This window comes from Pseudomonas sp. LBUM1645 (assembly GCF_059716185.1).
In genome coordinates, this window is sequence record NZ_CP166811.1 from 1,001,189 (window position 1) to 1,462,561 (window position 461,373).

406 protein-coding genes, 2 tRNA genes and 5 pseudogenes (2 of these 413 only partly in view) are annotated in these 461,373 nt (G+C 58.7%); 211 read left to right on the forward strand and 202 right to left on the reverse strand.

Translation table 11 applies throughout. From position 1 onward, the window contains the following. The 7 genes from ACA079_RS04295 to ACA079_RS04325 all read right to left on the reverse strand — a co-directional run. Window positions 1-481, reverse strand: the 5' portion of a protein-coding gene (locus ACA079_RS04295) for a 2-aminoadipate transaminase (RefSeq protein ID WP_497702674.1). The gene continues 770 nt to the left of window position 1, outside the view; only the first 481 of its 1,251 coding nucleotides appear in the window; it begins with the start codon at window positions 479-481; the stop codon falls past the left edge of the window. A gap of 218 nt (window positions 482-699) precedes the next feature. Further along, a complete protein-coding gene (locus ACA079_RS04300) occupies window positions 700-1,038 on the reverse strand; it encodes a HopJ type III effector protein (RefSeq protein ID WP_033057919.1) in 339 nt (112 codons plus the stop codon). Then, window positions 1,031-1,327, reverse strand: a complete 297-nt coding sequence (locus ACA079_RS04305; RefSeq protein WP_008150700.1) for a DUF1244 domain-containing protein — start codon at window positions 1,325-1,327, stop codon at window positions 1,031-1,033. The genes ACA079_RS04300 and ACA079_RS04305 overlap by 8 nt, the downstream gene beginning before the upstream one ends. A 68-nt stretch (window positions 1,328-1,395) precedes the next feature. Then, window positions 1,396-1,767 (reverse strand): dihydroneopterin triphosphate 2'-epimerase, encoded by a 372-nt coding sequence (gene folX / locus ACA079_RS04310; protein WP_129438421.1) that lies wholly within the window; start codon window positions 1,765-1,767, stop codon window positions 1,396-1,398. A 2-nt stretch (window positions 1,768-1,769) separates the two neighbouring features. After that, window positions 1,770-2,330, reverse strand: coding sequence for a GTP cyclohydrolase I FolE (folE, locus tag ACA079_RS04315; protein ID WP_497632908.1), 561 nt, complete (start codon window positions 2,328-2,330; stop codon window positions 1,770-1,772). 22 nt (window positions 2,331-2,352) lie between these two features. Continuing rightward, complete coding sequence (gene folM, locus ACA079_RS04320) at window positions 2,353-3,063, reverse strand: dihydromonapterin reductase (protein ID WP_497702675.1); 711 nt, start codon at window positions 3,061-3,063, stop codon at window positions 2,353-2,355. A 148-nt stretch (window positions 3,064-3,211) separates the two neighbouring features. Further along, complete coding sequence (locus ACA079_RS04325; RefSeq protein WP_497702676.1) at window positions 3,212-3,790, reverse strand: antibiotic biosynthesis monooxygenase; 579 nt, start codon at window positions 3,788-3,790, stop codon at window positions 3,212-3,214. Window positions 3,791-4,000: 210 nt separating this feature from the next. Here ACA079_RS04325 and ACA079_RS04330 point away from each other — a divergent pair, with 210 nt between their 5' ends. Further along, window positions 4,001-4,960: a MerR family transcriptional regulator gene (locus tag ACA079_RS04330; protein WP_497702677.1), complete on the forward strand. Its 960-nt coding sequence runs from the start codon at window positions 4,001-4,003 to the stop codon at window positions 4,958-4,960. A gap of 1 nt (window position 4,961) precedes the next feature. Here the strand turns inward: ACA079_RS04330 and ACA079_RS04335 are convergent, their stop codons facing one another. Beyond that, a complete protein-coding gene (locus ACA079_RS04335; RefSeq protein ID WP_497702678.1) occupies window positions 4,962-5,567 on the reverse strand; it encodes a hypothetical protein in 606 nt (201 codons plus the stop codon). A gap of 54 nt (window positions 5,568-5,621) precedes the next feature. Beyond that, a complete protein-coding gene (locus ACA079_RS04340; RefSeq protein WP_497702679.1) occupies window positions 5,622-6,098 on the reverse strand; it encodes a PAS domain-containing protein in 477 nt (158 codons plus the stop codon). Window positions 6,099-6,252: 154 nt separating this feature from the next. Here ACA079_RS04340 and ACA079_RS04345 point away from each other — a divergent pair, with 154 nt between their 5' ends. Continuing rightward, window positions 6,253-6,708 carry a flavodoxin gene (locus ACA079_RS04345; protein WP_497702680.1) on the forward strand — a complete coding sequence of 152 codons (456 nt, stop codon included), beginning with the start codon at window positions 6,253-6,255 and terminating at the stop codon, window positions 6,706-6,708. On the opposite strand, the gene ACA079_RS04350 is transcribed toward ACA079_RS04345, so the two are convergent. After that, the gene (locus ACA079_RS04350; protein WP_129438405.1) at window positions 6,689-7,585 is read right to left on the reverse strand and encodes a LysR family transcriptional regulator; all 897 of its coding nucleotides are present in this window, start codon (window positions 7,583-7,585) and stop codon (window positions 6,689-6,691) included. The two genes, ACA079_RS04345 and ACA079_RS04350, sit on opposite strands and share 20 nt — an antisense overlap. A 96-nt stretch (window positions 7,586-7,681) precedes the next feature. Between ACA079_RS04350 and ACA079_RS04355 the strand changes: the two genes are divergently transcribed. From ACA079_RS04355 to ACA079_RS04375, 5 genes are all read left to right on the forward strand, one after another. Then, window positions 7,682-8,068, forward strand: coding sequence for a CidA/LrgA family protein (locus tag ACA079_RS04355; protein WP_497702681.1), 387 nt, complete (start codon window positions 7,682-7,684; stop codon window positions 8,066-8,068). Beyond that, the gene (locus ACA079_RS04360) at window positions 8,058-8,744 is read left to right on the forward strand and encodes an LrgB family protein (RefSeq protein WP_497702682.1); all 687 of its coding nucleotides are present in this window, start codon (window positions 8,058-8,060) and stop codon (window positions 8,742-8,744) included. The genes ACA079_RS04355 and ACA079_RS04360 overlap by 11 nt, the downstream gene beginning before the upstream one ends. A gap of 131 nt (window positions 8,745-8,875) precedes the next feature. Next, entirely contained in the window at window positions 8,876-9,658 is a 783-nt protein-coding gene (locus ACA079_RS04365) for a class II aldolase/adducin family protein (protein WP_223429842.1), read from the forward strand. After that, the gene (locus ACA079_RS04370; protein WP_497702683.1) at window positions 9,658-10,560 is read left to right on the forward strand and encodes an alpha/beta fold hydrolase; all 903 of its coding nucleotides are present in this window, start codon (window positions 9,658-9,660) and stop codon (window positions 10,558-10,560) included. The genes ACA079_RS04365 and ACA079_RS04370 overlap by 1 nt, the downstream gene beginning before the upstream one ends. Window positions 10,561-10,672: 112 nt before the next feature. Then, window positions 10,673-11,584, forward strand: coding sequence for an SDR family oxidoreductase (locus ACA079_RS04375; RefSeq protein ID WP_046052916.1), 912 nt, complete (start codon window positions 10,673-10,675; stop codon window positions 11,582-11,584). Between the two features lie 77 nt (window positions 11,585-11,661). Here the strand turns inward: ACA079_RS04375 and ACA079_RS04380 are convergent, their stop codons facing one another. The 3 genes from ACA079_RS04380 to ACA079_RS04390 form a co-directional block, all read right to left on the reverse strand. Continuing rightward, the gene (locus tag ACA079_RS04380; RefSeq protein ID WP_497702684.1) at window positions 11,662-12,429 is read right to left on the reverse strand and encodes an N-acetylmuramoyl-L-alanine amidase; all 768 of its coding nucleotides are present in this window, start codon (window positions 12,427-12,429) and stop codon (window positions 11,662-11,664) included. A 226-nt stretch (window positions 12,430-12,655) separates the two neighbouring features. Beyond that, a complete protein-coding gene (locus ACA079_RS04385) occupies window positions 12,656-12,922 on the reverse strand; it encodes a bacteriocin immunity protein (protein ID WP_150658831.1) in 267 nt (88 codons plus the stop codon). 2 nt (window positions 12,923-12,924) lie between these two features. Beyond that, window positions 12,925-15,219, reverse strand: coding sequence for a pyocin-S2/colicin E7-DNase domain-containing protein (locus ACA079_RS04390; protein WP_497702685.1), 2,295 nt, complete (start codon window positions 15,217-15,219; stop codon window positions 12,925-12,927). A 719-nt stretch (window positions 15,220-15,938) separates the two neighbouring features. On the opposite strand from ACA079_RS04390, the gene ACA079_RS04395 reads away from it, so the two are divergent. The 4 genes from ACA079_RS04395 to ACA079_RS04410 all read left to right on the forward strand — a co-directional run bounded on the left by ACA079_RS04395 (window position 15,939) and on the right by ACA079_RS04410 (window position 25,397). After that, complete coding sequence (locus ACA079_RS04395) at window positions 15,939-17,732, forward strand: DUF1302 domain-containing protein (RefSeq protein ID WP_497702686.1); 1,794 nt, start codon at window positions 15,939-15,941, stop codon at window positions 17,730-17,732. 23 nt (window positions 17,733-17,755) lie between these two features. Then, window positions 17,756-19,123, forward strand: a complete 1,368-nt coding sequence (locus ACA079_RS04400; protein ID WP_497702687.1) for a DUF1329 domain-containing protein — start codon at window positions 17,756-17,758, stop codon at window positions 19,121-19,123. Window positions 19,124-19,263: 140 nt separating this feature from the next. After that, window positions 19,264-21,813 (forward strand): LuxR C-terminal-related transcriptional regulator, encoded by a 2,550-nt coding sequence (locus tag ACA079_RS04405; RefSeq protein WP_497702688.1) that lies wholly within the window; start codon window positions 19,264-19,266, stop codon window positions 21,811-21,813. A gap of 155 nt (window positions 21,814-21,968) precedes the next feature. Further along, on the forward strand, window positions 21,969-25,397 hold the full coding sequence (locus ACA079_RS04410; RefSeq protein ID WP_497704279.1) for a dermonecrotic toxin domain-containing protein: 3,429 nt from the start codon (window positions 21,969-21,971) through the stop codon (window positions 25,395-25,397). A 37-nt stretch (window positions 25,398-25,434) separates the two neighbouring features. Here the strand turns inward: ACA079_RS04410 and ACA079_RS04415 are convergent, their stop codons facing one another. Next, a complete protein-coding gene (locus tag ACA079_RS04415; RefSeq protein ID WP_497702689.1) occupies window positions 25,435-26,226 on the reverse strand; it encodes an IclR family transcriptional regulator in 792 nt (263 codons plus the stop codon). 165 nt (window positions 26,227-26,391) lie between these two features. Here ACA079_RS04415 and hmgA point away from each other — a divergent pair, with 165 nt between their 5' ends. The 3 genes from hmgA to maiA are packed head-to-tail and all read left to right on the forward strand — an operon-like array spanning window position 26,392 to window position 29,652. After that, window positions 26,392-27,696: a homogentisate 1,2-dioxygenase gene (hmgA, locus tag ACA079_RS04420; protein WP_497702690.1), complete on the forward strand. Its 1,305-nt coding sequence runs from the start codon at window positions 26,392-26,394 to the stop codon at window positions 27,694-27,696. 3 nt (window positions 27,697-27,699) lie between these two features. Continuing rightward, a complete protein-coding gene (gene fahA / locus ACA079_RS04425) occupies window positions 27,700-29,004 on the forward strand; it encodes a fumarylacetoacetase (protein WP_497702691.1) in 1,305 nt (434 codons plus the stop codon). A 12-nt stretch (window positions 29,005-29,016) separates the two neighbouring features. Then, window positions 29,017-29,652, forward strand: a complete 636-nt coding sequence (maiA, locus tag ACA079_RS04430) for a maleylacetoacetate isomerase (RefSeq protein ID WP_497702692.1) — start codon at window positions 29,017-29,019, stop codon at window positions 29,650-29,652. Window positions 29,653-29,747: 95 nt separating this feature from the next. Here maiA and ACA079_RS04435 read toward each other — a convergent pair whose 3' ends face one another. Further along, window positions 29,748-30,551 (reverse strand): SirB1 family protein, encoded by an 804-nt coding sequence (locus tag ACA079_RS04435; RefSeq protein WP_497702693.1) that lies wholly within the window; start codon window positions 30,549-30,551, stop codon window positions 29,748-29,750. 183 nt (window positions 30,552-30,734) lie between these two features. On the opposite strand from ACA079_RS04435, the gene ACA079_RS04440 reads away from it, so the two are divergent. From ACA079_RS04440 to ACA079_RS04455, 4 genes are all read left to right on the forward strand, one after another. After that, entirely contained in the window at window positions 30,735-31,754 is a 1,020-nt protein-coding gene (locus ACA079_RS04440; protein ID WP_497702694.1) for a Glu/Leu/Phe/Val dehydrogenase family protein, read from the forward strand. A gap of 101 nt (window positions 31,755-31,855) precedes the next feature. Continuing rightward, on the forward strand, window positions 31,856-32,950 hold the full coding sequence (gene pdhA / locus ACA079_RS04445) for a pyruvate dehydrogenase (acetyl-transferring) E1 component subunit alpha (protein ID WP_497702695.1): 1,095 nt from the start codon (window positions 31,856-31,858) through the stop codon (window positions 32,948-32,950). Then, the gene (locus ACA079_RS04450) at window positions 32,943-33,929 is read left to right on the forward strand and encodes an alpha-ketoacid dehydrogenase subunit beta (RefSeq protein ID WP_497702696.1); all 987 of its coding nucleotides are present in this window, start codon (window positions 32,943-32,945) and stop codon (window positions 33,927-33,929) included. The genes pdhA and ACA079_RS04450 overlap by 8 nt, the downstream gene beginning before the upstream one ends. A gap of 16 nt (window positions 33,930-33,945) precedes the next feature. Further along, window positions 33,946-35,055 (forward strand): dihydrolipoamide acetyltransferase family protein, encoded by a 1,110-nt coding sequence (locus tag ACA079_RS04455; RefSeq protein ID WP_497702697.1) that lies wholly within the window; start codon window positions 33,946-33,948, stop codon window positions 35,053-35,055. A 162-nt stretch (window positions 35,056-35,217) separates the two neighbouring features. Here the strand turns inward: ACA079_RS04455 and ACA079_RS04460 are convergent. Continuing rightward, window positions 35,218-35,472: pseudogene (locus tag ACA079_RS04460) on the reverse strand (YebG family protein); the annotation flags it as partial. A gap of 307 nt (window positions 35,473-35,779) precedes the next feature. Between ACA079_RS04460 and ACA079_RS04465 the strand changes: the two are divergent. Beyond that, entirely contained in the window at window positions 35,780-36,280 is a 501-nt protein-coding gene (locus ACA079_RS04465; RefSeq protein ID WP_283183010.1) for a phosphate-starvation-inducible protein PsiE, read from the forward strand. On the opposite strand, the gene ACA079_RS04470 is transcribed toward ACA079_RS04465, so the two are convergent. The 3 genes from ACA079_RS04470 to ACA079_RS04480 form a co-directional block, all read right to left on the reverse strand. Then, complete coding sequence (locus tag ACA079_RS04470; RefSeq protein WP_497702698.1) at window positions 36,277-36,594, reverse strand: DUF3509 domain-containing protein; 318 nt, start codon at window positions 36,592-36,594, stop codon at window positions 36,277-36,279. The genes ACA079_RS04465 and ACA079_RS04470 overlap by 4 nt on opposite strands. A 355-nt stretch (window positions 36,595-36,949) precedes the next feature. Continuing rightward, window positions 36,950-38,251 (reverse strand): serine/threonine transporter, encoded by a 1,302-nt coding sequence (locus ACA079_RS04475; RefSeq protein ID WP_129438351.1) that lies wholly within the window; start codon window positions 38,249-38,251, stop codon window positions 36,950-36,952. Between the two features lie 62 nt (window positions 38,252-38,313). Beyond that, window positions 38,314-39,690: an L-serine ammonia-lyase gene (locus ACA079_RS04480; protein ID WP_497702699.1), complete on the reverse strand. Its 1,377-nt coding sequence runs from the start codon at window positions 39,688-39,690 to the stop codon at window positions 38,314-38,316. Window positions 39,691-39,825: 135 nt separating this feature from the next. Here ACA079_RS04480 and ACA079_RS04485 point away from each other — a divergent pair, with 135 nt between their 5' ends. From ACA079_RS04485 to ACA079_RS04520, 8 genes are all read left to right on the forward strand, one after another. Beyond that, on the forward strand, window positions 39,826-40,773 hold the full coding sequence (locus ACA079_RS04485; RefSeq protein WP_008150625.1) for a LysR substrate-binding domain-containing protein: 948 nt from the start codon (window positions 39,826-39,828) through the stop codon (window positions 40,771-40,773). A 213-nt stretch (window positions 40,774-40,986) separates the two neighbouring features. Next, window positions 40,987-41,397 carry an HPF/RaiA family ribosome-associated protein gene (locus tag ACA079_RS04490; protein WP_123365331.1) on the forward strand — a complete coding sequence of 137 codons (411 nt, stop codon included), beginning with the start codon at window positions 40,987-40,989 and terminating at the stop codon, window positions 41,395-41,397. A 223-nt stretch (window positions 41,398-41,620) separates the two neighbouring features. Then, complete coding sequence (locus ACA079_RS04495) at window positions 41,621-41,926, forward strand: DUF3649 domain-containing protein (protein ID WP_095129394.1); 306 nt, start codon at window positions 41,621-41,623, stop codon at window positions 41,924-41,926. Beyond that, window positions 41,923-43,503, forward strand: coding sequence for a PepSY-associated TM helix domain-containing protein (locus ACA079_RS04500; protein ID WP_497702700.1), 1,581 nt, complete (start codon window positions 41,923-41,925; stop codon window positions 43,501-43,503). The genes ACA079_RS04495 and ACA079_RS04500 overlap by 4 nt, the downstream gene beginning before the upstream one ends. Further along, window positions 43,504-43,830 (forward strand): DUF3325 domain-containing protein, encoded by a 327-nt coding sequence (locus ACA079_RS04505; protein ID WP_497702701.1) that lies wholly within the window; start codon window positions 43,504-43,506, stop codon window positions 43,828-43,830. A 4-nt stretch (window positions 43,831-43,834) separates the two neighbouring features. Next, on the forward strand, window positions 43,835-44,398 hold the full coding sequence (locus ACA079_RS04510; protein ID WP_497702702.1) for an RNA polymerase sigma factor: 564 nt from the start codon (window positions 43,835-43,837) through the stop codon (window positions 44,396-44,398). Continuing rightward, a complete protein-coding gene (locus ACA079_RS04515; RefSeq protein ID WP_497702703.1) occupies window positions 44,395-45,384 on the forward strand; it encodes a FecR family protein in 990 nt (329 codons plus the stop codon). Before ACA079_RS04510 ends, ACA079_RS04515 begins: the two co-directional genes overlap by 4 nt. Window positions 45,385-45,601: 217 nt before the next feature. After that, the gene (locus tag ACA079_RS04520; protein WP_497702704.1) at window positions 45,602-48,031 is read left to right on the forward strand and encodes a TonB-dependent siderophore receptor; all 2,430 of its coding nucleotides are present in this window, start codon (window positions 45,602-45,604) and stop codon (window positions 48,029-48,031) included. 129 nt (window positions 48,032-48,160) lie between these two features. On the opposite strand, the gene ACA079_RS04525 is transcribed toward ACA079_RS04520, so the two are convergent. Next, window positions 48,161-49,036, reverse strand: a complete 876-nt coding sequence (locus tag ACA079_RS04525) for a helix-turn-helix domain-containing protein (RefSeq protein WP_497702705.1) — start codon at window positions 49,034-49,036, stop codon at window positions 48,161-48,163. A 138-nt stretch (window positions 49,037-49,174) separates the two neighbouring features. On the opposite strand from ACA079_RS04525, the gene ACA079_RS04530 reads away from it, so the two are divergent. Then, the gene (locus tag ACA079_RS04530; protein ID WP_497702706.1) at window positions 49,175-50,077 is read left to right on the forward strand and encodes a DMT family transporter; all 903 of its coding nucleotides are present in this window, start codon (window positions 49,175-49,177) and stop codon (window positions 50,075-50,077) included. 27 nt (window positions 50,078-50,104) lie between these two features. Here ACA079_RS04530 and ACA079_RS04535 read toward each other — a convergent pair whose 3' ends face one another. The 4 genes from ACA079_RS04535 to ACA079_RS04550 form a co-directional block, all read right to left on the reverse strand. Then, window positions 50,105-50,614, reverse strand: a complete 510-nt coding sequence (locus ACA079_RS04535) for a DUF2165 family protein (protein WP_497702707.1) — start codon at window positions 50,612-50,614, stop codon at window positions 50,105-50,107. Window positions 50,615-50,754: 140 nt separating this feature from the next. Beyond that, window positions 50,755-51,729, reverse strand: a complete 975-nt coding sequence (locus ACA079_RS04540) for a 2-hydroxyacid dehydrogenase (protein ID WP_497702708.1) — start codon at window positions 51,727-51,729, stop codon at window positions 50,755-50,757. 297 nt (window positions 51,730-52,026) lie between these two features. Further along, window positions 52,027-52,503, reverse strand: coding sequence for a hypothetical protein (locus tag ACA079_RS04545; RefSeq protein WP_497702709.1), 477 nt, complete (start codon window positions 52,501-52,503; stop codon window positions 52,027-52,029). A 218-nt stretch (window positions 52,504-52,721) separates the two neighbouring features. Beyond that, a complete protein-coding gene (locus tag ACA079_RS04550) occupies window positions 52,722-53,690 on the reverse strand; it encodes a LysR family transcriptional regulator (protein ID WP_095133002.1) in 969 nt (322 codons plus the stop codon). A 181-nt stretch (window positions 53,691-53,871) separates the two neighbouring features. On the opposite strand from ACA079_RS04550, the gene ACA079_RS04555 reads away from it, so the two are divergent. The 4 genes from ACA079_RS04555 to ACA079_RS04570 all read left to right on the forward strand — a co-directional run bounded on the left by ACA079_RS04555 (window position 53,872) and on the right by ACA079_RS04570 (window position 58,779). Next, window positions 53,872-55,383 (forward strand): efflux transporter outer membrane subunit, encoded by a 1,512-nt coding sequence (locus tag ACA079_RS04555; protein ID WP_497702710.1) that lies wholly within the window; start codon window positions 53,872-53,874, stop codon window positions 55,381-55,383. 139 nt (window positions 55,384-55,522) lie between these two features. Next, window positions 55,523-57,715, forward strand: coding sequence for an FUSC family protein (locus tag ACA079_RS04560; protein ID WP_497702711.1), 2,193 nt, complete (start codon window positions 55,523-55,525; stop codon window positions 57,713-57,715). Continuing rightward, window positions 57,705-57,905, forward strand: coding sequence for a DUF1656 domain-containing protein (locus ACA079_RS04565; protein ID WP_007896379.1), 201 nt, complete (start codon window positions 57,705-57,707; stop codon window positions 57,903-57,905). Before ACA079_RS04560 ends, ACA079_RS04565 begins: the two co-directional genes overlap by 11 nt. Before the next feature lie 25 nt (window positions 57,906-57,930). Then, entirely contained in the window at window positions 57,931-58,779 is an 849-nt protein-coding gene (locus ACA079_RS04570) for an efflux RND transporter periplasmic adaptor subunit (protein WP_008153497.1), read from the forward strand. A 149-nt stretch (window positions 58,780-58,928) separates the two neighbouring features. Here ACA079_RS04570 and ACA079_RS04575 read toward each other — a convergent pair whose 3' ends face one another. From ACA079_RS04575 to ACA079_RS04585, 3 genes are read right to left on the reverse strand one after another with little or no spacing between them, the layout of a single operon-like run. After that, window positions 58,929-59,327 (reverse strand): DUF4440 domain-containing protein, encoded by a 399-nt coding sequence (locus ACA079_RS04575; protein WP_497702712.1) that lies wholly within the window; start codon window positions 59,325-59,327, stop codon window positions 58,929-58,931. Then, entirely contained in the window at window positions 59,324-60,151 is an 828-nt protein-coding gene (locus ACA079_RS04580; protein WP_347803138.1) for an SDR family oxidoreductase, read from the reverse strand. Before ACA079_RS04580 ends, ACA079_RS04575 begins: the two co-directional genes overlap by 4 nt. 32 nt (window positions 60,152-60,183) lie before the next feature. Then, complete coding sequence (locus tag ACA079_RS04585) at window positions 60,184-60,648, reverse strand: hypothetical protein (protein WP_046053202.1); 465 nt, start codon at window positions 60,646-60,648, stop codon at window positions 60,184-60,186. 182 nt (window positions 60,649-60,830) lie between these two features. On the opposite strand from ACA079_RS04585, the gene ACA079_RS04590 reads away from it, so the two are divergent. Next, window positions 60,831-63,689 carry an RHS repeat domain-containing protein gene (locus ACA079_RS04590; RefSeq protein WP_497704280.1) on the forward strand — a complete coding sequence of 953 codons (2,859 nt, stop codon included), beginning with the start codon at window positions 60,831-60,833 and terminating at the stop codon, window positions 63,687-63,689. 82 nt (window positions 63,690-63,771) lie between these two features. On the opposite strand, the gene ACA079_RS04595 is transcribed toward ACA079_RS04590, so the two are convergent. The 13 genes from ACA079_RS04595 to yaaA all read right to left on the reverse strand — a co-directional run bounded on the left by ACA079_RS04595 (window position 63,772) and on the right by yaaA (window position 82,027). Then, on the reverse strand, window positions 63,772-65,223 hold the full coding sequence (locus tag ACA079_RS04595) for a mannose-1-phosphate guanylyltransferase/mannose-6-phosphate isomerase (protein ID WP_497702713.1): 1,452 nt from the start codon (window positions 65,221-65,223) through the stop codon (window positions 63,772-63,774). A gap of 258 nt (window positions 65,224-65,481) precedes the next feature. Continuing rightward, window positions 65,482-66,135 (reverse strand): alginate O-acetyltransferase AlgF, encoded by a 654-nt coding sequence (locus ACA079_RS04600; protein WP_046045934.1) that lies wholly within the window; start codon window positions 66,133-66,135, stop codon window positions 65,482-65,484. Between the two features lie 17 nt (window positions 66,136-66,152). Then, on the reverse strand, window positions 66,153-67,328 hold the full coding sequence (locus ACA079_RS04605) for an alginate O-acetyltransferase (RefSeq protein WP_497702714.1): 1,176 nt from the start codon (window positions 67,326-67,328) through the stop codon (window positions 66,153-66,155). A gap of 11 nt (window positions 67,329-67,339) precedes the next feature. Next, window positions 67,340-68,905, reverse strand: a complete 1,566-nt coding sequence (locus tag ACA079_RS04610; RefSeq protein WP_415773317.1) for an MBOAT family O-acyltransferase — start codon at window positions 68,903-68,905, stop codon at window positions 67,340-67,342. A gap of 215 nt (window positions 68,906-69,120) precedes the next feature. Further along, window positions 69,121-70,245, reverse strand: a complete 1,125-nt coding sequence (locus ACA079_RS04615; protein ID WP_497702715.1) for a mannuronate-specific alginate lyase — start codon at window positions 70,243-70,245, stop codon at window positions 69,121-69,123. A 7-nt stretch (window positions 70,246-70,252) separates the two neighbouring features. Next, a complete protein-coding gene (locus tag ACA079_RS04620; RefSeq protein WP_497702716.1) occupies window positions 70,253-71,701 on the reverse strand; it encodes an alginate O-acetyltransferase in 1,449 nt (482 codons plus the stop codon). A gap of 10 nt (window positions 71,702-71,711) precedes the next feature. Further along, window positions 71,712-73,301: a mannuronan 5-epimerase AlgG gene (algG, locus tag ACA079_RS04625; RefSeq protein WP_497702717.1), complete on the reverse strand. Its 1,590-nt coding sequence runs from the start codon at window positions 73,299-73,301 to the stop codon at window positions 71,712-71,714. Window positions 73,302-73,327: 26 nt separating this feature from the next. Continuing rightward, window positions 73,328-74,812, reverse strand: coding sequence for an alginate export family protein (locus ACA079_RS04630; RefSeq protein WP_497702718.1), 1,485 nt, complete (start codon window positions 74,810-74,812; stop codon window positions 73,328-73,330). Continuing rightward, window positions 74,809-76,215, reverse strand: a complete 1,407-nt coding sequence (gene algK / locus ACA079_RS04635; protein WP_415773322.1) for an alginate biosynthesis TPR repeat lipoprotein AlgK — start codon at window positions 76,213-76,215, stop codon at window positions 74,809-74,811. The genes ACA079_RS04630 and algK overlap by 4 nt, the downstream gene beginning before the upstream one ends. Window positions 76,216-76,227: 12 nt before the next feature. Continuing rightward, window positions 76,228-77,397 (reverse strand): PilZ domain-containing protein, encoded by a 1,170-nt coding sequence (locus tag ACA079_RS04640; RefSeq protein ID WP_497702719.1) that lies wholly within the window; start codon window positions 77,395-77,397, stop codon window positions 76,228-76,230. Between the two features lie 35 nt (window positions 77,398-77,432). Continuing rightward, a complete protein-coding gene (gene alg8, locus ACA079_RS04645; protein WP_497702720.1) occupies window positions 77,433-78,914 on the reverse strand; it encodes a mannuronan synthase in 1,482 nt (493 codons plus the stop codon). Between the two features lie 210 nt (window positions 78,915-79,124). Beyond that, complete coding sequence (locus ACA079_RS04650; RefSeq protein ID WP_497702721.1) at window positions 79,125-80,441, reverse strand: nucleotide sugar dehydrogenase; 1,317 nt, start codon at window positions 80,439-80,441, stop codon at window positions 79,125-79,127. Between the two features lie 806 nt (window positions 80,442-81,247). Then, complete coding sequence (gene yaaA / locus ACA079_RS04655; protein ID WP_497702722.1) at window positions 81,248-82,027, reverse strand: peroxide stress protein YaaA; 780 nt, start codon at window positions 82,025-82,027, stop codon at window positions 81,248-81,250. A 232-nt stretch (window positions 82,028-82,259) separates the two neighbouring features. On the opposite strand from yaaA, the gene ACA079_RS04660 reads away from it, so the two are divergent. The 12 genes from ACA079_RS04660 (at window position 82,260) to cyoE (ending at window position 93,883) form a co-directional block, all read left to right on the forward strand. Then, complete coding sequence (locus ACA079_RS04660; RefSeq protein ID WP_497702723.1) at window positions 82,260-83,384, forward strand: polysaccharide deacetylase family protein; 1,125 nt, start codon at window positions 82,260-82,262, stop codon at window positions 83,382-83,384. A 337-nt stretch (window positions 83,385-83,721) separates the two neighbouring features. Further along, window positions 83,722-85,116 carry a PhoH family protein gene (locus ACA079_RS04665; protein WP_129438280.1) on the forward strand — a complete coding sequence of 465 codons (1,395 nt, stop codon included), beginning with the start codon at window positions 83,722-83,724 and terminating at the stop codon, window positions 85,114-85,116. A 140-nt stretch (window positions 85,117-85,256) separates the two neighbouring features. Next, complete coding sequence (moaC, locus tag ACA079_RS04670; protein WP_129438276.1) at window positions 85,257-85,730, forward strand: cyclic pyranopterin monophosphate synthase MoaC; 474 nt, start codon at window positions 85,257-85,259, stop codon at window positions 85,728-85,730. After that, complete coding sequence (moaD, locus tag ACA079_RS04675; protein ID WP_497702724.1) at window positions 85,727-85,969, forward strand: molybdopterin converting factor subunit 1; 243 nt, start codon at window positions 85,727-85,729, stop codon at window positions 85,967-85,969. Before moaC ends, moaD begins: the two co-directional genes overlap by 4 nt. A 3-nt stretch (window positions 85,970-85,972) precedes the next feature. After that, window positions 85,973-86,425: a molybdopterin synthase catalytic subunit MoaE gene (moaE, locus tag ACA079_RS04680; protein ID WP_046045949.1), complete on the forward strand. Its 453-nt coding sequence runs from the start codon at window positions 85,973-85,975 to the stop codon at window positions 86,423-86,425. A 321-nt stretch (window positions 86,426-86,746) separates the two neighbouring features. Continuing rightward, the gene (locus ACA079_RS04685) at window positions 86,747-87,523 is read left to right on the forward strand and encodes an ABC transporter substrate-binding protein (RefSeq protein WP_497702725.1); all 777 of its coding nucleotides are present in this window, start codon (window positions 86,747-86,749) and stop codon (window positions 87,521-87,523) included. 190 nt (window positions 87,524-87,713) lie between these two features. Continuing rightward, window positions 87,714-88,223, forward strand: coding sequence for a disulfide bond formation protein B (locus ACA079_RS04690; RefSeq protein WP_497702726.1), 510 nt, complete (start codon window positions 87,714-87,716; stop codon window positions 88,221-88,223). An 816-nt stretch (window positions 88,224-89,039) separates the two neighbouring features. Further along, entirely contained in the window at window positions 89,040-89,984 is a 945-nt protein-coding gene (gene cyoA, locus ACA079_RS04695) for a ubiquinol oxidase subunit II (RefSeq protein ID WP_415773332.1), read from the forward strand. A gap of 3 nt (window positions 89,985-89,987) precedes the next feature. Further along, window positions 89,988-92,018, forward strand: a complete 2,031-nt coding sequence (gene cyoB / locus ACA079_RS04700; RefSeq protein ID WP_497702727.1) for a cytochrome o ubiquinol oxidase subunit I — start codon at window positions 89,988-89,990, stop codon at window positions 92,016-92,018. A 3-nt stretch (window positions 92,019-92,021) separates the two neighbouring features. Further along, on the forward strand, window positions 92,022-92,648 hold the full coding sequence (locus tag ACA079_RS04705) for a cytochrome o ubiquinol oxidase subunit III (RefSeq protein WP_008147627.1): 627 nt from the start codon (window positions 92,022-92,024) through the stop codon (window positions 92,646-92,648). Beyond that, on the forward strand, window positions 92,649-92,984 hold the full coding sequence (cyoD, locus tag ACA079_RS04710) for a cytochrome o ubiquinol oxidase subunit IV (RefSeq protein ID WP_008147629.1): 336 nt from the start codon (window positions 92,649-92,651) through the stop codon (window positions 92,982-92,984). It begins immediately after the preceding gene. An 11-nt stretch (window positions 92,985-92,995) separates the two neighbouring features. Continuing rightward, window positions 92,996-93,883: a heme o synthase gene (gene cyoE, locus ACA079_RS04715; RefSeq protein WP_497702728.1), complete on the forward strand. Its 888-nt coding sequence runs from the start codon at window positions 92,996-92,998 to the stop codon at window positions 93,881-93,883. Window positions 93,884-94,070: 187 nt separating this feature from the next. On the opposite strand, the gene ACA079_RS04720 is transcribed toward cyoE, so the two are convergent. Further along, window positions 94,071-95,480, reverse strand: coding sequence for an aminotransferase-like domain-containing protein (locus ACA079_RS04720; protein ID WP_497702729.1), 1,410 nt, complete (start codon window positions 95,478-95,480; stop codon window positions 94,071-94,073). A 149-nt stretch (window positions 95,481-95,629) separates the two neighbouring features. Here ACA079_RS04720 and ACA079_RS04725 point away from each other — a divergent pair, with 149 nt between their 5' ends. The 10 genes from ACA079_RS04725 to ACA079_RS04770 all read left to right on the forward strand — a co-directional run bounded on the left by ACA079_RS04725 (window position 95,630) and on the right by ACA079_RS04770 (window position 104,910). Next, the gene (locus ACA079_RS04725; RefSeq protein ID WP_497702730.1) at window positions 95,630-96,730 is read left to right on the forward strand and encodes an MFS transporter; all 1,101 of its coding nucleotides are present in this window, start codon (window positions 95,630-95,632) and stop codon (window positions 96,728-96,730) included. A 43-nt stretch (window positions 96,731-96,773) separates the two neighbouring features. Then, the gene (locus tag ACA079_RS04730; RefSeq protein WP_497702731.1) at window positions 96,774-98,054 is read left to right on the forward strand and encodes a biotin carboxylase; all 1,281 of its coding nucleotides are present in this window, start codon (window positions 96,774-96,776) and stop codon (window positions 98,052-98,054) included. Window positions 98,055-98,103: 49 nt separating this feature from the next. After that, on the forward strand, window positions 98,104-98,598 hold the full coding sequence (locus ACA079_RS04735; RefSeq protein ID WP_497702732.1) for a RidA family protein: 495 nt from the start codon (window positions 98,104-98,106) through the stop codon (window positions 98,596-98,598). Window positions 98,599-98,682: 84 nt separating this feature from the next. After that, window positions 98,683-99,168, forward strand: a complete 486-nt coding sequence (locus ACA079_RS04740; RefSeq protein WP_497702733.1) for a cupin domain-containing protein — start codon at window positions 98,683-98,685, stop codon at window positions 99,166-99,168. 206 nt (window positions 99,169-99,374) lie between these two features. Continuing rightward, window positions 99,375-100,019, forward strand: a complete 645-nt coding sequence (yfcF, locus tag ACA079_RS04745) for a glutathione transferase (protein WP_497702734.1) — start codon at window positions 99,375-99,377, stop codon at window positions 100,017-100,019. Window positions 100,020-100,050: 31 nt separating this feature from the next. Beyond that, window positions 100,051-101,391 (forward strand): KamA family radical SAM protein, encoded by a 1,341-nt coding sequence (locus ACA079_RS04750; protein ID WP_497702735.1) that lies wholly within the window; start codon window positions 100,051-100,053, stop codon window positions 101,389-101,391. 24 nt (window positions 101,392-101,415) lie between these two features. Then, window positions 101,416-102,288: a branched-chain amino acid aminotransferase gene (locus ACA079_RS04755; protein ID WP_497702736.1), complete on the forward strand. Its 873-nt coding sequence runs from the start codon at window positions 101,416-101,418 to the stop codon at window positions 102,286-102,288. A gap of 21 nt (window positions 102,289-102,309) precedes the next feature. Continuing rightward, complete coding sequence (locus ACA079_RS04760; protein WP_497702737.1) at window positions 102,310-103,068, forward strand: TauD/TfdA family dioxygenase; 759 nt, start codon at window positions 102,310-102,312, stop codon at window positions 103,066-103,068. A 67-nt stretch (window positions 103,069-103,135) separates the two neighbouring features. Then, on the forward strand, window positions 103,136-104,095 hold the full coding sequence (locus tag ACA079_RS04765; protein ID WP_497702738.1) for a diiron oxygenase: 960 nt from the start codon (window positions 103,136-103,138) through the stop codon (window positions 104,093-104,095). Between the two features lie 14 nt (window positions 104,096-104,109). Then, complete coding sequence (locus ACA079_RS04770) at window positions 104,110-104,910, forward strand: N-acyl homoserine lactonase family protein (RefSeq protein ID WP_497702739.1); 801 nt, start codon at window positions 104,110-104,112, stop codon at window positions 104,908-104,910. Between the two features lie 95 nt (window positions 104,911-105,005). Here ACA079_RS04770 and ACA079_RS04775 read toward each other — a convergent pair whose 3' ends face one another. The 5 genes from ACA079_RS04775 to ACA079_RS04795 all read right to left on the reverse strand — a co-directional run bounded on the left by ACA079_RS04775 (window position 105,006) and on the right by ACA079_RS04795 (window position 110,389). After that, a complete protein-coding gene (locus ACA079_RS04775) occupies window positions 105,006-106,436 on the reverse strand; it encodes an aminotransferase-like domain-containing protein (RefSeq protein WP_497702740.1) in 1,431 nt (476 codons plus the stop codon). A 300-nt stretch (window positions 106,437-106,736) separates the two neighbouring features. Next, complete coding sequence (locus ACA079_RS04780; protein WP_497702741.1) at window positions 106,737-107,441, reverse strand: hypothetical protein; 705 nt, start codon at window positions 107,439-107,441, stop codon at window positions 106,737-106,739. A 137-nt stretch (window positions 107,442-107,578) separates the two neighbouring features. Further along, window positions 107,579-108,094: a hypothetical protein gene (locus ACA079_RS04785; protein ID WP_497702742.1), complete on the reverse strand. Its 516-nt coding sequence runs from the start codon at window positions 108,092-108,094 to the stop codon at window positions 107,579-107,581. A 64-nt stretch (window positions 108,095-108,158) separates the two neighbouring features. Continuing rightward, window positions 108,159-109,676: a sensor histidine kinase gene (locus ACA079_RS04790; protein WP_497702743.1), complete on the reverse strand. Its 1,518-nt coding sequence runs from the start codon at window positions 109,674-109,676 to the stop codon at window positions 108,159-108,161. Next, a complete protein-coding gene (locus ACA079_RS04795; RefSeq protein WP_123365373.1) occupies window positions 109,673-110,389 on the reverse strand; it encodes a response regulator transcription factor in 717 nt (238 codons plus the stop codon). The genes ACA079_RS04790 and ACA079_RS04795 overlap by 4 nt, the downstream gene beginning before the upstream one ends. A gap of 151 nt (window positions 110,390-110,540) precedes the next feature. On the opposite strand from ACA079_RS04795, the gene msrB reads away from it, so the two are divergent. From msrB to msrA, 3 genes are read left to right on the forward strand one after another with little or no spacing between them, the layout of a single operon-like run. Beyond that, complete coding sequence (gene msrB, locus ACA079_RS04800; protein ID WP_497702744.1) at window positions 110,541-111,059, forward strand: peptide-methionine (R)-S-oxide reductase MsrB; 519 nt, start codon at window positions 110,541-110,543, stop codon at window positions 111,057-111,059. Between the two features lie 42 nt (window positions 111,060-111,101). Further along, entirely contained in the window at window positions 111,102-112,877 is a 1,776-nt protein-coding gene (locus ACA079_RS04805) for a cytochrome c biogenesis protein DipZ (protein ID WP_497702745.1), read from the forward strand. 31 nt (window positions 112,878-112,908) lie between these two features. Then, window positions 112,909-113,616, forward strand: coding sequence for a peptide-methionine (S)-S-oxide reductase MsrA (gene msrA / locus ACA079_RS04810; protein WP_497702746.1), 708 nt, complete (start codon window positions 112,909-112,911; stop codon window positions 113,614-113,616). 12 nt (window positions 113,617-113,628) lie between these two features. Here the strand turns inward: msrA and ACA079_RS04815 are convergent, their stop codons facing one another. From ACA079_RS04815 to ACA079_RS04825, 3 genes are all read right to left on the reverse strand, one after another. Continuing rightward, window positions 113,629-114,033, reverse strand: coding sequence for a GNAT family N-acetyltransferase (locus ACA079_RS04815; protein ID WP_497702747.1), 405 nt, complete (start codon window positions 114,031-114,033; stop codon window positions 113,629-113,631). Next, a complete protein-coding gene (locus tag ACA079_RS04820; RefSeq protein ID WP_497702748.1) occupies window positions 114,030-115,043 on the reverse strand; it encodes a sensor domain-containing diguanylate cyclase in 1,014 nt (337 codons plus the stop codon). Before ACA079_RS04820 ends, ACA079_RS04815 begins: the two co-directional genes overlap by 4 nt. Window positions 115,044-115,118: 75 nt before the next feature. Next, on the reverse strand, window positions 115,119-116,024 hold the full coding sequence (locus ACA079_RS04825; protein ID WP_497702749.1) for a LysR family transcriptional regulator: 906 nt from the start codon (window positions 116,022-116,024) through the stop codon (window positions 115,119-115,121). 102 nt (window positions 116,025-116,126) lie between these two features. Between ACA079_RS04825 and ACA079_RS04830 the strand changes: the two genes are divergently transcribed. Next, the gene (locus tag ACA079_RS04830; protein ID WP_497702750.1) at window positions 116,127-117,332 is read left to right on the forward strand and encodes an acetylornithine transaminase; all 1,206 of its coding nucleotides are present in this window, start codon (window positions 116,127-116,129) and stop codon (window positions 117,330-117,332) included. Window positions 117,333-117,420: 88 nt separating this feature from the next. Here the strand turns inward: ACA079_RS04830 and ACA079_RS04835 are convergent, their stop codons facing one another. The 5 genes from ACA079_RS04835 to ACA079_RS04855 all read right to left on the reverse strand — a co-directional run bounded on the left by ACA079_RS04835 (window position 117,421) and on the right by ACA079_RS04855 (window position 121,287). Next, window positions 117,421-117,618, reverse strand: coding sequence for a hypothetical protein (locus tag ACA079_RS04835; protein WP_497702751.1), 198 nt, complete (start codon window positions 117,616-117,618; stop codon window positions 117,421-117,423). Window positions 117,619-117,720: 102 nt separating this feature from the next. After that, on the reverse strand, window positions 117,721-118,230 hold the full coding sequence (locus ACA079_RS04840) for a P-loop NTPase family protein (protein WP_497702752.1): 510 nt from the start codon (window positions 118,228-118,230) through the stop codon (window positions 117,721-117,723). A 14-nt stretch (window positions 118,231-118,244) separates the two neighbouring features. Beyond that, on the reverse strand, window positions 118,245-120,167 hold the full coding sequence (locus tag ACA079_RS04845; protein ID WP_497702753.1) for an alkaline phosphatase D family protein: 1,923 nt from the start codon (window positions 120,165-120,167) through the stop codon (window positions 118,245-118,247). A gap of 78 nt (window positions 120,168-120,245) precedes the next feature. Then, window positions 120,246-120,509 carry a hypothetical protein gene (locus tag ACA079_RS04850; protein ID WP_497702754.1) on the reverse strand — a complete coding sequence of 88 codons (264 nt, stop codon included), beginning with the start codon at window positions 120,507-120,509 and terminating at the stop codon, window positions 120,246-120,248. After that, the gene (locus tag ACA079_RS04855) at window positions 120,499-121,287 is read right to left on the reverse strand and encodes an MlaA family lipoprotein (protein ID WP_497702755.1); all 789 of its coding nucleotides are present in this window, start codon (window positions 121,285-121,287) and stop codon (window positions 120,499-120,501) included. Before ACA079_RS04855 ends, ACA079_RS04850 begins: the two co-directional genes overlap by 11 nt. A gap of 166 nt (window positions 121,288-121,453) precedes the next feature. Here ACA079_RS04855 and ACA079_RS04860 point away from each other — a divergent pair, with 166 nt between their 5' ends. Continuing rightward, complete coding sequence (locus tag ACA079_RS04860) at window positions 121,454-122,164, forward strand: response regulator (RefSeq protein WP_497702756.1); 711 nt, start codon at window positions 121,454-121,456, stop codon at window positions 122,162-122,164. Beyond that, window positions 122,161-123,543 (forward strand): sensor histidine kinase, encoded by a 1,383-nt coding sequence (locus ACA079_RS04865; protein WP_497702757.1) that lies wholly within the window; start codon window positions 122,161-122,163, stop codon window positions 123,541-123,543. Before ACA079_RS04860 ends, ACA079_RS04865 begins: the two co-directional genes overlap by 4 nt. Before the next feature lie 163 nt (window positions 123,544-123,706). On the opposite strand, the gene ACA079_RS04870 is transcribed toward ACA079_RS04865, so the two are convergent. From ACA079_RS04870 to ACA079_RS04890, 5 genes are all read right to left on the reverse strand, one after another. Further along, the gene (locus ACA079_RS04870; protein ID WP_497702758.1) at window positions 123,707-123,928 is read right to left on the reverse strand and encodes a formate dehydrogenase subunit delta; all 222 of its coding nucleotides are present in this window, start codon (window positions 123,926-123,928) and stop codon (window positions 123,707-123,709) included. Continuing rightward, on the reverse strand, window positions 123,925-126,807 hold the full coding sequence (gene fdhF, locus ACA079_RS04875) for a formate dehydrogenase subunit alpha (RefSeq protein WP_497702759.1): 2,883 nt from the start codon (window positions 126,805-126,807) through the stop codon (window positions 123,925-123,927). The genes ACA079_RS04870 and fdhF overlap by 4 nt, the downstream gene beginning before the upstream one ends. Continuing rightward, window positions 126,804-128,366, reverse strand: a complete 1,563-nt coding sequence (locus ACA079_RS04880) for a formate dehydrogenase beta subunit (protein WP_497702760.1) — start codon at window positions 128,364-128,366, stop codon at window positions 126,804-126,806. Before ACA079_RS04880 ends, fdhF begins: the two co-directional genes overlap by 4 nt. Beyond that, window positions 128,363-128,839 (reverse strand): formate dehydrogenase subunit gamma, encoded by a 477-nt coding sequence (locus tag ACA079_RS04885; protein WP_497702761.1) that lies wholly within the window; start codon window positions 128,837-128,839, stop codon window positions 128,363-128,365. The genes ACA079_RS04880 and ACA079_RS04885 overlap by 4 nt, the downstream gene beginning before the upstream one ends. Window positions 128,840-129,552: 713 nt before the next feature. After that, window positions 129,553-129,864, reverse strand: coding sequence for a DUF3077 domain-containing protein (locus ACA079_RS04890; RefSeq protein ID WP_497702762.1), 312 nt, complete (start codon window positions 129,862-129,864; stop codon window positions 129,553-129,555). Between the two features lie 562 nt (window positions 129,865-130,426). Here ACA079_RS04890 and ACA079_RS04895 point away from each other — a divergent pair. Beyond that, window positions 130,427-130,786: a potassium channel family protein gene (locus ACA079_RS04895; protein ID WP_497702763.1), complete on the forward strand. Its 360-nt coding sequence runs from the start codon at window positions 130,427-130,429 to the stop codon at window positions 130,784-130,786. Between the two features lie 308 nt (window positions 130,787-131,094). Here the strand turns inward: ACA079_RS04895 and ACA079_RS04900 are convergent, their stop codons facing one another. From ACA079_RS04900 to ACA079_RS04910, 3 genes are all read right to left on the reverse strand, one after another. Then, entirely contained in the window at window positions 131,095-131,460 is a 366-nt protein-coding gene (locus tag ACA079_RS04900) for a hypothetical protein (RefSeq protein WP_497702764.1), read from the reverse strand. A gap of 57 nt (window positions 131,461-131,517) precedes the next feature. After that, window positions 131,518-131,847, reverse strand: coding sequence for a hypothetical protein (locus ACA079_RS04905; protein WP_497702765.1), 330 nt, complete (start codon window positions 131,845-131,847; stop codon window positions 131,518-131,520). Between the two features lie 162 nt (window positions 131,848-132,009). Then, a tRNA-Leu gene (locus tag ACA079_RS04910) sits at window positions 132,010-132,094 on the reverse strand. A 107-nt stretch (window positions 132,095-132,201) separates the two neighbouring features. Here ACA079_RS04910 and queA point away from each other — a divergent pair. The 6 genes from queA to ACA079_RS04940 all read left to right on the forward strand — a co-directional run bounded on the left by queA (window position 132,202) and on the right by ACA079_RS04940 (window position 138,285). Next, entirely contained in the window at window positions 132,202-133,251 is a 1,050-nt protein-coding gene (queA, locus tag ACA079_RS04915; protein WP_008147713.1) for a tRNA preQ1(34) S-adenosylmethionine ribosyltransferase-isomerase QueA, read from the forward strand. Window positions 133,252-133,265: 14 nt separating this feature from the next. Next, entirely contained in the window at window positions 133,266-134,381 is a 1,116-nt protein-coding gene (gene tgt / locus ACA079_RS04920) for a tRNA guanosine(34) transglycosylase Tgt (RefSeq protein WP_161990833.1), read from the forward strand. Between the two features lie 43 nt (window positions 134,382-134,424). Then, window positions 134,425-134,760, forward strand: a complete 336-nt coding sequence (yajC, locus tag ACA079_RS04925) for a preprotein translocase subunit YajC (RefSeq protein WP_008147715.1) — start codon at window positions 134,425-134,427, stop codon at window positions 134,758-134,760. 63 nt (window positions 134,761-134,823) lie between these two features. Continuing rightward, complete coding sequence (gene secD, locus ACA079_RS04930) at window positions 134,824-136,692, forward strand: protein translocase subunit SecD (RefSeq protein ID WP_497702766.1); 1,869 nt, start codon at window positions 134,824-134,826, stop codon at window positions 136,690-136,692. 9 nt (window positions 136,693-136,701) lie between these two features. Then, a complete protein-coding gene (secF, locus tag ACA079_RS04935; RefSeq protein WP_497702767.1) occupies window positions 136,702-137,616 on the forward strand; it encodes a protein translocase subunit SecF in 915 nt (304 codons plus the stop codon). Window positions 137,617-137,736: 120 nt separating this feature from the next. Further along, window positions 137,737-138,285: a glycine zipper 2TM domain-containing protein gene (locus ACA079_RS04940; RefSeq protein ID WP_497632991.1), complete on the forward strand. Its 549-nt coding sequence runs from the start codon at window positions 137,737-137,739 to the stop codon at window positions 138,283-138,285. Between the two features lie 255 nt (window positions 138,286-138,540). Here the strand turns inward: ACA079_RS04940 and suhB are convergent, their stop codons facing one another. Beyond that, window positions 138,541-139,356 (reverse strand): type III secretion system regulator SuhB, encoded by an 816-nt coding sequence (gene suhB / locus ACA079_RS04945; protein ID WP_033061458.1) that lies wholly within the window; start codon window positions 139,354-139,356, stop codon window positions 138,541-138,543. A 146-nt stretch (window positions 139,357-139,502) separates the two neighbouring features. Here suhB and trmJ point away from each other — a divergent pair, with 146 nt between their 5' ends. The 21 genes from trmJ (at window position 139,503) to ACA079_RS05050 (ending at window position 158,484) form a co-directional block, all read left to right on the forward strand. Next, entirely contained in the window at window positions 139,503-140,273 is a 771-nt protein-coding gene (gene trmJ / locus ACA079_RS04950; RefSeq protein ID WP_010457884.1) for a tRNA (cytosine(32)/uridine(32)-2'-O)-methyltransferase TrmJ, read from the forward strand. 2 nt (window positions 140,274-140,275) lie between these two features. Continuing rightward, complete coding sequence (cysE, locus tag ACA079_RS04955) at window positions 140,276-141,052, forward strand: serine O-acetyltransferase (RefSeq protein ID WP_497702768.1); 777 nt, start codon at window positions 140,276-140,278, stop codon at window positions 141,050-141,052. Window positions 141,053-141,320: 268 nt separating this feature from the next. Next, complete coding sequence (iscR, locus tag ACA079_RS04960; RefSeq protein ID WP_007974010.1) at window positions 141,321-141,812, forward strand: Fe-S cluster assembly transcriptional regulator IscR; 492 nt, start codon at window positions 141,321-141,323, stop codon at window positions 141,810-141,812. A gap of 50 nt (window positions 141,813-141,862) precedes the next feature. Beyond that, entirely contained in the window at window positions 141,863-143,077 is a 1,215-nt protein-coding gene (locus ACA079_RS04965) for an IscS subfamily cysteine desulfurase (RefSeq protein ID WP_415773373.1), read from the forward strand. An 84-nt stretch (window positions 143,078-143,161) separates the two neighbouring features. Continuing rightward, complete coding sequence (gene iscU / locus ACA079_RS04970) at window positions 143,162-143,548, forward strand: Fe-S cluster assembly scaffold IscU (protein WP_003443374.1); 387 nt, start codon at window positions 143,162-143,164, stop codon at window positions 143,546-143,548. A 34-nt stretch (window positions 143,549-143,582) separates the two neighbouring features. Continuing rightward, window positions 143,583-143,906 carry an iron-sulfur cluster assembly protein IscA gene (gene iscA / locus ACA079_RS04975; protein ID WP_054045385.1) on the forward strand — a complete coding sequence of 108 codons (324 nt, stop codon included), beginning with the start codon at window positions 143,583-143,585 and terminating at the stop codon, window positions 143,904-143,906. Window positions 143,907-143,914: 8 nt separating this feature from the next. Next, complete coding sequence (hscB, locus tag ACA079_RS04980) at window positions 143,915-144,436, forward strand: co-chaperone HscB (protein ID WP_008070981.1); 522 nt, start codon at window positions 143,915-143,917, stop codon at window positions 144,434-144,436. Between the two features lie 51 nt (window positions 144,437-144,487). Beyond that, window positions 144,488-146,350: a Fe-S protein assembly chaperone HscA gene (hscA, locus tag ACA079_RS04985; protein WP_497702769.1), complete on the forward strand. Its 1,863-nt coding sequence runs from the start codon at window positions 144,488-144,490 to the stop codon at window positions 146,348-146,350. A 2-nt stretch (window positions 146,351-146,352) separates the two neighbouring features. Next, on the forward strand, window positions 146,353-146,694 hold the full coding sequence (fdx, locus tag ACA079_RS04990) for an ISC system 2Fe-2S type ferredoxin (RefSeq protein ID WP_282481871.1): 342 nt from the start codon (window positions 146,353-146,355) through the stop codon (window positions 146,692-146,694). A gap of 14 nt (window positions 146,695-146,708) precedes the next feature. Beyond that, entirely contained in the window at window positions 146,709-146,909 is a 201-nt protein-coding gene (gene iscX, locus ACA079_RS04995) for a Fe-S cluster assembly protein IscX (RefSeq protein ID WP_008147746.1), read from the forward strand. Between the two features lie 92 nt (window positions 146,910-147,001). Next, window positions 147,002-147,427, forward strand: coding sequence for a nucleoside-diphosphate kinase (gene ndk / locus ACA079_RS05000; RefSeq protein WP_007903599.1), 426 nt, complete (start codon window positions 147,002-147,004; stop codon window positions 147,425-147,427). Between the two features lie 28 nt (window positions 147,428-147,455). Beyond that, a complete protein-coding gene (rlmN, locus tag ACA079_RS05005; protein WP_033061468.1) occupies window positions 147,456-148,604 on the forward strand; it encodes a dual-specificity RNA methyltransferase RlmN in 1,149 nt (382 codons plus the stop codon). 12 nt (window positions 148,605-148,616) lie between these two features. Continuing rightward, a complete protein-coding gene (gene pilW / locus ACA079_RS05010) occupies window positions 148,617-149,375 on the forward strand; it encodes a type IV pilus biogenesis/stability protein PilW (protein WP_497702770.1) in 759 nt (252 codons plus the stop codon). After that, complete coding sequence (locus ACA079_RS05015) at window positions 149,375-150,403, forward strand: RodZ domain-containing protein (protein ID WP_497702771.1); 1,029 nt, start codon at window positions 149,375-149,377, stop codon at window positions 150,401-150,403. Before pilW ends, ACA079_RS05015 begins: the two co-directional genes overlap by 1 nt. A gap of 3 nt (window positions 150,404-150,406) precedes the next feature. Next, the gene (gene ispG, locus ACA079_RS05020; protein WP_008147751.1) at window positions 150,407-151,516 is read left to right on the forward strand and encodes a flavodoxin-dependent (E)-4-hydroxy-3-methylbut-2-enyl-diphosphate synthase; all 1,110 of its coding nucleotides are present in this window, start codon (window positions 150,407-150,409) and stop codon (window positions 151,514-151,516) included. Between the two features lie 24 nt (window positions 151,517-151,540). After that, window positions 151,541-152,830, forward strand: a complete 1,290-nt coding sequence (gene hisS, locus ACA079_RS05025) for a histidine--tRNA ligase (RefSeq protein ID WP_033061472.1) — start codon at window positions 151,541-151,543, stop codon at window positions 152,828-152,830. A 40-nt stretch (window positions 152,831-152,870) separates the two neighbouring features. Next, window positions 152,871-153,512 (forward strand): tetratricopeptide repeat protein, encoded by a 642-nt coding sequence (locus ACA079_RS05030; protein ID WP_033061474.1) that lies wholly within the window; start codon window positions 152,871-152,873, stop codon window positions 153,510-153,512. Further along, complete coding sequence (gene bamB, locus ACA079_RS05035; protein WP_497702772.1) at window positions 153,505-154,656, forward strand: outer membrane protein assembly factor BamB; 1,152 nt, start codon at window positions 153,505-153,507, stop codon at window positions 154,654-154,656. Before ACA079_RS05030 ends, bamB begins: the two co-directional genes overlap by 8 nt. Window positions 154,657-154,795: 139 nt before the next feature. Then, a complete protein-coding gene (gene der, locus ACA079_RS05040; protein WP_046046039.1) occupies window positions 154,796-156,265 on the forward strand; it encodes a ribosome biogenesis GTPase Der in 1,470 nt (489 codons plus the stop codon). A 291-nt stretch (window positions 156,266-156,556) separates the two neighbouring features. After that, a complete protein-coding gene (locus ACA079_RS05045; protein WP_497702773.1) occupies window positions 156,557-157,705 on the forward strand; it encodes a pyridoxal phosphate-dependent aminotransferase in 1,149 nt (382 codons plus the stop codon). After that, window positions 157,693-158,484, forward strand: a complete 792-nt coding sequence (locus tag ACA079_RS05050; protein WP_497702774.1) for an amidohydrolase — start codon at window positions 157,693-157,695, stop codon at window positions 158,482-158,484. The genes ACA079_RS05045 and ACA079_RS05050 overlap by 13 nt, the downstream gene beginning before the upstream one ends. Before the next feature lie 204 nt (window positions 158,485-158,688). On the opposite strand, the gene leuA is transcribed toward ACA079_RS05050, so the two are convergent. Beyond that, the gene (gene leuA / locus ACA079_RS05055; protein WP_415773380.1) at window positions 158,689-160,368 is read right to left on the reverse strand and encodes a 2-isopropylmalate synthase; all 1,680 of its coding nucleotides are present in this window, start codon (window positions 160,366-160,368) and stop codon (window positions 158,689-158,691) included. 398 nt (window positions 160,369-160,766) lie between these two features. On the opposite strand from leuA, the gene ACA079_RS05060 reads away from it, so the two are divergent. After that, entirely contained in the window at window positions 160,767-161,123 is a 357-nt protein-coding gene (locus ACA079_RS05060; RefSeq protein ID WP_497702775.1) for a hypothetical protein, read from the forward strand. 137 nt (window positions 161,124-161,260) lie between these two features. Here ACA079_RS05060 and ACA079_RS05065 read toward each other — a convergent pair whose 3' ends face one another. Together ACA079_RS05065 and xseA are read right to left on the reverse strand one after the other, a co-directional pair. Next, on the reverse strand, window positions 161,261-162,082 hold the full coding sequence (locus ACA079_RS05065) for a peptidoglycan DD-metalloendopeptidase family protein (RefSeq protein ID WP_497702776.1): 822 nt from the start codon (window positions 162,080-162,082) through the stop codon (window positions 161,261-161,263). A gap of 3 nt (window positions 162,083-162,085) precedes the next feature. After that, entirely contained in the window at window positions 162,086-163,465 is a 1,380-nt protein-coding gene (gene xseA, locus ACA079_RS05070; RefSeq protein ID WP_415760820.1) for an exodeoxyribonuclease VII large subunit, read from the reverse strand. Between the two features lie 157 nt (window positions 163,466-163,622). Here xseA and ACA079_RS05075 point away from each other — a divergent pair, with 157 nt between their 5' ends. From ACA079_RS05075 to guaA, 4 genes are all read left to right on the forward strand, one after another. Continuing rightward, window positions 163,623-164,390, forward strand: a complete 768-nt coding sequence (locus ACA079_RS05075) for a sulfite exporter TauE/SafE family protein (RefSeq protein ID WP_497702777.1) — start codon at window positions 163,623-163,625, stop codon at window positions 164,388-164,390. 97 nt (window positions 164,391-164,487) lie between these two features. Then, window positions 164,488-165,036 (forward strand): sugar ABC transporter ATPase, encoded by a 549-nt coding sequence (locus ACA079_RS05080; protein ID WP_415773384.1) that lies wholly within the window; start codon window positions 164,488-164,490, stop codon window positions 165,034-165,036. 128 nt (window positions 165,037-165,164) lie between these two features. Then, on the forward strand, window positions 165,165-166,634 hold the full coding sequence (gene guaB, locus ACA079_RS05085; protein ID WP_008147785.1) for an IMP dehydrogenase: 1,470 nt from the start codon (window positions 165,165-165,167) through the stop codon (window positions 166,632-166,634). Between the two features lie 93 nt (window positions 166,635-166,727). Then, window positions 166,728-168,305 carry a glutamine-hydrolyzing GMP synthase gene (gene guaA / locus ACA079_RS05090; RefSeq protein ID WP_059406339.1) on the forward strand — a complete coding sequence of 526 codons (1,578 nt, stop codon included), beginning with the start codon at window positions 166,728-166,730 and terminating at the stop codon, window positions 168,303-168,305. Window positions 168,306-168,384: 79 nt separating this feature from the next. On the opposite strand, the gene ACA079_RS05095 is transcribed toward guaA, so the two are convergent. Both ACA079_RS05095 and treR read right to left on the reverse strand, forming a co-directional pair. Further along, entirely contained in the window at window positions 168,385-171,444 is a 3,060-nt protein-coding gene (locus ACA079_RS05095; RefSeq protein WP_497702778.1) for a membrane-targeted effector domain-containing toxin, read from the reverse strand. Between the two features lie 137 nt (window positions 171,445-171,581). Next, complete coding sequence (gene treR, locus ACA079_RS05100; RefSeq protein ID WP_497702779.1) at window positions 171,582-172,286, reverse strand: trehalose operon repressor; 705 nt, start codon at window positions 172,284-172,286, stop codon at window positions 171,582-171,584. A gap of 237 nt (window positions 172,287-172,523) precedes the next feature. Between treR and treP the strand changes: the two genes are divergently transcribed. From treP to tadA, 8 genes are all read left to right on the forward strand, one after another. Then, window positions 172,524-173,966: a PTS system trehalose-specific EIIBC component gene (gene treP / locus ACA079_RS05105; RefSeq protein WP_033061494.1), complete on the forward strand. Its 1,443-nt coding sequence runs from the start codon at window positions 172,524-172,526 to the stop codon at window positions 173,964-173,966. A 140-nt stretch (window positions 173,967-174,106) separates the two neighbouring features. Next, the gene (gene treC, locus ACA079_RS05110; RefSeq protein WP_497702780.1) at window positions 174,107-175,753 is read left to right on the forward strand and encodes an alpha,alpha-phosphotrehalase; all 1,647 of its coding nucleotides are present in this window, start codon (window positions 174,107-174,109) and stop codon (window positions 175,751-175,753) included. A 106-nt stretch (window positions 175,754-175,859) separates the two neighbouring features. Then, on the forward strand, window positions 175,860-177,083 hold the full coding sequence (locus ACA079_RS05115; RefSeq protein ID WP_497702781.1) for a maltoporin: 1,224 nt from the start codon (window positions 175,860-175,862) through the stop codon (window positions 177,081-177,083). 149 nt (window positions 177,084-177,232) lie between these two features. Beyond that, window positions 177,233-179,767: a phosphoenolpyruvate--protein phosphotransferase gene (ptsP, locus tag ACA079_RS05120; RefSeq protein ID WP_497702782.1), complete on the forward strand. Its 2,535-nt coding sequence runs from the start codon at window positions 177,233-177,235 to the stop codon at window positions 179,765-179,767. A 2-nt stretch (window positions 179,768-179,769) separates the two neighbouring features. After that, on the forward strand, window positions 179,770-180,069 hold the full coding sequence (locus ACA079_RS05125) for a PTS sugar transporter subunit IIB (protein ID WP_497702783.1): 300 nt from the start codon (window positions 179,770-179,772) through the stop codon (window positions 180,067-180,069). A 257-nt stretch (window positions 180,070-180,326) separates the two neighbouring features. Further along, complete coding sequence (locus ACA079_RS05130) at window positions 180,327-181,487, forward strand: integrase core domain-containing protein (protein WP_497701752.1); 1,161 nt, start codon at window positions 180,327-180,329, stop codon at window positions 181,485-181,487. A 176-nt stretch (window positions 181,488-181,663) separates the two neighbouring features. Further along, window positions 181,664-183,040 (forward strand): multicopper oxidase family protein, encoded by a 1,377-nt coding sequence (locus ACA079_RS05135; RefSeq protein ID WP_150658658.1) that lies wholly within the window; start codon window positions 181,664-181,666, stop codon window positions 183,038-183,040. Next, window positions 183,040-183,537: a tRNA adenosine(34) deaminase TadA gene (tadA, locus tag ACA079_RS05140; protein WP_497702784.1), complete on the forward strand. Its 498-nt coding sequence runs from the start codon at window positions 183,040-183,042 to the stop codon at window positions 183,535-183,537. Before ACA079_RS05135 ends, tadA begins: the two co-directional genes overlap by 1 nt. A gap of 132 nt (window positions 183,538-183,669) precedes the next feature. Here tadA and cmoB read toward each other — a convergent pair whose 3' ends face one another. From cmoB to ACA079_RS05180, 8 genes are all read right to left on the reverse strand, one after another. Further along, complete coding sequence (gene cmoB / locus ACA079_RS05145; RefSeq protein ID WP_497702785.1) at window positions 183,670-184,626, reverse strand: tRNA 5-methoxyuridine(34)/uridine 5-oxyacetic acid(34) synthase CmoB; 957 nt, start codon at window positions 184,624-184,626, stop codon at window positions 183,670-183,672. Continuing rightward, a complete protein-coding gene (gene cmoA, locus ACA079_RS05150; protein ID WP_497702786.1) occupies window positions 184,623-185,402 on the reverse strand; it encodes a carboxy-S-adenosyl-L-methionine synthase CmoA in 780 nt (259 codons plus the stop codon). The genes cmoB and cmoA overlap by 4 nt, the downstream gene beginning before the upstream one ends. A gap of 163 nt (window positions 185,403-185,565) precedes the next feature. After that, entirely contained in the window at window positions 185,566-186,201 is a 636-nt protein-coding gene (locus tag ACA079_RS05155; RefSeq protein WP_497702787.1) for a lysoplasmalogenase, read from the reverse strand. 2 nt (window positions 186,202-186,203) lie between these two features. Continuing rightward, window positions 186,204-186,596 carry a protease inhibitor I42 family protein gene (locus ACA079_RS05160; RefSeq protein WP_497702788.1) on the reverse strand — a complete coding sequence of 131 codons (393 nt, stop codon included), beginning with the start codon at window positions 186,594-186,596 and terminating at the stop codon, window positions 186,204-186,206. 391 nt (window positions 186,597-186,987) lie between these two features. Beyond that, a complete protein-coding gene (gene lon, locus ACA079_RS05165) occupies window positions 186,988-189,405 on the reverse strand; it encodes an endopeptidase La (protein WP_497702789.1) in 2,418 nt (805 codons plus the stop codon). Window positions 189,406-189,929: 524 nt separating this feature from the next. After that, window positions 189,930-190,307, reverse strand: coding sequence for a DUF6124 family protein (locus ACA079_RS05170; protein WP_497702790.1), 378 nt, complete (start codon window positions 190,305-190,307; stop codon window positions 189,930-189,932). A 516-nt stretch (window positions 190,308-190,823) separates the two neighbouring features. Next, window positions 190,824-193,235, reverse strand: a complete 2,412-nt coding sequence (locus tag ACA079_RS05175; protein ID WP_497702791.1) for a glucose/quinate/shikimate family membrane-bound PQQ-dependent dehydrogenase — start codon at window positions 193,233-193,235, stop codon at window positions 190,824-190,826. 252 nt (window positions 193,236-193,487) lie between these two features. After that, window positions 193,488-194,870 carry a carbohydrate porin gene (locus tag ACA079_RS05180; protein WP_497702792.1) on the reverse strand — a complete coding sequence of 461 codons (1,383 nt, stop codon included), beginning with the start codon at window positions 194,868-194,870 and terminating at the stop codon, window positions 193,488-193,490. 366 nt (window positions 194,871-195,236) lie between these two features. On the opposite strand from ACA079_RS05180, the gene ACA079_RS05185 reads away from it, so the two are divergent. Together ACA079_RS05185 and ACA079_RS05190 are read left to right on the forward strand one after the other, a co-directional pair. Beyond that, window positions 195,237-195,467, forward strand: a complete 231-nt coding sequence (locus ACA079_RS05185) for a VF530 family protein (RefSeq protein WP_007944895.1) — start codon at window positions 195,237-195,239, stop codon at window positions 195,465-195,467. Between the two features lie 2 nt (window positions 195,468-195,469). Next, the gene (locus tag ACA079_RS05190; RefSeq protein WP_497702793.1) at window positions 195,470-196,120 is read left to right on the forward strand and encodes a Pr6Pr family membrane protein; all 651 of its coding nucleotides are present in this window, start codon (window positions 195,470-195,472) and stop codon (window positions 196,118-196,120) included. Window positions 196,121-196,209: 89 nt separating this feature from the next. Here the strand turns inward: ACA079_RS05190 and ACA079_RS05195 are convergent, their stop codons facing one another. Then, window positions 196,210-196,995 carry a siderophore-interacting protein gene (locus ACA079_RS05195; protein WP_497702794.1) on the reverse strand — a complete coding sequence of 262 codons (786 nt, stop codon included), beginning with the start codon at window positions 196,993-196,995 and terminating at the stop codon, window positions 196,210-196,212. After that, window positions 196,992-197,570, reverse strand: coding sequence for a PadR family transcriptional regulator (locus ACA079_RS05200; RefSeq protein WP_497702795.1), 579 nt, complete (start codon window positions 197,568-197,570; stop codon window positions 196,992-196,994). The genes ACA079_RS05195 and ACA079_RS05200 overlap by 4 nt, the downstream gene beginning before the upstream one ends. A 516-nt stretch (window positions 197,571-198,086) precedes the next feature. Between ACA079_RS05200 and ACA079_RS05205 the strand changes: the two genes are divergently transcribed. From ACA079_RS05205 to ACA079_RS05225, 5 genes are all read left to right on the forward strand, one after another. Continuing rightward, window positions 198,087-198,581: a CS1 type fimbrial major subunit gene (locus tag ACA079_RS05205; protein WP_497702796.1), complete on the forward strand. Its 495-nt coding sequence runs from the start codon at window positions 198,087-198,089 to the stop codon at window positions 198,579-198,581. 85 nt (window positions 198,582-198,666) lie between these two features. After that, window positions 198,667-201,192 (forward strand): CS1-pili formation C-terminal domain-containing protein, encoded by a 2,526-nt coding sequence (locus ACA079_RS05210; RefSeq protein ID WP_497702797.1) that lies wholly within the window; start codon window positions 198,667-198,669, stop codon window positions 201,190-201,192. Window positions 201,193-201,196: 4 nt separating this feature from the next. Then, window positions 201,197-202,417: a hypothetical protein gene (locus ACA079_RS05215; protein ID WP_497702798.1), complete on the forward strand. Its 1,221-nt coding sequence runs from the start codon at window positions 201,197-201,199 to the stop codon at window positions 202,415-202,417. A gap of 44 nt (window positions 202,418-202,461) precedes the next feature. Beyond that, the gene (locus ACA079_RS05220) at window positions 202,462-203,205 is read left to right on the forward strand and encodes a molecular chaperone (protein ID WP_497702799.1); all 744 of its coding nucleotides are present in this window, start codon (window positions 202,462-202,464) and stop codon (window positions 203,203-203,205) included. Between the two features lie 33 nt (window positions 203,206-203,238). Beyond that, a complete protein-coding gene (locus ACA079_RS05225; RefSeq protein ID WP_497702800.1) occupies window positions 203,239-203,739 on the forward strand; it encodes a CS1 type fimbrial major subunit in 501 nt (166 codons plus the stop codon). Window positions 203,740-203,912: 173 nt separating this feature from the next. On the opposite strand, the gene ACA079_RS05230 is transcribed toward ACA079_RS05225, so the two are convergent. From ACA079_RS05230 to ACA079_RS05240, 3 genes are all read right to left on the reverse strand, one after another. Further along, on the reverse strand, window positions 203,913-208,682 hold the full coding sequence (locus ACA079_RS05230) for an NEL-type E3 ubiquitin ligase domain-containing protein (protein WP_497702801.1): 4,770 nt from the start codon (window positions 208,680-208,682) through the stop codon (window positions 203,913-203,915). Window positions 208,683-208,965: 283 nt separating this feature from the next. Beyond that, entirely contained in the window at window positions 208,966-212,103 is a 3,138-nt protein-coding gene (locus ACA079_RS05235) for a transglycosylase domain-containing protein (RefSeq protein ID WP_497702802.1), read from the reverse strand. A gap of 148 nt (window positions 212,104-212,251) precedes the next feature. Next, window positions 212,252-212,710, reverse strand: coding sequence for an REP-associated tyrosine transposase (locus ACA079_RS05240; RefSeq protein WP_497702803.1), 459 nt, complete (start codon window positions 212,708-212,710; stop codon window positions 212,252-212,254). A gap of 615 nt (window positions 212,711-213,325) precedes the next feature. Here ACA079_RS05240 and ACA079_RS05245 point away from each other — a divergent pair. Beyond that, complete coding sequence (locus ACA079_RS05245; protein WP_046054651.1) at window positions 213,326-214,744, forward strand: amino acid permease; 1,419 nt, start codon at window positions 213,326-213,328, stop codon at window positions 214,742-214,744. A gap of 177 nt (window positions 214,745-214,921) precedes the next feature. Here the strand turns inward: ACA079_RS05245 and ACA079_RS05250 are convergent, their stop codons facing one another. Further along, window positions 214,922-216,049: an OpgC family protein gene (locus tag ACA079_RS05250; RefSeq protein WP_497702804.1), complete on the reverse strand. Its 1,128-nt coding sequence runs from the start codon at window positions 216,047-216,049 to the stop codon at window positions 214,922-214,924. Between the two features lie 255 nt (window positions 216,050-216,304). Between ACA079_RS05250 and ACA079_RS05255 the strand changes: the two genes are divergently transcribed. From ACA079_RS05255 to ACA079_RS05265, 3 genes are read left to right on the forward strand one after another with little or no spacing between them, the layout of a single operon-like run. Continuing rightward, entirely contained in the window at window positions 216,305-216,679 is a 375-nt protein-coding gene (locus ACA079_RS05255) for a GtrA family protein (protein WP_497702805.1), read from the forward strand. Beyond that, window positions 216,676-217,617, forward strand: a complete 942-nt coding sequence (locus tag ACA079_RS05260; RefSeq protein WP_497702806.1) for a glycosyltransferase family 2 protein — start codon at window positions 216,676-216,678, stop codon at window positions 217,615-217,617. Before ACA079_RS05255 ends, ACA079_RS05260 begins: the two co-directional genes overlap by 4 nt. A 1-nt stretch (window position 217,618) precedes the next feature. Continuing rightward, entirely contained in the window at window positions 217,619-219,133 is a 1,515-nt protein-coding gene (locus tag ACA079_RS05265) for a glucosyltransferase domain-containing protein (RefSeq protein ID WP_497702807.1), read from the forward strand. Window positions 219,134-219,158: 25 nt separating this feature from the next. Here ACA079_RS05265 and ACA079_RS05270 read toward each other — a convergent pair whose 3' ends face one another. Both ACA079_RS05270 and ACA079_RS05275 read right to left on the reverse strand, forming a co-directional pair. Beyond that, on the reverse strand, window positions 219,159-220,778 hold the full coding sequence (locus tag ACA079_RS05270; protein WP_497702808.1) for an FMN-binding glutamate synthase family protein: 1,620 nt from the start codon (window positions 220,776-220,778) through the stop codon (window positions 219,159-219,161). 135 nt (window positions 220,779-220,913) lie between these two features. After that, window positions 220,914-221,714, reverse strand: coding sequence for a helix-turn-helix transcriptional regulator (locus ACA079_RS05275; RefSeq protein ID WP_462046850.1), 801 nt, complete (start codon window positions 221,712-221,714; stop codon window positions 220,914-220,916). Window positions 221,715-221,841: 127 nt separating this feature from the next. On the opposite strand from ACA079_RS05275, the gene ACA079_RS05280 reads away from it, so the two are divergent. Both ACA079_RS05280 and ACA079_RS05285 read left to right on the forward strand, forming a co-directional pair. Then, on the forward strand, window positions 221,842-222,663 hold the full coding sequence (locus ACA079_RS05280) for a carbon-nitrogen hydrolase family protein (RefSeq protein ID WP_497702809.1): 822 nt from the start codon (window positions 221,842-221,844) through the stop codon (window positions 222,661-222,663). 241 nt (window positions 222,664-222,904) lie between these two features. After that, entirely contained in the window at window positions 222,905-224,230 is a 1,326-nt protein-coding gene (locus ACA079_RS05285; RefSeq protein ID WP_149419868.1) for an APC family permease, read from the forward strand. Between the two features lie 110 nt (window positions 224,231-224,340). Here ACA079_RS05285 and ACA079_RS05290 read toward each other — a convergent pair whose 3' ends face one another. From ACA079_RS05290 to ACA079_RS05315, 6 genes and pseudogenes are all read right to left on the reverse strand, one after another. Beyond that, a complete protein-coding gene (locus tag ACA079_RS05290; protein ID WP_497704281.1) occupies window positions 224,341-225,009 on the reverse strand; it encodes an ATP-binding protein in 669 nt (222 codons plus the stop codon). 57 nt (window positions 225,010-225,066) lie between these two features. Further along, window positions 225,067-225,153: pseudogene (locus ACA079_RS05295) on the reverse strand (hypothetical protein); the annotation flags it as partial. 590 nt (window positions 225,154-225,743) lie between these two features. Next, the gene (locus tag ACA079_RS05300; protein ID WP_497702810.1) at window positions 225,744-227,555 is read right to left on the reverse strand and encodes a DAHL domain-containing sensor histidine kinase; all 1,812 of its coding nucleotides are present in this window, start codon (window positions 227,553-227,555) and stop codon (window positions 225,744-225,746) included. Then, window positions 227,552-228,511 carry a cytochrome-c peroxidase gene (locus ACA079_RS05305; protein ID WP_497702811.1) on the reverse strand — a complete coding sequence of 320 codons (960 nt, stop codon included), beginning with the start codon at window positions 228,509-228,511 and terminating at the stop codon, window positions 227,552-227,554. Before ACA079_RS05305 ends, ACA079_RS05300 begins: the two co-directional genes overlap by 4 nt. 44 nt (window positions 228,512-228,555) lie before the next feature. After that, window positions 228,556-230,445 carry a putative bifunctional diguanylate cyclase/phosphodiesterase gene (locus tag ACA079_RS05310; protein WP_497702812.1) on the reverse strand — a complete coding sequence of 630 codons (1,890 nt, stop codon included), beginning with the start codon at window positions 230,443-230,445 and terminating at the stop codon, window positions 228,556-228,558. Beyond that, on the reverse strand, window positions 230,442-232,748 hold the full coding sequence (locus ACA079_RS05315) for a putative bifunctional diguanylate cyclase/phosphodiesterase (RefSeq protein ID WP_497702813.1): 2,307 nt from the start codon (window positions 232,746-232,748) through the stop codon (window positions 230,442-230,444). Before ACA079_RS05315 ends, ACA079_RS05310 begins: the two co-directional genes overlap by 4 nt. A 259-nt stretch (window positions 232,749-233,007) precedes the next feature. Here ACA079_RS05315 and nosR point away from each other — a divergent pair, with 259 nt between their 5' ends. The 4 genes from nosR to ACA079_RS05335 all read left to right on the forward strand — a co-directional run bounded on the left by nosR (window position 233,008) and on the right by ACA079_RS05335 (window position 236,169). Next, window positions 233,008-234,360 carry a response regulator c-di-GMP phosphodiesterase, NosR family gene (gene nosR, locus ACA079_RS05320; RefSeq protein WP_497702814.1) on the forward strand — a complete coding sequence of 451 codons (1,353 nt, stop codon included), beginning with the start codon at window positions 233,008-233,010 and terminating at the stop codon, window positions 234,358-234,360. Between the two features lie 211 nt (window positions 234,361-234,571). Next, window positions 234,572-235,006, forward strand: a complete 435-nt coding sequence (locus ACA079_RS05325) for an NUDIX hydrolase (protein WP_415773433.1) — start codon at window positions 234,572-234,574, stop codon at window positions 235,004-235,006. A gap of 24 nt (window positions 235,007-235,030) precedes the next feature. Then, window positions 235,031-235,669 (forward strand): LysE family translocator, encoded by a 639-nt coding sequence (locus ACA079_RS05330; protein ID WP_497702815.1) that lies wholly within the window; start codon window positions 235,031-235,033, stop codon window positions 235,667-235,669. 2 nt (window positions 235,670-235,671) lie between these two features. Then, entirely contained in the window at window positions 235,672-236,169 is a 498-nt protein-coding gene (locus ACA079_RS05335) for a GNAT family N-acetyltransferase (RefSeq protein WP_415757729.1), read from the forward strand. A gap of 134 nt (window positions 236,170-236,303) precedes the next feature. Here the strand turns inward: ACA079_RS05335 and metR are convergent, their stop codons facing one another. Then, a complete protein-coding gene (metR, locus tag ACA079_RS05340) occupies window positions 236,304-237,221 on the reverse strand; it encodes a transcriptional regulator MetR (RefSeq protein WP_054613654.1) in 918 nt (305 codons plus the stop codon). A gap of 118 nt (window positions 237,222-237,339) precedes the next feature. Between metR and metE the strand changes: the two genes are divergently transcribed. Then, window positions 237,340-239,652, forward strand: a complete 2,313-nt coding sequence (metE, locus tag ACA079_RS05345) for a 5-methyltetrahydropteroyltriglutamate--homocysteine S-methyltransferase (RefSeq protein WP_497702816.1) — start codon at window positions 237,340-237,342, stop codon at window positions 239,650-239,652. 90 nt (window positions 239,653-239,742) lie between these two features. Here metE and ACA079_RS05350 read toward each other — a convergent pair whose 3' ends face one another. Beyond that, a complete protein-coding gene (locus ACA079_RS05350) occupies window positions 239,743-244,959 on the reverse strand; it encodes a dermonecrotic toxin domain-containing protein (RefSeq protein ID WP_497702817.1) in 5,217 nt (1,738 codons plus the stop codon). A 205-nt stretch (window positions 244,960-245,164) separates the two neighbouring features. Between ACA079_RS05350 and ACA079_RS05355 the strand changes: the two genes are divergently transcribed. Both ACA079_RS05355 and ACA079_RS05360 read left to right on the forward strand, forming a co-directional pair. After that, window positions 245,165-246,199, forward strand: a complete 1,035-nt coding sequence (locus ACA079_RS05355; RefSeq protein WP_497702818.1) for an alpha/beta fold hydrolase — start codon at window positions 245,165-245,167, stop codon at window positions 246,197-246,199. Between the two features lie 91 nt (window positions 246,200-246,290). Continuing rightward, the gene (locus ACA079_RS05360; RefSeq protein WP_497702819.1) at window positions 246,291-246,956 is read left to right on the forward strand and encodes a DsbA family oxidoreductase; all 666 of its coding nucleotides are present in this window, start codon (window positions 246,291-246,293) and stop codon (window positions 246,954-246,956) included. A gap of 157 nt (window positions 246,957-247,113) precedes the next feature. Here the strand turns inward: ACA079_RS05360 and ACA079_RS05365 are convergent, their stop codons facing one another. The 11 genes from ACA079_RS05365 to ACA079_RS05415 form a co-directional block, all read right to left on the reverse strand. Next, window positions 247,114-247,452, reverse strand: a complete 339-nt coding sequence (locus tag ACA079_RS05365; protein ID WP_497702820.1) for a GlpM family protein — start codon at window positions 247,450-247,452, stop codon at window positions 247,114-247,116. Beyond that, window positions 247,452-248,780: a two-component response regulator AauR gene (gene aauR / locus ACA079_RS05370; protein WP_008155247.1), complete on the reverse strand. Its 1,329-nt coding sequence runs from the start codon at window positions 248,778-248,780 to the stop codon at window positions 247,452-247,454. Before aauR ends, ACA079_RS05365 begins: the two co-directional genes overlap by 1 nt. Beyond that, the gene (gene aauS / locus ACA079_RS05375) at window positions 248,777-250,678 is read right to left on the reverse strand and encodes a two-component sensor histidine kinase AauS (protein WP_497702821.1); all 1,902 of its coding nucleotides are present in this window, start codon (window positions 250,676-250,678) and stop codon (window positions 248,777-248,779) included. Before aauS ends, aauR begins: the two co-directional genes overlap by 4 nt. Before the next feature lie 136 nt (window positions 250,679-250,814). Continuing rightward, a complete protein-coding gene (locus ACA079_RS05380; RefSeq protein WP_497702822.1) occupies window positions 250,815-251,549 on the reverse strand; it encodes an amino acid ABC transporter ATP-binding protein in 735 nt (244 codons plus the stop codon). Further along, window positions 251,546-252,217 carry an amino acid ABC transporter permease gene (locus ACA079_RS05385; RefSeq protein WP_095132566.1) on the reverse strand — a complete coding sequence of 224 codons (672 nt, stop codon included), beginning with the start codon at window positions 252,215-252,217 and terminating at the stop codon, window positions 251,546-251,548. The genes ACA079_RS05380 and ACA079_RS05385 overlap by 4 nt, the downstream gene beginning before the upstream one ends. Beyond that, window positions 252,217-252,963 carry an amino acid ABC transporter permease gene (locus ACA079_RS05390; RefSeq protein ID WP_095132564.1) on the reverse strand — a complete coding sequence of 249 codons (747 nt, stop codon included), beginning with the start codon at window positions 252,961-252,963 and terminating at the stop codon, window positions 252,217-252,219. The genes ACA079_RS05385 and ACA079_RS05390 overlap by 1 nt, the downstream gene beginning before the upstream one ends. Window positions 252,964-253,155: 192 nt before the next feature. Beyond that, window positions 253,156-254,070, reverse strand: coding sequence for a glutamate/aspartate ABC transporter substrate-binding protein (locus ACA079_RS05395; RefSeq protein WP_497702823.1), 915 nt, complete (start codon window positions 254,068-254,070; stop codon window positions 253,156-253,158). Between the two features lie 456 nt (window positions 254,071-254,526). Then, window positions 254,527-256,065 carry a glycerol-3-phosphate dehydrogenase gene (gene glpD, locus ACA079_RS05400; RefSeq protein WP_497702824.1) on the reverse strand — a complete coding sequence of 513 codons (1,539 nt, stop codon included), beginning with the start codon at window positions 256,063-256,065 and terminating at the stop codon, window positions 254,527-254,529. A 330-nt stretch (window positions 256,066-256,395) separates the two neighbouring features. Next, a complete protein-coding gene (locus ACA079_RS05405; RefSeq protein WP_007916700.1) occupies window positions 256,396-257,151 on the reverse strand; it encodes a DeoR/GlpR family transcriptional regulator in 756 nt (251 codons plus the stop codon). A gap of 94 nt (window positions 257,152-257,245) precedes the next feature. Beyond that, window positions 257,246-258,751, reverse strand: coding sequence for a glycerol kinase GlpK (glpK, locus tag ACA079_RS05410; RefSeq protein WP_497702825.1), 1,506 nt, complete (start codon window positions 258,749-258,751; stop codon window positions 257,246-257,248). 75 nt (window positions 258,752-258,826) lie between these two features. Next, window positions 258,827-259,678, reverse strand: a complete 852-nt coding sequence (locus tag ACA079_RS05415; protein WP_129445064.1) for an MIP/aquaporin family protein — start codon at window positions 259,676-259,678, stop codon at window positions 258,827-258,829. Between the two features lie 371 nt (window positions 259,679-260,049). Between ACA079_RS05415 and ybaK the strand changes: the two genes are divergently transcribed. Together ybaK and ACA079_RS05425 are read left to right on the forward strand one after the other, a co-directional pair. Then, entirely contained in the window at window positions 260,050-260,520 is a 471-nt protein-coding gene (gene ybaK, locus ACA079_RS05420; protein ID WP_007985882.1) for a Cys-tRNA(Pro) deacylase, read from the forward strand. A 20-nt stretch (window positions 260,521-260,540) separates the two neighbouring features. Then, window positions 260,541-261,323 (forward strand): PhzF family phenazine biosynthesis protein, encoded by a 783-nt coding sequence (locus ACA079_RS05425; protein ID WP_497702826.1) that lies wholly within the window; start codon window positions 260,541-260,543, stop codon window positions 261,321-261,323. A 110-nt stretch (window positions 261,324-261,433) separates the two neighbouring features. Here the strand turns inward: ACA079_RS05425 and ACA079_RS05430 are convergent, their stop codons facing one another. Both ACA079_RS05430 and argF read right to left on the reverse strand, forming a co-directional pair. Next, on the reverse strand, window positions 261,434-262,543 hold the full coding sequence (locus ACA079_RS05430) for an ABC transporter ATP-binding protein (RefSeq protein ID WP_497702827.1): 1,110 nt from the start codon (window positions 262,541-262,543) through the stop codon (window positions 261,434-261,436). Further along, on the reverse strand, window positions 262,540-263,460 hold the full coding sequence (argF, locus tag ACA079_RS05435; protein WP_497702828.1) for an ornithine carbamoyltransferase: 921 nt from the start codon (window positions 263,458-263,460) through the stop codon (window positions 262,540-262,542). The genes ACA079_RS05430 and argF overlap by 4 nt, the downstream gene beginning before the upstream one ends. Window positions 263,461-263,877: 417 nt before the next feature. Between argF and plzR the strand changes: the two genes are divergently transcribed. From plzR to grxD, 3 genes are all read left to right on the forward strand, one after another. Further along, the gene (plzR, locus tag ACA079_RS05440; RefSeq protein ID WP_497702829.1) at window positions 263,878-264,168 is read left to right on the forward strand and encodes a PlzR type 4 pili assembly inhibitor; all 291 of its coding nucleotides are present in this window, start codon (window positions 263,878-263,880) and stop codon (window positions 264,166-264,168) included. Window positions 264,169-264,302: 134 nt separating this feature from the next. After that, window positions 264,303-266,408 carry a molybdopterin oxidoreductase family protein gene (locus ACA079_RS05445; protein ID WP_497702830.1) on the forward strand — a complete coding sequence of 702 codons (2,106 nt, stop codon included), beginning with the start codon at window positions 264,303-264,305 and terminating at the stop codon, window positions 266,406-266,408. A 97-nt stretch (window positions 266,409-266,505) separates the two neighbouring features. Continuing rightward, entirely contained in the window at window positions 266,506-266,847 is a 342-nt protein-coding gene (grxD, locus tag ACA079_RS05450) for a Grx4 family monothiol glutaredoxin (RefSeq protein WP_010457686.1), read from the forward strand. Window positions 266,848-267,017: 170 nt separating this feature from the next. Here grxD and bfr read toward each other — a convergent pair whose 3' ends face one another. Both bfr and ACA079_RS05460 read right to left on the reverse strand, forming a co-directional pair. After that, a complete protein-coding gene (bfr, locus tag ACA079_RS05455; protein ID WP_056742015.1) occupies window positions 267,018-267,491 on the reverse strand; it encodes a bacterioferritin in 474 nt (157 codons plus the stop codon). A gap of 198 nt (window positions 267,492-267,689) precedes the next feature. Continuing rightward, window positions 267,690-267,908, reverse strand: a complete 219-nt coding sequence (locus tag ACA079_RS05460) for a bacterioferritin-associated ferredoxin (protein ID WP_008155585.1) — start codon at window positions 267,906-267,908, stop codon at window positions 267,690-267,692. Between the two features lie 302 nt (window positions 267,909-268,210). Between ACA079_RS05460 and ACA079_RS05465 the strand changes: the two genes are divergently transcribed. Next, window positions 268,211-268,813, forward strand: a complete 603-nt coding sequence (locus ACA079_RS05465; protein WP_008155583.1) for a peroxiredoxin — start codon at window positions 268,211-268,213, stop codon at window positions 268,811-268,813. Window positions 268,814-268,887: 74 nt separating this feature from the next. Here the strand turns inward: ACA079_RS05465 and rnt are convergent, their stop codons facing one another. Both rnt and pyrC read right to left on the reverse strand, forming a co-directional pair. Next, window positions 268,888-269,565, reverse strand: a complete 678-nt coding sequence (rnt, locus tag ACA079_RS05470; RefSeq protein ID WP_149631464.1) for a ribonuclease T — start codon at window positions 269,563-269,565, stop codon at window positions 268,888-268,890. Continuing rightward, window positions 269,562-270,608 (reverse strand): dihydroorotase, encoded by a 1,047-nt coding sequence (pyrC, locus tag ACA079_RS05475; protein WP_497702831.1) that lies wholly within the window; start codon window positions 270,606-270,608, stop codon window positions 269,562-269,564. Before pyrC ends, rnt begins: the two co-directional genes overlap by 4 nt. 159 nt (window positions 270,609-270,767) lie before the next feature. On the opposite strand from pyrC, the gene ACA079_RS05480 reads away from it, so the two are divergent. Continuing rightward, window positions 270,768-271,676 carry a flagellar protein MotY gene (locus tag ACA079_RS05480; protein WP_497702832.1) on the forward strand — a complete coding sequence of 303 codons (909 nt, stop codon included), beginning with the start codon at window positions 270,768-270,770 and terminating at the stop codon, window positions 271,674-271,676. Window positions 271,677-271,805: 129 nt separating this feature from the next. Then, window positions 271,806-273,023, forward strand: coding sequence for an argininosuccinate synthase (locus ACA079_RS05485; protein WP_007898502.1), 1,218 nt, complete (start codon window positions 271,806-271,808; stop codon window positions 273,021-273,023). Window positions 273,024-273,193: 170 nt separating this feature from the next. On the opposite strand, the gene ACA079_RS05490 is transcribed toward ACA079_RS05485, so the two are convergent. Beyond that, window positions 273,194-273,826, reverse strand: a complete 633-nt coding sequence (locus ACA079_RS05490; protein WP_497702833.1) for a hypothetical protein — start codon at window positions 273,824-273,826, stop codon at window positions 273,194-273,196. 580 nt (window positions 273,827-274,406) lie between these two features. Between ACA079_RS05490 and ACA079_RS05495 the strand changes: the two genes are divergently transcribed. After that, complete coding sequence (locus tag ACA079_RS05495) at window positions 274,407-275,033, forward strand: response regulator transcription factor (RefSeq protein ID WP_008155570.1); 627 nt, start codon at window positions 274,407-274,409, stop codon at window positions 275,031-275,033. Window positions 275,034-275,124: 91 nt separating this feature from the next. Here ACA079_RS05495 and ACA079_RS05500 read toward each other — a convergent pair whose 3' ends face one another. From ACA079_RS05500 to metG, 8 genes are all read right to left on the reverse strand, one after another. Then, window positions 275,125-275,304 carry a PA3496 family putative envelope integrity protein gene (locus tag ACA079_RS05500; RefSeq protein ID WP_497702834.1) on the reverse strand — a complete coding sequence of 60 codons (180 nt, stop codon included), beginning with the start codon at window positions 275,302-275,304 and terminating at the stop codon, window positions 275,125-275,127. A 106-nt stretch (window positions 275,305-275,410) separates the two neighbouring features. After that, window positions 275,411-276,049, reverse strand: a complete 639-nt coding sequence (nth, locus tag ACA079_RS05505) for an endonuclease III (RefSeq protein ID WP_008155568.1) — start codon at window positions 276,047-276,049, stop codon at window positions 275,411-275,413. 25 nt (window positions 276,050-276,074) lie between these two features. Continuing rightward, complete coding sequence (locus ACA079_RS05510; RefSeq protein ID WP_497702835.1) at window positions 276,075-276,662, reverse strand: Rnf-Nqr domain containing protein; 588 nt, start codon at window positions 276,660-276,662, stop codon at window positions 276,075-276,077. Beyond that, entirely contained in the window at window positions 276,655-277,266 is a 612-nt protein-coding gene (locus ACA079_RS05515) for an RnfABCDGE type electron transport complex subunit G (RefSeq protein WP_497702836.1), read from the reverse strand. Before ACA079_RS05515 ends, ACA079_RS05510 begins: the two co-directional genes overlap by 8 nt. Beyond that, complete coding sequence (locus ACA079_RS05520; RefSeq protein WP_497702837.1) at window positions 277,263-278,255, reverse strand: RnfABCDGE type electron transport complex subunit D; 993 nt, start codon at window positions 278,253-278,255, stop codon at window positions 277,263-277,265. Before ACA079_RS05520 ends, ACA079_RS05515 begins: the two co-directional genes overlap by 4 nt. Next, window positions 278,242-279,252: an electron transport complex subunit RsxB gene (gene rsxB, locus ACA079_RS05525; RefSeq protein WP_497702838.1), complete on the reverse strand. Its 1,011-nt coding sequence runs from the start codon at window positions 279,250-279,252 to the stop codon at window positions 278,242-278,244. The genes ACA079_RS05520 and rsxB overlap by 14 nt, the downstream gene beginning before the upstream one ends. After that, the gene (locus ACA079_RS05530; protein WP_129438012.1) at window positions 279,249-279,818 is read right to left on the reverse strand and encodes an electron transport complex protein RnfA; all 570 of its coding nucleotides are present in this window, start codon (window positions 279,816-279,818) and stop codon (window positions 279,249-279,251) included. Before ACA079_RS05530 ends, rsxB begins: the two co-directional genes overlap by 4 nt. Window positions 279,819-280,059: 241 nt before the next feature. Next, window positions 280,060-282,111: a methionine--tRNA ligase gene (gene metG, locus ACA079_RS05535; RefSeq protein ID WP_046047100.1), complete on the reverse strand. Its 2,052-nt coding sequence runs from the start codon at window positions 282,109-282,111 to the stop codon at window positions 280,060-280,062. Window positions 282,112-282,441: 330 nt separating this feature from the next. On the opposite strand from metG, the gene apbC reads away from it, so the two are divergent. Beyond that, a complete protein-coding gene (apbC, locus tag ACA079_RS05540; protein WP_497702839.1) occupies window positions 282,442-283,536 on the forward strand; it encodes an iron-sulfur cluster carrier protein ApbC in 1,095 nt (364 codons plus the stop codon). Between the two features lie 109 nt (window positions 283,537-283,645). Here the strand turns inward: apbC and ACA079_RS05545 are convergent, their stop codons facing one another. Further along, window positions 283,646-284,404 carry an SDR family oxidoreductase gene (locus tag ACA079_RS05545; protein ID WP_497702840.1) on the reverse strand — a complete coding sequence of 253 codons (759 nt, stop codon included), beginning with the start codon at window positions 284,402-284,404 and terminating at the stop codon, window positions 283,646-283,648. Between the two features lie 170 nt (window positions 284,405-284,574). On the opposite strand from ACA079_RS05545, the gene ACA079_RS05550 reads away from it, so the two are divergent. From ACA079_RS05550 to groL, 4 genes are all read left to right on the forward strand, one after another. After that, entirely contained in the window at window positions 284,575-285,306 is a 732-nt protein-coding gene (locus tag ACA079_RS05550) for a HugZ family pyridoxamine 5'-phosphate oxidase (protein ID WP_497702841.1), read from the forward strand. A 66-nt stretch (window positions 285,307-285,372) separates the two neighbouring features. After that, window positions 285,373-285,849 carry an FxsA family protein gene (locus tag ACA079_RS05555; protein WP_497702842.1) on the forward strand — a complete coding sequence of 159 codons (477 nt, stop codon included), beginning with the start codon at window positions 285,373-285,375 and terminating at the stop codon, window positions 285,847-285,849. Between the two features lie 248 nt (window positions 285,850-286,097). Next, the gene (locus ACA079_RS05560) at window positions 286,098-286,391 is read left to right on the forward strand and encodes a co-chaperone GroES (protein ID WP_007948593.1); all 294 of its coding nucleotides are present in this window, start codon (window positions 286,098-286,100) and stop codon (window positions 286,389-286,391) included. Window positions 286,392-286,440: 49 nt separating this feature from the next. After that, window positions 286,441-288,084, forward strand: coding sequence for a chaperonin GroEL (gene groL / locus ACA079_RS05565; RefSeq protein ID WP_415773471.1), 1,644 nt, complete (start codon window positions 286,441-286,443; stop codon window positions 288,082-288,084). A gap of 183 nt (window positions 288,085-288,267) precedes the next feature. Here groL and ACA079_RS05570 read toward each other — a convergent pair whose 3' ends face one another. Both ACA079_RS05570 and ACA079_RS05575 read right to left on the reverse strand, forming a co-directional pair. Next, entirely contained in the window at window positions 288,268-289,011 is a 744-nt protein-coding gene (locus ACA079_RS05570) for a phosphatase PAP2 family protein (protein ID WP_497702843.1), read from the reverse strand. Window positions 289,012-289,065: 54 nt separating this feature from the next. Further along, entirely contained in the window at window positions 289,066-291,015 is a 1,950-nt protein-coding gene (locus tag ACA079_RS05575; RefSeq protein WP_497702844.1) for an LTA synthase family protein, read from the reverse strand. Window positions 291,016-291,219: 204 nt separating this feature from the next. Between ACA079_RS05575 and colR the strand changes: the two genes are divergently transcribed. The 5 genes from colR (at window position 291,220) to ACA079_RS05600 (ending at window position 294,946) form a co-directional block, all read left to right on the forward strand. Next, complete coding sequence (gene colR, locus ACA079_RS05580; RefSeq protein ID WP_095132512.1) at window positions 291,220-291,903, forward strand: two-component system response regulator ColR; 684 nt, start codon at window positions 291,220-291,222, stop codon at window positions 291,901-291,903. Next, window positions 291,893-293,176 (forward strand): sensor histidine kinase, encoded by a 1,284-nt coding sequence (locus ACA079_RS05585; protein WP_497702845.1) that lies wholly within the window; start codon window positions 291,893-291,895, stop codon window positions 293,174-293,176. The genes colR and ACA079_RS05585 overlap by 11 nt, the downstream gene beginning before the upstream one ends. 153 nt (window positions 293,177-293,329) lie before the next feature. Then, on the forward strand, window positions 293,330-293,998 hold the full coding sequence (locus tag ACA079_RS05590; protein ID WP_497633087.1) for a class I SAM-dependent methyltransferase: 669 nt from the start codon (window positions 293,330-293,332) through the stop codon (window positions 293,996-293,998). Window positions 293,999-294,002: 4 nt separating this feature from the next. Beyond that, entirely contained in the window at window positions 294,003-294,716 is a 714-nt protein-coding gene (locus ACA079_RS05595) for a lipopolysaccharide kinase InaA family protein (protein ID WP_497702846.1), read from the forward strand. Between the two features lie 2 nt (window positions 294,717-294,718). Beyond that, window positions 294,719-294,946: a hypothetical protein gene (locus ACA079_RS05600; protein WP_134417431.1), complete on the forward strand. Its 228-nt coding sequence runs from the start codon at window positions 294,719-294,721 to the stop codon at window positions 294,944-294,946. Window positions 294,947-295,088: 142 nt separating this feature from the next. Here the strand turns inward: ACA079_RS05600 and ACA079_RS05605 are convergent, their stop codons facing one another. The 10 genes from ACA079_RS05605 to ACA079_RS05650 all read right to left on the reverse strand — a co-directional run bounded on the left by ACA079_RS05605 (window position 295,089) and on the right by ACA079_RS05650 (window position 309,527). After that, window positions 295,089-298,115, reverse strand: a complete 3,027-nt coding sequence (locus ACA079_RS05605; RefSeq protein ID WP_497702847.1) for a multidrug efflux RND transporter permease subunit — start codon at window positions 298,113-298,115, stop codon at window positions 295,089-295,091. 13 nt (window positions 298,116-298,128) lie between these two features. Then, a complete protein-coding gene (locus ACA079_RS05610; protein WP_497702848.1) occupies window positions 298,129-299,277 on the reverse strand; it encodes an efflux RND transporter periplasmic adaptor subunit in 1,149 nt (382 codons plus the stop codon). A 203-nt stretch (window positions 299,278-299,480) separates the two neighbouring features. Further along, entirely contained in the window at window positions 299,481-300,581 is a 1,101-nt protein-coding gene (locus tag ACA079_RS05615) for a DUF1513 domain-containing protein (RefSeq protein WP_497702849.1), read from the reverse strand. A 14-nt stretch (window positions 300,582-300,595) separates the two neighbouring features. Next, on the reverse strand, window positions 300,596-301,660 hold the full coding sequence (locus ACA079_RS05620) for an imelysin family protein (protein WP_497702850.1): 1,065 nt from the start codon (window positions 301,658-301,660) through the stop codon (window positions 300,596-300,598). 26 nt (window positions 301,661-301,686) lie between these two features. Further along, complete coding sequence (locus ACA079_RS05625; protein WP_497702851.1) at window positions 301,687-303,114, reverse strand: di-heme oxidoreductase family protein; 1,428 nt, start codon at window positions 303,112-303,114, stop codon at window positions 301,687-301,689. Between the two features lie 278 nt (window positions 303,115-303,392). Continuing rightward, on the reverse strand, window positions 303,393-304,751 hold the full coding sequence (locus tag ACA079_RS05630; RefSeq protein ID WP_497702852.1) for an imelysin family protein: 1,359 nt from the start codon (window positions 304,749-304,751) through the stop codon (window positions 303,393-303,395). A gap of 220 nt (window positions 304,752-304,971) precedes the next feature. Beyond that, window positions 304,972-307,023 carry a putative bifunctional diguanylate cyclase/phosphodiesterase gene (locus tag ACA079_RS05635; protein ID WP_497702853.1) on the reverse strand — a complete coding sequence of 684 codons (2,052 nt, stop codon included), beginning with the start codon at window positions 307,021-307,023 and terminating at the stop codon, window positions 304,972-304,974. A gap of 719 nt (window positions 307,024-307,742) precedes the next feature. Then, window positions 307,743-308,339 (reverse strand): superoxide dismutase, encoded by a 597-nt coding sequence (locus ACA079_RS05640; protein ID WP_095133215.1) that lies wholly within the window; start codon window positions 308,337-308,339, stop codon window positions 307,743-307,745. Between the two features lie 176 nt (window positions 308,340-308,515). Further along, a complete protein-coding gene (locus tag ACA079_RS05645) occupies window positions 308,516-309,118 on the reverse strand; it encodes a LysE/ArgO family amino acid transporter (RefSeq protein WP_074874063.1) in 603 nt (200 codons plus the stop codon). Window positions 309,119-309,125: 7 nt separating this feature from the next. Then, entirely contained in the window at window positions 309,126-309,527 is a 402-nt protein-coding gene (locus ACA079_RS05650) for an ACT domain-containing protein (RefSeq protein WP_033057513.1), read from the reverse strand. A 96-nt stretch (window positions 309,528-309,623) separates the two neighbouring features. On the opposite strand from ACA079_RS05650, the gene ACA079_RS05655 reads away from it, so the two are divergent. The 4 genes from ACA079_RS05655 to ACA079_RS05670 all read left to right on the forward strand — a co-directional run bounded on the left by ACA079_RS05655 (window position 309,624) and on the right by ACA079_RS05670 (window position 313,662). Then, a complete protein-coding gene (locus tag ACA079_RS05655; protein WP_008156078.1) occupies window positions 309,624-310,517 on the forward strand; it encodes a LysR family transcriptional regulator ArgP in 894 nt (297 codons plus the stop codon). Between the two features lie 68 nt (window positions 310,518-310,585). After that, window positions 310,586-311,578 carry an NAD-dependent epimerase/dehydratase family protein gene (locus ACA079_RS05660; RefSeq protein ID WP_134417453.1) on the forward strand — a complete coding sequence of 331 codons (993 nt, stop codon included), beginning with the start codon at window positions 310,586-310,588 and terminating at the stop codon, window positions 311,576-311,578. A gap of 118 nt (window positions 311,579-311,696) precedes the next feature. Further along, window positions 311,697-312,575, forward strand: a complete 879-nt coding sequence (locus tag ACA079_RS05665) for an ATPase (RefSeq protein ID WP_497702854.1) — start codon at window positions 311,697-311,699, stop codon at window positions 312,573-312,575. 238 nt (window positions 312,576-312,813) lie between these two features. Continuing rightward, entirely contained in the window at window positions 312,814-313,662 is an 849-nt protein-coding gene (locus ACA079_RS05670) for a cache domain-containing protein (protein WP_497702855.1), read from the forward strand. Window positions 313,663-313,749: 87 nt separating this feature from the next. Here the strand turns inward: ACA079_RS05670 and ACA079_RS05675 are convergent, their stop codons facing one another. Together ACA079_RS05675 and pobA are read right to left on the reverse strand one after the other, a co-directional pair. Then, entirely contained in the window at window positions 313,750-315,267 is a 1,518-nt protein-coding gene (locus tag ACA079_RS05675) for an MDR family MFS transporter (RefSeq protein WP_497702856.1), read from the reverse strand. An 80-nt stretch (window positions 315,268-315,347) separates the two neighbouring features. Next, a complete protein-coding gene (pobA, locus tag ACA079_RS05680; protein ID WP_497704282.1) occupies window positions 315,348-316,532 on the reverse strand; it encodes a 4-hydroxybenzoate 3-monooxygenase in 1,185 nt (394 codons plus the stop codon). 188 nt (window positions 316,533-316,720) lie between these two features. Between pobA and ACA079_RS05685 the strand changes: the two genes are divergently transcribed. After that, complete coding sequence (locus ACA079_RS05685) at window positions 316,721-317,617, forward strand: helix-turn-helix domain-containing protein (protein ID WP_008156068.1); 897 nt, start codon at window positions 316,721-316,723, stop codon at window positions 317,615-317,617. A 9-nt stretch (window positions 317,618-317,626) separates the two neighbouring features. Here the strand turns inward: ACA079_RS05685 and ACA079_RS05690 are convergent, their stop codons facing one another. Then, entirely contained in the window at window positions 317,627-317,848 is a 222-nt protein-coding gene (locus ACA079_RS05690; protein ID WP_046049710.1) for a hypothetical protein, read from the reverse strand. 118 nt (window positions 317,849-317,966) lie between these two features. Continuing rightward, the gene (locus tag ACA079_RS05695) at window positions 317,967-318,872 is read right to left on the reverse strand and encodes a LysR family transcriptional regulator (RefSeq protein ID WP_497702857.1); all 906 of its coding nucleotides are present in this window, start codon (window positions 318,870-318,872) and stop codon (window positions 317,967-317,969) included. A 208-nt stretch (window positions 318,873-319,080) separates the two neighbouring features. Between ACA079_RS05695 and ACA079_RS05700 the strand changes: the two genes are divergently transcribed. Then, entirely contained in the window at window positions 319,081-319,959 is an 879-nt protein-coding gene (locus ACA079_RS05700; protein WP_497702858.1) for an MBL fold metallo-hydrolase, read from the forward strand. A gap of 160 nt (window positions 319,960-320,119) precedes the next feature. Next, a complete protein-coding gene (locus tag ACA079_RS05705; protein WP_497702859.1) occupies window positions 320,120-320,734 on the forward strand; it encodes an NAD(P)-dependent oxidoreductase in 615 nt (204 codons plus the stop codon). A 66-nt stretch (window positions 320,735-320,800) separates the two neighbouring features. On the opposite strand, the gene ACA079_RS05710 is transcribed toward ACA079_RS05705, so the two are convergent. Further along, on the reverse strand, window positions 320,801-321,682 hold the full coding sequence (locus ACA079_RS05710) for a LysR substrate-binding domain-containing protein (protein ID WP_415757681.1): 882 nt from the start codon (window positions 321,680-321,682) through the stop codon (window positions 320,801-320,803). Window positions 321,683-321,841: 159 nt separating this feature from the next. Between ACA079_RS05710 and ACA079_RS05715 the strand changes: the two genes are divergently transcribed. From ACA079_RS05715 to ACA079_RS05740, 6 genes are all read left to right on the forward strand, one after another. Beyond that, window positions 321,842-323,479 (forward strand): 5-guanidino-2-oxopentanoate decarboxylase, encoded by a 1,638-nt coding sequence (locus ACA079_RS05715; RefSeq protein WP_497702860.1) that lies wholly within the window; start codon window positions 321,842-321,844, stop codon window positions 323,477-323,479. Next, window positions 323,476-324,924, forward strand: a complete 1,449-nt coding sequence (locus ACA079_RS05720) for an aldehyde dehydrogenase family protein (protein WP_497702861.1) — start codon at window positions 323,476-323,478, stop codon at window positions 324,922-324,924. Before ACA079_RS05715 ends, ACA079_RS05720 begins: the two co-directional genes overlap by 4 nt. 218 nt (window positions 324,925-325,142) lie before the next feature. Continuing rightward, window positions 325,143-326,246, forward strand: coding sequence for an ABC transporter substrate-binding protein (locus ACA079_RS05725; protein ID WP_497702862.1), 1,104 nt, complete (start codon window positions 325,143-325,145; stop codon window positions 326,244-326,246). Between the two features lie 143 nt (window positions 326,247-326,389). Continuing rightward, a complete protein-coding gene (locus ACA079_RS05730; protein WP_497702863.1) occupies window positions 326,390-327,298 on the forward strand; it encodes an ABC transporter permease in 909 nt (302 codons plus the stop codon). Beyond that, window positions 327,295-328,143: an ABC transporter permease gene (locus tag ACA079_RS05735; protein WP_497702864.1), complete on the forward strand. Its 849-nt coding sequence runs from the start codon at window positions 327,295-327,297 to the stop codon at window positions 328,141-328,143. Before ACA079_RS05730 ends, ACA079_RS05735 begins: the two co-directional genes overlap by 4 nt. Window positions 328,144-328,158: 15 nt before the next feature. After that, complete coding sequence (locus ACA079_RS05740; protein ID WP_150658566.1) at window positions 328,159-329,214, forward strand: ABC transporter ATP-binding protein; 1,056 nt, start codon at window positions 328,159-328,161, stop codon at window positions 329,212-329,214. A 114-nt stretch (window positions 329,215-329,328) separates the two neighbouring features. On the opposite strand, the gene ACA079_RS05745 is transcribed toward ACA079_RS05740, so the two are convergent. Beyond that, window positions 329,329-330,258: an AraC family transcriptional regulator gene (locus ACA079_RS05745; protein WP_497702865.1), complete on the reverse strand. Its 930-nt coding sequence runs from the start codon at window positions 330,256-330,258 to the stop codon at window positions 329,329-329,331. A gap of 335 nt (window positions 330,259-330,593) precedes the next feature. On the opposite strand from ACA079_RS05745, the gene ACA079_RS05750 reads away from it, so the two are divergent. Next, window positions 330,594-330,947 (forward strand): putative quinol monooxygenase, encoded by a 354-nt coding sequence (locus ACA079_RS05750; RefSeq protein ID WP_192410323.1) that lies wholly within the window; start codon window positions 330,594-330,596, stop codon window positions 330,945-330,947. Window positions 330,948-330,989: 42 nt separating this feature from the next. Beyond that, a complete protein-coding gene (locus ACA079_RS05755) occupies window positions 330,990-331,220 on the forward strand; it encodes a hypothetical protein (RefSeq protein WP_033057544.1) in 231 nt (76 codons plus the stop codon). Here ACA079_RS05755 and ACA079_RS05760 read toward each other — a convergent pair whose 3' ends face one another. The 6 genes from ACA079_RS05760 to ACA079_RS05785 all read right to left on the reverse strand — a co-directional run bounded on the left by ACA079_RS05760 (window position 331,221) and on the right by ACA079_RS05785 (window position 338,981). Then, window positions 331,221-331,850: a flavin reductase family protein gene (locus tag ACA079_RS05760; RefSeq protein WP_403143051.1), complete on the reverse strand. Its 630-nt coding sequence runs from the start codon at window positions 331,848-331,850 to the stop codon at window positions 331,221-331,223. A 252-nt stretch (window positions 331,851-332,102) separates the two neighbouring features. Next, window positions 332,103-332,294: a hypothetical protein gene (locus ACA079_RS05765; protein WP_348132285.1), complete on the reverse strand. Its 192-nt coding sequence runs from the start codon at window positions 332,292-332,294 to the stop codon at window positions 332,103-332,105. Between the two features lie 288 nt (window positions 332,295-332,582). Continuing rightward, on the reverse strand, window positions 332,583-333,902 hold the full coding sequence (locus ACA079_RS05770; protein ID WP_497702866.1) for an MFS transporter: 1,320 nt from the start codon (window positions 333,900-333,902) through the stop codon (window positions 332,583-332,585). A 300-nt stretch (window positions 333,903-334,202) separates the two neighbouring features. Continuing rightward, complete coding sequence (locus tag ACA079_RS05775; RefSeq protein ID WP_497702867.1) at window positions 334,203-335,537, reverse strand: sigma-54-dependent transcriptional regulator; 1,335 nt, start codon at window positions 335,535-335,537, stop codon at window positions 334,203-334,205. After that, window positions 335,531-337,297 (reverse strand): sensor histidine kinase, encoded by a 1,767-nt coding sequence (locus ACA079_RS05780; RefSeq protein ID WP_497702868.1) that lies wholly within the window; start codon window positions 337,295-337,297, stop codon window positions 335,531-335,533. Before ACA079_RS05780 ends, ACA079_RS05775 begins: the two co-directional genes overlap by 7 nt. A 160-nt stretch (window positions 337,298-337,457) precedes the next feature. Next, on the reverse strand, window positions 337,458-338,981 hold the full coding sequence (locus ACA079_RS05785) for a fumarate hydratase (RefSeq protein ID WP_129437918.1): 1,524 nt from the start codon (window positions 338,979-338,981) through the stop codon (window positions 337,458-337,460). Between the two features lie 483 nt (window positions 338,982-339,464). On the opposite strand from ACA079_RS05785, the gene ACA079_RS05790 reads away from it, so the two are divergent. From ACA079_RS05790 to ACA079_RS05800, 3 genes are read left to right on the forward strand one after another with little or no spacing between them, the layout of a single operon-like run. Continuing rightward, window positions 339,465-340,571 (forward strand): GGDEF domain-containing protein, encoded by a 1,107-nt coding sequence (locus ACA079_RS05790; protein ID WP_497702869.1) that lies wholly within the window; start codon window positions 339,465-339,467, stop codon window positions 340,569-340,571. Further along, on the forward strand, window positions 340,564-341,499 hold the full coding sequence (locus tag ACA079_RS05795; protein ID WP_497702870.1) for an iron-sulfur-binding ferredoxin reductase: 936 nt from the start codon (window positions 340,564-340,566) through the stop codon (window positions 341,497-341,499). Before ACA079_RS05790 ends, ACA079_RS05795 begins: the two co-directional genes overlap by 8 nt. Before the next feature lie 28 nt (window positions 341,500-341,527). Then, window positions 341,528-342,277 (forward strand): enoyl-CoA hydratase-related protein, encoded by a 750-nt coding sequence (locus ACA079_RS05800; RefSeq protein ID WP_497702871.1) that lies wholly within the window; start codon window positions 341,528-341,530, stop codon window positions 342,275-342,277. Window positions 342,278-342,469: 192 nt separating this feature from the next. Here ACA079_RS05800 and pyk read toward each other — a convergent pair whose 3' ends face one another. Further along, window positions 342,470-343,921: a pyruvate kinase gene (pyk, locus tag ACA079_RS05805; protein ID WP_497702872.1), complete on the reverse strand. Its 1,452-nt coding sequence runs from the start codon at window positions 343,919-343,921 to the stop codon at window positions 342,470-342,472. Window positions 343,922-344,078: 157 nt separating this feature from the next. Between pyk and ACA079_RS05810 the strand changes: the two genes are divergently transcribed. Then, window positions 344,079-344,465: a tetratricopeptide repeat protein gene (locus tag ACA079_RS05810; RefSeq protein WP_497702873.1), complete on the forward strand. Its 387-nt coding sequence runs from the start codon at window positions 344,079-344,081 to the stop codon at window positions 344,463-344,465. A gap of 231 nt (window positions 344,466-344,696) precedes the next feature. Beyond that, window positions 344,697-345,056, forward strand: a complete 360-nt coding sequence (locus ACA079_RS05815; protein ID WP_497702874.1) for a PilZ domain-containing protein — start codon at window positions 344,697-344,699, stop codon at window positions 345,054-345,056. A gap of 148 nt (window positions 345,057-345,204) precedes the next feature. Here the strand turns inward: ACA079_RS05815 and ACA079_RS05820 are convergent, their stop codons facing one another. From ACA079_RS05820 to ACA079_RS05835, 4 genes are all read right to left on the reverse strand, one after another. Then, on the reverse strand, window positions 345,205-345,591 hold the full coding sequence (locus tag ACA079_RS05820; RefSeq protein ID WP_497702875.1) for a DUF6124 family protein: 387 nt from the start codon (window positions 345,589-345,591) through the stop codon (window positions 345,205-345,207). 267 nt (window positions 345,592-345,858) lie between these two features. After that, entirely contained in the window at window positions 345,859-346,107 is a 249-nt protein-coding gene (locus ACA079_RS05825; RefSeq protein WP_046049686.1) for a hypothetical protein, read from the reverse strand. A gap of 155 nt (window positions 346,108-346,262) precedes the next feature. Continuing rightward, entirely contained in the window at window positions 346,263-347,594 is a 1,332-nt protein-coding gene (locus ACA079_RS05830) for a DUF58 domain-containing protein (protein WP_497702876.1), read from the reverse strand. A 190-nt stretch (window positions 347,595-347,784) separates the two neighbouring features. Beyond that, a complete protein-coding gene (locus ACA079_RS05835) occupies window positions 347,785-348,786 on the reverse strand; it encodes an AAA family ATPase (RefSeq protein ID WP_283181469.1) in 1,002 nt (333 codons plus the stop codon). Window positions 348,787-349,194: 408 nt separating this feature from the next. On the opposite strand from ACA079_RS05835, the gene ACA079_RS05840 reads away from it, so the two are divergent. Beyond that, window positions 349,195-350,451: an abortive infection family protein gene (locus ACA079_RS05840; RefSeq protein WP_497702877.1), complete on the forward strand. Its 1,257-nt coding sequence runs from the start codon at window positions 349,195-349,197 to the stop codon at window positions 350,449-350,451. A gap of 60 nt (window positions 350,452-350,511) precedes the next feature. Beyond that, a complete protein-coding gene (locus tag ACA079_RS05845) occupies window positions 350,512-352,986 on the forward strand; it encodes a DEAD/DEAH box helicase (RefSeq protein ID WP_497702878.1) in 2,475 nt (824 codons plus the stop codon). A gap of 478 nt (window positions 352,987-353,464) precedes the next feature. Here ACA079_RS05845 and lepB read toward each other — a convergent pair whose 3' ends face one another. From lepB to ACA079_RS05885, 8 genes and pseudogenes are all read right to left on the reverse strand, one after another. Continuing rightward, entirely contained in the window at window positions 353,465-354,250 is a 786-nt protein-coding gene (gene lepB, locus ACA079_RS05850; protein ID WP_497702879.1) for a signal peptidase I, read from the reverse strand. A 259-nt stretch (window positions 354,251-354,509) separates the two neighbouring features. After that, window positions 354,510-355,806 (reverse strand): annotated as a pseudogene (tnpC, locus tag ACA079_RS05855) (IS66 family transposase). 83 nt (window positions 355,807-355,889) lie between these two features. Then, complete coding sequence (gene tnpB, locus ACA079_RS05860; RefSeq protein ID WP_497702880.1) at window positions 355,890-356,225, reverse strand: IS66 family insertion sequence element accessory protein TnpB; 336 nt, start codon at window positions 356,223-356,225, stop codon at window positions 355,890-355,892. Beyond that, the gene (gene tnpA / locus ACA079_RS05865) at window positions 356,222-356,539 is read right to left on the reverse strand and encodes an IS66-like element accessory protein TnpA (protein ID WP_497461622.1); all 318 of its coding nucleotides are present in this window, start codon (window positions 356,537-356,539) and stop codon (window positions 356,222-356,224) included. Before tnpA ends, tnpB begins: the two co-directional genes overlap by 4 nt. Before the next feature lie 103 nt (window positions 356,540-356,642). After that, window positions 356,643-358,310: a DUF1254 domain-containing protein gene (locus tag ACA079_RS05870; RefSeq protein WP_497458392.1), complete on the reverse strand. Its 1,668-nt coding sequence runs from the start codon at window positions 358,308-358,310 to the stop codon at window positions 356,643-356,645. Between the two features lie 36 nt (window positions 358,311-358,346). Continuing rightward, on the reverse strand, window positions 358,347-359,963 hold the full coding sequence (locus ACA079_RS05875) for a DUF1254 domain-containing protein (protein WP_201181170.1): 1,617 nt from the start codon (window positions 359,961-359,963) through the stop codon (window positions 358,347-358,349). Window positions 359,964-360,434: 471 nt separating this feature from the next. Then, entirely contained in the window at window positions 360,435-360,767 is a 333-nt protein-coding gene (locus ACA079_RS05880) for a hypothetical protein (RefSeq protein ID WP_497704283.1), read from the reverse strand. A gap of 260 nt (window positions 360,768-361,027) precedes the next feature. After that, complete coding sequence (locus tag ACA079_RS05885; protein ID WP_497401901.1) at window positions 361,028-361,939, reverse strand: LysR family transcriptional regulator; 912 nt, start codon at window positions 361,937-361,939, stop codon at window positions 361,028-361,030. 107 nt (window positions 361,940-362,046) lie between these two features. On the opposite strand from ACA079_RS05885, the gene ACA079_RS05890 reads away from it, so the two are divergent. From ACA079_RS05890 to ACA079_RS05900, 3 genes are all read left to right on the forward strand, one after another. Next, window positions 362,047-363,786 carry an amidohydrolase gene (locus ACA079_RS05890; RefSeq protein ID WP_497401900.1) on the forward strand — a complete coding sequence of 580 codons (1,740 nt, stop codon included), beginning with the start codon at window positions 362,047-362,049 and terminating at the stop codon, window positions 363,784-363,786. Window positions 363,787-363,873: 87 nt separating this feature from the next. Next, window positions 363,874-364,614: a TorF family putative porin gene (locus ACA079_RS05895; RefSeq protein WP_497401899.1), complete on the forward strand. Its 741-nt coding sequence runs from the start codon at window positions 363,874-363,876 to the stop codon at window positions 364,612-364,614. Window positions 364,615-364,670: 56 nt separating this feature from the next. Beyond that, window positions 364,671-366,239, forward strand: coding sequence for a long-chain-fatty-acid--CoA ligase (locus tag ACA079_RS05900; protein WP_497702881.1), 1,569 nt, complete (start codon window positions 364,671-364,673; stop codon window positions 366,237-366,239). Between the two features lie 419 nt (window positions 366,240-366,658). Here ACA079_RS05900 and ACA079_RS05905 read toward each other — a convergent pair whose 3' ends face one another. Continuing rightward, window positions 366,659-366,892: a BPSL0761 family protein gene (locus ACA079_RS05905; protein ID WP_008017168.1), complete on the reverse strand. Its 234-nt coding sequence runs from the start codon at window positions 366,890-366,892 to the stop codon at window positions 366,659-366,661. 165 nt (window positions 366,893-367,057) lie between these two features. Then, window positions 367,058-367,840: an SIR2 family NAD-dependent protein deacylase gene (locus ACA079_RS05910; RefSeq protein ID WP_497702882.1), complete on the reverse strand. Its 783-nt coding sequence runs from the start codon at window positions 367,838-367,840 to the stop codon at window positions 367,058-367,060. Window positions 367,841-368,181: 341 nt separating this feature from the next. Between ACA079_RS05910 and ACA079_RS05915 the strand changes: the two genes are divergently transcribed. Further along, window positions 368,182-368,358, forward strand: a complete 177-nt coding sequence (locus tag ACA079_RS05915; protein WP_497702883.1) for a hypothetical protein — start codon at window positions 368,182-368,184, stop codon at window positions 368,356-368,358. An 88-nt stretch (window positions 368,359-368,446) separates the two neighbouring features. Here the strand turns inward: ACA079_RS05915 and ACA079_RS05920 are convergent, their stop codons facing one another. Beyond that, the gene (locus tag ACA079_RS05920; protein ID WP_175388648.1) at window positions 368,447-368,728 is read right to left on the reverse strand and encodes a helix-turn-helix domain-containing protein; all 282 of its coding nucleotides are present in this window, start codon (window positions 368,726-368,728) and stop codon (window positions 368,447-368,449) included. A 465-nt stretch (window positions 368,729-369,193) separates the two neighbouring features. Here ACA079_RS05920 and ACA079_RS05925 point away from each other — a divergent pair, with 465 nt between their 5' ends. Beyond that, on the forward strand, window positions 369,194-369,895 hold the full coding sequence (locus ACA079_RS05925) for a hypothetical protein (protein WP_497702884.1): 702 nt from the start codon (window positions 369,194-369,196) through the stop codon (window positions 369,893-369,895). Between the two features lie 177 nt (window positions 369,896-370,072). Here ACA079_RS05925 and ACA079_RS05930 read toward each other — a convergent pair whose 3' ends face one another. The 10 genes from ACA079_RS05930 to ACA079_RS05975 all read right to left on the reverse strand — a co-directional run bounded on the left by ACA079_RS05930 (window position 370,073) and on the right by ACA079_RS05975 (window position 380,692). Beyond that, on the reverse strand, window positions 370,073-370,282 hold the full coding sequence (locus ACA079_RS05930; RefSeq protein WP_175392424.1) for a hypothetical protein: 210 nt from the start codon (window positions 370,280-370,282) through the stop codon (window positions 370,073-370,075). Between the two features lie 66 nt (window positions 370,283-370,348). Then, window positions 370,349-370,846, reverse strand: coding sequence for an HAD domain-containing protein (locus tag ACA079_RS05935; protein WP_497704284.1), 498 nt, complete (start codon window positions 370,844-370,846; stop codon window positions 370,349-370,351). Between the two features lie 153 nt (window positions 370,847-370,999). After that, entirely contained in the window at window positions 371,000-371,428 is a 429-nt protein-coding gene (locus ACA079_RS05940; RefSeq protein WP_497702885.1) for a TetR family transcriptional regulator, read from the reverse strand. Next, window positions 371,425-373,323 (reverse strand): site-specific integrase, encoded by a 1,899-nt coding sequence (locus ACA079_RS05945; RefSeq protein ID WP_497702886.1) that lies wholly within the window; start codon window positions 373,321-373,323, stop codon window positions 371,425-371,427. Before ACA079_RS05945 ends, ACA079_RS05940 begins: the two co-directional genes overlap by 4 nt. Next, window positions 373,320-374,996 (reverse strand): site-specific integrase, encoded by a 1,677-nt coding sequence (locus tag ACA079_RS05950; protein ID WP_497702887.1) that lies wholly within the window; start codon window positions 374,994-374,996, stop codon window positions 373,320-373,322. The genes ACA079_RS05945 and ACA079_RS05950 overlap by 4 nt, the downstream gene beginning before the upstream one ends. Further along, window positions 374,996-376,144 (reverse strand): tyrosine-type recombinase/integrase, encoded by a 1,149-nt coding sequence (locus ACA079_RS05955; RefSeq protein WP_497702888.1) that lies wholly within the window; start codon window positions 376,142-376,144, stop codon window positions 374,996-374,998. The genes ACA079_RS05950 and ACA079_RS05955 overlap by 1 nt, the downstream gene beginning before the upstream one ends. A 157-nt stretch (window positions 376,145-376,301) precedes the next feature. Continuing rightward, window positions 376,302-377,465, reverse strand: a complete 1,164-nt coding sequence (locus ACA079_RS05960) for a DUF4350 domain-containing protein (protein WP_497702889.1) — start codon at window positions 377,463-377,465, stop codon at window positions 376,302-376,304. Further along, window positions 377,462-379,006 (reverse strand): DUF4129 domain-containing protein, encoded by a 1,545-nt coding sequence (locus tag ACA079_RS05965; protein ID WP_497702890.1) that lies wholly within the window; start codon window positions 379,004-379,006, stop codon window positions 377,462-377,464. Before ACA079_RS05965 ends, ACA079_RS05960 begins: the two co-directional genes overlap by 4 nt. After that, window positions 378,993-379,970, reverse strand: a complete 978-nt coding sequence (locus ACA079_RS05970; protein WP_497702891.1) for a stage II sporulation protein M — start codon at window positions 379,968-379,970, stop codon at window positions 378,993-378,995. The genes ACA079_RS05965 and ACA079_RS05970 overlap by 14 nt, the downstream gene beginning before the upstream one ends. Then, window positions 379,967-380,692 carry an RDD family protein gene (locus tag ACA079_RS05975; protein ID WP_497702892.1) on the reverse strand — a complete coding sequence of 242 codons (726 nt, stop codon included), beginning with the start codon at window positions 380,690-380,692 and terminating at the stop codon, window positions 379,967-379,969. The genes ACA079_RS05970 and ACA079_RS05975 overlap by 4 nt, the downstream gene beginning before the upstream one ends. A gap of 183 nt (window positions 380,693-380,875) precedes the next feature. Between ACA079_RS05975 and sbcB the strand changes: the two genes are divergently transcribed. Continuing rightward, on the forward strand, window positions 380,876-382,306 hold the full coding sequence (gene sbcB, locus ACA079_RS05980) for an exodeoxyribonuclease I (protein ID WP_497702893.1): 1,431 nt from the start codon (window positions 380,876-380,878) through the stop codon (window positions 382,304-382,306). Between the two features lie 100 nt (window positions 382,307-382,406). On the opposite strand, the gene mvaT is transcribed toward sbcB, so the two are convergent. Next, the gene (mvaT, locus tag ACA079_RS05985) at window positions 382,407-382,784 is read right to left on the reverse strand and encodes a histone-like nucleoid-structuring protein MvaT (RefSeq protein WP_007933316.1); all 378 of its coding nucleotides are present in this window, start codon (window positions 382,782-382,784) and stop codon (window positions 382,407-382,409) included. Window positions 382,785-383,123: 339 nt separating this feature from the next. Here mvaT and purU point away from each other — a divergent pair, with 339 nt between their 5' ends. Continuing rightward, window positions 383,124-383,972, forward strand: coding sequence for a formyltetrahydrofolate deformylase (gene purU, locus ACA079_RS05990; RefSeq protein WP_497702894.1), 849 nt, complete (start codon window positions 383,124-383,126; stop codon window positions 383,970-383,972). Window positions 383,973-384,307: 335 nt separating this feature from the next. Here purU and gpgF read toward each other — a convergent pair whose 3' ends face one another. The 5 genes and pseudogenes from gpgF to ACA079_RS06015 form a co-directional block, all read right to left on the reverse strand. Beyond that, window positions 384,308-385,303: a glucosaminyl phosphatidylglycerol flippase gene (gpgF, locus tag ACA079_RS05995; RefSeq protein ID WP_497702895.1), complete on the reverse strand. Its 996-nt coding sequence runs from the start codon at window positions 385,301-385,303 to the stop codon at window positions 384,308-384,310. Further along, window positions 385,300-386,076, reverse strand: coding sequence for an N-acetylglucosaminyl phosphatidylglycerol deacetylase (gene gpgD, locus ACA079_RS06000; RefSeq protein WP_497702896.1), 777 nt, complete (start codon window positions 386,074-386,076; stop codon window positions 385,300-385,302). The genes gpgF and gpgD overlap by 4 nt, the downstream gene beginning before the upstream one ends. Next, the gene (gpgS, locus tag ACA079_RS06005) at window positions 386,069-387,190 is read right to left on the reverse strand and encodes an N-acetylglucosaminyl phosphatidylglycerol synthase (RefSeq protein WP_497702897.1); all 1,122 of its coding nucleotides are present in this window, start codon (window positions 387,188-387,190) and stop codon (window positions 386,069-386,071) included. Before gpgS ends, gpgD begins: the two co-directional genes overlap by 8 nt. A 190-nt stretch (window positions 387,191-387,380) precedes the next feature. After that, on the reverse strand, window positions 387,381-388,145 hold the full coding sequence (locus ACA079_RS06010; protein ID WP_497704285.1) for a methyl-accepting chemotaxis protein: 765 nt from the start codon (window positions 388,143-388,145) through the stop codon (window positions 387,381-387,383). A 93-nt stretch (window positions 388,146-388,238) separates the two neighbouring features. Then, window positions 388,239-389,270: pseudogene (locus ACA079_RS06015) on the reverse strand (HAMP domain-containing protein); the annotation flags it as partial. A gap of 189 nt (window positions 389,271-389,459) precedes the next feature. On the opposite strand from ACA079_RS06015, the gene ACA079_RS06020 reads away from it, so the two are divergent. Beyond that, on the forward strand, window positions 389,460-390,947 hold the full coding sequence (locus ACA079_RS06020; protein WP_497702898.1) for a helicase HerA-like domain-containing protein: 1,488 nt from the start codon (window positions 389,460-389,462) through the stop codon (window positions 390,945-390,947). A 107-nt stretch (window positions 390,948-391,054) separates the two neighbouring features. Here ACA079_RS06020 and ACA079_RS06025 read toward each other — a convergent pair whose 3' ends face one another. After that, window positions 391,055-391,510, reverse strand: a complete 456-nt coding sequence (locus ACA079_RS06025; protein ID WP_497702899.1) for a DUF721 domain-containing protein — start codon at window positions 391,508-391,510, stop codon at window positions 391,055-391,057. Between the two features lie 307 nt (window positions 391,511-391,817). Here ACA079_RS06025 and secA point away from each other — a divergent pair, with 307 nt between their 5' ends. The 4 genes from secA (at window position 391,818) to ACA079_RS06045 (ending at window position 397,614) form a co-directional block, all read left to right on the forward strand. After that, window positions 391,818-394,553: a preprotein translocase subunit SecA gene (gene secA, locus ACA079_RS06030; RefSeq protein WP_497702900.1), complete on the forward strand. Its 2,736-nt coding sequence runs from the start codon at window positions 391,818-391,820 to the stop codon at window positions 394,551-394,553. A 122-nt stretch (window positions 394,554-394,675) separates the two neighbouring features. Then, window positions 394,676-395,893: a bifunctional glutamate N-acetyltransferase/amino-acid acetyltransferase ArgJ gene (gene argJ, locus ACA079_RS06035; RefSeq protein WP_123367875.1), complete on the forward strand. Its 1,218-nt coding sequence runs from the start codon at window positions 394,676-394,678 to the stop codon at window positions 395,891-395,893. Between the two features lie 147 nt (window positions 395,894-396,040). Next, a complete protein-coding gene (locus tag ACA079_RS06040) occupies window positions 396,041-396,673 on the forward strand; it encodes a glutathione S-transferase family protein (RefSeq protein ID WP_497702901.1) in 633 nt (210 codons plus the stop codon). Beyond that, window positions 396,670-397,614, forward strand: a complete 945-nt coding sequence (locus ACA079_RS06045; RefSeq protein ID WP_497702902.1) for a Nudix family hydrolase — start codon at window positions 396,670-396,672, stop codon at window positions 397,612-397,614. Before ACA079_RS06040 ends, ACA079_RS06045 begins: the two co-directional genes overlap by 4 nt. A 140-nt stretch (window positions 397,615-397,754) precedes the next feature. Here ACA079_RS06045 and ACA079_RS06050 read toward each other — a convergent pair whose 3' ends face one another. From ACA079_RS06050 to ACA079_RS06060, 3 genes are read right to left on the reverse strand one after another with little or no spacing between them, the layout of a single operon-like run. Further along, window positions 397,755-398,336: a cob(I)yrinic acid a,c-diamide adenosyltransferase gene (locus ACA079_RS06050; protein WP_462004307.1), complete on the reverse strand. Its 582-nt coding sequence runs from the start codon at window positions 398,334-398,336 to the stop codon at window positions 397,755-397,757. A 2-nt stretch (window positions 398,337-398,338) separates the two neighbouring features. Further along, on the reverse strand, window positions 398,339-400,375 hold the full coding sequence (locus ACA079_RS06055; protein ID WP_497702903.1) for a sensor histidine kinase: 2,037 nt from the start codon (window positions 400,373-400,375) through the stop codon (window positions 398,339-398,341). 45 nt (window positions 400,376-400,420) lie between these two features. Continuing rightward, entirely contained in the window at window positions 400,421-401,338 is a 918-nt protein-coding gene (locus ACA079_RS06060; protein ID WP_497702904.1) for a putative 2-dehydropantoate 2-reductase, read from the reverse strand. Window positions 401,339-401,479: 141 nt separating this feature from the next. Between ACA079_RS06060 and ACA079_RS06065 the strand changes: the two genes are divergently transcribed. Together ACA079_RS06065 and ACA079_RS06070 are read left to right on the forward strand one after the other, a co-directional pair. Further along, window positions 401,480-401,965, forward strand: coding sequence for a YajQ family cyclic di-GMP-binding protein (locus ACA079_RS06065; protein WP_007906601.1), 486 nt, complete (start codon window positions 401,480-401,482; stop codon window positions 401,963-401,965). Between the two features lie 185 nt (window positions 401,966-402,150). Next, window positions 402,151-402,993 (forward strand): mechanosensitive ion channel family protein, encoded by an 843-nt coding sequence (locus ACA079_RS06070; RefSeq protein WP_497702905.1) that lies wholly within the window; start codon window positions 402,151-402,153, stop codon window positions 402,991-402,993. Between the two features lie 77 nt (window positions 402,994-403,070). Here ACA079_RS06070 and ACA079_RS06075 read toward each other — a convergent pair whose 3' ends face one another. Both ACA079_RS06075 and ACA079_RS06080 read right to left on the reverse strand, forming a co-directional pair. Continuing rightward, a complete protein-coding gene (locus ACA079_RS06075) occupies window positions 403,071-404,417 on the reverse strand; it encodes an OprD family porin (protein ID WP_497702906.1) in 1,347 nt (448 codons plus the stop codon). A gap of 94 nt (window positions 404,418-404,511) precedes the next feature. Then, window positions 404,512-404,922: a hypothetical protein gene (locus ACA079_RS06080; RefSeq protein ID WP_497702907.1), complete on the reverse strand. Its 411-nt coding sequence runs from the start codon at window positions 404,920-404,922 to the stop codon at window positions 404,512-404,514. Between the two features lie 410 nt (window positions 404,923-405,332). Between ACA079_RS06080 and ACA079_RS06085 the strand changes: the two genes are divergently transcribed. Then, complete coding sequence (locus ACA079_RS06085; protein ID WP_497702908.1) at window positions 405,333-405,758, forward strand: HIT domain-containing protein; 426 nt, start codon at window positions 405,333-405,335, stop codon at window positions 405,756-405,758. A 3-nt stretch (window positions 405,759-405,761) separates the two neighbouring features. Next, window positions 405,762-405,968: a SlyX family protein gene (locus tag ACA079_RS06090; protein ID WP_046049666.1), complete on the forward strand. Its 207-nt coding sequence runs from the start codon at window positions 405,762-405,764 to the stop codon at window positions 405,966-405,968. A 70-nt stretch (window positions 405,969-406,038) separates the two neighbouring features. Here the strand turns inward: ACA079_RS06090 and ACA079_RS06095 are convergent, their stop codons facing one another. Then, on the reverse strand, window positions 406,039-406,641 hold the full coding sequence (locus ACA079_RS06095; protein ID WP_008147390.1) for a cold-shock protein: 603 nt from the start codon (window positions 406,639-406,641) through the stop codon (window positions 406,039-406,041). A 308-nt stretch (window positions 406,642-406,949) separates the two neighbouring features. Here ACA079_RS06095 and ACA079_RS06100 point away from each other — a divergent pair, with 308 nt between their 5' ends. From ACA079_RS06100 to nadA, 19 genes are all read left to right on the forward strand, one after another. Continuing rightward, the gene (locus tag ACA079_RS06100) at window positions 406,950-407,420 is read left to right on the forward strand and encodes a Dps family protein (RefSeq protein WP_129437851.1); all 471 of its coding nucleotides are present in this window, start codon (window positions 406,950-406,952) and stop codon (window positions 407,418-407,420) included. 270 nt (window positions 407,421-407,690) lie between these two features. After that, the gene (locus tag ACA079_RS06105; protein ID WP_497633138.1) at window positions 407,691-408,029 is read left to right on the forward strand and encodes a ribbon-helix-helix domain-containing protein; all 339 of its coding nucleotides are present in this window, start codon (window positions 407,691-407,693) and stop codon (window positions 408,027-408,029) included. A gap of 136 nt (window positions 408,030-408,165) precedes the next feature. Next, window positions 408,166-408,387: an FmdB family zinc ribbon protein gene (locus tag ACA079_RS06110; RefSeq protein ID WP_010457489.1), complete on the forward strand. Its 222-nt coding sequence runs from the start codon at window positions 408,166-408,168 to the stop codon at window positions 408,385-408,387. Between the two features lie 122 nt (window positions 408,388-408,509). Further along, window positions 408,510-410,285, forward strand: coding sequence for an aspartate--tRNA ligase (gene aspS, locus ACA079_RS06115; RefSeq protein WP_497702909.1), 1,776 nt, complete (start codon window positions 408,510-408,512; stop codon window positions 410,283-410,285). Between the two features lie 123 nt (window positions 410,286-410,408). Beyond that, window positions 410,409-411,155: a YebC/PmpR family DNA-binding transcriptional regulator gene (locus tag ACA079_RS06120; protein ID WP_129437845.1), complete on the forward strand. Its 747-nt coding sequence runs from the start codon at window positions 410,409-410,411 to the stop codon at window positions 411,153-411,155. 162 nt (window positions 411,156-411,317) lie between these two features. Continuing rightward, the gene (gene ruvC / locus ACA079_RS06125; RefSeq protein WP_008147379.1) at window positions 411,318-411,842 is read left to right on the forward strand and encodes a crossover junction endodeoxyribonuclease RuvC; all 525 of its coding nucleotides are present in this window, start codon (window positions 411,318-411,320) and stop codon (window positions 411,840-411,842) included. 115 nt (window positions 411,843-411,957) lie between these two features. Further along, window positions 411,958-412,572, forward strand: coding sequence for a Holliday junction branch migration protein RuvA (gene ruvA, locus ACA079_RS06130; protein ID WP_077748709.1), 615 nt, complete (start codon window positions 411,958-411,960; stop codon window positions 412,570-412,572). Next, entirely contained in the window at window positions 412,573-413,637 is a 1,065-nt protein-coding gene (gene ruvB, locus ACA079_RS06135; RefSeq protein ID WP_497702910.1) for a Holliday junction branch migration DNA helicase RuvB, read from the forward strand. A gap of 124 nt (window positions 413,638-413,761) precedes the next feature. Further along, on the forward strand, window positions 413,762-414,229 hold the full coding sequence (gene ybgC, locus ACA079_RS06140; RefSeq protein ID WP_008147372.1) for a tol-pal system-associated acyl-CoA thioesterase: 468 nt from the start codon (window positions 413,762-413,764) through the stop codon (window positions 414,227-414,229). Beyond that, complete coding sequence (gene tolQ / locus ACA079_RS06145; protein ID WP_046049659.1) at window positions 414,219-414,914, forward strand: protein TolQ; 696 nt, start codon at window positions 414,219-414,221, stop codon at window positions 414,912-414,914. The genes ybgC and tolQ overlap by 11 nt, the downstream gene beginning before the upstream one ends. Window positions 414,915-414,937: 23 nt before the next feature. After that, window positions 414,938-415,390, forward strand: a complete 453-nt coding sequence (gene tolR, locus ACA079_RS06150; RefSeq protein ID WP_162556275.1) for a protein TolR — start codon at window positions 414,938-414,940, stop codon at window positions 415,388-415,390. Continuing rightward, window positions 415,390-416,469, forward strand: a complete 1,080-nt coding sequence (tolA, locus tag ACA079_RS06155) for a cell envelope integrity protein TolA (protein WP_497702911.1) — start codon at window positions 415,390-415,392, stop codon at window positions 416,467-416,469. The genes tolR and tolA overlap by 1 nt, the downstream gene beginning before the upstream one ends. A gap of 17 nt (window positions 416,470-416,486) precedes the next feature. Continuing rightward, window positions 416,487-417,767 (forward strand): Tol-Pal system beta propeller repeat protein TolB, encoded by a 1,281-nt coding sequence (gene tolB / locus ACA079_RS06160; RefSeq protein ID WP_166675809.1) that lies wholly within the window; start codon window positions 416,487-416,489, stop codon window positions 417,765-417,767. Window positions 417,768-417,819: 52 nt separating this feature from the next. Further along, window positions 417,820-418,317 (forward strand): peptidoglycan-associated lipoprotein Pal, encoded by a 498-nt coding sequence (pal, locus tag ACA079_RS06165; RefSeq protein ID WP_003178634.1) that lies wholly within the window; start codon window positions 417,820-417,822, stop codon window positions 418,315-418,317. Window positions 418,318-418,323: 6 nt separating this feature from the next. After that, entirely contained in the window at window positions 418,324-419,163 is an 840-nt protein-coding gene (ybgF, locus tag ACA079_RS06170; protein WP_497702912.1) for a tol-pal system protein YbgF, read from the forward strand. Between the two features lie 166 nt (window positions 419,164-419,329). Next, window positions 419,330-419,977, forward strand: a complete 648-nt coding sequence (gene queE / locus ACA079_RS06175) for a 7-carboxy-7-deazaguanine synthase QueE (RefSeq protein ID WP_129437837.1) — start codon at window positions 419,330-419,332, stop codon at window positions 419,975-419,977. Between the two features lies 1 nt (window position 419,978). After that, complete coding sequence (queC, locus tag ACA079_RS06180) at window positions 419,979-420,671, forward strand: 7-cyano-7-deazaguanine synthase QueC (RefSeq protein WP_497702913.1); 693 nt, start codon at window positions 419,979-419,981, stop codon at window positions 420,669-420,671. Between the two features lie 63 nt (window positions 420,672-420,734). Beyond that, a tRNA-Lys gene (locus ACA079_RS06185) sits at window positions 420,735-420,810 on the forward strand. A gap of 270 nt (window positions 420,811-421,080) precedes the next feature. Next, a complete protein-coding gene (gene nadA, locus ACA079_RS06190; protein WP_497702914.1) occupies window positions 421,081-422,139 on the forward strand; it encodes a quinolinate synthase NadA in 1,059 nt (352 codons plus the stop codon). A 95-nt stretch (window positions 422,140-422,234) separates the two neighbouring features. Here the strand turns inward: nadA and ACA079_RS06195 are convergent, their stop codons facing one another. The 9 genes from ACA079_RS06195 to ACA079_RS06235 all read right to left on the reverse strand — a co-directional run bounded on the left by ACA079_RS06195 (window position 422,235) and on the right by ACA079_RS06235 (window position 433,309). After that, window positions 422,235-422,723 carry an RDD family protein gene (locus ACA079_RS06195; RefSeq protein WP_111451447.1) on the reverse strand — a complete coding sequence of 163 codons (489 nt, stop codon included), beginning with the start codon at window positions 422,721-422,723 and terminating at the stop codon, window positions 422,235-422,237. Window positions 422,724-422,819: 96 nt separating this feature from the next. Next, window positions 422,820-423,032 (reverse strand): cold-shock protein, encoded by a 213-nt coding sequence (locus ACA079_RS06200; protein ID WP_003175786.1) that lies wholly within the window; start codon window positions 423,030-423,032, stop codon window positions 422,820-422,822. Between the two features lie 403 nt (window positions 423,033-423,435). Continuing rightward, a complete protein-coding gene (gene gcvT, locus ACA079_RS06205) occupies window positions 423,436-424,560 on the reverse strand; it encodes a glycine cleavage system aminomethyltransferase GcvT (RefSeq protein WP_497702915.1) in 1,125 nt (374 codons plus the stop codon). 38 nt (window positions 424,561-424,598) lie between these two features. Beyond that, entirely contained in the window at window positions 424,599-425,975 is a 1,377-nt protein-coding gene (locus ACA079_RS06210; RefSeq protein WP_497702916.1) for an L-serine ammonia-lyase, read from the reverse strand. A 203-nt stretch (window positions 425,976-426,178) separates the two neighbouring features. Beyond that, window positions 426,179-429,031, reverse strand: a complete 2,853-nt coding sequence (gene gcvP, locus ACA079_RS06215; protein ID WP_497702917.1) for an aminomethyl-transferring glycine dehydrogenase — start codon at window positions 429,029-429,031, stop codon at window positions 426,179-426,181. 11 nt (window positions 429,032-429,042) lie between these two features. Then, window positions 429,043-429,426 (reverse strand): glycine cleavage system protein GcvH, encoded by a 384-nt coding sequence (gene gcvH, locus ACA079_RS06220; protein WP_008027813.1) that lies wholly within the window; start codon window positions 429,424-429,426, stop codon window positions 429,043-429,045. A 459-nt stretch (window positions 429,427-429,885) separates the two neighbouring features. Next, window positions 429,886-431,394: a transcriptional regulator GcsR gene (gene gcsR, locus ACA079_RS06225; protein WP_497702918.1), complete on the reverse strand. Its 1,509-nt coding sequence runs from the start codon at window positions 431,392-431,394 to the stop codon at window positions 429,886-429,888. A 149-nt stretch (window positions 431,395-431,543) separates the two neighbouring features. Then, complete coding sequence (locus ACA079_RS06230) at window positions 431,544-432,704, reverse strand: integrase core domain-containing protein (RefSeq protein ID WP_497702919.1); 1,161 nt, start codon at window positions 432,702-432,704, stop codon at window positions 431,544-431,546. A gap of 239 nt (window positions 432,705-432,943) precedes the next feature. Next, entirely contained in the window at window positions 432,944-433,309 is a 366-nt protein-coding gene (locus tag ACA079_RS06235; protein ID WP_497702920.1) for a DUF5064 family protein, read from the reverse strand. A 178-nt stretch (window positions 433,310-433,487) separates the two neighbouring features. Here ACA079_RS06235 and ACA079_RS06240 point away from each other — a divergent pair, with 178 nt between their 5' ends. Continuing rightward, a complete protein-coding gene (locus ACA079_RS06240; protein ID WP_497702921.1) occupies window positions 433,488-434,351 on the forward strand; it encodes a DNA-3-methyladenine glycosylase family protein in 864 nt (287 codons plus the stop codon). A gap of 167 nt (window positions 434,352-434,518) precedes the next feature. Here ACA079_RS06240 and ACA079_RS06245 read toward each other — a convergent pair whose 3' ends face one another. From ACA079_RS06245 to gap, 10 genes and pseudogenes are all read right to left on the reverse strand, one after another. Then, entirely contained in the window at window positions 434,519-435,862 is a 1,344-nt protein-coding gene (locus tag ACA079_RS06245) for a CoA transferase (RefSeq protein ID WP_497702922.1), read from the reverse strand. A 115-nt stretch (window positions 435,863-435,977) separates the two neighbouring features. Then, window positions 435,978-436,733: a methyl-accepting chemotaxis protein gene (locus tag ACA079_RS06250; protein WP_439900142.1), complete on the reverse strand. Its 756-nt coding sequence runs from the start codon at window positions 436,731-436,733 to the stop codon at window positions 435,978-435,980. A 102-nt stretch (window positions 436,734-436,835) separates the two neighbouring features. Next, a pseudogene (locus ACA079_RS06255) lies at window positions 436,836-438,116 on the reverse strand (methyl-accepting chemotaxis protein); the annotation flags it as partial. Between the two features lie 178 nt (window positions 438,117-438,294). After that, window positions 438,295-438,696, reverse strand: a complete 402-nt coding sequence (locus ACA079_RS06260; protein ID WP_497702923.1) for a YbaN family protein — start codon at window positions 438,694-438,696, stop codon at window positions 438,295-438,297. 124 nt (window positions 438,697-438,820) lie between these two features. Continuing rightward, complete coding sequence (locus ACA079_RS06265) at window positions 438,821-439,429, reverse strand: biliverdin-producing heme oxygenase (RefSeq protein WP_497702924.1); 609 nt, start codon at window positions 439,427-439,429, stop codon at window positions 438,821-438,823. 114 nt (window positions 439,430-439,543) lie between these two features. Continuing rightward, complete coding sequence (locus ACA079_RS06270) at window positions 439,544-442,108, reverse strand: TonB-dependent receptor (protein WP_497702925.1); 2,565 nt, start codon at window positions 442,106-442,108, stop codon at window positions 439,544-439,546. A 123-nt stretch (window positions 442,109-442,231) separates the two neighbouring features. After that, complete coding sequence (locus ACA079_RS06275; protein WP_497702926.1) at window positions 442,232-443,197, reverse strand: FecR family protein; 966 nt, start codon at window positions 443,195-443,197, stop codon at window positions 442,232-442,234. A gap of 124 nt (window positions 443,198-443,321) precedes the next feature. Next, window positions 443,322-443,840 (reverse strand): RNA polymerase sigma factor, encoded by a 519-nt coding sequence (locus ACA079_RS06280; protein WP_497702927.1) that lies wholly within the window; start codon window positions 443,838-443,840, stop codon window positions 443,322-443,324. 77 nt (window positions 443,841-443,917) lie between these two features. Continuing rightward, window positions 443,918-444,382, reverse strand: coding sequence for a methylglyoxal synthase (locus ACA079_RS06285; RefSeq protein WP_497702928.1), 465 nt, complete (start codon window positions 444,380-444,382; stop codon window positions 443,918-443,920). Between the two features lie 215 nt (window positions 444,383-444,597). Further along, window positions 444,598-445,599 (reverse strand): type I glyceraldehyde-3-phosphate dehydrogenase, encoded by a 1,002-nt coding sequence (gene gap, locus ACA079_RS06290; protein WP_046056143.1) that lies wholly within the window; start codon window positions 445,597-445,599, stop codon window positions 444,598-444,600. A gap of 220 nt (window positions 445,600-445,819) precedes the next feature. Between gap and edd the strand changes: the two genes are divergently transcribed. The 11 genes from edd (at window position 445,820) to ACA079_RS06345 (ending at window position 459,251) form a co-directional block, all read left to right on the forward strand. Then, window positions 445,820-447,646, forward strand: a complete 1,827-nt coding sequence (edd, locus tag ACA079_RS06295; protein WP_046049478.1) for a phosphogluconate dehydratase — start codon at window positions 445,820-445,822, stop codon at window positions 447,644-447,646. Next, window positions 447,643-448,593, forward strand: coding sequence for a glucokinase (locus ACA079_RS06300; RefSeq protein ID WP_497702929.1), 951 nt, complete (start codon window positions 447,643-447,645; stop codon window positions 448,591-448,593). The genes edd and ACA079_RS06300 overlap by 4 nt, the downstream gene beginning before the upstream one ends. A 157-nt stretch (window positions 448,594-448,750) precedes the next feature. Further along, window positions 448,751-449,482, forward strand: coding sequence for a response regulator (locus ACA079_RS06305; protein WP_010457397.1), 732 nt, complete (start codon window positions 448,751-448,753; stop codon window positions 449,480-449,482). Continuing rightward, the gene (locus ACA079_RS06310) at window positions 449,472-450,941 is read left to right on the forward strand and encodes an ATP-binding protein (protein ID WP_046056146.1); all 1,470 of its coding nucleotides are present in this window, start codon (window positions 449,472-449,474) and stop codon (window positions 450,939-450,941) included. The genes ACA079_RS06305 and ACA079_RS06310 overlap by 11 nt, the downstream gene beginning before the upstream one ends. A gap of 225 nt (window positions 450,942-451,166) precedes the next feature. Further along, on the forward strand, window positions 451,167-452,426 hold the full coding sequence (locus tag ACA079_RS06315; protein ID WP_497702930.1) for a D-mannose isomerase: 1,260 nt from the start codon (window positions 451,167-451,169) through the stop codon (window positions 452,424-452,426). A 117-nt stretch (window positions 452,427-452,543) separates the two neighbouring features. After that, window positions 452,544-453,845 (forward strand): ABC transporter substrate-binding protein, encoded by a 1,302-nt coding sequence (locus tag ACA079_RS06320; protein ID WP_497702931.1) that lies wholly within the window; start codon window positions 452,544-452,546, stop codon window positions 453,843-453,845. A 90-nt stretch (window positions 453,846-453,935) separates the two neighbouring features. Next, on the forward strand, window positions 453,936-454,844 hold the full coding sequence (locus tag ACA079_RS06325; protein WP_046056150.1) for a carbohydrate ABC transporter permease: 909 nt from the start codon (window positions 453,936-453,938) through the stop codon (window positions 454,842-454,844). Then, window positions 454,837-455,682: a carbohydrate ABC transporter permease gene (locus ACA079_RS06330; RefSeq protein ID WP_497702932.1), complete on the forward strand. Its 846-nt coding sequence runs from the start codon at window positions 454,837-454,839 to the stop codon at window positions 455,680-455,682. The genes ACA079_RS06325 and ACA079_RS06330 overlap by 8 nt, the downstream gene beginning before the upstream one ends. Before the next feature lie 2 nt (window positions 455,683-455,684). Further along, complete coding sequence (locus ACA079_RS06335; RefSeq protein ID WP_497702933.1) at window positions 455,685-456,845, forward strand: ABC transporter ATP-binding protein; 1,161 nt, start codon at window positions 455,685-455,687, stop codon at window positions 456,843-456,845. Between the two features lie 96 nt (window positions 456,846-456,941). Beyond that, the gene (locus ACA079_RS06340) at window positions 456,942-458,288 is read left to right on the forward strand and encodes a carbohydrate porin (protein ID WP_497702934.1); all 1,347 of its coding nucleotides are present in this window, start codon (window positions 456,942-456,944) and stop codon (window positions 458,286-458,288) included. Between the two features lie 108 nt (window positions 458,289-458,396). Further along, window positions 458,397-459,251 (forward strand): D-hexose-6-phosphate mutarotase, encoded by an 855-nt coding sequence (locus tag ACA079_RS06345; RefSeq protein WP_497702935.1) that lies wholly within the window; start codon window positions 458,397-458,399, stop codon window positions 459,249-459,251. A gap of 95 nt (window positions 459,252-459,346) precedes the next feature. Here the strand turns inward: ACA079_RS06345 and ACA079_RS06350 are convergent, their stop codons facing one another. Next, the gene (locus ACA079_RS06350) at window positions 459,347-460,207 is read right to left on the reverse strand and encodes a MurR/RpiR family transcriptional regulator (RefSeq protein ID WP_177318169.1); all 861 of its coding nucleotides are present in this window, start codon (window positions 460,205-460,207) and stop codon (window positions 459,347-459,349) included. Between the two features lie 243 nt (window positions 460,208-460,450). Here ACA079_RS06350 and zwf point away from each other — a divergent pair, with 243 nt between their 5' ends. Next, window positions 460,451-461,373 carry the 5' portion of a glucose-6-phosphate dehydrogenase gene (gene zwf / locus ACA079_RS06355; protein WP_008151108.1) on the forward strand. It continues 547 nt past the right edge of the window, so 923 of the gene's 1,470 nt are visible here — the first part of the coding sequence; it begins with the start codon at window positions 460,451-460,453; its stop codon lies off the right edge, out of view.

The window sequence follows — 461,373 nt, forward strand, 5'->3', positions numbered from 1 at the left end:
GCAGGTGAAAAACCGGACCCGGCAGCACGCCGACTTTCTGTTTGTAGGGCGCGACTTTGCCGTTGAGGTTGAGCGTGGCGAGGGTGCGACCATGGAAGGCGCCGTCGAAGGCGATGACGGCCGTGCGACCGGTGGCGCCACGGACGATCTTCAGGGCGTTTTCCGCCGCTTCCGCGCCGCTGTTGGTGAGCATGCCGCTGACCGGGTAGTCCACCGGAATAAATGCGGTGAGACGATCCATCAGTTCGATGTAGGGCGCATGCGGAGCGGCGTTGAACGCGTAGTGGGTCAGCCGGGTGGCTTGTTCGCGAATGGCCTCGACGATGCGCGGATGGCAATGGCCGAGGTTCAATACACCGATGCCGCCAACGAAGTCGATGTAGCGTTTGCCATCGGTGTCCCAGACCTCGGCATTTTTGCCGTGGCTGAGCGTGACGGGATGAACGATGTTGATCGACTGACTGATGGTTTCGCTGCTCATGGATGCCTGACTCTGAAGAAGGGATGCTTCTTTTTATCTAAGCCGTGAGCAGCGGTGCCCGGCAAACGAAATAAAGTTGCCGGGTCAATCTTAAAAGTCGGGATGTGCGGTGAAGGTCAAAAGATCGCAGCCTCGTTTCACTCGACAGCTCCTACGGGGAAATACGATCTCTGTAGGAGCTGTCGAGTGAAACGAGGCTGCGATCTTTTGATTTTGAATCAGCGGCGAGTCAGGGGTTGCTGCGAGAACTTCACACCGGCCAACCCATGAGCAATCAACGCGCGGATATTGCCGTGATCGCTGCCCTCAGGCGTCGCCACCACCGAGCGGTAATGCTCGCCGAACGCCAGCAGCGCTTCTTCATCGCTCAAGCCTTCCAGCAGCGCCAGACCCAGGGTCTTGCAAGAGCCTTCGTTCTGCCCGGCTGCGTTTTCCACGCCGCCGTTGTTGAAAGCCTGAGGCTGATAGTCGTAGCCGGCGGCGATGAACGCCAGGGTGTCGGCAAAAACGTGTTCGCCGCTCTTGAGGCTGGCGCGCAGGGTATTCAAATCACTCATTGGGTTTTCCTTTGGCGAACGCCGCTTGTTGTTCGGCGTTGGCTTCTTGCTGGTATTGGGCTTTCCACTCGGCGTACGGCATGCCGTAAACCACTTCGCGGGCGTCATCGAGGCTGACCTCGATCTGGCGTTCGTCGGCAGCGGCCTTGTACCACTTGGACAGGCAGTTGCGGCAGAAACCGGAGAGGTTCATCAGGTCGATGTTCTGCACATCCTTGCGGCTGTCCAGGTGGGCGACCAGCCGGCGAAAGGCGGCGGCTTCGAGTTCCAGGCGTTGTTGATCGGTCATGGCGGGCTCTGTGCAATCAAATCGTGGCGCGGATGATAAAAGTCTGACGAACAATGCGCCAGACGCGGTCAGCGGCTCGCGGCCAGGGTAATCGACACCGACTCGGCGAAACGCAGGGCGTGGGGCTTGTCGACTTCGACCTCGGCGTACAACACCGACTCGTTGGCCATGACCAGATCGAGAATTTCCTGAGTCAGGCGTTCGAGCAGGGCGAAGCGATTGCCTTCCACGTGGGCGATGATCGCCTTGGTGATGGTCCGGTAATTCAGCGCGTGATCGATATCGTTGTCACGCACCGCTTCCTGAGCGGCATACAGGATGGTCAGGTTGATCAGCACATCCTGCTTGTTGAGGATTTCATCCTCGTTGATCCCGATGAAGGTTCGCAGGCACAGGTCCTTGACCCGGATGCGTGCCGTTCCTGGTTGAAGTTGTGGCATTGCTACTTGCTCCGTCCAATCAATTGCAGGAACTCCTGGCGGGTGTTGCTCGACTCGCGGAAGGCGCCGAGCATCACCGAGGTGTTCATGGTCGAATTCTGTTTCTCGACGCCGCGCATCATCATGCACATGTGCTTGGCTTCGATGACCACCGCGACGCCCGCCGCACCGGTCACTTGCTGCACCGCGTCGGCGATTTGCCGGGTGAGGTTTTCCTGGATTTGCAGGCGACGGGCGAACATGTCCACCAGTCGCGCAATCTTCGACAGGCCCAGCACCTTGCCCGTTGGAATATAAGCCACATGCGCCTTGCCGATGAAGGGCAGCATGTGATGTTCGCAGAGCGAATACAGCTCGATGTTGTCGACGATGATCATTTCATCGTTGTCGGAAGCGAACAGCGCGCCGTTGACGATCTCTTCGACGCTTTGCTCGTAACCATGGCAGAGGTACTGCATGGCTTTTGCCGCGCGAACCGGGGTGTCTTGCAGACCCTCGCGGTCGGGGTTTTCACCGAGGCCGATGAGGATTTCGCGATAGCTCTGGGACAGGGATAACGTCATGGAACATCCTCGCGGGGGTCGCTTATTTGATGTGCCGTCCGCCGTTGACGGTCAGGGTCGTGCCGGTGACATAAGGGTTGTCGAGCAAATAACGCAGGCTCTGGTAGATCACTTCGCTGCCGGGTTCGATGCCCAGCGCGGATTTGGCCAATGCCTTGGCGCGGTACGCCGCGTCGTCGTCGGGGTTGAACATTAGCAGGGCAGGCGCGATACCGTTGACCTTGATTGACGGCGCGTATTTCGCGGCGAAGGACAGGGTGAGGCTGTCGAGCCCGGCTTTGCTGGCGCAGTAGCCAATGTGCTTGCTACTGCCCCTGCGGGTCACGTCGTCGCCGATGTGCACGATGTCCGCCGGGCTTGAGCGTTGCAGCAAGTCGACACAATGCAGATTGATCAGGTAGGGCGCCAGCATGTGGACGTTGAACATGCGGGTGAAGGCCGTGGCGTCGGTGTCCGGGGTTTCGGCCAGCCATTCGGAGGCGTTATGGACAATCGCCCGCAGGCTGTCGGTGTGGCTTTTCAGTTCGCTGATGAACGCGAAGATTCCGGCTTCAGTGGAGAAGTCGGCAAACACCGCGGTCGCCCCCAGGTCGCGCAGGATTTGCACGCCGGGGCGTTCACTGCGGTAGCTGAAGATCACCGGCTGGCCATCCTCGAGCAAACGCTGCGCACAGTGCAGGCCGACACGTTGGCCGGCACCGGTGATGAGGATTGGAGCTACGAAAGAGGTCATGAACGGCTCGCGTCGCGGTAAGAGCAAAACTATACCAGCGACGAGAGGCATTCACCTCTATCCCGTAGGAGCAAAGCTTGCTCGCGATGAACGATGACGCGGTTTCACAGAATGACCGAATTGTCCCAATCGCGGGCAAGCCTTGCTCCTACAACGACGAGCTGTTCTGGGGGGAGGTTTCGGCGGGCAGCGGCCGTTGCGGTGTGGTGTTCAGCCAGCTGGCCAGCAGCCGGGTCGACAAAGGAATGAAGAAGTAGACCATCAGCGGGGTCAGGCACAAGGTGCTGATGAACACCCGGCTCAGCAGACCCATGTCGCTCAGCAACGGTCCGAGGACAAAGTTGAACAGCAGGGAAACCGGAAAGAATGCCAGCCAGATCGCCACCGCCTGTTTCCAGCGTGGTGGTCGCTGGCCGGCCGCGCCGAACCAGCCTTCGATGCCGCTCACCCGATGTTCCGTTGGATGGGCAAACAAGTCGCTGCCGCGGCCGAGCCACGCGGTGCGCGAAACAGAATGCTCCCAGGCGTGCAGCGTCTGCTCGTCGGCGAAGCGGAAAATAATCTGGAATTCGTCATCGTCGGGCGGCGGAGCGAGCACGCCAGAACCGAGGTAGCCAGGAAAATCGGTGGCCAGTTGTTCGCCTTCGTGCAACCAGGCGATCAGGTCTTGATAACGCCCATCGGCGACGCGGCGCGCAACCATCAGCGTGACGGGTGAGGTAGACATTGTGTATCTCCGTATGACAATTGCGTCGCTCCGGGTAGGAGTTTCGCCAGGCGCAGCGCCGGGGTAGTGGGCTACGTCTTTAAACAAGCAAGGATTATTCCTGATTCTGCCTGGAACGTCAGTGAAATTCGTCGCTATCAACGTCTTGAATAGTATGGGGGCAGGGGAGGAGAATGGGATCCAATTTACACATGGACGTAGAATTATAAAATGCCTGTCCTGACTGATGTCGTCCGTGTATTGCAGCCCGATATTCCTCTCGAACAGGAGGAACTGTTTCCGATACGCGAAGTGTCGCGCCTGACCGGGGTCAACCCGGTCACGCTACGTGCATGGGAACGCCGCTATGGGCTGATACAGCCCGCGCGCACCGAAAGTGGGCACAGACTGTATTCGATGACCGATATCGATTGTGTCCGCAGCATCGTTGGCTGGATCGAACGCGGCGTTGCTGTCAGTAAGGTTGGCAAGATACTGGCCAGGATTGCACCGCTTCAGGCGCTGTCGCACATCATCCCGAATGAACTCGTGCAAGCTGACTACACGCAATGGCAGCAACAAGTTCAGGCGGTTGTGAATGCCTTTGACGAGGTTCAACTGGAGCAGGTCTATGGACAGATCTTTTCCAGTTATCCCCTGACTGTCGTGTTTCAGGACATTTTTCTTCCACTCTGGAAGCAATTGCTGCAGCGCCATGAAGCGTTCGGTCAGGCCAGTGAGTGGTTTTTCCTGGATGGTTTTCTGCGTTCTCGAGTGTTGCAACGCCTGCTACAGGTACGTGTCCTGCAGCCGCGACGGGTGATTGTCTGCGCCTTGAACGATCAGTGTCGTGAACTCGAAGTGCTGGTGACGGCGCTGTTTCTGAGCAGTGTCGATTCGGCTATTCAAGTGTTGGCTGTCGGTCAGCCATTCGACGAATTGGCCCTGGTCTGCGAAAGAGTCAAACCCCAGGCGCTGGTGTTGTTTTCCAATCAAGCGCCTGCGCCAGAGTTGCCACGGCGATTGAAGCGCCTGGCTTTGAGCCTGGATTGTCAGTTGATGCTGGCGGGGGATGCGTCCGATCTGGTGCAGGAAAGCCTGGCTGGATCGTCGATTGGATGTCTGGGTAACGAAGGATTGGTCATGCGTCAGCGTTTGAAACAGTTCCTGACAGGCAACCTGGACACTTGAATCAGATATGCATGGCCGGATGCGTCAGCCGATGCTGTTGAAGGATGTACTGGCGCAGACGCTCGGTTTCGTCCTTGTCACCCTGATTCAACTGATAGGCAAAGAAGCCGCTCTCGGTTTCTTTCTCGAAGGTGCCGCGCAACGCGATGCGCTCATAGCCTGACGGGCTGAACCACAAGGCGAAATGCTTTGGCGGCTTGGTCTTGTTGCGAACTTCCAGCAAAACCCCTTTGAACGACACTTCGTGCACCCACATCGTACCGGGTTGGCCGCTGGCATTCTCCAGCGCAACCGGTTCTTCGAGTACCAGGCGCCATGGCCGGACCATCGGTCCGTCCTCGTAGATACTGGGGACGCCGAGGCGTAAATGCATTGCGTGAAACTCGTCTTCCACCAGGTGCAGCGGGAAGGTCATTTGCTGATTTTCGAAGTTGGCCTGGATGGTGACTTGCTCATGAGCGGCAAGGCGCGTGAGCAGGTCACGGATCTGTGAACCACCGTTGACGAGCAGGCTCGACGTCGCATCCCGCACATTGAGTTGCGGGTTGTGTTGCATTGTCTGGATAAAATCCAGCTCATCCTGGGTCAGGAGTGCGTCGCGTTGCATGATCTGCTCGACAGAAATAGTTACAAAGTCACTGGTGATTGTAGTTAATGACAATCAATTCTTCGTTTTGTTTTTGCCGTTCGTCGCTTTTAGTGCGGCAAGTTCAGCCTGGACCTCGGCCAATTGCGCCTCCAACTGCGCGACTCGCTGGTGCGCCTTGACCTGAAGGGTGACGTCTTTCTGCACACCGATGAAATAAGTCTGTCCGTCATCCGGATTCTTCACCGTCGAAAGGGACAGCTCGTTCCAGAACGGCGTGCCGTTCTTGCGATAATTCCTGAGGATTTCCCGGCAGGAACCGCCACTGCTCAAGGCTTCGCGAATCAACGGGAGTGCTTCCTGGTCGCGGTCCCCGGACTGAAGAAAACGGCAATCCTGGTAGAGGATTTCTTCGCTGGTGTAACCCGTCAGGCGTTCGAATGCCGGGTTGACGTAAATCAGGATGTTGTCCTGCTCGCCTTCCTTTTCGGCAACCACGATGCCGTCGTTGGAAGCGTTGATCACCATTTGCAGCAGTTGGGCGTTAATCATCGGAGAGTCCTTTCCAATTTGATTGAGCGCTGCATTCTAGAAGAACACTGAATACTGTCTACAGGCCATCAGCGTTAATTGAGAGTCAATCGCAGCTTTTTTGCCACGGCTGTTAATATCCCCCGTCTTTTTACTCAGCTTCAGGATCAGATTGATGAAAGTCGCCATCCTTTCCGGCTCGGTGTACGGCACGGCTGAAGAAGTCGCCCGCCATGCCGCTAATATTTTGAAAACCGCAGGTTTCGAAACTTTTCACAACCCGCGTGCGAGCCTCGCCGATGTTCAGGCCTTTGCTCCCGACGCCTTCCTGGCGGTGACCTCGACCACCGGCATGGGCGAGTTGCCGGACAACCTGCAACCGTTGTATTTCGCAATCCGTGACCAGTTGCCGGCTGCCTGGCGTGGCTTGCCGGGCGCCGTGATTGGTCTGGGCGATGCGAGTTACGGCGACACGTTTTGTGGCGGCGGCGAGCAAATGCGCGAATTGTTCGGCGAACTGGGCCTACGCGAAGTCCTGCCCATGCTGCGCCTGGACGCCAGCGAAAGCGTGACGCCGGAAACCGACGCCGAGCCTTGGCTGGCGGAGTTGGTCAGCGCTCTGCGGGGCTGACCGGTCGCTCGCGCAGCAGGGCGAGCCAGGCTTGCGCGGCTTTTGACAAGTACGCGCCCTGACGCCAGATGAAGGCGATATCCCAACGCAGATAACTTGGTGCGTTCAAGGTCAGGCGCACCACGCCTGGCCGCACCAGCCCGCGTGCCACCACGCGCGGCAAGAGCACCACACCTTGACCGGCAGCCACCAGCGCTGCAAGAAAGTCAGCCTGACCGCTGCGACCGCCTTCCTTCGGCGTAAACCCCAGCTGCTGGCAGGCTTGCAGCAAGCGGTCGTTGAGCACGAAGCTACGCTGATACAGCAGGAATGGCGTGTCGGCCAATTCCTCCAGGCCAATCACAGTCTTCGACGCCAGCGGATGATCGGCCGGCAGCAGGGCGTCCAGCGGTTCGTCGCAGAAAGGCTGGAAGGCGAACTGCGGATCCTTCGTCAACAGGCTGCCACCCAGTTCCAGCTCACCGCTCAAAACAGCTTGTTCGATGTTCAGACTGCCGCCCTCAAGCAATTGAATGCTGATGTTCGGATAGCGTCGCCGGTATTCAGCGAACAGTCCGGCGAACAGCGCGTCGCTGCCCAGTAGCGGCAAACCCAGACGCAATTCCCCGCGGGCCAGTTGGCTCAAGTCATCCAGCTCACTGAGCAGTTCGTTGCGCAGCCGCAGCATGCCTTCGGCCCGTTGCAGGACCACGCTGCCGGCGGCGGTCAGGCGCAGCTGCGAGCCCTGCCGTTCGAGCAGCGCAGTGCCGAGGCTCTGTTCCAGCTGAGCAACCTGTTTGCTCACCGCCGATTGACTGATGTGCAGGGTCTTGGCGGCTTGAGTAAAACCACCCTGATGCATGACCTCGACGAAGCTGCGTAGCTGTTTGAATTCCATCTGCATGATTCCATTTTGGAATGGCTTCGAGTCTAACAATTCGCTTCGGGTATAGCAGCCCGCTCCGTAAAATGAGCACCTGTGAGGACCGAAGACATGAACGCATCAACCTTAAAAAGCTTGGCTCGACTGGCGACCGAATTAGCCGTGCTGCTGGCCATCTATCTGCTCGGCTGCCAGATGGCCGTGTGGTTTTCCTGGCCGATTCCCGGTGGTGTCATCGGCATGGTGCTGTTGCTGCTGGCGTTCGCTTTGGGTGTGGTCAAACCGGCAGCGCTGCAAATGGGCGCGGGCCTGTTGATGGCCGAAATGCTGTTGTTCTTCATTCCGGCGCTGATGAGCCTGCTCGACTACGGCGGTCTGCTGCGTAGCGACGGTTGGCGAATTTTGCTGGTGATCGGCGTCAGCACGCTGATGGTGATGCTGGTAACCGCATTTACCGTGGAACTGGTGGTGCGGTTGAGGAGGCCTCGTGAAGCTTGAGCTGATACCGATGTTCTGGCTGGCCTTCACGCTGCTGGCTTATTTATTCAGCCGCTGGATCTATCGGCGCACCGGGCGCTATGTGTTGTCGCCACTGATTCTGGTTCCAGCCTTGCTGTTGGCGCTCGCTGTGCCGCTGCACACCGCGTATGCCGAATATTCGAGCAACACCCATTGGCTGATGCTGGTGCTGGGGCCGGTTACCGTCGCTTTTGCAGTGCCGATCTGGCAGCAGCGGCAGATGCTGATGCGGCATTGGTCGGCGTTGTTGCTTGGGATGCTGGCGGGCAGCGCGGCGTCTATCGGCAGTTCGTTCTGGTTGGCCAAGGCGCTGGCGCTGGACAGTTCGGTGACGATGTCACTGGTGCCGCGCTCAATCACCACGCCTTTTGCCATGCCGCTGGCCCAGGACCTGGGCGGCGTACCGGAACTGACGGCGGTATTTGTGATGTTCACCGGGGTGTTCGGGGCGATGCTCGGCGGCATTCTGCTCAAGTGGTTACCCCTGCGCAGTGCCTTGGCGCGAGGGGCATTGTTTGGCGTCGGCGCGCACGGTGCCGGGGTCAGTCGAGCACATGAAGTGGGGGGTGAAGAGGGCTCGGTGGCGGGGTTAGTCATGGTTCTGACGGGGCTGCTGAATCTGTTCGCCGCACCCTTGTTGGCGGCAGTACTTTGACATGGATCCACGTTCATTGGCGTACTGACTCGCTAGGCCATCAAGCTGGCTGCCAATGCAACTACACGAAGCTCGGGGGCTGGCTAGACTGGTTCACGTGAGCAAAATAATAAGAACAGGAGTTCCTTGTCGTGAGCGTAACCCCCGTCCAATCGCCACACAGTGTCAAAGACCAAGTCAGTGCCGCCGAGTGGCAGACCCGCGTCGATCTGGCCGCCTGCTATCGTCTGGTTGCCTTGCATGGCTGGGATGACCTGATTTTTACCCACATCTCGGCCAAGGTCCCCGGTACCGAAGACTTTCTGATCAACCCGTTCGGGCTGATGTTCCACGAGATAACCGCGTCCAGCCTGGTCAAGGTCGATCAGGCCGGCAACAAGCTGATGGACAGCCCTTACGAGATCAACCCCGCCGGTTACACCATCCATAGCGCGGTGCACGAGGTTCGTCACGATGTCGTCTGCGTGCTGCACACTCATACGGCGGCGGGTGTCGCGGTGTCGGCGCAGAAACAAGGCATTTTGCCGATCAGCCAACAATCATTGTTTGTCCTGTCCAGCCTGGCTTATCACGCCTACGAAGGTGTTGCGCTTAACCATGAAGAGAAGGCACGACTGCAAGCCGACCTCGGGGAAAACAATTTCCTGATGCTGCACAACCACGGTCTGCTGACCTGCGGCGCTACCATCGCCGACACGTTCCTGATGATGTTTACCTTCCAGCGCGCCTGCGATATCCAGGTGCTGGCGCAGAACGGTGGCGCCGAGTTGATCGCCATCGAACCGCAGATTCTGGCGGGCGCGAAGGCGATGATCGCCGGCGTTACCAAAAGTGCTCAAGGGATGGGTGGCGCACTGGCCTGGCCAGCGCTGCTGCGCAAACTCGATAAACAAGACGCGGGTTATAAACTCTAATGGCACTCGCCGAGATCCCCCTGTGTGTCTGGCGCAAACGCGGCCAGACGTTCGTATTCCGTGGCCAGACCATCCGTTACTGGACGGCCGGGCAGGGTGAGCCACTGTTGCTCATTCATGGGTTCCCGACCGCCAGTTGGGACTGGCATTTCCTCTGGCAGCCGCTGACCCAGCGCTATCGGGTGATTGCCTGCGACATGCTCGGCTTTGGCGACTCAGCCAAACCGGTGGACCACGAATACAGCCTGCTGGAGCAGGCCGATCTGCAACAGGCCTTGCTGGAACATGTGAAGGTCGAGCAGCCGGTGCACCTGTTGGCCCACGATTATGGCGACAGCGTGGCTCAGGAACTGTTGGCCCGGCATTACGAAGCGCGCATCCATATCGCCAGCTGTGTGTTCCTTAATGGCGGCCTCTTTCCTGAAACCCATCGTCCGGTACTGATGCAAAAACTCCTGCTCAGCCCCTTGGGCTGGATGATCGGGCGAGCCTTTTCCCGTGACGGCCTGGTGAAGAGTTTCCGGCAGGTCTTCGGTCCGCAAAGTCGCCCCTCCGAGAGCGAGATGGATGATTTCTGGAGCTTGGTCGAGAGCAATCAAGGGCCACGGATCATGCACAAATTGATCGCCTACATCCCTGAGCGGCGTGCTCAGCGCGAGCGTTGGGTCGCGGCGATGCAGCGTGGTGAAGTGCAGTTGCGGGTGATCGATGGGGAGGTCGATCCGATCTCGGGCGCGCACATGGTCAAGCGTTATCGGGAACTGATCCCCAACCCAGACACGGTCTTGTTGCCTGGCATCGGCCACTACCCGCAAACCGAGGCGCCAGGGCAGGTGCTCAAGCACTATCTGGAGTTTCGCGATCAGCTGGTTTCGCCGCCGCGCAAGGCCGCCTGCTCCTGATTATCCCTCTGCCTTATTGCGCACCATTCAGCCTCACCCCAGTTCATTGTGACTCGCATTGCCGTGCCTGACACTCGAACTTATTGTCCCCTGGCCTGCTGGAGTCCCCCTAATGAATGAGTCTGTGCGCTTCGAAGATAAAGTCGTGATTATCACGGGTGCAGGCGGCGGCCTGGGCCGGGCCCACGCGCTGCTGTTCGCCAAACAGGGCGCCAAAGTGCTGGTCAACGATCTCGGCGGCTCGGCTCAGGGCGAAGGCGCAAACGCTTCGGCGGCTGACCGGGTGGTGGCCGAAATTCGCGAGGCCGGTGGCATCGCCGAGGCCAACCATGACTCCGTCACCGACGGCGACAAAATCGTTCAGAACGCCTTGGACACCTTCGGTCGTGTCGATGTAGTGGTCAACAACGCCGGGATCCTGCGGGACAAAACCTTCCACAAAATGGAAGACGGCGATTGGGATCTGGTTTACCGCGTCCACGTCGAAGGCGCCTACAAAGTTACCCGTGCCGCCTGGCCGCACCTGCGCGAGCAAAACTACGGCCGCGTCATCTTCACCGCTTCGACCTCGGGCATTTACGGCAACTTCGGCCAGTCCAACTACGGCATGGCCAAACTCGGCCTCTACGGCCTGACCCGCACACTGGCCATCGAAGGCCGCAAGAACAACATCCTGGTCAACGCCATCGCCCCCACCGGCGGCACCCGCATGACCGAAGGCCTGATCCCGCCGCAAGTTTTTGAACAACTCAAACCGGAGCTGGTCAGCCCGCTGGTGGTGTACCTCGCCAGCGAGAACTGCCAGGAAACCTCCGGGCTGTTTGAAGTCGGTGGCGGCTGGATGGGCAAGGTGCGCTGGGAACGAAGCCTCGGCGCGGGGTTTGATCCTCGGGTTGGTTTCTCCCCCGAAGATGTGGCGGCGCATTGGCAGCAGATCTGCGACTTCGAAGGCGCGGCGCATCCGCAGGACAACCTTGAAGCGCTGAAGGAAATGATGGCGAATTTGCAGAAGTATTCGATTTAATGGAAACCAGCAAGGTCACCGTTCTTGACCTTGCTGGTTCTTAATATTCGGCCCCGACATCTGGTTTGCAGCGGTGATCAAGAAAAATACTTGTGAACCAATGCCGCCAGATTCGCGGCCGTTTGCGCATCCATGATCCCGTCGTAAGTTTCCGGGCGAAAGTGCAGCTGAAAAGCCCGAACCAGGTGTGTGAAGCCTTGTTCGGTTGACGCACCGGAAACGTCGTACCCGTAAGTCTTGAACAGTTTGAGCAATTCGGTTCGGGCTGGAATGCCGGTCTTGTTGTATTGCTGCAGATAGGTGTCTCGGGTGGCATCGTCGAACCAGGCACCCACGCCTTTCAAATAAAGGGCATGCCAGGGAAATTTCGGTCCTGGGTCACTCTTGCGGCCGACCGCAATATCCGAGTGCCCCAGAACAAGGGTCGGGCTGATATCCGGATAGCGTTCAAGGATGTTCAGCGCCAGCTCTTCAATGGCGGCAATTTGGTCTGGCTGATACGGCGGAAAGTTGAAAACCCCTTGGCTAAACGTTGCAAGGTTGACGATTTCAACGCCGATAGACGTGTCGTTCAGATTGCTTCGATTGCCCCAGGTACTGACTCCCGCATGCCACGCACGCTTGGTTTCGTCGACGAGATTGAAAACTTCCTGCCCGGTATAACCTGCTTTCAAGTAGCTCGGATCGGTGATGTCGGGAACCAGATAGTGGGCGCTGACATTTGGGCCGGTGAGTGCATTGACCGAACTGGAGAAGTTGCCGGCTGTGTAGTGAAAGATCAGAAAGCGTACGCGGGTGTTGAAACTTTTGGTGGCGCGGTACTTGTTGTAGTCAATGGGTTTCATGAAGAGAGTGCTCGCAGTGAATTAGGTTGAAGTCAGTAGGGTTCTAAATGTGTGGCTGACTTGTTATTAACCTTAATCGTTGGGGCACTTCGCGTGATTACAGAACTATGTAGTCGTTTTCCGAGAGGTGTGTAGGTGTAGGCAGTCTCTCACGAGTTTTCATAAATGCTGGCTGTGAATGGCTAGTATAAGAAGCAAGCACGAATGCTTGCTTTTTTTGATTTGATTACTGAGCTTCAGGTTTGAAGCCAGGTTTTCCGTTGGCTGCTCGCCATTGTTTGATGGCCTTTAGTACACCGGCAGGACCGTCTTTAACACCCTTCTCTGGATAATATAAGATGTCGGTGCCGTTTGGATGTTCTGAAGTGCTTACAATGTTATCCACAAAAGCATCGTGCTCTTTCTCTGATGAGAACCTCCCCTGGAACAAACGTTTTATAATATTCAGGTATTCGGACTCTGTGTAATCTTCATATCTATCTTTAAGTGTCATTTTTAAATTTCTCCTTTTTTGGAGTGGGCTTCAATGTGCTGCTTTGGTGTCAGTATACGAAGATTGTCTATATCGTAGACTGCGCCACCTTCGCTGATAGGTTTAACGTGGTGTATTTCAAACTTTTTCCGTCTGCCCACTTGTTCCGAAGACTTGGCACTTGGTGATAAGCCATCTCTCACATCAATTTTATTGAGTGGAGTGAACTGTCGATTCAAAATTCTCTCACTTGCTACTGTCTTCCAAAAGACTCTGCGAAACGCTTTGAAGCTCGAAAACTCCCGCCCCCGAAGTTTATCCGCAATCTGCTTGGGAATCGGTGCACCTCCCAGCGTCGAGGCAGCACCCAACCAGTTGCCTGAAACCGACTGTCCGCTACCGCTGGCAATACCAGGATCCTGCCGCCGATCCCTGAACATCGTGAACGTCGGAGGGATGCCGGACTCGATCGGGAAGACGGTGATGAATCCACCAAATCCGTAACGATCCAGCTCTGGAAACGGATCGATTCGTCCCGCGTCGGGGGTGACGGTAGCGCCTTCATAGATCGGCAGGTCAGTGTCGATCAGCGGAAATTTCGTTGAAGGATTCTGCGGTTCTATCAACGGCGTCCAAGTGATGACGGGACCGTTGGAGACGGTGCTGCTGGAAACGTAGACATTCTTGCGCGCGTCAAAGTGAGCAAGCCTTACCGGCACACTGGCGGGGACGGTCACTCCGTCAGCGGTAACAACAACGATCTCTACCCTGTTGCCTATCGTCCTCGAGCCGAGTCTCACTGGCAGGTCGATTTCCCCTCCGACGGCTGCCAGTTCATACAGGTCGGCAGTTGAATCAGGAGCGAGTTCTGACAGCGGAACACTTACCGAGAAAAGATCACCGTTGCCCAGCCTGGAGGGAGCCAATAGAGCGGCGAACCCGACCAGTACCGGCGCGGCTACTGACGCGAGTGCTGCGATAGCCGCGGATACCGCTGCACGTAACGCGGTCCTTAGCGCCAAGGAGGTCGCTGGACTAACGACGACAGTTCCGAGTGTGCCGGTAAATGTTGGGCCGAATGCCGCCATCGAACCGTAGTGGGCGAATTCGGGATTTTCCCAGCGTGCCTCAGTCTGTGCTTGCCACCGGGCTTTCAGTCGCGCTTGTTCTGCAAGTCGTTCCGGTTCGGCCTGAGCATCCAGCAATGCCTGCTGTCGCCTTTTTTCCTGAGCTTCCAGCACTGCCTGGAATAGCCTTTCTAGGCGGTTTTTCTCAGCTTGTTGGCGAAATACGTCCTGCTCGGTACGTAGTGCGTTTTTACGCTGACGTTCTCGCTGCTCTTTTTGAGTTCGGTGCGCTCGTTCTATGCGTAATTTCTCAGCCTCAGCCTCAGCTGCCCGGCGCAAGGGTTCTGCTTGCGCTTCCAGGCGTGCCTTTTCTGCAGCCACTTGGCGCGCTGCTGCTTCAGCGGCAGTTTGTGCTTGTTCCTTGGCAAGACGCTTAGCCTCACTTAGGGTTGCAAGCCGTGCCCGCTCACGAGCAATAAAAGCATCCCGCTCTCGGCGTGCCACATCGGCAATGTCCCTCTGCCGTTGCTGTTCAGCTTCGATCCGGGCGCGCTCGGCAGCTACTCGGTGGGCTTCTTGTTCCGCCGCCAATCGCACCCGTTCGGCTGCTGCACGCTGTGCGTGCTGCTCAGCAGCGATTCGCTCCCGGTCGGTGGCCTGCACGGCGGCCAGCCACTTGTGAACTTCGACTTGTTGCTGGTTGAGCATTTGAATTGATTGCGCCAGCAGCCTTGCTTCGTGAGCAGCACGGTATGAGGCTGTCCATGCTTGCATCGCAATACCACCAGGCATGACCCTTTGTCCCATGGCCGATGCTGTTTGATAGAACTCAATCAAGCTTCGGTTCAGCGGGTCGCCGCCATAAAACTGATTGGCGAGAGCCGTTTTCTGATGGAAGTCAGCGGTCTTTCGGCTCAAAAGAATGTTACGAACGCCTAGTTCACGAATGATCGAGTCTGCCGGAGGGAGCGGATGAGTCGGACCTTCCAGTCTTGTGGCTGCCAGTTCTTGTTCGATGGTTTGTGGTAGTTGGCTGATGCGGGTTTGATATTCCTGCTCAAGTGACTTTTTGGTGGCGTCTATCGTATGTGAGTTGGCAATAACAATATGGTGGGGGCCAAAGTTGTGGGGGCCAAACATGCCACTATGGGGAAGGGTCGATGAAGTTCCAGATGCGACCGGAATGTGTAATGGTGCAATTGCAGTTGTGTGAACAGCTTCGGTCAACTCCCATGTTGGAGGCTTTTGCATATTCATATCCTTTTGAATGTGCTTGATGTTTTAAAAAACAAATTATTGGTCAGCCATTGCGAGAGGGGATGCCAACAATTGCTTCGTGCCATTTGAAGTTACAGCAGAAGTGAAAGTCATGGGGCTGAGAGGTGTGTGGGGCGTTACATAAAATATTGAGGGGCGTTTCTATTGGGCAGGAATAACGGCAGAATTATCTTTTGCGTAAAAGGATGTTTCTTATGCAGTTATCGGAAACATCTTGTAGGACTGTCTTGCCACCGCCCATAAAAAAGGCCGCTGCAAACGCAGCGGCCAAAGTAAGACGATTGATCAAGGAGCAATAAATCAACGTCAGTGAACACAGGGCGATAAATCGAAAATCTTCAATTCATCTGAAATCTGTCACCAATGGCGTGGACTAGCCCCCGCCATTGCTTCGTGCTTTCCGGCCGTTTGCCGTGAAAGCCCGGCAAGAATAAGGCCTTGAGCCAAAAGGAAAAATAGCAATTCACGACATGAACTGTTGCAGCATGAGTAACAGTCGCCCCAAGCCCCGCCCACACGCCATGCGCTGCGTTGATAACCCCCCATCCAGCCCATCCATAACCCGCGCAGATCCCCGTCCCATGCGGGCATTCATCCTTTGGAGGTACATCGCGAATACCTCCTTGGTGCGCTTATCGCTCCCAACGTGCGGCAGTAGGGTGTGGCCTTCTGTCACTCACCGGGGAAGACGCATGACAAAAACAACAATGCGCGCCATCTTCACGCCGCAAGCGCTCGCCGCTGCGGTTGCCTTGGGTTGCTGCGCCCAGGCGCAGGCTGTTTCATTCAACATCGGGGAAATCGAGGGGACATTTGACTCTTCGCTGTCCGTCGGCGCGAGCTGGGGCATGCGCGATGCCGACAAATCCTTGGTGGGCATCGTCAATGGCGGGACCGGCCAGTCTTCGACGGGGGATGACGGGCGTCTGAACTTCAAGAAGGGCGAAACCTTCTCCAAGATCTTCAAAGGTATTCATGACCTTGAATTGAAGTACGGCGACACCGGGGTGTTCGTGCGTGGCAAGTACTGGTACGACTTCGAGCTCAAGGACGAAGATCGCGAATTCAAGCAGATCAGTGACAGTAATCGCAAGGAAGGCGCCAAGTCCTCCGGGGCGCAGCTGCTCGACGCCTTCGTCTATCACAACTATTCCATCGCCGATCTGCCGGGCTCTGTGCGCGCCGGCAAACAAGTGGTCAGCTGGGGTGAAAGTACCTTCATCGGCAACTCGATCAACAGCATCAACCCGATCGACGTTTCAGCGTTCCGTCGTCCTGGCGCCGAAATCAAGGAAGGCCTGATTCCGGTGAACATGCTGTTCGCCTCCCAAGGTCTGACCGATCAGCTCTCGGTGGAAGGTTTCTATCAACTGGAGTGGGACCAGACTGTCGTCGACAACTGCGGCACCTTCTTTGGCAACGACGTGGTGGCGGATGGTTGCAACAAGAACTACACCGTTGCCAGCCCGGCGATCGCACCGTTGCAACCGATCGCTGCAGCGTTTGGCCAAGGCTTCGAGGTCAGCAGGGAAGGTGTGATCGTCCCACGTGGCGGTGACCGCGATGCCCGCGACTCCGGGCAGTGGGGCACGGCGCTGCGCTGGCTCGGCGACGACACCGAGTACGGTCTGTACTTCATGAACTATCACAGCCGTACCCCGACGGTCGGCACCACCACGGCCGGCCTGACAACGCTGGCACGGATCCCGGCCATCGTCGGTGCCGCCAACAGAATCGCGCCCGGTACCGGGTCGGCACTGGCTCAGAGTGTGATGCTCGGTCGCGGCCAGTATTACCTTGAGTACCCGGAAGACATTCGTCTGTATGGCGCGAGCTTCTCCACCACCCTGCCTACCGGCACGGCGTGGACCGGCGAGATCAGCTATCGCCCTAACGCTCCGGTGCAAGTCAACACCAACGACCTGACCCTGGCCTTGCTCAACCCGATCGCAGGCGGCGCGGCATCGCCTATCGCGACCACGCCAGGTGCCGACAACAAAGGCTACCGCCGCAAGGAAGTGACGCAGGTCCAGAGCACCCTGACGCACTTCTTCGACCAAGTGTTGGGTGCCCAACGGCTAACCCTGGTCGGCGAAGCTGCGGTAGTACACGTCGGTGGCCTGGAGTCGCGATCCGAATTGCGTTACGGCCGTGACTCGGTCTATGGCCAATACGGTTTTCACGGCGATACCGATGGCTTCGTCACCTCAACCTCCTGGGGCTACCGCGCCCGGGCGATCCTCGATTACGCCAACGTGATTGGCGGGATCAACCTCAAGCCCAACCTGTCCTGGTCCCATGACGTCGCCGGCTACGGCCCCAACGGTCTGTTCAACGAAGGCGCCAAGGCGGTCAGCGTCGGCGTCGATGCCGACTACCGCAACACCTATACCGCGAGCCTCAGTTACACCGATTTCTTCGGCGGTGACTACAACACCCTGGAAGACCGCGACTTCCTGGCGCTGAGCTTCGGCGTGAACTTCTGATCTGGCTGAGAAGGATGATTTTAATGCGCAAGATGATTCTGCAATGCGGCGCCCTGGCCTTGAGTCTGTTGGCTGCCAACGTGATGGCGGCGGTCTCGCCTGAAGAAGCCAACAAGCTTGGCACCAGCCTCACGCCGCTGGGTGCCGAGAAGGCCGGCAACGCTGATGGCTCGATCCCGGCCTGGACCGGCGGCATCCCGAAAAACGCCGGCGCGGTGGACAGCAAGGGTTTCCTGGCTGACCCGTTCGCCAGCGAAAAGCCGCTGTTCGTCATCACGCCTGCCAACGTCGACAAGTACAAAGACAAGTTGTCAGAAGGCCAAGTGGCGATGTTCAAGCGCTACCCGGAAACCTACAAGATCCCGGTCTACCCGACCCACCGCACCGTGGCCCTACCCCCGGAGATTTACGAGTCGGCCAAACGCAGCGCACTGAACGTGAACAGCATCAACGACGGTAACGGCCTGGCCAACTTCACCGGCAACCGCTACTACGCCTTCCCGATCCCGAAGGCCGGCGTCGAGGTTCTCTGGAACCACATCACCCGCTATCACGGCGGCAACCTGCGACGCATCATCACTCAGGTGACCCCGCAAACGAACGGCAGCTACACGCCGATCCGCTTCGAGGAAGAGATCGCCGTACCGCAACTGATGAAGGACCTGGACCCGGAAAAAGCCGCCAACGTGCTGACCTTCTTCAAGCAATCGGTGACGGCACCTGCGCGTCTGGCGGGTAACGTACTGCTGGTACACGAAACCCTCGATCAGGTGAAAGAGCCGCGTCTGGCGTGGATCTACAACGCCGGCCAACGCCGTGTGCGTCGCGCACCACAAGTGGCTTATGACGGGCCGGGTACTGCCGCTGACGGCCTGCGCACGTCCGACAACTTCGACATGTTCTCCGGTGCACCGGATCGCTACGACTGGAAACTGGTCGGCAAGAAGGAAATGTACATCCCTTACAACAGCTACAAACTCGACTCGCCGAGCCTCAAGTACGATGACATTGTGAAAGCCGGGCACATCAATCAGGACCTGACCCGTTATGAGTTGCACCGGGTCTGGGAAGTGATCGGTACGGTCAAACCGAGCGAGCGGCACATCTACGCCAAACGCCACATGTACCTCGACGAAGACAGTTGGCAAGTGGCGCTGGCGGATCACTACGACGGTCGCGGTCAGCTGTGGCGGGTGGCCGAGGGGCACGCTCAGTACTACTACGATCACCAGACCCCGGCCTACACCCTCGAAGCGCTCTACGACATCATTGCCGGCCGATACATTGCCCTGGGAATGAAGAACGAAGAGAAGCACAGTTTCGAATTCGGCTTCGAAGCCAAGGCTGCCGACTACACGCCATCGGCCTTGCGCGCCGAGGGCGTTCGGTAAGGGTTTTGATACATCGACAGTACAAAAGGCGACCGGGTGGTCGCCTTTTTTATGGCTGCCAATCAGCGTGCTGAATACTTCTCAACAAGCGGGTTAGAGAGGGCTAGGGTTGCCGGACAATTATAAAAAGGCACGCCGCAATGACCGCCATGATCCCGTGTCTGGACCGTTCAGGATTCCTGCCCCGTCTGTCCACTCATCACCAGTTACGGGCCCGCTTGACCGAGCCGTTACTGGCCTCCACGGCCCGGGTGAAATTACTGTGCGCGCCGGCCGGCAGTGGCAAGACAGCGCTGCTCGCCGAATGCCTGTTGCAGGCACCGCCGCAGTGCCGCGTGTTCTGGTTGCCATTGTCTGGCACGGTGTTGAGCGCGGTAGATTTTCGTCATCGTCTGACAGAAGCGCTGGGGCTGGCTTCGTCGGGCGAATCCGAGTTGCTGGGGTATCTGTCGCGATTGCAGACGCCAACCTGGCTGTTTCTCGATGACTATTGCCGCGTCCCGAACCCCGAGTTGGACTTGCTGCTGGATCGCATGCTGGCGGTCAGCAGCCCGATGTTGACCTGGTGGCTGGGTGCTCGCCGCCGGCCGCCCTGCAACTGGCCAAGGTTGCTGCTCGACGATGAGTTGTACGAGTGCGAAAGCACTTCGCTGGCTTTCACGCCAGGTGAAGTCGAGCAAATACTGCAGCCCTGGGTACCGGAGCAGACCAGCAAGGTGGCCAGTCGGATCATCCAGCGCACCGGCGGCTGGTGTGCCGGTGTGCGGATTGCATTGCTGCAGAAGTGCGACTGGTCGCGTCAGGACAAACCCCTGGGACGGGCGGACACCTTGCTCGATTACCTGGAGCATGAGTTGTTCAGCTCGCTGACGCCTGAGTTGAGCGAGGCCTGGCGCGTGCTGGCCCACTTGCCCCGCTTCAATGCCCGGCTGTGCGATCACCTGTTCGGGGCCGGAGAGGGCGCTCAGTACTTGCGGACCTTGCAAGCGCTGGGCTGTTTTATCGAACCTTGGGGGGACTCCACCGATTGGCTGCAGATATTCACCCCGTTCACGCAGTTGTTGCGCGATGAGCAATGGCCGGCGGGACGCTCCTGGCATCGGCGTGCCTGCCAATGGTTCTGTACCGAACAGGACTGGAAATCGGCCTTCGAACAGGCATTACTCGCCGAGGAATACGAAGTGGCGGTCAGCCTGTTGCAGCACTTCAGTTTCGAGCATTTGTTCGAGGAGCAAACGGTGGTGCTGTTGTTGCGCTTGCATGAGCAGCAAGGCGAGGAACTGACGCTGGGCAGCCCGCAATTGGTCGGATTGATTACAGCTGCGCTGTTATTCGCCGGACGTTTCGAACAGGCGACTGCCTGTATCGCTCATTTGGCGCATTTCACGCCTCAACCCTCGGCGGTGCTTCAGCGACAACTGATTGCACGTTGGCAGTCCCTGCAGGGTTGGTTGCTGCATTTACAGGGACGAATGGAGGCTTCGCGCGCGCACTTTCTTGACGCGTTGACTGCGCTCGATCCCGAATGTTGGACGGCGCGCCTGATGTGTTTGTCCGGTTTGACGCAACAGGCATTGCTAAGGGGCGAACTCGACGTGGCGCAAGCCCAAAACCGCGAGGCGCTGTGCCTGGCGCGGGCGCAAGGTTCGCTGGTGTTCGAGGGCCTGATGGAGCTCGATCATGCGCAATGGCTGGAGCAGCGGGGTGCGGTGGTGCGGGCCGAAAGTCTGCTTTGCGACATCGATAAATTGCTCCGCCAGCGTTCGGATCGACCTGCACCTTTGTTGGGGCGAATTGCATTGCGTCGTGGGCGGTTGGCTCTGTGCGTGGGCGCAGACGAACGTGCTGCCGAGTTCTTTCAGGCGGGCCTGGACGATTGTTTACGCAACCACGACAAGCGCGTGTTGTATGGGTTTCTGGGTGAGGCCCAACTGGCTGCTAACAGGGGCGATTACGCCCAGGCATTCGTCCGGTTGCGCGACGCGGAGCGGCTGATGCAACAACGGCAGATTCCAGACACCGTCTACCGCGGCGTTCTGCTGCAAGTCAGCAGCCAGCTCTGGTTGCAACAAGGCCGCCCGGAGCTGGCACACGAGGCCCTGACCCGCGTGTTGCGCCACTATCGCGGGCCGAATGCTCGGCAGGCACCGCCGGCGACCCTGGAGCTTATTGCGCGAATCGAATACTTGCTGATCCTGGCCGATACTCAATTGCACATGGCGATCGAACCGTTGGCGCAGCTTCACGGGGCGCTGGTCGTTGCGCACGAACGCGGCATGTTGAACCTGGAAGCAGAACTGCAACTGATGATCGCTCAAGTGGCCTGGATCACCGGCGATAGTGCGCGGGCGCAAAGTGCTCTGCAGCGGGGCCGTGAGTTGGCGGAGCGCGGTCATTTACAGTTTGCGCTGCGTGAATTGAGTTTGCGCCAGCCCGATTTGTACAGTTGTGCGGGGCTGGTAGATCCCAGGGCAAAGGCTGAGGCAGTGGTTGCGGATGGTCCTCTGAGTCGACGGGAACTTGAAGTGCTCACCTTGATTGCGCAGGGCAATTCCAATCAACAGATTGCCGAGCAACTTTATATTTCCGTTCATACGGTAAAAACCCATGCGCGTCGTATTCATGGGAAGTTAGGTGTTGAGCGTAGAACGCAGGCGGTGGCCAGGGCTAAGTTGTTGAAGTTGTGTTAGGTAGAGTAAGGGGTGTGAGTGTGGTGTTAAATTTATTGAAATAAACATCGTGTGTTCGATTGAGGATTATTCTTTTAGAGTTGGGTTTAAGTTCCAGAGTAAATAAAAATTATTTACCGCTTAGCTCAAAATAAAGGATGAATCAATTGAACAAGATGTTCACGAGTCTGATGCTCGATACCCTGCGCCAACGCGTTGATAGTGCAACTGAATTGAAGAAGGCTAACTTGGCAGGTCAACAACTGTTGGCGGTGCTGAAGGTGATTCCTTCGTTCAAGGACATGGCGCGAAATCGATTGGTTGAAAAACTTCGGGAGTACCATCCGGGTGTTGAACTCGATAAAGTTTTTGTGAACAGAGGCAGCTACGCGGAAAATCTTGAAAGTCGACCGGCAGGTTCGTTGCTGGAGGTCCACTTCGAATGCCTGTCACGTAATCTGTCTCCCAACTACGTGATCGGTTCTGATGGTGTGTATGACCGCCCGAACACGACCGACAGCCAATTCAAAGTTCCTGGGCTGGATATCTATCAGGTTGAGCGCCTTCTCGAGAATGCCCGCCAAAATCTAAGCTGGAAGCATCGCGATAGTCTTGACCAGTATTGGAAGGCTGCAGCCAATGGGCAAATCGATGGGAATCCTTCATCTACCCATAAGGATGTTCTGCAGCAATCGATAGCAAAAACACTGATGGCGGAGCTTTCCTTGAGCGTTATCGGTGGACGGCTGGAACCCCACCAAGGCGAGCGGGTTGCGGATATTCTATTGTCGGGTAATGGTGGGTCGCTGTATCAGGTAGTGATAAATAATGTGGGTCAGTTCTCGGTTCGGCTTCCCTCGGCATTTGTCGTGGACATGGCCGGTTTGGGTGATGCTGCGCTGTTGCTGAACAATGAACATTACACTTGTGTGCTGTATACCCCCGATCTAGGGTTTGAGCTTTTCCTGAGCAGCAATGATGTGCATGCGGCTTTGAGTAGTCGTCTGTCGATACCCGGGAGCAGCATTACTTACCCGGGTTTACAAGAGAGTGTCTTTCAGTATTGCGTCAGTTCGCGGATCAAACACCAGAAAGACGAAGTGTCGAAATTTCTGGGCAATAGCAACTATGACGGTGTTGGCTTTTTTGCCTCTCTAGAACGTAATCAGCAACTGAGCACACTTTCATCCAACTGGTTGTTGAACCTCGAAGCGTTGCAGTCCGCCATTAAACGCACCGAATGGCCCAGCTGGTTGAAACTTGCAAGCGAATCCGTACAGAAGCGCTATTCGGAACTTGAGTACTCGATGGTCAAGTACGAGTCTGACTTTAACGCCATATTCAATGAGTATTTTTCTTTACGGGAGTATGCCCGACGGCAAGTTGCCCATTGGACCCGGAGTGCTCTAGGTATCGAATTGGATTCCGAGAGCATTCGGGTGCGCAGTGTCTATGAGTTCAAGGTCGGTGGACGGACTATCCGTCAAGAGGACAGCTATACCTTGACCGAGTTTGTGACGGTTGGCTTGCATGATTCGGGTCATCGCGCCCGGTTGGTGCTTGAGGGCGGCGAGGCCTTCGGTCTGACCATCGCGAAGCTCGAGAGCTGGTTGCAGACTGTTGATGTGCGAGCGAACTTTGTGAATGCCCAGCCGGCCAACCCGCCTCAGCCTTACCGCGAAGCATTGAACAATAAAATGCTCAGTCAGATGGAGTTTGCCTTATGGGTTGCACACCATTCCGGTCGCTTCAGCAGCGAGGACTTCAATCTCGTCAATCGGGCAATGGCCGGCGACTCGGCGGTATTGATCAATGGTGTGAGTATTGCGGATTCAACTCAACCGTTGAAGGACGTTCTGGTGTTCCATGGAAGTCAGGGGGCGCTGGGGCCGCAGCAGGTTTTTCTGAGAAACCCTCATGGTCACTACGAGTTTCTGCGCTTCGGCAGCTTTTCTGAATTTGCATATGAAATCCAACACTGGATGACCGTTGATCCTGTTTATGTTGCGTCGTTGATTAACCCCAATGACCTGCCAGCCATCGGTAAAAAGTTTGGGCAGGTGAGTGAGCTGCGGTGGGAGTGGAGTAAAATTCGTATCGCTGCGGTGGTACTGAGTCGCAGCCCGAATGAACCGCTGGCTGGCTTGGTGCAGGTGGATTACCGGTGGACGTTCGCAGAAATAAATTTGGTGGCACCCCTGAATTATCGACGTGTCTCGCAATCCCTACGTCAGACGTACGCTCGGCTCAATACAGAACTCAAGGCGCTGTATACGGTCGAGTTCCGTGACACCGGATTCCCATCCTTTGAGCTCTTCGCTCGCAACCTTATTAAACAGCGGGTAGAACAGGTACTTCGAGAACGAGGGAGCGCTGTCGATGTAGATCCGGATCTTGTTTATGTACAGATCAGTCCTCAAGAGGATATGACCCTGTCGCAACTGATTATCAGTCAGCATGGTTTTGATGCCAACAACAGTCCGAAACCGGATCCTCGGGACTATCCGCGATTCCACTGGTCAACGGCTCACCCGTCACTGGAAAAATTGTCGATTCGGGATATTTCCGGTTGGTCGAAAACACTTCGTGCGGGGGAGAAATATATTGAGTTGTTAACGTCTGATTATTTGCCGTCAAGTCATCCGTTGTACACGTTTAAGCGAGAGGTAAACTTCAAGAAATTGCAGGGTGAGATGTACCAGGCGTTACTCTCTCAATATTTTGACGCTGGTTTGAATGTTGAGCAGTTGAATAGCTTGGATCGCATCATTGTTGGATTGAGAACTCCTGAGAACTACCGTCCTTCGGAACTCGTTGTCAATACTGAAAGTGTTTACTACTTTACGTTGAAGAATACCCGTAAAGTTGAGGGTGTTTATATTTTCCGAGCTGTCACAAACAATGGGGTCGAAGACTTTATTTACACTCCGCATGCACCGGATCATGTCGCATTTCGTAGCGTAAATAACTTTGTGGGGTCTATTCGACCTCGCGCGAGTCCGTTCAGGGAGTACTACATCAAGCGGATAAGCTTTCTCAATAAGAAGGTCATTAACGATTATTTCGATGAGCTTCAGGAGAAGCTTGATCAAGTAGCGCCACCGAAGCCTCAGCTCAATACTCGCGTCAGGGATTTGAGAATGTCCTACGGAATTCACGTCAGGCGGGTTATCGAGGACGTGGACGCCCAAACTACCAGTCTTGCCGAAATTATCGGAGGCCTGGTTTACGAAAACTTGAAGTTGGCGGCCACTATTATCAGTATCGTCATTCCTCCCGTTGGCCTCGCGGTAACGGCGATCGAAGTCGCTAAAAACATCTACGACGGCATCAAGGCTCATTACTACGGTGACTACGAGGCCGGGTTTACCCATTTCAAGGATGCCCTGATTGGGCTGGCCGGTCTGGCTCAGGTGGGGCAGGGAATCGAGAGCGTGACCAAGGCGCAGAAGACGCTCATTCAACTGGTGGGTGATGCCAATACCGTGGTGGGGCTGATGTCCACGGCGCTGGATCAGAAACTTGGTCATGAACGTCTGCTTGAGATCATCCATCAAGTGCTCGATGAACCTGACGCCAGCACCAACAAAACGACAGTGATTTGATGGTCGGTTAGCGTTCGGCTGGACACTCAGCGGAGGGTCAACTCGAGCGGGTCGATTCAAACCCCATCCGCCAACTAACGGCCCGCGTCGCCGCCAGCAATCGCTGCGCCGCCGGGCCGTTTTCGTCGGCGTGAAACAACGACGCCGGGCCGACAATGGTCATCACCGCCGCAACATTCCCGACAGCATTGAATACCGGCGCCGACAACGCATCGACCCCCGGCATCAGCAAACCATGCACATGATGCAGACCGCGTTCGCGGATCTGTTCGCACAACGCCTTATAGGCCTGATCATCCGCCAGCGCATGGGTCGAACCGCTCTGCAGTTCCTGCTCACGCAAGTCCACGGTTTCACGCTTTGGCAGATACGCGCCAAACACCAGTCCTGTGGACGAACTGAGCAACGGCAACACCGAGCCCAATTGCGTCACCACCGTCACCGCGCGCACCGCCGGTTCGATATGCACCACGGTCGCGCCCTGATTGCCCCACACAGCCAAAAAGCACGTCTCGTTCAACTCATCGCGCAACTCGGCCAGGGGCAGGGCGCCGACTTTCAGCACGTCCATACTGTTGAGTGCGGCGAGACCGACGCGCAAGGCTTCGCGGCCCAGGCCGTAATGGTTGGTGGCAGCATTCTGTTCAGCAAAACCGCTGGCAATCAGCGCCTGCAAATAGCGGTGAACCTTGCTTGCCGGCATCTGTACGTGTTCGGCCAGGCGCGAAAGCGAGGTTGATGGCGACAACTCGGCCAGGGCCTTGAGGATGTCGGTGCCGACCTCGGCCGAGCGGACTTTCTGTTTATCGTTGCTGCGCGGCGTTTCCATGGAGGCGGTCTGATCCCGGGACGAATGGGCGTCTTTATAGCTTGACGGTCAATACCAATCAAATTACGTTAAGCGTAATCGAATTACGATAAAAATAACCCGGGCGTGCCGAGACCTCTTCAACGGAGCGACAGGCCATTGCCTACTCCCTGTGCAGGAGGCTCCATGAACCTCGATTCAACGGCGCTCGAGCTGGCTTATCAGTCCGGCTTCGGCAACGAATTCAGCAGTGAAGCGTTGCCCGGCGCACTGCCCGTCGGCCAGAATTCCCCGCAAAAAGCGCCTTACGGTCTCTACACCGAACTGTTCTCCGGCACGGCATTCACCATGCCTCGCAGCGAAGCGCGGCGCACCTGGATGTACCGCATTCAGCCGTCGGCCAATCACCCGGCGTTCGTCAAACTGGATCGGCAACTGGCCGGCGGCCCGTTGGGTGAAGTGACCCCCAACCGTCTGCGCTGGAACCCGTTGGACATCCCGACCGAGCCAACCGATTTCATCGACGGGCTGGTGAGCATGGCCGCCAACTCGGGCGCGGAAAAACCGGCCGGGATCAGCATCTATAGCTACCGGGCCAACCGCTCCATGGAGCGCGTGTTTTTCAACGCCGACGGCGAACTGTTGCTAGTGCCTGAGCTGGGACGCTTGCGCATTGCGACCGAATTGGGCGTGCTGGAACTGGAGCCACTGGAAATCGCCGTGCTGCCGCGCGGTCTGAAATTCCGCGTCGAACTGCTAGACCCGCAAGCTCGCGGCTACATTGCCGAGAACCATGGCGCGCCGCTGCGCCTGCCGGATTTGGGGCCTATCGGCAGCAACGGCCTGGCCAACGCGAGGGACTTCCTGACCCCGGTCGCCCATTACGAAAACCTCAAGCAACCGACCACCCTGGTGCAGAAATTCCTTGGCCAATTGTGGGGCTGCGAGCTCGACCATTCGCCGCTGAATGTGGTCGCCTGGCACGGTAATAACGTGCCGTACAAATATGACCTGCGTCGCTTCAATACCATCGGCACGGTCAGCTTCGATCACCCGGATCCGTCGATCTTCACCGTTCTGACATCGCCGACCAGCGTCCACGGTCTGGCCAATCTGGACTTCGTGATCTTCCCGCCACGCTGGATGGTCGCCGAGAAAACCTTCCGGCCACCGTGGTTCCACCGCAACCTGATGAACGAATTCATGGGCCTGATCAAGGGCGAGTACGACGCCAAGGCCGAAGGCTTTGTGCCCGGCGGCGCGTCCTTGCACAGTTGCATGAGCGCCCACGGCCCGGACGGCGAAACCTGTACCAAGGCGATCAACGCCGAACTCGCGCCAGCGAAAATCGACAACACCATGGCCTTCATGTTCGAGACCAGCCAGGTGCTGCGCCCGAGCCGTTTCGCCCTGGATTGCCCGCAACTGCAAAACAACTACGATGCCTGCTGGGCCACGCTGCCCGCCACTTTCGACCCGACCCGGAGATAACCCATGACTCAGACTTCCATCACTCGTAGCTGGGTTGCCTCCGCCAACGGCCATGCTGATTTCCCTCTGCAGAACCTGCCGCTGGGCGTGTTCAGCGTGAAGGGTTCGGCACCGCGCAGTGGCGTGGCCATTGGCGAACATATCTTTGATCTGGAGGCTGCACTGGACGCCGGCCTGTTCGATGGCGTCGCAAAAACTGCAGTCGAAGCTACCCGTGGCGGCCAGCTGAACGCGTTCTTCGAACTGGGTCGTGACGCTCGTGCTGCCCTGCGCGAACGCCTGCTGGAACTGTTCAAAGAAGGCAGCACCCTGCACGGCAAGATCGAAGCCCAAGGCGCAAAACTGCTGCCACTGGCGGCGAATTGCGAGATGCACCTGCCGGCGAAAATCAACGACTACACCGACTTCTACGTCGGCATTGAGCACGCGCAAAATGTCGGCAAACTGTTCCGTCCGGACAACCCATTGCTTCCGAACTACAAGTATGTGCCGATCGGCTACCACGGCCGCGCTTCGACCATTCGCCCGTCGGGCACCGATGTTCGCCGTCCGAAAGGCCAGACGTTGCCAGCCGGCCAAACCGAGCCAACTTTTGGCCCGTGTGCACGTCTGGACTATGAGCTGGAGCTGGGCATCTGGATCGGTCAGGGCAACGAGATGGGCGACTCGATCGCCATCGGTGACGCCGCCGATCACATTGCCGGTTTCTGCCTGCTCAACGACTGGTCGGCGCGCGATATTCAGGCTTGGGAATACCAACCGCTCGGGCCGTTCCTGTCGAAGAGCTTCATCACCAGCATCTCGCCGTGGGTCGTTACCGCCGAAGCGCTGGAGCCGTTCCGTCGTGCTCAGCCAGCGCGCCCTGAAGGTGATCCACAGCCGCTGCCGTACCTGTTCGATAAACGCGATCAGGCTGCTGGCGCCTTCGACATCGAACTGGAAGTGCTGCTGCTCACTGAAGGCCTGCGCGAACAAAATCTGCCGGCCCATCGCCTGACCCTGAGCAACACCCAACACATGTACTGGACCGTGGCACAAATGGTCGCGCACCACAGCGTCAACGGCTGCCAGTTGCAGGCCGGCGACCTGTTCGGTTCGGGCACGTTGTCGGGGCCTGAGAACGGTCAATTCGGCAGCCTGCTGGAAATCACCGAGGGCGGTAAAAAGCCGATCGAACTCGCGTCTGGCGAAGTGCGTAAGTTCCTTGAGGACGGCGACGAAATCATCCTGCGCGCCCGTTGCAACCGCGAGGGTTTTGCCTCCATCGGTTTCGGCGAATGCCGCGGCAAAGTGCTGCCGGCGCGCTAAGAGGATCGGGTCATGGAACTCTATACCTACTACCGTTCGACTTCGTCCTATCGGGTTCGTATCGCGTTGGCGCTCAAGGGACTGGATTACCAGGCGCTGCCGATCAACCTGATAGCGCCGCCAGGTGGCGAACATCGACAGCCGCCGTATCTGAGCATCAATCCGCAAGGCCGGGTGCCGGCTTTGCGCACCGACGAAGGTGAGCTGGTGATCCAGTCGCCGGCGATCATTGAATACCTGGAGGAACGTTATCCACAGGTGCCGCTGCTCTCCAAAGACCTCGCCGCTCGCGCCCATGAGCGTGGTGTGGCGGCGGTGATTGGTTGCGACGTGCATCCGCTGCACAACGTCAGCGTGCTCAACAAGTTGCGGCAGTTGGGGCACGATGAGCCGCAAGTGGTGGAGTGGATCGGGCACTGGATCAGCCAAGGGTTGGCGACGGTGGAGCAGTTGATCGGCGATGAGGCTTATTGCTTTGGTCCGACGCCTGGGCTGGCGGATGTTTACCTGATCCCGCAGCTGTACGCGGCCGAGCGCTTCAGCATTTCACTTGAGGCGTATCCGCGGATTCGCCGAGTGGCGGCGTTGGCGGCGCAGCATCCGGCGTTCATCAAGGCGCATCCGGCGAAGCAGCCAGACACTCCTTGAAAGTAGCAAGATCAAAAGATCGCAGCCTTCGGCAGCTCCTACAGGGTGTACACCATCCCAATGTAGGAGCTGCCGAAGGCTGCGATCTTTTGCTTTTAATGGACGATGGAATTGGGCGGCAGGTGCCCTAATCGCTCAGTCAGGCGAATCCGCTGGATCGGGTCGTCACTGAGCAGCAAGGCATGCTCCAGGTCAAAGCGCTCGGCGTTCGGGCAATCCAGCCGTTGATAGAGGCTGGCCCGGGCCAGGTAGTCGGAGGCACTGGCGTTGCCCAGTTCCAGCACACGTTCGGCGTCGATCAGGGCGCCAATGTAATCATCGTTAGAAAGGTGTAACTGACGCAGGTTGCGCGACAGCCGCTGCAGCATTTGCACCGGTTCGGCGGTGAGCAAATGCTCGGCGCTGAGCTGCATGTTCGGGCCGTACTGGCGTTGCAGCAATTCCCGGCAATCGTTGGGGTACAACCGACGTCCGCCGCATGGGTCGAGCAGGTGATCGGCGCCCGGTACCCGCAGCAGGAAATGCCCTGGGAAGTTGACTCCAACCATGGGGATTTCCAAACCTTTGGCCAGTTCCAGGGCAATCAATCCCAGACTCAGCGGCTGCCCACGTCTGCGTTCCAGCACTTTATTGACCAGCGCGACTTGCGGACGCAATGGCGTGGAGTCGTCCTGAGCAAATCCCAAGTCATTCATACGCCGCAACAACGGCTGGGCCAACTCGCTCACCGGCAACATCGGCAAGCCATAACTGACCCGTTGTTGCAGGTCCTTGAAATCGTGCAGCACCGTCTCGGGATTGACCTCACGGTCGTGTTCGGCGGCAATCCACAGCGCCGCCTCGAACAGCGCGGGCGGTGAACGTTGCAGACAGTCGAAGAAACGTTGGCGGGGGGTCATCAAAATCTCCGGGTAATGCCTCGTTTTAGCCCCGTCTCAGGCATTCGTCCAGTGCCGAACATAGGCGGTTACAGGTTATGTCCGAAAGTCTGCATGGCGGCGTCGCTTATTCCGGTGCGCTTCTGCAATTTTCGGGCGCAAGCCTATACTGGCGACTACAAGAAGTGATTCGGGAGCCCTACGATGTTCGCTCTCATGCAAAGCACTCGCCTTGAATCCCTGCATCTGAGCGTTGACTCGATCACCGGGTTGAAGGCGGTCATTGCCATTCATAACAGCCGTCTGGGGCCTGCCCTGGGCGGGTGTCGTTACCTTGCCTATCCCAGCGACGAGTCTGCCGTCGAGGATGCGGTGCGCCTCGCCCAAGGCATGAGTTACAAGGCGGCGCTGGCCGGCCTGGCTCAGGGCGGCGGCGTGGCGGTGATTGTTCGCCCGGTCCATGTGGAAAACCGCGCCGCGCTATTCGAAGCCTTCGGGCGTTGCATCAATCAGCTCGACGGCCGCTACATCACCGCCATCGACAGTGGCACCTCGGTGGCGGACATGGACTGCATCGCCCAACAGACCCAGCACGTCACCAGCACCACCTCGGCGGGCGACCCTGCACCGCACGCGGCGATGGGCGTGTTCACCGGTATTCGTGCCACCGCCATGGCCCGGCTGGGCAGCGATAACCTCGAAGGCCTGCGAGTGGCGATTCAAGGGCTCGGCAACGTTGGCTATGCCCTCGCTGAACAGCTGCACGCCGCCGGTGCCGAACTGCTGGTCAGCGATATCGATCACGGCAAAGTGCAACTGGCGATGGAGCAACTCGGCGCTCACCCGATCGCCAACGACGCGCTGCTCAGCACCCCTTGCGACATTCTCGCGCCCTGCGGCCTCGGTGGCGTGCTCAACAGCCACAGTGTGACGCAACTGCGCTGCGCAGCGGTGGCCGGTTCGGCGAACAACCAACTGACCCATCTGGAAGTCGCCGATCAACTGGAGCGGCGGGGCATTCTGTATGCGCCGGATTACGTGATCAATTCAGGCGGGCTGATCTACGTTTCGCTCAAACACCGCGGCGAAGAGCTATCGACCATCACCGCACACCTGTCGAAAATCAGCTCCCGGCTGACCGAAGTCTTCGCCCATGCCCAAGCGGAAAAACGCTCGCCGGCCCGAGTGGCTGACGAGTTGGCGGAGAAAGTGCTGTATCGATGAAGGAGTGAGGGCCTATCCGGCAGACTTGCTCCCAAGGCCTGGCGCCACAAGCGTCCGGCTTGACTGACGCACGCTGACGCGGCGTGCCAGGAGCCCCTGTGATGCCTCACAAGGTTGAGCTGCCTTACACCCGATTTTTATCTCCTGACGGCCAATTGCTCGGCGAACTTCCTGCCTGGGCCGACGATTTCAATTTGCTGACGCGCCTTTATCGGCAGATGGTCCTGACCCGCCTTTTCGATCAGAAAGCCGTCGCCCTGCAACGCACCGGGCGCATCGGCACTTATGCGCCGACGTTGGGCCAGGAAGCCATTGGCGTCGCCGTCGGCAGCGTGATGCACGCCGAAGACGTGCTGATTCCGTATTACCGTGACACCGCCGTGCAGTTGATGCGCGGGGTACGCATGGAAGAAATCCTTCTGTATTGGGGCGGTGACGAGCGCGGCAGCGACTTTGCCGAACCGGCGGCGGCCCAGGACTTTCCTATCTGCGTGCCGATTGCCACCCAGGCCTTGCATGCCTGCGGCGTTGCCAGTGCATTCAAAATCCGCGGTGAGCATCGAGTCGCCGTCACCACCTGCGGCGACGGCGCCACCAGCAAGGGCGATTTCCTCGAAGCCCTCAACGTCGCCGGTGCCTGGCAGTTGCCGGTGGTGTTCGTAGTCAATAACAACCAATGGGCGATCTCGGTACCACGACGGATTCAGTGCGGCGCCCCGACGCTGGCACAGAAAGCGATCGGTGCCGGGTTCCATGGAGAGCAGGTCGACGGCAATGACATGCTCGCGGTTTACGACCGAGTGCAAGTGGCCCTCGAAAGGGCGCGTCACGGTAAAGGCCCAGTGTTGCTGGAATGCCTGAGCTATCGCCTCGGCGACCACACCACCGCTGACGATGCCACTCGCTACCGACCGGCGGACGAGGTCAAGCAGGCCTGGCTCGAAGAGCCGGTCAAACGCCTGCAACGTTTCATGGTCGACCAGGGCGTGTGGGACGAAGGCCGCGAACAGGCGCTGATCAGCGAATGCCAGGGCTTGGTTCAGCGCGCTGTGGATAACTTCGAGGCAGCGGGTACTCAGGCGCCCGAATCGATCATGGATCACGTCTACGCCCAATGGCCGGCGTCCCTCGCCGGACAGCGTGAAGAGTTGCTCGAAAGGGCGGCGCGCCGGGCGGGAGATTCGAGCCATGAGTAACGGCAAAGTCACGTTGCTGGAAGCGGTGAATCTCGCGCTGCATCGGGCGATGAGTGAAGACGAGAACGTCATCGTCCTCGGTGAGGATGTCGGAGTGAACGGCGGCGTGTTTCGTGCCACCCAAGGGCTGCGCGACAGCTTTGGCTTCAAGCGAGTGATTGACTCGCCGCTGGCAGAAACCATGCTCGGCGGACTGGTGGTCGGCATGGCCGCTCAGGGTCTGAAACCGGTGGTGGAAATCCAGTTCATGGGCTTCATCTACGCCGCCATGGAGCACCTGGTGTCCCACGCCAGCCGCATGCGTAATCGCACGCGCGGGCGGATCACGTGCCCGATGGTGATGCGTACGCCGATGGGCGCAGGGATTCGCGCGCCGGAACATCACAGCGAAAGCACTGAAGCATTGTTCGCGCACATTCCAGGTCTGCGGGTGGTGATTCCTTCATCGCCGGCCCGGGCCTATGGCTTGTTGCTGGCGGCCATCGATGACCCTGATCCGGTGGTGTTTCTCGAACCGACCCGGCTCTATCGCATGAACCCGCAACCTTTGCTGGACGATGGCAAACGCCTGCCACTGGACAGCTGTTTCACCCTGCGCGAAGGCAGCGACATCACGCTGATCAGCTGGGGCGCCAGTGTGATGGAAACCCTGCAAGCCGCCACCGCATTGGCCGAGCGGGGCGTCTCGGCGGAAGTGATCGATGTCGCGAGTATCAAGCCGCTGGACCTCGACACGATGGAAGCCTCGGTGCGCAAGACCGGTCGTTGCGTGATCGTCCACGAAGCGCCGCGCTCCTGTGGCGTCGGTGCGGAAATTGCCGCGAGCCTCTACGAAAGGGTGTTGCTGGAATTGCAGGCACCGATCCAGCGAGTCACGGCGCCGGACATTCCACCGCCCCTGTATCGATTGGAATCGCTGTACATGCCCAACGTCGAGGACATTCTTCAGGCCTGTGAAAACGTTCTTCACTTCGCCTGAACCCAAGGAGGCTGCGATGAAGTATTTCAAACTGCCGGATCTGGGCGAAGGTTTGCAGGAGGCGGAAATCGTCCGTTGGCACGTCGCGGTCGGCGATACCGTCAAGGCCGATCAACTGCTGGTGTCGGTGGAAACGGCCAAGGCCCTTGTGGATATCCCCGCACCCTATGACGGCGTAGTGGCGAAACTTCATGGCGGTGAGGGCGACATCATTCACGTCGGTGAACCACTGCTCGGTTACGAAGGCGAAGCGGACGCGGGCACAGTAGTGGGGCGACTCGAAGGTGGCGGCAGCAGTCAGGAGGACTCGTTTTTCATCGGGGCAGCCCCCTCGACCCGAGAGCACCTGGCGACTCGCGCCACACCGGCGGTGCGGCAACTGGCCCGGCAACTAGGCGTGGAGTTGAGCGGGTTGACGGGCTCCGGCCACGAGGGGCAGATCACCCGCACGGATGTGGAAAACGCGGCTCAAACTGAACTGGATCGTTTCGGTGGCGAACGGTTGCGCGGTGTGCGGCGCAGCATGGCGCTGAACATGGCGCGGTCCCACGCCGAAGTCGTGCCGGTGACGGTTTTCGGTGACGCCGACCTGCATCGCTGGGGGCAGGCCCGCGAACCGCTGATTCGTCTCGCCAAAGCGATGGCGGCCGCGTGCGCCGTGGAGCCAGTGCTCAATAGTGCCTTCGATGGCAAAAGCCTGTCGCTCAAACAACACGAACGGCTCGATCTGGGCATCGCCGTGGACACCCCGGACGGCTTGTTCGTGCCAGTGCTGCGCGATGTCGGTCATCGCACCCCGGCAGACTTGAAGGAAGGCGTCATGCGATTAAGGGCCGACGTGCAGGCGCGATCGATTCCGCCCAAGGAAATGATGGGCGCGACCCTGACGCTGTCGAATTTCGGCACCTTGTTCGGTCGCTACGCCAACCCGGTGGTGGTGCCGCCGCAAGTGGCAATCCTCGCCGCTGGCGCGATTCGCGACGAACCGGTGGCGGTCGATGGCGCGGTGGTGGTGCATCCGGTCCTGCCGCTGTCCCTGACTTTCGATCACCGCGTGGTGACGGGGGGTGAGGCGGCGCGTTTCTTCAAGGCGCTGGTCAAGGCGCTGGAGCAACCCGACGCTTAGGTTATTCGCAGGCATGAAAAAGGCCCTGAGCCATTTGACTCAGGGCCTATTCAATTCGGGCGTTGCTTACTTGGCAGCCTTGGGGGCTTTAGCTGGCTTGGTCGGCTCAGCGACTTCAACAGGTGCAGGCGCCTCAACGGGGGCAGCCTTTTCAACGACTTCAGCAGGCGCATTGAGCAATTCGGACAACGCGTCCGGCTGGCTCTTGAACGCCTTGGCGAACACATCGCGGTTCTTCGCCATGTAGATCCCGGCTTCTTCCACTTGCTGCTCGGTCAGGGACGGAACGGCTTTTTGCAACACTTCGGCCAGCAACTCGGCCAGTTCGAGCATTTTGTCATGACGGTCAGCTTCGGCTTTATCCATGAACAAGCGCTCCAGATCTCGGCTGCTGCGGTATACCACTTCGACGGCCATTCACCACCTCACATGCCTTCACATTAAGTTGTCTTATTCGACCACTGTATTTATATACAGCGAAAAGGATAAGCGAATCCCTGCGCTTTGGGTAGTGGCTTTTTAATGTAGACCGAATTCAGGTGGTCTGCGCAAGACCTGTGGGAGCCGAGCTTGCTCGCGATGAGGCCCTCGAACTCTCCACAAAAGTGTCCAATGGCAGCCTATCGCCATCTCACCCAACAGCTCTGGCCTTTTTTCTGCATGCAGAACAACCGTCACGTCAAACCCGCATCATCCGCTCGAACCGAGCTAAGGAAGAATCATCGTGAAAATCAACTGGGCCGAGAACCTGCGGCAGAACGTGCACCAACTGGCCGAGTCCTTGGGCAACCTGTTCGTCGAGACCTTCCACTACCTGGCGCTGTTTGCCATCGGTGCAGTCACGGCGTGGGCGGCGGTGATGGAATTTCTGGGGATGATCGAAGAAGGACACATCAAGATCGATGACATCTTGCTGTTGTTCATCTACCTGGAACTGGGGGCGATGGTCGGTATTTATTTCAAGACCAACCACATGCCGGTACGCTTCCTGATCTACGTGGCGATCACTGCGCTAACGCGGCTGCTCATCTCCAACGTCTCACACCACAACCCGCCGGATATCGGCATCATCTACCTGTGCGGCGGGATTCTACTGCTGGCGTTTGCGATTCTGGTGGTGCGTTACGCTTCGTCGCAATTCCCTTCGGTGAAGATCGAACACCCGCAACGCAAGATCGGTGCGGGTTCCGGTGAGCATCCCGAAGTCGAGAAGGGCGAGATTTAAAGCCGCATGGCTGGCCGGTTGTGGCCTTTGACGCGTGGCGGCGGCAGGTTGCAATTGTCGCCGTCGGTCATCGCTTCGAGGATGGCCACGGCGCTGTGGCCCTGTTCGATGGCGATGCCGAATTGAATGCTTTGCACCAGGCGTTTGAGGCGCTGGGGGTCATTGCGTTGTTCGGCGCTGATCATCCGTTTGGCGACCACGTGACCGCTGTTGGACAGGGTCAGCATGATGGCGCCATCCAGACCCTGAATGCTCAGGTTGATCTGATAATCCGCTGCAAAGGCATCGGTAATGAGCTGAAAAGGGTTGTCCATGATGCGTCACCGCCTGATTGAACGTGCAGTTGTTGACCGGCCATTATCGGGTTGGTTCGCAATACCAGACCATCGGCAGGCCGTTCGCTGAGATTTTAAAAAGTCCTTTTTTGCCTCAGCAGTGACGTAGCAAGTGGCATGCCGGAAAAATTGTCGAACAATGATCTCGGCAAAAAGAGGCGGGCGCCGCGATCCGTGTAGCAGCTGGCGAAGCCTGCGTTCGGCTGCGTAGCAGTCGTGAAATCAGGCGATGCGGTGCCTCAGTAGGACCGAGTCCTCAGGTTTGACGACTGCTGCGCAGCCGAACGCAGGCTTCGCCAGCTGCTACAGCCCGCCTTCTTTTTGCCTGCCCGTTTCAGGGCATGAATGAGTAGATGATCGCAGACAGTGCAATCAAACCGATCAACACCACGAACACGTTCGACGCCTGACCCGAATACTGGCGCAAGGCCGGCACGCGGCGGATGGCGTACATCGGCATCAGGAACAGCAGGCACGCGATGATCGGCCCGCCGAGGGTTTCGATCATGCCGAGGATGCTCGGGTTGAACGTCGCCACGGCCCAGCAGCTGAGGATCATGAACAGTGCGGTCACGCGGTTCAGCCAACTGGCAGACATCACCCGACCACGGCCGCGCAGGCTTTTCACGATCAGGCCCTGAAAGCCTTCGCTGGCGCCGATGTAGTGGCCAAGGAAGGACTTGGTGATCGCCACCAGCGCAATCAACGGCGCGGCATAAGCGATGACCGGGGTCTGGAAGTGGTTGGCCAGGTACGACAGGATCGAAATGTTCTGCGCCTTGGCCGCCGCCAAGTCGGCCGGGGACAGGGCCAGCACGCAGCTGAAGCAGAAGAACATCACCGTCACCACCATCATCGCGTGGGCGATGGCGAGGATGCCGCTGCTTTTGCGTTCGGCCTGTTCGCCGTAACGCTGTTTCTGATCGACGGAGAAGGCGGAAATGATCGGCGAATGGTTGAACGAGAACACCATCACCGGAATCGCCAGCCACAACGTCTTGAAGAACAGCGGCATCGGCATGCCTTCACTGGCGGTGGCGAAGAATGCGCCGTTCCAGTTCGGGATCAGGCTCAAACCGAGCAGCAGCAACGCCGCGACAAACGGGTAAACCAGCACGCTCATGCATTTGACGATGACACCCTGGCCGCAACGGACGATCGCCATCAGACCGAGGATCAGCACCAACGACAGAATCGCCCGCGGTGGCGGGGCGATGTGCAACTGATGCTCCATGAAGCTGCTCAAGGTGTTGGTCAGCGCCACGCTGTACACCAGCAGAATCGGGAAGATCGCAAAGAAATACAGCAGCGTGATCAGCTTGCCAGCGCCAATGCCGAAGTGTTCTTCCACCACTTCGGTGATGTCGCCGGAGCGTCCGGACAACACGAAGCGGGTCAGGCCGCGGTGGGCGAAGAATGTCATCGGGAAGGCTAGCACTGCCAGGATCAGCAGCGGCCAGAAACCGCCTACGCCGGCGTTGATCGGCAGGAATAGCGTGCCGGCGCCGATGGCCGTGCCATAAAGGCCAAGCATCCAGGTGGTGTCGTGTTTGCTCCAGCCCTTGGTGGCTGTAGCTGTGTCGCGTTTGAGTTCTACAGCTGGGTTATCGGCAGCAGGTGTACGTACATCGGTCATCGTTTGGCCTCGTTATTGTTCTTGCTCGGGCTCACGTATTGCGGACGGTCAGGGAGTGCTCCTCAGCACTCCACCCAGCTAACAGCCAGGCCGCCCCGTGAAGTCTCTTTGTATTTGTCATGCATGTCGGCGCCGGTATCGCGCATGGTGCGGATTACCCGGTCCAGGGAAATGAAGTGTTTGCCGTCGCCGCGCAGGGCCATTTGCGTAGCGTTGATCGCCTTCACGGCGGCAATCGCGTTGCGCTCGATGCATGGGACTTGAACCAGCCCACCGACCGGGTCGCAGGTCAGGCCGAGGTTGTGTTCCAGGCCGATTTCGGCGGCGTTTTCCAGTTGCTCGGGCGTGGCGCCGAGCACGTCCGCCAGACCGGCGGCGGCCATGGCGCAGGCGGAGCCGACTTCGCCCTGACAGCCAACTTCGGCACCGGAGATAGAGGCGTTTTTCTTGCAGAGAATGCCTACGGCCGCAGCGCCCAAAAAGAACGCGACGACGTCATCGTCCGACGCGTCCGGGTTGAATTTCATGTAGTAGTGCAGCACCGCCGGAATGATCCCCGCCGCGCCATTGGTAGGTGCCGTGACCATGCGCCCGCCCGCTGCGTTTTCTTCGTTCACGGCGAGGGCAAACAGGTTCACCCACTCCATGGCGGATAGCGTGGAGGTGATGACATTCGGCTTGCCGATTTCCAACAGGCTGCGGTGCAGTTTCGCAGCACGACGGGGAACATTCAGACCGCCGGGCAGGATGCCTTCGTGACGCAACCCTTGCTCGACGCATTCGCGCATCACCGACCAGATGTGCAGCAGGCCCTTGCGGATTTCGGCTTCGCTGCGCCAGGCCAATTCATTGGCCATCATCAACTCGGAAACGCGCAGGCCATGCTGATTACAGAGCCTGAGTAATTCGGCGGCGCTGGAGAAATCGTACGGCAGCACCACATCGCTGGTTGGCGCGATGCCGGACTCGGCTTCGGCCGCTTCGATGATGAAACCGCCACCGATCGAGTAGTACGTTTGCTCCGCCAGTTCTCCGGTTTCGCCGAAGGCTGTCAGGGACATCGCATTGGGGTGGTAGGGCAGGCTCTCGTCGAGCAGCAGGAGGTCGCGTTGCCAGTTGAAGGCGATGGTGGTTTTGCCTGCCAGGGACAGTTCGCCGGTTTCGCGCAGGGTCTGGATGCGACTGTCGATGGACGTGGGATCGATGCTGTCCGGCCACTCGCCCATCAGGCCCATGACACAGGCGCGGTCGGTGGCGTGACCGACGCCGGTCGCCGACAGCGAGCCATAAAGCCGGATTTCTACGCGCCGTACGTCGGCCAGCAATTGTTGGTCAATCAGGGCTTGGGCGAAGGTCGCGGCGGCGCGCATCGGGCCGACGGTGTGGGAACTGGACGGACCGATGCCGACTTTGAAGAGATCGAAAACACTGATAGCCATGCTAAAGCCTATACAAGCAATGGAAGAGAAATCGCTGCCATTTTTGTAGGACAAGCGCAATGTCGGCGATACTGCCTACCTCGGTCCTACGTGACCAACGAAACTTCCTAAGACAGCCTTTAGCAGGACTAAACAATGAGTCGCCAATTGCACGCCCAGACTTACGTCTGGCTGCACGTGTTTTCCTGTGCCGCGCGGCACTTGTCGTTCACCCGATGCGCCGAAGAACTGCACATCACGCCGGGTGCGGTCAGCCAGCAAATCCGACAGCTGGAAGAACGACTGGGCTTTCGCCTGTTTCATCGTCGCGCTCGCGGCGTGGAATTGAGCGCTGAGGGCCAGCGACTGGCCATCACGGTCAACGAGGCTTACGGCAGCATCGATGCGGAATTGCGACGACTGGACGCCGGAATGATCAGCGGGATTTTGCGGGTGCGCTCGATTCCATCGTTCTTGAGCAAGTGGCTGACCCCCCGTCTGCCGCGCTTGCAGCAGCGCTTTCCGGACATTCAATTGCGCCTGGTGGCTGAGGACAGCAGCGTGCCATTGCATGAAGGCGACTTCGATCTGGCCATCGACCTGAATGACGGTAGCTATCCTGGTTTGTTATCCACAACCTTGCTCGACGAGCAGATTTTCCCGGTCTGTGCCCCGAGCCTGCTGCGCGGCCGGCCACCGCTGCATGGCCCGGCGGACCTGATGCATTTCCCGTTGCTGCACGACATCACCGCCTGGCGCGGCAGTTACGAGTACGCGGAGTGGGAGTTCTACCTCAACGCCATCGGCTTCGAAGGTGCGGACGTACGGCGCGGGCACACCTTCAATCGCAATCACCTGACCATCGAAGCGGCGATTGCCGGCATGGGCGTGGCGATTGCGCGGCGAACCTTGCTGAATGACGAGCTGGAGCGGGGGACGTTGATCGTGCCGTTTGGCCTGGCGGTGCCCAATCACAAGCGTTACGTGCTGCTCTATGCGCCGGGGGCGCTGAGCCATCCGGGCGTGCGTGCGGTGCATGACTGGCTGGTGGAGGAGGCGGGGATATTTCGAAGCCTGCATCCGCTGGCGGAGCGGCAGATGTGAGCAATTGTGACAAAAGAGTCAGGCGACCCAACTCCCGACCTTAACAGCGCTTTTGCTCCTTGTCCGGCTTTTTTTGCGTATGAAAATTTATCTTCTTTTAGGGGTTGAATTGTTCTGCGAGCAGACCGATTGTGTAAGTAAGAGGTCACGGTGATGACGCCCAAGGGCCAGCCGATGTGCCTCTCGCGAGCTAGCTGAAATAAGGGATGAACTATGCAAATCCAAGTCAACAGTGATAACCATATTCAAGGCAGCATCCGACTGGAGGAGTGGGTACGTACTACCATTGAGAGCACGCTCGAACGTTATGAAGAGGACCTGACACGCGTCGAGGTTCATCTGCGGGACGAGAACGGCGACAAGCCCGGTCCCCATGACATGCGCTGTCAGCTGGAAGCGCGGCCAAAAGGCCACCAACCGATTTCTGTAACCCATAAAGCCGACTCCCTGGAACTGGCGATCGACGGGGCGGCCGAAAAACTCGAACATGCGCTTGAGCACCTGTTCGGCAAACTGCGGGGCAAACCACGTGCCGCTGTGGTGCCGTTCGAAAGGGGCGCTCATGCTGATGTGCTGCTGGAAGAAGAGTTTCTCGAGAACGAACAGGCTGCGCAAAACGGTTGAAGCCTGATTAATTTTTTACCTTTCCACTGATAAACGGGTCTGCTTATGCAGGCCCGTTTTCGTTTGGGCTGCATTCCAACGCTCCGCGTGGGAACGATCATTTGGACCGCCGTAACAGTGATCCCGTCGGATCTCTTTTGCACATGAGAATATTTATCATTAATATTACGACCTTGTTGGCTCCGTGACATTCACGAGGCTTCACCCGTTTCAAGGTCGAAACATGAAAGGCAAAATCACCGCGCTCCCCGTTTCCTATCGCCTGGCCGTCACTTCCCGAGTGCTGGCCGCTGTGCTGGGGGGTTACCTCGTCGCGGCATTGGCCAGTGTCAGCCTGACGATGTGGCTGCCCATGGCTCGTGGCGAAGCGGTGGTCACCGGGATGATGACCTCGTTTCTGGTGTATCTGGTCGCCGTACTCTGGTGCTTTGCCTGTCGCAGTGCGTGGCAAGCCTGGTTCGGATTGATCGTACCGAGCGTGGTTTTGGCGGCGGTGTCGGGGCTGGCCTACTGGATGGGCCACTCATGAAAGAGGGCTTTCGACAGGCCATGGCCTGGCTGCACACATGGGCCGGGTTGATCTTCGGCTGGCTGCTGTTCGCGATTTTCCTGACCGGCACGCTCGCCTATTTCAAGGATGAGATCAGCCACTGGATGCAGCCGGAAATTCCCGCCCGTTCGCTGTCCTCCGAAGCCAGTCTGACCCTGGCCCAGCACTACCTTGAGCAGCACGCCGCGGGTGCCTCGCGATGGCTCATCGATTTACCGGATGCTCGCGAACCCGGGCTGTCGGTTAGATGGCAGCAAGCACCGGCCAAGCCCGGCTCGCGCGGTCAATTCACCGAAAAGCTCCTCGATCCGCAAACCGGCGCAGAAGTGCAGGGCCGGGACACACGTGGCGGCGAGTTCTTTTACCGCTTCCACTTTCAGTTGCAGATGCCCTACCCGTGGGGGCGCTGGCTGTCGACCATCGCAGCGATGGTGATGTTCGTTGCGCTGATCAGCGGGATCATCACCCACAAGAAAATCTTCAAGGACTTCTTCACCTTCCGCCCGCGCAAGGGCCAGCGCTCCTGGCTCGACGGGCACAATGCGGTGGGCGTTCTGGTGTTGCCATTTCATCTGATGATCACTTACAGCAGCCTGGTGATTTTCATGTCGATGGTGATGCCGGCGAGCATCGTCGCCTCTTATGGCAGTGACTTCGATACGTTTTACGATGAGGTGTTTCCTGCTTCCAGTGTTCCCGAACTTGCCGGTGAGCCGGGTCAGTTGGCACCGTTGGCACCGCTGCTGGAACGGGCCAGCGAGCAATGGTCGGGCGGGCGGGCCGGGCGGCTGACGGTCAACAATCCGGGCGATGCGAATGCCTCGGTCATTCTTGCGCGAGACGGCGCCGACCGAGTGGTCCACGACTTTGGCAGCGCGTTGACATTCAACGGCGTGACCGGGCAGCTGCTCAGCACGACGCCGAAGCAAGCACTACCCATGGCGATTGCCGGCAGATTCTATGGTTTGCACATGGGCCATTTCGCCGGTCCGGTGTTGCGCTGGCTGTACTTCATTTGTGGTTTGGCGGGCACCGCGATGATCGGTACCGGGCTGGTGATCTGGCTCGGTAAGCGTCAGCTCAAACATGCGAAGAGCGGTGTGATGCCATTTGAGTTGCGACTGGTGGAAGTCCTGAACATCGCCAGCATGTCGGGGTTGATGGTCGCGGTGGCGGCGTTCTTCTGGGCCAATCGATTGTTGCCGGTCGCAATGGCTGGGCGGGCGGATTGGGAAGTGAACGGCTTCTTCATCGTCTGGGGCTTGAGTGTGTTGCACGCCATGGTCCGCCGTGGTCGTGCAGCATGGATCGAACAGTTGGCGCTGGCGGCGTTGCTGTTCTGTGCGGTACCGCTGCTGAACGCGCTGACTACGCCCTATCAATTGGGCGTCACCCTGATTCAGGGCGATTGGGCCATGGCTGGTTTCGATCTGACGTGCCTGGGCAGTGGTCTGTTTTTCGCGTGGGCGGCGTGGAAAATGCAGCGCGCGGGACAGCCTGGAATCGTCATCGGACCGCGGGCGAAATCGATAATGCTTGAGCAAGAGGCGCACTGAATGTTCCTGGCCTTGTTGCTGTGCTACGGCGGTTTCACCGTACTCTGTTTATCCATGGATCGGCATCACGCCGAACTGTTGGGGCACAAGCCCTCGGCCCGTCGCCGCCTGGGGATGAAACTCAGTGGCTGGCTGTTGCTGGCGTTATCGCTCTGGGCTGCGGTGTCGTCGACGGGCTGGGGACTTGGATTGGTGGAGTGGTTTGCGGTGTTGATGCTCAGCGCTTTGCTGCTGGTGTTGTTGATGCCGTATCGCCCGCGCCTGGCCTTGGCGTTGGCCGGTTTGAGTCTGCTCGCCAGCCCCGTCGCCGTGTTTGCAAAGGGCTGACCTGATGATCACCAGTCCACCGGAATCCCATGACGATGAACATCACGGTGCGCGTGCGCATTTCTTGCAGGTGTTCCTTTCCCAGCGTTCGCAAATGGAAGCGCTGGTGAGCCGTCGTGTCGGTTGTCGGGCGACGGCCGCGGACCTGGTGCAGGACTTGTTCCTGCGCTTCTGGCGTCGACCGCTGGTGCAGGTCGAAGAGCTCAGCACTTACCTGTTGCGCTGCGCCGGCAACATTGCCATCGACCATTTGCGCAGTGAAGGCACGCGGGTGCGGGTCAACGAGGGCTGGATGCCGGATCAACCGGACAGCCCCGGCAGCGAACCGCAAGCGGCGTTGGAGGCGGGCAACGACTTGCGTCACGTCGAAGCGGCGTTGCGCGCGCTGCCCCAGCGCACGCGGCAGATCTTTTTGCTCAACCGTATTCACGGGCGCAAATACGCCGAGATCGCCAAGGCCATGGGTTTGTCCCAAAGCGCCGTGGAAAAACATATGATGCGCGCCCTCGAGGCTTGCAAGGCCAGCCTGCGGGAACCCGAACCGCGCACGCCAGGGAAAGCACTGTGAACAACACCGAACGCGTCACCCCGACGCCTGCTCAGGAACAGGCGGCCTTCGCCTGGCTGAATCTATTGCATGATCAGCCCAGCAGCGGCGATCAGGCCACCTTCAGCCATTGGTTGCAGGCCGACCCTGCCCATGCCGAGGCTTACGCCCAGGCGCAAGTGGTGTGGGAGGTGGCCGAAACACCGGCCCGAACGTTGGCCGATGAAGACGCGTTTGCCTTGCAGGGTTACCTCAACGCGATGAATCGCTCGCGCCGTACCAGCGTTCGGCGTTGGTCCGGTGCGTTGGCGATGGCCGCGTGTCTGGTGTTGATGATCGGCTTCGGTGCTGGCTGGCAACCGTCGCGCTGGGTCGATGATCTGGGCGCGGACTATGTGTCGGCGCCGGGGGAAATTCGCACCGTCACGTTGGCGGATCAGTCACAAGTCACCTTGGACGCCGACAGTGCAATTGCCGTGGATTTCAGTCGTGGCGAGCGGAACGTTCAGTTGCGGCGCGGCGCCGGATTTTTCAGCGTGACCCACACCGGCGAGCCGTTTGTGGTGGACGCTGAAAAGGGTCAGGCGCGGGTGCTGGGGACTCAGTTCGAAGTGCGTCTGCAACCGCACGGCGCGCAGGTCACGGTGTTGTCCGGGCGGGTTGGTGTGACGGCGGACAAAAACGCCGCGCAGCAAATTCTAGCGGCTGGCCAGCAAGTGGCTTATGGCGATGGCTTGGCGGAAAAACTCCACAGCGTCGACAGCGAAGCGCAGTTGGCGTGGCGTCAGGGTTGGCTCAATTACTACAAGGCGACACTCGCTGATGTGGTGCAAGACCTGGGACGTTATTACCCGGGACGGATTGTGTTGCTCAACGATGAACTCGCGGCGCGGCGGGTTAGTGGCAGTTTTCCGAGCAAGGATCTGCAAGCGGTGCTGAGTTCGTTGCAGGGAGTGTTGGGGTTTGAGCAGCACAAGGTCCTGGGGCATCTGATTATTTTGCGTTGAGGCATATGGCCCCATCGCGAGCAAGCTCGGCTCCCACAGGGGAATGCATTCCAAATTGTGGGAGCGAGCTTGCTCGCGATGGCGCCAGATCAAACACCACATCACTCCGATAAAAATATTTTCAGAATTCTGGTGAGGTAAACCCCGACGCCATTCGTGTAGTGACTGAAACTGCGAGTCATTCGCACCCGTAGCGGTTCTACACAGGTCATGAGCAATGAAGTCCAGGGCAAAATCGGGTTCGGTCAAACAATGGTTGGGTACGTGTGCCTTGAGCTTTTCGGCGTTGGCATTGCTGCCGTTGAGTGTGGCGGTGGCGGCTGAGGCCGGCAGTGCCCGACAGAGTGCGCAGTTCAGCTTCACAATGGCTGCCAAACCGTTGCCCCAGGCCTTGAGCGACTTCAGCCGGATCACCGGCATCAGCGTCATCTACACCGATGAAGCGCCGTACGGTCTAACCGCCCCGGCGATCAATGGTCAGTTGAGCGCCGAACAGGCGATGCAGCGTTTGCTCAGCGGTTCGGGTTTTACCTTCCGCCGCACCGATGGCCACACGTTGGTGCTGGAGCCGTTGCCTACCGATGGCGCCTTGAACCTGGGCGCGACCACCATCACCTCGGTGGCCGATCAATCCATGAGCTATCAGCCGCCGCCCACCAGTTCAGTGATGCGCTCATCGGCCTTGCTCCAGGAAATTCCCCAGACCGTCAACGTGGTTCCGGCTCAGGTCATTCGTGATCAAGCGCCGCGCAATCTGGATGACGCGCTGGCCAACGTCAGCGGTATTACTCAAGGCAACACGCTGGCGAGCACTCAGGACTCGGTGATGACTCGCGGTTTCGGCGACAACCGCAACGGCTCGATCATGCGCGACGGCATGCCGATCGTGCAGGGCCGTGGCATGAACGCGACCGTGGACCGGGTCGAAGTACTCAAGGGCCCGGCCTCGCTGCTTTACGGCATTCAAGACCCCGGTGGCGTGGTCAACATGGTCAGCAAGAAACCCGAGCTTGAGCAGTACAACGCCCTGACCCTGCGCGGTTCGACCTATGGCGACGGCAAAAACGGCAGCGGTGGCGGTCTCGACAGCACCGGCGCGTTGGGTGATTCCGGGTTGGCCTATCGCATGGTCCTCGACCACGAAGACGAAGATTACTGGCGCAACTTCGGCACTCACCGCGAGACATTGGTAGCACCGTCACTGGCCTGGTTCGGCGAAAGCACCAAGCTGCTGTTCTCCTACGAACACCGCGAGTTTCTGACCCCGTTCGACCGTGGCACGATCATCGACCCGCGTGACAATCATCCGCTGGACATCTCCCGCGAGCGTCGCCTCGACGAGCCCTTCAACAACATGGAAGGCCGCTCGGACCTCTATCACTTCGAGGCCGATCACGAGCTCAACGACAATTGGAAAGCCCACTTCGGCTACAGCTGGAACCGCGAAACCTATGACGCCAGCCAGGTGCGCATCACCGCCATCGACACCACGAAAGGCACCCTGACTCGCAGCATGGACGGCACCCAGAACGCCATCAGCACCGACCGCTTCACAACCGCCAGCCTTGAAGGCAATGTCCAGCTCGCGGGAATGAAGCATGACCTGGTGTTCGGCGTCGATGACGAGTACCGCAAGATCTACCGCGAAGACCTGATCCGTCAGAAAAGCCTGAGCACCTTCAGCTACGTCAACCCGGTCTACGGCCGCGAAGTCGCCGGCACCACCGTCAGCCCGGCGGACAGTGCGCAGACCGATAAACTGCGCAGCGATTCGATCTTCCTCCAGGACTCGATCCACCTGACCGATCAATGGATTTTCGTCGCTGGCGCGCGCTTCCAGGAATACGACCAGTACGCCGGCAAAGGCGTGCCGTTCAAGGCCAATACCGACAGCAACGGCCAGAAATGGGTGCCTCGCGCCGGTCTGGTGTATCGCTACACCGATGAACTGTCGTTCTACGGCAGCTACACCGAATCCTTCAAACCCAACTCGACCATTGCGCCATTGAGCGGCAGCAGCACCGTGCTGGACGGCAGCATCGTGCCGGAAGAAGCCAAGTCCTGGGAAGTCGGCGCCAAGCTCGACATGCCGGGTCGCGTCACCGGTAACGTCGCGCTGTTCGACATCAAAAAACGCAACGTGCTGGTGGCCAACTCCGAAGGCCCCGTGACGATCTACAGCGCCGCCGGCGAAGTGCGTTCCCGTGGTCTGGAAGTGGACCTGAGCGGTCAGCTGAGTGATCGCTGGAGCATGATCGGCAGCTATGCCTACACCGATGCCGAAGTCACCGAAGACCCGATCTACAAAGGCAAAAAACTGCAAAACGTAGCGAAGAATAGTGGTTCGCTGTCGGCGGTTTATGACTTCGGCACCATCGTTGGTGGCGATCAGCTGCGGGTCGGCGCGGGGGCGCGGTATGTCGGCGAGCGAGCGGGTAACGCTGTGAACGATTTCGACCTGCCGAGCTACACCGTGGCCGATGCGTTCGCCACATACGACACCAAAGTGGAGGGGCAGAAGGTCAAGTTCCAGCTCAACGTGAAGAACCTGTTTGACCGCACCTACTACACCTCAGCGGCGAGCCGGTTCTTTGTGTCGATGGGTGATTCGCGGCAGGTTTCGTTGTCGAGCACGTTGGAGTTCTGATCGCAGACCGCGTCATCGTTCATCGCGAGCAAGCTCGGCTCCCACATTGGATCTGTGTCGTACACAAATCCCCTGTGGGAGCGAGCTTGCTCGCGATGGCGGTATCCTAGACACCGATAATCTTCGGGCCTACCGCAAAAACGCCTGCCGATATTCGCCAGGCGTCCCCCCCAAAACCTGCCGAAACCGATTGGTGAAATGACTCGCACTGGCAAACCCACACGCCAACGCAATCTCCCCCAACGGCTGTGACGTCGAGCGCAACAACTCCCGCGCCCGGCTCAGTCGCCGCGACAGCACATACTGATGCGGCGGCAACCCAAAGCTCTCGCGAAACATCCGCGCGAAGTGATATTCGGATAACGCACACAACGCAGCCAACTGCCCCAGGCTGATGGCCTCGGCCAATTGGTTGTCGATGAACTCCACCAACTGCCGTCGCTGATGCGCAGCCAATCCACCTTTAAGCCGCAACCCCTCACGCATCCCGACCTGGCCGAGCAGTACGTGGCTGAGCATTTCATGGGCCAGGCTGCTGGTGAGCACGCGTTCGCCGGGCTCGTCCCAGTTGAGTGTGAGCATTTGCCGAAAGCGCCGGGCCTGCGCCGGGTCGTCCAGAAAGGTGGCTTCGCGCAACTGCAGCTCGCGAGGTTCGCGGTCCAGCAGCGTGACGCAGCCGAGGGCAAATTGTTCGGGGCTGAAATACACGTGGGCCAGGCGAATATCGCCGTTGATCACCCAGCCCGATTGATGCTCGGCCGGCAGGATGCACAGCTTGTCGGGGCCGCCCTTGGTGCCGGGCTGGTCGCGGCGAAAGGTTCCGGTGCCGCCGGCGATGTAGCAGGACAAGGTGTGATGGCTCGGCGCTTCGTAATCCTGGGCGTCGTGATGGTTGCTCCACAAGGCTGCAGCCATGCCGTCACCGAGCTCGGCGCTGTGCTCGAGGCGAGCATTGGGCGAGCGGTTGAGGGCTTGAAAGACTTGCAGGGTTTCCAGTGCGGGCATGATGGCTTCTCTCCGACGCCTTGCATCCTACTCCGTAGCCGTTCGGCTGCCAGCCTGTGGCCCGACAAAAGCGCAAGTTTATGCAAGTGCGAAAGGCCTTGGCGCAGGACACTGAAGGCCTATTCAGGAGTCTTTGCCATGAACCTTTCGTTGTACTTGCTGACCGTGCTGATCTGGGGCACCACCTGGATTGCCTTGAAATGGCAACTGGGTGTGGTGGCGATTCCGGTATCGATCGTCTATCGATTCGGCCTCGCAGCGTTGGTGCTGTTCGTCATGTTGCTGCTGAGTCGCCGCCTGCAAGTGATGAACCGTCGCGGGCATCTGATCTGTCTGGCGCAGGGGTTGTGCCTGTTCTGCATCAATTTCATGTGTTTTCTGACTGCCAGCCAGTGGATCCCCAGTGGTCTGGTCGCGGTGGTGTTTTCTACCGCCACGTTGTGGAACGCACTCAATGCACGCGTGTTCTTCGGCCAGAAAGTCGCTCGCAATGTGCTGATGGGCGGTGCGCTGGGCTTGTTCGGGCTGGGTCTGTTGTTCTGGCCTGAACTGGCGGGCCACACCGCCAGCCCGGAAACCTTGCTCGGGTTGGGCCTGGCATTGCTTGGCACCCTGTGCTTCTCGGCCGGTAACATGCTGTCGAGTTTGCAGCAGAAGGCGGGGCTGAAACCGCTGACCACCAACGCCTGGGGCATGGCCTATGGCGCGGCCATGCTGTCGGCGTGGTGCCTGGTCAAAGGCATTCCGTTCGACATGGAATGGAATGCGCGCTACATCGGCTCGCTGCTGTACCTGGTGATTCCGGGTTCGGTGATCGGTTTCACTGCCTACCTGACGTTGGTCGGGCGAATGGGGCCGGAGCGCGCAGCCTATTGCACCGTACTGTTCCCCGTTGTGGCGCTGAACGTGTCAGCGTTTGTCGAAGGCTATCAATGGACCGCGCCCGCCTTGGTGGGTTTGGTACTGGTGATGCTGGGCAATGTGCTGGTGTTTCGTAAGCCCAGGGCGCCGATGGTGCAAGGGAACGGCAAACTGGCGTGAAGGTTTGGTTAATCGAGCGCTGAAACTTCAGCGCTCGATTTTGAGCACGATGTAAATCAGCAGTGGAAACATGAAGTCCACGATGTGTCGAGCCCAATCCTTGGCGTTCCAGATTGCAGATTCATCCATGTTGAACCATTCGGTGCCGATCACTTGCAGGCAGATGTAATAGACAAAAAAGCCGATCAATAGTCCGATGATCGCAAACTTCTTCGCTTCGTGAAAAACGGCTGCAGGTGTATTGATGCTTCGATAAAGATGGTAAGTGCCCAGCAAGCAGAAAGCCGTATAAATAACTTCCAGAGTGATGATGAACCAATAGATGCGGTGGTGGAGCATGGGTGAAGTGATGGCTCTATAACTCAGGTTCAGGTTTTCTCGGGTGGTGTCCATGCTGAGAATGTGGCCGACGTATTCGTAGTTGGATGCGTAGTCGGTAAAGTTGCTGTACATCACCATCAAGCCAAAGAAGCTTATATAGGCCATTAGTATTACTTTGCTGTATCTAATCAGTTTGTCGGTCGTAAGGTTGTTCAATGTAGGTGCTCTCCATAACTAAAGTCCGTCAGTTAGACTAAGTAATGGGGAGTCTATAGTGAGTATCTTTTTTTTAGCAGTTAACTGAATTGCAAGGTGTGTAGGTTACGGGCAGGCGGTTAAACACCTGCCCGTTTTAGTTAGCCTTTCCAGACTTGTGGGTTCACCAGATCTTGCGGGCGCTCACCCAGCAAGGCGCTGCGCAAGTTAGCCAAGGCACGGTTGGCCATGGCTTCGCGGGTTTCATGAGTCGCCGAGCCGATGTGCGGTAATGTCACCGCGTTTTTCAGTTGGAACAGGGGGGACTCGGCCAGTGGTTCTTTCTCGTAAACGTCCAGCCCTGCGCCGCGAATCCGGTTGTTTTGCAGGGCTTCGATCAAGGCGGGTTCGTCCACCACAGGGCCGCGGGAAATGTTCACCAGAATCGCGCTCGGCTTCATCAACGCCAGTTCGCGATGGCTGATCAGGTGTTTGGTTTTTTCGCTGAGCGGCACCACCAGACAGACGAAATCGGCTTCAGCCAGCAGTTGATCAAGGCTGCGGAACTGCGCGCCGAGTTCTTGCTCCAGCTCGGTCTTGCGGCTGTTGCCGCTGTAGATGATCGGCATGTTGAAGCCCAGTCGACCGCGTCGGGCAATGGCCGCGCCAATATTGCCCATGCCGACGATGCCCAGGGTTTTGCCGTGTACATCGCAACCGAATAGCGGCGCGCCGACGGTGGCTTGCCATTGGCCGGCCTTGGTCCAGGCGTCCAGTTCGGCGACGCGGCGGGCGCTGCTCATGAGCAGGGCGAAGGCCAGGTCGGCGGTGCTTTCGGTGAGGACGTCGGGGGTGTTGGTGAGCATGATCCCGCGTTCGTTGAAGTAGGCGACGTCGTAGTTGTCGTAGCCGACGGAGACGCTGGAGACGACTTCCAGTTTGGCGGCGTTTTCAAGTTGAGCGCGACCGAGTTTGCGACCGACGCCGATCAGGCCGTGGGCGTGGGGCAGGGCTTCGTTGAATTGGGCGTTGATGTCGCCGTTTTTCGGGTTTGGCACGATGACGTCGAAGTCTTGCTTGAGGCGTTCGACCATTTCGGGTGTGACGCGGCTGAAGGCGAGGACGGTCTTTTTCATGGGAGGAGGGCTCTCGGGCGCAGGTGAATGCCAAGCACGCTAACATTCTTCCTCGCTGTTGTGCGAGTGGTCCAGTGGGAGCTGAGCTTGCTCGCTCCCACATCGATGCGATCACCGTAAAAACTATCGGAAATATCCTCAAAAAGCCCGTCTGTAGGATTCGCTATAGCAGCACCGAAAGTGGTTTTCGTTCTAACTTCAAATAAATCGGTCGCCTGTTTTGGTAAATATCCTGTCGAACTGACAGGAAGTTTTCTATTTTTTATTGATGAACAATGCATCAATAGTCATTTTGTTTTACGGCCATGGAAATTCGGGCTCCAGACCCGATATATCCTTAAAATTCCCCGAGCTTTTTAGCAAAGGCTCACCAGGGTCGTTTTGAACAAGCAATGAAAAGCTGGCTTCGAGAGTTCCTTCGTTAAGGTTGAAATTGAGGTCCAGGTGGCCAGATCCATGCACTGCCGGGTAGGGCGTAAATATTTTATAGTGGGGGTGGCATTCAACTTCAGTGTAAGTAAAACTATATATTTTTCCACCTTTCACGTAGTCATGTTTGCCGTTGGTGATGTCGGCCGCAAATGTGCAGAAAATTAAATTCCGTCTTGTTTCGCTGATGATTTGTCGAGCTTCAATAACAACCGTGGCGGAGCCTGTGATAAATTTAGCAATACTCCCTTCAAAGTCTCTTTTACCTTCAACTTTTGCTAAGACTTGACCTTCAGGTACTCTGTTGTGCACGGTGTCGTTCGCGACATAAAATACTTTTTTCATTTTCAAACTCCCGTTTGTGCAAGCAATGAAAAGTTACTATTGCTGCTTTCAATGGGGAGGTCTACTGTCATAAATGACAGTAGGTAAGATCTATTCGATATAGGTTTGCAGTTTTTTATGGTGGGGAATGCATATTTAAATTGGGTAAGCATTCAACCGGTTGTATTGGCGCTCGCGCGATTCCTGAAAACGATCAATAGGAAAGCGCGGGGAACCCTTCAATTCGCCACCCGAACCCCGCCCATGCTCCCACTCAACTCATACGCCACCAATTCCGCCTGATGCGCCGCCAAAATCTCCGGCAACGACCCACGCAAGTACTCAACCCACGTCTTGATCTTCGCATCCAGATACTGCCGCGAAGGATAGATCGCATACAGATTCAATTCCTGCGACCGGTAGTTCGGCATCACCCGCACCAGCGTCCCGTTACGCAACCCTTCAATCGCTGCATACACCGGCAAAACCCCAACCCCCATGCCGCTGATGATCGCGGTTTTCATCGCATCAGCCGAGTTCACCAAAAACGGTGAGCTATTGATGGTGACCATCTCCTGGCCTTCAGGACCGTCGAAGGTCCATTTCTCCAGCGGAATCACCGGGCTCACCAAACGCAGGCACGCGTGGTTCAGCAAATCGCTGGGCTTCTGTGCGCAGCCGTTGGCTTTCACATACGCGGGCGAGGCGCAAACGATGCTGTAGGTGATGCCCAGGCGCTGGGAGACGAAGCCCGAGTCCGGCAGTTCGCTGGCGAGCACGATGGACACGTCGTAACCCTCGTCGAGCAGATCCGGCACGCGGTTGGCCATGGTCAGGTCGAAGGTGACGTCGGGGTGGGTCTTGCGGTAGCGGGCGATGGCGTCGATGACGAAGTGCTGACCGATGCCGGTCATGGTGTGCACCTTGAGCTGCCCGGCCGGACGGGCATGGGCGTCGCTGGCTTCGGCTTCGGCTTCTTCGACGTAGGCCAGGATCTGCTCGCAGCGCAACAGATAGCGCTTGCCGGCTTCGGTCAGGGCGATGCGTCGGGTGGTGCGGTTGAGCAGGCGGGTTTGCAGGTGGGCTTCCAGGTTGGAGACCGCGCGCGAAACGTTGGCCGTCGTGGTGTCGAGTTGCACGGCGGCGGCTGTGAAGCTGCCGGCCTCGGCCACGTAACTGAAGGCGCGCATGTTTTGCAAAGTGTCCATGGGGAGCTCTCGGAGGCGATGGCAAATTGTGACACGAAGTTACGGGGGCTGAGACCCCGACCAACGGATTATCGCGTTAACGGTAACAAAGATTCACAAGATTCCCAGCTTATCGCCAACAAAGCCGACCCCTAGAATTGCCCACCTCAGGAACAACTCCCCACCTCAGGAAATCGCAGCAGTGCCGCGTCGCATCAACAGAGCGCTTCAGACGCTCAGTGTTTTGGCTTTAACCCTGGCAATCAGCGGCTGCATCGGTACCGGAGATATTGCCCCGCAGGGCAAGGCGCTGGAGGCCGATTCACTGGCCACCGACGAAGCCATCCAGAACGCTGCACAGGACGCTCACTGGCCTACCGCCCAATGGTGGCAGGCCTATGGCGACCCGCAATTGAACCGCTGGATCGACCTCGCCCTGCAAGGCAGCCCGACCATGGCCATGGCTGCGGCGCGAGTGCGTCAGGCCAAATCCATGGCCGGGATTGCCGAGTCCGCGGAGTCGCTGCAGATCAATGGCGAATCCACTCTCAAACGCCACAACTGGCCCACCGATCAGTTCTACGGGCCGGGCGAGTTGGCGAACACCACCACCTGGGACAACAACGCCGCGCTGGGCTTCAGCTATGCCCTCGATCTTTGGGGCCGCGAAAGCAACGCCACCGAGCGCGCCGTCGACATGGCTCACATGACGGCTGCGGAAGCGCGTCTGGCCCAGCTCGAATTGCAGAACAACATCGTGCGCGCCTACATCGAGCTGTCGTTGCATTACGCGCAACGGGACATCGTCGCCGCGACTCTGAAACAGCAGCAGCAAATTCTCGACCTCGCGCAGAAGCGCCTGAACGGTGGCATCGGCACCCATTTTGAAGTCAGTCAGGCTGAAACGCCGCTGCCGGAAACCCACCGCCAGATCGATGCGCTGGACGAAGAAATCGCCCTTAGCCGCAACCAGCTCGCGGCACTTGCGGGCAAAGGTCCGGGGGAGGGCGCGCAGTTGCAACGGCCGATATTGTCATTGGGCGCGGCGCTGAAGTTGCCATCGACCTTGCCGGCGCAATTGCTTGGCCAACGGCCGGACGTGGTCGCCAGTCGCTGGCAAGTGGCGGCGCAGGCGCGCGGTATAGATGTCGCGCACGCCGGGTTCTATCCCAACGTCGATCTGGTCGGCAGCCTCGGCTACATGGCCACTGGCGGTGGAGCGTTGGAGTTCCTGACCGGCAAGAAGCTCAACTACAGCGTCGGCCCGGCGATCTCGTTGCCGATTTTCGACGGCGGCCGTTTGCGCTCGGAGCTGGGCGAAGCCTCGGCCGGTTACGACATCGCCGTGGCCAAGTACAACCAGACGCTGGTCAACGCGCTGAAAAACATCTCCGACCAGTTGATCCGCCGCGAATCCATGGACAAGCAGCAAACCTTCGCCGCCGAGTCGGTGGCCACTGCGCAGAAGACTTACGACATCGCGATGATCGCCTACCAGCGCGGCCTCACCGATTACCTCAACGTGCTTAACGCCCAGACGCTGTTGTTCAAGCAGCAGCAGGTCCAGCAGCAGGTGCAGGCGGCGCGACTGAGTGCTCATGCTGAACTGGTGACGGCATTGGGCGGCGGACTGGGCGCGGGTAACGACGTGCCGAAAGACAGTCAGACCGCGGCACCGAAAACCCCGGCCCTGCTAAAGAGCCTCTCGAATTGAACACGAACCCTGTGGGAGCGAGCTTGCTCGCGATGAGGCCGTGTCAGTCAATGTTTGTGTCGCCTGACACTCCGCCATCGCGAGCAAGCTCGCTCCCACAGGTTCTGCGTCTTAATCGAATCTCAATGAGCAGGACTCCATGACTCCCTTGCCCGCACCTTTGCGCTGGCTGTATTCCCTTGAATGGCGCCGGGGTTTCTTTGACTGGGCGCGCAGCGATGGCGTGACCTGGGTCTACATTTTCAAGGTGCTGTTCGCAGCGTTTCTGACCCTGTGGCTGGCCATGCGTCTGGAGTTGCCGCAGCCGCGCACGGCGATGATCACCGTGTTCATCGTCATGCAGCCGCAAAGCGGTCACGTGTTGGCCAAGAGTTTCTATCGCTTCCTTGGGACATTGGCCGGCTCGGCGGTGATGGTCGCGTTGATTGCCTTGTTTGCGCAGAACACCGAGCTGTTTCTCGGTTCGCTGGCGATCTGGGTGGGCATCTGTTCGGCCGGCGCGGCGCGCTATCGCAACTTCCGCGCTTACGGTTTCGTGCTCGCCGGGTACACCGCCGCGATGGTTGGTTTGCCTGCCTTGGCGCACCCGGACGGCGCGTTCATGGCGGCAGTCTGGCGGGTGCTGGAAATCTCCCTGGGGATCATTTGCTCCACGCTGGTCAGCGCCGCGATCCTGCCGCAAACCGCCAGCGCCGCAATGCGCAACGCCTTGTATCAGCGCTTCGGCGTGTTCGCGCTATTCGTCACCGATGGCTTGCGCGGTCGCAGTAAACGGGACGCTTTCGAGGCGAGCAACGTGCGCTTCATCGCCGAGGCTGTGGGGCTGGAAGGGTTGCGTAGCGTCACGGTGTTTGAAGACCCGCACATGCGTCGGCGCAACGGTCGGCTCAGTCGCTTGAACAGCGAGTTCATGGGCATCACCACGCGGTTCAACGCTTTGCACCAGTTGCTTGAACGCTTGCGCAGCAGTGGCACCGATCATGTGGTGGCGGCGATCAAACCGGGTTTGCAGGACCTCGCCGAACTGCTCGATGGCTTCAGCGGCCGTGCGCTGACCAACGCTGATGCAGGGCGTCTGGTTATCGCGTTGACCGCCTATAAAGAAGGTTTGCCGGCGCGCGTTCGCAGCCTGCGGGCAATCTTTCAAGAGAGCGATCCGAGCGACGCCGAGCAGTTGGATTTTCATACCGCGTATGAACTGCTCTATCGCTTCGTCGACGACTTGCACAGCTATGCACAGACCCACGCGTCGCTGGCCGATCACAGCCATGCGCGCGAGCAATGGGATGAGCCGTTCACCCCGCAAACCAACTGGATGGCGTCGGCCGCCTCGGGGATTCGCGCGGCATTCATTCTGGTGGTTCTGGGCAGCTATTGGGTCGCAACGGCGTGGCCGAGCGGTGCGACGATGACCCTGATTGCCGCCGCTACCGTGGGCCTCTCGGCGGCGACACCGAATCCAAAACGCATGGCGTTTCAGATGGCTTGCGGGACGTTCCTCGGGGCCCTGATCGGCTTCGTCGAGATGTTTTTCATCTTCCCGTGGATCGACGGTTTTCCGTTGCTCTGCGTGATGCTCGCACCGGTGATCGTGCTCGGTTCGTTCCTGACTTCGCGGCCGCAATACGCGGGCGTAGGGCTCGGCCTGCTGATCTTCTTCAGCACCGGTTCGGTGCCGGACAACCTCACCGTTTACAACCCTTACGCGTTCATCAACGACTACATCGCCATGGTGCTCGGCATGCTGGTGTGCGCGGCGGCCGGGGCGATCATCCTGCCGCCCAACAGCCGCTGGTTGTGGCGCCGGCTGGAGCAGGATTTGCGTGGCCAGGTGGTGTACGCCATCAGCGGCAAACTCAAGGGTTTGGCGTCGAGTTTCGAAAGCAGCACGCGGGACTTGCTGCATCAGGCCTATGGCCTCGCGGCGGGGCAACCGCAGGTGCAACGGGACTTGCTGCGCTGGATGTTCGTGGTGCTGGAAGTCGGTCACGCGATCATCGAGTTACGCAAGGAGCAGGCGATCCTGCCGGTGCATCCGGCCTATGCCGAATCCCAACCGTGGCGTCAGGCGATCCGGGTGATGGGGCGCTCGCTGGTGCGGCTGTTTCTGCAACCGAGCCAGAGCAATCTGGAGCGTGGACTGATCGCCGTCGATCACGCGATCAGCCGCGTGCAAGCCACCGATGAACCTTTCGCGCCGCACTTCGACACCTCGGCATTGCGTCGGGTGAAGAGCTATCTGCACTTCATCCGCACCTCGTTGCTGGACCCGCAATCACCGCTTGCCGCATACGCAATCACTCAGCCCGAAGGAGTTGAACATGCCGCGTGAAATCGCCTTCCACGGCGTGTACATGCCGACCATGACCCTGATGTTTTTCATCGCCGCGGCACTGGCCTGGGCGCTCGACCGGTTTTTGTCCGGGTTCGATCTGTACCGCTTCTTCTGGCACCCGGCGCTGCTGCGCCTGAGCCTGTTTACCTGTCTGTTCGGCGCCCTGGCGCTGACTGTCTACCGTTGACTCTCTATCACTGAAGAAGGCCCTGATGAAAAAGCTTTTCAGCCTGCTCGCCACCCTGTTGGTGCTGGCCCTTGCGATGTGGATCGGCCGGACCCTGTGGGTGCATTACATGGACACACCGTGGACCCGCGACGGCCGGGTGCGCGCCGACATCATCAACGTCGCCGCCGACGTCACTGGGGAAGTGGTGGACGTGCCAGTGCGCGACAATCAACAGGTTAAAAAGGGTGATTTGCTGATGCGGATCGACCCCGAGCACTATCGCATCGCGGTCAAACAGGCGCAGGCGCTGGTGGCTTCGCGCAAGTCGACGTGGGAGATGCGCAAGGTCAACGCCCACCGCCGCGCCGACATGGACAACCTGGTGATCTCCAGGGAAAACCGCGACGACGCCAGCAACATTGCCGACTCGGCCCTGGCCGATTACCAGCATGCTCAGGCACAGCTCGAAGCCGCCGAACTGAACCTAAAACGCACTGAAGTCCGCGCAGCGGTGGACGGGTACGTGACCAACCTCAATGTGCATCGCGGCGATTACGCGCGCATCGGCGAAGCGAAAATGGCCGTGGTCGATATGAACTCGTTCTGGGTCTACGGCTTCTTCGAAGAAACCAAATTGCCCCACGTGCGGGTCGGCGATAAAGCCGACATGCAGCTGATGAGTGGGGAAGTGTTGAAGGGGCATGTGGAAAGCATTTCTCGCGGCATCTACGACCGCGATAACCCGGAGAGTCGCGAGCTGATTGCCGATGTGAACCCGACCTTTAACTGGGTGCGTTTGGCGCAGCGAGTGCCGGTGCGGATTCACATTGATGAAGTGCCGGAGGGGGTGCTGTTGGCGGCGGGGATTACTTGTACCGTGGTTGTTAACTGACCGTAAGACCGAGTCGCCTTCATCGCGAGCAAGCTCGCTCCCACATTGACCGAGTTCAGATGCTGATTTGATGACCGACGCAACTCCCCTGTGGGAGCGAGCTTGCTCGCGATGAAGGCGACTCGGTCCCACTGACAAATAGCGGCAGTTCAGCCTTTGCAAAACGTCTCATGCAAATGCCGCCAAACCACCTTGCCATCCGCCTGCTTCTCAAACACCACCGTCGACCGCCGATCAGAGTGCAGCCCCGTCGCATCCGTCTGCTGTTCGCGATAACTCACCGTTGCACCACCGTCGTACTGAGCAATGCCACGCAACTCGCTGAGCTGAATTCTGAACCCGAGCTTCTTCCCGCCCGCCATCAAAAACAACTCACTCAACGCGTCGAAATCCAGCACCCGGCCCAACGGCGAGACCATGGAAAACTGCGGCGAAAAACGCGCCAGCAACTGTTCAAGCGCCGGCTCGTCTTGATCCTCGGCCAACCATTGCTCGATGGCGACGTGGGCGTGGATCACTTCGTCAAAGTATTCGGTGTAGTCGGTCATGGAAGTTGCCCCTTCAACCCGAACCGCTTCATCAACCCCGCCTCCAGCAGCCCTTTAGGCAACAACCCCGCCAGCAACGGCAACGCCCGACTGCCATTGCCCAGACGAATCAGGCGCGGTGGTTTGCTCTGCTGTACGGCCTTGAGCAAACCGGCGGCAAATTCACTGGCCGGGGTCGGGTTGTCCTGGGAGGCCTTGGCCCGTGCGCGAATGCCTTCACGCAGCGGAAACCAGGGCGATTGTTCGGTAATCAACTGCTCCGCCTCATGGCCGGCATTCTTGGCAAAACTCGAGGCGATGGCGCCCGGCTGGACTTCCATGACCCGCACGCCAAACGGCGCCAGTTCCATGCGCAACGCATCGGTCAAGGCATGTACCGCCGCTTTCGAGGCGCAATAGGCGCCGGCAAACGGCGTGACCAAAACCCCGGACACGCTGCCGATGTTCACCACCAGACCCTTGGCGCGACGCAGCACCGGGAACAGGGCGCGGGTGACGCCGACGATGGCGAACACGTTGGTTTCGAATTGCCGTTGCATGGCCGGCACACCGCCGTCGAGCAACGGCCCCATGGCACCATAACCGGCATTGTTGATCAGCACATCGAGGCCGCCATGTTGCTGGTTGATGCGCTCGCTCAAGTGTTCCAGCGCCGCGCCGTCGTTGACGTCCAGTTGCACGGCGGTGAAACCGGCAGCGGCCAGCGCCGCCACGTCTTCTGTCTTACGGGCGCTGGCCCAGACGTCGTATCCGGCATTTTTGAAAACATCAGCAAGGGCGCGGCCAATGCCGCTGGAACAACCGGTAATCAACGCAACGGGCATGGCGCGGTCCTTGTGCAAAAAGAGGAAGAGAATTAGTCGGAGAAACTACCTTGCAATCGCTCGGCGCGAAACTCCAGCGTTTGCGGGCGATAGCCAGGGCGCAGCGGCGGCAGGGGCAAACAGTCTTCCCAGTTCGCACCGGCCTGCAGTTCGCCGGGGCCGCGATAGCGCGGTGCGGCGTATTGATTGTCGGCCAGATTGACCGTGTCGCCCGGCGCATAGGCCGCGATGCGCCAGCGCAGTTCGGTCAGCGGTACGTCGTTGCCGTTGTTCATTTTCAGTTGCAGTGGGCGATCGGCCGGGCACTGTTCTGGTGCGTAAGTGATGCGCAACTCCAGGCGCGCCAGTTGCTTGACCTCGCGGTTGTCCATCCAGATCACCCACGTTGCCACCACACCCAATCCGATGGCCGCCGCCACGGAGACCGGTAACGCCTTGGTCGGGTAGCGCAGCAACAAAATCAGCCAGGTGATGACCAGCAGGACGCCGATGAACATGTTTGAACGCTCCTTGAACTCATGACCACCATCCTACCGAAGGGCCGAAGGAATGGACATTCGTCGATCAAGGTCTGTTGCCGTTGGTCGGCACTGTAATTTCTGACAGTAGCCTGGCCTGCCCACGAGCGGTTAGATGAGTGCTGGCAAACAGGGACGCGACCGGCATGCAGGCCTCGACGATGGGAATGCACCACAAAACACCCGGATTGTCCGTTGTCGACCCGCGAGGTCTGCCGATCCGTTCGGTTGATTACTGGCGTGAGGTCGAAGACAAGCCCACTCAGGCACGCATCAATCGCACCTTTTACGATGCTGCAGGACGTGCCGTTGAACAGTGGGATCCTCGGCTTTGGGCGCTGCCAAAAGAAGATCCGCTGAGGCGCGCCAACCTCACGACGGTGTTTTCGCTGTCGGGTAACGCGCTGTTCACTGACAGCGTCGATGCCGGTTGGCAGCTCAACCTGCCAGGTCTGGGCAATGAGGTTTTGCAGGGGTGGGACAGCCGAGGCACCGGACGTGAGGTCGACTACGACGACTTGCTTCGTCCCGTGGTGATATTCGAGGAGGATGCGACCGAGCGGCGCAGGGCGGTTGAACGCATGGCCTATGGCGGTTCCGATCATGGCGTCCAGAATCAATGCGGGCAGTTGATCCGTCATGACGACCCCGCCGGGACGGTGCTTTTCGAAGCATTTTCGATTACCAACCAATGTGTGAAACAAGTCCGTCACTTCACCCTGGACCCTGTTACACCTGACTGGCCGGCGTTGGAAGCCGATCGCCAGCGGCTGCTTGAGCCGGGGAAGGGGGCCGCCTCGACGTGGAGTTTCGGTCCGCTCAATGATGTGCTGGAACAGGTCGATGCCAAGGAAAACCGCCAGGTCTTCAGCCTGACCCTTGACGGTCGCTTGCGTGAGACGCGTCTGCAACTTCACGGACTGAGCACCTGGCAAACGCTGGTCAGCGACATCCAGTACAACGCCGAGGGGCAAGTGACGCACGAAACTGCCGGCAACGAGGTACGAACAACCCTCCTTTACCGCGCTGAAGACGGTTTGTTGATGGAGCGCCAGGCGCACGACGCGAGAGCTCGGTGGTTGCAGCATCTGATCTATGACTATGACCGAATGGGCAACGTCCTCAGCATCGAGGACAAGGCATTGCCGGTGCGTTACTTCGCCAACCAGCGTATCGATCCGGTCAGTCGTTTTGTTTACGACAGCCTTTCCCAACTGATCGAGGCATTTGGTTGGGAAGCGGGGAGTGCGAATCAGGGGCCGGCATCGGTGGGGCGAGTCGATCCGGCGGCGCTCAGCAATTACCATCAGACCTATTGTTACGACGAGGGTGGCAATTTGCGAGAGCTGACGCATGTCGGCGCGCAGGGGCCAGGACATAAATTGAAGGCCGCGCGTGATAGCAATCGATGTCTGCCCTGGCGCAACGGCGTACCGCCCACGGAGGAAGAAATCGCCTTCGCGTTCGACAAAAGAGGCAATTGTCTGGAGCTGGACCAGGGACCGTTTTTGACCTGGGATCTGCGTAACCAATTGCAATTGCTCAGCCCGGTGGAACGCGACTCGGGGCTCAATGACAGGGAGTCCTATGTCTACGATGGCGGTGGTCAGCGCGTGCGCAAGATTCGCTCGTTACAGACCAATGCCCGAACCGTAGTGGCTGAAGTGCGTTACTTGCCAGGACTTGAGCTGCGCACCGACAGTGGCACCGGAGAGGTGCTGCAGGTCATCACCGCGCAGGCCGGCCTCAACACCGTTCGGCTGTTGCATTGGGAAAGCGACCCACCGTCCGGCACCAACGATCAATACCGTTACAGCCTCGTCGACCATTTGAGTTCTTGCACCTTGGAGCTTGCGGATGACGCGCGAATCATCAGTCGGGAAATCTACTACCCGTTTGGCGCAACGGCCTGGTTTGCCGGGGATGATGTGATTGAGGTCAGCTACAAAGTCATTCGTTACTCGGGCAAAGAACGGGATGCCACCGGGCTTTATTACTACGGTCTGCGTTATTACGTGCCGTGGTTGCAGCGCTGGCTCAATCCTGATCCCAAGGGGTTCGTCGATGGGCCGAACCTGTATCAGATGGTCGGTAACTCGCCCATGAATTATGTCGATAGCGACGGCGGTGGAAAGACCGAAGCTTCAGAGTTGAGCCAAAGCCTGGACAAGCAACAAGCCTTGGTCTCGTCGGTTGGAGGAGCCGCTTCTGATCTCAAAAATTCAATGCTTAACCACACCTATACGCAGCATCGGCTCAAAGCTTTGGGCAGGCGAGTCGTTACCCAGCTTGCCAGCAGTGCCGTCAGTGCTGCCAGTACATCGGCGGGTACTGCGGCAGGCGGTGCCTTGGGTAGGTTGATAGGTCCGTGGGGCGCAACGCTGGGGGCCAAGGTCGGGGCGAAAGTCGGCTCCAAGGCAGCAAATGCTTTGATTTCCAAGGTGGTGGACACCTATCAACTGGACCGTTCGATCAACTTCAAGGGTAACGAAATGAATCCTAAAGCATTCATCGAGCGCGTTGAGCCCAAAAAGAAATACAGTCTTGCAACGGCAAAGCTTGAGCTGTCGGCGGTTGACCCGCGGACACGTGAAGGGCGTAAGCAATTGGGGAAAAAAGTCACCACCGCGGTTGTGGATAAAGTTGTCGCAAAGGTGGCCAGTAAACTGGGATCGGAAGCGCCGGGCCTGATCAAGACAGGTCGGGAGTTTTACCAGGCATCGCAAGGGCTGAAAGCGGAACCGCTTAGCGAGGCTTACGACCAGACGCCAGCAGTGATCGATATGCTGGAGTTCAGAATGCAGGCAATCAAAACTGAGTTCGCCGTTTCCGGTAGCGCGGATCCGGAAACCTTCGAGCGTATCGCTGAGCTCTCGATGCAGACGCAGACGGTGGTTCAGACGTTGAACCGAAACCAGGATTTCATTGAGCTTGTCGCGCCCAAGCCTTATGCCGGAAGACGACAATCACTGAATGGAATGTCCAGGTCAGCTCCCGCTCGGCAATTGTCAAAAGGCTGATGCAAAAAAAAGCCCCCACCCAACCCGCTGCGGAAAGGGAAACGCAGCGGGTTGGACGGGGGCTTCTTGTGTTACAGATCAATCACTGCGCGATGGTTTTCACCGATACGCCGCGTTCGATCGGGGTAGAGCGACCGTAGATATCTTCAAACCGCTCGATATCGTCTTCGCCCAGGTAGCTGCCCGATTGCACTTCGATGATTTCCAGCGAGATCTTGCCCGGATTGCGCAAGCGGTGGACCGAGGCGATCGGGATGTAGGTCGACTGGTTTTCAGTGAGCAGGAACACGTTTTCGTCGCAGGTCACTTCAGCAGTGCCGCTGACCACGATCCAGTGTTCGGCGCGGTGGTGGTGCATCTGCAGCGACAGGCACGCGCCCGGTTTGACCGAGATGCGCTTGACCTGGAAGCGGCCGCCCATGTCTACCGAGTCGTAGGAGCCCCACGGACGATAGACTTCGCAGTGGGTCTGGGTTTCGCTACGGCCCAGCTCGTTGAGGGTGTTGACCATCTGTTTCACGCCTTGGACCTTGTCCTTGTGGGCGATCATCATGGCGTCCTTGGTTTCGACGACCACGATGTTTTCCAGGCCGATCACCGACACCAGTTTGCCGTTGCCGTGGATCATGCAGTTTTTGCTGTCCTGAATGACCACATCGCCTTTGGTGACGTTGCCGTTGGCGTCTTTTTCATTCACTTCCCACAGCGACGACCAGCAGCCGACATCGCTCCAGCCCGCGGTCAGCGGTACAACGCAGGCGCGCTGGGTTTTTTCCATCACCGAGTAGTCGATGGAATTGTCCGGGCAGCAAGCGAAGGTGGCGGAGTCGATGTCGACCGTGTCGGCATCCTGCTCGCTACGTTCCAGGGTCAGCACGCAGGTGTCGTAGATGTCCGGATCGTGTTTTTTCAGCTCTTCGAGGAAACGGCTGGCACGGAACAGGAACATGCCGCTGTTCCAGAAATAACCGCCGGACTCGACGAACTCGGTGGCGCGTTTCACGTCCGGTTTTTCGACGAAGTGCGAAACGCGGCTGACACCTTCGGGCAGCAGCGAATCATTGGCCGACTTGATGTAGCCGTAGCCGGTTTCCGGTTTGGTGGCCGGTACGCCGAACAGCACCATTTCGCCGTTTTCTGCAGCGACAGTGGCCAGGGCCAGGGCGCGTTGCAGGGCTTTCTGATCTTCCAGCACGTGGTCGGCTGGCAGCACCAGCATCAACTCGTCGCGACCTTCGTTGACCAGCATCAGTGCGGTCAAGGCCACGGCCGGCGCGGTGTTGCGGCCGAACGGTTCCATCAGGATGCGCTGTACGTCCAGTTTACGGGCGCCCAGTTGCTCGTTGACGATGAAACGGTGTTCCTTGTTGCAGACCACGATGGGGGTGTCCATGCCTTCGAACACCAGGCGTTCCAGGGTTTGCTGGAACAATGTTTGTTCGCCGGTCAGGGCGAGGAATTGCTTAGGGAACTGTTTGCGCGAAAGCGGCCAAAGACGTGAGCCACTACCACCTGACAAGATCACCGGAATCATGTTGTTACTCCTTGAAAATCGTATGGGTCAGAGCTACTGCGTTCTGTCGTTTCACTCTTGTTCTTATTCCGCGTCCAGGTCGGTTCACCGATTTCTGTAGCAGCTGCCGAGCCTGCGAGGCTGCGTTCGAGCGCGAAGCGGTCGTAATGCTGGCAACTCGGTCTCTCTGAAAGACCGCATATGCCGGTTTTACGACTGCTGCGCAGCCGGACGCAGGCTTCGCCAGCTGCTACAGGGATCACCGTCCTGACAAAATGATTAGCGCGTCGAAACCGGGCGTTTTACCCAGACTGGCGCCAGGCTGCTGCCGCTGCCGGTCACGTACAGCACGGCGGCTTCACCACGTTCCAGGGCAACCGGTTTCACGTCGCCGACTTTCTTGTCGCCATCGTATAGCGCCAGGCTGACTTTAACCGGGTTGATTTCACGCTCGCCACGGCCCTTGGCGGCCACGGTAGGGACCACTTCGGTCTTGCCGTCAGCGGTTTTCAGGGTCAGGGCCTTGTCGCTGAGGTTCTGTACGCGAACCAGGGATTTCTGCTTGTTCTTGAACGGCGGCTCTTCGATCAGTTGCGGTGCGCCGCTGGCGTTGTTGACCAGGGTGTAATAGTGATCACCGGCCAGTTTCACCGGCAGGGACTGGCTACCGACCTTGGCGCTGTAGTCGCCGCCCGGCATGAAGCTGAAGTCGGTGCTGGACAGCGGCGCGACTTCGGCCAGGTTGGTGGTGCCGACGGTGGCGCTGACTTCAGCGTTACCGGCGTTGTAGACACGTACAAAGCTCGAACCTTTCGGTGCAGTCGGGCCATAGAGTGCGGCGTCGCCGGCGAAGGCGGACATCGACAACACGCTCATGCCAGCAACGAGTGCGAAGGTCTTGGCGAGACGGCGAGGAGTAGTAGTGAAAGTCATGGTAGTACCTCTCTCTTTCAGTTTTGCGCCCGGTCGGGCGTCTCGGATTTAGTGTTTGCTGCTACGTTTTGTTGGCGAGCGCCGGCTTCTTTGAGCTCTGCGACCCACTGCGGGTCGGCGTCACCGATTTCGTTGTTCACAGGCAGATAACGTTCAGGAAACTCCCAGATCAGCACCTGTGGCGGGCTGTTCTTGAAAGCATCACTTTTCAGATAGCTGAGCATTGGCCGAATCGGGCCGTGGCCGTCTTCGGCGTAGTTGACTACGTCGCTGTTCAGCGCTTGTTTCAGCGCACCGACGAAGTTCCAGTTGGGGTTGGCGCTGTAGCTGGTGCCGATCAGGGCCACCGGCACTTCAGTGTTGGCGAACAGGGCGTCATCACCGGCCGGCTGGTCTTGTGCCGCCACGGTGTTGCGTTTCTGCAACGGCTCAGGCTTGGGCATCAGGTTTTCGAACAGCGGATCCAGCGGCAAGAACAACCGCAGGTCGCCCTTGTGCGTCACCTTCTCCGCAGGTTCAGTGACGTAGTGTTGCGGCTCGCCACTGAGCGGGGTTTTCTCGGTAATGGTTTTGGCCAGGGTCTCGGCAGCGATTTGCGCGCCTTCCGGGGTCCAGTGGGTGTCGGTGCGCAAGAACACTTGCTGACCGTCCAGCTTGGCTTTCAGCATCGGGCCAAACAGGTCGGGAGCGAGGATCTTGTTGGCCGCCACACGAGCGTGGAAGTCCTCATAGAGGTTGGCGTGGATGCTCGAAGGCTTCACTTCACCCAGGTGTTCCGGATACAGGCGAGTCTTGGCCGGCACGATCGCCATGACCAGTTTCACGCCTTTCGCCTTGAGTTCCTGGCGCACGCCTTCAACCAGCGCGTAGTTGCCTTGCAGGTTCAGTTCTTCGTTGACGATCGGGTTGAATTCCTCATCGCTGTACAACCACTGATCGCGGCCGAGCACGACGCCCGGACGACCTTCGTTGAACAGTTTGAAATCCAGCGCAGCCCAAAGGTTGGTGCCAAGGCGCTTGATCGGAAACTCTTCGTCGTAATGCGTCTCCACGGCTTTGGTCCAGCGGCCGTTGAGCACCGTCGTTTCGGCAGAGGTACTGAAGCCGAGGAAACTGCGCGTGGACCACAGGCCCAGGACCAACAGCGTCACCATGAACAGGGCGATGTAGAGGATGCGTAATGAGCGGGTCATAGTCAGATCCCTCAGAACTGGAAGTAAAGGAACGGCGAGAAGCTTTGCGCCGAGAGTTTGAAAATCGAGGCGATGAACAGCACCAGTACCAGCGTGCGCATCACGTAACGAGACCAGTCCGCAGTCCAGTAGGCCGGTTGCACAGTCGCTTCAGCGCCGACGGTGTAGCCAGGTTCGTGGATGCTGCCCGGGTTGTCGCCCGGTACGGCTTTGATCATTCCAGGCGTAGCGGCAGCCGGGCCATCGGCCTCGACGTTCACAACAGGCTTGGTCTTCTCAGGCGGCAGGTTGCTGTAGAAGTCACGAATGCCGAAGAACGCCAGGGTCATGTAAGCCACCACCAGCGTCGCCACTTGCAGGCCGGTGAGGCTGGCCGCGTTGAGTTCCGACAGTGACCATTCGCCGAAGCTGAACATCGCACCGTACATACGACCGGCGACGTGCAGGTTTTCCGAGCGGAAGATCACCCAGCCCATGACCACGAGCAGGAAGGTCAGCGCCCAGCGGATCGGGTTGATGCTGCGCGGCGAGGTATTCAGGCCGAGGGCTTTTTCGATCGCCAGCCACATGCCGTGCCAGGCGCCCCAGACGATGTACGTGATGTTCGCGCCGTGCCACAGACCACCGAGCAGCATGGTCAGGAACAGGTTGCGATAGGTCATCAGCGTACCTTTACGGTTACCGCCCAGCGTGATGTACAGGTAGTCACGCAACCAGGTGGACAGGCTGATGTGCCAGCGACGCCAGAACTCGGTGATCGACTGGCTGATGTACGGCTGTTTGAAGTTTTCCATGAAGCGGAAACCCATCATCAAGCCCAGGCCGATTGCCATGTCGCTGTAACCGGAGAAGTCGAAATACAGCTGCGCGGTGTAGGCCAGCGCGCCGAGCCAGGCATCGCCCGTGGTCGGGTTCTGCAAGGCGAAGCAATGGTCGGCCACGACCGCCAGAGTGTCGGCGATGAAGACCTTCTTGATGAAGCCCTGCATGAATCGCGTCGCACCTTCGGAGAACTTGTCGAGGGTGTGGGTGCGGTTGTTGAACTGGTCGGCGAGATCGCGGAAGCGCAACACCGGACCGGCGATCAAGTGCGGGAAGATCGCCACGAAAGCGGCAAAGTCGATCAGGTTGCGGGTCGCCGGCGTGTCACCACGGTAGACGTCGATGATGTAGCTGATGGACTCGAAGATGTAGAACGAGATCCCGATCGGCAACAGCACGTGGGTCAGGATGAACGGCGACAGACCGACGGAGGTCATCATCGCGTTGATGCTGTCGACGCCGAAGTTGGCGTACTTGAAGTAGCCGAGAATGCACAGGTCGACGGCCACGCCCAGGAGCAACCAGCGTTGTGCCGGTTTGGTCCGAACGCCTGCGGCACCGACTTTGAGGCCGATCCAGTAGTTCCACAGGGTGACGGCTGCGAACAGCGCAAGGAAGTCCACACGCCACCAGGCATAGAACACGTAGCTGGCGATCAGCAGCAGCAGGTTGCGATAGCGTATTCCGCTTAAGTAGTACATGCCGAGAAAGATCGGCAGGAACAAAAACAGGAACACGTTGGATGAAAATACCATCCCGGTCTCTCCATGTTTAACCAACAGTCAAGGGCCGCAGCCCCCCCAAACCCCCCATCGAAAAGCCGGAGGGCGTAACACACAATTCATGCCTGACACTGACCCTTGTAGGAGCCGAGCTTGCTCGCGATGACTGAGTGTCAGTCGACATCGATGTTGAATGTCAGACCGCAATCGCGAGCAAGCTCGGCTCCTACAGGGTTTTGCGTTTGGCTCTAGGAGCCTTTTTTGCCTTTTTCACTCGCCGGGTCGAAGACCTTGGTCAGGTCACCCCCGAGGCGGAAAGTCTTGAACGGCTGCATCTCGTGCTTTTTCTCAAGCACATCCGGCGAGCAGGTGTAGAGCGTGCAGAACGGTTCGAGCCAGGCGAATTTCGAGTCCTCTTTCAGGTCGGTCATGTCCTGTTCCTTACCGTTCTTCTTCTCGAATTCTTCCGGGTCTTTGACACCCGCGAGCACTCGATCACCCAGACGTTTCAATGCGCCGTTGTTTTCCTGACGCAAGTCCACACCATTGACCAGCGCAAAACTGGCGATCATCGACAGTGGCGGCAGGGCATAGTTGTGATAGGACAGGGCGCGTTGCTGGCGCTTGAGTTCGTTGGGCAGGAAACCCTGGGCGTCAATCTGATTGGCGCCGACTTTGTATTCCTTCACCGACCAGTCGAACAGGTCGCGGCGGTTGGTGGCGATGGACGTTGCCATCACCGACCAGGCGGACCAGTACGAGTGGTTGTTGGTTTTTTCCAGCGGCAGGTTGTCCCAATCGCTGACTACCTGATCAGCCATTTTGCTGAACCAGGCTTCAATCAACTGCGACTCTTGCTGGTGGTTCGCCAACGGATGCGAGTCGGAGAACTTCAGGCGAATATAGGACGACGCCATGCTGCCCAACGCCCATTTGCGCATGGACTTGCCGGTGTGGTTGAAGTCCTTGGACATCAACGCATCGGCCTTGGCCCAGGCGGTCAACCAATTCAGGGTGCATTCCAGCTGTTCCGGACGACCGTCACGCATGTACTGCATTACGCGCTTGCTGGTGCCGCGCTCAATCTTGGTGATGTCGGCCGTGGTGTCACGGAAGGCTTTTTCCGAAGCCTCGTTCAGGGTCGAACGGGCCTTGTCGGAACCTTCGTATTTGCTGCGAAATTGCAGCGAGCCGGTGTACGGCGTCGGCATCGCATCACAGCCTTCGCTCTTGTCGCCGGTTTTGACTTTTTCAATCGGCGCGAAGTATCCCTGTGGCGGACGCAGTGGCGCGGCGGCCTGTGTCGCACCGGCAAACATGGCCAGGCTCAACAGGGACGGTGCGATCAATCTTTTCAAAGTTCGGGTTTGCATAGTTGCCTCATTGCCCGGTCTGAGCGGTACGCTGCCCAGCGCCAGGGAACACGTTGCGTTTGCAGATTTTCGCTTCGACTTTCTGTGGCGCGGCACCTGCTTCAGGGCCCTGGATTTCGACGGCCAGCAGATTCTGCGAGGCCCAGTCTTCGTCCGTGCGCAACTCAAAGGCGAAACGCCCGTCGGTATCGGAGGTTTCCGGTTTTTCGATCTTGATGTCCTCGTGGCGACCGTTCATGTACCAGAGGGTGGCTTGCAGGACTTTCACCGACGGATCGGCGAAGCGGATGTCGACCTGGTGACTGCTGTTTTGCAGGTTCAGGTTCTTGCTGTTGACCATCAATTCGTTCTTGCCCGGTTTCAACGTGGTGCTACCGGTCATCTGTGCATCCTTTCCTTCGCAACCGTTGTCCAGCAGCGCCATCATCTGGCGGTAGATGGTTTCCTGGTCGAGGCGATAGAGCGGCGAGAATTCCCAGATCAGAATCTTCGGCGGCTTGGTCTGGAACTCTTCGCTGCCCAGGTACTGCAGCATCGAACCTTCCAGGCCACCGCCGGGGAACGCCACGTTGAGGATGTCGGCGCCGATGGCCTCTTCGAGGAAACCGGCGAAGTTGTAGTTCTTGCCACTGTGGCTGGTACCGACCAGGGTGACTTCCGGATTGCCGGAGTCACTGAACAGATCGCCATCAGCTGCTTCGCCTTTCGGCTCGGTGGTGAACTGATCCATGTACTGGATCGCGTAGCTAGTGCCACAGAGTTGACCAGCCATGTTGTGTAACGTTCCGGTCTTGCCCATGCGACCCGACTTATGGCTCTCGAATTCGCGTTTCGGCACGTCGGCAAAGGCCGGCATGTTCTTGATTTGCTCACCGACGATTTTCGCCGTGCGCTGGGCGCCATACGGCGTCCAGTGTTGGTCGCCCTGGAAGTAGAAATCGTGGGCCGGCAGGGTGTCAGGCAGCGACTCGTTGGTCAGCGGCGACAGGTCCGGCACGGTGTAGCCCATGGCGGCGAAACGGCCGAGCATGGTCTTGTAGTTCTTCAGGGCCTTGTCGAAATCGAACTTGGCCTTGTCTTCCGGGTTGAGCTTGTTGCGGTTCACCAGACCACGGGTCGGCTGGTAAACGATGACCAGTTCAATGCCTTTGCTCTTGAACGCATCGTGCAGTTCTTTCATGCGTTTGTAGCCACCGGGGGTGGTGTCGAATTCGGTGCGCAAGTCTTCTTGCGTACGGAACAACCAATCACCCTGAGCCTGCACCAGCGTGGTGAAGTTCTGCTGGTAACGCGTGGTGTAGTTCTTCGCGTCGTGGGCTTCCGGGCACAGGTTGCAGCACGGTTCGGCGCTGAAGGCAGGTGCTTTGGCTTCATCGGCACGAGCGCCGCCGCTGGCCGCGAGAATGCCGGCGGTCAGGGCCGACAAGCTGAGTAATTTGATCAAGTGTGAGTGCATAAAATTATCCTCAGTCCCGCATTTCGGTCTGGCGTTCGACAGGGTCGATCAGCACGGCTTTCTGCTGGCGTACCAGCAGGTCGAGAATTTCATCCTGGCGCTCGCCGAGAATCCCGTTGAAGCTGATTCCGCTGGATTTGGTCGGGGCGAGCATGGACACGCGATACAACTCGACGCTCAGCGGCGAGTCGATGGACAGCGGGCCGCTGCCGTTACCGGCCAGTTCGCCGCCGACCACGATCAGGGACACCTGGGCATCGAACGGATCGAGCTTGATGTCACGGTCGGTGTCGGTCAGGTCCCTGATGTGTCCGTAGACACCGGTCAGGCCGTTGGCCATGGACAGGTTTTCGTAGAGGCGGATGTTCACGCTGTTACGAATCCGGATGCCGTGGCGTTTGTTGCTGATCACCTTGTTGCCCCACAGCAGGTTGTCGCCACTCTCGTAGAGGGTGATGCCGTCGGTGTGGTTCTTGTAGATCTCGTTGTAGGCGATCAGGTTGTTGCTGCTGTTACGGTCGATCACCAGGCCCGACAACTTGTTGTCGTAGCTGCGGTTGTTGAAGATGAAGCTGTCGTTCACTTCACGGGAAATAATGATCCCGTGCTTCTTCTTGGTACCAAACACCGTGTTGTCTGCAATGATCAGACCGTGGGAACGGTCATGCGGGTCAATGCCGTAGACGATGTTGTCTTTGTAGGTGTTGCCCTTGACCACGAAGTCCTGGGTTTCGTAGCAGTAGAAGCCGTACCACATGTCCGAGAACTCGGAACCGACGATCCAGCCGGTCGGTTCAGGGCGCTTGAGCACCTTGGCCATGTTCGGCGTGTACTGGGAAATACTCACGCCATAGGACTTACTGTTGGCGTAGCCGAAGCTGGCGATCTTGCTGTTGGCGATGTAGGTCTCGGTGCCGCCCCAGGACAGCAGGAACGGACGGAATTCCTTCGGCGACTTGAAGGCAGCCGGGCCGTTTGCCTTTTCGCTCCAGCCAGTGATTTTGGTATCGCGCACAAACAGCTGGCCGTCGTTGACCAGGAACGAACCGGCCTCTTGGGACAGGCGCAGTTCCTGGGTCTGCTTGTCGATTTCCAGGATACCTTTCTCACCCACCACGATCGGCAACTTCGCCAGGAACACACCCGGCGAGGTTTCGCTGAAGTACTGCTTGGGTACTTTCTTGGCCAGATCCTTGAGGTTCATGTAGCCGTCGTCGACGAAGATGGCCTGCGGGATACCGTGCTGACGCACCACCCATTCAGCCATCTTGTTATCGCCGCCGATGAAGTCCTTCAGGGCGTTTTCCTGCATCATCCGGCGCACGCTGATTTTGCCGGGCTTGGTACGCACGACTTTCGCGGCGATAGCCTCGGCGGTGTAGCCGGAGGTGTCCGGCAGTTTCGGCTTGGCCAACTCCAGCGGCGCGGTCGGGGCGCTGCTGACGGTGTAGGTCTTGGCCTGTTGCAACCCTTTTGCAATGGTCGCCGGCTGGCCTTTTTGAACGGGCGAGGCCGGCTCCACCGTGGCGAAGGCTGCCGTGCTGGCCAGCAACATCGCGCCGGCCAGCAAGGTTATCGAGCCTCTCTTCGGACTGTTCATGTCAGGAACTCCCTTAGCGGTTCGCATCAGAAGCGCCAGATCACGTCGATAAACGCGCGGTGCATGTACGAGTCGACGCCTTTGCCATACGCATCGCCCGGCTTGAACACACCGCCACGCAACCGCACCAGGGCCGAAGGCTCATCGATCGATTGGCTCAAGGAAGCGGGCAGCAGGCCTTGCTTGAAGTACTTGGTGACGACCACGTCCATTTCCTGACCGAGGTCTTTGTTGCCATTTTCCAGCGGCAGGGACGTGCTCGAGAGCTCGGCGCCGGTTCCGTCGTCGGGGTCGTTCTGGACGGCGTTGATGCCGTTGCTGACCGGCTTGTTGCCGTCGACGCGCCAGAATTTGTGGTAGATCACACTGGCGTCGTATTCGTCGTTGAGCATCCATGAACCGAACAAGGTAGCGCTCTGCATGTTGTTCGTTTCGCCACGGAAGGCTTCGCCGAAACGGTGAACCCGCGAGCGAGTACCGGTGTAGTTCGAGCGGTTACTTTGCAGGCCGTTCTGTTCGTAATCGGCACTGGCACGGGCATAGGCTGCACCGACTTGCCATTGCGGATCGAGGCGCAGACGCACGCCCAGGTCAGTGGCCCAGCCATCAACATCGCCACTGGTTTTGGCTTGTGTCGGAGCGGTGCCATCGGGGTTGAGCTGGTTGACCTTGTCGCGGTCGCCGCTCATGCCTGTGACGCTGCCCCAGTAATTGACGGTGTTGGTGTTGCGCCAGTTGTAGGCATCGCTGTCGGCAGTAAGGCCGATCCAGCTGATATCGCCATTCTCTTTCTTGTCCAGAGAATCGGCGGGGACACCTGGCTGCGCGGTATCGAGCTTGCCGTCATCGTGAGTGTGGTGACCACGAATGCCGACCCAGTTGCCCGGGTTCCACTGATACGCCGCATCGGCGTAGGCGTGCAGGCGATCCTTGTCCTTCGGCGCGAGCTCTGTGAGGTCGGTGCGGTACTCGCTGAAGCGCTCGGCAACACCGGCGTTGGCACGCAACAGGGTGGTGTCGAAGGTCCAGTTCAGGGCTTCGATGTTGGTGTCGCGCCATTGGCCATCGTCATTGCGCAGACGCTGGCGACCGAGCTTGAGCATCTCGCCGGGGTAGGGCGTAAGGCCGCTGTAGCCGACCCAGAACTCACGCATCGCCAGGTAGTTTTTCTTGCTCTTGCGATCACCGTTGTCGGTGGCCTGGGTGCCGTCGCTGTCGGACTGTTGCAGGGTGTCCGTCTCGATGATGTCGGTGGACGTCACGGCCTGACCCATGGCGTAGCCGCTCCACGCACCGCTCTCACCATAAATCCATGGGCGCAAGTCAAGGCCGACGCCATTGACGTCGCCGCCGCTCTGCGTACCGAGGTCAGTGTCGTCTTCGGACTGGGCAGTGACTTTCACGTCAAGGCCGTAGTTCTTGCTTTCAGTCAGGGCCGCCAGGGTCGGGCACGACCACAGCAGCGCGAATGACAGGCCAATACCGGCCTTAACGAATGGATTCAACTTCATAGGGATTCCTCGCCGTCTTCTTCTTCCAGGGCATGCAGTTCCAGCGTGTTCTGGCTCAAGGCACCACGAACGGCCTGTTCTTGTTTCAACAGGCGTTGGGCCTCGGCGAGCTGGGCAGGCGGCAGTTGGGCTTCGAGTGTTTGCGCAAGCTCGGTGGCTTGCGGGGTGTTCTGGGCCTTGGCCAATTGGCTGAAGACATAAGCGTTAAGCGGGTCGGGCCGGGTGCCCTTGCCTTGGGAGAACAGTTGGGCAATGGCGAAGTCGGCGCTGTTCTGGCCGTTACGCGCAGCTTTGAGCAGGTGGTCCAGCGCTTTCTGCGAATAGACCTTGCCCAGGTAACCGCGACGGTAGATCTGGCCGAGGTAGTAATCGGCGGCCACTTCTCTGTCGACGGCTTTCTTGAAGTGTTCTTCGGCGACCTTCGCGTCGGCCGGCACCATTTTGCCTTCGTAGTAGAGCTTGCCCAGCAACAGTTCGGCGCGCGGCTGGTCGGCGGCGCGGCCGTTGTCCAGGTACTTCATCATCTTGTCGACGTCACCCAGTTCCGGGAAGTCGTAGAGCAGTTGCGCCAGGCTGACCCAGGAAGCGGGGTAGCCGGGTGCGATGCCTTCGAGCAGCGACTGCGCGGTTTTCTCGTCGGTCGTGCCCAGGGATGCATCGCCCAGTACGCGAGCCACGCTGTCCACCCGCTGGGCGGAAACCGCGCCGCGAGCCTGAGCGGCTTGCATTTGCTTGATCAGCTCGGCCTGTTTCTCTGGCTGGGCTTTTTTCTGATAGACCGTGGCCAGCTCGACGTAGCAGATGTCGGTGGTGTTCAACGCGGCTTTGCAGATCGTTTCCACTTCGTCCAGATGCTGGTCGTAAGTGCCCTGGGTGCGATAGAGCAGCACTTGGGCCAGGCCCGCTTCCGGCTTGCCTTCGGCGCGCCATTGGCTGATCTGCTGTTGCGCGTTGACGTTCGGGAAACTGTGCGGGTATTGCAGGTACAGCATCGCCAGCGGGATCAGGGTGTTGCCTTCGCCTGCAGCAGTGGCTTTCTTCAACAGGCCTTCGGCTTCGTGCTGTTCGGCTTCGGTGGAGCCGGGTTTGGCCACCAGCAGACGACCCAGGCGAGCCTGAGCCCGCGGGGAAACGCTGGCCGCGGCGCGATAAGTCGCCTCAGCTTTCTTGATCTGCGCCGGGTCACGGCTGTCGACCTGGATATCGGCGAGGCCAACCTGTGCTTCGCTGTAGCCCAGGTCTGCCAGTTGCTGGTAATTCTGCGCCGCCAGCGTGGTATCACCGCGCTTGAGGGCTTCGTTGGCCAGACGCTGGTCGGGCAGGCCGGCGCATCCGGCCAGGGCGATTGCCATGGCCAGAGTCAGCGGGACTGGCAGGATTCTGAGTGGGCTAGTCACGGGCATGTCCTCTTGTTTTTATCGACCGGCGGCCATGGCTTTGTCGATCAGCCAGTTCAGGTTCGGACCACGGGTGGCGTTGACTTCAACTGGGCGGCCGGCGAATTTGCTGTCCAGCGGCTCGTCAGGCTTGATCTGCACGCGGATGTCGGACGACAGGTCGGCGCTTTTCAGGCTGGTGCTGCTGATGATCGTGCCGGAGCGGGTTTTGTCTTCGCCGGCGATCTGGAAGCTGACCGAGCTGCCTGGCAGCACGTCGCCGAACTGGCGATAGGAGAAGCGCGCTTCAACGTTGGCTTCGCTGTTACGCGGCACCAGTTGGAAGATTACGTCGCCTTTGCTGGCGTACTGACCGTCGGCGACCATTTGCTGCGCCACGGTGCAATCGCACGGCGACGTCAGGGTGCCGGTCATTTGCTTGCCGAACAGTTCTTCAACCTTGGCTGGTTGCAGTTGGTCTTCGTCCAGATGGCCCTTAAGTACGTCGAGCATGCTGGTGCTGAACGTCGCCAGCGGAGCGCCTTTGGCCGCAACGCCGTCGGGTTTGATCAGGCTCTGCACCGTGCCGTCGCGCGGCATGGTGATGTTCATGCCCGCTACGCTGACCAGACCGGCCTGGGCGTGGCTGACGAAGTACATGCCGTACACCGACTTGAAGATGAAACCGAATGCCGTCAGGCCGACGAGGAAAATCGCGAGGCTGAAGGTCACTGCACGCAGACGACCGAACGGGGTCATGCCGTGGCCGCCATCCTTGACCTTGCGCGCCTTGGTGAAGTTGTCGCGTTGCAGGGTGGCCAGCACTTCACCCATGGTGACGATGTCGCCGGCCAGGTGAGAAGTGATCAGGTGGCGCAGGGTGGAAATGTCCTGAGATTCGAGGTTCTGGAACTGGCAACCGGTACGACCGGTTTCGCGGTCGTGGGAGCGCACCAGTAACTCGACGTCCATGGCCAGGCCGAGGTTATCGATGACGAACTGCAAACGAGCCTTGTACACGTCGCCGATCTTCAGTGGCAGCTGACCGGCGTTGAAAGCCAGGCCGCCAGCGGAGAGGTCGAGGACCCGAGCTTCTACCGGGGTCCGGTCAGGACCGTAGAAGCGCAGCTTGGCCGGGATTTTTACCCGGGCGTGCTGGCGCTGGGCTTCTGATTCATGCACTACGTTGGCGTTGACGGCGGTATTCATATGGACGATTTCCTAGTTAATTCAGGCGAGTTCGGTCAGACCATCATCAGCAGCACAGCAACAAAAATGCTGCCGGCGGAGAAGGTCATGGTCCGAGACGACCAAGTGTTGAACCAACCTTGAAAGCTGGCGAGATCACGGGTCAGGGAAGTGGGCTGGCGAGTCCAGGACTGTTGGTCGAGGCGGAAGAACACGTAGATCTTCACCAGCGCGCCGACGATCTGGTTGTAATAGAGAATCGCCGGGTAGGCCGGGCCGATCGTGTGACCGGACAAAGACAGCAGCACAGTCAGGATCAGGCGGGTAATGCCGATCCACAGCAGGTAAACCAGGATGAACGCGGCGCCGTACTTGAAGGTGGCGATGAGCGCGACGGTCAGGCCCAGCAGCGAGGTCCACATCGACACACGCTGATCGAACAGCACCACCGAAGTGAACAGGCCGAGACGTTTCATCCCCAGGCCCAAGGCGCGGGAGTTCTGCCGCAGGTTGTTGCCGTACCAGCGAAACATCAGTTTGCGACTGGCCTTGATGAAGCTTTTTTCCGGCGGGTGTTCCACGGTGTGAATCGCGGCGTCCGGCACATAAAACGTGTCGTAGCCCAGGCGCATCAAGCTGAACCAGCTCGACTTGTCATCACCGGTAAGGAACTTGAAGCGACCCAGGCGCCAGTGTTGCAGCGAGTCGCTTTCCACGTCGGCGATGAAGTCCGGGTTGGTCACCACAGTGGCGCGGAATACCGACATCCGCCCGGTCATGGTCAGCACGCGCTTGGACAGGGCCATCGAGCACATGTTGATGTGGCGCTGGGCGAAGCGCAGTTTGTGCCACTCGCTCATGATGTAGCCGCCGCGCACTTCGCAGAACTCGTTGGTGGTCAGGCCGCCGACATTGCCGAACAGCTGGAACCACGGCACGGTCTTGAGCACGGTGCCCTCGGCGAGCACGGTGTCGCCATCAATCACCGCAACCACTGCGCGGTCGTCCGGCAGGTGGCGGGAGATGGCGCGGAAACCGTAGGCCAGGCCATCGCGCTTGCCGGTGCCGGGAATGCGCACGAAGTCGAGCTTGACGCGAGCCGGTGGGTTCATCCGGGCCCAAAGGCTTTTCACCAGCTTCTCATCGGACATTTCCACGATGGAGCAGACCATGGTGGTCGGCAGGCCGCAGTCGATCGCTTCGCGAATCACCGAGGCGTAGACCTGGGCGGTGGTCAGCGCGTCGATACGAAAACTGGTGACCATCAGAAACACATGGGACGGGTCTGCCGCTTTACCCAGCTTGCGCACTTTGCGCCGCAGGTGCGGGTAGACCACGTACAGAAACAGCATGCCGCGCAGAAAGTGCGTAGCACCCATCGAGTAGCGCCAGATACCGACGATACCGATCAGGAAGATGAAGTCCTTCGACTCGGAGTCGAACGTGGACGCAGGCAACGCCATGGCGATGCCCATCAATAAACTTAGGTAAAACAGCCAACCGGCGACCTGAAGTAGGCCGTGCTTTAGCCTGTGCATAATCTGCATCCGTCTCTATCTCGGGCGAGCCTGTGGGGTGGCCCGATGGGGTTAAGGCAGGCTTACGAAAACTGGCGACACCCGGTTTGGATGACGCCAGAAATCCTGTAGGAGCTGGCGAAGCCTGCGATCTTTTGATCTTTCGCTTGAAACTCAAGTGGACCTGGAAAGATCGCAGCCTCGTTTCACTCGACAGCTCCTACGACCGCATTACCAGCAGATGCCTTCGGTGCGACCGCTAACGCTGGTGGCTTGGGACATGAAACCGACCAGGTCGATCACTTGCTTGCCGTGTGGAGCGTTCTGCGCCAGGGCGCGGAATTTCTCGTCACGGTTGCCAAGGATGATCACGTCGGAGTTGTTGATCACGTCGTCGAAATCGGCGTTGAGCAAGGACGAGACGTGAGGGATCTTCGACTCGATGTAATCCTTGTTCGCACCGTGGACACGGGCGTATTCGACGTTGGTGTCGTAGATGCTCAGCTCGTAACCCTTGCCGATCAGCATTTCTGCCAGATCAACCAGCGGGCTTTCGCGCAGGTCGTCAGTACCGGCCTTGAAGCTCAGACCCAGCAGGGCGACTTTGCGTTTGCCGTGGCTGGAAACGATGTCGAAGGCGTTCTGCACTTGGGACTCGTTACTGCGCATCAGCGAGTTCAGCAGCGGTGCTTCCACGTCCAGGGAACCGGCGCGGTAGGTCAGGGCGCGAACGTCTTTTGGCAGGCAGGAACCGCCGAACGCGAAACCAGGGCGCATGTAGTACTGGGACAGGTTCAGCGTCTTGTCCTGGCAGACCACTTCCATCACTTCGCGACCATCGACGCCGACGGCCTTGGCGATGTTGCCGATCTCGTTGGCGAAGGTCACCTTGGTGGCGTGCCACACGTTGCAGGTGTACTTGATCATCTCGGCCACTGCGATGTCCTTGCGGATGATCGGAGCGTCGAGTTCTTCGTACAGCGATTGCAGAACGTCGCCGGAAGCCTTGTCGAACTCGCCGATAACAGTCATTGGCGGCAGGTCGTAATCGGCGATCGCGGTGCTTTCACGCAGGAACTCAGGGTTCACTGCAACGCCGAAGTCGACACCGGCTTTCTTGCCGGAGCAGTCTTCGAGGATCGGGATCACGATGTTTGCCACAGTGCCTGGCAGTACGGTGCTGCGAACCACGATGGTGTGACGGGTGGTCTTGTCACGCAGGACAAAACCGATCTCGCGGCACACAGCTTCGATGTAGTTCAGTTCCAGGTCGCCGTTCTTCTTGCTCGGCGTGCCGACGCAGATCATCGACAGGTCGGTGTCGCGAATCGCCTCGGCGAAGTTGGTCGTGCCGCGCAATTTGCCCGTCTCGATACCCTTCTGCAGAAGCTCGCCCAGACCCGGTTCAACGATCGGCGATTTACCGGCGTTGATCATATCGATTTTGTCTTTGGCAACATCGACGCCAACGACGTCATGGCCCCGTGCAGACAGGCAGCCGGCACATACTGCGCCGACGTAACCCAAACCAAATATGCTGATGCGCATCGCAATTACCTCTGTGTTTATCAAGCCATTACATGGCCGGAGTTAATGGTGTTCAGCGGTGATAGTGCACTCGGAAGTGCGCCTTAAAGGCGCAACAATGCCGCGTGCAGGCATATAAGTTCCGAGTGTCTAAATAAGTTCACTCAAAATGTGCGCAACTAGGCTTTTATTGTTATGGCGTGCCCTGTTATGCAGCAGATCTTCTAATCAGAAGACATTCGTGCAAAGGTCTTGCGCGCTCAATGCCAGGCAGAAGCCCGTAAATCAAGCGGTTGGGTGCTCAGGTGAGCACGTTTATAGGGGCGCAGCCTTGGCCTTGTAGGGGATATTCAAGATGCTTATCTCCTGTCCTTCATGTGTTGCCCAAATCAGGGATCAGTAAGCAGAAGTTAATGTGACAACTTTGCTATGTGAATCTCTTCTCTGCGTAAGTTATCTCGTACAAGCTCAGAGAGAATGGTTACCGGTGGTATGAACGACGCATTTGGACATAGTTCCTGTCCGCCCATCGCGAATTCTGAAATTTCTTGAAATATTGAAAAAGATGGCACTGCTTTCATATTGATAGCAACGCCTGTTTCGCCCTTGATACATAGGGTTATTGTTGGGTTAGATAGTTATGTGCCACTACCGATAAAAAATTTCAGTGCCACTACTGAAAAAATTCAGCAAAGTCGAGTGAAACTAAAGTTAGAAAATCGGGTGATTGATTTTTGGCGTCAGTAAAATGACGAATGAGGCGGGGTATTGTAGGACGATTGGACGTGGCGCACGACCCGTTAATGAGGCGTGCACCAATCGGGTGCTTACTCGGGGGCGTGATCGCGCAGGAACACCAGATTGTCCGGTTTAGACTGCTCGGCGCTGTAGCGATAACCTTGTACGTCGAACTGCTTGAGGGCTTGCGGGTCGTTGATGCGCTCTTCAATGACGAAGCGACTCATCATGCCGCGGGCCTTTTTCGCGTAGAAGCTGATGATCTTGTACTGGCCGTTCTTCAGATCCTTGAATTCGGTATTGATGATGCGCGCGTTCAGGGCGTTGCGTTTGACCGCCGAGAAGTACTCGTTGGAGGCCAGGTTCAGCAGCACATCATCGCCTTGATCGGCCAGGGCTTCGTTCAGCCATTCGCTGATTCGTGTGCCCCAGAAGGCATACAAGTCCTTGCCACGGGTATTCGCCAGTTTGGTGCCCATCTCCAGTCGATACGGTTGCATCAGGTCCAGTGGGCGCAGCAGGCCGTACAGGCCGGACAACATGCGCAAGTGCTGCTGGGCGTAATCGAAATCGGCTTCGCTGAAGGTTTGAGCATTCAACCCGGTGTAGACGTCGCCCTTGAAGGCGAGCAGTGCCTGCTTGGCGTTTTCCGGAGTGAACGCGGGCGTCCAGCTGCCGAAACGCGCGGCGTTGAGCCCGCCGATCTTGTCGGAGACGTGCATCAACTCGCTGATTTGCGCAGGGGCCAGCTCGCGCAATTGCAGGATCAGCTCCTGGGAATGGTCGAGGTATTGTGGCTGGGTGAAGCGCTGGGTCGCCGGCGGTGTTTCGTAATCGAGGGTCTTGGCGGGGGAAATCACCATCAGCATGAAGTCGTCTCCTTTAATCGTGGGGGCGATTCTAGGGGGTTGTCTGCGTTGACTCCAGCTATGAGCGTCATAGGTGATCGGTGGTGTCATGGAACAAGATCGCAGCCTCGCTTCGCTCGACAGCTCCTACGGTGCGCGTACATCTGTAGGAGCTGTCGAGCGAAGCGAGGCTGCGATCTTTTGATCTTCCCGCGATATAGTGCCGCGCGGGTTTTGTTATGGAGACATCCCATTGCGTATCGTTTTTCTATTCTCGGCCTGGCTGTTGAGCTTCGGTGCCATGGCGGCGCCGGGCGATGTGGCGACGCTTGATCGCAGCACCTGGCCTGAACAGCTCAACAGCCCGACCCTGTTTGATGTGGCATCACGGGCCGAGATCCTCATGTTTTCTCGCGTCTTGTTGGCCAGCGAATCCCTGGATGAAGTGAGCCTGGCCCAGCGCCTGGGGTTGCGCACGGTCAATCTGGAATCGATCAACAACCTGCGCCAGCGCATGTGGCAGCGGCTGCTGACCAACTACAACTTCGCCCAGCAGAGCTGCGATCAGGATGCTTCCTTCTGTTTCCTGGTTGAGGACATGGACACCCTGCGCCAGCAAGCCGCCAAGTTTCAGGTCAGCGATGAGAGCTACTACATAAAGTGGGCCGAACCGAGCCGACTGTTCCACGCCCAGTATCTGGACGAGCAATTGCGCAAGGCAGCGCTGTTTCCGCAAACCAGCAGCGAAGTCGATCGTTTTGGCGACTATGAGCGCAACGGCGATCAGATGCATGACCGGCTGTTTTTGCTGACCTTCGACAGCGCCGCCAATGCCGCGCCGGATAACACCGCCTGGGCCACGGAATACCTGCGCAAGTCGAACATGACCGGCACGTTCTTCGTTCTCGGCAAGGACATCCAGGCCCGTCTGGCCGATCGCTCGGTGGCCAACCTGCAAGCGACGTACTCGAAGCAGTGCATTGGCGTGCAAGGCTGGGAGTTTCGCTCACACAGCCACTGGCAGGACTGGCAGGACTCGGTGCGACGCAGCGTCGAACTGGTCAAAAGCAAACTGCCCGAGAACTACGTGCCATTGTTTCGGCCGCCCGATGGCCAGCGTCGGTCTGACGCTGAAGGATTCTTCAAATCCCAGGGCTTGCAGGTGGCGCTGTGGGATATCGACGCCCAGGACGGGGCGGGCAAGCTAAAAGCCAATCAGAGCGCGCAACGGGTGTTGAGCCTGATGCTGTTGTGGCGCCACGGGGTGATCAACTTCAACGTGAAGCAGGATGCGCTGAAAACGGCGATGCCCTGGCTCATCACGCAAACGGCGCAAAGTGGGATCGGCTGGGAAGACTGTCAGGACGCGTTTCGCTGAAAACGGCGAAAGGCCGTAAACATTGGGGGAGGGGTGGTTTTGGGCGAGAATTCGGTGCAGGCGGACTTCCGACTTTAACGGGGTGATGGCAATCCGCCTAGTGCTATTGGTCACTCTGAAAAATAAACTTCAAAAAAACGTCAAAGTACTTTTTTCTGTCATGGGTTTTGGAGTATTACGAAGACAGACCGCCGAAACCTGCAACACAGGTGGCGTCTTCCAAGACCCAGCTATGGATGCAGTTCACTTGAGTCCCCGCAGGTGAATTCGGTGGCCACTTCGAGGCGCAGCACTGTCACGGTATTGCGTCGACTGGCTCCCACAAAGGTGACCGAGTATGGATGATCACGGACGTAGTTCTTCCTCCAACCAGCCAATCCTTTATGTACTCGATACCAACGTATTGATTCACGATCCAAACGCCCTGCTTAACTTCGAAGAACACCACGTCGCCATCCCGATGACCGTGCTTGAGGAGCTCGACAAGCTCAAGAGCGGGCATCACAGCGTGGCTGCAGAATGTCGTCAGGCAATTCGCCTGATCGACAAGACCTTGGGCGATGCCAGCCCCGAAGATGTCGAACTCGGTGTGCCGATCCAGCGCGGCAAGAGTGGGCCCAAGGGTTTGCTGTCAATTCTGATGAGCAAACGTGCCGAACCGAACATCATTCTGCCCGAGCACCTGAACGACAACATCATCATCAACCAGTTGATCGACCTGCACGCGCGCGAACCAAAGCTGCCCGTGGTGCTGGTCACCAAAGACATCAACATGCGCCTCAAGGCCCGGGCTTGTGGGATCGCGGCCGAGGACTACAGTACCGACCAACTGGTCGACGATGTGTCGCTGCTGCCCAACGGTTATCACAACATGACCGGCTCCTTCTGGGACCGTGTAAGGAATGTCGACACCCGTCAGGATCATGGCCGCACCTGGCACCAAGTGCAGTTGATCGACAACCTGCCGGCGGTGCACATCAACGAGTTCATCATTGACGAACAGGGTTTTGTCGGCTGGATCAAGGAGATCGAGGAAGACAAGCTGCTGATTCTCGACCTGCATCAGGAACCCCTGTTGCACCAGGAAGCCTGGGGCCTGAAACCGCGTGACATCTATCAAAGCCTGGCGCTGTACGCCTTGCTCGATCCGGATATCCACCTGGTCAACCTGACCGGGGCAGCAGGTTCCGGTAAAACCATCCTCGCACTGGCGGCGGCGATCGAGCAGACCATGGTCAGCAAACGCTATCGCCGGATTATCGCGACCCGTAGCGTGCAGGGGCTGGACCAGGAGATCGGTTTCCTGCCCGGCACTGAAGCGGAAAAAATGGAGCCTTGGCTGGGCGCCATCACCGACAACCTCGAAGCCTTGCACATGGATGACGAAAACACCCATGGCAGCGTCGATTACATCCTCAGCAAAGTGCCGTTGCAGTTCAAATCCCTCAACTACATTCGAGGCCGCAGCTTCCAGCAGAGCCTGATCCTGATCGATGAATGCCAGAACCTCACGCCGCACCAGATGAAAACCATCATCACCCGTGCCGGCGCCGGTTCCAAAGTGGTGTGCCTGGGTAACCTGGCGCAGATCGACACCCCTTACCTGTCCGCGACCAGTTCCGGGCTGACGTACCTGACAGAACGCTTCAAGGACTTCCCCAACGGTGTGCACATCACCCTGCAAGGGGTGCCACGTTCGATTCTGGCCGAATACGCCGAGTCGCATTTGTAACCCTCATCAAAACCGTGCGGCCTCCAAGGTCGCCCGGTTTTTTTATGCCCAACACATAACCCTGTGGTGACCCGATAATCAAACGTGCGGAATTTTGACCCGCAGGTTTACAATCGGGGCTCCTGATCAGGAGTATCCCTGTGCTGACTCATCTCGATTCCCAAGGTCGCGCCAATATGGTCGACGTCACTGAAAAAGCCGTGACGTTCCGTGAAGCAACGGCCCAAGCGCTGGTGCGCATGCTGCCCGAAACCCTGCAGATGATCGTCAGCGGCGGTCACCCCAAGGGTGATGTATTCGCCGTGGCGCGTATCGCCGGCATTCAGGCCGCGAAGAAAACCAGCGATCTGATCCCTCTGTGCCATCCGCTGCTGCTCACCGGCGTCAAGGTCGAACTCAATGCCGAAGGCGACGACACCGTGCGCATCGTGGCGCGCTGCAAGTTGTCCGGGCAGACCGGCGTAGAGATGGAAGCCCTGACCGCCGCCAGCGTCGCGGCGCTGACTATCTATGACATGTGCAAAGCCGTGGATCGCGGCATGACCATTGAAAGCGTGCGCCTGCTGGAGAAACTCGGCGGCAAGAGCGGCCATTTCCAGGCGGATCAACCATGAACCTCACCGTGAAGTTTTTTGCCCGTTACCGTGAAGCGCTCGGCGTGGACTCGGTGAAGGTTGAAGGTGATTTCGCCACGGTCGACGATGTACGTGCGCTGCTGGCCCAACGTGACGGTGCCGATGTGCTGAGCGAACAGAACCTGATGTGCGCCCGCAACGAAGACCTGTGCCAGCTTGATGAGCCGGTGAGCGATGGCGATGAAGTGGCCTTTTTCCCGACCGTGACCGGAGGCTGAGCCATGGCGATTCGCGTGCAATCCACGGCGTTCGATCCGGGTGCTGAAGTCAACGCCATGCACGCCGCCAATGTGGGCGTCGGTGCGGTGGTGAGTTTTGTCGGCTATGTTCGCGACTTCAATGACGGACTCGACGTCGCCGGGATGTTCCTTGAGCACTACCCGGGCATGACCGAAAAAGCCCTCGCCAAGATCGCCACAGAGGCCGAGCAGCGCTGGCCGCTGCTCAAACTTGAAGTGCTGCATCGCATCGGTGCCCTGGAACCGGGTGAGCCGATCGTCTTCGTCGGTGCCGCCAGCGCCCACCGCCAGGCCGCGTTCGATGCCTGCGCCTTTGTCATGGACTACCTGAAAACCCGCGCACCGTTCTGGAAGAAAGAAAACACCCCTGACGGGTCGCGTTGGGTTGAAGGGCGTGACAGTGATCATGCAGCGGCGGATCGCTGGAAGCAGTAAGTAGCCTGTTGTTTCTTGGTTGTCTGCTCTGCCATCATCGCGAGCAAGCTCGCTCCCACAGTTGATCTCAATGAACACAAATTTTGTGTACGACAAAGATTACCTGTGGGAGCGAGCTTGCTCGCGATGGGGCCCTCCGCGCCACCCAATTTCTCCCTGGTTCACCCCCCCCCGACCAGAGGCCGATTTAACCCCGCCTGCCCGATTGACGATCAATACATAAAAGTCCAGTATGGAATTATAAGTACAAAAAAGGTGTTCCCCCGTTTTAGCTCTTTCTTCTGTCTTGCCAAACCAACAACAACCCGCGAGAGAACGAACATGAAGAAATTCCCCCTCATCACCGGTCTGGCTCTGAGCCTGTTGGCGTGCAGCAGCCTGTTCGCCGCCGATAAAACCCTGCGCATCGGTATCGAAGCGGCTTATCCACCGTTCGCGTCCAAAACCGATAAAGGTGAGATTGTCGGGTTCGACTACGACATCGGCAATGCCCTGTGCGCGCAGATGAAGGTCAAGTGCGTCTGGGTCGAAGGTGAGTTCGACGGTCTGATTCCTTCCCTTAAAGTGAAGAAAATCGACATGGCGCTGTCGTCCATGACCATCAACGAAGACCGCAAGAAGTCCGTGGATTTCACCCACAAGTATTACTTCACCTCATCGCGACTGGTGATGAAGGAAGGCGCGGCAGTGGATGACCAGTACGCCAGCCTCAAGGGCAAGACTATTGGTGTGCAGCGCGCCACCACTACCGACCGTTACGCCACTGAGGTTTTCGAGCCGAAGGGTATCAACGTCAAGCGTTACGGCAACAACGAAGAGATCTACATGGATCTGGCTGCCGGTCGCCTCGATGCCATTTTTGCCGACACCATCCCGCTGAATGACTTCCTGACGATGCCGCGTGGCAAGGGTTATGCCTTTGTCGGGCCGGAGCTCAAGGATCCGAAATACGTGGGCGAGGGCGCCGGGATTGCGGTGCGCAAGGGCAACACCGAGTTGGTCTCCGAGCTGAACACGGCCATCGACGGCATTCGCGCCAGTGGCGAGTACCAGAAGATTTCAGAGAAGTACTTCAAGTCTGATATCTACGGCGAGTGATCAATTGCTGGCAGGGGCTTTCTCATGAAAGCCTCTGCGCGGTTCCGATTCCTGAAAAACGCTTGAAAGTTAATCCCTTCTTAACCGGCTTGTCGTCTATTCCCCAATACCCCGCTGTGCGCGCCGGACTCTCAAAGGTCAGGGCCAGCGTGTAGACTTCTGGGCAATCGATATTTAGAAGGGAAACGCAATGAGCGAGGAAACGATGCGGTTGGGCCGCGAACGGCGCTATCTGGTGTTGCTGGGCATCATCTGCCTGGGGCTGATCGGTGGCGCGCTGTACATGCAAATTGTTCTGGGCGAGGCGCCATGCCCGCTGTGCATCCTGCAACGTTATGCGTTGCTGCTGATCGCGCTCTTCGCGTTCATCGGCGCGGCCATGCGCACCCGCCGCAGCATCACGGTATTTGAAACCCTGGTGGTGATCTGCGCCATTGCAGGCGTCGGAGTGGCCGGGCATCACGTCTATACCCAGTTCTATCCGGCGGTCAGCTGCGGCATCGATGTACTGCAACCGATAGTCGACGGTTTGCCACTGGCGAAGATCTTCCCGCTGGGCTTCCAGGTCGACGGCTTCTGCTCCACGCCGTACCCACCGATCCTCGGTCTGTCGCTTGCACAGTGGGCGCTGCTAGCCTTTGTGCTGATCGTGGTGCTGGTGCCGCTGCTCACGTCGCGTAACCGCAAAGCGCTGAGCTGAAGTTATCCGCCGCAATCGCTGCCACACAAAAAAACGCCCCGGCCCTCGTTGAGGGGGCCGGGGCGTTTTGCATTTCAGGGCGCAGGTTAAATGACCTTGATGCGCGACAAGTCTGGGTGCGGCACGTGTGCGACATGTTGTCACAGCGGGAGTGTCGCAAGGCATTTCAGGGCGCCGAATTGGTACATGACTACGCAACAAAATTGGCCTGTTTCAGCGTCTGGCAACTTCAGCCCGAATAATCCGGAACAGGCAGTTTTAACAGGTCCTGGCGAATCGCCGAAGCCCTTGTCATATGGGGGGTTGGGCAGGGTCGAAGGAGGGCGCAGAGCCTTCGATACTGTCTGAACTGCCTGAGGTAGACCTACAATTTTTGGTGTTTTTGTTGAGAATGAATTTCGATACCATGGCGCACTTTTGCAAATACCGTTAATGATTGTTGCTGGAATGGATAAAAATTATTTCGGGATGAGACATGGTTTATAAAACGTTACATATCTACAATCGCCCGCACTGAATTCCCGGCACTGCTCATCCCTGAGCAGGAATAGGGCGTCGAGAGGCCCTTTGGCTTCATGCGACTCCCAGGTGTCGGTGCCTTCCAATTATCCGCACCAAATGGAATTGGTCTGTAACAAGGCCTTTGACCACGAATTCGAATAAGAACTCAACGCTGGCCCAGGATTTGTCGAACAGCGTCTGACGCGCGACGGGCAGCCACTTATTCAATCCAAGAAAAATGCCAACCCTTGGCAGGGTGAAGTGTTGGCGATCAAAACCCAACTGCATTGCGCAAGCTGCTTTAGAGGTCGTGAGATGAGTAAAAACAGGTACCCCAGACTACTAGGCTTATTGCCGCTGATCGGCACGTTGTTGCTGTCAGGCTGCAACATGACCTTGCTCGATCCCAAGGGCCAGGTCGGCCTGGACGAGCGAAACCTGATCATCACCGCAACGCTGCTGATGCTGTTGGTCGTGGTTCCGGTCATCGTCATGACCTTCCTGTTCGCCTGGAAATACCGCGCGTCCAACACCGACGCCGTCTACACGCCGAAGTGGTCGCACTCCACCAAGATTGAAATCGCGGTGTGGGCTGTTCCAGTGCTGATCATCATTGCCTTGGGTTATGTCACCTACAAGTCGACCCACGCGCTGGATCCTTACAAGCCGCTGGAATCCGACGTCAAGCCGATCACCATTGAAGTGGTCGCGCTGGACTGGAAGTGGATGTTCATTTATCCAGAGCAAGGCATCGCCACCGTCAACAAGATCGTGTTCCCGGCGCACACGCCGATCAACTTCAAGGTGACTTCGGACTCCGTGATGAACTCGTTCTTCATCCCGGCCTTGGGCGGCCAGATCTACGCGATGGCCGGCATGCAGACCAAACTGCACCTGATCGCCAACCAGAACGCTGAAATGGACGGTATCTCCGCCAACTACAGCGGCGCTGGTTTCACCGGCATGAAATTCAAAGCTATCGCCACCTCTCAGGAAGATTTCGACGCCTGGGTCAGCGAAGTCAAAAAGGCACCTAAACAGCTTGAAAAAGCTGAATACGAAGCCCTTTCCAAGCCAAGCCAGAACAACCCAGTCGAGCTCTACTCCTCGGTCACGCCGAACCTGTTCCAGATCATCGTCGACAAGTACGAAGGTATGAATCCGGGCAAGCCGATGCACCACGAGAAGAAAGAGAAAGAAGTGGCCCATATGGAAGGGATGGACATGAGTTCGCATTCAGCTGCCGGGGCAGAGGAGTAAACGATGTTTGGTAAATTAAGTTGGGAAGCGGTCCCGTTCCACGAACCGATCGTGATGATAACCATCGCCATGATCGCGCTCGGTGGTCTGGCGCTGTTCGCTGCAATCACCTATTTCAAGAAGTGGACCTACCTGTGGTCCGAGTGGCTGACTTCGGTCGACCACAAGAAAATCGGCGTGATGTACATCATCGTTGCCATGGTCATGCTGCTGCGCGGTTTTGCCGACGCCATCATGATGCGTACCCAGTTGGCCATGGCCACCGAGGGTTCGCCTGGCTACCTGCCGCCTGAACACTATGACCAGATCTTCACCGCTCACGGTGTGATCATGATCATCTTCATGGCGATGCCATTCTTCACCGGCCTGATGAACCTTGCAGTGCCGCTGCAGATCGGCGCTCGTGACGTTGCCTTCCCGTTCCTGAACTCCTTGAGCTTCTGGCTGCTGGTTTCCGGCGTAGTGCTGATCAACCTGTCCCTGGGCGTCGGCGAATTCGCCAAGACCGGTTGGGTTGCCTATCCGCCGCTGTCGGGCCTGCAATACAGCCCTGGCGTGGGGATGGATTACTACATCTGGGCGCTACAGCTATCCGGACTAGGTACGACGCTGACGGGGGTCAACTTCCTGGCCACCGTGCTGAAAATGCGTACCCCGGGCATGAAGCTGATGGACATGCCGATCTTCACCTGGACCTGCACCTGGGCCAACGTCCTGATCGTCGCTTCGTTCCCGATCCTGACCGCTACCCTGGCACTGCTGACGCTTGACCGTTACATGGATTTCCACATTTTCACCAATGAACTTGGTGGCAATCCGATGATGTACGTCAACCTGTTCTGGGCCTGGGGTCACCCCGAGGTTTACATCCTGATTCTGCCGGCGTTCGGGATCTTCTCCGAAGTCATCTCGACCTTCACCGGCAAGCGTCTGTTCGGCCACCACTCGATGGTCTACGCATCGGGCGCGATCTCGATCCTGGGCTTCATGGTCTGGCTGCACCACTTCTTCACCATGGGCTCGGGTGCCAGCGTCAACGCCTTCTTCGGTCTGGCGACGATGCTGATTTCGATCCCGACGGGGGTGAAGCTATTCAACTGGCTGTTCACCATTTACCAAGGGCGTTTGCGTTTCACCAGCCAGGTTCTGTGGACCCTGGGCTTCATGGTGACCTTCGCCATCGGCGGCATGACCGGCGTACTGCTGGCCATTCCGGGTGCGGACTTCGTCCTGCACAACAGCCTGTTCGTGATCGCTCACTTCCACAACGTGATCATCGGCGGCGCGGTATTCGGCTACATCGCAGGCTTCGGCTTCTACTTCCCTAAAGCGTTCGGCTTCAAGCTGCACGAAGGTTGGGGCAAGGCAGCGTTCTGGTTCTGGATCTCGGGCTTCTTCGTCGCGTTCATGCCGCTCTATGCACTGGGCTTCATGGGCATGACCCGTCGTCTGAACGCCACCACCAACCCTGAGTGGGTGCCGTACCTGTACGTCGCCATGTTCGGTGCGGTGATGATCGCGGTCGGTATCGCCTGCCAGCTGATTCAGCTGTATGTCAGCGTGCGTGATCGCAACAAGCCAGAAAACATGTGCGATCACGGTGACCCGTGGAATGCACACACGCTGGAATGGTCGACCTCGTCGCCACCACCGTTCTACAACTTTGCCGTGCTGCCAAAAGCGGACACCATCGATCCGTTCACCGAAGCCAAGGAAAACGGTACCGCGTACAAGGCTCCGGCCAAGTACGAACCGATCCACATGCCAAACAACACCGCGACCGGTGTGGTCATGGGTGCTCTGTTGACCGTGTTCGGTTTCGCGATGATCTGGCACATCTGGTGGTTGGCCATCGTTGGCCTGGTTGGCACCGTGGGCTACTTCGTGATCCACGCTGCACGTGATGATCAAGGCTACATGGTGCCGGTCGACGTGATCGAGCGCATCGAAGCCGAGCAGCACAAGCGTCTGGTAGCGGCCGGGAAAGTTCCAGCCACCGCCACCCGTGTTGAAACCTCGTTGGAACAGGCTTAAACCATGTCGAACTTAGTGACCACTGCTGGACACGCCCATGGCACGGACCATGGGCACGACGACCATCACCACGACTCGGGCGAGATGACCGTATTCGGTTTCTGGCTCTACCTGATGACCGACTGCATTCTGTTTGCGTCGATCTTCGCGGCGTACGCGGTACTGGTTAACAACGTAGCGGGTGGCCCGTCGGGCCACGACATCTTCGAACTGCCGTATGTACTGGGCGAAACCGCTCTGCTGCTGTTCAGTTCGATCACCTACGGCTTCGCCATGCTGGCGTTGTTCAAGGGCAAGAAGAACCAGGTCCTGGGCTGGCTGGGCATGACCTTCCTGTTCGGTGCCGGCTTCATCGGCATGGAGATCAACGAGTTCCACATGCTGATCTCCGAAGGCTTCGGTCCTAGCCGCAGCGGCTTCCTGTCCGGGTTCTTCACCCTGGTCGGCACCCACGGTCTGCACGTGACCAGCGGTCTGATCTGGATGGCGATCATGATGTACCAGGTGCAGAAAAACGGCCTGACGGCGACCAACAAGACCCGTCTGAGCTGCCTGAGCCTGTTCTGGCACTTCCTGGACGTGGTGTGGATCTGCGTATTCACCGTTGTTTATCTGATGGGGACTATGTAAATGGCTAACGCTCATTCCCACGATAGCCACGACGCCAGCCACGGCAGCGTCAAGTCTTACGCTATCGGTTTCATTCTGTCGGTGATCCTGACGGTCATTCCTTTCGGCCTGGTGATGTACCCATCGCTGCCGAAAGCCCTGACCCTGTGGATCGTACTGGCCTTCGCAGTCATCCAGGTGCTGGTGCACCTGGTGTACTTCCTCCACCTGGACCGCTCCGCTGCCCAGCGTAACAACGTGATCGCGTTTGTCTTCGCTGCACTGGTAATCGTTCTGTTGGTAGGCCTGTCGCTGTGGATCATGTTCAGCATCCACTCCAACATGATGGCGCACTGAGGAAAGTCCGGATGTCCTTTAAGCACTTTATCCAAATCACCAAACCGGGGATCATTTTCGGTAACGTGCTTTCTGTGGCAGGCGGATTTTTCCTGGCCTCGAAAGGGCATGTCGATCTGGCCATTTTCCTGGCCGCCATGATCGGCACGTCGCTGGTGGTGGCTTCCGGTTGCGTGTTCAACAACTGCATCGACCGCGACATCGACCTGAAGATGGAACGCACCAAAAACCGGGCGCTGGTCCAGGGCTTGATCTCCCTGAAACTGGCCCTGGCGTTTGCGACCGTCCTGGGTGTTTTTGGCGTTGCACTGTTGTACAAAGTGGCCAACCCGTTGGCCGCGTTGTTCGCGGTGATCGGCTTCGTCATCTACGTCGGCTTCTACAGCCTGTACCTCAAGCGCAAGTCGGTTCACGGCACGCTGGTGGGCAGTCTGTCGGGCGCCATGCCGCCGGTGATTGGCTACGTGGCTGTGACGAACAACTTCGACATGGCTGCACTGACGTTGCTGGTGATGTTCAGCCTGTGGCAGATGCCGCATTCCTACGCCATCGCGATCTTCCGCTTCAACGATTACCTGGCTGCATCGATTCCGGTGTTGCCGGTGAAGCGCGGGATTCAAGTGGCCAAGAAGCACATCCTGATCTACATCCTGGCGTTCCTCGTGGCGACCTTGATGCTGACCTTCAGCGGCTACGCCGGCATGAGCTATCTCGCCGTCGCCGCGGCCATGGGCATGTACTGGTTGTACATGGCCTGGACCGGTTACAAGGCAGTGGATGACACGGTCTGGGCACGCAAGCTGTTCGTGTTCTCGATCTTCACCATTACCGCGTTGAGCGTGATGATGTCGCTCGACTTTAAAGTGCCGAGTGAGCTGTTGCTGACGTACGCGCCTTAAGGTTTAGAGGCTGCACAAAAAGCCCCGCCTTCGAGAGAAGAGCGGGGCTTTTTATTGGGGATTGTCTGGTGGACCGAGTTGCTCCAATCGCGAGCAAGCTCGCTCCCACACTGGATCAAGTACGACGCTGAACCCCTGTGGGAGCGAGCTTGCTCGCGATGGCCTTACCGCGGTCTATCAGGAAAACTCAGCTATCGAGCAACCGGAAAAACCGTTCCCGCACCTGCGTGTTATCGCTATGCGCCACGTTGAAGCGCAGGAAGTGGCTAGCGCTCGGCGCTTTGCTGAGCAGGGTGCCGGGCGCCAGTACGAGGTCGATTTCCAGGCCTTTCCTTGCCAGCGTTTCGGCATGCAGCCCCTCGGGCAGACGCGTCCAGATAAACAACCCTTCCCCCGGCAGCGACGACGCCGAGCACCCGGCCTCTTCCAGCCAACCCGCCACCCTGCTGTTGGACTCGTACAGCCTATCCACCGTACGCCGCGCGTGTTTGGCGTAGCTGCCGTCGCTGAGCATGGTGCAGGTGATATGTTCGGCCAGTTCCGAGGTCACGCCGCCGCAGGCCATTTTCAGCGCGACCAGGCGCGCCGCCAGTTGTGGCGATAGCACGGCATAGCTGACGCGGCTGTTGGCGGTCAGGGTTTTGGAGAAGCCGGAGATATAGCTGACATTGTCCAGCCCGCTCGCGGCCAGTCTTGGCGTGCGGCGTTGCTGAATGTCGGCGTACAAATCGTCTTCCAGAATGTGGAAGTTGTGGCGATGGCTCAGTTCCAGCAAGCGGTACACCTGCGCAGGGGTGAACGAGTGCCCGGTGGGGTTATGCAGGGTGCTATTGGTCATGTAAAGCACCGGTTTGTGGGCGATCACCAATTGTTCGAAGGCTTCAAGGTCCATGCCGTCGCAATCCCGGGCGATGGTGATGACCTTGGCGCCATGCAGCGCGAGGTTGGCGTGCATGTTGAAGTAGCAAGGGTCGTCGAGCAGCACTGTGTCGCCGGGTTTGATCAGCAGGCGCATCAGCAGGTCGATGGCCTGCATGGTGTTGGCGGTGGTGATGATCTGATCCACCGGGACTTCGATGCCGAAGGTCGACAGCTTGACCCGCAACGCCTGGCGCAGCGGCAGGTAACCGCCGGCAACGCCATATTCGCCCATGCGCAGGCTGGTGGCGCGCAAGGTGCCGCGCACGGCTTTGAGCAATTCGTCGGCAGGCAGCCACGAGGTCGGCAGGAATCCGCAGCCGGGGCGCAGGGCGCCGTTGTCCAGCAGCAATGCGCGGCGGACCACGCTGAGGGTGTCTTGAGGTTGCAGATCCGGGCCGGTGCCGGTGTGCAGCGTGGTGCTGGTGCGGTGCACGTAATGCCCGGAACCCTGGCGTGAAACCACCACGCCCTTGGCCCGCAAGCGGTCCAGCGCATCGACTACCGTGGATTTGCCCACGTTCATCAACTCGGAGAGTTCGCGAATCGGCGGCAGCTTGGCCCCGTGAGCCAACCCGCCCTGGGCGATCGCCAGCGACAGCTGGTCGACGATCTGCTGGACCAGCGGCACGCCGGGCTGGAATTCGATGGCGGCGATCACTGCACGTTGAACCTGCATTTTACTGGTCTCTCCGGCAGTAAAGTTCGTTTGATTCTATACGAACTTGCTCTGATCAGAACAAGCGTCTTTCTCTACCATCGCCTTAAAGACTTTTCTGATTGTCGGCGTCGTGTGGCCCCCGCAATCGCTCGATTCAGAGGTGTTGCATGAGTGTTCAAACAACGGTCGCCATCGCCAAACCGGTGATCAACATCCGCCTGTTCACAATCCGGATCATCACCGCCGTGTCGCTGTTCGCCGTGCTGGGCAAGGCTAACGTCTGGCTCGACACCGCTACCAACAGCATTCTCGCCCTCGGTTATCGGGCCTTGTTGTTGCTTTTGCCGCTGACTTTGCTGGTGCTGGGTCGCCGCTCCCTGAGCGTCACGCTGCTGTGTGCAGCCCTAGGATTGGTGTTGCTCGCGGTCACCAGCAACCAAGGCATGGTGATGTTCGCCGCCGCATTGTTTGCCTACGGCATCGCCATCGCCGGTTACCTGATCAAGAGCGAAGCGGCCCAGACCAAAGAGGGCGCGGCGTACAACCGGGTGGCGATGAACATGGGCAGCCTGCTGGCGGGCCTGATCCTGCTGTCGCCGCTGCTGACCCCTACGATGTTCTTCCTCGGCGCAGCGAGTTTCGTCCTGCTGTGCCTGCCCATCGCCATGGGCGCCACCTTCACCACTGATGCAGTGGTTGCCCGCCCTGCGACCCAGGATAGTAGCGGCTGGCGCAACAAACTGCCGTGGGTGATCGCCGGCATCATCATGGGGATCAAGCTGTTTGGCGTGTTCTCGATCCTGCCGCAAGCCATCCTGCTCGAAACCGGTGAATTACCGGCCTGGTATGGCCTGATGCTGATCCTCAACAGCGCGGTGGTGGTGTTCGCCCAGGTGCCGATGATGAAACTGATCGAACGCACCGGGCGCTTCAAGGTGGTCGCGGTGATCGGGATCATCGTCGGTGGCTTCGCGGTGCTTTCGTCTCCGGCCGCTTTTCACGTCGAAACCCTCGTTGGCGCGTTGATCTGGGTGGCGCTGCTGTCCCTCGCCGAATGTGCGTTCAGCTACCTCGATTACTTCTCCGTCAAACAAAACAACATGTTCGTCAAGGAAGTGTCCCTCGGTGTCGGCGCCGGTCTGACGGTGCTGATCATGCGGGTCGTGCCGCCGCCGTACAACGCACTGGTGCTGGCCGCCATTGGCGCGGGCGGGATCCTGGCCTGGTACTACCTCAACCGTAAATCCAATGCGTCGTTGCACGACTGAGTCATCGCGGTTGCGCTATTCACTTTCACAGGTCGGAGGTTTCATGAATACGACGTCATGCGTAGTCGTGGTCGGGTACAACGGCAATCGGGTTCACGATATCCAGAAACTGCGCGAGCTCTGCAAGACGCTCTATAGCGCCCGGCTCATCCTGCTGGTCGATCAGATTCAGCCCGATGACGAGCACGTGGCCGATCACGTCTGCAGCACTTCACTGGCACCGGAAAAGGTAGCGGCCTCCCTCGAACTGGTGGTGGGCTGTCTGAATGCCGATCGATGGAAGCTGATCGGGGTTCTGCCTTTCTCCGACCGTGGCGTGTTGCTCGGCGCCGCGCTGGCTTCCCATTTCGGTCTGCCCGGCATCACCCCGGGCGAGGCGCGGGCGGGGCTGGACAAACAGATCTTTCGCAAGCTGGAAGCGGCTGCCAGCACTTCACCGGAGCATTACCGTCCGGTGTTTTCTGCACGCATCGAGAGCCTGCCCGAACTGCGCCAACGGGTCGTCGAACTGGGCGGCAAAGCATTCATCAAACCGGCCTGCGAAGGGGCGAGCAGAGGTTGTCGGGTCATCCATCATCCGTCCGAATGCGACGAGGCCTGGCAGGCGCTCAAGCCGTATCGCGAAGGCGGCATCGTGCTCGAAGAGCTGATCCAGAACGCCCGGGAATACAGCTGGGATTACGTGGCCGGCAGCACCTGGGTTACCGAAAAAACCACCACTGAAGGCGCCTATCGCGCGGAAATCCAACAAGTGGTGCCCGCGCCGTTGACGGCCGATGTGCAGGCTCGATTGGCGGCTGCGGGACATCACATGTCCGGGCTGGTTTCGCTGGATAACGGCGCTTACCACAACGAAGTGTTCCTGCGCGCCGACGGACTGACCTCGGCAGTGGAAACCAACATGCGCCCCGGCGGCATGCACATCTGGGACCTGGCCCGTCTGGCGTTCGTGGATTTCGATCCGTGGGAACGCTGGGTCAGATGGGCGGTGGAAGGCAAGACCGAACACCACGATCCCGTGGCCCGGGGTTATTGCGGCATCCGTCTGCTCAGAGCACAGGCCGACGGTCTTTTGCGCGCCACGCCAGACATCGAGTCGCTGGCCCGGAAACTGGGCATCGAACTGGTGGACGCGGTGTATGCCAAGCGCCCCGGTGATTCGGTCACGGCATTGGTGAAAGACAACACCTCGTTCATCGGCCACATCGTGTTGTTCAGCAAGGACTACGGACAACTCAGCGACAACCTGTTGCGGCTGGCAGAAGCGATCGAGTCACGCGTCGAGGTCACCTGCCTGGCACCGGCGACGAGGGCTTTTGGCTGAGCCGATGGGACCTGCATTTTTTGCATTATTGATTCAGAGGGTTTGGTAAATGATTGAGCAAAAGAGCTGTGATGAGCGTTTCATCGACCTGGCAAAAGAGCTCGGCTATGACATCTACGGCGAGAACACCGCCGGCGGGCATTATGCCCCGCTGATTCGGCATTACGACGAACTGTACGTCAGTGGTCTGGTGCCGCGCATGAACGGCAAAATTCAATACCCCGGCAGAGTCGGTCTGGAATTGAACATGGCAGATGCTCAAGCGGCAGCCAGTATCAGCGCGATGCGCGGGCTGGCGCTGATCGTTGATGCCATTGGTTCGCTGGATAAAATAAAGTCCCTGATACGGGTAACGGTCTATGTGAAATGCACGGCAGACTTTGTTGATCTCAGCGAAGTGGCCAACGGCGCGTCGGATGTATTCAGCCATGTGTTGGGGGACGCCGGTAAACATACTCGAACGACCGTGGGTGTTTATCAATTACCGAAAAATGCCGCGATAGAAGTTGATATGATTGTCGCGCTGCGGCCTTCACTTTTATAAGTGTTAGTTGTTCGGCTTTACAGTGCTGAATTGTTCGCCTAAGGTTCGGTCACTCAAGTCGGAAAAATAAGTTGGAACTCGCGGATGAATAATGTTCAGGGTGCGTTTTTTTCATACAAGGACTTTCGTCAGAGTTTGCATCATCAACCGGTAAGTCCGCGGGTTTGGAAAGGTGCGGAGCTAATGGATTTGCGTCAGACGCTGGAGGCCAGTGACGTCGATATCGTCGCATTGGCCCACGACAAGAGCATCGACGGGTGTGAAGTGACGCCCGGCATGGCGGTTGCCATGCAGTGGTTGAAACCCGGCGTGGTGCTTAACGGGCACTCCCATTCCTGGTGGCACCTGTTCATCATTCAGTCCGGCAGCGGCGCGTTAACCCTGGGCGACGCCGATGAGGTGAACGTCAACACCGGCGATGTCTTGCTGGTGCCGGCCTGGACAAGACACGGCTTCGTCAACACGAGTACCACCGAGCCGCTGGCCATGCTGAACATGAGCAACATGCCGCAAATGGCGCTGCTCTCCAATTTTGCCGACAGCCACGGGCTGATCACCCTCCAGCCGTAATCGCCCTGCGTTTTACTTCAGGGAGTCAGCGTTCGCTGACTCCCTTTTTTTCTGACCCCCTCCAGAGTCCGCCTGACGAATTGCGTTTTTAAACTTTCTGTATCGATAGAATCAGATAATTTCTGTATCTGTTCAGCGCTTAATCAACTAACTACGATCGCTTCCAATGCAAAGGATTTATGTGGTTAATGCAAAGGGAGTGTTCTATGGAAAGTACAAAACTTAAACTGTATGTTGGCGCAGATTTTGTCAGTGTCTTTGCAATGTCGGCATTCGTGGCGCTAAAAGAAAAGCAACTTTATTTTGATGTGGTGAGTGTGGATTTGAAAGGTCGCGAGAACTATTTGCAGCCTTATCATGGTTTGTCGCTTACATGCAAAATTCCCACGCTCATTCACCAGGATTTCGCATTGTCGGAATCTTCGGCCATTGCCGAATACCTGGAAGAGCTAGCGCCGGGGCATAACAGACTATTGCCGCTGGACATCAAGCAGCGAGCGCGCGCCCGTCAACTCCAGGCCTGGTTGCGCAGTGATTTGTTGGTCATTCGCAAAGAACGCCCGGCGGACCTTATTTATTTCGGCAAAAAAGATACTCCGCTGTCCGACGATGCCCTGGCCGCCGTCGACCGGTTGTTTTTTGTCGCCGATCGATTGCTGGAGGGAGGCGCCGAGCATCTGTTCGGTGACTGGAGCATTGCCGACACCGACCTGGCAATCATGCTCAACCGACTGGTCGCCAACGGTGATCAAGTTCCCTCCCGACTCGCCGCGTATGTCCGCCACCAGTGGGATCGCGACAGTGTTCGGGCATGGATGGACATAGAGCGCGCAGCGCCGGCCATCCAGTAAGAACTGCCAGCCAATCACCAGGAGCGCTGCCATGCAGGGAATGTCGGAGCAGGAACGCTACAAGCCCTATAACTCACGCACCATTCGAGACACGCCGTACTGGCAGAAACTGACGCCAGCGTTGCAGGAAGCCATGACCGTCGTGGCCCGGGTCATGCCGTTTCGCACCAATGAATATGTACTGGGCACGTTGATCGACTGGAACAACATCCCGGACGATCCGATTTTCCGCATGACCTTTCCCCACAAGGACATGCTGCTGCCGGACGAGTACGCGTCGCTCAAGCAACTGATCGACCTGGATGACACTGTCGCCATCAAGCGGCGGATCGAGGCGATCTGGTTGCGCATGAACCCGCATCCGGCCGGGCAACTGACCCACAACGGAGCGACCCTCGACGGAAAAGTCCTGCCGGGCATTCAGCACAAGTACCGCGAAACCGTGCTGTTTTTCCCCGGTGCGGGTCAGACCTGTCACGCCTACTGCACGTTCTGTTTCCGCTGGGCGCAGTTCATCGGCGAAGAAGAACTCAAGTTCAATGCGCGCGAATCCCTGGAGCTGGTGAGTTACCTGCGGGTGCACACCGAAGTCACCGACGTGCTGATCACCGGCGGCGATCCGATGATCATGAACACCCGTTCGCTGGCCGGGTACATCGAGCCGTTGCTGGACTTGCCCCACCTGAAAAGCATCCGCATCGGCACCAAATCCGTGGCGTATTGGCCGCAACGGTTTGTCAGCGACAAGGACGCGCCCGAGCTGCTGGAGCTGTTTAAGCGGATCGTCGCGGCGGGGAAAAATCTCTCGATCATGGGGCACTACAACCACCCGGTGGAGATCCGTCAGGACATCGCCCGCCAGGCCATTGAACGCATTCGTTCCAGCGGCGCGACGTTGCGCATGCAGGCACCGGTGATTCGGCACATCAACGAGAACCCCGCCGACTGGGCGGCGCTCTGGACCGAAGGCGTGCGGCTCGGCGCGGTGCCTTATTACATGTTTGTCGAGCGCGATACCGGCCCCAGCCATTACTTCGCGATGCCGCTGGCCCGGGCATTCGAGATCTTTCAGGCGGCGTACCGCACGGTGTCCGGATTGGCGCGCACGGTTCGCGGTCCGTCCATGAGCACCTTCTACGGCAAGGTGTTGATCAACGGCATCGAAACCGTGGCCGGGGAAAAAGTCTTCGTGCTGCAGTTCCTCCAGGCGCGCGATCCGCAATGGGTGTTGCGCACGTTCTATGCGCGATTCGATCCGCAAGCGACCTGGTTCGATGAGTTGCGGCCGGCGTTCGGTGAGCGCTTGTTCTTCTTTCAGCCCGAGCCTGTGGCGGCGCCCGAATTGATACCGGTTCTGCTCGAAACGGCGTAGGACGATTCATCAGGAGATATGGATATGAGTGGTATTCCGTTTGATCAGCGAGAAGGTTTCATCTGGCTCGACGGCGAGTTCGTCGAGTGGTCCCAGGCCCGTCTGCATGTGCTGACCCACGGTCTGCATTACGCGAGCACGGTGTATGAAGGGGAGCGTGTCTATAACGGCAAGATCTTCAAACTGCGCGAACACAGCGAGCGTTTGTATCGCTCGGCTCAGTTGATGGATTTCGTCATTCCCTATGAGCTTGCCGAACTGGAAGCGGCCAGCCATGAGCTGCTGCAACGCAACAACGTGGTCGACGGTTATCTGCGGCCAGTGGCCTGGCGCGGCAGTGAAATGATTTCCACCTCCGCCCGCTTCAACAGCGTCCATGTGGCGATCGCCTGCTGGCAATGGCCGAGCTATTTCGACCCGGCCGGGCACATGGCCGGCATTCGCTTGAAAACCGCCGAGTGGCGTCGTCCGCCACCGAGCTGCAGCCCGTTTGAAGCCAAGGCATCCGGGCATTATCAGATCGCCACGCTGAGTAAGCACGATGCTGAAAACAGCGGTTTTCACGATGCCTTGATGCTCGACTGGCGCGGCAACGTTGCCGAAGCCACCAGTGCTAACGTGTTCTTCGTCAAAGGTCGGACGTTGCACACCCCGGTGCCGGATTGTTTCCTCAACGGCATTACTCGTCAGACCGTCATCGAATTGGCCAAGGCGCTGGATTACCAAGTGGTCGAGCGAACCATTGTTCCTACGGAGCTTGGCGACTTCGACGAGTGCTTTCTCACCGGTACCGCTGCCGAAATCACACCCGTGCAGCGTATTGATGAACAGCACTATCGACCGGGCAACGCCTGCCGCGAATTCATTGCCGCCTACACCTCAACCGTCAACGCCTGATAAACCGCCAGGAATCTCACCATGTCAGATCAAGGGATTGTTGCGTCTAAACCTTACGTTTCACTGGGCCACCGCCACGAAGAGTTGTCGGCACGAGGCTGGACGGTGCTTACGCCGGACGAGTTCGCCGACGATGTGCTCGGCACGCTGCAGGAGTTCGGCCCGGTCATTCCGCAATTCAACGGGCAGACCGCGTTCGCCATCACCCGCAAGCCGGGGTACGAAGACTTGCCGTATTCCCAGAGCATGAACGGAATCGGCCCACACACCGAAGCGCCGGTTTATGGACCGCCGCCGCGCTACCTGGCGTTGCATTGTCATCAACAGGCCACGTGCGGTGGCGGGCATACAGGGCTGGTGGACGGTTATGAATTGCTGGCGTTCCTCGAACGCACCGACCCCGAGTTGCGTGAATGGATCGACGACACGCCTGTGGAGTTCGTCGCCACCGCCAAACCCGGTGAAGCCGAGCAACGCCGGGTCAAGGAGTACATTCTGACGCCTACAGAAGACGGTGATATTTTCCGCTTCAGCTACAACCAGTTTCACTACGGCGATGTGAATCCTTCCAAGGAAGCGCTGCTTCACTCGCAAGTCGCCAATAGTTCGTCGCCCCTGGCCAGGTTTGCAGTCCTGGGCGAAGCGTATTTCGTTGAGCACAACACACCGGTGCTGATTCCCGACGGATGCCTGCTGATTTGGGACAACTGGCGAATGATCCACGCCCGCAGCCGATACACTGACCCGGCGCGAAACCTGACCCGCTACTGGCTGGCCTGATTCATCCGTCGCCCTTAATTCTATTGGCGTACCCGTCTTCGGGTACGCGTCCTACAGGTATCGCGTCATGCAAACAGCAATCGAGATCGCCAAGGTCGATCATCAACTGGTCGTGCGACTGAATCAGGCGTGGACCAAAAGAGCCACCGTGTGTGCACCGGACAAGGCCGAGGCCAGCGAAGTGTTCGACCCGACGCGCCCGGATTACCCGGAGTGCATGGTGCCGTTTTTCCATCATCCGAAATTCCAGGCCCTGAGTGATGAACTCAAAAGCACCGTGGTGACCTGGGGCTGGATCGGCTACAACCTGCGCACGGTGACCGCCGAAGAACACGTGGTGAACCCGGCGCTGAGCGTCATCGCCAATCAATACCTGGGCAAGGATGACTGGCATTTTCGCGAGGCCATGCAACAGACGTTGATCGACGAGCACTACCACACGCTTATGCACCTGCGGGCCATCGAACGGACCAAGGTTGAGCGAGCACTCGATCAGGACCTGGATTTGCCGCCGTCGGTCACCTATCTGCGGCTGATCGCCCTGCGCGAGGAACTGCCGGAGCAGTGGCAGCGCGACCTGGCAGCGATCACTTTTGCGGTGGTGGCCGAGATCAGCGTCAACGCCTATCTGGATTTGCTGGCCGACGATCAGAGCATTCAACCGCAAAACCGCCGCGTGGCCGAACTGCATAACCGCGACGAATATGCCCACAGCAAAATTCTCGCCGAAGTGGCGAAGGTCATGTACGCGAACATGCAGCCGCCCCAACGGCTGTTTTTCGCTCGCACGTTGTCGGTGGCGCTGAGTGCCTTTGTCGCCCAGGACTACTCGATGTGGGAGGCAATTCTCACGCAGCTGGGGGTCGAAGACGCCGCGCTGATCATTGCGGACACCCGGGAGAGCAACAAGAACGCCACGATCATGCGGGACTACAGTGGCCTGCATCGCCTGGCACAGGATCTGGGGATTAGCGACGAGGTCGATTTCGACTTCCGTCCGACCCTCAAAGCCACCGCAGCGGCCTGAACCAGGAGGTGAATATGTCCGTTCCTGTGTACGAAGTATTCGCGATCCGTGTCGGCGCCAATGCCCAGCGCACCGCCCGGGAAAACTTTCTCTATGACGCCTGCTGCGGGGATCCGAATGCGTCGATGCCGTTGGATTACTACTTCTGGGTCATTCGTAACGAGCAGCAGGTGATCGTGGTCGACACCTGTTTCCAACCGGCCACGGCAGACCGGCGCAACCGTCAGATGTATCGCCTGCCGGAAGAATCCCTACGCCAATTGGATATTGATCCAGCGCAGGTCGACAACCTGATCCTCACCCATTTGCACTGGGATCACGCCGGCAATCTGTGGCTTTTTCCGAAGGCCACGGTGCATTTGCAAGAAGCGGAACTGCGCTTCTGCACCGGGCCGAAAATGGCCCATCACACGGTGAACAAAACCTACGAGGTCGACGACGTGATGTCGGCGCTTCCACCGCTGTTCGAGGGGCGGATGCGTTTGCATACAGGCACGGTCGAGGTGATTCCAGGTGTGACATTGCACCCGGTGGGCGGGCATACACCGGGTAGCCAGGTGGTGCGGGTGAACACCGAGCGAGGGTGGATTGTTCTGGCCTCGGATGCCGCGCACTTGTGGGCCAACATCCGTCAGCGCAGTCCGTTTCCGATTCTTGATGATTTGGCGCAGACGCTTGAGGCGTTCAGTCTCATCGATAGCCTGGCTGACGGCGAAGACCATGTCATACCCGGCCATGACCCTCTGATCGCTGAGCGCTTCCCGCATTGGAATGACGATCCGCACATCATTTGCCTGCACCAAAAACCATTCTGAATGCCCCGCATCCTGTAGGAGCTGCCGAAGGCTGCGATCTTTTGATCTTGAAAATCAAAAGATCGCAGCCTTCGGCAGCTCCTACACGGGGGTGTTTAGCCCTGGTTTTTGAGGAGTTGGCCGAGGGTCGCCAGCGCTTCATCTATCCGCGATGAATACGGCGCGCCGCAACCAATGCGCACAAAGTGATTGAAACGCTGGCCGTTTGAAAAGATATCCCCAGGCGAAATCTGGATGCCCGCCTTCAACGCCTCATGGAAAAACGCCATGGATGAATGGTGGCGCGGCAGTTCCGCCCACAGCAACGTACCGCCTTGGGGATTGGTGACGCAGGTGCCGGCGGGAAAGTAGCGAATGATCGCCGCGCTCATTTGCTGGCGTTGGTGAGTCAGGATTTTCCTCAAGCGGCGTAGGTAACGTTCGTAAGACGGTGTCTTCATGAACGCACTAACCGCCAGTTGCGACAACGCTTCACATCCCCGGGACTGGGTGTGTTTGAGCATTTCCACACGGTCGTGCCATTTCCCCGCGCTGATCCAGCCCAGGCGTATGCCCGGTGCCAGGGTTTTGTTCAGGGATGCGCAATAGATCACGTTGTCGGTGCGGTCCCAGTGCTTGAGCGTGGACAGCGGCTGCTCGGTATCCACCAGATCGCCATAGGTGTCGTCTTCGATCAGCACCGTGGCGTGCTCGGCGCACAGCTGCACCAGCCGCGCCTTGTTGGCGTCGGGCATGATGCTGCCCAGCGGATTTTGCAGATTGGGAATGACGATCAGCGCCTGAATCCGTTCGGGACCTTGTAGCAATTGTTCGAGGGCGAACAGATTGATTCCGGCGTGCGAAGTCGCCGGGACCTCCAGCACCCGCAGGTTCAGGCTTTCGAGAATTTGCAGCAAGCCGTAAAAGGTCGGTGATTCCACAGCCACGGTGTCACCCGGTTGGGTGACCGCGCGCAAGGCCAGGTTGATCGCTTCTGTCGCGCCGTTGGTGATCACAATCTTCTCCGCTGGCAGGTTGGCCTTTGCGGTCAGCGCCCGTCGCGCAAGAATACTGCGCAATGTGCTGTTGCCGCAGGTGGAACCCGCCGCGCCGAGCAAGTGCGGATCGTGACGCAGCGCCTTGATCATATGATCTTGCAGGATCTTCAACGGATAGAGTTCCGGCGCGCAGAAGGCACTGGCGAAATTGACCTTGATCGTCGCGCGCTGACTGGCCTTGAGGACCGATGACACCTGCTCGTGAATGCCGACGTAGACGCCGGTGTCCAGAGGCGGGGGAGGAGCGATCGGGACGGGTTTGCGCAACGTATCGGGCTGGCGAATGTAGTTGCCGGAGCGCGGCCGGGCTTCCAGCACGCCACAGTCCTCGAGTTCCCGGCAAACCTGCACCGCGGTCGACAGGCTGACGGCGTGTTTTTCCATCATCAGCCGAATGGAGGGGAATCGTTCACCGGTTTTCAAGGTGCCGCTGCGGATCGCATCGAGGTAGTGGTTGGCCAACTGACGGTAAAGGGGAGTTGTGTTCATGATGACCTCAGCAATCGCACCACTGAAGTCTTGGGCTGGAAAGTGAGTTGACGCTCCCTGCAGGCGGACCCGTGGTGCTGAAGGGTTAAGGAAAAGTGTTTTTCTGGCGCCGAATCACCGTGGCTTGAGTGCCTTTGGGCATTGATTGCCGAATGGGGTGGCACTTTGCAACTGTCGCGGTGTGGGCGACGACGACAGGAAGGAAAATTGTGGGTTTTATAAAATCACGGGCAATAAAAAGCCCCGCTCTAGGGCGGGGCTCTTGGGTCAGTGGCGCCGAAGCGCCGCTGATGGATCGTGTTACTGCGCGGCGATGCTGTAGCCATCGAACGCGGTTTGCTGCTGAAGCGCGGTGATGATGTTCTTGCGGTTAACCGCTTGTTCGGCCCCGGCATTGTCGAGGAACGTCTCGCTTTCCAGCTCCGCTTCTTCGCCTTCGCCGACGAAGGTGAAGCCCAGGAACTCCAGCGCTTCACGGTCAACGTTCAGTCGCGAACGCGGGGTGCGCAGCGGCAGCGTCACGCTGATACCGTCTTTGCTGATGGTGAACACTTCGACATCTTTCTTGGCGCGAGCAGCCTTGCTTTTGCTACTGCTAGGGTTGCTGATGGCCTGGTGGGTCTGGTTCAGCACTTTCAGTGCGAGGCCATAGACCAATTCCTGAAATGCCGGGTCGTCCTTGAAGCTGGAGAGGATCCGGCTGATCGGGAATTTGCTGCTCAAATCTTCCAGGGCTGCAATGTCGGCAGCCTCGGCGTCCTTGAGCTGCTTGAGTTCGCCCATCAAATCGTAGGCTTTATCGTCGTCGAAGCTGTCGTGAGCCTGGCGAATCGCGGCGCGCAGCTCGCGGATCTGGTCGCTTTCCCGGGTGGACTGGAAAGCGTCCAGGACCATCTCGCTGATGGTCTTGGCCTGGGGCACGTGCTGTGAAAGATTGATGGAGTTTTCGTATTCCGCTTTGGACGACAAGGTGACTACGGATTCAGCGGTATTGGAATCGGACATTGAAATTTCACTACTTCTTTTAACTTGGATTGAGGCGAGAAAGCTCTGGGCCTTTTCAGGCCGCCTAATCTATTGGACCGAGGCGGCGTTGTCACGGATGAACAGGCGGCTGGTCATCATTTTTGGCACAGCGGCTTTTAACTGGCGGCTATCGGGGGGCGTTTTTCCTGAAGTGTCAGCAGCAGCCGATAAAACTTCAACGCCCGACCGCTGATCAATCCACAGACAAAACCGGAAGCCGACGCCTTGAGCAGCAACATCTCAAGAGTGGCGGACATTTCCGGGTGAACGTCATCCTGGTAGCCGAAGTAATAGTTCACCGCAAAAAACAGCAGATACAGCACCAGGGTTTTTGCTGTTCCCTGCACGATCAAGCCGGTTTGCGGATCATCCAGCTCAATATCCTTGCGTGGGAAAATCAGCAGCGCCACGAGGCTGCCCAGGATGACGGCGGCCAACCAGCAACTGACCGACAGCTGCGGATTCAGCATCAGGTTCAGCGAATAGAGTGACCAGCCCAGCAAGATCGGCGCGGTGACGAGCAATGAAGTTTTGCTTTCACGGGTCGGGGACAGGGCTTTGACACCGAAGTAGCACAGCAGCAGAAAAATCGCGTAAACCCACAATGGGGTGTTTTGCAGGGTGTTGAGCATCGTGCAGCGTCCTTGCCGAAATGAGTGCCGGGATATTAGCCGTTGCTGTGGCCCAGGCAGTCGACTATTTCCCCAGCGAATTCAGATTCATCGACCGCACCGCCAATTGCTCGGCCGTTTGCTGATCCACCGCCAACGAAAAGCGGAAGGTCGCGCCGCGTCCGGGAACATCAATCAGCTGGATCTCGCGGCCATGCAATTGCAGGATCCGGTGCACGATGCGTAACCCCAGTCCGCCATCACGCCGTGCGCCGCCAATGTTGAACGGGCGCAGGAACAGACCTTCGCGCAATTCGGCAGCGATGCCGGGGCCGGTGTCGCTGACGGTCACTTCGATAAAAGGTCCTTGAGGACGCAGGCTGAGCTCGATTTCTCCCCCTAGCGGGGTGTGGCGCAGGGCGTTGTCGAACAGGTTGGTGAGCACCCGCTCGATCAACCCAAGGTCGGCGCACGCCGCTGAAACATTGGGCGCGAAGGTGGCCTTCAGTTCGACGTGACGCGCCTCGGCCGTCAGTTCGAACTTCTGGAAAATGTCCTGCACCAGATCGGTCAGCGAGAAGCGCTCCAGCACCGGTTGCACGAAGCCATGTTCCAGGCGCACCAGTTCCAGCAGCGATTGCGCCAGACCACCTACCTTGCGGCTTTGATCCAGCGCGATACCCAGGTAACGGCGGCGGTCGGCGGGTGACAACGTGGCGTCCTTGAGCGACAAGGTTTCCAGGTAACCGTGAAGCGAGGCGAGAGGCGTGCGCAGGTCGTGGGAGATGTTGGCCACCAGTTCGCGGCGTTCCTGATCCTGGCGGGTCAATGAGCGCCATTGCTCACCGAGGCGCGCCTGCATCTGCCGGAAGGTGGCGTCGAGTATGGCAATCTCATCGTGGCTGGCGGCTTTTTCCGTCGGGACGGATGCAGGCGGCGTTACCGGAGCACCATCAATGTCGAACTGGCTGACGGTTTCGGTCAAACGGCGCAAAGGTCGGGTGATGAGGGCGAATGCCGTGAGACCGGCAATCAGGCACAGCAACGCCACCAGCCCGATGGACAACAGCGCGGTATTCAGGGCAGCGCTGGTGGCACCGCGTTCGGCGAAGCGGTCGTGCTCTTCGCTCAGCAGCACCACATACAGATAACCCACCGGTTTGCCATCGACCTGTAATGGCGCGGCGCTGAACACTTTGCGGCCATCGACGCTGCGCGGATCGTCGCCGAGAATCGGCAGGGCATCGCCCTTGAGCAGACGCTGGATCGGCGCCAGATCGACCCGCTCCCGGCGTATCCGACCCTCGGGCGCAGCACTGCCGACAATCTGGCCCTCGGGGTTGAGCAGATAGACCTCGACACTGGGATTGACCAGCATCAGTTTGCTGAACAGGTCGCGCACGGCGTCGGGCATCAGGCCTTTGGTGTCCATCAGCACGGTGTCATGGGCGATGTGTTGGGCCAGATCCCGCGACAACCCTTGCACCACTTCCAGCTCATGCATCTGGTTGGACCGCACCTGCATCCAGGCCGACGTGCCGCAGCACACCAGCAGCAACACGGCGAAAACCAGAGATAGGCGCTGAGTCAGGGTCAGTCTCACGGCTGCTCCTCCCTGGCCGCGAATTTGTAGCCTCGTCCCCATACCGTGAGGATGCGCGCCGGTTGTGCCGGATCGGCCTCGATCTTTGCCCGCAAGCGGTTGATGTGAGTGTTGACGGTGTGCTCGTAGCCTTCATGGCTGTAGCCCCAGACGGCGTTGAGCAGATCCATGCGCGAGAACACTTTGCCGGGCTGACGGGCGAAGAAATACAACAGGTCGAACTCCCGTGGCGTGAGGTCGAGGCGGCGACCGTCAAGGGACACATCGCGAGTGATCGGGTCGATGGAGAGGCCGTCCGTGATCAGGCTGCCGGCGTCCATTTTCAGATTGCGGGCCATGGCGTCTACCCGTCGCAATAGCGCTTTGACCCGGGCCACCAGTTCGAGCATGGAAAAGGGTTTGGCCAGGTAATCGTCGGCGCCGAGTTCGAGCCCGAGAATCCGGTGCACTTCGCTGGAGCGCGCACTGGTAATGATGATCGGTGTGTAGCGGGCCATGGCGCGGGCCCGGCGGCAGATTTCCAGGCCGTCGACGCCGGGCAGCATCAGGTCGAGGATCAGTGCGTCCCAGCTTCCTTGCTGCAGCAGGCGCATGCCTTCATCGCCATCGGCGCAGTGCACCACCTCGAACTGCTCATCGCGTAGATGCAGGCAGATAAGGTCGGCGATATGCAGGTCGTCCTCGACCACGAGGACGCGTTTGGTCTGTTCCATCAAGCTCAATCCTTCGGCGCAATGAGCGCATTGTGCGGGTTTTCCGGGGCCTGAGTTATCACGAATTGTTTAACTTCTCGTGAGGATTTGGCGATCAACCCAAGCCTAGGCTGTGTTCCATGACAGGCACCTGGAATTTTCGGAGACGACCATGTTTTCACGGCGACAGTTTCTCTTAGCAAGCGGCGGGCTAGGCGCTGCAGCCCTGGTCATCGGTGTATTGCCAAAATTTGCCGCGCGTTCTGCACTGGTCAGTGATGCCGACGCGGCAGAGGTGTTCGAGGTGACTCACAGTGACAGCGAATGGCGCGCCATGCTCAGCGCCGAGCAATACGAAATCCTGCGCGAAGAGGGCACTGAACGGGCCTACAGCAGCCCGCTGAACAACGAGCACCGGGAAGGTACGTTTGCCTGTGCCGGTTGCGGCCTGCCGCTGTTTTCTTCCGCGACCAAGTTCGACAGCCGTACCGGTTGGCCGAGCTTCTGGGCGCCGCTGGACAAGGCTGTGGCCACTCGTCAGGACCGCTCCTTCGGGGTGCTGCGCGAAGAAGTCCACTGCCGGCGTTGTGGTGGTCATCTGGGCCATGTCTTCGACGATGGGCCCAAACCCACCGGTCTGCGTTACTGCATGAACGGCCTGGCGATGACATTCGTGCCGCAGGCGACTTGATCCGCGGGTACTCCCTTTCACTCATTTTTGCAGGTCGACGTTATGTGGCTTCTGGTCCTCGCTTATCTCGGTGGTGTGCTGACGATTGTCAGCCCGTGCATCCTGCCGGTACTGCCCTTTGTCTTCGCTCGCACCGGGCAGCCGTTTATGAAGAGCGGGTTGCCGCTATTGGCGGGAATGGCGCTGACCTTTGCGCTCGTCGCCTCGCTGGCAGCGGTGGGCGGCGGTTGGGTGGTGCAAGTCAATCAGTACGGTCGCTGGCTCGCGTTGCTGTTCGTTGCATTGTTCGGGCTGACGCTGTTGCTGCCGCGATTGGCCGAGCGTCTGACCCGGCCACTGGTGGCAGCGGGCAGTCGGTTGTCGGAAGCCGCGGGCGCCGATGCCCGGCCGCGTCCCGGCGCTTCGTTCCTGATCGGCGTCGCCACGGGCCTGCTCTGGGCTCCGTGCGCCGGGCCGATTCTGGGTCTGTTGCTGACAGGGGCCGCGCTGCAAGGGGCAAGCATCGCAACCACCTTGTTGTTGCTGGCCTACGCCGCGGGTGCCGCAACTTCCCTCGCGGTGGCGCTGCTGCTGGGCGGTAAAGTCTTCGCGGCGATGAAGCGTTCCATCGGCGCTGGCGAGTGGCTGCGTCGAGGTCTGGGCGCCGCGATGCTGGCCGGTGTCGCGGCCATCGCCCTGGGGCTCGACACCGGGATTCTGGCGCGGGTTTCGACGGCGTCCACCGGCGGTATCGAGCAGGCGTTGGTGGGACGGTTGGTCGGTAAAACACCGAACGGTAGCGGGGCGATGATGGCGCAGGTTCCGGCCTCGGGAAGTGCAATGAAAGCGGCTGACAAAGCACCGGGCGCACTGCCGATTGAAGGCAACCTTCCACCGCTGGACGGCGCGGTGCAATGGCTCAACTCGCCACCCCTTACAGCGCAGGCCTTGAAAGGCAAAGTTGTGCTGGTGGATTTCTGGACTTACTCCTGCATCAACTGCCTGCGCTCGCTGCCTTATGTGAAGGCTTGGGCCGAGAAGTACCGCGATCAGGGATTGGTGGTGATTGGCGTCCATGCGCCCGAGTTTGCTTTCGAACGAGACGTAGGCAATGTCACCAAAGCGATGAAGGACCTGGGCATCAACTACCCGGTGGCCATCGATAATGACTTCAAGGTCTGGCGAGCTTTCAACAACCAATACTGGCCGGCCCACTATTTTGCCGACGCTCAAGGTCGCATCCGTTATCACCATTTTGGTGAGGGCGAGTACGCCGAATCGGAACGGGTGATCCAGCAACTGCTGCGCGAAGCAGGTGCCGCGAAGGTCGCGGACGGCCTGATCAATGCCAGTGCCGAAGGTGTTCAACTGGCCCCGGACATGAATGAAGTGCAATCACCGGAAACCTATGTCGGCTACCAGCGTGCCGAGCATTTCGTGCCTGAAACCAGCCTGGTGCCGGACAAAGTGTCGGCCTATAGCGCTCCATCGCAATTAGCACTCAACGACTGGAGCCTGGACGGTCAATGGAATGTCGGCTCGGAGCGAGCGACTTCTAGCGCACCGGCCAGTCGCATCGTCTACCGCTTCCATGCCCGCGATCTGCATCTGGTGCTGGGGCCTGGCACTGACGGTAAACCGGTGCGTTTCAAAGTGTTGATTGACGGAAAAGCCCCCGGCGATGCCCACGGTACCGACGTGGCACCCGACGGCAGCGGCAGCGTGACTGAACAACGCTTGTACCAATTGGTGCGCCAAACCGGCGGCGTGACGGATCGGACCTTCAGCATCGAGTTTCTAGATCCCGGAGTGTCGGCGTATGCGTTTACGTTCGGTTGATCGTCATTCCATTCATTCAGGAATCAGCCTCATGAAAACCCTATTCACCTGGCGCCGCGCCCTGTTGGGCCTGGCCGCTGCCGGCGTCATCGGCCAATGCCTGGCGTTCTCCTTCGGTGCGGCGGAAGACGCGGTCATCATTCCTCCACCCACCCTCGACGAAACCACCCAGGCCGACAGCGAAAGGGCGGTCTTTGCCGGCGGTTGCTTCTGGGGCGTCCAAGGTGTGTTCCAGCATGTCAAAGGGGTGAAGAAAGCGGTCTCCGGTTATGCCGGTGGAGCTGCGAGCACCGCCCAATATGAGCGGGTCAGCGACGGCGATACCGGTCATGCGGAATCCGTCGAAGTCACCTTCGACCCCCGTCAGGTCAGCTACGGCACCTTGCTGCAAATCTACTTCTCGGTGGCTCACAACCCTACCGAACTCAACCGTCAGGGACCTGACCGCGGCACTCAGTATCGCTCGGCGCTTTTCCCGGAAAACAGCGAACAGCAGCGTATCGCCCAGGCCTACATCGCCCAGCTCGACGCCGCCCGTTCGTTCAACAAACCCATTGTCACCAAGCTGGAGACCTACAACGGTTTCTACCCGGCGGAGGAGGAACATCAGGATTTTCTGACCGAGCACCCGACCTATCCCTACATCGTGATCAACGATCTACCGAAGGTCGCGCAGCTGAAAAAGCTTTATCCGGATCGGTATCAGGAGAAACCGGTGTTGGTGAAGGCGGGGATGTGAATGGCGGGTTGGCTATTTACGACGCGGGCGCTCCATCGCAATGGTCGACGTTTCAAAACCCAGGCTTGAAAAGAAATCCGAAGCGCCTTCCCGGCCTGCTCGCAGAACCCAGGTCATGTCGGTGTTCTCACCCATGACATGTTCAACCAACGCACGCCCGACACCTTCACGTCGATGCTGTCCACAGACAACGACCATCGACAGATAACCGTTTGATAGGCTGTCAGTGATGCCTCGGGCAAAACCAATAATTTGGGAGTCCTTCATAGCAAGGGCTGTGCGTTGGGAGTGAGCGATCAACTGAGCAAAATGTTCAGCGGAACCTGTGCGGTGAGCCCACCCGTTCTGCCCCAGAAAAAGGCGTACGCACTCTACTTCCGAGGGCAGTACATCGCGGACATGCAAGGCGTTGTTCATCCGGAAATCACATTCTTGCCCGCGATCTTCGACCGATACAGCGCTTGATCAGCCCTGGCCAGCAGTCCGGTCTGTTGTTCTTCTTCAAAGCGCTGAACCACGCCAAAACTCATGGTCACTTGAAAGTCCCCCACTGGCAGCAGGCTTGCGAGGTCATGGCGGATACGTTCGGCGAGGGTCCGGGCGTCGGCGAGTGGTGTATTGGGTAGGATCAGGATGAATTCGTCGCCACCCCAACGCGCGAGCAGATCGCCTTCACGCACGCAGTGCTTCACGCTATCGATCACCTGCACCAATGCCGCATCACCCAGCGCGTGGCCATAGTGATCGTTGATGTTCTTGAAGTCGTCGATGTCCATCGCAATCAGCGACAGCGGTTGTCGAAAGCGCTGGGCGCGTTCGCATTCCTGGGGCAGGGATTTTTCCAGAAGATAGCGATTGGCGATTGAGGTCAGTGTGTCGGTTTCCGCCAGTTTGCGGTTTTCTTCGAGTTGGATTTGCAGTTGCTGATTGACGCGAGACAACTCTCGGGTGCGTTCTTCAACGATTGCTTCAAGGGATTGGTTGCGCCGTTCAAGCGCTTCGTACAGACGCTTCTTGTCTTCGATGCTGCGGTGCGCGCCGACCATCCGCGCCACCGAGCCGTCGGCATTGCGTGCCAATACGTAGCCACGGTCTTCGATCCAGGTATAGCTGCCATCCTGTTTTCGGCAGCGATACTCGGCCTGATAGCCGGGGGCGCGCTGATTCAGGTAGTCGTCGAACAGCGCCATGACCTGCGGGTAATCGTCGGGATGGATCACGTTTTCCCAGGTCAACACGTTGTTATCCAGGGAATGAGGCGGGTAGCCGAGCATCTCGTACCACCCGGGGTTGCGATAGACGAACCCGGTGTTGGCGTTCCAGTCCCAGATGCCGTCGCTGACCAGCTCCAGAATGGTGTGCAGCATGTCTTCGTTCAAATCCGACAGATTGAACTTCAACGGCTCGATATTCGACGCTTCACCCATCTCCGCACTCCTTGCCGCCCTGATATCTAAGTGACCCGCCTGTCGAGGAGATTAGTGCATGGGGTATTCGGTCGGCTAGTGCTTGCCCCATCTCTGCAAGGCAAAGTCGACGAAACTACGCAGTTTTGGCAAACGGTAGCGATCCTGGGCATACATCAGGTTCATTGGTCGGCTCGGCGGCAGGTAATTCGGCATCAATGCCACCAGTTTTCCGTCCTTGAGATCTTGCTCCATCAACGCATCAGGCAACACCACGATGCCCATACCGGTTCGCGCCGCTTGATGCAGTCCTGCCGAACTGTTGATCAACATCGGTCCATTGACCGCTACCGCCACTTCTCCCTCGGGACCGGTCAGGCGCCAATGTTTTTCCACCGACTGCCAGTCATCCCCGGCCGGATAGGCAAAGGACAGACAGTCGTGGTGTTGCAGATCATCAGGTTTCTGCGGTGTGCCTTTGCGCGCCAGGTACTCCGGTGATGCACACATGGTCAGGCTGTAGTCGAGGAGTGGACGGGCGATCAGGTGGGTCTCCACGGTATTTCCCAGGCGGAACGCCACGTCGAAACCGTTTTCGAGCAGGTCCGGACGGCGATTGGTGAGGACCACATCCAATTTGACGCGTGGACACAGCAGGGCGAATTCACTCAGGGCGGGTGCCAGTTTTTCGGTGCCGAACGTCAGCGGTGCGGTGATGCGCAAGGTGCCGCTCGGTTCGTCGAGGGCTTGCTCGGCCAACCGTTCGGAATCGGCCACCAGCCCCAGCACTTCGAGGCAGCGCTGGTAATAAGCGGTGCCGAATTCCGTTAACCGCTGGCGTCGTGTCGTACGGTTGAGCAGGCGCACACCCAGGCGTTGCTCCAACGCCCGCAGGTGATTGCCGACCATGGTCGTGGACATTTCGCAATGCAGCGCGGCGGCGGTCATGCTGCCGGTTTCCACCACTCGGACGTAAACGGTCATTGCCTGGAACAAATTCATTATCAAGCCCAGCTTTAAAATGATTGAAGTGTTGCAGCGTTTATCTAGCTCAGGTGGCTAACCATACTGCAAAAACACCGACCATTGATGGAGCTTGATGTCATGACCGCCGCCTGCCTGATGACGACTTACCAACCCTTGGCCTTGAGTTTCAGCAAGGGCCTGGGCACGCGCCTTTGGGATCAGGCCGGTCGTGAATACCTGGACGCGGTGGCGGGCGTGGCAGTGACCAACGTCGGTCACTCCCATCCGAAAATTGTCTCAGCCATCAGCGAACAGGCTGGTCTATTGCTGCACACCTCCAATCTTTACAGCATCGACTGGCAACAGCAGCTGGCGCAGAAACTGACGCAATTGGCGGGCATGGAGCGAGCCTTCTTCAACAACTCCGGTGCCGAAGCCAACGAGACGGCGCTGAAACTGGCGCGGCTATATGGCTGGCAAAAAGGCATAGAACAACCGCTGGTGGTGGTCATGGAAAACGCCTTTCATGGCCGCACATTGGGCACCTTGTCCGCCAGTGATGGCCCGGCCGTACGCCTGGGTTTCAACGAGTTGCCGGGGGACTTCGTCAAAGTGCCATTCGGCGACCTCAAGGCGCTGGACAAGGTGCAGCAAGCCCACGGCCCACGCATCGTGGCGATCCTGATGGAGCCGATTCAGGGTGAAAGCGGTGTCCAAATGGCCCCGCCCGGTTATCTGAAAGCCATTCGCGAACTCTGCACTCGGCGCTCGTGGCTGCTGATGCTCGACGAAATCCAGACCGGCATCGGCCGCACCGGTCAGTGGTTTGCCTTTCAGCACGAAGGCATCGTTCCGGACGTCATGACCCTGGCCAAAGGCCTGGGCAATGGCATTCCCATTGGCGCCTGTCTGGCCCGGGGCAAAGCCGCCGACCTCTTCACCCCCGGCAGTCACGGCAGCACCTTCGGCGGCAATCCACTGGCCTGCCGCGTGGGTTGCACCGTGCTGGAGATCATCGAGGAACAAGGGCTGCTGGAAAACGCCAAACTTCAGGGCGAGCGTTTGCTGGCCAAGTTGCGCATCGAATTGGCGGACGACCCGAACGTCCTGGAGATCCGCGGCCAGGGATTAATGATTGGCATCGAACTCAAACAACCGATTCGCGACCTGACCCTGATCGCGGCGCGGGATCACGGCTTACTGATCAACGTGACACGGGGAAAGACTATTCGCTTGCTGCCACCGCTGACGATTGATGAGCGGGAAGTGGAGATGATTGTCAGAGGGGTGTGTCGGGTGCTGAAAGTGGCTGAAATCCCTAGGACTCACGCAAACCTTTCGTAGGAGCTGCCGAAGGCTGCGATCTTTTGATCTTGATTCTGACCGGAGCTGAAGTCGCTGAAGATCAAAAGATCGCAGCCTTCGGCAGCTCCTACAGGATCGGCGTTTCCGTCAGTGTAATTGGCTTGCCAGTGCTGGTTGTTCCTGTCCGCAAAGTCGCGATCGACTTGAGCAAGCGTTTCGCATTGGCTTTCGAACTTAAAAGGTAAGCGGTTTCATCACTTGCTTTGGGGGTGGCCGCAGAGCCTTTTCCAAAGTGATCGCTATCTGATTGTTGGACGGTTCGCATTGTGTTCTCCTCATCGAGAGGCACTCAGTATCCCTCGACTTCCCAAAAGACGTTTCCGTGACCTATGTAATCCCGATCCGATTAACACGCCATCCCCAGCGCTCAATTGCGCCAGGTGCGGGGTGGAGAATGGATAAAATCATTCATTTGCGCTCGGCTCACGAGTTGCCGTTTCGAACCGCTGAACTCATCGAACAGACGCTGATGCGCGGCAAATCCACTGGACTCTTCGCGCGTACGATAGCTGCCGGCCCAGTCGAGCAACGCAATCAACAACTCGTCATTCTTGTCCCGCTGCGCCTCTCGCTGACGAACATTGGCAACACATTCCTCATCTTCAACACACAGCCAGATCAGTGCTGTCGCCCGGGGTAAGAGTTCGCTGATGATCCAGCCGTAAACGCCTTCGATAACCCAGCGCTCTTCACTGGCCACCACCCGTGCCATGCCCAACGCCTCGGCACGGGGGCGGGCGATGCTGTGTTCATCGGACAACCAGTGAATCGAATCGAGATCGACCCACGGCACTTGCAGGTGCCTGGCCAGTCGTTCGGCCAGCCAACTTTTGCCGGAACCGGAGTTGCCGATGATCAGGGTTCGAGTGAGGTCCATGATGACTCGCCATTTCAGTCTTCGTTGTCAGGCGCAACCATCCGCGTCTTCGGCGAACCGTTTGAGTTGTGCTGATAGATCTCTTGCGGCTGTCCTTTTTCATTAAAGAACACTTGCCCGATCCCCGCCGAATTCCACAACCGTTCACCCGCTTCAGCATGTTCCGGGACATGGGGAACAATGCGCATGCGCCGGCGTTTGGTCAGCCAGTTCAGCGGTGAGCGGGGCGAGTAGAGCCAGCGGTTGAGGCGGTCGAACCACTCGAGCAGCGCGGGCGGGAACTCGTTTTTGATGCCGCTGCTGGTGATCTGCCAAATGCGCGGGCCGGCCTTGCGGTGTCGGATCAGTACTTCGTAGACGAAGGAATAATGCACATCGCCCGACAGCACCACGTAATTACCGGGTGTGCGCGAGTGTCGGAAAATGTTCAGGATCACCTGGGCCGCACCGCGATGGGCCATCCAGTTTTCGGCGTCCACCAGCAGGGGATAACCGCACCAGCTGAAAACGCGCTGCACGGTTTCGATCAGTTTGACGCCGAAGATCGGTGCCGGCGAAACGATGATTGCCGAAGGGTGATCGAGCAGTTCCTGTTGCAGTTCGCTGAGGGCTTCCCAGTCCAGCAAGCCCGATGGCTGCTTGAGGTTCATCTCGCTGCGCCAGCGCCGGGTGCGGGTGTCGAGCACAACGATGGCCGGGCTGGTGGGCAGCACGTAATGCCAGTTCTGAAACCTCAGCAGCTCGTCAATCAACTCGTCTTGAATGTCGCTGTCGAGGTAGCGGTCATGCCCGGTCGCGCTCAATCCGCCGGCCTTCTTCAGCACAGCGCCGAACGCATCCGGGTTGTTGCCCCAGCCCTGGCACAGCATATAAGCAATCAGCGCGTTGCCGATGATGCGCCTGGAGAACGGATGGCCGTAGGCCGTTTCCTCCCATTGCGCGGATAGATTCCAGTCATCGGTAATATCGTGGTCGTCGAAAATCATCAGGCACGGCAGGTGAGCGAGTGCTCGGGCGACACCTCCAAGGCCGGCTTTGAAGCCATTAATGTGCGACTGCTCAAGGGCATAACGTTCGCGTCTTTCAGGTGTCAGTGCCGGTGGTTGCGGGGCGATCAATGTCCAGGGTGTTGGCGACCAGACCAGCAGGTACATGGCCATGACTTCGGCGAACGTCACCAGATGGTTGTCGGCACTGCTGCTGGTGAAAATCGGCTTACGCGCCCCACCGAAAAATCGCTCGCGCAGGGTTTCGTTGCTCTCCAGCGCCGGTAACAAATCCGCACGATGGTAGTAGCTGGCGGCGTGCTCGTAGAGTTTGGCGCTGTCACTGACCACCGCGCCTTCGAGGTGCTCTTCGAACAGCCCCAAGCGCTTGATCAAGGCATGGATGGCTCGCAGCATCGGCCCCGCGACATCGTCGGCATACACCTGATCGCCGCTCATCATCAACAGCGCCGGACGTTTGTGTGCATCCGGCTCGGCCTCCAGCAAACGATCAACGCACAGCAAACCGTCCGGGGCCGGATGGTGAGGTTTGCGGCAGGAACCGTGCAACAGATGATCGGCCCGTTTACGCAGGACGAAGTTTGGGCAACGGGCGTCGCCGTACAGCAAGTGCGGAGCCCAATCGGCAATGCCTGCACCAGCGTCGTCAATCAGCAGGTCGTATTCGATTAACGTGTCGCAGGGCAGGGCGGTGTCCAGTGACACATCGATCAAATGAACAAAGGCCTGGGTGCCCACCGCAATGACCGTGCACTGACTCGCATCGAGGTGGATAGCGTCGCGATCTTGCAGACGCAACGTCAGCGACAGAGCCCGCGACCCCACCAGCCACATCACCAGTCGAGTGGGCTCCAGACGCCGCAACAGCGGCCCGACCAGGACAGGTGGCAAGGATTGATGATCGTCAGGCAGCGGCAAAGACATGGACATCCGGGTTTTTGGAACAGAGAAGCGCGGGATGATAACGCAGCTGACGTCAATGAAACGCAACTGGCTCGAATCCGACAGTCAAGGCAACGGCTGGCCGTCCGCCTTCATTTCATCCGTCTCGCCATTGGCCACGAGCCAGCGAAACAGCTCTGTCACGGACACCGTGTGGCTACGCTCGATCCATCGCACCAGCGCCGGGCCATAGTGTTCGGTGTAGCGGCTGAGTACCAGATGGCGACAGTCCGCTGAAAGGCGCAGGGTAATTTCCCGACAGTGCAGAGTGGCCGGGTCGGGCTGGTTGACCCGTTGCTGCAGAGTCAGGCTATTGCCTTCAGAAACCATCGGCCGGTGCTCCTGTGCATTGTGTTTTGGTGTTCGTCGGCGAGCCTTGTTTGCCATCGGTCACGTAAGCGGCACGATGCTCGGCGACTACGTTGCGTAACGCGCTGTAGTAGTCCGGCAGTTTTTGCAGGCTGTCGGTCAACGGTAAGGCTTCTGCGCGGCCATCGACGATGCCGCCGACTGTGCTGATGGTGGACAACGTGTCCACGGTGTCGTTGTTGCTGCCGAACGGATCGACCACAAAACCGAGCACGTGGCCGACGGCGTCGCGGCTGTTCGAGGTGCCGAGCAAAGGCAGTTCGACGATCGGACCGTTGCCGATGCCCCACACGCCAAACGTCTGGCCGAAATCTGCGTCATGACGCGGGATGCCGGCCATGCCGGAGACATCGATCAAGCCCACCACGCCGACCGTGGTGTTGAGCGCGAAACGCCCCACGGTGTTGACCGAGCGCATCGGGTTGCCTTGCAGCAGGTCATTGATGAAAACCTTGGGCTCGCCGAAGTTCGCCACAAAGTTATGCACACCGGTCTGGAAAAAGTCCGGCGAGTAGCGATAGCCGCGAGCGACCGGCGCCATGGCATAGTCATCGACAACACGATTGAACGCGAAGACCCCACGATTGAACGGTTCCGCCGGGTCGTCCACCGAATAGGCGATGTCGGCGCAACTCACATCGGTGGACGGCGGCTGACTGCTGCAACCCGCCAACCCTGCGGCCAGCACGGCAATCGAGGTGTTGCGGGTCAGCCAGGGAGCACATTTGAAAGGCAACATAGACGCGAATCTCGGGAGGAATTCGCCGAGATGCTGAGCCCCAAGCCTTGCGCAAAGATGTCTGGTTTATTGCGGCGCTGACGTTTTATTGCAGGATTGAAATATATGACGCGCTGCCGTGAATGGTTTTAGATGGCGGCTCCATTCGCCCCTTAAGTGACCTTCGGTGAACAGTCTTTTAATTGTGGACGACGACCTTGAAGTCCTCGATCTACTGAAAAAATTCTTCGTGCAGCACGGCTACAGCGTCGAAGTCGCCACCGACGGCGCATCGCTGTGGGCGGCCATCGAGCGCCAGCCGTCAGACCTGATTATTCTTGACGTGATGTTGCCCGGGGACAGCGGGCTGATCCTGTGCCAGCAACTGCGGATTCGACATTCCATTCCGGTGATCATGCTCACGGCCATGGGCGAACTCAGCGACCGGGTGGTCGGCCTGGAACTGGGCGCCGACGATTACCTGACCAAACCCTTCGACGCCCGTGAACTGCTGGCCAGAGTGCGTGCCGTGTTGCGTCGCGTGGACGAGCGCCGTCCGGTATCGCAAGAACGGCCTCGACCGCTGATCGACTTCGCCGACTGGCACCTGGACGTGACTCGCCGCGAACTTCGTTCGCCGGACAACGTGATGATTCCGCTGTCGGCCGGTGAGTTTGACTTGCTGCTGGTCTTCGTCGAACACCCGCAGCGCATTCTCACCCGCGAGCAATTGCTGGACCTGGCGCGTGGGCATTGCCATGACGCCTTTGATCGCAGCATCGACGTTCAGGTCAGCCGCCTGCGGCGCAAACTCGAGTCCGACACCAAACGCCCGGCGATGATTCGCACCGTGCGCAATGGCGGTTACCTGTTCACGCCCAGCGTGACGCGGCGATGAGCTGGCTGAAGCGGATTCGCCGGGATACGGTGGCGCGCTGGATCGCGTTGACGATCATTTTGGCCATGCTCATTTCACTGGCGCTCAACGGGCTGTTTATCCAACTGGCCGGCGTGTGGGCGCGTCCGCCGCTGACCGAAATCGGCCTGCTGGAAAAAGCCGCCGCCATTAGCCGCATCATCGAGGCTGCACCGGCGCCCCTGCGAAACTCATTGGCGCAAGCTGCCGGCGAGAACGGCTTCACCGTCAGTTGGCACGCTGATCGGCACGATCTCAATCTACCGACCGTGGACGATCCGAAGTCTGACATCGGCTCGACCATCCTGCAGCCGATGCTCAGAGCCCCAGACCGGCGCATCGAAGCCTATGAACCGGCCGACTGGACGGAGCACACGGCGGACGCGCATTACGCGCTGCTGATCGAGCTATCGGATTCGACATGGCTGATGTTCTCCGCGCCTTCGCGCAGTTGGGGCCTCGACGAAACGCCACGCTACCTGATCGTGATCCTGCTGGTGCTGATCTCCACCGCCCTGGTCGCGCTGATCGCCACCCGGCGCCTTGCCACACCGTTGCAGCACTTTGCCGAAGGTGCCCGACGCTTCGGCGTGGACTTCCGTGCACCGCCCATCGAACCGCTGGGCCCACAGGAGATTCGCCAGGCAATCCTCGCGTTCAACGCCATGCAGGCCCAGTTACAACACTTCATCCGCGACCGCACACAAATGCTCGCCGCCATCTCCCACGACCTGCGCGCGCCTCTGACGCGGATGCGTTTGCGTGGCGAATTCATCGAAGACAGCGAGCAACAGCAGCGGTTGTTTCGTGATGTGGATGAAATGCAGGCGATGATCAACTCGGCGTTGGAGTTCTTCCGCGATGATGCCCGGCTTGAGCCGGCGACCCAGTTTGATCTGGCGGAACTGCTGCAAACGCTGCTGGATGATTACCGTGATCAGGGTTTCGAGATTGCTTTCAGTGGGCCGTCGCGGTGGGTGTATTTCGGGCGACCGTTGGGGCTTAAGCGGGTGATGACCAATCTGCTGGATAACGCGATCAAGTACGGTAGTGAGCCGGCGATTGAACTGATCCCCGGAGCTGGGGAGGTGAGGATCAAAGTACTGGATCGCGGGCCGGGTATTCCGGATGCCAGTCTTGAACAGGTTTTTGCACCGTTCTTCAGAATGGAGGGCTCGCGGAACAAAAGCACGGGGGGCGTTGGTTTGGGGTTGTCGGCGGCGCGGGCGATCGTGCTGGAACACGGAGGCGAGCTGACACTGCGTAATCGGTCGACGGGTGGGTTGGAAGCGTTGGTGGTGTTGCCGGTGCATCCAACGCCCAGACAGTTAAGCAATTTCTGCAATGACACAATCTTGTAGCAGCTGGCGCAGCCTGCGTTCGGCTGCGCAGCAGTCGTAAAACCTGAGCTTGCGGTCTTCCTGAGACACCGCATCCCCTGATTTCACGACTGCTGCGCAGCCGAACGCAGGCTGCGCCAGCTGCTACAAAAAATTGCGTGACGGCTTAATGGATCATCTGAACCTAAGCCTCCCAGCCCGCCCCACTGACCGCTGCCTGCGCCAGTGGATGCAAGTCTTCCCCCTTATGCTCCGTCTGCCAGGCCAGCAATTCCTTGCGCATGCCGGGCGTCCAGTACATCTGCAGGTGATTACGCACGCCGAGCACGGCCTGTTGCTGGTCCGGTTGGCTGGCGAAGTACTGGGCGATCTGGTTGGCCATTTTGACCAGGTTGGCAGTGCTCATCGGCGTACCTCGGCTTTAGTGCCACGCGCCTGACGGCGTTCGTTGAGCAGACGGTGCTGGTTGTCGCTGAATTCCTGGTAGCGTTTTTGCCACTCGGAAGGGTGGTAAACGCGGCTGACTTCCACGGCCGTGACCTTGTACTCCGGACAGTTGGTGGCCCAGTCGGAGTTGTCGGTGGTGATGACGTTGGCCCCCGATTCAGGGAAGTGGAAAGTGGTGTACACCACGCCTGGGGCGACCCGTTCGGTGACCCGCGCACGCAGTACAGTCTGTCCGGCGCGGCTGCCGATGCCGACCCAGTCACCTTCGTTGATGCCCCGGCTCTCGGCGTCGGTCGGATGGATTTCCAGACGGTCTTCGTCGTGCCAGGCGACGTTGTCGGTACGCCGGGTCTGGGCGCCGACGTTGTACTGGCTGAGGATGCGTCCGGTGGTCAGCAGCAGCGGATAGCGATTGTTGACCTTCTCCTCGGTGGGCACGTAGCCGGTGAGCATGAAACGCCCCTTGCCGCGCACGAATTCCTCAATGTGCATGGTCGGCGTGCCGTCCGGTGCCGCGGCGTTGCACGGCCATTGCAGGCTGCCGTGGCTGTCCAGTGCGGCGTAGCTGACGTTGGTGAAGGTCGGCGTCAGGCTGGCGATTTCATCCATGATTTCCGATGGGTGTTTGTAGTTCATCGGGTAGCCCAGGGCGTTGGCCAGGGCCACGGTGCCTTCCCAATCGGCCTTGCCGCCCAGAGGGTCCATGACTTTGCGCACCCGGGAGATGCGTCGCTCGGCGTTGGTGAACGTGCCGTCCTTTTCCAGGAACGAAGCGCCCGGCAGGAACACGTGGGCGAACTTCGCAGTTTCGTTGAGGAAAATGTCCTGCACCACCACGCACTCCATGGCCGACAGTGCCGCGGTGACGTGTTGTGTATTCGGATCGCTCTGAGCGATGTCCTCGCCCTGGCAGTACAGGCCCTTGAAACTGCCGGCCAGCGCAGACTCGAACATGTTGGGAATGCGCAGGCCCGGATCAGGTTGCAGGGTGACATTCCAGGCCTGCTCGAACTGCGCTCGCACCACCTCGTTGGAGATGTGTCGGTAGCCAGGCAGCTCGTGTGGGAAAGAACCCATGTCGCAGGAGCCCTGAACGTTGTTCTGCCCACGCAGCGGGTTCACGCCCACGCCTTCGCGGCCGATGTTGCCGGTGGCCATGGCCAGGTTGGCGATGCCCATGACGGCGGTGCTGCCCTGGCTGTGCTCGGTGACGCCCAGGCCATAGTAGATCGCCGCGTTGCCGCCGGTGGCATACAGGCGGGCGGCGGCGCGGATGTCGGTAGGTTCTACGCCGCAGATGGGGCCAAGGACTTCCGGCGAGTTTTCCGCGCGGCTGACGAACTCGCTCCAGTGGGCGAAATCCGTTCCCTCGCAACGAGCGTCGATGAAGGGCTGATTGAGCAAGCCTTCGGTGACGATGACGTGGGCCAGGGCGTTGAGCATGGCGACGTTGGTGCCCGGGCGCAGGGCCAGGTGCAGTTCGGCGCGGGCATGCACCGAGTCCACCAGATCAATGCGTCGTGGGTCGATGACGATCAGCTGCGCGCCTTCACGCAAGCGGCGTTTGAGCTGGGAGGCGAACACCGGGTGGGCGTCGCTGGGGTTGGCGCCCATCACCAGGATCACGTCGGCCTGCATCACCGAGTCGAAACTCTGGGTGCCGGCGGACTCGCCAAGGGTTTGTTTCAGGCCATAGCCGGTCGGCGAGTGGCAGACCCGCGCACAGGTGTCGACGTTGTTGTTACCGAAGGCGGCGCGTACCAGTTTTTGCACCAGGTAGGTTTCTTCGTTGGTGCAACGACTGGAGGTGATGCCACCAATGGAATCGCGGCCATATTTTTGCTGCAACCGACGGAATTCGCTGGCGGCGTAGGTCACCGCTTCATCCCAGCTGACTTCCTGCCACGGGTCGTTGATGTGCTGGCGGATCATCGGTTTGGTGATGCGATCCGGGTGGGTGGCGTAGCCCCAGGCAAAGCGTCCTTTGACGCAGGAGTGGCCGTGGTTGGCGTGGCCATTCTTGTCCGGAACCATGCGCACCAGTTGGTCGCCTTTCATCTCGGCGCGGAACGAGCAGCCCACGCCGCAATAGGCACAAGTGGTGATCACGCTGCGTTCCGGCTGACCCAGTTCGACCACGCTTTTTTCCATCAGGGTCGCGGTGGGGCAGGCTTGCACACAGGCGCCGCAGGACACGCACTCCGAGTCGAGGAAGTTCTCGCCACCGGCGGCCGCGACCCGGGATTCGAAACCGCGCCCGGTAATGGTCAGGGCAAAGGTGCCCTGGGTTTCTTCGCAGGCGCGCACGCAGCGGTTGCAGACGATGCACTTGCTCGGGTCGTAGTCGAAGTAGGGGTTGGAAGTGTCCTTCACATCGGCGAGATGGTTGTCGCCTTCATAGCCGTAACGCACTTCTCGCAGGCCGACCTGGCCGGCGACGGTTTGCAGCTCGCAGTTGCCGTTGGCCGAGCAGGTCAGGCAATCCAGCGGGTGATCGGAGATGTACAGCTCCATGACATTGCGCCGCAGGGTCGCGAGCTTCGGCGTCTGGGTGTGCACGCTCATGCCTTCGGTGACCGGCGTGGTGCAAGACGCCGGGTAGCCGCGCATGCCGTCGATTTCGACCAGGCACATGCGGCAGGAGCCGAAGGCTTCCAGGCTGTCGGTGGCACACAGTTTCGGAATGGTGGTGCCGAGCAGCGCAGCGGCGCGCATCACCGAAGTGCCTTCGGGCACGCTGATGCTGCGACCGTCGATGTTCAAGGTGACTTGCACCTGGCTGTCGCGGGCCGGAGTGCCAAGATCGATATCGGTGTTCGGGTCGAAGAGAGTGATCATTGGTCGGCCTCCGAGGCTTGCAGACCGAAGTCGGCGGGGAAGTGCTTGAGGGCGCTGGCTACCGGAAAGGAAACCATGCCGCCCAACGCGCACAGCGAACCGTATTGCAGGGTGTCGCACAGGTCCTTGAGAATGATCACCTGCTCATCACGACCGCTCTGGTCAGGCGCGGCCAGCAGGCGGTCGATCACCTCCACGCCCCGGGTCGAGCCGATGCGGCACGGGGTGCATTTGCCACAGGATTCTTCTGCGCAGAACTGCATGGCGAAGCGCGCCATGTGGGCCATGTCCAGGCTGTCGTCAGCCACCACCACACCACCGTGACCGAGCATCGCGCCGATGGCGGCGAACGCTTCGTAATCCAGCGGCGTGTCGAATTGCGAAGGCGGCACCCAGGCACCGAGCGGGCCGCCCACCTGCGCAGCCTTCAGCGGCCGGCCACTCGCGGTGCCACCACCGTAGTCTTCCACCAGTTCCCGCAGGGTCAGGCCAAAGGCCCGTTCCACCAGACCGCCATGACGAATATTGCCCGCCAGTTGGAAAGGCATGGTGCCGAGGGAACGGCCCATGCCGTAATCGCGATAGAACTGCGCGCCCTTGGCCAGAATCAACGGCACCGAGGCCAGCGTCAGCACGTTGTGCACCAGCGTCGGTAGACCAAACAGCCCCTTCAACGCAGGGATCGGCGGCTTGGCGCGGACAATCCCACGCTTGCCTTCGAGAGAGTCCAGCAGCGCGGTTTCCTCACCGCAGATGTAAGCTCCGGCCCCGACCCGCACTTCCATATCGAACGCCTGGCCGCTGCCGCCGACATTGGCGCCGAGGTAACCGGCGGCCCGAGCAAGGTTCAGCGCCTGGCGCAGTGTGGCCACGGCGTCTGGATATTCCGAGCGCACATAGATGTAGCCGTAGGTGGCGCCGACGGTGATCCCGGCAATGGCCATGCCTTCGATCAGCAGGAAGGGGTCGCCTTCCATCAACATGCGATCGGCAAAGGTGCCGGAGTCGCCTTCGTCGGCGTTGCACACAATGTACTTCTGCGCAGCCTGGGTAGCGCGCACCGTGCGCCATTTGATCCCGGCCGGGAACGCTGCGCCGCCACGGCCACGCAGGCCTGAATCGAACACTTCCGTCGCGGTCTGCTCGCCGCCCACTGCGACGGCGCGGGTCAAGCCCTCGAAGCCGCCGTGCGCCCGGTAATCATCCAGGGACAGCGGCCGGGTAATGCCGGCGCGGGCGAACAGCAGGCGTTGTTGAGTCTTCAGATACGGCAATTCTTCCATCAGGCCCAAGGCCAGTGGATGCGCGGACGGCTCGCCTTGCAGGGCTTCGAGCACGGATGGCACATCGGCGGCGGTCAGCGGGCCGAATCCGATACGGCCTTGCGGGCTGTCCACTTCCAGCAGCGGTTCCAGCCAATACAGGCCGCGCGAACTGGTGCGCTGCAACTCCAGGGGCAGATTGCGTTCCCGGGCCTGAGTGATAAGGGCCACCGCCACCTCATCGGCACCCACGGCACGGGCAAGAGAATCAGTGGGCAGATAGAGAGCCGGCATCATGCGTCCTCCCGGCAAGCGTCGAGCAAGGCATCTAGACGCTCGGCACTGAGCCGCGCATGCACCCGGCCATCCAGCTCCAGAGCGGGCGAGCAGGCGCAGGCGCCGAGGCAATACACCGGGCGCAAACTGATGCTGCCGTCGGCGCTGCTGCCGTGATCGTCCAGTTGCAGACGTTCGCGCAACTGCGCGGCGAGCTGCTCGGCACCACGACTCTTGCAGGACTCGGCGCGGCACAGCCGCAGGATATGCTTGGCCGGCGGCGCAGTACGGAAGTCATGGTAAAAGCTGATCACCCCGCGAATCTCGGCCTGACTCTGATTGAGGGCGTGGGCAATCTCGGGGACGGCCGCATCGGGGATGTAACCGATGCGTTCCTGAATATCATGAAGAATGGGCAACAGTGCACCCGGAGAGCCCTTGTGGCGCTCCAGCAGGCTGTTGACCAAAGGCAGGTGCAACATCTCATCAGGCATTCAGCAATCCTCACGGTCACGGACAAACCAGATGGTTGTCGGTCGTCCGAAAGTGTCGGCTGCGGCACTCACACCACGTCACGGTATCGTGGCAATTTCAGGCCGTTGGCCAGGGCACCCTGAGCGGGCATCTTGTTGTGCCCGGCACGGTCTTCGCCGCACCTCTACTGGGCATAAAGGGCAGCTTGCCACGGCGCTTTTGATTGAACTGCACCAAAGCGACGTGTTCGGTTCTGCCTACGACTATCCATTAAGTCTAGATGAGTGCCGCGCGGGGCGTTTACTCACCGGCCTAATGCCCTGAGGGCCTGTCGATGGCTGATATATAGCAAGCATTACAGGTAAGAAACAGCATCAGATCCGTAGGCATTCCAGGGTGCAGATGCGTTGATCTATCCCGCTGTAAACCGAAAGCCATTCACCCCGAGCCGAATAATAAAAAACCCAAAAAAACCTCGGGCCAAATCCCAAATCCCAATCACCCCACAAAACCCCTGTGGGAGCGAGCTTGCTCGCGATAGCGCCAGCCCAGCCACCATCAATGCTGAAGATGCACCGCAATGACAACCCAACCACCTAGTCGGGCAAAACAATGCCTGCCAGCTCACCACAATCCCTGTGGGAGCGAGCTTGCTCGCGATAGCGCCAGCCCAGCCAACAAAAATGCTGAATCAACTACCACCATCGCAAGCCCCCCCCACAGGCCTCAAACACTAAGCTTCAGCCTTCGCCCCCGCCCGCTTAGACGCCAGCTCATTATCCCGATCCCGATTCAGAACCTTCACCGCATCATCAACCACCGCCTTACTCATCGCCGTCAAATAATGCGCGGCCCAGGCGTGACGGTCGGTGTCTGTGGCGTAAGCAGCATCTTCGGTCAGCTTCTTGGCGAGGAACAGAAAGTCAGAAGCCATCGATAACGCATCGCCGAGGGGAACGCCGCGAGTGACATGGAATAGGGCTTGGTCCGCGCAGTAGATGGCGGGGGTTAGTCCGATGGTTTTGAGTTCGGGTTGATCGGTCATTGGCCACCTCCGATAACGGATAGGCAGCGGGGAAGGGCGTTACGCGATTGGGAATTGCGTAGAGGGAACAGCCAAATTTTATACGGATTGATGCTGCGCATTATCAGACTCCTTGATATGAGGAGCTGCCACGTTCGTTACCACACGAATGGGTGACAGCTGTGCGCAGGGTGGTAAACCGGGAATCAAGGAAACCGGCACGCCCGAAGGCGTCCCACGCACAGCTGCCATAACTCACGCTTGCTGGCATAAAAAAAGCGCCGGCAATCGTGATGGGGGCGCTGTAGCGCCTTGAATAACTCGGGTTACCACACCCGGTCGCTGAATTGGCAGCGACGGCGAAAGGGTATCGTGCAGACCCCTTTTCTGCAACCTTGAACACTTTGTCCTTAACAACCCGAAATGAGGAAATGTCGACTGTCCCTTTTTTCTCCGTACTTATTATTCGCGGACAGCGGTCCGTTGGTCGCGAGCAGCGTGGCCACCAGTTTCCAGCGCTTGTGCCAAGCTGATGGGGTGTTAATACGCCTGCCCCTCAGGCAAACCTCAGGAAGCCCATGACATGAAGCACACTCATGCATCGAACGTCCGTCGAGAATTCTTCAAAGCAATCGGGTTCTACTTGCGTGTTGTCTGGCCGATCTTTTCCGTACTGTTTTTTCTGATTGTGCTGTTCGGCCTCATCATCAGCTATCTAGAGGGCTGGGATCTTTTTGACGGCATCTATTTCGGCTTCGTGACCGGTTTGACCATTGGCTATGGAGAGCTAGTGCCGAAACTTGGCGTCTCGCGGGTTCTGGCGATTTTGCTGGGGTTCAACGGGGTGCTGATGACGGCGATATTTGCGGCGATCAGTGTTCGGGCGATTGAGGTTGCAGTGCGGGCGGCGGGGCATGAAGAGTCGGATAAGCCGACGGTGTGAAGTCATGCTTGGTTGCTACTGGAAGGGGGAGCAAGTCATCGACTCCTGCAAATCCATGCGTGACGGCGTGGTGTGTTACCAACAAACGCATCTTCGCGGTCAACGTGCAGGGCATCACCAGCAGGTCGAAAGCCCCGAAAGAACTCGGGGCTAACAATGCCAGTCAATTCAACGCAAACCCTGTAGGAGCAAAGCTTGCTCGCGAAAGCGCCACGGGTAGGGGAGGGCAAATCGACATGCGATGGTCTCGGTGGTTTAGACGATTGAATGCCTGTCCAGTCGAGCAAGATGCGTAGCATCGGATTCGCTCAGGAGCCTTGAATAATCGCGGCGCACAGCAAAAAAGCGATTACTGACGCGAACAGACCGCACATCCCGCCGATTAAAAGGCGAAAGACAGGATGTTGCGCTCGACGGATGCGATACACCCAAAGCCACGTTCCTATCCCGGCGCCGCCGGCAGACATCGACATTATCAACTTCTGGGCGCTGCCCGGTCGCCCGAAACCGAGGATTTCGATAACTACTGACACAATCATCAGTGCGACGATAAAACCGCCGATAGCGCCCGCAAGGTTCGCGATCAACAGATTCCAGGTGCCGCGACACCTCACCACCCAAATCCACACTCCCGCCGTAATAGCGGCGAGCGAAAACAATCCAATCACTTCCATTTAATGCTGTCCTTGATATCCATTTCCCTGAGCTAGGTTTGCGCACCGCCCCATCACTCACAGAATAACTTTCAAATAGTCCCTAAGCGCAATGATCGGCGCTTCAAGCTGCTCCATCGTCTGTACCGCGTTGAAATCAGCGAACAACCTATTCAACTCGCGCCCGAGTGGCGTCTCGATCCCACCCAAAGCCTCCAGCGCCAAACCCACGCAGTGCGCCACTCTGAACTGAATGGCCTCGATATCACCTCGGCGCACCAGCAACCCAAACACCTCCCGCTCATAATCACTCATGATCGGATCATCCCGCAGAATCGGACTTTCTCCTTCCCGCTCATAAGCCAGCTTGAGGGCGAAAAGGGCAACGGTTTCCAGTGGCAATTCCATTGTGTGAATCCTTGATTCGTTAGCGAGCGGTTTGGGGCTGTAGCACCGAAAAGACAAAATCAAAAGATCGCAGCCTTCGGCAGCTCCTACGGGGCGGCGGGGTTAGCTCACTTTTCTACAGGCGAAAAAAAAGGCCTTGCAAAGCAAGACCTTTCTTAATTTTGGTGCCCCGAGGGAGACTCGAACTCCCACTTCTTGCGAAAACGGATTTTGAATCCGCCGCGTCTACCAATTCCGCCATCAGGGCTCAATGGCGGCGAAGTATAGAGATGAGATAACCGTCGGTCAATCAGGTACATGGAGAATTTTTGATATTTCCGCTAGACTTCCCGGCCCTGCTAGACGAACCCCATCATGCGCGTTGCTGACTTTACCTTCGAGCTCCCTGATTCGCTGATCGCCCGCCATCCTTTGGCCGAGCGTCGCAACAGTCGCCTGTTGACCCTTGATGGGGTCAGCGGCGCCCTGGCACACCGTCAATTCACTGATTTGCTCGAGCATTTGCGCCCGGGCGATTTGATGGTGTTCAACAATACCCGGGTGATCCCGGCGCGGCTGTTTGGCCAGAAGGCTTCCGGCGGCAAGCTGGAAATCCTGGTGGAGCGGGTGCTCGACAGTCATCGCGTGCTGGCCCATGTGCGGTCCAGCAAGTCGCCGAAGCCGGGGTCGAAGATCCTGATCGACGGTGGTGGCGAAGCCGAGATGCTGGCGCGTCACGATGCGTTGTTTGAGCTGGGGTTCGCCGAAGAGGTGTTGCCACTGCTTGATCGCGTCGGGCACATGCCGTTGCCTCCTTATATAGACCGCCCGGATGAAGGCTCGGACCGCGAGCGTTATCAGACGGTGTACGCCGAGCGTTTGGGCGCGGTGGCGGCGCCGACGGCGGGGCTGCATTTCGATCAGCCGCTGATGGAGGCGATTGCCGCCAAGGGCGTCGAGACGGCGTTCGTGACCTTGCACGTCGGCGCTGGCACCTTCCAGCCGGTGCGCGTCGAGAAGATCGAAGACCACCACATGCACAGCGAGTGGCTGGAAGTCGGTCAGGACGTGGTCGATGCCGTCGAAGCCTGCCGCGCTCGCGGTGGTCGCGTGGTAGCCGTGGGGACAACCAGCGTGCGTTCCCTGGAAAGTGCCGCGCGCGATGGCGTGCTCAAGCCGTTCAGTGGCGACACCGACATCTTTATCTACCCGGGCCGGCCGTTTCATGTGGTCGATGCCCTGGTCACCAATTTCCATTTGCCCGAATCCACGCTGTTGATGCTGGTTTCGGCGTTCGCCGGTTATCCCGAAGCCATGGCCGCTTATAAAGCCGCCGTTGAGCATGAATACCGCTTTTTCAGCTACGGTGATGCGATGTTTATCACCCGTAACCCCGCGCCACGTGGCCCTGAGGAAACAGAATGAGTCGCCAAAGTCGTATGTCGTTTGAGTTGCTTGCTACTGACGGCAAGGCTCGTCGCGGTCGTTTGACCTTCCCGCGCGGTACCGTCGAAACTCCGGCCTTCATGCCGGTGGGCACGTACGGCACCGTCAAGGGCATGTTGCCGCGGGATATCACCGCCACTGGCGCGGAAATCATTCTGGGTAACACCTTCCACCTGTGGCTGCGTCCTGGCACCGAAGTGATCAAGAAGCACGGCGACCTGCACGATTTCATGCAGTGGAAAGGCCCGATTCTGACCGACTCCGGTGGTTTTCAGGTGTTCAGCCTGGGCGCGATGCGCAAGATCAAGGAGGAGGGCGTGACCTTCGCCTCTCCGGTCGACGGCGCCAAAGTGTTCATGGGCCCGGAAGAGTCGATGCAGGTCCAGCGCGATCTGGGCTCGGACATCGTGATGATTTTTGACGAATGCACCCCGTACCCGGCTGACGAAGACGTCGCGCGGGTATCGATGGAGCTGTCGTTGCGTTGGGCCAAGCGTTCGAAAGAAGCCCATGGCGACAACACGGCGGCACTGTTCGGCATCGTTCAGGGCGGTATGCACCAGGATCTGCGCATGCGCTCCCTGGAAGGTCTCGACAATATCGGCTTCGACGGTCTGGCCATTGGCGGTCTGTCGGTGGGCGAGCCGAAACACGAGATGATCAAGGTCCTGGATTACCTGCCGGGTCAGATGCCGGCTGACAAACCTCGTTACCTTATGGGCGTTGGCAAACCGGAAGATCTGGTTGAGGGTGTGCGCCGCGGTGTGGACATGTTCGATTGCGTGATGCCAACCCGTAATGCCCGCAATGGGCATCTGTTCATTGATACAGGCGTGCTGAAGATCCGTAACGCGTTCCATCGCCATGATGATTCGCCGCTGGATCCGACCTGCGATTGCTACACCTGCCAGAACTTCTCCCGTGCTTATCTGCACCATCTGGACAAGTGTGGCGAAATGCTGGGTAGCATGTTGAATACCATCCACAATTTGCGCCATTACCAGGTGCTTATGGCTGGTTTGCGCGAGGCTATTCAACAGGGTACATTGGCCGCCTTTGTCGATGCCTTCTACGCCAAACGCGGGTTACCTGTTCCGCCTTTGGACTGAGTTTTCTGACCCCAAGATTCAACATTTGCAACTGGAGTGCTAAATGAGCTTTTTTATCTCTAATGCCATGGCTGACGCTGCTGCACCTGCTGCAGGCCCAATGGGCGGCGGCTTTGAGTGGATTTTCCTGGTCGGTTTCCTGGTCATCTTCTACCTGATGATCTGGCGTCCACAGGCCAAGCGCGCCAAAGAGCAGAAGAACCTGCTGAGCAGCCTGCAGAAAGGCGACGAAGTTGTGACCACCGGTGGTATCGCCGGCAAGATCACTAAAGTGGCAGACGACTTCGTTGTTCTGGAAGTTTCCGACACCATCGAAATGAAGTTCCAGAAAGGCGCCATTGCCGCCACGCTGCCAAAAGGCACGCTGAAAGCGATCTAAGTTTCAACTTCTACTCAATCGACGGGGCGCGCAAGGCGCCCCGCGTCATAAGCGGGCGGCGTGATGCTGAACAAATACCCTCTGTGGAAATACATTCTGATCCTGGCGGTGCTAGCGGTCGGTCTGATTTATTCCGCTCCCAATCTATATCCTGATGACCCGGCCATTCAGGTCAGCGGTGCAAGCACTTCGCTGCAGGTCACTCAGGCTGATCTGGACCGTGTGGGCGCAGCGCTCAAGGAATCCGGGATCAACGTCAAGGCTGCCACTCTGGCAGCAAACGGCAAGGGCGGTCTGATTCGTCTGACCAAGGCTGAAGATCAGCTACCTGCCAAAGACGTCGTGCGCAAGGCATTGGGTGATGACTACGTCGTTGCACTGAACCTGGCACAAACCACCCCGCAATGGCTGCGCAGCCTGGCCGCGCACCCGATGAAGCTGGGGCTGGACTTGTCCGGTGGTGTGCACTTCCTGCTGGAAGTGGACATGGACAAAGCCCTCGACGCTCGCTTGAAAGTGTACGAAGGCGATGTGAAGAGCCTGTTGCGTAAAGAGAAACTGCGCTATCGCAGCCTGCCGCAACTCAACGGTGCCATTCAGCTGGGCTTCACTGATGAAGCAACCCGCGAACAAGCCCGTGCGCTGATCCGCAAGAGCTTCAACGATTTCGACATTGTTCCGGCCGACCTCAATGGCCAACCGGTACTGCGTCTGGCGATGACCCCGGCCAAGCTGGCGGAAATCCGTGAATACTCCATCAAGCAGAACTTGACCACGGTACGTAACCGCGTCAACGAGCTGGGTGTTGCCGAGCCAATCGTTCAGCGTCAGGGCGCCAACCGCATCGTGGTTGAGCTGCCGGGCGTGCAGGACACTGCCGAAGCCAAGCGTATCCTCGGCAAGACGGCCAACCTTGAGTTCCGTCTGGCTGCTGAGCCAGGTGCTTCGAAAGCCACTTCCGAAACTTTCGAGTTCCGTGAAGGCAATCGTCCGCCAGCACAGATCGAGCGTGGCTTGATCATCACTGGCGACCAGGTGACTGACGCCAAGGCTGGCTTCGGCGAGCACGGCACGCCAGAAGTGAACATCCGTCTGGATGGTCACGGTGGCGAGCTGATGAGTCGTGCGACTCGCAGCAACGTCGGTCGCAGCATGGCAGTGATCTTTATCGAGCAACGTCCGGTTACCACTTACGTCAAGCAAGTGGTTAACGGCGTCGAGAAAGACGTACCGGTCCAGACGTTCAAGGAAGAGAAGAAGATCATCAGCCTGGCGACCATCCAGTCGCCGCTGGGTGCTCAGTTCCGCATCACTGGCCTGAACGGCCAGGGCGAGTCGTCCGAACTGGCGCTGCTGTTGCGTGCCGGTGGTCTGGCTGCACCGATGTACTTCGCTGAAGAGCGCACCATTGGCCCAAGCCTGGGTGCCGACAACATCATCAAAGGTATCGATGCATCGCTGTGGGGCATGCTGTTTGTCTCGCTGTTCATCATCGCCATCTACCGCTTCTTCGGCATCATCGCCACCGTCGCTCTGGCGGTGAACATGGTGCTGCTGCTGGCCCTGATGTCGCTGTTGGGTGCAACGCTGACCCTGCCGGGTATCGCCGGTATCGTGTTGACCATGGGTATGGCTGTCGACGCCAACGTTCTGATCTTCTCGCGGATACGTGAAGAGATCGCGGCGGGCATGACCGTACAACGGGCAATCAACGAAGGCTTCGGCCGGGCATTTACCGCGATTCTCGACGCCAACCTGACAACCTTGTTGGTCGGCGGGATTCTCTTTGCGATGGGCACCGGCCCGGTCAAAGGTTTCGCAGTGACCATGTCCCTCGGGATCTTTACCTCGATGTTCACGGCCATCATGGTGACCCGCGCGATGGTCAACCTGATCTTCGGCGGTCGTGACTTCAAGAAGTTGTGGATTTAAGGGGCTGCCATGTTACGTACAATCAACTTCATGGGCGTTCGCAACTTTGCGTTCGGCGTCACATTGTTCCTTACCGCGCTGGCTTTGTTCAGCGTCGCCACCAAGGGCATGAACTGGGGCCTGGACTTCACCGGCGGTACGCTCATCGAGCTGACCTACGAGCGTCCGGCCGATGTCACCAAGGTGCGTGAGCAGCTGGCCACTTCGGGTTATCACGAGGCAATCGTGCAGAGCTTCGGTGCGACTACCGATCTGCTGGTGCGCATGCCAGGTGAAGATCCGCAGTTGGGTCATCAAGTGGCAGAAGCGCTGCTGAAAGTCGGCGGCGACAACCCGGCGACGGTCAAGCGCGTCGAATTCGTCGGTCCTCAGGTCGGTGAAGAGCTGCGCGACCAAGGCGGCCTCGGCATGCTGATGGCGTTGGGCGGCATCCTGATCTACCTGGCTTTCCGCTTTCAGTGGAAGTTTGCGGTCGGTGCCATCGTTTCGCTGATTCACGACGTGATCGTGACCATCGGTATTCTGTCGTTCTTCCAGATCACCTTCGACCTGACGGTGCTGGCGGCGGTATTGGCGATCATTGGTTACTCGCTCAACGACACCATCGTGGTATTCGACCGGGTTCGTGAGAACTTCCGCGTACTGCGCAAGGCGTCCTTGATCGACAACATCAACATCTCGACCACGCAAACCCTGCTGCGGACCATGGCGACGTCGATCTCCACCTTGCTGGCGATCGCGGCCCTGTTGTTCTTTGGTGGCGACAACCTGTTCGGCTTCTCCATCGCGCTGTTTGTCGGTGTATTGGCGGGTACTTACTCGTCGATCTACATCGCCAACGTCGTGCTGATCTGGCTGAACCTGAGCACTGAGGATCTGATTCCTACAGTGGCTACCGATAAGGAAGTCGACGACCGCCCATAACGGCTATCGTTTTCCAGCTGTCGGCCAAAAAGGCGCGAGTATTGAACTCGCGCCTTTTTTTATGCTCCAAGGCTGGGAGAAGCGCGGGCTTGTCCCGCATGTGATGGTCAGGAGGTTCATGTGAACAAGTCGTTGCTGGTTGGTGCGGTATTGGGTGCTGTCGGTGTAACTGCCGGGGGTGCTGTTGCCACCTACAGCCTGGTTAAAAGCGGCCCTGAGTATGCGCAAGTTCTAGCCGTTGAACCGGTCAAGACACAAATCAAGACGCCACGTGAAGTGTGCAAGGACGTTGCAGTAACCCGGCAAGCGCCGGTGAAAGATCAACACCAGATCGCCGGTACCGTATTGGGTGCCGTGGCAGGTGGTTTGCTCGGTAATCAGATCGGTGGTGGCACCGGCAAGAAGATTGCCACCGTAGCAGGTGCAGTTGGCGGTGGTTACGCGGGCAACAAGGTCCAGGAAGGTATGCAGAATCGTGATACCTACACCACGACTCAGACGCGGTGTAACACCGTGAATGACATCAGCGACAAGGTCGTAGGTTACGACGTCCGTTATTCGCTGGACGGCAAGGAAGGCAAAGTGCGGATGGATCGCGATCCGGGCAACCAGATTCCGGTCGACAAGGAAGGCAAACTGGTCCTGGGGCAGAATGAGCCGGCTCAGTAAATAGCTGAAATTCAGATTCAAAAAGAAGCACCCTGCGGGGTGCTTTTTTTTTGTCTGGAATGCAGGCTCGAAGTCACCACGAGACCCTGTGGGAGCGAGCTTGCTCGCGATGACGGCGTGTCAGTCGACATCAATGGTGGATGTCAGGTCGCCATCGCGAGCAAGCTCGCTCCCACAGGGATCTGTGGTGTTGTCAGTAGTAAATTCCAGGCATAAAAAAAGCACCCCGAGGGGTGCTTTTTTGTGGCTGCTCGCTTAGCGTTTCAGCGAGGCCGGCAGGTGCGGCTGGATGGCCGTCAGTACTGCTTTGAAGCATTTGGTGTTACCGGCAACAACGTGGCCTTTCTCAAGGAAGTCGTGACCGCCGGTGAAGTCGCTCACCAGGCCGCCTGCTTCCTGAATCAGCAGTGCGCCTGCAGCCATGTCCCACTCGGACAGGCCCGACTCCCAGAATGCGTCGAAACGGCCGGCCGCTACGTAAGCCAGGTCCAGGCTCGCCGAGCCAGCGCGGCGGATGCCGGCAGTCTGGCCAACCAGGGCGCGGAACATGCCCAGGTAGTTGTCGAGGTTGTCCATCTGGTCATCGCGGAACGGGAAGCCGGTACCCAGCAGGGCGCCGTCCAGGCTGGTGCGGCCGCTGACGCGCAGACGACGACCGTTCAGTTGAGCGCCGCGACCACGGCTGGCGGTGAATTCTTCCTGGCGAACCGGGTCCAGAACAACAGCGTGTTCCAGGCGACCGCGGTATTTGCAGGCGATGCTGACGGCGAAGTGAGGAATGCCGCGCAGGAAGTTGGTGGTGCCGTCCAGTGGGTCAATGATCCACAGGTAGTCTTCGCCTTCGCCGCTACCCGGGTGCATGCCGGTTTCTTCACCGAGAATGCCGTGGGTAGGGTAGGCCTTGCGCAGCGCGTCGATGATTTTCTGCTCGGCGGCGCGATCCACCTCGGATACATAATCCTTGGCGTCTTTTTCGTCGACCTTGATGGTATCCAGGCGCTCGATGGAGCGGAAGATCAATTCACTGGCGCTGCGGGCGGCGCGCAGCGCGATATTCAGCATGGGCTGCATGGATGTGTCACCTAAGGTTGTTAAAGAAAGCCGGGCATTCTATCAGAACTTTTCTACAGGTGAAGGTCGGTGTTCGGTTTCGTAGCTTAACGGTAGGATGAACTGTAAGATTCTGCTCCCCATTTCTGTGTTCGAGAGCGCCTCCCTTGCTGCATAACATTCGTGTCGTCCTGGTCAATACCAGCCATCCCGGGAATATCGGCGGGGCTGCGCGTGCCATGAAGAACATGGGCCTGTCGCGGCTGGTGCTGGTCGAACCGCGGCTGTTCCCGCATCACGAAGCCGATGCTCGTGCTTCCGGTGCCGGTGACATCCTTGAAAACGCGCAAGTCGTCGCCACCTTGGAAGATGCCTTGGTTGGCTGCAATCTGGTGCTCGGCACCAGCGCCCGTGACCGTCGCATTCCCTGGCCGTTGCTCGATCCCCGCGAATGCGGTGTGAAAGTGGTCGAGGAGGCCGCGTCGGGTGCCGAGATTGCCTTGGTCTTTGGTCGTGAAGATTCCGGCCTGACCAATGAAGAGCTGCAGCGATGTCATTATCACGTGCACATCCCATCAGACCCTGAGTTCAGCTCGCTGAACCTTGGGGCAGCGGTGCAGGTGTTGAGCTATGAAGTGCGTATGTCCTGGCTCGCGGCCCAAGGTCAGCCGAGCAAGGTCGAGAAGGATGAGGTGGCGTCCACCAAAAGTGGTGAGCTGGCGACCATGGATGAGCTGGAGCGATTCTATGAGCACCTGGAGCAAACCCTGGTGGCCATTGAATTCCTCGATCCGGAAAAACCACGGCACTTGATGGCGCGCCTGCGCCGGTTGTACGGACGCAGCTCGGTCAGCCGGGCGGAAATGAATATATTGCGTGGCATCCTCACGGAAACCCAGAAAGCGGCCCGTGGCGAGCTTCTTAAGCGGAAGGATTAAAAATGTTCGAGCGTTTGCGTGAAGATATCCAGAGTGTTTTCCATCGTGATCCGGCAGCGCGCAACGCCTTTGAAGTTCTGACGTGCTACCCGGGCATGCACGCCATTTGGATCCACCGCTTGTCGTCTGCCCTGTGGGGCATGGGCTGGAAGTGGCTGGCGCGACTGGTGTCGAACTTCGGTCGCTGGTTGACCGGGATTGAGATTCATCCGGGTGCCAAGGTCGGTCGTCGCTTCTTTATCGACCATGGCATGGGCATCGTCATCGGTGAAACCGCTGAGATCGGCAATGACGTCACCCTTTATCAGGGCGTGACGCTTGGTGGCACCAGCTGGAATAAGGGCAAGCGTCACCCGACTCTTGAAGATGGCGTAGTGGTAGGGGCGGGCGCCAAGGTGCTCGGCCCGTTCACTGTTGGCGCGGGGGCCAAGGTCGGTTCCAACGCCGTGGTGACCAAGGCTGTGCCGGCCGGGGCGACAGTGGTCGGTATTCCGGGGCGGATCATCGTCAAATCCGATGAAGAGCAGGATGCCAAGCGCAAGGCCATGGCCGAGAAGATCGGTTTCGATGCCTACGGTGTTGGTGAAGACATGCCGGACCCGGTGGCGCGTGCCATCAATCAGTTGCTCGATCATTTGCAGGCGGTTGATGGCCGTCTGGAGGGGATGTGCGGGGCGCTGAAGGATCTGGGCAGCAACTACTGCGCCAAGGACCTGCCTGAGTTGCGCGAAGAAGACTTCGCCTGCGTGAAAGATAAAGACGAAACGAAGGCCGGTTGAGGTCGATGTAGGAGCTGCCGAAGGCTGCGATCTTTTGATTCTGGCTTTTAAAGAGCAAAGTCAAAAGATCGCAGCCTTCGGCGGCTCCTACACAGGTCGCATTTAGGCAATGGCACAGCGCCGACCGGTGTGCCATTAGGCCGCAGACCCTGATATGATGCGCGCGCTCTTTTGCGGGTAATCCTGACTAAAGCACTAGGTCTTATAGTTGACTTAAATACTCGGGAATTGCATACTCGCCCCATTCTGAACTCCGTGGTAATTGTCCATGCGACTGACTACAAAAGGCCGATACGCCGTGACCGCCATGCTTGACCTGGCGTTACATGCGCAGCACGGGCCGGTGTCCCTGGCCGATATCTCCGAGCGCCAAGGCATCTCCCTGTCCTACCTCGAACAGCTTTTCGCCAAATTGCGCCGCAGCAATCTGGTATCCAGCGTCCGCGGTCCAGGCGGCGGCTATCAGCTGTCGCGCGACATGCAGGGTATCCAGGTCGCCCAGGTGATCGATGCGGTGAACGAATCGGTCGATGCCACCAAATGCCAAGGCCAAGGTGATTGCCATCAAGGCGATACCTGTCTGACCCACCACTTGTGGTGCGATCTGAGCCTGCAGATTCACGAATTTCTCAGCGGTATCAGCTTGGCTGACCTTGTCACTCGCCGTGAGGTACAAGAAGTAGCCCAGCGTCAGGATCAGCGCCGTTGCAACAGCAAGGTGCCACGCCTGGACAAGATTGAAGCGTCCGCCGTCGAATGACAGCCAAAGAGCTAGCGGCACGCCAGCCAGCCTGATTTAGGAGATAGTCCATGAAATTGCCGATTTACCTTGATTACTCTGCGACCACCCCGGTTGATCCGCGTGTAGCGCAAAAAATGAGTGAATGCCTGCTGGTCGACGGAAACTTCGGTAACCCGGCGTCCCGTTCTCACGTGTTCGGCTGGAAAGCTGAAGAGTCCGTCGAAAACGCTCGTCGTCAGGTTGCTGACCTAGTCAACGCCGACCCGCGTGAAATCGTCTGGACCTCCGGTGCCACCGAGTCCGACAACCTGGCAATCAAGGGTGCGGCGCATTTCTATGCCACCAAAGGCAAACACCTGATCACCACCAAGATTGAGCACAAGGCTGTCCTCGACACCATGCGCCAACTGGAGCGTGAAGGCTTCGAAGTCACCTACCTCGAGCCTCGCACTGATGGTCTGGTCACTCCAGAGATGATCGAAGCTGCCCTGCGTGACGACACCATCCTGGTTTCGGTCATGCACGTGAACAACGAAATCGGCACCATCAACGATATCGAAGCCATCGGCGAACTGACCCGTTCCAAGGGCATCCTGTTCCACGTTGACGCTGCTCAGTCCACCGGCAAGGTCGATATCGACCTGTCGAAGCTGAAAGTCGACATGATGTCGTTCTCTGCCCACAAAACCTACGGCCCTAAAGGCATCGGCGCACTGTACGTGAGCCGCAAGCCGCGTGTTCGCATCGAAGCGACCATGCACGGCGGCGGTCACGAACGTGGCATGCGTTCCGGCACCCTGGCGACCCACCAGATCGTCGGCATGGGTGAAGCTTTCCGCGTAGCCAAGGAAGATATGGCTGCCGAGAACATCCGCATCAAGGCCTTGAGCGACCGTTTCTTCAAGCAGGTCGAAGGCCTGGAAGAGCTGTACATCAATGGCAGCATGACCGCCCGCGTACCGCACAACCTGAATCTGAGCTTCAACTACGTTGAAGGCGAGTCGCTGATCATGGCGCTCAAGGATCTGGCGGTTTCGTCCGGTTCGGCCTGCACCTCGGCTTCCCTTGAGCCTTCGTACGTACTGCGCGCCCTGGGCCGCAACGACGAACTGGCACACAGCTCGATTCGCTTCACCTTCGGCCGTTTCACTACCGAAGAAGAAATCGACTACGCCGCGCAGAAAGTCTGCGAGGCCGTTACCAAGCTGCGCACTCTGTCGCCGCTGTGGGACATGTACAAAGACGGTGTCGACATTTCGAAAATCGAGTGGGCGGCACACTGATTTCAAGTCGCCGCAAACCGGCCCTGTAAGACGCAGGTTTTCAGGGCTTAAGAGCGACTCTCTGATGAGTGAGGATTAAGAATCATGGCTTACAGCGAAAAGGTCATCGACCACTACGAGAACCCGCGCAACGTCGGCAAGATGGACGCGGAAGACCCTGATGTCGGCACCGGCATGGTCGGCGCTCCGGCGTGCGGCGACGTGATGCGTCTGCAGATCAAGGTCAACGAGCAAGGCATCATCGAAGACGCCAAGTTCAAGACCTACGGTTGCGGTTCGGCTATCGCTTCCAGCTCCCTGGCGACCGAGTGGATGAAAGGCAAGACTCTGGATGAAGCAGAGACCATCAAAAACACTCAGCTGGCCGAAGAACTGGCTCTGCCTCCAGTAAAAATTCACTGCTCCGTACTTGCTGAAGACGCTATCAAAGCGGCCGTTCGCGACTACAAGCAGAAGAAAGGCTTGATCTGACTTTCAAGTTTTGGCGACGAGTAAGGAGTCACCGATGGCTATCAGCATGACAGAAGCGGCTGCTCAACACGTGCGACGCTCCCTCAACGGGCGCGGCAAAGGTGAAGGGATTCGTCTGGGTGTTCGCACCACAGGCTGTTCCGGCCTTGCCTACGTGCTGGAGTTTGTCGACGAGGTGGTTGCAGAGGATCAGGTGTTCGAAAGTCACGGCGAGAAAGTGATCATCGACCCGAAAAGCCTGTCCTACCTGGACGGCACCGAACTCGATTTCGTCAAGGAAGGGTTGAACGAAGGCTTCAAGTTCAACAATCCCAACGTACGCGGTGAATGTGGCTGCGGCGAAAGCTTCAACATCTGAGGCTGCGCGTGGGTACTCCTTGTCATTTCGCTTTATTTGAGCTGAAACCGAGCTTCCGTCTGGATCTCGATCAGTTGGCCACGCGCTACCGTGAGTTGGCGCGTGGTGTTCATCCGGACCGCTTTGCAGACGCTTCCGAGCGCGAGCAGCGGCTGGCGCTAGAGCAATCCGCGAGCCTCAACGAGGCCTACCAGACGCTCAAAAGTCCCCCAAAGCGCGCGCGTTACTTGCTCGCCATGGGCGGTCGCGAGCTGCCGCTGGAGGTCACGGTGCATGATCCGGAGTTTCTTCTGCAGCAGATGGAGCTGCGTGAAGAGCTCGAAGACCTGCAAGACAGCGCCGACCTGGCGGGTGTTGCAGTGTTCAAGCGTCGCCTGAAGACTGCGCAGGATGAACTGAACGAAAGCTTCGCAGCCTGTTGGGATGATGCTGCGCAACGTGAACAGGCCGAACGCCTGATGCGGCGCATGCAGTTCCTCGACAAGCTCACCTACGAAGTGCGCCAGTTAGAAGAGCGCCTCGACGATTAACCCAGTGCCGCTCCGGTCGCACGCCTGATATACAGATAAGTCCTGATAACGATGGCCCTACTGCAGATCGCCGAACCCGGCCAAAGTCCTCAACCGCACCAGCGTCGTCTGGCTGTGGGGATCGACTTGGGCACTACCAATTCGCTGGTCGCTGCATTGCGCAGTGGTCTTTCCGAACCTCTGGCTGACGCTGACGGGCAGGTCATCCTGCCGTCTGCCGTGCGCTACCACGCTGATCGCGTCGAAGTCGGCGAGTCGGCCAGGCTGGCTGCCGCCACCGACCCTTTGAACACCGTGCTGTCGGTCAAGCGCTTGATGGGTCGTGGTCTGTCCGACGTCAAGCAATTGGGCGATCAACTGCCGTATCGCTTTGTCGGCGGCGAATCGCACATGCCGTTCATCGACACGATTCAGGGCCCGAAAAGCCCGGTCGAAGTTTCCGCCGATATCCTTAAGGTGCTGCGTCAGCGCGCCGAAGCGACGTTGGGTGGCGAACTGGTAGGCGCGGTGATCACCGTTCCGGCCTATTTCGACGATGCTCAGCGTCAAGCCACCAAGGATGCGGCCAAGCTGGCCGGTCTGAACGTACTGCGTTTGCTCAATGAACCAACCGCTGCCGCTGTGGCTTACGGTCTGGATCAGCACGCTGAAGGCCTGGTCGCTATTTATGACCTGGGTGGCGGCACCTTTGATATTTCAATTCTGCGCCTGACCGGCGGTGTGTTTGAGGTTTTGGCTACTGGCGGCGACAGCGCGCTGGGCGGCGATGACTTCGACCACGCAATCGCTGGCTGGATTATCGAGAGCGCCGGTCTGTCCGCCGACCTCGATCCGGGTGCGCAACGCCATCTGCTGCAAACCGCTTGTGCGGCCAAAGAAGCCCTGACCAATACCTCGACCGTTGAAGTCGCTTATGGCGACTGGAAAGCCGAGCTGACCCGTGAAGCCTTTAATGCGCTGATCGAGCCGATGGTTGCTCGCAGTCTGAGAGCCTGTCGCCGCGCTGTGCGTGATTCCGGCATCGAGCTGGAAGAAGTGCATGCCGTGGTCATGGTCGGCGGTTCGACTCGCGTGCCTCGCGTCCGCGAAGCCGTCGCAGAAGCCTTCGGTCGCGAGCCGCTGACCGAAATCGATCCGGATCAAGTGGTGGCCATTGGTGCCGCGATCCAGGCCGATACTCTGGCTGGCAACAAGCGTGATGGCGATGAGTTGCTGTTGCTTGACGTGATTCCGTTGTCCCTGGGGCTGGAAACCATGGGCGGACTGATGGAGAAGGTGATTCCACGCAACACCACCATCCCTGTCGCCCGCGCTCAGGACTTCACGACTTATAAAGATGGCCAGTCGGCCATGGCGATCCACGTATTGCAGGGCGAGCGCGAGCTGATCAGCGACTGCCGTTCCCTGGCACGTTTCGAATTGCGCGGCATTCCGGCGATGGTGGCGGGTGCGGCGAAGATTCGCGTCACCTTCCAGGTCGATGCCGACGGTCTGCTCAGTGTTTCTGCCCGTGAGCTGGGTTCGGGTATTGAGGCCAGCATCCAGGTCAAACCGTCCTACGGTCTGACGGATGGCGAAATTGCCAAGATGCTCAAGGACTCGTTCCAGCACGCCAACGACGACAAGGTCGCTCGAGTGTTGCGTGAGCAGCAGGTCGATGCCCAGCGCCTGATCGAAGCGGTGCAGGGCGCCCTCGATGTCGATGGCGAGCGCTTGCTCGACGCCGAAGAGCGCATGGTCATCGAATTGCAGATGCAGGAACTGACCGAATTGATGAAAGGCACCGATGGTTACGCCATCGAGCAGCAGACCAAGCGTCTGTCGCAAGTGACCGACGCCTTTGCTGCCCGCCGCCTGGACTCGACGGTGAAAGCCGCGCTGGCGGGGCGCAACCTGAATGAGATTGAGGAATAACGATGCCGCAGGTCATTTTTCTGCCACACGATAAGTTCTGCCCGGAAGGTATGGTTGTGGAGGCTGAGCCTGGCACATCCATTCTCGAGCTGGCCCACGAACACCATATCGAGATGGAAAGCGCCTGTGGCGGCGTCTGCGCCTGCACCACCTGCCACTGCATCATCCGCGAAGGTTTCGACTCGCTGGAAGAAGCGGATGAGCTGGAAGAAGACTTTCTTGATCGTGCCTGGGGTCTGGAGGCGCAATCGCGTCTAGGCTGTCAGGCGATCGTCGGAAATGAAGACCTGACTGTCGAAATTCCGAAATACTCGCTCAACCATGCGGCCGAAGCGCCGCACTGATTCAAGGAACTGAAATGAGTCTGAAATGGGTTGATGTGCTGGAAATCGCGATCCAACTGGCTGAATCCAAGCCGGATGTGGACCCGCGTTACGTGAACTTCGTCGATCTGCACAAATGGGTGCTGGCATTGCCGGAGTTCAGTGATGATCCGACCCGCGGTGGCGAGAAGGTGCTTGAAGCCATTCAGGCCGCCTGGATCGAAGAAGCAGACTGAGTCTGCGCCGTACGCAGTTAGGCAATACCAAAGAACCCGCGTATAATTCGCGGGTTTAATTTTTCGCAAATTACCGTTTCTGGAGTTACACCATGGCTGTTCAACGTACTTTCTCCATCATCAAGCCTGACGCTGTTGCAAAAAACGTTATCGGCGAGATCACCACTCGTTTCGAAAAAGCTGGCCTGCGCGTTGTAGCTTCGAAACTGAAGCAACTGTCCAAAGCTGAAGCTGAAGGCTTCTACGCTGAGCACAGCGCTCGTGGTTTCTTCAACGACCTGGTTGCTTTCATGATCTCCGGTCCGGTTGTCGTTCAGGTTCTGGAAGGCGAAAACGCTATCGCTCTGAACCGTGAGCTGATGGGCGCTACCAACCCTAAAGAAGCTGCTGCCGGTACCATCCGCGCTGACTTCGCTGATTCGATCGACGCCAACGCTGTACACGGTTCGGACTCCGAAGCCGCTGCTGCTCGCGAAATCTCGTACTTCTTCGCAGCTACTGAAGTAACCACTCGCTAAGCATTGGCTTAAGAGTGAAGGTGAATCCATGACTACATCGACTGTAAAAACCAACCTGCTGGGTCTGACTCAGCTGGAAATGGAAAAATTCTTCGACTCAATCGGGGAGAAGCGTTTCCGTGCCGGTCAGGTAATGAAATGGATTCACCACCTTGGCGTCGATGATTTCGACGCCATGACGAACGTCAGCAAGGCCTTGCGCGACAAGCTCAAGGTTATTGCCGAGGTTCGTGGTCCTGAAGTGGTTAGCGAGGATATCTCCACCGACGGCACCCGTAAGTGGGTGGTGCGCGTGGCGTCCGGCAGCTGCGTCGAGACCGTGTACATTCCCCAGGGCAAACGCGGCACTTTGTGCGTTTCGTCCCAGGCAGGCTGTGCCCTGGATTGCAGTTTCTGCTCCACCGGCAAGCAAGGTTTCAACAGCAACCTCACTGCCGCCGAAGTCATCGGCCAGGTGTGGATTGCCAATAAATCGTTCGGCAGCATCCCGGCGACCGCCGACCGTGCCATCACCAACGTGGTGATGATGGGCATGGGTGAGCCGCTGCTGAACTTCGACAACGTCGTGGCTGCCATGCATCTGATGATGGATGACCTGGGCTATGGGATCTCCAAGCGCCGCGTAACCCTGTCTACATCGGGTGTGGTGCCGATGATCGATGAGCTGTCCAAGCACATCGACGTCTCCCTGGCGTTGTCCCTGCACGCACCGAACGACGCATTGCGTAACCAATTGGTACCGATCAACAAGAAGTATCCGCTTAAGATGCTGCTCGAGTCGTGCCAGCGCTACATGTCGTCCCTGGGCGAGAAGCGCGTGCTGACCATTGAGTACACCTTGCTCAAGGACATCAACGACAAGGTTGAACATGCCGTTGAAATGATCGAGTTGCTCAAGAACATCCCGTGCAAGATCAACCTGATTCCGTTCAACCCGTTCCCGCATTCCGGTTACGAGCGTCCGAGCAATAACGCGATTCGTCGTTTCCAGGATCAGCTTCACCATGCCGGCTTCAATGTCACCGTACGCACCACTCGCGGTGAAGACATCGATGCCGCGTGTGGCCAATTGGTAGGACAGGTGCTGGATCGCACCCGTCGCAGCGAGCGTTATATCGCCGTGCGTGAGTTAAGCGCCGAAAACGATATCGCACAGAACGCTGCGAACAATAATTAAGAGAGGATCTCTATGTCCCTGCGCTTCGCGCTGCTTTTGCTGTTGGCCAGCCTGTGTGCTGGTTGTGTCCTGTCGGGCGATTTCAACCCGATGAAGACCAGCAAGGGCCGCGATGAGGCGCGCGTTGCCTATGTGCAGCTGGGCTTGGGGTACTTGCAGCAGGGCATGACCGAACGGGCGAAAGTACCGTTGAAGAAAGCGCTGGATCTGGATGACTCGGATCCGGATGCCAACGCTGCGCTGGGTCTGGTATTCCAGGCCGAGATGGAGCCGGAGCTGGCGGATCAGCATTTTCGCAAGGCGCTGTCTTCCCGCCCCAACGATGCGCGAATCCTGAACAACTACGGCAGTTTTCTTTACGAAGAGAAACGGTACAAAGAGGCGTACGAGCGCTTTGAACAGGCCGCCGCCGATACCTTGTATCCTGAGCGTTCGCGGGTGTTCGAGAACCTTGGAATGACCGCTTCGAAGCTGGGGCAGCGCGATCTGGCGCAGCAGCAGCTGGAAAAATCCCTGCGTTTGAATCGCCAACAGCCAAGAGCATTGCTGGAAATGGCTGAGTTGTCCTTCGAAGACAGGCATTATGTGCCCGCGCGTGACTATTACGATCGTTTTAGCCAGCTCACCGAGCAAAATGCACGTAGTCTATTGCTCGGCGTTCGGCTGGCAAAAGTGTTTGATGATCGCGACAAGGCCGCCAGTTTTGGCCTGCAACTAAAACGACTCTATCCCGGTACGCCGGAATATCAGCAATACCTGTCGGAGCAATGATGAAAGCGGCGCATCCCGAAGTTGTAGCAGCGAATCGCGTTAATCCCGGTGAGACTTTGCGCCAGGCTCGCGAAAGCAATGGCTGGTCGCTGGCCGAAGTGGCCCTCAAGCTCAACCTCACCGTCAATTCCCTGAGCAATCTGGAAGCCGGCGCTTTCGACAAGCTGCCTGGGCATACCTTTGCTCGCGGTTATATTCGCGCCTACGCGAAATTGCTCGGCATGGATCAAACCGTACTGGTCCAACAGTTCGACCAATCCACCGGCACCGACTCCCAGGGCAGCAACGTTCATAGCCTGGGGCGTATCGAAGAGCCGGTTCGGGTTTCCCACACTATTTTGCGAATTGTCAGCCTGCTGTTGCTGATCGCAGTGATTGGTGGTGGATTTGTCTGGTGGCAGGATCAAACCTCATTGCGCACCAAAGACGTGACCAGCCTGAGCCCGGAACACGTTGAAGTCGAAGGCGCTGACGGCACCACCCAGATCCATCCGCTGGACGAGCCGGAAGACCAGGCCGTCGCGGAAGGTCAAGCTGAAGGTGGAACCGCGCTTGCGTTGCCGCAAGCCGAGACTTCGACTGATGCGTCGACCGAAGCTGAAGCGACTGCGCCTGCTGCACCGGTTGCACCAGCGCCAACGCCTGTTGCACCTGCCCACAGCACCGCTCCAGTTGTCGCGACTCCAGTCGCGACAGCCCCGACTGCTCCTGTTGTATCGACCCCGCCTGCGAGCGCTTCGGTTACTCCGACCATTCCCGCTCCAGCCGCGGCTGCTCCGGTTGCCGGCCAAGGCAAGGTTCAGCTGCAATTCACTGCCGATTGCTGGACGCAAGTGAGCGATGGCTCCGGCAAGGTGCTGTTGAGCGGTCTCAAGCGTAAAGGCGAAAACGTTTCCGTGAGCGGCAAGCCACCGTTTACCGTGCGTCTGGGCTTCGCCCGTGGCGCGCAGGTCAGCTACAACGGACAGGTGGTTGATGTCGCTCCGTTCACCAGTGGCGAGACTGCTCGCCTGAAGTTGGGTCAATAAGTCATGCACGGCGAATCTCCAATCAAACGTCGCGAATCCCGCAAAATCTGGGTCGGTAACGTGCCCGTTGGCGGCGATGCGCCTATCGCTGTGCAGAGCATGACCAACAGCGACACCAATGACGTCGCTGCCACCGTGGCCCAGATCAATCGTCTGGAAGCGGCTGGCGTCGATATCGTGCGCATTTCCGTGCCCGACATGGATGCCGCTGAAGCCTTCGGCAAGATCAAGAAGCTGGTCAAAGTACCTTTGGTTGCCGACATCCACTTCGACTACAAGATCGCTCTGCGCGTAGCCGAACTGGGCGTTGACTGCCTGCGAATCAACCCGGGCAACATCGGTCGCGAAGACCGCGTGCGTGCGGTAGTCGATGCCGCCCGTGATCGCGGGATTCCTATCCGCATCGGCGTGAACGCCGGTTCCCTGGAAAAAGACCTGCAAAAGAAATACGGCGAGCCGACCCCGGCTGCGCTGGTCGAGTCTGCTTTGCGTCACGTTGAGCATCTTGAACGCCTGAATTTCCAGGACTTCAAGGTCAGCGTGAAAGCCTCCGACGTGTTCATGGCCGTCGCCGCTTACCGCTTGCTGGCCAAGGAAATCGTCCAGCCGCTGCACCTGGGCATCACCGAAGCCGGTGGTTTGCGTTCAGGCACGGTGAAATCCGCCGTGGGCCTCGGTATGCTGCTCGCCGAAGGGATTGGCGATACTATTCGCATCTCGTTGGCGGCCGACCCGGTCGAGGAAGTGAAAGTCGGCTACGACATTCTCAAATCCCTGCATCTGCGTTCCCGTGGCATTAACTTCATCGCCTGCCCGAGCTGCTCGCGGCAGAACTTCGATGTGGTCAAAACCATGAACGAGCTGGAAGGGCGCCTTGAAGACTTGCTGGTGCCATTGGATGTTGCGGTCATTGGTTGCGTGGTCAACGGACCGGGCGAAGCCAAGGAAGCCCATATCGGCTTGACCGGCGGCACGCCAAACCTGATTTACATCGACGGCAAGCCGTCGCAGAAACTGACGAATGACAATCTGGTGGATGAGCTTGAACGCTTGATCCGTCAGAAAGCGGCCGAAAAGGTCGAAGCTGACGCAGCAGTCATTGCGCGCGGCTGAGTCGAACGAATTTAAGGATTTATAGTGAGCAAGTCTCTGCAAGCCATACGTGGCATGAACGACATCCTGCCCGAGCAGACTCCCCTGTGGCGTCATTTCGAAGGTACCGTCTCGCGTTTGCTGGATAACTACGGTTACAAGCAGATCCGCATGCCGATCGTCGAGTTCACCGAGCTGTTCAAGCGCTCCATCGGTGAAGTAACCGACATCGTCGAAAAAGAGATGTACACCTTCGACGACCGCAACGGCGACTCCCTGACCCTGCGCCCCGAAGGCACAGCGGCCTGCGTGCGTGCGGTGCTCGAGCACGGCATCACCGGCGGTGGTCAGGTGCAGAAACTCTGGTACATCGGTCCGATGTTCCGCCACGAACGTCCGCAGAAAGGCCGTTATCGCCAGTTCCACCAGATCGGTTGCGAAGTCTTCAACCTTGACGGTCCGGACATCGATGCCGAGCTGATCGTGCTGACCTGGCGCCTGTGGGGCGAGCTGGGCATCCGTGATGCGGTCAAGCTCGAACTCAACAGCCTGGGCACTGCCGAGTCCCGCGGTCGTTATCGCGAGGCGCTGGTCGAGTTCCTTTCGGCCCACCTGGACAAGCTGGACGAAGACAGCCAGCGCCGTCTGAAAACCAACCCTTTGCGGGTCCTGGATACCAAGAACGCTGACACTCAAGCCGTCCTGGTCGACGCGCCGAAAATGGCCGACTACCTCGACGAAGAATCCCGCGTGCACTTCGAGGGTCTCAAGGCTCGCCTGGACGCCGCCGGCATTCCTTACGTGATCAACCCGAAGCTGGTTCGCGGGCTTGATTACTACAGCAAGACCGTTTTCGAATGGGTCACCGACAAGCTGGGCGCCCAAGGCACCGTGTGTGCCGGTGGTCGTTACGACGGTCTGGTGGAGCAGATGGGCGGCAAGCCGACCCCGGGCGTTGGTTTCGCCATGGGCATCGAGCGCCTGGTGCTGCTGCTTGAAACCCTGGAGCAGATCCCGGAAGAGATTTCCCGTCAGGTCGACGTTTACCTCTGCGCTTTCGGTGAAGCCGCCGAGTTGGCCGGTCTAGCCCTGAGTGAACGTGTCCGTGATCAATTGCCCAACCTGCGCCTGCAAGTGAATGCCGGCGCCGGTAGCTTCAAAAGCCAGTTCAAGAAAGCCGACAAGAGCGGTGCGTTGTACGCGCTGATCCTCGGTGACGACGAAATGGCCCAGCAAGTGGTAGGTTTCAAACCCCTGCGTGGCCAGGGCGAACAACAAAGCATTGCCTGGGATGCGCTTGCTGCACACCTGGCCACCTGCGTCGTGCAGGGTTGAAGCTGTCAAACAGCCGATTTAGCGATTAAGGAGTATTGGGGTGTCGAGTACCGAAGACGAACAGCTGTCGGATTTGAAGGACTGGTGGACACGCAACGGCAAGCCCCTGGTCACTGGCGGCCTGTTGGCGCTGGTCATCGTGTTCGGCTGGCAGGCCTTTCACAAGTATCAGAGCAATCAGTCGCAAGGCGCCTCGATGCTCTATCAGCAACTGCTGGAAACCACGCTGACGCCAGACGGCAAGCCTGATGCCGCCCGTGTTGCGGACCTGGCCGGCAAGCTCAACAGCGAGTTCGGCGGTAGCGCTTACGCGCAGTACGGCAGCCTGTTCGTGGCAAAAGTCGCGGTCGACAGCGGCAAGCTGGATGACGCAGCCAGCGAGCTGAAAGCCATTGTTGCCAAACCGGCCAACCCGGCGCTGGGCGAAATTGCTCGTCAGCGTCTGGCGCAGGTGCTGGCCGCGCAGAACAAGGCCGATGAAGCCCTGAAACTGCTCGAAGGCGATGCCGATAAAGCATTCCTGGCCACTCGCGAAGAACTCAAAGGCGACCTGCTGGTGCAGTTGGGTCGTACCGATGAAGCGAACGCAGCGTATCAAAAAGCCAAGGCGGCACTGTCGGATGAAGCGGCAGTGGGTGGCCTACAAATCAAGCTGGACGACCTGGCCAAAGGGGATGCGTGACGTGATTCGTTGGAAACATGCAGCATTGCTGGCTCTGGCCATATTGGCCGCGGGTTGCAGCAGCAACAGCAAAAAAGAACTGCCACCGGCCGAGTTGACCGACTTTAAAGAAGAAGTGGTTCTGCACAAGCAGTGGAGTCGTTCGATCGGTGACGGTCAGGGCGATTCGTACAACATGCTGGTTCCGGCGATCGATGGCGATACCATCTATGCCGCCGACGTCACCGGTGTGGTGATGGCGATGGATCGCAGCAATGGCGACGTCAAATGGAAGAAAGATCTCGAACTGCCTGTTTCCGGCGCTGTCGGCGTCAGTTACGGTCTGCTCCTGATCGGTACGATCAAGGGTGAAATCGTTGCCCTGGACGCCATCAACGGTGAAGAGAAATGGCGCGCTCGCGTGTCCAGTGAAGTCCTCGCACCGCCGGCCAACAACGGTGATGTCGTTGTAGTTCAGACTCAGGATGACCGTCTGATCGGTCTGGATGCCGCTACCGGCACCCAGCGCTGGTTGTACGACAGTACTCCGGCGGTATTGACCCTGCGCGGCACCAGTGCGCCGATCGTCACCAACCGCCTCGCGGTGGCTGGTCTGTCGACCGGTAAAGTGGTCGCTCTCGATATTTCCAACGGCGTGCCGGTGTGGGAACAACGTGTAGCGATTCCACAAGGTCGTTCGGAACTGGAGCGCGTTGTCGATATCGACGGTGGCCTGCTGCTTTCCGGCGAAACGCTGTACGTCGCCAGCTACCAGGGTCGCGTTGCTGCACTGGATCTGCAAAGCGGTCGTCAGCTTTGGCAGCGTGATGCTTCCAGCTATGCCGGTGTCGCCCAGGGTTTTGGCAGCGTCTACGTGAGCCTGTCTTCGGGCACCGTTGAAGGCGTCGACGAACGTTCCACCACAGCCTTGTGGAGCAACGATTCGCTGGCCCGTCGTCAACTGTCGGCTCCGGAAGTGTTCTCCAGCTACGTTGCAGTCGGTGATATGGAAGGTTACCTGCATCTGCTGAGCCAGGTGGACGGTCGTTTCGTCGGCCGCGAGCGCATCGACAGCGACGGCCTGCGTGCCCGTCCGCTGGTGGTGGGTGACACGATTTATCTGTATGGCAACAGCGGCAAGCTGGAAGCCCTGACCATTAAGTAAAGGTTTGACTATGCTTGGGGTTAAACCCCAGGCAGCCCCGTTCGACGGGGTTCGCAGCGCCCTCAAGCGCTGCCCCGAGCACCAGCCGCTGCCTCGCAGCGGCTTTTGTATTTTCTGAAATAACGAAGTGGAGAGCCGCATGGTTCCCGTAATCGCCCTGGTGGGCCGACCGAACGTCGGCAAGTCCACCTTGTTCAACCGCCTGACCAGGACTCGCGACGCCATCGTCGGCGACTTGTCCGGTCTGACCCGTGATCGCCAATACGGTGAGGCCAAGTGGCAAGGGCGTTCCTACATTCTGGTCGACACCGGCGGTATCTCCGGTGACGAGCACGGTATGGACGAAAAAATGGCCGAGCAGTCGCTGCTGGCCATTGAAGAAGCGGATGTCGTTCTGTTCCTGGTAGATGCCAAGGCCGGTTTCACCGCCGCCGACCAGATGATCGCCGAGCATTTGCGCAAACGTAACAAGCGTTCTTACGTGGTTGCCAACAAGGTCGACAACATCGACCCTGAAATGGCCCGCGCCGAATTCGCCCCGTTGGGCATGGGCCACGCGATCCCGATCGCCGGTGCTCATGGTCGTGGCATCACCCAGATGCTGGAAATCGCCCTCAGCGACTTCCCGAAAGACGATGACGAGCTGGAAGAAGGCGAGGAAGAGATCGTTGCCGAAGGCGAGGAAGCCAAGCGCATTCCTGGCCCTAGCGAAAAAGACGGGATCAAGATCGCGATCATCGGCCGTCCGAACGTCGGCAAGTCGACGCTGGTCAACCGCATGCTCGGTGAAGACAGGGTGATCGTGTATGACGAACCCGGCACCACCCGCGACAGTATCTACATCCCGTTCGAGCGTAACGACGAGAAGTACACGCTGATCGACACCGCTGGTGTGCGCAAGCGCGGCAAGATCCACGAAGAAGTCGAAAAATTCTCCGTGGTCAAAACCCTGCAAGCGATCAAAGACGCCAACGTGGTGATCTTTGTGATGGACGCCCGCGAAGGCGTGGTCGATCACGATCTCAACCTGCTGGGCTTCGCCATTGAGTCGGGTCGTGCGCTGGTGATCGCGATCAACAAGTGGGACGGCATGACGCCGAGCGAGCGCGACTTCGTGAAGGTCGAGCTGCAACGTCGACTGTTCTTCGTTGACTACGCCGACATCCACTTCATCTCGGCCCTGCACGGCACGGGCGTGGGCAACCTCTACGCCTCCGTACAGAACTCGTTCAAGTCTGCGGTCACCCGCTGGCCAACCAACCGCCTGACCACGATTCTGGAAGATGCGGTTGGTGAGCACGCGCCACCGATGGTCAACAACCGTCGGATCAAGCTGCGTTATGCCCACTTGGGTGGTGCTAACCCGCCGATCATCGTGATTCACGGTAACCAGATCGAGAAAGTGCCGAAGTCTTACGTGCGCTATCTGGAAAACACTTATCGTCGTGTCTTGAAGCTGGTCGGTACTCCGATCCGCATCGAGTTCAAGGGCGGCGAGAACCCGTACGAAGGCAACAAGAATTCGCTCACCGACCGCCAGGTCAACAAGAAGCGTCGGATGATGTCGCACCACAAGAAAGCCGACAAGAAGCGCCGCGACAAGCGCTGATTCACAGCCCAACACACATTTGTGTGTGGGCTAATGTGGCGAGGGAGCTTGCTCCCGCTCGACTGCGCAGCAGTCGCAAAACCGGCCGACGCGTTCTACCTGAACGATCTCGGTTGCAGATATTGGGACCGCTACGCGCTCCAGCGGGAGCAAGCTCCCTCGCCACAGGTTATGTGTGAATGTTTTGAAGGAAGGGCGCCAGCAGGCGCCCTTTTTTTATGGGCGCTGGATGGGCTATCCTCGGGCTCTCCCGCGCCGCCGTAGAGCCGGGTGTAGAGCAGGGAATCACCGATGATCACCAGTAAGCTGCCGAATGTCGGCATCACTATCTTCACTCAGATGTCTCAGCTCGCGGCGCAAACCGGGGCGCTGAATCTGTCCCAGGGTTTTCCCGATTTCGATGCGCCGCAGGCCCTGTGCGATGCGGTCGGTCGGCATATCGCCAGTGGCCATAACCAGTATTCGCCGATGACCGGCCTTCCGGCATTGCGTCAGCAGATTGCGGCGAAGATTGCCCGCAGCTACGGCGTCAATGTGGATGCCGACCATGAAGTGACAGTCACGCCCGGTGCAACCCAGGCGATTTTTTGCGCCATTCAAGCGGTTATCCACAGCGGCGACGAAGTGATCGTGTTCGATCCGGCCTACGACAGTTATGAACCTTCGGTTGAACTGGCCGGTGGTCGCTGCGTTCACGTGCAGTTGGGCCTGAATGACTTCGCCATCGACTTCCAGAAGCTGGGTGAAGCCATTACGCCGCGCACGCGGATGATCATCCTCAACACCCCACATAACCCAAGCGGTGCACTGATCAGTCGTGCCGAGCTGGATCAGCTGGCGGCGTTGATTCGCGACCGCGACATCTATGTCATCAGTGATGAGGTCTACGAACACCTGGTGTTCGATGGCGTGCCTCACGTCAGCGTGCTGAATCACGAAGAACTGTATCCGCGAGCATTCGTGGTCAGTTCCTTTGGCAAGACCTATCACGTCACTGGCTGGAAAACCGGCTACGTGGTCGCACCGCCGGCCCTCACAGCGGAGCTGCGCAAGGTTCACCAATACGTCAGTTTCTGCGGCGTGACGCCGTTGCAATACGCCTTGGCCGACTTCATGGCCGAGCACCCGGAACACGTTGAAGAACTGCCGGCTTTCTATCAGGCCAAGCGCGATCTGTTCTGCGATCTGTTGGCGCCGTCGCGCTTCAGTTTCACCCGAGTGGCCGGCACGTATTTCCAATTGGTCGATTACTCGCAGATCCGCCCGGACCTCAATGATGTCGAGATGGCGTTGTGGATGACCCGCGAACATGGCGTGGCAAGCATCCCGATCTCGGTGTTCTACCAGACTCCACCCGAAGGCCAGCGCCTGGTGCGCCTGTGCTTCGCCAAACGCGAGGAGACCCTGCGTGAAGCAGCGGCAAAACTATGCGTGATCTGAGTGCACTGCCCAATCTGAACATCGCGCTGATCCAGACCACCCTGGCCTGGCACGATCGTCAGGCCAACCTGGAGCATTTCGAGTCGTTGCTGGAACAGGCTCGCGGCGCTGACCTGATCATCCTGCCGGAGATGTTCACCACCGGTTTCTCGATGGAGTCCGAGACCCTTGCCGAGTCGGAAAACGGTCCGACCAGCAAATGGCTGCGGGTTCAGGCAGCGAAACTGGATGCAGTGATCACCGGCAGCGTGATCGTCCAGGCAGCTGACGGCAGCCATCGCAATCGCCTGTTGTGGGCGCGACCGGATGGGGAGGTGTGGCACTACGACAAGCGCCATCTGTTCCGCATGGCCGGCGAGCACAACCACTTCACCCCCGGCGAGCGACAGGTGCAGTTCGAACTCAAGGGTTGGCGAGTGCGTCCGCTGATTTGCTACGACCTGCGCTTCCCGGTCTGGAGCCGCGATGCTCAGGACACCGATTTGCTGCTGTACACCGCCAACTGGCCGGGGGCACGGCGTCAGCACTGGAACCGTTTGCTGCCAGCGCGGGCGATTGAAAATCTTTGCTACGTAGCGGCGGTGAATCGCATTGGTACTGACGGTAAAGGTTTTGCGTATACCGGTGACAGCCAGGTGCTGGATTTTCAGGGCGAGACGTTACTCAGTGCGGGCGAGGCTGACGGGGTGTTCAAGGTCGTTCTGGACGCGGCGGAACTGGCGGCTTATCGCACACGCTTTCCGGCGAATCTGGATGCGGATACGTTCGAGTTCACCTGAGATTTTCGCTGTCTGAACTGGCCTCATCGCGAGCAAGCTCGCTCCCACAGTTGATCGATGTGAACACAAGTTATATGTACACCCAGATCTACTGTGGGAGCGAGCTTGCTCGCGATGAGGCCATGACAGCCACTGCATAATTTGCAGGCAAACAAAAAGGCCCCGAGGTTCGCACCTAGGGGCCTTTTACGTTTCAGCGAAGGCTTACGCCGCTTTCGCTTCCGGCTGGCTCAGGGAGCGGTTAAGCGCGCTGAACAAAGCCTTGAAGCTGGCGGTGGTGATGTTTTCATCGATACCAACACCGTGCACCGCACGTTCACCGTTCACACGCAGCTCGATGTAGGCCGCGGCCTTGGCGTTGGTGCCCGAACCGAGGGCGTGTTCGTTGTAGTCCATGATTTCAACCGGAATCGGCAGACCGGCCACCAGCGCTTCCAGGGCACCGTTGCCCTTGCCACGCCAGTGCAGGTTGGTTTCACCCTGACCTTTACCAGAGACTTCCACTTCGACGGCGCTGTGACCGTTTTCTTCCTGCAGGCGATGGCTGACCAGCGCGTACGGGGTGTTGGCCTGCAAGTACTCGCTGTGCAGCAATGCGTGGATCTGCTGAGCCGTCATCTCGAGGCCCAGACGGTCGGTTTCACGCTGTACGACCTGGCTGAACTCGATCTGCATGCGACGCGGCAAGCTGATGCCGTATTCCTGTTCCAGCAGGTAAGCGATACCGCCCTTGCCCGACTGGCTGTTGACGCGGATTACCGCCTCGTAGCTGCGGCCGATATCGGCCGGGTCGATCGGCAAGTACGGCACTTCCCACAGGGCGTCCGGTTTCTGCTGGGCGAAGCCCTTGCGGATGGCGTCCTGGTGGGAGCCGGAGAATGCGGTGTGAACCAGGTCGCCGACGTACGGGTGGCGTGGGTGCACCTGGATCTGGTTGCATTCTTCGACGACTTTGCGCACGCCGTCGATGTCGGAGAAGTCCAGCTCAGGGTGAATGCCTTGGGTGTAGAGGTTCAGCGCCACGGTCACGAGGTCGACGTTACCGGTACGTTCGCCGTTGCCGAACAGGCAGCCTTCGACACGGTCGGCGCCGGCCATCAGGCCCAATTCGGTAGCCGCAACGCCAGTGCCACGGTCGTTGTGGGTGTGCAGGCTGATGATCACGCTGTCACGACGGTTGATGTGACGGCCGAACCATTCGATCTGGTCGGCATAGATGTTCGGGGTCGCGCATTCGACGGTGGCTGGCAGGTTGAGAATCACCTTGTGCTCAGGCGTCGGGTTCCAGACTTCGATGACTGCGTCGCAGACTTCTTTGGCGAACTCGAGCTCGGTGGCGCTGAAGGTTTCCGGCGAGTACTCGAAGGTCCACTCGGTGTTTGGCTGCTGGGCGGCATATTTGACGAACAGCTTGGCAGCGTTCACCGCGATAGCCTTGACCCCTTCCTTGTCCTGGTTGAAGACAATGCGACGGAAGGAAGGAGAGGTGGCGTTGTACAGGTGAACGATGGCTTTTTTCGCCCCGCGCAGGGATTCGAAGGTGCGCTCGATCAAATCTTCACGACCCTGGGTCAGCACCTGAATGGTGGTGTCGTCCGGGATGTGGTTGCCTTCGATCAGGGTACGCACGAAGTCGAAGTCGGTTTGCGAAGCCGCCGGGAACGACGCTTCGATTTCTTTCACGCCGACCGACACCAGGGTTTTCCAGAAACGCAGCTTCTTGACCGCGTCCATTGGCTCGATCAACGACTGGTTACCATCACGAAGGTCGGAGCTGCACCAGATCGGTGCGGCAGTAATGGTCTTCGACGGCCAGGTGCGGTCCGGGATGTCGATGGTCGGGAACGCGCGGTATTTCGAAGACGGGTCTTTGAGCATGCTCATCGGGAAATCCTTATTGTGTGGGCCGAAAAAAGGCGGCCTGCCGGTGGATCAAATGTTCTGGGGATAAAGCGTAGGACGAGGCACCGCGATTCAGCCTGGCAGTCGTGCACTGACAAGGCACAGGCTGCGGTGCTGGCGAAGCTGAATGAGGGTGTGAGAGGTTTTCATGCCTTCAACCCTAACCGCGAGGGTGAAGGATGGCAAGCGGTCGAAAAAAATTGAGAGGAATCCTCGAAAAGTCGTGGTTATCGAGATTTTATTGCGGTGAAGGGTGGTGATTGTTTTTATGTTTGCGCGAGGTTTGAGCGATGCGCAATTGAAGGCTTTCGGTGATGGGGCGTGTCAGCGCGACTATTCTTAAAGCCTCACCAAGGACTACTGGCAGGCAGGAGTCGGCAATGAACGAGTCAGATTGGAAGCTTTATAGCGCGTTGCGTCCGGTGGCCCATGAGCGGCTATGCATCCGGATCATGGACGAGGTCGAGCGCATAGTGCTGGATAAAAGCATTGCACCTTACGAGCGTATTGAAGCCAGTGAGGAAAGGCTGAAGGCGGGTCAACAGGAGCTGTATTGGGCGTTCGACGTGTTCAGGCACTCACGCAATGAGGCGCCTGCTCACTTGCTGGGGCTGTGTACTCATGAGTTGATCAGCGCTGAAGAGTTGGCGGGTTTCTCGGAGGAAACTCAGGCGTGGATCAAAGAGTGCCTGGCGCACAGGGAAATCCACGGGATTGAGGACCTTGAGGCGGAATAAGTGGTCGCCTGTGATGCCCCCATCGCGAGCAAGCTCGCTCCCACATTGGATTTTTGGTGAATACAAAATTTGCATTCACGCCGATCAAGTGTGGGAGCGAGCTTGCTCGCGATGAGGCCGGTAGCCTCAACAACTATTTATGGCTGAAACGCCCCAATGAAAATCGCTGGATCAACCCGCGCATCATTCAGGCTGACGTTCCAGTGCATATGCGGCCCGGTCGCGCGCCCGGTTGAGCCGACTTTCCCAACCACTCCACCACGGGCCAGTTGCTGGCCAACCTGCACATCAATCTTCGACATGTGGCAGAACATGCTGATAAAGCCCTGTCCATGGTCGACAAACACCGTGTTGCCGTTGAAAAAGTAGTTGCCGATCAGGATCACCTTGCCGGCAGCCGGGGTCTTGATTGGCGTACCTGCAGGCACTGCGAAGTCCAGGCCGGCGTGAGGATTGCGCTCTTCACCGTTGAAGAACCGGCGCACGCCGAACTTGCTCGACAGCGGGCCGTTGACCGGTTTGTCCAGCAACAGATTGCTCGGGGTGTTCGGGCTGAAGCTGCGGTAAGCCTGGATCTGTTCGGCCAACTCACCCTCGATGCGCTTGAGATTCTCCGGGTTCGGATTGACCTGCTGCGTGTTCTTCAGGGTGATGTGCTGTTCCGGGTACTTCTTGTTACCAACGTTGAAATTCAGAGTGCGACCGCCACTGCTGACCTGCTGCGTGCCCGGTTTAACCGTCAGCGGCACACCGACAATCGCCAGCCAGTTGTTCTGTTCCTTGACCACCAGCACAGGCTTGCCTTGATAACTGGCCTTCGGCGCCTGCGCAGAGGCACCCAGATCCACCACGGCCACGCCGCCTGGCACCGGTTTGTTCAACAGGCGGGTGATGTAACTGTCGGCGTGGGCGTTGAAGGTCAGGCACAGCAACAGCAGCGGAGCTAAAAAACGCGGCATGGATCAATCCAGTAAAGAAAGGGTGACAGGCGTCAGGTGATTGTCTTCGACCCGCACTTGCAGCTCGCCTTCGCCAAGTCTGGCTTTCAGGCGCTGGCCATTGTGGGTTTGCGCGGCGTTGCGGATCGCGTTGCCGCGTTCGTCCAGCAAAATGCTGTAGCCACGGCCAAGGGTCGCCAACGGGCTCACCACATGCAGCGTCTGCATCTGGCTTTGCAGTTGCAGGCGACGGGATTTGAGCCCTTCGCGTATGGCACGGGGCAGGCGTTCGGCAAGACTGTCGAGGCGCTGACGGAGCATCGCCAGTTGCCGTCCCGGATGTTGCCCGGCGAGGCGGGTTTCCAGACGGATCAAGCGTTCGCGACGGGTATTGAGGCTGCGTTCGAACGCGCGACGCATGCGCATGTCCAGATCATCCAGGCGTTGCGCTTGCTGGCGCAGACGTTCACCGGGATGGCGCAAGCGGCGGGACATGCCTTCCAGGCGCAGACGGTCACGCATCAAGCGGTCGCGGATACGCATCACCAGCCGTCGATGCAGGCTTTCGACCCGACGGACCAGGTCACTGGAATCCGGCGCGAGCAGTTCGGCGGCGGCGGACGGCGTCGGGGCACGGACATCGGCCACGAAGTCACTGATCGACACGTCGGTTTCATGGCCGACGGCGCTGACAATCGGCGTCACACAGGCATCCACGGCGCGGGCTACGGCTTCTTCGTTGAAGCACCAGAGGTCTTCCAGCGAGCCGCCGCCACGGGCCAGGATCAGCGCGTCGAAACCACGGGCGTCCGCCAGTTTCAATGCGCGGACAATCTGCGCAGTGGCTTCGCGGCCTTGCACGGCAGTGGGGATCAATGTCAGTTGGATCTGCGGCGCACGGCGGCGGAATACGCTGATGATGTCGCGAATCACCGCGCCGGTGGGCGAGCTGATGATGCCGATGCGTTGCGGATGCGCCGGCAGCGGCACTTTGCGCTCGGCGCTGAACAGGCCTTCGGCGCTGAGTTTTTCCTTCAGCGCATCGAAGGCCAGACGCAGCGCACCGTCACCGGCCGGCTCCACGGTATCGAGGATCAGTTGATAGTCGCCACGGCCCTCGAACAGCGAAACCTTGCCGCGGACCTTGACCGCCAGGCCATCCTTCAATGCCTGACGAACCCGCGCCGCGTTCTGCCGGAACAGTGCGCAACGCACCTGGGCACCGCTGTCCTTGAGGGTGAAATACACGTGGCCGGACGCCGGACGGGCGAGGTTGGATATTTCGCCTTCGACCCAGATGTTGCTGAACACGTCTTCGAGCAACACCCGCGCGCGGCCGTTGAGCTGGCTGACAGTCAGGACTTCACGGTCCAGGCCGAGTCTTGCAAAGGGATCTTTAATCATGGGGCGCATGATAAAGGCAATGCGCTCTACCTGACACCCCGCACACTTGTAGGAGCTGCCGAAGGCTGCGATCTTTTGACCTTGATTTTTAAGATCAAAAGATCGCAGCCTTCGGCAGCTCCTACGGTGATCAACGGAAATCAGGGAAGACGTGCAGATGAACGTGCTTGAGTTGTTGCACCAATGGCCATTCGGCGCTACGGACTGGCTGGTAATCGCGCTGGGCATTGCCCTGGCCTACATCGTGTTCGGTATTGCCGGTTTCGGCACCGCGTTGGTGGCGGGGCCGATTCTGATCCTGTTCATGCCGCTGTCGAAAATAGTGCCGCTGTTGGTGCTGCTGGATTTCGTCGCGGCGTTCGGCAATTTGCTGCCTTCGCGACGGGATGTGGCAAAGCCTGAGTTGCTGCGGCTGCTGCCATGCATGGCGGTAGGCTGCACGCTGGGGGTGATCTTTCTGCTGAACCTCAAATCCGATCTATTGTTGCTGTTGATGGGGCTGTTTATCAGCACCTACGCGATTTACAGCTTGTGGGTCAAAACCCGTCCGACACAATTGTCCGCCGCTTGGGCCGTGCCGATGGGCACGGTGGGCGGGATGTTCGGGGCATTGTTTGGCAGTGGCGGCTTTTTATATGCGATCTACTTGAACAGTCGCCTGCCCAAAGAGGCAGCCCGGGCGACCCAGAGTGCGCTGATCAGTTGCAGCACCGTGGTGCGCTTGAGCCTGTTTGCTGTCGCGGGTGTGTATGCCGAGCTACCCTTGTTGGTATTGGCGCTGTGTTTATTGCCGGCCATGGCATTGGGGCTGTGGATCGGCCGGCGGTTGACCATGAGATTGTCCCGCGAGGCGTTTGTGCGGCTGGTGACCTGGTTGGTGCTGGCCAGCGGAATTGCCTTGATCGGACGTTATTTGAGTGCTTGACCTGAGTGTGTCAGGGATTAAGCTGCCGGCCGCAAACCCTGTGGGAGCAAGCTCGCTCCCACAGGGGTGATCATTCAGTATTTGCAGGCTTGTGCCCATGAATTCGCAAAGCATTATTGTCCCGAAAATCTCCACACTGCCGGTGCACGAACCCCGGGCCCGGGCGGTCGTGCGTTGGCTGGTGCGCAAGAACATCGTCAAAGAAGAACTGACCACCTGTGGCCGCACAGGCAACCGCATGGCTCATGCCATCGCCGACGGTGCCCGCGCTGTAGTGCTGCATCCTGAAGCGCTGCCGTTCGGCGAACCGGTCAATGGCCTGGAAATTATCACCAAGCGTTGCATCTATACGCCGGCCAAGGGTTTCCTTGAAGAGGCGGGCTGCGCCGAGTGCCGCAAGGAAGTCGGCGAAGCGCTGTTCGAAAGCCTGGAAGACTGGATGCCGGGGCGCACCGATAACTTCACGTGTCCGGAGTGCGGGCATGAAGATGACATCAACGGCTTTCTTTTCCTGCAGGAATGCGGCTTTTCCAACCTGGGCTTTATCTTCAACAACTGGGCCGAGGCCGGGTTCAAACAGAGCTTTATCGACGAATTTGCCGATTGGCTCGATCAGCCTGTCAGTTGGGTGAAAGTCGAACTGTGAATGCGATACCCGCGGCAATAACCCCCGTATATCAGTAATGCTAATAATAGACAGAGTTTTACATTGAACCCGAGGGGGTGTCTGACTATAATGGCGCGCTTCCATTTTCCCGCTCGGGAGCCCCCGCGATGCTGCGTATCAGCCAAGAAGCTCTGACATTCGACGACATTCTCCTAGTGCCTGGTTATTCCGAGGTGCTTCCTAACGAAGTCAGTCTCAAGACCCGCCTAACCCGTGGCATCGAGCTGAATATTCCTCTGGTTTCTGCCGCCATGGACACCGTTACTGAAGCCCGTCTGGCAATTGCCATGGCTCAGGAAGGTGGCATCGGTATTATCCACAAGAACATGACCATCGAGCAGCAAGCTGCCGAAGTGCGCAAGGTCAAGCGTTATGAAGCCGGCGTGGTCAAGGACCCGATCACCATCGAGGCTGACGCCACGGTTCGTGAACTGTTCGAACTGACCCGCATGCACAACATCTCCGGCGTTCCGGTTTTGCACGATGGCGACCTGGTCGGCATCGTCACTTCCCGTGACGTACGTTTCGAAAACCGTCTGGACGCCTCCGTCCGTGAAGTGATGACGCCTAAAGAGCGTCTGGTCACGGTCAAGGAAGGCGCCGACAAGAACGACGTCCGCGAGTTGTTGCACAAACACCGCATCGAACGCGTGCTGATCGTCGACGACAAATTTGCCCTCAAAGGCATGATGACCGTCAACGACATCGAAAAAGCCAAGGCATACCCGCTGGCCAGCAAGGACGACCAAGGTCGTCTGCGTGTTGGCGCTGCTGTCGGTACCGGTAAAGACACCGGTGATCGCGTAGCCGCCCTGGTCAATGCCGGCGTTGACGTGGTGGTGGTCGACACCGCTCACGGTCACTCCAAAGGTGTGATCGACCGCGTTCGCTGGGTCAAACAGAATTTCCCTGAAGTGCAGGTCATCGGCGGCAACATCGCCACTGGCGCTGCCGCCAAGGCTCTGGCCGAAGCAGGCGCCGATGCGGTCAAGGTCGGTATCGGCCCAGGCTCGATCTGCACCACCCGTATCGTCGCCGGTGTCGGCGTCCCGCAAATCAGTGCCATCGCCAACGTCGCCGCTGCCCTTGAAGGCACTGGCGTTCCGTTGATCGCCGACGGCGGCATCCGTTTCTCCGGTGACCTGTCCAAGGCCATCGTTGCCGGTGCTTCCTGCGTGATGATGGGCTCGATGTTCGCCGGTACTGAAGAAGCACCAGGCGAGATCGAACTGTTCCAGGGTCGTTCGTACAAGGCTTACCGCGGCATGGGTTCGCTGGGCGCCATGTCCCAGGCTCAAGGCTCCTCCGACCGTTACTTCCAGGACTCCTCGGCAGGCGCCGAGAAACTGGTTCCGGAAGGGATCGAAGGGCGTGTTCCTTACAAGGGCACACTGAGCGCCATCATCCATCAACTGATGGGCGGCCTGCGTTCCTCGATGGGCTACACCGGCAGTGCCGACATCGAAGAAATGCGCACCAAGCCTGAGTTCGTGCGGATCACCGGCGCCGGTATGGCCGAGTCCCACGTTCACGACGTGCAAATCACCAAAGAAGCGCCAAACTACCGCGTAGGTTGAGCCTTCCAGCAATAAGTTAAGTAACCGGGGCTGTTTTCAGCCCCGAGTTGTTTCTGATTCTCTTCACCGAACTGCATAGACGAGACTGACCACATGGCCCTCGACATTCACGCTCACCGCATCCTGATCCTCGACTTCGGTTCCCAGTACACCCAACTGATCGCCCGCCGCGTGCGTGAAATCGGCGTGTACTGCGAACTGCATCCGTTCGACATGGACGACGAAGCGATTCGCGAATTCGCTCCCAAAGGCGTCATTCTCGCCGGCGGCCCCGAGTCCGTGCACGTAGCTGACAGCCCTCGCTGCCCGCAAGCGGTGTTTGACCTGGGCGTACCGGTCTTCGGTATCTGCTACGGCATGCAGACCATGGCTGAACAGCTGGGTGGCAAGGTTGAAGGTTCCGAACTGCGTGAGTTCGGTTACGCCCGTGTCGACGTTGTCGGCAAGAGCCGTCTGCTCGACGGCATCGAAGATCACATTGACGCCGACGGCCTGTTCGGCCTAGACGTCTGGATGAGTCACGGTGACAAGGTCACCAAGATGCCGCAGGAATTCCACATCCTGGCCAGCACCCCAAGCTGCCCGATCGCCGGCATGTTCGACGATGCTCGTGGCTACTACGGCGTGCAGTTCCACCCGGAAGTGACCCACACCAAGCAGGGCGGTCGCATCCTCTCGCGCTTTATCCTCGACATCTGCGGCTGCGAAGCCTTGTGGACGCCTTCGAAGATTGCTGAAGACGCCATCGCCAACATTCGCGCCCAGGTCGGCACTGACAACGTACTGCTCGGCCTGTCCGGCGGCGTTGACTCCTCCGTGGTTGCCGCGCTGCTGCACAAAGCCATCGGCGACCAGCTGACCTGCGTCTTCGTCGACAACGGCCTGCTGCGTCTGCACGAAGGCGAGCAAGTGATGGCCATGTTCGCCGAGAACATGGGCGTCAAGGTGATCCGCGCCAACGCTGAAGATCAGTTCCTCGACAATCTGGCTGGCGAAAGCGACCCAGAGAAAAAGCGCAAAATCATCGGCCGTACCTTCATCGACGTCTTCGATGCCCAGTCCAACAAACTGGACAACATCAAGTACCTCGCCCAAGGCACCATCTACCCGGACGTGATCGAGTCGGCTGGCGCCAAAAGCGGCAAGGCTCACGTGATCAAGTCGCACCACAACGTGGGTGGCTTGCCGGAAGAAATGAACCTCAAGCTGGTTGAACCCCTGCGCGAGTTGTTCAAGGACGAAGTCCGTCGTCTGGGCCTGGAACTCGGCCTGCCGTACGACATGGTCTACCGTCACCCGTTCCCGGGCCCGGGCCTGGGCGTGCGGATCCTTGGTGAAGTGAAGAAGGAATACGCCGACCTGCTGCGTCGCGCTGACCACATCTTCATCGAAGAACTGCGCAAGGCCGACTGGTACCACAAGGTCAGCCAGGCTTTCGTGGTGTTCCAGCCGGTGAAATCGGTTGGCGTGGTTGGCGATGGCCGTCGTTACGCTTGGGTGGTTGCCCTGCGTGCCGTTGAAACCATCGACTTCATGACCGCGCGTTGGGCACACCTGCCTTACGAGCTGCTGGAAACCGTCAGCGGCCGCATCATCAATGAAATCGAAGGCATCTCCCGCGTTACTTACGACGTGTCGAGCAAGCCGCCAGCGACCATTGAGTGGGAATAATCCCGCGCTAGCCTTGATGGCTTGATCGCAGGTAACTGAAAAGGCCGTGTGAACACTGTTCACACGGCCTTTTTGCGTTTTAGATGCCGGGTAGTCGGACGGGGGTCATGCCCATTCTGTGCAGGGCTGAACTCAAACTCTCTGTGGTTGGAAAACGTCGACCGCTGATCTGCCAGGAATCCCGTTCGACGTAGTACCCACCCGCATCATGTTTTATGGGCGTTCGAACGAGTTTGCCACGGGTGATGATGCCGTTGCTGGTGATGACTCTGTTGGTGAGGGTTCTGCTACGGTGAACCAGCAACGGTTCGCCGGTACTGGTGCTGAGGGTGTACGTGCCAGGCATGGGTAGCCCATCCTCCAGCCTTTGGGCCAGGATCACGTCTTTCGGCGTCGGGATTTGCAGCAACAAGTCATTTTTGGCAAAACCGGCTGCTTGCCCCGGGCGCGGCTCGTCGGCCACCCCCGGGTCGACCTTGATACCGCCGAGCTCATCCGGGCCCACGCTTTCAATACGCAGCCCGATGCTGCCTTCAAGCTCGCTGATTCCCGCCACGCCGCCATAGGTATTGGCGTGGGAGTTCCCGACCAACGCCACCCAGCGATGCGCGCCTCTGGCCGTCTGGTCGGTGCCGATGACTTGGTGGGCGAAGAAATTCATCATTTTTTGCCGAAAATTGATGTTTGCCCCCTGAATGCCAGTGCTGCGGTAACTGGCGAGGCAGTCGATGGCCTGAACGCGAATATGGTTTTTTTGCGCTGCCCTGACCGCCTGCTCAAAGGTGAATTGTTCGCTGGGGTCAGTCGAAAAACCTGCGTCAAGGTCCTTGAGATAGCTTTCCAGATCCTCGGACATCACCCCGGTGCGATTGAACACGTCCAGGTCAGCCTGATGGAAATCGGTCAGCAGATGCTCCATGTACAGGGTTTTGACTTTTTGTTTGCGCAGCACGCTCATGTTCTCGACCAGAAACTGTTTGCTGCCCACGCTGTCGTGGCTTTCACCGATGACCAGGCTCTTTGACCGCTTGAAAAGGGTCTTGATGATGTCCTTGATCCTTGCATTCGCGATGAACGATGGAATGGTCGGTCTGGGTGGTCGCTGCGGTTGCGAATAGAAGGTCACCGCGTTGTCGTGCAGCGTTCGGCGCAGTCTCTTGAAGGCTTGCAGCTCATCGTTCGGATTGTTGGGACTGACAAAGCCGTCCTTCAGATCCCCCTTCGAGGCCATACCCTTGGCCGCCTGTTTGAGGGCTGGCTTGATGTCCTGCGGAACATCGTATGCAGTCGCCGGGGCATCGAAGTCCGGGAGTGACGGCTCGGCCCGGGCAAATAGATCGGAAAACTTGCCACCTCCCGCCAGGCCGAGACGCGTAAGGGGCACCCATTCACCCATTTTATTCAGGCGTACCGGTATGTTGCGGTAAAAGGAGTAGGGGTTCTCCGGGTCGATGATTACCCAGCACTTCAGTTCATTGCGGTAGTGCACCTGGAAAAAACTATCATCGATAGCGATGTAGTTGCCCCCGGTTCCAGGCTGATAAATATCCCGGAACGTGTCCTCGTCGCTGACCGGCGCATCGCCGTCGAGAATCTCGTTGGTTTCAAAAGGGGTCAGGATGTCGACGTCGGTCGGGCCAGGAGCAATGGCTTCGATGGCAGGCAGTGGCGCGGTGCCGGTTTCAACGTCTGCGTTCAGCGCTTCCTCGGGCGTGAGGACCTCTTCAGCCTCCACCGCCTCAGCCAGTTCGCTCGCGCCGCGCACAAACGGCAAGTTGAATAGCACCTCCACGCTGCCAAGGATGGCGCCAGTCACTGCAGCCTTGCGTTCCGCAGGGGTAGTAGCGTTGATGGCTTGATCGATGTGCAGGCCGACATTGGCAATGCCCGCGCCGATGACGACCAGCGCCGCAGGCCATGCGAGGGTGGCCATTGGCCCGAACGTGTGGCTGAAAGCATTGAGATAGCCGATCCACAGTTTCTTCCTGATCTCGCCGTTGGAGTGCAACAGGAAGTTGGCATCGCTGAGCATGCGGTCACGGGTGGAGTGACTCAGGTGCGTAAACGCATCACCGGCAATTTTCTCGCCACGATAATGGAGCAAATGATGGTCCGCGACCCCGTAGTTGCCCTGTAACACGTCACCCACATGGGTGAGACCGACATTATCAATGGGCGTTTCTTCGAACGCGTGGATGATCAGGCCAATGACGGTGAAGTTGGCGAGCTTGTGCCCTAGCGAAGTGGGTCTTTCCTGAAGAATGTCGCGCTCGTTCTGTTTGAAGTGCATGAACATGCGTTCACGGCCTTCAGCGTCCTTGACCTCATTGATCAGCCATTCGTGCAGCTCCTCGACCTTGTTAAAGCAGTGAAATCCTCTGGGTTCGCCCGGAACGTAGAGAATGTTCAGGTCACTGTCGTCAGTGATGCTGAGGATGTCGGTCGACACGAAGTGGTCAATGCGAAACTTGCGAATCGATAAACCGTTGCCCGTTGGTGCCTCGTCCATCAACATTTGTCGGGTGAGTGGCCGGCTCACATTGCCGACGACAGCCCTGAGCACTGTAGTGAAGTGTTCGCGGGTCAGGTGTCCCTTCTCATAGTCGTCGATGGCCTTGGCAATGAAGGTGCACTTGGCCAGTGCGCGGAAATCGGCGCGGTGTTTTTCCCAGAACGTTGCGATGGCGGTTTTGTAACGGTCGCTGAAGTTGATGTCCCAAAAGGCTTTCAGCGCATCCCTGGCATGCAGGCGAATCTCGTTGGTTTCATCGTAGTTTCCGGCATTGCCGTCGGCACGGTAGAAACCGCTGTCAACGTCCAGCAGGTCAGCGTTGTCCTGGTCGTGAACACCGAAACGCTGCATGACCAGTTGCGGGAAGGTCATCGATTCCTTGGGTTTTTCAAACGCATGCTGCCAGCCGGTAAAGGTCTTCGAGCTGCTTTGAGCGGCATTAAACCGATGCCAGTAGACTTTGTCGGGTTCGATATCCGTGATGTTGTGCTGGATGAGAATCTCTTTGGCGACCTGGTACGCCATGGCGTACATGTCGGGGCAATCGGTTACCAGATCAGGGATCAGGGCCTGGAGGGCCAGCGCATCGGTAGCGTCGGGCAGGGTTATGTCTTGAGTGTCGTCCATGATGCTCACCTTGAGAGGTTGCTGAGTGGGCGCTCACTATCTCAAGGGGCATCGGTTTCATATGTAAGGCGCTGGGTAGCTGGCGGAGGTCAGTTGCTGACGGAAGACGTAGGAGATGGCGAGTACCAGAATCAGGCTCAGCGCCGTGCAACGTCAGAAAAGTAAAACTTGTCCAGGGTATGCCGTGATTCGGTGTACTCGAACTGCCGACCATCCTGCAAAAACGTCTGGTTACTGACCACGATCACATGGCTCTGGCCGTCGAGGTCCAGGTGTTGCTGGTCGTCCTTGCTCCGGGGCACCGCTTCGATGGTGCGCTGGGCGTAGGCGATTTGCAGTTGCAAGGTCTGCTCGATGAAGGCGTAGATTGAGTGCTCGGCGATGTCTCGGGACAGGCCGGGAATCACGTCGCTGACGAAATGGTTGATGTCGAGGATCACGCGTTTGCCGTCGATCCGCCGCACTCGTTTGATCCGCGTGATCAGGCTGCCGGCTTCGGCCTGGATGTGTTCCAGCAGCGCACCCTCAAGCGGTATCTGATCGAACTCGACCACTTCGGTACTGACGTCGTTGCCCAGCCGCGGGTAGGTCTCCTGGAAGCTGACGATGCCGCCCAACTGGAATTCGATCGGGTTGGTCGACAGCACGAACGTGCCTTTGCCGTGGACTTTCTGGGCGAAACCGCGCTCCTGAAGTTGCTCGATGGCCTTGCGCACGGTGCCGCGGCTGGCCTGGTAGCTGTCCATCAGTTCCGTTTCGGAAGGCAACCGCGCGCCGCGTTCCAGACGTTCGGTCGTGATGCTGGCAAGCAGATCGGTGTAGATCTGGTTGTATTTACTCATGGGGATGGCTCTATGCCGCGCTGTACTCAAGGCTTCGAACCTTAAGGGCAGGGTAGGAGTTTGTCCATGCGGCGTTAGGTTTCTTTGACTTTTGAGGTAGGAAATATCGCCGCCGGTCGGGTTCAGGATAAACAAAATCAAACTCGTCTGTACGAGTTGTTGCTTTAACTCGTACAGACGAGTACTTTTCATTTCGGCGTGCTGCCAATAACAAAAAACTACAGCGGAAGAACAAGCATGAGCCACGACTATCCGAATATCGCCAGCGAGCTGCTGCAAAGCCTCGGTGGCAGCGACAACCTCGAGCAGGCCGCGCACTGCGTCACCCGCCTGCGCCTGGCCCTCAAGGACCCGAGCCTGGTCAACAGCGCCACGCTGAACCAGATTGATCTGGTCAAAGGCTCGTTCTTCACCGGCGGCCTGTTCCAGGTGGTCATCGGTCCCGGTGAAGTGGAAAAGGTCTACGCCGAACTGCGTCGTCAAACCGGTCTCGCCGCCTCGACCATCGCCGACGTTAAACAAAAAAGCGCCGACAAGATCAACGCGATGCAGCGTCTGGTGCGGGTGTTTTCCGACGTCTTCATGCCAATCCTCCCGGCGCTGATCATTGCCGGCCTGCTGATGGGCATCAACAACCTGATCGGTGCCAAGGGCATGTTCATCGAGGGTCAGACCCTGCTGGACGCCTATCCGAAGCTTGACGGGCTCTGGAGCCTGATCAACCTCATGGCCAATACCTCGTTTGTGTTCCTCCCGGCGCTGGTGGGCTGGTCGGCGGCCAAGCGGTTTGGCGGCAGCGAAATCCTCGGCATCGTGCTCGGCCTGATGCTCGTTCACCCCGATCTGCTCAATGCCTGGAACTACGGCAAAGCGGTGGCCGGGCTGGACGGGCAGAGCCTGCCGTACTTCGACATCCTGGGGTTGTTCCAGATCGAGAAGGTCGGTTACCAAGGGCAGATCCTGCCGATCCTGATGGCGGCCTATGTGATGAGCGTCATCGAGAAATGGCTGCGGGCGCGGGTGCCAAACGCGGTGCAATTGCTGGTGGTGCCAATCACCACCATCGTTGTGACCGGCGTGCTGGCGCTGGCGGTGATTGGCCCGGTGACCCGGCATCTGGGGATTCTGATCACCGAAGGCGTGGTCATGCTGTTCGATCTGGCGCCAATGGTCGGCGGGGCGATTTTCGGTTTGCTCTACGCGCCGCTGGTGATCACCGGCATGCACCACATGTTCCTTGCGGTCGACTTGCAGCTGATCTCCACCCAGGGCGGCACCTTCATCTGGCCGATGATCGTCATGTCCAACCTTGCCCAGGGCAGCGCGGCACTGGCGGTGTTCTACATGACCCGTAACGTGCGGGATAAAAGCATGGCCTCGACCTCGGCGATTTCCGCTTATTTCGGCATCACCGAACCGGCCATGTTCGGGGTCAACCTGCGCTACAAATTTCCGTTCTACGCAGCCCTGATCGGTTCGGCCCTGGGCTGCATCTTCCTGTCGCTGAACAAGGTCCAGGCCTCGGCGATCGGCGTCGGCGGCTTGCCCGGTTTTATCTCGATCATTCCGCAGTTCATTCCGATGTTCGTGATCGGGATGGTCATAGCCATGGTCGTGCCGTTTGTTCTGACCTGCGGGTTGAGCATGAAGATTGTTCGGCCCGGGTATCGGGTCGCCTGACAGATCGCTATCGCCCGTAGGAGCTGCCGAAGGCTGCGATCTTTTGATCTTCGGCGGTGTTGCTGAAGGACCAAGATCAAAAGATCGCAGCCTTCGGCAGCTCCTACGGGGCCAGTACATATTTAAGAAGGAATCCCGCCATGCAAGACTGGCAACGTTCGGTGATCTACCAGATCTACCCGAAGAGTTTTCACAGCCACGCCGGCAACCCCACGGGTGATTTGCTTGGCGTTGTGGCCAAGCTCGATTACCTACACTGGCTGGGTGTCGATTGCCTGTGGATCACGCCGTTCCTGCGCTCGCCCCAGCGCGACAATGGCTATGACATCAGTGACTACTACGCCATCGACCCGAGTTACGGGACCATGGCCGATTGCGAATTGTTGATCGCCGAGGCCGGCAAGCGCGGGATCAAGTTGATGCTCGATATCGTGGTTAACCACACCTCCATCGAGCACACCTGGTTCCAGCAAGCCCGCAGCAGCCTCGACAACCCGTACCGGGATTTCTACATCTGGCGCGACCAGCCGAACAACTGGGAATCCAAGTTCGGTGGTTCGGCCTGGGAGTACGAAGCCCAGACCGGTCAGTATTTCCTGCACCTGTTCGATCACACCCAGGCCGACCTGAACTGGGACAACCCCAAGGTGCGCGCCGAAGTCTTCAAGATGATGCGTTTCTGGCGCGACAAGGGCGTGGGCGGGTTCCGTCTGGACGTGATCAACCTGATCTCCAAACCGGCGGACTTCCCCGAGGACAACACCGACGGTCGACGCTTCTACACCGATGGCCCGAACGTCCACGAATACTTGCAGCAAATGCACCGCGAAGTGTTCGAAGGCCATGACCTGATCAACGTCGGCGAGATGTCTTCCACCAGTCTGGAACACTGCATTCGCTACTCGCGGCCAGAGTCGAAAGAGCTGTCAATGACCTTCAACTTCCATCACCTGAAGGTCGATTACCCGAACCTGCAGAAGTGGATTCGTGCCGATTTCGACTTCCTCGAACTCAAGCGCATTCTCTCTGATTGGCAAGCCGGAATGCAGGCCGGCGGTGGCTGGAATGCGCTGTTCTGGTGTAACCACGACCAGCCACGGGTGGTCTCGCGTTTTGGCCATGACGGCGAGTATCGGGTGCTCTCGGCGAAGATGCTCGGCACGGCGCTGCACTTCCTCCAGGGCACGCCGTTCGTGTACCAGGGCGAGGAACTGGGCATGACCAATCCGGGCTTCGATCACATCGATCAGTACCGCGATGTCGAGACGCTGAACATCTTCCGGCTCAAGCGCGAGGCGGGTGCGAGCGACGCCGACAACATGGCGGCGATCATGCAGAAGTCCCGGGATAACGGCCGTACGCCGATGCACTGGAACGCCGAGCCTAACGCCGGTTTCAGCGTTGTCGAGCCGTGGATCGGGGTGCCGGCGAACGCCGTGCAGATCAACGTTGCCACTCAGTTCGATGACCCGGATTCGGTGCTGCATCACTACCGTCAGCTGATCGCCCTGCGCCGCAGTGAGACGCTGATGTCCGACGGTGTTTACCGGCAATTGTTGCCCGAGCACACGCAAATCTGGGCGTACGTGCGCGAAGGCGATGGCGAGCGTTTGCTGGTGCTGAATAACTTCTACGGGACACCGTGCGAAGTCGACCTGCCGGATGAAGTGATTAGCGAAGCGATGGCCCAGCGTCTGGTCATCAGCAATTACCCGGACTGTCCGACGCGAAATCGGCAGGTCCTCTTACGGCCTTATGAGTCGTTCGTGCTGCATATGACCGACTGACCGACCAAAAAAAAACACTGACTTAAAAAAACACGCAGAACGCTGCGCGGGGGAGTTTTGCGCGCCGATTTTGCTGCTGCACACAATAAAAATAATGGGGTAGCTCTTGAAAACAACAATAAATCGCAGCCTTGTAGTGGCGGGCGTGTGCCTGGCTTTGCCTCTTTCGGCCCAGGCGCTGGAGTTCGCCGGTTACTTGCGTAGCGGTGTTGGCACCTCAGTCAACAGCGGTAAACAGCAGTGTTTCCAACTGCCGGGTGCGCAGACCAAATACCGCTTGGGCAACGAATGCGAGCAGTACGCTGAACTGGAGTTGCGCCAGGATCTTTACACCCTGGATGACGGCTCGGTGCTGAGCGTCGACGGCATGGCTTCGTTGTACAACCAGTACGACAAGGACCTGACCTTCAACGGTGACAACGGCTCCGTGCGCCTGCCGCAGGCGTACGCGCAATGGTCGAACATGCCAAGCCTCAACGGCGGTTCGCTGTGGGCCGGTCGGCGTTACTACAAGCGGAACGATATCCACATTTCTGACTTCTACTATTGGAACCAGAGCGCCACCGGCGGCGGTATCGAGGACGTACTGATCGGCGATCTGAAATACAGCTACGCCTTCTCGCGCAAGGACAACCTGTACCAGAAGGACTACATCAACCGTCACGACTTCAACGTTGCCGGCTTCAACACCAACCCCGGCGGTGAACTGGAGTTCGGCCTGAGCTACATCGACAAACCCGACAGCCGCGACGCTCACCGTGGCTGGGCGATCACCACCCAGCATGTGCAGAAAGGCTTTTTGGGTGGCAAGAACAAACTGGCTTTCCAGTACGGCGAAGGTCCCGGCACCGGGTTGGGTTATACCGGTAACGTGAAGCTGGACGACAGCAACAAAAGCTATCGTGTGGTGGAGTTCTTCGACTGGCAAGTGACGCCGCGATTTGGCGGGCAAGTCGAGGCGGTTTACCAGAAAGACATTCGCCAGGACGGCAGTGATCAGAACTGGATTTCCCTGGGCGTTCGCCCGACCTATGCGATCACCGAGCAGTTCAAACTGGTGACCGAACTGGGTCACGATCAGGTCGAAGCCACGGGCGGTACGCGCAAGCTGAGCAAGTTCACCTTCGCACCGACCTGGTCGCCCAAAGGTCCGGAATTCTGGGCGCGCCCCGAGGTGCGTCTGTATTACACCTATGCGAGCTGGAACGAGGCGGCCAAACGGGCGGCCAATGAATTGGCGCAGGGTTCGGCATTGTCCGACACCGGCTCCTTCGGCACGGCGAGACACGGTTCAAATGTCGGATTGCAGGTCGAGTACTGGTGGAAATAGCGCCACACACTGTAGGAGCTGCCGCAGGCTGCGATCTTTTGATTTTTAGCGCACTTGAAGTCGCCAAAAGATCGCAGCCTGCGGCAGCTCCTACAGATACCGCGAGATCGTAAGCGTCCTTTATAAAGAACAAAACAGCAGGTGACGTCATGGCCACACCCCAACAATTGCAACTGCACGCGCCCCTGTCCGGCGTATTGATGCCACTGGCCCTCGTGCCCGATCCGGTGTTTTCCAGCCGCGTGATCGGCGATGGTTTGTGCATCGATCCGACTTCAACGACGTTGTGCGCGCCGCTGGCAGGGGTTGTCAGCAATGTGCAGGCCAGTGGGCATGCAGTCAGCATCACCGACGAAAATGGCGTGCAGGTGTTGATGCACATTGGCCTCGACACGGTGAACCTGGCCGGGAAGGGTTTCACGCGATTGGTGGAGGAGGGCCAGCAGGTTGACGTTGGGCAGGCGCTGATCGAGTTCGATGCCGATTTTGTTGCCTTGAATGCCCGCAGCCTGCTGACGTTGATGCTGGTGGTCAGCGGTGAGCCGTTCACTTGGCTGACGCCGGAAACGGGTTCGGTAGACAGTGGCCAGCCGTTGCTGAGTTTGAGTCCCGCCGAGCAGGCAACGGATGAGTCGGTGAAAGAAGAGGGCGAAGCGCTGTTTTCCAAACCGGTGACACTGGCCAACCCGAACGGCTTGCACGCTCGTCCGGCCGCGGTGTTTGCTCAGGCGGCGAAAGGTTTTTCGGCGAGCATTTACCTGCATAAACAGCAGGAGAGTGCGAACGCGAAATCCCTGGTGGCGATCATGGCGTTGCAGACAGGGCTCGGTGACGTTGTGCAAGTCAGCGCGGCCGGCCCGGATGCTGAAGCGGCGATCAAGACGCTGGCCGAGCTGCTACTGACTGGATGCGGTGAAGCGTTGGCGGCCTCGGCGCAGGTCGAGGCGAATGCGATAGAGGCTTCATCGCTGACGGTGTTGCGTGGGGTTTGCGCATCGGCCGGATCGGCGTTTGGCCAAGTGGTGCAGATAGCCGAACAACACCTGGAAGTGAATGAACTCGGCGCCACACCGCAGGCTGAACGCGATCATCTGTCCCGCGGCTTGGCCGAGGCGCTGGTGGCCCTGCAACAATTGCGTGACAACGCCGTTGGCAGCGCGCAGGCAGACATCTTCAAGGCTCACCAGGAACTGCTCGAAGACCCGGGTTTGCTGGAGGTGGCTCACGTGCTGATTAACGAAGGCAAAAGTGCCGGGTTCGCCTGGCACGCGGCCACCGAGGCGACGGCAACCTTGTTCAAAAACCTGGGCAATGCCTTGCTGGCGGAGCGGGCGGCGGATCTGGCCGATGTCGGCCAGCGAGTGCTCAAGCTGATCCTCGGCGTACAGGATCAGGCGATGGAGCTGCCTGAGGGGGCGATCCTGATCGCCGAACAACTGACGCCGTCACAGACCGCCGGGCTCGATACCCGCAAGGTACTGGGTTTCGTCACGGTCGGTGGCGGCGCTACCAGTCACGTCGCGATCCTCGCTCGGGCGTCCGGTTTGCCGGCGATCTGCGGGTTGCCCGTTCAGGTGCTGGGGCTGGCCAACGGTACCCAAGTGTTGCTCGACGCCGACAAGGGCGAGCTGCATCTGGACCCGGATCTGGCAGCCATCGAGCAGCTACAAGCCAACCGTCAGCGTCAACAGAAGCGCCATCAACATGAGCTGGCGCACGCTGCACTGGCGGCGTGTACCCGCGATGGTCACCATTTTGAAGTGACGGCCAATATCGCCTCGCTGGCTGAAGCGGAACAGGCCATGACGCTGGGCGGAGAGGGCGTGGGCTTGCTGCGTTCGGAGTTTCTTTATCTGGACCGCAACCATGCGCCGAGCCATGACGAACAGGCATCCACCTACAGCGCCATCGCCCGCGCCCTGGGGCCTGCGCGCAATCTGGTAGTGCGGACGTTGGATGTCGGCGGCGACAAACCGTTGGCCTACGTGCCGATGGACAGCGAATCCAACCCTTTCCTCGGTATGCGTGGAATTCGTTTGTGTCTGGAGCGCCCGCAGCTGTTGCGCGATCAGTTCAAAGCGATCCTGAGCAGCGCCGGGCTGGCCCGTCTGCACATCATGCTGCCCATGGTCACGCAGCTGTCGGAGTTGCGACAGGCCCGGCAGCTGCTTGAGGAAGAGGCGCTGGCCTTGGGTCTTACTGAACTGCCGAAACTGGGGATCATGATCGAAGTGCCGGCAGCGGCACTGATGGCCGACCTGTTTGCGCCGGAGGTGGATTTCTTCTCGATCGGCACCAACGACCTGACCCAATACACCTTGGCCATGGACCGCGATCACCCGCGCCTGGCCAGTCAGGCCGACAGTTTTCATCCGTCGGTGCTGCGGCTGATCGCCAGCACCGTGAAGGCCGCCCACGCCCATGGCAAATGGGTCGGTGTGTGTGGCGCCATGGCTTCGGAAACGCTGGCGGTGCCGTTGTTGCTGGGACTTGGGGTGGACGAACTGTCGGTGAGCGTGCCGTTGATTCCTGCGATCAAAGCGGCGGTTCGCGAAGTGGATCTGGTGGACTGCCAGGCCATCGCCCAACAGGTGCTGGGCCTGGAAAGCGCCGAGCAAGTGCGCGAGGCGTTGCGGCTGTATCACGAGGCGACGGTCGATACTTCACTGGTACTGGAGAACTGAGCATGTTCGAGAAAATGCAGCGGGCGTTCTGGAAAGCGTTGACCCCGGACCTGATCGTGGATGAGCCGAAGGTGGTTGCTCAGCCTGTTTCTGGTCTGGCGCCCGATATCGTAGCCGCGCTGGGTGGTGTGGATAACTTGAAGGCGCAGCAGCCGGTGGCGTTGACCCGGGTAAGAGTGGAGTTGCGGGATGTGGGGCGGATGGATCGGCAGGCTTTGAATGTGGCGGGGGTGCCGGGAGTCATGATGCTGGACGAAGGCGTTGTGCATTTGTTGATGGGGGCGGTGGTCACCGGACGCTAGTTGATCAGATTCAAGAGCCACCCCTCACCCCAGCCCTCTCCCCAGAGGGGAGAGGGGGAAAGGGAGCAGATCTCCATGGTGTTCAGATCCTGAGTTCGACTCGATTTTTCAGGTCGATGTAGCTCCAAGAACAACTCGGTCAGTCCCCTCTACCCCCTGGGGAGAGGGTTAGGGTGGGTAAAAACCGGGTACATCCTTTACGTTTGAGACCGGGGACATGGTTTACAGGTATCAATCATGGTCAGGAGGTACTGACCATGCCCTGGAATCGAGAGTCCCCGATGGATCAGCGAGTGAAATTAATCCATGACTGGCTTAGCGGCAGTTACAGCAAGAGCCAACTGAGTCGACGATATGGCGTTAGCCGTCCGACGGTCGATAAGTGGCTTGATCGGTATGCAACCTGCGGCGTAGATGGCTTGAAAGAGCGCTCGCGAAAACCGCTGAGCTGTCCGCATCAAACCCGCGATGAAATCATTGCCACGTTGCTTGCGAAGAAAAGCGAGCACCCGGATCGCGGGCCGAAGCAACTGATCCAGCGCCTGCGCAATGCGCAGCCGCAGATCGCTTGGCCGGCCGCCAGCACCGCTGGAGAGTGGCTGAAAAAGGCCGGTCTGGTGATTCCTCGACGGCTGCGCCAGCCCCGCCCGCATGGGCCAGTGCATCTACGTCAGGCCGACGAACCCAATCAAACCTGGTGCGCCGATTTCAAAGGGCAATTCAGAACCCAGGACGGCCACTGGTGCTATCCGCTGACCATCACCGACCATGCCAGTCGCTATCTTCTGGAATGCCGGGCGCTTCCCAGCACCCACGGTGAACCTACGCGTCAGGGCTTCGAGTGGGCGTTCCGGGAGTTCGGCATGCCTGATGTGATCCGCACCGATAACGGCGCGCCATTTGCGTCGACAGGCTTGGCCCGCCTCTCCAGGCTGTCCGTCTGGTTCATCAGGCATGGTGTCCACCCCGAAACAATCAAGCCAGGACGCCCGGATCAGAACGGTCGGCATGAACGCATGCACCGCACGCTAAAGGCTGCCGTGCTCAGGCCGCCGGCAGAAAACCTGCTGCGTCAGCAGCTTGCCTTTGAGGACTTCGTACAGGATTTCAATCACGCACGGCCTCATACGGCGCTGGAGATGAAGACGCCAGCGGATATCTATCGCCCGTCACTCAGACCTTATCCAGGCTATTTGCCGGCGGTCGAATACGGGGCCGACGTCGAAGTACGGCGGGTGCGCAAGAATGGTGAGATCAAGTGGCAAGGGGCCCTGATCTTTCTGGGCGAGGCACTGATCGACGAGCACGTCGCGCTGAAGGAAGTGGCTGATGGCGTGTGGGAGTTGTACCTTTGCTCTTTCCCTTTAGGCAGGCTTGAACGCGGTGCCAAACGCGTATCAAGCCTGTTAAATGTGTAAACGATGTACCCGGTCAAATGTGTAAAGGATGTACCGGTCTCTACAGTGAGGGGTGGCCCTTGCAGACGCCTGCGGCCATCCGCCACCCCACCCTTACTGTTTCTCAACCGCAGGTGTATCGTATTCGCCTTTTACAGGCCCCGCGCCTGTCGCTGATACGTGAGGTAGTTGAGTTCATGTCCTTTACCCGTCGCCAAATTCTCGGTGGCCTGGCCGGTCTTGTTGTCGTTGGTGTCGGGGCGGGGGGCGCGTCGCGGTATTGGTTGGGCAAGATGGCCGACGCCGACGCGGGCCACGACTATGAGCTGATCGCCGCACCGCTGGACGTCGAACTGGTAGCCGGGCACAAGACCGAAGCCTGGGCGTTCGGCCCGTCGGCGCCGGGCACCGAGTTGCGGGTGCGTCAGGGCGAATGGCTACGGGTACGTTTCATCAACCACCTGCCGGTCGCTACCACCATTCATTGGCACGGCATCCGCCTGCCGCTGGAAATGGACGGCGTGCCCTACGTTTCGCAGCTTCCAGTGCTGCCAGGCGAATACTTTGACTACAAATTCCGCGTGCCCGACGCCGGCAGCTACTGGTATCACCCGCATGTGAACAGCAGCGAAGAACTCGGTCGCGGGCTGGTCGGCCCGTTGATCATCGAAGAGCGCGAGCCTACCGGTTTCAAGTACGAGAAAACCTTGAGCCTCAAGAGCTGGCACGTCGATGAAGAGGGCGCTTTTGTCGCGTTCAGCATTCCTCGCGAAGCGGCCCGTGGTGGCACGGCGGGGCGTTTGTCGACCATCAACGGTGTCTCGCAAGCGGTGATCGAGTTGCCCGCCGGGCAGATCACCCGAGTGCGCCTGCTCAACCTCGATAACACCCTGACCTACCGACTCAACATTCCTGGCGTCGAAGCGCAGATCTACGCGCTGGACGGCAATCCCATCGAACCGCGCCCGTTGGGCAAGGAATACTGGCTCGGCCCGGGCATGCGCATTTGCTTGGCGATCAAGGCACCGCCAGCCGGTGAAGAGCTGTCCCTGCGCAACGGTCCGGTTCGCCTTGGCACGTTCCGTTCAGTGGCGAACACCGATGCACCGACCGAATGGCCGCCCGCGCTGCCCGCCAACCCGGTGGCTGAGCCGGACCTGGCCAATGCCGAGAAACTCAACTTCAATTTCGAATGGGTAGGCTCAGTGTCGGTGAACGTCGACAATGGCAAGCCGCCGAGCCTGTGGCAGATCAACGGCAAGGCCTGGGACATCACCGACAAAACCTGCGCCGACCGCCCGATTGCCAAGCTCGAGAAGGGCAAGAGCTACATTTTCGAATTGAAAAACATGACTCAGTATCAGCACCCGATTCACCTGCACGGCATGAGTTTCAAGGTCATCGCCTCGAACCGGCACAAGGTCATTCCGTACTTCACCGACACTTACCTGTTGGGCAAGAACGAGCGCGCGCAAGTGGCGCTGGTGGCGGATAACCCGGGGATCTGGATGTTCCACTGCCACGTGATTGATCACATGGAAACCGGCCTGATGGCCGCTATCGAGGTGGCGTGATGCGTCAGATACGTCCCGCAGTGATCATCGACCGCAGCCGAGATCGTGACTTCATGCGCGAAGCCCTGGCCCTGGCTGCCCAAGGCGCGGCGCTGGGTGAAGTGCCGGTGGGCGCGGTGCTGGTTCAGGACGGTGAAATCATTGGCCGGGGTTTCAACTGCCCGATCAGCGGCAACGACCCGAGTGCTCATGCCGAGATGGTCGCGATCCGTGCGGCGGCGTTGGCGGCCAGTAACTATCGTCTGCCCGGCAGCACGCTGTACGTGACGCTTGAGCCGTGCAGCATGTGCGCCGGGCTGATCGTGCATTCGCGGATTGCTCGGGTGGTGTATGGCGCGCTGGAGCCAAAGGCCGGGATTGTGCAGAGTCAGGGGCAGTTTTTTACCCAGGGTTTTTTGAATCACCGGGTGCTCTATGAAGGCGGGGTGTTGGCGGACGAATGTGGGGCGGTGTTAAGCGAGTTCTTCAAGGCCCGAAGAGCCAAATCTTCAGACTAAACACCGAACCCCTGTGGGAGCGAGCTTGCTCGCGATAGCGGACTGACATTCAACATTGATGTTGGATGTTATGGCCTCATCGCGAGCAAGCTCGCTCCCACAGGGGATCTCCTTTGAATTGGAGATCGGGGGTTACTTGCGGGCGACGATCACGGCACGCATCGGCGCCGGCAGCCCTTCAACCGTCTTGCTGTGATCTTCCGGGTCAAGGAAATCGCTCAACGACTGATACTTCATCCACTCCGTCCCGCGTTGTTCCTCGATCGTCGTCACGCTCACGTCCACACAACGAACATCGGTGAACCCTGCCCGGCGCAGCCACAGTTCCAGCGCCGGCACCGATGGCAGGAACCACACGTTACGCATCTGCGCATAACGGTCTTCCGGCACCAATACCTGCTGCTGATCGCCCTCGATCACCAGGGTCTCCAGCACCAGTTCGCCGCCCTTGACCAGGCAATCCTTCAGCGCCAGCAAATGCTCGATCGGCGAGCGACGGTGGTAAAACACGCCCATGGAAAACACCGTATCGAAGCCTTCCATATTCGGCGGCAGGTCTTCGAAAGGGAACGGCAGATGCCAGGCATTCGGTTCGGACAGGTAACGCTGCACCGCCTGGAACTGGCAGAAGAACAGCCAGTTCGGATCGACGCCGATCACGCTGTCGGCACCGGCGCCGAGCATGCGCCACATGTAGTAGCCATTGCCGCACCCGACATCGAGGATGCGTTTGCCCTTCAGATCCAGATGCGGTGCGACCCGCGACCACTTCCAGTCCGAACGCCATTCGGTATCGACGTGCACGCCAAACAAATCGAACGGCCCTTTGCGCCATGGCGATAAACCCATCAGCGCGGTGCGCATCTGAGCGCGGGTTTCGTCGTCGCAATCGGTGTCCAGCGTCAGGCCGTTAAGCAGATCGATTTCGCTCGGCTGAATCTTCGGCAAGGCGTCCAGCGCACTCTGCCAGCGCTCCAGGTCTCCGTGACCTTTTTCCATTTTCTTGTCGAGCTGCGCTTGCAGAGTGTTGGCCCAATCGGCCAGCGGCGTGCCGGCCAGACGGCGGGCGAGGGGGGACAAATCAATCATGGCAAGGCAATCAACGAGGCAAAGTTAAGACACTGGAACCACGGCACGACTTTCGAGAAACCGGCGGCCAGCAGGCGCTCGCGGTGTTCTTCGAGGCTGTCGGGCTTCATGACGTTTTCGATGGCGCTGCGCTTCTGGGCAATCTCGAGTTCGCTGTAGCCGTTGGCGCGTTTGAACGCGACATGCAGATCGGTGAGCAGCGCGTGTTCGTCCGGATCATTGAAGCGCAGCTTCTCCGACAGAATCAGCGCGCCACCGGGCAACAGCGATTGGCGGATACGCGAGAGCAACGCGGTGCGCTGTTCCGGGGCGATGAATTGCAGGGTGAAATTCAAGGCGACCACGGAGGCTGGCTGGAATTCGAGGGCGAGGATGTCGCCTTCGATCACTTCCACCGGCAGCAACTCCTGGAACATCGAGTCCTGACCGTTGAGGTACTCGCGGCAACGTTCGACCATCGCCGCGGAGTTATCCACAGCGATGACACGGCAGCCGTCAGTGCGCACGTGACGACGCAAGGCTTGGGTCACCGCGCCGAGCGACGAACCCAGATCGTAGAGCACGCTGTTGGGCTGGGCGAACTGCGCGGCGAGCACGCCGAGGTTTTCAACGATGGTTGGATAACCTGGCACCGAGCGCTTGATCATGTCCGGGAACACCCGCACCACGTCCTCGTTAAAGGCGAAGTCAGGCACCTGGGCCAAAGGCTGGGCGAAAAGGCGATCGGGGTCTTTGCTCACGGCGGTTCCAGCGGTGTAGGTGGAAAAGGCCGGCATTTTAGCCAAATTGACGGGGGGATGCGCGGGTTGTCTGATAAAGCGCTGCGGACAGTGACAATCCATTGTGGCGAGGGAGCTTGCTCCCGCTGGGCTGCGCAGCAGCCCCAAATCTGGCGAGCGCTGCGCACTCGAGCGGGAGCAAGCTCCCTCGCCACAGGGGTCAGCGTTGTTCTTGAGAAAAGGCCGACGCCGTAATCCCCCACTGCCCCAGCCAGTAGCTGAGGATGATCACGTAAGGCGCGGCATTAAATGGCAAGACAAACCGATTGATGCCAATCACGCTGTCAGAGAACACAAACGCCACCGCACCTGCCGCCGCCAGCAGCGCCGAGCGTTTGGGCACGTCGGTGCCGAGTCGAGCGAGCGCCCGCCAAAGCATGGCGCTTATGGCCAGACCGTAGACGATCACTGGGATGAGCAACGGACCCAGCCCATTGGAAATCAAGATCCCTAGCAATACCGCGCCGACGCCCAAAGCGATGATCAGCGGTAACAGCGCCAGTCGCCGGCAATCACTCAAGTAGGCCTTCAGATACGCCAAGTGGGCGATCAGAAACGCTCCGAGACCGAACACAAACAAATCCCCCGGCCAAGCCAGCAGCACATCGCCGAGCAGGGAGAAAATCAGTCCAAGGCTGATCCAGCGACGGTATTCGCTGGGCGGTGCGTCGTGCAACCAGCCGAGCAAGGCCAAAACCGGCAATGGCTTGACCAGCAGGCAGAGCAACGCCGCATGCACACTGACGCCGTAGAGGAACGTCACCGCGCCCATCAGCGCCAGAATCAGCCAGCCCACAATCAGTTAACCGAGATCGCGCAGTCGAAGGTTTCCACTGCCGGTACTTCCGGTGCCCATGGTTGTGAGTAGGTCAGGCGCAAACGGCCCGTGCCCGCGGCGAAGGACTGGAAGCGCCAGGTGGAGATGCCGGCGCTGCCGACGATCCCCGCGTCTTCCGGGTTGCTGTAGACCTCGGGGCTAAGTGCGCGCAATACGCCACCGGCCGAATCCTGGATGGCCCAGCGGTAACCCGTGGTCGGGTTGCTTGGCAGGGTCAGGATCAGGTTTTGCCCGCTGTGCAGCTTTACCGGGCATTCGCTTTGTTTTTCCACGGTCACGTTCTGTTTCGGCTGCGTGGCGCAGGCGGCCAGCAGGGAGAGGGCGAGGGGGACAAACAGGCGAGTGGGGGACATAAGGTCAGTGGCTCCGGCATTCACGACGAACGGCGAGCATAACTGAAGATGAGACAAATTGTGACGGGGCGGGAAATGTCGTTGTTCGTGCCGACGCCATCGCGAGCAAGCTCGCTCCCACAGGGGGACGGAGATAAACCTGTGGGAGATGAGACAAATTGTGACGGGGCGGGAAATGTCGTTGTTCGTGCCGACGCCATCGCGAGCAAGCTCGCTCCCACAGGGGGACGGAGATAAACCTGTGGGAGATGAGACAAATTGTGATGGGGCGGGAAATGTCGTTGTTCGTGCCGACGCCATCGCGAGCAAGCTCGCTCCCACAGGGGGACGGAGATAAACCTGTGGGAGCGAGCTTGCTCGCGATGGCGGTCGTATTGTCGCTACATCACCGTCAGAACAGAATCTTCGCCACATCCGCAAAGCGTTTGGCAAAGTGCACGGTAATCCCTTCCTTCAGATAATCCGGCAATTCTTCAAAGCTACCGCGGTTGGGCTCCGGCAGGATCAATTCGAAGATCTTCTGCCGCCGCGCCGCGATCACCTTCTCGCGCACTCCGCCAATCGGCAGTACATGCCCGGTCAGCGTCAGTTCGCCGGTCATGGCGATGCCTTTTTTCGGCGCCTGGTTTCGGGCGAGCGAGAGCAGGGCGCTGGCCATGGTCACGCCGGCGCTCGGGCCGTCTTTCGGGGTGGCGCCTTCCGGGACGTGCAGGTGAACGAAGGCTTCGTCGAAGAACTTCGGATCACCGCCAAACGACTTCAGATTGGAGCTGACGTAGCTGTAGGCGATTTCCGCCGACTCTTTCATCACGTCACCCAATTGCCCGGTGAGTTTGAAGCCACGGTTCAAGGTGTGAATACGCGTGGCTTCGATCGGCAAGGTCGCGCCGCCCATGCTGGTCCAGGCCAGCCCGGTGATGACGCCGGTACCGGACAGCACTTGCTCGTTACGGAACACCGGATGCCCGAGTGAGGCTTCGAGGTCTTTCGGACCGATTTTGATCACTGCTTTCGGCTCGTCGATCAATTTCACCACGGCTTTGCGCACCAGTTTGCCCAGTTCTTTTTCCAAGTGGCGCACCCCGGCTTCACGGGCATATCCGTCGATCAATGCTTTCAACGCGCTGTCGCTGATGCTCAGGCTGCCTTTGGATACACCGGCTTTTTCCAGCTGCTTGGGCCACAGGTGACGCTTGGCGATGGCGATTTTTTCTTCGGTGATGTAACCCGACAGGCGAATTACTTCCATCCGGTCCAGCAACGGGCCGGGAATCGAATCCAGGGTGTTGGCGGTGCAAATGAACAGCACTTTCGACAGGTCCAGGCGCAAGTCCAGGTAGTGGTCGAGGAATTCGACGTTTTGTTCCGGGTCGAGGGTTTCCAGCAGCGCCGAGGCCGGGTCGCCCTGGTAGCTCTGGCCCATCTTGTCGATCTCGTCGAGCATGATCACCGGGTTCATCACTTCGACGTCTTTCAACGCCTGCACGAGTTTGCCCGGTTGCGCGCCGATGTAGGTGCGGCGGTGGCCCTTGATCTCGGCTTCGTCGCGCATGCCACCGAGGCTGAAGCGGTAGAACGGCCGGCCGAGGGATTCGGCAATGGATTTGCCGACGCTGGTTTTACCCACGCCCGGCGGGCCGACCAGCAGCACAATGGAACCGCTGATCTCACCTTTGTAGGCTCCGACGGCGAGGAACTCGAGGATACGGTCCTTGATGTCGTCGAGCCCGGCATGGTGTTTGTCCAACACCTTGCGCGCGTGCTTGAGGTCGAGTTTGTCCTCGCCATACACGCCCCACGGCACCGAGGTCGCCCAGTCGAGGTAGTTGCGGGTGACCGCATACTCCGGCGAACCGGTCTCGAGGATCGACAGTTTGTTCATTTCCTCTTCGACGCGTTTTTGCGCCTGGGGCGGCAGAACCTTGCCTTCCAGACGTTGTTCGAACTGCTCGATGTCAGCGCTGCGGTCGTCCTTGGTCAGCCCCAGCTCTTGCTGGATGACCTTGAGTTGTTCCTTGAGGAAGAACTCGCGCTGATGTTCGCCGATCTTGCGGTTAACTTCGGCGGAAATCTCTTTCTGAAGGCGCGCGACTTCGACTTCCTTGCGCAGCATCGGCAGGACTTTTTCCATGCGCTTGAGCATGGGAACGCAGTCGAGCACTTCTTGCAGCTCGCTGCCGGTGGCCGAAGTCAGGGCCGCGGCGAAGTCGGTCAGCGGCGATGGATCGTTGGGGCTGAAGCGGTTGAGGTAGTTCTTCAGCTCTTCGCTGTACAGCGGGTTGAGCGGCAGCAGTTCCTTGATCGCGTTGATCAGCGCCATGCCGTAGGCCTTGACCTCGTCGGTCGGCTCGGTGGGCTGGTGCGGGTATTCGACTTCTACCAGGTACGGCGGGCGATGGTGCTTGAGCCAGGTGCGGATGCGCACGCGGGTCAGGCCTTGGGCGACGAATTGCAGTTTGCCGTTTTCGCGACTGGCGTGGTGCACCTTGACCAGCGTGCCGTAGAGCGGCAGGGCCGAGGTGTCGAAATGGCGCGGGTCTTCCTGGGGCGTGTCCATGTAGAACAGGGCCAGGGAGTGGTGATCGGATTTGCTCACCAGGTCGAGGGTTTCGGCCCACGGTTCTTCGTTGACGATGACCGGCAGCACTTGGGCCGGGAAGAATGGGCGGTTGTGGATCGGGATGATATAGACCTTGTCCGGCAGGTTCTGGCCTGGCAGGGCGAGGCCTTTGCCGGTGGAGTGGTGTTCGGCGTTCTCTGGGTCGGCGTATTCGCTCGGGTCTTCGGGGAATTCTTGCTGGTCGCTCATGGGGCACCTGCGCAATTGGGTATGGGTGTTAGATGGGGCGGGTGGGAGGTGGTTTCAATGGCGGGGGATATTTCTGGGTGTGTGTTCAGGGTTTTGACAGGTGCGTTTGACTTGGCGGCCTTTGGGCCGACCATGTTGTGGGTTGACTGGGTATATATCCGTTGTTGCGGTAACGGCTGCTTAGGGTTTCGCCCTTACGGCGACTCACTTTTTTTTCAAACGCCAAAAATAAGTAAGCAAAAAAAGGCTCGCCCCGAGCGTCCGGCCCCTCGCTTAGGCTCGGCGTTCCTTCGTTCCGGCATTCATCTGGGGGCATCGCCTACGGTCGGCTGCGCTTCGACCTCCTCTCGATGTGTTCGACTGCGTCGAACGGCGCTGCGCGCCTGCCCCCCAGATGAACACCTCCACTCAGCCTCCCGAAGGGGCGGGTGGATCAAGATCACAAGCTGCAGGCGAGCTAACGCTCGGCCTGTTGAGTGGTGAGGGGCGGGGGGGGGTAGCGATTTCATTAGTGGATTAGTGGATTAGCGGTGTGGCGCAGGTTTTGGCACTTCGATGTTATCCAGCACCCGGTTCGCGGTGATCTCCGCCAGCATGATGTTGTTTGAAATACCCAGCAGGGCATTACGCGACCCACCGTCAAGATGGTCCGCCAGGTGATGGACCATCACCTCGACCGAGGCCAGCGTCTCGACCAGAAAAACCACGAGGGCTTCGGTCGTGGCCTCTGAGTCCACTGTGAACAGGGTGCTGGACGTGCGCGGGGTGGCTTTGATGTCGGCAATCGGCGGGAAGTGGAAGTCGAGGGCGCGCTCGGCGGCATCGTTGAGTTTTTTAGAATCGAGGGATTCGTAGGGGGAAACGTCGTCGGTTCTCGGGGGATTCGGGGTTTCTTTGATCATGGTGAAGCTCCATTCGAAGAAAGGGAGTTAGCCACGACTGCGATCAAGCAGTTGGGCGGCACACCGTACGCAGGTTGGTCGACCAGGGAATGGAACCCGGCAGGGCCGGGGCCCTCCCACGCACAGCTCGCCATGAAGCAAGCACGAAAAGTGCGCCATTCTAAACGTGGGCGACCAGACCCGTTCGCTGAGTTTGCAGCGACGGGAAAATCTATCTCCCGGCCTTCCGACGCGACAACCGATAGAGGTTGTCGGAATCCTCCCTCAGAACAGCCAAGTCTGTAGGACGTACGTAAATTTTTTCAGGCTAATCTCGATCAAGTGTGGGAGCGAGCTTGCTCGCGATAGCGGTGTGTCAGCCAACATTGATGTTGAATGTTAAACAGCCATCGTCGGAACGCCGCCCGGACCAAGCTCGCTCCCACAGGGGGATGTGCGGTGTGACGGGAAATCCAGCGGCCACAAAAAAGGCGACCCCCTCACAGGAGTCGCCTTTCCTTTAACCGCCGCTAAAACTTACTCGGACAGTTTGTACGCAATCACATAGTCACCTTGCTTGGTGCCCAGCGAACCATGACCACCCGCAACAACAAGCACGTATTGCTTGCCGTCCTTGCCGGTGTAGGTCATCGGCGTGGTTTGCGCGCCTGCTGGCAGGCGGCCTTCCCACAGTTGCTTGCCGTTTTTCACGTCGTAGGCGCGCAGGTACTGGTCGAGGGTGCCGCTCAGGAAGCCAACGCCGCCAGCAGTGACGAAGGTACCGCCCAGGCTAGGCACGCCCATGCTCAGCGGGATCGGAACCGGTGAGCTGTCGCGCACGGTGCCGTTTTTGTGTTTCCAGATGATTTTGCTGGTGGTCAGGTCGACCGCTGTCACGTAACCCCAGGCCGGTGCCTGGCACGGCAGGCCCAAAGGCGAGAGCAGGGGTTCGAGGATGACGCCGTATGGCGCGCCTTTGTTCGGCTGCACGCCTTCGGTTTCGCTTTTACGCGGGCCTTGGGCAGCGATTTCGGCGGCCGGGATCATTTTCGATTTGAACGCCATGTAGTCCGGGTTCATGAAAGCAATCTGACGCACCGGGTCAACCGAGATGCCGCCCCAGTCGAACACGCCGAAGTTGCCTGGATACACGATCGAACCTTGCAGCGATGGCGGTGTGAACGGGCCTTCGTAGCGCATGGATTTGAAGTCGATCCGGCAGATCAGTTGGTCGAACGGCGTGACGCCCCACATGTCGCGTTCTTTCAGCGGCGGCGGCATCAGGTTCAGGTCGGATTTCGGCTGGGTTGGCGAAGTGTGATCACCTTCGACAGCGCCTTGTGGCACCGGCACTTCGTTGATCGGCACGATGGCCTTGCCGGTGCTGCGGTCCAGCACGTAGATGCTGCCTTGCTTGGTGGACGCGAGTACCGCTGGCTTCACGCCGTCAGCGGTTTTCAGGTCCATCAGGGTTGGCTGGCCACCGACGTCCATGTCCCACAGGTCATGGTGGGTGAACTGGAAGTGCCAGCGCACTTTACCGGTGGCAATGTCGAGGGCGGTCAGGCCAGCGGCGTGCAGTTCCGATTCAGGGGTGCGATCGCCACCGAACTGGTCCGGGGTCTGGTTGCCCATCGGCAGGTAAAGCATGCCGAGTTTTTCGTCGACCGCGAACATGGACCACATGTTCGGCGAGTTGCGGGTGTAGACCTTGCCTTCGGCAATCGGCGTGGTGTCGTCCGGGTTGCCGCTGTCCCAGTTCCACACCAGTTTGCCGGTGTGTACGTCGAACGCGCGGATCACGCCGCTTGGCTCGTCGGTGGAGACGTTGTCGGTGACGTGGCCACCAATCACTACCAGGTCTTTAGTCACGGCTGGTGGCGAGGTGGAGTAGTAACCGCCAGCGTTGAAGCCGCCGATGTTGGCGCTCAGGTCGACCTGGCCCTTGTCGCCAAAGTCTTCGCACATCTTGCCGGTGTCGGCGTCGAGGGCGATCAGACGGGTGTCGGCAGTCGGCAGGAAGATCCGGCGTGGGCAGACAGTGCTGACTGGCGCAGGGCTGGCGGTGCCGGTCGGGCTTTGCTCGGACGCGTAGGCGGCGTCATCGTGATAGGTCACGCCACGGCAGGTCATGTGCGCCCAACCCTTGAAGTTCGCCGCGTTTTGCGTGGAGAGCTTCGGATCGAAACGCCAGATTTCCTTGCCGGTGTCCGGGTCCAGCGCGATCACCTGGCTGTGCGGCGTGCAGACGTAGAGCATGCCGTTGACTTTCAGCGGGGTGTTTTCGGCAGTGGTTTCGCCCGGGTCGTTCGGCCCTGGCAGGTCGCCGGTGCGGAAGGTCCAGGCCGGAACGAGCTTGTTCGCGTTCTGCGGCGTGATCTGTGCCAGTGGCGAGTAACGATCGCCATGAGCGCTGCGGCCGTAGGAATTCCAGTCACCGTCCGGCATGGCCGGGGCAGTGTTGGTCATGCCCGGCACGCTGTCGCGGTCCAGTTGGCCTTTGATTTCACCGGGGTTGGTGAACTGGCTGGCCAGCGCGGCAACACCGGCAATCGCCACGGCAGCGCTCAGCGCACCCGTGCCGACCGGATTGAATCCACCGCGATGTAGCGGGTGGCGGACCCACGGCAGCAGCATGACGATACCGATGGCAAACAACATCGCCAGGCGCGGCACCAGTTGCCACCAATCGAGGCCGACTTCCCACAGGGCCCAGACGGTGCTGGCGAACAGCACCGCTGCGTACAGGCCCAGTGCAGAGCGGCGGGCAGCGATCAGCAGCCCCCCGGTCAGCGCCAGTCCGATACCGGCCAGCAGGTAATACAGCGAGCCGCCGAGCATGCTCAGCTTGATCCCCCCGGCCAGCATGGCCAGGCCCATTAGCAGAAGCAGGATACCGAGCAGGCTCGGCAGCAGACGGCTTCGACTCAAAGCACCATCAGTGCTCATAGTGTGGTTCTCCGTGACGTTTTAAGTAGTCCCGCGCAAGTTCACTGTAGATGACGATCAGGTGCGGGTATGGTTCAGTTATAAAAGTGAATCTTGGTAGAGCGGGTTCAATTGATGCATTCCCCTGTGGGAGCGAGCTTGCTCGCGATAGCGGCCTCTCATTCAGCATTGATGTCGACTGACACTCCGCTATCGCGAGCAAGCTCGCTCCCACAGGGGGTTGTGGTGTTCCACAGGTTTTTGTGGTGTTGGTTAGAACGACGACTGGATCTTGATCCCGCCAATCAGCGCGTCATCGACCTTGTCCACGCCACCGGGGTGGCGGATGTATTGCAGGTTCGGGCGCACGGTCAGCCAGTTCGTGACGTGCACGCCGTAATAGAGTTCGGCGCTGTATTCGGTGTCCTGCGGTGGCAGGAAGGACGGGTCGTTGTAGTCGAAGACCGCGCGGGCCTGATTGGTCGCCTCGGCGTTCTTGCGATAGGCCGGGTTGACGTGGACGCGGGCCAGGGCGAAACCGATATCGTCCTTGGCGCGTGCATCGAACAAGCCTTTGTAGACGACGCCTGCCTGGACATAGTTGTCGATGGCGTTGGTCTTCTTGTCGTGCATCGTGCCGTTGGCGAACACGCTCAGGCCGCGGGAGTTATCGCTGGCGCGGCTGGTCAGTTGCTGCTGCACGCCGAGCCACACGCCGTGTTTGCTCGACGCGCTACGGTAAGCCTCGCCGCTCAGGGCTGCCGGCTGACCGTTGCTGTCCTTGTAAGCGTCGGTGGCGTTGGCACTGCTGTAGTAATAGCCGGCGCGGTATTCACCCGGCAGGCCGTTGAGTTTCGGCGACCACACCAGTTCCACCGGCAGGATCGCGCCCTGGGTGCCGCTGCCGCTGAGCTTGAAGCCATTGTCGCGATCGAGGTTCGACGGGTTTTGCTCGTAGGCGCCGACCTGCGCGTACAGCTCCGGCGTCAGGTGATATTTGACCCGCATCGCCCACTGGCTGACCGGCCAGTTGTACCAGATGCCACCGACCCAGTTGCCGACCTGCGAGCCGCAGAACGCGAGGTTCTGGAAGTCGCAGGGGAAGCTGTTGAAGTCTTCGCCTTCGCCGAAACGGCCGACCTTGATGTCGAGCTTTTGATCGAAGAATTTCTGCTGATACCACATCTGCGTCAGACGCCAGGTTTGCCCGCGACCCCAGACTTCCTGAGCCGAGGTGAACCCGCCCACGCGCGGATCATTGATGCGGTCATTGCTGATGTTGTTGCCGCTGCGCTCGGTGATGGTCAGCTGAAATTCGGCGTCGCCCCAGCCCAGAATTTTCTGCAGGTCCATGTGGGTGCCGAGGCCAAACTGGTCGCTGTAGCGAGCGGTGCGGTCATGGTCGTAACCGCCGTGCAGATTGCTGCCCATTTCGCCGGTGTAATCGACTTTGAAGTCGTAGCCTTTTTCCGAAAGTTCGGTGCGCGTGCCGTTCCAGTCGCCGAGCATCCACGGCGACTCGCTATCGAAGGCCGGAGCGGCCTGGGTGCAAGTGGCGAGGCCCAACGCGGTGAATCCGCCGATCAGGTTCAGGGCTTTTCGACGAGCAATAGCGTTGCAGACAGCGCTGTCTCGCGGAGTTTGAAAATAAGGCATAGGGGAAGTAATTCTGGGTCTTTTTCTGGGGGAGTGAACTGAAGCGGCAGTATGTCGCGGGCAGCGGAAGCGTTTCAGCTTGACGGGCGCAAGGATAATGGCCTGTTACAAATAGAGAAAGCGCTTTTACTGACATGGAGCGTTTCGGATTTGGTAACAGTTAGTGGGAAAAGATCGCAGCCTCGTTTCACTCGACAGCTCCTACATTGGAATTCGTTCACCTGTAGGAGCTGTCGAGTGAAACGAGGCTGCGATCTTTTGCGTTTCACCTACATTTAACTGACAACACACAGATCGCTTCCCCCCAACGAAGCCCTCGGCTAAGGTGCGCGGCTTCTTCACTCCTTCTACGCTCAAAGGCCCGGCATGACCGAACAGAACAACAACCCGCTGCACGGCGTGACGCTGGAGCAAATCCTCAACGCGCTGGTTGAACACTATGAATGGTCGGGGCTGGCCGAGCGCATCGATATCCGCTGCTTCAAAAGTGATCCGAGCATCAAGTCGAGCCTGACATTCCTTCGCAAAACCCCGTGGGCGCGGGAGAAGGTCGAGCGCTTGTACGTGAAGTTGATGCGCACCAAGCGACCGGTCTGAACATGGTCAACCCACCGACGCCAGGTTCTGCCACGAGGCGTCGTTTTGTCGCCGTGGCTGCGGTGCTGGGCTGGGCGGGACTGAGCATTCAGCTGTACCTGATTTTCTACTCACGCTGGACGCTGGCGGCCAGCCTGCTCGGTGGGCTGGTGAGCTTCTTCAGCTATTTCACCGTGCTGAGCAATACGCTGGTGGCGACCGTGCTGACGTGTGAGCTGACGTCCCGCGAGTCGGCCGCGCGCCGCTGGTTTTTGCAGCCGTGGGTGAGTAGCGGCATTGCCGTGAGCATCGTCGTGGTCGGCTTGGGGTACAACGTGTTGTTGCGCCATTTATGGCATCCGCAAGGCTGGCAATGGCTGGCCGATGAGCTGATGCATGACGTCATGCCGCTGCTGTTTCTGGCTTATTGGTGGTGCTGCGTGCCGAGAGGCACATTACGACTGCGGCATATCGCGGCGTGGGTGATCTATCCGGTGGTGTACTTCGCGTACTTGTTGTGGCGCGGGCATCTGCTGGCGGTTTATCCCTATCCGTTCATTGATGTCGGCAAGCTGGGTTATCCACAGGTGTTTGTGAATGCCGGGGGGCTGCTATTGGGTTTTGTGGCGATAGCGTTGTTGGTGGTTGTGCTGGATAGACGTCGTCGCCAATAAAATAGCCAGGATCGCAGCCTTCGGCAGCTCCTACAATGGATCGTCGTACGCCCTGTAGGAGCTGCCGCAGGCTGCGATCTTTTAAGGTTTCACTCGTCGTCGCTATCATCCAGCCGCCAGTAGCCGACGGCTTTGACTGACTGCTCCTTAAGCCCGTGCTCATCCAGCAACACCCGACGTATCTGCCGCGATACTTTGCTCTCGGTCGCCACCCATGCGTACAGATTGCCGCTGGGCACCTGCAGCTGCTTCACGGTGTTCAGCAGGTTATTCCTGCCGCCTTCGCGCAGTACCCAGATCACATTGACCTGCGCGGCGCTTTCCAGGCGTTGCTGCTCGGCGCCGTTCTCCACTTCGATGATCACCAGTGCCCGGCGATTGGCCGCCAGGCCTTCCAGTCGACGAGCAATCGCGGGGATGGCCGTCTCATCGCCGATCAACAGGTAGCTGTCGAAAATGTCCGGCACAACCATCGACCCCCGAGGCCCGCCGATGTGCAGGAATTGGCCGGGTTTGGCCTGCTCGGCCCAAGTCGCGGCAGGGCCGTCGCCGTGCAGCACGAAGTCGATGTCCAGTTCCAGCGTGTCGAGGTCGTAGCGGCGCGGCGTGTAGTCGCGCATCGCCGGCATCGGCCCGTTGTCTTTGCCGGCACCGAGCACCAGGGTTTCCAGGGCGGCTTGTTCCGCCGCGTTTTGCGGGAACAACAGTTTGACGTGGTCGTCCGTGCCGAGGCTGACGAAGCCCGCCAACTCCGGTCCACCCAACGTGATGCGGCGCATGCGCGGCGTGAGGTCGACCACCCGCAACACTTCCAGGCGACGGCGTTTGATCTCGTGGCTGACACGGTGAATGGTTTGCACGATCACTTCAGTCATTCGGCTTGCTCCTGAGCGGGTTGAACGACAGGGCCATCGACGATGGCTTTGGCGGTGTTGTTGAGCAGGTCGCGCACCCGCAGGATTTCTTCCGGGCTCCAGCGGCCGTGATGCATCTGCAAGGCATGACGCAAGTTGTGCACCGCTTCGTGGATCTCGGCGGGGCGGTCATGGCCGCGCAATGAGCGCTTGCTGACCTCGATGCGCATCCGTACGCCGTCCAGTGCGATTGCCTGGTCGCTTAACGACAGTCGTCCGGCGTCGGTGATGGTGTAGCGTTTTTTCCCGCCCTCGGCGTCGCCCAGGATCATTTCGCTTTCTTCAAGGAAGGTCAGGGTCGGGTAGATCACGCCGGGGCTGGGGCTGTAGGCGCCGTCGAACATGCTTTCGATCTGGCGGATCAGGTCATAGCCGTGGCAAGGCTGCTCGGCGATCAGCGCCAGCAGCAGCAGTTTCAGATCGCCTGGGGCGAACACCCGCGGGCCTCGGCCACCCCGTTCGCGGCCGGGGCTAGGGCGTTTCTCGAAGCCGTCGCGGCCGTCGCTATGTTCTCTGTGGGAATGATGGTCTCTCATTTTGCGTCTTCTCTCGTCGTATTTAGATACAACTTAAGATATATCTTAAGCGGAGGGCAAGACGTTTTTTGCAAGGGGCTGATCGGTGCCGACGAACGGTTGGCGCGGTCAATGTTGCAATTCACCAGGAAAAATCACCGTACATAAGCTGACTTTGTTGCCTGCACAGGAATTGTTTAATAGTTAAAGTTATTGCTCTAATAATAATTGAGCTTATGTTCTAAAAATCCTGCAAGTCCATTGTTGTATAGGTGAAGCCGCTGTATGGTTTTTTGCGTAAAACTGTATGTAGGCCATAACTTACAGTCACTGTTTTGTATTTGAATTTTTTGTTTGTTTTTCCTTCCGGGTGTGAGGTTGTTTAACTACGCGCTCATAGGAAGTTGCCTGCTTACTTTCCAGAACAAGAGGTCGAAGATGTTTCGGCGTTGGAAGTTCAAATAAAGCGACCTGTTACGGGTAAGCGTTTTTTAACTTTTAATGAACCGATTCCATAAAGAAAACAGGTACTTAACAATGTTCAAGAAAATCGCAATCGCTGCCCCATTGGCTCTTCTGGCACTGGGTTCCTCCGGGGCATTTGCCGCAGGTGAAGCTGCTCACTCCATCAGCATCGTCGCCCACGTGCCGACTAACGGTTTCTACGTGGTGCCTACCAACCCTGACCTCGTCAACAAGGATCAGGACATGAGCTTCCAGCCTGCCAGCGGCAAAATGGGAGAAGTGAACGGGTTCTTCGATGTGCGCAACAACAGCGGTTCGGTTCACGCCAGCTTGGACAGCACACCAAAACTGATCTCTGGTTCCGATACCATTGATTTGAAAGTGGAGCTCAATAACAAGCAACTCACCTTGACCCCGCAACTGGTTGTAGGTGAAGCCGAGTCTGACGTGAACTTCCGGGCCCCGCTGAAAATCAGTGCGGTAGGTACGACCTTCACGCCGGGCGACTACACCGGTGTCGTGGCAATGACCTTCGACGCTGTCCCTCCTGTGGCCGTCTCGCGCTAACTTTCAAAGTCGCGCAAACCGACAGGGCAAACAGCATTGTTTGTCCCGTCGGACTTCAACTTGATTGTAATCAGAGTAAGAGTTCATGTTCCCGATGATCCCCGTCGCGGTTGCGCTTGCGCTGTTGTTTTGCGCCAGTGCAGCGGCGGCTCCCGTTTCTTCCGCCGGTACGACACCGCGAAGTCTCTTGGCGCAGGCCAAAGGTCTTCCGGCGGATTTCGAGGAGCATTTCTTTGATGTGCCTCTGGCTGTCCGGGTAGAGCTCGATCAACAGCCTTTGGGAGAGGCCATGGTGGTGTTGTCTCGCGATGATCGCGTCACTCTGCTCGAATTTACCGACACCAGCGAAAACCGTTTCGGCCCCGCCGAACGGGAAAAATGGGCAAGTTATCTCAAACCGGGTGTGCCGCTGGGCAATTGCACCGGTTCATGTCCGGATCAGGTGCTGGCGGTGCACTACAACCTGGAAAACTCGTTGGTATCAATTCTTACCGAAAACGCTGAACGCGATGTTGAAGCCAAGCGTTATTACGATCAGCCGGATGGCGGCAGTAGCGGTCTGATGGTGCGCAACCAGCTCAATCTCAATGGCGGCCAGGATCAGGATCTGGGGGGGCGCTATGGCCTTGAAGCCAGCGCGAGCCTGGGCAACTGGAGCCAGACGTTCAACATGCAATTGGCCCGCCTCGGCGGTCCCGACGATAAGCTTTATCACGCGGTTCACGAGCTCTACACCCAGCGCGAACTGCAGGGCAGTTTCCTGCGCCTGGGCTATTTCACCCCAAGTTCCGAAGGGCTGACCCGCCAACCTCGTACGTTCGGCACCAGCCCCGATACCGCTGTCGGCGTCATGTACGGCAGCTCTGACAGCCTGGCGATCAGCAGTCCAATGCCCAGCGTCTACCCGATTTATGTCACGGCCAATCGCCAAGGGTCGGTGGAGATCTATCGCGACGGTCTGTTGATCAACACACAGTCAGTGCCCGCGGGCTTGCAAACCCTCGATACCCGGCCGCTGCCGGGTGGCATTTACGAAGTGGAAGTGCGTCTGGTCGAAGATGGCCAGATCACCTCCACTACTCAGGAGTTGGTGTACAAGCCCAACAACTGGCGAAACCTCGACGAGCGCTGGCGCTACAACGTGTTTGCCGGGGAAGAAAGCAAGTTGCTTAGTAACTGGGATCAACAGTCCAGCGGCAGTCCCACGGCAGGGGCCTCGGTCAATTACCTGATGCACCCACGAGTAATTCTCGGGCTATCGGCGCGGCAGATTCGCGAAAAACTGCAATACGGCAGTTCCATCGACTGGACCTTGGCCAATCACATCAGCCTGTATGCCAACGTGTATCAGACCCAGGATCATGGCACCGGTCTCGATCTGCAAAGTCTTTACAACTATGGCTCCGGTAGCCTGGTGTTCAGCCACAACCGCAGCTGGCTGGACACCACTAACCTGTACGAAACCCTGCCAGACGGTACACGGGTGCGCCAACGCAATGTGTTCAAAGGCGAAACCAGCAATTCATCCCTGGCGATCAACCATCGGGTCAGCAGTAAAAGTTCGATCAGCGGACGGGTGTCCCACAGCGAGGGCAACATCAATGGCATCGGTATGGATCTGGGTTGGACCCAGCGCGCTACGTTGTTCGACAGCGATGCGAGTTGGCGTCTGTCGTTATTTGATCGCCCCGGCAGTTTCAGCAGTGGCGACGCACGCAACCGCGGGATCGACCTGAGCCTTAACCTGGCCTTGGGCCCGCCGGGCCAGCAGATCACCGGCAGCATCGGTTCGCGCACGGCCCGTGACGGCAGCCGCGACAACAACGCTTCCCTCGGCTGGCGCAAGGACCTGAAGGATCATGTGCTGCAAAACGTCTCGGTGACCGCGCTCACTGACACCTACGGCGTGGGTGTGTCGAGCCTTGCCAACTTTCGTACCGACGCAGTCAATGGCGACGGTTTCGTCCAGCGTTCGTCCTACAACGGCAACTTCACCGGCGGTCTTAACCTGGACAGCACCCTGGTCGTCGGCGGCGAGCAAATGCTCATGACCAGCCATTACGAAATGCGTGGCGCGGGAATGATTGTCGACGTGGAATCAGACATCGACGACATCACCCTGCGTGCCGACGATTACAGCGGCGGCGGCGCGGCGTTAAAGCCGGGGCGCAATTTCATCCCGATTACCGCGTACCAGAACAGTTCGGTGAGCTTCGATTTTGAAGGCAATCACGTGCCGGCAGCGACCATCCAACCGCCGCGCACGCGCTATCACCTGAACAAGGGTGGGGTCGAATACCGCAAGGTTCGGGTGATGAAAACCATGACGGTGCTCGGGCGACTGGTCGATGGACAGGGGCGGCCGCTCAAGGGCCTTCACGTGATCAACCATGCCAGTCGCGGGGTGACGGAAGTCGACGGCTTCTTCTCGATGGAAATGAACGCCGGCTCGCCGACGCTTGAAGTGCGCCAGGGCAATCAGCTGCTGTGCCAGTTCCGGCTTGATGCCAGCCGTCATCGCAGTGAAAACAATGTGTTGATGATCGGTGACCTGCGGTGCACGCCGGACACCCTGGCGGACGTCGCCTCCAACGAGCAGAAGGCGGGTTGAACCTATGAAGACATCTACGTGCTTTCTTGGATTGTTGGTGGCAATGACGCTGCCTTTGGCAGAGGCGGCGAATCGGGAGATCAGGGCATTGTTCCAGCCGGATCCGTCGCAGCCGAGTAAAAACGTATTTATCAACAAGACGCCGAACAGTGGTTACTGCGCGACCTATCCGGGTCAATGCGCTATCAACAATACGTTCAGTATTCAGCTGCCGATTCGTTTTGAATCAATTCGAGCCATAGAGCCTGATGAAGGTATCCCGTTGAAGGTGCCGGCCAACTGGCGGCAGCTGACCGTCACCCACATGGGAACCCAGGAAACGGAAACCGTCGAAGTGCGCATCATTGGCATTGGCTCCGATTTCATCCTGAGTGATTCAGTCACCAATCTGACCGGAGAGACAGACATACTCGTAGGGCATCAAAAGCTTTGGACCAGCAGCAGTTGGGTCTATGCGCCAGCCCCTTGTCAGTACAGCGGTGTAGGAGCCTACACCCCCGCAACCTATCGATTTTTCTGGAAGGCGCCTGTGGAATCACCTTGCACCAAGGTCGCCGCTTTCAGAATTCCATCCATGTCCTTCAGAACCCTCGATTTTGCCTATGAGCTGCGAACGCCCAACCCCCTGGGTATGTCGAGCGGGCTTTATATCGGGGCATTGCCTTACACCATCGGCCCCGGCGGTGATTTCGACCTGGGGCCGCTGATGATTCCGGACGACGGCAACCTGACCCTGGACTTTGTCCTCGACGTACAGCACACCTTGAAGGTGGATATTCCGCCCGGTGGCAATCGGGTTTTATTGGAACCCCAAGGCGGTTGGCAATCCTGGCTGGAGCACGGGCGTAAACCGACACGAATATCGCGCGATCAGACGTTCAATATCTCCGTGTCGAGCCGCTTCAAGATGAACCTGCAATGCCAATACTCCAGCGGTATCAACTGTGCACTGTGGGAGCCCGCCTCCGGTCACTCGGTACCGTTGGAAGTCAGCGTCACTATGCCTAACGGGATCATGGATGCAGCGGCGCAACCGGTAAATCGTCGTCGTCTGCGTCGCGATGGCATTGGCACCGAGTTGTTTCAGCCTGGCATTTACCTGGATCGCAAACCCGGCACCCTGCATTTCGAAGTGGCCCGCGAGGCCGTTCAGGAAATGCTCTATCCGGGCGTCTCCCGAAGTTATTCAGGCTATGTCACGGTTATCTGGGATTCGGAACTCTGACCTTTCGGGTTGGCCATCTTTTATTTTTTATGAGGTAGAGGGCGATGAAACGTCTGTTGTGGATGTGTGTGCTCTGTGTGTATCCCCTGGTGGTTCAAGCCGGACCACAGATTAACGTTGGCACCGTGTATGACTATCTGGATGCCGATAAAAGTACCTACTTGAAACGGGTGTTCAACAGCGGTGACAGCACCGCTTTCGTCAAGGTCAACGTACTGGAAATCGTCTACGAGGCCGACGGCACGCCGAAGGAAATACCGGTCGAAGCTGCCGCCGACGGCGCCTCGCGCAATGGCATCATGGCCAGCCCGGCTCGACTGATCGTGCCGGCCAAGGGCATGCAGGGTACACGCCTGTTGTACATGGGCGAGCGGGACCGAGAGCGCTATTTTCGCGTGCGTTTTGTCCCGGTGGTGCCAGAAAAGGAAGATGAGTTTCTGGTCAGCAGCGAAGAGCGCGAGGACTACAAGAAAAACCTGTCGGCGGGGGTCAACGTGATGACCGGGTTCGGCACGGTCTTCTTCGTTCGTCCAAAAAATGCCCGTTTCGAGAGCACCATCAGTGACACCGACAATCGCTACGAGTTGCGCAATGACGGCAACACCGTGGTCATCGTCGACGAGTTCAAAAGCTGCGCAATCAGCAATGAAAACGAATGTGGAGCGACCACCAAACACCACGTCATGGCCGGCAAGGCATTTGGCTTCGACAAGGAAAAGGGGCGTGAATACCGTTTCATCCTGATCGAAGGCGACAGTAAAAAAGTCCTGAAGATTGCCAGCCGATAGGCCGGCTTTCCATTGACACAGCGGGTATCGAACATGATCAAGCAATGCGCCGCCGTCGCGCTGACGGCAATGACCGCACTGATGGGTTCTTTGGCATGGGCTGCCCGGGAAGAGCACACCTTCGAGGTGTCTGTGAGCATCCCGACACGCTCGTTCTACCTGATCCCGGCCGAACCGGACTGGATTCACCGACCGCAGCGGTTGAACTGGAACCCCTCGACATCGACCCTGAGCAGTGTCCGCAAGAACTTCGATGTACGGCATGACACCAGCGCCATTGAAGCGCGCCTGGAGGCCGCTCCCTATTTGTCGAACGGCAGGCCGGCTGACGACATTACGTTGCGGGTCAGTTTCAACGGTGTGGAACTGAGTCCGGACCTTTCTCCACGGCTGGTGGTGTCGGCGGCTGACGCGGCGGCAGGCAAGCGGGTGCCGCTGGAAATCGCTCCGGTGATGCCGTCCGGGGGATACCGCCCGGGGGATTACAGCGGCAACGTACTGTTGCTGTTCAATGCCAGGGCGCCGGGTGAGTGAGTGTCGAGGGTGACCGCAAGATATGATCTGAATGAGGCAAACCTTGTGGGAACGAGCCTGCTCGCGAAGAGGCCAGTGCATTCAACAGGTATGTTGACTGATACTCCGTCCTCGCGAGCGGGCTCGCTCCTGCATTGGATTTACGCTTGACCGACTACTGACGGCACACGGGCTTACAGTCCGTGCTTTTTCATCAAGGTACGGGTCAGTCGCCGACCCAGATTCAGCCTTTTGTAGCCCAGATCGCTTACCTTTGCCGAGTAAGCCTGCTCGGTCATCGCTTCGCCGTCAGAGCCGGCACGCGAGTCTTCGAGCAGTTCCATCTGGCGATTGTAGTATCGATCGTTGGCGGCAAGTGCATCGGGATAGGTGTCACGCAGGTACTTATCCCAGAACGCATTCTCGAGCATGCCATTGACCAACCCATCGCCTGCTTCCCTTGAAAGCACGGTTTCATAGGCCCGGTCGATGGCGCTGTCGCTTACGCCTGCAATGTCCCTGTGAAGTATGGTTTCTGACTGCCAGGGCAAATCGAGGCGTTGCGCCAGGTCGGTCTGATAGGCCAGATAAACCTCGACTTCTTCTTCTCTGCTAGGGCGTGTCATTACGTCCGCCCGTGCTATTTCGTTGACTCGGTCCAGGCGCGTGGCCCCTTTGGCGAGCTTCACCAGCTTCACTTCAAGTTCGGCACTGGACGTTGAATAGGAGTACGCCTGGGAGGCAAGTGCCTCGATACCCATGGTATTGAATATCTCGGAGCTGGCATCGGTGCAGTCCTCGGGGTGTTCGGCGATGCCAAACAGTTTTTCGCGTAACGTTGTATCCAGATCCATGGCATCGATCAGGTCCCAGACGCGACGGGACAACTGCTCGCGCGTAGGGCCCCCTGCCTGGTAGTCGGCGGAAGTCGTCAGATGATCGATGATTCTGAAAAAATCTGTGGAGTTCGGTTCAGTCATCAAGTTGTCCCAGGCTTCGGCCCTGTACGTGCCCAATCCCGTTGAGCGACGGCCCCACAGCAACGAATCGTCACTCAGTGGCCATTTGGCCCGTGCATTGTTGGCGAGGGGGGCATAAAGGTTCTGGCGGGGTAATCCCACCGATTGTCGGGAGTCGAAAAACGCCTCGCGATGGGGGGCCAGTAGCTTGGAAGGGGAAAGCCGCGCTCGGGCGAGAATCCATGCCTCATGTGAGCCCGGTGCCGCATCGGGGACTGTCCTGATCGGGTTACTTCGCAGCTCGAGGTAAAAGCCACGGGGCCGATGTTTGTTGAAGAGTCCGTCCGGCCAGGCCTTGATGCCGGTGTTGGCCAGGCTCAGCACCTTCAGGCGCGGCATGCGCTCGACATTCGGCACACGGCCCAGTGGGTTGTGATCAAGCCTGAGGGTTTGCATTCGCGTCAGGTTGCGCAACTGCTCTACCGACGTGGGTGTCAGTTCGATGAGGTTTTCGTCCAGGCGCAGGGTTTCAAGTAAGTGCATCCGGTGCACGCCTTCGGGCAGACGGGTCAGGTTGCAGCGACGGGCGCTGAACCGGCGCAGCATGGTGAAGTCTTTCAACAACCCGCCTGAACCTTGCGAGAACTGCATGCTATCGAGACTCAGCGTGGTGATCTGATCGAGGTATTTCTTGATATCCGGCAGTTTTTTCCACCAGCGCTCAAGGTCGTGACTGAGGAACTCGGTGGACAGGTCCAGTGTGTATCCCCCCTCCAGATGGGTGCTGCGTTCATTGAAAACACGGGGTTTTCTCTGGAAACATTCCAGCAGGCGCTCCGAGATGAACTTGACCGCATCGGGCGCAACGGCAGCCTCGTCGGGCAAGACCGGAGCCATTTGCTGCTTCCACGCATCGAACGTGTTGCGAAGTTCGTTCAGCTCGACGTCAAGCTTGGTCAGCACCTCGACAGGGTCTTTGTCCGCGGGCAGCGAACTGACGAAAGTGGCCACTTCCCGTTTGCTCAGGTGTGGGTACAGATCCTCCACGCGTTGCTCGATGGTCAAGGGGGGCCTGGAAAGTTGCGGGCCGCGCAACAACAGATCGGTGTCCAGTTCCGGCACCGGGCGAATCGCAGGCTCCAGCAGTGCCGTGCGACGGTCTGCCGGCAACTGGGCGTTGGTCTTCAGCCATTGCTTGAAAGCATTCCCCTGACCCGGTGCATAGCCCAGTTCACGACGGGACCGGTCGGGCATGGCGCGCAGGATCGATTCATACAGATCATCGGCCTCGAAGAGTTTGCGTTGGTTGCCATCGTGAACTTCATAGCGGCCATGTTCGTCACGCAGCAGCAACCTGACATTGGCGGCGTCATCCGGACCAACGCTGCAACGCATGGGCCCATCTTGTGTTCCGCCGCGAACTTCGATGCGCAGGTCGCTGTAGGTATCGCTGTACAAACGCAGCACATTGAGGGCCAGCCGTTCGGTGTCGGGGGTCAACCGGTCGTTTTGATACAAGCCCTCAATGGCCCGTGTAGAGCGGGTTTCAAAAGTGCACTCCCGGGCGCGACCCTTGAGGCTCAAGGGGGTGCGTCGCTGCCCGGTCAAGGTGTCGAGTTCGCTTTTTTTTGCATGGGCCACCAATCGCTCGGCGATGGCGGTGGGCAGGTCGGGATACTGGTGCTGCAGTTGCCGAACCCGCGGGTCGTTGCTGGCTTCGCGAAAGCGGTACACATAGTCAGAAATGCCGGCTTTGCGCCCATCGACCAGATCGGCCAGGCGATCGCGCAAGGCCTGGGTCCGCTCCTGTTTCGGTAATCTTGAACCCAGCAACTGCTCGAGCTGTGCCTCATCCAGAAAGTCCACCACGTTGTCCGGCAGCTTGCCCGCCATGACATCCGCCAGGCCAAGGCTCAAGGTCCGCGTTGGCTGCACGCTGCCGTAGGTGCGGGCCATGCCGCTCAAGTCCGAGTGTTCATACACCTTCAAGGCGCAGTCGGACGGCCAGCCCGGCAGTTCGGTGACCAGTTGTTCGAACCAGTAGGATGGCGGGTCCATCGGGCGCCCCGAGCGGACTTGCTGGCTGGCCACACCGACATCTTCGAAGGCCCTGAAGCGTTTCAATGTGTCGTCCAGCAGCAGCGGTGGTGGAGCGTTGTCGACGTGCATACGGCGCAGCGCGTCTTCGTGGGTGCCGCTGATCAGGCGGATGTTTTCCAGTTGCGCCAGGCTCAAGCCCTCGGTGCTGTGGCCGAGACGCTTCATCAAGGTCGGGCTGTCCCAGGTCCGCGGGTTTTCACCCTCATGGGTCCAGGCTCCGCGTCCGTTATGGGCCATTTTTGGCGCATAGGCCTCGGGGCGGGTAGGGTGTTGCAGGCGATCCAGACCGGACTTTTTTTGTACCACGTAATGCCGATCATCCAGTGGCAGGACGTCCTTGCCTTCATGGCGATGCAGGCCGAGTGCGTCGGGTCTGGAGTGTTCTGGCAGCCTCAGGTTTTTGTGCTCGTAAGCTGTTATGTCCGGATGCCACAAACGGCTTTCACCGTTGGGCAACCGAACCGGTTTCATACCGTCGATAAACGCCGAGGCTGCGAGCTGGAACTCGCCGGCGATTTTCGCACCCGCGGCAAAGGCAATCAGTTGCACCACGTCGGACACCACGCTAACGATATGTCCGGCCCCTTCCATCCACAGGCCTTCCGCCAGATCAACCACCCCCTCGATCACATCATGGGTCAACTGATAGGCGGTGTAGACGAGCATGAGTTCGCCCAGTCCCGGCACGAACGGCATGAGTACCATCAAGGCTGCATTGAAAATGTCTGAAACGATTTTCTTGAAGTTCTCCCACCAGGCCCAACGCGCATTGCTGTCCGCGTCGGCAGTCGGCACCGCGATCCCCCGTGCATCATTGAGAATTTTGTTCAGCTGTCGCTGGTAGATCCAGGCCCACAGGGGCCGGGTGATCGGCGGTGCGCTGAATTGCAGGTTTGGACGGTCCACCGGGGTTTCCCGCCATGAGGGGCGCGAATCCGTCGGTTCTTTTGCATGCCATTTGACGATGGTGAGGCGTTGTTCGAGCCCGGCGAAAAAATGACCGCGCTGTTCATGATCGACAAACTGGCTGAAGTACTGACGGTAGCTTTGCTTCGTCGACGCGGACACGCGGTTGTCCCGCAATTGGCGCGTCAGCTCTTTCATGAAATCAATCGAGCTTTCATATTCCTTCAGCGGGTGATCGGGGTCGTGGGGCAGGTAGGCAATCACTTTCTTCGAGCGCTGAATCTGTTCTGGATCGGGACGGATCAGCAAGATGCCGGTCAGGGTAAGGTCCATCATGCCCAGCTCGCAGGCCAGCATGACCTGACCGTCGAGGACCAGGTCTTGCGAGCCGTTGAGTACCTCAATGATCAGGGCATGGGCGCTGCGACTTATGTCCTTGCGCATCCACGCCATGTGCGCTGCGGCCTTGAGCGCGGTCTGCTGGCTTCTCTGGACGTTGAGTTGCAACATCGCCTCAGACACTGGCTCTTTGCTGAGCAGAGTGATTTCCAGGTGCTCCTTGTATTGCGAGCCGATGTCCAGTTCCCGGCACAGCGCCTGAAACTGGCTGACGGTTATTTTTTCCTTGAGCGGCAAAATGTCGAATAAGCCGCGATTGTCGGGTTGGGTGATGAACTCGGAATCCGCTTCATAGGTTTCATTGGATGAAAAGTTATGCAGGGCAGCGTCGAGTAAAGAAACCGTGCGTGAGGTGTAACCTTTTAAAATGTCGATGACATACCACGGTGTTTTTTTGGTTGCGTAAAGTATTAAGTAAGTGTTTTTGACGTCCACTTCCACATTGTACTTTTCGCGCAGTCTTGCCTTGAGCAAGGGTTCGGCGAAGGAATAGACGTCCTTCAGATTGGCCAAAAGCCTGTCGACCGAGGTCTGGGCGCTCCAGGCATTCTTGTTGGCGCTGGCGAGGCGTTCGTGATGGCTGTTCGACGCAGTCGTCATCCAGGGGGCACGGCGTAAAACGGTGTTTCTCAAGGCATCATTTCGCAGCGCTGTCATGTTGGTAAAAACAGGGTCGATGCGTAGTTTTATTAATTCGTAATGTTGCCCTTTATTTGTACTTGTAACTGTCATTGTTCATAGCCTTGAATGTTGTTAGGTGCATCAAGCCTAACAATCGAGACTGAAAATAATAGGTTAAAAGCCTGTTGTTGAATGGCCGCGCTTATAAGGGACTCATTTAATATTGCCATGTATTAAATAAGTAATTACCACCACCCGTTATTCAATTCTGTTTATCCGCTGCGGCTACTTTCGGTGCTTCAACCGGGAGACATCGTGACGCGCTGCCCGGTTGCAAATATGGCGTGAGGATCGGCGCCATGCCCTTGAGCACTTGCACGGGAAGGGCCGAGGTGAACTTGAACGTTTCGGCCGTTTGCCCGGGCACGAATGCAGTCATCGTGCCGAAGTGACGATCGCCGATGTAGAACACGAAGGTCGCGGTGCGGTTAATGGATTTCGAACTCAGAATTCGCCCACCCGAACCGAAGGCTTCGATGCGGTTATCGCCCGTACCGGTTTTGCCGCCCATCGCCAACGGTTTGCCATCCGGCGTGATGAAACTGCCAGAAACACGTTTGGCCGTACCGGCATCGACCACTTGCGACAAGGCTTCGCGCATGGCCGTGGCGACCTCGGAGGGCATGACTCGCTTGCCGGCATCCGGGTCATTGATCAGCTTGGTTTCATACGGCGTATTCGCCGCGAAGTGCAGGCTGTCGATGCGCAGTGTCGGCATGCGTACGCCGTCGTTGAGGATGGTACCGATCAGCTCCGCCAATGCTGCCGGACGGTCGCCGGAACTGCCGATGGCGGTGGCCAGCGACGGCACCAGGTGATCGAACGGATAACCGACTTTCTGCCAGCGCTGGTGAATGTCGAGGAACGCCTCGATCTCCAGAATGGTGCGAATGCGGCTGTCGCGGGCACCCTTATGACGGCTTTTGAACAGCCAACTGTAGACTTCCTGGCGTTCGAACTGGCTGGCTTTGACGATCTGGCTGAACTTGGCGTCGGGGTTGTTCAACAAGTAGCCAATCAACCATAGATCCAGCGGGTGAACCTTGGCGATGAAGCCCTGGTCCGGTAGGTCGTAGGCGCCAGGGCCGTAGCTTTCGTAGAGCCGTTGGAGGCGTTCGTCGGTCAGTTTCTCGGTGAGCTTGGCGCCTGTGAGGTGCGAGCGCACGAACATGTTGAAGCTTTGCTGACTGGCCTGTGGCAACAGATAACGATGCACCGCGGCCATGCGGATCGGGGTCGGGTGCATGCTGTCGAGAAAGGTCTCGAGCCGCGCCTGGGTGTCCTTGTTCTTGTACTTCTTCCAGAACTTCAGCAGGAACGAGGTGCCTTCGCGGTCGGCAAACGAGGCCAGGTATTCCTGACGCCGAGGGTCGCGGTCGTCCTTGAGCAATTCGGCGCTGCTATTGGGGCCTGAATACGTGGTGTAGCGCACCAGGTCACGCATCAGCCGAATGAACGGCAGGTTGATCGACTCACGCAGGGCATCACGCAGGGTAGGGAGGCGGCCGTTGTCTTCTTTGCGAAAGTTAACGAATGAGTGCAGACCGCCACCGGTGAAAAAAGCTTCGCCGGGGCTGGCCGAGTATTTGCGATCCAGCGCCGCGCCGAGCATGGCTGGCAAGTTGCGGTCTTTGTTCTGGATCAGGTAATCGACGGCCCAGCGACTCAGGCGGTCCTGATCAGGGACGTCGACCTTCTTCAGTTCCGGGACGGTCATCGTTGCGTACTTATCGTGGAGCTCGGCGATGATCTGCAAATAGGTGGTCAGCACACGCATCTTGGCGGTGGAGCCCAGTTCCAGCTTACTGCCTTCATTGATATCGAACGGCTGGTCGGTGCTGTCGGTCTGCACCCGCACCCGCGAGCCGTCCGGGGTCAGTTCGAACAGGGTGAAGCTGTAGCGCACTTGGGTGGTACTGGTGGGGGTCAGCAGTCGTTCGCCCATCAAGCCGATCTGCGCCGCAAACACAGGGTCGGCCAGATGCTTCAGGTACTCGGTAGCCTGGGCTTGCAACTCGCCTTGCAGGGTGCTGGTGGCGGAAAGATCAAGGCGATCGAGGTCGTACAGCGGACGGTTGAGCAACCCGCCCAGACGACTGCGTGCCACGCTGATGCCCTTGTTGGTTTCGATCGGCTGAATGGTTGGCTGGGTCTGCCAGTCGCGATAGGTCACTTTGCTGGCCAATGCCGCGGCCGCGAGTGGCGCATCGATCACGCTATTGAGTGCCAGCAGGCGAATGTGGCTGTCGGTGAGTTCGGCCAGTTCATCGTGGCCCTTGGTCAGGTAGTGGGAAGGGCGGCGCTGGGCAATCATCAAAGACAGCATCTCACGCAGGGCCAGACCTTTTTCCGACATGCTTTTCGGATCTGTCTCCTTGCTGGCCAGCCGCTCGTTGGCCTGGTTGAAATCGGCGCCGTACCAGACGCGCAAACCTTCGGCCATGCCATGCACTTCACCGTGGCCCGGTACTGCCGACAGGGGCACGCTGTTGAGGTAATCGCGAATCACGTTCTGCCGGGCTTCGAGGGTCTCCGGTCCGGCCTGATAGGCGCGCACACTGGCAGAAATCATCTGACGGATTTTTTCCGCGCCCGACACGGTCAGGCCATCGGGCGAATGCCGGTACTTCTCAAGTTGCGTTGCCAGGGTACTGCCGCCCGCCGACTGGCCCGGCAGGTGCATTAATTTGGCGACCTGGGACCACGCCGCCATGCCGAACCGAGGCCAATCCACTGCGGGGTTGGCCCGGGGCTGACGTGGATCGAGCAGAAAGCGGTTTTCGATGAACAGCAAACTGTTGACCACCACGGGGGGGATCGCCGCAAAGCTTGAATACAGTTGTTGTGGGTATTTGTACTGGTAAAGCGGTGCAGCACGGCAATCGGTGATCGACAATCCAGCCTGGATTTTCTCCGCGTAGGGCACGAAAAAGCCCTTGTCGGTGTAGTCCATCAACTTTTGGGAAAACCGGGTCTGTGACGCCACAACGTAGTCGCGCTTGATCAGACGCGGCAGGAATTCATCCAGGGAGCTGTAGCCCAGACGCAGGTCGAAAGGACCGGCGCCGGGATAGTGAATGGCATCGCTGGGACCGGGTTTCAGCTCGTAGCTCAGGGTGGCGGCGAATTGGCTGAGTTCCCGGGATTGAAACTTCGACGTGCGCATTTCCTTGGCCGCGGCCAGCCCCAGGACAATCAGTATTATCAGCAACAACAACCAGAACGCCCCCCACCCGTGCTTCGTGCGGCTGCGAGGGGGTTTTTCAGGTATAGGCGCTTCATCCACACGTTCAGTCGGAACCACATTTTTTCTCGGATCGGTTTGCCACAAAACGCCCATAGTCGACTGATCCATTCACGCAGATTGAGAGGACTTGTCTGAAGCTTAGACGGTGGTTGGCCTTGGTGAAAAAATTGTGAATACACAAATATCGATTCCCCCACCATTCCCTTGCCACAATGTGAGAGGAAGGCCCTGAAGGCAGTGTTTAGAGCCAGCAGGCATCCCAGAGCGGGTAATCGCCGATTTTTTCCACCAGTCCTGCACGTAATGGATTTGCGACGATGTATCGAGCGAACGGCAGGAGTTCTTCTCCATCGCGGATTGCCCGGTCGTGATAACCGGTTTGCCAGAAGGCCCCTCGGCGGTTTGACGCTTGGTTAATTGTGAGAGTACTGCGTGATTTGATGGCCTGCATGAGTTGCGCCAAGGTGCGTTGTTCGAGTTGCACCAGCCAATGGAAGTGATCCGGCATGACGACCCAGGCTATCGAGTTGACCCATTCCTGTTCATGAGCTCGCCTGAGTTCGGCGACCAGCAAACGACCCAACCGCCAGTCGGTGAAAATGCAGCAGCGCTGATGAGTAACCGCAGTAATCAGATAGGCCCGCCCCTGTTCTGAACAGCGTCCATGGCGTAACAGATGTGAATTTGGGCGTGGAAGCATTCCTTTGCGTCCTTATTTAAGTATTTGTTCCAATTCACCTTAGCTATCCAATCATTCCCAAGTGGCTGTAACTCCTGAGTGAAATTTCTGAAACTTTTGAAGGAGATTCCTGTGGCGAGGGAGCTTGCTCCCGCTGGGCTGCGAAGCGGCCCTAAACCCTGCAATCGTGATCTGTCTGACAAATATGGGTTACAGGTATTGCGACTGCTGCGCAGTCGAGCGGGAGCAAGCTCCCTCGCCACAAGGATCTCATCAAGCTGTAAGTACTGTTCTAGACGCGTAAAAGGGAAAGTACGGCCTATTCAAGAACATGACGATGCACCATTACCGTGCAATACTCCGCGCCGTTTCATTGGCGAAAAATCCTACGTAAGGCAGGTAATGCCCCTCCGCAAACCGCGCTTTTCCCGAGAGTTCTCGCTGAATGTTGTGGTTTATAGAGTGAAAAACCCTGTAGGAAGCTTTTTATACTGCACGCCCCGCTGATCTTGCAGGTTTTGTCCTACAAGACGGGTTTGCCCACGAAGCAGGCCCGGTTTCAGAAAGCATTGGCTTACCGGTCAGCGCTTCGACACTCGGTGGTCATATCCAATAACAAGACGAGGTTGTACCCCTATGCCAGGCAATCACCTGCCCAATGGCGAGACCGCTCAAGGCGGCCCGCTCAAACGCGAACTCGGCGAACGGCATATTCGCTTGATGGCGCTTGGTGCCTGTATCGGCGTTGGCCTGTTCCTCGGTTCGGCCAAGGCCATCGAGATGGCCGGTCCGGCAATCATGCTTTCTTACATCATCGGCGGTCTGGCGATCCTGGTGATCATGCGCGCCCTCGGCGAAATGGCGGTGCACAACCCGGTCGCCGGCTCCTTCAGCCGTTATGCTCAAGACTACCTCGGCCCATTGGCGGGCTTTCTGACCGGTTGGAACTACTGGTTCCTGTGGCTGGTGACCTGCGTTGCGGAAATCACCGCGGTGGCGGTGTACATGGGCGTCTGGTTCCCCGATGTGCCGCGCTGGATCTGGGCACTCGCCGCGTTGATTAGCATGGGCTCGATCAACCTGATCGCGGTGAAAGCCTTCGGTGAGTTCGAGTTCTGGTTCGCCCTGATCAAGATCGTCACCATCATTGCGATGGTGGTCGGCGGCATCGGCGTGATCGCGTTCGGCTTCGGCAACGACGGCGTGGCGCTGGGGATTTCCAATCTCTGGGCGCACGGCGGCTTCATGCCCAACGGCGTGCAAGGCGTGTTGATGTCCCTGCAAATGGTGATGTTCGCCTACCTCGGCGTCGAGATGATCGGCCTGACCGCCGGTGAAGCGAAGAACCCGCAGAAGACCATTCCCAATGCGATCGGCTCGGTGTTCTGGCGGATTCTGCTGTTCTACGTCGGCGCGCTGTTCGTGATCCTGTCGATCTACCCGTGGAACGAAATCGGCACTCAGGGCAGCCCGTTCGTGATGACCTTCGAGCGCCTGGGTATCAAGACCGCCGCCGGCATCATCAACTTCGTGGTGATCACCGCGGCACTGTCGTCCTGCAACGGCGGCATCTTCAGCACCGGGCGCATGCTGTACAGCCTGGCGCAGAATGGCCAGGCCCCGGCCGGCTTCGCCAAGACCTCGAACAACGGCGTGCCGCGTCGCGCCTTGCTGCTGTCGATCGGTGCCTTGTTGCTGGGTGTGCTGCTCAACTACCTGGTGCCTGAGAAAGTCTTCGTCTGGGTGACGGCGATTGCCACCTTCGGCGCGATCTGGACCTGGGTGATGATCCTGCTGGCCCAGCTCAAGTTCCGCCAAGGCCTGAGCGCCAGCGAACGTGCCGGCCTGAAATACAAGATGTGGCTGTACCCGGTCAGCTCGTACCTGGCGCTAGCGTTTTTGGTGCTGGTGGTCGGCCTGATGGCGTACTTCCCGGACACCCGCGTGGCGCTGTATGTGGGCCCGGCGTTCCTGGTCCTGCTGACAGTGTTGTTCTACGTCTTCAAGCTGCAACCGACCAATGTGTCGCAAGGTGCGGTGCGTTCGGCTTCGTAAGACGTAACGCCTGAAATGAAAAAGCCCCGGTCCATTGGCCGGGGCTTTTTATTGTCTTGCGTGATCCCTGTGGCGAGCGAGCTTGCTCGCGCTGGGGCGCGTAGCGGCCCTAAAAACTTACGACTGCTTCGCAGCCGAGCGCGAGCAAGCTCGCTCGCCACAAAAGCTTGGTGTGCCTCAATTGACTGGCACCGTTTGAATCGGTGCGGTCAGGCGTTTATTGAAATCCAGCCACGCCCCCAGCAGCGCCATCACCCCGGCACCCACCAACGCGGTGAAAACCTGCATGGCAAACACATCGTCGGTCAGGGCGTTGAGCATGTCCGCCAAGGGCGCCAACAGCACGCCGAGGCAGAAAACTTCCAGTGAGTAGCGCCCCATGCGGCAGCATTGCTGCGCCAGCCAGTTTTGCGTCCAGCCGTTGCCGGGCAACAGCCTGGCGGTGACATAGGCCAGCGCCAGGAAGTGCAGCAGACGGACCGGCGACAGATCGGTCTTGCTGATCGGGTACAGCAGATTACTCAGGCTGGCTGGCATCACGGCATCGTGTATTTCCGGCCAGCGCCAGGAGACAGTAATCACGCCGGTCACCACCACGTACACCGCCGCGCTGACAAACAAGGGCTGGCGCAACAGCGGGCGAGTGTCGGGCAACCGTGGCCGTTGCCCGTGAATGGCCATAAAGCCGCCGAGGATAAACAGCAGTTGCCAGGTGACGGGGTTGAAGTACCACACACCGTCCTTGATGGCCGCAAGGTTCCAGCCAAACCGCGGTGCCAGCAGGTACACCGCCAATGACACCGCTACGACCGCCCACGGCTTGCGCACCAGCAACGGCAAAACCAGTGGCAATCCCGCCAGCAGCACGATGTATAGCGGCAGCGGATCCATCAGGTTCGGCTTGAAGCGCAGCAGTAACTCATCCGTCAACGCTTGCTGGGGGTTGGTGATGAAGTGATGCAGGCCCATTTCCTCCACCAGATCGCGGGTTTCCACATGACTGTTGGCGAAGAACACGATGCCCATCAGCATGGCCAGCAGGAAAATATGGACCACGTAGAGCACCCAGGCGCGCCGCAGAATCTTCACGCAGGCGATCAGGTAACCATCGCGCGCAAGGATTTTGCCGTAGGCCAGAACGGCCGCGTAGCCGGCGAGAAACACGAATATTTCTGCGGCGTCGCTGAAACCGACATTGCGCAGGGTGATTTGGCCAAGGGGGTTGTGAGGCACGTGATCCCAAAAAATGAAGATCAGTGCCAGGCCGCGAAAAAAGTCGATTCGGTGATCGCGCTCAAACGTCATGACGGCGGGCTCGTGAACGGGTGTTGAGATAAGGAGTAGCCGAAGGCGCCAAAGGTTGCGCGCCGCACATCGGCGGCGCGCAGGGTGGCGTGATTCGCAGGTAATTGCAAAACCGGGATATTACGGGATGTCTCCTGGTGTTGAGGCCAGACTTAACCGCTGGTCTGAAAGGCTGTCCGACCTGTGATTTCTGACAGTAGACAGGCTCAAAGTTTTATTACAGGTTTGTGTAGTGTTTTAAACGGGAGAGTCACCATGAGGCTCTTGTGGAAAGGATTTTCCAGCTACACGGTGGTCGGGGTCGCCAACACGCTGATCCACTGGCAAATCTTCTTCCTGCTGAGCGTGGGGGCCGGCCTCAGTCAGGCTGTCAGCAACCTGGCAGCCTTCTGCGTTGCCGCCTCGTTTTCCTTCTACATGAACGCGCTGTATACCTTCGATACCAAGGCGTCGGTCGGCGGCTATCTTCTATTCTTGGGGACCATGGGGGCGCTGAGTCTGGGCGTCGGCCATGCAGGCGACGTGTGGAGACTTCACGGCCTGCTGACGGTGGCTATTTTTTCGGCATTGAGCCTGGTGCTCGGCTTTCTGTTTTCAAAGTACGTGGTCTTTCGCGAGCGTAACGCATGAAAGTCTCGTTGATCGTTCCGGTATTCAATGAAGAACAGGCGATCAGCCTGTTTTATCAGGCCGTGCGTCGCGAGTTGAAGCTCGACCAGGCTGAGGTCGAAATCGTGTTCATCAACGATGGCAGTTCCGACCGGACGGCTGAGGAGGTCAAGGCCCTGGCGCAGGCCGATGAACAAGTATTGTTGATCAACTTCTCGCGCAACTTCGGCAAGGAACCGGCGTTGTTCGCCGGCCTGGAATATGCCACCGGCGATGCAGTGATTCCCATGGATGTCGATTTGCAGGACCCGATCAGCGTCATCCCTCGGTTGATTGGCGAATGGCAAAAAGGCGCGGATGTGGTGCTCGCCAAACGCCGGGATCGCACCGCCGATGGGTACCTGAAACGCCATAGCGCGTCGCTGTTCTACCGTGTGCTGAACCGGATCGCTTACACCCGCATCGAAGAAAACGTCGGGGATTTCCGGCTGATGGATCGCAAAGTGGTCAACGTGATTCGCGCACTTCCCGAGCACCAGTTGTTCATGAAGGGCGTGCTGTCATGGGCCGGGTTCACCACCGTGGTAGTGGAGTACGAGCGAGCCGAGCGAGTGGCGGGCACCAGCAAGTTTAATGGCTGGAAGCTCTGGAACCTGGCGCTGGAAGGCGTGACCTCGTTCAGTACGGTGCCGTTGCGCTTGTGGACTTACGTCGGCGGCGGCATTTCGATTTTCGCGGTGCTCTACGCGGTGTACATGGTGCTGGACAAGATTTTCTTCGGCAACAGCGTCCCCGGTTACCCGTCGTTGATGACCGCGATTCTGTTTCTCGGCGGCGTACAGCTGATCGGCATCGGTATCCTCGGTGAGTACATCGGCCGCATCTACATCGAAGCCAAACATCGGCCACGCTATATCGTCAAAGACGTCGTCGGCGGCAAAGACCGGCTCGGGATTTAGCATGGGCAGGTTCAGCGACTTTTTCAGCAAGGAACTCGGGCGTCGGCAGGTCTGGTTGTTTTTTCTGTTGGCGACCTTTGTGTATGTGGTGCCGCTGATCCTCGCGGACTATCCGTATATCGATGACAACTGGCGATCGTTGTCGGCCGCGACCGGTTCGGCCTGGGCGGAGCAGGGACGGTTATTCACCGAGCTGTTCTACAACGCGCTGACCTTCAGCAATGCCGCACCGAACATCTTTCCGTTGCCGCTGTTGATCGCCACGCTGGCCATGGCCGCGGCGTTGACGAGTTTGACGTTTCATTACTACCCGCAACCGACGATTGCTTGCTGCCTGGTGCTGTTGCCGCTCTGGTACAACCCGTTCTTTCTGCAAAACCTGTCTTACCAATACGACGGGCCCGCCATGGCTTTGAGCGTGGTGGCGGTCATCTATGCGATCACCTTCCGTCATCCCTCGCGGATCGTTCATTGGCTGGTGCCTTCGTTCCTGATTGCGCTGGCGTTGGGGCTCTATCAGGTGAGCCTCAATGTGTTTCTGGGCCTGTGTTGCCTGGAATTGCTCAGGAGCGCGAACGACAAGCTGGCCTGGCCGCAGTGGTGCGAGTTGATCGGCTGGAAAATATCGCAGACCATCCTGGGCTGGCTGATTTACAGCGTCAGTGCTTATCCGTTCATGAGTGGAAATCGCACCTTGTTGTTGAACTGGACGGCGCAGCCCCTGCTGCAACTTCAAATCAACATCGCCCGGGTGCTGGAAAAAGTCGTGCTGCTGTTTCACGGCGGATTTGCCTGGGTGTTCGCCGCACTGCTGCTGTGTGCCATTGCCGGCAGTGTCCGGCTGGGGCTGAACGTATTGGAACGTCAGGACACAGGGCTGAAGAAAATTATGATCGGCCTGGTGTGTTTACTGACATTGCTGGTCGTGACGCTGCTGGTGTCGGGTGTCGCGCTGTTGTTCCGAGACTTCAATGAAGGCGCCAGGACCCTGATGGGCTTCGCGGTCCTGTTGGTGCTGTTGTTCTATTTGAGCCATCTGGCGCTGGCACGAATCCACCAGCGGTTGCCGCTGTTGTTGGTGGTTCCACTGCTGGCGATGCTTTCGCTGTCGTATGCCTATGGGCGCGTGCTGACCGTGCAGAAAGCCTTCGCGTCCAGCGCGTTGTTAAGTCTTGAACACGACATCGCGTCGAATCGACAGCTGCTCGAAGCCAAGCGCATTTACATGTCAGTGACCTATTCCGATCACTGGCTGCTGGGGGCGGCGGGCTCGTTCAAGCAGATGCCGGTGTTGCACTATCTGCTGAACATCGACTTTTTCATGCTGGCCGAGAACCTGCCGAAAGTGGGGATCACCAACGTCGTTGCGGAGAAGGAGCGACGTAACGCGACGAGGGTGGGTTATCAGGGTTATCCACCGGTACTGGAGAGCCAGTACTACCGGATTTATCTGCTCGGCGATTACGGTTTTATTGTCATGAAAGAACCGGCCCCGATTAAGACGCTTTACTGGTGAAGCGCGATGACAGGGGCCGTCGGGCTCACGCCGCTATGACCTCATTCGGCTCAAAACTGTCCGCCCGCGCCATCTGCCACATCCGCGAATAAAACTCGCCATTCACTTCACCGGTCAGCAACTCACCCGGTTTCAAGAACACATGCAGCTGCGAGAACAATTTGATCTCGGTCGCCGACATGCGCCGTACCAAATGCTTGGCCGACAATTGCGAAGGATGTTCCAACCCGGCAGCGGCAAGCATTTCGGCCAGGGCCTTGAGCGTGTTGCGGTGGAAGTTGAAGACGCGTTGGGCCTTGTCCGGAACCACCAGTGCGCGTTGGCGCAGGGTGTCCTGGGTGGCGACACCGGTCGGGCATTTGTTGGTGTGGCAGCTTTGCGACTGGATGCAACCGATAGCGAACATGAAGCCGCGTGCGGAGTTGGCCCAGTCGGCGCCGATGGCCAGGACGCTGGCGATGTCGAAGGCGCTGACGATCTTGCCGCTGGCGCCGAGTTTGATTTTGTCCCGCAGGTTCAGGCCGACCAGCGTGTTGTGCACGAACAGCAGGCCTTCGCGCATCGGCACACCGATGTGGTCGGTGAACTCCACGGGCGCGGCGCCGGTGCCGCCTTCCTTGCCATCGACCACGATGAAGTCGGGGAGGATGCCGGTTTCCAGCATGGCCTTGGCGATGCCCATGAATTCCCACGGGTGGCCCAGACAGAACTTGAAGCCCACCGGTTTGCCGCCGGACAGTTCGCGCAACTGCTGGATGAAGTGCATCAGTTCGATCGGCGTAGAAAACGCGCTGTGCCGCGACGGCGAGATGCAATCTTCGCCCATCAGGATGCCGCGGGTTTCGGCGATTTCTTTGGTGACTTTGTGCTTGGGCAAAATCCCGCCATGGCCGGGCTTGGCGCCTTGGCTCATCTTGATTTCGATCATCCGCACTTGGGGTGTCTGCGCTTGGGCGGCGAAGCGTTCCGGGTCGAAGCGCCCGTCAGCGGTGCGGCAGCCGAAGTAGCCGCTGCCGAGTTCCCAGGTCAGGTCGCCGCCGTTTTCCCGGTGATAGGCGCTGATGCTGCCTTCGCCGGTGTCGTGGGCGAAGTTGCCGAGTTTGGCGCCCTGGTTCAACGCGCGAATGGCGTTGGCGCTGAGGGAGCCGAAGCTCATGGCCGAGATGTTGAACACCGACGCCGAGTACGGTTGCGTGCATTGCGGGCCGCCGACCATCACCCGAAAACTGCTCGGGTCGCTCAACGGCGCCGGGCGCATGGAGTGGCCGATGAATTCGAAACCCGACTGATACACATCGATCAAGGTGCCGAAGGGTTTGTCGGCACTTTCGTTTTTGGCGCGCGAATAGACCAGCGAACGCTGGGCCCGGGAGAAGGGCAGGGCGTCGCTGTCGGATTCGAGCAGGTACTGGCGGATTTCCGGGCGAATGCCCTCTACCAGATAGCGGATGTTGCCGAGGATCGGGTAATTACGGCGTACTGCGTGAGGGCTTTGCAGCAGATCGAACAGGCCTACGAGGCTGAGAATGCCGGTGACGGCGGTGATCGGCCAGAGCCAGTCGTGCTCCAGGAAGGGCAGGCTGGCGAGGGTGAACATCACACAGACGGCAAAGAAGGCGTAGCGGCTCAGGAGTGACAGGCTCATACGGTTTCCTTGGGTTCGGACTCGACTTCCTGTAGGAGCCGAGCTTGCTCGCGATGGCGGTATGTCAGACAACAAATTTTTGACTGAAAGACCGCCATCGCGAGCAAGCTCGGCTCCTACAGGGAAGTGGGTGTGTCAGGCATTTTGTGCCTGGAGGAAAATTGAAAACAGCTCTGACTGGGATTTGATCCCCAGTTTGCTGTACATGTGTTTCTTGTGGACTTTCACGGTTTCGACAGAGATTTCCAGCTTGCGGGCGATTTCTTTACTGGAGCAACCGCTGAGCATCAAGCGCCCGACATCCAGTTCCCGGGCGGTCAATTGCGCGCCTTTGAGTTGTTGCACCGACGCTTCCAGCTGCACCCGCCAGTCGGCTTGCGGCGGTGCTGGTGCGAGGGCCACGACTTCGTTGATTTCGTATGGCAAGCGCTGGCGCAACAGGCCGAGCACCCAGGGCTGGATCAGCGACAGCAAGGCAATCTGCTGGCCGCTGAAACGCTGCTTGCTGCCCAGTGACAGGCACAGCGTGCGGTCGCCTTCGAGCTGGCAATTGAACTGGATTTCATCGGCCACCACATTCAGACGAAAGTAGCGCTGGTAATACTCGGTCAGCTCGAAATGTTCCGGCGCCACTTCCGACAGGCGATAGAGCCCGGTGCGCGACTGCTCGCGACAGGCGATGTAGAACGGATCGAGCAGGTACAAACCGCGCAGATAGTCCTGGAACAACTGATCGGGACTGCCGTCCGCGCCGGGGCATTCGGCGAACACTTGCGGGTGCTGGTCGGCGCTGAAAAGCAACGCCACCCAGCTGTCGAAGGTCACGTACTGATCCAGCAACCGTACCAGCTGCGTCCAGAAATTGGGCTTGTCCAGGGCATCGATCAGTTGCCCGACCGAGCGGTGCCACGCGATGTCGTCTAACGAAAGTGTCATGCCTCTACCCCTATCGGGTTACCCCAGCGGCGTGATTCCCCGGCCGGTGGCTTGCTGCGCATACTGGCGCACAGACACCGACCGGGCAATCTTTCTGCCAGCCCGAGGTTAAGAACAAGGAATACCCATGAAAGTCGAACTCGCCCAGTTGGCGGGCCGTGACAACGACACGGCTTACAACCTCGAACGCGCTCTGAAGGCGATGGCTGCCTGTGCTGCCGATACGCAGCTGATCGTGTTTCCCGAAACCCACCTGATGGGCTTTCCGTCGCTTGAGGCGCTGGCCGAAACCGCCGAACCGCTGGACGGTCCGACCGTCAGCGCGGTGTTGGCTGCGGCCCGTGAACACAACATCGCCGTGGTGATCGGCATGGCCGAGAACGACAACGGCCGCTTCTACAACACCACGCTGCTGATCACCCCCGAAGGTATCGCGCTGAAATACCGCAAGACGCACCTCTGGGCGTCGGATCGCGGTGTGTTCGAGGCCGGCGACCGTTACGCCACGTGTGAGTGGAACGGTGTGCGCGTTGGCCTGCTGATTTGCTACGACATCGAATTCCCGGAAACCGCCCGGGCCCTGGCGCAATTGGGGGCCGAACTGCTGATCGTCACCAACGGCAACATGGACCCTTACGGCCCGACTCACCGCACCGCGATCATGGCCCGCGCCCAGGAAAACCAGGCGTTTGCGCTGATGGTCAACCGGGTGGAAGAGGGCGATGGCGGGTTGGTGTTTGCGGGCGGTAGTGCGCTGGTGGATCCGCTGGGGACTTTGTTGTTCGAGGCCGGGCGGGAGGAAGGACAGTTTGCGGTTGAACTGGACCTGAATCAGCTGACGGCGGCGCGGCAGGATTATCGGTATCTGGATGATCAGCGGCTGCGATTGCCGGGGGAGATTGTTGAGCATGCTTGTGGATTGCGGGAGCTGATGATTCCTAAAAACTGATCCGGATACTTTGTGGATTGTGCTGACCTCATCGCGAGCAAGCTCGCTCCCACAGGGGATCTTCAGCGGATACAAAATTCGTGAACGACAGAGAACAACTGTGGGAGCGAGCTTGCTCGCGATGAGGCCCTGACAGGCGACACATCTCTGTCGGCCAAAAACCAGAACAACAACGAAACACCCGAAATTTAGCGCCGAACTCGGCTCTGCCATAAATCTAATAAATTCGGAGTAGTCGCTCATGGCTCGTTTGCAACGCACCCTGTCATTGGGTTCGGTGGTGCTGTTCGGCATCGCCTACATGACGCCGATCATCGTGCTCGGCACCTTCGGCATCCTCGCTCAATCCACCGCCGGCATGGTCCCGGCCGCTTATCTGGCGGCGCTGGTGGCGATGTTTTTCACCGCCATGAGTTACGGCCGAATGGCCTCGGCGTTTCCCGTCGCGGGCTCGGCCTATAGCTATGTCCGCAAGGCGATCAGCCCGAAACTCGGTTTCATCGCCGGTTGGGCCGTGCTGCTCGACTACCTGTTCCTGCCGATGGCGATCTGGCTGATCGGCGCGGCCTACCTCAACTCCGCGTTCCCGGCCGTGCCTCAGTGGATCTGGGTGCTGGCGTTCATCGGCATCACCAGTGCGATCAACATCGTCGGTCTGAAACTGGCCAACGGCATCAACGCGTTACTGATGCTGGTGCAGTTCCTGGTGCTGATCGCCTTCGTTGCGTTGTGCGTCCATTACGTCGGTGGCGATGCGAGCACGCCGTTGTGGTCGGTCAAACCGTTCTTCAACGGTGACATGCAGATGCCGCTGATCATGAGCGGTGCAGCCATCGCCTGTTATTCATTCCTCGGGTTTGATGCGGTCAGCACCCTGACCGAAGAAACCCGCGACCCGCGCCGCACCATCCCGCGAGCGATCATGCTGATCACCCTGATCGGCGGGCTGATCTTTGTCGGTGTGTCGTACTTCGTGCAGATCGCGCATCCGTCGTTCCAGTTCGACAGCGTCGACTCGGCGGCCTATGAAATTGCCCGCAACATCGGTGGTGACCTGTTCGTGTCGATCTTCCTGATCGGCTTGATCGTCGGCCAGTTTGCGTCGGGCCTGTCGGCTCAGGCCAGCGGCTCGCGGCTGTTGTTCGCCATGGGCCGTGACGGTGTGCTGCCAAAATCGTTCTTCGGCACTTTGCATGAACGCTTTGGCACGCCGGTCAACAGCATCCTGCTGTGCGCCGTGGTCGCCTTGCTGGCACTGAAACTGGACGTCACCACCTCGACCTCGTTCATCAACTTCGGCGCGTTCCTGGCGTTCAGTCTGGTGAACCTGTCGGTGATCTTTCACTACTGGATTGGCGGTGAGCACAAAGGGCTGCGTGAATTCGTGTTGTTCCTGCTGTTCCCGTTTATCGGTCTGGCGGCGGATTTGTGGCTGATGGTCAGCCTCGATCACCTGGCGATCTATCTGGGCCTGAGCTGGCTGGCGATTGGCGTGGTGTACCTGGCGGTGCTGACCGGTGGCTTCCGTCGCCAGCCACCGGAGATGGATTTCCAGGAGGCCACATAAATCACACAGCGCCCCTGTAGGAGCTGCCGAAGGCTGCGATCTTTTGACCTTTTTGGAGTGTGCCAAAGATCAAAAGATCGCAGCCTTCGGCAGCTCCTACAGGGGCGTGTTCAGGCGGCTGATTTTGTTTGGTGCACCGGTAGCTCAACCCTGAAGGTCGTGCCCACGCCAACTTCACTGCGCACCGTAATATCCCCCCGATGTTTTTTCACGATGCCATAGGACAGGGACAACCCGAGCCCTGTCCCCTGGCCCACCGGCTTGGTGGTGAAGAACGGGTCGAAGATTTTTTGCAGGCAGTCCGGCGCAATGCCGGCGCCGGTGTCTGCGACCTCGATCCACACCGTTTCCGCTTCAAGCCCGGTGCGCAAGGTGATGGTGCCACGCTCCGGGCCGATGGCCTGAGAGGCGTTGACGATCAGGTTCATGATCACCTGATTGATTTGCGAAGGCAGGCATTCGATGTCGGGCAGGACCTGATATTCCTTGAGCACATCGGCCTTGTACTTGAGTTCGTTGGCGACGATGTTCAAGGTCGATTCGATGCCCTGTTGCAGATTGGCCCACTGCCATTCCTGATTGGAGTCCACCCGGGAGAAGTCCTTCAGGTCCTTGACGATCTGCCCGACCCGGCTGATGCCGTCCTTGGATTCCTTGATCAGCAGCGGAATGTCCTCGCGCAGGAATTCCAGCTCGACCCGTTCGCGCAGTTGGTTCAAACGCTCGACGAGCTCGCTGGAGCCGATCGCCTCTTCCGCATCCCGATAGGCGTCGAGCATTTCCTGCAGTTGTTTGAAGTAGCCATCCAGGGTGCCGAGGTTGGAGGAAATGAAGCCAATGGGGTTGTTGATTTCATGGGCGACGCCGGCCGCGAGTTGCCCCAATGACGCGAGTTTTTCTGACTGCACCAATTGAGTTTCAAGCTGTTTGCGCTCGTCGATTTCCCGCTGCAACTCAACGCTGGCCTCTGTGTACTGCCGGGTTCGGCGCTCAACCATTTGCCCTAAATGGTCCATCTGCACGCTGGCCCGTTCGGTCATATCCCATTTGGTCAGCAAGGTGTTGGCCATTTGCTGGACTTCAATGTTGTCGAACGGCTTTTTCAGGATCAACAGTCGATCATGGGCCTTCAATCGATCGAGCAGTTCATCCCAGGAATAGTCGGAATAGGCGGTGCACACCACCACTTGCAGGCGCGGGTCGGCCTGCCACAAATGTTCGATGGTCTGCGCACCGTCCCAGCCCTCGGGCATGCGCATGTCGACAAAGGCCAGGGCGTAGGGGCGGTTTTCCTGCAAGGCTTCGTTCAGTTTGCCCAGGCCTTCCTGGCCGCCATAGGCTGAGTCCAACTCGAACAACGCCCTGGCTGATTTCACTTCGCTGCCAAACAGCGCCGCCTCCATCTCGTCCAGTTCGACGGTCTCCTCCGGCATGGGTGTGAGAATCTTGCGGAAATCCACGTGAATGGACGGGGTGTCATCGATCAGCAGAATGCGTCGGTTCGAAAGCTCGCTCATGCTTCCTCCGGTACGGTTTTCAGCGGGATCTGCAACGTGAACATCGCCCCTTTGCCCGGTCCGTCGCTATGGGCGGTGAGGTGGCCATTCATTTCGATGGCGGCCAGGGCGCAGCTGTGCAGGCCGAAGCCGTGGCCTTCCTTGCGGGTGGTAAACCCGTGGGCAAAGATGCGCGTCATGTTTTCCTCGGCGATGCCTTCGCCGTCGTCCTTGACGCTGACTTGCAGGGTCTTGTCTTCGACAATTTTGACCCCCAGGGTCATTTGCCGCGGGCGATTGCTGAGGTCGGACATGGCGTATTTGGCGTTGCTGATCAGGTTGATCAGGATCAGCAACAACCGGTGTTTATCACCCATGACCTGCGGCACGTCGCTGTACTCCTTGACCACCGTGACGTGGTGTCGGGTCAGGGCGCCGGAGTTCATGCGCAGGGCGTCTTCCAGCAATTCGCTGATGTGCAGCGGTTCCATCAGGCTGTTGGCGCCCGCGTAGGACTGCTGGGTGGCAACGATGTCCTTGATGTGGTCCACGCTTTTGGTCAACTGGGCCAGTTCCTCGGTCATGCCTTGTTGTTCCAGGGCTATCGCGTCCACCAGTTGATTCAGGTAACCCGGTAGCAACTTGCCTTTGGCGTCCTCGGTCAGAAAGGTGCCGAGGTCGCCTGGATGTTCGTTGATCAGCTGCATGGCCTTGCCCAGGCCCTGCGCTTTACTGGCGCGCAGTTTTCGGGTCACCAGGTCAGCCGAAATGTTCACGCTGTTGAGCACGTTGCCGACGTTGTGCAGCACATTGGTGGCGATCTCGGCCATGCCGGCCTGACGAGCGGTGTCGAGCAGTTCGCTCTGGGTATCCCGGAGCTCTCGGGTGCGCTCTTCAACCCGCAGTTCCAGGTCGTCATTAGCGGTTTGCAGGGCTTTGTTGACGCGATTGATCACCGTGAAACTGCGCATCAGGTGAATCGCCAGGTACACCAGCAGCAACACCAGCAGCACTGAAAACAACAGCATGTAGAAGTGATAGCGCTGGTCGACCGCATCGGTCCGCTGCTGGTCGGAGTTGAGCAGATTGGTGATATCGTCCAGGCGTTCGGCTACGGGAACGGCTTCGATGTTTTCCAGCAAGCGATTGACCACTGGCTGCTCACGCAGGATGAGGGAAATGTGGTTACTCAGAATATCGATCGGACTGTGGAACTGTTCAGGTAGACGCTGTTTGTTCACCCCCATTTTGTTCAGCCCCAACAGGATGTCGGCGGCCTTGTCGTCGGAGGTGACCTGAGCGAACTCCAGGCTGCTGAGCAGCAAGTCATACGTGTCGGTGGCGATGTTCTGCAGTTGCAGTTGGTCCTCATCCACCAACCGGGCCAGCTGTTCCTGAATGTCGTCCTCGGCGGTGGGCAGGAACGCCAGCGAGTTGCGCAGCACGGCGTTGTGCGACTTGAACTGCTCCACCAACCGGGTCTTTTCCTGGATGGCGGTCAGGTACGCATCATGGCTGGCGCGCCAGACGGGCGAGTCGTTGCGGCCGTGGTTCGACTCCATGGTGTCGAACCGCTCCCAAAGGGTCGTTATCTCGGTCAGTGGTGAGACCAACGGATCGTAGTTGTGACTGATGGCGATCCTGGCCTTGAGGATCTCGGTTTCCCATTGTGCGTTCAGCTGCTTGATCCGGCCGATCAGGTCCCGGGATTCGGTGTAGTTCGTCGTCTGGTTCGAGCTGGATTTGAGGTACAGGAACAACAGCACCGAAGCCAGCATCAGGGCCACGACGCCAAGCAACGCCAGGTTGCGGCGGTTAGTCGTTTTCATAAGGGCTTGCCTCCCCATTCACCGGTCAGGGTCTTGAGGAATTTGATGATCAGCGTCTTGTCGTCGGCAGAGGGAATACGACCGAGCTGGAACTTGAACATCACGTCTACCGCGTCCTCGAGGGTTGTGGCCGAACCATCGTGAAAGTACGGCGCGGTCACGGCGACGTTGCGCAGGCTCGGGACCTTGAACACGTTGCGGTCCTCTTCGTCCTTGGTGACCAGATAGCGGCCCAGGTCGGCTTCGGTGGGGTTGCCCCGAGTCTTGAAGTAGTCGCCCATGACCCCGAACTTCTGGAACATGTTGCCGCCGATGTTGACGCCCTGATGGCAGGCGATGCAGCCGTAGTCCTTGAAGCGTTGGTAACCGTACTTTTCGTCTCTGGTGAGAATGTCGGTATCGCCCATCAGGTATTGGTCGAAACGCGAGTTGGCGCTGATCAGCGTGCGTTCATAGGTGGCCAGGGCATTCTGTACATTGTTCATGGTCACGCCGTCCGGGTAGGCGTTGGCGAAGGAGGTCTGATAAGCCGCATCGGCGGTCAGCGTCTGCACCACATGTTCCCAGTTACTGCCCATTTCACTGGGGCTTTGCACCACGCCGTGGATTTGGGTTTCCAGAGTGTCGGCGCGCCCGTTCCAGAATTGCCGGAAATTCAGGCTGGAGTTGAACACGCTGGGGGTGTTGATCGTCACTGGAATGCCGTTGAATCCGATGGAAAACGCCTTGTTGTCGGCGCCGCCGTTTTCCAGTCGATGGCAACTGGCGCAGGACAGTGAGTTGTTGACTGACAAGCGTGTCTCGTTGAACAACTGGCGACCGAGTTCGACCCTCAGCGGATTTTGCTGGGGCACCGCCGGCAATGGTTTGAGCGGTTCATCTAGTGGCGCGGCACCGGCGCTCAGGCAGAGCCCGAACAACGGCGCCAATAGCAGGCGGTGAAAGGAAGGCGACATCTGATGATTCCTTGGCTTGGGGCCTGTGTGTCGTTGCGCATCGTTCACGTGGCTGCGGATGAAGAGGGCTTCACCGACCCCAGATACCGGACGAAGGCGTCCGGCTCCACGGCTTTGCTGAAGTAGAAACCCTGGCCTTCCTCGCATTGATGAGCCTTGAGGAAATCCAGTTGTTCGAGGGTTTCCACCCCTTCGGCAATGATGGTCAGCTTGAGGCTCCGGCCCAGGCTGATGATGGCGCTGACCAGCGCGGCGTCGTTGCTGTCGCTGCTTAAACCGCGAATGAACGACTGGTCGATTTTCAGCACGTCGATGGGAAAACGCCGCAAGTAACTCAGGCTGGAATAACCGGTACCGAAGTCATCGATGGCCAGCCGCACGCCCATGTCCTTGAGCCGGGTCAGGGCGTTCACCGTGGTTTCGACGTTCTGCATCAGCACGCCTTCGGTGATTTCCAGCTCCAGCAAGGCCGGTTCCAGCCCTGTTTGTTTGAGTGTCTGTTCGATGCCGTCGACAAAGTCCCGCTGACGGAAGTCGATAGCCGACATGTTCACCGACATACAGATCTTCGGCAGCCCCGCGGCCTGCCAGGCGCAGGCTTGTCGACACGCCTCGGCCAGCACCCATTTACTCAACGGCACGATCAAACCGCTGTCTTCGGCCACACTGATGAAATCCGAGGGATAGACCAGCCCGTGCCCCGGTTTTTGCCAGCGAATCAACGCTTCGGCCCCGACCACCTGGCCACTGCCCAGGTCCAGTTTTGGCTGGTAATGCAGGACAAATTCGTTGCGTTCCAGCGCCAGGCGGATGCCGCTCTCGATGCTTTGCTGATCCCGGGCGCGCTGGTTCATCTCGTCGATGAAAAAACTGAAATCGTTCGGGCCGCTTTCCTTGACGTTGCGCATCGCGGTTTCGGCTTTCTTGATCAGCGCGATGGCATCGAAGCCGTCGTCCGGGTAAATGCTGATGCCCAGGCTGGCGGTCACGATCAGGTCGTGGCCGGCAATGTGCTGGGGCGCGCGGATGGCGTTCAAGAGTTTTTCGGCGATGCCCTTGGTCTGCTGAGGATGGCGGACATCGGCGAGGATCACCACGAATTCATCGGAACCGTAGCGGAACACCGAGTCGGACTCGCGCACCGTCGCCACCAGATTGCGCCCGACCTGTTTAAGCATTTCGTCACCGGCCGGATGACCCAGGGCATTGTTGATGCGCTTGAAGCGATCGAGGCCCAGAAACATCACGGCCAACTGCTTGTCATGGCGTCGGGACAGGGCCAGGGACTGGTTCAGCCGGTCACCGAGCAACGTGCTGTTGGGCAGCTCGGTCAGTACGTCGTACTGCAACAGGTGCGACACCTTGAGCAATTCGTGGACCCGCGCCTCGATGGTTTGCTCCAGGCTCAGGACCTTCATCGCCGCGTCCTGCGCCATCTGCCATTTCCAGGTCAGGGCACTGGCCATCTGGCGGATTTCCAGGCTGTCGAAGGGCTTTTTCAGCACCAGTAACTGGTCGCCGAACTCCAGCCGTTCGGCCATGTCCTCCCAGGTGTAATCGGAATACGCCGTGCACAACGCGATTTGCAGGTGAGGATCGGCCTTCCACAGTTGTTCGATGGTTTCCAGGCCGTCCCAACCCGGTGGCATGCGCATGTCGGTGAACGCCATGGCATAGGGGCGACCTTCGGCCAGTGCGCGCTTGACCAGTTCGAGGGCTTCCTGGCCCTGATAGGCCGAGTCGAGCTGGAATGTCAGCCGATCAATCTGCACGGTGCCGAACAGGGCTTCTTCTGCGCTGGCCAGGGTCTGTTCGCCTCCGGGCTCTTCACCTTCGATCTCAGGGCCAAGAATCTTGCGAAAGTCCTCATGAATCGAGGGCGTGTCGTCGATGATCAAGATGCGCCGGTTAGTCCGCACGAAAGGCGTTTTCATCCTTTGTCCTCCGTGAAGCGTGGCGGGTTGTCCCGGATCGGCCCGATGTCATGGTTCGGGGGCACGATGCTGCCGGCTTTCAGCAGTTCGGCAGCCTGCTGGCTGCTGACCGCTTTGCTGAAGAAGTAACCCTGGGCGTTCATCGGTGAACCGGTGGCCATCAGCGAGCTGCGTTGTTCCTGGGTTTCGACGCCCTCGGCAATGATGCCGATCCCGACTTCACGGGCGAAGTTGATGATGGCGCGCAAGGTGTTCGCGCTGGCCGGATCGCGAGCGGCGGTGTCGATGAAGGCCTGAGCGAGTTTCAGGTGATTGACCTGGTAGGTCTTGAGGTAGTCGAACGAGGAGTATTCGGTGCCGAAGTCGTCGATGGCGATCTTCACCCCCAGCTCACGCAGGCGCGGCAGCACATCGTTGTGGGTCCATTTGGTCTGGGCCAGCGTCGCCTCAGTAACGTCGAAGCGCAGGTCCCAGGGGCAGAGTTCCCAGCGTGCGGTGGTGCGCAGCACGTCATAGATCAGTTCGGGACCACTTTTGAGTTGGGCCAGGGACAGCTTGATCGCAATCACCGGCGGCGCCATTCCCTCATCGCGCCATTGACGCATTTGCTGGCAGGCGCGATCCAGCACCCAGTGACCGAGCGCGACGATGGTGCCGGTCTTTTCCGCAGCGGGCAGGAACGCTGGGGCTTCCAGTAAACCGCGCTCAGGGTGGTTCCAGCTGACCTGAGCTTCCATGCCGAGGATTTTGCCGCTGCTCAGGTCCACTTCCGGCCAGTAATGCAGTTCAAGTTCCTGGTGTTCGATGGCCGCTCTCAGGTCGCTGGCGATGGTCATGCGTTCGACCACCTCCTGATTGATCTCCTCGGAATGGAAGTGGTACTGGTTGCGACCCTTTTCCTTGGAGCGATACAGCGCCATATCGGCCTGGGTCAGCAGGCCGTCGGCGCTGGTGCTTTCGGGGGTGCAGCTGCTGATGCCGATACTCACCGAGACCCGCACATCATTGCCGGCCAGGGAGTAGGGCAGTACCAACGTATCGCGGATCTTGGCGGCCAGGGCCGCGGATTGGGTCGGGTCGCTGACGTCCAGTTGCAAGATCGCGAACTCGTCACCGCCGAGGCGGGCGACCACATCGTTTTCGCGCACGCAGGCTTTGATCCGGCGTGCAACCTCTTGCAGCAACAGGTCGCCCACCGGATGGCCGAGGGTGTCGTTGATGCGTTTGAAGTGATCCAGGTCCAGGTAAAACATGGCGAACGGTGCCGCCCCCCGACGCGCAGAGGCGAACGCCTGGTGCAACCGCTCGATCAGCGTCGCACGGTTTGCCAGCCCGGTCAGCCCGTCGGTGCGGGCCAGCAGGGCGATTTTCTCTTCGGCCACTTTACGTTCGGTGATGTCGATGATGATGCCTTCGACTTCCAGCAAACGGCCTTCATCGTCGCGCACCGGGATGTAGCGGTTTTCGACCCAGCGCCAGGCTCCGTCGCCAGTACGCATCCGGAATTCGATGGAAGCGCCCGCCGCATGACGGTCCAGCACCCGGGCCATGGCGGTGTCGACCTTGGTTTGATCATCGGGATGGATCAGTTCCTGGGCCCAATTGGCCGAGGCGACCAGTTTCGCCGCAACATGACCGTATTTGGTGATGTTGTGCGAGATATACATCAACGGAAACGACGGCTCGCCGCGCAACCGATACAGAATGGTGGGGCTGTTCTGCACGATGATGTTGGCGTCGGACAGCTCTCGGGTGCGTTCTTCGACCGCCTGTTCGAGCAGCGACATCTTCAGCTCTGCGTCTTCGGTCATTTGCCACTTGGCCGTCAATGCGCTGGCCATCTGGCGGATTTCGATGGCATCGAAGGGTTTTTTCAGAATCAGCAGGCGATCGCCCAGTTCCAGGCGTTCGTCGATGTCTTCCCAGGAATAGTCGGAATAAGCGGTGCAAAGCGCCACTTGCAGCTTGGGATCGACCTGCCACAGCCGTTCGATGGTTTCCAGCCCGTCCCAGCCCGGCGGCATGCGCATGTCGATGAAAGCCATCGCATAGGGCATGTCGTTGGCCAGCGCCGTCTCGACCTTGTCCAGGGCTTCGAGGCCCTGAAACGCGGAGTCGAGCACAAAACTCTGCAGCGATATCGCCGCAGGGGTGCCGAACAGGGCGTTTTCGGCGCTGATCAGGCTGTCGTCATCGATCGATGGCGGACTGAGGATCTTGGCGAAGTCCGCATGAATCGAGGCGGTGTCGTCGACGATAAGAATCCGTCGGTTGGTCCGAGCCAGCAGCGTATTTATCGACATACGCCAGTACCGGCAGCAGTTTGATGCGGTGTTCTCATAGGGGGCTTCCTTTCCCTGATCACCTGGCCGAACGTACAGATTATGGATCCGAGTCAGCTGAGCATAGTCGTCTGTCCAGCACTTCGCGCAACTCAATGAGCTGAATCATTTCCGTTGGCGCGCTGAAAATCATCTAGCCTGTAGGTCAGGCTCCGGCAATAGGGGATGTTTGCCTCGGGGCCTGCCACAACGATGTGCCCGTTTCACTTGAGGTGACGCCATGGAAGAGCAACTCCCCACGACTTTGAACGATAAACCCAAGGTGCTGCTGGTCGATGACGAGGAGTCAATCCTCAACAGCCTGCGTCGCCTGTTACGCGGCCAGCCCTACGAGGTGCTGCTGGCCACCAGCGGTGCCCAGGCGCTGGAGATCATGGAGCAACACTCCATTGACCTGGTGATGACCGACGCACGCATGCCCAATATGGACGGCGCCACGCTGCTGGCCCGCATCCATCAACTTTACCCGACGATCACCCGGATTCTGCTCACCGGCTACGCGGACATGCCGACGATCATCAAAGCGATCAACGAAGGGAAGATTCACCGCTACATCAGCAAACCCTGGAACGACGAGGAAATGCTCCTGACCTTGCGCCAGGCCTTGGCTCATCAACATTCCGAGCGCGAACGCCAGCGCCTGGAGCAGTTGACCCGGCTGCAGAACGACCAATTGAAGTCGCTCAACATCACCCTGGAAAAACACGTCGCCGCCCGCACTGCCGAACTCCAGCAGACCGCCGACATGCTCGACCTGGCCTACGAAGAGCTCAAGCACAGCTATGTCACCGGCACCGAGGTGTTCTCGCTGCTGGCCAACCTGCGCCTGCCGCCGGCCAAACAGACCAACCGCCAGATCATCGAACTGGTGCGGGTGTACTGCAAACTTCATGGCCTGGACGAGGGCACCAGTCGCGACCTGACCATGGCCGCGGCGCTCTACAACATCGGCAAGCTGAGCTGGACCGACAGCATGATGACCGCGCCCGCGGACCTGCTGCACCACAACGATCGGGAGCGCTATCGCGGTTATCCCAAGCAAAGCGAATCGCTGTTAATGACGCTCGATCCGATGAAGGACGCCGCCCGTCTGATTCTTCATCATCAGGAGCGCTGGGACGGCAGCGGCTTCCCCGACCGGCTCAAGGGCGAGGCGATTCCGTTCGGTTCGCGGCTGTTGAAACTCGCGGTGGATTTCATCGAGTTGCAGCGTGGGCTGATCCTCGAGCGGCAGATGAACAGCGATGAAGCGCTGGTCTACATCCGCAGCTATGCCGGGCGACTTTACGATCCCGAGCTGGTGGAGGACTTCATCCAGGTGTGTGCCGCGTACCTGAGCGATGTCTCGTTGGCCGATCCGTCGGTCAAGGTGCTGACCACGCGGGAAGTGACGGCGGGCATGATCCTGGCGCGCAACCTCAATGCCGACAACGGCATGCTGCTGCTCAATGCCGGCAAGGTGTTGAATGGGCCGCTGGTGGAGAAGTTGATCGCCTTCGAAGCCATGGAAGGCGCGAAATACAGCATTTTTGTGAAGGTGCCGGAAGACGTTGCGGTTCTCGAGGCCAGTTAGTTTTTCCAGACGCTACACAATCCCCCTGTGGGAGCGAGCTTGCTCGCGATAGCGGTTTAACATTCAACATCTATGTTGACTGACACTCCGCCATCGCGAGCACGCTCGCTCCCACAGGGGTTGGGCACTGCACTGTAAAGATTTTTTCGGCGTGACGAGGCGCCGATTCTCATGTGATCCTTGCGCCTTTTTCCAAGGACGATCCTGATCCATGACCCTTTCATCCGCTGCTTCGCCCCGTCTCATCCGTATCGCCGCTGCCCTGTTGATCGGCCCGGACGGTCGCACGCTGTTGGTCCGCAAGCGCGGCACCGAAGCGTTCATGCAGCCGGGGGGCAAGATCGAAGCGCATGAGCAACCGGTCCATGCGCTGGCCCGTGAACTGGAAGAGGAATTGGGCCTGGTCATCGATCCGGCACACGCCACTTATCTCGGGCAATTCTCGGCACCTGCCGCCAATGAGCCGGGTTTTACCGTCCAGGCCGAACTCTTTCAGCTGACCATCGATTCAGACGTATCGCCTGCGGCGGAGATTGAAGAGGTGCGCTGGATCGACCCGGCCACCGACGGTAATGTCACGCTGGCGCCATTGACACGGGACCTGATCCTGCCGTTTTATCGTGCTTTGTTAACCGAAATTGCCTGATTATTCCCGGACAAAGGACTGCCCATGATCCCCCTTCAAGACTTGCTGATTTTCGCCGCTGCCGCGTTGCTGATGGTGCTGACGCCGGGGCCGAACATGATTTACCTGATCTCCCGTTCGATCTGCCAGGGACGCAGGGCCGGTGTGACCTCGTTGCTCGGTGTGGTCGCGGGGTTTTTCGTGCACCTGTTCGCGGCCGCTGCCGGTTTGACTGCGGTGTTTCTGGCGGTGCCGATGGCCTACGAAGTGCTGAAGTGGGCGGGCGCGCTGTACCTGATGTGGTTGGCCTGGCAAGCCGTCAAACCGGGAGCGCGTTCACCGTTCGAGGCGCAGCAGTTGCCGCCGGACTCGTCGCGTAAACTGATCACCATGGGCTTTCTGACCAGCGCCCTGAACCCGAAGATTGCGGTGTTTTATCTGTCGGTGTTTCCGCAGTTCATCACGCCTGAGCATGGCTCGGTGTTCACTCAAAGCATCACGCTGGGTCTGACTCAGATCGGCGTCAGTTTCAGCGTCAATCTGCTGATCGCGCTGTTCGCTGCGGGCATCGCCTCCTGGTTCGTCAACAACCCGTCCTGGCTGGCGGTGCAGCGCTATTTCATGGGGTTCGTGCTGTCGGCGCTGGCGGTGCGACTGATGCTGGAACAACGACGGATGGCTTGAACATGTGGATTGAACGGCTTGATGCCAGTCATGCCCTGGACTATCGGGCGCTGATGCTCGAAGCCTATGACCTGCATCCCCAGGCGTTTACCTCCAGCGTGCGCGAACGCGCCGTGATGCCGCTGAGTTGGTGGGAATCACGCCTGACCAGCAAGCTGGACGTGGTGTTTGGCGCGTTCGAAGGCGGTGAGTTGGCGGGCATCGTCGGCCTGGCCTTCGAGCCTCGAGAAAAGGCCCGGCACAAGGCGACATTGTTTGGCATGTACGTGTCGGGCAAGGTCCGGCAACGCGGGGTCGGTTATCACCTGGTGCAGGCCGCCCTGGCTGAAGCGCAGGACCATAAAGGCCTGAGGCTGATCCAGCTGACCGTCACCGCCGGCAACGACGCCGCGTTCAAACTGTACCAGCGTTGCGGCTTCATCCAGTTTGGCCTTGAGCCGCTGGCGGTACGGGTGGGCGAAGACTACTTCGACAAAATCCACATGTGGCGAGAACTCTAAATCCACCGCAATCCCCTGTAGGAGCAAGGCTTGCCCGCGATGAACGATAACGCGGTCTGTCTGAATGACCGCGCCGCGCCCATCGCGGGCAAGTCGGATCGCCGCACCGCTTGCTCCTACAGGTTTGCGTTGTGCTATCTAACGGCGCTGACGCCATCCAGTGTCGAGAACGACGTGTCCTTGGCCGTCAGCAAGAAATCGCGCATGTACGGCGCATCCAGCATGTCGGCGCGAATCCCGGCGTACAGCGTCGCAAACAAACCTTTCTCGCCCAGCCGCTTGGCCTTCACATAACCCCGTGAGCTGTATTCATGCAGCGCCCAATGGGGCATGCCGCACACACCGCGGCCGCTGGCCACCAATTGCATCATCATCACCGTCAGTTCCGACGTGCGGACCTGCGCCGGTTCGACGTCGGCCGGTTCCAGGAAACGGGTGAAGATGTCCAGTCGATCACGCTCCACCGGGTAGGTGATCAGCGTTTCCGTGAGCAAATCTTCCGGGACAATGTAGGCCTTGCTCGCCAATCGGTGCTGATTGGCGACCGCGAGCATTGCTTCATAGGTGAACAACGGCACGTAAGTGATCCCGGCCAGTTCCAGCGGGTCGGAGGTCACCACCAAATCCAGATCGCCACGGGCCAGCGCAGGCAGCGGGGCGAAGGAGAACCCTGAGGCCAGGTCCAGTTCAACTTCCGGCCAGGCATCGCGGAACTGGTCGATGGTCGGCATCAGCCACTGGAAGCAACTGTGACACTCGATCGCCATGTGCAAACGCCCGGCAGTGCCACCGGCCAGCCGCGCGATATCGCGCTCGGCGCCACGCAGCAATGGCAAGGTCGCGTCGGCCAATTGCAACAGGCGTAAACCGGCACTGGTGAAACGCACCGGTTTGGTCTTGCGCACGAACAGCGGCATGCCCATGCGCTCCTCCAATTCCTTGAACTGGTGGGACAGGGCGGACTGCGTCAGGTGCAAGCGGTCGGCCGCATCTACCAGGCTATCGGCTTCGCGCAAGGCGTGCAGGGTCTTCAGGTGACGGATTTCAAGCACCGGGGGCTCCATGAGGAAAACTTGTGATCAACACGAAAAGGTTGAGTTTGTCTCATGTTGGGTTAGCTGTCGACAATAGCGCCATGTTTTACAGCCTCTTTATAGGGAGAAACTCACCATGGCTCTGGCACACACACTTGGTTTTCCACGCATCGGCGCGGACCGCGAACTGAAAAAAGCCCTCGAATCCTACTGGAAGGGCGATCTGGATCAGGACGCGCTGAAAAGCGTCGGCCGCCAATTGCGCGCCACCCACTGGCAATTGCAGAAAGACGCCGGCATCGACCTGCTGCCCGTGGGCGACTTCGCCTGGTACGACCAGGTCCTGACCCATTCCTTGACCTTCGGTGTGATCCCCGAGCGTTTCGACAGCGCCAAGGACTCGCGCGGCCTGCCGACCCTCGACACCCTGTTCGCCATGGCCCGTGGCGCCACGACTGCCTGCTGCGGCGGCGAACACAGCAAAGCGCAATACGCCCAGGAACTGACCAAGTGGTTCGACACCAACTACCACTACCTGGTCCCGGAATTCAGCGCTGACCAGCAGTTCAAGCTGAGCTGGGAACAGTTGTTCGACGAAGTCGACGAGGCGAAGGCCCTCGGCCACAACGTCAAACCGGTAATCATCGGTCCACTGACTTACCTGTGGCTGGGCAAAGCCAAAGGCAACGACTTCGACAAACTCGACCTATTGGAACGACTGCTGCCGATCTACGGCGAAATCCTCGGTCGCCTCGCCGCTCAAGGCGTGGAGTGGGTGCAGATCGACGAACCGATCCTGACCCTCGACTTGCCACAGGAGTGGAAAAACGCTTTCGAACGCGCCTACCACATCCTTCAATATTCGCCGCTGAAAAAACTCGTGGCGACGTACTTCAGTGGCTTGGAAGACAACCTCGGCCTGGCGGTCAGCCTGCCGGTACAAGGCCTGCACATCGATGCGGTGCGGGCGCCGGATCAACTCGGCCAGGTGCTGGATCGTCTGCCGACCTACAAGATTCTCTCGGTGGGTCTGGTCAACGGCCGCAACGTCTGGCGCTGCGAACTGGAGCAGGTGCTCGCTCAACTGCAGCCGGCCCAGGAACGCTTCGGCGACAACCTGTGGGTCAGCAGTTCCTGCTCGCTGCTGCACAGCCCGGTGGATCTGGATCGCGAAGACAAACTCGACCCGGAACTGAAAAGCTGGCTGGCGTTTGCCGTACAGAAGTGCGGCGAAATCGCCGTGCTGCGCGATGCCCTGAACGACCCGCAAGCACCCAAGGTACAAGCCGCCCTCGCCGAAAGCCGTGCGATTCAGGCCAGTCGCGCCGAGTCGCCGCGTATCCACAAAGCCGAAGTGCAGGCACGGATAAACGCCATCAGTGACAAGGACAGCCAACGCCATTCGCCGTTCGCCAAACGCATCGAGCAGCAGCGTGCGCGGTTGAAACTGCCGGCCTTCCCGACCACCACCATCGGCTCGTTCCCGCAGACCGGTTCGATCCGTCTGGCGCGTCAGGCCTTCAAGCAAGGCAAGCTGTCGGCCAACGATTACACCGACGCCATGCACAGCGAAATCCGCCACGCCGTGCAAGTCCAGGAACGCCTGGGGCTGGACGTGCTGGTACACGGTGAAGCCGAACGCAACGACATGGTCGAGTACTTCGCCGAGCAACTGGACGGCTACCTGTTCACCCGTTTCGGTTGGGTGCAGAGCTACGGTTCGCGCTGCGTCAAACCGGCGATCATCTACGGCGACCTGAGCCGCCCGAACGCCATGACCGTCGACTGGATTACTTATGCACAGAGCCTGACCGACAAGGTCATGAAAGGCATGCTCACCGGTCCCGTGACCATGCTGATGTGGTCGTTCCCGCGCGAAGACGTCTCGCGCAAAATCCAGGCGCAGCAGTTGGCGCTGGCCCTGCGTGACGAAGTGGTGGACCTGGAAACCGCCGGCATCAAGATCGTGCAGATCGACGAAGCCGCCTTTCGCGAAGGCTTGCCGCTGCGCCGGGCGCAATGGCAGGAATATCTGGATTGGGCGGTGGAAGCTTTCCGTTTGAGCGCCTCCGCTGTGCGGGACGAAACCCAGATCCACACCCACATGTGCTACAGCGAATTCAACGATGTGATTCAGTCCATCGCGGCGATGGACGCCGATGTGATCACCATCGAAACTTCGCGTTCAGACATGGAGTTGTTGGAGGCTTTTGAAGCGTTCGACTACCCGAACGACATCGGCCCCGGCGTCTACGACATCCACTCGCCACGGGTGCCGGACACGGCCGAAATGGTCAAGTTGATGAGCAAAGCGGTGAAGCGGATTCCGGCGGAGCGGTTGTGGGTGAATCCGGATTGCGGGTTGAAAACCCGGGCGTGGCCGGAGACTGAAGCAGCGTTGGTCAACATGGTGGCGGCGGCGCGGCAGTTGCGGAGCCAGTTGGCCTGACTGACGTCTAAAAAAGGGAGCGAGCTTGCTCGCTCCCGCATGGACTGCGCTTAATTCACTGGCAGTGGGCCGCCGACTCCTTTTTTGGGATCAGAGGTTTTCGAAGTGAGGCAGCGCGGCCGAACTTTTGCCGATATCGGCGTAAGGCAGGTCGGCGTTGTCGGCGTGGGTCAAAAATCGGTGCTCCGGCAATTTCAGATGGGCTTTTTCGAAATTGCCGAATACAGGCACCGCCCTGGAATAGTGGAAATGGGCGTACCACAGTATCTTCGGTGGTGCTTGCGTCAGGTCCCATACTTCGTATTCCTGCATGTAATCGGTTCGGCCGTCCCGGCGTCTGCCCAGGTTCTTGATCGGCGCCGGTTTGCGTACATCCACCACGTTTTGGCTGACAAGATCGTTCAGCATTCCATCCGTGGGTTTTTTACTCAGCAGCGTCTGTCGGGTGCGCATTGCGCGCCCTGTGGCAATCAGTTCGGTGGCCTTGCCGTGCAGTTGCTGGATGAGGGGATTGCGGGGGGCAATCTCCTCGATGCTGAGGGCGCGGCGGGTAAGTTCATTCGCTTCACTGACCATCATGTGTTCCAGGTCGACCGGCAGCATGTCTTGCGCCGCGTAGGATTGGACGCGGGTCTTGTAAGTGTCCTGCGACTCGAGTCGGTGACGGGCCTCTGTCACTAACACTTCAAGGTCCCTTTGACTGGGACGAGCTGGATGTTCGTGTTGCGGGTTCAACAGACGAGACTTTCCGTTTGCCCCCTGTTCCCAGATTTCCGTGTAACCGCCTTGACCTGTCAGGGTGTATTGCCGCATTTGAGTAGTCGGTTCCCAACGCTCCACCCCGATCAGCAATTGGTCATTTTCGGTGGTGAAAACCTTTTTGCTGCCTTGCCCTGCCCGGGCAGCAGGTGCCGGTAGATCAATGGCCTTGCGCGCCCGTTCGGCCATCTTCTCGATGCCGTCCAACAAGGGAGGCACGACTTCCAGATGGAAGTGCTTTGGATAGCTGGCGGTCCACGCATTCATATCCCGACGAAATTGAGTGTATTGCTCGATGCAGTCTTGAAGTATCTGGTTGCGTTGAGTCTTGGTCGCGCTGACGTCCGGCAGACTGTATTGGCTGAACAAGGCCCGGTCGATTCGGGTTCTGATCTGGTGCGCCTGGTTCTGAAGAAGCATCCAGGACACATCGTGGATGCCGTCAAAACATTTGACGGTTTCCAGCAAGTTACCCGTTCTCATATAAAGGATATTCGCCTCGGACAGGCGAGTGTTCAACATCGTCAGTTCCTCCGTCATTTGCGCTTTTTCTGCGTTGACGGTGATGCGTCTGTACCAATGGTTAAGGTCTGTCATGTGGGTTTGCGTATGTTCTAACTCTTTCACCAGTTCCATCCGCAGCTTCCTGATGTCCTCCATTACGCGCAAACGGGCTGGGAGGGATGATGCCGGTATTGATTCCAGACTGACCATTAAGGCATCGATCCTGTCCACCAGGAGGCTGCCCCTGTGATTGGCGAAGAAAACCCGTTGCCTGTACCGATCAGCCAGCAACAGTGCAGCACTGCTTTGTATTTCCAGGAGTGCGCGCCTTTTGTTGCCATGGGTCAGTGGGTGTAAATCAACGAGCGTCTGGTAATGCCGCAGGGTCAATTCAATGTCACCGATACAGGCTGTTTCGGCGGCCTGCATCAGCGCCGGACGACGCTCCAACGGGTCGGTGTTGTACGCCTCCAGGGCGGCGTTCGAGCGCCTCAACCGTGCATCGATTTGCATGGCCAGATCATCGGCGGCCTGGGTCAGTGCATGATGGCGACGGAAGGTGTGGTCGATCCACCAACGAGGCAGCCGGTGGCGAATGGCTGCCGGCCAGAGCGGATCAAGCGTGTTTGCCAGATGTCCGAGCACACCGCCGCCGCCGAGCCCGCCGCCTTCGAAGGTCACCCCGTAGACACCGAAGTAAGTGTCCCAATGCTCTGCTTCATCAAGGCCGATGGGTTGTTTATAGGTTTTGAGACGCGTGCCGGTCAGTCGCCAGTTTCGTGAGTCCGTGCTGCGTTCAACCTGGAAGATACGTCCCTGGCGAACGATAAAGTCGCCGTCTGGATGACGGTAGATATTGCGGTAGATCCCGTGGGTAGCCGGATGCAGGCTGGCCAGGGAGATCGGCTTTTCGTAATCGTAACCGGCGAAGCGCTGGAAACCGTGCTGTGCTTGACGTCTTGTGCGACCGTGCAATGCTCCCGCGCTTTTGCCCATTGCTGCCGTTTGACGAAGCCGTGTCAGTGAGCGAGCCCCCTTGGCTGACCCGGATCCTGCGGCAACGCCTGGAAGAGTGTCCATGGCGGCATCGATCAATGACAGCAGTACCGATTCAATCTCCGCCAACCCATCGCCGACTTCACCGCGCAATAGTGCCGCGACTGCCCGGTTGGCACTGGTCCAGGCATCGTATAAAGCGACGGCCGAGCCGACAAAGGGCACCACGCCCAACGCCATCTTCATGTAATTGAACGCCCTCGGACCACTGAGCGCGTAGCGCTCCAGGTACAAGGCATCGTTGGAACGGGAGGTTCCGCGATGCGCTTCGATCAGGCGTCCCATATGGGCATTGAGCAGGTGCTCTGCCAGTGACGTTGTTTTCGGCCAGGGCATCCCCACCCCGATCATGGCGTCGAAATGTTTGAGCACGGCCTGATCGATGCGACTGACATGGGCCTGCACATTACCCTGCAAGGCTCGGCCCGCCAGGTAACTGACCATTTCGCTACGCAGACACAGGTTGAACAACGCCTTGCGCGCCGATTCCAGGGTGGCGTAGCGCCGCAGGAACTGACCGTCGGGACTGTCAGGCAGATAGAGCAACGTCATCCCGCTGATTTGCTCTTCGATGAAGGTCACCCCGGACAACGTGGTGGGGCCTTGATTGTGGGTGTCTTTTCCGCCGGCACTCAGGTAGGCCGGCAGAATCGCGATGCGCTTGCGATCAGCGCGCCAGGCTTCCTGGGTGTTGGCGTCGATGGCGATGATCAACACCTGCAATTCGTCGTGGCTGATTTGTTTTTGCAGTCGGGCGGATTCCCCCTGCAACTTGAGCATCAAGCGCCAGGGCTCGATCAGGCATTCGCGCAGGTGTTCCCTCGCGAAGGCAGATTCGGTGGCCGAGCCGGTGAATGCGTCGCGGATCAACTGTTCATAGGCTTTGGGCAGGTCAAGCTCGGGCAGGGTCTTGCGCAGGTAGCGCTGTGTGATGCCGTTGGCAAGCGCCTGACGCTCGGCAGTGTCTGCTGCGGTGACTTCGACGCGCATGGCGCCCAGTCGCAGTGACAGGGGCTCAAGCTGCATCGACGGGGTGTTGTCGATATTGGTTTGGGCCAGGTCTTCGAGTGACATCTTGCTGCGCGCCTTGCTGGGTACCGCGACGAGCTTCTGCGGGGTTCCCGGGGCGGCACCTTCGACCAGTTGCTTTTGCAGAGTGACGGAATCCGGCAGGTCAAGTTGCACGTCAAAATGACCCTGGATCGAAAAGTCCTTTCGCAGGCGGGCCTGTAAGTGTTGCCGGGTGAAGTCATCGCGAGGTGTCAGGGCGAGTTCCAGCTGTGTGTGGCTGCGATGCATCGCCACAATGTACGACTCGATCAGGGCCTTGAGTTCAACGAGGTCGGCCACAGGCAATTGGGTGAGCCATTCGGGCCTGCGGGTGTACAGCGTGGCGCTGCGGTTTTGCTCCAGCAGGTGCGAGAACGCCAGGCTTCTGGCGGCATGCACCGGGACCTGTAAACCGGCGAGAGTGTGCTTGCGCAGTGCTTCCAGTTGATGGGTCGTATCGGTCTGGCGCTGACGTATTTCCCCTGCCTTCTCTTCAAAGTCGGTGTTCTGTTTGCCGAGACTATAGAGCAGCGGGTCGGTACTTATTTTGTTTAGCTGCAAGGCCAGAACGTTGTCCCGGTCCTGGATCTTGAACACCTGTCGCTCCAGTTCTGTGCGGTTGGCGAACCGTTGCAAGCCGCCGCCGGCGCCGGGCCAGTACAGCAAAAGGCTGTGTGGCGATGCGGCGTCGAGCAGCGCTCGTGTGATGACGAAAGGGCCATTGAGCGCCTGGGTCGTGACGTTGCCGGTCTGCTCGGTCATTGACAGCCTCAGGCTGGCAGCGGTGATCGTGGCATCACGATCGGCCGCACGCGGTATGTCCAACACTGCGTTGAGCAAGCTGAATTCGTCGCTGCTGATCTGTTTGAGGGCCAATTGGAGCTGGGCCTCGGCGCGCAGACCATCCTTGTGCGCCAGGTAGAGCGCGCTGAACTCACGGTTGATAGTTGCAAAGTCGAAGGTGCGCGACCTGTAAAGCAGGGCGGTTGCGGCCTTGTCGGCGACTTGCTCTGCCGTCTCCAGCGCCTTCAGTGCCGCTTTGAATGGCTGTTGACGGTCGCTTTCGAACTCATCCCCCAATAGCGTTTCGAGTGCATCGCGCTGCCTGTTCAGCGAGACCTGCCGCAGCGACCACGGAATATCGGCATACAGGCTGCCGAACGACGGTGGTTCGTCTTCATCGACAATGCTTTCGATTGATATCGGGTTATCAAGACCGGGTGGCACGGCGAAAAAGCTTGCGCTCGTGTGCGGTGGGTTTGAAAGCAGATCGCTGATGCCCGCCTTCAGCGGTTGAGTTTTGGTCGTGTATTCAAAGCGGATTTTATCGTCGGGCAGGCCTTGGGGGATGAGAGATTGTCGCGACAGCCAGTCTTCCATGTCGCTGCGCTGAGTGAAGACCTGAATGGGAACAGGCCGGCAAGGTAGATACAGCAACTGCGTGGTGGGTTGCCGAACACCCACGCTGATGACCCAGGCGGCGGGGAGTTTCAGGGTACCGCTGTCGCTCAACACCAGGGTCAACTGCTCGGTCTGGATAGGCTGATTGTCCAGGAACAGGCCCGAGGCGGGAGGGTCCATGATCAACAACAGCGGCTTCAACTGCTCGGCGCTGAGGGTTCTGCGAGCGAACGCCACTTGAGCGGCGGCCTCAAAATGACTGCGGTACAACTGACCCGCCCGCTCGCGCCGCGACACCGGCGTACCGGGTGCTCGGGCGTCCCAATAGGCATTCCAGCGTTCGTGGAGCGATGGTTCAGTGCGGTGGCTTCGCAACGGGGCGGCGGCGAACAACGCTTGTAAACCCTGGCTGCAGTCGCGCCAGCGCGCCGAAGCGCTCAACAACAGGCTTTCATCGGGGTTTTCTTTCAGGGGCGGATGGGCCGGTATCACGACCGGCGGGGAGACGGGCAGGGTGCTGAACGCACTTTCATTCATGGCAACGTGGCTCTGTGCAGGGGAGCGGCGTATCCGCTCTTGAAGAGCGCCATTAAAAGAAACTCGCCACCGTCCATGGCACTACATAGTTATCGCATCGACCATTGGGCGATATTCACGAAACTGTCACGTAACTGTGGCAGCGCGCTTGAACAAACTTCATCAGACTCGCGCTCTACTGGAGTTCTGCGTTTCGGTGTTTTTCATGCGTGTACGATTTTTTTCCATGGCGGTTTTCCTGGCCGCGCTGTTGTTCGGCCTGCCGTCCTTGGCGGCGTCTCGTTGCGATATCAATGTTCCGACTGAACATGTCGATCTGGCACAGGTGAGCCTGGCGTACCAGAGCATCGGCCGTGCGTCGGACCCTGCGTTGTTGCTGGTGATGGGCCTTGGCGGGCAGTTGATTCACTGGCCGGACGAGGTGGTGGTCGCGCTGTGTCAGCAGGGTTTTCGGGTGATTCGTTATGACAATCGCGATGTCGGGCTCTCGACCTGGCGGCAAACGCCCGTCGACGCGAACCTGACGTTCGAAGTGCTGCGCTACAAACTGGGTTTACCGGTGTCGGCGCCGTACACCCTGACCGATATGGCTGACGATGCTTTTGGCTTGATGGATGCGTTGCACGTCGAGCAATTCCACGTGCTGGGCGCGAGCATGGGCGGGATGATCGCCCAGCATATGGCGGCGATTGCGCCGCAACGGATCGAGAGCCTGACCCTGATCATGACCAGTTCCGGGGCCGAAGGCTTGCCGGCGCCGAGTGCGGCGTTGGTGCAACTGTTGTCGCGCCGTGGGGCGCCCAATCGCGAAGTGGCGCTGGAACAACAGGCCGATTTGCTGGCGGCGCTAGGCAGCCCGACGGTGAGCGATGATCGGCAAGCGCTACTGCATCAGGCGGCGCAGTCCTATGACCGGGCGTTCAACCCTGAGGGCGTGAAGCGCCAGATCATGGCGATCCTCGCCGAGCGCAGTCGTGTGGCATTGCTAAATCAACTGCGCGTTCCGACGCTGGTGGTTCACGGCACTGCTGATCCGTTGTTGCCGGTGATGCACGGTGTGCACCTGGCGGCGCATATCCGCGGCAGTCAGTTGAAGCTGATTCCGGGTTTGGCCCATCGTTTCCAGGAGGCGTTCAAGGCGCCGTTGCTGGCGGCGGTGTTGCCGTACTTGCAGGCCCACCGCGAAGACACCTCGCATTTGGCGCAGATTGATCCGATGGCCGATCACAACCTTCTGTAACCCACCGATTAAATGTGGGAGCTGCGCGCTCCGGTCTTTCGGGTGATATCGTTCGATCTTTCCCGCGTGTTTCCAGCCAGCGAGGTGTGTGATGAGTGCCCCCCTGAAAATCGATTTCGTCAGCGACGTGTCCTGCCCCTGGTGCGTTGTCGGCCTCTACGGCCTGACCCGGGCCCTGGATTTGCTGGGCGACGAGGTGCAGGCCGAGATCCGTTTCCAGCCGTTCGAACTGAACCCGAAGATGGGCCCGGAAGGACAGAACATCACCGAACACATCACCGAGAAGTACGGCTCGACGCCGGAGCAATCGCAGAAGAATCGCGAGATGATCCGCGCGCGCGGCGCCGAGGTCGGGTTTGCGTTTCGCACGGACGGCAACAGTCGCATCTACAACACCTTTGACGCGCACCGTTTGTTGTTCTGGGCGGGACTGGAAGGGTTGCAGTTCAATTTGAAAGAGGCGCTGTTCAAGTTGTATTTCACCGAGGGCGGCAATCCGTCCGACCATGGGCAATTGGCGCAGATCGCCGAAAGCGTGGGGCTGGATCGGTCGCGAGCCGAGGCGATTCTGGCGTCGGACGAGTTCGCCAAAGAGGTTCTCGAAGAAGAGCAGTTGTGGCTGTCGCGTGGGGTGAGTTCGGTGCCGACGGTGGTGTTTAACGGGCAGTATGCGGTGAGTGGCGGGCAGCCAGTGGAGACGTTTGTCGGGGCGATTCGGCAGATCATGAGTGAAGCGAAGGGTGGGACGGTGAGCTGATCGCGGAGGGGCTTTTGTGGCGAGGGAGCTTGCTCCCGCTGGGCTGCGCAGCAGCCCCCATGCTGACTCCGCTATTGTTCAGGCAGACCGCATTCGCTGGGTTTACGACTGCTGCGCAGCCGAGCGGGAGCAAGCTCCCTCGCCACATGGGCTGCTTTCAAACATGGAAGCGTACCCAGACCGAAACCAGAATGCTGGCCGCCATCAACCAAGCCACCGCCGCCACAGCGAGCGAAGCCTCCAGCCGCATCCGGTCCACCATCACATACAACGTCGCCAGGTAGATGAAGTAAGGAATGATCGACCACATCCCAAACACGATGGTGGTCTTCAAGTCCTCCAGCGAACGCCCCTTGCCGACGATGTAATGAGCAATCAACGCAAAGGTCGGAAACAGCGGCACCAATCCGGCGATGTAATAGTTTTTGGTCTTGGCTAACGCAGCCAGAATCACCACCACCGCCGCGCCCAGTGCCGCTTTCAGAAACAGGTCCATCAGTGGCTCAGCCCGTACTTCTTCACTTTGTCGAACAGCGTGGTCTTGGCCATCCCGAGTTCCAGACTGGCCTGGGTCAGGTTGCCGCCGCTGCGCTGCAGTGCGTCGCTCAGCAGGTTGCGTTCAAAAGCTTCTACCGCTTCAGCGAAGGCCAGGCCCTGATTGCTGCCACTGGCGCCGGATTTCTTGAAGGCCGGCAGGCCGAGGGCAAAACGCTCGGCGACGTTGCGCAATTCGCGCACGTTGCCCGGCCAGTCGTGGCTCATCAGGTTCGACAGGGTCTGGTTGTCCAGGTCCGGCACAGCACGGTCGAAACGCAGGGACGATTGCTGCAGGAAGTGCTCGAACAATTGCAGGATGTCTTCGCGTCGTTCGCGCAGCGGCGGTAACTCGAGAGTCACCACGTTCAAGCGGTAATACAGGTCGCTGCGAAACTCGCCAGCCTTGCTCGACTCATCCAGATCGGACTTGGTCGCCGCGATCACCCGGCAATCGACCGCCACGCTCTGGTTCGAGCCAAGGCGTTCCAGGGTGCGTTCCTGCAATACCCGCAGCAGTTTGATTTGCAGCGGCAGCGGCATGCTTTCCACTTCGTCGAGGAACAGCGTGCCGCCGTCGGCGTGTTCGATCTTGCCGATCCGCCGTTTGCCGGCGCCAGTGAAGGCATTGGCTTCATGGCCGAAGATTTCGCTTTCGAACAGGTTCTCCGGCAGTCCACCGCAGTTCAGCGCGACGAACTGCTTGGTGTGCCGTCGACTGAAGTCGTGCAGGCAACGCGCAACCAACTCTTTACCGGTGCCGGTCTCGCCTTCGATCAGAACGTTGGCCGACGTATCGGCGACGTTGGCGATCAATTCCCGCAGGTTCTGCATGGCGGGCGAGCGGCCGATGATCCGGCCTTCGAGGGAATCGCGTTCCGCCAGTTGCCGGCGCAACGAAGAGACTTCCCGCGCCAGGCTGCGTTGCTCCAGCGCACGGCGCGCCACATCGACCAGACGTTCGGGGGAGAAAGGTTTCTCCATGAAATCATAGGCGCCTTTCTGCATCGCACCGACGGCCATGGAGATGTCGCCGTGACCGGTGATCAGCACCACCGGCAGGCTGCGATCGCGGGCCTTGAGTCGGGTCAGCAATTCCAGACCGTCGATGCCCGGCAGGCGGATGTCGCTGATGACGATGCCGGCGAAGTTGTCGCCGACCCGCTCCAGCGCCTCTTCTGCGCTACCGACGCCCACGCAGGGAATGTCTTCCAGCGTCAGCGCCTGTTGGCAGCCGAGCAGCACATGGGGGTCGTCTTCGACAATCAGCACACTAAGGTCGTTGTTCATATTGGCTCGGCGTGAGTGGGGCTTACCAACGGTAAACTGAGGACGAAGGTGGTACCACCGCTGGCCGGGTGCTCGACACCCAGATGTCCGCCGGTGGCGGCGGCCAGGCTGGCGGAAAGGGTCAGGCCGAGGCCCAGGCCCTGTTCGCCGGGTTTGGTGGTGAAGAACGGTTCGAATAGATGTTTGCGTGCTTCGGCGTCAATGCCGTGGCCGTTGTCGCGTACACGAAGGCGATATTTGCCATCGAACTCTTCGCCTTCGAGCCACAGTTCTGGCAGCGGCTGTGCTTGCATGGCGTCAAGGGCGTTGCCGATCAGGTTGACCAGAATCTGCTCCAGGCGGGTCTGGTCGATCTGCACCTGCAGATCGGCGAAGTCTCGGTGCAGTTGCAGATGCGCGCCTTCCACGCGACCACCGAGCAGCTGCAAGGCTGCATCCACCGCTTTGCCGAGGCTGGCCTGACCTTTGTCGTCACCGCGGCGAGCGAACGAACGCAGACTGGCGGTGATTCGGCCCATGCGGTCGATCAGTTCGTTGATGGTCTTGAGGTTGGTGCTGGCAACGTCCAATTGACCGCGTTCCAGAAAACGCACGGTGTTGCCGGACAAGGTCCGCAGCGCCGCCAGTGGCTGGTTCAATTCGTGGGCGATGCTGGTGGACATCTGGCCGATGGCCGCGAGTTTACCGGCCTGCACCAGTTCATCCTGGGCTCGGCGTAGCGTCTCTTCGGCCAGACGCCGTTCGCGGATCTGGCCCTTGAGCCGTTCGTTGCTGGCGCGCAGATCAGTGGTGCGTTCGGTAATCCGACGCTCCAGTTGATTGTTGGCTTCCTGCAAGGCTTCCCGGGCGGCGAGGCGGGTGGCAATGACCTTGCGCCGCTCGTTCCAGGCGATCAGCAGGAACGCCACCAGGGCAAACGCCACCGCCACCAGAATCCCCTGATTGATCGCTTCGCGACGCAAATCCTGCAGGGGTGTGAGCAGGGTGAAATTCCACGGGGTATCGCTCAATGGCCGGGTTTGCGAGAGGTAGCTGATGTCTTCTTCATCGGATTCCACTTCGCTGTTGGCGGGGAAGGTGAGTTTTTCCTCGCCTTCGGCCAGTTTTTCCCGGGCCAGCGGTTGCAGTTCGTTCAGCGGGAACCAGTAGTACTGAAGGCTGCGAGCGAGTTTTTCTTTCGTTTCGTCGCTCAGCGGCACAACCGATTTCAGGCGCCGTGCCGGATCGCTGGAAAGAATGATGATGCCGTTTTCATCGCTGACGAAAGCTTCCAGCCGCGCGCGTTGCCAGCGTTCTTCCATGGCTTCGAGGCGGACCTTGACCACTGCGACGCCAATGATCTTGCCGTGTTCTTCCAAGCCGTGGGCCAGGTAATAACCGGGCTCGCCGTTGGTGCTGCCGATGCCATAGAAGCGCCCCGGCTGACCGCGCACGGCGTTCTGGAAATAGGCGCGGAAGGACAGGTCTTCGCCCAGGTAACTGTCGACATCGCGCCAGTTACTGGTGGCCATGACGCGGCCGGTGGTGTCCATCACATAGATAGCCCGACTGCGGCTGCGCCGGTTCAGGCCTTCGAGGTATTCATTGACTGTCTGCCGGTGTTCTGGCGACGGGTCGGCCAACAGCTTCGAAACGCTGGATTCGAGTTCCAGCAGGCTTGGCAGGTAGGTGTACTTGCTGATCTCGCTCTCGACGGCGCGGGCGTGCAGTTCCAGCTGACGCTGGCCGTTCTCGCTGAGGCTGCGAATCCCGTAGTGTTCACTGACCCAGAAGCCGAGGTAACCCAATCCGATCATCAGGGCGATGACCAGCGGCGGCAGGAACAGATGGCGAATCAGACGGGGTTTCACGGCGAGTGATGGCGGCGCGGCGCGATAGAGAGTGGGGTCGCATTTCATCACAGATGCCTTGGGTCAACCACAACACTTACTTAGAGCACCACCACCGGCCCCTGTGGGAGCGAGCTTTTGTGGCGAGGGGATAAATCCCCTCGCCACAAAAGCCCGCTCCCACATTTGGGGAGCGGTGCCTTTCTTAGTGCTGCAGAATCTTGGCAAGGAAATGCTGCGTACGCTCGGCGCGGGCATTGATGTCGCCGAAGAACTCCTCTTTCTTGCAGTCTTCGATGATCTTGCCCTGGTCCATGAAGATCACCCGGTCCGCCACTTTACGGGCGAAGCCCATTTCGTGGGTCACACACATCATGGTCATTCCTTCGTGGGCCAGTTGCACCATCACGTCGAGTACTTCGTTGACCATTTCAGGGTCCAGCGCCGAAGTCGGTTCGTCGAACAGCATGACGATCGGGTCCATCGCCAGCGCACGGGCAATCGCCACACGCTGCTGCTGGCCACCGGAGAGTTGGCCGGGGTGCTTTTTGGCGTGGGCGGAAAGACCGACGCGTTCGAGCAGTTGCAGGGCTTTTTTAGAGGCCTCTTCCTTGCTGCGACCCAACACCTTGACCTGTGCGATGGTCAGGTTGTCCATGATGCTCAGGTGCGGGAACAGTTCGAAATGCTGGAACACCATGCCAACGCGCGAACGCAGTTTCGGCAGGTCGGTCTTCGGGTCGGCGATGGACGTGCCATCGACCACCACGTCACCTTTCTGGAACGGTTCCAGGGCATTGACGCATTTGATCAGGGTGGATTTGCCGGAACCGGACGGCCCGCACACCACAATCACTTCGCCTTTTTTGACCTCGGTGCTGCAGTCAGTCAGTACCTGGAAGTCGCCATACCACTTGTTGACATTCTTGATAGAGATCATACGGCAAACCTTTTTTGCAGACGCTTGACCAGCAGCGAGGCGGCAAAGCTGATTGTGAAGTACGTGAGACCTGCAAAGATCAGGAACTCGTTGGAGCGACCGATGATGTCGCCACTGGCACGCGAGGCATTGAGGAAGTCCACCAGGCCGACCGCGTAGACCAGCGAGGTGTCCTGAAACAGGATAATGCTCTGTTGCAGCAGCAGCGGGGTCATCTTGCGAAACGCTTGCGGCAGGATGATCAAACGCATCATCTGGCTATACGTCATGCCCAAGGCTTGGGCTGCACCCATCTGGCCCTTGGAAATCGACTGCACGCCGGCCCGGACGATTTCGCAGAAGTACGCCGCTTCGAACATCATGAACGCCACGATGCACGAGGCAAACGCGCCGATCGGGGTGTCTTCGCCGGTGATCCAGCGTAGTACGAACGGCACCGCCAGGTAGAACCAGGTGATGACCAGCAGCAGTGGGATCGAGCGGAAGTAGTTAACGTAGGCGCCGGCAATGTTCGACAGCAGTTTGCTGTGGGACAGGCGCATCAGCGCCAGGATCGTGCCGAGGATGATCCCGCCGACGACGCCCAGCGCCATCAGTTGCAGGGTCATGACCATGCCGTTCCACAAACCCGGCAGGGACGGGATGATGCCCGAGAAGTCGAATTCCATCATTTACCCCCTACGGAGATCAGGCCCGGTACGGCCACTTTCTTCTCGACCATGCGCATCAGCAGCATCAGGCCCATGTTCAGCGTGAAGTAGATCAGCGTGGCCAGGGTGAAGGCTTCGAACAGGTTGGCGGAGAACTCGGCGGTCTGTTTGGTCTGCGCAAGCAACTCCATCAGGCCGATCAGCGACGCGACGGAAGAGTTCTTGAACACGTTCAGGAATTCCGAGGTGAGCGGCGGAATGATGATCCGGTAAGCCTGGGGCAGCAGCACGTTCCAGTAGATTTGCGGCAGCTTGAAGCCCATGGCGCGAGCGGCGGATTCCTGGCCGCGAGGCAGCGCCTGGATACCGGTACGCACTTGTTCGCAAACACGAGCGGCGGTGAACAGGCCCAGGCAGACGACGACGCTGAGGTAAGCCGAGGTGGTCGGGTTCAGGTCCTGCTTGTACCACTCTTGCAGGTCCGCAGGCAGCAGATCAGGTACCAGGAAGTACCAGATGAACAGCTGAACCAGCAGCGGCACGTTACGGAAGAGTTCGACGTAACAGGTCGCGATGCCCGATACGATGCGGTTCGGTACGGTACGCATGACACCCAGAATCGAGCCCAGCAGCAGGGCAATGATCCAGGCCACGACGGCGATGGCGATGGTCCAGCCCAAACCGGCGACGTACCAGTCGAGATATGTCTCGCTGCCCACGCCGGTGGACTTGAAGAACACGCCCCAGTCCCAGTTGTAATTCATTAGGGTCTCCCCTCAGATCGTTCGATGTACAAATGCCCGCCTGGGGAAGCTCCGTTCCCGCCTGATCTTGACGATCAGGCACACACGAGCGGCTCGACAGCCACCGGTTCGAGTGTTTCCAAAAATGCCAGCAGGGAGTGACTATCCCCCGAAAGGGCAGCGGCCCTCTCAGGAGATAAGGTTAGTCAGAAATCAGGATTTCTTGTCGTCAGCCGCTTTATCGGTCGGATTGGCGATCAGGGCCTTGAGCTCGTCGCTCATCGGGAAGTTCAGGTTCAGGCCTTTTGGCGGGATTGGCGCCATGAACCATTTTTCGTAGATCTTGTTGATCTCGCCGGACTTGTAGGTTGCAACGATGGCGTCATCCACGACTTTCTTGAACGGCTCGTCGCCCTTGCGGACCATGCAGCCGTAGATTTCGTAGGACTGTGGAGTGCCGGTCACGGCCCAGTCATCCGCCTTCTTGGCTTTGGCCGCTTCACCGGCCAGCAGCGCGTCGTCCATCATGAACGCGACGGCACGGCCCGATTCCAGCATCTGGAAGGATTCGCCGTGGTCTTTGGCGGAGATGACGTTCATGCCCATTTGTTTGTCGGCGTTCATCGACTTGAGGATGCGCTCGGACGTGGTGCCGGCAGTGGTCACGACGTTCTTGCCTTTTAGGTCGTCGAAATCCTTGTACGCGGAGCCTTTCTTGGACAGCAGGCGGGTACCGATTTCGAAGATGCCGACGGAGAAGTCGACTTGCTGCTGACGCTCGACGTTGTTGGTGGTGGAGCCGCACTCGACGTCCACGGTGCCGTTCTGCACCAGCGGGATACGGGTTTGCGAGGTGACCAGGTTGTATTTGACCTGAAGGTTCGGCAGGTCGAGGTCTTTCTTGATGGCTTCGACGATTTTCAGCTGGATATCGTGGGAGTAGCCCATCGGTTTGCCGGAAGCATCAGCGATGTAGGAAAACGGAATGGAAGCGTCACGATGTCCGAGAGTGATAACGCCGGACTCTTTGATCTTCTTCAGGGTGCCGGTGAGTTCGGCGGCGAAAACTGGAGTGCTGATCAGAGCGGCAGCAATGGCTGCGCCCAGGAGATGGGGAACGATGCGCATCAAATTTTCCTCGACATTGTTTTTATATGGAGCCAGTTCATCGGCCCTTTTTGTGCTTCGAATGCTTGCCGGCTCCTGAAGGGTTGGCTCAGCGGTCATTCGTCCAAGAGTGTAGAGCATGACTCGTGCCAGGCCAGGTCAAACAGGTCAACGTATTGATTTATAAGGGTATTAAATATTTATGGCGAGGTTTTTGATTTTGGATAATCCGGTTAACCGAATCGACCGACAGGTCGCGTTCGGAAAACCGAATGATCAGGCTTGCACATAACCCTGTGGGAGCGAGCTTGCTCGCGATAGCGGTGTATCAGGCAAAGAAGATGTGAATGGCATGGCCTCATCGTCGGAACGCCGCCCGGAGCAAGCTCGCTCCCACAGGGGGATTTGGTGTTCTCTAGAATGCGAAAAGCCCCTGAATCGTAAGATTCAGGGGCTTTGCTTTAAACGGATTGCCGATCAGGCCGCTTGGATCTTGCTGCGGTTCTGCTCGACCTTGTTCAGGTAATCCTTGAGCTTTTCCTGTTCCGCCGGGGTGGTGAACAACCCCAGCTTGCTGCGGCGCCACAGAATGTCATGCGCGGTAGTCGCCCATTCTTCGCTGCACAGGTAATCGACTTCACGGGTGTAGAGCCCGCCGCCGATGTGTTCGCCCATATCGCCGAGATTCTGCACGCCTTCCAGCATGCGCCAGGTGCGGCTGCCGTAGGTGGTGGCCCAGCGGCGGGCGATTTCGGTCGGCACCCAGTCGAACTTGTCGCGGATCAACGAGCTCAACGCTTGCGGGGTGGTCATGTCTTCACCGCCCGGCAGGGTGGCGCTGGCGGTCCAGCTCGGCTTGATGTTCTTGAAGTACGGAGCCAGTTGCGCCAGCGCCGACTCGGCCAGTTTGCGGTAGGTGGTCAGCTTGCCGCCGAACACCGACAACAGCGGCGCTTCTTCGCCAGTGCCCGACAGCGCCAGGGTGTAGTCGCGAGTGACCGCCGACGGGTTGTCGGATTCGTCGTTGCACAGTGGGCGAACACCGGAATAGCTGTGCAGGATATCGTCGCGGCTGATGCGTTTCTTGAAATGGGAGTTGACCACTTTCAACAGGTAGTCGGTTTCGCCTTCAGTGATCGCAACTGCAGCCGGATCGCCGGTGTACTCGCGGTCGGTGGTGCCGATCAGGGTGAAGTGGTTCAGGTACGGAATGGTGAAGACGATGCGCTGATCTTCGTTTTGCAGAATGTGCGCGTGTTCGCCTTCGTACAGCTTTGGCACGATCAGATGGCTGCCCTGAATCAGGCGGATGCCGTACGGCGATTCCATCTTCAGGTCGTCACGAATGAACTTGGCGACCCATGGGCCAGCGGCGTTTACCAGTGCCTTGGCGCGGATCGAAAACAGACTGCCATCGGCACGTTCCAGATGCAGGTGCCACATTCCCTTGGTGCGACGGGCGCTGACGCAGCGAGTCTGGGTGTGAACGTGGGCGCCTTTTTCGCGGGCGGCCATGGCGTTCAGCACTACCAAACGGGCATCGTCGACCCAGCAATCGGAGTATTCGAAGCCTTTGGTGATTTCGCTTTTCAGCGGGCTGTCCGGGCCGAACTTCAGGCTTTTCGAGCCTTCGAGTTTTTCCCGTTTGCCGAGGTGGTCATAAAGGAACAGACCGGCGCGGATCATCCACGCTGGACGCAGGTGTGGGCGGTGCGGCAACACGAAGCGCATCTGCTTGACGATGTGCGGGGCCTTGGCCAGCAGCACTTCGCGTTCGGCCAGGGCTTCGCGCACCAGACGGAATTCGTAATGTTCAAGGTAGCGCAGGCCACCGTGGATCAGCTTGCTGCTGGCCGACGAGGTGTGGCTCGCAAGGTCGTCTTTTTCGCACAGAAACACCGAAAGACCGCGACCGGCGGCATCCGCTGCGATCCCCACGCCATTGATCCCGCCACCGATAACGGCGATATCGTAGATCTCGGCAAGAGGGGGCGTAGGCAAGGTAGAAGTGGGCATCGGCTAGCCTCGGGCTTTTATGATTTTCGGTATTGGAATTCGAACATTAATGTTCATTTGCGAAAATGGTAGCCCATAAAGTCGCCCACAGCCAGTTAACTTCGATTGAAAATACTGATCGAAGGGCCGTGAAAGGAAAATTTTCGAACATTAAAAGTGCGATTTGAGTGCTTTTGTGGCGAGGGAGCTTGCTCCCGCTGGGCTGCGAAGCAGCCCTAAAACCGGCGAGTGTGATTTTTCAGGAAGAACATATCGTCTGATTTGCGTCTGCTGCGCAGCCGAGCGGGAGCAAGCTCCCTCGCCACAAGGGAGCGCGCTGTTTGGAAAGGGTTAAACAACCTCCAGCCGAATCTTGTGCTGACTCAACAACTGCGCCAACGCCGGCACAGGCTGCTGATCGGTGACCAGGCAATCAATCAAGCTGATCGGCCCCAAGCGAATCATGGCGTTGCGCCCGAATTTGCTGGAGTCAGCCGCGAGGATGACCTGTCGGGCATTGGCGATGATCGCCTGGGACACCCGAACTTCCTGATAGTCGAAGTCCAGCAGACTGCCGTCTTCATCGATACCGCTGATGCCGACCAGGGCGAAATCAACCTTGAACTGGTTAATGAAGTCGACACTGGCCTGACCGACCACGCCACCGTCACGCCGCACGTTGCCACCCGTCAGCAGGACATCGAAGTCGTCCTTGGCGCTGAGCATCGAAGCCACGTGCAGGTTGTTGGTGATGATCTTCAGGTGATTGTGATTGAGCAACGCCCGGGCGATGGATTCGGTGGTGGTACCGATATTGATGAACAGCGAGGCGTGATCGGGGATTTGAGCCGCAATGGCTTCACCGATACGCTGCTTTTCATCGCGCATCTGATCGGCACGCATGGCGTAGGCGGTGTTTTCGACGCTGGAATCGTAGGCTGCGCCGCCGTGGTAGCGACGCAACAAATTAGCTTCCGCAAGCTGATTGATATCGCGGCGGATGGTTTGCGGTGTAACGACGAACAGCGTAGCCATTTCCTCGATGCTGACATAGCCGCGTTCGCGGACCAGTTCGAGGATTTGCTGCTGACGGGGAGGCAGATTCATGGGGCTTCCTTTGGGCTGCCGTGCAAAATTTGCCCATGATGCCGCAGGAATCTGCTCCCTACCAGTTAGAACCTAATCGGATCCTGTCGTTGACTTATTCAGCGCCTTCATGCGGTTCCCAATCGCGGGTGCGGCTGACGGCTTTTTTCCAGCCGGCGTAGAGTTTTTCCTTCGCGGTTTCGTCCAGGGTCGGTTCGAATTCGCGTTCGATCACAGCCTTGCCGCGCAACTCATCCAGGCTGCCCCAGAAGCCACACGCCAGACCGGCCAGGTAAGCCGCACCGAGTGCGGTGGTTTCGCGCATTTGCGGACGCTCGACCTGAGTGCCGAGGATGTCGGCCTGGAACTGCATCAGGAAGTTGTTCGCGACTGCGCCGCCGTCCACACGCAGGGATTTCAAGCGTTCGCCGGAATCCTGTTGCATGGCGTCCAGAACGTCGCGAGTCTGGTAGGCAATCGATTCCAGAGCTGCACGAATGATGTGATCCACGCGTACACCGCGAGTCAGGCCGAACAATGCACCACGGGCATACGGGTCCCAGTAGGGCGCGCCCAGACCGGTGAAGGCGGGTACCAGGTACACGCCGTTGCTGTTCTTGACCTTGTTGGCGAAGTATTCGGTGTCGTGGGCGTCGTTGATAATTTTCAGTTCGTCGCGCAGCCACTGAACAGTCGAACCGCCGTTGAACACAGCGCCTTCCAGCGCGTAAGCCACTTCGCCGCGTGGGCCGCAAGCGATGGTGGTCAACATGCCGTGCTTGGATTTCACGGCTTTGTCGCCGGTGTTCATCAGCAGGAAGCAGCCGGTGCCGTAGGTGTTTTTCGCCTGGCCGGGTTCGACGCACATCTGGCCGAACAGGGCCGCTTGCTGGTCACCCGCGATACCGCCGATGGCGATGCCGCTTTTGGTGTGGCCGTAGATTTCGGACGAGGATTTAACTTCCGGCAGCATCTCGCGCGGAATATCCAGCACCTCCAGCATCTTCGCATCCCACTCCAGCGTGTGGATGTTGAAGAGCATGGTGCGCGAGGCGTTGGTGTAGTCGGTGACGTGCACTTTGCCGCCGGTAAATTTCCAGATCAGCCAGCTGTCGATGGTGCCGAACAACAGTTCGCCTTTGCGCGCGCGTTCGCGGCTGCCTTCGACGTTGTCGAGGATCCACTTGAGCTTGGTGCCAGAGAAGTACGGGTCGGTAACCAGGCCGGTGGTTTCGCTGATGTATTGCTCGTGACCGTCGCGCTTGAGTTGCTGGCAGATCTCGGTGCTGCGGCGGCACTGCCAGACGATCGCGTTGTAGATCGGGCGGCCGGTGGTCTTGTCCCAGACCACGGTGGTTTCGCGCTGGTTGGTGATGCCGATGGCCGCAACCTGGTCGTGATGCAGGCCGGCTTGAGCCAGGGCCTCGACCATCACGGCGCTTTGAGTGGCGAAAATTTCCATCGGATCGTGTTCGACCCAACCGGCTTGCGGGTAATGCTGTGCGAATTCGCGCTGGGCGGTGCAGACCACATTCGCGTCGCGATCGAAAATGATCGCGCGGGAGCTGGTCGTACCCTGATCGAGGGCAATGATGTAGTTCTTATTCTGAGTGTCGGTCATGTCGATTGCCTTGGACGAAAAAAGGGAGTGAGGTCCGGCGCGTGATCTGATGGGCAGGATCACACGCCAACGGTATCAAGAAGTTCTTGGTTTGCCGTCAATGGCCGGTGCTGCGTCCTTTGTAGCAGGTAGGGCGCTGGGCAGATGACGGGCAATCAGCCCGCGATAAGCTGCAGCACCGAGGCAGGCACCGACAATCGGTGCAAAAATCGGAATCAGGAAATACGGGATATCGCGCCCGCCGGTGAACGAAATTTCACCCCAGCCAGCGAAGAAAGTCATCAGTTTAGGACCGAAGTCACGCGCCGGGTTCATCGCAAAACCGGTTAGCGGCCCCATCGAACTGCCAATTACGGCAATCAGCAGGCCGATCAGCAGCGGAGCGAGCGGACCCTTTGGCAAGCCATTGTTGTCGTCGGTCAGGGACATGATCACGCCCATCAGGATGGCGGTGATGATCACCTCAACCAGGAAGGCTTGTGCTGTGGTCAAGGCTGGGTTGGGGAAGGTGGAAAACACCGACGCCAATTCGAGGCTGGCCTGAGTACCACGAACCATATGGTGAGTTTGTTCGTAATCGAAGAATAAATTGCTGTACAGCGTGTAAACCAACAACGCCCCACAGAAGGCACCAGCGATCTGGGCGAGAATATAAAAAGGCAGTTTGCGCTTTTCGAAGTCAGCGAAAATGCTCAGGGCAATGCTGACGGCGGGATTGAGATGAGCCCCGGAAACGCCGGCGGTCAGGTAGATCGCCATGCTCACGCCGATCCCCCAGATGATGCTGATTTCCCAAAGGCCGAAGCTGGCACCCGCGACCTTGAGCGCGGCAACGCAGCCTGTACCAAAAAATATCAGCAGCGCAGTGCCCAGGAATTCGGCCATGCATTGGCTTGAGAGCGACGGTTGTTGTAAAGCAGTTGTCATTGAAAACCTCATTTTTGTTGTTGTCTGGCGCTTTTGCATCATGGTCAAAAGCGCGATTTTCACCGAGGCAGGATCCCCATCCTGTTCTCGGCCTACTGCTGGGTGCTGCGATAGGAACATTCGTACAGTATTCAGATTCGAAAAAATATAGACAAGAAACGCTGCTGTCAAAGGTCGAAAGTGAACCGTCAGTCACAATCGAACTATTAGTCACGTGAATGACCGCATCGTTCACGCGGCAGGCTGAAGGTGGACGAACGGCATAAGGCGCCGCCAAGCCTTTGAAATAGCGCCGCAATAGAGCCTTTTATTGATCGATGACCTAGAATCCAACGCAGTCTTTTTCTTCTGCCGCCCAGTCTGGAGCTGTCATGACCCCCGCATTGGATTTGTTGAAAAAAGTTCGTGCCGAACATCGCGTGCACAGTTACGAACATGATCCGAAGGCAGCGTCCTACGGGCTGGAGGCCGCGGAGAAGCTGGGGCTGGATCCGGCGCAGGTGTTCAAGACCTTGCTGGCGGCGAGCGAGAAAGGTGAATTGCTGGTGGCCGTGGTGCCGGTCGTCGGAAGTCTGGACTTAAAGGGCCTGGCGCATGCAGCGGGCGTGAAAAAAGTCGAAATGGCCGATCCTGCCGCTGCGCAACGATCCACCGGTTACCTCTTGGGCGGCATCAGTCCGCTGGGACAGAAAAAACGCTTGCGTACCTTTATCGATAATTCGGCGCAGCCCTTCGCCAGCATTTTTGTCAGCGCGGGGCGACGAGGGCTGGAAGTCGAATTGGCACCTGCGGTGCTGGCCGAGCATACCCAGGCGAAGTTCGCTGATATCGGCCGTACCTGACGCGCACTAGGGAGAAGGTTATGCAGCTTGAGTTTCATCAGGTCGATGCGTTCAGTGATCGGCCGTTCAGTGGCAACCCGGCGATGGTCTATCGCCTCGATGCCTGGCTTGCCGATGAGTTGATGCAGAAGATCGCCGCCGAGCACAACCTCACCGAAACTGCTTTCTTGGTGCGCGAAGGGCAGGGCTGGCACATCCGCTGGTTTACCCCGACCATCGAAGTGCCGTTGTGCGGTCATGCAACCCTGGCCAGCGCTTACGTTCTGTTTGAAATCTACAAAGAGCCGGTCGAGCGACTGGACTTCGTCTGCAAGTCCGGCCTGCTGAGTGTGAGTCGTGAGGGTGAGCGCTTGTGGCTGGATTTTCCGGCGCTCATTCCGTCGGAAGTGGGCGTGACCCTGGATGTCGAGCGCGCGCTCGGTGTGGAAGCGGTTGATGTGCTGGGGGCGAACGAGTTGTTCGTGGTGCTGGAATCCGAGCAGGCGGTGCTCGAATGTCAGCCGGACATGGCGGCACTGGCGAAACTGCCGTGGCCAGGAGCAATTGTCACGGCCAGGGGCAGCCAGCATGATTTTGTTTCCCGCTACTTCGCGCCGGCGATCGGCATCAACGAAGACCCAGTGACTGGCTCGACCCATTGCAGCCTGATTCCGTACTGGTCGAAACGTTTGGGCAAGACGATCTTGACGGCTTATCAGCGTTCGGCCCGAGGCGGGGAATTGTTCTGTCGGCTGGAAGGGGATCGGGTGAAAATCGGCGGGAATGCGACGCTCGTTGCGAGCGGAACGCTAATGCTGGGTTGATGCTGATCTTTGTAGGAGCAAAGCTCGCTCGCGATGAACGATGATGCGGTGCATCAGCTAAACCGCGGCGATGCTATCGCGAGCAAGCTTTGCTCCTACAGATTTAGGTGTCAGTGGGCGCTGCTGTAGCGGCGCACGCCGGATTCGACGGCCGGAATCTGCGCCGCGATGCTGCCGGTGCCCTGAAACAGCACCAGGTGTTCAGCCGCGACACGAATGCCGACTTCTGAACCCACCTGATGATCGGCATGGCTTGGGAAAATCGATTCCAGCTGCGCGCCGGTCGGCAACTGCAAGCGATACAAGGTGGACGCACCCTGGAAAGACTTGCCGACAATCCGCGCCTTCAGTGTGCTATCCGGTGCATAAACGATATCGTCCGGACGCAGCAACACATCCACCGCACCGCCAACCGGCCAGGTGTAGGCACGATTACCGCGTAACTCACCCAGTTCGGTCTGCACCGACTCGGGGCTACTCAGCTGACCGCGAATGAAATAACCCTGGCCAATGAAGCTGGCCACAAACGGTGTCAGCGGTTCGTGATACAGGTTGTAGGGCGTGTCCCACTGTTCCAGACGACCTTCCTTGAACACCCCCACATGATCACTCACCGCGAAGGCCTCTTCCTGGTCGTGAGTCACCAGAATCGCGCTGGTGCCACGGGCCTTGAGGATATCGCGCACCTCATGGCTGAGCTTGCGTCGCAGCTCGCCATCAAGGTTGGAGAAGGGTTCGTCGAGCAGCAGCAGTTGCGGTTCCGGCGCCAAGGCACGCGCGAGGGCGACACGCTGCTGTTGACCACCGGACAGCTCATGCGGAAAACGCTTGCCGAGGTTCTTCAGATTGACCAGTTCCAGCAACTCTTCGGTGACGCGATCCTTTTGCGGATGCTTGCGGATCCCGAAGGCGATGTTCTCGGCCACGCTCAAGTGCGGAAACAGTGCGTAATCCTGGAACACCATGCCGATCCGGCGTTTCTCCGGGGCGAGGGTGAAACCGGCGCGGGAGATTGTCTCGCCCGCCAACTGGATTTCACCTTCGTGTACCGGTTCGAAACCGGCAATCGCCCGCAGCGTGGTGGTTTTGCCGCAGCCCGATGAGCCCAGCAGGCAACCGATGTCGCCGGCATTCAAATGCAGGTTCAGGTTCTGCACGACGCGCTGGTCTTGATAGCCGCAAGCGAGGTTGCGCAGGTTCAGCAGTAATGGATGGCTCATGCGTGGTGGTACGCCGGCTCGACGAGAAACTCGAGCAGGGCCTTTTGTGCGTGAAGACGGTTTTCGGCTTGATCCCACGCGACGGAGCGCTTGTCATCGAGCAGGTCCACGCTGATTTCCTCGCCACGGTGGGCCGGCAGGCAGTGCATGAACAGTACGTCCGGTGCGGCCAGGTCGAGCAGGGCGCGGTTGACCTGGAACGGCGCGAACAGCTTCAGGCGTTTGGCGGTTTCCTCTTCCTGGCCCATGGAGGTCCAGACGTCGGTGCTGACCAGGTGGGCGCCGCGTACGGCATCCTTCGGATCGCGCAGGATGGTGACCCGATCACCGGCCTTGGCCACGAATTCCGGGTTGGGTTCAAAGCCTTCCGGGCACGCGATGCGCAACTGGAAGTCGAACTGGATCGCCGCTTCTATATAGCTGTTGCACATGTTGTTGCCGTCGCCGATCCAGGCCACGGTCTTGCCCTGGATCGAACCGCGGTGTTCGAGGAACGTCTGCATGTCCGCCAGCAGCTGGCACGGGTGCAGGTCATCGGACAGGCCGTTGATCAGCGGGACGCGCGAATTGGCGGCGAATTCGGTCAGTGTGCTGTGGGAAAACGTACGGATCATCACCGCATCGAGCATGCTCGACATGACAATGGCGGCATCGCCGATCGGCTCGCCACGGCCCAGTTGGGTGTCGCGCGGCGACAGGAAGATCGCCTGGCCACCGAGCTGGATCATGCCCGCTTCGAACGAAATACGGGTGCGGGTCGAGGACTTCTCGAAAATCATCCCGAGCACGCGGTTTTTCAGAGGCTCGAACAGTACACCGCGGTTACGCAGGTCTTTGAGCTCAACGCCTCGACGGATCACGCTGACCAGCTCTTCGGGCGTGCAATCCATCAGGGAGAGAAAGTGCCTTGCGCTCATCATTGACTACCTTTTTGCAACAGACCGCAGATACTCAAAGCCTTGTTTAACTGAAAAACGGGCGAGACCTGCGGCGTAAGCCGCACGGGGCGACGAAATAGGGGAAGGCGCGATCTTATAATTAAATGTCGCGTCTTACCAATAGGGCTACGGTTTTTAGGGGAGTTCAGAGGGGCTACGGGATGACCGCAGTAGCGCTTTTGAAGCCTGTTTCCTGACAGCAGCCCGTCATTTGTACACTGGGGTCGCGGGGCTTTGCAATCAAACGGGGCGGGGACGGCATAGCAGCGGTCGGTTTCTGACCTGTCATTCGAAGCATTTGTGTTCAGGATTGATGGATGTATCTGGTCTGAAACATTTGCTAAAGCATAGTGGCAGGTTATAACTAACCCACGAACGACGCAGGAAGCCTTCGGAATGGAATCGAAAGAACAACAGTTAATGGAGTTACTCGGCCTCACGGCCCGCTCGCTGACCCACCTCACCGCGTCCATGACCTCGATGTCCTTCGAGTTGATGCGCAGTGACGACGACGTGACCAAGGCCGCCGGCCGGCGGATGATCGACCGCATGGCAACCATCAGCACCGGGCTCGACGAGCACTGGCGACTGATCGGCGAGCTCACCGGTGTTCATGTCGCTCAAGAGCAAATCGAAACCATCCAGGAGATCCAGTTGCAGGCGCCGCCGAGGCTGCCGCCGAACTGATCCCCAGCGGTCATCGGCTGGCCTGATGGCCGCCGATTCACAAGACGAACGTCGCTGGCGCAGCAGTGGATCAGGCGCCATAGTTTTGTTCCCGCGGCCGATATTGCCCGCCCAGAACAAGACAGAGACTGGCCATGACCAAGACTCTCCATCACCGTGCGTGCCACTTGTGCGAAGCCATCTGCGGCCTGACCATCGAAACCACCGAGGTCGAAGGTGCGGTGCAGATCACTTCGATCAAGGGTGACGCTCAGGATACATTCAGCCGCGGGCACATCTGCCCCAAGGCCGTTGCCCTGCAAGATATTCAGAACGATCCGGATCGTCTGCGGCAGCCAATGCTGCGGGTCGGCAGCGAATGGCAACCCATCGAGTGGGAAGACGCCTTCAACCTTGTAGCCGAACGGCTGGCGGCGATTCAGGAGCGTCATGGGCAAAACGCGGTGGCGGTCTATCAAGGCAACCCCAGCGTGCACAACTATGGGCTGATGACCCACAGCAATTACTTTCTCGGCCTGTTGAAAACCCGTAACCGGTTTTCCGCGACCTCGGTCGATCAGTTGCCCCATCACCTGACCAGCCATTTGATGTACGGCCACGGTTTGCTGTTGCCGATCCCGGACATTGATCACACCGATTTCATGCTGATCCTCGGCGGCAATCCGCTGGCCTCCAACGGCAGCATCATGACCGTGCCTGATGTGGAGAAGCGCTTGAAGGCCATTCAGGCTCGCGGCGGCAAAGTGGTGGTGGTCGATCCGCGCCGCAGCGAAACCGCAGCGATTGCCGACCAGCATCTGTTCGTGCGCCCCGGTGGCGATGCGGCGTTGTTGTTCGGGCTGCTCAATACCTTGTTCGCTGAAGGCCTGACCCGCGACAGTCATTTGCCGGTGGACGGTCTGGATGAGGTGCGGGAAGCCGTCGCGAATTTCACCGCCGAGGCCATGAGCCCACTGTGCGCGGTGCCCGCCGAACAGATCCGCCAACTGGCGCGGGACTTTGCGGCGGCGCCGACAGCAGTGTGTTACGGCCGCATGGGTGTCTCGACCCAGGCGTTCGGCACGTTGTGTCATTGGGTTGTGCAACTGATCAACCTGGTCACCGGTAATCTCGATCGCGTGGGTGGTGCGTTGTGCACCGAACCTGCGGTGGACCTGGTGGCGTCCACCTCGGGCGGGCATTTCAATCTGTGGCAGAGCCGGGTCTCCGGGCGTCCTGAATATGGTGGAGAACTGCCGGTCTCGGCGCTGGCTGAAGAGATGCTCACCGAAGGGGAAGGGCAGGTCCGCGCGCTGATTACCGTGGCGGGTAATCCGGTGCTGTCGACGCCCAATGGCCGGCAACTGGAACAGGCGCTGGACGGTTTGGAGTTCATGGTCAGCATCGACCTGTACATCAATGAAACCACGCGTTATGCCGACCTGATTCTGCCGTCCACATCGGCCCTGGAAAACGATCACTACGACACGACTTTCAACATGTTTGCGGTGCGCAACGTCAGTCGGTTCAACCGCGCGATCCTGACCAAGCCCGAAGGTGCGTTGCATGACTGGGAGATTTTCGTAGGGCTGGCCAAGGCCTTTGCTGCGAAGACCGGCAAGGAACTGAAACCGACGATCCCGCCAGCGCAGATGATCGACCGTGGCTTGCGGATGGGGTTGTATGGTGATGCTTCGGAACAGAAATTGTCGCTGGCGACCTTGTTCGATCACCCTCATGGTGTTGATCTCGGGGTGCTGAAATCTAACCTGGCGCCTCGCCTGAAAACCGCCAGCCAGCGCGTCCAGGCAGCGCCACCAGCGATCCTTGCCGACCTGGGGCGCTTTGCAGCCTTGCAAGCACCAGCGGCCGATGAGTTGCTGATGATCGGCCGCCGTCATGTGCGCAGCAACAACTCGTGGATGCACAACTATCACCGCCTGGTGAAGGGCAAGCCGCGCCATCAATTGTTGATGCACCCGGATGACCTGGCCAGCCGTGGGCTCAACGACGGGCAGCGAGTGCGGGTCAGTTCGCGGGTCGGTATGATCGAAGTTGAAGTGCTCGGCAGTCTGGATATGATGAAAGGCGTGGTCAGCCTTCCGCACGGTTGGGGCCATGCGCGGCCGGGTGTGCAGATGACCATTGCCAGTGGTCAGCCGGGCTCCAGCGCCAATGACTTGACCGACGAGTGTCAGCTCGATGAGTTGTCGGGCAATGCGGCGTTGAACGGTGTGCCAGTGACCGTGGCGGCGGCTTGATCAAGTCTGTCGGGGAGACCGAGCAGGGTGCTCGGGTTTCCGTTACAATGCGCCACCGTGCCGACCTCTGAGTCGGAAAGTTCAGCCGAGGTGCTCCATGGATATCATCGAAACGATTAAAGAGCAGATTGCTAACAACACCATTCTGCTTTACATGAAAGGCTCGCCGAATGCCCCGCAGTGTGGCTTCTCCGCGAAAGCCGCGCAGGCCGTGATGGCGTGTGGTGAAAAATTTGCTTACGTGGACATCCTGCAGAACCCGGAAATCCGCGCCAACCTGCCAAAATACGCCAACTGGCCAACCTTCCCGCAACTGTGGGTTGGCGGTGAGCTGGTCGGCGGTAGCGACATCATGACTGAAATGTCTGCTGATGGTTCGTTGCAGGCCACGATCAAGGCTGCTGTCGAAGCTGCTGCTGCCAACAAGACCGAAGCCTAAGACGATTGGCTCCCCTGTAGGAGCTGTCGAGTGAAACGAGGCTGCGATCTTTTGATCTTCAGCAACTAAAAAGCCCCGCCCTCGAAAGAGGAGCGGGGCTTTTTATTGAACTTGAAAAGTTACTGCACTATTGCCGCTGCAATCGCCAAGATCGCAGCCTGCGGCAGCTCCTACTCTTCGCCCATCTGCGATTGCAGATAGTTCTCAAGACCGACTTTATCGATCAGACCCAGTTGGGTTTCCAGCCAGTCGATATGTTCTTCTTCGGATTCAAGAATATCTTCAAGCAGTTCACGGCTACCAAAGTCGCCAACGGTTTCGCAATGAGCGATAGCCACTTTGAGATCCGCATGACCGGTGCGTTCGATACGCAGGTCGCACTCAAGCATTTCCTTGGTGTGTTCGCCGATCTGCAGCTTGCCCAGGTCCTGGACGTTCGGCAGGCCTTCAAGGAACAGGATGCGCTTGATCAGCTTGTCCGCGTGCTTCATCTCGTCGATGGATTCGTGGTATTCGTGCTTGCCGAGCTTGTTCAGGCCCCAATCTTCGTACATGCGTGCATGCAGGAAGTATTGATTGATCGCGACCAGCTCATTGGCAAGGATCTTGTTGAGATGCTGGATGACTGTAACGTCGCCTTTCATGATGGGGTCCTGCCCTAAGTAGCTGTCTATAAGGCAGAGTTTGAGCCGCGTATGTAAGGGTGTCAAACCTAAGTTATTGAAACTTATATGAAAATTAATCGGAATAAGAATGTTTGTGTTCCGCGTCTAGAGCGTAAGCGATTGATTTTCAGACATAAAAAAACCGGACATCAAGTCCGGTTCTTTGAAATACGTTACTTACGCGGCGGTAAATTCTACAGGATAAGGAATTGCGGCCTGGGCCGATTGCAATTTGGTCAGGGTTTCGCGGACCACTTCCTTGGCAAGGCAAGCACATTTGCCGCATTGGCTGGCTACGCCGGTGGCCTGACGGACTTCCTTATAGCTGCAGCAACCTTCATAGATCGCTTCGCGGATTTGACCGTCGGTGACGCCAGTGCAGAGGCAAACATACATAAGTGAAAACCGTCGCTGGTTGTGACTCAATTGCGATGGATCTTAATGTTAACGAGAATGATTGTCAAAGTGGTTTCTGAAAGCTTTGATCGGGGCTGACGAACGGTTTCCTCTCGGCATCGATCACGAGGCAAACCAGTCGACCGCATTTCCCCTGAGAAAAAAACCGTTAAGGACAGGGCAAAAACGCAGTGTATGATGGCCGGTCCTTATGAAGCGGGTTCGTGTCACAGGGCTGTCGCCTGAAGGTGGCAGGCTGGCGCAAACCCGGAACTTCACGTTTTTACACCAGGAGATATCCAATGAGCGTACTCGTAGGCAAACAAGCCCCAGACTTCACCGTACCGGCCGTACTCGGCAATGGCGAAATCGTAGACAGCTTCACCCTGTCGTCGGCCATCAAAGGCAAATACGGCCTGGTGTTCTTCTACCCACTGGACTTCACCTTCGTTTGCCCGTCCGAGCTGATCGCTCTGGACAACCGCATGTCTGACTTCAAGGCACGCAACGTTGAAGTGATCGCCGTTTCGATCGACTCGCACTTCACCCACAACGCCTGGCGCAACACCCCGGTCAACAATGGTGGTATCGGCCAGGTCCGTTACACCATGGCTGCCGACATCAAGCAGGAAATCATGAAGGCCTACGACGTTCAGTCCGCTGACGGTGTAGCGTTCCGTGGTGCGTTCCTGATCGACGACAAAGGCGTTGTCCGCTCGCAGATCATCAACGACCTGCCGCTGGGCCGTAACATCGAAGAGCTGGTTCGTCTGGTCGACGCTCTGCAATTCCACGAAGAGCACGGCGAAGTTTGCCCTGCCAACTGGAAAAAAGGCGACAAAGGCATGACCGCTTCCACCGAAGGTGTTGCGGCTTACCTGACCGAGCACGCTGCGGCTCTGTAAGCCCAAGCGTCAGGCATAAAAAAACCGGCCGTTGAGGCCGGTTTTTTTATGGGCGGGATAAACCCAGCGACGGATCAGTCGTTGTAGTCTTCCCAGCCGCCCATTTGTTTCCAGCGATTGACGATGCCGCAGAACAGCTCAGCCGTCTTCTCGGTGTCGTAGCGAGCCGAGTGGGCCTCACGACCGTCGAAGTCGATATCGGCTGCCTGACAGGCCTTGGCCAGTACGGTTTGGCCGTAAGCCAGACCGGCCAGGGTTGCCGTATCGAAGCTCGAGAACGGATGAAACGGGTTGCGCTTCATGTCCAGGCGCGCGACGGCGGCGTTAAGAAAGCCCAGATCGAAGCTGCTGTTGTGCCCGACCAGAATCGCCCGTTTGCAACCGTTGGCTTTCAGAGCCTTGCGGATGCCGCGGAAGATGTCGGTCAGCGCGGCTTCTTCACTCACTGCCATGCGCAGCGGGTGATCGAGTTTGATCCCGGTGAATTCCAGAGCAGCCGCTTCGATGTTTGCGCCTTCAAAAGGCTCTACGCGGAAGAAGTAAGTGTGGTCGGGGTACACAAACCCTTTTTCGTCCATGCCGATGGTAGTTGCGGCAATTTCCAGCAAGGCGTCAGTGGCAGAGTTGAAACCACCGGTTTCAACGTCGACAACGACTGGCAGGTATCCACGGAAGCGCTCAGCCATCGGGTGGCGCGAACCACCTCCGCCGCCTTGGCCGTCCTGTTCGTCGTCGAAATGGTCTTCACTCACGCGTGTTCCTCCAGCAGGCGCCAGCGCAGTTTTTCACCGGCGCGCAGCGGGATTACGGTCAGCTCGCCAAATGGCAGGCTGGTTGGGGCGGTCCACTCATCGCGGACCAGGGTGATGCGATCGGTGTTCACCGGCAGGCCGTAGAAGCGCGGGCCGTTCAGGCTGGCAAAGGCTTCGAGCTTGTCCAGCGCGTTGCGCTGTTCGAAGGCTTCGGCATACATTTCGATCGCTGCATAAGCGGTGTAGCAACCGGCACAGCCGCAAGCGGCTTCTTTGGCGTGCTGGGCATGGGGCGCCGAGTCGGTGCCGAGGAAGAACTTGTCGCTGCCGCTGGTGGCGGCGTCGAGCAGGGCTTCCTGATGGGTGTTGCGCTTGAGGATCGGCAGGCAATAGAAGTGCGGCCGAATCCCGCCCACCAGCATGTGGTTGCGGTTGTACAGCAGGTGATGCGCGGTGATGGTCGCGCCAACATTGGCCGAAGCCTCGTTGACGAACTGCACGGCGTCAGCGGTGGTGATGTGTTCGAACACCACTTTGAGCGTCGGGAAACGCTCGACGACACGACGCATGTGCTCATCGATGAAGATTTTTTCGCGATCGAACACGTCGACATCGCCACGGGTGACTTCACCGTGAACCAGCAAGGGCATCCCGACTTCGGCCATGGCCTCGAGTGCAGGGAAAATCTTGTCGATGCTGGTGACACCGGAGTCCGAGTTGGTGGTCGCGCCGGCCGGGTACAGCTTGGCGGCGTGAATGAAACCACTGGCCTTGGCCTCGCGAATTTCTTCGGGCTGGGTGCGGTCGGTCAGGTACAGCACCATCAACGGTTCGAAGCGGCTGCCAGCCGGGCGTGCAGCGAGAATCCGCTGGCGATAGCCGTCGGCTTCAGCGGTGTTACGCACCGGAGGTACCAGGTTGGGCATGATGATGGCGCGACCAAAGGTGCGCGCGACATCCGCGACTGTATTGGGCAACACAGCACCATCGCGAAGATGAATATGCCAGTCGTCGGGACGCAGCAGGGTCAGGCGGTCGGACATGAGGGGATTCCAGGCGGGTCAAACTGAGGGGAATGCTACCGGAAAAGACTCTTCCAGGCACTCGCTATCAAGTTTTGCTGGAAGCTTCCGATATCCAACAGGTATGCCGTAAACATCTGTGTGTCGGTCTTTTTGTTGTAGAAGCCAGTGGAGCCTCCCGTGCGCCAGCGTTATTTAGCCTTGCTCAGCGTGTTTGCCAGCCTTCCAGCGATGGCGCTCACTTTCCAGACCCGTCTGGAGAGCATCGAGTGGACGGTCGAAGGAGACAAGTTCGAGTGCCGCCTGAGTCAGCCGATCACCGATTTTGGTTCGGGTGAGTTCGTGCGCCGCGCTGGCGAGCAAGCGACGTTTCGTCTGAAGGCCTATAACTCGATGATCGGCGGCGGTTCGGCGACGTTGCTGGCGGCGGCTGCACCCTGGCAGCCGGGCCGTGGTGACATCAACCTCGGTTCTGTGCGGATCGGCAGCGGCAATGTGCTGTTCAACAGTTCGCAAGTACAGGCCGGCCGCTTGATCAGTGGGCTGATGGATGGCCGCAGTCCGGTCGTTCGACATTACTCTGGCGATGGCCGGGTGTCGGAAGTGCGCCTGTTGCCGGTCAAGTTCAGCAAGGCCTTCAACGACTATCAGGGCTGCGTGGCGAAGCTGCTGCCGAAGAATTTCGAGCAGGTTAAGCAATCGCAGATCGGCTTCCCCGGCGAAGGCCTCGATCTCGACGCGCAGGCCAAGGCGCAATTGCAAGTGATGCTGGAGTTCATGAAGGCCGACCCGACGGTCAACCACATCGAACTCGATGGTCACTCCGACAACAGCGGCAACCGCCTGACCAATCGTGATTTGTCGCGGCGTCGGGCCCTGGCAGTCATGGAGTTCTTCAAGGCCAACGGCATTCAGGAATCGCAGATCACCGTGCGCTTTCATGGCGAGCGTTATCCATTGGCGCCCAATACCAATTCCGCCAACCGGGCGAAGAACCGTCGAGTCAATGTGCACCTCGCGCGCGTTGCGCCCACCGAAACGCCGGCCCCTCAGGCCACTGCATCGGCGAGCGCCGCGTCGACCTCCTGAACCCGCTGTTATCGTCGCTCACTCGACATAATCTGTCGCTTCGTCGTCATAAGCTGTCGCGCCTCTGTAAATTATCCTGCATGACCGGTAGACTTGACGGCTTTCCGTAGAACCCCGTGGAGTGATGGCATGGCGGACGTAAACAAGGTCGTTCTGGCGTATTCCGGCGGCCTGGACACTTCGGTGATCCTCAAGTGGCTGCAGGATACTTATAACTGTGAAGTCGTGACCTTCACCGCTGACCTGGGTCAGGGCGAAGAGGTCGAACCTGCACGCGCCAAGGCACAGGCCATGGGCGTGAAAGAGATCTACATCGACGACTTGCGCGAAGAATTCGTGCGCGATTTCGTTTTCCCGATGTTCCGCGCCAACACCGTTTACGAAGGCGAGTACCTGCTGGGTACTTCCATCGCTCGTCCGTTGATCGCCAAGCGCTTGATCGAAATCGCCAACGAAACCGGTGCTGACGCCATTTCCCACGGCGCTACCGGCAAGGGCAACGACCAGGTTCGTTTCGAACTGGGCGCCTACGCCTTGAAGCCAGGCGTGAAAGTGATTGCTCCGTGGCGCGAATGGGACCTGCTCTCCCGTGAAAAGCTGATGGATTATGCTGAAAAGCACAACATCCCGATCGAGCGTCACGGCAAGAAAAAATCCCCGTACTCGATGGATGCCAACCTGCTGCACATCTCCTATGAAGGCGGCGTGCTGGAAGACACCTGGACCGAGCACGAAGAAGACATGTGGAAATGGACCGTCTCCCCGGAGAAGGCTCCAGATAAAGCGCAATACCTGGAACTGACCTACCGCAACGGCGATATCGTCGCACTGGACGGCGTCGAAATGACCCCGGCTACCGTGCTGGCGACCCTGAACCGTATCGGCGGCGAACACGGTATCGGCCGTCTCGACATCGTCGAGAACCGTTATGTGGGCATGAAGTCCCGTGGCTGCTACGAAACCCCTGGCGGCACCATCATGCTGCGCGCTCACCGTGCGATCGAATCGATCACCCTGGACCGCGAAGTGGCTCACCTCAAAGACGAGCTGATGCCTAAATACGCCAGCCTGATCTACACCGGTTACTGGTGGAGTCCTGAGCGTCTGATGCTGCAACAGATGATCGATGCGTCCCAGGCACACGTGAACGGCGTTGTGCGCCTGAAGCTGTACAAGGGCAACGTGATCGTCACCGGTCGCAAGTCCGACGAATCGTTGTTCGATGCCAACATCGCGACCTTCGAAGAAGATGGCGGCGCCTACAACCAGGCCGACGCGGCGGGCTTCATCAAGCTCAACGCCTTGCGCATGCGTATTGCGGCGAACAAAGGCCGGAAGCTTTTCTGAGATCTTTGAAACCGTAGTGGAACGACGTTAATAGAGTTGTGGCCTTGTCGGTGACAAGGCCACAATTTTGAATAGGGGGGAGTTTTTCTGCCGGACGTCGTGTTATCAGCGCCCTTTTTGTATCTGTAATACCTTCCTTCTGTTTCCTCTCTCTGAATGCTCTTCAAGCGTTACCTGCTGCGTGTCAGGTAAAAAGAGTGATCAAGAATCGTTAGACCGTGTGAGTTCAAATTGTAAGCAATGCAAAGCGTTGGTCCGCTGCGATTCTTGGCCTGTTTTGATTGCTTGCTTGCGCTTTCCTTCAGTAATGCCTCCGAATCGGTACAGGTGAGAAATACGATCACTTGTGCTGGGCTTCCCTGCGGCTGCCGGTTTTTTTCAATCCAGGCACCGAATTCCATTTTCTTGTTCAGCCACCGCGCATCGACGATGTGCAGGTTTTTTAGCGGCTCGGCCAGGCAAACGTGCTGTAGAGTCGAGAGGCCCGTCTGAATACCGATCCGGACGGGAGGGTTCTTCAGGTTATCAGGTCGCTGACCGCGTTCAGCGTTGTCCATCACTTTTACAAAATGCTTTCCCTTGCCGTAATCGGACGGCGCGTACAGCGACCGATAGTTGAAATTGAGTGTGGCGAAGAAAAGAAAAAGCAAATAAAAAGGGAAACTGATCAGGAACCAGATATAGAACTCCCGCTCCTTATTGTCGAGAAAGGGCAGTGAGACGGCGGCCGATGTTTCAGAAATAGCGGCAAATATTGCAATAACTGTCATGGGGTTGACGATTTTTTTCTTTGATTTGATCATGTTTTTTGCTCATTGGAATATTGTATTTTCTCGGTTGATTGATCTTTTTGGTTTTCATTTTAATAACTAAGTGGTCGGTGTTTATATTTGTTCGCTACTCCTTTTTAGTTTTGGCTTTCGAAGGTTTGATAGTAACGGTATTGAGCGTGCAGCGGGTACCTCTGTTGTTGAGTTTTAGGTGGTGATGGGTCGAGTTTGTTGTTGAGGTGTTGCTTGGTGTGATTTTTTATTACAGCCTTGGTGTGCGGTGTTTGTGGTATGGGGTTTCAAGTGGGTAAATATCAGTTACTGTTAAGGGTAGCTCAATAGTCAGTATTCGTTGGATCTCTTGCGATGAACCCTGTTATTTGGTTTTCTGGTTGTAAACAGAAACAAAAAAACTGCGGATAATCGAAATGTTTTCAGGTTGATAAAGTGTTTGCCCCCGCCAGTATTTTTGGAAATTTGTAAGACAATTCTTTAATGTCTGTAGGGAATGTCTCTCGGTGTGGGTGGCCGAGGGGGGCGGCATGCCATGGGTGAAACGACTAGGCTATCGTGCGGGCTCTAAAAATTCGAACAGCGAAAATTGGACTTGCCCATGAATAAAGTGCTGATCGTGGATGATCACCCCGTCATTCGTCTTGCGGTACGTATGCTAATGGAGCGTCACGGCTACGAAGTTATTGCAGAGACAGATAATGGCGTGGATGCGTTGCAACTTGCCCGTGAGCATATGCCGGATATTGTTATCCTGGATATTGGAATACCGAAACTTGATGGGCTGGAAGTTATTGCGCGTCTGACATCGACAGCGATGCCCATGAAAGTGCTGATATTAACTTCCCAGGCGCCTGGGCATTTTTCCATGCGTTGCATGCAATCCGGTGCCGCCGGGTATGTCTGCAAACAACAGGATCTCACTGAGTTGCTCAGTGCAATAAAGGCAGTATTGTCAGGCTACAGTTACTTTCCGAATCAAGCCTTGCATACCGTACGTTCCAGTTTGGGAAACGCCAGTGAAGCCGATATGGTGGATCGTCTGTCGGGACGGGAAATGATGGTCTTGCAACAATTGGCCCGAGGCAAGACCAACAAGGAGATCGCCGATGGAATGTTCCTCAGCAATAAGACCGTTAGTACTTACAAGACTCGTCTGTTGTTGAAGCTCAACGCTCGCTCCTTGGTCGACCTGATCGAATTGGCCCAACGCAATGGTTTGGTGTGACTGTCTCAACGTTTGACAAGGCGCGATGAGTGGGGGGGTATCAGGGGTCGGCACTTAGTAAAAAGCCTCCGTTTCGGGAGGCTTTTAGGTGTCATAGGTCAAAATCGTAATCGGCCAATTGCTTTTGCAGTCGGCGCTCCTCCAGCAGATTGTCGATGGTACGGCGTTTGCTCAGGTTGGTCTTCGCCACTTCAACCACCGGTTCAGCATCATCTGCCTCAACAGGGGTGAAGTCGTCTTCTACGTCCAATTGCTCTTTGCCAGCGCTCATAGTGTCACTCCAGGCTAAGACTGCCTTTGGCGCTCCTTATATCGATAATCTCCCGGCGGGTAAAAAAGATTTTTTCAATCGATAAATCGAAAAACCTAATAGCGCCTCAATCGTCCGATGTCTTTTGCTTGTATTCGCACAAGTCTTCGATCCGGCAACTGCCGCAGCGAGGCTTGCGGGCAAGGCAAACGTAGCGTCCGTGGAGGATCAGCCAGTGATGGGAGTCGAGCAGATATTCCTTCGGCACGAACTTCATGAGTTTTTGCTCAACCTCGACCACGTTTTTACCTGGAGCAATGCCGGTGCGGTTGCTGACCCGGAAAATATGCGTGTCCACGGCCATGGTCAGCTGACGGAATGCGGTGTTGAGCACCACGTTGGCGGTTTTGCGGCCGACGCCGGGTAACGCTTCCAGCTCTTCACGGGTTTGCGGCACTTCGCCTCCATGACGCTCCATCAGCAAGCGACAGGTCTCGATCACGTTTTTGGCTTTGCTGTTAAACAGGCCGATGGTCTTGATGTATTCCGACAGTCCCTCGACACCCAAGGCATAAATTGCCGCCGGTGTATTGGCCACCGGGTAGAGCTTGGCGGTGGCCTTGTTGACGCCGACATCGGTCGACTGCGCGGAGAGAATCACGGAGATCAGTAATTCGAATGGCGAGGAGTAGGCCAGTTCGGTCTTCGGTTCCGGGTTGTCTTCGTGAAATCGGCGAAAAATTTCCAGACGTTTTGCGGCATTCATGGGCAGTGCGTTTCCTCGAAGGCGGTCAGTGAGAGGGCGTCGAGCGGGTCCAGGCCTGACGTGCGGCGATCAGCAGTCCCAGCAGAATGAATCCGCCAGGGGCCAAGGTGGCCAGGCGCAAGCCACCGTCGGCAGTCAGCACCCAGCCTTGCCAGTCCGCTTGCGCAGTGCCCGCCAGCCATGGCAGATGGCTGCCGAGTGTTCCGTTGCCAATGAGCTCACGCAGAAAGCCAAGGCCCGTCATCAACGCGCCGAACAGGCCACACAGGCGCAGGCGATCACGCCAGGCGCTCTGGAGAAAGCCGGTGTGTTCCAGCACAACGCATTGCAAGGCAATCAATCCTGCATAGAACCCTACATGTTGGTGCCATTGCAGCGACCAGACTTGCGCGGCGAGCTCCGCGCAACTGGTCAGTGTGGCCGCCAGCAGGACGCTGGCAAGCAAATGTGTCGCCGGGACAAGTCGGGATCGCAACGCGCCCATGCTCACTCCAAAGGTACTGATCACCACGATGAACATCAGCCACAAGCCCAGAGCGGACACCAATGAATCCGTGGCACCGATCAGCGGCGCAAGCATCAGTGAATTCTGCAGCGTCGATGACTTATTCATGAGCGCTGCTCCCGATCAACTGTTGCTGATGTTCGTCGAAGTAGCGCAACGCGTCATGGATGGCGTTGATGACCGCTCTCGAAGTAATGGTCGCGCCCGCTATTTGATCGAATTGTCCCTGATCCTTTTTCAAGGCCCAGCCATTGTCGGCAGGTTCGGTTCGGGACGTTCCGGAAAATGCCTGAAGCCAGGTATTGGGCCAGTCGGCGAGTCGACCGCCCAGCCCCGGAGTTTCCGATTGCTTGAGCGTTTTGACGCCCAGTACCTTGCCGTTTGCGCCGATGGCGATCTGCAATTCGATGGAACCCTCGTAGCCCAGGGTCTGGCTGCGCAGTAACACGGCGCTGGGTTGGCCAGTCTTGGTCGCCAGGTAGCCACCCAGCAGCGTGCTGTTGGCCAGCCCGGTATTTTCGAGGGCGAGTGGCTGTTCCAGCGGCTGATTGTCGTAGCTTTCAGCCGGGAGCAGGTCCAGCAGGTTACGACTGTCGATCAGGCGCTGTTCGGCCGCAATGCGCGGCGCGCTGGTGTGTTGCACGAGGTAAGTCGCGCCAATCCCCAGGCCTGCCAGCAACACCAGGACCACAACGCTCGACGCTCGGCTCATGGCGCACCCCGTTCCAGTCTGGAGGCGGAAAACCGCTCCAGCGCCGGCACACAGAGGTTCATCAACAGCACGGCAAAGGCTACGCCGTCCGGATAACCACCCCAGGTACGAATCAGGTACGTCAGCAGCCCGACGCCCGCGCCGAACAGCAGTCGTGCGCCGGCGCTTTTTGCGCCGGACACCGGTTCTGTGACGATGAAGAATGCACCCAGCATGCTCGCACCAGTGAGCAGATGAAACAGCGGCGAACCATGGGAGTCGGAGCCCGAGCCGTTCCAGCACAGCAGGCTGATGATGAACAGGCTGGCGAGCATGCCGACCGGCGCATGCCAGCTGAACACCCGTCGTTGCAGCAGAAACGCGCCGCCCGCCAGAAAGGCCAGGTTGACCCACTCCATGCCTCGCCCACCGAAATGACCGAACGCCGGGTTAGCGGCAAACAGTTCATCCATGGTCAGGCTTTTGTTGATCCGCAGGCTGTCCAGCGCCGTGGCCTGGACCCAGGCATCTGGCGTCTGCCCGAGGCTGAACCCGAACACCTGCTGCAAGCCGCCGATCAGGTCCAGCCCATGGGATGACGGCCAGTGGGTCATCTGTTGGGGAAAGGTCACCAGCACCAGGGCGAAGCCCAACATTGCCGGGTTGAACGGGTTCTTGCCAACGCCGCCATACAGGTGTTTGCCGAACACCATCGCGAACGCCGCGGCACAGACCGTCAGCCACCACGGGCAATAAGGCGGCAAGGCCAGAGCCAACAGCGTCGCGCTGACCAGCGCACTGCCATCGCTCAAGCTCGGCTTGAGCGCAAGCTTGCGCAAGCGCAACACGATCGCTTCAACGGCCAGTGCGGTAACACCCGTCAGAATCAGGTTGATCAATACGCCCCAGCCATACAGCCAGAAAAACACCAGCATTCCCGGCACGGTGGCCAGCAATACCAGCTTCATGGCCTGTTGAAGGCGCTCGTCGACCGATTCAAGGGGCGGCATAGGCATCCACCTGACGCTCGGCTTCATTCACCGCGAGTTCCAGGGCTTCGATCTGCTCAGTCGGCGCTTCGCTGGTTTGAGCTTTCTTGAGTTCGGCACGGCGCATGGCCAACTGGATCTTTGCCCGATTCAGCTGCGCATTTTTCGCCGGAACTACGGGGGCCGCAGCTGGCGGTGCAGTACTTTCCAGTTTCGCCAAAGCCTGTTCGGCAACCTCGAACTGCTGTTGCAGAACGATCAGCTGCGATTGCTGTTCGAAGGTCGGCGGATGCCCGAACGCCTTGAGTGACTTGTTCAGTTGCGCCCGACTCATCGCCAGATCGATTTTGGCCTTTTTCAACGCCGCGTCCGCATTGGCTGCCTTCTGTGCGCGGACTCGCTCAAGAGCGGCCTGAACCGGGTCGAGTGTCGCTACCTCACTTTGCTGGGCGGCGCGCTGGGCGCGGGCCAGACGTTCGGCGATTTTCTGTTCTTCTTCGCGATGCAGGCGAGCGTTGCGCTGTTCGAATCGGCGCCGTGCGTGATTGCGCTTGGCCGCTCGGGCGCGTTGTTCCTCAAGGCTGAACGCCAGGCCGCCGACAATCGGCAGCACGGTGTTCAGCGGCAACGGCCGCATCTCGATGCAATCCACCGGGCAGGGCGCTACGCACAGGTCGCAACCGGTGCATTCATCGACGATTACCGTGTGCATCAATTTCGCCGCGCCGACAATGGCATCCACCGGGCAGGCCTGGATGCACTTGGTGCAGCCAATACACTCCGCTTCACGAATGTAGGCGATCTGCGCCGGGGCCGAACCGCGACTGACGTCCAGTTCCAGCACCGGCACTTTCAACAGCTCGGCCAGGGCCGCGATGGTCTCGCTGCCGCCCGGCGGACATTTGTTGATCGGTTCGCCGCTGGCAATGCCTTCGGCGTACGGTTTGCATCCGGGGTGGCCGCACTTGCCGCATTGGGTCTGCGGCAAGAGGGCGTCGATGCGTTGAATCAGACTCATGTTTTGATCAGTCCGCTGAATCCGAGAAAGGCCACTGCAATCAATCCGGCGCCGATCAGGTCGATAGGCAGGCCGCGAAAGGGCAGGGGGATATCATTTTCGATTGTGCGTTGGCGCAGGTCGCTGAACAAACTCAGTACCAGCCAGAAACCCAGGCCGGCACCCAGGCTCAGGGCCATGGCGTGGAAGAAGCCTTTGTCGTCCTGAGCGTTGAGCAGCGTCAGGCCGAGTACGCCGGCGTTGCCCAGCAGCAGGGGCCAGAGACCATCGAACGCAAGCTTTGGAAGTAACCGGGAAAGCACTTTCAGCAGCGGGCCAATCAGCAGAACGCTTAATGGCAGGAAGACGAAAAGGCGCAGCGACGTCAGCTCCAGCGGAACCAGCAACCAACGGTAGGCCGAGTAGCCCAGCGTGCCGACGATCAGCATCAAACACGTCGTCGCAAGGCCCAGCGCGTGGACCTGCCGGTGTTCGTTGCCCAACAGCGGATCGACGCCCAGCGGCCAGTGCAACACGAGGTTGTTGATCAGGGCAGTGCTGATAAGCGTAAGAACAATTTCGGTCATGATCTGTCTACCTGAAGTGTCCGTATCCACACATCGTTGGGCTGCTGGGTAAATCTGTAGGAGCTGCCGCAGGCTGCGATCTTTTGACTTTGTTTTTTGAAGACAAGGTCAATAGATCGCAGCCTCGTTTCACTCGACAGCTCCTACAAGGTGAGTCCGGAGTTGAGAGATAGTATGGGCCAGACATGAAAATCCCACAGTCGCGCCAGGCACGACTGTGGGATCGGTTTACAGCAGAGCCTTACTTGATGCGCTGACCTGGCTTGGCGCCGCTGTCAGGGCTGAGCAGGTAGATTTCTTCACCGCCAGGGCCAGCCGCCATCACCATGCCTTCGGAGATGCCGAACTTCATTTTCCGTGGCTTGAGGTTGGCGATCATCATGGTCAGACGACCATTGAGCTTGGACGGGTCCGGATAAGCGCTCTTGATCCCGGAGAACACGTTGCGTTGCTCGTCACCGATGTCCAGAGTCAGGCGCAGCAGTTTGTCGGCACCTTCCACGTGTTCGGCCTTGAGGATCAGGGCGACGCGCAGGTCGACAGCGGCAAAGGCATCGAACTCGATCTCCGGCGACAGCGGATCCTTGGCCAGTTCGCCATTGCCGGCAGGTGCAGCGTCGCCGGTGTCGGTAGCGCTGGCGGTCAGGTCTTCTTTCGAGGCGTCGCTCATGGCTTGCACTTTTACCGGGTCGATACGGGTCATCAACGGTTTGAACTCGTTCAGCTGATGGTTGCTGAGCAAGGTAGCGTGGTCGTTCCAGGTCAGCGGCGCGACGTTGAGGAACGCTTCGGCGTCGGCGGCCAGCAGCGGCAGTACCGGTTTGAGGAAGATCACCAGCTGGCGGAACAGGTTGACGCCCAGGGCGCAGATGGCCTGGACTTCGTCTTGCTTGCCTTCCTGTTTGTTCAGCGACCACGGCGCCTTGTCGGCGATCCAGGCATTGGCACGGTCGGCCAGGCCCATGATCTCGCGCATGGCACGGGCGAAGTCGCGAGCCTCGTAGGCTTCGGCGATGCTCGGCGCTGCGGCGAGGAACGCTTCGGTCAGTTCCGGTGCGGCATTACCCGCCACCAGTACACCGGCGTTGCCTTTGTGGATGAAACCGGCGCAACGGCTGGCGATGTTGACGACTTTGCCGACCAGGTCGGAGTTGACCTTCTGCACGAAGTCTTCGAGGTTCAGGTCCAGGTCATCGACGCCACGGCTCAGCTTCGCCGCGTAGTAGTAGCGCAGGTATTCCGGCGACAGGTGGTCGAGATAGGTCCGGGCCTTGATGAAGGTGCCGCGGGATTTGGACATTTTCTGACCGTTGACGGTCAGGTAGCCGTGCACGTTGATGCCGGTCGGTTTACGGAAACCGGCGCCTTCGAGCATGGCTGGCCAGAACAGGGCGTGGAAGTTGACGATGTCCTTGCCAATGAAATGGTACAGCTCGGCGGTGGAATCCTTGCCCCAGAACGCGTCGAAATCAAGTGTAGGCGTGCGGTCGCAGAGGTTCTTGAAGCTGGCCATGTAACCGATCGGCGCGTCCAGCCATACATAGAAGTATTTGCCTGGCTCGTCCGGGATTTCGAAACCGAAGTACGGCGCATCGCGGGAGATGTCCCACTGTTGCAGGCCGGCATCCAGCCATTCGGCGATTTTGTTCGCCACGGCTTCTTGCAGGGTGCCGCTGCGGGTCCAGGCTTGCAGCATTTCCTGGAAGTCCGGCAGCTTGAAGAAGAAGTGCTGGGAATCCTTGAGCACCGGGGTGGCGCCAGAGATCGCCGACTTCGGATCCTTCAGGTCAGTCGGCGCGTAGGTCGCGCCGCATTTTTCGCAGTTGTCGCCGTACTGGTCTTCGGTGCCGCATTTCGGGCAGGTGCCCTTGATGAAGCGGTCGGCCAGGAACATTTTCTTTTCCGGGTCGAAGTACTGAGTGATCGAACGCTGGGCGATGTGCCCGGCGTCGCGCAGCTTCAGGTAGATCTGGCTCGACAGCTCACGGTTTTCTTCGGCGTGAGTGGAGTGGAAGTTGTCGAAGTCCACCAGGAACTCGGCAAAGTCGGCGCTGTGTTCAGCCTGGACGTTGGCGATCAGTTGTTCCGGGGTGATGCCTTCCTTTTCCGCGCGCAGCATGATGGCCGAACCGTGGGCGTCGTCGGCGCAGACATAAATGCATTGATTGCCGCGGTGCTTCTGGAAGCGCACCCACATATCGGTCTGGATGTATTCCAGCATGTGGCCAAGATGGATCGAACCATTGGCATAGGGCAGGGCGCTGGTAACGAGGATCTTGCGTGGCTCGGACATGGGGCTCGGCTACTTGATGAAACGGAGGTCGGCCACTATAAAGCGCCGGCGCATATTTTTCACCCCCGCGACCCGTATCCACGGTCCATGTAGCAGCTGGCGAAGCCTGCGTTCGGCTGCGCAGCAGTCGTGAATCCGGGCAACTCGGTCTACCTGAAACACCGCGGTGTCTGGTTTTACGACTGCTACGCAGCCGAACGCAGGCTTCGCCAGCTGCTACAGGTTGCGTTCAGCCACAGGATATTTGTCACATCCTGAAAGCATGCCGTCCGGACTATAGAACAGGTACGATACCCGCCTGATTTTCCAGTCTTGCTATCGGAGTTGCCCATGAGCGCCGTCAATCGCGCAGCGGTGGAAGCCGTCCTTCGCCAATACACCGACCCTTATCTGAACCAGGACCCGGTCAGCGCCGGGTGCGTACGCGGCATCGACATTCAGGGTGATCGCGTCAGCGTCCAGCTGGAGCTGGGTTACGCCGCCGGTCTGTTCAAGAGTGGCTGGGCGCAGTTGCTGCAAATGGCCATTGAAGGGCTGGACGGCGTGACCATCGCCCGCGTCGAGATCACCAGTGTCATTGCCGCGCACAAGGCTCAAGCGCAGATCCCGGGGCTGGCCAACGTCAAGAACGTGGTGGCCGTGGCGTCCGGCAAGGGCGGTGTGGGTAAATCCACCACTGCCGCCAACCTCGCCCTGGCCCTGGCCCGCGAAGGCGCCAAGGTAGGGATCCTCGACGCGGACATTTACGGACCGAGCCAAGGCATCATGTTCGGCATCCCTGAAGGCACCCGACCCAAGATCAAGGATCAGAAGTGGTTTATTCCGATCGAGTCCCATGGTGTCGAAGTCATGTCCATGGCGTTCCTGACCGACGACAACACGCCGATGGTCTGGCGCGGGCCGATGGTTTCCGGCGCCTTGTTGCAACTCGTCACTCAAACCGCCTGGGGCGACCTGGATTACCTGGTCATCGACATGCCACCAGGCACCGGTGACATCCAGCTGACCCTGGCGCAGAAAGTCCCGGTGGCCGGCGCGGTGATCGTTACCACGCCACAAGATCTGGCATTGCTGGACGCGCGCAAGGGTGTGGAAATGTTCCGCAAGGTCAACATTCCGGTGCTGGGCGTGGTGGAAAACATGGCCGTGCACATCTGCTCCAATTGCGGACATGCCGAGCATCTGTTCGGTGAGGGCGGTGGTGTGAAGCTGGCCAACCAATACGGCGTCGAACTGCTGGCTTCGTTGCCGCTGGCGATGGCCATCCGCGAACAGGCCGATGGCGGCAAGCCAACGGTGATCGCCGAGCCTGACAGCCCGATTGCGATGGTTTACCAGGAACTGGCCCGCCATGTCGGCGCGCGAATCGTGTTGCAGGAAGCGGTATCGCCAGCGATGCCGAATATCACCATCAGCGACGATTGATTCGCTGAAAAAGATCGCAGCCTCGCTTCGCTCGACAGCTCCTACAGGTGTAACCCAATCCATGTAGGAGCTGTCGAGCGAAGCGAGGCTGCGATCTTTTGATTTTGCTTTAAATCCGCAACCCGCCATCCAACTCCATAATCCGACCGGTGTAGTAGTCGTTTTCGAAAATGTACGCCGCCGAATGGGCGATCTCTTCAGGCGTGCCCATGCGCTTGAGTGGAATCGCGGACGTTATCTTCTCCAGCGCCTCAGGCTTCATGCTCAGCGTCATTTCGGTTTCAATAAAGCCCGGTGCAATGGCTGCCACACGAATACCGTAGCGTGCCAATTCCTTGGCCCATGTCACGGTCGCCGCGGCGACACCGGCCTTGGCGGCGGAGTAGTTGGTCTGGCCGGCGTTGCCGGCGCGGGAGATCGACGAGATATTAATGATCGCGCCGCTGTTGTTCAGCTCGATCATTTTGGCCGCGACTTCACGGGTGCACAGGAATACGCCGGTCAGGTTGACGTCGATGACCGACTGCCACTGGGCCAGGCTCATCTTGGTCATCTCGCCGTCCTTGACCTTGATCAGCAGACCGTCGCGCAGAATCCCGGCGTTGTTGATCAGGCCATGGATCGCCCCGAAGTCCTCGGCAACCTGGGCGACCATGTGGGTCACTTGCTCTTCATTGGCGACATTACACAGATAAGCGCGAGCCTCGACGCCTTTATCTCTGCAAGCGGCGACGGTGTCGTCGAGCTTTTCCTGGTTCAGGTCCACCAGCGCCAGCTTCGCGCCTTTACCGGCGAAATACTCGGCCATGGAGCGGCCTAAACCCTGGCAACCGCCCGTGATAATGATTACTTTGTCAGTGAGTTGCATTCGCATGCCCCAATAGCAGGTCAGAGGAGTGGTTTCCTTTTAGAGAGTAGCCTCTCAATCTGCACCTGATACGGCTTGGTTGCACATGAGAACTGCCCCGATGGCGTACTGGAACTTATCCCCAGGCGCCTGTCCGTTTTTTCGACGGATTCTATATAAGGAGTCATAAATTGAGCGTTGAAGCGGCCAAGAATGCCCGAGAATTGCTTCTCAAGGAATACCGTGGAGTGCTCTCGACACACTCCAAGGCGATGCCCGGTTTCCCGTTTGGCTCCGTGGTTCCGTACTGTCTGGACGAACAGGGCCGGCCGCTGATCCTTATCAGCCGTATCGCCCAGCACACCCACAACCTGCAGAAAGATCCAAAATGCTCACTGTTTGTGGGCGAGCGCGGGGCCGAAGATGTGCAAGCCGTTGGTCGCCTGACCTACCTCGCCGAAGCGGAAAAGCTCGAGGACGACTCAGCCATCGAAGCGGCGGCTGAGCGTTACTACCGCTATTTCCCGGATTCGCAGAGCTACCACAAGGCTCATGATTTCGATTTCTGGGTGCTCAAACCGGTACGTCACCGTTACATCGGCGGCTTCGGTGCGATTCACTGGGTCGATCAGTTAACGCTGGCCAACCCGTTCGCCGGAAAAGCCGAAGCGAGCATGGTCGAGCACATGAATGCCGATCACGCCAAAGCCATCGCCCACTACGTCGAACTGGCAGGCCTGCCGAAAACCGAGCCGGCGCAACTGGCGGGTATCGACACCGAAGGCATGCACCTGCGCATTGGTCAGGGGCTCTATTGGTTGCCGTTTCAAACGCCGTGTAATACGCCGACACAAGTGCGCGAAGCCTTGGTTTTCCTGGCTCACGCTGAACATTGGCCGAAAAATGAAGTGGCCGACGCTTGAATTCACGAATCGGCGACGTCATCTAGGGAAGACTGGCAAGGCATTCTTGCGTTGAGGAACCATTTGATGCGCCCTTTTTTATTGCTCTTTGTGCTGTTTCCGGTGTTGGAGCTGTTCGTATTCGTCAAGGTCAGCGGGGCGATCGGGTTTTTCCCGGCCCTGCTGCTGGTCATTCTCGGCTCGATGCTCGGCGTGTTCGTGCTGCGTATCGCTGGTCTGGCAACCGCATTGCGTGCTCGTGAAAGCCTGAACCGCGGCGAGTTGCCGGCCCAGACCATGCTCGAAGGTTTGATGCTGGCGCTGGCGGGTGGTTTGTTGATCCTGCCGGGCTTCGTCACTGATGTGCTGGGTCTGATCATGTTGCTGCCGATCTCTCGTCGACTGTTGGCCAATAAAATGCGCCAGCGTGCCGAAGAGGCGGCAATCCGTCAGCGTGCGTTCGCCGACGACCTTCAGGCACGTGGCGGTCCTGCTCCGCGCGAGCCGCTGGGCCGTGAGCCAAACGTGATCGAAGGCGAATTCGAACACCGCGATTCCAAGTAAAGCGTTTCAGCTGCACGGCACCTTCGGGTGCCGTGTTCGTTTGTGGGGCAGCAACCTGAAAAAATTTGCTTCCTCGCCCTTGTAATAAGCTTATGCGCCCTTATGTAACGGTCACCGCAAGGTTTCTGGCGATTACGCCAGACAGACTTCCGCGTCTCGCTTGTCGAGCCGCACCCGGCACCGCCGGATTTGTTAAACCCGCCGGGAATACACCGGCCGATGAAAACCACAATTAGGAGAGATCGACAATGAAGCTTCGTCCTCTGCATGACCGCGTCGTCGTCCGTCGCAGCGAAGAAGAAAAGAAAACCGCTGGCGGCATCGTCCTGCCAGGTTCGGCTGCTGAAAAGCCAAACCAGGGTGAAGTCCTCGCTGTAGGCCCAGGCAAAGTGCTGGACAACGGTGAAGTGCGTGCACTGTCCGTGAAAGTGGGTGACAAGGTTGTGTTCGGCCCGTACTCCGGCAGCAACACCGTGAAAGTCGACGGCGAAGACCTGCTGGTAATTGGCGAGAGCGAAATCCTCGCCGTTGTCGAAGGCTGATTCCCCGCTCATTTTCCCGCTACTACAAAGTATTTAAGGAATATCGATCATGGCTGCTAAAGAAGTTAAATTCGGCGATTCCGCCCGCAAGAAAATGCTCGCCGGTGTCAACGTCCTGGCTGACGCAGTAAAAGCGACCCTGGGCCCTAAAGGCCGTAACGTGATCATCGAGAAGAGCTTCGGCGCTCCGACCATCACCAAGGACGGCGTGTCCGTTGCCAAAGAAATCGAGCTGAAAGATCGCTTCGAAAACATGGGCGCGCAGCTGGTCAAAGACGTTGCCTCCCGTGCCAACGATGACGCAGGCGACGGCACCACCACCGCTACCGTTCTGGCTCAATCGATCGTCAACGAAGGCCTGAAAGCCGTCGCTGCCGGCATGAACCCGATGGACCTGAAGCGCGGCATCGACAAAGCGACCATCGCTATCGTCAAAGAGCTGAAAGCCCTGTCCAAGCCTTGCGCTGACACCAAGGCCATCGCTCAGGTCGGCACCATCTCGGCCAACTCCGACAGCTCCATCGGCGACATCATTGCCGAAGCCATGGAAAAAGTCGGTAAAGAAGGCGTGATCACCGTTGAAGAAGGCTCGGGCCTGGAAAACGAACTGTCGGTTGTTGAAGGCATGCAGTTCGACCGTGGCTACCTGTCCCCGTACTTCGTCAACAAGCCAGAGACCATGACTGCCGAGCTGGACGGTCCGCTGATCCTGCTGGTCGACAAAAAGATCTCGAACATCCGCGAACTGCTGCCAGTGCTGGAAGCTGTTGCCAAGGCCGGCCGCCCACTGCTGATCGTGAGCGAAGACGTTGAAGGCGAAGCCCTGGCGACTCTGGTTGTGAACAACATGCGCGGTATCGTTAAAGTGGTTGCCGTCAAGGCGCCAGGTTTCGGCGATCGTCGCAAGGCCATGCTGCAGGACATCGCTGTTCTGACTGGCGGTACCGTTATCTCCGAAGAGATCGGCCTGAGCCTGGAAAGCGCTACCCTGGAACACCTGGGTAATGCCAAGCGCGTCACCGTGACCAAGGAAAACACCACCGTGATCGACGGTGCCGGCGTTGAAGCTGATATCCAGTCTCGCGTTCTGCAAATCCGTCAGCAAGTGGCCGACACTTCGTCCGACTACGACCGTGAAAAACTGCAAGAGCGTCTGGCCAAGCTGTCCGGCGGCGTTGCAGTGATCAAGGTTGGCGCTGGTTCCGAAGTTGAAATGAAAGAGAAGAAAGCCCGCGTTGAAGACGCCCTGCACGCTACCCGTGCAGCCGTTGAAGAAGGCGTGGTACCTGGCGGCGGCGTGGCACTGGTTCGCGCTCTGCAGGCAATCTCCGAGCTGAAAGGCGACAACGATGACCAGAACGTTGGCATCCAGTTGCTGCGTCGCGCTGTTGAAGCGCCACTGCGTCAGATCGTTGCCAACTCCGGCGACGAGCCAAGCGTAGTTGTCGACAAGGTCAAGCAGGGTTCGGGTAACTACGGTTACAACGCTGCTACCGGCGAATACGGCGACATGATCGAAATGGGTATCCTGGACCCGGCTAAAGTGACTCGTTCGGCTCTGCAAGCGGCTTCGTCGATTGCCAGCCTGATGATCACCACCGAAGCCATGATCGCTGAGATCAAGGAAGACGGTCCAGCTGGCGGCGGCATGCCAGACATGGGCGGTATGGGCGGCATGGGCGGCATGATGTAAGCCAGCCTTACCCCTATAAAAAAGCCCCGCCTGCGATAAGCAGGCGGGGCTTTTTATTGCCCGTCATTTACCCTGTCCTGTAGGAGCAAAGCTTGCTCGCGATGAACGATAACGCGGTGCAACTGATACACCGCGGCGCCTGAATCGCGAGCAAGCTTTGCTCCTACAGGTTAACGCGAGGCTTCAGGCGCTGACCGGTTCCACCTTGGTCGCTCGCTCAGCCTTCGAGGCTGGTCGATAAAGGATGTAGTAATACGCCCCCAGGCAAATCAGCCAGCAGAAAATCGCCGTCCACACGTTGTGCGAAAAGAAGTGCGCCCCCTGCATCATCCGGCTGATCGAAAACACCGTGCCCAACGCGAAAGCGAATACAAACGCCTTGCGCGCCAGACGCGGACGACGGTCACGCAGGACAAAGAACAGCGCAAACAGTGTGAAACCCGTCGCCGCATGACCGCCGGGCCAGCAGCGGCCCGGTTTATCGGTGTGCGGGCGAGGGCTGAGCAACTCGCTATAGGTTTCGTGTCCGCCGAACTGCTCAAGGCTCCACGGGCATTGCACGGCCGTCACCGCTTTGACTGGCGTGACAAAGGAGGTCGCCAGCGCCAGAGACAGCACCAGGCAGCCCAGTTCCCGTTTGATCGGTTTGAGCCGGTCCATGAAAAAGGAGGCGATGAAACCGAAGATGGCCAATACCGAGAAGGCGATGACCACCTGCTTGGCGCGGTCATGCAGGATCTCTTCCAGGAAGTAACTGTGCCGCCCGATGAAATCCCCCGCGACCGGGTCATAGAACAGCTTGGCAAGATCCATGTCCAGGGACGTCAGTTCGAGCAGCATCAGAATGATCGCCGCGATGGCGGGAACGCCCAGGCACACCCAGAAATTCAGCGGGCGAGAGGCGGGGCGGACAGCAGTGGATGACATGGTGGATCCTGAACTAAGGAATAAGCCCCGGGGCATCAGCCCGGGGCGATTCGATTAACGTTCGCTGACTTGGTCGGTGCCCTCCATGGGCGCCCTCCAGCCAAGCAGCTGTTGCTTGAAGCCATAACTGGCGGTTTGGTAATAGGTGATAGCGCGGGCAATCAATGGGTCTCTGGCGTTGGCCCGGGACTCGCGGCTCTCGGTCAGTGCTTCATCATGGCGACGCAGCCCTTGGCGAGGGCTCAGGATCGCCAAATCCTTGCCGTCGAACAAGCCCAGATGTTGGTAATTGCCGACGACCACGCGGGGCGGCAGTGGATTGTCCTGCAGCAAGTTGCGACCGAAGAAGGTCGATTGATAATCCAGGTTCAGCAAACCCAGCAAGGTAGGCGCCAGGTCGATCTGGCTGGCCAGTTGCGCGGTTTCTCGTGCATCGATCAGCTTCGGCGCATAGATGAACAACGGAATCTGATAGTTGCTGATCGGCAAGTCTTCCATGCCGGCGCTGCCAGCCGTGTGGTCGGCGACGAAGACGAAGATTGTATTGTCAAACCAAGGCTTCTGGCGCGCCTGATCGAGGAACTGACCAATGGCATAATCGGTGTACTTCACCGCACCGTCGCGACCGTTGCCGGATTTGATGTCGATCCGGTTGTCCGGGTAGGTATAAGGACGATGGTTGGAAGTGGTCATCAGTTGCAGCAGAAACGGCTGCTGTTTCGCGTAGTCAGCGTCAGCCAGTTTGAGGGTCTGCTTGTACAGATCTTCGTCAGCCATGCCCCAGGCATTTTTGAAGTGGATCTCTGATTCATCGACGCTGGTCTGGTCCACCACACGGTAACCGTTGCCACTGAAGAACGCGTTCATATTGTCGAAGTAACCGCGTCCGCCATAGACGAACACGCTGTCGTAACCCACGGCGGTGAGTTGCTGGCCGAGGCTGGCGAAACCGCTTTCACGCCCCACACGCTTGACGATCGAACGCCCTGGGGTTGGCGGGATCGCCAGGGTAATGGCCTCAAGGCCGCGATCGGTGCGGGTGCCGGTGGCATAGAAGTTGTTGAAGTACAGGCTCTGCTTGCGCAAGGCATCGAGGTTGGGGGGCAGGTTGCGGTCGTCGCCGTTACTGCCCATGTACTTGGCGCTGAAGCTTTCAATGGTCACCAGCACAATGTTGGGTTTGCGCGCAGTGCCCGGGTTGTCGATCATCCGGCGAATGTCCTGCGGATCCTCGCCGATGAAACGCGCGTTGGGTTCGCTCAATTCGGCACGAATCTGCTGAGCAACGATTGCCGGCGGCAGACTGCTGTAGAACTGCGGGTAATCCAGTTCGTTGTTACGGAATGCAGCGAAGAACTGATAGGGCCCATTGCTCGACAGTTCGTTCTGATAGGCATTACCGCCTTGGGCGCGCGGCGAATCCTGGCTGAGCAGTTGCAAACTCAGCCCCGCGACGATCAACAGGCCCAGCGCATTCAGCACGCGCCCGCGCAGTGGCGGCAACGGTGCGTCCAGCGCGGCATTGAAAGGTTTGCGCAACGCAAAGCTCAGGGTGATGGCCAACACGGCAAGGATGCTCAGCAGCGTACCGATCGGATAAGACTCCAACAGGTTGTTCAATACCTCGTCGGAATACACCAGGTAATCGACGGCGATGAAGTTGAATCGCACACCAAACTCATCCCAAAACAGCCATTCGGCCACGGAAGTGAACAGCATGGCGAACAGGCTGACGGTCAGCAGCCCCTGAAGGACCCAGCGGTGGCCACGGCGACGCCACAAGGCTGGTGGGCAGAGCAGCAAGTAGAGGCCCATCGGCAACGCTGCGTAGGCAATGAAGCCCAGGTCGTAAAGCAGGCCGATGCCAAACACCGACAGAAATCCGCTGCCGGTCTCATCCAGATGGGTGAGCAGCAAAACCGTCCGGGTCAGCAGGAAAATGGCCAGCCATGTGCCGGTCACGAGCAGGAGAAAGCGCATTGGTGCGGTCTTGAAGAAGTCCATTGTGTATACATTCCTTGATATCAATTGCGCGAGATTCTCGCCCTGCCACTGTAGTCAGCGTGTGAATCGATAGTGAAAAACTTGTTAGCTCCATAATTTGGTTGAGCGGATTGATTCCAGGCACCGTAACCCTAGCCCTGAACCACACTTGGCCTTAAGCTGCGCGGGCCAAGACGGCCGTTACTGTGTACGCAGGAGATACCCATGCGAATTCTATTGGTTGAAGACAACCGCGATATCCTGGCCAATCTGGCCGATTACTTGGGGCTCAAGGGTTATACCGTGGATTGCGCGCAGGACGGTTTGTCAGGCTTGCACCTGGCGGCCACCGAGCATTACGACTTGATTGTGCTCGACATCATGTTGCCGGGCATCGACGGTTATACCCTGTGCAAACGTCTGCGTGAAGATGCGCGCCGCGACACGCCGGTGATCATGCTCACCGCTCGCGATCAATTGGACGACCGGCTGCAAGGCTTCAAATCCGGCGCCGATGATTACCTGATCAAACCCTTTGCGCTATCTGAATTGGCGGCGCGCATCGAGGCGGTCATGCGTCGCGCCCAGGGTGGCGGTCGCCGCACCCTGCAGGTCGGCGATCTGATCTACGACCTCGATACCCTGGAAGTTACCCGCGAGGGGCGACTGCTGAAGCTCAACCCGGTGGGCCTGAAGTTGCTGGCCGTGCTCATGCAGAAAAGTCCGCACGTACTGCGCCGCGAAATTCTCGAAGAGGCGCTGTGGGGCGATGACTGCCCGGACAGCGACAGCCTGCGCAGCCACGTCCATCAATTGCGCCAGGTGATCGACAAGCCGTTCGCCAAACCGTTGCTGCAAACCGTGCACGGTGTGGGTTACCGCTTGGCCGAGGGCCGAGATGGAGTTTAAACAGAGCCTTGCTCAACGGATCATCATCGCCTTTGCGCTGATGAGCGCATTGGTGGCAGGGGCCTTCGCCATGGGCATTGTGGCGACCGTGCACCTGGTCGAAGAAAAACTGATTTCGGCAGGTCTGGGCGGCGATCTACAACGTCTGTTGCTGATGGACAGCGTGTCGGACTGGAGCCACCGTCCCGAGCCGGACCAGCTGTTCTATTTCAGCGGCGGGCCGGGTGACTTCGAGCTCCCCAAGGACCTGCGGCACCTGGACCCGGGCTTTCACGAAGTGTTTCGCGAACAGCTGTCGTATCACGCGATGGTCGAAGTCGTCGACGGCCGGCATTATGTGCTGTTACAGGATCAGAGCGATTTCGAAGAGCGTGAACGGGTGCTGTTTGCCGTGGTGCTGGTGGGCTTCGTCCTGAGTCTGGCATTGGCGGTGTTTCTAGGTTGGATACTGGCGCGCAAAGTGATGGCGCCCGTGGTGCGACTGGCCCGTCAGGTCCGTCACCGTGATCAGTTATTAGGTCTGGCGCCACCGCTGGCGCCGGACTACGCCGCTGATGAGGTGGGCGAGTTGGCCGTGGCTTTCGACGCCACCCTCGGGCGCTTGCGCCAGGCGTTGACCCGCGAACGGTTATTCACCAGTGACGTCAGTCACGAGCTGCGCACGCCATTGATGGTGCTCGCCAGTTCCTGCGAGCTGCTGCTGGAAAACCCCGGCATCGATCAGCGTGGACGTGCACAGGTCCAGCGAATCGCCCGCGCTTGTGAAGAGATGCGCGAGCTGGTGCAAACCTTCCTGATGTTGGCTCGCGCACAACGTGAAGACGCCAGCATGTCACCCCAGCAGACCCTGAGCCAGGTAGCCGATGGCCTGCTCAATCAGTGGCGTGAGCCGATCGAGGCCAAGGGGCTGGCGCTGATCTTTGAACCGGGCAATCCGGCCAACACTTGCTACAACGCAACCCTTCTGCACGCGGTCATGGGCAACCTGTTGCGTAACGCGCTGCATTACACCGAGCGCGGGTTCATCCGCCTGACCCTGACGGCAACGGGTTTCATGGTCGAGGACAGCGGCGTGGGTATTCCCGAGGAAAAACGCGAGGCGATGTTCGAGCCGTTCGTGCGGGGCAACGAGAAACGCGGCGAGGGCTTGGGCCTTGGGCTGTCATTGGTGCAGCGGATCTGTGAAAACCAGGGTTGGAACGTCAGCCTGACGAACATGGAGCCCAACGGCTGTCGTTTTCAGGTGGAGTTGTGTTCGTCGGATGTGAGCTGATCGGTCGCAACGGCCCAGAGCTATCGTTGCCTCCCGGCAAAACCTCGAAATAATTTGGGGTTTTACATGACGTTTTTTTCACAAAGGAATGACCTGTCGCTGACACGGCGCTGCCTATCGTGGGTGCCATCAGCAGCTAAGGAGACCTTGGTGATGGCCGGTCCGATCAAACTGGATTTTTCTGAAAAATACGACGATCAACACGCTCAACGATACCTGCGTAAACACCAGGATGGTCTTGGCCGCCGCCTGTCTCACTGGCGTGACGAGCAACTGGCGCGCAAGGCGCTGTCACTGGTCGGTGAACCGGGGCTGATCCTCGATTTGCCCTGTGGTGCGGGACGTTTCTGGCCATTGCTGGCGGAAAAAACCAATCGTGCGATCATTGGCGCAGACAACTCCGAATCCATGCTGAAGATTGCCATGCAGGCGCAACCTGCCGAGGTGGTGAAACGGGTACAACCCTTGCACACTTCTGCATTCGACATCGCCTTGCCTGATAACGCCGTCGACAGCATTTTTTGCATGCGTTTGCTCCATCACATCGGTGAAGCCGAGCATCGACTGGCCATTTTGCGTGAATTCGAGCGCGTCACGCGTGATAGCGTGATCCTTTCTCTGTGGGTGGACGGCAATTTCAAGGCGTGGAAACGCAAGCGCCTCGAGAAAACCCGTGAGCAGGAAGGTTACCAAAATCGATTTGTGTTACCGGCTGCTACGGTTGAAAAGGAATTTGAGCAGGCGGGTTTTCGTATCCAGGAACAACTGGACTTTTTACCGCTCTATGCCATGTGGCGGGTCTACGTATTACGCAAGAGGTAACAGAATGGCAGTGCAATGTGCAGCAGAAACGGACGTCGCTTCTCAGGACCGCTTCGACTATTTCTGGAATCAGCGCGGTGAGTGGGTAGAAGAACCCAACGTCCGTCGCGGTGGAGAAAGTGGCGTGCAGCGCGTCGTGAGCAGCAATGGACAGTTGCTTTACGTTAAACGTCAATCCGGGCATATCCATCGCAGTTTGCTGCACCCGTTCGGTCGGCCGACGGTATTGCGCGAGCGAGATGCGCTCATCGGTCTGAAGCTGCTCGACGTTGGCGTTCCGGAAATCGTTTTCTGTGGTGCACAGCGCGATCCGGTACATAAATGGCGCGCATTGCTGGTCACCAAGGCGCTGGACGGCTTCGAGGAAATTGAACACTGGTACGCTGGCGGTGGTCGCGAACGTCACGGTGAGGCTGTGCATGATCGAGTGTTGAAGGAACTGGCCGAGAACCTGACCCGGATGCACAAGGGCCGCTGGCAGCACAGCTGCCTTTATGCCAAGCACGTATTCGTGCGTGTCACCGGCGAAGGCGAGGCTGCCAAAGTTGAAGTGGCCTTGATCGATCTGGAGAAATGTCGGCAGCGTTTGACCGCCCGGCAAGCGGCTACTCATGACATGAAGCAGCTGCGTCGCCACTCGTCGTTCAGCACGACGGACTGGCAGAAACTCGTCTACTTTTATAAGACGGCGTTTGGCAGCGCTATCAAGGGTTTATAGCAATGAAACTCGAAATTGCACGAGGTATATTTTTGATAGGAGCCTTGGCAGTTGCTTCACTAGCGGTGGCGGCTTGGGAGCAGCCCCGCACGCAAGTCCTCAGTTCAGTGAACGGCGACGCACACTGTCCATTGCCACGCGTTGCGAAGGCATCCGTGGCATCCCAACCCGATCATGATTTATTGCTGTTCATGTTCGGCCTTTCTCAAGGATTGAGGCCACAAAGTTGAACAGATTGAAACCCAAATAAAGGCCTCGCAAATGCGAGGCCTTTTTTTCGATTGCAAGATCAAAAGATCGCAGCCTTCGGCAGCTCCTACATTGAATGGGGTACACCCTGTAGGCGCTGCCGAAGGCTGCGATCTTTTGATTTTAGGGTTTATCGGGTTTAGCCAGCAGCGTGTAAACACACGGCAGCACAAACAACGTAAACAACGTCCCGATCGACATCCCTGTGGCGATCACCATGCCGATGTCGAACCGGCTGACGGCGCCCGCCCCCGTGGCGATGATCAACGGCACCATGCCGAACACCATCGCAGCAGTGGTCATCAAAACCGGACGCAGACGAATGGCCGCCGCTTCCTCCACGGCTTCTCGCGGCGTCAGGCCTTTGTCCTTGCGTAACTGATTTGCAAATTCGACGATCAGGATTCCGTGTTTGCTGATCAGCCCGATCAACGTCACCAGGCCGACCTGTGTGTAGATATTCATGCTCGACCAGCCCAGGAACAGCGGAATCAGCGCGCCACAGATTGATAGCGGCACGGTCACCAGAATCACCAGCGGATCGCGGAAGCTTTCGAATTGAGCGGCTAGCACCAGGAAAATGATCGCCAGCGCCAAGGCGAAGGTGACCCACAGCGCACTGCCTTCCTGGACGTATTGCCGGGATGCGCCGGCATAATCGAAGGCATAACCCACCGGCGCCTCTTCCCGAGCGATCTGGCGCACGGTGTCGATGGCTTCACCCATGCTGACCAGCGGCACCCCGGACAGGATGGCCGAGTTGAGTTGCTGGAACTGGTTCAACTGGCGTGGACGCGCCCGGTCGGTCACGGTGATCAGGGTCGACAGGGCCAGCAGTTCGCCTTGGGTGTTCTTGACGTAATAATTGTTCAGCCAGTCGGGGTTATCCCGGAAGGGCCGTTCGACCTGCGCGATGACTTTGTAGCTGCGACCTTCAATGGTGAAACGGTTGATCTCGGCCTCACCCAGCAACGTCGCGAGCGTCCCGCCCAGGTCCTGCATGGAAACACCCATCTGCGCAGCCTTGGCGCGATCGATATCCACCACCACTTCAGGTTTGTCGAAAGCCAGGTCGAGGTCGACGAAGGCGAACTTGCCGGATTCCATTGCCCGCTTTTTCACTCGGTCGCTCACTTGCAGCAGCGACTCGTAATCGTTGGCGGAGTTGATGACGAACTGAAACGGCAGCCCCTCGCCGGTGCCGGGCAGGGAGGGCAGGTTGAAGCCGAAGATCTGCAGCCCGGAAATACTCTCCAGTTTGCTCTGTACCTCGGGCAGGATTTGCATCTGAGTGCGGCTGCGTTCGTTCCACGGTTTGAGCAGGAAGCCGCCGATCCCCGATTGCACGCCGTTGAAGCCATTGATCTGGAACGACGAGTAGTACTCGGGAAACGTCTTGAAGATCGTGACGAACTCGTCGGTGTAGGCGCTCAGATAGTCGAGGTTGGCCGGTTGCGGGGCGTTGGCCATCATGAAAATGATGCCCTGGTCCTCGTCCGGCGCCAGTTCCGACTTGGTAAACGTGAGCAGCACCGGAATCAGGCACAGCACGATCACCGCAAACACCAGCACCACCGGCCGGGTGTTGAGGGTGCCATGAAGCATGCTCCGGTAGCGGCGCTTGAGGCCTTCGAAAATCAGGTCCAGGCGATGGGCCAGACCGCTGGGATTTTCGTCGTGACGCAGCAGGAAGGCGCACATCATTGGCGACAGGGTCAGGGCGACGATGCCGGAGATCACCACCGCGCCGGCCAGGGTCAGGGCGAACTCCTTGAACAGCGCCCCCGTGAGCCCCGTCAGGAAGCCAATCGGCGCATAGACCGCTGCCAGGGTGATGGTCATCGAGACCACCGGCATGGCGATTTCCCGAGCGCCTTCGATGGCCGCATCCAGCGGCGTCTTGCCTTCTTCGATGTGTCGGTGGATGTTTTCCACCACCACAATGGCGTCGTCCACCACCAGGCCGATGGCCAAGACCATCGCCAGCAACGTCAGCAGGTTGATCGAGTAGCCCATCATCTGCATGAAGAACATCACGCCGATCATCGACAACGGGATGGTGACCACCGGGATCACCACCGAACGCAGCGCGCCGAGAAACAGGAACACCACCACAATGACGATCAGCACCGCTTCAAACAGGGTTTTCACCACTTCGTCGATCGAGGCCTGGATGAACAGCGTGGCGTCGTAGGCGATTTCAACTTTGAGGTTCGGCGGCAGCTGGGCTTCCAGGTCCGGCATGATCTTGCGCACTTCCCTGATCACGTCCAGCGGGTTGGCGCCCGGCGTGGCCTTGATGCCGATGTACACCGAGGGTGTGCCGCCGAAAGAACTGATCGAGTCGTAGTTTTCCGCACCCATTTCAACCCGCGCCACATCGCTGAGCAGCACGCGACTGTCGCCCTCGACCTTGAGCGGAATCGCGGCAAAGGCTTCGGCGGACTTGAGCTCGGTATTGGCGTTGATGCTGGTGACGACGTACTCGCCTTTCACTTCGCCGGCGGCGGAGAGGAAGTTGTATTTGCGCACTGCATCGGTCACGTCGCTGGCAGTCAGGCCGAAACCGGCCAGCTTGACCGGGTCCAGCCACAGACGCATGGCAAATACCTGGTTGCCGAGAATCTCGGCTTCGGCCATGCCCGGCAGGGTCGCCAGTTTCGGCTGGATCACCCGCGACAGGTAGTCGGTAATCTGCGGGTTGCTCAGCTCCTTGCTGAAGAAGCTGATGTACATCAGTGCCGAGGCGTCGGCGGCTTCCTTGCTCAGTACCGGGTCTTCGGCGTCCTGAGGCAGTTGGTTCTTCACCTCGTTGGCTTTGGCCAGCAGTTCGGTGAACAAGCGGTCGCTGTTGGAGCCGATGCGCGCGTAGATCGAGATCACCGAGAAGTTCTGGCGACTGACCGAGGTCATGTAATCGATGCCTTCGGCACTGGCCAGACTTTGTTGCATCGGTTGAGTGATGTAGCCCTGAATGGTTTCGGCGTTGGCCCCGGGGTAAGCGGTGGTCACCGTGATCAGGGCGTTTTCCATTTGTGGATATTGGCGCAGCGGCAACTTGCTCCAGGCCTGGAAGCCCAGCAGCACAATCAACAGGCTGACCACGGTGGCGAGCACCGGGCGGCGGATGAACGGGTCGGTAAAAGCCATGGGGATTCCTTGATCAGTCCGCGCGCGGCGGGCTGTTCTTCTCGGCTAAGGTCTTGTCGTCGCTGATCGCAATGTGTGCACCGTTGTCCAGTTTGATCTGGCCGGCTGTGACCACTTTTTCGCCGTTCTGCACACCTTTGGTGATCATCACTTGCCCATCGCGGCGCTCGCCGGTTTCGATGAAACGCCGTTCAGCGATCAGGATCGGTTGGCCCTTGTCGTCTTTTTCCAGGCTGCCGTCTTCGGCTTTTTTCTGCGCGACGACATAGAGCGAGTTGCCGTACAGCGTGTAAGTGATCGCGCTTTCCGGCACGACGATGCGCGGCTGAGGGTCAGGCAACAACACTTGCAGGCTGGCGAACATCCCCGGTAGCAGTTTGCCGTCGGGATTGGCCAGGGTCGCGCGGACCTGGACATTGCGCGTGCTGTTTTCGACTTTCGGGTTGATCGCGCTGATGGTGCCGGGGAAGGTTTGTGTCGGGTAGGCCGCGACAACGATCTGTACCAGTTGGCCGAGGGCGATCTTCGGTACCGACTGCTCGGGCACGAAGAAGTCTACGTAGAGGCTGCTGAGGTCTTGCAGGGTGGCAATCATGGTGCCGCTGGCGAGATAGTCACCGATGTCCACCTGACGAATGCCGATGGTCCCGCTGAACGGTGCGAGCAAGCGTTTTTTGGCCAGCGCCGCCTTGAGCTGATTGACCGTGGCCCGGCTCTTTTTCAACACGGCAGAGAGCCGGTCGAATTCGCCTTTGGAAATGGCCTGGCTGCCCACCAATTGACTGCCGCGACCGTAATCGAGCTGCGCCAGACCCAGGTCAGCCTGAGCGGTTTCGAGCAGGGCGGTTTCCACAATGCTATCGAGTTGCAGCAGCGGTTGGCCGACCTTGACCTTCTGACCTGACTCGAACTGCAAATCGATGACGGTGCCGTCGGTCTCCAGGCTCAGGTCCACGCCTTGCAGCGCCTTGAGCGTGCCGACGGTGGGCAGGCGTGCTTGCCACGGCCGTTCGGTGGCCGTGGCCACGGCGACACTGATCGCCGGTTTCGGCGCAGCAAAGCCCTGAATCATCGTATAGATGGAGAAGGCTTTGTAACCGGCCAGGACCAGCACGATCAGCAAAACAACACCCAACATGATCAGCATGCGGCGACGCAGCATATTTCCACTTCCTTGGAGAAAATCAGGTGAGACAGTCGGGCACATTACTCCGAGTGTGCCGGGGATTCCAACTGGCAGAACTTACAGGGTGTAAGGCTATCGATTGGCGTTGGTCTGAAAAGATCGCAGCCTTCGGCAGCTCCTACAGGGTGTACGCCTTCCGATGTAGGAGCTGCCGAAGGCTGCGATCTTTTCGGCGTTATTCACGCCATCAGGTGCAGGTGGTTATCCCAGAGCCCTGCGGGTAGATCGAGGGGCTTTGCAACAAGGCTTGTCTGGCGGCAGTCGTAGAACCGGCAGCGCCCCTGACCCGAGGTCACGACAAAGCCATCGGCTACCGCGCCGACCCCGGCGCAATCGGGAAGCGGCGCGTCCAGGCGCACTTCACCGCTGTCCAGATCCCAGATGAAAAAGCGGTTACCCCGGGGCGCGGTCAACGCCACCAGGCGCAGTTCGCTGTGCACCGCGACGCTGGCGGTGTAATGCCCCATGGCCTGCAACTGATGCTCAGGCACCGGGAAGGCCACGAACGGCAGGCCGGGACGCTTGATCGCCAGCAGCTCCGAAGACTCGTGAGACGGCCCCATGAACTGCTGACCGGCGACGATGGTGCCGTCGCTGGCGATCCCCAAATGACGCACGCTGTTCATCTGCTGGGCGAGGGTTTCCTTGCTCAGCAAGGTGCCGTCGCGTTGCATCAGGACCAGGCTCGGCTCCATGGCGTTGAGGTTCATCTCGACGCGGCTTTCGGCCTCGGTGCGAATGCCGCCATTGGCGACCACCAGGGTTTCGCCATCGGGCATCCACGACACCTGATGCGGGCCGACGCCGTGGGTCGAAATCTCGCCGCTGTGGATAAGTCGCTCACCTTCGAACTTATACACACCCAGCAAGCCGCGACCCGGATCGGAGGTGTCGTTCTCGGTGGCGTACAGCCAGTCGCCGCTCTTGTGAATCACCGCGTGACCGTAGAAATGCCGGTTCGGCAGCGAGGTCACGGTTTGCAGCAGCGTGCCGTCGCGCAGGTCGATCAGGTAACTCTCGGTGCCAGGACGACGGGCGACGAACAGCGCAATCGGCAGCGTCGGGTGGTTGATGATGTCGTGGCAACGCTGGCCGACCTGGGTGGCAAACACCCGGGTGCCGTCCAGCCGGTAACCGACGGCATAGTGCTTGCCGTCGGTATCGTCCCGCGCCGAGAGCAGCAGCGGGCTTTTGTCCTTCTGCTTGAACAGCGTCCAGCCGCCCAGTGTCACCGCACCCAGCAGCAAACTACCTAACGTCAGAGCCTGGCGTCGCAGCATGGAACTTGCCCTCATCAGTCACCGTCGTTGGCGTTGAAGCCCAGTTGGATGCCCAGCGCCTTGGCCAATTCGCCTTCGTGCAGGCGGTGGACGACGTTGAGGCTGTCGTAGATATCGTTTAGCTGTTGGCGACCGGCATCGTCGTTAAGCATTTCGGTCAGCGAACGCTGGTTGCTGGCGAACAGTTTCAGGGCCGCGGCGTAAGCGGCGTCGATCTTGTCGGCCAAGGGTTTCTGCTCGTTCGGCAACAGACCACGCAGGCCTTTGTTGTCGACACCTTCCCATACCGTTTTGGCGGCGGCGAGGCTGGCTTCGAGGCCGGCCAGGGACGACTGGCTGCGCCATGCATCCGCCTGGAACGGTTGCGGCACACCCTTGGTCTGACGGCCCATCGGCGTGCCGAGTTTTTTCTTCAGGCTGTCGAGGGCGGTGACTTGGACGCGCAACAGATCGGCGATGGCTTCGTGGGAATCGGCGTAGCGCTGGTTCGGGAATTTGCTCATCTGCGCGAGCATGCCGTCGGTGTTGTTCCAGCTTTTCAGAATCTCTTCGGCCAGTTGTTTCTGACGCTCGCCAATCGCGATCAGCAGCGGGCAGTACTTGGCTTTCTGTTCAGCGTTGGCCACATCAGGCTTGCTGTCGAACAGGATGTATTCGTAGGCGGAAAGGCCTTGAACCACAACGCTGGACTTGGCCAAGGCAGCGGCATCGATCTGCGGCTGTGCGGTGACCAGTTGCTCGACCTGACGGCCGACGAGGTTTTTCTTGTCCGGCCAGAACTGCACCTGCCAGGCGCGATTGCCTTCGGCCAGCGGCCCGATCAGCAGCGGTTGCAGCTCGGCCCAGGCTTTCTGCGCATGCAGGAAGTCGGCACGGGCGGTGTCGAGGTTTTCCTTGCCTTCGCAGTAAGCCAAAGCACTGACGGCCAGTTGGCGGTCGGCTTCAACCCAGCGCGTGTAGGTCGGCAGGATCACCGACTTGGCGATCGCCGCCGACGTGACGGCCTGCGGATCCTGCGGCGAACAGGCGCCCAAGGCTAGCGCGGCAAGGCTGGTGAACAACAATTTGGGACGGAACATGTCGGGCTCCCGCTATGGAATACGTATTAAAGGGAATTCAAGAACGCCAGCAACGCAGCGCGCTGCTCGGCATTGAAAGACAAAACCTGTTGCTGCGCCGCTGTTGCTTCGCCGCCATGCCAGAGCACGGCTTCGAGCAGATTGCGGGCGCGGCCATCATGCAAAAACTGGGTGTGGCCACTGACCGCTTGCGTCAGGCCGATGCCCCACAACGGCGGGGTGCGCCAGTCGCGGCCGCTGGCCTGGAATTCGCTACGGTTGTCGGCCAGACCGTCGCCCATGTCATGCAGCAGCAGATCGCTGTAAGGGCGAATCACTTGATTGGCCAGTTCAGGTTCTGCGGCGTTGGCGGCGGTGGTGTATTTCGGGGTGTGGCAGGACTGACATCCGGCCTGGAAAAACAGAGTCTTGCCGGCCAGCACCTCGGGGGCGCTGACATCGCGGCGGGCCGGTACGGCGAGGTTACGGCTGTAGAACAGCACCAGGCGCAGGATGTTGTCGCTGACTTCCGGCTCGCCATCCGGGCCGTTGCCGTTAGGCGCTTGCTTGCAAGCGGTTTGCGCGGCGCTGCAGTCGTCGACGGGCCTCAGGCTTGTGGTCAGGCCCATGTCACCGGAAAACGCGTGAACATTTTGTTGATTGAGGTTTGGTTGGCCGGCCTTCCAGCCAAATCGCCCGAGAACGGTTTTTTGCTGCGCGTCATCCCAGACCCGGTTCGGGCGCCCGGCGATACCATTTTTGTCTTTTGCCTGAGCCTCGGCATTGGCCAGGATCGCCTCGTCGGGAATCGCTTCGAGCAGGCCCAGGCCAATCATTGGCGGTGCAACCCTGGCCGAGAATCGCGTGTCAGGGTGCATCGGGCCGTAGCCGAGTTGGCTGATCTGCAACGTCGGTTTGCGCAACTCGACTTCGGTGCCGTCCTTGAAGCGAATCGGAACGGGCGTGTAATCGACGCGCACTTTGCCTTCCGGCACGACACCCGGCACGGACATGTCCTGGAATTGCCCGCCGTAGACCGGCTCCGGGACGACACCGAGTTGCTCGATGACCTTGGCAAAGGCCGGCGCATCGGGAATCGACAGGCGCACCAGCATCGACACGGCGTTCTGCGCATCAGGCGTGGGCGGATGACCGCGTCCGTCCTTGATGTGGCAGTTCTGGCACGCGTTGGTATTGAACAACGGGCCGAGTCCGTCCCTGGCGGTAGTGGTCGACGGGGCGATCACCCAGGGATTACGGAAAAAGCTGTTGCCGACACTGAAGTCCACGCGCCGTGACGGCGGCAGGTTGGCGGACGGCAGGGAAAATGAGTTCTGATCGGTCTTGCGCACGGTTGCGCTGCCACCGGACCGGGCTTCGCCGGGTTCGGCTTTTGTAAAACGCGGGGCGTCATCGCAGGCACTCAGGCCCAGGGCCAGCAACAGTGCGGACAAGCGAAGAGGCAGCGAGGGCATCAGACATCCTGCAAGACGAGCAAAACAAGGGGCGCAAAGTCTAACAGGGCAGGGGAGATTGAATAAGAGGAATTATCGTTTGGTTGATGTGGAGCATTTTTTCTGGACACCCACAACCCCTGTGGGAGCGAGCTTGCTCGCGATAGCGGTCCTACAGTCAGCATCTATTTTGACTGACACGGCCTCATCGCGAGCAAGCTCGCTCCCACAGGGGATTGCATTCAGGCAGGCATGAAAAAGGCGACCCGAAGGTCGCCTTTTTATTCAGCCAGCGTTGATCAGAATTCGTGATCAGCGTTGTCCGGGTTCAGGTCACTGATGCCCAGTTTGCCAGCGGCGGCTTCGATCGAACCGGTCTGCTTGACCAGGGAGGCGATAGCGTCGCGGACGATCTGGTTGCCAGCGGTGTTGCCGGCGGCGATCAGTTGGTCGTAGTGCTCACCCTTGTTGGCATGATCGACGATGACCTGCATCTTGGCTTCGGTCGCAGCCAGGTCGGCTTTCAGCGCGGTGTCGGCAGCCGGGTCAGCCTTGGCCACCAGGGACGACAGGCTGGCGCCAGTCATTTTGGTGCCGTCGACGCGGGTGTATTCGCCCAGGTACACGTTACGAACGCCTTTGGCATCGTAGAACTGCGAATTGTGGGTGTTGTCGCTGAAGCAGTCGTGTTCGTCTTCCGGCGAGTTGGCTTCCAGGGAAACCTTCATGCGCTCGCCCGCCAGTTCGCCCAGGGACAGGCTGCCCATGCCGAACAGCATTTTGCGCAGGCCGGATTCAGCTGGCTCGGCTTCCAGGGTGGCGCGGTAGTTGTCGGCCACGTTCGGCTTCCAGTTACCGACCATTTCTTCCAGGTCGCTGACCAGCAGTTGGGTCACGGACTTCAGGTAAGCGCGACGACGATCGTTATGACCGCCGGTTGCGCCTTTGCCTTCCAGGTAATCGGAAGCAGGACGGTTGCCAGCACCAGGGCCGGTGCCGTTCAGGTCCTGGCCCCAGAGCAGGAATTCGATGGCGTGGTAGCCGGTGGCAACGTTGGCCTCGGAACCACCCAGCTCGTTCAGGCTGGCGAGTTTTGCCGGGGTAATGTCTTTCACGTCGATCTTGTCTTCGCCGACCTGAACCTGGGTGTTGGCGATGATGTTGGCCGTGGCGCCCGGGTTACCCAGTGCGTGCTCGTAGGATTTGTCGACGTAGTCGATCAGGCCTTCGTCCAGTGGCCAGGCGTTCACCTGACCTTCCCAGTCGTCGATGATGGTGTTGCCGAAGCGGAACACTTCGCTCTGCAGGTAAGGAACGCGGGCAGCGATCCAGGCAGCCTTGGCAGCTTTCAGGGTGTCGGCGTTCGGCTTGGCGAGGAAGGCGTCAACGGCAGTTTGCAGGGTCTTCGCGGTAGATTCGGCATCGCTGTAAACGGCGAAGACGATGTCGGCGTAATGCGCGACAACGGCTTTGGCGGCGGCTTCGTCGACTTTACTGGTAGCGGCAGGCGCAGCAGCAGGTGCAGCGGCCGGGGCCGTGGTGCTGGCGGCCGGAGTCGGCGTCTGCGGAGCGGCAGCTTTGTCTTTGCCTTCGCCACAACCGGCGAGGGAAATAGCGATGGCCAACAGACTGGCGGTAGCCAGAGGCATACGAATCATGGCGAACATCCTGCTTCGAGAGGGGGTGGAATGGCGCAGCAAGCGCGCAAAACTGCGACATAATGCAAATCTTTCGCATTATGTGTAAAGGGTTGTGCTTGTAAATATTTCTTATTCAGGCGGGAGTTGTGTCGTAGATCAAGAGATCGCAGCCTCGTTGCACTCGACAGCTCCTACACAGCTGCTACAGAGTGAAACGAGGCTGCGATTTCTCGATCTTCTACAAAATAGCCGCGTTACTGCGCTGGGCCTGTTTCAGATACGCGCTCAATTCCCGCGCCGGTAGCGGCTTGCTGTAGAGATAGCCCTGACCTTCGTGACAGCCCTCGGAGATGATGTAGGCCTCTTGCTCGATGGTTTCCACGCCTTCGGCAATCACCTGCATGCCCAGGCTCTTGCCCAGCTGGATGATGGCCCGAACGATGGTCGCATCGTCGTCGTCATCGAGCAGGTCCTGAACGAAGCTCTTGTCGATCTTGATCTTGTCCAGCGGCAGGCTTTTCAGATAACTCAATGACGAGTAACCGGTGCCGAAGTCGTCGATCGCGATCAGCGCACCGGAGCGGCGCAGGCTCAGCAGGTGCTGGGCGGCCGTGCTGATGTCTTCCATCAGGCCGGTTTCGGTAACTTCCAGCTCCAGGCTGCGCGGAGGCAGGCGGTACATCTGCAGGAGGTTGTTGACCACCCGTGGCAACTCGGCGTGGTGCAGTTGCACCGTGGACAGATTCACCGCCATGCGCAGGTCGACGAAACCCTGATCATGCCAGTCGCGCAATTGCTTGCACGCCTGATCCAGCACCCATTCGCCGATGGCGATGATGGTGCCGTTCTGCTCGGCCAGGGGGATGAACAAGTCCGGCGGAACCAGCCCGTGCTCGGGATGCTGCCAGCGAATCAGCGCCTCGACACCCACCACCCGGTGATCGCGATAGCTGATCTGCGGCTGGTAGACGAGGTAGAACTGGCCACGGGTCAAGGCGTCGCGCAGGTCTTTTTCCAGCTCGCGACGGCGGCGCATCTCGGTGTCGACGCTGGCGATATAGAACTGATAACGGTTGCGCGAGCGAGTCTTGGCCAGGGTCATGGTCTGCTCGGCTTTTTGCAGCAGTTTCTCGGTGCTGTCACCGTCCTCGGGGAACAGGGTGATGCCGATGGTGGCGCGCAGGCGAATCTCCTGATGATCGAGGGCAAATGCCGCTTCCAGGTCATCGAGAATGCTTTGGGCCAGTTCGGCCGCTTCGTAGGGTTGTTCGATGTCGGCCTGAACCAGGGCGAACTGGTCGCCGCCGAGACGGGCGAGGGCGCCAAGGCGTCCACTGTGAGCGCGCAGGCGATCGGCCAAAGCCAGCAGCAGTTGGTCGCCGGTCTGGTAGCTGAATTGTTCGTTGATGCCCTTGAAGTCGTCCAGGCCGACCACCAATACCGCGACCCGACGTTGCAACTTGCCGGCGTCTACCAGGATTTTGTCCAGTTGCTGCTGTAATTGCTGGCGGTTTGGCAGGCCGGTGAGGAAGTCGTACTGGGCCATGCGAAGCAGGCTGTTTTCCGCTTCGTGGCGCAAATGGGTGTTGCGCTCGATGGACTCGAGCAACTGGTTGGCGGTGTTGATCCAGATCCCCAGTTCGTTCTTTTCATGCCCCTTGAGCAGCGGGATTTTGTGTGCGCTGGGGCGATCCGGGTTGATTTCCGTGAGGTGTTCGATGATCCGCGACAGCGGTTTGGTCAGCAGCCAGTGATAGACCAGGTACAGCACCAGCCCCATGGCCATGGCACGCAACACGCCGGAGATGAAGATGATCACCGAACTGACGATGAAACCCTGACCATAGGTGGCAGTGTCGAGGGTGATACTCAAGTCGCCGTAATACTCGCTGTAAGGGCCGCGACCCACCAGTTGGGTGGTGAAGGTGCGTTCCTTGCCGAGGATCAGGTCGGTCAGCCAGCGACTGTCGGAGTGCTGCAGCTCGCGAGACTTTTGCGCGAGCATGGCTTCGTTGGGATGGCCAATGGAGGCCTTGCGCACAGCGTCGTCCTGAAACAGGCCTTCGATCACCTGCATACCCATTTCCCGGTCCAGGCTGTAGACGGCCTGGGTCGAGGGGTCGCGGAACATGTCGAGGATGCGTTGAGCATCGCTGGCCACGGCCTGGCGTGTTTTATAGGCATCGAAAACGATCTGCGCGCAGCTCAAGACTACGCCGACGATCAATGCCGACAGGAGCACGACCCGAAGCAACTTCACCGACAAGCTGTTCTTGAGTTCCAGCTTCAAAGAGTCATTCCTTGTTCCGTGCGGGTAGCGTCAAGTTGCCATGAGTATTGGCAATCCGGTGATGTCAGTCAAAGGGACAATCAATCACATGGGGTTTTGCCTGTAGCTTGGCCGAAATGCTGTGGTTTGGAGTATTTGCGCTGTTTGTACTGTGTCGGTTGTTGAGTCCTTCAACTTGAGGGGGATTTGGACATATTTTCTGTTTGGTTGATGTTAGACGGCTGTGGCGTTGGGGCAAGGGGTCGCTGTGGGGATTTGGTCTGTGTGTATATCCATTTCTGCGGTAACGGCGGCTTATGGTTTCGCCCTTACGGCGAGTCCCTTTTGGCAAACGCCCCAAAAGGAACCAAAAGGTCTCGCCCCGAGCGTCCGGCCCCTCGCTTAGGCTCGGCGTTCCTTCGCTCCGGCATTCATCTGGGGGCATCGCCTACGGTCGGCTGCGCTTCGACCTCCTCTCGATGTGTTCGACTGCGTCGAACGGCGCTGCGCGCCTCCCCCCCAGATGAACGCCTCCACTCAGCCTCCCGAAGGGGCGGGTGGGTCAAGATCAAGAGCTGCAGGCGAGCTAACGCTCGGCCTGTTGAGTGGTGAGAGGCGGAAGGCGTACCCGATCCATTGTGGGAGCGAGCTTGCTCGCGATGGCGGCCTGACAGACAACACATTTCCCGCGCCCATAAAAAAACCCGACCTAAGCCGGGTTTTTTTGACTGGCGTCGATCTTAAGCGGTGAAGGTTTTGCCTTCGAACTGCTCAGCCACGAATTTCCAGTTGACCAGGTTCCAGAACGCTTCGACGTATTTTGGACGAAGGTTGCGGTAGTCGATGTAGTAAGCGTGTTCCCAGACGTCGCAGGTCAGCAGCGGGGTGTCGCCGTTGGTCAGCGGGTTGCCGGCGCCGATGGTGCTGGCCAGGGCCAGGGAACCGTCAGCCTTTTTCACCAGCCAGCCCCAACCGGAACCGAAGGTGCCGATGGAAGTCTTGCTGAATTCTTCCTTGAACTTGTCGAACGAACCGAAGGCTGCGTTGATCGCGTCAGCCAGTGCGCCGGTTGGTTGACCGCCGGCGTTTGGCGCCAGGCAGTTCCAGTAGAAAGTGTGGTTCCAGACCTGAGCGGCGTTGTTGAAGATACCGCCCGAGGAAGATTTGACGATTTCTTCCAGAGTCTTGCCTTCGAACTCGGTGCCTGGCACCAGGTTGTTCAGGTTCACGACATAGGTGTTGTGGTGCTTGTCGTGGTGGTATTCCAGAGTTTCCTTGGAAATGTGCGGCTGCAGGGCATCGTGTGCGTAAGGCAGCGGCGGCAATTCGAAAGCCATGATGATTCTCCTAATCAGGTCAGTTGCGGTGAGCGCAAGGCCGATCACGGGCGGCCAGACAAGCGCCGGGGAGTTTGTACTCTTTGCGGCGCATCGGATCGGATCATAGCACCGGGGGTGCGGCATAACCACGCAACAACTGTGTGGAATAGAGGTTCCAGAGCCTTTTGGAATAATCAGCTGGCGACGATTAATTGAAACGCCACTGTGAACATCATGACCGCTACCAACAGATCAAGGATTCGCCAGGTACTTGGTCGAGCCAACCATGGCGCCAACCACGCCGCGCCGAGCGCCAGGGTGAAAAACCACAGCAGCGACGCACTGGCCGCGCCCACGACATAAGCGCCGGGCTCGGTTTGTTGGGCACCGAGAGAGCCAATCAGCAACACGGTATCCAGATAAACGTGCGGGTTAAGCAGCGTGACGGCCAAAGCACTGAGCATCACCGCGCGCAGCGAGCGCACGGTTTGGTTTTCGCCCTGTTGCAGGCTCTGTTTCGAGCAGGCCCGACGCAATGCCAGGCTGCCATACCAAATCAAAAACACCGCGCCACCCCAACGGGCGACTGCCAGCAACGTCGGGTTCTGCGCCAGCACCGTCGCCAGGCCGAATACTCCGGCGGCCACCAGCAAGGCATCGCAGGTCACGCAAAGTGCCGCCACGGGCAGGTGATGTTCACGCCGAAGGCTCTGAGCCAACACAAACGCATTCTGAGTACCGATCGCCATGATCAGCCCCGCGGCCACCAACAGGCCGTTCACATAGCTTTGCCACATAAGATGTTTACTCCGCGTTGGCCGCCAGATCCCGCAGCACGTGCAGGGCGCGTTCGGCATCGGCCTGGCCGACAAATAAATGGTCGTGGTAATAGCCGGCAATCACGTTGCAGCTGATGCCGGCCTGGCCTAATGCCGTGGCGAACGCGGCGGTCAGGCCGACGGCTTCGAGGGCCGAGTGCACGTTCAAGGTGATCCAAGCCGCGACGTAATCGAAACTGAAACCCGCCTTCTCGGCGTGGGAACGTTCCAGGATCACCGTCAGACCTTCCTGCTCGCGAAAGCTGCCGACAATTTCAAGACCTGCCGGCAGCTTGCCGTCGCGCAGGGTGCAGAACACGTATTCGCCGACGTTGAGTTGCGGGCTCATGCTGCGCAGCAGGGTTGCCAATGAAGTTTCGCCAGCCATGTCGATGATCCTTGTTCAAGAGTTCTTGCTGGCCATTCTCCGGTGCAAAGCTGTATAAGAAAAACCAATCATGCTGATCGCTCATTAGGAAAACTGATGTTCGACTATAAATTGCTTTCTGCCTTGGCCGCGGTGGTCGAGCAGGCCGGGTTCGAACGTGCGGCTCAGGTGCTCGGCTTGTCGCAATCGGCGATCTCCCAGCGCATTAAATTGCTCGAGGCGCGGGTCGGCCAACCAGTGCTGGTGCGGGTGACACCGCCGGCCCCGACCGAAATCGGCCGACGGCTGCTCAACCATGTGCAGCAGGTGCGTTTACTTGAACGGGACTTGCAAACATTGGTGCCGGCACTCGACGAAGAAGGTCTGCCGGAACGTCTGCGCATCGCCTTGAATGCCGACAGCCTCGCCACGTGGTGGGCCGTAGCGGTCGGGGATTTTTGCGCGGAACAGCATTTGCTGCTGGATCTGGTGGTTGAAGACCAGACCGTCGGCCTCAAACGCATGCGCGCTGGTGAAGTCGCGGCGTGCGTCTGCGCCAGCGAGCGCCCGGTGGCCGGCGCGCGCAGCGTTTTGCTGGGGGCCATGCGCTACCGTGCGTTGGCCAGCCCGGCTTTTATTGCCCGGCATTTTCCTGAAGGTGTACGCGCCGATCTGTTGTCGAAAACGCCCGCCTTGGTGTTTGGCCCGGACGATTTCCTACAGCATCGCTACCTCGCGTCCCTCGGCGTCGATGGCGGATTCGAACACCATCTATGCCCCTCGTCCGAAGGCTTCATCCGCCTCACGGAAGCGGGCCTCGGTTGGGGCCTGGTGCCTGAACTGCAGGTGCGCGAGCAACTGGAGCGCGGCGTATTGGTAGAGCTTTTGCCTGATAAGCCGATCGATGTGCCGCTGTACTGGCATCATTGGCGCAATGGCGGCCAGTTGCTGGGGTTACTCACCGATCAGTTGGTGCGTTCGTCGAAGCAATGGCTGGTGCCGTTGGACTGACGGGCAGCGTCAAGACCTCACGCCTTACGCGATATGCAAAACGCAAAACGAAATATTCGGAGCAATTCATGAAGATTCTGGTTACCGGCGCAAGCGGCTTCATTGGCGGGCGCTTTGCGCGTTTTGCCCTGGAGCAGGGCCTGGACGTGCGGGTCAACGGTCGCCGGGCCGAAAGTGTGGAGCATCTGGTGCGCCGTGGCGCCGAGTTCATCCAGGGTGACTTGAGCGACCCGGAACTGGCGCGCGACCTGTGCTCAGATGTCGAAGCCGTGGTGCATTGCGCCGGTGCGGTCGGTTTGTGGGGGCGTTATCAGGACTTCCATCAAGGCAACGTGCAGGTCACCGAAAACGTGGTCGAGGCCTGCCTGAAACAGCGGGTTCGGCGACTGGTGCACTTGTCGTCGCCGTCGATCTACTTTGATGGCCGTGATCACCTGGGGCTGACCGAAGAACAGGTGCCCAAGCGCTTCAAGCATCCCTACGCCGCGACCAAATACCTGGCCGAGCAAAAAGTTTTCGGCGCTCAGGAGTTCGGTCTCGAAACCCTGGCCCTGCGCCCGCGTTTCGTGACGGGGGCTGGCGACATGAGCATCTTCCCGCGGCTGTTGAAAATGCAGCGTAAAGGACGGCTCGCGATCATCGGCAACGGTCTGAACAAGGTTGATTTCACCAGCGTGCAAAACCTCAACGAAGCGTTGCTCAGCAGTCTGCTGGCCAGTGGTTCGGCGTTGGGCAAGGCCTACAACATCAGCAACGGCACGCCGGTGCCGTTGTGGGACGTGGTCAATTACGTGATGCGCAAGATGGATGTCCCACAGGTTACGCGCTACCGTTCCTACGGTTTGGCCTACACCGTGGCGGCGCTCAACGAGGGGGTGTGCAAGTTGTGGCCGGGTCGTCCCGAACCGACCCTGTCGCGCCTGGGCATGCAGGTGATGAACAAAAATTTCACCCTGGACATCAGCCGCGCCCGGCATTATCTGGACTACGATCCGAAAGTCAGTCTCTGGACCGCCCTCGATGAATTCTGCGGCTGGTGGAAGGCCCAGGACATCCGCTGACGCATGGGTTAGCGCCGCCACACTGAACCGAGTTCGGGGTTGAGGGTCAATCGATGCGGCAGTGGGGGTTATACTGCGCCGCATCAAGCCATCACCGCGTTCCACAAAGGTTGACTCAATGTCCATGCGTAACGATGCCAACGACGACTTCGACGATGTACCGAGCCTGCGTGCCGACAGCCTCGACGACGATGATTTTCCGACCACCGCTCGTAACTCCGTGCATTCGCGGCCCGCGCCAGTCGTCAAAGTCAAAAGCCCGAGCACCGGCCCGCTGTGGGCGCTGGTCGGCGCCTTGTTCTTTGCGTTCGCAGGCCTTGCCTGGTGGAGCTTTCAGCAGCTTTCGCTGATGGAACAGCAATTGGTGGCGACCCAGGAAAGTTTCGCGCGTATCAGTGAGGATGCGGCGGGGCGCTTGCAGGACATTTCCGGCAAGGTTGTCGCCAGTCAGACCAACGTCAGCAGCGACAGCGAAGCCTTGAAGCTGCAAATCAAGCAGCTGGAAAGCAGGCTCCAGGATCAAAGTAAACAGCAGCAAGGCGTTCTCGGCCAGACCACCGATCTGGACAAGCGTCTGGCGCAGATGACCGCCCAGACCACCGAGCTGGATAAGCGCTTGGCGCAGATAACCGAGCAAGGCACCGAACAACAGACCGCCACCATTCAATTGCAGGCTCAGGTCAAAGTCTTGAACAGCGATGTAGCCGTGCTGAAAAGCACCCCGGCGGACACAGACAAATTCGACGCGCAACTCAAGAGCCTTGGCTCCGACATCGTTGCACTGAAGAAACAAGGCAACCCGAGCGCCGCCATCGAGCGTCTGGAGCAGGAAGTCATCATCCTCAAAAGCCAACAGGATAATCGCCCGGCCGCGACGCCAGGCGGGACCAATACCGCCGAATTCGACGCCTTCCGTAGCCAGGTCACCCGCAACATCAACACCCTTCAGGCGCAGATCCAGAATCTGCAGCAGCAGCTGCGCGCCCGAACGCAATAGTCCGGATGCTGAACACCCGTGGCGAGGGAGCTTGCTCCCGCTGGGTGGCGAAGCCGCCCCAAATCCCTTCGCTGCGGTCCTTCAGATAATCCGCGGTGCCCGGTTTGCGACTGCTTCGCAGCCGAGCGGGAGCAAGCTCCCTCGCCACAAAAGCCCGCCGCCACTGTTTCCTGAATATTCGTACATCACCCCACGCCGTCTACGCTCTTGAAACATCAACAAGAACGAGGGATGCGCAATGGGGTTTTTGCATAGGTTGGCCTTGCTGGGAGTGATGCTTTTGCTGTGTCTTGGCCAGGTTCAAGCCGCCGGCACGGAAAAGGACGACAGCCAGGCTGCCAAAGCCCTGCTGGAAAAAGCCCTGGCGTACTACCACGACAATGGCGACAAGGCCTTCGCTGCTTTCAGTCGGCAGGGCGAGTTTGTCGACAAGGATCGTTACGTGTTCGTGGTCGACACCAAGGGCGTGATGCTCGCCAGCGGCGGGCCGTCTTCGGCGTTGATTGGCCGTGATGTGTTCGATGTGCTCGGTCCGGATTTGCAGAAAGCCTTCAAAGACGCCTTGAAAGTGCCGGAGGGCAATGGCATTCAGCAGGCCGAATACCGCTGGCAGAACTGGTCCGACGGCAAGGTCGAACGCAAGCATGTGTTCTACCAGCGCATCGGCCAGCGGATCCTGGCGGTGGGTTACTACTTGCCACGGGCCTCAGCGGAACAGGCGATGGCCTTGCTGAACAAAGCAGCGACCGATCTGGCCAAGGACGAGAAGGGCACGCTCACGGCCATCAACTCCCTTAAGGGCGGGTACTTGCAGGATGACCTGTACGTCTTCGTCGTCGACCTGAATAACCAGCGTTATGTCGCCCATGGCACCAACCTGCGGTTGATCAATACCGATTTCAGCAAGATCAAGGACCCGGAAGGCAAGCCGGTTGGGGAACCGATCCTGGCGCTGATGGCCAAGCAGGACTACGGCGAATACGAATACCGCTGGAAAAACCCGGTGACCGGCAAGGTCGAGGACAAGCATGCCTACCTGAAAAAGGTCGGGCATTTTCTGGTGGCTGTCGGGTATTACAGCCCTTGAAGATCAAAAGATCGCAGCCTGCGGCAGCTCCTACAAGGGTGTACGCATTCCATTGTAGGAGCTGCCGCAGGCTGCGATCTTTTGCTTTTAGCGGACCTTATCCTCGCGGCCACGCAACACCATATTCGGCATAGCAACCGCCGCCGCCAACCCCAGCAGCGACACCGCCGCGCTGACCATCAGCAAATGCCGGAAAGTCAGCAGCAGCTCGGCGCGCAAGGCGTTCTGCGCATCCCCCGGCGCGGCGTTCAAACCATCGAGCAAGACGTTCCCGGAGCTGCCCTCGGCAATCATCGAAGAGCCGGCCAGGTGGGCAAAACTTGAGTCCTGCAACAATGCCAGCAGCAGTGCGGACATCAATGCCACACCCACCGCACCGCCCAGTGAGCGGAACAGGTTGGTGGTGCTGGTGGCGACACCGATGTCCCGTTGTGCCACCGCGTTCTGCGTTCCGACCAGGGAAGTTGGGAACTGCATGCCGCTAGCGATCCCGCTAAGCAACATGAACAGACTACTGAGCACAAATGCCTGGGGAGGACTGAACGCCATACCGAGAATCGAAATCGGCATGAGCACGGCACCTGTCAGGATCATCGGTTTGTAGCGCCCCGTCACCGAGGTTCGGCGGCCGGCGAAATACGCCCCGATCGGCAAACCTATCGCCAGCGGCAACAGGTGCAACGCGGCGCTGTCGGCCCCGGCACCGGTCACGCTCTGGAAGCGCAGCGGCATCAACACAATCAGCGAGATCGCCTGGAAACTGGTGAAGAAGATCGTGCACCAGCACAGGATCGCATTGCGATTGGCGAACAAATGCATCGGCAGCAGCGGCTCCCGCGCCCGGCGTTCATGCCAGACAAACAGCGCCAGTACCAACACTGCACAACTGAGCAGACCAAGCACTTCGGCGCTGCGCCACGAATACCCCTGACCGACCTGGGTGATGCCCAGCAGCAACGCCGTCAACCCGATGATCATCATAACGGTGCCGAGGTAATCGATGATCGGTTTACGCTGCGGCACTGGCAGCCCCACCAGCGTACGATTGGCCACCAGCCATGCGCCCAAGCCCAATGGCAGATTGATCAAAAATACCCAGCGCCACGACAGGTACTCGGTCATGTAACCGCCGAGTACTGGGCCGGCCACGCTGGCCACCGCGTACATGCTGCTGAAATAGCCCTGATAGCGACCACGCTCCCGGGGCGGCACGATGTCGCCGATGATCGCCTGGCTGACCGAAACCATCCCGCCGGCACCAATGCCCTGAATAATCCGCGCCAGCACCAACTGCTCCATGCTCTGGGCCATGCCGCAGAAAAACGAAGCGACCGTGAACAGTCCCATGCCAAACAGCATCAACTTGCGGCGACCGTACAGATCGCCCAATTTGCCGTAGATCGGCACGGCCACCGTCATCGCCACCATGTAGCCGGAAATCACCCAGGCCAGCAGGCTGACGTCCTTGAATTGTGCGGAAATGGCCGGCATCGACACGGCGACGATGGTCTGGTCCAGCGCGCCCAGAAAGATCGCCAGCATCAGGGCGATCAACACGCTGCGAATGGCCGGTTTGGGCGTTTCAGGCTGGTTGAGATTGGTCACGGGTTAGAACCTGCGGACAGTGATTGACCCGCAAGGAGCAAGGCGAGCGGGGATGCTCGCCAGTGTAAGTCGATAGCAGGCTATTCGATAGCCTCGTATGGAAGGCCGACGTAATTTTCTGCAATGGTTTTTCGACCGGCCTCGGAGTCGACGAAGTACCCCAATTCCGAGTCGGCAATCCGCTGGCTGAAGGCGTCGTTATCGTCGAAGCGGTGCAGCATCGAGGTCATCCACCAGGAAAACCGTTCGGCTTTCCATACCCGGCGCAGGCAGACCTCGGAGTATTTCTCCAGCAAATCCACACGGCCTTCTCGGTAAACCTTCAGCAGAATGTTGAACAGCGTACTGACGTCGCTGGCCGCCAGGTTAAGGCCCTTGGCGCCTGTAGGCGGGACGATGTGCGCGGCGTCGCCGACCAAAAACATCCGCCCGTACTGCATCGGTTCGACGACAAAACTGCGTAACGGCGCGATGCTTTTTTCGATGGAAGGCCCAGTGACCAACGACGCTGCCAACGCACCAGGCAGACGGGATTTGAGTTCATCCCAGAAGCGCTGATCAGACCAGTTCTCGACGTGCTCGTCGGCCGGCACCTGGAGGTAATAGCGAGTGCGGGTGGCCGAACGCATGCTGCACAGGGCAAAACCGCGTTCATGGCGGGCGTAGACCAGCTCTTCGTGAACGGGCGGCGTGTCAGCGAGGATGCCGAGCCAGCCAAACGGATAGACCCGCTCGAATACTTTCAGGCACTCGGCAGGAATCGATTGCCGGGCCACGCCATGGAAACCGTCGCACCCGGCGATGTAGTCGCAATCGAGTCGATACAGCTCGCCGTCCTTCTCAAAAGTCACGAACGTCTCTTCGGTTTTCATCCCGTGAGGAACGACGTTGCCTGCCTCGTAAATCGTCTGCGCACCGGCCTCCCGACGAGCGGCCATCAGGTCGCGAGTGACCTCGGTCTGACCGTAGATCATCACCGTTTTGCCACCGGTCAGGGCTTGCAGATCGATGTGTACGCGGCGTGCGTCGAGGGCCAGTTCGAAGCCTGTGTGGACCAGCCCTTCGGCGTCCATGCGCTGACCCACCCCGGCCTGGCGCAACAGCTCTACCATGCCTTGTTCGAGGACGCCGGCACGGATTCGTCCGAGCACATAGTCCGGGGTCTGGCGTTCGAGAATGAGGGTGTCGATGCCGGCGTTGTGCAGCAATTGGCCGAGCAATAAACCGGACGGACCGGCGCCGATGATGGCGATTTGGGTTTTCAGCATTTTCATTGTTTTTATGACTCGCAAGCTTCACGCGACCAAGGCCGGTGAATAATTTTTATGGATCGAGTGCTTGCATTTTTCTCTCGCGAGTCTGTCAATTGAAGGGGAAAACTGAGCCGATACCTGTACATTCTGCCAATCGGTGCGATTATCGCCCGCCTACCCCCGAGGCCTGGATTGAAGTGATGAACAAGCCTGACCTACCTTCGATTCCAGTGTTCAAGCTCTACGGTGAAAGCCTGGATTGGCCGACCCCGGACTTGCTGCACTGTGAAACCATTTCCAAACGCAGCCGCGAACACCAGTGGGAAATCAAACCCCATCGCCACGCCGATTTGTGCCAGCTGCTCTTCGTATTCAAAGGTCAGGCAGAGCTTGAAATCGAAGGCAAACGTACGCAATTGACCGAGCCGGCGATCCAGATCCTGCCACCGCTGTCCGTTCACGGTTTCCGGTTTTCCGAGGACGTCGAAGGGTTTGTGGTGACCCTTGCCGCGCCGCTGGTCGCCCATCTTCAGGCGCAACTGGGCAACTCGGTGAATGCCCTGGCCCAGGCCGAAAGTTATCCGGCGGGCAAGGAAGGTGAATACCTCAACAGCCTGTTTTCAGCGCTGCAAGACGAATACACCGGCCACCAGCCGGCTCGCGAAATGCTCATGCATTCGCTGGTCAGCGTGATCATGGTGTGGGTCAGCCGCCAGGTGATTTCCCGTCGCAACGCCAGCCAGCGTCCGCAGCGTGCCCGGGAATATCTGAACGGTTTTATCCAACTGGTGGAAGAGACCTATCGCCAGCACGTCAAGGTCGAGGACCTGGCCCATCGGCTGGGGATTTCCGTGTCCCACCTCAACGGCACGTGCCGTGAGCTGGCGGGACAACCGGCGTTGCAGATCATGCACGAACGTCAATTGCTGGAGGCCAAGCGCTTGCTGACCTACACCAGCATGACCATTTATGAAATGTCCGACGTGTTGGGGTTCTCTGATCCGACCAACTTCACGCGCCTGTTCCGACGTCGAGTGGGGATCTCGCCCAAGGCTTTTCGCGACCGCTTGAAGGCCGATCAGGACAACGAGGCCTGATCCCCTTCGTTACTTGAGGGCGTTGAGGGTCGCGTTGTGGGGAATGCAGCGTTCGAAGTTGCAGCTCGCGTATTCACGGGGCAGTTGTCGCAACTGCTCGACGCGCCAGGCCGCCGTGCCATACAGCGCGAGCGTGGCCGCGCAGGTGATGAAAATCGCGAGGTATCTTCTTGTTTTGATGTTCATGGCGTTGACCTCTGAACGAATACCCTTCGGTACTACTTTCAGCATAGGTCAGCGCCAGTGAGTTGTGTAGGAGCTGGCGAAGCCTGCGATCTTTTGATCTTGTTTTTAATCTTCTGTGGCTCTGAAAAGATCAAGATCAAAAGATCGCAGCCTTCGGCAGCTCCTACAGGTTTGCGTCCCACTCCGGTTCTTCCGGGAACCTTAAAACAAGAAAATCCAGCATGCTGCGCAACGCCGCCGGCATGTGTTTGCGTGAGGCATACACCGCGTAAACGTTCATCTGCCGGGGTTCGGCGTGGGGCAGCAGGCGGATCAGTTCGCCGCTGTGGATATGCACACCAGCCTGATAACTGGGGAGCATCGCCACCCCGGCACCGGCCATCGCTGCGCGCAACAACGTGCTGGCTTCGTTGGCGCTGATGTTGCCCTGCACCGGCACTGACACCTGCTCACCGTCCTCCTCGAAATGCCAGAGGCTTTTGCCGAAGTAGGAGTGGGTCAGGCAATTGTGCTGGCTCAGATCCTCGACCCGCAGCGGTGTCGGGTGTTCGAGCAGATAAGCGGGGGAGGCGCAGATCACCGAGCGGCAGACCGTCAGGCGCCGCGCGATCAGGTTCGGGTCCAGGTCGTTGCTGGTGCGGATCGCCAGATCGATGCGCTCATCCACCAGGTTCACCGTGCGGTCGAGCATCTGCATGTCGATGCTCACGCCGGGATAACGTTTGACGTAAGCGGCCATGGCATCCGCCAGTTGCGCCTGACCAAACGAAGTGCTGACGCTGATCCGCAGCAGACCGCGCGGTGCCTCGTCCGGTTCGCTGACGGCGGCTTGCATGTCCGTGGACAGGTCGAGCATCTGCCGACATCGAGGCAGGATTTCACTGCCGGCTGCGGTCAGGCTCAGCTTGCGCGTGGTGCGGTGCATCAGGCGTGCGCCGACCCAATCCTCCAGCTCCGCCAGATAGCGCGAAACCACTGGCCGTGACAGGTCCAGGTGATCGGCGGCGGCCGACTGGCTGCCGAGGTCAACCACTGTGACGAACACCCGCATTGCTTGTAGACGATCCATCATTTGCTCACTTTCAGAAACAAACTATGTCCCAGCATCGCATTTTTTGTACTGAGTCATGCAACTAAGCTCTGTCCCCTATAGGAGCTGTCGAGTGAAACGAGGCTGCGATCTTTTGATCTTGCCTTTACCAGATCGCAGCCTCGTTTCACTCGACAGCTCCTACAGAACCATCGCCAAGCACGGCATTCGGACAACGGAGCAACAGATGATCGGTTTCACCACTCTCAAACGCGTTTTACTGACCAGCGCCGCTCTTGGCTTCGCGGCTCATGCGGCAGCCTCGTCGCTAACCCTGGACGTTTACAACCCGGGCGACAAGGCGATCTTCCCAGTGACCTCGGTGTTGGTCAGCGGCGAGAAAGACGCAATCTTGGTGGATGCGCAATTTGGCAAATCCCAGGCCGAGCAAGTGGTCGAGAAGATCCGCGCCAGCGGCAAGCAACTGACCACCATCTACATCAGCCACGGTGACCCGGATTACTACTTCGGCCTCGACACCCTGACTGCCGCATTCCCCAACGCCAAAGTACTCGCCTCGCAGCCGACCGTGGATCACATCCAGAAAACCGTCGACGGCAAACTGGCGTTCTGGGGGCCGAAAATGGGCACCGACGTGCCAGCCAAAACCATCGTGCCGGATGTACTCGAAGGCGACAGCCTGATGCTCGAAGGGCAGAAGTTGCAGGTGGTGGGGTTGGACGGCAAGCAACCGGATCGCACCTTTGTCTGGATTCCGTCGATCAAGGCCGTGGTCGGTGGCGTCGTCGTCGCGGAAAACATCCACGTGTGGATGGCCGACACCCAGACGCCGCAGTCCCACGCCGATTGGCTGACCACATTGCACGCCATCGAAACCCTGAAACCGAAAACCATCGTGCCGGGTCATTACCTCGGTGAGAGCGCCCGTTCGCTGGCCGCCGTGCAGTTCACCGCCGATTACATCAAAGCCTTCGATGAAGAAACCGCCAAGGCCAAGGACGCTGCCGCGCTGATCGCCGCGATGAAAAAACGCTACCCGAAGCTGGGTGAAGAAAGCTCGCTTGAACTGAGCGCCAAAGTCGCCAAGGGCGAGATGAAGTGGTAACCCGCCGTAGCTGAAGCTGAACCGCTTTTGTGGCGAGGGAGCTTGCTCCCGCTCGAGTGCGTAGCGCTCGCAGGATTTTGGGGCCGCTGCGCAGCCCAGCGCGAGGAAGCTCGCTCGCCACAGGTAGTACATAAAGCCACTCAAACAGCTGGAGAACGTCATGAGCAAAATCGCAATCATTGGTGCCACCGGTCGTGCCGGTAGCCAACTGCTGGAAGAAGCCCTGCGTCGTGGTCACAGCGTTACGGCGATCGCCCGCGACACCTCGAAGATCGGCCAGCGTGCTGGTGTAGTCGCCAAGAATGTCGATGCCCTCGATACCGAAGCGTTGCAAGCGGCAGTCGTGGGTCATGACGTGGTGATCAGCGCTGCGCACTTCGCGACCCTTCCTGCCAGCGCCGTTGTCGGGCCGGTGCAGAAGGCCGGGGTGAAACGTCTGTTGGTGGTGGGCGGTGCCGGTTCGCTGTTGCTGCCGGATGCAACTCGCGTCATAGATAGCGAGGGTTTTCCGCAGGCGTACAAGGCTGAGGCCAGTGCCGGTGCGCTGTTTCTGGAAAACCTGCGACAGGAGAAAGAGCTGGACTGGACCTTTGTGTCGCCGTCGGCAGAGTTTGTCGAAGGTGAGCGCACGGGGACGTTTCGGGTTGGTAAGGATGATTTGCTGGTGAGCAGTGCAGGGCGTAGCTGGATTACATTTGCTGATTATGCGATTGCGCTGATCGATGAACTGGAAGTGCCGAAGCACTCCCGCCAGCGGTTCACTGTTGGTTATTGAGTTCACTGAAAACCTGTGGGAGCGAGCAAGCTCGCTCCCACAGGTTTGTGCGCCAAGCCTTCGGGCTCAGCGCGCCTGAGCCTGCTCCACCAACCACCCCATCAACTCACGCAACTTCGGCGAAGGCCCGGGTTTTTCAGGGAAAACCAGGTAATACGCCAACCCCGTCTTCACCTTCAATTCAAACGGCATGACCAGCCGCCCCGCACTCAAATCATCGCCAATCAGCGACCAATCCCCGATCGCCACGCCTGTCCCCTGGGAAGCCATCGACATCGCCAGATCCAGCGTTTCGAAATGCTGACCCTTGCCGACATTGCTCAAGCGAATATCCGCAGTGGCCAGCCAGGCCTTCCAGTCCCGTTCATCCCGGGTCGGGTGCAGCAGCATGTGCTGCTCCAGATCTTCCGGCGTCAGCAGCGGCACCGGACCTTCGAGCAACGGCTTGGAGCAGACCGGCGTCAGCTGTTCGTCAAACAGCCGATGGGACGCCAGTGAGGTGTCCGGTGGCACGCCATACACCACCGCTGCATCGAATTGCTCGCGATGAAAATCCACACCGTGCTTGACCGTGGTGGTCAATTCCACCGGTACATCCGGTCGCTCCCGTTGCCACTGCAACAGCCGCGGCAACAGCCAGCGCATGACACACGTCGGGGCCTTAAGTTGCAGGGTTTCGCGCTTCTCGCCGATCTGCTCCACCGCCTCGTCGATCAAGCCGAAAATCTGCTGGACCCGTGGCAGCCATTCCCGTCCTTCGGCAGTGAGGTCAAGGCCTCGGGCCTGGCGAATGAACAGTTCATAACCCAGATGTTCTTCCAGCCCGGCGATCTGCCGACTCACCGCACCTTGGGTGATGTACAGCTGTTCGGCAGCACGGGTGAAGTTGCAGCACTGCGCGGTAATCAGAAAAGTGTGCAGCGCCGGCAGGGGAGGCAATCGTTTCATTGGGATCCAAGGTATGACGTGAGGACATGGCTAGTATGACTTTTTATCCATTGTTGCGGCTACGTGTCGCCCGTTCCAATGAGGCCATCCCTGGACCTGCCCACTCATCATAAACACTGCGCAGGTCCGGCGTCTCAAACGAACAAGAAGGGCAAAGACATGGCGACGTGCGGCGAAGTATTGGTCAAGTTACTCGAAGATTACGGAGTTGAGCAGGTGTTCGGCATTCCCGGGGTTCACACCGTGGAGCTGTATCGCGGGCTGGCCCGTTCGAGCATCAACCACGTCACTCCGCGTCACGAACAGGGCGCCGGTTTCATGGCCGACGGTTACGCCCGCACCAGCGGCAAACCGGGTGTGTGCTTCATCATCACCGGCCCTGGCATGACCAACATCACCACCGCCATGGGCCAGGCCTACGCCGACTCGATCCCGATGCTGGTGATCTCCAGCGTGCAATCGCGCAGCCAGTTGGGCGGCGGTCGCGGCAAGCTCCACGAGCTGCCAAACCAGAGCGCCTTGGTCGGCGGTGTGGCGGCGTTCTCCCACACCTTGATGTCGGCGGCTGAATTGCCGGGCGTCCTGGCGCGTGCCTTTGCTCTGTTCCAGGCCGGCCGTCCGCGCCCTGTACATATCGAAATTCCTTTGGACGTATTGGTCGAAGAGGCCGATGACCTGCTCGCCAGCCTCCCGGTGAACATCGACCGTGCCGGTGCCGCGCCGAGTGCAGTTGCCCGCATGACCGCGCTGCTGGCCGGTGCCAAGCGCCCACTGATTCTCGCCGGTGGCGGCGCCATTGATGCCGCCGCCGAGTTGACTGAACTGGCCGAACTGCTGGACGCCCCGGTGGCCCTGACCATCAATGCCAAAGGCATGCTCGAATCCAACCATCCGTTGCTGATCGGCTCGACCCAAAGCCTGGTCGCGACTCGCGCTTTGGTGGCTGAAGCTGACGTGGTGTTGGCGATCGGCACCGAACTGGCCGAGACCGATTACGACGTGACCTTCGCCGGCGGTTTCGAGATTCCTGGCGTGCTGCTGCGTGTGGACATCGACCCCGACCAGACCGTGCGCAACTACCCGCCGAAAGTCGCGTTGGTAGCCGACTCGCGCAACGCCGCCCAAGCCTTGCTGAGCGAACTGTCCCACCACTCGCTGGCCGAGCGCCGTAACGATTGGGGCCAGGTCCGTGCCGCACGCTTGCGCGACGAACTGGCCGCCACCTGGGATGCGCCGACCCTGGCCCAGACCCGTTTCCTGGAAACTGTTCTGCACGAATTGCCAGAGGCCGTTTTTGTCGGCGATTCCACCCAACCGGTGTACACCGGCAACCTGACCTTCAACCCGGAACGCCCGCGTCGCTGGTTCAACTCGTCCACCGGTTACGGCACCCTCGGTTACGCCTTGCCGGCAGCCATCGGCGCCTGGCTCGGCGGCAGCGTTGAAAACGGCGCGCGTCCTCCGGTGGTGTGCCTGATCGGCGACGGCGGTCTGCAATTTACCCTGCCGGAACTGGCCAGCGCCGTTGAAGCGCGCACCCCGGTGATCGTCCTGCTGTGGAATAACCAGGGCTACGAAGAGATCAAGAAATACATGGTCAACCGCGCCATCGAGCCGGTTGGCGTGGACATCTACACCCCGGACTTCATCGGCGTGGCCAAGGCGCTGGGCTGTGCCGCCGAAGCCATCTGCGGTGTCGAGCAACTGCGCAGCGCACTGCGCGCCGCTGCCGATCGCCAGGGTCCGACCCTGATTGAAATCGATCAGACTGTGTGGATGAAGGCGGTGTCGAAATGAGTTTTCCAACAACGCTCGACGGCCTGTTTATCGACGGCCAATGGTCCGCTGGCAACGAACACCTGCGCGTGATCAACCCGGCAACCGAAGCCCTGTTGACCACCGTGAACGGCGGCGATGAGCGATCTGTCGAGCAAGCCGTCACTGCCGCGTCCAACGCTTTCAAGGAGTGGTCGAAAACCACCGGCGCCGAGCGCGGTGCGATCTTGCGCAAAATCGCTGCGGGCGTGCAGGCCGGTCGCGAACAGTTGATGCATTTGCAGTCGAGCAACAACGGTAAACCGCTGTTTGAAGCCGCCATCGACGTCGACGACGTGATCGCCACCTTCGAGTACTACGCAGGTCTGGCCGAAGGGCTCGATGCCAAGCAAGACAGCAATGTCGAGCTGCCAACCGACGACTTCAGCGCTCGCGTGCGCCGCGAACCGTGCGGTGTGGTCGGCCTGATCGTGCCGTGGAATTTCCCGATGGTCACTACCGCCTGGAAACTCGCCCCGGCCCTGGCCGCCGGTTGCTGCGTGGTGCTCAAACCGTCCGAAGTGACACCGCTGCCGGAACTGGAACTGGCGAAGATCATCGCCGAGGCCGGTCTGCCCAAGGGCGTGTTCAACCTGGTCTGCGGTACCGGCCTGGCGGTCGGCGCACCGTTGTCCGCTGATCCGCGCATCGCAAAAATCTCCTTCACTGGCAGCAACGCTGTCGGCGTGCAGGTCATGCAGCGTGCGGCGGAAACAGTCAAAGGTGTGAGCCTGGAACTGGGCGGCAAATCCTCGCTGCTGGTGCTCAAAGACGCTGACATCGAACTGGCCGTGGAAGTGGCCTGTGGCGGCGGTTTCTTCAACGCGGGGCAAATGTGTTCGGCCACCAGCCGCGTGCTGATCGCCGATGAACTGGCGGACGAATTCCTCATCCGTTTGAAGGCCCGCGCCGAAGCCATTCGTGTAGCCGACCCGTTCGACCCGAACGTGGAAATGGGCGCGCTGGTCAATCAGGCGCAATACCAGCGCGTGCTCGGCCACATTGATCGCGGTTTGAGTGCCGGCGCCAAGCTGGTTTGCGGCGGCAATCGGCCGGCGGACCTGTCGCGCGGCTATTTTTTGCAGCCGACGATTTTCACCGAAGTGCCCCTCGACAGTGCGCTGTGGTGTGAAGAGATTTTCGGGCCGGTGATCTGCGTACGCAGTTTTGCCACCGAAGCCGAGGCGATTGCCTTGGCCAATGACAGCCAGTTCGGCCTGGTGGCCAGCGTGGTCACTCGCAACGCCGAAGCGGCAGATCGGGTCGCCAACGCTTTGCAGGCGGGGCTTGTGTGGATCAACGCGCCGCAAGTGATCTTCCCGCAGACCGCTTGGGGTGGCTACAAACAGAGCAGCATCGGCCGCGAATTGGGGCCGTGGGGCTTGCAGGCTTTCCAGGAAATCAAACACGTGATTCGAGCGGTCTGACGGCTCGAAAAGGGTCAGCGCATGCCTCGTGATGAGGCATGCGCTGGCGTCATGGCTTCAATGAGTTTTTATCGATAGTCAGGTGTTTTGCACGACCTCAGGATGAAGCGGTCGGCTCAACTCAAACCCTTTGAAACCGGGGGTTTGGTGCTGATCTGGGCGCGCGGATGCAACGGTTGCGACCAACCTCATACTTACAAAAACAAAGGGAGTCCTTCATGGGCGAGCATGATTTAAACAGACGTCAATTCATTAAAACCGTGGGCGTGGCGTCCGTAGCCGCGGCGGCCATGAGTTTGCCCTTCGTCAAGGCCAATGCCAGTGACACACGCTTCCAGGGCAAGACCCTGCGTTTGCTGACCTGGTCGGATGACACCGGTCTCGCCGCACTGCGCAACATCGCGGCAACCTTCGAAGACAAATACGGTTGCAAGGTCATCGCTGACCGCACCGGCAGCACCTCGGAAATGGTCGCCAAACTCAAGGCCGGCGGTGATCGTCCGCAGTACGACATCATCACCCTGGCAGGCGTCGGCGCCGAAGGTCTGGCCGCGGCCAACCTGCTGGAAAAACCTGACCTCAACCGCATTCCCAACCTGGTCGACGTGCCGGAGAAATACCGCACCGGCGCCAATGGCCACGGCATCGGTTACCTGCTCTGGTGCAACAGCCTGGTCTACAGCACCCGCACCATCAAGGAAGCACCGGACAGCTATGCCTCCCTGTGGGATCCCGAGCTGGCGCCGAACATCTTCCTGCCGCCGCCGAACTGGACCGAAGCGATGGACCTGATCATCATCGCCGCCAAACTGGCCGGTGGTGACGAACACAACATCGAGCCTGGTTTCAAGAAGCTCGCCGAGCTGAAAGATCGCGTAGTCACCCTGGGTGAAAACCCGAACCAGATCGCCGAACTGTTCCGTACCGGCTCCCTGGACATGGGCGGCTTGTACGCACCGGCATTCTTCCCGAAACAAATCCGCGACCCGGCTTACGGTCTGGGCGCCACCTTCGGCATGAAGGAAGGTTTCTACACCGACCTGATGCTCTCGGTGATGCCGAAGAATCGTCCGGGCGACACCGACCTGGCCTACGCCTTCATCAACCACTCTCTGGACCCACTGGTGCAGGGCAAGATGGCTGAGGACATCTACAACGGTCCGGTCAACTCGAAGGCGATCATCTCTGCCGAAGCACGCAAGAGCCCGTACATCCTCACGCCTGAGCAGATTGCCGAGAAGGCGATCATGCACGACAACGCCTTCCTGGCCTCCGTGCATGACCAATGGATTCGTCGTTACACGGAAATCTTTTCTTCCTGATCTGAATCGCCGGGAGGTTCTTCGAACCTCATCGCGGGCAAGCCTTGCTCCTACAAGAGCAGCGCCTTACCTGTAGGAGCATGGCTTGCCCGCGATCGAGTGCGCAGCACTCGCCAAGATCTTCCATTGACGAGACCCTTGCTATGGAACACCAACCTCTGACTCATCCGGTCGCCGCCGCTCCTGTGCGCGTCAATCGGGGTGTTTCGCCGACGACGCGTGCCTGGTTTTTCCTCTCGCCGTCGATGCTGTTTCTGGGCGTATTGATCGCCGCCAGCCTGCTGGTACTGCGCATGAGCGTGGGCACCAAAGGCGCGGAATGGACCGGGTTCAGCCTGGCCAGTTACGCGCAACTGCTGGAACCGTATTACCTCAAATCCTTGCTGCTGACCCTGCGTCTGGCCTTGATCAGCGCAGTGATCGCGGTCGTGCTGGCGATCCCGGTGGCCTACACCATGTCGCGGCTGACCTCACCGTTTGTGCGACGGATCTTCCTCGCGGCGGTGCTGCTGCCATTGCTGGTCAACCTGCTGCTGCAAAGCTACGGCTGGCTGGTGATTCTCGGTCCTGGCGGAATGCTCAATCAGGCACTGATGGGCCTGGGCCTGATCAAGCGCCCGATCATGCTGCTCTACAACCAGAACGGCGTACTGATGGGCCTGGTGCAAACCGCGTTCCCGCTGGCCGTGCTGCCGATTGCCAGCGCCATGCGCGGCGTCGCCCGTACTTATGAAGAAGCCGCTGCAACTCTGGGCGCCAGCCGTTTTCAGGTGTTCCGCCAAGTGGTGCTGCCGATGAGCATGCCGGGGATCATTACCGGTGCGACGTTGGTATTCGCCTACAACGCCAGCAGTTTCGTGGTGCCTTTGCTGCTCGGTGGCCGTCGCGTGCCGATGCTGGCCGTGATGGTCCATGACCAGATCGCCCCGCTGATGAACTGGCCCGCCGCCTCCGCTGCCGGTGTGGTGCTGATTGTCACCACGCTCGCGATCATGACCTTGTCCGAATACATCACTGGCCGTCGTCGGCGCATGCTGGAGGCTTCCCAATGAGCACCCTGACCAAGAAACGTTATGGGCTGCTGCCCGGCGAGACCGGCAAGTTTGCCGGGATCCTGTCGGGCTTCATCCTGCTGCTGGCGGTGTTGCCGATCCTGACCATGATCGTGATGTCGTTCAGCGGTGCGTCGAACCTCGACTTCCCCCCGAGCAGCTACAGCCTGCAATGGTACAAAGCCGCCTGGAATACCTTCGTATCGCCGGACTCCAGCGATGTGCTGAGCCTCGGCAAAGCCATGACCACCAGCCTGATGGTGGCGTGCCTGACTATGGTCTTCGCGACGATTGTCGCGGTACCGGCCGCTTACGCACTGACCCGTTGTGAGTTCCGTGGCAAGGCCGTGGCGCTGCAACTGATGTCGCTGCCATTGGTGTTTCCGATGGTGGTGTTGGGGCTGGCGTTGCTGCTGGTGTTCGACAGCCTGCCATTTCAAATCACTACGTCGCGGCTGGTGATTGCCCACGTGATCCTGGCGTTACCGTTCGTGGTGAAAAACTGCACCGCCGCGATGCTCTCCATCGGCAGCGAAGTCGAAGAGGCCGCGCAGATGCTCGGTGCTTCGCCGACCCGGGCGATTATCGATGTGGTGGTGCCGTTGATGAAGTCGGGGATTCTGGCGGGGATGCTGCTGGCGTTCATCGTCTCGTTCAACGAATTCACCGTGACCTACTTCCTCTACACCATCGACGTCATGACCGTGCCGATCTGGATGTACAGCCGCACCGTGTCATCGCTCGACCCTACCGTTTTCTCGTTTGCCGTGCTGATCGTGCTGATCGACTTCGTCCTGATCTGGGCGTTGGAGAAGCTGGTTGGTGAAGGTGGCGTTTCGTTCTGATTCTTGAGGTGCAACATGACTGGTCTGATTCTGGAAAACGTCGAGAAACATTACGGCTCGGCCTGCGCGGTAAAGGATGTAAACCTGCATTTGCCTGAGGGCAAACTGGTGTGTTTTCTCGGCCCGTCGGGCTGCGGCAAAACCACGTTGCTGCGAATGATCGCAGGGCTTGAAACCCTGAGCGGCGGCGAGATTCGCCTGGACGGTGAAGACATCGGCCACACCCCGGCGCATCAACGTAATTTCGGCATGGTGTTTCAATCGCTGGCGCTGTTCCCGCACATGACGGTGGGGGAGAACATCGCCTATCCGCTGAAACTGCGTGGCGTCAGCAAGGCTGATCAGCAGGCGCGGGTGGTGGAGTTGCTGCAACTGATTCAGTTGCAGGAAATGATTGATCGTCCGGTGTCGAAACTCTCTGGTGGCCAACGTCAGCGCGTGGCGATTGCCCGTGCAATTGCCAATCACCCGAAAATCCTCCTGCTCGACGAACCGCTGTCGGCGCTGGACGCCAAGCTGCGTGAATCGATGCAGGTGGAAATCCGTCAGCTGCAACAACGCTTGAACATCACCACCATCATGGTGACCCACGACCAGCGTGAAGCCATGACCATGGCGGATATCGTCGTGGTATTGGGTGAACATCGCGTGCAGCAAGTGGGCACGCCGATTGAGATTTATCGTCACCCGGCCAATGAATTTGTCGCGGACTTTATCGGTTCAGGGAATATCTTCCCGGCCACCGCGCTGGGCAACGGGAAGGTTGGGTTGCCGGGCGGCGATGCGCTGGAAGTGCCGATCTGCAGCAGCATTGTGGTCGGTGAGAAAGTGAAGATGCTGATTCGCCCTGAGGACCTGCAACTGTCGCATCCACAGGCGACGGCGGGGAATCGGTTGCTCGGTAAGGTGACGTTTGTGCGCGATATTGGCGCGACAATTGAGACGACCGTGGAGTGTTCCGGGGTGTCGTTTACGGCGTTGAGCACGCCGTGTCAGGGGTTTGGGTTGAGCATAGGGAATCCGGTGTCGGTGACCCTTCCGGCTGAGGCGTGCCGGGTGCTCGGCGCCTGACTGACTGGCCCCATCGCGAGCAAGCTCGCTCCCACAGTGGATCGGTGTACACCAGACCCCTGTGGGAGCGAGCTTGCTCGCGATGAGGCCGGCAAAACCAGCACAAAAATCAGATCAGACGGTCAACCGCAACCGCGCCAAATCCCGGAGCGGCGGAGCCCCAAACAACCGGCTGTACTCCCGGCTAAATTGCGACGGACTTTCATACCCCACCCGATACCCCGCCGCCGAAGCCTCCAACCCTTCCGCCAGCATCAACCGCCGCGCTTCTTGCAGGCGCAGTTGCTTCTGATACTGCAATGGACTCATCGCCGTCATCGCCTTGAACCGGTGATGCAACGTCGACACACTCAGGTTCACTTCCTTCGCCAGATCATCGATGCGCAGCGGCTGTTCATAGTTGCCGTTGAGCCATTTGATCGCCTGGCTGATGCGATGGCTCTGGCTGTTGGCGATCGCAATCTCGTACAGCCGATGACCCTGCTGACTGCGCAACAACCGATAAAGAATCTCCCGGCGAATCAGCGGTGCGAGCATGGCGATGTCTTTTGGTGCATCCAGCAAACGCGCCAGACGCAACACCGCGTCGAGCATCGCGGTGTCGATCCGTTCGACATACAAGCCGCGTCCCGTTGGCCGGGTGGGCACACCGAGAGGGCCGGCATCGGCAATCAGCGCGGTAATTTCCGCCGGGTCGATATCCAGCCGTACCGCGAGGATCGGTTCTTCAGACGTGACGTTCACCACTCGTCCGCTCAGTGGCATCGAGACCGAGACCACCAGGTAATTCAGCGGATCGTAATTGAAGTATTCATCGGCCAGCCTGACCTCTTTACGGCCCTGCGCCATGATGCACAGCGCGGGTTGCGCCAGTACCGGGGCAAACTCATGAGACTTGCTATGGCGAGACATGAAGAGCGAGCCGACGGCAGTCGCATAAGTGCCATCCTCCGCCGTGTTTTGGCGAATGATAGCGGCCAGTTCCGCGCGCTGTTTCTCCATTTCGGCGTCCAGCGGGGCTTGAAAATGATCGAGCGACGACATGCTAGGCATCCTCGGCAAGGCGTTGGTAATGAGCTGAGCTTAAATTTGTGCAAGACGAAGCGGTAGACACATCCTGCCTCAACCTTGCCTGATTCTGCATGGCGTGTGTTAACGGTGCCTCTATGACCGGGCAACCCAAGGAAAACTTGCTTGAAAGCCCTGTTTCATTGGCACGAAAGCTTTTACAGGTTGTTACGGGTTTTTCGAGAAGCCGCGCAGGATTGTGCAACAAGCCGGCAGGAATCGACTAACCGCGATGGAAAGGGCGCGCTTAACCTTGGATCCTGTCGCAGCCCGTCCCACGGCTGCCACTCGAGTACCTGGGAGGGTTGAACATGTCTACGCAGATCCCCGTCAGTCATATGGCCTTTGTCCGCGCCCGCGCCGGGCGTTCGGCGGAACTCGGTGCGCGCCTGAGCGCCTTGATCGAGCCGTCCCGCAGCGCACCGGGTTGCCTGAATTTTGCCCTGCAACATTCGCAGTGCGATCCGGAGTTGTGGCTGGTGTCCGGTTTCTGGATGAACCAGCAGGCCATGACCGCTTATTTCAGCACCCCGGCCATGCAGATTTTTGCCGGATTGGTGCAGGACCTGGTGGTCAACAGCCTGGATTTTCATACCTTCAAGGACGTGTCGGCCGCCCAAGCGCAGGGGCAGTCCCAGTCGTGGGTACACAAAATGGCGGGTTGAGGGTTTAATGGCTCAATTCTCCATTCAGCCAGGATCCACGACATGGCACGCAAAGCCTTTGAAACCTTCGAAGCTGTATCTGCCGTAGTACCCCGTGAAGGCGGTTATAACGCCGCAATCGCCACCAAGGCCATCGGTGGTTCGGGTGCACCGCGCTTTCACAAGCTGCTCGAAGAACAGACCTTCAAAACTGCCCGCGAGGCCGATGAAGCCGCTGCGCTGCAGTTGACACACCTCAAAGACGTCAGCGAAGACGGCGACCTGATCTGGTAATTACTTGACCGCCCCCGGGCGATACATCTTGAACAATGCCTCAGGCCCCAGCTGGAAATAATCCGCTGGCCCGCCGCCGCGCAGGATTGGTTCTGCCGCGGCGGTGTCGTACACCCCATCCTTCAACAGCCATTTGGCGATATGCACGGCGACCACTTCGCCGAGAATCAGCCAGCTCGGCACCACGTTGCCATCGGCCCGCTGCAACTGAATGATCTGCGTGACCTTGCACTCGAAGGACACCGGACTTTCGGCGACGCGTGGCACCTGAATGATTTTCGACGCTGCCGGGGTTAGCCCGGACAGCTCGAACTCGTTGACCTCAGGCCCGACCATGGCAGAGCACTGGTTCATCTGCTCGGCCAGCGGACGGGTCGCGAGGTTCCAGGCGAATTCGCCGGTTCGCTCGATGTTATTCAGGCTGTCTTTGCGCCCGACACTGGAAAAACCAATGATCGGCGGAATGTAGTTGAACGCGTTGAAGAAGCTGTAGGGCGCCAGGTTCAGGCGGCCATCGGCATCCTGAGAGGAAATCCAGCCAATGGGACGCGGGCCGACGATGGCATTGAACGGGTCATGCGGCAGGCCGTGGCCGTTGGCGGGTTCGTAGAAATGGATGTCGTCAGCCATGGCGTAAATTCCTGGGGGGCTCGGGAGGCGGTCATGGTGCAAGGACGGACGGATAATTTCCAGCGATGAGATCCAAATGTGGGAGCGAGCTTGCTCGCGATAGCGGTGTAACAGGCGACTTCTATGTTGGATGTCAGTCAGCTATCGCGAGCAAGCTCGCTCCCACAGGGTTTTGTGTCGATTCCGGCATTTGTGTTCCTCCAGAAACGAGTAAGCCCGGCCGAAGCCGGGCTGTGAACGTTCCTCCAGCTATTAGCCGATGGCTTCTGCGGTGCCGGTTTTGTCAAAACCATCAGCGGCATAGGTGTCTGAATGGGCGCGTTCGACGGAGGCGCTGGCTTCGGAGGAGAAAGAGGCCGAACCGGTTTTGTCATAACCATCAGCGGCAAAGGTGTTGGCAGCCAATACAGAAAGGGTCAGGGCGAGGATCAGTTGGATTTTCATGGTGTGTACTCCAGGTTCGTTCGCGATCAATACGTTCAGGCGCTGATTCAGGGCCTGTAACCGATATACGTGCGATGCGTTGATTTGGATGCGGTCAGCCGCAGAATCCTGCGGGAGCATTAACCGATCGTTATCTGCTGGAGGGGGTCGACTTGAAACCGAGGTGCGGCCATCGTCGGAACGCCGCCCGGAGCAAGCTCGCTCCCACAAGGGTCTGGTGTACGCAGATCCAATGTGGGAGCGAGCTTGCTCGCGATGAGGCCAGTACAGCCACCATCAATGTGACTGTCAGTCCGTCTCGATCCGCGAATGTTTGCGGGTGTCTTTCATGGTCACGTAGACCAGCAACGACACGGCAATACACGCGGTGACATACCAGTAGTAACCGGTTTCCATACCGATGCTCTTGAACCACAGCGCGATGTATTCAGCGGTGCCGCCGAAGATCGACACGGTCAGCGCGTACGGCAGGCCGACGCCCAGCGCACGGATTTCGGTCGGGAACAGTTCGGCTTTAACCACTGCGTTGATCGAGGTGTAGCCGCTGACGATGATCAGCGCCGCCATGATCAGGAAGAACGCGCCCCACCAGGTCTGCACGGTGTGCAGGGTGGTCAGGATCGGCACGGTGAACAGCGTCCCGAGAATACCGAAGGCAATCAGGATCGGCCGGCGACCGACTTTATCCGAGAGCCCGCCAACAAGCGGTTGCAAGCACATGAACAGGAACAGCGTGGCGGCCGAAATAGTGGTGGAGTCGGAGATGCTCATGCCGACGGTGTTCACCAGGTATTTCTGCATGTACGTGGTGTAGGTGTAGAACGCCAGGGTGCCGCCCATGGTCAGGCCGACCACGGTCATCAGTTCCTTCGGATGGCGCATCAAGGTGCGCATGGCGCTTTCCTTGGCCTTCTCTTTCTTTGTGAAAGACTCGGTTTCTTCCATGCCACGACGCAGGTACAGCGCGACCACGGCACACAGCGCGCCGATGGCGAACGGGATGCGCCAGCCCCAGGCGTACAGCTCTTCAGTGGTCAGGGTCTGTTGCAGCACGATCAGCACCGCCAACGCGATGAGCTGGCCGGAGATCAGGGTCACGTACTGGAAGCTGGAGTAGAAGCCGCGACGATCCTTGGTCGCCATCTCGCTGAGGTACGTTGCCGAGGTGCCGTACTCGCCACCGACCGACAGGCCCTGCAGCAGGCGGGCGAAAATCAGCAGGATCGGTGCGCCAATGCCGATGGTTTCATAACCAGGGCTCAGGGCAATCAGCAGCGAGCCGAAACACATCAGATACACCGAAGCCATCAGTGCTTTCTTGCGACCGGCCTTGTCGGCGTAGAGGCCCATCAGCCAGCCACCGATCGGGCGCATCAGGAAGCCCACGGCGAAGATCGCGGCGGTGTTCAGCAGTTGTGCGGTGGTGTCGCCTTTGGGGAAAAAGGCCTTGGCGAAGTACAGGGAGAAGGCGGCGTAGACATACCAGTCGTACCACTCGACCATGTTGCCGACAGAGCCGCTGAAGATCGATTTGATGCGACTGGCAGTGGTTCTTTCTTTGGCAGGCGAAGCTGCCGACCCAAGAGGCAGGGTTTGTGAGTTATCCATGACGGATCCTTCATTTAATTGTTTTTGTGGAGCGCGTTGAAACGCAGCCTGCTTGGGCTATAGCAGGAGATGTGCCAAGGGGAGGAGGGCCGGTTTAGAGGGGTTTTGAAACTTGAGTGAGCGGAAATCCGCTTATTAAGTATTTTGAGTGGGCGAAAAATCGCTTACTCAAGCATGAAGTTGTTTCGCCAGTGTTGGCCCCATCGCGAGCAAGCTCGCTCCCACAAGGGGCTGGTGTACACAATTCAAATGTGGGAGCGAGCTTGCTCGCGATGAGGCCAGATCAAGCACCACAAAAAATCAGCTGTCCCGCAAAAACATCTCGCGGGTCAACCCATGCCGCTGCATCTTTTCATTGAACGTACGGCGCGGCAGCTGCAGCTCTTCCAACACCGCTTTCACATCGCCCTTATGCCGGGTCAACGCCGCGCGCAGACAATGCGCTTCAAACGCTTCCTGCTGCGCCGCCAGCGATTGCCCAGGATCAATGCCCGCCGGTTCCGGCTCGCCCAGCCCCAACACTTGCCGCTCAGCAACGTTCGCCAATTCGCGCACATTGCCCGGCCAGTCGTGGCTCAGCAGGTGGCTCAACTGCGGGCCGCTCAGCGGTGGAAAAGTGCGCCCCAAACGTTCGGCGGCATTTTGTGCAAACGACTCGAACAACAGTGGAATGTCTTCACGCCGCTCACGCAACGGCGGCAACCGCAACTCGGCCACGTTCAACCGATAGGCCAGGTCCTCGCGAAAGCGTCCGGCCCGGGCTTCATCCAGCAAGTCGGGTTTGGTCGCGGCGATGATCCGCAAATCCACGCGGATGCTCTGATTCGAGCCCAACCGCTCCAGCTTCTGCTCCTGCAACACCCGCAGCAATTTCACCTGCTGAGCCAGCGGCATGCTTTCGATTTCATCGAGAAACAGCGTGCCGCCATCGGCGTATTCGAGCTTGCCGATGCGTTTGCCCGAGGCGCCGGTGAACGCGCCGCTCTCGTGACCGAACAGCTCGGCCTCGAACAACTGCTCGGGGATCGCCGCACAGTTCAGCGCCACAAACGGTTTGTCGGCGCGTGGCCCGAAGTCGTGCAGGCAACGGGCAACCAACTCCTTACCGCTGCCGGTTTCACCGCGAATCAACACATTGACCGGCAGCGTCGCCAGGTCCAGCACTTGCCGACGCAGCGTCTGCAAACCACGGGACACGCCCAGCAACGTCGCATCGAGTTTGGCTCGGTTGTCCGCCTGCTCGTGCAGGGCGCGGTTTTCCAGCACCAGCCGCCGCTTGTCCAGCGCACGGCGCAGACTGCCGAGCAGGGTTTCGGGGCTGAAGGGTTTTTCAAGGAAGTCGTAGGCACCATCGCGCATCGCTTCGACCGCCATCGGCACATCGCCGTGACCGGTCAGCAGAATCACCGGCAAGTCGGCATCGCGCCTCTGAACCTCGGCCAGCAGTTCCAGGCCGGTCATGCCCGGCATGCGCACGTCACTGAGGATCACCCCGGGGAAATGCTTCGGCAGTTGCGCCAGGCACTCATCGGCGCGGCTGAACAACTGCACCTCGAACCCCGACAGGCTCAGCCATTGTTCGACGGCGCTGCGAATACTGCTTTCGTCGTCGACCACCATCACTGAATTCAACATGAGCCAGGAGCCTCCAGGTCGATGGGCAAAGTCACGGTGAACACCGCGCCGTTTGCATGATTGTCGGCGCTCAGGCGTCCGCCCGATTCGTGAACGATGGCAAAGGATACGGCCAGCCCGAGGCCCAGGCCATCGCCCACCGGTTTAGTGGTGAAGAACGGATCAAACACGTTGGCCAAGTGTTCTTCGGCAATGCCGCCACCGTTGTCGGTGACGGTCAGGCGCCAGAGTTGTTCGTTGGCTTCGAGACGGATTTCCAGGCGCTTGCACGGTTTATCGTGCATGGCGTCCAGGGCATTGCGCAGCAAATTGATCAGCACCTGTTCCAGACGAATCGCATCGCCACGCACCCACGCCGGGCGCGTCAGGTGCAGCACCGTGCTGACCTGTTCATCGCGCAACCTTGTGTCGAGCAGCTGCAACGATTGGTCCACCACCGCCGCCAAATCCAGGCGTTCGCGTAAACCGCTGGGGCTTTTGCGGGCGAAGGTTTTCAGGTGACCGGTGAGGGCGGCCATGCGTGTCAGCATGTCATCCACCGGTTTGAGCGCCTTGTAAGCGTCGTCGACCCGACCGTGATCGAGCAGCAGCCTCAGAGTAGCAAGCTGCATGCGCTGGGCGGTCAACGGCTGGTTGATTTCATGGGCCAGCGCGGCAGACATCTGGCCGAGCGCGGCGAGCTTGGCCGATTGCACCAGACCATCTTGAGCGGTGCGCAAGTCGCGAGTGCGCTCTTCCACCAGTTGTTCGAGTTCTTCGCGACTGCGCTGGCGCATTTTCGCCAGACGCCAGCGCTGATTGAGGAACAGCAACAGAAACACCACCGCCAGCCACAACCCGGCGGCGGCGAGCCCGGCGTTGCGGATGTCTTCGAATGCGATTTGCGGGCGGCGCAGCAGGTGCAACGTCCAGCCTTCAGTGCTCAGCGGCAGCGATTCCCACAGGTAATTCGCCGTTCCGTCAGGCCCCACGACCCGCGTCAGATCACTGTTGTCGTCAAAGCGCCGCACCGATTGATATTCGAGCGGTGTCAGCGGTTGTTTGTCGTATTGGCGGGTGACCTTGAGTTCGGCGTGATCGCTGTCACTCAGCGGTTTCAACAGCCGATAGCGCCAGCCCGGCTGGTTGGCGATGAAGATAATCCCGCGTGCATCGCTGACCAGCAGCGTGTCGCTGCCCTGACGCCATTCCCTCTCCAGTTCTGGAAATTCGAGTTTTACCACCATCGCGCCGAGGAACTGACCGCTGTCCCCGGTGACTGTGCTGGACAGGAAGTAACCGGGAATCCCGCTGGTCACGCCCACCGCGTAAAAGCGCCCGGTGCCCTGGGTGCGTGTCTGGCTGAAGTAGGGGCGAAAGCCGTAGTTGTGGCCGACGTAACTGCTAGGCAAACGCCAATTGCTGGCGGCCACCGCCAGACCGGTGTGGTCGAGCAGTTCCAGGGTCGACGATTCGGCGGCGCCGTTGATCTTTTCCAGTTTGCGGTTCAGTGCGTCTTGCTGTTCGGGCGTCACCGGTCCGTTGAGCGCGGAACGCAACTCCGGGTCCAGCGCGAGCACAGCGGGCAGGGCGCGGTAGCGATCGATCAGGGTGTGCAGGGAGTTGGCGTACAACGCCAGTTGCTGATTGGCGCGGGCAGCGTCTTCGACCAAGGCCTGGCGTTCTGCGTGACGTATTGACACGGTGGCCGCGATCGCAGCGCCGACGAGGATAAGAAGGGTGTACAGCATTATGCGCAAGGAGCGAGAAGACTCAAACATGCTTGGCGTTACACAAGTGTGCGGGGGGGGCACCATATCATGACGAAGTTAGGCATTCCCACGCTCAAATCCACCTACCTCAGCCTATATATATAAACGACCATTAAAAAAGGCGACAAGAGCATGGCTCATGTCGCCTTTTACTTGTTAGTCGAAGCGCTTACTGCACTTCCACCGCCAGGCTTTCACTGATCTTTTTCTGCCAGATAGCAGGACCGGTGATGTGTACCGACTCACCCTTGCTATCAACCGCAACAGTAACCGGCATGTCTTTCACGTCGAACTCGTAGATCGCTTCCATGCCCAGTTCGGCGAAAGCCACCACGCGGGATTTCTTGATGGCTTGTGCCACCAGGTAAGCCGCGCCGCCGACCGCCATCAGGTAAACGGCTTTGTGGTCTTTGATCGCTTCGATTGCGGTTGGGCCGCGCTCGGATTTGCCGATCATGCCCAACAGGCCGGTTTGCTCGAGGATCTGACGGGTGAACTTGTCCATCCGCGTGGCGGTGGTCGGACCGGCAGGGCCAACCACTTCTTCGCGCACCGGATCAACCGGGCCGACGTAGTAGATGAAGCGACCTTTCAGGTCCACTGGCAGGGTTTCACCCTTGTTCAGCATCTCGACCATGCGCTTGTGCGCGGCGTCGCGACCGGTGAGCATCTTGCCGTTGAGCAGGACGGTTTCGCCCGGCTTCCAGCTCTGCACGTCTTCCGGGGTCAGGGTGTCGAGGTTGACGCGACGAGCCGACGGGCCGGCTTCCCAGACGATTTCCGGGTAGGCGTCCAGCGGTGGCGCTTCCAGCGAGGCCGGGCCGGAACCGTCAAGCACGAAGTGCGCGTGACGGGTGGCGGCGCAGTTCGGGATCATGCACACCGGCAACGAAGCGGCGTGGGTCGGGTAATCCATGATCTTCACGTCGAGCACGGTGGTCAGGCCACCCAGGCCCTGGGCGCCGATGCCCAGTTGGTTGACCTTCTCGAACAGCTCCAGGCGCATCTCTTCGATACGATTCTGCGGGCCGCGTGCTTTCAGCTCGTGAATGTCGATGGACTCCATCAACACTTCCTTGGCCATGACGGCGGCTTTCTCGGCGGTACCGCCGATGCCGATGCCGAGCATGCCCGGTGGGCACCAGCCAGCGCCCATTTCTGGAACGGTTTTCAGCACCCAGTCGACGATCGAGTCGGACGGGTTGAGCATGGCCATTTTCGACTTGTTCTCGGAACCGCCGCCCTTGGCTGCCACGTCCACTTCCACGGTGTTACCCGGAACGATGGAGTAGTGGATAACGGCCGGGGTGTTGTCCTTGGTGTTTTTACGAGCGCCCGCCGGGTCGGCGAGGATCGAAGCACGCAGGACGTTTTCCGGCAGATTGTAAGCCCGGCGCACGCCTTCGTTGATCATGTCGTCCAGGCCCATGGTGGCGCCATCCCAACGTACGTCCATGCCCACGCGAACGAAGACGGTAACGATGCCGGTGTCCTGGCAAATCGGGCGGTGGCCGGTGGCGCACATCCGCGAGTTGATCAGGATTTGCGCCATCGAATCGCGAGCTGCCGGCGATTCTTCGCGCAGGTAGGCCTCGTGCATCGCCTGGATGAAGTCAACGGGGTGGTAATAGGAAATGAACTGCAGGGCGTCGGCAACGCTCTGAATCAGGTCGTCTTGCTTGATCACGGTCATGAGTCGCGCTCCTCTAAAAGACGGGAACATTCAATAAGGTGCTTGCAGCTTGGGTGCATCGGTCGATTGCAAGCACCTTTACAAGGCACGCCGGGGCTGCTGGCGCGACGCTAAAAAGGCGCGGCAGTATAACGCGCCTCGGGGGCGGGTACACCCGCCGGTAGTCAATCGTTGGTCGCATACCGCACACGATCCCTGTAGCAGCTGGCGAAGCCTGCGTTCGGCTGCGAAGCAGTCGTTAAAACAAACACTGCGGTTTACCTGACATATCGCGGTGCATGATTTCACGACTGCTGCGCAGCCGAACGCAGGCTTCGCCAGCTGCTACAAGGAATGTGGTGTCTACGGAAACGGGGTTATGGCATTGACGCCAGTTGTCCGCCCTTAAAATTGAATGGTCATTTATCAGGCACGCTACTAAAGTGGCATTCGGTCTGTAGAGTAGGACACTCAAGCAGCCTCCTTCGCACGGTGAGTCAACGATTGACCCATAACGCCATCCAGCGCTTGTTGCTCAAACGCTTTGCCCTCGCAGCCGGCACCTACGCTCTGGCTTTGTTGCTGTTGTGGCTGGCGTTTTTCACCGGTCATTACGATGAATCCCTGCCCAACGTGGCCATAGGCAGTGCGCTGGTGGTCATCAGTCAGGCGGCGTTGTTTGCGGTGTTTTACAGTGGCTGCAACCTGCGTTTTTCCGACCCCAGCCTGACTGAAGCGCAAGTGTTGTTGGGGCTGGGTTGGCAAACCTGGCTGATCGCCAATCTGGACGAGGCACGCGGCGCGTTCCTGGTGTTCTACGTGCTGATTCTGCTGTTCGGGTTGTTCCATCTTTCGCGCCTTGCCTTTTTACGGTGCGCGCTGTTGGTGTTTTTCAGTTTCAGCGCGATCACGCTGTGGGAGGGCTACCACTTCCAATTACCCGACCCGGCGCTGGCCGCATTGCAGGTGTGCGTGCTGCTCATCGTGTTGGTCTGGCTGGAACTTTATGCCCGTCACGTCCAGGCCTCCCGTCAACGCATGCGTCAGCGCCGATTTGCCTTGCAGGCGCATCAGGACACCCTGCGCGGGATGATGCGCCAGCTCGAAGACCTGGTGGCCACTGACGAACTGACCGGGCTGTTTAATCGCCGGCATTTCCTTCGCCTGGCCTCCCGTGAGCTGAAGGCCATGGACGCGGGTGTCATGCATGGCCTGGCGCTGATCGACCTCGACCATTTCAAACGGATCAACGATGTGCACGGCCATGCCGCCGGTGATCAGGTGCTGCAAGCCTTTGCCGCCGTGGCCACCGCCTGCTTGCGCGAAGGCGATGTTCTGGCCCGTTACGGTGGCGAAGAATTCGTCGTGCTGTTACCCGATTGCAACGCCGAGCGCTTGACCTCCTGTTGCGAGCGGCTGCGCATTGCGTTCACCGATGTAGAACTGATCGGACTCAACGTCGCCCATCTCAGCTTGTCGGCGGGCATGACGTTGCTCGAACTGGGCGACGATCTCGATGAAGCCTTGCAGCGCGCCGACCAGGCGCTTTATCGCGCCAAGCGTGACGGCCGCAATCGTTGCGCAGCCGCGTGGGAGAACGTCGATGCCTGAGTTACGGGTCGGCGAACGCCAATGGTCGGTGGCTGCGGGCAGCAACCTGCTCGATGCGTTGAATCAAAACGGCGTGTCTGTGCCCTACAGCTGTCGCGCCGGCAGTTGCCATGCCTGTCTGGTGCAATGTGTCCAAGGGCTGCCGAGTGACAGCCGACCCGATGCCTTGAGCGCGGAGCAGCGTCAGCAAGGTTGGCGCCTGGCGTGTCAGTGTCAGGTGGTCGAGGACTTGCAGGTGCACACCTTCGATCCGCAACAGGACGGCCGCCCGGCCGAGGTGGCGGCTGTCGATTGGTTAAGCGCCAGTGTGTTGCGTTTGCGACTGACCCCTCAAAGCCCTTTGCGCTACAGCGCCGGGCAGCATCTGGTGTTGTGGGCGGGCAACGTGGCGCGGCCGTATTCATTGGCCAGCCTGCCCGAAGAAGACCGCTTTCTGGAGTTCCATCTTGATTGTCGCCAGCCGGGGGAATTCAGCGACGCAGCCCGTCAGCTGAAAATCGGCGATCCAATCCGCCTCGGCGAATTGCGCGGCGGGGCGCTGCAATACGACCCGGACTGGAACACCCGACCGCTTTGGCTATTGGCCGCCGGCACGGGTTTGGGGCCGTTGTTCGGTATCTTGCGTGAAGCGCTGCGGCAAGATCACCAAGGTGCCATTCGCGTCATTCATCTGGCCCATGATGCCGAGGCGCATTACCTCGCCAAACCCCTGCAGGCCATGGCCGCCAGCCGCCCGAACCTGAGCATCGAGCTGTGGACAGCGGCCGAGTTGCCAGAGGCTTTGGCACAACTGCGGCTTGTTTCACGGCAAACCCTGGCCTTACTCTGCGGGGCCCCTGACAGCGTCGACGCCTTTGCCCGGCGCTTGTATCTGGCGGGATTGCCGCGCAATCAACTGCTGGCGGACGTCTTTGTTCTCCGCGGTTGAGCGCTGATTTTCAGACGCGAGACCGACCATGAGCGATGCCATCCAATTTGAACGTGAGCGCGGCCTGCTGATCCTGCGCCTCAACCGCCCCGACAAGAAAAACGCCCTGACCCGCGCCATGTACAGCCACTTGGCCGAAGCGCTGAAACTGGTCGATGCCGACCCTGAAATCAACGCCGTGCTGATCACTGGCAGCGCCGAGTGCTTCACCGCTGGCAACGACATCGCCGACTTCATCCAGCAACCGCCGAGCAACCTCGACAGCCCGGTGTTTCAGTTCATGCTCACCCTGCTCGAATGCCGCAAACCGGTGATCGCCGCCGTGGCCGGTGCAGCCGTGGGCATTGGTACGACTATGTTGCTGCATTGCGATCTGGTGTATGTCAGCCGCGATGCGCGTCTTCGGATGCCGTTCGTTAATCTCGGGTTATGCCCGGAGTTTGGTTCCAGCTTGATCCTGCCGCGATTGCTCGGGCAGGCCAAAGCGGCGGAATTGTTATTGCTGGGCGAAGGTTTCAGTGGTGAGCAGGCCGCGCAGTGGGGGATTGCGACCGAAGCCTTGGGCAGTGGCGAAGAGGCGCTGGCCAAGGCGCGGGAGATGGCGTTGCGTTTCGAGTCGCTGCCTTCGGAAGCGGTGCGTATCAGCAAGCAATTGATGAAAGCCCCGGACCGCGAACAACTGCGCAAGGCAATAGAAGAAGAGAGCGCGCAGTTCACCCAACGGTTGCGCTCGCCTGAGGCGATGGCGGCGTTGTCGGCGTTTATCAACAGGCATTGAATTTGCGGTGTCAGGGCTGGCCTCATCGCGAGCAAGCTCGCTCCCACAGGGGTTTTGTGTACGCCACAGATCCAATGTGGGAGCGAGCTTGCTCGCGATGAGGCCCGCTCAGGCAACACATCTTCCAGACCCAGAAACCAAAAAGCCCCGCCATTCACATGGCGGGGCTTTTGTTTTTCAGCAACCGGTCAATCAGACCATCGGGTCGCCAACGTGCAGGATTTTCATCCCGTTGGTGCCGCCGATGGTGTGGTAGCTGTCGCCCTTGGTCAGGATGACCCAGTCGCCTTTCTCGACTACGCCGCGCTTGAGCAACTCGTCGATCGCGGCCTGGCTGACTTGCTCAGGCGGCAGCGATGCCGGGTCGAACGGTACGGTGTAGACGCCACGGAACATGGCCGCGCGGGCCTGGGTTTCGCGGTGCGGGGAGAACGCGTAGATCGGCACCGAAGAACGGATGCGCGACATGATCAACGGCGTGTAGCCACTTTCGGTCAAGGCAATGATCGCTTTCACGCCCGGGAAGTGGTTGGCGGTGTACATGGCCGCCAGGGCGATGCTCTGGTCGCAGCTTTCGAAGACCTTGCCGATGCGGTGGCTGGAGGTCTTGCTGGTCGGGTGCTTTTCAGCGCCGATGCAGATGCGCGCCATGGCTTGCACCGCTTCCAGCGGGTACAGGCCGGCAGCACTTTCAGCCGAGAGCATCACGGCGTCGGTGTAGTCGAGCACGGCGTTGGCTACGTCGGACACTTCGGCGCGGGTCGGCATCGGGTTCTGGATCATCGACTCCATCATCTGGGTCGCCACGATCACAGCTTTGTTGTGGCGGCGCGCGTGCAGAATGATTTTCTTCTGAATGCCCACCAGCTCGGCGTCGCCGATTTCCACACCCAGGTCACCACGGGCAACCATGACCGCGTCGGATGCCATGATCAGCGCGTCGAGGGTTTCGTCGTCGGCCACGGCTTCTGCGCGTTCGATCTTCGCCACGAGCCAGGCAGTACCGCCGGCTTCGTCGCGCAGTTGACGGGCGTATTCCATGTCGGCGGCGTCACGCGGGAAGGACACGGCGAGGTAATCGACTTGCATCTCGGCAGCGAGCTTGATGTCGGCCTTGTCTTTTTCAGTCAGGGCCGGAGCGGTCAGGCCGCCACCGCGACGGTTGATGCCTTTATGGTCGGACAGCGGACCGCCGATCAGCACGGTGCAGTTCAGCTCGGTGGCATTGGCGGTATCAACGCGCATGACCACGCGGCCGTCGTCGAGCAGCAGCTCGTCGCCCACGCCGCAGTCTTTGACCAGATCCGGGTAGTCGATGCCGACGATGGTCTGGGTGCCTTCGGTCAGAGGATGGCTGGTGGAGAAGGTGAATTGATCACCGATCTTCAGCTCGATCTTCTTGTTGGCGAATTTGGCGATACGGATTTTCGGGCCTTGCAGGTCACCCAGCAGGGCGACGAAGCGGCCGTGCTTGGCAGCGAGGTCACGCACCAGCTTCGCGCGAGCCTTGTGCTCGTCGGGGGTGCCGTGGGAGAAGTTCAGGCGGGCGACGTCCAGGCCAGCCAGAATCAGCTGTTCGAGAACTTCCGGCGAGTTACTGGCCGGGCCAAGGGTAGCGACGATTTTGGTGCGACGGACGGACATGCATAGACTCCTGAGTTCAAGCGCTGAGTGAGGCTACTATGCTCAGCGGGTGTAGTCATTGTTCATGTGCACTACTTATTCGTTTGTTTATTGAAACGAACATTCCTGAAGATTTCGCGCCACGGGTCGATACAGAGCTCAAGACAGGAGAACCCCCATGCGATTCGTGCTCATTGCCACCCTTGCCATCAGTGCCCTCAGCGTCACGGGCTGCACCCGTTGGTCGATGAACCATCATTTGAATAACGCCTACAGCGCCTATGACCGTGGCAATTGCGAGCAGGTGATGCTCGAACTGTCCAAAGTCGAACGCGCCAGCCGAGCTCGGCCTTACGTGTGGCCGGAAGCATCGATGATGCGCGGGTTGTGCCTGGAACGGCAGAAACTGTTTGTCGATGCGGCACAAACCTACCAGTTCATCATCGCCTCGTACCCGCAAAGTGAATACGCCTACCGCGCTCGCGCCCGCCTGGAAACCTTGCAGTCGCTGGGTCACTATCCGCTGCGAAGTGCGGCTGCGGTCGTGCGCCCGACGCAGTTCTAAAGGTCAAAGGCTGGCTCACCGGCGGTGGTGAGCTATAGTCGAATAGATCGGTTTAGAGCCTTGCCTCTAATCGACGCAACACCTGTGATCGGCAGGAGTAAGCGACAGCAGCTTTATGGACTGTCGCACCAGGATCGGGGAGAGCGCGCCCATGCCTCTGTATAAAAGAAGCAGGCCCGTTCCGAAGCATTAGTGCGGCTCTGCTTAAGAGCCTTGCTGGGCCATTTGCGCATGTTTACTGACCGCCGGATCGAGCGGCATCAACTGCCGTATTTTCTAAGAGTGTTCAACAGCGTCACTGACAAACCCATCGGCTTTCTGGGCAACGTGTCCGAAGACGGGCTGATGCTGATCAGTCAGTTGCCGATGATGATCGGCGCCGATTTCGATTTGCGCCTGAAAATCCCCGCCCGCGATGGCTGCATGCAGGTCATTGATCTTCAGGCGTGTTGCCTGTGGTGCCATGAAGACACGACCCCTCACCACTATGACGCCGGGTTCAGCCTGCAACGGGCACCGCCGGAATATGGGCAATTGGTCAGCGCCTTGAAGCAATACTTCAGTTTTCAGCCGTTGCCTGCTTCTGCCTGAAGCCCAGCGGTGTCTTCACCACCGCCATCGCGAGCAAGCTCGCTCCCACAGTGTCTGGCGTTGTTCACAAAACGTGTGTTCACCGCAGATCCCTGTGGGAGCGAGCTTGCTCGCGATGGCGTCAGTGCAGACAACCAATAACTAACAGCTAAGCCGTAGCAATCGCCATCTCATTCTTCAGCGACCTCTCCACCAGCATCAACCCCAACTCACTCAACTGATAAATCGCCATCGCCAGGTGTCGCGGCTTGTCGTCCAGGCTTTCAGCCAGGTCGAGCAGCAGAATGCTGACCGTCGAAAAGGTCTCGTAGGTCTCGATGGTCAAGGCTTCGGGGTTGGCATCGGACACAACGGTGAACATCTTCATGGCTCGTTCCTCGGTAGTGCGTTCGTCGGTAAAGTGGTTTTGGGTGTTGTTTTGTTTTAGGTAGTGTTTCAGAGCCTTTTTGGCGGCGGCGTGGAGCTTTTTAGGGTCAAGGGTGGCGTAGGGCGAACGGGGGATGGATTCGAATTTCTCGGGTGGAGGTTTGAACATCGGGTTAACTCCTTTGAATTGCTAATGGGTAGAGACAGGAGAACCTTAAGGGTGAACGGCCATCTTCAATAGTCAGCCAGGGCCGTTGCTAGTTGTAGGCAGAGGCGCTTGGTTTTGTAGTCGTTGTCGTTTGCTCGAATATTCAAGTAGGAAAAGAGCTGTCCAACGATGAACATTTGTCATGCCACCAAGCTATTCCTTCATCACAGAGCGCCCTACAATTTTGAGAAATTGTCGAGCGACATTTGCAAGAATTGAAAATTTTTATCACTCATCAGAGTGTGGTTTTTTCGGGGGCTGTACTTCTTTAAAGTCGGTGGACACAGAGATAAGCGCCAGAGAGATAAATTTTTGGTTTCGATCTAGCGTTTGGAGCGCCCCTCGGATGTTACTTGCGACTTCAGTAGCCCCTTGCTTCTCCACCCAATTGGTTAGTTCTTCTATTGCTGCACCCATTGCCAACTGGTTCTGAGAGATCTGGGTTAGCACTGCAGTGAATAGATTTTTCTCATCCATGATTTATTCCTCGGTTTAGAGCGAAACGCTTGTTGGTTATGACCGATGCTCAAAACTGTTTGGGAAAGAATTGACCACTGCATCGCGTCCTTAAGTAGTTCCACTATCACTTCCTATCGAGGTCGTGAAGCAGCTATTTTCTATGCTGGGTACCGTTACATCATTCCGGCTTTTTTCCAACCCAGATACCGCGTCACCAGCTCGGCCCCCAACTCTGAGGGCCGAGCATCCAGCACCGGCACCCCATGAGCACTCAACCGCTCATGAAGCTCCGCCCGTTCATTCAAATAATCCACCGTCCCGCAATAGGCTAGCGCCTCCGGCAAGGTTTGCACCGGCGTGTGCCGCAGCGTGTCGAGCAAGTCTTCGCGCAAACTCGCCACCAGCACGCGATGTTGTTTACCCATGCGTTTGACCGCACTCAGCAATTCTTCATCGTCTTCATCCCGCAGGTTGGTCACCAGCACCACCAGCGCCCGACGTTTTTGCCGGGCCAGCAGTTGGCTGGCGGCGGCTTGGTAATCAGCGGGGCGTTGGGTGCTGTTGAGGTCGTAGACGGTGTTGAGCAGGACCTTGAGTTGATCGGTGCCTTTGACCGGGGCGAGGTAATGCGGTCGGTCACAAGCGAACGTACTCAGACCTACCGCATCGCCTTGGCGCAGGGCGATGTAGCTGAGCAACAGGCAGGCATTCAGTGCGTGATCGAAATGGGCGAGTTCGCCATCCTGGCTGCGCATGCGTCGGCCGCAATCGAGCATGAAGATGATCTGCTGGTCGCGTTCGTCCTGGTACTCGCGAGCAATCGGCGTGCGTTGTCGAGCGGTGGCTTTCCAGTCGATCTGGCGCAGGCTGTCGCCTTCGCGGAATTCACGCAGTTGATGGAACTCCAGACCCAGACCGCGTCGTTGGCGTTGGCGCACGCCGAGTTGGCTGAGCCAGTTGTCCACCGCGAGCAGTTGGCCACCGTATAGACGGGCGAAGTCCGGGTAGACGCGGGTGTTGTCGACCACGTTGAGCAAGCGTTTGTCAGACCACAGCCCCAATGGGCTCGGCAGGTTGATTTCGCAGCGTTCGAAACTGAAGTGCCCGCGCTTGAGAGGGCGCAATCGATAACCGATCTGGCTGTGCTGGCCGGGTTGCAGTTCGACCGACAGAGGAAGGTTTTCGAAGCTCAGGCCTTCCGGTACATGGTCGAAAATCTGTACGGTCAGTGGCTGAGCGAAGTCATGTTCGAGCTCCAGTCGCACTTCACCCCATCGACCGAGTGCAAGGCTACCGGGCATTTGTCGTTGGAGGCGGGGTGAGGGCAGGCGTTTGAGGCGGACGGCGTCGAGTATTGCCAAGGCCAGCAGTGCCAGCAGCAATCCCCAGTTGATCGACAACAGGCTCGATGGAACCGCGAATTCCAATGCCCGCAACGCGCCCAGCACGATGCCGATGGCTAGCAGCAATGCAAGCCAGATCAGTAACAGGCGCGAGGGTTTCATTGACGCACACACTTTATGGCAAGAGAGTTTTTTGTGGCGAGGGAGCTTGCTCCCGCTGGGTTGCGAAGCAGCTCCAACATCGGGCGATGCGCAATGTCAGGCAAACCGCGCCCGCCTGTTTTACGGCTGCTTCGCAGCCGAGCGGGAGCAAGCTCCCTCGCCACAGGGTTTGTGTTCGACATGGGTATGTTCACAGGCGCGGTGCCGGCACTTGATCGAGCAGTTGCTTGAGCACTTGATCGACGTCCAGCCCTTCGATGTCCAGCTCCGGCGCAATCCGCACACGGTGACGCAACACCGCGAGGGCGCAGCCTTTGATGTCATCCGGAATCACAAACTCGCCACCGCGCAACAACGCTCGCGCCCGAGCGCAACGCACCAGCGCGATGGAGGCCCGAGGCCCGGCACCGAGGATCAGGCCCGGCCAGTTGCGGGTGGTGCGGGCCAGGCGAACCGCGTAATCGAGCACCTGATCGTCCAGCGGCAGGTCGCTGGCAATACGCTGCAAGGCCAGCACGTCCTTGGCTTGCAACACTGTGCGCAGCGGTTGCACGTCGAGCATGTCGGCGCGGGTCGAGCGGCTGACCTGGCGGACCATGTTCAATTCTTGCTCGGCGTCGGGGTAGTCCATGCGTACCTTGAGCATGAAGCGATCAAGCTCGGCTTCCGGCAGCGGGTAAGTGCCTTCCTGTTCGATGGGGTTTTGTGTGGCGAGCACCATGAACGGTTGCACGATGGGCAGGGCGCGGCCTTCGAGGGTGACTTGTCGTTCTTGCATGGCTTCGAGCAGCGCGGCCTGGGTTTTCGCCGGGGCGCGGTTGATCTCGTCGGCCAGTAAAAGGTTGGTGAATAAAGGACCTTTGCGCAGTTTGAATTGCTCGGTCTGCATGTCGTACACCGCGTGCCCGGTGACGTCGCTTGGCATCAGGTCCGGGGTGAACTGGATACGTGCGAACTCACCGCCGAAGCAGCGGGCGAGGGCGCGCACAAGAAGTGTCTTGCCCAGCCCCGGCACGCCTTCGAGCAGTACGTGGCCGCCGGCGATCAGCGCGGTGAGGACGTCGTCGATCACGGTGTTCTGGCCGATCACGGCTTTCTGTAATTCGGTCCGTACCGCTTGGGCCAGTTGGCTGGCGCGCTGGCGTTGCTGCGCAGCGTGGCTCAGTGTGCCGGGCTCGATCTGTTCACTCACGTTTTCCGGAGCCTTGTTAACAGTTACATGTGTTTTATCTTCCATAAATCAGTCACTTACCTAATCTAACTTTTTTCACGTATTTTTTCGGGTGGAACGAGTGAGTGATTGCCAATCTGCCTCATTGCAGTTCCATGGCAAACCCTCATTTGTGCGTTCGTCAGACGTGGAGGTTAGTCTATGACGGTCTGAGGGCACGCGATTTCAGAAGCGACTCCGTAACCGAAGGAAATCCAGTTTGAGTGGTCGAGTTTTCGTTGGGTAATTACCCTGATTTGATCAGCTTTTCACGTCGAATTTGACCAGGGTGCTTTGTCGTCATGATCGGCAGAGAACGGCCGAAAGCGGGCACCGCCACCCTGGCTGAGATAGGCTTCATGACGACTAGTGGAGGGGGGGTACAGAACAATGGAACAAATTGAAGAAAATGAGCAAACACTTGCGACCGTCCATGCGCTTCTGCGCGCAGAGGGCATGGGTGATGCAGCCTCTATCGTGCGCGATTATCCCGCTCAGGTTGAGTTGACGGGATACGACAACTGGAACGGTGGCACAAATATTTTGGAGTTTCAGTTCAAACTTCCGGCTCAAGATTATGCCCGCCTAGGCGCGAAGCGAAGCCAGCTGGAAGAGCAAATTACTGCAAGGCTAAGAACGGCCATCGAACACGAAACTCAAGACTGGTATTCAGCCAAGATTGTGCCGGCAAAGGAGCAGGACGCTGATTGGCGATCGGACGCGTCAGATCTTCCGCGGCAAATCCGTGTAAACGTCTTAGATGGGCTCCGACTGGAGAATGTAGCTTGGAACGGACAGTTGGATGATGTTGAGTTTCTGAGTCGTCTGTTCGATCTGCAGCAGCTTCCATCGACGGACAGTCGATATAAGGACGCAGCCGGAGATATCTGGCAGCACCGCTACAACAACGACGATTGGGAGCGCGACTGGGTATTTACCGATAGTCGATTCCGACTCATTGACGGTCCAGCGGAGCAGTTCCTGAGGTTTCTCTGCGAGGTTGTACACCCAGTAGTCCGGCCAGACCGCGACGAGGCGCTCAAGTTAGTACTCCACTTCAACGATCAACTTCGGCTAGCCGGTTGGGAGCTCTACGAGGAGGAGCGCATCGCCGGTCGATCACGTTTTTCTTATCGACAGCTACGGAGCAGTTCGTCCCGTGCAGTTCTGCGTGCTAAGACTGTGGCGGACGCTTTAAATGCGGGCTGGATGGCAAAGGAAATTGAGCGACTGGAGAACGCTGTCGACCGAGATCCAGCCCTAGCCATCGGTACGGCAAAGGAACTCGTAGAGACATGTTGCAAGTCCATTTTGACGAAGAGAGGTATACCGTTTACAAAGTCAGATGATCTTGGCGACCTCACCAAAAAGCTAACCAAGGAACTGCAGCTAGTACCTGAAGGCATCACTGACGCGACGAAGGGGGCGGAGAATATTCGCATGATCCTTCGCAACCTTACTCAACTCACCAACAATCTGGCGCAGTTGCGCGGCCTATACGGCACGGGGCACGGACGGGATGGCCAGCATCGTGGGCTTCAGCCTCGGCATGCCCGACTTGCAGTTGCATCGGCAGTTGCTTTCATCGATTTTGTGTCGGAGACATTTCGCCACAGAGAAAGCTCAATCGTAAGAAACAACACTTGAGCCGTATCTTTCGGACTCAAATTCAAAGAAATGGATGCGCTACCAAATAGGAGTCTTTGTATGGTTTTGGATTTTGACATGCTGAACGATGGGGCGGCGGTAAAGCAGACGGATCCGCGCAAAATTTTCACAACATTGAACAGGGATGGTCGGTTCAAGCGACCGTCTGACGAGCAATCGGATGTGCTCGACGCTTGGTACGCACGTAGAACCGCTAAGGATCTTACGGTCAAAATGAATACTGGCGGAGGCAAGACGGTCGTTGGCCTGATCTGCCTCCAAAGCTCGCTTAATGAGAACATCAAGCCGGCGGTATACATCACACCCGATCCGTTCCTTGTCGCACAGGTAATGGCCGAGGCCAAGGATTTAGGAATAGCAGCTACCGATGATGAGAAAGATCCAGACTTCATTGCCGGAAAATCCATATTAGTGGCAAACGTCCACAAGCTTTTTAACGCCCGTTCGGTCTTCGGTGTTGGCGAAAGGAAGATCCCAATAGGTTGCGTGGTCATTGATGACGCCCATGCTTGCTTAGCAGTGGTGAATGAACAGTTTTCCATCAAGTCCAAAGTCGGTAGCCCGATCTACGACGGGCTGCTGGCACTGTTCGAGGAGGATCTTAAAGCGCAATCTCCGGCTGGTCTGCTTGACGTGAAAGCCAGAGATCCGTCCATTGTAATGACCTTGCCGTACTGGGCCTGGAATGACCGCCAAGATAATGTGCTCGGCTTACTGCACAAGCAAAGAGATGGCAAGGAGCTTGAGTGGAGCTGGCCACTACTGAGCGATTGCATTGCTCAGTGCACCTGCGTGTTCGGAGGAGGTCGGTTGGAAATTGCTCCACGCTTCGTCCCGATAGACCGAATTCCGGCGTTCGACTCTGCTCAGCGGCGCGTATATATGAGCGCCACTTTGGCGGATGACACCATCCTAGTCAGCCATTTCAAAGCTGACGCTTCGGAGGTTGCAAAGCCGATTCGCCCTAGGGGGGGCGGAGACATCGGGGATCGTATGATCCTTGCTCCCCAAGAGATCAACCCTGAATACACAGTCGATCAGATAAAGGACCTAGTGTCTGGCATTGCAGCTGAACTTAACGTTGTCGTCATCGTTCCTTCCAAGCAGCGAGCTGAATTCTGGAAAGCGGCTGCCGCGCAGATTTTGGACAAAGATACTATCCATGCGGGCGTAGATCGGCTGAAAGCTGGGCACGTAGGGCTCACTGTTCTTATCAACAAATACGATGGAATTGACCTACCGGGATCTGCTTGTGAACTGTTGGTTATTGATGGATTGCCAGAGGTCTACGGATTGGCTGAGCGTCTTGACATGCTGCTTCTTGATGGCACCAAGAGGCAGTTAGTCCGCCAGGTTCAACGAATTGAGCAGGGGATGGGGCGCGGTGTACGGTCCAGCGATGACCATTGCGTCGTATTACTCCTTGGAGGAAGGTTGACGCAAAGGTTGCACCAGCCGGAAGCGGAAGAGATGTTTTCTTCGGCAACGCGAGCACAGATAAATCTTGGAAAAGGAGTTGCCGCGCAGGTTCGCGGCAAGCCAATCGAAGAGCTCAGACCGATTCTAGATCTGTGCCTGAAGAAGAACGATAAATGGCGGCAATCTGGCCGCAATGCCGTAGTGAATGCTCCAGTGGTCGAAGGCGGGCACCTAGATGGCAATCAAGTGATGTTGCGGGAGGCATTTGATGCCGCACGCATTGGCAGGCACGACATTGCCGTAGAGCGAGCGCAAAAGGCGGTCAATGGAGCCGCAGAAGAAAAGTTAAAGGGGTATCTCAAGCAGCTCTTGGCGGAGCACACCAATTCTATCAATCCTGCTAAGGCTCAAGAGCTGCAACTGGCTGCCCTCAGCCATAATCTCCGAGTCCTGAAGCCCATAGCTGGCGCTACTTACAACAAGCTCAGCGCACCACCAACTGGCCAGGTCTTGGCAGCGCTGAGCTTTATGGAAATGTTCCTCGAAGGCAACGATCTAGCCATCTGGATAAACGGTTTGCTGGACGACTTGGACTGGGGAGAAGAAGGCTCAAATCGGTTTGAAGCTGCAATGCACGCACTGGGTAACTATCTAGGGTTTGGATCGCAGCGTCCGGAAGCTACTTCGGGGCTAGGGCCTGACAACCTATGGGCGCTGGGAGGGCTTAAGTATCTTGTTATCGAGTGTAAAAGTGGAGCGGTTTCCGCGGACAGAATCTCGAAAGGCGACACAAATCAGCTCAATGGTTCGGCGATATGGTTCAGAAAAAAATACGACCAAGAGTGCACAATGACCCCAATCATGGTTCACCCTAAGACAATCTTTGAAAACGCGGCGTCCCCGCTCCCTGAGCTTCGTATTGTGAACAGGCCGGGCTTGCAAAAGCTGAGGGATGCAGTGCAGGCCTACTCGGTAGCGCTAGCTGCCGCAGGAGGCTTTAAGGACGCCAGAGAGGTAGAGCGGCAGCTCCGGCATTACAAGCTCTCCGCTGCTGAAATCGTAGGTCTATGCACAGTAGCTCAAGGCGCTAAATAGTATTGCACTTAACATACCCCTTCGAGTCATGGAGGGGGTATGAGTGGAGCTTTCGGGCTTGGCCGGTATGGGGCCAAAATATTAGCCAATGGGAAATTTGCTAAATTGGGACAGAAATTCTGAATTCCCCTGGTTGTCTAGACGCCGCAACCGTCCGCTATGAGTCGTTTTCAGCCGGTCGCGACAGGCAGAAAGCGACCCCAAGCGGTCATTCGTATCAATCAGTAAGCGTCGATTTCAACCTATCGATTTCGCCTACAAATCGCAGTCGTGTTGATCTACCCATCAGCGTGGAAACAGTAACGTCACCGCCACGCGAAAGCCCCAGCCTCGCAACATTTCCCCTCCTTTCAGTAGGAACAACATCACGGTCAGCACCGCCCGAGCGGTGGTGCTGACCGTGACTTTGTCTCACCGTAAGCGTCCGGCCATTACACCTTGCTAGTTAAACGCATACCTCCTAAGCGAACGTTAATGCCTACCATATAGCTGTCCCGGTTTTCCTGCCGTCAACGGAATAAACTATTTCTGTGGTTTTGCAGCGGACGCTAGCGAGCGCTACTGGCCCATCGAATCTACTGTCGCGACTATTGTCGCGGTTGTCCCCAAGCATGAAAACATATCCACGCGGAATCTTTGTTCGCTCGAAGCTTTGCGAGTAACTTTTCTCCCTTGGCGACCAAGAATGAAACGGCCCAAAGTTTTCTCCGTTAAGCAGCACGTTGCCGTCGATAATCTCAATGCTGTTTCCCTCGGTGGCGGCGATACGTTTGACCTCAACTTTTCCTTCACGCTCGTAAGCTACGACATCTCCCAGAGAGTAATCTCTACGCCTACTATCACAAACAACCGCATCGCCAGTCATCAGTGTCGGGGCCATGCCATTCCCCTGGACGCGATAACCTTCAACTCCTAGCAATCGAGAGCGCGCGCTTGGTTGGGCCAGCAACCAAAGACTGACAGCCATCGCGGCAAGGAAGAAAAAATGGTCTCGTTTGCTGGGCACTTTGACACGGTGACGCGCAAACCAGGCACCGCCAAATGCTGATACGCACTTCGTCACTATGACAATAGCGACCAATGCAATTACGCCGCGCCGGCTGGTAAACAGTCCAGACCATCCTCCTATCAGTAAGCAGCTCCATAGCGCGGCAATAAGCGCTGCGGCCAGTCGAGGTCGACCTGCATAGAACAAACCCCAGCCGCTAACGACAGCACCCAGTAGAAACGCCACCGAAGGTCTGGCAGGGTTGACAGCTTGCATATATCCATCCATGAAATAGTGCAGTGGGCCGCAAGCGTGGCGAACGGAGCTGTCGGTGTGCTACGAAAAAACGAACTGTTTCAATGCGGCCATTATTGCTATCACCAGAGCGGCGAGCCCCATTGCGGAAGTCCACTCGGACTCCGGTGTATATGCAAACCAAGAGCCCTTCGATGGATATTTACCTAGCGTGATAAGCCTCATTATGGGCCAACCAATAGGAAAGCAAATTGCGCGAAAAATCACTTCGATCAGTATATCAAGCACGCTTGTACCTCCTTGCGCTGGGCGATACAAATGATTGTAGCGTCTGACCATTCCATTGGAGGTTACGCGATGGCACCCAACGGTGCGGCAACAGCTCAGCAATCTCGCTTACCCGCTGCGTCGGCAGGCGTGTGAGAACGTCCTTCAAATAAGCATACGGATCATGCCCGTTGAGCCGCGCCGATTGGATCAAACTCATGATCGCAGCCGCACGTTTGCCGCTGCGTAACGAGCCTGCGAACAGCCAGTTTGAGCGCCCAAGAGCCCATGGCCGGATTTGATTCTCGCACCAGTTATTATCGATGGACACAGCACCGTCATCGAGATAGCGCGTCAGCGCTACCCAGCGTTTGAGGCTGTAATCCAACGCCTTGGCGATGGCCGATCCCTCAGGCACAAGCTGCCTCTGGGCGATCATCCAGGTATGAAGTGCGTCGATAATCGGCGCTGCTTTTTCCTGCCGTATTCGCTGCCGAACACCCGGTTCCAGCTCGCGTACCTCTCTTCGCGCCAGGCGTCAGCATTTGTACCGGAGTTTCGTCAGCGTGGACGACGCTGTGCGTCAGCACGGCTTCGCGCAGCGCATCAACCAGCGGCTGTAATTGCACGCCGCAGTTGCCCACCCACTGCGCCAAGGTCGAACGGGCGATGGGCAGCCCGGCGCGGCCGAAGATTTTCTCTTGGCGATACAGCGGCAGATGGTCGGCGAACTTGGCCACCATGATGTGGGCCAGCAGGCCCGCTGTCGGGATGCCTTTGTCGATGACGTGCGCCGGTACCGGCGCCTGTATCAGCGTTTCGCACTGTTCGCAGACCCACTTTCCACGGATGTGGCGCTCGACGGTGAACACGCCGGGCGTGTAGTCGAGCTTTTCGCTGGCATCTTCGCCGATGCGCTTGAGGGCGCAGCCGCACTGGCAGTGGCTGTTGTCAGGCTCGTGATGAATCAGTGTGCGAGGAAACTGCGGTGGCAGCGGTGCGCGCTTGGGTTGCTGGCGCACTTTGGCTTCGACAGCTGCCGGTTGCAGCGCCTCAAGCTCCGCTTCGATAGCCGCGATATCGGTATCTATCATATCGTCGAGCAAGCTGGCCTGATCCGGACTTAGCTGCTCACTGCGCTTGGCAAACTTGAAGCGCTTGAGCAGCGCGATCTCGTGGGTCAGCTTCTCGTTGACCGACTTGTGATGGGTGATTTGCTTGTCCATCGTCTCGACGCGCTGGATCAACTGCGCCGCCAAGGCACGCAGTTCTTCAGGGTTTAATTGATCGAGATTCGGATGCGAAGTCATGCCGCCGATTTTGCCAGAGAGGGCTCATGGCGGCGATAGACTGATGGGCCAATTGCGCTGGCAAGCGCGCCATGGCATACGAATTAGAGCACCGTGATGGCTCCTCCGGAACCGACGCGTTGCCAAGGTAAACCGAGCACTAAGGCTTGAAGTTGCTCTGCATCCAACTCGACTTCAGAGCCGTGCCGCGCGCCTGGCCAAAAGAAGCGTCCTTGATTCAAGCGCCGGGCTGCAAGCCAAATCCCCACGCCGTCATGCACCAACACTTTCATGCGATTGGCGCGACGATTGGCGAACAGATAGGCACAGTGCGGCTTCGCCGCACCGAACACCGCGACAACTCGCGCCAGCGCGGTTTCAGTGCCGGCGCGCATGTCCATGGGCTCGGTGGCGAGCCAGACGGAGTCGATGCGGATCATTGCGTTAGTCCGCGAACGAATCGGGCACAGCCATCAGGATCGGAGGCCGGCCATTTCACGGTCAACGTTCTTTGCCCGCATGACAACTCGATGCTGACGGACTTCTCGCTCTGAATGTTTGGTTCCAGCTTCACCGGCAAGAAAGCGGGCAAATCAGTGAGCTTTTGATCGCGGTAAAGCGGCAACCATTTGCGCACGACGTTAGCGTTGATGCCGTGACTCATTGCGACACTGGAAACAGAGGCGCCCGGTTGGAGGCATTCTTGGACGATTTGGTTTTTGAAGAGCTTTGGATAAGAGGTTCGTTGGCGCATGGTGATCCGCTTGTGGGTCTAAAAATGGTGTCCACTTAAATAGGTGGACACCATCGCCCTAAGCGATGGCGTCAGGAAGGCGTGTTTGCCGGACGCTTACGTCTCACCGCACCAGTTCGACCTCGCTCGGCCGCCACTCTTTCGTAAAGAACGATTCAAGCGGGCTGTAGAAGCGCAGGATCGTGCTCCAGCCTTTACCCGGAACGGTCTGTATCCAGTTGCCGTCGCTGACCTCTGCTGGCTTACTCGGGGCGAAGTACACGGTCGTGGAGCCATCGGAGTTCGCCACGGCGGCGGGCGTCGGATAACTCTGGCTGCCCGCACGCGGGTAGCGCTGCGGCGTGTCGAGCATCGAGCGGCTCTGATTGTCGTAGAGTGTCAGGGACCAGAACTTCTCCGCCGGGATCTTCGGCGGGAGCGTCATCTTGTAGGTCTTGCTCCCATCGAAGTATTCGCCCTTGGAATCCACAAACGCGGCGAGGTATTGCGAGCCGATGCCCGTCAGCCGCATAACCATCGCTGGGGTGATGCCGGTGGCGTAGAAGAAGAACCCCGTGCGCGCGTTGAGCATGCGATAACCGGTGGGCGGGTAGGGTGTGATGGTGCCGTCCGCGCTGACCTGTGGCGGCGGCGTTTCGAAGTTGTAACCGCCGGCAAAGAGCATGTTCGTCCAGGCGGAGCCGGGATAGTAAAACCATCCCTCGGATGGGCGCGCATTCCAGCCCAGGGTTCGACCCGTGGCCGATCCGATGGCCGCCGCATCGGTCAGGATTTTCTTCATCCGCGTATCCGGATTGAAAGGCTTGCCCTTGACGATGCCGATTGCGGCCAGCGAACCCATGATCTCCGGATCGAAGGAACCCTCCGGCTCCTTCTGGACCAGATCATTGATCATTTCGAAGTAGCTGAAGTCGCTCGGCGGAATGGTGGTCATGACCTTGCCGCTGCCTTCGGTGAACTTCACCGGCGGCGGGGGCTTGAGGAAGGACCATTCCAGTTTGTGCTCCGGGGTGCGCAGCAGCGTGGCTTTACCTTCAAGTGCCGAGCCAATGCTCGTGCCGTAGCCGCCCGGTACATAAGGGTAGACCTTGAGCGTCCTCTTGATGAGTGCAACCGCAGGCTTGGGGTCATCGTTCTCGAGGAATGACCGGCCTAACATCGTCGCTCGGTTCGTGCGCAGCCTGTTCACGAAGTAACCGTTCTCCGGAAGTATGCCTTTGTAGTCAGGCGGCACCAGTAGATATCTCCCGCCCTCGCCTCGGTCCGGCCCTGGCAGTCCGATGTCGGTCACCCAGCGGAACCAGATGTCGTCGATGACGCCGAGTGACATCGGAGGCGTCTCGACCACCAGTGGTCCATTGGTGACATCCAGATTGACCCAGAAATAGATGGTGTCTGCATTGGCAGTTAGGAACAGGGACTTTGAGTCCATCAGCTCCGACCAGATCAGGGCAGTGTTGTTCGGAACGCCGGCCTCGTTGAAGCCTTTGAAGATGGCCGCCACCGACGCGCCTTGGTAAGCGTTCACGAACGCCTCGACGCCGTGCATCAGGTCGAGGTTGTCGTAGATCTTGGCGACGGTCTCTTTGCTCGGCGCGCCGTCTTTGAACTCGAGCGTGCCGAGACTCGTCTGGATCTGGTCGGGCGTGGTGATTGCCGGAGGGATTGCGGAGGATGTCTGGGCTGTAGCTTCATCCGCGACGATGATGACGGTGGCGACGAGCACGGCAGCCAACACCCCGTTAATGAAAGTGCGATTGGTTATTTTCATTGGTTGATTCCTTTCAGTGCGTCTTTGTTGAGCTGCCTATTTCACCACCTCGACCTCGCTCGGCCGCCAGGTCTTGGCGAAGAACGGTGGAAGCGGGCTGTAGAGCCGCAGCATCGGGAAATAGCCCTTACCCGGCATGGTCTGAATCCAGTTGCCCCGTTTGACACCCGTAGGCTGGGTGGGACTGAAGTAAACTGTCGTGGAGCCGTCGGTATCCGCTTCGGCGGCGGGGGACGGATAGCTCTGGCTGCCCGCACGCGGGTAGCGCTGCGGCGTGTCGAGCATCGAGCGCGTCATGGTGTCGTAGAGCGTCCACGACCAGAAATTCGCCTGCGGAATGTCCTTCGGCAGCGTCACCTTGTAGGTCTTGGCGCCGTCGAAGTACTGCTTGTCGGCATCGACCATCGTCCACAGGTAGGTCGAGCCGATGCCCGCCACGCGCATGGCCATCGCGGGCGTGATGCCGGTGACGCCGTAGAAGAAAGACGTTCGCGCGTCCAACTGGCGGTAGCCGGTGGGCGGGTAGGGCTTGACGCCCTCGGGCGTAATTTCCGGGACCGGCGTCTCGAACTCGTAGCCGGAGGAGAACAGCATGTTCTGCCAACCCGATCCGGGATAGTAGTACCACGCTGGGTCGCGAGGCGCCGTAAACAGGGTGCGCGAGGTGGCATTGGCGAGCGCCACCGCCTCGGTGAGAATCTTCTTCATCCGCGCATCGGGATTGAACGGCTTGCCTTTGATGATGCCGATGGCGGCCACCGGTCCCATCAATTCCGGGTCGAGCGCAGTTGCAGGCTCCTGTTGCACCACCTCGTTAAGCATCTCGTAGTAGCTGAAATCGCTGGGTGGAATGGTGTTCATTACCTTGCCGCTGCCTTCGTGGAACACAGGCGGCGGCGGGGGGGTGATTTTGCCAAGTTTAGCTTTGCCGCTCAGGAACTCGGCGATGCTCGTGCCCTCGCCACCCGCTTCATAGGGATAGATTCTGGTCGTCTTCTTGATCAATTCGACCGCGGGCTTCGGATCGTTTTTCTCCATGAACGAGCGGCCCAAGAGCAGCACGCGGTTGGTGCGGGAGCGAGCGATATAGAATCCGCCCTCGGGCAGCGGACCGTCATACCCCGGCGGCAGGATGAGGTATTTCCCGCCTTCGCCGCGGTCGGGTCCGGGCAAGCCGAAATCAATGATCCAACGCCACCAAATATCGTCGAAGGTGCCCAGCGCCTTGGGCGGTGTCTCGACCACCATCGGGCCCTTTGAGATGTCTATGAAACTCCCGAAATAGACGGTATCGGCGTTGGTCGTCAGAAACAGCAACTTGGCATCCATCAGTTCGGACCAGATGATTACTTCGTTGTCTTTTACCGCGATGCTCAGAAAGCCCTTGCGGATGGCGGCCATGTTCACGCCCTGGTAGGTGTTCACAAACGCCTCGAACGCGCGCGTGAAGTCCAGATTGTCATAGACCTTGTCGATGGTCTGCTTGCTCGGCATGCCGTCCTTGAAGTCGAGCGCGCCGATGCGCGTCTCGACTTTGTCCGGTGTGCTGATCGACGCGGGAATAACGGGGCTCTCCTGCGCAGCAGTCAAGCTGGGTAGTGTCAGCACAATGCAGGCTGCAGGGACTGTCAGGAGCTGGATGAGTTGTTTCACAGTTTCATCTCCATCGTTATGGATAAAATCGTCCTCGCCACACTCGCGGCGATTTCACGCCAGCTCCTCGATCGCTACAACAACCAGCCATACAACTCTTGATAGCCCCTAAATGGGAGATGACGCCTTAAATTTTAGTGGACGCTGAAGGGAGTTATACGTTGAGGACAAAAAGTGCAGTCTGCTCGACCAGTTCGCGGCAGCAGATGAAGCATAGCCAATCATTTGTCATTGCTCGTTCCAACGACTGCTATTGGCCGATTTCTGCCTGTCGCCACCCTCAGTTATGTGGCTTGGGCTGGCGACCAATTAACATTGAGAGCGGTATGGAGTGATGATGTTAAATCCAGTCCGGGATACGACTACCGCCCCCTAATCTTTGAGGCTTCATTCGACACGAACCTGTTGGGTGATCCGCGGTAACCGAATGCGGTTTAATGCCCAGGCGGGTGAGCCAAGGGGAAGACCCACTTACATCGACTTGACCGATACCACTTCCACAAACCTGAATTTTTTTCTGGCAGTCTTAGTAGCTTCTTGTTCTGCAACTAGGGAGCTCAGCGTATCGGCCTCATGTATCATCTCGTGCATCTCACCTTCAAATTCATTTCCCACACGGAGCGTGACTCTCAACCTAGGTGTGAAGCCTTTTGAGACTGACTTTTTCTTCGCTGCCTTCACCGGTTGCACGATCACAACATCCGGGACTGTGTCCTGCACGTCAGAGTGAATTGCCGGCGCAGAGGGCTCAGGATCACCGAATAGCGCCCGGCGCATCTCATCTTCCATCAATTCTGTATTCATGCCATTTCTCAGAAGGGTGTTATCTATAACCTGATCGATTCTATCAGGATGACCAGACTCTGTTGTAAAGCGTCGCTGGGGTGAGACCTCAAGTGGTAAGGGCCAGCAGATACCGGCGAGTGTCAGCGTTTCCATCTGCCGCCTATCATTGCGGGCAGCTGTCGACCCATAACAGCCGGTCATTTAGGGGGACTATCCACTGATGGCCGGCATAAAAATCCTTCTCCATAAGCACGTTTGTTCAGTACCGCGCTGCCCCTTTAATGCAGCGCCTCTTCTTCTAGGTAGTTACCAAGACATTCAATAAAAGCCAGGAGTTTGCGTGTGTGGCGTCTGTGTGCCGGATAGATTACATGGACTGTAGAACCGAATTGCTCCGGGTCCGGGTCTGTATCGGGGAGAAGTTGCACAAGTTCGCCACGCCGCAGATAGGGAGCTGCACTCCACTGTGGACAAAATTGCAATCCCTGCCCATCCAGCAGCGCATTAAACAGAAGATCATAGTTATCGCTAGACAGGCGTGGGACGGGCTGAATTATTCGCCGGCGCTCGCCTTCATGGGTAAACCACCAGTAATGCGGGTTCAGTGCAGGGTGTCGATAGATCAACCAGTCATGTTGATCGAACGTTTGCGGTAGGACTTCTAGAGGCTTGCGCTCTAGATAGCGTGGGCTAGCGCAAAGTCGGATACGGTTGACGGTCAGTGGTCGGGCAATCAGATCCGGCCCCACAGGTCCGTCACGCACAGCAAGATCGTAGCTGCCCTCAAGCAGGTCCACGAACTCTTCGGTGAGGATTACCTCAAGACGCATCTGGGGGTATCTATCAAGAAAGCGACAGCACACCGCATTCAGAAACGCTGGAGCGTAGGACGGTGGCGCCGCCACTCGCAAGGTGCCACACATCTCCTGCTGGAGTTGGGCAAGATCTTCCCGAGCTTGCTGTAGCTGAATCAGCACCTGTCGAGCGCTTGCCAAATAGATCTGTCCGGCCTCGGTTAGGGCAATTCGGCGGGTAGAGCGCTCAAAAAGACGTGTGCCCAATTCCGTCTCAAGGTGGGTTACCGCCCGGGTCAGAGCCGACGTGGTTTTGCCCAGGTATGAGGCCGCGCGCGTAAAACTGCCCTGATCTGCCGTGGCGACGAACATAGTGATAGCGCCGAGCTGGTCCATTCATTTTTACCTTTCTGGAAAGTATGTCTTTCGGGGTTTAGGTATTCTTAACATTGCCTCCTTTGGATAGTCTCCCGAACACTCTAATAAAAAAAGGCGTTCAGGCAATGAAGAAGGTTCTCGGGACGACACTGGCAATTGCTGTCGCTTTTGCATCAATGGAAAGCATGGCGGCTGTCGACTTGCTCTTGTACAACGCAAAGGTGTTCACGGCCGAGCCAGGTCAGCCGCTGCAACAAGCGGTCGCGGTAGCCGATGGCCGTATCCTGAAGGTCGGCAGTGATGTCGAGATTCTTTCGCTCAAAGATGCCATGACCCAAGTGGTGGATTTGAAGGGTAAGGTTGTCATGCCTGGGTTCATTGACAGCCACAGCCATGCCATCGGTGGCGGGATGAAACTCAAGGCGGCCGACCTTGAAGGACAAATGCTGCCCTTCGACGAACTGGAGCAGCGTTTACGCGCGTGGCGAGATGATGGCAAGGCGCGACACGGCGACATACTCAGTATTAGTGGTTTTCCCTCTACCTACTGGAGTGAAGTGGCTCAATTTGAGAAACACTTCAATCACGGTGAATGGGCTGAAACCCCTATTGCGTTTATCGGCTGGGATTACCACACCGGTTGGGCCAACAAGGCGATGCTCAAGCGAGCAGGTATCGATGCCGAGCGGGTCAAGTCGCTCAAGGGCGAAGCCGTGGCGACCATCGGCCACCATGAGGACAGCACTCCCAATGGATTCGTCGCAGATGCCGGATTGTCTGCGGTGATGTCTCAGCTTCCTTCTCCTTCCTTCGACCAGTTGATGGCTGCGGGCCGGGCTGCACGCGACCTCAATCACAGCCTGGGCATTACGGCCCTGATGGACCCGGCAGCAAATACCATGCCTGGCGATTCGGTATTCGACTTCAAGCCTACAGCACAGACGTTGGGGGTTTTACCTGTCTACAAAACACTGTCGGAAAAAGGTGAGTTGGAGTTGCGGGTGGCTGCGCTGATGGTTGCCAATCCGAAGAGTAAACCTGCGGATTTGGAGGTGCTGGATCAGGTCAGGAAACAGTTTAGTGGCGTCGACAATCTCAGTCTGCCGGGCATCAAGATCTTCGCTGATGGCGTCGCCGAATTTCCTGCGCAAACCGCCTCGTTACTGACTCCCTACAAGAACTCAAAAAAGGGAGGCGAGTTGCTGATCGATCCCGCGCATTTCGGAGAGCTGGTCAGCGCCGCCGATGCCCGTGGCTGGCTGGTTCATGTGCATGCCATTGGCGACCGGGCGGTCCGCGAATCGCTCAACGGGATTGAGCAGGCACGCCACGACAGGCAGAGCGGTGTGACTCATTCGATCACCCATTTACAAATGGTCAATCCCAAGGAATTCACCCGCTTCAAGCCGCTGAACGTCATTGCTTCCATGCAGCTGTACTGGGCCTCTGCCGACGAATTGAGCATTGATTTACTCAAACCCTACATCAGTGCCATGCAGTTTCAGTTCATGTATCCGGCGCGCTCGTTGCTGAAAAATGGCGCAACCATTGCCGGTGCCAGCGACTGGCCTATCAGTACCCCCAACCCGTGGAAAGCCATAGGTCAGGCCATCAGCCGCAAAGGCCCCAAGGGAGTGCTCAACAAGGATGAGGATATCGATCGTGAAACGATGTTCTACGCCTACACCCGCAACGCCGCCCGTGCGATCGGTCTAGATAAGGAGATTGGCTCTCTCGCCGCGGGCAAACAGGCTGACCTGATCATCCTCGACCGCGATGTGTTCAGCGTGCCCGATGAGCAATTGGCTGACACCCAAGTGCTCAAGACCTACTTTTCCGGGCGCGAAGTCTACAGCCACCCATAACCTCCCAACGTATGCCTGACCTGTGCCCTTCGGGGCACGGGAAGAACGAAGTCTTGCCTGCCAATAATAATAAACAGGATTCGACCTATGCATCGCCTTGCCCTTACGACCGCTGTCTGCTGCACGCTTATGCCTTTTGCTGCCTGGGCTGTGCCGCTGACTGACGACCTGCAACTGGAGCTCAAGCCGCAGGTGGTCAGCGATTACCGCAGCCGCGGATTATCCATGACACTTGGCGACCCCGCTGCGCAGTTGGAAGCCACCTTGATACACAGTAGCGGTGCTTACGCGGGTGTCTGGACCTCAAACGTCGACTTTGGAATGAACCTGAAAACGCGGCTTGAACAAGATTACTACGCAGGCTTTTTCATTCCATTCAATGACGATGTCAGCCTTGATGTGGGGTATCTCAAGTACACCTATGCCAAGGAAGCACAGTTCAACATGAGTGAGGTCTACGCCATCCTCAAAGCCTACGGCTTCAAGTTCGGCAGTTATTACTCCAACGACTTGAAGAACTTTGTAGGGAAAGACCAGGACACGCTCTACACCTACTTGGGGTACAGCCATGAGATTGTGGATCAGGTCGGTCTGGAAGTCCGCTATGGCCGTTTCGACTTCAAGGATGATGTGTTTTTGTCAAACAGTGGCAAGGCTCGAGGTGATTATCACGAATGGGAAGCCAAGCTGACCCGCAGCGCATTTGGGGTCAACTGGGGCCTTAGCTACGTCGACACGGATCTTTCCAAGAGCGAGTGCGCGAGTTACTACGGTTACACCGATGTGTGCACGGCGACTGTAGTGGTCAGTGCCAGCAAGACGTTTTGATCAAACCTTCAGTTAAGAAACTTGCAACTCTTTAAAAAATAAGGCGGGAGATTTCGATGTACTTGACCCAAGGGTTGCATCGCCATATGCAACAGCGTCCCGAAATACCGGCCATTCGTTACCAGGGTCGTAGCCTGAGTTTTGCCCAGTTGGGCGATCGAGTCGCCCGACTGGCCGGCGCGTTAAAAGGCCTGGGCGTGAACAGCGGCGAGCGGGTGGCTATGCTTTCGCTGAACTCGCAGCGGTACATTGAATACTATCTGGCGGTCCCTTGGGCCGATGCCGTGCTCAACCCGGTGAACATCCGTTGGAGCGCTGCGGAGATCGTCTATTCATTGGACGATTCTGAAACCTGTGTACTGATCGTCGATGACAGCTTCATGGATCTGGCAGGAAAAATCAGCGCTGCTGCGAAAACCCTGCGTGTGATGATTTATGCCGGTGAGGGGGAAACTCCACCGGGCATGCTCAACTACGAAATGCTGATCACCCAGTATGAGCCGGTCGAAGATGCCCTTCGTAGTGGTGATTCTCTATTGGGTATTTTTTACACCGGTGGAACCACCGGCTTTCCCAAGGGGGTCATGCTCAGTCATAACAATCTCGTTCTATCAGCCCTGGCCACTTTCAACCAGACCGGGATCGGACCTCAGACTATCTACCTACACGCCATGCCGATGTTCCATATAGCCGATCTGTCGGCAATGATCTCTCTGTTCATTAGCGGAGGTACGCATGTGGTGTTACCGACCTTCAAACCGCAGGAGGTACTTGAATGCATCGGTATGGAACGGATCAGCAATACCAGGCTGGCGCCGACCATGCTGCAGATGCTCCTCGATTGGCGCGAAGTCAATCCTGCGGCAGCCAAACTTGATCTGAGCGCGCTAAGGAAGATCACTTATGGCGCTTCGGCCATCTCGCCGGCACTGCTCGATCAAGCCCGCCAGTCCTTTTCGGCAGCCGACTTCATCCAGGGCTACGGCATGACCGAACTGTCGCCCTTCGCATGCATCCTCGACGCCGAGTATCACTGCGAGGAGCATCAGCGCAGCGGCAAGATGTACTCGGCGGGATTGCCGGTCAACTGCGTCGAAATCCGTATCGTTGATGCCGGAAACCGGGAGGTGCCGCGTGGGTCCGTTGGGGAAATCATCGTACGCGGGCCGAATGTCATGCTCGGTTACTGGAACAACGTACAAGCCACTGCCGAAGCGTTGCGTAACGGCTGGATGCACACCGGCGATGGTGGCTACATGGACGAAGATGGCTTCGTTTTTATCTGCGATCGGCTGAAGGACATGATTGTGAGTGGCGGGGAGAACATTTATACCGCCGAGGTCGAAAACGCCATCGTCAGGCTTCCGGCTGTTAGCCAGGTTGCAGTTATCGGTATTCCCAGCGATAAATGGGGCGAGACGGTGCACGCAGTGATCGTTTGCAACCCTAGCGCACGTATCTCCGAACAAGAAGTTATCGCCCACTGCCGCGAATCCATTGCCGGTTACAAAGTTCCGCGTAGTGTTGAGTTCCGGGACTCGTTGCCATTATCCAGTGTCGGGAAAGTGTTGAAGACGGAACTGCGCAAGCTGTTCTGGGAGAACCGCGCTCGTCAAATTGCCTAGAACGCCGGTGCGCAATGAAGCAATTGGCTACTTGAACCGCGATAAATTGCATTGGCAGTAACACTGACGAAGTGCTGATTCAGAAGACTTGTTCGACTTGGCATTATCTGCACCCTGGATAGGGTGCAGGTCATCAGGCGACACGCGGCCATAGCTAGCGAAGGCTCTCCTATGGCTTTTTCGGCTTGGCCGCAATTGAAGTGGGAAAAGTTGCTTTAGGTCGTGAAAAATTTTGGTATTTAACGTGCAACAACGAAAACATCCCTGGAAGGCATCAGTTATTCAGGGGCACGCCTTGAACCTGATATCCGCAAATAATCAGGCAGAATTGTTGTTGTCGACAGACTGCTTTTGGCCGATTTCTGCCTTTCACCACCATCAGCTTTTGGTCGTCTGAAGCTGCCAGTCTTGATGAGAACTTACCAGTCTTCAGTTGAGGAACAAAAAACGGGGCCGAATGTACCTATCCCCACTTTTTTCGCTTGCTCTTCAATACGCCCAGCCTGCAGCACATCGTGCTTAGTAGGAAAGTGGCGTAAAAGGAAATAAGCGTTTTGTCTAACGCGTTCGGGCACTTCTGTGTCGCGAGCAAGTTCCGTCAGGAAAGCATGAGTTTGTGCGACGGACCTGCTCCGTTCAAATGGCATCGTCATTTAAGCCTCCACGCGTTGATGTCGTCAGTCCAATACAAGGCGACCAGATTCGCTCACCTATAGTCGCTCTATAATCGCTCTATAATTCCCTATAAACCTGCGTCGTAATCGTCCGCCTGTAGCGGTCTAATGGGCAGATCAGAAACGCGTGTTCGAAACGCAGCTTCAAAGCTCAAGCTTCCTGGTCTTACCCGTCTCTATCCTTTCGAGCAGCATCAACAGTACTTCGGCGGCAGCCCCCATCAGCATGAACTCCTTCGGTTCACCCATTGCAACGTCGACCTTGTTCACATGAATGACCGAAGCTCCAGACGCCAACGCAAGATCGGGAAGGCCTGCGGCAGGCATGACGATCCCGGAGGTGCCGACTGAGACCAGCAGATCGCAATCTTTCACCAACTGCACCGCAGTTTTCCAAGCCTGGGGCGGCAAATCCTCTCCGTACCAGACCACCGCAGGACGCATCTTGCCATTACACCGCTGACACCTAGGAGGCTCGATTACGGCACCCTCATCCGGTATAGCTGATTGATCTGGTGACACAACCGCAGGCCGATGGCAGGCGAAGCACTTGGGCATTGCCAAACTGCCATGCAAATGCACCACATTTAAAGAGCCTGCTCGCTCGTGGAGGTCATCAATATTCTGGGTGATAACAGAAACCTGGCGCTGTGGGTTAGCGAAGCGAGGGATTGCAAGATGCGCAGCATTTGGCTCTGCCTGAGCTACACGGAGCCTCCGCCACAAATACCATCCCCATACCAGTGCAGGGTTGTCCCGAAAGGCCTTGGCCGTCTCTAAATCCCTCGGATCGAACCCTGTCCAGATACCAGAAAGTTTTTCGCGATACGTGGGGATACCACTATCGGCGGAGATACCAGCGCCAGTGAAAAAGACCACCTTCTTGGCTTTCTGTAGTAGGTCTACAGCTTGCTCTATGACAGTCATGGTACCAATCTGCTCCTGGCTTACCGCTTTACGTTCACGGAGCCGTCGCTGAGGATTATTGAGTACATGGCGCGGCCTCTCAGCTTCTCGTTGATATCTTATCTTTGTGTTTAGGGCAACCGCGCTCCCGTAGAGATGGTCAGAGCAAGGCAAATGAGATGGTAGAAGCTGCCGTGACTCAACGGGTCATACAAATGTGCTGCTTCAGCTGGTATCCAACTGCCGAGTTTGAGATAGGTGAGAACGACGGATTCGGCATCATTACCGCTAACAGCGCCGGCGGGAATGGTTGACATCCACGACCGCCGATCCGTGACAATGCCAGAAAAACTGGCCCAGTTATGGTTGGATCCTACGACACCCGCGCAGAACAGATGGTGCTGCTACATCGCAAATCTTCGGAGACCTTCGAGTGGTTCAAAGTTGACCGTGCGATTGACCGCGTATGCAATCAAGGGCGTGCGCTCATCGAACCGGTCGAGCAGATCCAAGGCGGTGACTATCAGGGTAACGGTTGAACGATTGGGATGATCTTCACTGCGGCATCCAATAAATGTCCCGAAGGAAAACCATCCGAATATAGCGGCTCCGAGTAACTGAGATCAGCTAGAGCCCTATTTCGGCCAGCTCATTTCGGATCCTTTCAAACAACTGGTCCTTGTCGGCATCCTCATTTGATGTGAGGTAGCCAGCAACAATTATGCTTATCGGATGAACTCCGAGAACATCTGCCATCTGCTCGATTTTGTCTAGCGACGCGCTGCCTCTTCCTGCTTCAAGGTTGCTTATGTAGGGTTGGCTCGGACCTAAGCTTTCCTGCGAAATGTCTCTCTTGAGTCGATATGACTTGATGGAGGTGCCAATGGCCCGCTTGAGTTCCAATCGCATGAATACTTCTCGCAAAAGGAACGATAAGGCCGGTCAAAGCATTTTTGTTCTATACTGCACACAGTATAAACCGGCTTCTCTGCCTGATTTTTCTTCTGAGAGGAGGTGCATCTTCAAGCAACTGGAATCGGCTGTTGCCATCCACCTTTCGAATTTTCGTTAAACAGATCATCAATCCGCCACTGCGAAAGGCCGCGTTTGCCTGGCATTTCGTTCTTTGTAGGATGTTCATTGTGAGCGTTGATAAGACCACTGGAGGCTGAGGGTCAACCAAATTGAAAGGGAAGCTTTACTGACGCCCGGCCACAGTCAAAAGCCGATGAGTTTCCTGAGTTACGGCACATTTACCTCTCTCTTGCACGGCTTCGACAAAAAACTTCCCTCTGTTTGGGCTTTGTCGCGTCGACAGTGGCTGTAAAGGGAGCAAGCAAAGCGGAAGCAGGCATTGTGTTAGCGAGAACGTCTATGAAAACGAATTCACCACGGTTACCCGCTTTCATCGAGTTGCCAGAGCGCGTGTTGCTTGCAGGCGGAGCGCTTTTTGTCCGCCTGCGAACACTCGATGAGCTGGATGAATTTTGGTTTAAGTATCGGGAAAAATTTGCCTTCGCCTGTGAGGGAAAACTCTCCGATCAGCCTACTTTTTTACACGAGTACGAATGGGTATTTGGCTCGACAAAGACGGCAGTGGTGCGCACGGTTTTACGCTGGGGGCAGTCCGGCATCGACTGCGAATTTTATGATTGGGCCAATAGTGATCCTCAAATGCATGAAATGTTTTTTTTGGATCGCGATGCAGACCGCGATTCCATGATTCAAAAGGGCATTTGGTCAGAAATGGATGAGACGAATTTTCGCGCCGATTCGGTTCGTCGATCTGCCGCGACATATCGTGGATGGTGGCGCTTTTGCAATTTGCCCAGCGGGTATAGTGCTAGCGAGTGGCTGAGTGGTGGCCAGGGCCATGAGGAGTTGATCGATCCTCGCATGCCCTATGAAAAGGTTGCGACCACCCTCCTAGAGCAAACGTTCGATGAGTGGCGACAATCCGATTTTGGGGAACTCGAATCGCATAATGTTGAGAGCGTCGACGAGCTTATCCAGTACTGGAAGAACGAGCGCGCGAAAGGAGAGGGTTATTATGGTGAGGAGAACCAGGTCCCTTGAGAGCTGTAACCGAGATAAACTTCACGTGTTGATGCGCGTTCGAATCCTTTGAACATCACCGCGTCGGTCAAAGAAGTCGACAGCGTGGAGGTGCGGCAAGCTTTTGACCGTTCCTAAGGCGCTTTCAAATTTTGAGCCTTACGTATCTACGCGCCAAACCTAAAAAGGAAGACCTCTTCAATCGTCTGACACGAGATCTTTATACCTTTTGGGTCTCGGAATGGGGCGAGTGCCGCGTAAAGCAGCTTTGACGAACTCGGCTGCCAGTTCAAGACTATCTTTGTCCGCAGCATTTACAGCGTCTACCAACCTGTCTCTAGCCCGCCGCTTGGCGCTCATGATTTCTTCGACGCTGTATTTATCTGAAAGCTTACGTTCATTGTTCATGAGATAAATTGCTCGTTCAACAAGCATTTCAACAAATGTCGGAGTAAGGCTCTGCTGAGGTTTTAGTCATGAACACATTTCCCTGAGGCGGCTTTTCAGCTCGTTTTGGGTGAAAGAGGAGCCAAGGCCTAATTCTGGGTTGCACGCTACTAAGTGTCTTGATGAACTCTCCGCCCATCCTTGTCCATCATCGTCCAGTGCAATCCACTTCTGCAGTTGTGAGCGGGCAGCGTACCGGCAAATTTGATTGTATCTTGTGCTCCCATCCCATTGTGTTTCATCCACCCAGGTTTTAGCCATTGAGCTGTGCCAAGTGGCGCCAATGACCCGATCCTGCAGTTCTCGAGGCAGAAAGCGAGCAGCTCTTTTGTGGCCTAGGTGCCTAACCCAACTGGTGCTCAATACAATCGAGACCATTGGGAACTCGTCGAGTATTTGTACAAGAATCGGCGTCCACATGAATAGCGCACCTTCAGCCTTGAGGATTGGCCCCTGACGTCCCAAATAGACGGCGTCCGGATGAAGCACACCGTCAAAATCGAGGAACAGAATATGCGTATTCATCTGCACCGGGGTTGCTCCATTCTAAATGTGATCACCTGTGGGTTGCTGATGACATTCTGGCCTCACTGCGGATTTTGGCTGATCTCATACCGACAAGCGTGACGTTTTCTAACTGAGCGTTGTGAGGATTTTCTTGGGTAGGGTAGGGCTTAACTAAACATGCGAATTCCTCGAGGCCAGTTCAACCACTTTACGGTCGCTCATCTTAGCCTTGAGCATGCGGTTCTCGTCCAATATCACCTCATTGACTGATGCGAGATGGGCGACCTTCGCTCGCAGTTCCTCGATCTCTTGACGGTAGCCTGCGCACTTCTTGCGCTCGGCAATCAAGTCCTGGTGCTTCACATCTCGCATGGCACGACTGGAGCGCCCCTGTGCCTCGCGAATAGCCTCGGCGATGCGTGGATAGTAGTTGTGGATCAGTGCCGTCGATACGCCCGCCTCGCGGGCGACTGCGGCGATGGTTACTTTGGTTTCCCCGTTACGAGATCGGCCTTTCTGAATGCGGAAGAGAGCGAGCTTCAGATCCTTCTCGCGATCCTCGGCAGGCTTGTAGTTGGTTGCCTTGTCCTTGGGTTTCATGCGATTAAAGTCTCTGGGCCCATGCCCAACTGTGCCAGTACGTCACGGCAGCGATTCAGGTTGCGCTCAACGCGCTGACGGCCGCCCTCGCCTATGTCCGGGCAATGCAGCAGCCCTTTCAGATCATCGTAAAGGCGTTGGTAGATGGGTGCGTGTCTGCGCCCGATTACGGCATGGTTGCAGTCGCCGCAGCGGGTACGCTCGAGGGTATTGCCGACGCAACCATCATTGTCCGCCGTGCACCACGCATGGCCGTTGCTGCGAATCGCTGTGCTCTCGGCGATGGACTTCAGCATCGAGGCGTGATCCTTGAAGATCAGCAGGTTCTGCGGTTCACGCTGCCAATGTTTGAGTGCGCGGCCATAGCCCCCGGCCAAGGAGATGTCACCCAGCCAGTTATCGACGACGCCAAGTTTTATATCTTCCAACTCCCTGTGAATATCACCGTAGAGCTCAAGTTCCAGATGCTGCCCCCAGTTATCGTCCATGGCGTAGCCCAAGGTCATGTCCAGCGACCAGTGAGTGAAATGCTCTTTGAGGTAGCGCAGATCACCGAAGCGGCTGTGCGCGGCGTAGTTGGCGAACTTGCGGCGGAACTGATGGCTTGCGAGATTCCAGCTCAACCCGCAATCTTTTGCGAATGCCTTAAGGTAAAAGTTCCAGATACTGTTGGAAAGCGTGCGCACCTGATGGCCCTGCTTGTAATCTACGCCGAGAAACAGCGCATGGCGGTGCTTGTGCGCCTCGACGATCTGCGGATCAAGCGGGTTTACACGGCGTCGTTGCACGATCTCGGTGGCGACATTGGCCTGATAGGGCGTACTCCAGCGCTCCATAAGGCGCAGGGCGCGTACAGCGGCTTCAGGTATCATCCAGTCATGGAAACCGGCGTCGGTTTTGTCCGAACGTGAGCTCATCCAGTGGTAGATGGTGCCTTCATCATCTTCGGTGCGGTGGTGCGCACCCGACTGTAAGTTGGCCAGCTCGTGGTTGCGACAGCCGGAGGTGCTTGCCAGGACGATGTAGCAGGCCGTGCGCATGTCGATCAGGGCCTTGTTGAACGCCCTCAGACCGTTCTTCCAACCAATGGCGCCTAAGTGGCGATTCTTTGCTTGAGTTATGGACGATACTGTCTGCCCCTTACGTTGCGCCGCGACGGTATCCAGCGCAACCCGCAGATCAAGCAATTGCTGGCCGCGTTCAATCTGCTGGTAGGCTCGCTCAAACAGGATGCAGAACACATCATCGGGGATAATTGGTGTCTTGGCGTCTTGCTTGCGAACGTCGCCGCTGCCGGTAAGCCCCGCCATCGCCGACGAGGAAGTCTCAGGCCAAGGATGCATTGGCATCGGGTCCTTGGTGTATTGACTCAGTTCATGGAGCGCTTCGATGACGTCGAAACGGTGTTTCAGTGACTGCTGAGTTAGCGGCATGCCCTTGGATCGACGTGACTGCCGGTGGGATTTGCAGGCGGCCACATAGGTAGCGCAGATCATGGGTGTCACCGCGCCGAAGTTATCGAGTTTCAGTGCTTCTAGGTGCCTCAGAAATATCCTTGCATTAGAGAAAATTTGTACTATTTTATTGCCTCTAGGTCGACCTGCCCCGCTACGACCACGGCGTAGGTAGCGGTATAGCATCGCCTTCATCACCACCTGAAACGCCGGCGGCACGGTACTGAAGTCCAGTCGTTTCACGCTGGCTCTCACGTTACTGGTGAAACCGTCGATGTGCCAGATATTGTCGCCGTAGCGGCTGAGGATGACCCACTGCCCACCCACCTGAGTAGCGCTGATAATCAGGGCGTCGCGTTCGGATTCCGGTAGGCCACGCACATCGTCCGACTGGGCAACAAGTGGAGGCCAGGTTGGCTCCGCGATAGTGTTGTAGCTCATACAAAGACCTCCAGACTGTCTATCAGATCGACCGACCAGTACGGGTGCGGTAAAGTGCGGGCGCGCTCACGGACGGCTTCCACGGCTGTGGCTTTGAAGGTACCGCGTCGTACCCCTTCGGCAACGATATAGTGGTCTATCAAGCGGGGGATGTGGGCGTATTCCCGTGCCCAGCGCCGTTTGTCCATGCGCGAGCGTTCGGCCAGTACGCGGAAATAGAAACTGAACACCTTGTACAGATCCTCTGCGGTCACCGCGTAGTGCTTGCAGCGCAGGCAGTTCATAAAGCTCATACAAGTCGCGCCCTCGCGCTTCGGAGCGTATTGGCCGTTCACCGAGTCGGCGCAACGGCCCACGGGGGTGTCCTTGTAGGTCGCACCGATGGACCGAGTCAGCAGCTCCTCCACCAGTACCTCGCCCATGAACTGCCAGTTGCGACGGGTATCCTCGCCGGGTGCCAGGTAGTTTTGGTCGGCCACCTGTGGGGTGTTACCGAGAGCCGCGGCGGTGGTCGGAAGATCGCCACCGGTCAGCTCGAAGATTCTGTTGGCAAAGGTCTTGCGCAGGCGCGAGACGTTGATGCGCAGTGGCTTTCCGTCGCTGTCGATCAGACCATGCTCGACTACTAGGCGTTTTATCGGAAACTCCAATGCTGAATTGTTCAATGTTGTGACCTGACCGGGGCCCTTGTTAGTGCGGCGATACAGCCAAACGCGACCCTTGATTTCGTCGGGGACCTCTGCGTCCAGGGGCTCCGTAAGGGACATCACGCGGCGGATAAGGCGCTCCACGTTGGTTCTTACGCTCGGCGTGGACTCCAGAAGGCTCTCGGCGTTCGAATCGGCGCGCAGCGCCACCTTGCTGGTGTTGTAGCCACGCCGCTTCCACAGCACTAGGAACACGGTATTGTCCTTGGGGTGCGAGCGCAGGCAGTCGCGGCGCATTTCCAGTAATGGCGTGGTATTGCGTCCTGTGTGCAGCGCAACGATCAGCAGGGCGAAGACCAGTAGTTCGCCGGTCACATGCGCGTCGTCGACCCAGAGCGGCTTGATTGCCTCCCGCAAAGCCATCGTGAACGCTTGCCGCTCACGCTTGGATAGCGCCGTCTCGCCCTTGGCTTTGCGGTTGATATTCGGAAAGGGATTGCGTGGGAAGGTAGCCATATCGCCGGAAGCGACCAAGGGAATTAGCCCGCGCCGCCCCAAGGCGAGCAGCACGGATTTGGTCTTGGTGTAGTGGTTCCTCTGGGAGATAGTCGACACGCCCATCCCGGCAAGATGGCTGAGGTAACCGTCGATCATGTCCCGGTTCACATCGGAAAGGGCAAGTTCACGGCCAAAAGCCGTCGCTCGCAGCATGCAGTAGTCGAGAAAATAGCGCAGTCCACTATTGCAGCAGCCAGCCACGGTACTGCCCGAAAGAGCGCCGTCTTGGCTGGCGATGAAGCGCTCTATCTGGCGTTGGCAGGCGTAGGCGATAGGGTTGATGCCAGCGCCATACCATCGGGCGAAGTTGAAGCTACGGGAGTTGGATGCGTTCCGCCCGAACCTAACCATGGTGTTAGTCGGAGGGATGGCCTCGGGCAGAATGACCACATTACCTGCTGCATCGTGGCTGTGCTCGATTTGCGGGACGCTGAGGTCGGTCCGGGCAAATATCTTGCGCTTACGCATTAGGCTACCCCCGCGAGTGCGTTCAATTCATCGTCATAAGCCAACACCGCTTCGTCGGCCATTTCGTTGACCAGGTGCAGATACACCATGGTTGTCTGAATCGAACTGTGGCCGAGCTGCCGCTGAACGAAAACAAGTGGCTCCAGCCCGCTTGCAGGGTTGCGCTGGAGGCTGACCAAGGTCTGGGTGGCATAGGTATGCCGAAGCATGTGTGTATGGACTTTGATTGCAGCCCGCTTGCCGGTCTTGCTGATGATCCGGTTGAGGCTTTTGCCGTCGTCGCCATACGGTTCCCCGAACTGGTTAAGGAGCAACGCCTTTTGTGGAGCTTTGCTTAGGGAGGCGCGCTCGCCGCGCACCTTCGTCACATAGCGATAGAGTTCAGCCATGAATTTGCGGCTGACGTAAATATCCCGCGGCTTGCTGCCCTTAGTCACCATACCGCTGCCGTCGAACGGATCGAGCCGAATGCGGAGGTTGCGTTCGGCTCGTCCAGCCTTATCCGGGTCGAAAACATAGGCCAGCGGGAAGGCAGCGATTTCCTCGCGGCGCAGACCCGTATACAGCGCTAGGCGCATCATCATCCGGTGATGGGGGTTCTCCGCTGCGGTCAGGAGCGATTTGATCTCGGCCATGCTCAGAAACTTGGGCAGGGTCTTGTAGGTACGGGGCATTACGTCGTTTGCCATGGCCTTGCCGCCACTGGCATCTACATGCGCAAGGAAGCTCGCTTCGCGCTTTACGTTGCGTTCTTCATAGGTGAAGGGCACGCGTTTCACCCATCCCTCTTTCAGGGCGTACTCGTAGAATTTGCAGATGTAAGTCAAGCGCTGGCGAGTGGTGTTGCGTGTCAGTTTGCACGTGGTCAGGCAGTAGTCCCGATAGGCTGCCACTAGACTCTTCGCCTCGCCACGATCAACGTCGCGCCAGTCCAACTCATGGGCTTGGAGGAAGCTGAAGAAATCGTAAAGAGCGCGCCCAGTACTGGGCCAGGAACGATCAGACCCAATCTGCCCGCGAAGCAGGTATTTGCGAAAGAACTGATTGGCGGGGACGCAACTCTCCATCGAATCCCACAGAAGAATGGGGAACCCCGGGTAAGGTTGCCCATCAATCACAAAATCTTGAGTTGCCCTCACAAGCTCCATCAACCATCCCCTGCATTGACCAGACTCCCAATCCCTTAAGTCTGCTTTTGCAGATTTAGGGGCTATTAGATCGCCCCTTAATCACCAACTCAGGCTATGAGGTCGTAAGGGGCTGTCATCTAATACAATGGGGATCTAACGCTTGCAAGGTGTCAGATCATAAGGCGTTCCTCAAGGTTTGCAGGTGGGCGACCTGACGGCTGAATTCAGCGCTGGACTGCCGCTGCTTCGGTCGCGGGCTCATGGCCTGGCTGATAGCGCGTGTGGGTTGGCCGGTCAGGCGTGCGAGCACCAGCCATTGTTCGGCAACGCCGAGTTGTTCGAAACCGGGATGACGGCGCCGCACACGACGCAAGATGTCGTGCTGCAAGGCTTGCACCAGGTGCTGCTGACCGTTGCGGCGCAACATGAAATCAGCGCTGGCGCGCAGGTGTTCCTGAAGTTGGCGGCGGGCCCTTGGGGCCGGTTCCAGCAGCGGCCCCTGGCGTACGCCGACGTGCCAGAAGCCAAGACCGATCAGGGCAAAAAGGGCGACCAATGCTTGGGGGAAATATCGCAGGAGCAAGGTCAGCAGACTGTCGTGATCGGTGTTGAACAGCAGGGTCACGCTCGTATCTGCGGTCAGGTACCACAGCAGCCAGGCGTTGTCGTACTGGTCGATGGCCGGGGTTTTCCACAGGTCGGCGTCGGTGACCACTATGATCGAACCGAGCCCGTGATTGAGCTGCATCATGTGCGTGGCTTTGCCGCTGTTGGCCCAGGCTTGCGCGAGGTTTTTCGGGTCTTCGAGATGGAATGCAGTATCGAAACCGGCGTAGGCCGGCGCGTTTTCGTCTTCCAGGTACAGCTTGGTCAGTTTGGGGTATGGGTCGTCGTCGCTATCGGGCGGCGGGTCCTTGAGGTCTTTGCTCAGCGACTGGTGAATCTGCACCCGGTCGAGCAACAGGTCATTGCTTTGGCCGGTCTTTTCATCCCACAACGACTGGGCGACAAACAAAAGACGCCCGCCGGCCCGGGTCCAGTTCAACAGCTGATCGATCTGGCGCGGGGTCATGTTGTACCGGTCCCCGAGCAACAACAGACTGTGCTGATGCGGCTCCAGGGTTGGCAGGATGTCGAGGCTATTGGCGTGACTGACGGTCAGGTTCTGTTTGCGCAGGAAATGCTCGGCAGCGAGGTAAGGATTGGCCTGGGCTTCGGGCGAGGGGCCGTGATCGATGTCTGTCTGATAGGGCGTCGCCTTGACGTACAGATAAACACTCAGCGCGATCAATAGCACGGCGATGAATACGCCGACCGCCAGCCAGCGTTGCCGATTCAACGCGCCGCTCCTGGGCCGAACAAGGCTCGCCAGCCGTCACAGAGTTCCTGTTGCAGATGCGCGGGAGGCAGGCGATGCCCGTAGGCCATGTTCTGCCAGTGCCCGGTCAGGTTTTTACTGAAGGCCAGCAAGGCTGGTTGTTGCAGGTGTTCGATGCGCTCCAGGACCTGACCTTCGGTGTCGGCGGGTTTCAGCGCCATGTCGAAGTCGTGCAGCAAATGACTGAGCAGACCGCGATAGAGCAACCCGAGGGCCTCGCGAGGATGGGTTTGCCAGAGGCGTTCGGCGCTGGCGGCGATGTCGGCGGGCAGGGTTTCGCGGTTGAGGTCCAGGCCGAAAGCCTGTTGCGGTAACGGCCGCGCGACCTTGCTGTTCAAGGCCGGTCGACGGCTGACGAAGGCTTGCAACCAGTCACGGTAATACCAGATCAATAAACCGATGGCACCGATCACGACACCCCACAACACTACTTCAATCAGAGTGGCCGCTGCGCCGAAGCGTTGGTTGTCCAGAAGCTTGAGCAGCGCCTCCAGCCATTCGGTTGTTTGGTCATCGTCCGCCGTTTCGGCGGCTGGTTTTTCTTCGCCAAACCGATAGCGCGTGACCGATTCCTTGTTCTTGAACGGAGGCTGATCGAGGATCGCCTTGATGCTGTCCCGGGATGCCTGACTGCTCAGTGGCTGGTCCAGCAGGCGTGGGCTGTCGGGTGAAATGACTGGCTCGGCGGCCCATACAGTTTGTGCTGTCGGCATCAGCAGGAACGCTGCCAGCAGCAGGGTGACGGCGGCGCTGGTCAGGCGTTGGCGCATGCGGCGGAACACCAACTCGATATCCCAGGCCTCCAGCACCGTGCGCCGATTCAGATAGAGGCTGAAACCGCAGGCGACATAAACCGGTTCCCAGACAATCAGCACCAGTGCGTAAAAGGCGTTGGTCAGGTGTTCCAGCCATCGCCAGTCCTGTGTGGCGGCGGTGATCAAGGTCTGCCAGCTCCAGTCGAGTTCGACCTGTTGCGGCAAGAACATGTAGAACAGCACCATCAGGCCGATCCATAACGCGCTTTCCAGGTGTACGCCGATGATGGTCAGCCACCGCGCGGCACCGGCGTTGCGCTGCAACAGCACCTGCAAGCGCTGTTGTCGTGGCTCACCACTCAGCCCTTCGAGTTGCACAACTGGCATCAGGAAACTGCGACTCAGGTTCAGGCGTCGCCAGGTCAGACTCGCCAGCAGTTGCGGTTTGAGCAGCCGCGGAAATTGGCGCAGCGCCTGCTTCAGTGTGGGCGTTTCGCCAAACATGGCTTTGGACAGTATGTACAGCGGCAGGCGGTCGAACGCCGGTTTCAGCCACCAGAAAATGAACACGGCGAGGGAGGGCGAATCCCACAGCACCCAGCTGAGCAGGGCGAAAATCGGCAAGGTCACGATGGCCCAACTGGTCATCAGCAGGCGCCGGTGTCGCTGGCTCAGCAGAACCCCCAAGTCCATGGCTTCCCAGGTGGTGCGCGGGCGGATCACGACCGTGGCGTCACTCAGGCGCATGGCGGGTCCGTCCGGCAAACAACAGATAAGTCGCGACCAACAACCAGAGCGCTGCGCCGACCAGGTATTTGGTCACGGGTGCGACCCCGATCGTGGACGACCAGTAAGCTTCGATAAACGCCGCAATCAGCAGAAACAGCATGACCCCGCAAATCAGCAATACGCTCTTTCGCGCCGCCAACCGCAGGGCTTCGGAGCGGGGCAGGCGCCCCGGCGCGATCAATGCCCAACCCAATTGCAGGCCGGCGGCACCGGCCAGGGCGATAGCACTTAGTTCGAAGGCGCCGTGGCCAACCACGAATGACCAGAAGGTTTGCCCGTAGCCGATGTGCGTCAGGTGCCCGGCCACCGCACCAATCATCAAACCGTTGAAGAACAGGAAAAACGCGCTGCCCAGGCCAAACAGCAAACCGCTGGCGAAGGTCTGAAAGGCGATGCCGATGTTGTGCATGATGTAGTAACCGAACATCACCCAGTCTTCACTGGCCGCCCGTTCCGCCGAACGCCCCAGGTGACCGGCCTCGGGGTCGTACATGCCTTGCATCTCGCTGACCTGCTCGGCCGGGATCAGGTTGTAGACCAGGTCGGGGAACAGATACACCAGCAGTGCGATGCCGATCAGGCTGCCAAAAAACATCAGGCCAGCGGCGAGTACGAAGCGCCACTGTTCGCGCACCAGTCGCGGGAAGTCAGCCAGGATGAAGCCCAGCACGTTGGCACCCAGTCGACTGCGGTGGCGATAAAGCTGTTGATGCCCGCGCAGCACTTGTTGCTGTAACGAGTCGATCAGAAAACTGCTGTAACCACGTTCCTGGGCCAGCGCCAGATGCTGGCAGAGACGACGATAATCGCTGGGGAAACCGGCGACTCCTTCGGCTTCCTTGCCTTGCTCCAGCTGTTCAAGCACAAGGGCAAATTGCTCCCATTCGGCCTTGTGGCGACTTTCGAAAAGGCTTTGCTTCATGTGGGGCCCAACAAGCCGCGGGCGATGCCATTGAGTTCGTCCACGGCCCCTGGCGCCGACACCCGCAACGGTTGCGCGAGTATGGTCGCCAGCTCTTTGACCCGTGCTTCAGAGAGTTCACCCTGACGCTCGGCAAACCCGAGGATGGCGCGTTGTTCTGCCAGCGTTATCGCAAAGGCCGGGCGCCGGGGCTGAGCGGTGGGCAGTTGTGGTCGGGCGAGCGGTTGTTCGCGGTAGATCACCAGCGTGCCGGCAGCCAGGTCACCGAGGCGTTTGAAGGTGGGATGTTGCAGGCAACTGATAGCCCCGAGGAAATAGCCGAACGGCAGCATGTCGACAAATCGCAGCAGGTTGCGCAGCAGCGAAGCAGACCAGCCGATCGGCGTGCCATCGTCCTGCACCACCCGCAGGCCCATCCATTGCTTGCCTGGCGAACGACCCTGATTGAGCACTTCGAACAGCACCATGTACCACCAGCTCACCACGAACAACAGAATCGAGCCGAGCCCTGCACCGAGTTTCCCGAGGAATGCCAGGACAATAAACAGCAGGCCGACGATCAACCCGCGCAGCCCGAGATCGATGGCGAACGCCAGCGCACGAACCATCAACCCGGCCGGGCGCAGTGGCAGGTCGATGCCTTCCGGCGTTTCGACTTGATACCGCGTATCCAGTGGCGGGGACAGCGTCGCTTTCCTTGGCAGTGCTGTGGTCTCGAGCATGGGCAACCTTGATGTGGCCTGTTCGGGATTCGATGTCCGTCCGATGCTAGCAGCCTCTCGGGGGAAAACGACATAACTATGTATTGCACGGCAAGTGGCCAGAGGTGATTGAATGACGAGATTACTGGCCGGGGCGGGATGTGAACGCCTAGACTTCGCCGATCTTCAGTTCAGGAATAGCCCGTGACCTCTATCTTCTGGTACGACTATGAAACCACTGGCATCAACCCCCGTTGCGACCGCCCGCTGCAAATGGCGGGGATTCGCACTGACTTCGATCTCAATGAAATAGACGAGCCGGTCAACCTTTACTGCCAGCCCAGTGAAGACATCCTGCCCCATCCGGCGGCCTGTGTGATCACGGGTATTACGCCCGGCCGACTGGCCGAGCAAGGCTTGAGCGAAGCCGATTTCATGACCCGGGTGCATGCCCAACTCGCTGCGCCCGGCACGTGTGGGGCGGGGTACAACACGTTGCGTTTCGACGACGAGATGACCCGTTACAGTCTTTACCGAAACTTTTTCGACCCTTATGCGCGCGAGTGGCAGGGTGGCAATAGCCGCTGGGACCTGATCGATGTGGTGCGTGCAGCCTATGCCTTGCGCCCTGACGGCATCGTTTGGCCGACGGACGACGAGGGGCGGATAACGCTCAAACTCGAACGCCTGACCGCCGCCAATGGCATCGATCACGGAAATGCTCACGAAGCGCTATCGGACGTTCGAGCCACCATCGCCCTGGCGCGTCTGATCCGGGAAAAGCAGCCGAAGTTGTATGACTGGTTGTTTCAGTTGCGCGGTAAACAAAAGGTGATGGATCAGATTCGGCTGTTGCAGCCGATGGTGCACATCTCCGGGCGCTTTTCAGCGGCGCGCAATTATGTCGGTGTGGTGCTGCCCTTGGCCTGGCACCCGCGCAACAAGAACGCCTTGATTGTCTGTGACCTGCACCTGGACCCTCAGGGCTTGCTCGATCTTGATGCCGACACCTTGCGTCAACGGCTGTATACCCGCCGCGATGACTTGGCCGAGGGCGAGTTGCCGGTGCCGCTCAAACTTATCCACATCAATAAATGCCCGGTGGTGGCGCCGTTGTCGGTACTTCGCTCTGAAGATCAGCAACGTTTGGGGCTGGATATGTCGCTCTACCAAGAGCGCGCACTGCGGCTAAGTGACGCACAAACAGTTTGGCGAGATAAAGTTCAGGCGATTTACGCCAGCGAAGATTTCACCTCGAGCCAAGACCCTGAGCAACAGTTATACGATGGTTTTATCGGTGATCGGGATCGGCGTCTTTGTGAGCAAGTCAGGTCTGCCGACCCTGCTCAATTAGCGCAACAACAATGGCCTTTCGATGATGAACGATTGCCTGAATTATTGTTTCGATATCGCGCACGCAACTTCCCCGATACGTTGAATTTCGAAGAGCAAGAACGCTGGAGAATATTCTGTCAGCAACGTTTGTCAGCACCCGAGTGGGGGGCGCCAAATACGCTGGAAACTTTTGAAGAGGCCGCCGCCCAATGGAGTACTACGGCTACATCGTTTCAGCGAGAGGTGCTGAATGAATGGCAGAATTATGTCGAAGGATTACGCAAACGTTTGAATCTTTGAAAACGAAAATGTTCGGGTTCTGAATCCCGGGCATAAAAAAACGCCAGCAGATGCTGGCGTTCTTTTTTGTCGCGGATGAGTCTGCGACAAGCGCTACGGCTTAGCCCAGCAGGGTAGCCCAGCCTTCAACCACGTCACCGCCCCACTTGGCTTTCCACTCTTTCAGAGTCTTGTGGTTGCCACCTTTGGTTTCGATGACTTCGCCGTTATGCGGGTTTTTGTATTGTTTAACTTTGCGAGCACGCTTGGTGCCAGTAGTTTTTACTGCGCCGCCGCGTGGTGCTTTGGTTTTGGACTCTGGATCCAGTAGCGCAATGATGTCACGCAGGGACTTGGAGTACTCGCCCATCAGGGTGCGCAGTTTGCCTTCGAATTCCAGCTCGGTTTGCAGTTTGTCGTCTTGGGACAGGTTCTTCAAACGGGCTTGCAGCTCTTTGATAGCTTCTTCGGTGGCGCGGTATTCGTTGATCAAGGACATGAGGACTACCTTATGTTGGGGCGCTGGATGGCAGGTGACAGTGCGGCAATAATAGTCAGGGTGTTTCATCAAGTAAACATTTAACCGGAGTTTTATTTAAATTAGTTACGGTGAATAGGCATAAATTGCCGGTGTAGTTAAATAGTGTGATGCAGTCATCACGAATATTCACAATTGGGCACTTGAAGATTGGCAACAGGAACACCATCGCGAGGGTAGCGGGTGCTGCCAGAACCTCTGTTGCCAACCTTTGTGCCGGGCAAAACGTCATCAATACTGCAGTTTTGCTGCGCAATCGCTAGAATGGCCGCCTTTGCGAAGTTCTGGAGTTTGACCCTCATGCGCACTTTTCGGCTGGTGATTGCTTGCCCGGACCGCGTCGGCATCGTTGCTAAAGTCAGTAACTTTCTGGCGTCACATAACGGCTGGATCACTGAAGCGAGCCATCACTCGGACAATCTCAGTGGCTGGTTCTTCATGCGTCACGAAATTCGTGCCGATTCGCTGCCCTTCGGTATCGACGCCTTACGCGAAGCGTTTGCACCGATTGCCGAAGAGTTCTCGATGAACTGGCGCATCACCGATACCGAGCAGAAAAAGCGCGTGGTACTGATGGCCAGTCGCGAGTCTCACTGTCTCGCCGACTTGTTGCACCGCTGGCACAGTGATGAGCTGGATTGCGAAATTTCCTGCGTGATCTCCAACCATGACGACTTGCGCAGCATGGTCGAGTGGCACGGGATTCCGTATTACCACGTACCGGTCAATCCGCAGGACAAAGAGCCGGCATTCGCTGAAGTCTCGCGCCTGGTCAAACAGCACGATGCCGAAGTGATCGTACTTGCCCGCTACATGCAAATCCTGCCGCCCGAGTTGTGCCGCGAATATGCTCACAAGGTCATCAACATTCACCACAGCTTCCTGCCGTCGTTCGTCGGTGCCAAGCCGTATCACCAGGCATCTTTGCGTGGCGTGAAGTTGATTGGCGCTACTTGCCACTACGTGACTGAAGAGCTGGATGCCGGTCCGATCATCGAACAGGACGTCGTTCGCGTCAGCCACAGTGACAGCATCGACGACATGGTGCGTTTCGGTCGGGACGTCGAGAAGATGGTGCTGGCCCGTGGTCTGCGTTATCACCTGGAAGATCGGGTGCTGGTGCACGGCAACAAAACCGTAGTGTTCTGACAGCCATACAACACAGTTGAAATTCGAAGGGCCTGGGCGTTCAATCGCTTCAGGCCCTTCGCCGTTTCTGCACTGAGGACATGACCATGGCCGATCCACTGGACAAAGCAACATCCAAAGCTCCCGTCACATTAGGCGAAGGGTGTTTGAGTCGTTACGACCCGGATGACATGAGCCCAGAAGACGGCACGGAGTTTCCCGGTGCCGCCGAGTTGTGGGAACAGTTGCAGGATGAGTCCGACGATAAACCCGGGGACGCCTGAAAAGATCGCAGCCTCCGGCAGCTCCTACAGGGGAACGCGATCCATGTAGGAGCTGCCGAAGGCTGCGATCTTTTAGGCTTGCTTGAGTTTCAGCAACTTCTTCAGCAGCGGCCGTCCGAGCATCAACAAAAATACCGGACCACCCACCACCAAGTAGAAGTAATAAGTCACCGCCCGCCAGATCAGAATCGCCGCCGCCGCGGTGGACTTCCCCACCATCGGCGCCAGCAGCGCCGCCGACGTCAACTCCGCCGCCCCGGCACCGCCCGGTAACAGGCTGAACTGCCCCGCGCTCAGCGAAAGCATCTGGATCAGAAAGCTCCAGGCCCACTGCAAATCCGCCCCAAGCCCACGCAACGCCAGATACAGCACGCTATAGCGCAAGATCCAATGCAGGCACGTCAGGGCAAACACCGTGATGAGCGTCTGAAAGGGCAGCTTCAGTGTGTCCGTGAACGCCGCCAGAAAGTGCAGGAGTTTTCGCGCCCAGCGCAGGCGCGTGGTGGTTTTGACATTCAGGCGAGCGAGCAACCGACCGCTCAGACGAATCAGCATACGATGGTAGCGGGCGACCACCACGCAACTGAACAACCCGCCGAACATCGAAATGGCGCTGACGGTCAGCAGCCATTCCATGCGTTGGCTGAGGTGCTGGAACAACGCATAAATCAGGATCCCGCTCAGCGCGCAGAGAAAAAACAGCAGATCGCTCAGTTGATCCATGGCAAACACGGCGCTGCCCCGGGCCGGACGCACGCCATTGCGCGCCAACAGCGCCATGATCGTCAGCGGACCGCCGCTGCCGCCCGGTGTGGCGCAATAGGCAAACTCGGCGGCCATCACCACCCCGAGACTTTTCAGCGGGCCCACCTTGTCACGCTGATCCCCTAACAACAGGCGCAAGCGCATCGTGTTCAGCACCCAGCACAGCAGGATCATGCCGAACATGATCAATAACCATGTCAGCGGAAAGCTTCGCAGCCGATACCAGGTTTCGTTACCGCCCAGCAGCGACGGAATCAGCACCGCAGCGAGCAGCGCGACGAGCAGCAGAATCCCGCGACTCATGCGGCGCGACCGATACGGTCGCTTTGCAGCGCCAGCCAGCGTGCCTTGGTCATCGGCACACGTCCCTCGTCGAGCAAGCGCTTGAGGGTTTGCAACCAGTAAGTGCGCGAGAACTCGTGGCGCATATCGACCGGGTGCAGGCCGAGACGAATCACCGGTGCTTGCCGCCAGCGTTGTTCACGTTGATCGCTGACCAGCTTCGACACCCCCCGGCGCCAGGCACTGCGCGCACTCCAGACCAGGCCTGGTGCATCAACTGCTGTGAAGTCCGGTAGACGATACAGATGCTGTGGATCGCTGGTGTAACTGAGGGGTAACTGGCGCAAGGCCTGGCGCGTCCCTTCGCTCATCAACCAGGCCGGGGCGACGAAGCCCTCCAGCGGCCAGTGATAACGGTGGAACACTTCGATGCCGGCGCGCAGGCGGGCGAGGGCGGCGTCTTGAGACAGGCTGTAAAACTCGCCTTCGTGGGTGTAGATCCGGCGCATGAACCAATCTCGTGGTGTGTGGGGGGGCGGCTCTTCATCGCAATGAAAGTAACCGTGCAATGCCAGTTCGTCACCTCGGGCGATACGACGGGTGAGCATACGTCGAAATCCCGGATGCTCCTCCAGATCGTTGTGCTTGTGGAAATTGGGCACCACCAGCCAGGTCATCGGCACTTCGCCCAAGGCGTCGACGGCTTCGACAAAGGGTTGATAATCGGCCCAGGTTTGCGGTGCGACGTCGTGCAGCACGAGTAACAGGCTGGGCCGGTTCATGGGCTCAACCATTGGCCGTCAGCGGCCAGTGGCTGCCGAGCACGGCGTGATAGTGCCCCAGCAGGCTGTTGACCACCGTGTCCCAGGAGTAATGCCGCTCGACATGGCTGCGGGCCTGTTTGCCCAAAACTACGCTGCCCGAACTGAACAGCTCGCGGACCGCGTTGGCCATCGCCAATGGATTATTCGGCGGGCAGAGCAGGCCGCATTGATCGGTGATGATTTCCTGAAAGGACCCGGCTGCCACGGCCACCACCGGAATGCCGCTGGCCATGGCTTCAAGAACCACCAGGCCGAATGTTTCCTGATCGCCGGCATGCAGCAGCGCATCGGCGCTGGCCATCAATCGCGCCACGTGTGCCGCCGTACAGAACTCACCGATCACGGTGACGTTGTCGGGCACTGCGGCGGGCATCGACGAACCTACCAGCAGCAGGTGATAGCGTCGGCCCAGGCGTTTCATGCAGTCGAGCAGCACCGGCAGGTTTTTTTCCTTGGAGCCGCGCCCGGCGAAGATCAGCAAATGAGTGTTTTCATCTATGCCCAATTCGACCCGCAGGCCCGTGTCTCGTGCAGCGGGATTGAAGGTTTGCAAGTCAACGCCCAGCGGTTGCACGAAAACGTTCTTCACCCCCAGTCCGATCAGTTTGTCGGCCATGACCTGGCTGGGCGCCAGAACCCGATCGAAGTTGCCATAGAGCTTGCTGACATAGGCTTCGACGTTGGTGGTGACCCAGTTGCCCATGCGATTGCTGACCAGCAGCGGCAGATCCGAATGATAAAAGCCGATCACCGGGACATCGAGTTGCCGCCGGGCGTCGAGGGCCGCCCAAGCAGTAAGGTAAGGGTCGCCGACCTCGATCAGGTCAGGCTGTAAGTCCTGCAGAACATTGCGCCATGGCGCGAGACGGAGGGGGAAACGATATCCCTTGCCGAAGGGCAGGGCGGGGGCCGGAACCGTGTAAACGCCATCCTGTTCACTCAAGTAAGCCCCAGGGATCAGCAGACTGTGGCGAATGCCCGGCTTGATGCTCAGGCGACGGTGCTTTGCATCCAGATAAGTGCGCACGCCACCGCTGGCAGGGGCGTAGAACATGGTTATGTCAGCGATATGCACGATGAACATCCCTCCGGTCCGTTGGGCTCCCTTGGTTGACCTTTATGAAGGATAGATGTTCGGTTGGGGTTTTGTGGCAGTGTGTCAGTGAGGTTTAGCGATGTTTGATAGACCGCCATCGCGGGCAAGCCATGCTCCTACAGGGTTTAGCGTGAACCTGTAGGAGCCGAGCTTGCTCGCGATGGGGCCGGATCAGGCACTAAATACGGAAACTGCCTACCAACTGTTTAAGGCGCGCCGCCTGCTGCTCAAGATCGGCACACGCCCGCAACGTCGACTGCAGATTCTCCACCCCTTCCTGATTCAGTGTGTTGATCTCGGTAATGTCCACATTGATCGACTCAACCACCGCAGTCTGTTCCTCGGTCGCCGTGGCCACCGACTGGTTCATCCCGTCAATCTCGCCAATACGCAACGTCACGCTGTTCAACCGCTCGCCGGCCAGGTTGGCGATTTCGACGCTGTCCTGACTGTGGCGCTGGCTGTCGCTCATGGTGCTGACGGATTCGCGGGCGCCGACTTGCAGCTCCTCGATCATGGTCTGCACCTGTTGCGCCGATTCTTGAGTGCGGTGCGCCAGGTTGCGCACTTCATCGGCCACCACGGCAAAACCACGTCCGGCTTCACCGGCGCGCGCCGCTTCGATGGCCGCGTTGAGCGCCAGCAAGTTGGTTTGCTGGGAGATGCTGGTGATCACTTCGAGAATCTGCCCGATGTTCACGGTTTTGCTGTTCAGCGATTCGATGTTGGTGCTCGAGGCGCTGAGCATGCTCGACAGCTGATTCATCGCGACAATGCTGCGATCCACCACTTGCTGGCCATCTTCGGCCAGGTTGCGGGCATCGCTGGCCTGACTCGATGCTTGGGCTGCGTTGCGGGCGATTTCCTGAGCGGCGGCGCCGAGCTGATTGATCGCCGCGGCCACGCTGCTGGTGCGCGAAGCCTGTTGGTCGGAGTTGAACATCGACGAGTTCGAGGCGGCCACGACACGCAGGGCCACTTCGTTGACTTGCCCGGTGGCCGACGACACTTCGCGGATCGAACCGTGAATGCGTTCCACGAAGCGGTTGAACGCGGTACCGAGGACACCGAATTCGTCGTTGTTGACGATGGTCAGGCGTTTGGTCAGGTCGCCTTCGCCGTCGGCGATGTCTGCCATGGCGCGGGTCATGACGTGCAGCGGCTGGATCAGGATGCGGATCAGCATGCCCAGCAGAGCGATGATGATGGCTACGGCAATGACCGTCGCAACGACCGCCGAGGCGCGGAATTCGGTGAGCATCGAGAAGGCTTTGTCTTTATCCACCGACAGACCGATGTACCAGTTGACCGATGGCAGGCCTTTGATCGGGGTGAAGGTGACGATGCGGGTTTTGCCGTCGACTTCCACTTCACTGAAGTCGCTGCTGAGGCGCGGGGTATTTTTCGGGTACGCCTCGCTCAGGGATTTCATCACCATGGCTTTTTCCGGGTGGACCAGAATCTTGCCGTCGGCACTCACCAGGAACGCGTAACCCATACCGTCGAAGTCGCGGGCGCTGAGGGTGTCGATCAGGGTTTGCAGGCTCAGGTCGCCGCCCACCACACCCACGCTTTGCCCGGCCTTTTTCGAGGCGGTGGCGATCGAGATGATGGTCTGGCCGGTGGCTGCGTCGATGTAGGGTTCGGTCAGGGTGGCGGTGCTGCTGCTTTCGGCGCCTTTGTACCAAGGGCGAACCCGTGGGTCGAAGCCGTCGGGCATCTTCGCATCCGGGCGGATGGTGAAGTGGCCGGTGGCGTCGCCCAGGTAGGACGCCATGAAGGTCGACGTCAGGGCTTTCTGTTCAAGCAGGCTGGAGACGGTGGCCTGTTCGGGGTTGATGGCGATGTTCTGGGCGAGGTTGTCGATCAGCAGGATACGGCCGGCCAGCCAGGTCTGGATGTTGTTGGCGGTGACGTCTCCCATCTCATTGAGGTAGTTATCCAGGTCTTCGCGAATGGCGTTGCGCTGCAAATAGTCGTTGTACAGCGTGAACGAGGCGAAGGCGGCAATGACGATGAGGGCGGCGGCAAGCAGGATTTTGTGGCTGAAGCGCAGATTTTTGTTCATGGCTCGAGGGGTCCGCTAAGGTCTTATTGTTCGGGGCGCGTTGCTGTTAATGCGCGCAAAATGAGTGCGCAACGGAGCGAGTCGGTAATTCCTGCTCTCCATAGGGGAATGTCGGACCTTGCTTTCAATTGGGTCTCTCGCTTATTTCTATCGGCCGTGAAGGATCAAAGATTAACCATGGGTGACAAAATGCCTGACTCATTGCAACTCGTTATCGGTGCCGATCTCGCCGGGCAGCCCATTGCCCAGGCCATGCGTCTGGCGAACCGTCATGGTTTGGTCGCGGGCGCTACCGGGACGGGCAAAACCGTCACCTTGCAACGGATGGCAGAAGCATTCAGCGATGCCGGCGTGGCGGTGTTCGCCGCCGATATCAAGGGTGACCTGTGTGGTCTGGGCGCCGCCGGCAACCCTCAAGGCAAGATCGCCGAGCGGATCGCCGGGATGCCCTGGTTGAACCACACGCCTCAAGCGTATCCGGTGACCCTGTGGGACATTCACGGTCAGTCCGGTCATCCGTTGCGCACAACCTTGAGCGAAATGGGGCCGTTATTGATTGGCAGCCTGCTGGAGCTGACCGACAGTCAGCAGTCGGCGCTGTACGCCGCGTTCAAGGTGGCGGACCGTGAAGGGCTGTTGCTGCTGGACCTCAAGGACTTGAAGGCACTGCTCAATCACCTGCGTGACAACCCCGAATTGCTCGGTGACGACGCCGCGCTGATGACCACCGGTTCCAGTCAGGCGCTGTTGCGGCGTCTGGCGACCCTGGAACAGCAGGGTGCCGAAGCGCTGTTCGGTGAGCCTGCGCTGCAACTGGAAGACATTCTGCAGCCGACCGCGGAGGGGCGCGGGCGCATTCATTTACTCGATGCCAGCCGTCTGGTGCACGAAGCGCCGAAGGTCTACGCAACGTTCCTGTTGTGGCTGCTGGCCGAACTGTTCGAGCAACTGCCAGAGCGCGGCGATTCGGACAAACCGCTGCTGGCGCTGTTTTTCGACGAAGCGCATTTATTGTTCGCCGGTACGCCAAAGGCTTTGCAGGATCGTCTTGAGCAAGTGGTGCGGTTGATTCGCTCGAAAGGCGTTGGCGTGTATTTCGTCACCCAATCGCCGGGCGACTTGCCGGATGACGTGTTGGCTCAGCTTGGCCTGCGCATTCAGCATGGCTTGCGCGCGTTCACCGCCAAGGAGCAGAAATCCCTGCGAGCAGTGGCCGAAGGCTTCCGGCCGAACCCGGCGTTCGATGCCTTGTCGGTGCTGACCGAGCTTGGGATTGGCGAAGCGCTGGTCGGCACGTTGCAGGACAAGGGCACGCCGGAGATCGTCCAGCGGGTGTTGGTGGCACCGCCGCAATCGCGGATCGGGCCACTGAGCGAGACTGAACGCACAGCGCTGATCTCGGGATCGCCGTTCAAGGGGCGGTATGACAAACCCGTTGATCGCGAATCGGCTTATGAAGTGTTGATGGGGCGCAAAGGGTTGGCGCCAGAGCCTGATGCTGTTCCGGGCAAACCGGCAGCCGAAGAGCCAAGCTTCACCGACAAGGCCGGGGAATTCCTCGGCACCGCGGCGGGGCAGGCACTGAAATCAGCGATGCGCCAGGCGGCCAATCAATTGGGCCGACAGTTGGTACGCGGCTTGATGGGCTCGCTGCTCGGCGGCAGCAAACGCCGCTGAACCCTGTAGGAGCATGGCTTGCCCGCGATGAACGATAACGCGGTGTATCTGTTTCACCGCGGCGCTTCCATCGCGGGCAAGCCATGCTCCTACAGAAATCGGTGATCTCAGGTTTTGGGTTTAGCGTGAGCCGCAAGGCGTTCCAGCGCCGCCCGAAGATTCGGATCGCTGATCCCGTCGGCTGTGGCCTGAATGGTCGCGCCTGCATCAGGCGACAAGCTGATGGTATGGCCGGCCGCCCCTTGCTGAACCGTGGGCGGTTGAACCTTGAACAGAATCCGCGTCAAACTGGCGAATTCGTCGAACATCTGTAGTTGCCGTTGCAGACGCTTTTGCTGATAACGCAGGCGGGTTGCCCAATGACCGTCGGTCACTATCAGCAACAAACTGCCTTCGCGCCACGACGCCACATGGCAATGCTCGCGGGCGGCGGGCTGCAATTGGCTTTCCAGCAGACGTTGTAAATGACCCAGGCGTTGAGCGTGGCCGAAGATGGCTTTCAGCGGTTTGGCTTCGCGAAGCAGGACGGCGGGTGCTCTGGCCGTAAGAGGGCGAAATGCCATGATCAGACACCTGAAGTAACAGAGCCGCCATGGTAGCAGAAAGCACCGGATGCACCCGAGCCATTGCTTTGCGAGCGCTTTACCCATTAAATCAACAAGTAACTTCTGCCGTGAATGGCTTGAAGTTGAGCAAAAAGCCCTTATTTTAAGTGAGCCCCGTCACAGCGCTGTGCCAGCATCGTGGAATAACGCCACTTTCCTCACCATCGTTTCCGGGTAGAATGCTCGTTCGCATGCGGCCATGAGGGCTGCTCGGGCGACTCACGGGGCCGCCCTCCATCCCTTTAGTGTGGAAGATCCTGCCGATATGTTTGCGCCTTTGTTAAAGAAACTTTTTGGAAGCAAGAACGAGCGTGAAGTCAAACGCATGCTCAAGACGGTGCAACTCGTCAATGCCTTCGAAGAGCAAATGGTGGCCCTTTCGGACGATCAATTGCGTGCCAAGACAGATGAGTTCAAGGCCCGCATCGCCAAAGGGGAAACCCTCGACAAGCTGCTGCCAGAAGCCTTTGCGGTCGCCCGCGAAGCCGGTAAGCGCGTCATGGGTATGCGCCACTTCGACGTCCAGCTGATCGGCGGCATGACCTTGCATGAAGGCCAGATCGCGGAAATGCGTACCGGTGAAGGCAAGACCCTGGTGGCAACACTGGGCGTTTACCTCAACGCGCTGTCCGGCAAGGGCGTGCACGTTGTGACGGTGAACGACTACCTGGCCCGTCGTGACGCCAACTGGATGCGTCCGCTCTACGAATTCCTCGGAATGTCGGTCGGTGTTGTCACGCCGTTCCAGCCGCCGGAAGAGAAACGTCTGGCTTACGCTGCCGACATTACCTACGGCACCAACAACGAATTCGGTTTCGACTACCTGCGCGACAACATGGCGTTCAGCATGGAAGAAAAATTCCAGCGTGAACTCAATTTTGCCGTGATCGACGAAGTCGACTCCATCCTCATCGACGAAGCCCGTACCCCGCTGATCATTTCCGGTCAGGCCGAGGACAGCTCCAAGCTGTACATCGAGATCAACAAACTGATCCCGCAGCTTGAGTTGCACATCGAAGAAGTGGAAGGCGAAGTCACCAAGGCCGGCCATTACACCGTCGACGAGAAGACCCGTCAGGTCGAGCTCAACGAAGCCGGTCACCAGTTCATCGAAGACATGCTGACCCGCGTTGGCCTGCTGGCTGAAGGCGAGAGCCTGTACTCGGCGCACAACCTTGGTCTGCTGACTCACGTTTATGCCGGTCTGCGCGCTCATAAACTGTTCAATCGCAACATCGAATACATCGTGCAGGATGGCCAGGTCGTTCTGGTCGACGAACACACCGGTCGTACCATGCCGGGTCGCCGTCTGTCCGAAGGCCTGCACCAGGCTATCGAAGCCAAGGAAAACCTGAACATTCAGGCCGAAAGCCAGACCCTGGCCTCGACCACGTTCCAGAACTACTTCCGTCTGTACAACAAGCTGTCCGGCATGACCGGTACCGCTGACACCGAAGCGTTCGAATTCCACCAAATCTACGGTCTGTCGGTGATGGTTATCCCGCCGAACAAACCGCTGGCGCGTAAAGACTACAACGACCTGGTGTTCCTGACCGCCGAAGAGAAATACGCGGCGATCATCAACGACATCAAGGAGTGCATGACCCAGGGCCGTCCGGTGCTGGTGGGTACTGCAACCATCGAAACTTCCGAGCACATGTCTGCGCTGCTGCTGAAGGAAGGCATCGAACACAAGGTTCTGAACGCCAAGTTCCACGAAAAAGAAGCCGAGATCATTGCCCAGGCCGGTCGCCCAGGCGCACTGACCATCGCCACCAACATGGCCGGTCGTGGTACCGACATCCTGTTGGGCGGTAACTGGGAAGTGGAAGTGGCAACCCTGGAAGACCCGACCCCTGAGCAGATTGCCCAGATCAAGGCCGACTGGCAGAAACGTCACCAGCAAGTGCTCGAGTCGGGCGGTTTGCAGGTGATTGCTTCCGAGCGTCACGAATCGCGCCGTATCGACAACCAGCTGCGTGGTCGTGCCGGTCGTCAGGGTGACGCTGGTTCCAGCCGTTTCTACCTGTCGCTGGAAGACAGCCTGATGCGCATCTTCGCCTCTGATCGGGTGAAGAACTTCATGAAGGCCCTGGGCATGCAGCCTGGCGAGGCGATCGAGCACCGCATGGTGACCAACGCCATCGAGAAGGCTCAGCGCAAGGTTGAAGGCCGCAACTTCGATATTCGTAAGCAACTGCTCGAGTTCGACGACGTCAACAACGAACAACGTAAAGTGATCTATCACATGCGTAACAGTTTGTTGGCCGCCGACAACATCGGTGAAACCATCGCCGACTTCCGTCAGGACGTGCTCAACGCAACCGTCAGCGCACACATTCCACCGCAATCGCTGCCTGAGCAGTGGGACGTGGCCGGTCTGGAAGCGGCGTTGCAGAGCGACTTCGGTGTGGCGCTGCCGATCCAGAAATGGCTCGACGAAGACGATCACCTGTACGAAGAAACCCTGCGCGAGAAGCTCATGGCCGAGCTGCTGGCCGCGTACAACGAGAAAGAAGAGCAGGCGAGCGCCGAAGCGCTGCGCACCTTCGAGAAGCAAATCGTTCTGCGTGTGCTCGACGACCTGTGGAAAGACCACCTGTCGACCATGGATCACCTGCGTCACGGCATCCACTTGCGTGGTTATGCGCAGAAGAACCCGAAGCAAGAGTACAAGCGCGAGTCCTACACGCTGTTCTCCGAGCTACTGGATTCGATCAAGCGCGACTCGATCCGTGTGCTGTCCCACGTTCAGGTTCGCCGCGAAGATCCGATCGAAGAAGAACAACGCCTGCGTCAGGAAGCCGAAGCACTGGCTGCACGCATGCAGTTCCAGCACGACGAAGCACCGGGGCTTGAGCAACCGGAACTGCTGGGTGAAGAGGTCGATGTCGCCCTTGCCACCGCGCCGGTACGCAATGAACAGAAGCTGGGCCGTAACGAACTTTGCTACTGCGGTTCGGGCAAGAAGTTCAAGCATTGCCACGGGCAGATTCAGTAAAACCCGTTTCATACGCTGAAATACCCGCGCCGCGACCGGCTTATGCCGTCGCGGCGTTTTGCCATTTAAACCACCGTTCTTCCTGAAAGCGGTGCTGACATCATTTATTAAGGAGCGCATTCATGGCTGTTGGTCTTGGTCCTTTGCCAACGTTGCACCCGGTTGCCGGTTTTGAACTCGGTATCGCCTCGGCTGGCATCAAGCGCCCGGGGCGCAAGGATGTTGTGGTCATGCGCTGTGCCGAAGGTTCCACGGTCGCTGGCGTCTTCACCCTGAACGCCTTTTGCGCGGCTCCCGTGATCCTGGCCAAGCAGCGTGTGCAAGGTCCGGTGCGTTACCTGTTGACCAATACCGGCAATGCCAACGCCGGGACTGGCGAACCAGGCCTTGCCGCCGCCGAACGCACGTGCGCCAAGCTGGCTGAGCTGACCGGCGTCGACGCCAGCCTGGTGCTGCCGTACTCCACCGGTGTCATCGGCGAGCCGCTGCCGGTCGAGAAAATAGAAGGGGCTCTGCAAGCCGCCCTCGACGACCTGTCGGTCAACAACTGGGAAGCTGCCGCCACCGGCATCATGACCACCGACACCTTGCCAAAAGGTGCCAGCCGCCAGTTCCAGCATGACGGCGTGACCATCACCGTTACCGGTATCAGCAAAGGCGCGGGCATGATCCGCCCGAACATGGCGACCATGCTCGGCTACATCGCCACCGACGCCAAAGTCTCCCGCGACGTGCTGCAAAACCTGCTGCTGGACGGCGCCAACAAGTCGTTCAACCGCATCACCATCGACGGCGACACCTCGACCAACGACTGCTGCATGCTGATCGCCACCGGTCAGGCTGCACTGCCGGAAATCACTGAAGCCAGCGGTGATTTGTTCGCCAAGCTGAAACAGGCCGTGTTCGAAGTGTGCATGGACGTGGCCCAGGCCATCGTTCGTGACGGCGAAGGCGCGACCAAGTTTGTGACCGTTGAAGTCAACGGCGGCGGCAATCACCAGGAATGTCTGGACGTCGGTTACACCGTGGCTCACTCGCCGCTGATCAAGACCGCACTGTTCGCCTCCGACCCGAACTGGGGCCGCATTCTGGCTGCCGTGGGCCGTGCCGGCGTACCGAATCTGGACGTGAGCAAGATCGACGTGTTCCTCGGTGATGTGTGCATCGCCAGCCGTGGCGCTCGAGCATCGACCTACACCGAAGCCCAGGGCGCGGCCGTGATGCAGCAGGAAGAAATCACGATCCGTATCGAACTGGGTCGCGGTGATTGCAGCGAAACCATCTGGACCACCGACCTGTCCCACGAATACGTGAAAATCAACGCCGAATACCGCACTTAAGACCGAGTCGCTGCAATCGCGAGCAAGCTCGCTCCCACATTAGATTTGTGTACACCTCGAACCAATGTGGGAGCGAGCTTGCTCGCGATGACGGTCTGTCAGTCACTACTTAGACTGGCTTGTTTCCTCCATCAAAAGGTCCCGAACATGAGCCTTCACCTGATCATCGGCGACAAACTGATTTCCTCCTGGTCCCTGCGCGGCGCGTTGGCCCTCGACCTGGCTGGCGCCCCTTACACCGAAGAACTGATCAAGCTGAACCAGCCGGATACGCGTGAGCGTCTGCTCAAGCACTCGCCGACCGCGAAAGTCCCGCTGTTGAAAACCGAACACGGCACCATCGCCGATTCCCTGGCGATTGCCGAGTATCTGGCAGAGCAGTTCCCCGACTCCGGCCTCTGGCCCAAAGACACCGCCGCCCGCGCCCAGGCCCGTTCGGCCTGCGCGCAGATGCACAGCGGTTTCTTCGCCATGCGCGGCAATATGCCATTCGACCTGAGCCACGACGCTGCGCTGTCGCCGGCACCGGCTGACGTTCAGGCCGACATTGAGCGTATGTTGGCGTTGTGGGCCGAGTGCCGCGCCGCCGCCACCGAAACCGGTCCGTTCCTGTTCGGCGGCGCGACCCTGGCCGATGCCTTCTTCGCACCGATCGCCGTGCGCCTGCGCACTTATCAGGTGAGGCTGCCCGCGGCGGACGCGGCCTACGTCGAAACCATCTACCAATGGCCGGCCTTCAAGGCTTGGCGGAAGGCGGGTCTGGAGGAGGTCGGGCAGTGAAGCGAGTACACGTAGCCGCCGCTGTCATCCGCGATGGCAGTGGCAAGGTCCTCATTGCCCGCCGTGCCGACACCCAGCATCAGGGCGGCCTTTGGGAATTCCCCGGTGGCAAGGTCGAGGCCGACGAATCCGTCGAAACCGCCCTGGCTCGCGAGCTCCATGAAGAGTTGGGCATCGTGGTTAACGCGGCACGGCCGCTGATCAAGGTCCGGCACGATTACCCGGACAAGCAAGTGCTGCTGGACGTTTGGGAAGTGTCGGCCTTTACCGGCGAACCGCACGGCGCCGAAGGCCAGCCGTTGGAATGGGTCGCGCCCCGGGATCTGCTGAACTACGAATTCCCGGCGGCCAACCAGCCGATCGTTGCGGCTGCACGGTTACCGGCGCAGTACCTGATTACCCCGGAAGACCTGGAAACCCCGGCCTTGCTGCGCGGTATCCAGAAAGCCATTGCCGGCGGCATTAAGCTGATCCAGTTGCGGGCGCCCAACGGCTACGATCCGAAGTACCGCGATCTGGCGGTGGACGCGGCGGGGCTGTGTGCTGGCAAGGCGCAGTTGATGATCAAGGGACCGTTCGAATGGCTGGGAGATTTCCCGTCCGCCGGTTGGCACATCACCTCCGCGCAACTGCGCAAGTACGCGGCGGCTGGGCGCCCGTTACCGGCGTCGCGCTGGCTGGCGGCGTCCTGCCATAACGCTGAAGAGCTGGCGTTGGCCGAGCAGATGGGTGTGGATTTTGTGACCCTGTCGCCGGTGAAGCCGACCCTGACTCATCCGGGGGCTGAGCCACTGGGTTGGGAACAGGCTTCAGCGTTGATCGAAGGTTTCAGCAAACCGGTGTTCTTGCTCGGTGGTGTTGGCCCGGTGGATCTTCAGAAAGCCTGGGAATCGGGTGCACAGGGTGTGGCGGGGATACGGGCGTTTTGGCCTGGGGCCTGATTCTGCGGTGAGTTTACTGGCCTCATCGCGAGCAAGCTCGCTCCCACATTTGACCGAGTTCTTCCAGACGGACCGTGATCAATGTGGGAGCGAGCTTGCTCCGGGCGGCGTTCCGACGATGGCGTCCTGACAGGCGCCGACTAAACCCCAGGTTTGGCCGCCGGCTGCCAAAGAATCTCGGCAATCCCCTGCCGCTTGGCAATCAACCGCGCCACCACAAACAACAAGTCCGACAACCGATTGATATACGCCAACCCAACCCCGGCCAACGGTTCGACGGCATTCAAATGCTGACACCGTCGCTCGGCACTACGCGCCAGGCTTCTGCACACATGAGCCTGGGCAATCAACGCCGAACCACCCGGCAGAATGAAATTCTCCAGTGGCCCCAGTTCTTCATTCCACACATCGATCGCCGCTTCCAGACGTTCAACTTCTGCCGTGTTCAGTGCCTGATACACCGGCATCGCCAACTCGCCGCCCAGATCAAACAACCGATGCTGGCAGGGCGCCAAAACCTCGATCACCTCGTTCAATCCTGGGTAGGTGCCACTTTCCGCCGCCAACCCGGCCAATAGCACACCCACCTGACTGTTCAGCGTATCGACCTCGCCAATGGCTTCGATCCGCGGATGGTCCTTGGGCACGCGGCGGCCGTCGCCCAGCCCGGTTTCGCCTTTGTCGCCGGTGCGGGTGTAAATCTTCGACAAGCGAAAGCCCATGGTTACCTCGATAGCTGATTGAGTTCTTGAGAGACGAGCGGGGTGCCCGCCAAGGGCAGGCGCAAGGTGAAACACGTGCCTTGGCCCAGGGTCGATTGCACTTCCATCTGACCCTTGTGGTTGTTGGTAATGATGAAATACGAGACCGACAGGCCAAGGCCGGTGCCCTGACCGATTTCCTTGGTGGTGAAGAACGGCTCGAAAGTGCGTTTGCGCACGTTCTCGCTCATGCCGATGCCGTTGTCCTCAACCTGGATTTCCGCCCACGGCGGGTTCAGCTTGGTGCGCAGAATGATCCGTCCCGGCTCGCGGTCGTCTTCACGTTGGTGAATCGCCTGAGCGGCGTTTTTCAACAGATTGAGCAGCACTTGCTCCAGTTCGTTCGCAGTGCCGGGCACCGGGCCCAACGCTGGATCGAACTGGCGAATGATCGCCTGGCCCTTGAAGTCGAAACCGATCGCCAGGTCGAAGTCGTTGCCGGCAATTTCTACCGCCTGATCGATCAGCGCCGGCAAGTCGCACGGGGCCATTTGCCGGGTACTGCGGCGGCTGAAACTGAGCATGTGCGTGACAATCTTTGCCGCCCGGGCGCCAGCTTGTTGAATGCCGTCGAGCAACTGCGGCACTTCGCGCGCTTGCAGGTATTTGTTGACCGTTTCCAGCGCGATCCCGGTTTGCTCGGCTTGTTCGAGGTTCTTCGGCAGATCAGGCGAAAGGCGTCGGCGAATGTTCTGCACGTTGTGCAGGATCGCGCCTAACGGGTTGTTGATTTCGTGGGCCATGCCCGCGGCAAGGCCACCGACCGAGAGCATTTTTTCCGACTGCACCATCATTTCTTCCAGCGACAGGCGCTGAGTGATGTCGTCGATCCGGATCACCACACCACGCCCGGCACCGCCCATCAGCGGGTAGAACGTCAGCGCGTAGTGCTTGGGTTCTTCGTCCTTGAGCCACGTCACCCGTTCAATCTTGGCCACTGTGTGCTGCTCGACGGTTTGCTTGAGTTGCGGCAGAAACGGTTTGAGCGGTTCGAAGGCAAGGAAGATCGGCTGATTCAAGGCTTCGTCGAGGCGCGTGCCGGAGAGGGCGCTGGCCTCCTGGTTCCACTGCGTCACGTAGAGTTGTTCATCAAGGGCGATCAGCGCCGATGGCATGGAATCGATGATGCTGTTGAGGTAGTTCTGGAAACCGGTGAGCTTCTTCTCGATCTTGCTGCGCACCTGAACTTCGAGTTCCAGTTTGCGATTGGTATGACGGGTTTCTTCGGCCAGGCCCTGAGCCTGGTCATACGCGGCCTGGGAATCGTCCCGGGCCCGTTTGAGTTGCTGCTCCCGGGCTTCGATCCGCGAGAGCATGGTGTTGAAGGCTTCGGCGAGGCTGCCGATTTCGTCATGGTTGCCGCGGGAGGCACGCAGGGCGTAGTTCTCTTCCCGGGTCACTTGCCGGGACAACTCTTCCAACTGATGAATTGGCCGGGTGATCAGGCGTTTGATCTGCCGGGCGATCACCAGCCACAACAGCACACTGAAAATCAGAATTCCGAGGCTGGCGGTCAGGGTGCCGGTGTAAAACGCCATCGGCAGTTCGCTGCTGGCGACCAGTAACAGGTGGCCGGGCGCGGTGCCGGGGCGGGGCAGGGTGATGATTTGATTGCTGCGAAACTCGGTGGCTTGCCAGGATTCAATGTGCCGGTAACGCGTTGGCAGGCTCAGATTTTCGCCATGTTGCAACTGCGCCAGACGCTCGCCCTTGCCGTCATAAAGAGCCGCCGCGCGCAACGGTGAATAGCTGTTGAGTTCGTTGAGCAGGCGTTCGGCGCTTTGCGGTGACTGCAAGGCTTCGGACACCAGGCTGGGGTTGGACACCAGGCGGCCGATGGTCTGCAAGGCCTGAGGTGCCATGCTTTCCTGGGATATGTAGTACGCGGCGCTGATAAAGGTCAGGTTGGCGACCAGCAGGACGGTGGTCAACAGCACCAGCAGGGCGGCCAGCAATTTCTGGCCGACCGGAAGGTTTTCAAGGCGCTGGCGCAATGGCATCAGGTTCATCGCTGAAAAGGAACAAGTGGCCAGCGTAGCCGCTGCTCAGTCGCTGGGCAATCCAAGGCTGTGCAGATGGGTGATCAACCTTTGCTCAAGTTGATTGAGGTGTGGCAGGTTCAACTGATGCCTCGCGGCGACTTTGCAGGCATGACCCAATAGATAGCTGATCTCGGTCCGGCGCTGGTTCGCGACGTCCTGGTACATCGACGAGTAGTTGGCGGCGGTCGCGTGAATCACCCGTTCGACTTCTTGTTGAAGGTCCTCGGCCGCTGCCGGTTGACCGCACCGCTCAAGCAACTCGGTCAATTCGCCGCAAAGGGTAGCGACTTCGCAGTGGTGTTCCTGTAAACCGCCATTACGGCAATCGTGTAGCACGGTCAGCGGATTGATCGCACAGTTGAGCGCCAGTTTTCGCCACAGCCGGGTCAGAATGTCGGTGCTCCACTCGTGGGGAATACCGGCGGCGCTCACGTCATCCAGCCAGATCGGCGCCACGGGATGCCCGGCATCCCCCAGCCAGGTGTAACCGTGGCCGGCGAATACCACGCGCCAGTCGCCATCGCGAAAGGCACCTTCGGTGCTCGACGCACAAATGCAGCGAGCCTGCGGCACCTGCGTGGCGACGGCGTCCTGGCTGCCAAGACCGTTCTGCAACAGGATCAGCTCGGCGTCGGGGGCCAGGCGCGGCGCCAGTTGGGCCACGGCTTTCTCGGCATCGTAGGCTTTACAGGCCACCAGCAGGCGGTTGATTGGTTCATTGTTGTCGGGTGTCTCGGCTGGCACCGGATAGCACTGCGCTTTACCGTGTTCGACCAGCGTCAACCCACCCGCTGCTTCATACGACTGCAAGCGTGCAGCGTCCCGCACGATCAGCTTGACCGGCACGCCGGCCCGCGCCAGTCGAGTGGCCCATAAGGTGCCAAGGCTGCCGGCGCCCAGAACATGCCAGGTGGTGGACATCAGCTTTTTGCTCTGTTTATCGCGCGCATGGGAGGCTCGCAGTGAATGATGGGAAAGACCCGTTATAATCAGCGCGGATTTTAACCGCAAGCCAGGCGTGCTCCATCGTGATCGAGCATGCCCTTTTATTGGAGAGATTACATGCCGTCGTTCGACGTGGTATCCGAACTGGACAAACACGAAGTCACCAACGCGGTCGAAAACGCCGTCAAGGAACTCGATCGCCGTTATGACCTGAAAGGCAAAGGCACCTTCGAGTTCAAGGAAAAGGACCTGACCGTCAACCTGACCGCTGAAGCCGATTTCCAGCTCGAAGCGATGATTGAGATCCTCAAGCTGGCCCTGGTCAAGCGCAAAATCGACGTGCAGTGCCTTGAAGTCAAGGATGCCTATGCGTCGGGCAAGCTGATGAAGCAGGAAGCGGTCCTCAAGGAAGGCATCGACAAAGAGCTGGCGAAGAAAATCGTCGCTCATGTCAAAGACGCCAAGCTCAAGGTTCAGGCCGCCATTCAAGGCGAGCAAGTGCGCATTACCGGCAAGAAGCGTGACGATTTGCAGGAAGCCATCGCGGCCCTGCGCGCCAAGACTTTCGATATGCCGCTGCAGTTCAACAACTTCCGCGACTGACCTTTCAGGCGGGACCTGTGGGAGCGAGCTTGCTCGCGATGAGGGCGTATCAGTCGACATCACTGTTGAATGACACACCGCAATCGCGAGCAAGCTCGCTCCCACAGGGATTGTGTTTATTCCGGCGGGTCTTTTTCTGCCGCTTATTTTCGCGTGCCGGATGGCCGGAAATCAGGAGAATGTAGATGGATTTGAATACTGAAGTGGACAACCTGGTCAAGGCGTCTCAAGCCTGGATTCCGATGATCATGGAATACGGCAGCCGCGTGCTGCTGGCGCTGATCACCCTGGCCATCGGCTGGTGGCTGATCAACAAGGTCACGCAAAAGCTCGGTGGCCTGCTGGCGCTGCGTAACGCCGACCTCGCGCTGCAAGGCTTCATCAGCAGCTTGGGAAACATCATTCTCAAGGTTCTGCTGATTGTCAGCGTAGCGTCGATGATTGGTGTCGAAACCACTTCCTTCGTCGCGGCCATTGGTGCGGCAGGTCTGGCCATCGGTCTGGCCTTGCAGGGCAGCCTGGCGAACTTCGCCGGTGGTGTGCTGATTCTGTTGTTCCGCCCGTTCCGCATTGGTGACTGGATCGAAGCCCAAGGTGTTGCCGGCACTGTCGACAGCATCCAGATCTTCCACACCGTACTGCGTACCGGCGATAACAAAACCATCATCGTGCCTAACGGCAACCTGTCGAACGGCATCATCACCAACACGAACCGTCAACCGACGCGTAAAGTTGTGTTTGACGTGGGTGTTGATTACGAAGCGGACTTGCAGAAGGCCCGTCATGTTTTGCTGGACCTGGCCAAAGATGAGCGTGTTTTGGCTGATCCGGCACCTCAGGCAGTGATTTCTACTCTGGGCGACAGTTCGATTACTGTTTCCCTGCGAGTCTGGGTGAAGACTGCGGATTATTGGGACGTGATGTTCATGTTCAACGAACAGTCCCGTGATCGATTGAAAACGGCCGGTATCGATATTCCGTTTCCACAGCGGGTGATTCGAGTGGTTCAGGAATCTGCGGTGCAGTAAGTAACAAACAGGCAACAAAAAAAGGCCCATCCGAAGATGGGCCTTTTTGTTTGTTACCGCAAACTAACTGGATGCGATTACAAAATCGACAGCGGGTAGTCGACGATCACACGGAACTCTTTCACGTCGCCTTCACCTTCGTCGGCGTTAGCAAAGTGCCAAGCTTGACGGAAGCGGACGGACAGATCTTTTGCCGGGCCAGTCTGAACAACGTACTTGGCTTCGAAGTTGGTTTCGTTGTGCTTGCCATCTTCACCGTACAGGCCGGCGTAAGCGCTGCCTGCTGGAGTGTTGGTACCGTCGATGTCCCAACCTTTCACGTAACGGGTCATGAAGCTCAGACCAGGAACGCCGTACTCAGCCATTTTCAGATCGTAACGGATCTGGGCAGACTTCTCGCCAGGGGCGTTGAAGTCAGAGTACTGGATGGAGTTGGCGAGGAAGATCGAGTCGCCGCCGCGGTTGTTCTTGCCAATACCGACGTAGTCGAATGGAGTATCGCCATTAACCTTTTGGAAGGCCAGGGTGATGGTGTGTGCTTTCAGGAACGACAGAGCAGTGGCCAGCGAGAATGCTGTGTTGCTGATGTCACCGGCTTTCGCGTCACCGGTGTCGGTGGTGCGGTAGATGTTGAAGTCGGTGTTCAGCGACGTGTCACCACCAAATGGAGTGGTGAGGTTCACGTTGGCGTAGTACTGGTTCCAGATGTCTTCCAGCTTGGCGCCATACAGCGATGCGGAAAGGTTATCGGTAATGCCGTACTTGCCACCGAAATAGTCGATGCTGTTGGCTTCAACGCCGGCGTAGTTTGCAAACAGGCCGCCGTCACGGGCGTTTTTGTCCTGGCTGGAACCCGAGTAGAAGTGACCGGCTTCGAGGTCAAGGTCTTTGACTTCGCTGCTCTGCAGTTGGAAACCGCTGGCAACTTGAGGAAGGATACGGGAACCGCCAACAGCAAACACTGGAGCAGTGCTTGGCGACATGTCGCCGAATTTCAGCTCGGTTTTGGAGATGCGGACTTTAACGGCCCCCCCAGCTTTACCCTGGCTGTCGTTGACGTCGCGGCCACCGTTGGCGTTGACGGTGTCGCTACGGCTCATGTTGCCCGAACCGGAAGTGCCATCGCCGCCATCCAGTTTGATGGCCAGGTAACCGAACGCATCAACGCCGACACCAATGAGACCTTGGGTGTAACCGGAGTTGTAGGTACCCCAAATACCTTGGGTCCAGTCTTTGACGTCGCGGGCGCCATCTTTGTTGTCACGGTTGAAGTAGTAGTTGCGAACCAGCAAGTTCAGCGTGCTGTCTTCAACAAAACCTTTGGCTTCAGCCTGGTCACTTACGAAAGGTGCGGCCGTAGCCATTTGAGTACTGGCTGCTGCTGCAACTGCCAGTGCGATCATGCTCCACTTCATCACGCGCATCGTGATTTGCTCCTTTGGTTTTAGAAGAGTACTGCCGTCCCACCTGATTTATTATCTGGGCGGCTCTTTCTTTTTGTGTCGGCGCAAACTTATATCACGCCGACCATGTTGGCGATACTTGCGCATCTAACCTTTCAGCTTCTTTACGACCCTGTCGCAAACGGCTTGGTAGATGTCGCAAATTTACAGCCTCGACGCAAGCGGACTGACAACTTTTAGCGTTGTTTTCCAGGGCCTGAGCATCGGTAAAAAGAGTCCCTGGTGAAACGCTTGAATCTCCATCGGGCAACCCTGCCACTGTTTTTATTTGCCTTAAGGCTTCCACTTCCAGCGGACGCTTTAGAGGCGATGTGGGTGTGAATGCAACAAGCGTGCACAAATCAGAATCCTGCTGGTTTTTTTTCTGAAAGCCTGCCTGTCGCTGTAAAAACCTCATAAAACCGGGGTGTTCAAGCACGTTTTGTTCGGGCTTGACGCCATGGTTTGCATCGTGTTGTACCCGCATGGCCGACTGCGTGACAACCAAAAATGTTACCGGTTCACCCCACCAGTGAGTAAATGGGGGGTGCCTGACCGACTCAGCGTAGACGCACTGTGCGGTTTTGGTGCAAAAAATTTTAATCGCTGTACTGAATTCATACAGTGCGGCCGTTTGCCAAATTCGAACGCGTCGTTGTTTATCAGTCAGTTCGGCGTTTTTTGTGTGGCTGCTGGTTCTGTAATGGTGCGTCCTGATCGAAAACGACTCATATCGGGGCGCGCGACCGGTCGTTTGTGGTTTTTCGGGTTGGCTTCGACCATGGTTCGTCGTGAAGCCAGCGGCGTTCGCAGGTATGCTGCCGTCCTGTCGCTTGGTGCGCCGTCTCTCGGGATGGACGCTAAGCTGAAATTGATGACCCGGCGGGAGTGCGCACAGTGTTCGCTTTAGATCCACGGCTTCAACAAGACACGTTACCGATCGGGGATTTCCCACTCTGCCGGTTGCTGCTGTCCAATGATTCGAACTACCCCTGGTTCATTCTGGTGCCACGTCGCGACGATATCAGTGAGATATTTCAGTTGGATGTCGCAGATCAACTGCAGCTGTGGCAGGAAACGACCGCACTGGCGGAAATGCTCAAGGACTCGTTTGACGCGGACAAGTTGAATGTCGCGGCCCTGGGTAACGTTGTCAGTCAGTTGCACATGCATGTGATTGTGCGCAAGCGTGAGGATGCCGCCTGGCCGGCGCCGGTCTGGGGTAAACATCCAGCCAAGCCTTATAACTCAGAGCAGATCGCGTTGATTCGCGAACGGTTGCGCCTGGTATTGACCGATGATTTTACGTTTCTGGAGGGTTGAATCATGAGCCTGGAAGATCGCGTTACCGATCTGGAGAGCCAGCTGGCGTTTCAGGATGACACCATCCAGGCATTGAGTGATGTGCTGGCGACGCAGCAGCGTGCGGTTGAGCGCCTGCAACTGCAAATGACCGCCTTGCTCAAGCGGCAAGAGGAAATGGCCGGTCAGTTCGAGACGTTTGAAGAAGAAGCGCCACCGCCGCATTACTGAGTGTGACCAACAGACGGGCAACAAAAAACCGCGAACAGCCTGGCTGTTCGCGGTTTTTTTTAGCCTTGAATCAGCGACGCGGCAGAGCGGCGATCACATCTTCGGCTTGCAAGCCCTTGTCACGGTTCATGACAGAGAACTCCACCCGCTGGCCTTCGACCAGAACACGATGACCTTCGCCACGAATGGCCCGGAAATGCACGAAAATATCATCGCCGGAATCACGGGAAATAAAGCCGAAGCCTTTAGAGGTGTTGAACCACTTTACGGTACCGGTATCGCGGTTGCTCATGTCATAGCTTGGCGAGGCGGCGGCCGGTGAAGATTTGTAGAAACTGATGGCCAGGTGCAGAAGAACGGCAATCAAGGCAGCGACCAGGCTGAACAGAACAGCAGGTTGACCGGCAATGACAGGCATTGGTGCGATCAGCGTCAGGGTTTGCAGGACGACGGTCAGAACCAGCAGGGCGCTGACCAGGTTTTGCAGTTGATGACGCGGGCCTTTGTTCCAGTAAGGGATAACAGGAGCGAGGGTGAGGTTGAGCAGGCCGAAAAAGGCCAGGTACAGCGCATCAGGTTGTTGCAGGTAAGGTACGGCTTCGGATCGCAGGCTAGGGATGAAGGACAACAGCAAGGCTGCTGCGCCCATTAGCAGGTGGACAATTTTCAACATTTTGAGTAACTCACGTTAAGACGGATCACAAGGAAGAGCTGATTGAGCACGGTTCGCTTCAGAACAATAAGAGGCGTTGGACACGTACCCGGTACCAGCCTATGCGCAGCCCCCGGAAAATAGGCGGTAGCGACACACTGTCTATTTAACAGCAAAGCCTGCAGCTACTCAAATCAGGCAGTCCAGCGGTGCCCTGAGGGTCGATTTGTCGCAGGTAACCGGAGAATCCGGGGCTGCGGGGTGCTGGCAGGCTTGCTAGAGTGGTCCTGCACCTGCTGGATGAATTTCATCACCTTTAGGGGAAACGCATGGCAATCGATATCGGTATCAGTGAAGAGGATCGCAAGTCCATCGTCGACGGACTTTCGCGTCTGCTGTCGGACACTTATGTACTTTATTTGAAAACCCATAACTTCCATTGGAACGTCACCGGTCCGATGTTCCGGACCCTGCACTTGATGTTCGAGGAGCAATATAACGAGTTGGCCCTGGCCGTCGATTCGATTGCCGAGCGAATTCGTGCTCTCGGATTTCCTGCTCCGGGTGCCTATTCTATTTATGCGCGCCTTTCTTCCATTAAGGAGGAGGTGGGTGTGCCCAGTGCCGAAGACATGATCAAGCAACTTGTCGAAGGCCAGGAGGCGGTCACGCGTACTGCGCGCGGGATCTTTCCACTGCTCGACAAGGTAAGTGACGAGCCAACGGCTGACCTCCTGACCCAGCGTATGCAAGTCCACGAGAAAACTGCGTGGATGCTGCGCTCCCTGCTGGACCAGTAACAATATTGGTGCGCGGATGGCACCCTTGGGGTGCTGTTCGCGCCCTGTCTTCTCGTAACTTTATATGTCTTTCTGTTGAATGATTTTACGCCCAGGCGTGTAGGAAATTATCTGGAGTAGGACGGTCTCCATGATCGCCCTTCAGTTGTTGGCTTATCCTACGTTGATGGTCATAAAGTCATCTGGATATAACTTTGCGCCTGCGCTTTTATAGAGAAACAGCTTGTTGCTCTTATAAAAAAGCAAGGATGGCAAAGGAGTGTCAACGATATGGTTTATGAAGACAGGCGAAGCGAGGGGAGTGGCGGTCCAGTCAAGGATATAAGGATCGATCCATTTGTCAGTGAATTTGATATGGGCCTGGCCCAGCCTTTATCCCGATCAGTGCGGTTGAATGGCTTTGCAACCTGTTTACGGCTTGAACAGGTCTATTGGGATATTTTGGGCGACATGGCCAAGGTCAACTGTTGTACGGTCAGTGCGCTGTTGTCCCATGTGGACCGCGAGGTGCATTTGCGTCACGGCGGAGTCAAGAACTTCACCGGGCTGGTGCGGGTTGTGTGCGTCGTGCACAGCCTGAAGGAAGGCGGCTGCGTCGCCATGCCTTAGCCACGGGGGTGGAATGGGTAGAGTGTCGGTCTGTGCAGTCTTACGGCTGCACAGGCTGCATTTAATGGATATAATCCCGCTCTTTGCCGCAAAACCCAGCGTGTGCGGTAGCAATCTGATCGCCGAGACAACCCCCATGCCGATGTACGACTATCAATGTGCTTCCTGTGGTCATCAGTTGGAAGCCATTCAAAAGATCAGCGCAGCACCGCTGGTCGACTGCCCTGCCTGCCAGGCGCCAGAGCTTAAGAAGATGCTGTCCATGCCGGGCTTCCGCCTTAGCGGCACCGGCTGGTACGAAACCGATTTCAAGACCGGTTCCAAGAAGAATCTGGCCGGCGGCGACAAAGCTGACTAGGGTCTTGAACCTGAGTTGAACGACACGTGCGAGCTCTTGCATCATCTGGCGCCTTTCACAAGGGCCGGATATGAGCAAGGTCTCCAACCGAATTTCGAATTACGAGAAGCGAAACCACTACCATGATGCGCAGCCATTATTGCGGCCAACTGAACGAAAGCCTGGAAGGCCAGGAAATTACCCTTTGCGGATGGGTTCACCGTCGCCGTGACCACGGTGGGGTGATTTTCCTCGATATCCGTGATCGTGACGGTCTGGCCCAGGTGGTGTTCGACCCGGACCGCGCTGAATCCTTCGCCGCCGCCGATCGCGTGCGCAGCGAATACGTGGTCAAGATCACCGGCAAGGTTCGCCTGCGTCCGGCCGGTGCCACCAACGCCAACATGGCGTCGGGCATGATCGAAGTGCTGGGCTACGAGCTTGAAGTGCTGAACGAATCGGAAACCCCGCCGTTCCCGCTCAACGAGTTCTCCGACGTCGGCGAAGAAACCCGCCTGCGTTATCGCTTCCTCGATCTGCGTCGCCCGGAAATGCTCGAGAAGCTGCGTCTGCGTTCGCGCATGACCACCAGCATCCGTCGCTTCCTGGACGAGAACGGCTTCCTCGATGTCGAGACGCCGATTCTGACCCGCGCCACGCCAGAAGGCGCTCGCGACTACCTGGTGCCGAGCCGTACTCACGCAGGTAGCTTCTTCGCCTTGCCGCAATCGCCGCAGCTGTTCAAGCAACTGCTGATGGTCGCCGGCTTCGACCGTTACTACCAGATCGCCAAGTGCTTCCGCGACGAAGATCTGCGCGCCGACCGTCAGCCGGAATTCACCCAGATCGACATCGAGACCAGCTTCCTCGATGAAAAAGAGATCATGGGCATCACCGAAAAAATGATCCGCAACCTGTTCAAGGAAGTGCTGGACCTGGAGTTCGGCGACTTCCCGCACATGACCTTCGAAGAGGCCATGCGTCGTTACGGTTCCGACAAGCCGGACCTGCGTAACCCGCTGGAACTGGTTGACGTTGCCGATCAACTGAAAGAAGTCGACTTCAAGGTGTTCAGCGGCCCTGCCAACGACCCGAAATGCCGCGTTGCCGCTCTGCGCGTTCCAGGCGCGGCAAGCATGCCGCGCAAGCAGATCGACGACTACACCAAGTTCGTCGGCATCTACGGTGCCAAGGGCCTGGCGTACATCAAGGTCAACGAGCGCGCCAAAGGCGTTGAAGGTCTGCAATCGCCGATCGTCAAGAACATCCCTGAAGCCAACCTCAATGTGATCCTTGATCGCGTTGGCGCGGTTGACGGCGACATCGTGTTCTTCGGTGCCGACAAAGCCAAGATCGTCAGCGAAGCCCTGGGCGCGCTGCGGATCAAGGTCGGTAACGATCTGAACCTGCTGACCTGCGAGTGGGCACCGATGTGGGTTGTCGACTTCCCGATGTTCGAAGAGAACGACGACGGTAGCTTCACTGCCTTGCACCACCCGTTCACCGCGCCGAAGTGCACCCCGGAAGAACTGGAAGCCAACCCGGCGACCGCTCTGTCCCGTGCCTACGACATGGTCCTGAACGGCACCGAGCTGGGTGGCGGTTCGATCCGTATCCACCGCAAGGAAATGCAACAGTCGGTGTTCCGTCTGTTGGGTATCAGTGAAGCGGAACAGGAAGAGAAATTCGGCTTCCTGCTCGACGCCCTGAAATACGGCGCGCCGCCGCACGGTGGTCTGGCCTTCGGTCTGGACCGTCTGGTGATGCTGATGACCGGCGCCCAGTCGATCCGTGAAGTGATCGCCTTCCCGAAAACCCAGAGCGCCGCTTGCGTCATGACTCAGGCCCCGGGTTTGGTAGATGCCAAGGCACTGCGCGAACTGCACATTCGTCTGCGCGAAACGCCTAAAGCTGAGTAAGGCTGACCAGAAGGGCGCATCTTCGGATGCGCCCTTTCTTTATAGAATGGTCGAGATTTTTATTTGCCGGCTGGCGCGTCATGGCGCGGCGGGCAATGTTTCAAAGAGAATTCGGAGCGAGATATGGCGGGTCATTCCAAGTGGGCGAACATCAAGCACCGCAAAGAACGTCAGGATGCCAAGAAGGGCAAGATTTTCACCAAGTGGATTCGTGAACTGACCGTTGCTGCCCGTCAGGGCGGTAGTGATCCGGGTTCCAACCCGCGTTTGCGTCTGGCGCTGGACAAGGCTCTCGGCGCGAACATGAGCCGCGACATCATTGATCGCGCGGTCGCCCGCGGCGCCGGTGCTGCCGATACCGACGACATGGTCGAGCTGACCTACGAAGGCTACGGCCCGGGCGGCGTGGCGGTGATGGTCGAGTGCATGACTGACAACCGCAATCGCACCGCAGCGGCTGTTCGCCACGCGTTCAGCAAGTGCGGCGGCAACCTCGGTACGGACGGTTCGGTGGCTTATCTGTTCGAGCGCAAGGGGCAGATTTCCTTCGCGCCGGGCGTTGACGAAGATGCGCTGATGGAAGCGGCGATGGAGGCCGATGCCGATGACGTGGTAACCCACGAAGACGGTTCCATCGACGTGTTCACCTCGTTCGCCGGTTTCTACTCTGTGCGTAACGCGCTGGAAGCGGCCGGTTTCAAAGGTGATGACGCGGAAATCGTGATGCTGCCGACCACCAGTGCCGAACTGGACCTGGAAGGCGCCGAGAAGGTTCTCAAGCTGATCGACATGCTTGAAGACCTGGATGACGTGCAGAACGTTTACTCCAACGCGGACATTCCAGAGTCGGTAGCCGCGCAGCTCGGTTGATGCATTTATTAAAGATCGCAGCCTTCACAAAGCCCTACGCTGTACAGGTAGGAGCTGGCGAAGCCTGCGATCTTTTGATTTTTAGCGTTTATTTGAAAAGATCGCAGCCTTCGGCAGCTCCTACAGTTACCCTCGAATATTCGCACTAGCTTTGCAGGCGTTATGACTTTAATTCTTGGTATCGACCCCGGTTCGCGCATTACCGGTTATGGCGTAGTACGTGATACCGGGCGTGGTTGCGTGTACGTGGCGTCGGGCTGCATTCGCACAGGTTCCGGCGAACTGCATGAACGCCTGCAAATCGTCTATCGCGGCGTGCGCGAAGTCATCCAGACCTACGGCCCGGTGACCATGGGCATCGAAAAGGTCTTCATGGCGCGCAACGCCGACTCTGCGCTGAAACTTGGCCAGGCCCGCGGCGCAGCTATTGTTGCCGGGGCGGAAGAAAGCCTGGAAATCGCTGAATACACCGCGACCCAGGTCAAGCAGGCGGTGACCGGCACCGGCGCGGCGAATAAAGAGCAGGTGCAAATGATGGTCATGCATATGTTGAAACTGACCAGCAAACCGCAAATCGATGCCTCGGACGCCTTGGCCATTGCCATTTGCCATGCTCACACCCGTTCCAGCCTGTTGCCGCATGGCCTGGGTACGGCACGCAGTCGTGGCGGGCGCCTGCGTCTCTGATAGCATCAGCAATCATTTTTTATGGAACGAGGGTTTTGCGCCTGTGTCGTCGGCGCAAAACCCTTGTTCTGTCAGTCGCCAGCACTGATCTGGCCAACGCTCAAGGATCTGAAACGTGATTGGACGCTTGCGCGGCACACTGGCTGAGAAACAGCCGCCGCACCTGATTCTGGATGTAAACGGTCTGGGGTATGAGCTGGAAGTGCCCATGACCACGCTTTATCGCTTGCCGTCGGTCGGTGAACCGCTGACGTTGCACACCCATTTGGTCGTACGCGAAGACGCGCAGTTACTCTATGGCTTCTTCGGCAAGCGTGAGCGAGACTTTTTTCGCGAGTTGATCCGTCTCAATGGTGTAGGGCCGAAATTGGCCCTGGCCCTGATGTCGAGCCTGGAAGTCGATGAACTGGTCCGTTGCGTACAGTCCCAGGACACCTCGGCACTGACCAAGGTGCCGGGCGTGGGCAAGAAGACTGCCGAGCGTTTGCTGGTGGAACTCAAGGATCGCTTCAAGGCGTGGGAGACTGTACCGGCGATGTTCGCCCTGGTGCCAAACCAGCCGGGTGGGCCAGATGTGGCTCCTGTCGCCACCGCCGAAAATGACGCGGTCAGCGCGCTGATCTCCCTGGGCTACAAGCCGCAGGAAGCCAGCAAGGCGATTTCTGCGATCAAGGAGAAAGGTTTGAGCAGTGAAGACATGATTCGTCGTGCCCTGAAGGGAATGATCTAAGTGATTGAAGCTGATCGTCTGATTGCCGCCACACCTGGCCCTCGTGACCGCGAGGAAGTCCAGGACCGGGCGATTCGCCCTGTCAGCCTGGCCGAATACATTGGCCAGCCGACCGTACGCGAGCAAATGGAGTTGTTCATCCAGGCTGCCCGTGGGCGCAATGAATCCCTGGACCACACGCTGATTTTCGGTCCGCCGGGTCTGGGTAAAACTACCTTGGCCAACATCATCGCCCAGGAAATGGGGGTCTCGATCAAGAGCACCTCGGGCCCGGTGCTTGAACGCCCGGGTGATCTGGCTGCGTTGCTGACCAATCTTGAGCCACACGACGTGCTGTTCATCGACGAAATCCATCGGCTCTCTCCGATCGTCGAAGAAGTGCTGTACCCGGCCATGGAAGATTTCCAGCTCGACATCATGATCGGCGAAGGGCCGGCCGCGCGCTCGATCAAGCTTGATCTGCCGCCGTTCACCCTGGTCGGTGCGACGACGCGGGCGGGGATGCTGACCAATCCGCTGCGCGACCGTTTCGGCATTGTCCAGCGTCTGGAGTTTTACAACACCGCCGATCTGGCAACGATTGTCAGTCGTTCGGCTACCATCCTCGGCTTGCCCCTGGACCCGGAAGGCGCCTTTGAAATCGCCCGCCGTGCCCGTGGTACGCCGCGGATCGCCAACCGCTTGCTGCGCCGGGTTCGGGATTTTGCCGAAGTTCGCGCCAAGGGCCACATCACCAAACCGATCGCCGACCTGGCCTTGAACCTGCTGGATGTCGACGAGCGTGGTTTCGATCACCAGGATCGACGTCTGTTGTTGACCATGATCGAGAAGTTCGATGGTGGGCCGGTCGGGGTCGATAGCCTCGCTGCAGCCATCAGTGAAGAGCGTCACACTATTGAAGACGTGCTGGAGCCGTACCTGATCCAGCAGGGCTACATCATGCGCACGCCGCGGGGGCGAGTGGTAACCCGGCATGCGTACCTGCACTTCGGTTTAAACATCCCGTCACGATTGGGCGAGATGCCCGTGGTAGACGAGTTCCTCGATGCCGTGGACGATAAATAACCTTTGCGCGCTGATTTATTCGGGGTTTGTGCGGTCTCAGGACCGTACTTTCGCCAGAAAGCCGTGAATCAATGAAAAACAGTTGCCTGGCCGGATTGGCAACCTGAGGAGTAAGCACTAGAGTATGCGCGCGCAAAACGGGCTTGAGCCTTTCGCACTTCGTTGTCGCGTTTATTACGAGGACACCGATGCGGGCGGCATCGTGTATTACGTTAATTACCTCAAGTTTATGGAACGGGCTCGAACCGAGCGGCTCCGGGAGCTGGGCTTTGCCCAATCCCAGCTTGCAGGTGAGGACCTGTTGTTCGTCGTGCATTCCAGCGAAGCGCGTTACCACGCGCCGGCGCGACTGGATGACGAGCTGCTGGTAAGCGCTGAAGTAATCGAATTGAACCGTGTCAGCCTGCGCTTCAAACAGCAGGTCAGGCGAGCCACGGATAATGCGCTGCTCTGCGAAGGGCAGTTTTTGGTGGCCTGTGTGCGCACTAACAGTTTGAAACCCCGGGCCATTCCCGAAGCTCTACGTGCGGCCTTTGCCGACGTGAGCGGCGCGGGTACACACTCAAAGCAGGAGATAAAGCGTGGAAGCTAACGTCGTCGACCATTCCTCCATGTGGAGCCTGGTCAGCAATGCCAGTATCGTGGTGCAACTGGTAATGCTGATCCTGGTAGCCGCATCGGTGACCTCATGGATCATGATCTTTCAGCGCAGCAACCTGCTGCGCGCCGGTCGACGTGCCCTGGAGAGCTTTGAAGAGCGCTTCTGGTCGGGTATCGACCTGTCCAAACTCTACCGTCAGGCCGGCAGCAACCCTGATCCGGATTCGGGCGTAGAGCAGATCTTCCGTGCCGGTTTCAAGGAATTCTCCCGTCTGCGCCAGCAGCCAGGCGTTGACCCGGAAGCGGTCATGGAAGGCGTGGCCCGTGCCATGCGCGTCGCCATTTCCCGCGAAGAAGAAAAGCTCGAACAGAGCCTGCCGTTCCTCGCGACCGTAGGTTCCGTCAGCCCGTACATCGGTCTGTTCGGTACTGTCTGGGGGATCATGAACTCCTTCCGTGGTCTGGCAACTGCCCAGCAAGCGACCCTGGCCACTGTGGCTCCAGGTATCGCCGAGGCACTGATTGCAACCGCGATCGGTCTGTTCGCCGCCATCCCGGCCGTTATCGCTTACAACCGTTTTGCTGCTCGCAGCGAAACCCTGCTGAGCCGTTACTACACCTTCGCCGACGAATTCCAGGCGATCCTGCACCGCAAAGTGCACACCAGCGAAGAATAAGCAGGTAATTTCCAATGGCTTTAATCGCTCGAGCTCGCAAAAAGCGCAAGCCGGTTGCCGAGATGAACGTGGTGCCTTACATCGACGTGATGTTGGTGCTGCTGGTCATCTTCATGGTGACCGCTCCGATGCTCAATCAGGGCGTGAAAGTTGATCTGCCCAAGGTTTCCAGCGAAGCCTTGCCGCAGGACAACAACACCCAGGTCCTGACCATTTCGATCAAGTCTGACAAGACCTACTACTGGAACCTTGGCAGCGAAGTCGACACTGAAAAGCAACAGGACAAGGCCATGACCTTGCCGCAGATGACTGACGCCGTGACCAAGATCATTCGCGCCGGCACTGAAGGTGGCAAGCGTACTCAGGTGTTCATCCGCGGCGACAAGACCGTCGACTACGGTTCCGTCATGGGCGCCATGGGCGGGTTGCAGAAAGCCGGGGTCGGTAATGTTGGCTTGATTACCGAGGCACCCTGATGCAGCAAATGCGAGAGCCGTCCGCCTCGGAAAGCTACTTCTGGCCTAGTGTCTGGGCGCTTGTCTTGCACGTGCTGGTTTTTGGCATGCTGTTCGTCAGTTTCGCCTTCACGCCCGAATTGCCGCCGGCCAAGCCAATTGTCCAGGCGACTCTGTACCAACTGAAATCGAAAAGTCAGGCGACCACCCAGACCAATCAGAAGATTGCGGGTGAGGCGAAGAAATCCGCCGCGCGCCAGACCGAAGTCGAACAGATGGAACAGAAAAAGATCGAGCAGGAAGCGATCAAAGCCGCGGAACAAAAGAAGGAAGATACGGCTCAAAAAGCCGAAGAATCCAAAAAGGCCGACGAGACGAAGAAAGCGGAAGAGGCTAAAAAGGCTGATGAAGCCAAGAAAGCCGATGAAGCGAAGAAGACCGCCGAAGCTAAAAAGGTCGAAGAGAAACAATTGGCTGATATAGCCAAGAAGAAGTCTGAAGAAGAAGCCAAGAAAGCAGCTGAAGAAGAGGCCAAGAAAGCGGCCGCTGAAGAAGCGAAGAAAAAGATCGTCGAAGACGCGAAGAAGAAAGCCGCGGAAGACGCCAAGAAGAAATCTGAAGCTGAAGACGCGAAGAAGAAAGTCGCGGAAGACGCGAAGAAGAAAGCTGCTGCCGATGCTGCGAAGAAAAAATCGCAGGAAGCGGCACGTAAATCCGCCGAAGACAAAAAGGCTCAGGCCCTGGCAGATTTGCTTTCCGACACGCCGCAGCGTCAGCAGGCCTTGGCGGATGAGCAGGGTGACGAAGTCGCCGGTAGTTTCGATGATCTGATCCGTGCTCGTGCAGCGGAAGGCTGGGCTCGTCCACCTTCGGCCCGCAAAGGCATGACAGTCGTGTTGCAAATCGGCATGTTGCCGGACGGTACGTTGACTTCGGTCAGCGTGGCCAAGTCCAGTGGCGATGGTCCGTTTGACGCTTCGGCTGTAGCAGCGGTAAAGAATATTGGACGTTTGACAGAAATGCAGGGAATGAAGCCGAGCGATTTCGCTCCGTATCGTTCATTCAAGATGACATTCACACCTGAGGATCTAGCCTTGTGAGAAACCTTCTTCGAGGAATGCTTGTCGTTATCTGCTGCATGGCAGGGATAGCGGCAGCCGATGAAAAAAACATTCTGGTCACCAGCGGCAGTGATCGGGCCACCCCGATCGCAGTCGTTCCGTTTGGCAACCAGGGCGGCAGCGTGCTGCCGGACGACATGGCCGAAATCATCGGTAACGACCTGCGCAACTCGGGTTACTACTCGCCGATTCCAAAACAGAACATGATCAGCCAGCCAAGCCAGGCCAGCGAAATCATCTTCCGTGACTTCAAGGCGCTGGGTGCCCAGTACGTCATGGTCGGCAGCATTGCTCCTGCGGGCGGTCGCCTGCAGGTTCAATACGCACTGTTCAACGTCGCCACCGAGCAGCAAGTGCTGACCGGCAGCGTGTCGGGCAGCGTTGATCAACTGCGCGACATGTCGCACTACATTGCGGACCAGTCGTTCGAAAAACTCACCGGTATTAAAGGTGCGTTCTCGACTCGCCTGTTGTACGTGACGGCCGAGCGTTTCTCCGAGAAGAACACTCGCTACACGCTGCAACGTTCGGACTATGACGGTGCCCGTGCTGTGACCCTGCTGCAATCGCGCGAGCCGATCCTGTCGCCGCGTTTCGCACCGGACGGCAAGCGCATCGCTTATGTGTCGTTCGAGCAGAAGCGTCCGCGTATCTTCATGCAGAACATCGACACCGGTCGCCGTGAGCAGATCACCAACTTCGAAGGCCTGAATGGCGCGCCAGCATGGTCGCCTGATGGCAATCGCCTGGCATTCGTACTGTCGAAAGATGGTAACCCGGACATCTACGTGATGAACCTGGGTTCGCGTCAGATCACTCGCGTTACTAACGGTCCTGGCATCAATACCGAACCGTTCTGGGGTAAAGATGGTTCGACCATCTACTTCACCTCGGACCGTGGCGGCAAGCCGCAGATCTACAAAACCAGCGCAGGCGGTGGTGGTGCGGAACGTGTGACCTTTATCGGTAACTACAACGCCAACCCTAAGCTTTCGGCTGATGAAAAGACCCTGGTGATGATCCATCGTCAGGAAGGTTTCACTAATTTCAAGGTGGCGGCCCAGGATTTGCAGCGCGGAAGCGTAAAAATCCTCACTGATAGCACTCTGGACGAGTCGCCTACTGTTGCGCCCAACGGCACCATGGTAATCTACGCCACCCGCCAGCAGGGCCGGGGAGTCTTGATGCTCGTGTCCATTAATGGACGCGTAAGGCTCCCGCTTCCTACCGCACAAGGCGAAGTCAGAGAACCTTCCTGGTCCCCTTACCTGAACTGACGCGGCGCTACACGTTGTACTTAACACATTGGGGTTCATTAGGAGTTTCACGATGGAAATGCTGAAGTTTGGTAAATTTGCTGCGCTGGCTCTGGCCATGGCTGTAGCTGTAGGTTGCTCGTCCAAAGGCGGCGACAATGCCGGTGAAGGCGCTGTAGATCCAAACGCTGGTTACGGCGCAAACACTGGTGCAGTTGACGGCTCCCTGAGCGAAGAAGCTGCTCTGCGCGCTATCACCACTTTCTACTTCGAATACGACAGCTCGGACTTGAAGCCAGAAGCCATGCGCGCTCTGGACGTTCACGCCAAAGACCTGAAAGCAAACGGCGCTCGCGTTGTTCTGGAAGGCAACACCGACGAACGTGGTACTCGTGAGTACAACATGGCACTGGGCGAGCGTCGTGCGAAAGCCGTTCAGCGTTACCTGGTACTGCAAGGTGTTTCCCCAGCTCAGCTGGAACTGGTTTCCTACGGCGAAGAGCGTCCAGTTGCTACCGGCAACGACGAGCAGTCCTGGGCTCAAAACCGTCGCGTCGAACTGCGTAAGTAATTCGTCATGCGAACGTGCCGTCGTGCTGTAACTGTTTTGGCTCTCAGCCTCGCACCGCTTGCGGTGTGGGCTGCGGTTCCTGTGGTCGATAACGACTCCGGCTATACCAATAGCGGGACTAGTAATCCGCCTGCAGGTTACGGTACGAACGGCGCCTATGCCGGGGGAGGGGTTTCGGCCCCTGTCTCGGCACAGGGCGAGCTGTTCAACCAACTGCAATCTATGCAGGAGCAGATCTCGCGCCAACAAGGCATCATCGAAGTTCTGCAAAATGATGTAGCGCGCATGAAGCAAGAGAACCTGGAGCGATATCAGGATCTTGATCGGCGCATAGGAACCGGCGTTGCACCAGCCGCGACTCCTGATAATTCTTCCACCGGTGGCAGTTTGAATGCCCCCGGTGCAGCAGCGGGCGCAGCCGCAGGAGCGGCAGCCGCTCAGGCGCCTGCCGCGGGTAGCGAACCGGCTGATCCGGCGAAGGAAAAACTGTATTACGATGCAGCCTTCGACCTGATCAAAGCCAAGGATTTCGACAAGGCCAGCCAGGCTTTTGCCGCATTCCTGCGCAAGTACCCGAACAGCCAGTACGCGGGTAATGCCCAGTACTGGTTGGGCGAAGTGAACCTGGCCAAAGGCGATCTGCAAGGTGCAGGTCAGGCTTTTGCCAAGGTTTCACAGCTGTACCCCAAGCATCCAAAAGTGCCTGATTCGCTGTACAAGCTGGCTGATGTAGAGCGCCGCCTTGGTCATCCCGACAAGGTCAAAGGAATTCTGCAACAGGTAGTGTCCCAATATCCGGGCACTTCCGCCGCTCAACTGGCTCAGCGTGATCTGCAAAAAATGTAAGGCTGCTTGACCTGTTTCGAAGAAACCCGCGCTTGTCGCGGGTTTTTTCGTTAGAATTCACGCCCTTTTTATGAAACACGCTTTTTGGGATCTGCGCGGTGGCGGGGTTCCTTGAAGTGCCTGACGGAGGCGGACAGCCTGTTTAGCTGTTATGCCCGTGGCGACTATGCAAGACACATTGAGAATCACCGAAGTTTTCTACTCGTTGCAGGGTGAAACGCGGACTGCCGGGCTGCCCACTGTTTTTGTGCGCCTGACCGGTTGCCCATTGCGTTGCCAATACTGCGACAGCGCCTACGCGTTCACAGGCGGCACCATTCGCACGCTCGACGACATCCTCGAGCAAGTGGCCGGTTTTCGCCCGCGTTACGTCTGTGTCACCGGCGGCGAGCCGCTGGCACAACCCAACGCCATCCCATTGCTCAAGCAGTTGTGTGACGCCGGTTACGAGGTCTCGCTGGAAACCAGCGGTGCCCTGGATATCTCGGCGGTCGATCCACGGGTCAGTCGCGTCGTCGACCTGAAAACCCCGGGTTCGAAAGAAGCTCACCGCAACCGCTACGAGAACATCGAGCTGCTCACGCGCAACGATCAGGTGAAGTTCGTCATCTGCTCGCGGGAAGACTATGACTGGGCCGTGTCCAAGCTGATCCAGTACGGTCTGGATCAGCGCGCCGGCGAAGTCCTGTTTTCGCCAAGTCACCATGACCTCAATGCTCGGGACCTGGCTGACTGGGTGGTGGCGGACAACCTGCCAGTGCGTCTGCAATTGCAGTTGCATAAATATCTTTGGAATGACGAGCCGGGGCGCTGAAATGACTGAACAACTGAACACTACCGAAAAACGTGCAGTCATCTTGCTGTCCGGCGGCCTGGACTCGGCGACCGTTGTGGCGATGGCTCGTGCTGAAGGTTACAGCTGCTACACCATGAGCTTCGATTACGGTCAGCGGTCCCAGGCAGAGTTACATGCCGCCGCACGCGTTGCCCGTGACCTGGGTGTGGTCGAGCACAAGGTGATCGGTCTCAACCTGAATGGTATGGGCGGCTCGGCGCTGACAGACAGTAGCATCGACATTCCGGAGGAACTGGGGGAGGGCATTCCAGTGACTTACGTGCCGGCGCGCAACACCGTGTTTCTCTCCTTGGCGTTAGGCTGGGCCGAAGTGCTGGGCGCGCGTGACATCTTTATTGGCGTGAACGCCGTGGATTACTCCGGTTACCCAGACTGCCGTCCCGAGTTCATCGAGTCCTTCGAGCGCATGGCCAATCTGGCGACCAAGGCTGGTGTAGAAGGCAATGGTTTCCGTATTCAGGCGCCACTGCAGAACCTGAGCAAGGCGCAGATCGTCCAGGCAGGTGTGAAACTGGGTGTCGATTATGGGCTGACTGTTTCCTGCTATCAGGCCGACGATAAAGGCCGTGCATGCGGTAAATGCGACAGCTGCCGCCTGCGTGCAGAAGGCTTTGCGGCAGCCGGAATCAGCGACCCAACACCTTATTTTTGATTTATTTCAAATTAGGTGTTGAATAGTCCTTAAAAATCAGTATTATACGCGCCACCACACAGCGGGTCGTTAGCTCAGTTGGTAGAGCAGTTGGCTTTTAACCAATTGGTCGTAGGTTCGAATCCCACACGACCCACCATTTTTGTAGCAGTTTTAAAAGTCTGGAAGGCCCACGCAAGTGAGGATTTCCGGATTTTTTTTTGCCCGCGATTTGAGCTCGCATCAAAGCGTGGCTACACCGTGACGCAGGTCAGAATCATCTTTTGCATCCACGGGATATTCTGTAGCCTTGCGCAGCTTCAATGTTGTCCGTGCCTGATGATACTCACTCTCCCGGCGGTACCCTGAAGGGTCCGGAGCCGGGTGTATACTCGACTTTCGCGCGAAAGCGCCTGCAGGTCTTGCGAACATGACGCAGATTTCCGAACGCCTTCTGGTTCAAGCCCACCTCGACGCCAAACAGCCCAAGCCGCTGACTGCCGAGGAGGAGGCCTATTACCGTGCCGCCATCGCTGCCGAGCTCAAGGCTCAGGATGCGGTGCTGGTTGCTCACTTCTATTGCGATCCGGTTATTCAGGCCCTGGCCGAAGAAACCGGCGGTTGCGTCTCCGACTCGCTGGAGATGGCCCGCTTCGGCAATGCTCACCCGGCCAAGACCGTGGTGGTCGCCGGTGTGAAGTTCATGGGCGAGACCGCCAAAATCCTCAACCCTGAAAAACGCATCCTGATGCCAACCCTGGAAGCGACCTGCTCGCTGGATCTGGGTTGCCCGGTGGACGAGTTCTCGGCGTTCTGTGATCAGCACCCGGAGCGTACTGTGGTGGTGTATGCCAACACGTCGGCGGCGGTCAAAGCCCGCGCGGATTGGGTGGTGACTTCCAGCTGCGCGCTGGAGATCGTCGAAAGCCTGATGGATAACGGCGAAACCATCATTTGGGGGCCGGACAAACACCTGGGCACCTACATCCAGCGTCAGACCGGTGCGGACATGCTGCTGTGGGACGGTGCCTGCATTGTTCACGAAGAGTTCAAGTCCAAGCAGCTCGAAGACATGAAGGCGCTGTACCCGGACGCAGCGATTCTGGTGCATCCGGAGTCGCCGACGGCGGTGATCGAGTTGGCGGATGCCGTCGGCTCCACCAGTCAGTTGATTGCGGCAGCCCAGAGCCTGCCAAACAAGACCTTTATCGTCGCCACTGATCGCGGCATCTTCTACAAGATGCAGCAGCTGTGCCCGGACAAGGTCTTCATCGAAGCGCCAACGGCCGGTAACGGCGCAGCGTGCCGCAGTTGCGCACATTGCCCGTGGATGGCGATGAATACCCTTGAGCGCGTGCTCAAGAGCTTGAAGGAAGGGACTAACGAGATCTTTGTTGATCCAGCGCTGATTCCACAAGCGATTCGGCCGCTCAAGCGCATGCTCGACTTCACGCAGGCAGCGCGGATGAAGCTGGCCGGTAACGCTTAAGGCCAAGATCAAAAGATCGCAGCCTTCGGCAGCTCCTACAGGTGTACATAGAACCGTGTAGGAGCTGCCGAAGGCTGCGATCTTTTTTGTGGCCGTTATTTGGTTTTCTTTGGGATCCGCACGAGCTGGGTATTGGAGTAGATGTCATGCCAGCTGCGTTTCTGTTTGTCGAACAGCGACCAGAAGAAACCCAGCCCGACGCACAGCAAGGACGCGATCGACACCACAAAGCGCAGCAACGCCTGCCACAGGCTGATGGATGAACCGTCGGCGTTTTGCACGCGTATGCACCAGACCTGCATCCCCAAGGTCTGACCGGACCAGGTCCAGAACTTGGCGAAGAAGCCGAACAGCACAAACAGCAGCACCGTCGACAGCAATGGATCGCCGTCCAGCGCGCCGGCTTCGGTCAAGGTGCGCATTTTGTCTTCGCCGATGATCGCCATCTGGATCATCTTGTAAATCCCGCTGGTGACGATCAGCAGGGCGGTACACAACAGGAAGTCATAGAACATCGCTGCCAGGCGGCGACCCAGGGTGACGGCGGGAAAGTCGCCCTGGGGTTTGAGAAGATGTTTCGACATGGCAGCCTCTGGATGGAAAAAAGAAGCCATTTTACGGATTTACGCGCACAAAAAAGCCCCTGATGTCAGCATCAGGGGCTTTTTCGTTACAGAAGATTAGGCTTCTGCTTGTACTTCGTCAGCCTGCATGCCTTTCTGGCCTTGCACAGCAACGAAAGTCACTTTCTGGCCTTCTTTCAGGCTCTTGAAGCCGTTGCCCTGAATAGCGCGGAAATGCACGAACAGATCCGGACCGCTTTCTGGAGTGATAAAACCAAAACCTTTCTCGTCGTTAAACCACTTGACGGTACCGCTCTGACGTTGGGACATTTCTTATTTCCTTTGACGCAAAAATTAATGACAGCCTCCTTCTTGTGAAAGAGTACTGGGGCTGGTTGCAGGAGAGTAAGAAGACGTCGAACGGGATGTAGCTAACTTGTAGGCTACTGCCCAGGTCACGATTCCAAGCGACCCATGCAAACACAGTGAACAAACTCTACGCCAACTACGGGAGAAAAAACAAGCCCTGTGGAGGGCCCGTATTTGCTCGCGCCGGGGCGTTTATGCCGCAACTAGTGTTGGCTTATGCAATCGCCGTGTTCAATTGTTTTCGATCGTTATAAGCAAAGTTCATAAACGAAGCTTATAGGTAAAGTGATGCACTGTTTTATGGCGGTTGCGTTACACATTAGTGCGCTGTTAACGCAACCGCGTTACTTATAGAAACAGTCAATCAGCCACGGTAGTAGCGTTGTGGAACAAATGGCATTTTGCTTACAAGCAAAGGCACCTTTTTCCCACGAACAATCGCCCACACCGGGGTATCGAGAGCGATGTAAGCACTATCGACGTAACCCATCGCCAAAGGGCCGCCCAAGGTCGGACCGAAGCCACCGCTGCAAACCGCACCAATGATGTCGCCTGCTTCATTGACGATTTCTGCACCTTCGCGCACCGGCGTGCGTTCCTGAGGCAACAGGCCCACGCGCTTGCGGCTGACACCGGCTTGTTGCTGTCCGAACACGGTTTCTGCGCCGGGGAAGCCGCCAGCCCGAGCGCCATCAGCGCGACGAGGCTTGGAGATGGCCCACAGCAGGCTTGCTTCGATCGGGGTGGTCTCGGTGTTCATGTCGTGGCCGTAGAGGCACAGGCCGGCTTCCAGGCGCAGGGAGTCGCGAGCGCCAAGGCCGATGGCCGCTACTTCAGGTTCGGCCAGCAGGGCGCGAGCCAGGGCTTCAGCGTTGGCGGCCGGCACGGAGATTTCGTAACCGTCTTCACCGGTGTAGCCCGAACGGCTGACAAAGCAGTCCACACTCAGCAGTTTCACGCGGGCGAACTGCATGAAGGTCATCTTCGCCACTTCAGGCGCCAGGCGCGCGAGTACGGTGACGGCGGCCGGACCTTGCAGTGCGAGCAGGGCGCGTTCTTCAAACAGCGGCTCGATAGTGCACTGATCGCCGATGTGTTTGCGCAGATGCGCCAGGTCCTGGTCCTTGCAGGCGGCGTTGACCACCAGGAACAGTTCGTCGTTACCCAGGTTGGCGACCATCAGGTCGTCGAGGATGCCGCCGGTCTCGTTGGTGAACATCGCGTAACGCTGCATGCCCACCGGCAGGTCGATGATGTCGACCGGCACCAGGCTTTCCAGCGCCTTGGCGGCATTGGCGCCGGTCAGGCGGATCTGGCCCATGTGCGAGACATCGAACAGCCCGGCCTGATCACGGGTGTGCTGGTGTTCTTTCATCACACCGAGCGGGTATTGCACCGGCATGTCGTAGCCAGCAAACGGCACCATGCGGGCGCCGAGTTCGATGTGCAGTGCGTGCAGCGGGGTTTTCGACAGTTGTTCGGTGGACATATTCAGCTCCTGAAAAAGTGTGCAAATGCGCGTAAGCATCAGCACTCGATAATGTTGACCGCCAAACCGCCACGGGCGGTTTCCTTGTATTTGCTTTTCATGTCGGCGCCGGTCTGGCGCATGGTGCGGATGACCTTGTCGAGGGAGACGAAGTGCTGACCGTCGCCGCGCAGGGCCATGCGCACTGCATTGATCGCCTTGACCGAACCCATGGCGTTGCGCTCGATGCAAGGTACTTGCACCAGCCCGCCAATCGGGTCGCAGGTCAGGCCGAGGTTGTGTTCCATGCCGATTTCGGCGGCGTTTTCCACTTGCTGCACGGTGCCGCCGAGAACTTCGCACAGGGCGCCGGCAGCCATGGAACAGGCCACGCCGACCTCACCCTGACAGCCGACTTCAGCGCCGGAGATCGAGGCGTTTTCTTTATAGAGAATGCCGATCGCGGCCGCGGTCAGCAGAAAACGTACGACGCCGTCTTCGTTGGCGCCGGGGATGAAGCGCATGTAGTAATGCAAAACAGCGGGGACGATCCCGGCTGCACCGTTGGTGGGCGCCGTCACCACGCGCCCGCCATTGGCGTTTTCTTCGTTGACCGCCAGTGCGTAGAGGTTGACCCAGTCCAGCACCGACAGCGGATCGCGCAGTGAAGACTCCGGGTTCTTGCACAGTTGTCGATGCAGTGCAGCCGCCCGGCGTTTGACCTTCAAGCCACCGGGCAAGATCCCTTCGTTGCGGCAACCGGCGGCGACGCAGTCTTGCATCACTTGCCAGATGTTCAGCAGGCCGGCTCGGGTTTCCGCTTCCGGGCGCCAGGCACTTTCGTTGGTCAGCATCACCTGGCTGATAGAAAGACCATAGGTGGTGCAGTGGCCGAGCAAGTCCTTGGCGCTTTTGAACGGGAAGGTCAGTGGTGTGGCGTCTTCGACGATGCGGTCGGCGCCGGCGGCGTCTTCATCGACCACAAAACCACCGCCGACCGAGTAGTACTCGCGGCTGCGGATTTGTATGCCCGCCGCATCGAAGGCGCGAAAGATCATGCCGTTGGGGTGATAGGGCAACGGTTTGCGGATCATCGCCAAATGTTCTTTCTCATTGAACGCAATGCTGTGTTCGCCGAGCAGGTTCAAGCGACCGTTGCCACGGATTTCTTGCAGACGAGCGGCGACGGTTTCGGTGTTCACGGTATCCGGGTGTTCGCCTTCCAGGCCCAGCAACACAGCCTTGTCGCTGCCGTGGCCTTTACCGGTGGCGCCGAGTGATCCGTAGAGTTCGACTTTGATGCAGGTGGTTGCGGCCAGCAGCCCTTCACGGCGCAAACCTTCGGCGAAACGTGCCGCAGCACGCATCGGGCCGACGGTGTGGGAGCTGGAGGGGCCGATGCCAATCTTGAACAGGTCGAACACGCTTAAAGACATGGTTGTTCTCCGGTTTCTTGTTATAGGTATGGGCGGAATCTGGTGTTTTGCACAGGCCCCTGTGGGAGCGAGCTTGCTCGCGATAGCAGACTGACATTCACTATCAATGTCGACTGAAAGACCGCTATCGCGAGCAAGCTCGCTCCCACAGGGTTTTGTGGTGTTCTTGAAAGTGGGGGCAGGCGAACCCGCCCCCATCAGTTTTAAGCGTAGCTTTCGATCGACGGGCAAGCGCAGATCAGGTTGCGGTCGCCAAACACGTTGTCGACGCGACCGACCGGTGGCCAGTACTTGCCTTCGATCAGCGACGCAACCGGATACACCGCTTGCTCACGGCTATACGGATGCGTCCACTCGCCGACGATTTCCGCCGCGGTGTGCGGGGCGTTTTTCAGCGGGTTGTCGTCCTTGTCCAAGGTGCCGTTTTCCACCGCGCGGATTTCTTCGCGGATGCGGATCATGGCGTCGCAGAAGCGGTCCAGTTCTTCCTTGGATTCGCTTTCGGTCGGCTCGATCATCAAGGTGCCGGCGACCGGGAACGACATGGTCGGGGCGTGGAAGCCGAAGTCGATCAGGCGTTTGGCGACGTCATCGACGCTGATGCCGCTGCTGTCTTTCAGTGGACGCAGATCGAGGATGCATTCGTGCGCCACCAGACCGTTGCTGCCGGTGTACAGCACCGGGTAGTGCTCTTCGAGGCGACGGGAAATGTAGTTGGCATTGAGGATCGCCAGTTGCGACGCGCGCTTGAGGCCGGCGCCACCCATCATCCGAATGTACATCCAGGTGATCGGCAAAATGCTCGCGCTGCCGAACGGTGCGGCGCAGACCGCGCCTTCCTTGCGCTCCATGGTGCCGTGACCCGGCAGGAACGGGGTCAGGTGCGACTTGACGCCAATCGGGCCGACGCCCGGGCCGCCACCGCCGTGGGGGATGCAGAAGGTTTTGTGCAGGTTCAGGTGCGACACGTCGCCGCCGAACTTGCCCGGCGCGCAGAGGCCGACCATGGCGTTCATGTTGGCGCCGTCGATGTACACCTGGCCGCCATTGTCGTGAATGATGCCGCAGATTTCGCGGATGCCTTCTTCGAACACGCCGTGGGTCGACGGGTAGGTGATCATCAGCGCGGCGAGGTGTTCGCGGTGCTCGATGGCCTTGGCGCGCAGGTCTTCGATGTCGACGTTGCCGCGGGCATCACAGGCGGTCACGACGACGCGCATGCCGGCCATGTTGGCGGTGGCCGGGTTGGTGCCGTGGGCGGAGGAGGGGATCAGGCAGATGTCGCGACGGTCTTCGCCACGGCTCTGGTGATAGGCGCGAATCGCCAGCAGGCCAGCGTATTCACCTTGCGAACCGGCGTTCGGTTGTAGCGAGATCGCGTCATAACCGGTGGCGGCGCAGAGCATTGCTTCCAGTTCATCGGTCAGTTGCTGGTAACCGGCGCTTTGCGCGGCCGGGGCGAACGGGTGCAGGGCGCCGAACTCGGCCCAGGTCACCGGGATCATTTCGCTGGCGGCGTTGAGTTTCATGGTGCAGGAACCCAGCGGGATCATGGTGCGATCCAGCGCCAGGTCCTTGTCGGCCAGCTTGCGCAGGTAGCGCATCAGCTCGGTTTCCGAGTGATAACGGTTGAACACCGGGTGGCTGAGGATCGGCGACTGGCGCAGCAGCGCGGCCGGGATCGTGCTGACCACGGAGGCGGCGAGGGCGGCGAAGTCCGGCAGGGTTTGGCCGTCGGCCAGCAGGGCCCACAGGGTTTCCACGTCGGCTTGCGAGGTGGTTTCGTCGAGGGACAGGCCCAGACGTTCAGCATCGATTACACGCAGGTTAATCTGCTGGGCCCGCGCCTGGTCGTGCAGCTTGGCGGTGTTAGCGCCGGTCTTGATCGTCAGCGTGTCGAAGAAGTTTTCTTGCTCGACGTTCAGACCGATGGCTTTCAAGCCTTGGGCCAGAATCGCGGTCAGGTGATGCACGCGGTTGGCGATCTGGGTCAGGCCTTTCGGGCCGTGGTACACGGCGTACATGCTGGCGATGTTAGCCAACAGCACTTGCGCGGTGCAGATGTTGCTGGTGGCTTTCTCGCGGCGGATATGTTGCTCGCGGGTCTGCATCGCCAGGCGCAGGGCCGGCTTGCCGAAACGGTCCACGGAGACACCGACCAGACGGCCCGGCATGTCACGTTTGAACGCGTCTTTAGTGGAGAAGTAAGCTGCGTGCGGACCACCGAAACCCAGCGGCACGCCGAAGCGTTGTGCGCTACCGATGGCCACGTCGGCGCCGAATTCGCCCGGCGGGGTGAGCACGGTCAGGGCCAGCAGGTCAGCCGCGACGGCAACCAAAGCGTTGGCCGCGTGGAAACGTTCGGTCAGTGCGCGGTAATCGAACACGTCACCGTTGCTTGCCGGGTATTGCAGCAGCGCGCCGAAGAACGGCGTCACGTCAGTCAATTCGAGTTCGTCACCGACCACAACGTCAATGCCCAGCGGCTCGGCACGGGTGCGCAGCACGTCGAGGGTTTGCGGGTGGCAATGCACGGAGGCGAAGAAGGCGTGGCTGCCCTTGTTCTTGCTCAGGCGTTTGCAGAAGGTCATCGCTTCGGCGGCGGCGGTGGCTTCGTCCAGCAAGGACGCGTTGGCGATCGGCAGGCCGGTGAGGTCGCTGATCAGGGTCTGGAAGTTCAGCAGCGCTTCGAGACGGCCCTGGGAGATTTCCGGCTGGTACGGGGTGTAGGCGGTGTACCAGGCCGGGTTTTCCAGCAGGTTACGCAGGATCGGCGACGGCGTGTGGGTACCGTAGTAGCCCTGGCCGATATAGGTCTTGAACAGCTGGTTTTTGCCGGCGATGGACTTGATCAAGGCCAGGGCATCGGCTTCACTCAGGCCGTCTTCGAGGCCGAGGACGCTGGTGCCCTTGATGCTGTCCGGGATGACGCTGGCGCTCAGGGCTTCCAGCGAGTCGAAGCCGAGGCTGTTGAGCATGGCTTGCTCGTCGCCGGCACGCGGGCCGATGTGGCGGGCGATGAATTCGTTGGCAGTGGTCAGATTGACTTGAGTCATGTGTGCGCTCCTCAGGCTTCGGCGTTGGCTTTGATCAGACGGTCGTAGGCGTCTTGATCCAGCAGTTTGGCGACAGCCGATGCATCGGTTGGCTGGAAGCGGAAGAACCAGCCTTCGCCCAGCGGATCTTCGTTGACCAGTTCAGGGCTGCTGTCCAGCGCCGGGTTCACTTCCAGCACTTCACCGTCCAGCGGCATGTACACGCCGCTGGCGGCTTTTACCGATTCCACGGTGGCGGCTTCAGCGCCTTTGTCGTAGGACTGCAGCTCAGGCAGTTGTACGAAAACCACGTCGCCCAGGGCGTTCTGTGCGAAAGCGGTGATGCCGACTGTGACGCTGCCGTCAGCTTCGGTACGCAGCCATTCGTGATCTTCAGTAAAACGCAACTCGCTCATGGAAACTCCTAAGGGGGCCAGACTCGTCTGGTGGACGCGATTGAATGCTTGGGCAAAAGCCCTGCTTTATGAGCGGTTACTAAGCAAAATCGCGGCCAATGTTATTTAATCGTTACAAATCAACAACTTATAAGTTTGTTCGAGGCGCAAGGATTTACTGGCTGTAGCGAAATCGCTACAACACAAGGTGGAGAAAAAAGCCTAAGAGGATCAAAGCCTTGCACAGCGGTGATCAGGAGAGGGTGTAGCGATATCGTTCCGCTGTAGCGCTTTCAGTACAGATGGAGGTCGCTTTTGAGCACGGTTTAACGTTCAACATAGAACCCTGTGGGAGCCGAGCTTGCTCGCGATGGCGGTAGGCCAGTCGAAATCAATGTGACTGACCTACCGCCATCGCGAGCAAGCTCGGCTCCCACAGTGGGCTGTGGTGTTTGAAGGATTGTGTTTCAGCCGCAAGCCTTACGGCTTATTGGGAATGCCGTATTTGCGCAACCGATGGGCAATCGCCGTGTGAGAGGTTTGCAAGCGACTGGCCAGTTGGCGGGTCGAGGGGTAGCTGACGTAGAGTTTTTCCAGCAGGGTCTTCTCGAACTCTTCCATCGCCTGTTCGAGACTGTCGACTTCGCTGTCACTCTGACGCGCCACGGAGGTGCCGGCGATATCGAGGTCGCCAATGTCCACCAGGCTGCTTTCGCAAATCGCAGCGGCGCGGAAGATCACGTTCTGCAGTTGCCGCACGTTGCCCGGCCAGCGATTGCCCAGCAGTGCCGGATAGGTCCCGGGCGCCAGGCGGCAGACCGGACGCTGGATCTGCGCGCAGGCCTGTTGCATGAAGTAGCGGGCCAGCAGCAGGATGTCCTGGCCGCGTTCGCGCAGGGGCGGGACTTCGACGTTCAGGACGTTGAGGCGATAGAAGAGGTCTTCACGGAACGAACCTTCGCTGACCATTTTTTCCAGGTCGCGGTGCGTGGCGCTAAGGATCCGCACATTGACCTTCACCTCACGATCCCCGCCCACCCGGCGGAAGCTGCCGTCGTTCAAGAAGCGCAGTAACTTGGCCTGCAAGTACGGCGACATCTCGCCGATCTCATCGAGAAACACCGTGCCCTGGTTGGCCAGTTCCATCAGCCCCGGTTTGCCGCCCCGTTGCGCACCGGTGAAGGCGCCGGGGGCGTAGCCGAACAGTTCGCTTTCGGCGAGGTTCTCCGGCAATGCCGCGCAGTTCAGCGCCAAAAATGGCGAACTGTACCGAGCGCTGATGGCGTGGCAGGCACGCGCCACCAGTTCTTTGCCAGTGCCGGTTTCGCCCTGGATCAGCAGCGGCGCATCGAGGGCCGCAACGCGCTGGGCGCGGGCCTTGAGGGTCCGAATCGCCGGGGACTCACCGAGCAGCGCATCGAAGCCTTCGGCATGGTCGTGGTGCAGCGCCGAAAGGCGTTCGCCGATGCGGTTGGGTTGATACAGGGTGAGCAGGGCGCCGGCGTCGGTAATCGGTGTGGCGTCCAGCAGCAATGTCTGGCCGTTGACGGTGACTTCCCGCAGCGGCAGGCGGAAGCCGTTTTCCAGCAGCGCTTCGAGCAGTGCCGGGTCGGCGAACAGGTCGGCGATGCTTTCGCCGTCAGGCTCGCGACCGTACAACGCAATCAGCGCCGGGTTGGCCAGCAGCACCTTGCCGGCACTGTCCAGCGCCAGGACCGGGTCGGTCATGGCCGCGAGCAACGCATCAAGCTGCAGATGCCGACGCTGGCCGGGAAGAATGTCGACCACCGTCACCGCTTGCACGCCGCGCACGCTGAACAACGCATCGCGCAGCTCTTCGAGGACTTCCGGGCTCAGGGTCGGGGCATCGATGTAGACGTTGGGCGGGACCATTTCCACCGCATCCAGATTGAGATTGCGCCCACCGAGCAGGGCCAGGACTTCCTGGGTAATGCCGACGCGGTCGATGAAACTGACGTGGATACGCATGGGGCGTTGTTGGGTTCTGGAGTGCGGAGGGTGGCAAGTATGCCTTGGAGGAGGGCTGGGGTGAAATCTTGAGATTGGAGTTGGCTGGAAGATCGACCCCTCACTGTAGAGACCGGTACATCCTTTACACATTTGACCGGGTACATCGTTTACACATTTAACAGGCTTGATACGCGTTTGGCACCGCGTTCAAGCCTGCCTAAAGGGAAAGAGCAAAGGTACAACTCCCACACGCCATCAGCCACTTCCTTCAGCGCGACGTGCTCGTCGATCAGTGCCTCGCCCAGAAAGATCAGGGCCCCTTGCCACTTGATCTCACCATTCTTGCGCACCCGCCGTACTTCGACGTCGGCCCCGTATTCGACCGCCGGCAAATAGCCTGGATAAGGTCTGAGTGACGGGCGATAGATATCCGCTGGCGTCTTCATCTCCAGCGCCGTATGAGGCCGTGCGTGATTGAAATCCTGTACGAAGTCCTCAAAGGCAAGCTGCTGACGCAGCAGGTTTTCTGCCGGCGGCCTGAGCACGGCAGCCTTTAGCGTGCGGTGCATGCGTTCATGCCGACCGTTCTGATCCGGGCGTCCTGGCTTGATTGTTTCGGGGTGGACACCATGCCTGATGAACCAGACGGACAGCCTGGAGAGGCGGGCCAAGCCTGTCGACGCAAATGGCGCGCCGTTATCGGTGCGGATCACATCAGGCATGCCGAACTCCCGGAACGCCCACTCGAAGCCCTGACGCGTAGGTTCACCGTGGGTGCTGGGAAGCGCCCGGCATTCCAGAAGATAGCGACTGGCATGGTCGGTGATGGTCAGCGGATAGCACCAGTGGCCGTCCTGGGTTCTGAATTGCCCTTTGAAATCGGCGCACCAGGTTTGATTGGGTTCGTCGGCCTGACGTAGATTCACTGGCCCATGCGGGCGGGGCTGGCGCAGCCGTCGAGGAATCACCAGACCGGCCTTTTTCAGCCACTCTCCAGCGGTGCTGGCGGCCGGCCAAGCGATCTGCGGCTGCGCATTGCGCAGGCGCTGGATCAGTTGCTTTGGCCCGCGATCCGGGTGCTCGCTTTTCTTCGCAAGCAACGTGGCAATGATTTCATCGCGGGTTTGATGCGGACAGCTCAGCGGTTTTCGCGAGCGCTCTTTCAAGCCATCTACGCCGCAGGTTGCATACCGATCAAGCCACTTATCGACCGTCGGACGGCTAACGCCATATCGTCGACTCAGTTGGCTCTTGCTGTAACTGCCGCTAAGCCAGTCATGGATTAATTTCACTCGCTGATCCATCGGGGACTCTCGATTCCAGGGCATGGTCAGTACCTCCTGACCATGATTGATACCTGTAAACCATGTCCCCGGTCTCAAACGTAAAGGATGTACCCGGTTTTTACCCACCCCAGCCCTCTCCCCATAGGGGAGAGGGGAAAGGGAGCAGATTGGGGGCTTTTCAAAACCTGAGTTCGACTCGATATTTCAGGTCGACGTAGCTTGAAAGAACACCTCGGTCAGTCCCCTCGCCCCTCGGGGAGAGGGCTAGGGTGAGGGGGGCTTCAGATTCGATCCAGATGCTCAGGTTTGACCGGGTCGCCGGATTTGACGTGGAGTTGCTCCCGCACATCTTCAAACATGGCGTCGTACTCCTTGTGTATCGAGCCGATACTGGCCTCTTTGGGCATCCCGTACTTCTGCGCGATGCGCGTGGCATGCCGGGCGAAGTCGAACGCCTGATCTTTGGGCAGGAAGAATTCTTCCTTCAGCTCCTTGTCCCCAACCGTGCCATGCATCTTGAAGAGCATGCCTTCGCCTTCCTTGGGATCCTGGCTGAGTGCATATTCGATGTGCAGGTTGTAACTGTAATCATCCTTGTTCAGCGCTTGGCGCTCGATGTGCAGGTGACCGGGCTCGAACGTTGCCATTGGCATCTCTCCTTCAAAAAGGCATTGAATCAGGGCAGACCTCAAGCCTGCCCTCGGAGTTTCTTTTATTGATAGCTTATCCGAGTGTCGCCGTGTCCGAGAGTGGACCGATCACCGCGACTTTTCCAGTCTGTCGGGCGAACTTGGTTCATCTTGGTCAGCGTAAATCGGAGGCGTTATGAAGGTGCTGCTGGATTACCCACCGCCCTATGACTGGTCGGCGATGCTGGGTTTTTTGTCGGCGCGGGCGATTGTCGGGATCGAGGTGGTGGTTGACGACGTTTACTCGCGCAGCATCGGGTTGAACGGTGTTCATGGCACGTTTTCGATCAGGCCCGCAGCGACGGATGCACTTGAAGTGACGCTGGATTTTCCTGATTCAACGGCGGTGCCGGAGATCATCGCGCGGCTGCGGAGGATATTTGATCTGGATGCGGACCTGGCATCGATTCATCGGCAGCTGGCGGTTGATCCCTTGATGGCGCGGTTGATTGCCGAGCGTCCGGGGTTGCGGGTGCCGGGGGCGTGGGATGGCCTGGAGTTGGCGATTCGTGCGGTGTTGGGACAGCAGATTAGCGTGGGCGCGGCGATTAAACTGGCGGGGAAACTGGTGGCGCAGTATGGCGAGCCGTTGGCTTTGTCGTTGCCCGGCGTGACTCATGTGTTTCCTCAGGCTGCCGCTTTGGCGTCAGTGGATCTGGCAACGTTGGGGATGCCGAAAAGCCGTGGTCGAACGCTGTCGGGTGTGGCTCAGGCGTTGCTCGATGATCCTTTACTGTTTGAGCCGGGTCGGGAGGGCGGCGTTGCGCGGCTGCTGGCGTTGCACGGGATTGGTGACTGGACGGCGCAATACATTGCCCTGCGGCAGTTGCGTGATCCGGATGCGTTTCCGAGCGGGGATGTGGGGTTGATCAATGCGCTGGCGGCGCTTGAAGGTGAGGCGGTGACGGCCCGGCAATTGTTGCAGCGGGCTGAAGCCTGGAGACCTTGGCGAGGCTATGCGGCGCAGGTGCTTTGGGCATCTTTGAGTCGGCGGGATTGATGTGCTCAGCTTGAAAACCACCCCTCACCCCAGCCCTCTCCCCAGAGGGGAGAGGGGGAAAGGGAGCCGATCTTCATGCTTTTCAAACCTGAGTTCGACTCGATTTCTCAGGTCGATGTATCGCCAAGAACACCTCGGTCAGTCCCCTCGCCCCTTTGGGGAGAGGGTTAGGGTGAGGGGTGGATCCATTGCGCACGATGCGACCCCAATTCAGAGGCCGGAATCGCCCACTGCAACGGCGTCCCGATAATCTTCAGTGGCACATGAAGTCGATGCGCCGGTCCCCAAGGTGTCTGCTCAACCACCAGCCCTTGATCGTTGTCATCCTCCACCCGCAACGGCTCATCTCCCCCCGCGCCATTTTCAATCAGCAACTTCGCCGTACGCGCCAACGACAACCGCGCCGATCCACCTCGCCCCAACAATCGAATCGCACTGGCCGCCATCAAATACCCGGTGGCGTGATCGAGCGCTTGCAAGGGCAATGGCGTCGGTTTGTCCGCGCGCTTCCACTGCATGCCGGCATCGGCGATTCCGCTGCTCATTTGCACCAGGCTGTCGAAGCCGCGGCGGTTCTGCCACGGGCCGCTCCAGCCGTAGGCATTGAGGCTGACATCGATCAGGCCGGGCGCCAGTTTCTGGCGTTCGGCGACGCCGTAACCCAGGCGTTCCAGTGCGTCGGCGCGGTAGCCGTGGAGCAGAATGTCAGCGTCCTTGAGCAGGCTTTCGAACACCGCGCGATCAGTCTTGTCATGCAGGTCCAGACGCGCGCAGCGTTTGCCCAGGGTGACTTCCGGCACCACGCCGGGTTCGTTCCAGGTCGGTGGGTCGATCCGCAAAACGTCGGCGCCGAGGCCTGCCAGAAAACGGCTGGCGATCGGGCCGGCGAGCACTCGAGTCAAATCCAGCACCTTGATCCCGGCCAGCGGTTGCGCCACCGAGCCTTGCCACGGTTTCGCGTTCTGGCGGCTGTTTTCAGCAAACTGAATCAGCGGCTCGGCGTTCACCGCCTGACCTTGGGGATGCGCCTGCCATTGCGCCCAGCTACGCATCTCGGCGGCGCAGCCACCGGCATCGACCACGGCTTGCTCCAGATCACTTTTGGCCCATGGAGCAACCTTGCTCGCCATCGCTGCACGGTCGGCACAGGAGCCCAGAACAGTTTCGGCAGCGGCGCGGTGATGGGGCGCGTTGGTGTGCAGGCGGATCCAGCCGTCTTTTGTCGCGTAGTCACCGGCGACCGGGTCCCACAGCGGCGGGACGCTCCAGCCTACCGGGCGGATCGAAGTGGCGAACCAGAAAGAGGCCAGGCGCCGGTCGACCTCAAGGCTTGGCAAACGACCGGTTTGTTGCTGCAGCCATTCGCTGACAGCCTGGCCGGCAGCGGCAATGCTGGCGCACGCCAGGTCGGTGACGGCAAACGCCGAGGGCAGGGCGCCGCTCGAGGTGAACTTGACCTGGGTGTGAGGCAAGCCGAGTGCGGCTTGAATGGACGTGAGTAAATCAGTCATCGAAGGCCCTCCGGGAGAGAGGGCAGCATAGATCAAAAGATCAAAAGATCGCAGCCTTCGGCAGCTCCTACAGGGATCGGTGTAGGAGCTGCCGAAGGCTGCGATCTTTTGAGAATTACACCCGGAACTGATCCATCAATTTCATCTGGTGGGTGGTCAGCGAGTTGAGATGGCTGCTGATCTGCGCCGATTCGGTGGCCTGGCCGGTCAGGGTTTCGGTGACGGTGCGGATCGCCGAGACGTTGCGGTTTACCTCTTCGGCCACCGCGCTTTGCTGCTCGGCGGCGCTGGCGATTTGCAGGTTCATGTCGCTGATGACCGTCACCGCGTCGCTGATTTTGCTCAAGGCCTGGACGGCTTGTTGGATCTGCCCGGCATTGCTGTGAGCTTGAGTCTGGCTCGAATGCATCGTGGCCACCACGCCGCGAGTGCCGGTCTGGATGCGTTCGATCACGATGCGGATTTCTTCCACCGAATCTTGCGTACGTTTGGCCAGGTTGCGCACTTCATCGGCGACCACCGCAAACCCGCGACCGCTTTCCCCGGCACGCGCCGCTTCAATCGCCGCGTTGAGCGCCAGCAGGTTGGTTTGTTCGGCGATGCTGCGGATCACTTCCAGCACCGAGCCGATCTGCTCGCTGTTGACTGCCAATGCTTCGACTTCGGTCACGGCCTTGCTGACTTCGTCGGCCAGTTGATTGATGTCGCGGGTGCTGCGTTCGATGATCTGCATACCGTCGCGGGCTGACTGGTCGGCACCCTTGGCCGCGTTAGCCGCGTTCGAGGCACTGTTGGCGACGTCGTGGGCGGTGGCGCTCATTTCGTTGGACGCGGTGGCGACCTGGTCGATTTCGCGGAACTGCACCTGCATGCCTTCGCTGGTCTGGCGGGCGATTTCCGAAGACTGGTCGGCCGTGCCGCGCGCATCGGTGATGCTTTGTTTTATCTGCGCGATGGTTGGTTGCAGCTTGTCGAGGAAGCGGTTGAACCAGCTCACCAGTTCGCCCAGTTCGTCTTTCTTGCTGTAGTGCAGACGCTGCGTCAGGTCGCCGTCGCCGCTGGCAATCGCCTTGAGCATCTCGGCGACGCTGTTGATCGGCCGAGTCACGCCGGACGCCGTGAGCCAGATCAGCAACAGTCCGACCAGACCGGCAATCACCGCCACCAAAACAGCTTTGATCGTGCCGCTTTGCTGGGCGTCATCGAGTACGGCTTGCAACTTGACCGAGTCGGCCAGCAACACTTGTTTCGGCAGGTCGATCACCACGCCCCAGGCCTTGGACTCGGCAATCGGACTGACCGGGTACACCGCGCGGATCAGGTCGCCCTGCTCGAGAATCTTCGGCGTGCCAGCGCTGAGCAATTGCAGAACGTCCTTGCCGTCTGCGCCCAGGGTTTCACCGATGCTTTTGCCGACCTTGCTCGCGTCGACGCTGTAACCGGCAAGTACGCCGCTGCCGGAGACGATCAGCATGTGCCCGGCGCTGTTGAACAGATCACGTTGAGAATCGACAGCCGCCGCTTGCAGCGCGTCCAGGGCGATGTCCACACCGACCACACCGATGGATTTGCCATCCACCAGCAGCGGTACGGAAATGGTGGTCATCAGCATTTCCTTGCCGGCGACGGTATCGGCATACGGGTCCAGCAGGCAGGTGCGCTTGCTGTCGCGGGGGCAGGTGTACCAGCTGTTATAGGGTGTGCCGCTGAGGCTCAAGGTGGTTTTGGTCATGTCGTCTTCGACCATGATCGTGTTGATCCCGACACCGCCGGCACGGCTCCAGTAGCTGGCGAAACGACCGGCTTCGTTGGATTGGCGAGCGGCATCGTTGGCGAATTCGCTGTCCTTGCCGTCGAGGCCATTGGGTTCGAATGCCAGCCAGATGCCGAGCACTTTGCTGTTGCGCTCGAAGGCGGTTTTCAGGCTCTGGTTCAACTCTTCACGCAGGACGCCGGCGTCAAGGGAGCGCGTGCTCGCCATGTTGCGCATGTCCTCGATCTGATCGGCCAGGGCGGTCACCACCAGCAGGCTTTCACCGAAGGTCTTCTGCACCCGCACCGCTTGCTCGGCGGCCTTGGCCTGGAGCAGGTTCTGCACGCTGGCGGTGAGCATCTTGCTGCTGGAGGCGCTGACGAGTTCATCGTTCTGATCGGTCTGGTAGATGTTCATGCCGACGATCAGGACGACCACGCCCAACAGGCACAGACCGGACAGCAGGACGATTTTCAGGCGGATGGAGAGAGAGTCGAACATAGGACGAGCTCGCGAATGGATGAGGTGTTGGCTGTGAGTCGGGATCGACCCAATTCGCCAAGTCCATTCAGCGCCATTTAATGCACATCGGCATGTGCAGAGGTTGCATGAACGCGAAGCCGACGAACGGTAACAGGTGAACGTTTGCGCAGGAAAATGCCCTGAAAAGGGCAGAAATTCAGGAGATTTTCGGCAGCGATTCCGGCCGCGACCAGATCCACAGATTGCCCAGGCTCATGCCCGCAATCGCCAGAAATATCGGCCAGCCAGGATCGAACATCACCAGCATCAACCCGGCGCACAGCAGCATACTGACGGTGGCGCTGACCTTGGCTCGGCGGGCGATGATTTTGCCGTTGCGCCAGTTGCGCAGGATGGAACCGAACAGCCGATGGTTTTCCAGCCAGGCGCTCAAGCGCGGTGAACTCTTGGTCGCGGCCCAGGCGGCCAGCAGGATGAACTCGGTGGTCGGCAGGCCGGGTACGACGATGGCGATCAGGCCGATGCCCAGGCTGAGGTAGGCGAGCAGGCCAAATAACAGGCGAGCGAGTTTGGAGGAGGGAAAGGTTGAGTGGGTCATAAAGTCGACATTTGTACTTTGTAGGAGCAAGGCTTGCCCGCGATGGAGGCGCCGCAGCCCTTCCGGTAGACCGCGTTATCGTTCATCGCGGGCAAGCCTTGCTCCTACAGAAGCAGAAGTGTTGTCAGGCGAGTTCAGGGGTGGTGGCGTAAGCCTGTTCCAGCAGTACGGTGAAGCGATTGAATGCGTCGATAGCGCCTTTATCCAACTCGGCTTCTTCTTGTGCGCTGAGTTCCAGCCCGTCGAGGGTTTTGACGAAGCTCTTCCAGCCTTCAGCGCGGCCACCGGCCGGTTCACCGAGATGGCGGGCACCAAAGGTTTCGCTTAACCCAAGACCCACAGCACGCTTGATCAGAAACGCCGCGCCAAGTTTCGAACCTTCTGACACGAACAGCCAACCCAGCGCCTCGGCTTTGGTTGGATTCTTCACGGCACCGGCGACGGGGGCCGGAACTTCAGTTTCCAGGTCCGCCAGATCCGCCTTGGCCGCTTCAGCACGGCAGCGAGCTGGCAGGTCCGGGACGATGGCGGTCAATTCGGCATCGTTGTACAGCGACACCAGTTCCGACTGAAACAAATACTGAGCCACCACGAAACGCGCGAAGTTGGCCTGGGTTTCAAACGGTGCGTGGGCTTTGACCAAGGCATCAAGCTTGGTGTGAGGCTCGTTGGTGATCTGGTTCAAACGTTGCGAACGCAGAGCAGGGCGTTGAGCAGTGTCCTGAGTGGTCATGAGAAGTCCTTGGGAAAAAGAGGCGCTTGGTAACGAGACGAATGACGTGGCGCCAGACAGTAAAAAAACCTCACTGCGCCACTTCTCTAAAAGCAGAGCAGTGAGGTGGCAGGGTCAGATATCCCAGACCAGATTGATCGCGAAGTTGCGACCCGGTTGAGTCAGGCGATCGAGGTTGGCCGGTTGAGTGACCGAGGCTTCGCCGACGCTGTCGTAACCGCGCACGTCGTCCCACTGCCAGTACTTCTTGTTGGTCAGGTTGTACAAACCGGCGTTGACGGTTACGTCGTCGGTCACCTTGTAGAAACCGGCCAGGTCGAGCACGCCATAACCCGGTGTCTTGAACTGGGTGCTGGTGCCGTCGGGGGTTTTGAAGCTGGTGCTGTCGACGCGGGTCTTGCGTTTGACCAGTGTCCAGCTCAACAGGGCGCCGTAGTTGTCCTGGTCATAACCCAGGCCGAACACGCCAGTCAGCGGGTTGATGCTGTTCAGCGGCTGGCCGCTGTCATCGTTACGGCCATACAGGTAGGCCACCGAACCTTGGGTGTAGAGACCGGTCGGGGCGCCGAAGCTGTCCAGGTTCAGGCGACCCTTGAGCTCCACACCTTTGATGGTGGCGTGCGCGATGTTGTTGCTCTGGAATGTGGTCTCGGTGTAGCCAGGCGTGATGGCGTTCTCGTCGATGAAGTCGCGGTATTTGTTGTAGAACACCGCCACATCGAAAGTGCCTGCGTCGAACTGGCCGCGCAGGCCGGTTTCATAGCTCTTGCTTTTTTCCGGTTCCAGGTCGGGATTAGGTGCGACCTGATAGCCGCCGGCCAGGTTTTCAAAGCGACCGTACAGCGCCTTGGCGGTCGGCGTGCGGAAGCCTTCGGCGTACAGGCCATACCAGGTGTAGTTGTCGTTGAAGCTATAGGTGGTGCCGAATTTTGGCGACAGACGATGCCAGGTCTTGGTGTCGTCGCTCACCACACCGTTGCCGCTCTGGTCGGCGGTGACCAGGAACTCGTCGGTGATGTGCGGCTTGAGCTTGGTGTAGTCGTAGCGTGCACCGGGCAGGAAGGTCCAGTTACCCCAGCTGATCTGATCCTGGGCGAACAGGCTGTAGCTGTTGATGGTCGGGTCCGGGAAATCACTGGCGGGTTTCAGGGTGTCGGCGGCGCTGGCGGCACCGATGACCCGGCAAGCGCCGGCCACGGTCAGGCAGGTGCCGCTACCGGTACGCAGGCCAGTGACTTTGTCCTGTTTGATGGTCGTGCCATAGGTGACGCGGTGGTCGGTATCGGCGATGGCAAACGACTTGTCAGCCTGGGCATCGAACACCCATTGGCGATCCTTGTAGGTGGTATCGCGGTTGCGCAGCACGGTGCGCGACGGCGCGTAGATTTCTTCGGTGCTCTGGTCGGTCTTGGCGATCTGGTAATTCAGCGTCCACTTGATGTTGTCAGCCAGGACGCTGTCCAGGCCGAAGCTGTGTTCCAGGCCGAAGCGTTCGCGGGTGACGGTGTCGTTGCCGGTACGGGATTTGTAGAAGCCGAAACCGCGTCCTGCGTTAAATGGGCCGCCCACTGCGCTCCGCTGGTTGGTGTCGCGGTCATCCTTGTAGTGCTCGTAGGTCAGGCCGAAGCGCGCATCGTCGGCGTAGTCCCAGCCCAGCTTGGCCAGCACGTTGGTGGTGCGCACGTCCTCGGGGTTGGCCTCGGTGCGGTTCAGGCCGGTTCCACCGGTTTCACCGTAGGACTCTGTTTCATGACCGTTGCGCTGACTCAAGTGCAACAGGCCGTCGAAGTCACCGGTGCGACCGGCCACCGTGCCAGAGGTCAACCAGCTGTCGTCGGCCGAGCTGTAGCCGGTTTTCAGGCGTGCGCCGACATCCTTGCCCGGTTTGATGATGTCGTCCGGGTCCAGCGTGTAGTAGCTGACCGCGCCGCCGATGGCGTTGCTGCCGTAGAGCACCGACGCCGGGCCGCGCAGAATCTCGACGCGCTTGACGATCTCGGGGTCGACGTAGTTGCGGTTGGTCTGGGCGTAAGGGCCGTTGAAGAAACTGTCGGGCACTTGCACGCCGTCGATCTGGGTCAATACGCGGTCACCGTCGATGCCGCGGATGTTGTAGCCAGTCAGACCTGCGCGTTGACCGGCACCGCCCACCGATACGCCCGGTTCGTAGCGCACCAGATCCTTGATGTTATTGACGTTGTTACGGTCCAGCTCTTCGCGGGTGTGGACGGTGACGGTGCTTGGCACGCTGTTTACGTCCTGTTCCTGGCGAGTGGCGCTGATGGTCACCTGGTCCAGGTTGAGTGCGCTGCTGTTGCTGCGCTTCTCCAGCACGATGTTGTTGGTGCCCAGTTTGCGATAGCTCAGGTTGGTCCCCACCAACAGGCGATCGAGGGCTTTCTCCGGCGGCAGCGAACCCCGTACGCCCGGCGAGGCCACGCCTTCAGCCAGTACTGCCGGCAAGCCGACCTGCCAACCGGTCACGGCGGTAAAGGCATTGAGTGCCGAGACCAGCGACTGCTGAGGGATGGCAAACGCGTAATCACCCATGTTGCGGGTCGGTTGCTCTGCAGCGGTGGCGGCGCAGAGCTGCGCGCTGCCGGCCATCAGGATGGCGGCGGTCAGCAGCGACAGCACGCGAGAAGGTGAAGAAGGTTGGCGGGTAAGGCGAGAGGACATCGATAGCGCTCCGTGTCGCACGAATCTTTATAGGTGCTGATCGGCATCTTGAAGATGCGAATCAATTGCATTGGCTATAACGAGACGTACGGGTTTTGGCTATCGAGTAAAAATAATTCTCATTTAGTTCAAAATCACCAGCGCCGGGAATTCCTGGAGCCGCGCCGAGGTGATGTGAGCCAGCGAACGGACCACGTCCAACGGTTGGTCGAGGCGGTAATTGCCGGTGACGGCGATGTCGGCCAACTGCTCGTTGTTGTTGATGATCCAGCCCGGATAGTAACGACGCAGCTCCGCCAGCACCTGGCTCAGCGGGCAGTTTTCGAACACCAGTCGACCCTGAACCCACGCCAGGTCGGTCGCGGCATCTAGTTTGGCGGGACGATCAAAACCGTTGGGGCCGATGCGGATGCTTTCTCCGGCTGACAATCGAATTCGCGCGTCGTCGCGGGTCGCTCGCAAGTCGACATCCCCACGCTGCACCCGAACCTGTGCCACGCCGTCCAGATAACGCACCGCAAAGGCGGTGTCCCGCACGCTGGCCTTGACCGGCCCGGCGTCGATTTCCAGCGGTTGGCCGCGATTGGCCGCCACCTCGAAAAATGCCTCGCCTTGATACAAGCGGGCAACGCGCTGTTGATCGTTGATGGTGCTGGAGAAGGCCGAATTGGTATTGAGCAGGACCTTCGAGCCATCCTCCAGTTGCAGCCGCTGGCGTTCACCGACCACGGTCAGGTGATCAGCCTGCAGGCGAATCGGCAGATTGCTGAAGCTGAACAAACCGAGGATCAGCACGGCGGCGGTGGCCAAGGGTTTCCAGTGCGGTCGCAGGCGCGACAGGACGGTCACTTTCGGCGGGCGGGCGGCCAGGCTTTGCGCGCATTGCACGACCTGCGGGCCCTCCCAGATCGCCTGAGCTTTGGCGAACGCTTCGGCATGCAACGGATCGGTGGCCAGCCAGTCGTGAAACTGTCGGGTCTGTTCCTCGCTCGGACTGTCCAGCACGATCAGCCAGTCCAGGGCCTGGTCCATCGCACTTGCGGGGTCCCGCGCCGGGGAGGGCGGAAGGGAGCGGTGGGTGTCCGTCACGGTGTTTCCTCGGCAGTGTCTTGGCACCGCTGTTTTTTTAGTGAAGCTTGAAAGTGGGGCAAGGGTAGCAAAGCCCGATAGTCAGTGCAGGTCATCCTCACACATAGAGAATTAACCTACAGATTCAGTCGCCGTTTAACCGTTCAGCCACGCCGATGCAGATCGCCATGATCAGTTTCAGCTCCTTTTGCACGGTGCTCAATGACACGTCGAGCTTCTCGGCGATCTCCAGATAGCTGTGCCCGTGCAGACGGCTGAGGATGAAAATCTGCTGCTGACGGGCGCTGAGTTCATTGAGGCTCACGTTTAAACGCTCGAGCAATTGTTCGGCATGGGCGGCGTCCTCTGCACTGCTGGCGGGGGCGGCGACGCTTTCCACCACATCCAGCGGCACGTCGTCGAGCATCGTGCGCGACTGAATCCGCCGCGCACGCAAATGGTCCAGCGCCAGGTTACGGGCGGTCTGGAAAACGAAGGGTTCAAGGTGATCGATGGCCCGTTCACTGAGCGCCCGGGTCACTCGCAGGTAGGTCTCCTGCAGGAGGTCTTCGGCGGTGCTGTGATTGTTGACCATCCGCTCCAATGTGCGCAGCAGAGAGACTCGCTGAGCGATGAAGACGTGATTGAAGCGAGATTGACTCACGGGAGAACCTGATCCATTTCGAGCGAATGATAATGCTTATCATCCGCTCGAGTGGTCAAGTATTGATTTGTGAAGCTTTAGGCGCGGCCCAGCAGATAGGTCGCGTAATCGGGGATCCGGTGTTCGTGCGCCTGTTCCATCATCGGGCTGCTGAGCAGGTAGTCGGCGCTGCATTCGTTGCAGGCCACCGGAATGTTCCAGACCGCCGCGACTCGCAGCAACGCTTTGATGTCCGGGTCGTGCGGCTGTGGTTCGAACGGGTCCCAGAAGAACACCAACATGTCGACCCGCTGCTCGGCGATTCGCGCACCCAGTTGCTGATCGCCGCCCAATGGGCCGCTGATCATGCTCTCCACAGGCAAATCCAGGCGTTGTTGCAACAACAACCCGGTGGTGCCGGTGGCGACCAGTTCATGCTGTGCGAGCCTGTCTTTTTGCCGCTCGGCCCAGTCCAGCAAAAACACTTTGCAGTGGTCATGGGCGACCAAGGCAATACGCTTGCGCGCTGCCATGGTCTTTTGCGTAAAGATGATACCGATCATCGGTTGCTGCTCCCGGCGTCATACACCGACATGGCGTGACGCTTTATTCGGCTTTGCAAACACCGGGTAGGAGCTGCCGAAGGCTGCGATCTTTTGATCTTAGCTGCCATGAGGCCAATGAAGATCAAGATCAAAAGATCGCAGCCTTCGGCAGCTCCTACATGTCCGTGCGTCGACACGTAATGAAGTCGCGTCAACACAGAGTAAGCCGTGACTTATTCTGCGTTACAGAGCGCCAGGCAGTTATCGAGCATGCGGTTGGAGAAGCCCCATTCGTTGTCGTACCAGGCCAGCACCTTGAGCAGCTTGCCGCTGGACTTGGTGTGGTTGGCGTCAAAGATCGACGACAGCGGGTTGTGGTTGAAGTCGCTGGAGACCAGCGGCAGGGTGTTGTACCCGAGAATCTTCGAGTGCTGGCTGGCTTCTTTCAGCAGCGCGTTCACTTCATCGGCCGACGCTTCGCGTTTGAGTTGCACGGTCAGGTCCACCAGCGACACGTTGATCACCGGCACGCGCACCGACATACCGGTCAGTTTGCCCGCCAGTTCCGGCAGCACCAGGCCGACCGCTTCAGCCGCGCCGGTTTTGCTCGGGATCATGTTCTGGGTGGCCGAACGCGCACGATACGGGTCGACATGATAGACGTCGGTCAGGTGCTGATCGTTGGTGTAGGCGTGGATCGTAGTCATCAGACCGCTTTCGATACCCAGCTCGCGGTGCAACACCTGCGCCACCGGGGCCAGGCAGTTGGTGGTGCACGAAGCATTGGAAATGATCTGGTGCGATTGGCGCAGAATGTCGTGGTTAACGCCATACACCACCGTGGCGTCGGCGCCTTTGGCCGGGGCCGAGATGATTACTTTGCGTGCGCCGGCCGTAATATGCGCGGCGGCTTTGTCGCGGTCGGTGAACAAACCGGTGCATTCGAATACGACGTCGATCTTCTCGGCAGCCCAAGGCAGTTCGGCCGGATTGCGAATGGCGCTGACAGAAATACGGTCGCCGTTGACGGTCAGGCTTTCCTGATCGTGCTGGACATCGGCATCGAACGTGCCGTGAACAGTGTCGTACTTGAGCAGATGAGCGTTCATCGCGCTGTCGCCCAGGTCATTGATGGCAACGATCTGCAGATCCTGGCGATACCCTTGGGTATACAGTGCGCGAAGGACGTTACGGCCAATTCGGCCAAAACCATTGATTGCGATTCGAAGAGTCATTTAACAGGGCCGCCGTCGTTTTGTTGTTGGAATTACAAGATTATTCGCATAAAAATAGAAAACAAGCCTTTTTAATGGCAATATTTTGTTCAAACTACAACGAGTGACCTGAATCAACTGGTCCGACCGATCAAGAAAACCGTCTGTCATCCCATCGACAACGGCTCTTGTTCAGCATAGACAATCAGGTCGCCACATCCGTTAGCCTGGAGTTCTAAACATGCATCCCCGCGTCCTTGAGGTCACCGAACGGCTTATCGCCCGCAGCCGCGCCACGCGTGAGGCTTACCTTGCACTGATTCGTGGTGCTGCCAGCGACGGTCCGATGCGCGGCAAGCTGCAATGCGCCAACTTCGCCCACGGCGTAGCCGGTTGCGGCACCGACGACAAAAACAGTCTGCGGATGATGAACTCCGCGAACATTGCGATTGTTTCGTCATATAACGACATGCTCTCGGCGCACCAGCCGTACGAAGTCTTTCCTGAACAGATCAAAAAGGCCCTGCGCGAAATCGGCTCCGTCGGTCAGTTCGCCGGTGGCACCCCGGCCATGTGCGATGGCGTGACCCAGGGCGAGCCGGGCATGGAACTGAGCCTGCCGAGCCGCGAAGTGATTGCGCTGTCCACCGCCGTGGCGCTGTCCCACAACATGTTCGACGGCGCGCTGATGCTCGGCATCTGCGACAAGATCGTGCCGGGCCTGATGATGGGCGCGCTGCGTTTCGGTCATCTGCCGACGATCTTCGTGCCGGGCGGGCCGATGGTCTCGGGCATTTCCAACAAGCAGAAAGCCGACGTGCGCCAGCGCTATGCCGAAGGCAAGGCCAGCCGCGAAGAGCTGCTGGAATCGGAGATGAAGTCCTACCACAGCCCGGGTACCTGTACCTTTTACGGCACCGCCAACACCAACCAGTTGCTGATGGAAGTCATGGGCCTGCACTTGCCGGGCGCCTCTTTCGTCAACCCGAACACCCCGTTGCGTGATGCCCTGACCCGCGAAGCCGCGCATCAGGTCACGCGTCTGACCAAGCAGAGCGGCGACTTCATGCCGATCGGCGAAATCGTCGACGAACGTTCGCTGGTCAACTCCATCGTGGCCCTGCACGCCACCGGCGGCTCGACCAACCACACCTTGCACATGCCGGCGATTGCCATGGCGGCGGGCATTCAACTGACCTGGCAAGACATGGCCGACCTCTCCGAGGTGGTGCCGACCCTGAGCCACGTCTACCCGAACGGCAAAGCCGACATCAACCACTTCCAGGCGGCGGGCGGCATGTCGTTCCTGATCCGCGAACTGCTGGAAGCCGGGCTGCTGCACGAAAACGTCAACACGGTACTGGGCCACGGCCTGAGCCGCTACACCATGGAACCGTTCCTCGAAAACGGCGAACTGGTCTGGCGCGAAGGCCCGATCGAAAGCCTCGACGAAACCATCCTGCGTCCGGTCGCTCGTGCGTTTTCGCCAGAGGGCGGTTTGCGAGTGATGGAAGGCAACCTTGGTCGCGGTGTCATGAAAGTGTCCGCCGTTGCTTTGGAAAACCAGGTCGTCGAAGCACCGGCCATGGTGTTCCAGGATCAGCAGGATCTGGCCGATGCGTTCAAGGCCGGTTTGCTCGAGAAGGATTTCGTCGCGGTGATGCGCTTCCAGGGCCCGCGTTCCAACGGCATGCCGGAGCTGCACAAGATGACGCCGTTCCTCGGCGTGCTGCAGGATCGCGGCTTCAAAGTCGCGCTGGTCACTGACGGGCGCATGTCCGGTGCGTCGGGGAAAATCCCTGCGGCGATTCACGTCAGCCCCGAAGCGTATGTGGGCGGCGCTTTGGCGCGGGTGCAAGAGGGCGATATCATCCGCGTCGATGGCGTCAAAGGCACTCTGGAGCTTAAGGTGGACGCCGACGAATTCGCAGCGCGCGAACCTGCCAAGGGCCTGTTGGGCAATAACATCGGCAGCGGTCGCGAACTGTTTGGTTTCATGCGCATGGCCTTCAGCTCCGCAGAGCAGGGCGCCAGCGCCTTTACTTCTGCCCTGGAGACGCTTAATTGAAACTGGCTTTGGTCGGTGACATCGGTGGGACCAACGCACGTTTCGCGTTGTGGAAAAACCAGCAGCTGGAATCGATCCAGGTGCTGGCAACGGCCGACCACGCCAGCCCGGAAGAGGCGATTGCTCTCTACCTGAGCGGGCTTGGCCTGGAACCGGGTTCGATCGGTTCGGTGTGCCTGTCGGTGGCCGGCCCCGTCAGCGGCGATGAATTCAAGTTCACCAACAATCACTGGCGACTCAGCCGCAGGGGTTTCTGCAATACCTTGCAGGTGGATCAACTGTTGCTGGTCAACGACTTCTCGGCCATGGCGCTGGGCATGACCCGTTTGCAGCCGGACGAGTTTCGGGTGGTCTGCGAAGGCACGCCGGAACCGTTGCGGCCGGCGGTGGTGATCGGTCCGGGCACTGGACTCGGTGTCGGCACGCTGCTCGATCTCGGCGAAGGTCGTTTCGCCGCGTTGCCAGGGGAGGGCGGTCACGTCGATTTGCCGCTGAGCAGTCCGCGGGAAACTCAACTGTGGCAGCACATCTTCAATGAGATCGGTCATGTCAGCGCTGAAACGGCGTTGAGCGGCAGCGGCTTGCCGCGGGTTTACCGGGCGATTTGTGCGGTGGACGGTTATGAACCCGTGCTGGATTCCCCCGAGTCGATTACCGCGGCCGGTCTGGCCGGCGACCCGATTGCCCTGGAAGTGCTTGAGCAGTTCTGCTGCTGGCTGGGTCGTGTGGCCGGCAACAACGTGCTGACCACGGGCGGACGGGGTGGCGTGTACATCGTGGGCGGGGTGATTCCGCGGTTTGCTGATTTCTTTGTCGAAAGCGGCTTTGCCCGGTGCTTTGCCGACAAGGGTTGCATGAGCGATTACTTCAAAGGCATCCCGGTGTGGCTGGTGACGGCGCCGTATTCCGGCTTGATGGGGGCGGGAGTGGCGCTCGACCAGGCCTAAGACCGAGTCGCCTTCATCGCGGGCAAGCCTTGCTCCTACAGGGTTGTGATGACCTGTAGGAGCCGAGCTTGCTCGCGATGGGGTCATGACAGACAACATAGATTTACGAACGATCAGGCATAATCCGCCCAATTCAAACAACAAGGATGCCGCCCCTGTGAGCTCAGTCAACAAGTCGATTTTGTTGGTCGATGACGATCAAGAGATACGCGAGTTGCTGGACACCTACCTGACCCGCGCGGGTTTTCAGGTGCGAACCACGCCCGACGGTGCAGGCTTTCGTCAGGCGATGAACGAGGCACCGAGCGATCTGGTGATCCTCGATGTGATGCTCCCGGACGAAGACGGCTTCAGTCTCTGCCGCTGGATCCGTCAGCACCCGCGTCAGGCGCAGGTACCGATCATCATGCTCACCGCCAGTTCCGACGAGGCCGACCGCGTCATCGGTCTAGAATTGGGTGCTGACGATTACCTCGGCAAACCCTTCAGCCCACGTGAATTGCAGGCGCGCATCAAAGCCTTGTTGCGTCGCGCGCAGTTCGGTCAGGAGCGTTCCGGCGGTGAAGTGTTGGCCTTCGATGACTGGCGGCTGGACATGGTCAGCCACCGACTGTTCCACATTGACGGCGAAGAAGTGATTCTCTCCGGCGCCGATTTCGCGCTGTTGAAACTGTTCCTCGATCACCCCCAGGAAATCCTCGATCGCGACACCATCGGCAACGCCACCCGTGGCCGCGATTTGATGCCGCTGGATCGCATCGTCGACATGGCCGTCAGCCGTTTGCGCCAGCGCCTGCGCGACACCGAAAAACCGCCGCGGCTGATCCGTACCGTGCGCGGCAGCGGCTACCAACTGGCCGCCAATGTGGTTGCCAGCAATGGCCACTGAGTTTTTCCGCAAACTCGCCGCACGGATTCCCGTGCCGCGCTCGCTGCTCGGGCGGATGTTGCTGCTGACGCTGTTGGCGGTGTTGTTCGCCCAGACGCTGTCGAGCGTGATCTGGGTCTCGCAACTGCGCGCAACCCAACTTGAAGGCCTGGTCACCAGCGCCCGAAGCCTCGCTCATTCGATGACGGCCAGCGTCAGTTACTTCCGCTCTTTGCCGGTAGCGTTTCGGCCATTGGTACTCGACCAGTTGCGCAGCATGGGCGGCACCCGTTTTGTGGTGACGCTCAACGACAAACCCTTGGGCATGGAAGTGCTGCCGATCACCCCGCGCAAGGAAGCCGTGCTCAAAGCGGTGGACGAAGTGCTGCGCCAGTCCCTGGGCCAGGACACCGATATCTCGGTGACCTTCGTCAGCCCCGAAGACCTGCGGATCTTCAACAGCGGGCTGAAACTTGATGAATTGCCGCGCTCCTGGGCGCATTACGCGCTGACCCTGGAGCCGGTGAACCCACCGGTATTGGTCACCCAAATCCAGATGGCACCGGGCGAGTGGCTGTACATCGCCTCGCTGTTGCCCGAGCCCTACACCAGTCTTGAAGAACAAGGCCTGCCGGCGCAGCAAGTCTGGTTCATCGTGCTCACCAGCGGTTTCTTGCTGTTGTTCATTGGTTTGCTGGTGCACTGGCAGAGCCGGCCGCTCAAGCGTTTGGCGCGGGCTGCCCGGGACATGTCCCTCGGCGCGGAAGTCGAGCCAGTGGCCGAGGGTGGTGGCAGTGAAGTGGTCGAGGTCGGCCGCGCCTTCAATGCGATGCGCGAACGTATCAGCCGTTACCTGACCGAGCGCAGCCAGTTGTTCAGCGCGATATCCCATGACCTGCGCACGCCGATTACCCGCTTGCGGTTGCGGGTTGAATTGCTCGAAGACGAAACGCTGCAAGCCAAGTTCGGGCGGGATCTGGATGAGCTGGAGCTGCTGGTCAAAGGCGCGCTGCAATGCGTGAAAGACACCGACATCCACGAAAACATCGAACCGGTGGACCTCAACCACGTGCTTGATTGTCTGGTGGAGCCGTATCTGGCGCCCAACGGCAATGGTCGTGTCACTCAGCAAGGGCGTGCGCTGGCGGCGTATCCGGGGAAGCCGCTGGCGCTCAAGCGTTGCATCGGCAACCTGATCGACAATGCCTTGAAGTATGGGCAGAAAGCGCATTTGCACATTGATGACGACCAGAGTGCGTTCATCCTGCATGTGGACGATGAAGGCCCAGGCGTGCCGGAGCAGCGGATGGAGCAGGTGTTCGAGCCGCACTTCCGCCTGGCCGGGCAGCAGCAGGGTTATGGGTTGGGGTTGGGGATTGCGCGAAATATTGCGCATAGCCATGGGGGGGAGGTCAGCCTGCAGAATTTGCGTGAGGGTGGGTTGCGGGTGACGTTGCATTTGCCGCGATCAATCGATTGACGCGGATCCTGTGGCGAGGGAGCTTGCTCCCGCTGGGGCGCGAAGCGGCCCCAAAAGAAGGACTGCTGCGCAGTCCAGCGGGAGCAAGCTCCCTCGCCACAAATAATCACCCACCACAAAATCTGTATGTCACAACCCGGTGACAAAACCTGCCCCCTTCGTTACAAGCCCACCACCCCCCGTTGTTTAGACTGCCCTCAGTCATAACAACAAAAAAGGCACCCCATGGACACCTTCCTACCCGCTTTCAGCAGTTGGCTGAACGCCCCCGCCCATCAGCAATGGCTCGCCGCCGAAGGCCTGCGCCTGCTGGCGTTTGCCAAGGCTTCAAAGCTTCCTGAAGGTTTCGGCAATCTTGATGAAAAGGGCTGCCTCCCGGCCAACGCCCACGCCGAAACCATGAACACCGCGCGCATGACCCACAGCTTCGCCATGGCTCACGTTCAGGGCTTGCCGGGTTTCGCCGAGCTGGTGGATCACGGTGTCAAAGCCCTCAGCGGCCCATTGCGTGACGCCGAACACGGTGGCTGGTTCGCTGCCGCCGAGCATCGTGACGGCAACACCGGCAAGGCGGCTTACCTGCACGCCTTCGTCGCGCTGGCTGCGAGTTCCGCGGTTGTCGCTCAGCGTCCCGGTGCACAGGCCTTGCTCGACGATGCCATCCACATCATCGACACGCATTTCTGGAGTGAGGAGGAGGGCGCGATGCGCGAATCCTTCAACCGCGACTGGAGTGATGAAGAAGCCTATCGCGGCGCCAACAGCAACATGCACGCCACCGAAGCCTTTCTCGCGTTGGCTGATGTCACCGAAGAGAACCGCTGGCTGAGCCGCGCCCAGCGCATTGTCGAGCGGGTTATCCATGGTCACGCCGCTGCCAACGACTACCTGGTGGTCGAGCATTTCGACCGCGACTGGCAACCCTTGCGCGAATACAACCACGACAACCCGGCCGATGGTTTTCGCCCCTATGGCACCACGCCGGGCCACGGTTTCGAATGGGCCCGGTTGATGCTGCACCTCGAAGCGGCGCGGGTTAAAGCCGGGATGCTGACGCCGGGCTGGCTCGCCACCGACGCGCAAAAACTCTTCGACCACAACTGCCGTCACGGCTGGGATGTCGACGGGGCGCCGGGGATTGTCTACACCCTCGACTGGGACAATCGCGCCGTGGTTCGCCATCGCCTGCACTGGACCCATTGCGAAGCCAGTGCCGCCGCCAGCGCTCTGCTTAAACGCACAGGCGATGCGCAATATGAAAGCTGGTATCGACTATTTTGGGAATTCTGTGACGGTCATTTCATCGACCGATGTGATGGCAGCTGGCATCACGAACTCAATCCGCAGAATCGCCCGAGCGCCGATATCTGGGCCGGTAAACCCGACCTTTATCACGCCTGGCAAGCGGTGCTGATCCCGCGCCTGCCTCTGGCACCGAGTATGGCGACGGCCTTGGCACAGTTATCCCAGAGCGCTCCTGTGTAACCATGTGGTGACATTCGAACGTCCCTTCGTTACCTGCGAAGGGATCACTCCTGTTTAAAATCCTATGCAGCGCAAGCACCAGACTTGCATGCATAACAACAAGAAAGGTACTACTAGATGAATGCGATTTCTCGCCTCGCTACTGTCATTTCTCTCGCCTCAATGCTTCCCCTCTCTGCATTCCCGCTGAGTGCGCTTGCTGCCGATTCCAAAGGTTCGGTAGAAGTCGTTCACTGGTGGACGTCCGGTGGCGAAAAAGCTGCCGTTGATGTTCTTAAGGCCCAAGTCGAAAAAGACGGTTTCACCTGGAAGGACGGCGCAGTCGCCGGTGGCGGCGGTGCTACGGCCATGACCGTACTCAAAAGCCGCGCCGTTGCCGGTAACCCACCGGGCGTAGCGCAGATCAAAGGTCCGGACATCCAGGAATGGGCGTCTACCGGTCTGCTCGACACCGACGTCTTGAAAGACGCCGCCAAAACGGAGAAGTGGGACAGCCTGCTCGACAAGAAAGTCTCCGATACCGTGAAGTATGAGGGTGACTACGTGGCCGTGCCGGTGAACATTCACCGCGTCAACTGGCTGTGGATCAACCCGGAAGTCTTCAAGAAAGCCGGCATCGAAAAAGCGCCAACCACCCTTCAGGAATTCTACGCGGCCGGTGACAAGCTCAAGGCGGCGGGCTTCATTGCGCTTGCTCACGGCGGCCAGCCTTGGCAGGACAGCACCGTGTTCGAAGCGGTGGTCCTTTCGGTCATGGGCGTCGACGGCTACAAGAAAGCCCTGGTCGACCTGGACAACGCTGCACTGACCGGCCCTGAAATGGTCAAGGCGCTGACCGAGCTGAAGAAAGTCGCGACCTACATGGACGCCGACGGCAAAGGCCAGGACTGGAACCTGGAAGCAGCCAAGGTCATCAACGGCAAGGCCGGCATGCAAATCATGGGTGACTGGGCCAAGAGCGAGTGGACAGCGGCCAAGAAAGTTGCCGGCAAGGACTACGAGTGCGTAGCTTTCCCGGGCACCGACAAAGCCTTCACCTACAACATCGACTCCCTGGCGGTGTTCAAGCAGAAAGACAAGGGCACTGCTGCCGCTCAGCAGGACATAGCCAAGATCGTGCTGGGTGAGAACTTCCAGAAAGTCTTCAGCATCAACAAAGGCTCGATTCCGGTTCGAATCGACATGCTGAGCGACATGGGCAAATACGGTTTCGACTCCTGCGCCCAGACTGCCGCCAAGGACTTCCTGGCGGACGCCAAGTCCGGCGGCCTGCAACCGAGCATGGCGCACAACATGGCGACCACGCTGGCGGTACAGGGTGCATTCTTTGATGTCGTGACCAACTACATCAACGACCCGAAAGCCGATCCTGCCGTTGCCGCCAAGCAACTCGGCACGGCCGTCAAAGCTGCCAAGTAACCGTTAGCCGCGCAGATCCTGTGGGAGTGGGCACACCCGCTCCCACCAGGCCGGCGCTTGTAATCCTTTCTCTTCGTACGGGATCTTCCCATGAGTTCTGTTGCTGTGTTCAGCAAGGCCTCGCCGTTCGATGCACTGCAGCGCTGGCTCCCCAAACTGGTGCTGGCGCCCAGCATGTTCATCGTCCTGGTCGGCTTCTATGGCTATATCCTGTGGACGTTCGTCCTGTCGTTCACCACGTCGACCTTCCTGCCGACTTACAAATGGGCGGGCCTGGCGCAATACGAGCGGCTATTCGACAACGACCGTTGGTGGGTAGCGAGCAAGAACCTGGCGGTTTTCGGCGGCATGTTCATCGGTATCACCCTGGTGATCGGTGTCCTGCTGGCGGTGTTTCTTGATCAGCGCATTCGTCGCGAAGGTTTCATTCGCACCATTTACCTGTACCCGATGGCGCTCTCGATGATCGTCACCGGTACCGCCTGGAAGTGGCTGCTCAACCCGGGCATGGGCCTGGACAAATTGCTGCGTGACTGGGGCTGGGAAGGCTTTCGCCTGGACTGGCTGATCGATCCGGACCGCGTGGTGTACTGCCTGGTGATCGCTGCGGTATGGCAAGCCTCGGGCTTTATCATGGCGATGTTCCTCGCCGGCCTGCGTGGCGTTGATCAATCGATCATCCGTGCCGCCCAGATCGATGGCGCGAGCATGCCGCGGATCTACCTGAAAGTGGTGTTGCCCAGCCTGCGCCCGGTGTTCTTCAGCGCGGTCATGATCCTGGCTCACATCGCGATCAAGAGTTTTGACCTGGTGGCGGCAATGACCGCCGGTGGCCCGGGTTACTCCTCCGACTTGCCTGCGATGTTCATGTATTCCTTTACCTTCAGTCGCGGCCAGATGGGCATGGGCTCGGCCAGTGCGATTCTGATGCTCGGTGCGATTCTCGCAATCATCGTGCCTTACCTGTACTCCGAGCTGAGGACCAAGCGCCATGACTAGTTTCTCTGCCAAACCTTCCATCAGCCTGAGTCGCATCGCGATCTACGGCGTGCTGATCCTTGCCGTATTCCTTTACCTGATTCCGCTGGTGGTCATGCTGTTGACCAGTTTCAAGACGCCGGAAGACATCAACTCCGGCAACCTGCTGAGCTGGCCGACCGTGGTCAGCGGCATTGGCTGGGTCAAGGCCTGGGGCACTGTCGACGGGTATTTCTGGAACTCGATCAAGATCACCGTTCCGGCGGTAATGATCTCCACTGCCATCGGTGCGCTGAACGGCTATGTGCTGTCGATGTGGCGCTTCCGAGGCTCGCAACTGTTCTTCGGTTTGCTGCTGTTCGGTTGCTTCCTGCCGTTCCAGACCGTCCTGCTGCCGGCCTCGTTCACCCTCGGCAAGATGGGCCTGGCGAGCACCACCACGGGCCTGGTATTCGTGCACGTGGTCTACGGCCTGGCGTTCACCACGCTGTTCTTCCGTAACTACTACGTCAGCGTTCCCGATGCGCTGGTGAAGGCGGCGCGGCTGGATGGCGCGGGTTTCTTCACCATCTTCCGCTTGATCATCCTGCCGATGTCCACCCCGATCATCATGGTCTGCCTGATCTGGCAGTTCACCCAGATCTGGAACGACTTCCTGTTCGGCGTGGTGTTCTCCAGCGGTGACTCGCAACCCATTACGGTGGCGTTGAACAACTTGGTCAACACCAGTACCGGGGCCAAGGAATACAACGTTGATATGGCGGCGGCGATGATCGCCGGGCTGCCGACCCTGCTGGTCTATGTGGTCGCAGGCAAGTATTTCGTGCGCGGGCTGACGGCCGGCGCAGTCAAGGGGTAATCATGGCTACGCTCGAAATTCGCAATGTAAACAAGACCTATGGCCCCGGCCTGCCGGACACCCTCAAGAACATCGAACTGTCGATCAAGGACGGTGAGTTCCTGATCCTGGTCGGACCTTCGGGTTGCGGCAAATCGACCCTGATGAATTGCATCGCCGGTCTGGAAACCATCACCGGCGGCGCGATCATGATCGGTGACCAGGACGTCAGCGGCATGAGCCCGAAAGACCGGGACATCGCCATGGTGTTCCAGTCCTACGCGCTGTACCCGACCATGAGCGTGCGCGAGAACATCGCCTTTGGCTTGAAGATCCGCAAAATGCCCGCCGCCGACATCGAAGCGGAAGTGGCGCGGGTAGCCAAGCTGTTGCAGATCGAACATTTGCTCAACCGCAAACCCGGTCAGCTCTCCGGTGGTCAGCAACAGCGTGTGGCAATGGGTCGTGCCCTGGCGCGGCGGCCGAAGATTTACCTGTTCGACGAACCGCTGTCCAACCTCGACGCCAAGCTGCGCGTCGAGATGCGCACCGAAATGAAACTGATGCACCAGCGCCTGAAAACCACCACGGTCTACGTGACCCACGACCAGATCGAAGCGATGACCCTGGGCGACAAAGTGGCGGTGATGAAGGACGGGATCATTCAGCAGTTCGGCACGCCGAAAGACATCTACAACAACCCGGCCAACCTGTTCGTGGCGAGCTTCATCGGTTCGCCACCGATGAACTTCATCCCCCTGCGTTTGCAGCGCAAGGACGGTCGTTTGGTGGCGCTGCTCGACAGCGGTCAGGCGCGCTGCGAATTGCCAATGGGCATGCAGGACGCCGGTCTGGAAGATCGCGAAGTGATCCTCGGTCTGCGTCCGGAGCAGATCGTGCTGGCGGGCAGCGAGCCGAACGGTTTGCCGACCATTCGCGCCGAGGTTCAGGTCACTGAGCCGACCGGTCCCGACACCCTGGTGTTCGTCAATCTCAACGAAACCAAAGTCTGCTGCCGTCTGGCGCCGGACGTTGCACCGGCCGTGGGCGAGACCCTGACCCTGCAATTCGATCCATCGAAAGTGCTGTTGTTCGATGCCAAGACCGGTGAGCGCCTGGGGGTGGCCGGTCAGTCTAAAACCGAGACTCACAGTGCCAATGTGGCGCAGTTCAAGGGCCGCTGAAGAACAAAATGTGGGAGCAAGCCCGCTCCCACAAGGGATCTAGATGTCACCGCGTTAAATAAAAACAGTTAATAACAATAAAACGAGGATGTAGGGATGAAGAAGAAGAACAACGCTCAGCTTATCTGCCAGTTGTCAGCGATTGCGGCAATGATGCTGGCCGGTAGCGTGCATGCGGCTGACGCGTTCAGCGCCGATTCCGAATGGATGACCGGTGATTGGGGTGGCGAGCGGACCAAGCTGATCGAGCAGGGTATCGACATCAAGATGGACTACGTCGGTGAAGTGGGCGGCAACCTCCACGGCGGGTTTAATGATGACAAGACTGCGCGTTACGCCGACCAGTTTGGTCTGGGCGTGGCGCTGGACCTGCAAAAGTTGTGGGGCTGGGATAACACCCAGGCCAAGGTCCAGTTCACCAACCGTAACGGTGAGAACATCTCCAATGACCGTGTCGGCGATCCGCGTGCCGGCACCTTGAGTTCGTCACAGGAAGTCTACGGCCGTGGCCATATGGTCCGTCTGACCCAATTGTGGATCAAGCACCAGTTCCTCGACGGCAAACTGGACGTCAAAGCCGGTTACTTCGGCGAAGGCGAGGACTTCAACACCTTCCCTTGCGAGTTCCAGAACCTGGCATTCTGCGGTTCCCAAGCGGGTAACTGGGCCACCAACATCTGGTACAACTGGCCGGTCATGCAGGCTGCGGTCCGCGTGAAGTACAACATCTCGCCTGAGTGGTATGCGCAGATCGGCGCTTACAACCAGAACCCGACTCAGCTGGAGCACGGTAACGGCTTCAAGCTCAGCGGCAGTGGTACTGCGGGCACCGTTCTTCCAGTTGAACTGGTGTGGTTGCCTAACCCGAATAACCTGCCCGGCGAATACCGTGTCGGTTACTACAAAAGCACGGCCAATGCCGATGACGTCCTGAAAGACGACAACGGCAATGATGCAGCCACCAGCGGCAACGCCTACCGCAGCCACGACAGCAAGCACGGTTACTGGTTTGTTGCCCAGCAACAACTCACCAGCCACAACGGTGACAAGTCCCGCGGTCTGAACATTGCTGCCAACGCTACCTTCCACGACAAGGACACCAACTTCGTCGATAACTACCAGTCGCTGATGCTGGTGTACAAGGGCCCGTTCGATGCACGTCCGAAGGATGACTTGGGTATCGGTGCCGCGCGTATCCATGTCAACGATGACGTGAAGAAAAACTCAGAGTTGGTCAACGCCTCCAACAATGTCACTGACTATCAGGACCCGCTGTTCGCGCCGCTGCGTAACACTGAGTACAACTACGAGATCAACTACGGCTTCCACGTTACCAACTGGCTGACCGTGCGTCCTAACCTGCAATACATCACTCACCCGGGCGGTGTTGATGAAGTCGACAACGCGCTGGTCGCCGGCCTGAAAATTCAGTCGGTGTTCTAACGCTGTTGCGATAAGCTCCTCTCTATGTGCGCATTTTTGCGGACAGCCTTGGCTGTCCGCTTTTTTTTGGGGGCGGCGCACCCCGGGTGATTTTCAGGACCGTGGCACATGCATGAGCATCCGCTACAACGCTTCTTCAAATCCTTGCGCGAACGTCCGGTGTTTGCGTGGGAGCGCTATCAGAAGCGCGACGTGCTGGTGATCGACCATCCGCTGTGTCAGGCGGTGTTCAGTCGGCAGGGTGCGCAGTTGCTGCACTTTGAGCCCAAGGGCCAGAAACCCTGGCTCTGGTGCGCGGCGAAGTGGCCGCAGGTCGGCGCGATACGTGGTGGTGTTCCAGTGTGCTGGCCGTGGTATGGCCGTCATCCGAGCGAAAACGCCTGGCCATCCCATGGCTGGGCACGGCTGATCGACTGGAAGCTGCTGGACAGCAGCACTGATGACGATGGCGTGCGTCTGCACTGGCAACTTCAGTTGTGTGACTGGCAAGTGGACCTGCACGCGCACTTGGGCGAGCGCATGGATTTACGCCTGAGCACCGAGCATCAGGACAGCCTGCCGTGCCAATTGAGTCAGGCGTTGCACGCGTATTGGCGTATTGGCGACGTCGGTGAGGTAGCGCTGTCTGGGCTCGACGGGGCGCAGGGTTACGACCAGTTGAACCGTCAGATTTGTCATCAGGAAGGCGAGTTGCGGGTAGAGGGTGGCTGTCAGCGGGTGTTCCAGCATGACGGCGAATTACAGCTCAAGGACCACGCCTGGCAGCGCGAGTTGTGCATCGATACCGGTGACCATGCGGACACGGTGGTTTGGCATCCGGGCTCGCGGCCGTTGCTGGGGGTGAGCTGGAATGAGATTTCGGAGTTTGTGTGTGTTGAAGCGGCGAGTGGCGGGACCGATAGCCTGAGTCTGGCGCCGGGGGAGAGGGCGCATTTGAGTTTGCAGGCGCGGGTCGGGGCGTAAGATCAAAAGATCGCAGCCTCGTTTCACTCGACAGCTCCTACAAGGGATCGTGTAAACCTGTAGGAGCTGTCGAGCGAAGCGAGGCTGCGATCTTTTTAATTAAACTCATCCCCAATCGGATACCGACTGGCATTCAGGCTTTCCTTGATCTTGCGCAAATGCGGCTGGAAGTCCACGCCTCGGCGCAAGGTCATGCCTGTGGCGAGTACATCCAGCACGGTCAGCTGAATGATCCGCGACGTCATCGGCATATAGATGTCGGTGTCTTCCGGCAGCGGAATGTTCAGGCTCAACGTGCTGGCCTTTGCCAGTGGCGAACCCTCGGCCGTCAGGCCCAGTACCGAAGCACCGTTTTCCCGGGCAATACGTGCCACTTCCACCAGTTCGCGGGTACGGCCGGTGTAGGAAATGATCACGAACAACTCGCCGGTGTGCGCCACCGACGCAATCATGCGCTGCATCAGCACGTCCGCGTGGGCGGTGACCGCCAGGTTGAAGCGGAAGAACTTGTGCTGCGCATCCAGCGCCACCGGGGCCGAGGCGCCGAGGCCGAAGAAGTGGATCTGCCGGGCCTGGATCAACAGGTCGACGGCGCGGCTGATCAGGTTCGGGTCAAGCGCCTGTAACGCACTGTCCAAAGAGGCGATGGCGCTGCCGAAAATCTTTTTGGTATAGGCCTCCGGATTGTCGTCGGCCTCGACCGCACGGCTGACATACGCCGCGCCGCTGGCCAGGCTCTGGGCCAATTGAAGCTTGAGTTCCGGGTAGCCGCTGACGCCGAACGAACGGCAGAAACGGTTGACCGTCGGCTCGCTGACCTTGGAGGCCTGGGCGAGGGCGGCGATGCTGAACCGGGTGGCCTGCTGTGGGTTGAGCAGGATCACCTCGGCGACTTTGCGTTCTGCCTTGTTCAGGTCTTCAAGGCGATTCTGGATCTGTTCCAGTAAATTTCGCACGCGGTCCATATGGTTTCCTTGGTTCGCCTACAAGAGTGCATCTGCGATGCAAACAAGCGTGTTGCTATGCAAATTGGGCCTTTGATGCGGCCCCAAACGGTGGCCTATCCTACTGATGGCTCCGACCGTCCACCACTCGGAATCTGTATTTTGCGAAAATGTTGTGGTTATTACTACATTTTCCCTTGAGTGATGCCTTGAAAAAAGGTATTTGTAGCTTAACTTGATAAAAGAACAAACATCATGCCTTCGATTACGGTTGAACCGTGCACCTTTGCCTTGTTCGGCGCCCTCGGCGATCTGGCCTTGCGCAAGCTGTTTCCTGCCCTTTATCAGCTCGATGGCGCAGGCCTCTTGCACGAGGACACGCGAATTATCGCGCTGGCCCGTGAGCCGGGCAGCGAGCAGCAGCATTTGGCGTTTATCGCCTCCGAGCTGCGCCGCTACGTCGTCGCCAAAGAGCTTGACGAAGCCGTGGTCGAACGCTTTCTGGCCCGTCTGAGTTACCTGCACGTCGACTTCCTCAAGGCTGACGATTACGTCGCCCTGGCCGAAATGGCCGGCAGCGCCCAGCGAGTGATTGCCTACTTCGCGACACCGGCCGCCGTTTACGGCGCGATCTGCGAGAACCTGTCGAAGGTCGGCCTGACCGAAAACACTCGCGTGGTGCTGGAAAAACCCATCGGTTCGGACCTGGAATCCTCGCGCAAGGTGAACGACGCCGTGGCGCAGTTCTTCCCGGAGAACCGCACCTACCGCATCGACCACTACCTGGGCAAAGAAACCGTCCAGAACCTGATCGCCCTGCGTTTCGCCAACAGCCTGTTCGAAACCCAGTGGAACCAGAATTATATCTCCCACGTGGAAATCACCGTGGCCGAGAAGGTCGGGATCGAAGGTCGCTGGGGTTACTTCGACAAGGCCGGTCAGCTGCGGGACATGATCCAGAATCACCTGCTGCAACTGCTCTGCCTGATCGCCATGGACCCGCCGGCCGACCTGTCCGCCGACAGCATCCGTGACGAGAAAGTAAAAGTGCTCAAGGCACTGGCGCCGATCAGTCCGGAAGGCCTGACCACTCAGGTCGTGCGCGGTCAGTACATCGCCGGTTACAGCGAAGGCAAATCGGTTCCCGGTTACCTGGAAGAGCCGAACTCCAATACCCA

Coding starts and splice junctions, on each gene's coding strand:
- msrA (WP_497702746.1), top strand. CDS start 112,909: ATGAAAACCCTATTCACCTGGCGCCGCGCCCTGTTGGGCCTGGCCGCT.
- ACA079_RS04890 (WP_497702762.1), bottom strand. CDS start 129,864: ATGACCGATCAACCCGAACTCAAAACCATCGGACTAACCCCCGCCATC.
- ACA079_RS05545 (WP_497702840.1), bottom strand. CDS start 284,404: ATGCAACTCACTGACAAAGTAATCATTATCACGGGCGGTTGCCAGGGT.
- argJ (WP_123367875.1), top strand. CDS start 394,676: ATGGCTGTTGGTCTTGGTCCTTTGCCAACGTTGCACCCGGTTGCCGGT.
- nadA (WP_497702914.1), top strand. CDS start 421,081: ATGACGCAGATTTCCGAACGCCTTCTGGTTCAAGCCCACCTCGACGCC.
- gcsR (WP_497702918.1), bottom strand. CDS start 431,394: ATGCGTATCCACGTCAGTTTCATCGACCGCGTCGGCATTACCCAGGAA.
- ACA079_RS05220 (WP_497702799.1), top strand. CDS start 202,462: ATGAAACGTCTGTTGTGGATGTGTGTGCTCTGTGTGTATCCCCTGGTG.
- alg8 (WP_497702720.1), bottom strand. CDS start 78,914: ATGCACAGGCTAAAGCACGGCCTACTTCAGGTCGCCGGTTGGCTGTTT.
- ACA079_RS05600 (WP_134417431.1), top strand. CDS start 294,719: ATGAAACTCGAAATTGCACGAGGTATATTTTTGATAGGAGCCTTGGCA.
- ACA079_RS05250 (WP_497702804.1), bottom strand. CDS start 216,049: ATGACGTTTGAGCGCGATCACCGAATCGACTTTTTTCGCGGCCTGGCA.
- ACA079_RS04410 (WP_497704279.1), top strand. CDS start 21,969: ATGTTCACGAGTCTGATGCTCGATACCCTGCGCCAACGCGTTGATAGT.
- ACA079_RS04835 (WP_497702751.1), bottom strand. CDS start 117,618: ATGCGAACCGTCCAACAATCAGATAGCGATCACTTTGGAAAAGGCTCT.
- ACA079_RS06345 (WP_497702935.1), top strand. CDS start 458,397: ATGCATGAGCATCCGCTACAACGCTTCTTCAAATCCTTGCGCGAACGT.
- ACA079_RS06265 (WP_497702924.1), bottom strand. CDS start 439,429: ATGACCACTCAGGACACTGCTCAACGCCCTGCTCTGCGTTCGCAACGT.
- ACA079_RS05870 (WP_497458392.1), bottom strand. CDS start 358,310: ATGAAAATAACCAATCGCACTTTCATTAACGGGGTGTTGGCTGCCGTG.
- ACA079_RS05445 (WP_497702830.1), top strand. CDS start 264,303: ATGACCAAGACTCTCCATCACCGTGCGTGCCACTTGTGCGAAGCCATC.
- bamB (WP_497702772.1), top strand. CDS start 153,505: ATGCGTGACGTGATTCGTTGGAAACATGCAGCATTGCTGGCTCTGGCC.
- hmgA (WP_497702690.1), top strand. CDS start 26,392: ATGAACCTCGATTCAACGGCGCTCGAGCTGGCTTATCAGTCCGGCTTC.
- ACA079_RS05610 (WP_497702848.1), bottom strand. CDS start 299,277: ATGCTGCGTCGCCGCATGCTGATCATGTTGGGTGTTGTTTTGCTGATC.
- ACA079_RS04390 (WP_497702685.1), bottom strand. CDS start 15,219: ATGCAAAAGCCTCCAACATGGGAGTTGACCGAAGCTGTTCACACAACT.
- ACA079_RS04385 (WP_150658831.1), bottom strand. CDS start 12,922: ATGACACTTAAAGATAGATATGAAGATTACACAGAGTCCGAATACCTG.
- folM (WP_497702675.1), bottom strand. CDS start 3,063: ATGACCTCTTTCGTAGCTCCAATCCTCATCACCGGTGCCGGCCAACGT.
- nosR (WP_497702814.1), top strand. CDS start 233,008: ATGGAAGAGCAACTCCCCACGACTTTGAACGATAAACCCAAGGTGCTG.
- ACA079_RS06210 (WP_497702916.1), bottom strand. CDS start 425,975: ATGTCTTTAAGCGTGTTCGACCTGTTCAAGATTGGCATCGGCCCCTCC.
- ACA079_RS05275 (WP_462046850.1), bottom strand. CDS start 221,714: ATGACACTTTCGTTAGACGACATCGCGTGGCACCGCTCGGTCGGGCAA.
- ACA079_RS06335 (WP_497702933.1), top strand. CDS start 455,685: ATGGCTACGCTCGAAATTCGCAATGTAAACAAGACCTATGGCCCCGGC.
- ACA079_RS06235 (WP_497702920.1), bottom strand. CDS start 433,309: ATGGCAACGTTCGAGCCCGGTCACCTGCACATCGAGCGCCAAGCGCTG.
- ACA079_RS05365 (WP_497702820.1), bottom strand. CDS start 247,452: ATGGACCTGTTTCTGAAAGCGGCACTGGGCGCGGCGGTGGTGGTGATT.
- ACA079_RS04885 (WP_497702761.1), bottom strand. CDS start 128,839: ATGCCTGATGAGATGTTGCACCTGCCTTTGGTCAACAGCCTGCTGGAG.
- lon (WP_497702789.1), bottom strand. CDS start 189,405: ATGAGCGACCAGCAAGAATTCCCCGAAGACCCGAGCGAATACGCCGAC.
- ACA079_RS04705 (WP_008147627.1), top strand. CDS start 92,022: ATGTCGAACTTAGTGACCACTGCTGGACACGCCCATGGCACGGACCAT.
- suhB (WP_033061458.1), bottom strand. CDS start 139,356: ATGCAGCCCATGCTGAATATCGCGCTGCGCGCCGCCCGCAGCGCCAGT.
- ACA079_RS04415 (WP_497702689.1), bottom strand. CDS start 26,226: ATGGAAACGCCGCGCAGCAACGATAAACAGAAAGTCCGCTCGGCCGAG.
- apbC (WP_497702839.1), top strand. CDS start 282,442: ATGAGCGCCGTCAATCGCGCAGCGGTGGAAGCCGTCCTTCGCCAATAC.
- ACA079_RS06110 (WP_010457489.1), top strand. CDS start 408,166: ATGCCGATGTACGACTATCAATGTGCTTCCTGTGGTCATCAGTTGGAA.
- ACA079_RS05735 (WP_497702864.1), top strand. CDS start 327,295: ATGAGCACCCTGACCAAGAAACGTTATGGGCTGCTGCCCGGCGAGACC.
- gpgD (WP_497702896.1), bottom strand. CDS start 386,076: ATGGTTGAGCCCATGAACCGGCCCAGCCTGTTACTCGTGCTGCACGAC.
- ACA079_RS06270 (WP_497702925.1), bottom strand. CDS start 442,108: ATGTCCTCTCGCCTTACCCGCCAACCTTCTTCACCTTCTCGCGTGCTG.
- tnpB (WP_497702880.1), bottom strand. CDS start 356,225: ATGATCCGCATCGACTCCGTCTGGCTCGCCACCGAGCCCATGGACATG.
- ACA079_RS04335 (WP_497702678.1), bottom strand. CDS start 5,567: ATGCAACGCGACGCACTCCTGACCCAGGATGAGCTGGATTTTATCCAG.
- ACA079_RS06065 (WP_007906601.1), top strand. CDS start 401,480: ATGCCGTCGTTCGACGTGGTATCCGAACTGGACAAACACGAAGTCACC.
- fdhF (WP_497702759.1), bottom strand. CDS start 126,807: ATGATCACTCTCTTCGACCCGAACACCGATATCGATCTTGGCACTCCG.
- ACA079_RS04340 (WP_497702679.1), bottom strand. CDS start 6,098: ATGATTAACGCCCAACTGCTGCAAATGGTGATCAACGCTTCCAACGAC.
- ACA079_RS05015 (WP_497702771.1), top strand. CDS start 149,375: ATGAAAGCGGCGCATCCCGAAGTTGTAGCAGCGAATCGCGTTAATCCC.
- ACA079_RS05765 (WP_348132285.1), bottom strand. CDS start 332,294: ATGAAAATCCAACTGATCCTCGCCCTGACCCTTTCTGTATTGGCTGCC.
- ACA079_RS05825 (WP_046049686.1), bottom strand. CDS start 346,107: ATGGATGAGAAAAATCTATTCACTGCAGTGCTAACCCAGATCTCTCAG.
- ACA079_RS05650 (WP_033057513.1), bottom strand. CDS start 309,527: ATGGCTGGCGAAACTTCATTGGCAACCCTGCTGCGCAGCATGAGCCCG.
- ACA079_RS04565 (WP_007896379.1), top strand. CDS start 57,705: ATGCCGCGTGAAATCGCCTTCCACGGCGTGTACATGCCGACCATGACC.
- tolA (WP_497702911.1), top strand. CDS start 415,390: ATGCAGCAAATGCGAGAGCCGTCCGCCTCGGAAAGCTACTTCTGGCCT.
- ACA079_RS04720 (WP_497702729.1), bottom strand. CDS start 95,480: ATGCAGGTTCAACGTGCAGTGATCGCCGCCATCGAATTCCAGCCCGGC.
- ACA079_RS05950 (WP_497702887.1), bottom strand. CDS start 374,996: ATGCGTAAGCGCAAGATATTTGCCCGGACCGACCTCAGCGTCCCGCAA.
- ACA079_RS05830 (WP_497702876.1), bottom strand. CDS start 347,594: ATGAAACCCTCGCGCCTGTTACTGATCTGGCTTGCATTGCTGCTAGCC.
- ACA079_RS05430 (WP_497702827.1), bottom strand. CDS start 262,543: ATGAGCCATCCATTACTGCTGAACCTGCGCAACCTCGCTTGCGGCTAT.
- ACA079_RS04880 (WP_497702760.1), bottom strand. CDS start 128,366: ATGATGCCGGCTCTCTATCTGCCCACTGATTCTCTTGCCCGTGCCGTG.
- pyrC (WP_497702831.1), bottom strand. CDS start 270,608: ATGTCCGACCGCCTGACCCTGCTGCGTCCCGACGACTGGCATATTCAT.
- ACA079_RS05495 (WP_008155570.1), top strand. CDS start 274,407: ATGAATAAAGTGCTGATCGTGGATGATCACCCCGTCATTCGTCTTGCG.
- ACA079_RS04865 (WP_497702757.1), top strand. CDS start 122,161: ATGAGCTGGCTGAAGCGGATTCGCCGGGATACGGTGGCGCGCTGGATC.
- tnpA (WP_497461622.1), bottom strand. CDS start 356,539: ATGCGCCAACGAACCTCTTATCCAAAGCTCTTCAAAAACCAAATCGTC.
- ACA079_RS05645 (WP_074874063.1), bottom strand. CDS start 309,118: ATGTGGCAAAGCTATGTGAACGGCCTGTTGGTGGCCGCGGGGCTGATC.
- ACA079_RS05195 (WP_497702794.1), bottom strand. CDS start 196,995: ATGACTGAAGTGATCGTGCAAACCATTCACCGTGTCAGCCACGAGATC.
- ACA079_RS05975 (WP_497702892.1), bottom strand. CDS start 380,692: ATGCTCGAGACCACAGCACTGCCAAGGAAAGCGACGCTGTCCCCGCCA.
- ACA079_RS05900 (WP_497702881.1), top strand. CDS start 364,671: ATGTACTTGACCCAAGGGTTGCATCGCCATATGCAACAGCGTCCCGAA.
- ACA079_RS05705 (WP_497702859.1), top strand. CDS start 320,120: ATGAGCAAAATCGCAATCATTGGTGCCACCGGTCGTGCCGGTAGCCAA.
- ACA079_RS05880 (WP_497704283.1), bottom strand. CDS start 360,767: ATGAATACAGAATTGATGGAAGATGAGATGCGCCGGGCGCTATTCGGT.
- hscA (WP_497702769.1), top strand. CDS start 144,488: ATGGCCCTACTGCAGATCGCCGAACCCGGCCAAAGTCCTCAACCGCAC.
- ACA079_RS05280 (WP_497702809.1), top strand. CDS start 221,842: ATGAAAGTCGAACTCGCCCAGTTGGCGGGCCGTGACAACGACACGGCT.
- ndk (WP_007903599.1), top strand. CDS start 147,002: ATGGCTGTTCAACGTACTTTCTCCATCATCAAGCCTGACGCTGTTGCA.
- ACA079_RS05655 (WP_008156078.1), top strand. CDS start 309,624: ATGTTCGACTATAAATTGCTTTCTGCCTTGGCCGCGGTGGTCGAGCAG.
- ACA079_RS05785 (WP_129437918.1), bottom strand. CDS start 338,981: ATGACCGTGATCAAGCAAGACGACCTGATTCAGAGCGTTGCCGACGCC.
- ACA079_RS06260 (WP_497702923.1), bottom strand. CDS start 438,696: ATGACCCACTCAACCTTTCCCTCCTCCAAACTCGCTCGCCTGTTATTT.
- ACA079_RS04685 (WP_497702725.1), top strand. CDS start 86,747: ATGAAGAAATTCCCCCTCATCACCGGTCTGGCTCTGAGCCTGTTGGCG.
- ACA079_RS05615 (WP_497702849.1), bottom strand. CDS start 300,581: ATGCTGCGACGCCAGGCTCTGACGTTAGGTAGTTTGCTGCTGGGTGCG.
- metE (WP_497702816.1), top strand. CDS start 237,340: ATGGCTCTGGCACACACACTTGGTTTTCCACGCATCGGCGCGGACCGC.
- ACA079_RS06120 (WP_129437845.1), top strand. CDS start 410,409: ATGGCGGGTCATTCCAAGTGGGCGAACATCAAGCACCGCAAAGAACGT.
- ACA079_RS06230 (WP_497702919.1), bottom strand. CDS start 432,704: ATGCCCTGGAATCGAGAGTCCCCGATGGATCAGCGAGTGAAATTAATC.
- ACA079_RS05595 (WP_497702846.1), top strand. CDS start 294,003: ATGGCAGTGCAATGTGCAGCAGAAACGGACGTCGCTTCTCAGGACCGC.
- metG (WP_046047100.1), bottom strand. CDS start 282,111: ATGTCCGAGCCACGCAAGATCCTCGTTACCAGCGCCCTGCCCTATGCC.
- ACA079_RS04750 (WP_497702735.1), top strand. CDS start 100,051: ATGCAGGGAATGTCGGAGCAGGAACGCTACAAGCCCTATAACTCACGC.
- ACA079_RS04490 (WP_123365331.1), top strand. CDS start 40,987: ATGCAAATCCAAGTCAACAGTGATAACCATATTCAAGGCAGCATCCGA.
- ACA079_RS05175 (WP_497702791.1), bottom strand. CDS start 193,235: ATGAGCACTGATGGTGCTTTGAGTCGAAGCCGTCTGCTGCCGAGCCTG.
- ACA079_RS06100 (WP_129437851.1), top strand. CDS start 406,950: ATGGCAATCGATATCGGTATCAGTGAAGAGGATCGCAAGTCCATCGTC.
- ACA079_RS05905 (WP_008017168.1), bottom strand. CDS start 366,892: ATGACGATGCCATTTGAACGGAGCAGGTCCGTCGCACAAACTCATGCT.
- moaE (WP_046045949.1), top strand. CDS start 85,973: ATGGCGATTCGCGTGCAATCCACGGCGTTCGATCCGGGTGCTGAAGTC.
- treR (WP_497702779.1), bottom strand. CDS start 172,286: ATGAGTAAATACAACCAGATCTACACCGATCTGCTTGCCAGCATCACG.
- gcvP (WP_497702917.1), bottom strand. CDS start 429,031: ATGACTCAAGTCAATCTGACCACTGCCAACGAATTCATCGCCCGCCAC.
- ACA079_RS05940 (WP_497702885.1), bottom strand. CDS start 371,428: ATGAAACCCAAGGACAAGGCAACCAACTACAAGCCTGCCGAGGATCGC.
- ACA079_RS05930 (WP_175392424.1), bottom strand. CDS start 370,282: ATGAACAATGAACGTAAGCTTTCAGATAAATACAGCGTCGAAGAAATC.
- ACA079_RS04585 (WP_046053202.1), bottom strand. CDS start 60,648: ATGTTCATCGGCGTCCTGCTGGTCATCACCTGGCTGATTTTGTTGCTG.
- ruvC (WP_008147379.1), top strand. CDS start 411,318: ATGACTTTAATTCTTGGTATCGACCCCGGTTCGCGCATTACCGGTTAT.
- ACA079_RS06195 (WP_111451447.1), bottom strand. CDS start 422,723: ATGTCGAAACATCTTCTCAAACCCCAGGGCGACTTTCCCGCCGTCACC.
- ybgF (WP_497702912.1), top strand. CDS start 418,324: ATGCGAACGTGCCGTCGTGCTGTAACTGTTTTGGCTCTCAGCCTCGCA.
- ACA079_RS05820 (WP_497702875.1), bottom strand. CDS start 345,591: ATGTTCAAACCTCCACCCGAGAAATTCGAATCCATCCCCCGTTCGCCC.
- ACA079_RS04530 (WP_497702706.1), top strand. CDS start 49,175: ATGAACCTTTCGTTGTACTTGCTGACCGTGCTGATCTGGGGCACCACC.
- ACA079_RS04405 (WP_497702688.1), top strand. CDS start 19,264: ATGACCGCCATGATCCCGTGTCTGGACCGTTCAGGATTCCTGCCCCGT.
- ACA079_RS04650 (WP_497702721.1), bottom strand. CDS start 80,441: ATGCGCATCAGCATATTTGGTTTGGGTTACGTCGGCGCAGTATGTGCC.
- ispG (WP_008147751.1), top strand. CDS start 150,407: ATGCACGGCGAATCTCCAATCAAACGTCGCGAATCCCGCAAAATCTGG.
- ACA079_RS05465 (WP_008155583.1), top strand. CDS start 268,211: ATGAGCGTACTCGTAGGCAAACAAGCCCCAGACTTCACCGTACCGGCC.
- ACA079_RS04305 (WP_008150700.1), bottom strand. CDS start 1,327: ATGACCGATCAACAACGCCTGGAACTCGAAGCCGCCGCCTTTCGCCGG.
- ACA079_RS05640 (WP_095133215.1), bottom strand. CDS start 308,339: ATGGCTTTCGAATTGCCGCCGCTGCCTTACGCACACGATGCCCTGCAG.
- ACA079_RS04505 (WP_497702701.1), top strand. CDS start 43,504: ATGTTCCTGGCCTTGTTGCTGTGCTACGGCGGTTTCACCGTACTCTGT.
- ACA079_RS05210 (WP_497702797.1), top strand. CDS start 198,667: ATGTTCCCGATGATCCCCGTCGCGGTTGCGCTTGCGCTGTTGTTTTGC.
- mvaT (WP_007933316.1), bottom strand. CDS start 382,784: ATGTCCTTGATCAACGAATACCGCGCCACCGAAGAAGCTATCAAAGAG.
- ACA079_RS04520 (WP_497702704.1), top strand. CDS start 45,602: ATGAAGTCCAGGGCAAAATCGGGTTCGGTCAAACAATGGTTGGGTACG.
- ACA079_RS05160 (WP_497702788.1), bottom strand. CDS start 186,596: ATGTCCCCCACTCGCCTGTTTGTCCCCCTCGCCCTCTCCCTGCTGGCC.
- ybaK (WP_007985882.1), top strand. CDS start 260,050: ATGACCCCCGCATTGGATTTGTTGAAAAAAGTTCGTGCCGAACATCGC.
- ACA079_RS05270 (WP_497702808.1), bottom strand. CDS start 220,778: ATGAGCCTGTCACTCCTGAGCCGCTACGCCTTCTTTGCCGTCTGTGTG.
- ACA079_RS04845 (WP_497702753.1), bottom strand. CDS start 120,167: ATGTCCATGTCTTTGCCGCTGCCTGACGATCATCAATCCTTGCCACCT.
- ACA079_RS06310 (WP_046056146.1), top strand. CDS start 449,472: ATGGCCACTGAGTTTTTCCGCAAACTCGCCGCACGGATTCCCGTGCCG.
- tgt (WP_161990833.1), top strand. CDS start 133,266: ATGTCGTTTGAGTTGCTTGCTACTGACGGCAAGGCTCGTCGCGGTCGT.
- ACA079_RS05665 (WP_497702854.1), top strand. CDS start 311,697: ATGTCCATGCGTAACGATGCCAACGACGACTTCGACGATGTACCGAGC.
- ACA079_RS05425 (WP_497702826.1), top strand. CDS start 260,541: ATGCAGCTTGAGTTTCATCAGGTCGATGCGTTCAGTGATCGGCCGTTC.
- ACA079_RS04370 (WP_497702683.1), top strand. CDS start 9,658: ATGGCACTCGCCGAGATCCCCCTGTGTGTCTGGCGCAAACGCGGCCAG.
- ACA079_RS05325 (WP_415773433.1), top strand. CDS start 234,572: ATGACCCTTTCATCCGCTGCTTCGCCCCGTCTCATCCGTATCGCCGCT.
- ACA079_RS04785 (WP_497702742.1), bottom strand. CDS start 108,094: ATGCTCAACACCCTGCAAAACACCCCATTGTGGGTTTACGCGATTTTT.
- gap (WP_046056143.1), bottom strand. CDS start 445,599: ATGACTCTTCGAATCGCAATCAATGGTTTTGGCCGAATTGGCCGTAAC.
- ACA079_RS04730 (WP_497702731.1), top strand. CDS start 96,774: ATGAATACGACGTCATGCGTAGTCGTGGTCGGGTACAACGGCAATCGG.
- queC (WP_497702913.1), top strand. CDS start 419,979: ATGACTGAACAACTGAACACTACCGAAAAACGTGCAGTCATCTTGCTG.
- ACA079_RS04805 (WP_497702745.1), top strand. CDS start 111,102: ATGTGGCTTCTGGTCCTCGCTTATCTCGGTGGTGTGCTGACGATTGTC.
- ACA079_RS05520 (WP_497702837.1), bottom strand. CDS start 278,255: ATGCCGCCCCTTGAATCGGTCGACGAGCGCCTTCAACAGGCCATGAAG.
- ACA079_RS05725 (WP_497702862.1), top strand. CDS start 325,143: ATGGGCGAGCATGATTTAAACAGACGTCAATTCATTAAAACCGTGGGC.
- xseA (WP_415760820.1), bottom strand. CDS start 163,465: ATGATTAAAGATCCCTTTGCAAGACTCGGCCTGGACCGTGAAGTCCTG.
- ACA079_RS04375 (WP_046052916.1), top strand. CDS start 10,673: ATGAATGAGTCTGTGCGCTTCGAAGATAAAGTCGTGATTATCACGGGT.
- tolB (WP_166675809.1), top strand. CDS start 416,487: ATGCTTGTCGTTATCTGCTGCATGGCAGGGATAGCGGCAGCCGATGAA.
- cyoB (WP_497702727.1), top strand. CDS start 89,988: ATGTTTGGTAAATTAAGTTGGGAAGCGGTCCCGTTCCACGAACCGATC.
- ACA079_RS05075 (WP_497702777.1), top strand. CDS start 163,623: ATGAACGTGCTTGAGTTGTTGCACCAATGGCCATTCGGCGCTACGGAC.
- ACA079_RS05700 (WP_497702858.1), top strand. CDS start 319,081: ATGATCGGTTTCACCACTCTCAAACGCGTTTTACTGACCAGCGCCGCT.
- gcvH (WP_008027813.1), bottom strand. CDS start 429,426: ATGAGCGAGTTGCGTTTTACTGAAGATCACGAATGGCTGCGTACCGAA.
- ACA079_RS04815 (WP_497702747.1), bottom strand. CDS start 114,033: ATGAACAACGCCTTGCATGTCCGCGATGTACTGCCCTCGGAAGTAGAG.
- ACA079_RS04795 (WP_123365373.1), bottom strand. CDS start 110,389: ATGGAACAGACCAAACGCGTCCTCGTGGTCGAGGACGACCTGCATATC.
- ACA079_RS05720 (WP_497702861.1), top strand. CDS start 323,476: ATGAGTTTTCCAACAACGCTCGACGGCCTGTTTATCGACGGCCAATGG.
- ybgC (WP_008147372.1), top strand. CDS start 413,762: ATGCGCGCGCAAAACGGGCTTGAGCCTTTCGCACTTCGTTGTCGCGTT.
- ACA079_RS04830 (WP_497702750.1), top strand. CDS start 116,127: ATGACCGCCGCCTGCCTGATGACGACTTACCAACCCTTGGCCTTGAGT.
- iscA (WP_054045385.1), top strand. CDS start 143,583: ATGGCTATCAGCATGACAGAAGCGGCTGCTCAACACGTGCGACGCTCC.
- ACA079_RS04485 (WP_008150625.1), top strand. CDS start 39,826: ATGAGTCGCCAATTGCACGCCCAGACTTACGTCTGGCTGCACGTGTTT.
- pdhA (WP_497702695.1), top strand. CDS start 31,856: ATGCCTCACAAGGTTGAGCTGCCTTACACCCGATTTTTATCTCCTGAC.
- guaA (WP_059406339.1), top strand. CDS start 166,728: ATGGCCCTCGACATTCACGCTCACCGCATCCTGATCCTCGACTTCGGT.
- lepB (WP_497702879.1), bottom strand. CDS start 354,250: ATGCAAGCTGTCAACCCTGCCAGACCTTCGGTGGCGTTTCTACTGGGT.
- ACA079_RS05080 (WP_415773384.1), top strand. CDS start 164,488: ATGAATTCGCAAAGCATTATTGTCCCGAAAATCTCCACACTGCCGGTG.
- ACA079_RS05060 (WP_497702775.1), top strand. CDS start 160,767: ATGAACGAGTCAGATTGGAAGCTTTATAGCGCGTTGCGTCCGGTGGCC.
- ACA079_RS05285 (WP_149419868.1), top strand. CDS start 222,905: ATGGCTCGTTTGCAACGCACCCTGTCATTGGGTTCGGTGGTGCTGTTC.
- ACA079_RS06060 (WP_497702904.1), bottom strand. CDS start 401,338: ATGTCCACCACCTGGCATGTTCTGGGCGCCGGCAGCCTTGGCACCTTA.
- ACA079_RS04620 (WP_497702716.1), bottom strand. CDS start 71,701: ATGCACTCACACTTGATCAAATTACTCAGCTTGTCGGCCCTGACCGCC.
- ACA079_RS05530 (WP_129438012.1), bottom strand. CDS start 279,818: ATGACCGAAATTGTTCTTACGCTTATCAGCACTGCCCTGATCAACAAC.
- ACA079_RS04765 (WP_497702738.1), top strand. CDS start 103,136: ATGCAAACAGCAATCGAGATCGCCAAGGTCGATCATCAACTGGTCGTG.
- ACA079_RS05590 (WP_497633087.1), top strand. CDS start 293,330: ATGGCCGGTCCGATCAAACTGGATTTTTCTGAAAAATACGACGATCAA.
- ACA079_RS04690 (WP_497702726.1), top strand. CDS start 87,714: ATGAGCGAGGAAACGATGCGGTTGGGCCGCGAACGGCGCTATCTGGTG.
- ACA079_RS05415 (WP_129445064.1), bottom strand. CDS start 259,678: ATGACAACTGCTTTACAACAACCGTCGCTCTCAAGCCAATGCATGGCC.
- ACA079_RS05885 (WP_497401901.1), bottom strand. CDS start 361,939: ATGGACCAGCTCGGCGCTATCACTATGTTCGTCGCCACGGCAGATCAG.
- ACA079_RS05800 (WP_497702871.1), top strand. CDS start 341,528: ATGAGCGATGCCATCCAATTTGAACGTGAGCGCGGCCTGCTGATCCTG.
- ACA079_RS05330 (WP_497702815.1), top strand. CDS start 235,031: ATGATCCCCCTTCAAGACTTGCTGATTTTCGCCGCTGCCGCGTTGCTG.
- algK (WP_415773322.1), bottom strand. CDS start 76,215: ATGCCCGTGACTAGCCCACTCAGAATCCTGCCAGTCCCGCTGACTCTG.
- ACA079_RS05390 (WP_095132564.1), bottom strand. CDS start 252,963: ATGAATTACAACTGGGACTGGGGCGTGTTCTTCAAGTCCACCGGCGTG.
- folX (WP_129438421.1), bottom strand. CDS start 1,767: ATGCCACAACTTCAACCAGGAACGGCACGCATCCGGGTCAAGGACCTG.
- ACA079_RS04965 (WP_415773373.1), top strand. CDS start 141,863: ATGAAATTGCCGATTTACCTTGATTACTCTGCGACCACCCCGGTTGAT.
- ACA079_RS06285 (WP_497702928.1), bottom strand. CDS start 444,382: ATGATCGGTATCATCTTTACGCAAAAGACCATGGCAGCGCGCAAGCGT.
- ACA079_RS04770 (WP_497702739.1), top strand. CDS start 104,110: ATGTCCGTTCCTGTGTACGAAGTATTCGCGATCCGTGTCGGCGCCAAT.
- ACA079_RS05290 (WP_497704281.1), bottom strand. CDS start 225,009: ATGCTCGACGCCTATCGGGATGCGGAAGAGGCGATCGGCTCCAGCGAG.
- ACA079_RS04630 (WP_497702718.1), bottom strand. CDS start 74,812: ATGAAGTTGAATCCATTCGTTAAGGCCGGTATTGGCCTGTCATTCGCG.
- treC (WP_497702780.1), top strand. CDS start 174,107: ATGCAAGACTGGCAACGTTCGGTGATCTACCAGATCTACCCGAAGAGT.
- ACA079_RS04525 (WP_497702705.1), bottom strand. CDS start 49,036: ATGCCCGCACTGGAAACCCTGCAAGTCTTTCAAGCCCTCAACCGCTCG.
- ACA079_RS04855 (WP_497702755.1), bottom strand. CDS start 121,287: ATGTTGCCTTTCAAATGTGCTCCCTGGCTGACCCGCAACACCTCGATT.
- ACA079_RS05260 (WP_497702806.1), top strand. CDS start 216,676: ATGAAAGTCTCGTTGATCGTTCCGGTATTCAATGAAGAACAGGCGATC.
- nth (WP_008155568.1), bottom strand. CDS start 276,049: ATGAATGCCGCAAAACGTCTGGAAATTTTTCGCCGATTTCACGAAGAC.
- ACA079_RS06070 (WP_497702905.1), top strand. CDS start 402,151: ATGGATTTGAATACTGAAGTGGACAACCTGGTCAAGGCGTCTCAAGCC.
- ACA079_RS05895 (WP_497401899.1), top strand. CDS start 363,874: ATGCATCGCCTTGCCCTTACGACCGCTGTCTGCTGCACGCTTATGCCT.
- ACA079_RS04895 (WP_497702763.1), top strand. CDS start 130,427: ATGAAGCACACTCATGCATCGAACGTCCGTCGAGAATTCTTCAAAGCA.
- secA (WP_497702900.1), top strand. CDS start 391,818: ATGTTTGCGCCTTTGTTAAAGAAACTTTTTGGAAGCAAGAACGAGCGT.
- argF (WP_497702828.1), bottom strand. CDS start 263,460: ATGAGCGCAAGGCACTTTCTCTCCCTGATGGATTGCACGCCCGAAGAG.
- ACA079_RS06090 (WP_046049666.1), top strand. CDS start 405,762: ATGAGCCTGGAAGATCGCGTTACCGATCTGGAGAGCCAGCTGGCGTTT.
- ACA079_RS05235 (WP_497702802.1), bottom strand. CDS start 212,103: ATGGGCGTTTTGTGGCAAACCGATCCGAGAAAAAATGTGGTTCCGACT.
- ACA079_RS06330 (WP_497702932.1), top strand. CDS start 454,837: ATGACTAGTTTCTCTGCCAAACCTTCCATCAGCCTGAGTCGCATCGCG.
- ACA079_RS05045 (WP_497702773.1), top strand. CDS start 156,557: ATGATCACCAGTAAGCTGCCGAATGTCGGCATCACTATCTTCACTCAG.
- secD (WP_497702766.1), top strand. CDS start 134,824: ATGCTGAACAAATACCCTCTGTGGAAATACATTCTGATCCTGGCGGTG.
- bfr (WP_056742015.1), bottom strand. CDS start 267,491: ATGAAAGGCGACGTTACAGTCATCCAGCATCTCAACAAGATCCTTGCC.
- ACA079_RS06320 (WP_497702931.1), top strand. CDS start 452,544: ATGAATGCGATTTCTCGCCTCGCTACTGTCATTTCTCTCGCCTCAATG.
- ACA079_RS05745 (WP_497702865.1), bottom strand. CDS start 330,258: ATGTCGTCGCTCGATCATTTTCAAGCCCCGCTGGACGCCGAAATGGAG.
- ACA079_RS05200 (WP_497702795.1), bottom strand. CDS start 197,570: ATGAGAGACCATCATTCCCACAGAGAACATAGCGACGGCCGCGACGGC.
- ACA079_RS06020 (WP_497702898.1), top strand. CDS start 389,460: ATGCCTGACTCATTGCAACTCGTTATCGGTGCCGATCTCGCCGGGCAG.
- ACA079_RS05760 (WP_403143051.1), bottom strand. CDS start 331,850: ATGGCTGACGACATCCATTTCTACGAACCCGCCAACGGCCACGGCCTG.
- ACA079_RS05750 (WP_192410323.1), top strand. CDS start 330,594: ATGTCTACGCAGATCCCCGTCAGTCATATGGCCTTTGTCCGCGCCCGC.
- ACA079_RS04325 (WP_497702676.1), bottom strand. CDS start 3,790: ATGTCTACCTCACCCGTCACGCTGATGGTTGCGCGCCGCGTCGCCGAT.
- ACA079_RS04605 (WP_497702714.1), bottom strand. CDS start 67,328: ATGACCCGCTCATTACGCATCCTCTACATCGCCCTGTTCATGGTGACG.
- ACA079_RS04570 (WP_008153497.1), top strand. CDS start 57,931: ATGAAAAAGCTTTTCAGCCTGCTCGCCACCCTGTTGGTGCTGGCCCTT.
- ACA079_RS04825 (WP_497702749.1), bottom strand. CDS start 116,024: ATGAATTTGTTCCAGGCAATGACCGTTTACGTCCGAGTGGTGGAAACC.
- ACA079_RS06055 (WP_497702903.1), bottom strand. CDS start 400,375: ATGCCATTGCGCCAGCGCCTTGAAAACCTTCCGGTCGGCCAGAAATTG.
- ACA079_RS04395 (WP_497702686.1), top strand. CDS start 15,939: ATGACAAAAACAACAATGCGCGCCATCTTCACGCCGCAAGCGCTCGCC.
- ACA079_RS06200 (WP_003175786.1), bottom strand. CDS start 423,032: ATGTCCCAACGTCAGAGCGGTACCGTCAAGTGGTTTAACGACGAGAAA.
- cysE (WP_497702768.1), top strand. CDS start 140,276: ATGTTCGAGCGTTTGCGTGAAGATATCCAGAGTGTTTTCCATCGTGAT.
- maiA (WP_497702692.1), top strand. CDS start 29,017: ATGGAACTCTATACCTACTACCGTTCGACTTCGTCCTATCGGGTTCGT.
- ACA079_RS05305 (WP_497702811.1), bottom strand. CDS start 228,511: ATGTCGCCTTCCTTTCACCGCCTGCTATTGGCGCCGTTGTTCGGGCTC.
- ptsP (WP_497702782.1), top strand. CDS start 177,233: ATGGCCACACCCCAACAATTGCAACTGCACGCGCCCCTGTCCGGCGTA.
- ACA079_RS06250 (WP_439900142.1), bottom strand. CDS start 436,733: ATGCAGGTGCAGTTCCGCGAAATCGACCAGGTCGCCACCGCGTCCAAC.
- ACA079_RS04725 (WP_497702730.1), top strand. CDS start 95,630: ATGAGTGTTCAAACAACGGTCGCCATCGCCAAACCGGTGATCAACATC.
- ACA079_RS04900 (WP_497702764.1), bottom strand. CDS start 131,460: ATGGAAGTGATTGGATTGTTTTCGCTCGCCGCTATTACGGCGGGAGTG.
- ACA079_RS05620 (WP_497702850.1), bottom strand. CDS start 301,660: ATGTTCCGTCCCAAATTGTTGTTCACCAGCCTTGCCGCGCTAGCCTTG.
- ACA079_RS06050 (WP_462004307.1), bottom strand. CDS start 398,336: ATGGGCTTTCGCTTGTCGAAGATTTACACCCGCACCGGCGACAAAGGC.
- ACA079_RS05670 (WP_497702855.1), top strand. CDS start 312,814: ATGGGGTTTTTGCATAGGTTGGCCTTGCTGGGAGTGATGCTTTTGCTG.
- queA (WP_008147713.1), top strand. CDS start 132,202: ATGCGCGTTGCTGACTTTACCTTCGAGCTCCCTGATTCGCTGATCGCC.
- ACA079_RS04575 (WP_497702712.1), bottom strand. CDS start 59,327: ATGACCGACTACACCGAATACTTTGACGAAGTGATCCACGCCCACGTC.
- ACA079_RS04510 (WP_497702702.1), top strand. CDS start 43,835: ATGATCACCAGTCCACCGGAATCCCATGACGATGAACATCACGGTGCG.
- ACA079_RS05185 (WP_007944895.1), top strand. CDS start 195,237: ATGACCGAACAGAACAACAACCCGCTGCACGGCGTGACGCTGGAGCAA.
- treP (WP_033061494.1), top strand. CDS start 172,524: ATGAGCCACGACTATCCGAATATCGCCAGCGAGCTGCTGCAAAGCCTC.
- ACA079_RS05395 (WP_497702823.1), bottom strand. CDS start 254,070: ATGCGCATCGTTCCCCATCTCCTGGGCGCAGCCATTGCTGCCGCTCTG.
- ACA079_RS05685 (WP_008156068.1), top strand. CDS start 316,721: ATGAACAAGCCTGACCTACCTTCGATTCCAGTGTTCAAGCTCTACGGT.
- pilW (WP_497702770.1), top strand. CDS start 148,617: ATGTCCCTGCGCTTCGCGCTGCTTTTGCTGTTGGCCAGCCTGTGTGCT.
- ACA079_RS05180 (WP_497702792.1), bottom strand. CDS start 194,870: ATGCCTTATTTTCAAACTCCGCGAGACAGCGCTGTCTGCAACGCTATT.
- ACA079_RS05335 (WP_415757729.1), top strand. CDS start 235,672: ATGTGGATTGAACGGCTTGATGCCAGTCATGCCCTGGACTATCGGGCG.
- ACA079_RS05240 (WP_497702803.1), bottom strand. CDS start 212,710: ATGCTTCCACGCCCAAATTCACATCTGTTACGCCATGGACGCTGTTCA.
- tadA (WP_497702784.1), top strand. CDS start 183,040: ATGCGTCAGATACGTCCCGCAGTGATCATCGACCGCAGCCGAGATCGT.
- ACA079_RS04905 (WP_497702765.1), bottom strand. CDS start 131,847: ATGGAATTGCCACTGGAAACCGTTGCCCTTTTCGCCCTCAAGCTGGCT.
- ACA079_RS05920 (WP_175388648.1), bottom strand. CDS start 368,728: ATGCGATTGGAACTCAAGCGGGCCATTGGCACCTCCATCAAGTCATAT.
- ACA079_RS05130 (WP_497701752.1), top strand. CDS start 180,327: ATGCCCTGGAATCGAGAGTCCCCGATGGATCAGCGAGTGAAATTAATC.
- ACA079_RS04840 (WP_497702752.1), bottom strand. CDS start 118,230: ATGGACCTCACTCGAACCCTGATCATCGGCAACTCCGGTTCCGGCAAA.
- ACA079_RS04470 (WP_497702698.1), bottom strand. CDS start 36,594: ATGGACAACCCTTTTCAGCTCATTACCGATGCCTTTGCAGCGGATTAT.
- guaB (WP_008147785.1), top strand. CDS start 165,165: ATGCTGCGTATCAGCCAAGAAGCTCTGACATTCGACGACATTCTCCTA.
- fahA (WP_497702691.1), top strand. CDS start 27,700: ATGACTCAGACTTCCATCACTCGTAGCTGGGTTGCCTCCGCCAACGGC.
- ACA079_RS06080 (WP_497702907.1), bottom strand. CDS start 404,922: ATGCGGGTACAACACGATGCAAACCATGGCGTCAAGCCCGAACAAAAC.
- ACA079_RS05970 (WP_497702891.1), bottom strand. CDS start 379,970: ATGAAGCAAAGCCTTTTCGAAAGTCGCCACAAGGCCGAATGGGAGCAA.
- ACA079_RS05485 (WP_007898502.1), top strand. CDS start 271,806: ATGGCGGACGTAAACAAGGTCGTTCTGGCGTATTCCGGCGGCCTGGAC.
- grxD (WP_010457686.1), top strand. CDS start 266,506: ATGGATATCATCGAAACGATTAAAGAGCAGATTGCTAACAACACCATT.
- ACA079_RS04615 (WP_497702715.1), bottom strand. CDS start 70,245: ATGCAAACCCGAACTTTGAAAAGATTGATCGCACCGTCCCTGTTGAGC.
- ACA079_RS06025 (WP_497702899.1), bottom strand. CDS start 391,510: ATGGCATTTCGCCCTCTTACGGCCAGAGCACCCGCCGTCCTGCTTCGC.
- ACA079_RS06315 (WP_497702930.1), top strand. CDS start 451,167: ATGGACACCTTCCTACCCGCTTTCAGCAGTTGGCTGAACGCCCCCGCC.
- ACA079_RS04550 (WP_095133002.1), bottom strand. CDS start 53,690: ATGGACACTTTGCAAAACATGCGCGCCTTCAGTTACGTGGCCGAGGCC.
- ACA079_RS05770 (WP_497702866.1), bottom strand. CDS start 333,902: ATGGATAACTCACAAACCCTGCCTCTTGGGTCGGCAGCTTCGCCTGCC.
- gpgF (WP_497702895.1), bottom strand. CDS start 385,303: ATGAGTCGCGGGATTCTGCTGCTCGTCGCGCTGCTCGCTGCGGTGCTG.
- ACA079_RS05560 (WP_007948593.1), top strand. CDS start 286,098: ATGAAGCTTCGTCCTCTGCATGACCGCGTCGTCGTCCGTCGCAGCGAA.
- ACA079_RS04450 (WP_497702696.1), top strand. CDS start 32,943: ATGAGTAACGGCAAAGTCACGTTGCTGGAAGCGGTGAATCTCGCGCTG.
- ACA079_RS05710 (WP_415757681.1), bottom strand. CDS start 321,682: ATGAAACGATTGCCTCCCCTGCCGGCGCTGCACACTTTTCTGATTACC.
- ACA079_RS04400 (WP_497702687.1), top strand. CDS start 17,756: ATGCGCAAGATGATTCTGCAATGCGGCGCCCTGGCCTTGAGTCTGTTG.
- ACA079_RS05810 (WP_497702873.1), top strand. CDS start 344,079: ATGCGATTCGTGCTCATTGCCACCCTTGCCATCAGTGCCCTCAGCGTC.
- ACA079_RS05095 (WP_497702778.1), bottom strand. CDS start 171,444: ATGGACGACACTCAAGACATAACCCTGCCCGACGCTACCGATGCGCTG.
- ACA079_RS05795 (WP_497702870.1), top strand. CDS start 340,564: ATGCCTGAGTTACGGGTCGGCGAACGCCAATGGTCGGTGGCTGCGGGC.
- secF (WP_497702767.1), top strand. CDS start 136,702: ATGTTACGTACAATCAACTTCATGGGCGTTCGCAACTTTGCGTTCGGC.
- ACA079_RS04665 (WP_129438280.1), top strand. CDS start 83,722: ATGGATGATCACGGACGTAGTTCTTCCTCCAACCAGCCAATCCTTTAT.
- aspS (WP_497702909.1), top strand. CDS start 408,510: ATGATGCGCAGCCATTATTGCGGCCAACTGAACGAAAGCCTGGAAGGC.
- ACA079_RS05065 (WP_497702776.1), bottom strand. CDS start 162,082: ATGCCGCGTTTTTTAGCTCCGCTGCTGTTGCTGTGCCTGACCTTCAAC.
- ACA079_RS05935 (WP_497704284.1), bottom strand. CDS start 370,846: ATGAATACGCATATTCTGTTCCTCGATTTTGACGGTGTGCTTCATCCG.
- iscR (WP_007974010.1), top strand. CDS start 141,321: ATGCGACTGACTACAAAAGGCCGATACGCCGTGACCGCCATGCTTGAC.
- ACA079_RS06325 (WP_046056150.1), top strand. CDS start 453,936: ATGAGTTCTGTTGCTGTGTTCAGCAAGGCCTCGCCGTTCGATGCACTG.
- moaD (WP_497702724.1), top strand. CDS start 85,727: ATGAACCTCACCGTGAAGTTTTTTGCCCGTTACCGTGAAGCGCTCGGC.
- ACA079_RS05215 (WP_497702798.1), top strand. CDS start 201,197: ATGAAGACATCTACGTGCTTTCTTGGATTGTTGGTGGCAATGACGCTG.
- ACA079_RS04380 (WP_497702684.1), bottom strand. CDS start 12,429: ATGAAACCCATTGACTACAACAAGTACCGCGCCACCAAAAGTTTCAAC.
- purU (WP_497702894.1), top strand. CDS start 383,124: ATGCGCACTTTTCGGCTGGTGATTGCTTGCCCGGACCGCGTCGGCATC.
- ACA079_RS05350 (WP_497702817.1), bottom strand. CDS start 244,959: ATGAATGAAAGTGCGTTCAGCACCCTGCCCGTCTCCCCGCCGGTCGTG.
- glpD (WP_497702824.1), bottom strand. CDS start 256,065: ATGCCCACTTCTACCTTGCCTACGCCCCCTCTTGCCGAGATCTACGAT.
- msrB (WP_497702744.1), top strand. CDS start 110,541: ATGTTTTCACGGCGACAGTTTCTCTTAGCAAGCGGCGGGCTAGGCGCT.
- ACA079_RS06240 (WP_497702921.1), top strand. CDS start 433,488: ATGAAGGTGCTGCTGGATTACCCACCGCCCTATGACTGGTCGGCGATG.
- rlmN (WP_033061468.1), top strand. CDS start 147,456: ATGACTACATCGACTGTAAAAACCAACCTGCTGGGTCTGACTCAGCTG.
- ACA079_RS05815 (WP_497702874.1), top strand. CDS start 344,697: ATGTTTACTGACCGCCGGATCGAGCGGCATCAACTGCCGTATTTTCTA.
- ACA079_RS05585 (WP_497702845.1), top strand. CDS start 291,893: ATGGAGTTTAAACAGAGCCTTGCTCAACGGATCATCATCGCCTTTGCG.
- ACA079_RS05605 (WP_497702847.1), bottom strand. CDS start 298,115: ATGGCTTTTACCGACCCGTTCATCCGCCGCCCGGTGCTCGCCACCGTG.
- ACA079_RS05490 (WP_497702833.1), bottom strand. CDS start 273,826: ATGATCAAATCAAAGAAAAAAATCGTCAACCCCATGACAGTTATTGCA.
- ACA079_RS04545 (WP_497702709.1), bottom strand. CDS start 52,503: ATGAAAAAAGTATTTTATGTCGCGAACGACACCGTGCACAACAGAGTA.
- ACA079_RS04820 (WP_497702748.1), bottom strand. CDS start 115,043: ATGGGTGAAGCGTCGAATATCGAGCCGTTGAAGTTCAATCTGTCGGAT.
- ACA079_RS04435 (WP_497702693.1), bottom strand. CDS start 30,551: ATGACCCCCCGCCAACGTTTCTTCGACTGTCTGCAACGTTCACCGCCC.
- ACA079_RS04600 (WP_046045934.1), bottom strand. CDS start 66,135: ATGACTTTCACTACTACTCCTCGCCGTCTCGCCAAGACCTTCGCACTC.
- cmoB (WP_497702785.1), bottom strand. CDS start 184,626: ATGATTGATTTGTCCCCCCTCGCCCGCCGTCTGGCCGGCACGCCGCTG.
- ACA079_RS04480 (WP_497702699.1), bottom strand. CDS start 39,690: ATGGCTATCAGTGTTTTCGATCTCTTCAAAGTCGGCATCGGTCCGTCC.
- ACA079_RS04540 (WP_497702708.1), bottom strand. CDS start 51,729: ATGAAAAAGACCGTCCTCGCCTTCAGCCGCGTCACACCCGAAATGGTC.
- ACA079_RS05570 (WP_497702843.1), bottom strand. CDS start 289,011: ATGTCATCCACTGCTGTCCGCCCCGCCTCTCGCCCGCTGAATTTCTGG.
- edd (WP_046049478.1), top strand. CDS start 445,820: ATGCATCCCCGCGTCCTTGAGGTCACCGAACGGCTTATCGCCCGCAGC.
- ACA079_RS05515 (WP_497702836.1), bottom strand. CDS start 277,266: ATGAGCCGAGCGTCGAGCGTTGTGGTCCTGGTGTTGCTGGCAGGCCTG.
- ACA079_RS04760 (WP_497702737.1), top strand. CDS start 102,310: ATGTCAGATCAAGGGATTGTTGCGTCTAAACCTTACGTTTCACTGGGC.
- ACA079_RS05845 (WP_497702878.1), top strand. CDS start 350,512: ATGGTTTTGGATTTTGACATGCTGAACGATGGGGCGGCGGTAAAGCAG.
- cyoA (WP_415773332.1), top strand. CDS start 89,040: ATGAGTAAAAACAGGTACCCCAGACTACTAGGCTTATTGCCGCTGATC.
- ACA079_RS05310 (WP_497702812.1), bottom strand. CDS start 230,445: ATGAAAACGCCTTTCGTGCGGACTAACCGGCGCATCTTGATCATCGAC.
- ACA079_RS05915 (WP_497702883.1), top strand. CDS start 368,182: ATGGTTGGATCCTACGACACCCGCGCAGAACAGATGGTGCTGCTACAT.
- ACA079_RS06075 (WP_497702906.1), bottom strand. CDS start 404,417: ATGCGCGTGATGAAGTGGAGCATGATCGCACTGGCAGTTGCAGCAGCA.
- iscX (WP_008147746.1), top strand. CDS start 146,709: ATGAGTCTGAAATGGGTTGATGTGCTGGAAATCGCGATCCAACTGGCT.
- ACA079_RS04595 (WP_497702713.1), bottom strand. CDS start 65,223: ATGATTCCGGTGATCTTGTCAGGTGGTAGTGGCTCACGTCTTTGGCCG.
- ACA079_RS05965 (WP_497702890.1), bottom strand. CDS start 379,006: ATGCGCCTGAGTGACGCCACGGTCGTGATCCGCCCGCGCACCACCTGG.
- aauR (WP_008155247.1), bottom strand. CDS start 248,780: ATGAACAACGACCTTAGTGTGCTGATTGTCGAAGACGACCCCCATGTG.
- ACA079_RS06340 (WP_497702934.1), top strand. CDS start 456,942: ATGAAGAAGAAGAACAACGCTCAGCTTATCTGCCAGTTGTCAGCGATT.
- ACA079_RS04350 (WP_129438405.1), bottom strand. CDS start 7,585: ATGGAATTCAAACAGCTACGCAGCTTCGTCGAGGTCATGCATCAGGGT.
- ACA079_RS04300 (WP_033057919.1), bottom strand. CDS start 1,038: ATGAGTGATTTGAATACCCTGCGCGCCAGCCTCAAGAGCGGCGAACAC.
- rsxB (WP_497702838.1), bottom strand. CDS start 279,252: ATGAGTCTGATTCAACGCATCGACGCCCTCTTGCCGCAGACCCAATGC.
- cyoD (WP_008147629.1), top strand. CDS start 92,649: ATGGCTAACGCTCATTCCCACGATAGCCACGACGCCAGCCACGGCAGC.
- ACA079_RS04330 (WP_497702677.1), top strand. CDS start 4,001: ATGCCTGTCCTGACTGATGTCGTCCGTGTATTGCAGCCCGATATTCCT.
- ACA079_RS04850 (WP_497702754.1), bottom strand. CDS start 120,509: ATGGTTTCTGAAGGCAATAGCCTGACTCTGCAGCAACGGGTCAACCAG.
- ACA079_RS05910 (WP_497702882.1), bottom strand. CDS start 367,840: ATGACTGTCATAGAGCAAGCTGTAGACCTACTACAGAAAGCCAAGAAG.
- ACA079_RS04355 (WP_497702681.1), top strand. CDS start 7,682: ATGAACGCATCAACCTTAAAAAGCTTGGCTCGACTGGCGACCGAATTA.
- ACA079_RS05775 (WP_497702867.1), bottom strand. CDS start 335,537: ATGTTGAATTCAGTGATGGTGGTCGACGACGAAAGCAGTATTCGCAGC.
- ACA079_RS05780 (WP_497702868.1), bottom strand. CDS start 337,297: ATGTTTGAGTCTTCTCGCTCCTTGCGCATAATGCTGTACACCCTTCTT.
- ACA079_RS05205 (WP_497702796.1), top strand. CDS start 198,087: ATGTTCAAGAAAATCGCAATCGCTGCCCCATTGGCTCTTCTGGCACTG.
- ACA079_RS05925 (WP_497702884.1), top strand. CDS start 369,194: ATGAAAACGAATTCACCACGGTTACCCGCTTTCATCGAGTTGCCAGAG.
- ACA079_RS05660 (WP_134417453.1), top strand. CDS start 310,586: ATGAAGATTCTGGTTACCGGCGCAAGCGGCTTCATTGGCGGGCGCTTT.
- ACA079_RS05135 (WP_150658658.1), top strand. CDS start 181,664: ATGTCCTTTACCCGTCGCCAAATTCTCGGTGGCCTGGCCGGTCTTGTT.
- ACA079_RS05945 (WP_497702886.1), bottom strand. CDS start 373,323: ATGAGCTACAACACTATCGCGGAGCCAACCTGGCCTCCACTTGTTGCC.
- ACA079_RS05755 (WP_033057544.1), top strand. CDS start 330,990: ATGGCACGCAAAGCCTTTGAAACCTTCGAAGCTGTATCTGCCGTAGTA.
- ACA079_RS04610 (WP_415773317.1), bottom strand. CDS start 68,905: ATGGTATTTTCATCCAACGTGTTCCTGTTTTTGTTCCTGCCGATCTTT.
- pal (WP_003178634.1), top strand. CDS start 417,820: ATGGAAATGCTGAAGTTTGGTAAATTTGCTGCGCTGGCTCTGGCCATG.
- ACA079_RS05385 (WP_095132566.1), bottom strand. CDS start 252,217: ATGGAATTCGACTTCTCGGGCATCATCCCGTCCCTGCCGGGTTTGTGG.
- ACA079_RS05510 (WP_497702835.1), bottom strand. CDS start 276,662: ATGAATAAGTCATCGACGCTGCAGAATTCACTGATGCTTGCGCCGCTG.
- algG (WP_497702717.1), bottom strand. CDS start 73,301: ATGAACAGTCCGAAGAGAGGCTCGATAACCTTGCTGGCCGGCGCGATG.
- ACA079_RS05230 (WP_497702801.1), bottom strand. CDS start 208,682: ATGACGACTGCGTCGAACAGCCATCACGAACGCCTCGCCAGCGCCAAC.
- ACA079_RS04580 (WP_347803138.1), bottom strand. CDS start 60,151: ATGCCCGTTGCGTTGATTACCGGTTGTTCCAGCGGCATTGGCCGCGCC.
- aauS (WP_497702821.1), bottom strand. CDS start 250,678: ATGAAATGCGACCCCACTCTCTATCGCGCCGCGCCGCCATCACTCGCC.
- ACA079_RS05170 (WP_497702790.1), bottom strand. CDS start 190,307: ATGATCAAAGAAACCCCGAATCCCCCGAGAACCGACGACGTTTCCCCC.
- ACA079_RS05730 (WP_497702863.1), top strand. CDS start 326,390: ATGGAACACCAACCTCTGACTCATCCGGTCGCCGCCGCTCCTGTGCGC.
- ACA079_RS05715 (WP_497702860.1), top strand. CDS start 321,842: ATGGCGACGTGCGGCGAAGTATTGGTCAAGTTACTCGAAGATTACGGA.
- ACA079_RS05225 (WP_497702800.1), top strand. CDS start 203,239: ATGATCAAGCAATGCGCCGCCGTCGCGCTGACGGCAATGACCGCACTG.
- ACA079_RS05190 (WP_497702793.1), top strand. CDS start 195,470: ATGGTCAACCCACCGACGCCAGGTTCTGCCACGAGGCGTCGTTTTGTC.
- ACA079_RS04870 (WP_497702758.1), bottom strand. CDS start 123,928: ATGAGCACTGCCAACCTGGTCAAAATGGCCAACCAGATCGCCCAGTAC.
- yfcF (WP_497702734.1), top strand. CDS start 99,375: ATGGAAAGTACAAAACTTAAACTGTATGTTGGCGCAGATTTTGTCAGT.
- der (WP_046046039.1), top strand. CDS start 154,796: ATGGTTCCCGTAATCGCCCTGGTGGGCCGACCGAACGTCGGCAAGTCC.
- fdx (WP_282481871.1), top strand. CDS start 146,353: ATGCCGCAGGTCATTTTTCTGCCACACGATAAGTTCTGCCCGGAAGGT.
- ACA079_RS04560 (WP_497702711.1), top strand. CDS start 55,523: ATGACTCCCTTGCCCGCACCTTTGCGCTGGCTGTATTCCCTTGAATGG.
- cmoA (WP_497702786.1), bottom strand. CDS start 185,402: ATGCCGGCCTTTTCCACCTACACCGCTGGAACCGCCGTGAGCAAAGAC.
- colR (WP_095132512.1), top strand. CDS start 291,220: ATGCGAATTCTATTGGTTGAAGACAACCGCGATATCCTGGCCAATCTG.
- ACA079_RS04495 (WP_095129394.1), top strand. CDS start 41,621: ATGAAAGGCAAAATCACCGCGCTCCCCGTTTCCTATCGCCTGGCCGTC.
- leuA (WP_415773380.1), bottom strand. CDS start 160,368: ATGAGCATGCTCAAAGACCCGTCTTCGAAATACCGCGCGTTCCCGACC.
- ACA079_RS06095 (WP_008147390.1), bottom strand. CDS start 406,641: ATGTTGAAAATTGTCCACCTGCTAATGGGCGCAGCAGCCTTGCTGTTG.
- ACA079_RS04455 (WP_497702697.1), top strand. CDS start 33,946: ATGAAGTATTTCAAACTGCCGGATCTGGGCGAAGGTTTGCAGGAGGCG.
- groL (WP_415773471.1), top strand. CDS start 286,441: ATGGCTGCTAAAGAAGTTAAATTCGGCGATTCCGCCCGCAAGAAAATG.
- ACA079_RS05355 (WP_497702818.1), top strand. CDS start 245,165: ATGCGTGTACGATTTTTTTCCATGGCGGTTTTCCTGGCCGCGCTGTTG.
- ACA079_RS05405 (WP_007916700.1), bottom strand. CDS start 257,151: ATGAATCTGCCTCCCCGTCAGCAGCAAATCCTCGAACTGGTCCGCGAA.
- ACA079_RS05955 (WP_497702888.1), bottom strand. CDS start 376,144: ATGGAGCTTGTGAGGGCAACTCAAGATTTTGTGATTGATGGGCAACCT.
- ACA079_RS05125 (WP_497702783.1), top strand. CDS start 179,770: ATGTTCGAGAAAATGCAGCGGGCGTTCTGGAAAGCGTTGACCCCGGAC.
- cyoE (WP_497702728.1), top strand. CDS start 92,996: ATGTCCTTTAAGCACTTTATCCAAATCACCAAACCGGGGATCATTTTC.
- ACA079_RS04500 (WP_497702700.1), top strand. CDS start 41,923: ATGAAAGAGGGCTTTCGACAGGCCATGGCCTGGCTGCACACATGGGCC.
- ACA079_RS04780 (WP_497702741.1), bottom strand. CDS start 107,441: ATGTCCGATTCCAATACCGCTGAATCCGTAGTCACCTTGTCGTCCAAA.
- ACA079_RS04755 (WP_497702736.1), top strand. CDS start 101,416: ATGAGTGGTATTCCGTTTGATCAGCGAGAAGGTTTCATCTGGCTCGAC.
- folE (WP_497632908.1), bottom strand. CDS start 2,330: ATGACGTTATCCCTGTCCCAGAGCTATCGCGAAATCCTCATCGGCCTC.
- ACA079_RS04740 (WP_497702733.1), top strand. CDS start 98,683: ATGAATAATGTTCAGGGTGCGTTTTTTTCATACAAGGACTTTCGTCAG.
- ACA079_RS05315 (WP_497702813.1), bottom strand. CDS start 232,748: ATGTCGATAAATACGCTGCTGGCTCGGACCAACCGACGGATTCTTATC.
- ACA079_RS05740 (WP_150658566.1), top strand. CDS start 328,159: ATGACTGGTCTGATTCTGGAAAACGTCGAGAAACATTACGGCTCGGCC.
- ACA079_RS05500 (WP_497702834.1), bottom strand. CDS start 275,304: ATGAGCGCTGGCAAAGAGCAATTGGACGTAGAAGACGACTTCACCCCT.
- ACA079_RS04440 (WP_497702694.1), top strand. CDS start 30,735: ATGTTCGCTCTCATGCAAAGCACTCGCCTTGAATCCCTGCATCTGAGC.
- ACA079_RS06040 (WP_497702901.1), top strand. CDS start 396,041: ATGAGCCTTCACCTGATCATCGGCGACAAACTGATTTCCTCCTGGTCC.
- pyk (WP_497702872.1), bottom strand. CDS start 343,921: ATGTCCGTCCGTCGCACCAAAATCGTCGCTACCCTTGGCCCGGCCAGT.
- ACA079_RS05695 (WP_497702857.1), bottom strand. CDS start 318,872: ATGGATCGTCTACAAGCAATGCGGGTGTTCGTCACAGTGGTTGACCTC.
- plzR (WP_497702829.1), top strand. CDS start 263,878: ATGGAATCGAAAGAACAACAGTTAATGGAGTTACTCGGCCTCACGGCC.
- ACA079_RS05300 (WP_497702810.1), bottom strand. CDS start 227,555: ATGAAAACGACTAACCGCCGCAACCTGGCGTTGCTTGGCGTCGTGGCC.
- ACA079_RS05050 (WP_497702774.1), top strand. CDS start 157,693: ATGCGTGATCTGAGTGCACTGCCCAATCTGAACATCGCGCTGATCCAG.
- ACA079_RS05460 (WP_008155585.1), bottom strand. CDS start 267,908: ATGTATGTTTGCCTCTGCACTGGCGTCACCGACGGTCAAATCCGCGAA.
- ACA079_RS05380 (WP_497702822.1), bottom strand. CDS start 251,549: ATGATCTCTATCAAGAATGTCAACAAGTGGTATGGCGACTTCCAGGTA.
- gpgS (WP_497702897.1), bottom strand. CDS start 387,190: ATGTTCATCGTGCATATCGCTGACATAACCATGTTCTACGCCCCTGCC.
- ACA079_RS06010 (WP_497704285.1), bottom strand. CDS start 388,145: ATGTTCAACTCCGACCAACAGGCTTCGCGCACCAGCAGCGTGGCCGCG.
- ACA079_RS05625 (WP_497702851.1), bottom strand. CDS start 303,114: ATGCCCTCGCTGCCTCTTCGCTTGTCCGCACTGTTGCTGGCCCTGGGC.
- ACA079_RS05630 (WP_497702852.1), bottom strand. CDS start 304,751: ATGATTCGTATGCCTCTGGCTACCGCCAGTCTGTTGGCCATCGCTATT.
- ACA079_RS04475 (WP_129438351.1), bottom strand. CDS start 38,251: ATGACCGATGTACGTACACCTGCTGCCGATAACCCAGCTGTAGAACTC.
- ACA079_RS05890 (WP_497401900.1), top strand. CDS start 362,047: ATGAAGAAGGTTCTCGGGACGACACTGGCAATTGCTGTCGCTTTTGCA.
- ACA079_RS04640 (WP_497702719.1), bottom strand. CDS start 77,397: ATGAATACCGCCGTCAACGCCAACGTAGTGCATGAATCAGAAGCCCAG.
- yajC (WP_008147715.1), top strand. CDS start 134,425: ATGAGCTTTTTTATCTCTAATGCCATGGCTGACGCTGCTGCACCTGCT.
- ACA079_RS04775 (WP_497702740.1), bottom strand. CDS start 106,436: ATGAACACAACTCCCCTTTACCGTCAGTTGGCCAACCACTACCTCGAT.
- ACA079_RS05690 (WP_046049710.1), bottom strand. CDS start 317,848: ATGCTGAAAGTAGTACCGAAGGGTATTCGTTCAGAGGTCAACGCCATG.
- gcvT (WP_497702915.1), bottom strand. CDS start 424,560: ATGTCCACCGAACAACTGTCGAAAACCCCGCTGCACGCACTGCACATC.
- glpK (WP_497702825.1), bottom strand. CDS start 258,751: ATGACCGACACTCAGAATAAGAACTACATCATTGCCCTCGATCAGGGT.
- ACA079_RS05265 (WP_497702807.1), top strand. CDS start 217,619: ATGGGCAGGTTCAGCGACTTTTTCAGCAAGGAACTCGGGCGTCGGCAG.
- yaaA (WP_497702722.1), bottom strand. CDS start 82,027: ATGCTGATGGTGATTTCCCCCGCCAAGACCCTCGATTACGAAACACCG.
- ACA079_RS04735 (WP_497702732.1), top strand. CDS start 98,104: ATGATTGAGCAAAAGAGCTGTGATGAGCGTTTCATCGACCTGGCAAAA.
- ACA079_RS06105 (WP_497633138.1), top strand. CDS start 407,691: ATGGTTTATGAAGACAGGCGAAGCGAGGGGAGTGGCGGTCCAGTCAAG.
- ACA079_RS05575 (WP_497702844.1), bottom strand. CDS start 291,015: ATGGACTTCTTCAAGACCGCACCAATGCGCTTTCTCCTGCTCGTGACC.
- ACA079_RS05255 (WP_497702805.1), top strand. CDS start 216,305: ATGAGGCTCTTGTGGAAAGGATTTTCCAGCTACACGGTGGTCGGGGTC.
- ACA079_RS04345 (WP_497702680.1), top strand. CDS start 6,253: ATGAAAGTCGCCATCCTTTCCGGCTCGGTGTACGGCACGGCTGAAGAA.
- iscU (WP_003443374.1), top strand. CDS start 143,162: ATGGCTTACAGCGAAAAGGTCATCGACCACTACGAGAACCCGCGCAAC.
- ACA079_RS06245 (WP_497702922.1), bottom strand. CDS start 435,862: ATGACTGATTTACTCACGTCCATTCAAGCCGCACTCGGCTTGCCTCAC.
- queE (WP_129437837.1), top strand. CDS start 419,330: ATGCAAGACACATTGAGAATCACCGAAGTTTTCTACTCGTTGCAGGGT.
- ACA079_RS05360 (WP_497702819.1), top strand. CDS start 246,291: ATGAGTGCCCCCCTGAAAATCGATTTCGTCAGCGACGTGTCCTGCCCC.
- ACA079_RS04590 (WP_497704280.1), top strand. CDS start 60,831: ATGGGAATGCACCACAAAACACCCGGATTGTCCGTTGTCGACCCGCGA.
- ACA079_RS05555 (WP_497702842.1), top strand. CDS start 285,373: ATGCGCCCTTTTTTATTGCTCTTTGTGCTGTTTCCGGTGTTGGAGCTG.
- ACA079_RS05245 (WP_046054651.1), top strand. CDS start 213,326: ATGCCAGGCAATCACCTGCCCAATGGCGAGACCGCTCAAGGCGGCCCG.
- ACA079_RS05840 (WP_497702877.1), top strand. CDS start 349,195: ATGGAACAAATTGAAGAAAATGAGCAAACACTTGCGACCGTCCATGCG.